Annotated in this window: 399 protein-coding genes, 11 tRNA genes and 2 riboswitches (2 of these 412 cut by a window edge); of the genes, 175 read left to right on the top strand and 235 right to left on the bottom strand. The window is 48.1% G+C overall.

The window, feature by feature from the left end; genetic code table 11:
- From torC to torD, 3 genes are all read left to right on the top strand, one after another.
- Positions 1–1,051, top strand: the 3' portion of a protein-coding gene (torC, locus tag K0H60_RS05610; protein ID WP_011621843.1) for a pentaheme c-type cytochrome TorC. It extends 128 nt beyond the left edge of the window; only the last 1,051 of its 1,179 coding nucleotides appear in the window; its start codon lies off the left edge, out of view; the stop codon is at positions 1,049–1,051.
- A gap of 15 nt (positions 1,052–1,066) precedes the next feature.
- Complete coding sequence (gene torA / locus K0H60_RS05605; protein WP_220057529.1) at positions 1,067–3,556, top strand: trimethylamine-N-oxide reductase TorA; 2,490 nt, start codon at positions 1,067–1,069, stop codon at positions 3,554–3,556.
- A gap of 67 nt (positions 3,557–3,623) precedes the next feature.
- Positions 3,624–4,253, top strand: coding sequence for a molecular chaperone TorD (gene torD / locus K0H60_RS05600; RefSeq protein ID WP_220057528.1), 630 nt, complete (start codon positions 3,624–3,626; stop codon positions 4,251–4,253).
- A 253-nt stretch (positions 4,254–4,506) separates the two neighbouring features.
- On the opposite strand, the gene torS is transcribed toward torD, so the two are convergent.
- Positions 4,507–7,560 (bottom strand): TMAO reductase system sensor histidine kinase/response regulator TorS, encoded by a 3,054-nt coding sequence (gene torS / locus K0H60_RS05595; RefSeq protein ID WP_220057527.1) that lies wholly within the window; start codon positions 7,558–7,560, stop codon positions 4,507–4,509.
- A 56-nt stretch (positions 7,561–7,616) separates the two neighbouring features.
- Here torS and torT point away from each other — a divergent pair, with 56 nt between their 5' ends.
- Positions 7,617–8,684: a TMAO reductase system periplasmic protein TorT gene (torT, locus tag K0H60_RS05590; RefSeq protein WP_220057526.1), complete on the top strand. Its 1,068-nt coding sequence runs from the start codon at positions 7,617–7,619 to the stop codon at positions 8,682–8,684.
- 8 nt (positions 8,685–8,692) lie between these two features.
- Here the strand turns inward: torT and torR are convergent, their stop codons facing one another.
- A complete protein-coding gene (gene torR / locus K0H60_RS05585) occupies positions 8,693–9,403 on the bottom strand; it encodes a two-component system response regulator TorR (protein ID WP_086903690.1) in 711 nt (236 codons plus the stop codon).
- Positions 9,404–9,603: 200 nt separating this feature from the next.
- Between torR and K0H60_RS05580 the strand changes: the two genes are divergently transcribed.
- Positions 9,604–9,975, top strand: coding sequence for a PilZ domain-containing protein (locus tag K0H60_RS05580; RefSeq protein ID WP_041412950.1), 372 nt, complete (start codon positions 9,604–9,606; stop codon positions 9,973–9,975).
- An 87-nt stretch (positions 9,976–10,062) separates the two neighbouring features.
- On the opposite strand, the gene radA is transcribed toward K0H60_RS05580, so the two are convergent.
- On the bottom strand, positions 10,063–11,427 hold the full coding sequence (gene radA / locus K0H60_RS05575) for a DNA repair protein RadA (protein ID WP_011621836.1): 1,365 nt from the start codon (positions 11,425–11,427) through the stop codon (positions 10,063–10,065).
- Between the two features lie 102 nt (positions 11,428–11,529).
- Here radA and K0H60_RS05570 point away from each other — a divergent pair, with 102 nt between their 5' ends.
- Positions 11,530–13,902 (top strand): PilZ domain-containing protein, encoded by a 2,373-nt coding sequence (locus K0H60_RS05570; RefSeq protein ID WP_220057525.1) that lies wholly within the window; start codon positions 11,530–11,532, stop codon positions 13,900–13,902.
- 16 nt (positions 13,903–13,918) lie between these two features.
- On the opposite strand, the gene K0H60_RS05565 is transcribed toward K0H60_RS05570, so the two are convergent.
- Together K0H60_RS05565 and serB are read right to left on the bottom strand one after the other, a co-directional pair.
- Complete coding sequence (locus K0H60_RS05565; protein WP_220057524.1) at positions 13,919–14,920, bottom strand: alpha/beta fold hydrolase; 1,002 nt, start codon at positions 14,918–14,920, stop codon at positions 13,919–13,921.
- An 82-nt stretch (positions 14,921–15,002) separates the two neighbouring features.
- On the bottom strand, positions 15,003–15,995 hold the full coding sequence (serB, locus tag K0H60_RS05560; RefSeq protein WP_220057523.1) for a phosphoserine phosphatase SerB: 993 nt from the start codon (positions 15,993–15,995) through the stop codon (positions 15,003–15,005).
- 79 nt (positions 15,996–16,074) lie between these two features.
- Between serB and K0H60_RS05555 the strand changes: the two genes are divergently transcribed.
- Positions 16,075–17,274: a YtjB family periplasmic protein gene (locus K0H60_RS05555; protein WP_220057522.1), complete on the top strand. Its 1,200-nt coding sequence runs from the start codon at positions 16,075–16,077 to the stop codon at positions 17,272–17,274.
- A gap of 169 nt (positions 17,275–17,443) precedes the next feature.
- Here K0H60_RS05555 and deoD read toward each other — a convergent pair whose 3' ends face one another.
- From deoD to pnp, 11 genes are all read right to left on the bottom strand, one after another.
- Positions 17,444–18,154, bottom strand: coding sequence for a purine-nucleoside phosphorylase (gene deoD / locus K0H60_RS05550; protein WP_011621831.1), 711 nt, complete (start codon positions 18,152–18,154; stop codon positions 17,444–17,446).
- A 91-nt stretch (positions 18,155–18,245) separates the two neighbouring features.
- Entirely contained in the window at positions 18,246–19,460 is a 1,215-nt protein-coding gene (locus tag K0H60_RS05545) for a phosphopentomutase (RefSeq protein ID WP_055647280.1), read from the bottom strand.
- A 9-nt stretch (positions 19,461–19,469) separates the two neighbouring features.
- Positions 19,470–20,801 carry a thymidine phosphorylase gene (gene deoA / locus K0H60_RS05540; RefSeq protein WP_055647281.1) on the bottom strand — a complete coding sequence of 444 codons (1,332 nt, stop codon included), beginning with the start codon at positions 20,799–20,801 and terminating at the stop codon, positions 19,470–19,472.
- A 184-nt stretch (positions 20,802–20,985) separates the two neighbouring features.
- Complete coding sequence (deoC, locus tag K0H60_RS05535) at positions 20,986–21,756, bottom strand: deoxyribose-phosphate aldolase (protein WP_220057521.1); 771 nt, start codon at positions 21,754–21,756, stop codon at positions 20,986–20,988.
- A gap of 414 nt (positions 21,757–22,170) precedes the next feature.
- On the bottom strand, positions 22,171–23,040 hold the full coding sequence (locus K0H60_RS05530) for a nucleoside-specific channel-forming Tsx family protein (protein ID WP_088210869.1): 870 nt from the start codon (positions 23,038–23,040) through the stop codon (positions 22,171–22,173).
- 349 nt (positions 23,041–23,389) lie between these two features.
- Entirely contained in the window at positions 23,390–24,649 is a 1,260-nt protein-coding gene (locus K0H60_RS05525; RefSeq protein WP_011716150.1) for a NupC/NupG family nucleoside CNT transporter, read from the bottom strand.
- Between the two features lie 176 nt (positions 24,650–24,825).
- Positions 24,826–25,590, bottom strand: coding sequence for a TatD family hydrolase (locus tag K0H60_RS05520; RefSeq protein WP_220057520.1), 765 nt, complete (start codon positions 25,588–25,590; stop codon positions 24,826–24,828).
- A gap of 10 nt (positions 25,591–25,600) precedes the next feature.
- Complete coding sequence (locus tag K0H60_RS05515; RefSeq protein WP_220057519.1) at positions 25,601–25,780, bottom strand: DUF5363 family protein; 180 nt, start codon at positions 25,778–25,780, stop codon at positions 25,601–25,603.
- Between the two features lie 70 nt (positions 25,781–25,850).
- Positions 25,851–27,431: a peptide chain release factor 3 gene (gene prfC, locus K0H60_RS05510; protein WP_011716148.1), complete on the bottom strand. Its 1,581-nt coding sequence runs from the start codon at positions 27,429–27,431 to the stop codon at positions 25,851–25,853.
- A 99-nt stretch (positions 27,432–27,530) separates the two neighbouring features.
- Entirely contained in the window at positions 27,531–28,433 is a 903-nt protein-coding gene (gene nlpI / locus K0H60_RS05505; protein ID WP_220057518.1) for a lipoprotein NlpI, read from the bottom strand.
- 191 nt (positions 28,434–28,624) lie between these two features.
- On the bottom strand, positions 28,625–30,724 hold the full coding sequence (gene pnp, locus K0H60_RS05500; protein WP_220054914.1) for a polyribonucleotide nucleotidyltransferase: 2,100 nt from the start codon (positions 30,722–30,724) through the stop codon (positions 28,625–28,627).
- 193 nt (positions 30,725–30,917) lie between these two features.
- Between pnp and K0H60_RS05495 the strand changes: the two genes are divergently transcribed.
- Positions 30,918–32,972 (top strand): putative bifunctional diguanylate cyclase/phosphodiesterase, encoded by a 2,055-nt coding sequence (locus K0H60_RS05495; RefSeq protein ID WP_220057517.1) that lies wholly within the window; start codon positions 30,918–30,920, stop codon positions 32,970–32,972.
- Positions 32,973–33,058: 86 nt separating this feature from the next.
- Here K0H60_RS05495 and rpsO read toward each other — a convergent pair whose 3' ends face one another.
- The 14 genes from rpsO to rlmE form a co-directional block, all read right to left on the bottom strand.
- Positions 33,059–33,328, bottom strand: a complete 270-nt coding sequence (gene rpsO, locus K0H60_RS05490) for a 30S ribosomal protein S15 (protein ID WP_011621820.1) — start codon at positions 33,326–33,328, stop codon at positions 33,059–33,061.
- A 126-nt stretch (positions 33,329–33,454) separates the two neighbouring features.
- Complete coding sequence (gene truB / locus K0H60_RS05485) at positions 33,455–34,408, bottom strand: tRNA pseudouridine(55) synthase TruB (RefSeq protein WP_220057516.1); 954 nt, start codon at positions 34,406–34,408, stop codon at positions 33,455–33,457.
- A complete protein-coding gene (rbfA, locus tag K0H60_RS05480; RefSeq protein WP_088210876.1) occupies positions 34,408–34,848 on the bottom strand; it encodes a 30S ribosome-binding factor RbfA in 441 nt (146 codons plus the stop codon). Before rbfA ends, truB begins: the two co-directional genes overlap by 1 nt.
- Positions 34,849–34,910: 62 nt before the next feature.
- On the bottom strand, positions 34,911–37,580 hold the full coding sequence (gene infB / locus K0H60_RS05475) for a translation initiation factor IF-2 (RefSeq protein WP_220057515.1): 2,670 nt from the start codon (positions 37,578–37,580) through the stop codon (positions 34,911–34,913).
- Positions 37,581–37,605: 25 nt separating this feature from the next.
- A complete protein-coding gene (gene nusA / locus K0H60_RS05470) occupies positions 37,606–39,105 on the bottom strand; it encodes a transcription termination factor NusA (protein WP_088210878.1) in 1,500 nt (499 codons plus the stop codon).
- A gap of 29 nt (positions 39,106–39,134) precedes the next feature.
- A complete protein-coding gene (rimP, locus tag K0H60_RS05465) occupies positions 39,135–39,590 on the bottom strand; it encodes a ribosome maturation factor RimP (protein ID WP_011716141.1) in 456 nt (151 codons plus the stop codon).
- A 170-nt stretch (positions 39,591–39,760) separates the two neighbouring features.
- Positions 39,761–39,837: transfer RNA gene (locus K0H60_RS05460), tRNA-Met, on the bottom strand.
- Between the two features lie 83 nt (positions 39,838–39,920).
- Positions 39,921–40,007: transfer RNA gene (locus K0H60_RS05455), tRNA-Leu, on the bottom strand.
- 11 nt (positions 40,008–40,018) lie between these two features.
- Positions 40,019–40,351: a preprotein translocase subunit SecG gene (gene secG / locus K0H60_RS05450; protein WP_011625494.1), complete on the bottom strand. Its 333-nt coding sequence runs from the start codon at positions 40,349–40,351 to the stop codon at positions 40,019–40,021.
- Position 40,352: 1 nt separating this feature from the next.
- On the bottom strand, positions 40,353–41,135 hold the full coding sequence (gene tpiA / locus K0H60_RS05445) for a triose-phosphate isomerase (protein ID WP_011071430.1): 783 nt from the start codon (positions 41,133–41,135) through the stop codon (positions 40,353–40,355).
- Positions 41,136–41,328: 193 nt separating this feature from the next.
- Entirely contained in the window at positions 41,329–42,666 is a 1,338-nt protein-coding gene (glmM, locus tag K0H60_RS05440; RefSeq protein ID WP_023268278.1) for a phosphoglucosamine mutase, read from the bottom strand.
- A 74-nt stretch (positions 42,667–42,740) separates the two neighbouring features.
- Positions 42,741–43,574 carry a dihydropteroate synthase gene (gene folP, locus K0H60_RS05435; protein ID WP_220057514.1) on the bottom strand — a complete coding sequence of 278 codons (834 nt, stop codon included), beginning with the start codon at positions 43,572–43,574 and terminating at the stop codon, positions 42,741–42,743.
- 158 nt (positions 43,575–43,732) lie between these two features.
- Positions 43,733–45,706 (bottom strand): ATP-dependent zinc metalloprotease FtsH, encoded by a 1,974-nt coding sequence (gene ftsH / locus K0H60_RS05430; RefSeq protein ID WP_220057513.1) that lies wholly within the window; start codon positions 45,704–45,706, stop codon positions 43,733–43,735.
- 29 nt (positions 45,707–45,735) lie between these two features.
- On the bottom strand, positions 45,736–46,365 hold the full coding sequence (rlmE, locus tag K0H60_RS05425; protein WP_011621809.1) for a 23S rRNA (uridine(2552)-2'-O)-methyltransferase RlmE: 630 nt from the start codon (positions 46,363–46,365) through the stop codon (positions 45,736–45,738).
- A 90-nt stretch (positions 46,366–46,455) separates the two neighbouring features.
- Here rlmE and yhbY point away from each other — a divergent pair, with 90 nt between their 5' ends.
- Positions 46,456–46,755, top strand: a complete 300-nt coding sequence (yhbY, locus tag K0H60_RS05420) for a ribosome assembly RNA-binding protein YhbY (RefSeq protein WP_011716136.1) — start codon at positions 46,456–46,458, stop codon at positions 46,753–46,755.
- Positions 46,756–46,812: 57 nt separating this feature from the next.
- Here yhbY and secF read toward each other — a convergent pair whose 3' ends face one another.
- The 7 genes from secF to K0H60_RS05385 form a co-directional block, all read right to left on the bottom strand.
- Positions 46,813–47,697 carry a protein translocase subunit SecF gene (secF, locus tag K0H60_RS05415; RefSeq protein WP_220057512.1) on the bottom strand — a complete coding sequence of 295 codons (885 nt, stop codon included), beginning with the start codon at positions 47,695–47,697 and terminating at the stop codon, positions 46,813–46,815.
- Positions 47,698–47,699: 2 nt separating this feature from the next.
- On the bottom strand, positions 47,700–49,574 hold the full coding sequence (gene secD, locus K0H60_RS05410; RefSeq protein ID WP_220057511.1) for a protein translocase subunit SecD: 1,875 nt from the start codon (positions 49,572–49,574) through the stop codon (positions 47,700–47,702).
- Positions 49,575–49,953: 379 nt separating this feature from the next.
- Entirely contained in the window at positions 49,954–50,466 is a 513-nt protein-coding gene (locus tag K0H60_RS05405; protein ID WP_220058115.1) for a hypothetical protein, read from the bottom strand.
- 313 nt (positions 50,467–50,779) lie between these two features.
- Positions 50,780–51,256 (bottom strand): transcription elongation factor GreA, encoded by a 477-nt coding sequence (greA, locus tag K0H60_RS05400; RefSeq protein WP_011621805.1) that lies wholly within the window; start codon positions 51,254–51,256, stop codon positions 50,780–50,782.
- Between the two features lie 258 nt (positions 51,257–51,514).
- Entirely contained in the window at positions 51,515–52,333 is an 819-nt protein-coding gene (locus K0H60_RS05395) for a DUF4198 domain-containing protein (protein ID WP_109287014.1), read from the bottom strand.
- Positions 52,334–52,362: 29 nt separating this feature from the next.
- Positions 52,363–52,875, bottom strand: coding sequence for a DUF2271 domain-containing protein (locus K0H60_RS05390; RefSeq protein ID WP_041412944.1), 513 nt, complete (start codon positions 52,873–52,875; stop codon positions 52,363–52,365).
- Positions 52,876–52,891: 16 nt separating this feature from the next.
- Positions 52,892–53,488, bottom strand: a complete 597-nt coding sequence (locus tag K0H60_RS05385) for a PepSY-associated TM helix domain-containing protein (RefSeq protein ID WP_220057510.1) — start codon at positions 53,486–53,488, stop codon at positions 52,892–52,894.
- Between the two features lie 405 nt (positions 53,489–53,893).
- On the opposite strand from K0H60_RS05385, the gene K0H60_RS05380 reads away from it, so the two are divergent.
- The gene (locus tag K0H60_RS05380) at positions 53,894–54,529 is read left to right on the top strand and encodes a hypothetical protein (protein WP_220058114.1); all 636 of its coding nucleotides are present in this window, start codon (positions 53,894–53,896) and stop codon (positions 54,527–54,529) included.
- Positions 54,530–54,825: 296 nt separating this feature from the next.
- On the opposite strand, the gene K0H60_RS05375 is transcribed toward K0H60_RS05380, so the two are convergent.
- From K0H60_RS05375 to K0H60_RS05330, 10 genes are all read right to left on the bottom strand, one after another.
- A tRNA-Gln gene (locus K0H60_RS05375) sits at positions 54,826–54,900 on the bottom strand.
- Between the two features lie 20 nt (positions 54,901–54,920).
- Positions 54,921–55,005, bottom strand: a tRNA-Leu gene (locus K0H60_RS05370).
- Between the two features lie 83 nt (positions 55,006–55,088).
- Positions 55,089–55,165: transfer RNA gene (locus K0H60_RS05365), tRNA-Met, on the bottom strand.
- A 1-nt stretch (position 55,166) separates the two neighbouring features.
- Positions 55,167–55,241, bottom strand: a tRNA-Gln gene (locus tag K0H60_RS05360).
- Between the two features lie 22 nt (positions 55,242–55,263).
- Positions 55,264–55,338, bottom strand: a tRNA-Gln gene (locus tag K0H60_RS05355).
- Between the two features lie 47 nt (positions 55,339–55,385).
- Positions 55,386–55,470, bottom strand: a tRNA-Leu gene (locus K0H60_RS05350).
- Between the two features lie 54 nt (positions 55,471–55,524).
- Positions 55,525–55,601, bottom strand: a tRNA-Met gene (locus tag K0H60_RS05345).
- A gap of 207 nt (positions 55,602–55,808) precedes the next feature.
- A complete protein-coding gene (ychF, locus tag K0H60_RS05340) occupies positions 55,809–56,900 on the bottom strand; it encodes a redox-regulated ATPase YchF (RefSeq protein ID WP_011621800.1) in 1,092 nt (363 codons plus the stop codon).
- Between the two features lie 138 nt (positions 56,901–57,038).
- Positions 57,039–57,626: an aminoacyl-tRNA hydrolase gene (gene pth / locus K0H60_RS05335; RefSeq protein WP_220057509.1), complete on the bottom strand. Its 588-nt coding sequence runs from the start codon at positions 57,624–57,626 to the stop codon at positions 57,039–57,041.
- Between the two features lie 167 nt (positions 57,627–57,793).
- Positions 57,794–59,020 (bottom strand): FAD-dependent monooxygenase, encoded by a 1,227-nt coding sequence (locus tag K0H60_RS05330; RefSeq protein WP_220057508.1) that lies wholly within the window; start codon positions 59,018–59,020, stop codon positions 57,794–57,796.
- A 349-nt stretch (positions 59,021–59,369) separates the two neighbouring features.
- Here K0H60_RS05330 and K0H60_RS05325 point away from each other — a divergent pair, with 349 nt between their 5' ends.
- From K0H60_RS05325 to K0H60_RS05295, 7 genes are all read left to right on the top strand, one after another.
- Complete coding sequence (locus K0H60_RS05325; protein WP_220057507.1) at positions 59,370–59,702, top strand: hypothetical protein; 333 nt, start codon at positions 59,370–59,372, stop codon at positions 59,700–59,702.
- Between the two features lie 139 nt (positions 59,703–59,841).
- On the top strand, positions 59,842–61,266 hold the full coding sequence (gene miaB / locus K0H60_RS05320; RefSeq protein ID WP_220057506.1) for a tRNA (N6-isopentenyl adenosine(37)-C2)-methylthiotransferase MiaB: 1,425 nt from the start codon (positions 59,842–59,844) through the stop codon (positions 61,264–61,266).
- A 262-nt stretch (positions 61,267–61,528) separates the two neighbouring features.
- On the top strand, positions 61,529–62,593 hold the full coding sequence (locus tag K0H60_RS05315) for a PhoH family protein (RefSeq protein ID WP_088210888.1): 1,065 nt from the start codon (positions 61,529–61,531) through the stop codon (positions 62,591–62,593).
- Positions 62,583–63,044 carry an rRNA maturation RNase YbeY gene (gene ybeY / locus K0H60_RS05310; protein ID WP_023268295.1) on the top strand — a complete coding sequence of 154 codons (462 nt, stop codon included), beginning with the start codon at positions 62,583–62,585 and terminating at the stop codon, positions 63,042–63,044. The genes K0H60_RS05315 and ybeY overlap by 11 nt, the downstream gene beginning before the upstream one ends.
- 39 nt (positions 63,045–63,083) lie before the next feature.
- Positions 63,084–63,959: a CNNM family magnesium/cobalt transport protein CorC gene (gene corC, locus K0H60_RS05305; RefSeq protein ID WP_011716122.1), complete on the top strand. Its 876-nt coding sequence runs from the start codon at positions 63,084–63,086 to the stop codon at positions 63,957–63,959.
- 42 nt (positions 63,960–64,001) lie between these two features.
- A complete protein-coding gene (lnt, locus tag K0H60_RS05300; RefSeq protein WP_220057505.1) occupies positions 64,002–65,558 on the top strand; it encodes an apolipoprotein N-acyltransferase in 1,557 nt (518 codons plus the stop codon).
- An 8-nt stretch (positions 65,559–65,566) separates the two neighbouring features.
- Positions 65,567–66,061 (top strand): type II secretion system protein, encoded by a 495-nt coding sequence (locus K0H60_RS05295; protein WP_220057504.1) that lies wholly within the window; start codon positions 65,567–65,569, stop codon positions 66,059–66,061.
- 55 nt (positions 66,062–66,116) lie between these two features.
- On the opposite strand, the gene K0H60_RS05290 is transcribed toward K0H60_RS05295, so the two are convergent.
- Complete coding sequence (locus K0H60_RS05290) at positions 66,117–66,617, bottom strand: zinc ribbon-containing protein (RefSeq protein WP_011621790.1); 501 nt, start codon at positions 66,615–66,617, stop codon at positions 66,117–66,119.
- 121 nt (positions 66,618–66,738) lie between these two features.
- On the opposite strand from K0H60_RS05290, the gene leuS reads away from it, so the two are divergent.
- The 14 genes from leuS to lipA all read left to right on the top strand — a co-directional run bounded on the left by leuS (position 66,739) and on the right by lipA (position 80,855).
- Entirely contained in the window at positions 66,739–69,318 is a 2,580-nt protein-coding gene (gene leuS / locus K0H60_RS05285; RefSeq protein ID WP_220057503.1) for a leucine--tRNA ligase, read from the top strand.
- Between the two features lie 59 nt (positions 69,319–69,377).
- Positions 69,378–69,872: an LPS-assembly lipoprotein LptE gene (locus tag K0H60_RS05280; RefSeq protein WP_011621788.1), complete on the top strand. Its 495-nt coding sequence runs from the start codon at positions 69,378–69,380 to the stop codon at positions 69,870–69,872.
- A gap of 52 nt (positions 69,873–69,924) precedes the next feature.
- Entirely contained in the window at positions 69,925–70,956 is a 1,032-nt protein-coding gene (gene holA, locus K0H60_RS05275) for a DNA polymerase III subunit delta (protein WP_220057502.1), read from the top strand.
- Between the two features lie 12 nt (positions 70,957–70,968).
- On the top strand, positions 70,969–71,607 hold the full coding sequence (nadD, locus tag K0H60_RS05270) for a nicotinate-nucleotide adenylyltransferase (RefSeq protein WP_220057501.1): 639 nt from the start codon (positions 70,969–70,971) through the stop codon (positions 71,605–71,607).
- Between the two features lie 108 nt (positions 71,608–71,715).
- Positions 71,716–72,045, top strand: a complete 330-nt coding sequence (gene rsfS / locus K0H60_RS05265; RefSeq protein ID WP_037430791.1) for a ribosome silencing factor — start codon at positions 71,716–71,718, stop codon at positions 72,043–72,045.
- Positions 72,045–72,515 (top strand): 23S rRNA (pseudouridine(1915)-N(3))-methyltransferase RlmH, encoded by a 471-nt coding sequence (gene rlmH / locus K0H60_RS05260; protein WP_011621784.1) that lies wholly within the window; start codon positions 72,045–72,047, stop codon positions 72,513–72,515. The genes rsfS and rlmH overlap by 1 nt, the downstream gene beginning before the upstream one ends.
- A 60-nt stretch (positions 72,516–72,575) precedes the next feature.
- Entirely contained in the window at positions 72,576–74,432 is a 1,857-nt protein-coding gene (mrdA, locus tag K0H60_RS05255) for a penicillin-binding protein 2 (protein ID WP_086903351.1), read from the top strand.
- Positions 74,429–75,532, top strand: coding sequence for a rod shape-determining protein RodA (rodA, locus tag K0H60_RS05250; protein WP_011716116.1), 1,104 nt, complete (start codon positions 74,429–74,431; stop codon positions 75,530–75,532). Before mrdA ends, rodA begins: the two co-directional genes overlap by 4 nt.
- A 17-nt stretch (positions 75,533–75,549) precedes the next feature.
- Positions 75,550–76,614 (top strand): lytic murein transglycosylase B, encoded by a 1,065-nt coding sequence (gene mltB / locus K0H60_RS05245; protein WP_220057500.1) that lies wholly within the window; start codon positions 75,550–75,552, stop codon positions 76,612–76,614.
- Positions 76,598–77,440: a septal ring lytic transglycosylase RlpA family protein gene (locus K0H60_RS05240; protein WP_220057499.1), complete on the top strand. Its 843-nt coding sequence runs from the start codon at positions 76,598–76,600 to the stop codon at positions 77,438–77,440. The genes mltB and K0H60_RS05240 overlap by 17 nt, the downstream gene beginning before the upstream one ends.
- Positions 77,441–77,584: 144 nt before the next feature.
- A complete protein-coding gene (locus K0H60_RS05235; RefSeq protein WP_011621779.1) occupies positions 77,585–78,760 on the top strand; it encodes a serine hydrolase in 1,176 nt (391 codons plus the stop codon).
- A gap of 120 nt (positions 78,761–78,880) precedes the next feature.
- On the top strand, positions 78,881–79,147 hold the full coding sequence (ybeD, locus tag K0H60_RS05230; RefSeq protein WP_011621778.1) for a DUF493 family protein YbeD: 267 nt from the start codon (positions 78,881–78,883) through the stop codon (positions 79,145–79,147).
- Between the two features lie 92 nt (positions 79,148–79,239).
- On the top strand, positions 79,240–79,893 hold the full coding sequence (lipB, locus tag K0H60_RS05225; RefSeq protein WP_011621777.1) for a lipoyl(octanoyl) transferase LipB: 654 nt from the start codon (positions 79,240–79,242) through the stop codon (positions 79,891–79,893).
- Positions 79,890–80,855 carry a lipoyl synthase gene (lipA, locus tag K0H60_RS05220; RefSeq protein ID WP_088210896.1) on the top strand — a complete coding sequence of 322 codons (966 nt, stop codon included), beginning with the start codon at positions 79,890–79,892 and terminating at the stop codon, positions 80,853–80,855. Before lipB ends, lipA begins: the two co-directional genes overlap by 4 nt.
- 68 nt (positions 80,856–80,923) lie before the next feature.
- Here the strand turns inward: lipA and rimI are convergent, their stop codons facing one another.
- Together rimI and K0H60_RS05210 are read right to left on the bottom strand one after the other, a co-directional pair.
- Positions 80,924–81,376, bottom strand: a complete 453-nt coding sequence (gene rimI / locus K0H60_RS05215) for a ribosomal protein S18-alanine N-acetyltransferase (RefSeq protein WP_220058113.1) — start codon at positions 81,374–81,376, stop codon at positions 80,924–80,926.
- 97 nt (positions 81,377–81,473) lie between these two features.
- Entirely contained in the window at positions 81,474–81,824 is a 351-nt protein-coding gene (locus K0H60_RS05210) for a DNA polymerase III subunit psi (protein WP_220057498.1), read from the bottom strand.
- Positions 81,825–82,053: 229 nt separating this feature from the next.
- Here K0H60_RS05210 and dpsA point away from each other — a divergent pair, with 229 nt between their 5' ends.
- On the top strand, positions 82,054–82,521 hold the full coding sequence (dpsA, locus tag K0H60_RS05205) for a DNA starvation/stationary phase protection protein DpsA (RefSeq protein ID WP_011621773.1): 468 nt from the start codon (positions 82,054–82,056) through the stop codon (positions 82,519–82,521).
- A gap of 348 nt (positions 82,522–82,869) precedes the next feature.
- On the opposite strand, the gene K0H60_RS05200 is transcribed toward dpsA, so the two are convergent.
- The 7 genes from K0H60_RS05200 to K0H60_RS05170 form a co-directional block, all read right to left on the bottom strand.
- On the bottom strand, positions 82,870–84,075 hold the full coding sequence (locus K0H60_RS05200; RefSeq protein WP_220057497.1) for an acetyltransferase domain-containing protein: 1,206 nt from the start codon (positions 84,073–84,075) through the stop codon (positions 82,870–82,872).
- Positions 84,065–86,236, bottom strand: coding sequence for a TonB-dependent siderophore receptor (locus K0H60_RS05195; protein ID WP_220057496.1), 2,172 nt, complete (start codon positions 86,234–86,236; stop codon positions 84,065–84,067). The genes K0H60_RS05200 and K0H60_RS05195 overlap by 11 nt, the downstream gene beginning before the upstream one ends.
- Positions 86,237–86,296: 60 nt before the next feature.
- Entirely contained in the window at positions 86,297–86,587 is a 291-nt protein-coding gene (locus K0H60_RS05190) for a DUF2946 domain-containing protein (protein WP_220057495.1), read from the bottom strand.
- Positions 86,588–86,745: 158 nt separating this feature from the next.
- Positions 86,746–86,822: transfer RNA gene (locus K0H60_RS05185), tRNA-Trp, on the bottom strand.
- A 307-nt stretch (positions 86,823–87,129) separates the two neighbouring features.
- Positions 87,130–88,098 carry a hypothetical protein gene (locus K0H60_RS05180; protein WP_220057494.1) on the bottom strand — a complete coding sequence of 323 codons (969 nt, stop codon included), beginning with the start codon at positions 88,096–88,098 and terminating at the stop codon, positions 87,130–87,132.
- A gap of 44 nt (positions 88,099–88,142) precedes the next feature.
- A complete protein-coding gene (locus K0H60_RS05175; RefSeq protein WP_220057493.1) occupies positions 88,143–89,054 on the bottom strand; it encodes a 3'-5' exonuclease in 912 nt (303 codons plus the stop codon).
- 103 nt (positions 89,055–89,157) lie between these two features.
- Positions 89,158–90,084, bottom strand: coding sequence for a DUF808 domain-containing protein (locus tag K0H60_RS05170; protein ID WP_220057492.1), 927 nt, complete (start codon positions 90,082–90,084; stop codon positions 89,158–89,160).
- 295 nt (positions 90,085–90,379) lie between these two features.
- Here K0H60_RS05170 and rpiA point away from each other — a divergent pair, with 295 nt between their 5' ends.
- Positions 90,380–91,039: a ribose-5-phosphate isomerase RpiA gene (gene rpiA / locus K0H60_RS05165; protein WP_011621766.1), complete on the top strand. Its 660-nt coding sequence runs from the start codon at positions 90,380–90,382 to the stop codon at positions 91,037–91,039.
- 91 nt (positions 91,040–91,130) lie between these two features.
- On the opposite strand, the gene K0H60_RS05160 is transcribed toward rpiA, so the two are convergent.
- On the bottom strand, positions 91,131–92,321 hold the full coding sequence (locus tag K0H60_RS05160; protein ID WP_220057491.1) for a class I SAM-dependent rRNA methyltransferase: 1,191 nt from the start codon (positions 92,319–92,321) through the stop codon (positions 91,131–91,133).
- A 447-nt stretch (positions 92,322–92,768) separates the two neighbouring features.
- On the opposite strand from K0H60_RS05160, the gene bufA2 reads away from it, so the two are divergent.
- The 3 genes from bufA2 to K0H60_RS05145 all read left to right on the top strand — a co-directional run bounded on the left by bufA2 (position 92,769) and on the right by K0H60_RS05145 (position 94,993).
- Entirely contained in the window at positions 92,769–93,221 is a 453-nt protein-coding gene (gene bufA2 / locus K0H60_RS05155) for a BufA2 family periplasmic bufferin-type metallophore (RefSeq protein WP_011621764.1), read from the top strand.
- A gap of 78 nt (positions 93,222–93,299) precedes the next feature.
- On the top strand, positions 93,300–94,181 hold the full coding sequence (gene bufB, locus K0H60_RS05150; protein WP_220057490.1) for an MNIO family bufferin maturase: 882 nt from the start codon (positions 93,300–93,302) through the stop codon (positions 94,179–94,181).
- The gene (locus K0H60_RS05145) at positions 94,178–94,993 is read left to right on the top strand and encodes an HvfC/BufC N-terminal domain-containing protein (protein ID WP_220057489.1); all 816 of its coding nucleotides are present in this window, start codon (positions 94,178–94,180) and stop codon (positions 94,991–94,993) included. Before bufB ends, K0H60_RS05145 begins: the two co-directional genes overlap by 4 nt.
- A gap of 11 nt (positions 94,994–95,004) precedes the next feature.
- On the opposite strand, the gene K0H60_RS05140 is transcribed toward K0H60_RS05145, so the two are convergent.
- Positions 95,005–96,138, bottom strand: a complete 1,134-nt coding sequence (locus K0H60_RS05140; RefSeq protein ID WP_220057488.1) for an endonuclease/exonuclease/phosphatase family protein — start codon at positions 96,136–96,138, stop codon at positions 95,005–95,007.
- A 679-nt stretch (positions 96,139–96,817) separates the two neighbouring features.
- Between K0H60_RS05140 and K0H60_RS05135 the strand changes: the two genes are divergently transcribed.
- The 4 genes from K0H60_RS05135 (at position 96,818) to K0H60_RS05120 (ending at position 101,298) form a co-directional block, all read left to right on the top strand.
- Positions 96,818–97,540, top strand: coding sequence for a hypothetical protein (locus K0H60_RS05135; protein WP_220057487.1), 723 nt, complete (start codon positions 96,818–96,820; stop codon positions 97,538–97,540).
- 22 nt (positions 97,541–97,562) lie between these two features.
- The gene (mgtE, locus tag K0H60_RS05130; RefSeq protein ID WP_220057486.1) at positions 97,563–98,936 is read left to right on the top strand and encodes a magnesium transporter; all 1,374 of its coding nucleotides are present in this window, start codon (positions 97,563–97,565) and stop codon (positions 98,934–98,936) included.
- A 292-nt stretch (positions 98,937–99,228) separates the two neighbouring features.
- Positions 99,229–100,317, top strand: a complete 1,089-nt coding sequence (locus tag K0H60_RS05125) for a methyl-accepting chemotaxis protein (protein WP_220057485.1) — start codon at positions 99,229–99,231, stop codon at positions 100,315–100,317.
- A gap of 213 nt (positions 100,318–100,530) precedes the next feature.
- Positions 100,531–101,298, top strand: coding sequence for a substrate-binding periplasmic protein (locus K0H60_RS05120; protein ID WP_220057484.1), 768 nt, complete (start codon positions 100,531–100,533; stop codon positions 101,296–101,298).
- An 83-nt stretch (positions 101,299–101,381) separates the two neighbouring features.
- Here the strand turns inward: K0H60_RS05120 and carB are convergent, their stop codons facing one another.
- The 7 genes from carB to K0H60_RS05085 all read right to left on the bottom strand — a co-directional run bounded on the left by carB (position 101,382) and on the right by K0H60_RS05085 (position 110,741).
- Positions 101,382–104,606: a carbamoyl-phosphate synthase large subunit gene (gene carB / locus K0H60_RS05115; RefSeq protein WP_220057483.1), complete on the bottom strand. Its 3,225-nt coding sequence runs from the start codon at positions 104,604–104,606 to the stop codon at positions 101,382–101,384.
- A 27-nt stretch (positions 104,607–104,633) separates the two neighbouring features.
- Positions 104,634–105,794: a glutamine-hydrolyzing carbamoyl-phosphate synthase small subunit gene (gene carA / locus K0H60_RS05110; protein ID WP_088210913.1), complete on the bottom strand. Its 1,161-nt coding sequence runs from the start codon at positions 105,792–105,794 to the stop codon at positions 104,634–104,636.
- A gap of 168 nt (positions 105,795–105,962) precedes the next feature.
- Entirely contained in the window at positions 105,963–106,775 is an 813-nt protein-coding gene (dapB, locus tag K0H60_RS05105; RefSeq protein ID WP_011716092.1) for a 4-hydroxy-tetrahydrodipicolinate reductase, read from the bottom strand.
- Between the two features lie 72 nt (positions 106,776–106,847).
- Positions 106,848–107,465 carry a BamJ family beta-barrel-assembly machinery protein gene (gene bamJ, locus K0H60_RS05100; RefSeq protein ID WP_011716091.1) on the bottom strand — a complete coding sequence of 206 codons (618 nt, stop codon included), beginning with the start codon at positions 107,463–107,465 and terminating at the stop codon, positions 106,848–106,850.
- Positions 107,466–107,657: 192 nt separating this feature from the next.
- On the bottom strand, positions 107,658–108,467 hold the full coding sequence (locus K0H60_RS05095) for a M48 family metallopeptidase (protein ID WP_220057482.1): 810 nt from the start codon (positions 108,465–108,467) through the stop codon (positions 107,658–107,660).
- 140 nt (positions 108,468–108,607) lie between these two features.
- Positions 108,608–109,201 (bottom strand): GNAT family N-acetyltransferase, encoded by a 594-nt coding sequence (locus K0H60_RS05090; protein ID WP_220057481.1) that lies wholly within the window; start codon positions 109,199–109,201, stop codon positions 108,608–108,610.
- A gap of 184 nt (positions 109,202–109,385) precedes the next feature.
- Positions 109,386–110,741: a DEAD/DEAH box helicase gene (locus tag K0H60_RS05085; protein ID WP_220058112.1), complete on the bottom strand. Its 1,356-nt coding sequence runs from the start codon at positions 110,739–110,741 to the stop codon at positions 109,386–109,388.
- A 580-nt stretch (positions 110,742–111,321) separates the two neighbouring features.
- Here K0H60_RS05085 and K0H60_RS05080 point away from each other — a divergent pair.
- Complete coding sequence (locus K0H60_RS05080) at positions 111,322–112,386, top strand: type I restriction endonuclease (RefSeq protein ID WP_088210917.1); 1,065 nt, start codon at positions 111,322–111,324, stop codon at positions 112,384–112,386.
- A 472-nt stretch (positions 112,387–112,858) separates the two neighbouring features.
- Here the strand turns inward: K0H60_RS05080 and dnaJ are convergent, their stop codons facing one another.
- Positions 112,859–113,989, bottom strand: coding sequence for a molecular chaperone DnaJ (dnaJ, locus tag K0H60_RS05075; RefSeq protein ID WP_220057480.1), 1,131 nt, complete (start codon positions 113,987–113,989; stop codon positions 112,859–112,861).
- Between the two features lie 109 nt (positions 113,990–114,098).
- Positions 114,099–116,018 (bottom strand): molecular chaperone DnaK, encoded by a 1,920-nt coding sequence (dnaK, locus tag K0H60_RS05070; protein WP_011716085.1) that lies wholly within the window; start codon positions 116,016–116,018, stop codon positions 114,099–114,101.
- 285 nt (positions 116,019–116,303) lie between these two features.
- On the opposite strand from dnaK, the gene K0H60_RS05065 reads away from it, so the two are divergent.
- The 3 genes from K0H60_RS05065 (at position 116,304) to K0H60_RS05055 (ending at position 118,261) form a co-directional block, all read left to right on the top strand.
- On the top strand, positions 116,304–117,224 hold the full coding sequence (locus K0H60_RS05065; protein WP_220057479.1) for a DMT family transporter: 921 nt from the start codon (positions 116,304–116,306) through the stop codon (positions 117,222–117,224).
- A gap of 133 nt (positions 117,225–117,357) precedes the next feature.
- Entirely contained in the window at positions 117,358–117,834 is a 477-nt protein-coding gene (gene ybaK, locus K0H60_RS05060; protein WP_011621747.1) for a Cys-tRNA(Pro) deacylase, read from the top strand.
- Positions 117,835–117,958: 124 nt separating this feature from the next.
- Entirely contained in the window at positions 117,959–118,261 is a 303-nt protein-coding gene (locus K0H60_RS05055) for a hypothetical protein (RefSeq protein WP_011716082.1), read from the top strand.
- Between the two features lie 73 nt (positions 118,262–118,334).
- On the opposite strand, the gene K0H60_RS05050 is transcribed toward K0H60_RS05055, so the two are convergent.
- The 5 genes from K0H60_RS05050 to K0H60_RS05030 all read right to left on the bottom strand — a co-directional run bounded on the left by K0H60_RS05050 (position 118,335) and on the right by K0H60_RS05030 (position 127,262).
- The gene (locus K0H60_RS05050) at positions 118,335–119,612 is read right to left on the bottom strand and encodes a glutamate-5-semialdehyde dehydrogenase (RefSeq protein WP_220057478.1); all 1,278 of its coding nucleotides are present in this window, start codon (positions 119,610–119,612) and stop codon (positions 118,335–118,337) included.
- A gap of 12 nt (positions 119,613–119,624) precedes the next feature.
- Positions 119,625–120,743, bottom strand: a complete 1,119-nt coding sequence (gene proB / locus K0H60_RS05045) for a glutamate 5-kinase (RefSeq protein WP_220057477.1) — start codon at positions 120,741–120,743, stop codon at positions 119,625–119,627.
- Positions 120,744–120,917: 174 nt separating this feature from the next.
- Positions 120,918–122,207, bottom strand: a complete 1,290-nt coding sequence (locus K0H60_RS05040) for an NCS2 family permease (RefSeq protein ID WP_011716079.1) — start codon at positions 122,205–122,207, stop codon at positions 120,918–120,920.
- A gap of 408 nt (positions 122,208–122,615) precedes the next feature.
- A complete protein-coding gene (locus K0H60_RS05035; protein ID WP_220057476.1) occupies positions 122,616–124,805 on the bottom strand; it encodes a TonB-dependent siderophore receptor in 2,190 nt (729 codons plus the stop codon).
- Positions 124,806–125,723: 918 nt separating this feature from the next.
- A complete protein-coding gene (locus K0H60_RS05030) occupies positions 125,724–127,262 on the bottom strand; it encodes a M17 family metallopeptidase (RefSeq protein ID WP_220057475.1) in 1,539 nt (512 codons plus the stop codon).
- A gap of 218 nt (positions 127,263–127,480) precedes the next feature.
- Between K0H60_RS05030 and K0H60_RS05025 the strand changes: the two genes are divergently transcribed.
- On the top strand, positions 127,481–128,944 hold the full coding sequence (locus tag K0H60_RS05025) for an aminoacyl-histidine dipeptidase (RefSeq protein ID WP_220057474.1): 1,464 nt from the start codon (positions 127,481–127,483) through the stop codon (positions 128,942–128,944).
- A 187-nt stretch (positions 128,945–129,131) separates the two neighbouring features.
- On the opposite strand, the gene dinB is transcribed toward K0H60_RS05025, so the two are convergent.
- The 17 genes from dinB to K0H60_RS04940 form a co-directional block, all read right to left on the bottom strand.
- On the bottom strand, positions 129,132–130,211 hold the full coding sequence (dinB, locus tag K0H60_RS05020) for a DNA polymerase IV (protein ID WP_089068322.1): 1,080 nt from the start codon (positions 130,209–130,211) through the stop codon (positions 129,132–129,134).
- Between the two features lie 151 nt (positions 130,212–130,362).
- Positions 130,363–132,366, bottom strand: a complete 2,004-nt coding sequence (locus tag K0H60_RS05015) for a methyl-accepting chemotaxis protein (RefSeq protein ID WP_220057473.1) — start codon at positions 132,364–132,366, stop codon at positions 130,363–130,365.
- Positions 132,367–132,665: 299 nt separating this feature from the next.
- On the bottom strand, positions 132,666–133,133 hold the full coding sequence (gene bfr / locus K0H60_RS05010; protein WP_220057472.1) for a bacterioferritin: 468 nt from the start codon (positions 133,131–133,133) through the stop codon (positions 132,666–132,668).
- A 9-nt stretch (positions 133,134–133,142) separates the two neighbouring features.
- A complete protein-coding gene (bfr, locus tag K0H60_RS05005; protein ID WP_220057471.1) occupies positions 133,143–133,616 on the bottom strand; it encodes a bacterioferritin in 474 nt (157 codons plus the stop codon).
- A 238-nt stretch (positions 133,617–133,854) separates the two neighbouring features.
- Positions 133,855–134,079: a (Na+)-NQR maturation NqrM gene (nqrM, locus tag K0H60_RS05000; protein WP_007645837.1), complete on the bottom strand. Its 225-nt coding sequence runs from the start codon at positions 134,077–134,079 to the stop codon at positions 133,855–133,857.
- A gap of 11 nt (positions 134,080–134,090) precedes the next feature.
- A complete protein-coding gene (locus K0H60_RS04995) occupies positions 134,091–135,149 on the bottom strand; it encodes an FAD:protein FMN transferase (protein WP_088211137.1) in 1,059 nt (352 codons plus the stop codon).
- Between the two features lie 98 nt (positions 135,150–135,247).
- The gene (gene nqrF / locus K0H60_RS04990) at positions 135,248–136,504 is read right to left on the bottom strand and encodes an NADH:ubiquinone reductase (Na(+)-transporting) subunit F (protein ID WP_011716070.1); all 1,257 of its coding nucleotides are present in this window, start codon (positions 136,502–136,504) and stop codon (positions 135,248–135,250) included.
- Positions 136,505–136,550: 46 nt separating this feature from the next.
- Positions 136,551–137,159: an NADH:ubiquinone reductase (Na(+)-transporting) subunit E gene (gene nqrE, locus K0H60_RS04985; protein WP_006080469.1), complete on the bottom strand. Its 609-nt coding sequence runs from the start codon at positions 137,157–137,159 to the stop codon at positions 136,551–136,553.
- Positions 137,160–137,165: 6 nt separating this feature from the next.
- Positions 137,166–137,798 carry an NADH:ubiquinone reductase (Na(+)-transporting) subunit D gene (locus tag K0H60_RS04980; RefSeq protein ID WP_011621733.1) on the bottom strand — a complete coding sequence of 211 codons (633 nt, stop codon included), beginning with the start codon at positions 137,796–137,798 and terminating at the stop codon, positions 137,166–137,168.
- Positions 137,798–138,586 (bottom strand): Na(+)-translocating NADH-quinone reductase subunit C, encoded by a 789-nt coding sequence (locus tag K0H60_RS04975; RefSeq protein ID WP_011621732.1) that lies wholly within the window; start codon positions 138,584–138,586, stop codon positions 137,798–137,800. Before K0H60_RS04975 ends, K0H60_RS04980 begins: the two co-directional genes overlap by 1 nt.
- Positions 138,579–139,778: an NADH:ubiquinone reductase (Na(+)-transporting) subunit B gene (locus K0H60_RS04970; protein ID WP_011716068.1), complete on the bottom strand. Its 1,200-nt coding sequence runs from the start codon at positions 139,776–139,778 to the stop codon at positions 138,579–138,581. Before K0H60_RS04970 ends, K0H60_RS04975 begins: the two co-directional genes overlap by 8 nt.
- Positions 139,778–141,112: a Na(+)-translocating NADH-quinone reductase subunit A gene (locus K0H60_RS04965; protein WP_011716067.1), complete on the bottom strand. Its 1,335-nt coding sequence runs from the start codon at positions 141,110–141,112 to the stop codon at positions 139,778–139,780. The genes K0H60_RS04970 and K0H60_RS04965 overlap by 1 nt, the downstream gene beginning before the upstream one ends.
- Positions 141,113–141,515: 403 nt before the next feature.
- On the bottom strand, positions 141,516–143,567 hold the full coding sequence (locus tag K0H60_RS04960) for a TonB-dependent receptor domain-containing protein (RefSeq protein ID WP_220057470.1): 2,052 nt from the start codon (positions 143,565–143,567) through the stop codon (positions 141,516–141,518).
- 154 nt (positions 143,568–143,721) lie between these two features.
- Complete coding sequence (gene luxS, locus K0H60_RS04955) at positions 143,722–144,231, bottom strand: S-ribosylhomocysteine lyase (RefSeq protein WP_220057469.1); 510 nt, start codon at positions 144,229–144,231, stop codon at positions 143,722–143,724.
- A 155-nt stretch (positions 144,232–144,386) separates the two neighbouring features.
- Positions 144,387–145,499, bottom strand: a complete 1,113-nt coding sequence (locus K0H60_RS04950) for a TRAP transporter substrate-binding protein (protein ID WP_220057468.1) — start codon at positions 145,497–145,499, stop codon at positions 144,387–144,389.
- A gap of 260 nt (positions 145,500–145,759) precedes the next feature.
- Entirely contained in the window at positions 145,760–146,080 is a 321-nt protein-coding gene (locus K0H60_RS04945) for a BolA family protein (protein ID WP_011716063.1), read from the bottom strand.
- 134 nt (positions 146,081–146,214) lie between these two features.
- The gene (locus tag K0H60_RS04940; protein ID WP_220057467.1) at positions 146,215–146,874 is read right to left on the bottom strand and encodes an alpha-ketoglutarate-dependent dioxygenase AlkB family protein; all 660 of its coding nucleotides are present in this window, start codon (positions 146,872–146,874) and stop codon (positions 146,215–146,217) included.
- A 189-nt stretch (positions 146,875–147,063) separates the two neighbouring features.
- Here K0H60_RS04940 and K0H60_RS04935 point away from each other — a divergent pair, with 189 nt between their 5' ends.
- Both K0H60_RS04935 and K0H60_RS04930 read left to right on the top strand, forming a co-directional pair.
- Positions 147,064–148,197: a methyltransferase gene (locus K0H60_RS04935; protein WP_220057466.1), complete on the top strand. Its 1,134-nt coding sequence runs from the start codon at positions 147,064–147,066 to the stop codon at positions 148,195–148,197.
- A gap of 207 nt (positions 148,198–148,404) precedes the next feature.
- On the top strand, positions 148,405–151,548 hold the full coding sequence (locus K0H60_RS04930; RefSeq protein ID WP_220057465.1) for a DUF2339 domain-containing protein: 3,144 nt from the start codon (positions 148,405–148,407) through the stop codon (positions 151,546–151,548).
- A gap of 75 nt (positions 151,549–151,623) precedes the next feature.
- Here the strand turns inward: K0H60_RS04930 and K0H60_RS04925 are convergent, their stop codons facing one another.
- Together K0H60_RS04925 and K0H60_RS04920 are read right to left on the bottom strand one after the other, a co-directional pair.
- Positions 151,624–152,916 carry an O-acetylhomoserine aminocarboxypropyltransferase/cysteine synthase family protein gene (locus K0H60_RS04925; RefSeq protein ID WP_220057464.1) on the bottom strand — a complete coding sequence of 431 codons (1,293 nt, stop codon included), beginning with the start codon at positions 152,914–152,916 and terminating at the stop codon, positions 151,624–151,626.
- Between the two features lie 230 nt (positions 152,917–153,146).
- A complete protein-coding gene (locus K0H60_RS04920) occupies positions 153,147–154,559 on the bottom strand; it encodes an aminotransferase-like domain-containing protein (protein WP_220057463.1) in 1,413 nt (470 codons plus the stop codon).
- A 145-nt stretch (positions 154,560–154,704) separates the two neighbouring features.
- Here K0H60_RS04920 and K0H60_RS04915 point away from each other — a divergent pair, with 145 nt between their 5' ends.
- The 4 genes from K0H60_RS04915 (at position 154,705) to K0H60_RS04900 (ending at position 158,150) form a co-directional block, all read left to right on the top strand.
- The gene (locus tag K0H60_RS04915; RefSeq protein ID WP_220057462.1) at positions 154,705–156,045 is read left to right on the top strand and encodes a cytochrome ubiquinol oxidase subunit I; all 1,341 of its coding nucleotides are present in this window, start codon (positions 154,705–154,707) and stop codon (positions 156,043–156,045) included.
- A gap of 55 nt (positions 156,046–156,100) precedes the next feature.
- Positions 156,101–157,108: a cytochrome d ubiquinol oxidase subunit II gene (cydB, locus tag K0H60_RS04910; protein WP_220057461.1), complete on the top strand. Its 1,008-nt coding sequence runs from the start codon at positions 156,101–156,103 to the stop codon at positions 157,106–157,108.
- A gap of 59 nt (positions 157,109–157,167) precedes the next feature.
- Entirely contained in the window at positions 157,168–157,302 is a 135-nt protein-coding gene (locus K0H60_RS04905) for a DUF2474 family protein (protein ID WP_220057460.1), read from the top strand.
- A gap of 461 nt (positions 157,303–157,763) precedes the next feature.
- Positions 157,764–158,150, top strand: coding sequence for a GreA/GreB family elongation factor (locus K0H60_RS04900; protein ID WP_023268370.1), 387 nt, complete (start codon positions 157,764–157,766; stop codon positions 158,148–158,150).
- Between the two features lie 567 nt (positions 158,151–158,717).
- On the opposite strand, the gene K0H60_RS04895 is transcribed toward K0H60_RS04900, so the two are convergent.
- Complete coding sequence (locus tag K0H60_RS04895) at positions 158,718–159,497, bottom strand: AraC family transcriptional regulator (RefSeq protein ID WP_220057459.1); 780 nt, start codon at positions 159,495–159,497, stop codon at positions 158,718–158,720.
- A gap of 193 nt (positions 159,498–159,690) precedes the next feature.
- Between K0H60_RS04895 and K0H60_RS04890 the strand changes: the two genes are divergently transcribed.
- Both K0H60_RS04890 and K0H60_RS04885 read left to right on the top strand, forming a co-directional pair.
- The gene (locus K0H60_RS04890) at positions 159,691–160,581 is read left to right on the top strand and encodes a DMT family transporter (protein ID WP_220057458.1); all 891 of its coding nucleotides are present in this window, start codon (positions 159,691–159,693) and stop codon (positions 160,579–160,581) included.
- Between the two features lie 143 nt (positions 160,582–160,724).
- Positions 160,725–162,356 carry a methyl-accepting chemotaxis protein gene (locus tag K0H60_RS04885; protein ID WP_011716052.1) on the top strand — a complete coding sequence of 544 codons (1,632 nt, stop codon included), beginning with the start codon at positions 160,725–160,727 and terminating at the stop codon, positions 162,354–162,356.
- Between the two features lie 84 nt (positions 162,357–162,440).
- Here K0H60_RS04885 and K0H60_RS04880 read toward each other — a convergent pair whose 3' ends face one another.
- The 4 genes from K0H60_RS04880 to K0H60_RS04865 form a co-directional block, all read right to left on the bottom strand.
- Positions 162,441–162,908: a hypothetical protein gene (locus tag K0H60_RS04880; RefSeq protein WP_220057457.1), complete on the bottom strand. Its 468-nt coding sequence runs from the start codon at positions 162,906–162,908 to the stop codon at positions 162,441–162,443.
- Positions 162,909–162,963: 55 nt separating this feature from the next.
- Positions 162,964–163,812, bottom strand: coding sequence for an FAD:protein FMN transferase (locus K0H60_RS04875; RefSeq protein WP_220057456.1), 849 nt, complete (start codon positions 163,810–163,812; stop codon positions 162,964–162,966).
- Positions 163,812–164,363: an FMN-binding protein gene (locus K0H60_RS04870; RefSeq protein ID WP_220057455.1), complete on the bottom strand. Its 552-nt coding sequence runs from the start codon at positions 164,361–164,363 to the stop codon at positions 163,812–163,814. The genes K0H60_RS04875 and K0H60_RS04870 overlap by 1 nt, the downstream gene beginning before the upstream one ends.
- Before the next feature lie 79 nt (positions 164,364–164,442).
- The gene (locus K0H60_RS04865) at positions 164,443–165,351 is read right to left on the bottom strand and encodes a DUF6662 family protein (RefSeq protein ID WP_220057454.1); all 909 of its coding nucleotides are present in this window, start codon (positions 165,349–165,351) and stop codon (positions 164,443–164,445) included.
- A 534-nt stretch (positions 165,352–165,885) separates the two neighbouring features.
- On the opposite strand from K0H60_RS04865, the gene K0H60_RS04860 reads away from it, so the two are divergent.
- The 3 genes from K0H60_RS04860 to K0H60_RS04850 all read left to right on the top strand — a co-directional run bounded on the left by K0H60_RS04860 (position 165,886) and on the right by K0H60_RS04850 (position 168,822).
- Positions 165,886–167,223, top strand: coding sequence for a Na+/H+ antiporter NhaC family protein (locus tag K0H60_RS04860; protein WP_220057453.1), 1,338 nt, complete (start codon positions 165,886–165,888; stop codon positions 167,221–167,223).
- 184 nt (positions 167,224–167,407) lie between these two features.
- Positions 167,408–168,100 (top strand): hypothetical protein, encoded by a 693-nt coding sequence (locus K0H60_RS04855; RefSeq protein ID WP_220057452.1) that lies wholly within the window; start codon positions 167,408–167,410, stop codon positions 168,098–168,100.
- A gap of 11 nt (positions 168,101–168,111) precedes the next feature.
- Entirely contained in the window at positions 168,112–168,822 is a 711-nt protein-coding gene (locus tag K0H60_RS04850; protein WP_220057451.1) for a 23S rRNA pseudouridine(2604) synthase RluF, read from the top strand.
- Positions 168,823–168,994: 172 nt separating this feature from the next.
- Here K0H60_RS04850 and K0H60_RS04845 read toward each other — a convergent pair whose 3' ends face one another.
- Positions 168,995–170,452, bottom strand: a complete 1,458-nt coding sequence (locus tag K0H60_RS04845; protein ID WP_220057450.1) for an OmpA family protein — start codon at positions 170,450–170,452, stop codon at positions 168,995–168,997.
- 434 nt (positions 170,453–170,886) lie between these two features.
- On the opposite strand from K0H60_RS04845, the gene K0H60_RS04840 reads away from it, so the two are divergent.
- A complete protein-coding gene (locus tag K0H60_RS04840; protein WP_220057449.1) occupies positions 170,887–171,924 on the top strand; it encodes a hypothetical protein in 1,038 nt (345 codons plus the stop codon).
- 648 nt (positions 171,925–172,572) lie between these two features.
- Here the strand turns inward: K0H60_RS04840 and K0H60_RS04835 are convergent.
- The 3 genes from K0H60_RS04835 to gbpA all read right to left on the bottom strand — a co-directional run bounded on the left by K0H60_RS04835 (position 172,573) and on the right by gbpA (position 178,179).
- Entirely contained in the window at positions 172,573–174,729 is a 2,157-nt protein-coding gene (locus K0H60_RS04835; protein WP_220057448.1) for a S46 family peptidase, read from the bottom strand.
- A gap of 239 nt (positions 174,730–174,968) precedes the next feature.
- A complete protein-coding gene (locus K0H60_RS04830; RefSeq protein WP_220058111.1) occupies positions 174,969–176,144 on the bottom strand; it encodes an aromatic amino acid transport family protein in 1,176 nt (391 codons plus the stop codon).
- Between the two features lie 559 nt (positions 176,145–176,703).
- On the bottom strand, positions 176,704–178,179 hold the full coding sequence (gbpA, locus tag K0H60_RS04825; RefSeq protein ID WP_220057447.1) for an N-acetylglucosamine-binding protein GbpA: 1,476 nt from the start codon (positions 178,177–178,179) through the stop codon (positions 176,704–176,706).
- A gap of 125 nt (positions 178,180–178,304) precedes the next feature.
- Positions 178,305–178,400: riboswitch (cyclic di-GMP riboswitch) on the bottom strand.
- A 400-nt stretch (positions 178,401–178,800) separates the two neighbouring features.
- Here gbpA and K0H60_RS04820 point away from each other — a divergent pair.
- Positions 178,801–179,355, top strand: a complete 555-nt coding sequence (locus tag K0H60_RS04820; protein WP_088210953.1) for a TMEM165/GDT1 family protein — start codon at positions 178,801–178,803, stop codon at positions 179,353–179,355.
- A 70-nt stretch (positions 179,356–179,425) separates the two neighbouring features.
- On the opposite strand, the gene katB is transcribed toward K0H60_RS04820, so the two are convergent.
- The 6 genes from katB to fkpA form a co-directional block, all read right to left on the bottom strand.
- Complete coding sequence (gene katB / locus K0H60_RS04815; protein ID WP_220057446.1) at positions 179,426–180,886, bottom strand: catalase KatB; 1,461 nt, start codon at positions 180,884–180,886, stop codon at positions 179,426–179,428.
- Between the two features lie 346 nt (positions 180,887–181,232).
- Positions 181,233–181,478, bottom strand: a complete 246-nt coding sequence (locus K0H60_RS04810; protein ID WP_011716040.1) for a YgjV family protein — start codon at positions 181,476–181,478, stop codon at positions 181,233–181,235.
- 53 nt (positions 181,479–181,531) lie between these two features.
- Positions 181,532–181,969 (bottom strand): PaaI family thioesterase, encoded by a 438-nt coding sequence (locus K0H60_RS04805; RefSeq protein ID WP_011716039.1) that lies wholly within the window; start codon positions 181,967–181,969, stop codon positions 181,532–181,534.
- Positions 181,970–182,077: 108 nt separating this feature from the next.
- Entirely contained in the window at positions 182,078–182,533 is a 456-nt protein-coding gene (locus K0H60_RS04800) for a hypothetical protein (RefSeq protein WP_220057445.1), read from the bottom strand.
- A gap of 129 nt (positions 182,534–182,662) precedes the next feature.
- Positions 182,663–185,275 (bottom strand): extracellular exonuclease ExeM, encoded by a 2,613-nt coding sequence (gene exeM, locus K0H60_RS04795; RefSeq protein ID WP_220057444.1) that lies wholly within the window; start codon positions 185,273–185,275, stop codon positions 182,663–182,665.
- A gap of 625 nt (positions 185,276–185,900) precedes the next feature.
- Entirely contained in the window at positions 185,901–186,671 is a 771-nt protein-coding gene (gene fkpA, locus K0H60_RS04790; RefSeq protein WP_011716036.1) for an FKBP-type peptidyl-prolyl cis-trans isomerase, read from the bottom strand.
- Positions 186,672–186,825: 154 nt separating this feature from the next.
- Here fkpA and K0H60_RS04785 point away from each other — a divergent pair, with 154 nt between their 5' ends.
- From K0H60_RS04785 to pepN, 6 genes are all read left to right on the top strand, one after another.
- A complete protein-coding gene (locus tag K0H60_RS04785; protein WP_220057443.1) occupies positions 186,826–187,776 on the top strand; it encodes a WD40 repeat domain-containing protein in 951 nt (316 codons plus the stop codon).
- A gap of 9 nt (positions 187,777–187,785) precedes the next feature.
- Positions 187,786–187,998 (top strand): SlyX family protein, encoded by a 213-nt coding sequence (locus K0H60_RS04780; RefSeq protein WP_011716034.1) that lies wholly within the window; start codon positions 187,786–187,788, stop codon positions 187,996–187,998.
- 69 nt (positions 187,999–188,067) lie between these two features.
- A complete protein-coding gene (gene def, locus K0H60_RS04775; RefSeq protein WP_220057442.1) occupies positions 188,068–188,598 on the top strand; it encodes a peptide deformylase in 531 nt (176 codons plus the stop codon).
- 9 nt (positions 188,599–188,607) lie between these two features.
- Positions 188,608–190,008 carry a COG3014 family protein gene (locus K0H60_RS04770; RefSeq protein WP_220057441.1) on the top strand — a complete coding sequence of 467 codons (1,401 nt, stop codon included), beginning with the start codon at positions 188,608–188,610 and terminating at the stop codon, positions 190,006–190,008.
- Between the two features lie 67 nt (positions 190,009–190,075).
- Positions 190,076–190,669, top strand: a complete 594-nt coding sequence (gene lpoB / locus K0H60_RS04765; protein WP_200862652.1) for a penicillin-binding protein activator LpoB — start codon at positions 190,076–190,078, stop codon at positions 190,667–190,669.
- A 240-nt stretch (positions 190,670–190,909) separates the two neighbouring features.
- Entirely contained in the window at positions 190,910–193,543 is a 2,634-nt protein-coding gene (pepN, locus tag K0H60_RS04760; RefSeq protein WP_220057440.1) for an aminopeptidase N, read from the top strand.
- Between the two features lie 61 nt (positions 193,544–193,604).
- On the opposite strand, the gene K0H60_RS04755 is transcribed toward pepN, so the two are convergent.
- Positions 193,605–195,131: an EAL domain-containing protein gene (locus K0H60_RS04755; protein ID WP_220057439.1), complete on the bottom strand. Its 1,527-nt coding sequence runs from the start codon at positions 195,129–195,131 to the stop codon at positions 193,605–193,607.
- A 296-nt stretch (positions 195,132–195,427) separates the two neighbouring features.
- On the opposite strand from K0H60_RS04755, the gene K0H60_RS04750 reads away from it, so the two are divergent.
- Positions 195,428–197,320: a methyl-accepting chemotaxis protein gene (locus K0H60_RS04750; protein ID WP_088210961.1), complete on the top strand. Its 1,893-nt coding sequence runs from the start codon at positions 195,428–195,430 to the stop codon at positions 197,318–197,320.
- Between the two features lie 106 nt (positions 197,321–197,426).
- Here the strand turns inward: K0H60_RS04750 and K0H60_RS04745 are convergent, their stop codons facing one another.
- Positions 197,427–198,824, bottom strand: coding sequence for a sensor domain-containing protein (locus K0H60_RS04745; protein WP_220057438.1), 1,398 nt, complete (start codon positions 198,822–198,824; stop codon positions 197,427–197,429).
- A 345-nt stretch (positions 198,825–199,169) separates the two neighbouring features.
- On the opposite strand from K0H60_RS04745, the gene K0H60_RS04740 reads away from it, so the two are divergent.
- Positions 199,170–200,063, top strand: a complete 894-nt coding sequence (locus tag K0H60_RS04740; RefSeq protein WP_220058110.1) for a DUF72 domain-containing protein — start codon at positions 199,170–199,172, stop codon at positions 200,061–200,063.
- A 12-nt stretch (positions 200,064–200,075) separates the two neighbouring features.
- Here K0H60_RS04740 and K0H60_RS04735 read toward each other — a convergent pair whose 3' ends face one another.
- The 6 genes from K0H60_RS04735 to K0H60_RS04710 all read right to left on the bottom strand — a co-directional run bounded on the left by K0H60_RS04735 (position 200,076) and on the right by K0H60_RS04710 (position 207,204).
- Positions 200,076–201,545 (bottom strand): inorganic phosphate transporter, encoded by a 1,470-nt coding sequence (locus K0H60_RS04735; RefSeq protein WP_220057437.1) that lies wholly within the window; start codon positions 201,543–201,545, stop codon positions 200,076–200,078.
- Between the two features lie 194 nt (positions 201,546–201,739).
- Positions 201,740–203,416 carry an OpgD/OpgG family glucan biosynthesis protein gene (locus tag K0H60_RS04730; RefSeq protein ID WP_220057436.1) on the bottom strand — a complete coding sequence of 559 codons (1,677 nt, stop codon included), beginning with the start codon at positions 203,414–203,416 and terminating at the stop codon, positions 201,740–201,742.
- Positions 203,417–203,672: 256 nt separating this feature from the next.
- On the bottom strand, positions 203,673–205,148 hold the full coding sequence (locus K0H60_RS04725; protein WP_011716023.1) for a carbon starvation CstA family protein: 1,476 nt from the start codon (positions 205,146–205,148) through the stop codon (positions 203,673–203,675).
- Positions 205,149–205,373: 225 nt separating this feature from the next.
- The gene (locus tag K0H60_RS04720; protein WP_088210965.1) at positions 205,374–205,850 is read right to left on the bottom strand and encodes a GNAT family N-acetyltransferase; all 477 of its coding nucleotides are present in this window, start codon (positions 205,848–205,850) and stop codon (positions 205,374–205,376) included.
- A 185-nt stretch (positions 205,851–206,035) separates the two neighbouring features.
- Entirely contained in the window at positions 206,036–206,770 is a 735-nt protein-coding gene (locus K0H60_RS04715; RefSeq protein ID WP_220057435.1) for an LrgB family protein, read from the bottom strand.
- On the bottom strand, positions 206,770–207,204 hold the full coding sequence (locus K0H60_RS04710) for a CidA/LrgA family protein (RefSeq protein ID WP_023268403.1): 435 nt from the start codon (positions 207,202–207,204) through the stop codon (positions 206,770–206,772). Before K0H60_RS04710 ends, K0H60_RS04715 begins: the two co-directional genes overlap by 1 nt.
- A 120-nt stretch (positions 207,205–207,324) precedes the next feature.
- Between K0H60_RS04710 and K0H60_RS04705 the strand changes: the two genes are divergently transcribed.
- Positions 207,325–208,215: a LysR family transcriptional regulator gene (locus tag K0H60_RS04705; RefSeq protein WP_220057434.1), complete on the top strand. Its 891-nt coding sequence runs from the start codon at positions 207,325–207,327 to the stop codon at positions 208,213–208,215.
- A 3-nt stretch (positions 208,216–208,218) separates the two neighbouring features.
- Here K0H60_RS04705 and K0H60_RS04700 read toward each other — a convergent pair whose 3' ends face one another.
- Positions 208,219–209,043: a hypothetical protein gene (locus K0H60_RS04700; RefSeq protein WP_220057433.1), complete on the bottom strand. Its 825-nt coding sequence runs from the start codon at positions 209,041–209,043 to the stop codon at positions 208,219–208,221.
- Between the two features lie 374 nt (positions 209,044–209,417).
- Here K0H60_RS04700 and K0H60_RS04695 point away from each other — a divergent pair, with 374 nt between their 5' ends.
- From K0H60_RS04695 to K0H60_RS04685, 3 genes are read left to right on the top strand one after another with little or no spacing between them, the layout of a single operon-like run.
- Positions 209,418–210,152, top strand: coding sequence for a basic amino acid ABC transporter substrate-binding protein (locus K0H60_RS04695; protein ID WP_220057432.1), 735 nt, complete (start codon positions 209,418–209,420; stop codon positions 210,150–210,152).
- A 5-nt stretch (positions 210,153–210,157) separates the two neighbouring features.
- Positions 210,158–210,838: an amino acid ABC transporter permease gene (locus K0H60_RS04690; RefSeq protein ID WP_011625362.1), complete on the top strand. Its 681-nt coding sequence runs from the start codon at positions 210,158–210,160 to the stop codon at positions 210,836–210,838.
- Complete coding sequence (locus K0H60_RS04685; RefSeq protein WP_220057431.1) at positions 210,831–211,556, top strand: amino acid ABC transporter ATP-binding protein; 726 nt, start codon at positions 210,831–210,833, stop codon at positions 211,554–211,556. The genes K0H60_RS04690 and K0H60_RS04685 overlap by 8 nt, the downstream gene beginning before the upstream one ends.
- A 370-nt stretch (positions 211,557–211,926) precedes the next feature.
- Here K0H60_RS04685 and K0H60_RS04680 read toward each other — a convergent pair whose 3' ends face one another.
- The 3 genes from K0H60_RS04680 to K0H60_RS04670 form a co-directional block, all read right to left on the bottom strand.
- Positions 211,927–212,235, bottom strand: a complete 309-nt coding sequence (locus K0H60_RS04680) for a hypothetical protein (protein WP_220057430.1) — start codon at positions 212,233–212,235, stop codon at positions 211,927–211,929.
- Between the two features lie 332 nt (positions 212,236–212,567).
- Positions 212,568–213,143: a hypothetical protein gene (locus K0H60_RS04675; protein ID WP_220057429.1), complete on the bottom strand. Its 576-nt coding sequence runs from the start codon at positions 213,141–213,143 to the stop codon at positions 212,568–212,570.
- A 151-nt stretch (positions 213,144–213,294) separates the two neighbouring features.
- Positions 213,295–213,828: a J domain-containing protein gene (locus K0H60_RS04670; RefSeq protein WP_220057428.1), complete on the bottom strand. Its 534-nt coding sequence runs from the start codon at positions 213,826–213,828 to the stop codon at positions 213,295–213,297.
- Positions 213,829–214,238: 410 nt separating this feature from the next.
- Here K0H60_RS04670 and K0H60_RS04665 point away from each other — a divergent pair, with 410 nt between their 5' ends.
- Positions 214,239–214,484, top strand: a complete 246-nt coding sequence (locus tag K0H60_RS04665; RefSeq protein WP_220058217.1) for a hypothetical protein — start codon at positions 214,239–214,241, stop codon at positions 214,482–214,484.
- Between the two features lie 207 nt (positions 214,485–214,691).
- On the opposite strand, the gene K0H60_RS04660 is transcribed toward K0H60_RS04665, so the two are convergent.
- Positions 214,692–215,702, bottom strand: a complete 1,011-nt coding sequence (locus tag K0H60_RS04660; RefSeq protein WP_220057427.1) for a sugar-binding protein — start codon at positions 215,700–215,702, stop codon at positions 214,692–214,694.
- A 371-nt stretch (positions 215,703–216,073) separates the two neighbouring features.
- Between K0H60_RS04660 and nfsB the strand changes: the two genes are divergently transcribed.
- The 3 genes from nfsB to K0H60_RS04645 all read left to right on the top strand — a co-directional run bounded on the left by nfsB (position 216,074) and on the right by K0H60_RS04645 (position 218,686).
- A complete protein-coding gene (gene nfsB, locus K0H60_RS04655; protein WP_086902103.1) occupies positions 216,074–216,727 on the top strand; it encodes an oxygen-insensitive NAD(P)H nitroreductase in 654 nt (217 codons plus the stop codon).
- 308 nt (positions 216,728–217,035) lie between these two features.
- The gene (locus tag K0H60_RS04650) at positions 217,036–217,680 is read left to right on the top strand and encodes a DNA-J related domain-containing protein (RefSeq protein ID WP_011623806.1); all 645 of its coding nucleotides are present in this window, start codon (positions 217,036–217,038) and stop codon (positions 217,678–217,680) included.
- Positions 217,681–217,933: 253 nt separating this feature from the next.
- Positions 217,934–218,686, top strand: a complete 753-nt coding sequence (locus K0H60_RS04645; RefSeq protein ID WP_220057426.1) for a thiol:disulfide interchange protein DsbA/DsbL — start codon at positions 217,934–217,936, stop codon at positions 218,684–218,686.
- Positions 218,687–218,811: 125 nt separating this feature from the next.
- Here K0H60_RS04645 and K0H60_RS04640 read toward each other — a convergent pair whose 3' ends face one another.
- The 3 genes from K0H60_RS04640 to hemG form a co-directional block, all read right to left on the bottom strand.
- Complete coding sequence (locus K0H60_RS04640) at positions 218,812–219,819, bottom strand: DUF4382 domain-containing protein (RefSeq protein ID WP_220057425.1); 1,008 nt, start codon at positions 219,817–219,819, stop codon at positions 218,812–218,814.
- 266 nt (positions 219,820–220,085) lie between these two features.
- Complete coding sequence (locus tag K0H60_RS04635) at positions 220,086–220,613, bottom strand: cytochrome b/b6 domain-containing protein (protein ID WP_220057424.1); 528 nt, start codon at positions 220,611–220,613, stop codon at positions 220,086–220,088.
- A 41-nt stretch (positions 220,614–220,654) separates the two neighbouring features.
- Positions 220,655–221,176, bottom strand: coding sequence for a menaquinone-dependent protoporphyrinogen IX dehydrogenase (gene hemG, locus K0H60_RS04630; protein WP_011716010.1), 522 nt, complete (start codon positions 221,174–221,176; stop codon positions 220,655–220,657).
- Positions 221,177–221,618: 442 nt separating this feature from the next.
- Here hemG and K0H60_RS04625 point away from each other — a divergent pair, with 442 nt between their 5' ends.
- The 4 genes from K0H60_RS04625 to K0H60_RS04610 all read left to right on the top strand — a co-directional run bounded on the left by K0H60_RS04625 (position 221,619) and on the right by K0H60_RS04610 (position 228,060).
- Positions 221,619–222,824, top strand: coding sequence for an MFS transporter (locus K0H60_RS04625; RefSeq protein ID WP_220057423.1), 1,206 nt, complete (start codon positions 221,619–221,621; stop codon positions 222,822–222,824).
- Positions 222,825–222,949: 125 nt separating this feature from the next.
- On the top strand, positions 222,950–223,789 hold the full coding sequence (locus tag K0H60_RS04620) for a TIGR03899 family protein (protein WP_220055552.1): 840 nt from the start codon (positions 222,950–222,952) through the stop codon (positions 223,787–223,789).
- 141 nt (positions 223,790–223,930) lie between these two features.
- Positions 223,931–226,162: a GGDEF/EAL domain-containing response regulator gene (locus K0H60_RS04615; protein WP_088210981.1), complete on the top strand. Its 2,232-nt coding sequence runs from the start codon at positions 223,931–223,933 to the stop codon at positions 226,160–226,162.
- Positions 226,162–228,060 carry a sensor histidine kinase gene (locus K0H60_RS04610; protein WP_220057422.1) on the top strand — a complete coding sequence of 633 codons (1,899 nt, stop codon included), beginning with the start codon at positions 226,162–226,164 and terminating at the stop codon, positions 228,058–228,060. The genes K0H60_RS04615 and K0H60_RS04610 overlap by 1 nt, the downstream gene beginning before the upstream one ends.
- Here K0H60_RS04610 and cysC read toward each other — a convergent pair.
- The 5 genes from cysC to cobA all read right to left on the bottom strand — a co-directional run bounded on the left by cysC (position 228,052) and on the right by cobA (position 233,836).
- Positions 228,052–228,669: an adenylyl-sulfate kinase gene (cysC, locus tag K0H60_RS04605; protein WP_011716005.1), complete on the bottom strand. Its 618-nt coding sequence runs from the start codon at positions 228,667–228,669 to the stop codon at positions 228,052–228,054. The genes K0H60_RS04610 and cysC overlap by 9 nt on opposite strands.
- A gap of 49 nt (positions 228,670–228,718) precedes the next feature.
- On the bottom strand, positions 228,719–230,443 hold the full coding sequence (locus K0H60_RS04600; RefSeq protein WP_220057421.1) for an SLC13 family permease: 1,725 nt from the start codon (positions 230,441–230,443) through the stop codon (positions 228,719–228,721).
- 3 nt (positions 230,444–230,446) lie between these two features.
- Positions 230,447–231,889 (bottom strand): sulfate adenylyltransferase subunit CysN, encoded by a 1,443-nt coding sequence (cysN, locus tag K0H60_RS04595; RefSeq protein ID WP_086902092.1) that lies wholly within the window; start codon positions 231,887–231,889, stop codon positions 230,447–230,449.
- Positions 231,890–232,018: 129 nt separating this feature from the next.
- Entirely contained in the window at positions 232,019–232,927 is a 909-nt protein-coding gene (gene cysD, locus K0H60_RS04590; protein WP_220057420.1) for a sulfate adenylyltransferase subunit CysD, read from the bottom strand.
- Positions 232,928–233,005: 78 nt separating this feature from the next.
- Entirely contained in the window at positions 233,006–233,836 is an 831-nt protein-coding gene (cobA, locus tag K0H60_RS04585; RefSeq protein WP_220057419.1) for a uroporphyrinogen-III C-methyltransferase, read from the bottom strand.
- A 430-nt stretch (positions 233,837–234,266) separates the two neighbouring features.
- Between cobA and K0H60_RS04580 the strand changes: the two genes are divergently transcribed.
- Entirely contained in the window at positions 234,267–235,151 is an 885-nt protein-coding gene (locus K0H60_RS04580) for a phospholipase A (RefSeq protein WP_088210987.1), read from the top strand.
- Between the two features lie 186 nt (positions 235,152–235,337).
- The gene (locus K0H60_RS04575; protein WP_220057418.1) at positions 235,338–236,885 is read left to right on the top strand and encodes a S41 family peptidase; all 1,548 of its coding nucleotides are present in this window, start codon (positions 235,338–235,340) and stop codon (positions 236,883–236,885) included.
- A gap of 53 nt (positions 236,886–236,938) precedes the next feature.
- On the opposite strand, the gene K0H60_RS04570 is transcribed toward K0H60_RS04575, so the two are convergent.
- The 5 genes from K0H60_RS04570 to K0H60_RS04550 all read right to left on the bottom strand — a co-directional run bounded on the left by K0H60_RS04570 (position 236,939) and on the right by K0H60_RS04550 (position 244,876).
- A complete protein-coding gene (locus K0H60_RS04570) occupies positions 236,939–238,675 on the bottom strand; it encodes a hypothetical protein (protein WP_220057417.1) in 1,737 nt (578 codons plus the stop codon).
- 367 nt (positions 238,676–239,042) lie between these two features.
- Positions 239,043–239,828, bottom strand: coding sequence for a monofunctional biosynthetic peptidoglycan transglycosylase (mtgA, locus tag K0H60_RS04565; RefSeq protein WP_220057416.1), 786 nt, complete (start codon positions 239,826–239,828; stop codon positions 239,043–239,045).
- A 676-nt stretch (positions 239,829–240,504) separates the two neighbouring features.
- Positions 240,505–241,302 (bottom strand): phosphoadenylyl-sulfate reductase, encoded by a 798-nt coding sequence (locus tag K0H60_RS04560; RefSeq protein WP_011715997.1) that lies wholly within the window; start codon positions 241,300–241,302, stop codon positions 240,505–240,507.
- Positions 241,295–242,992, bottom strand: coding sequence for an assimilatory sulfite reductase (NADPH) hemoprotein subunit (cysI, locus tag K0H60_RS04555; protein WP_011625339.1), 1,698 nt, complete (start codon positions 242,990–242,992; stop codon positions 241,295–241,297). Before cysI ends, K0H60_RS04560 begins: the two co-directional genes overlap by 8 nt.
- Positions 242,993–243,064: 72 nt before the next feature.
- Positions 243,065–244,876 (bottom strand): assimilatory sulfite reductase (NADPH) flavoprotein subunit, encoded by a 1,812-nt coding sequence (locus K0H60_RS04550; protein ID WP_220057415.1) that lies wholly within the window; start codon positions 244,874–244,876, stop codon positions 243,065–243,067.
- Positions 244,877–245,293: 417 nt separating this feature from the next.
- Here K0H60_RS04550 and K0H60_RS04545 point away from each other — a divergent pair, with 417 nt between their 5' ends.
- From K0H60_RS04545 to K0H60_RS04535, 3 genes are all read left to right on the top strand, one after another.
- Positions 245,294–246,820 (top strand): Re/Si-specific NAD(P)(+) transhydrogenase subunit alpha, encoded by a 1,527-nt coding sequence (locus tag K0H60_RS04545; RefSeq protein ID WP_088210993.1) that lies wholly within the window; start codon positions 245,294–245,296, stop codon positions 246,818–246,820.
- Between the two features lie 11 nt (positions 246,821–246,831).
- Entirely contained in the window at positions 246,832–248,316 is a 1,485-nt protein-coding gene (pntB, locus tag K0H60_RS04540) for a Re/Si-specific NAD(P)(+) transhydrogenase subunit beta (protein ID WP_220057414.1), read from the top strand.
- 155 nt (positions 248,317–248,471) lie between these two features.
- The gene (locus tag K0H60_RS04535; RefSeq protein WP_220057413.1) at positions 248,472–248,858 is read left to right on the top strand and encodes a hypothetical protein; all 387 of its coding nucleotides are present in this window, start codon (positions 248,472–248,474) and stop codon (positions 248,856–248,858) included.
- A 127-nt stretch (positions 248,859–248,985) separates the two neighbouring features.
- On the opposite strand, the gene K0H60_RS04530 is transcribed toward K0H60_RS04535, so the two are convergent.
- The 3 genes from K0H60_RS04530 to hldE all read right to left on the bottom strand — a co-directional run bounded on the left by K0H60_RS04530 (position 248,986) and on the right by hldE (position 251,873).
- Positions 248,986–249,465: a TetR family transcriptional regulator gene (locus K0H60_RS04530; RefSeq protein ID WP_011623828.1), complete on the bottom strand. Its 480-nt coding sequence runs from the start codon at positions 249,463–249,465 to the stop codon at positions 248,986–248,988.
- Between the two features lie 153 nt (positions 249,466–249,618).
- Positions 249,619–250,446, bottom strand: coding sequence for a hypothetical protein (locus tag K0H60_RS04525; protein WP_220057412.1), 828 nt, complete (start codon positions 250,444–250,446; stop codon positions 249,619–249,621).
- Positions 250,443–251,873 (bottom strand): bifunctional D-glycero-beta-D-manno-heptose-7-phosphate kinase/D-glycero-beta-D-manno-heptose 1-phosphate adenylyltransferase HldE, encoded by a 1,431-nt coding sequence (gene hldE / locus K0H60_RS04520; RefSeq protein WP_220057411.1) that lies wholly within the window; start codon positions 251,871–251,873, stop codon positions 250,443–250,445. Before hldE ends, K0H60_RS04525 begins: the two co-directional genes overlap by 4 nt.
- Positions 251,874–251,975: 102 nt before the next feature.
- Here hldE and K0H60_RS04515 point away from each other — a divergent pair, with 102 nt between their 5' ends.
- Positions 251,976–252,902 (top strand): LpxL/LpxP family Kdo(2)-lipid IV(A) lauroyl/palmitoleoyl acyltransferase, encoded by a 927-nt coding sequence (locus K0H60_RS04515; protein WP_084796736.1) that lies wholly within the window; start codon positions 251,976–251,978, stop codon positions 252,900–252,902.
- Between the two features lie 173 nt (positions 252,903–253,075).
- Here K0H60_RS04515 and K0H60_RS04510 read toward each other — a convergent pair whose 3' ends face one another.
- The gene (locus K0H60_RS04510; protein WP_220057410.1) at positions 253,076–254,800 is read right to left on the bottom strand and encodes a potassium/proton antiporter; all 1,725 of its coding nucleotides are present in this window, start codon (positions 254,798–254,800) and stop codon (positions 253,076–253,078) included.
- A 622-nt stretch (positions 254,801–255,422) separates the two neighbouring features.
- On the opposite strand from K0H60_RS04510, the gene K0H60_RS04505 reads away from it, so the two are divergent.
- From K0H60_RS04505 to K0H60_RS04495, 3 genes are all read left to right on the top strand, one after another.
- Positions 255,423–257,708, top strand: coding sequence for a nitric-oxide reductase large subunit (locus K0H60_RS04505; protein ID WP_220057409.1), 2,286 nt, complete (start codon positions 255,423–255,425; stop codon positions 257,706–257,708).
- Between the two features lie 192 nt (positions 257,709–257,900).
- Positions 257,901–259,457, top strand: coding sequence for a nitric oxide reductase transcriptional regulator NorR (gene norR, locus K0H60_RS04500; protein ID WP_220057408.1), 1,557 nt, complete (start codon positions 257,901–257,903; stop codon positions 259,455–259,457).
- A gap of 171 nt (positions 259,458–259,628) precedes the next feature.
- Positions 259,629–260,543 (top strand): L,D-transpeptidase family protein, encoded by a 915-nt coding sequence (locus K0H60_RS04495; protein WP_088210998.1) that lies wholly within the window; start codon positions 259,629–259,631, stop codon positions 260,541–260,543.
- A 99-nt stretch (positions 260,544–260,642) separates the two neighbouring features.
- Here K0H60_RS04495 and K0H60_RS04490 read toward each other — a convergent pair whose 3' ends face one another.
- Positions 260,643–261,470: an N-acetyl-ornithine deacetylase gene (locus K0H60_RS04490; RefSeq protein WP_088210999.1), complete on the bottom strand. Its 828-nt coding sequence runs from the start codon at positions 261,468–261,470 to the stop codon at positions 260,643–260,645.
- Positions 261,471–261,632: 162 nt separating this feature from the next.
- Here K0H60_RS04490 and K0H60_RS04485 point away from each other — a divergent pair, with 162 nt between their 5' ends.
- Together K0H60_RS04485 and K0H60_RS04480 are read left to right on the top strand one after the other, a co-directional pair.
- Positions 261,633–263,048, top strand: coding sequence for a M16 family metallopeptidase (locus K0H60_RS04485; RefSeq protein WP_220057407.1), 1,416 nt, complete (start codon positions 261,633–261,635; stop codon positions 263,046–263,048).
- Complete coding sequence (locus K0H60_RS04480; RefSeq protein ID WP_220057406.1) at positions 263,045–264,583, top strand: M16 family metallopeptidase; 1,539 nt, start codon at positions 263,045–263,047, stop codon at positions 264,581–264,583. The genes K0H60_RS04485 and K0H60_RS04480 overlap by 4 nt, the downstream gene beginning before the upstream one ends.
- 5 nt (positions 264,584–264,588) lie before the next feature.
- Here K0H60_RS04480 and K0H60_RS04475 read toward each other — a convergent pair whose 3' ends face one another.
- On the bottom strand, positions 264,589–265,431 hold the full coding sequence (locus K0H60_RS04475) for a bactofilin family protein (RefSeq protein ID WP_220057405.1): 843 nt from the start codon (positions 265,429–265,431) through the stop codon (positions 264,589–264,591).
- Between the two features lie 229 nt (positions 265,432–265,660).
- Here K0H60_RS04475 and zapE (K0H60_RS04470) point away from each other — a divergent pair, with 229 nt between their 5' ends.
- The 3 genes from zapE (K0H60_RS04470) to K0H60_RS04460 all read left to right on the top strand — a co-directional run bounded on the left by zapE (K0H60_RS04470) (position 265,661) and on the right by K0H60_RS04460 (position 268,523).
- Positions 265,661–266,863: a cell division protein ZapE gene (zapE, locus tag K0H60_RS04470; protein ID WP_220057404.1), complete on the top strand. Its 1,203-nt coding sequence runs from the start codon at positions 265,661–265,663 to the stop codon at positions 266,861–266,863.
- Between the two features lie 49 nt (positions 266,864–266,912).
- Complete coding sequence (locus K0H60_RS04465; RefSeq protein WP_220057403.1) at positions 266,913–267,350, top strand: MerR family transcriptional regulator; 438 nt, start codon at positions 266,913–266,915, stop codon at positions 267,348–267,350.
- A 237-nt stretch (positions 267,351–267,587) separates the two neighbouring features.
- Complete coding sequence (locus K0H60_RS04460) at positions 267,588–268,523, top strand: NAD-dependent epimerase/dehydratase family protein (protein ID WP_220057402.1); 936 nt, start codon at positions 267,588–267,590, stop codon at positions 268,521–268,523.
- A gap of 88 nt (positions 268,524–268,611) precedes the next feature.
- Here the strand turns inward: K0H60_RS04460 and K0H60_RS04455 are convergent, their stop codons facing one another.
- The gene (locus K0H60_RS04455; RefSeq protein ID WP_220057401.1) at positions 268,612–269,235 is read right to left on the bottom strand and encodes a LysE family translocator; all 624 of its coding nucleotides are present in this window, start codon (positions 269,233–269,235) and stop codon (positions 268,612–268,614) included.
- A gap of 76 nt (positions 269,236–269,311) precedes the next feature.
- Positions 269,312–270,289: a LysR family transcriptional regulator gene (locus tag K0H60_RS04450; RefSeq protein ID WP_220057400.1), complete on the bottom strand. Its 978-nt coding sequence runs from the start codon at positions 270,287–270,289 to the stop codon at positions 269,312–269,314.
- Positions 270,290–270,425: 136 nt separating this feature from the next.
- On the opposite strand from K0H60_RS04450, the gene K0H60_RS04445 reads away from it, so the two are divergent.
- A complete protein-coding gene (locus tag K0H60_RS04445; protein WP_220057399.1) occupies positions 270,426–271,385 on the top strand; it encodes a sodium-dependent bicarbonate transport family permease in 960 nt (319 codons plus the stop codon).
- Between the two features lie 81 nt (positions 271,386–271,466).
- On the opposite strand, the gene K0H60_RS04440 is transcribed toward K0H60_RS04445, so the two are convergent.
- Entirely contained in the window at positions 271,467–272,435 is a 969-nt protein-coding gene (locus tag K0H60_RS04440; RefSeq protein ID WP_220057398.1) for a GGDEF domain-containing protein, read from the bottom strand.
- A 102-nt stretch (positions 272,436–272,537) separates the two neighbouring features.
- On the bottom strand, positions 272,538–275,402 hold the full coding sequence (gene glnE / locus K0H60_RS04435) for a bifunctional [glutamate--ammonia ligase]-adenylyl-L-tyrosine phosphorylase/[glutamate--ammonia-ligase] adenylyltransferase (protein WP_220057397.1): 2,865 nt from the start codon (positions 275,400–275,402) through the stop codon (positions 272,538–272,540).
- Between the two features lie 256 nt (positions 275,403–275,658).
- On the opposite strand from glnE, the gene K0H60_RS04430 reads away from it, so the two are divergent.
- The 8 genes from K0H60_RS04430 (at position 275,659) to K0H60_RS04395 (ending at position 282,677) form a co-directional block, all read left to right on the top strand.
- On the top strand, positions 275,659–276,636 hold the full coding sequence (locus tag K0H60_RS04430; protein WP_011715975.1) for a hypothetical protein: 978 nt from the start codon (positions 275,659–275,661) through the stop codon (positions 276,634–276,636).
- Between the two features lie 15 nt (positions 276,637–276,651).
- Entirely contained in the window at positions 276,652–277,551 is a 900-nt protein-coding gene (locus tag K0H60_RS04425) for a DUF350 domain-containing protein (RefSeq protein WP_011623854.1), read from the top strand.
- Between the two features lie 4 nt (positions 277,552–277,555).
- Positions 277,556–279,289 (top strand): polyamine aminopropyltransferase, encoded by a 1,734-nt coding sequence (locus K0H60_RS04420; protein ID WP_220057396.1) that lies wholly within the window; start codon positions 277,556–277,558, stop codon positions 279,287–279,289.
- 78 nt (positions 279,290–279,367) lie between these two features.
- Entirely contained in the window at positions 279,368–279,781 is a 414-nt protein-coding gene (locus K0H60_RS04415) for a YjfI family protein (RefSeq protein WP_007645549.1), read from the top strand.
- Positions 279,782–279,793: 12 nt separating this feature from the next.
- Positions 279,794–280,483, top strand: a complete 690-nt coding sequence (locus K0H60_RS04410; RefSeq protein ID WP_086902066.1) for a PspA/IM30 family protein — start codon at positions 279,794–279,796, stop codon at positions 280,481–280,483.
- A 145-nt stretch (positions 280,484–280,628) separates the two neighbouring features.
- The gene (locus K0H60_RS04405) at positions 280,629–281,282 is read left to right on the top strand and encodes a DUF4178 domain-containing protein (protein WP_220057395.1); all 654 of its coding nucleotides are present in this window, start codon (positions 280,629–280,631) and stop codon (positions 281,280–281,282) included.
- Positions 281,283–281,389: 107 nt separating this feature from the next.
- Positions 281,390–281,719: a hypothetical protein gene (locus K0H60_RS04400; RefSeq protein ID WP_011715971.1), complete on the top strand. Its 330-nt coding sequence runs from the start codon at positions 281,390–281,392 to the stop codon at positions 281,717–281,719.
- 133 nt (positions 281,720–281,852) lie between these two features.
- The gene (locus K0H60_RS04395; protein ID WP_011715970.1) at positions 281,853–282,677 is read left to right on the top strand and encodes an ion transporter; all 825 of its coding nucleotides are present in this window, start codon (positions 281,853–281,855) and stop codon (positions 282,675–282,677) included.
- Between the two features lie 53 nt (positions 282,678–282,730).
- On the opposite strand, the gene K0H60_RS04390 is transcribed toward K0H60_RS04395, so the two are convergent.
- Positions 282,731–284,242: a CYTH domain-containing protein gene (locus K0H60_RS04390; RefSeq protein WP_220057394.1), complete on the bottom strand. Its 1,512-nt coding sequence runs from the start codon at positions 284,240–284,242 to the stop codon at positions 282,731–282,733.
- A gap of 231 nt (positions 284,243–284,473) precedes the next feature.
- Between K0H60_RS04390 and K0H60_RS04385 the strand changes: the two genes are divergently transcribed.
- The 4 genes from K0H60_RS04385 to putA all read left to right on the top strand — a co-directional run bounded on the left by K0H60_RS04385 (position 284,474) and on the right by putA (position 290,665).
- Positions 284,474–285,154 (top strand): TIGR00153 family protein, encoded by a 681-nt coding sequence (locus K0H60_RS04385; protein ID WP_011623862.1) that lies wholly within the window; start codon positions 284,474–284,476, stop codon positions 285,152–285,154.
- A 25-nt stretch (positions 285,155–285,179) separates the two neighbouring features.
- Entirely contained in the window at positions 285,180–286,469 is a 1,290-nt protein-coding gene (locus K0H60_RS04380; protein ID WP_220057393.1) for an inorganic phosphate transporter, read from the top strand.
- A gap of 194 nt (positions 286,470–286,663) precedes the next feature.
- Positions 286,664–287,212, top strand: a complete 549-nt coding sequence (locus K0H60_RS04375) for a TIGR04211 family SH3 domain-containing protein (protein WP_011715967.1) — start codon at positions 286,664–286,666, stop codon at positions 287,210–287,212.
- Between the two features lie 258 nt (positions 287,213–287,470).
- Positions 287,471–290,665: a bifunctional proline dehydrogenase/L-glutamate gamma-semialdehyde dehydrogenase PutA gene (putA, locus tag K0H60_RS04370; RefSeq protein WP_220057392.1), complete on the top strand. Its 3,195-nt coding sequence runs from the start codon at positions 287,471–287,473 to the stop codon at positions 290,663–290,665.
- Between the two features lie 391 nt (positions 290,666–291,056).
- On the opposite strand, the gene K0H60_RS04365 is transcribed toward putA, so the two are convergent.
- Complete coding sequence (locus K0H60_RS04365; protein ID WP_220057391.1) at positions 291,057–292,298, bottom strand: PDDEXK family nuclease; 1,242 nt, start codon at positions 292,296–292,298, stop codon at positions 291,057–291,059.
- Positions 292,299–293,064: 766 nt separating this feature from the next.
- Here K0H60_RS04365 and K0H60_RS04360 point away from each other — a divergent pair.
- Together K0H60_RS04360 and K0H60_RS04355 are read left to right on the top strand one after the other, a co-directional pair.
- On the top strand, positions 293,065–293,799 hold the full coding sequence (locus tag K0H60_RS04360; protein WP_011715964.1) for a DUF599 domain-containing protein: 735 nt from the start codon (positions 293,065–293,067) through the stop codon (positions 293,797–293,799).
- Between the two features lie 95 nt (positions 293,800–293,894).
- Positions 293,895–294,074: a helix-turn-helix domain-containing protein gene (locus tag K0H60_RS04355; protein WP_011623867.1), complete on the top strand. Its 180-nt coding sequence runs from the start codon at positions 293,895–293,897 to the stop codon at positions 294,072–294,074.
- 48 nt (positions 294,075–294,122) lie between these two features.
- Here K0H60_RS04355 and cyaB read toward each other — a convergent pair whose 3' ends face one another.
- The 4 genes from cyaB to K0H60_RS04335 all read right to left on the bottom strand — a co-directional run bounded on the left by cyaB (position 294,123) and on the right by K0H60_RS04335 (position 299,850).
- A complete protein-coding gene (gene cyaB, locus K0H60_RS04350) occupies positions 294,123–294,752 on the bottom strand; it encodes a class IV adenylate cyclase (protein ID WP_220057390.1) in 630 nt (209 codons plus the stop codon).
- Between the two features lie 52 nt (positions 294,753–294,804).
- Complete coding sequence (gene cydC, locus K0H60_RS04345) at positions 294,805–296,556, bottom strand: heme ABC transporter ATP-binding protein/permease CydC (protein WP_220057389.1); 1,752 nt, start codon at positions 296,554–296,556, stop codon at positions 294,805–294,807.
- Positions 296,553–298,556 (bottom strand): heme ABC transporter permease/ATP-binding protein CydD, encoded by a 2,004-nt coding sequence (cydD, locus tag K0H60_RS04340; RefSeq protein WP_220057388.1) that lies wholly within the window; start codon positions 298,554–298,556, stop codon positions 296,553–296,555. The genes cydC and cydD overlap by 4 nt, the downstream gene beginning before the upstream one ends.
- A gap of 247 nt (positions 298,557–298,803) precedes the next feature.
- The gene (locus tag K0H60_RS04335) at positions 298,804–299,850 is read right to left on the bottom strand and encodes a DUF3626 domain-containing protein (protein WP_220057387.1); all 1,047 of its coding nucleotides are present in this window, start codon (positions 299,848–299,850) and stop codon (positions 298,804–298,806) included.
- Between the two features lie 405 nt (positions 299,851–300,255).
- Here K0H60_RS04335 and K0H60_RS04330 point away from each other — a divergent pair, with 405 nt between their 5' ends.
- Positions 300,256–302,046 carry a DEAD/DEAH box helicase gene (locus K0H60_RS04330; protein WP_220057386.1) on the top strand — a complete coding sequence of 597 codons (1,791 nt, stop codon included), beginning with the start codon at positions 300,256–300,258 and terminating at the stop codon, positions 302,044–302,046.
- 180 nt (positions 302,047–302,226) lie between these two features.
- Here the strand turns inward: K0H60_RS04330 and K0H60_RS04325 are convergent, their stop codons facing one another.
- Positions 302,227–303,927, bottom strand: a complete 1,701-nt coding sequence (locus K0H60_RS04325) for a methyl-accepting chemotaxis protein (protein WP_220057385.1) — start codon at positions 303,925–303,927, stop codon at positions 302,227–302,229.
- A 304-nt stretch (positions 303,928–304,231) separates the two neighbouring features.
- Here K0H60_RS04325 and K0H60_RS04320 point away from each other — a divergent pair, with 304 nt between their 5' ends.
- From K0H60_RS04320 to K0H60_RS04305, 4 genes are all read left to right on the top strand, one after another.
- Positions 304,232–305,479: a cysteine desulfurase gene (locus K0H60_RS04320; RefSeq protein ID WP_220057384.1), complete on the top strand. Its 1,248-nt coding sequence runs from the start codon at positions 304,232–304,234 to the stop codon at positions 305,477–305,479.
- Between the two features lie 67 nt (positions 305,480–305,546).
- Positions 305,547–305,990 carry a SufE family protein gene (locus K0H60_RS04315; RefSeq protein ID WP_220057383.1) on the top strand — a complete coding sequence of 148 codons (444 nt, stop codon included), beginning with the start codon at positions 305,547–305,549 and terminating at the stop codon, positions 305,988–305,990.
- Positions 305,991–306,100: 110 nt separating this feature from the next.
- Positions 306,101–307,264, top strand: a complete 1,164-nt coding sequence (locus K0H60_RS04310) for a membrane dipeptidase (protein ID WP_220057382.1) — start codon at positions 306,101–306,103, stop codon at positions 307,262–307,264.
- A gap of 59 nt (positions 307,265–307,323) precedes the next feature.
- Entirely contained in the window at positions 307,324–308,496 is a 1,173-nt protein-coding gene (locus K0H60_RS04305) for an AAA family ATPase (protein WP_220057381.1), read from the top strand.
- A 24-nt stretch (positions 308,497–308,520) separates the two neighbouring features.
- Here the strand turns inward: K0H60_RS04305 and K0H60_RS04300 are convergent, their stop codons facing one another.
- Complete coding sequence (locus tag K0H60_RS04300; protein ID WP_220057380.1) at positions 308,521–308,844, bottom strand: cupin domain-containing protein; 324 nt, start codon at positions 308,842–308,844, stop codon at positions 308,521–308,523.
- A gap of 145 nt (positions 308,845–308,989) precedes the next feature.
- On the opposite strand from K0H60_RS04300, the gene K0H60_RS04295 reads away from it, so the two are divergent.
- Positions 308,990–311,254, top strand: coding sequence for a toxin-antitoxin system YwqK family antitoxin (locus K0H60_RS04295; protein WP_220057379.1), 2,265 nt, complete (start codon positions 308,990–308,992; stop codon positions 311,252–311,254).
- Positions 311,255–311,316: 62 nt separating this feature from the next.
- Here the strand turns inward: K0H60_RS04295 and K0H60_RS04290 are convergent, their stop codons facing one another.
- Positions 311,317–311,691 carry a PH domain-containing protein gene (locus tag K0H60_RS04290; RefSeq protein WP_220057378.1) on the bottom strand — a complete coding sequence of 125 codons (375 nt, stop codon included), beginning with the start codon at positions 311,689–311,691 and terminating at the stop codon, positions 311,317–311,319.
- 142 nt (positions 311,692–311,833) lie between these two features.
- Entirely contained in the window at positions 311,834–313,750 is a 1,917-nt protein-coding gene (locus tag K0H60_RS04285) for a peptidase U32 family protein (RefSeq protein WP_220057377.1), read from the bottom strand.
- 187 nt (positions 313,751–313,937) lie between these two features.
- Between K0H60_RS04285 and rluA the strand changes: the two genes are divergently transcribed.
- Together rluA and asnC are read left to right on the top strand one after the other, a co-directional pair.
- The gene (rluA, locus tag K0H60_RS04280) at positions 313,938–314,615 is read left to right on the top strand and encodes a bifunctional tRNA pseudouridine(32) synthase/23S rRNA pseudouridine(746) synthase RluA (RefSeq protein ID WP_220057376.1); all 678 of its coding nucleotides are present in this window, start codon (positions 313,938–313,940) and stop codon (positions 314,613–314,615) included.
- A 95-nt stretch (positions 314,616–314,710) separates the two neighbouring features.
- Positions 314,711–315,172 carry a transcriptional regulator AsnC gene (asnC, locus tag K0H60_RS04275; protein ID WP_220057375.1) on the top strand — a complete coding sequence of 154 codons (462 nt, stop codon included), beginning with the start codon at positions 314,711–314,713 and terminating at the stop codon, positions 315,170–315,172.
- 84 nt (positions 315,173–315,256) lie between these two features.
- Here asnC and K0H60_RS04270 read toward each other — a convergent pair whose 3' ends face one another.
- From K0H60_RS04270 to K0H60_RS04225, 10 genes are all read right to left on the bottom strand, one after another.
- Positions 315,257–319,033, bottom strand: coding sequence for a S8 family serine peptidase (locus tag K0H60_RS04270; protein WP_220057374.1), 3,777 nt, complete (start codon positions 319,031–319,033; stop codon positions 315,257–315,259).
- Positions 319,034–319,870: 837 nt separating this feature from the next.
- On the bottom strand, positions 319,871–320,641 hold the full coding sequence (locus tag K0H60_RS04265) for an ABC transporter permease (protein WP_011715945.1): 771 nt from the start codon (positions 320,639–320,641) through the stop codon (positions 319,871–319,873).
- Positions 320,642–320,643: 2 nt separating this feature from the next.
- On the bottom strand, positions 320,644–321,576 hold the full coding sequence (locus K0H60_RS04260) for an ABC transporter ATP-binding protein (RefSeq protein WP_220057373.1): 933 nt from the start codon (positions 321,574–321,576) through the stop codon (positions 320,644–320,646).
- A 249-nt stretch (positions 321,577–321,825) separates the two neighbouring features.
- Entirely contained in the window at positions 321,826–322,356 is a 531-nt protein-coding gene (hpt, locus tag K0H60_RS04255) for a hypoxanthine phosphoribosyltransferase (protein ID WP_011623888.1), read from the bottom strand.
- 7 nt (positions 322,357–322,363) lie between these two features.
- A complete protein-coding gene (locus K0H60_RS04250) occupies positions 322,364–323,023 on the bottom strand; it encodes a flavin prenyltransferase UbiX (RefSeq protein WP_220057372.1) in 660 nt (219 codons plus the stop codon).
- Position 323,024: 1 nt separating this feature from the next.
- On the bottom strand, positions 323,025–324,422 hold the full coding sequence (gene mpl, locus K0H60_RS04245) for a UDP-N-acetylmuramate:L-alanyl-gamma-D-glutamyl-meso-diaminopimelate ligase (protein ID WP_220057371.1): 1,398 nt from the start codon (positions 324,420–324,422) through the stop codon (positions 323,025–323,027).
- A gap of 168 nt (positions 324,423–324,590) precedes the next feature.
- Positions 324,591–325,226 carry a hypothetical protein gene (locus K0H60_RS04240; protein WP_220057370.1) on the bottom strand — a complete coding sequence of 212 codons (636 nt, stop codon included), beginning with the start codon at positions 325,224–325,226 and terminating at the stop codon, positions 324,591–324,593.
- A gap of 198 nt (positions 325,227–325,424) precedes the next feature.
- Complete coding sequence (locus tag K0H60_RS04235; protein WP_220057369.1) at positions 325,425–326,288, bottom strand: sterol desaturase family protein; 864 nt, start codon at positions 326,286–326,288, stop codon at positions 325,425–325,427.
- A gap of 52 nt (positions 326,289–326,340) precedes the next feature.
- Positions 326,341–327,372, bottom strand: coding sequence for a DUF2804 domain-containing protein (locus K0H60_RS04230; protein ID WP_220057368.1), 1,032 nt, complete (start codon positions 327,370–327,372; stop codon positions 326,341–326,343).
- Positions 327,373–327,640: 268 nt separating this feature from the next.
- On the bottom strand, positions 327,641–328,204 hold the full coding sequence (locus K0H60_RS04225; RefSeq protein ID WP_220057367.1) for a porin family protein: 564 nt from the start codon (positions 328,202–328,204) through the stop codon (positions 327,641–327,643).
- A gap of 136 nt (positions 328,205–328,340) precedes the next feature.
- Here K0H60_RS04225 and K0H60_RS04220 point away from each other — a divergent pair, with 136 nt between their 5' ends.
- From K0H60_RS04220 to K0H60_RS04205, 4 genes are all read left to right on the top strand, one after another.
- Positions 328,341–328,907: a YajG family lipoprotein gene (locus tag K0H60_RS04220; protein WP_041408859.1), complete on the top strand. Its 567-nt coding sequence runs from the start codon at positions 328,341–328,343 to the stop codon at positions 328,905–328,907.
- 33 nt (positions 328,908–328,940) lie between these two features.
- Positions 328,941–329,528 carry a peptidylprolyl isomerase gene (locus K0H60_RS04215; RefSeq protein ID WP_011625277.1) on the top strand — a complete coding sequence of 196 codons (588 nt, stop codon included), beginning with the start codon at positions 328,941–328,943 and terminating at the stop codon, positions 329,526–329,528.
- A gap of 68 nt (positions 329,529–329,596) precedes the next feature.
- Positions 329,597–329,917: a hypothetical protein gene (locus K0H60_RS04210; RefSeq protein WP_011715936.1), complete on the top strand. Its 321-nt coding sequence runs from the start codon at positions 329,597–329,599 to the stop codon at positions 329,915–329,917.
- Positions 329,918–330,068: 151 nt separating this feature from the next.
- A complete protein-coding gene (locus K0H60_RS04205) occupies positions 330,069–331,460 on the top strand; it encodes an AmpG family muropeptide MFS transporter (protein ID WP_220057366.1) in 1,392 nt (463 codons plus the stop codon).
- A gap of 94 nt (positions 331,461–331,554) precedes the next feature.
- Here the strand turns inward: K0H60_RS04205 and K0H60_RS04200 are convergent, their stop codons facing one another.
- Positions 331,555–332,040, bottom strand: coding sequence for a YajQ family cyclic di-GMP-binding protein (locus K0H60_RS04200; RefSeq protein ID WP_011715934.1), 486 nt, complete (start codon positions 332,038–332,040; stop codon positions 331,555–331,557).
- 162 nt (positions 332,041–332,202) lie between these two features.
- Here K0H60_RS04200 and K0H60_RS04195 point away from each other — a divergent pair, with 162 nt between their 5' ends.
- From K0H60_RS04195 to K0H60_RS04180, 4 genes are all read left to right on the top strand, one after another.
- Positions 332,203–332,565 (top strand): VanZ family protein, encoded by a 363-nt coding sequence (locus K0H60_RS04195; RefSeq protein ID WP_011623900.1) that lies wholly within the window; start codon positions 332,203–332,205, stop codon positions 332,563–332,565.
- Entirely contained in the window at positions 332,565–333,536 is a 972-nt protein-coding gene (locus tag K0H60_RS04190) for a ketopantoate reductase family protein (RefSeq protein ID WP_220057365.1), read from the top strand. The genes K0H60_RS04195 and K0H60_RS04190 overlap by 1 nt, the downstream gene beginning before the upstream one ends.
- A 304-nt stretch (positions 333,537–333,840) precedes the next feature.
- Positions 333,841–334,179, top strand: a complete 339-nt coding sequence (locus K0H60_RS04185; RefSeq protein WP_023268492.1) for a P-II family nitrogen regulator — start codon at positions 333,841–333,843, stop codon at positions 334,177–334,179.
- On the top strand, positions 334,176–335,534 hold the full coding sequence (locus tag K0H60_RS04180) for an ammonium transporter (RefSeq protein WP_258405790.1): 1,359 nt from the start codon (positions 334,176–334,178) through the stop codon (positions 335,532–335,534). The genes K0H60_RS04185 and K0H60_RS04180 overlap by 4 nt, the downstream gene beginning before the upstream one ends.
- Positions 335,535–335,588: 54 nt before the next feature.
- Here K0H60_RS04180 and K0H60_RS04175 read toward each other — a convergent pair whose 3' ends face one another.
- The 6 genes from K0H60_RS04175 to K0H60_RS04150 form a co-directional block, all read right to left on the bottom strand.
- Positions 335,589–337,148, bottom strand: coding sequence for an EAL domain-containing protein (locus K0H60_RS04175; protein WP_220054719.1), 1,560 nt, complete (start codon positions 337,146–337,148; stop codon positions 335,589–335,591).
- Between the two features lie 173 nt (positions 337,149–337,321).
- Entirely contained in the window at positions 337,322–338,194 is an 873-nt protein-coding gene (locus tag K0H60_RS04170; protein ID WP_220057364.1) for a DMT family transporter, read from the bottom strand.
- Between the two features lie 163 nt (positions 338,195–338,357).
- Positions 338,358–339,206 carry a 3-deoxy-8-phosphooctulonate synthase gene (gene kdsA, locus K0H60_RS04165; protein WP_011625269.1) on the bottom strand — a complete coding sequence of 283 codons (849 nt, stop codon included), beginning with the start codon at positions 339,204–339,206 and terminating at the stop codon, positions 338,358–338,360.
- A 57-nt stretch (positions 339,207–339,263) separates the two neighbouring features.
- Positions 339,264–340,511 (bottom strand): DUF819 family protein, encoded by a 1,248-nt coding sequence (locus tag K0H60_RS04160; RefSeq protein WP_220057363.1) that lies wholly within the window; start codon positions 340,509–340,511, stop codon positions 339,264–339,266.
- A gap of 144 nt (positions 340,512–340,655) precedes the next feature.
- The gene (locus K0H60_RS04155) at positions 340,656–341,444 is read right to left on the bottom strand and encodes a transglutaminase family protein (protein ID WP_220057362.1); all 789 of its coding nucleotides are present in this window, start codon (positions 341,442–341,444) and stop codon (positions 340,656–340,658) included.
- Complete coding sequence (locus tag K0H60_RS04150; protein ID WP_011623908.1) at positions 341,444–341,839, bottom strand: SirB2 family protein; 396 nt, start codon at positions 341,837–341,839, stop codon at positions 341,444–341,446. The genes K0H60_RS04155 and K0H60_RS04150 overlap by 1 nt, the downstream gene beginning before the upstream one ends.
- 118 nt (positions 341,840–341,957) lie before the next feature.
- On the opposite strand from K0H60_RS04150, the gene K0H60_RS04145 reads away from it, so the two are divergent.
- Positions 341,958–342,371 carry a GNAT family N-acetyltransferase gene (locus K0H60_RS04145; protein ID WP_011715927.1) on the top strand — a complete coding sequence of 138 codons (414 nt, stop codon included), beginning with the start codon at positions 341,958–341,960 and terminating at the stop codon, positions 342,369–342,371.
- A 144-nt stretch (positions 342,372–342,515) separates the two neighbouring features.
- On the opposite strand, the gene prmC is transcribed toward K0H60_RS04145, so the two are convergent.
- Genes prmC through hemA form a run of 3 tightly spaced genes read right to left on the bottom strand, consistent with a single transcriptional unit; the run spans position 342,516 to position 345,735 of the window.
- Complete coding sequence (prmC, locus tag K0H60_RS04140; RefSeq protein ID WP_220057361.1) at positions 342,516–343,376, bottom strand: peptide chain release factor N(5)-glutamine methyltransferase; 861 nt, start codon at positions 343,374–343,376, stop codon at positions 342,516–342,518.
- 2 nt (positions 343,377–343,378) lie between these two features.
- Positions 343,379–344,470, bottom strand: a complete 1,092-nt coding sequence (gene prfA / locus K0H60_RS04135) for a peptide chain release factor 1 (RefSeq protein WP_011715925.1) — start codon at positions 344,468–344,470, stop codon at positions 343,379–343,381.
- A 14-nt stretch (positions 344,471–344,484) separates the two neighbouring features.
- On the bottom strand, positions 344,485–345,735 hold the full coding sequence (gene hemA, locus K0H60_RS04130; RefSeq protein WP_011715924.1) for a glutamyl-tRNA reductase: 1,251 nt from the start codon (positions 345,733–345,735) through the stop codon (positions 344,485–344,487).
- A 254-nt stretch (positions 345,736–345,989) separates the two neighbouring features.
- Here hemA and lolB point away from each other — a divergent pair, with 254 nt between their 5' ends.
- From lolB to K0H60_RS04115, 3 genes are all read left to right on the top strand, one after another.
- Positions 345,990–346,634, top strand: a complete 645-nt coding sequence (gene lolB / locus K0H60_RS04125) for a lipoprotein insertase outer membrane protein LolB (protein WP_220057360.1) — start codon at positions 345,990–345,992, stop codon at positions 346,632–346,634.
- 1 nt (position 346,635) lies between these two features.
- A complete protein-coding gene (gene ispE / locus K0H60_RS04120; protein WP_220057359.1) occupies positions 346,636–347,490 on the top strand; it encodes a 4-(cytidine 5'-diphospho)-2-C-methyl-D-erythritol kinase in 855 nt (284 codons plus the stop codon).
- Between the two features lie 112 nt (positions 347,491–347,602).
- Positions 347,603–348,550, top strand: a complete 948-nt coding sequence (locus K0H60_RS04115) for a ribose-phosphate pyrophosphokinase (RefSeq protein ID WP_011623915.1) — start codon at positions 347,603–347,605, stop codon at positions 348,548–348,550.
- 181 nt (positions 348,551–348,731) lie between these two features.
- Here the strand turns inward: K0H60_RS04115 and K0H60_RS04110 are convergent, their stop codons facing one another.
- The gene (locus K0H60_RS04110; RefSeq protein WP_220057358.1) at positions 348,732–350,594 is read right to left on the bottom strand and encodes a methyl-accepting chemotaxis protein; all 1,863 of its coding nucleotides are present in this window, start codon (positions 350,592–350,594) and stop codon (positions 348,732–348,734) included.
- A gap of 401 nt (positions 350,595–350,995) precedes the next feature.
- Between K0H60_RS04110 and K0H60_RS04105 the strand changes: the two genes are divergently transcribed.
- Genes K0H60_RS04105 through K0H60_RS04095 form a run of 3 tightly spaced genes read left to right on the top strand, consistent with a single transcriptional unit; the run spans position 350,996 to position 353,060 of the window.
- Positions 350,996–351,529 (top strand): RNA polymerase sigma factor, encoded by a 534-nt coding sequence (locus K0H60_RS04105; RefSeq protein ID WP_011715920.1) that lies wholly within the window; start codon positions 350,996–350,998, stop codon positions 351,527–351,529.
- Positions 351,529–352,107 (top strand): anti-sigma factor, encoded by a 579-nt coding sequence (locus tag K0H60_RS04100; protein ID WP_220057357.1) that lies wholly within the window; start codon positions 351,529–351,531, stop codon positions 352,105–352,107. Before K0H60_RS04105 ends, K0H60_RS04100 begins: the two co-directional genes overlap by 1 nt.
- A complete protein-coding gene (locus K0H60_RS04095; RefSeq protein ID WP_220057356.1) occupies positions 352,104–353,060 on the top strand; it encodes a DUF4097 family beta strand repeat-containing protein in 957 nt (318 codons plus the stop codon). Before K0H60_RS04100 ends, K0H60_RS04095 begins: the two co-directional genes overlap by 4 nt.
- Before the next feature lie 83 nt (positions 353,061–353,143).
- On the opposite strand, the gene rsuA is transcribed toward K0H60_RS04095, so the two are convergent.
- A complete protein-coding gene (gene rsuA / locus K0H60_RS04090; RefSeq protein ID WP_220057355.1) occupies positions 353,144–353,851 on the bottom strand; it encodes a 16S rRNA pseudouridine(516) synthase RsuA in 708 nt (235 codons plus the stop codon).
- Between the two features lie 337 nt (positions 353,852–354,188).
- Between rsuA and K0H60_RS04085 the strand changes: the two genes are divergently transcribed.
- The 4 genes from K0H60_RS04085 to K0H60_RS04070 all read left to right on the top strand — a co-directional run bounded on the left by K0H60_RS04085 (position 354,189) and on the right by K0H60_RS04070 (position 358,448).
- Positions 354,189–356,273, top strand: a complete 2,085-nt coding sequence (locus K0H60_RS04085) for a M13 family metallopeptidase (protein WP_220057354.1) — start codon at positions 354,189–354,191, stop codon at positions 356,271–356,273.
- Positions 356,274–356,470: 197 nt separating this feature from the next.
- Complete coding sequence (locus K0H60_RS04080) at positions 356,471–357,256, top strand: RelA/SpoT domain-containing protein (protein ID WP_220057353.1); 786 nt, start codon at positions 356,471–356,473, stop codon at positions 357,254–357,256.
- Between the two features lie 242 nt (positions 357,257–357,498).
- Positions 357,499–357,906 carry an SMI1/KNR4 family protein gene (locus tag K0H60_RS04075; RefSeq protein WP_011623923.1) on the top strand — a complete coding sequence of 136 codons (408 nt, stop codon included), beginning with the start codon at positions 357,499–357,501 and terminating at the stop codon, positions 357,904–357,906.
- Positions 357,907–357,947: 41 nt separating this feature from the next.
- Positions 357,948–358,448, top strand: a complete 501-nt coding sequence (locus K0H60_RS04070) for a DUF4447 family protein (protein ID WP_011623924.1) — start codon at positions 357,948–357,950, stop codon at positions 358,446–358,448.
- Positions 358,449–358,520: 72 nt separating this feature from the next.
- Here K0H60_RS04070 and K0H60_RS04065 read toward each other — a convergent pair whose 3' ends face one another.
- Both K0H60_RS04065 and K0H60_RS04060 read right to left on the bottom strand, forming a co-directional pair.
- Positions 358,521–359,150 (bottom strand): glutathione S-transferase family protein, encoded by a 630-nt coding sequence (locus K0H60_RS04065; RefSeq protein ID WP_220057352.1) that lies wholly within the window; start codon positions 359,148–359,150, stop codon positions 358,521–358,523.
- A 117-nt stretch (positions 359,151–359,267) separates the two neighbouring features.
- Positions 359,268–361,853 carry a TonB-dependent receptor gene (locus K0H60_RS04060; protein WP_220057351.1) on the bottom strand — a complete coding sequence of 862 codons (2,586 nt, stop codon included), beginning with the start codon at positions 361,851–361,853 and terminating at the stop codon, positions 359,268–359,270.
- Between the two features lie 201 nt (positions 361,854–362,054).
- On the opposite strand from K0H60_RS04060, the gene K0H60_RS04055 reads away from it, so the two are divergent.
- The 4 genes from K0H60_RS04055 to K0H60_RS04040 all read left to right on the top strand — a co-directional run bounded on the left by K0H60_RS04055 (position 362,055) and on the right by K0H60_RS04040 (position 366,537).
- A complete protein-coding gene (locus K0H60_RS04055; RefSeq protein WP_220057350.1) occupies positions 362,055–362,597 on the top strand; it encodes a PH domain-containing protein in 543 nt (180 codons plus the stop codon).
- Between the two features lie 83 nt (positions 362,598–362,680).
- Positions 362,681–363,967 (top strand): Nramp family divalent metal transporter, encoded by a 1,287-nt coding sequence (locus K0H60_RS04050; protein WP_220057349.1) that lies wholly within the window; start codon positions 362,681–362,683, stop codon positions 363,965–363,967.
- Between the two features lie 150 nt (positions 363,968–364,117).
- Entirely contained in the window at positions 364,118–364,582 is a 465-nt protein-coding gene (locus tag K0H60_RS04045) for a YehS family protein (RefSeq protein WP_165953456.1), read from the top strand.
- Between the two features lie 266 nt (positions 364,583–364,848).
- Entirely contained in the window at positions 364,849–366,537 is a 1,689-nt protein-coding gene (locus K0H60_RS04040) for an NAD-dependent malic enzyme (RefSeq protein ID WP_088211059.1), read from the top strand.
- Positions 366,538–366,603: 66 nt separating this feature from the next.
- Here K0H60_RS04040 and K0H60_RS04035 read toward each other — a convergent pair whose 3' ends face one another.
- Positions 366,604–367,038, bottom strand: a complete 435-nt coding sequence (locus K0H60_RS04035) for a DUF3069 domain-containing protein (protein WP_023268526.1) — start codon at positions 367,036–367,038, stop codon at positions 366,604–366,606.
- A 24-nt stretch (positions 367,039–367,062) separates the two neighbouring features.
- Positions 367,063–367,590, bottom strand: a complete 528-nt coding sequence (locus K0H60_RS04030; protein ID WP_011623932.1) for a phosphatase PAP2 family protein — start codon at positions 367,588–367,590, stop codon at positions 367,063–367,065.
- A gap of 114 nt (positions 367,591–367,704) precedes the next feature.
- On the opposite strand from K0H60_RS04030, the gene K0H60_RS04025 reads away from it, so the two are divergent.
- Positions 367,705–369,645, top strand: a complete 1,941-nt coding sequence (locus tag K0H60_RS04025) for a GGDEF domain-containing protein (protein ID WP_220057348.1) — start codon at positions 367,705–367,707, stop codon at positions 369,643–369,645.
- A 1-nt stretch (position 369,646) separates the two neighbouring features.
- Here K0H60_RS04025 and K0H60_RS04020 read toward each other — a convergent pair whose 3' ends face one another.
- The gene (locus tag K0H60_RS04020; protein ID WP_220057347.1) at positions 369,647–370,456 is read right to left on the bottom strand and encodes a substrate-binding periplasmic protein; all 810 of its coding nucleotides are present in this window, start codon (positions 370,454–370,456) and stop codon (positions 369,647–369,649) included.
- Positions 370,457–370,618: 162 nt separating this feature from the next.
- Between K0H60_RS04020 and queG the strand changes: the two genes are divergently transcribed.
- Positions 370,619–371,797 (top strand): tRNA epoxyqueuosine(34) reductase QueG, encoded by a 1,179-nt coding sequence (gene queG / locus K0H60_RS04015; RefSeq protein WP_220057346.1) that lies wholly within the window; start codon positions 370,619–370,621, stop codon positions 371,795–371,797.
- Between the two features lie 29 nt (positions 371,798–371,826).
- Here the strand turns inward: queG and K0H60_RS04010 are convergent, their stop codons facing one another.
- The gene (locus K0H60_RS04010; protein WP_220057345.1) at positions 371,827–372,606 is read right to left on the bottom strand and encodes a TOBE domain-containing protein; all 780 of its coding nucleotides are present in this window, start codon (positions 372,604–372,606) and stop codon (positions 371,827–371,829) included.
- Positions 372,607–372,808: 202 nt separating this feature from the next.
- Between K0H60_RS04010 and modA the strand changes: the two genes are divergently transcribed.
- From modA to K0H60_RS03990, 4 genes are all read left to right on the top strand, one after another.
- Positions 372,809–373,594, top strand: coding sequence for a molybdate ABC transporter substrate-binding protein (modA, locus tag K0H60_RS04005; protein WP_220057344.1), 786 nt, complete (start codon positions 372,809–372,811; stop codon positions 373,592–373,594).
- Positions 373,594–374,331, top strand: coding sequence for a molybdate ABC transporter permease subunit (gene modB, locus K0H60_RS04000; protein WP_220057343.1), 738 nt, complete (start codon positions 373,594–373,596; stop codon positions 374,329–374,331). The genes modA and modB overlap by 1 nt, the downstream gene beginning before the upstream one ends.
- Positions 374,325–375,410 (top strand): molybdenum ABC transporter ATP-binding protein ModC, encoded by a 1,086-nt coding sequence (gene modC, locus K0H60_RS03995; RefSeq protein WP_220057342.1) that lies wholly within the window; start codon positions 374,325–374,327, stop codon positions 375,408–375,410. Before modB ends, modC begins: the two co-directional genes overlap by 7 nt.
- A 241-nt stretch (positions 375,411–375,651) precedes the next feature.
- Positions 375,652–375,984 (top strand): YegP family protein, encoded by a 333-nt coding sequence (locus K0H60_RS03990; protein ID WP_220057341.1) that lies wholly within the window; start codon positions 375,652–375,654, stop codon positions 375,982–375,984.
- A gap of 140 nt (positions 375,985–376,124) precedes the next feature.
- Here K0H60_RS03990 and K0H60_RS03985 read toward each other — a convergent pair.
- Both K0H60_RS03985 and K0H60_RS03980 read right to left on the bottom strand, forming a co-directional pair.
- Positions 376,125–376,211, bottom strand: a tRNA-Leu gene (locus K0H60_RS03985).
- Positions 376,212–376,363: 152 nt separating this feature from the next.
- Entirely contained in the window at positions 376,364–377,953 is a 1,590-nt protein-coding gene (locus K0H60_RS03980; RefSeq protein ID WP_220057340.1) for a bacteriohemerythrin, read from the bottom strand.
- A 299-nt stretch (positions 377,954–378,252) separates the two neighbouring features.
- Between K0H60_RS03980 and K0H60_RS03975 the strand changes: the two genes are divergently transcribed.
- Complete coding sequence (locus K0H60_RS03975) at positions 378,253–378,384, top strand: DUF3149 domain-containing protein (RefSeq protein ID WP_011715898.1); 132 nt, start codon at positions 378,253–378,255, stop codon at positions 378,382–378,384.
- A 113-nt stretch (positions 378,385–378,497) separates the two neighbouring features.
- Here the strand turns inward: K0H60_RS03975 and K0H60_RS03970 are convergent, their stop codons facing one another.
- On the bottom strand, positions 378,498–379,109 hold the full coding sequence (locus K0H60_RS03970) for a superinfection exclusion B family protein (RefSeq protein WP_088211070.1): 612 nt from the start codon (positions 379,107–379,109) through the stop codon (positions 378,498–378,500).
- Between the two features lie 168 nt (positions 379,110–379,277).
- Here K0H60_RS03970 and K0H60_RS03965 point away from each other — a divergent pair, with 168 nt between their 5' ends.
- Positions 379,278–380,909 carry an ATP-binding protein gene (locus tag K0H60_RS03965; RefSeq protein ID WP_220057339.1) on the top strand — a complete coding sequence of 544 codons (1,632 nt, stop codon included), beginning with the start codon at positions 379,278–379,280 and terminating at the stop codon, positions 380,907–380,909.
- Positions 380,910–381,048: 139 nt separating this feature from the next.
- On the opposite strand, the gene tcdA is transcribed toward K0H60_RS03965, so the two are convergent.
- Positions 381,049–381,882: a tRNA cyclic N6-threonylcarbamoyladenosine(37) synthase TcdA gene (gene tcdA, locus K0H60_RS03960; protein ID WP_220057338.1), complete on the bottom strand. Its 834-nt coding sequence runs from the start codon at positions 381,880–381,882 to the stop codon at positions 381,049–381,051.
- 417 nt (positions 381,883–382,299) lie between these two features.
- Here tcdA and K0H60_RS03955 point away from each other — a divergent pair, with 417 nt between their 5' ends.
- Positions 382,300–383,364 (top strand): porin, encoded by a 1,065-nt coding sequence (locus tag K0H60_RS03955; RefSeq protein ID WP_220057337.1) that lies wholly within the window; start codon positions 382,300–382,302, stop codon positions 383,362–383,364.
- Between the two features lie 430 nt (positions 383,365–383,794).
- A complete protein-coding gene (locus K0H60_RS03950; protein ID WP_220057336.1) occupies positions 383,795–384,865 on the top strand; it encodes a porin in 1,071 nt (356 codons plus the stop codon).
- A gap of 180 nt (positions 384,866–385,045) precedes the next feature.
- On the opposite strand, the gene parC is transcribed toward K0H60_RS03950, so the two are convergent.
- From parC to nudF, 7 genes are read right to left on the bottom strand one after another with little or no spacing between them, the layout of a single operon-like run.
- Positions 385,046–387,322 (bottom strand): DNA topoisomerase IV subunit A, encoded by a 2,277-nt coding sequence (parC, locus tag K0H60_RS03945; RefSeq protein ID WP_220057335.1) that lies wholly within the window; start codon positions 387,320–387,322, stop codon positions 385,046–385,048.
- Positions 387,315–388,490 carry a PQQ-dependent sugar dehydrogenase gene (locus tag K0H60_RS03940; protein ID WP_220057334.1) on the bottom strand — a complete coding sequence of 392 codons (1,176 nt, stop codon included), beginning with the start codon at positions 388,488–388,490 and terminating at the stop codon, positions 387,315–387,317. The genes parC and K0H60_RS03940 overlap by 8 nt, the downstream gene beginning before the upstream one ends.
- A 52-nt stretch (positions 388,491–388,542) precedes the next feature.
- A complete protein-coding gene (gene parE, locus K0H60_RS03935) occupies positions 388,543–390,429 on the bottom strand; it encodes a DNA topoisomerase IV subunit B (RefSeq protein WP_088211077.1) in 1,887 nt (628 codons plus the stop codon).
- 56 nt (positions 390,430–390,485) lie between these two features.
- Positions 390,486–391,061, bottom strand: coding sequence for a YqiA/YcfP family alpha/beta fold hydrolase (locus tag K0H60_RS03930; protein ID WP_220057333.1), 576 nt, complete (start codon positions 391,059–391,061; stop codon positions 390,486–390,488).
- A gap of 26 nt (positions 391,062–391,087) precedes the next feature.
- Positions 391,088–391,927 carry a 3',5'-cyclic-AMP phosphodiesterase gene (cpdA, locus tag K0H60_RS03925; protein WP_011715888.1) on the bottom strand — a complete coding sequence of 280 codons (840 nt, stop codon included), beginning with the start codon at positions 391,925–391,927 and terminating at the stop codon, positions 391,088–391,090.
- Positions 391,928–391,942: 15 nt separating this feature from the next.
- Complete coding sequence (locus K0H60_RS03920) at positions 391,943–392,383, bottom strand: DUF1249 domain-containing protein (RefSeq protein ID WP_041417110.1); 441 nt, start codon at positions 392,381–392,383, stop codon at positions 391,943–391,945.
- A gap of 4 nt (positions 392,384–392,387) precedes the next feature.
- On the bottom strand, positions 392,388–392,999 hold the full coding sequence (gene nudF, locus K0H60_RS03915) for an ADP-ribose diphosphatase (protein WP_220057332.1): 612 nt from the start codon (positions 392,997–392,999) through the stop codon (positions 392,388–392,390).
- Between the two features lie 243 nt (positions 393,000–393,242).
- Here nudF and tolC point away from each other — a divergent pair, with 243 nt between their 5' ends.
- Positions 393,243–394,550, top strand: coding sequence for an outer membrane channel protein TolC (tolC, locus tag K0H60_RS03910; RefSeq protein WP_011715885.1), 1,308 nt, complete (start codon positions 393,243–393,245; stop codon positions 394,548–394,550).
- Positions 394,551–394,622: 72 nt separating this feature from the next.
- Here the strand turns inward: tolC and K0H60_RS03905 are convergent, their stop codons facing one another.
- The 3 genes from K0H60_RS03905 to K0H60_RS03895 are packed head-to-tail and all read right to left on the bottom strand — an operon-like array spanning position 394,623 to position 396,825.
- Complete coding sequence (locus K0H60_RS03905; protein WP_220057331.1) at positions 394,623–395,360, bottom strand: TIGR04219 family outer membrane beta-barrel protein; 738 nt, start codon at positions 395,358–395,360, stop codon at positions 394,623–394,625.
- Positions 395,361–395,362: 2 nt separating this feature from the next.
- Positions 395,363–396,331, bottom strand: a complete 969-nt coding sequence (locus K0H60_RS03900) for a DUF2333 family protein (protein ID WP_011623977.1) — start codon at positions 396,329–396,331, stop codon at positions 395,363–395,365.
- 11 nt (positions 396,332–396,342) lie between these two features.
- Positions 396,343–396,825, bottom strand: a complete 483-nt coding sequence (locus K0H60_RS03895; protein WP_220057330.1) for a copper chaperone PCu(A)C — start codon at positions 396,823–396,825, stop codon at positions 396,343–396,345.
- 34 nt (positions 396,826–396,859) lie between these two features.
- Here K0H60_RS03895 and K0H60_RS03890 point away from each other — a divergent pair, with 34 nt between their 5' ends.
- Positions 396,860–397,597, top strand: coding sequence for an enoyl-CoA hydratase-related protein (locus K0H60_RS03890; RefSeq protein ID WP_220057329.1), 738 nt, complete (start codon positions 396,860–396,862; stop codon positions 397,595–397,597).
- 139 nt (positions 397,598–397,736) lie between these two features.
- Here the strand turns inward: K0H60_RS03890 and K0H60_RS03885 are convergent, their stop codons facing one another.
- From K0H60_RS03885 to K0H60_RS03865, 5 genes are all read right to left on the bottom strand, one after another.
- Positions 397,737–397,937, bottom strand: a complete 201-nt coding sequence (locus tag K0H60_RS03885; RefSeq protein WP_011623980.1) for a PspC domain-containing protein — start codon at positions 397,935–397,937, stop codon at positions 397,737–397,739.
- A 145-nt stretch (positions 397,938–398,082) separates the two neighbouring features.
- Positions 398,083–398,376 (bottom strand): hypothetical protein, encoded by a 294-nt coding sequence (locus tag K0H60_RS03880; RefSeq protein ID WP_023268555.1) that lies wholly within the window; start codon positions 398,374–398,376, stop codon positions 398,083–398,085.
- Between the two features lie 208 nt (positions 398,377–398,584).
- Positions 398,585–399,592, bottom strand: coding sequence for a tRNA dihydrouridine(20/20a) synthase DusA (gene dusA / locus K0H60_RS03875; RefSeq protein ID WP_220057328.1), 1,008 nt, complete (start codon positions 399,590–399,592; stop codon positions 398,585–398,587).
- A 228-nt stretch (positions 399,593–399,820) separates the two neighbouring features.
- Positions 399,821–400,495 carry a Fe2+-dependent dioxygenase gene (locus K0H60_RS03870; RefSeq protein ID WP_220057327.1) on the bottom strand — a complete coding sequence of 225 codons (675 nt, stop codon included), beginning with the start codon at positions 400,493–400,495 and terminating at the stop codon, positions 399,821–399,823.
- Between the two features lie 75 nt (positions 400,496–400,570).
- Entirely contained in the window at positions 400,571–402,766 is a 2,196-nt protein-coding gene (locus K0H60_RS03865) for a TonB-dependent receptor (RefSeq protein ID WP_220057326.1), read from the bottom strand.
- 568 nt (positions 402,767–403,334) lie between these two features.
- On the opposite strand from K0H60_RS03865, the gene K0H60_RS03860 reads away from it, so the two are divergent.
- Positions 403,335–403,799 (top strand): chemotaxis protein CheX, encoded by a 465-nt coding sequence (locus K0H60_RS03860; protein ID WP_011715879.1) that lies wholly within the window; start codon positions 403,335–403,337, stop codon positions 403,797–403,799.
- Between the two features lie 173 nt (positions 403,800–403,972).
- Here K0H60_RS03860 and alr read toward each other — a convergent pair whose 3' ends face one another.
- On the bottom strand, positions 403,973–405,049 hold the full coding sequence (alr, locus tag K0H60_RS03855) for an alanine racemase (protein WP_011715878.1): 1,077 nt from the start codon (positions 405,047–405,049) through the stop codon (positions 403,973–403,975).
- A gap of 75 nt (positions 405,050–405,124) precedes the next feature.
- Complete coding sequence (dnaB, locus tag K0H60_RS03850) at positions 405,125–406,531, bottom strand: replicative DNA helicase (protein WP_088211721.1); 1,407 nt, start codon at positions 406,529–406,531, stop codon at positions 405,125–405,127.
- Positions 406,532–406,656: 125 nt separating this feature from the next.
- Here dnaB and K0H60_RS03845 point away from each other — a divergent pair, with 125 nt between their 5' ends.
- A complete protein-coding gene (locus K0H60_RS03845; RefSeq protein WP_220057325.1) occupies positions 406,657–408,855 on the top strand; it encodes a S46 family peptidase in 2,199 nt (732 codons plus the stop codon).
- Positions 408,856–409,097: 242 nt separating this feature from the next.
- Here K0H60_RS03845 and rplI read toward each other — a convergent pair whose 3' ends face one another.
- Genes rplI through rpsF form a run of 4 tightly spaced genes read right to left on the bottom strand, consistent with a single transcriptional unit; the run spans position 409,098 to position 410,535 of the window.
- On the bottom strand, positions 409,098–409,550 hold the full coding sequence (gene rplI, locus K0H60_RS03840; RefSeq protein ID WP_011623996.1) for a 50S ribosomal protein L9: 453 nt from the start codon (positions 409,548–409,550) through the stop codon (positions 409,098–409,100).
- A gap of 36 nt (positions 409,551–409,586) precedes the next feature.
- Positions 409,587–409,814, bottom strand: coding sequence for a 30S ribosomal protein S18 (gene rpsR / locus K0H60_RS03835; RefSeq protein ID WP_006083042.1), 228 nt, complete (start codon positions 409,812–409,814; stop codon positions 409,587–409,589).
- A gap of 11 nt (positions 409,815–409,825) precedes the next feature.
- Positions 409,826–410,131 carry a primosomal replication protein N gene (priB, locus tag K0H60_RS03830; protein ID WP_011073673.1) on the bottom strand — a complete coding sequence of 102 codons (306 nt, stop codon included), beginning with the start codon at positions 410,129–410,131 and terminating at the stop codon, positions 409,826–409,828.
- 8 nt (positions 410,132–410,139) lie between these two features.
- Complete coding sequence (gene rpsF / locus K0H60_RS03825; RefSeq protein WP_011715868.1) at positions 410,140–410,535, bottom strand: 30S ribosomal protein S6; 396 nt, start codon at positions 410,533–410,535, stop codon at positions 410,140–410,142.
- A gap of 224 nt (positions 410,536–410,759) precedes the next feature.
- On the opposite strand from rpsF, the gene K0H60_RS03820 reads away from it, so the two are divergent.
- Together K0H60_RS03820 and K0H60_RS03815 are read left to right on the top strand one after the other, a co-directional pair.
- Complete coding sequence (locus K0H60_RS03820) at positions 410,760–411,503, top strand: DUF481 domain-containing protein (RefSeq protein ID WP_220058108.1); 744 nt, start codon at positions 410,760–410,762, stop codon at positions 411,501–411,503.
- Between the two features lie 181 nt (positions 411,504–411,684).
- Complete coding sequence (locus K0H60_RS03815; RefSeq protein ID WP_220057324.1) at positions 411,685–413,106, top strand: MFS transporter; 1,422 nt, start codon at positions 411,685–411,687, stop codon at positions 413,104–413,106.
- A gap of 73 nt (positions 413,107–413,179) precedes the next feature.
- On the opposite strand, the gene rlmB is transcribed toward K0H60_RS03815, so the two are convergent.
- The 8 genes from rlmB to zapE (K0H60_RS03775) form a co-directional block, all read right to left on the bottom strand.
- Positions 413,180–413,920, bottom strand: a complete 741-nt coding sequence (rlmB, locus tag K0H60_RS03810; protein WP_086901989.1) for a 23S rRNA (guanosine(2251)-2'-O)-methyltransferase RlmB — start codon at positions 413,918–413,920, stop codon at positions 413,180–413,182.
- On the bottom strand, positions 413,921–416,350 hold the full coding sequence (gene rnr, locus K0H60_RS03805; protein WP_220057323.1) for a ribonuclease R: 2,430 nt from the start codon (positions 416,348–416,350) through the stop codon (positions 413,921–413,923).
- A gap of 39 nt (positions 416,351–416,389) precedes the next feature.
- Positions 416,390–417,046 (bottom strand): flagellar protein MotX, encoded by a 657-nt coding sequence (motX, locus tag K0H60_RS03800; RefSeq protein WP_011715863.1) that lies wholly within the window; start codon positions 417,044–417,046, stop codon positions 416,390–416,392.
- Positions 417,047–417,154: 108 nt separating this feature from the next.
- The gene (locus tag K0H60_RS03795; RefSeq protein ID WP_086901986.1) at positions 417,155–418,450 is read right to left on the bottom strand and encodes an adenylosuccinate synthase; all 1,296 of its coding nucleotides are present in this window, start codon (positions 418,448–418,450) and stop codon (positions 417,155–417,157) included.
- Between the two features lie 66 nt (positions 418,451–418,516).
- Positions 418,517–418,705, bottom strand: coding sequence for a DUF2065 domain-containing protein (locus K0H60_RS03790; protein WP_011715861.1), 189 nt, complete (start codon positions 418,703–418,705; stop codon positions 418,517–418,519).
- Positions 418,706–418,818: 113 nt separating this feature from the next.
- On the bottom strand, positions 418,819–419,211 hold the full coding sequence (rpsI, locus tag K0H60_RS03785) for a 30S ribosomal protein S9 (RefSeq protein WP_006083052.1): 393 nt from the start codon (positions 419,209–419,211) through the stop codon (positions 418,819–418,821).
- 14 nt (positions 419,212–419,225) lie between these two features.
- The gene (gene rplM / locus K0H60_RS03780; RefSeq protein WP_011073682.1) at positions 419,226–419,654 is read right to left on the bottom strand and encodes a 50S ribosomal protein L13; all 429 of its coding nucleotides are present in this window, start codon (positions 419,652–419,654) and stop codon (positions 419,226–419,228) included.
- A gap of 296 nt (positions 419,655–419,950) precedes the next feature.
- Positions 419,951–421,063 (bottom strand): cell division protein ZapE, encoded by a 1,113-nt coding sequence (gene zapE / locus K0H60_RS03775; RefSeq protein WP_220057322.1) that lies wholly within the window; start codon positions 421,061–421,063, stop codon positions 419,951–419,953.
- A 457-nt stretch (positions 421,064–421,520) separates the two neighbouring features.
- Here zapE (K0H60_RS03775) and degQ point away from each other — a divergent pair, with 457 nt between their 5' ends.
- Complete coding sequence (degQ, locus tag K0H60_RS03770; RefSeq protein WP_011624007.1) at positions 421,521–422,873, top strand: Do family serine endopeptidase DegQ; 1,353 nt, start codon at positions 421,521–421,523, stop codon at positions 422,871–422,873.
- Between the two features lie 125 nt (positions 422,874–422,998).
- Positions 422,999–424,081 (top strand): outer membrane-stress sensor serine endopeptidase DegS, encoded by a 1,083-nt coding sequence (gene degS, locus K0H60_RS03765; protein ID WP_011625166.1) that lies wholly within the window; start codon positions 422,999–423,001, stop codon positions 424,079–424,081.
- A 181-nt stretch (positions 424,082–424,262) separates the two neighbouring features.
- Here degS and K0H60_RS03760 read toward each other — a convergent pair whose 3' ends face one another.
- Genes K0H60_RS03760 through K0H60_RS03750 form a run of 3 tightly spaced genes read right to left on the bottom strand, consistent with a single transcriptional unit; the run spans position 424,263 to position 425,998 of the window.
- Positions 424,263–424,703 (bottom strand): PaaI family thioesterase, encoded by a 441-nt coding sequence (locus K0H60_RS03760; protein WP_220057321.1) that lies wholly within the window; start codon positions 424,701–424,703, stop codon positions 424,263–424,265.
- Positions 424,704–424,736: 33 nt separating this feature from the next.
- Positions 424,737–425,141 carry a hypothetical protein gene (locus K0H60_RS03755; RefSeq protein ID WP_220057320.1) on the bottom strand — a complete coding sequence of 135 codons (405 nt, stop codon included), beginning with the start codon at positions 425,139–425,141 and terminating at the stop codon, positions 424,737–424,739.
- On the bottom strand, positions 425,138–425,998 hold the full coding sequence (locus tag K0H60_RS03750; protein WP_220057319.1) for an alpha/beta hydrolase family protein: 861 nt from the start codon (positions 425,996–425,998) through the stop codon (positions 425,138–425,140). Before K0H60_RS03750 ends, K0H60_RS03755 begins: the two co-directional genes overlap by 4 nt.
- A gap of 80 nt (positions 425,999–426,078) precedes the next feature.
- Between K0H60_RS03750 and K0H60_RS03745 the strand changes: the two genes are divergently transcribed.
- Positions 426,079–426,657: a TetR/AcrR family transcriptional regulator gene (locus K0H60_RS03745; RefSeq protein ID WP_220057318.1), complete on the top strand. Its 579-nt coding sequence runs from the start codon at positions 426,079–426,081 to the stop codon at positions 426,655–426,657.
- Between the two features lie 96 nt (positions 426,658–426,753).
- Here K0H60_RS03745 and murA read toward each other — a convergent pair whose 3' ends face one another.
- The 7 genes from murA to mlaF are packed head-to-tail and all read right to left on the bottom strand — an operon-like array spanning position 426,754 to position 431,377.
- Positions 426,754–428,013 (bottom strand): UDP-N-acetylglucosamine 1-carboxyvinyltransferase, encoded by a 1,260-nt coding sequence (gene murA, locus K0H60_RS03740; RefSeq protein WP_011621482.1) that lies wholly within the window; start codon positions 428,011–428,013, stop codon positions 426,754–426,756.
- A 12-nt stretch (positions 428,014–428,025) separates the two neighbouring features.
- Entirely contained in the window at positions 428,026–428,277 is a 252-nt protein-coding gene (locus tag K0H60_RS03735) for a BolA family protein (RefSeq protein WP_011621481.1), read from the bottom strand.
- Between the two features lie 16 nt (positions 428,278–428,293).
- Positions 428,294–428,578, bottom strand: a complete 285-nt coding sequence (locus K0H60_RS03730; RefSeq protein WP_220057317.1) for an STAS domain-containing protein — start codon at positions 428,576–428,578, stop codon at positions 428,294–428,296.
- 5 nt (positions 428,579–428,583) lie between these two features.
- Positions 428,584–429,237: an MlaC/ttg2D family ABC transporter substrate-binding protein gene (locus tag K0H60_RS03725; protein WP_220057316.1), complete on the bottom strand. Its 654-nt coding sequence runs from the start codon at positions 429,235–429,237 to the stop codon at positions 428,584–428,586.
- Between the two features lie 11 nt (positions 429,238–429,248).
- Positions 429,249–429,722, bottom strand: a complete 474-nt coding sequence (gene mlaD, locus K0H60_RS03720; RefSeq protein WP_011715852.1) for an outer membrane lipid asymmetry maintenance protein MlaD — start codon at positions 429,720–429,722, stop codon at positions 429,249–429,251.
- Between the two features lie 54 nt (positions 429,723–429,776).
- Positions 429,777–430,562: a lipid asymmetry maintenance ABC transporter permease subunit MlaE gene (gene mlaE / locus K0H60_RS03715; RefSeq protein WP_023268675.1), complete on the bottom strand. Its 786-nt coding sequence runs from the start codon at positions 430,560–430,562 to the stop codon at positions 429,777–429,779.
- Complete coding sequence (gene mlaF, locus K0H60_RS03710; RefSeq protein ID WP_011715850.1) at positions 430,559–431,377, bottom strand: phospholipid ABC transporter ATP-binding protein MlaF; 819 nt, start codon at positions 431,375–431,377, stop codon at positions 430,559–430,561. The genes mlaE and mlaF overlap by 4 nt, the downstream gene beginning before the upstream one ends.
- 563 nt (positions 431,378–431,940) lie before the next feature.
- Between mlaF and K0H60_RS03705 the strand changes: the two genes are divergently transcribed.
- The 11 genes from K0H60_RS03705 to mgtE (K0H60_RS03655) all read left to right on the top strand — a co-directional run bounded on the left by K0H60_RS03705 (position 431,941) and on the right by mgtE (K0H60_RS03655) (position 440,313).
- Positions 431,941–432,918, top strand: coding sequence for a KpsF/GutQ family sugar-phosphate isomerase (locus K0H60_RS03705; protein ID WP_011715849.1), 978 nt, complete (start codon positions 431,941–431,943; stop codon positions 432,916–432,918).
- Positions 432,918–433,469 carry a 3-deoxy-manno-octulosonate-8-phosphatase KdsC gene (kdsC, locus tag K0H60_RS03700; RefSeq protein WP_023268678.1) on the top strand — a complete coding sequence of 184 codons (552 nt, stop codon included), beginning with the start codon at positions 432,918–432,920 and terminating at the stop codon, positions 433,467–433,469. Before K0H60_RS03705 ends, kdsC begins: the two co-directional genes overlap by 1 nt.
- The gene (gene lptC, locus K0H60_RS03695) at positions 433,466–434,026 is read left to right on the top strand and encodes an LPS export ABC transporter periplasmic protein LptC (protein ID WP_011715847.1); all 561 of its coding nucleotides are present in this window, start codon (positions 433,466–433,468) and stop codon (positions 434,024–434,026) included. The genes kdsC and lptC overlap by 4 nt, the downstream gene beginning before the upstream one ends.
- Positions 434,013–434,564 (top strand): lipopolysaccharide transport periplasmic protein LptA, encoded by a 552-nt coding sequence (gene lptA, locus K0H60_RS03690; RefSeq protein ID WP_220057315.1) that lies wholly within the window; start codon positions 434,013–434,015, stop codon positions 434,562–434,564. Before lptC ends, lptA begins: the two co-directional genes overlap by 14 nt.
- Entirely contained in the window at positions 434,561–435,292 is a 732-nt protein-coding gene (gene lptB, locus K0H60_RS03685; RefSeq protein ID WP_011621471.1) for an LPS export ABC transporter ATP-binding protein, read from the top strand. The genes lptA and lptB overlap by 4 nt, the downstream gene beginning before the upstream one ends.
- Positions 435,293–435,398: 106 nt before the next feature.
- Positions 435,399–436,874 (top strand): RNA polymerase factor sigma-54, encoded by a 1,476-nt coding sequence (locus K0H60_RS03680; protein WP_220057314.1) that lies wholly within the window; start codon positions 435,399–435,401, stop codon positions 436,872–436,874.
- A 28-nt stretch (positions 436,875–436,902) separates the two neighbouring features.
- Positions 436,903–437,190 carry a ribosome hibernation promoting factor gene (gene hpf / locus K0H60_RS03675; RefSeq protein WP_007650503.1) on the top strand — a complete coding sequence of 96 codons (288 nt, stop codon included), beginning with the start codon at positions 436,903–436,905 and terminating at the stop codon, positions 437,188–437,190.
- A gap of 2 nt (positions 437,191–437,192) precedes the next feature.
- Positions 437,193–437,636, top strand: a complete 444-nt coding sequence (gene ptsN, locus K0H60_RS03670) for a PTS IIA-like nitrogen regulatory protein PtsN (protein WP_011621469.1) — start codon at positions 437,193–437,195, stop codon at positions 437,634–437,636.
- The gene (gene rapZ / locus K0H60_RS03665; RefSeq protein ID WP_011073702.1) at positions 437,633–438,487 is read left to right on the top strand and encodes an RNase adapter RapZ; all 855 of its coding nucleotides are present in this window, start codon (positions 437,633–437,635) and stop codon (positions 438,485–438,487) included. The genes ptsN and rapZ overlap by 4 nt, the downstream gene beginning before the upstream one ends.
- Positions 438,474–438,749: an HPr family phosphocarrier protein gene (locus K0H60_RS03660; RefSeq protein ID WP_011627201.1), complete on the top strand. Its 276-nt coding sequence runs from the start codon at positions 438,474–438,476 to the stop codon at positions 438,747–438,749. The genes rapZ and K0H60_RS03660 overlap by 14 nt, the downstream gene beginning before the upstream one ends.
- 199 nt (positions 438,750–438,948) lie before the next feature.
- The gene (gene mgtE, locus K0H60_RS03655; protein WP_011627202.1) at positions 438,949–440,313 is read left to right on the top strand and encodes a magnesium transporter; all 1,365 of its coding nucleotides are present in this window, start codon (positions 438,949–438,951) and stop codon (positions 440,311–440,313) included.
- A 68-nt stretch (positions 440,314–440,381) separates the two neighbouring features.
- On the opposite strand, the gene K0H60_RS03650 is transcribed toward mgtE (K0H60_RS03655), so the two are convergent.
- On the bottom strand, positions 440,382–441,209 hold the full coding sequence (locus tag K0H60_RS03650; protein WP_220057313.1) for a molybdate ABC transporter substrate-binding protein: 828 nt from the start codon (positions 441,207–441,209) through the stop codon (positions 440,382–440,384).
- A gap of 265 nt (positions 441,210–441,474) precedes the next feature.
- Positions 441,475–442,167 (bottom strand): YiaD family glycine zipper/OmpA-like lipoprotein, encoded by a 693-nt coding sequence (locus tag K0H60_RS03645; protein ID WP_220057312.1) that lies wholly within the window; start codon positions 442,165–442,167, stop codon positions 441,475–441,477.
- A gap of 653 nt (positions 442,168–442,820) precedes the next feature.
- On the opposite strand from K0H60_RS03645, the gene K0H60_RS03640 reads away from it, so the two are divergent.
- On the top strand, positions 442,821–443,054 hold the full coding sequence (locus tag K0H60_RS03640) for a transposase (protein WP_220054666.1): 234 nt from the start codon (positions 442,821–442,823) through the stop codon (positions 443,052–443,054).
- Positions 443,055–443,776: 722 nt separating this feature from the next.
- Here K0H60_RS03640 and K0H60_RS03635 read toward each other — a convergent pair.
- Together K0H60_RS03635 and K0H60_RS03630 are read right to left on the bottom strand one after the other, a co-directional pair.
- On the bottom strand, positions 443,777–444,634 hold the full coding sequence (locus K0H60_RS03635; RefSeq protein WP_220057311.1) for a PA4780 family RIO1-like protein kinase: 858 nt from the start codon (positions 444,632–444,634) through the stop codon (positions 443,777–443,779).
- Between the two features lie 270 nt (positions 444,635–444,904).
- Entirely contained in the window at positions 444,905–445,240 is a 336-nt protein-coding gene (locus tag K0H60_RS03630) for a hypothetical protein (RefSeq protein WP_258405789.1), read from the bottom strand.
- Positions 445,241–445,447: 207 nt separating this feature from the next.
- Here K0H60_RS03630 and K0H60_RS03625 point away from each other — a divergent pair, with 207 nt between their 5' ends.
- Entirely contained in the window at positions 445,448–445,996 is a 549-nt protein-coding gene (locus tag K0H60_RS03625; protein WP_220057310.1) for a DUF2799 domain-containing protein, read from the top strand.
- A 52-nt stretch (positions 445,997–446,048) separates the two neighbouring features.
- On the opposite strand, the gene K0H60_RS03620 is transcribed toward K0H60_RS03625, so the two are convergent.
- Positions 446,049–446,819: a phosphatase PAP2 family protein gene (locus K0H60_RS03620; RefSeq protein ID WP_220057309.1), complete on the bottom strand. Its 771-nt coding sequence runs from the start codon at positions 446,817–446,819 to the stop codon at positions 446,049–446,051.
- A gap of 205 nt (positions 446,820–447,024) precedes the next feature.
- Here K0H60_RS03620 and K0H60_RS03615 point away from each other — a divergent pair, with 205 nt between their 5' ends.
- Positions 447,025–448,965: a bifunctional diguanylate cyclase/phosphodiesterase gene (locus tag K0H60_RS03615; RefSeq protein WP_220057308.1), complete on the top strand. Its 1,941-nt coding sequence runs from the start codon at positions 447,025–447,027 to the stop codon at positions 448,963–448,965.
- 173 nt (positions 448,966–449,138) lie between these two features.
- Here K0H60_RS03615 and nrfA read toward each other — a convergent pair whose 3' ends face one another.
- Positions 449,139–450,542: an ammonia-forming nitrite reductase cytochrome c552 subunit gene (gene nrfA, locus K0H60_RS03610; protein WP_220054661.1), complete on the bottom strand. Its 1,404-nt coding sequence runs from the start codon at positions 450,540–450,542 to the stop codon at positions 449,139–449,141.
- Positions 450,543–450,784: 242 nt separating this feature from the next.
- On the opposite strand from nrfA, the gene narQ reads away from it, so the two are divergent.
- Both narQ and K0H60_RS03600 read left to right on the top strand, forming a co-directional pair.
- Positions 450,785–452,581, top strand: a complete 1,797-nt coding sequence (narQ, locus tag K0H60_RS03605) for a nitrate/nitrite two-component system sensor histidine kinase NarQ (protein WP_011715835.1) — start codon at positions 450,785–450,787, stop codon at positions 452,579–452,581.
- Complete coding sequence (locus K0H60_RS03600; RefSeq protein ID WP_011621455.1) at positions 452,574–453,203, top strand: response regulator; 630 nt, start codon at positions 452,574–452,576, stop codon at positions 453,201–453,203. Before narQ ends, K0H60_RS03600 begins: the two co-directional genes overlap by 8 nt.
- An 87-nt stretch (positions 453,204–453,290) precedes the next feature.
- Here K0H60_RS03600 and K0H60_RS03595 read toward each other — a convergent pair whose 3' ends face one another.
- Positions 453,291–453,665: a YacL family protein gene (locus K0H60_RS03595; RefSeq protein ID WP_220057307.1), complete on the bottom strand. Its 375-nt coding sequence runs from the start codon at positions 453,663–453,665 to the stop codon at positions 453,291–453,293.
- Between the two features lie 180 nt (positions 453,666–453,845).
- On the opposite strand from K0H60_RS03595, the gene K0H60_RS03590 reads away from it, so the two are divergent.
- Positions 453,846–454,811 carry a zinc transporter ZntB gene (locus tag K0H60_RS03590; protein WP_220054659.1) on the top strand — a complete coding sequence of 322 codons (966 nt, stop codon included), beginning with the start codon at positions 453,846–453,848 and terminating at the stop codon, positions 454,809–454,811.
- 54 nt (positions 454,812–454,865) lie between these two features.
- Here K0H60_RS03590 and K0H60_RS03585 read toward each other — a convergent pair whose 3' ends face one another.
- The 3 genes from K0H60_RS03585 to K0H60_RS03575 all read right to left on the bottom strand — a co-directional run bounded on the left by K0H60_RS03585 (position 454,866) and on the right by K0H60_RS03575 (position 458,331).
- A complete protein-coding gene (locus K0H60_RS03585; RefSeq protein ID WP_220057306.1) occupies positions 454,866–455,981 on the bottom strand; it encodes a succinylglutamate desuccinylase/aspartoacylase family protein in 1,116 nt (371 codons plus the stop codon).
- 1 nt (position 455,982) lies between these two features.
- Positions 455,983–457,338, bottom strand: a complete 1,356-nt coding sequence (lysC, locus tag K0H60_RS03580; protein ID WP_220057305.1) for a lysine-sensitive aspartokinase 3 — start codon at positions 457,336–457,338, stop codon at positions 455,983–455,985.
- Positions 457,339–457,481: 143 nt separating this feature from the next.
- Positions 457,482–457,656: riboswitch (Lysine riboswitch) on the bottom strand.
- Positions 457,657–457,896: 240 nt separating this feature from the next.
- The gene (locus tag K0H60_RS03575) at positions 457,897–458,331 is read right to left on the bottom strand and encodes a DUF3293 domain-containing protein (protein WP_220057304.1); all 435 of its coding nucleotides are present in this window, start codon (positions 458,329–458,331) and stop codon (positions 457,897–457,899) included.
- 587 nt (positions 458,332–458,918) lie between these two features.
- On the opposite strand from K0H60_RS03575, the gene arcA reads away from it, so the two are divergent.
- Positions 458,919–459,635: a two-component system response regulator ArcA gene (gene arcA / locus K0H60_RS03570; RefSeq protein ID WP_007644695.1), complete on the top strand. Its 717-nt coding sequence runs from the start codon at positions 458,919–458,921 to the stop codon at positions 459,633–459,635.
- Between the two features lie 344 nt (positions 459,636–459,979).
- Here arcA and K0H60_RS03565 read toward each other — a convergent pair whose 3' ends face one another.
- On the bottom strand, positions 459,980–461,373 hold the 3' portion of the coding sequence (locus tag K0H60_RS03565) for a S9 family peptidase (RefSeq protein ID WP_220057303.1). The gene runs 898 nt beyond the window's last position; only the last 1,394 of its 2,292 coding nucleotides appear in the window; the start codon falls outside the window, past its right edge; it ends in the stop codon at positions 459,980–459,982.

Raw genomic sequence — 461,373 nt, 5'->3', positions numbered from 1 at the left:
AGCTACCAACACCGAAGCCTTCTGTATCAGCTGCCACAGTATGGAGAGCAAGCCTTACCAAGAGTTACAGGAGACTGTGCATTGGTCGAATCACTCAGGCGTGCGCGCCACCTGCCCCGACTGCCACGTGCCCCACAACTGGAGCCGTAAGATTGCCCGTAAGATGGAGGCTTCCCACGATGTCTGGGGCTGGTTATTTAACACGGTCAACACCCCTGAAAAATTTGAAGCTAAACGCCTCGAAATGGCGAGCCGCGAATGGAAACGTTTCGATCGCGACAATTCTCTGGCCTGTAAAAACTGCCACAACTACAACTCGATGAAGTGGGAAAGCATGTCACCACTGGCGCAAAAACAGATGAAACGCGCCGCCGAAATCGACCAAAGCTGTATCGATTGCCACAAAGGCATTGCCCACCATTTACCTGAAATGGGCACGGCTCGCGCACCCGAACTCATCGCCGAAGTGGGCGCTGGCGTCAGCTCAGTCGAAACCAACCAAACCTACTACAGCGCCCTGACTAAGCCACTGTTCTTTAGTGAAAAAGGTGATGTTGAAGCTGGTACCTTAAACGTGGCCACTAAGGTCAAAGTGCTCGAAACCCAAGGTAAGCGCATCAAAATTGGTATCGATGGCTGGCGTAAGAAAATCGGCGCAGGCCGCGTGATCTACATGGACTTTGGCGTGAACATTCTGTCGGCGCAGTTAAGCAAAGATGCAGCCGAAACCGAAGGTGTTATCCAAACCTTTGAAGAGAAAGAAGACCCAATGACAGGCCTGAAATGGCAACGGGTTGAAGCCCAAATCTGGACCGATAAGGATTACCTGCTCACCGAGCTGCAACCACTCTGGGGCTATGCCCGCGATACGTTCCGCTCAAGCTGTAGTGTGTGCCACACCCAGCCAGATGAAGCGCATTTCGATGCCAATACCTGGCCAGGCATGTTCCAAGGCATGTTGGCCTTCGTGAACATGGACCAAGACACCCAAGCGCTGGTGCAAAAATACCTGCAGGAACATTCGTCAACCTTCGTGAAAAAAGAGCACTAATTCGGGAGTAATACCATGAACAGAAGAGACTTTTTAAAAGGCTTAGCCTCAACCTCTTTCGTTGCTTTAGGTGGCAGCTCAGTGTTAGCGCCCTTAAATGCACTGGCCAGCACAGGGCTAAATGAAGACGAATGGCTGACCACGGGCTCACACTTCGGCGCCTTTAAAATCAAACGTAAAAACGGTGTGATTGCCGAGGTTAAAGCCTTCGATTTAGATAAATATCCAACGGATATGATTAACGGTATCCGCGGCATGGTCTATAACCCATCTCGCGTGCGTTACCCTATGGTTCGCTTAGACTTTTTACTGAAAGGCCATAAGAGCAATACCCAGCAACGGGGAGATTTCCGCTTCGTTCGCGTGACCTGGGATAAAGCATTAAAACTGTTTAAACACTCACTCGATGAAATCCAAACCAAGTACGGTCCATCGGGCTTACACGCTGGGCAAACCGGTTGGCGCGCAACGGGGCAACTGCATTCCAGCACCAGCCATATGCAGCGTGCGGTGGGAATGCACGGCAACTATGTGAAGAAAATCGGTGACTACTCCACCGGTGCAGGCCAAACCATTCTGCCCTATGTGTTAGGTTCGACCGAAGTGTATGCCCAAGGTACCTCTTGGCCGCTGATCTTAGAAAACAGCAACACTATCGTGCTCTGGTCAAACGATCCTTACAAAAACCTGCAAGTGGGTTGGAACGCCGAAACCCATGAGGCCTTCGCTTACCTCGCGCAGCTAAAAGAGAAGGTCAAACAGGGCAAGATCCGCGTGATCAGTATCGACCCTGTGGTCACCAAAACTCAGGCCTACCTTGGCTGTGAACAGTTATATGTGAACCCACAGACTGACGTGACACTGATGCTGGCCATCGCCCATGAGATGATTACCCAAAAGCTTTACGATGAAAAATTCATCCAAGGTTACAGCTTAGGTTTCGAAGAGTTTGTGCCTTACGTGATGGGCACTAAAGATGGTATCGCCAAAACCCCAGAGTGGGCGGCGCCAATCTGTGGGGTTGAACCACACATCATCCGCGATCTGGCGAAAACCTTAGTTAAGGGCCGCACCCAAATCATGATGGGTTGGTGTATTCAGCGCCAACAACATGGTGAGCAACCTTACTGGATGGCCGCAGTCCTCGCGACCATGATAGGCCAAATCGGTTTGCCCGGCGGCGGCATCAGCTATGGTCACCACTACTCCAGTATTGGTGTGCCTGCGACAAATGCGGCGGCGCCCGGCGCCTTCCCGCGTAACTTAGACGAGAACCAAAAACCCCTGTTCGATAGCACCGACTTTAAAGGCGCGAGCAGCACCATTCCCGTCGCCCGTTGGATTGATGCGATCCTCGAACCCGGCAAAACCATTGATGCCAACGGTTCGAAAGTGGTGTATCCCGATATTAAGATGATGATTTTCTCGGGTAATAACCCATGGAATCACCATCAAGACCGTAACCGCATGAAGCAAGCCTTCCATAAGTTGGAATGCGTGGTCACTATCGATGTGAACTGGACGGCGACTTGCCGCTTCTCCGACATAGTGCTGCCCGCCTGCACCACCTATGAGCGCAACGATATCGACGTATATGGCGCCTATGCTAACCGCGGTATTTTGGCGATGCAGAAGATGGTAGAGCCTTTGTTTGAGAGTTTGTCAGACTTTGAAATCTTCACTCGCTTTGCCGCGCTGATGGGTAAAGAGAAAGAATACACCCGCAATATGAGCGAGATAGAGTGGATAGAAACCCTCTATAACGAGTGTAAAGCCGCGAACGCGGGTAAGTATGAGATGCCAGATTTTGCCACCTTCTGGAAGCAAGGATATGTGCACTTTGGTGATGGCGAGCTGTGGACACGCCACGCCGACTTTAGAAACGATCCTGAAATCAATCCATTAGGTACGCCTTCTGGCTTGATTGAAATCTTCAGCCGTAAGATTGAACAGTTCGGTTATGACGACTGCCAAGGCCATCCAATTTGGATGGAAAAAGCCGAGCGTAGCCATGGCGGCCCGGGTTCAGACAAATATCCTGTGTGGCTACAATCTTGCCATCCGGATAAACGTCTGCACTCACAGATGTGTGAGTCGAAGGAATACCGCGAAACTTACACAGTCAACGGCCGCGAACCCATCTATATCAGTCCAGTGGATGCCAAAGCGCGCGGCATTAAAGATGGCGATATAGTGCGCGTCTTTAACGACCGTGGCCAACTGTTAGCGGGCGCCGTGGTATCGGATCGCTTCCCTAAAGGCGTAGTGCGAATTCATGAAGGCGCATGGTATGGCCCAGTGGGTAAAGATGGCAGCGTCGAAGGTGGCGCCGAAATCGGTGCCCTGTGCAGCTATGGCGACCCGAATACTCTGACCTTAGACATTGGCACCTCTAAGTTGGCTCAAGCCTGCTCAGCCTATACTTGTCTGGTCGAGTTTGAGAAATACCAAGGCAAAGTCCCTAAGGTCAGCTCCTTCGATGGTCCTATCGAAGTCGAAATCTAACCGAGCCCACAAGGCGATGCGTCTAGTCAACTAGGCGCATACCACTGTTAATCTTGAGGAACATGCGATGAGCAACGTCGATATCAATCATGCCAGAGCCTTAGTGTATCAGCTGCTGTCTTCTCTGTTTGCCCGTGAAATTGATGAGCAGCGCCTTAAGCAACTCACCAGTGAGCAAGCGCAGCAATTCTGGACACAACTGGGTTATGCACCCGAGTTTAGTGCGCCAGTCGCCAGCATACAGAAGGTGCTGAATGGCTTAACGAGCGATGAAGCCTTGCTCGAACTTGCCGCCGATTATTGTGGTTTATTCCTCGTAGGCACAAAGCACAGCGCCTCACCCTATGCCAGCCTGTACTTGAGCCGCGAGGATGAACCCTTGCTATTTGGGCAGCAGCATCAACAAATGAGCGAGTTTTTACACCAGAGCAAACTACAAGTGCAGAGTCATTTCCCAGAACCTGCCGATCACTTAGCCGTGATCCTCGCCTATATGGGACACTTAGCTTGCCACAGTGAAGATGCAGCCCAATTAAGCTTTCTAAACGCTTGTATAGACTCATGGTTAGCCAAGTTTGTCGCTAAGGTCGTTGAGTGCGATAGCAAGCACAGCAATGGCTTTTACAGCGCCCTCGCCACACTCACCCTAGCTTGGGTGCAGCAAGATAAACAGCAGTTAGAACAGTCAATGCAATAATCGCCACCAGCCTAAAGCCCGTGTAGCGCTAAACCTAAGTAGCGTTAAACCAGAGTAGCGTTAAACCAGAGTAGCATTAAGGCTCAAGGTAATGGCTCATGTCTCGTCCTGAAATAAGTTAACAAAAAGCGGCTCATTAGAGCCGCTTTTTTATCACTCGATTTGCATTGATTAGGCAGAAATACGTGCTGCTTATGTACTACTCAGGACGACTCACTCCTAGCGCTAACCTCTTATCGATAAGCCTTTGCTGCTAGCCCTTTGTTGCCAACCATTGCTCAATCGCTGTTATCGACGCCTGCCAGCAGGCGGTTAATTCAGTCACCGCCTTGCTATCCAATGCATTTTCCCCTGTGGTGTTGAGTGCTTTCTCCCACTGCTGACAACTCTGAGTCAATGCTTTTAGCCCCATGCTGGCACTGCTGCCCTTAAGCGAGTGCAATAGTTTTGCGCCCTCGCTGAAATGCGCCACAGAGCTTAGCGCCGAGAGTCGCTCCATTTGCTCGGCACTGGAGGTTCGATAGAGCGTCAACATATCACTCACGGCTTTCACGCCTAACACCTCGAGATCTTGCTGTAACTGGTTAAGATCTAACAAGGTTTCTACTTGATGACTCTGACTGGCCAGTTCAGCCTTATTCGCCGATAGAAGCGATTGTGCCGATTGCGACGATGACTCACCTAGTGAAGCAGGCATTGAAGCAGGCACACGCGCAACACCTAGCCATTCTGTCAGGGTTTGCAGGCTCAAGGGTTTAGCTAACACAGTATCAAACCCCGCCTCCCGATAGAGGCTAAGATCCTCCGTCTGCATCTGCGCGGTAAAGGCGGCAAATTTCACCTTGCCATTGGCGAATAACGCCTTTAACTGGGGTAATAGGGTGAGCCCTGAGCCATCACTCAGCTGAATATCGAGCATCACGGCATCGAATGCCTTATCACCACTCACATGCGCCAGCGCCTGCTGACAACTGACGACCAAGCTGGAACTGTGGCCTAAATGCGCCAAAAACCCCTGCGCGACCATGGCATTGACCTTGTTGTCTTCAATCACTAACACCCGTTGGGGATTAACCTGTTTTTGCACCTGAGTTTGCGTATCTAATGCCTTATCACATTGGGTAAAGCTCAGCTCAAAACCAAACTCACTGCCCTTGCCTGGCTCGCTCTTGACCCAAATGCCCTGCCCCTCGGCATCCATCAGTTCAACTAACTGTTTGCAGATGGCAAGCCCCAAACCTGTCCCACGGCTGCGCCCCTGATTAGGCAATACGCAGTAAGGCATAAATAATTGCTCACGCACCTCGGGCGCAATCCCCACGCCAGTATCGGCCACCACAAAGGCCAACTTATCGCCTTGCACGCTGACATTGAGACTCACGCCGCCTTCTGGGGTGAATTTAATGCCGTTACCAATCAAGTTAAACAGCACTTGCCTCAGCTTAGGGCCATCGATCTGAATACACGCGGGTAACTGGGGACGATTCAGCCTTAAGCTCAATCCCGCCAAATTGGCGCCCGCCACCATAATCGCCAGCACTTCATCGAGCAGGGCATTGATATCCGTTGGCCGCGGTTCATTGGTTAAATTACCCTGCTCGAGGCGAGAGAAATCGAGAATATCGTTGAGCACGGTTTGCAGCAGCGTGCCGCTGTATTGTGACAATGCGAGCATCTGTTGCTGCGCTGGCGGCAGCTGACTATGGCCGAGTAAGGTAAGTGTCCCGAGTAAGCCGTTGAGCGGGGTGCGAATCTCATGGCTCATGGTCGCCAAGAATTGGGATTTTGCCTGACTCGCCTCCTCGGCAACGATTCTTGCCTTAGCGTGGCCTTTGGCCTCCGCATCGAGGCGCAGGTTGGCTTCGGCCAATTCCTGTGTGCGCGTAGCCACGGTTTGTTCGAGGGCTTTTTTATGCTCGGTCAGCTCATCGGCGACCTGACGTAAATCCGTCTGTAATTTCAGGTTATGGGCGGTTTTTCGCTTAAATGCCTCGATGGCATTGGCCATGGCAGTCAACTCATCGTCGCCGTGGGCATCGAGGCTCACATTGGTGTCTCCTAAACTTAAGCGCGACATGGCTTCGGTTGCCTGATTTAACCTCAAGGCAATGCCGCGATAGATCACCCGATAAACCACAACAGCTATGATAACCAACATTAATATGCCCGTGCCCCACAGCCCCAAGCGGGCGTAAGACAACTGCATTAAGTAATCACTTCGCGCCAGCTCAGCCCGCTGCTGCTGTTGATTAAGCGCACTGTCCACCCGCGTATTGAGGCTATAGAGTTTTTCCGCTAACTCCTGCTGCTGACGCTGTTGGCGCTGCAGGCTTTGGCTCAGTTCTCGCTGTAATTTAATGATTTTTGGGGTATGGAGAAGAATAGCCAGCTCCGCCTTTAGCGCATTGAGCCTGCCAGGGTCGCGGATAAGCTCAGCCACTGTGGTGAGCGCCATTAAATCGATACCCATCTCTTCCACTGGCGCCTCAGTGGTCGCCAGCTCGATAGCCGTCCCTTGCTTTGGATGATCTGGATGATGCTGCGCCATGGGGTGTGATGGTGCCGTGCTGGCAAAGGTGGCCAATAAACGGGGAACACTCAATTTCAGCTCAGACTGTAGTTCGGATGCCTCAAATAACTGACTGAGTAGCGCAATTTGATGCACTAACTTGAGCGCACGGTTGAGCTGCTCCTGCACATCTAACTCTCGCTCAATCACATCATCGAGCAATTGGCCACTGCGCTTATCCCCCGCCATATCTGGATAGGCTTGGCTGAGTTTTGCCAAAATCGCCGAGTCGACAACCGCCAATTCAGATTGCAATAGCTCAGAGGCTCGGCCTGCGGCAACCGATAATTCGCGGGCCCTGAGCTGCAACTCATCGCCTAAGGTAATACGTTGGCCTACACTCTTACCCAGTAAGGTTAATTGCTCGATGATTTGCCCAGCTAATACGGATAAATGATTATCTTCGTTCACATCCAGTGTTAGTAACACTTTGATGCTATTTAACATTGTGGCGCTTTCGAGGCTGAGCTTACGGCCGATAAATTCCCGCTGCCGCTCATCCTCCACTTGGCCTAACTGGGTCACGCCATCGGATAAAGCATTTGAGGCCTGCACTAATTGGCGCGCGGCTTGAGAGGCGGGTAAGGACTCCTCATACAGGTAACTGTCGGCCTGTTTGAGCCAATGCAAACTCAGACTACCTAAGCTAACCAGTAGCAACAGCAATACCCCAAGCACGCCGAAGGCGAGCATGAGTCTGCCGGTTAAACTACTTCGCGATAAAGATAAAGGCGCCACACTTGTTCCTTCTGTTACAATGCCTTCGAGATAATCACTGTGGATGATACGAGACAATGGGAAAATTTTGGCAAGCTTTGCTCACACTCACCACTTTTGGGCTGTTATGTTTACCGACTGCTGACGCCAACAGCCAAACTTGGCCATTGGAGCAACGCCATCCCTTTAATGCCAAAATTCAACAGGCACAGGCACTTGATTATCATCCCCTGACTAAAGCACAACAGGCTTGGCGCATTTGTGCCTTAGTGCCTCATCTTAAGGACGCCTATTGGATTGGCATCAACTACGGCCTGATCCAACAGGCGAAACACCTCGGCGTGTCGCTGGATCTGTTCGAAGCAGGCAGCTACTACCATCAAGATAAACAGCTCGAGCAATTAAGCGCCTGTATGAAGGGTGATTACGACGCGATTTTGCTCGGCGCCGTGAGTCCCAATCTGCTCGAACAGTTTTCTGAGCCGTTAACCAAACCCGTGCTCGCCCTAGTCAATAAACTCAATGCAGAGCAAGTGCAGACCCATATCGGTGTTAACTGGTATCAAATGGGACTGAGCGCGGGCAATTTTATTAAGGCAGATGCCAAGGCGCATTCGCCCACCCAGCCAACTACCTTGGCCCTCTTAGCGGGCCCTGAAAACCTAGGCGGCACAGATTTAGTCGAACAAGGCATTCGCCATGCCCTCGAGGGCAGCAATGTCAGTATCAGTGCGATTCAGCATGCCGATAACAATCGCAATCTCTACCGCGACCAATTACAGATACTGCTTAAAGCCCAGCGCCCCAACTATATTCTCGGCAGTGCCGTGGCGATAGAAGCCGCCGTCAGCACCCTCAAACAAAAACAGCTGACGCAAGACATTAAGCTGGTGAGCAGTTACTTATCTCCTGCGATTCTACGCGGCTTGAAACGCCAAAAAGTGGTATACAGCAATGATGACTTGGTCGTGTTACAGGGCAAACTCGCCATCGATGTCACGGTAAAACAGCTCGAAGGCGCTGCGCCTTTTGGCGATATAGGTCCTGCTATCGTTGAGCGCACGACCTCACCAAATACCCTATCGGATCTTAGCGTTAGCCTCGCCGAAGCGGATTTTTATCCTTTATATCAAGTACGGCCTTAATCTTTACCCTAGTCCTCCACCTTAGCGGCAAATAAATAACCCTCACCATGGACAGTGACAAAGAGTTCGGGATTAAGCTTATTACGTAGGCGGCGGATGATCACATCTATGGTTCTGTCATTCACATCCTGATTGCGATGACTGGTTTGCTGCATTAAGCGCTCGCGGGAAAGTACCTGCTGGGGATGCAAAGCAAAGGCGGTTAACAACTCAAACTCGGCCTTAGTGAGCTTGATTATCTCCTCCCCTTGGCGCAACTTACGGCTGTTTAATTCAAGCCGATAACCTTCAAAACTCATCACATCGTCGGGCTCGGATAATTCCTGCACCAGCGCTTGTTCGGCTTGTTTTACCAGAGAAATCCGCCACAGTAGATTTTTAACCCTAACCAATAGCTCCCGCAGCTCGAAGGGCTTAGTCACATAATCATCGGCGCCCATCTCGAGACCAACGATTTTATCAATTGATTCATCACGGCCAGAGACCAAGATAATCCCCACATGGGAGCGGCTACGTAACTCACGGGTTAAACTTAAGCCATCCACCCCAGGCAGATTAATGTCCAACATAATTAAATCAATATGTTGACGATTAAACTCATGCCACATCTGCTCGCCATCGGCCGCCTCGACAACGCGGTAACCTTCTTTTTCAAAATACCCTTTCAATCGAGCACGAATCACCGCTTCATCATCGACAACGAGCACACTATAGGCCATGTTCTACATCTCTTATTTTGCTTAACTGAATTATTCATACTTTTTCATATTTGCATATGAGGAAAAGGTAAAATATGCGATCTCCGTTACTTTCTGGCACAAAAAACTGCCGAACTTTTACAGTAACATCAATATGACATATGCTTAGGCATATTGATTGGGGTGAGCACTAACAAACTATGAACAATAAAGAAGTCGTGATTGATGAAAGACGAAAGTTCTCGCGGATCCTCTTTGCCGCTAGCGCATCGGTACACCAAGGTGATAAACAGTGGCAAACCACCATACTCGACCTCAGCCTAAATGGCGCACTGGTGGACGAACCTGCCGGATTTAGCCATACGGATGCGCCTATCACCCTCAGTTTTACCCTACCGGGCTCGGATATTGAGCTGCAAATGGAAACCGAGTTAGTGCATCAACGCAACCAACAACTGGGGCTCAAGTGTAAATTTATCGATGTTGACAGCATCAGCCACCTCAAACGCATCGTTGAGCTGAACTTAGGTGATGCGTCGATACTGAATCGTGAATTAGCGCTATTTATCGAGAAACACAACAGCGCCGATTAAGTGGAAAAGTTGAGTGTGAAACTGGCTGCACCGCCTAAGAACCCATAAAAAAACAGCGCCATTGGGCGCTGTTTTTTGTTTTGATGATTATATCGCTTCGAGGGCTTCGGATAATTTTGCCACGCCCACCACTTCCATGCCCGCAGGCGGCTTTTTCGGCACATTGGCACGGGGCACAATCGCCCGCTTAAAGCCATGTTTGGCGGCTTCGACGAGGCGTTCTTGACCATTGGGCACGGGACGAATTTCCCCAGATAAACCCACTTCACCAAACACCACTAAATCGCTCGGTAAAATATCGCCACGGAAACTCGACACCATCGCCAGCAACAAGGTTAAGTCGGCACTGGTTTCCGTCACTTTAACCCCGCCAACGACGTTCACAAACACGTCTTGATCCGACATTTGTAACCCACCATGGCGATGCATCACCGCCAGTAACATGGCTAAACGGTTCGCATCCATCCCCACCGCCACGCGGCGCGGGTTCGACATGGCCGAATTGTCCACCAGCACCTGCAATTCAACCAGCAGCGGACGCGTGCCTTCCCACACCACCATCACTAAGGAGCCTGAGGATTCCTCCTCGCCACGGGAGAGGAAAATTGCCGAAGGGTTAGCCACTTCCTTCAGGCCACGCTCGGTCATGGCGAACACGCCTAACTCGTTAATCGCCCCGAAACGGTTCTTGTGGGAACGCAAGGTGCGATAACGGCTGTCGCTATCCCCTTCAAACATCACGGAACAATCGATACAGTGCTCGAGCACTTTAGGCCCGGCGAGGCTGCCGTCTTTGGTCACATGGCCGACCATGATCACGGCAATGCCGTTTTGCTTGGCAAAGCGAGTTAAATAGGAGGCCGATTCACGCACCTGCGACACACTACCGGGGCTCGACGCCACATCGCTCATATGCATAACTTGAATAGAGTCGACGACGATGACTTTTGGCGACTCTTGCAGGGCGACTTCGCAGATCTGCTCCACACTGGTCTCGGATAACATCCGCAGTTTATTGGTTGGCAACCCTAAGCGATGGGCGCGCATAGCGACTTGCTGCAGGGACTCTTCGCCCGTCACATAGAGCGCAGGCATTTGCTCGGCTAAATGGCACAGGGTTTGAAGTAACAGCGTACTCTTACCGGCACCGGGATGACCGCCAATCAGAATCGCAGAGCCTGGCACTATGCCGCCCCCGAGCACGCGGTCGAGCTCGCCAAAATGGCTCACAATCCGTGGCAAGGCATTGAGGTCAATTTGGTCTAAGGTTTTGACTTCGCTACTGCCCGCACCGGCATAACCCGCAAACTTAGTTCCCCGTCCGGGCGAGGCAGCGCCTAAACGCACTTCAGTTATCGTATTCCACTCCTGACAAGCACTGCATTGCCCTTGCCAGCGAGGAAAATCCTGTCCACACTCATTGCACACGTACGCGGTTTTATTCTTTGCCATAACTTATTAAAATCTGTATAAAATCAATTTAAGTAACTGTGAATACTGCCGACATTAGACTATCACAGCACGGCATAAAATCAGCATTAGAAAAGACCCTACATGAGTTTAGATAACCATAATGCACTCATAGAACAGCTCAAGCCGCTACTCATGGAACCGAATTTCCAAGAGATTTTTCAGCAGCTGACTGCCGATGAAAACAATTCGACCCGTTTTCTGTTGAAAATGGAGTTGAATCGTTTGGCTTCGCCCTGCACTCGGATTATCGATCTTAGGGACAAGTCTGAATTGCCCTGCACCGAAGTCATGCTCGGCCAGCAGCGCCATTTTCTCGATGAGCCCGCCAAGCATAGTCTGCAAGCGGCTATGTCTTTATACCGCAATAAGTACACCTTAGGGGTGTATGAATACGTCATCAATGCCCATCAACAGCGGCGACAAAAACTGCGTCAGGTGACACAACAACCGGATGGTGTCGAACCCGAACCTTTTATGGTGCCCGGTGTAGTGCTCGGCAGTTATTTTAACCGCGCAGAAGAGCGGATGAATTACAGTATCCGCATTGCGGTGTCGCAACCCGGGCGAACCGAAATGCCGGGGATCACCGTCGATTTATCGGTGGGCGGGGCACGTATTCGCTTAGCGGCGAATCATCCCTTCGACCTCGACAAGCCCCTCAAGGTCAAGCTGCTCGAGCTTAGTGAAGAATATTACTACCCCGATTTACAACTCGGGGTCGATTATCAGATTGTCGATAGCCAAACCAATGGTGAATTCATTTGGTTACGCTTGCGCCGGATTGGTGGCACGGATGCCCTAGGTGAAATGCTGGGCAACTTAATCCGAGGCTACAAGCTCCGTTATAAGCTGGATGTGAATGATGTCTTAGTGACGGCGTCGGGTCTGGGGTTCGAGCGTCATTACCTACCGCACCTGCCACATTTGCCTTTGTTTCTCAATCAGCAGTCCCAATCCATCAGCCATATGTTGCTGAGCCGCGACAATCAGCAGATAGTGCATTATTTTCAGGATGAGAATGATATCAGCCAGTTGCCCGCCATGCTGACGCCAGCAAGGCTCTCGGCGCTGGTCAATCATCCCGAAAACCCCGACTACGGATTGTTTTTTAGCTTTACCTACAACGCCCAAGGCTCCCTGTATTTTTACTCGGCCACTTTAGCCGAATTAAAAGCCAAGGACATGACGTCTTTATTCCTCGGTTTTGCCTCAACGAAACCGAGCTGGCGTATTTTCAAGCTCATCCCAGATAAGATTTACCATGCTAAAGGCTATCGCCGTGCGACCTTGCCGGGGGATGATGCCAAGTACAGCCCGCTGGTGGAGCAGCAATTGTCCCAGTTCAGCCATATGCTGCAACTAATAGACCTTACCAATGAGGATGAAAGGGCTAGCTACAAGGCCTGGCAGGACGATAGCAATGCCAATGCGCTCAAAGCCTTTGGCCAACAGCGCCTAACAGCACACCAAATCAAGCCGGTTTCGATGCAATTTAGTGAGCGTCGACAGGAAGCGCGTTTTGCCTTCAAAACCTTAGTTAATGTGTCGCAGGGAGCCTTAAAAGCGACGGGGATAAGCTTAGATATTTCTGGTCGAGGGATGCAGCTGACTCTGGATAATCCGACTGAGTTTGCGACCAACAAGCCGATAATGATCAGTTTGCCTAAGTTGCAGACCATTGCCGGTAAAACCCAACTGGATAATTTACCCTATCGCCTAGTGCGTACCCGTAAAAATGGCGTGACACTGCATTTAGCCGCAGTGATGGGTCACACGCCCCACGTTGGCGTGGAGTTTTTAAATAAACTGATCGCCCATAACCGTGAAAAACTCGAACAGCTAACCGAGAACAATAGCGAGATAAAAGAGCTGGCCGATGGATTGAAAAACATTCTGTTGCGCGAGCTGCATTCGGTGCCCTACTTTGTTGAAAAAACAACAAAATCGGCACAGGTCGCCTGTTTAGGGGTCAGCACTGAGCATGATGAGATCAGCGATATTTTTGCCGCTGGCTCCTCGGATACCTTGCAATATAATCTCGCACCGCTGCTAAAAGATGGATTCTTCAAACGGGATATTCTCGATCCTATCCGCCAAATGAAGCCGCAACAGGATATGGATTTTATTGAGGTATTTATCCAATTGACTCGCCAGTCCCGCGGTCAATTCCATTTAAAATGTGTTCCCGCCACCGAGCTTGGGGATGCGCAGGCCAAAATCGCCTTTATCAACCAAAGTAAATTGGCGGGACGCTTTATGGCGCTGCGGATTTACCGTGGCGCTACCGAGAAACCGGATATGGGTTATCTGCGCCGCGAATTGGAATACATCAATATCCACGCCAACCACAGGGCGAAACAACTCGAGGAACAACTCTGGCGGATTATCGGCGTAGGGGAGCTACTCGATATCACCCAAGAGGTGGAGCTGCGCTACCCTGCGCTGCAAAAATAAGCGAGGGCGCATCGCCCTAGTCTTTTAACACTGCCAATTCAAACCCGAGATACCAATCGCGGATCATGGGAAAATGGTCACCCATTGCATCCAGATGGGTCAGCATATCCCCATGGCCATAATCGTGTTTAAAGCCGTTAGCCTTTGAGAGCAGAGTGTATTTTACTTGGCGAAAACCACACTCAGAGATCATATCGGCGACATCTTCGGGATGCCCAAGCACAGTATCGTTTTGCCCGGCAATAAACCACGCGATGGGCCAGTTAGCCGCCTTCGCCGCCTTGCCATAATCGAAGCCATCATCATGGTCGAGCCACTCTCCACGCACCCAATCTATGCTTTGAGTTAACGAGGCGCGGCTCTCGTTATCCATACCGACACGCAGCTTATCGGCGGCGAGATACCCCTGCCCCACGGCTAAACTTGGGGCGAGACGATTCCAAAACACATCGACCATCAACCATTTTTTAAAGGACTTCACTCGAATCGTGCGTTTACTACCAAAGGTCAGCAGCGACCGCACACTCTGCTGTAATTCGGGGTAACGCGCTAAGGCACTTGCCATTAAGACGCCGCCCCAAGAATGCGCACACCAATGCAGCTGCGATGGTGCTGGTTTCCCCTGCTCCTGACAAAGCTGTTGATGCATATTCAAAATATGCTGCTGCACTAATGGCAGTTGCTCACGGATCACCTCCCCTTGCCCCAGAGTAAAGCCACGCGCAATTTTGGGTAGACTCAAACCTCTGCCCGCCGTATCCAGCACATACACCACAAAGCCCGCCTGAGCGAGAAAACATCCTAAGCCTCGGCCACTTTGGCTGTAAAATACCCGGCCATTGGACATGGCACCATGTAACATCAAGATCGGAGGCTTCGAAAAATCCGGATTAGTAGGCAATAACTGGCGCAGATGCAGCTGTCCATCTCGGTACGGAATATAGAAGGAAGTTTGTGCGGGCGTAGGAGCCGAATGTTGGAATGCTGGGGAAGTCAAAGTCAGTCGCTGGTAGTCCATTAATGAACACTAAACTACCAGCTAAACATCAAAAAACAAGAGTCATTACTCTAATGTTAACGACTCGGATACAGAGGATGAATTAAAACTGCAGCAGATAAGGCAATACGCGCAAGTCTAAACTGCGGATCCGCGCATCCGCCGCTGCCGCAAGTTTAGGCTTGGCATGGAAGGCAATCCCAAAGTCCGCCGCCTGAACCATAGGGATATCGTTGGCACCATCACCGATGGCGACACGTTGCCCAGCAGAGATCTGCCAGTCTTGGCTACAACGATTAACTACATCGGCCTTAAACTGGGCATCGACGACTTTTCCCGTGACGGTTCCCGCCAGCTTGCCATCCGCAATCACTAATTCATTGGCAAAGGCCGCGTCTAAATTCAACAGCTGTTTTAAGTGGCCAACAAACGGCGTAAAACCGCCTGACGCGACAACCAAACGCCAATGGTGCGACTTAAGCTCAGTCAGCATGGCCTCAAGGCCTGGCATCAGTGGCAGAGTGTCACACAAGGTTTGAATAATCTTGGCATCGGCGCCCTCAAGCTGGGCCACCCTTTGGCGCAAACTCTGCTCGAAATCGAGCTCGCCCTGCATGGCACGCTCAGTGATAGCTGCCACTTGCTTGCCAACCCCAGCCATCGCGGCAAGTTCATCAATACATTCAATTTGGATCGCGGTAGAATCCATGTCCATCACCAGTAAACCGGGGGCGCTCAGTTTAGGTAATGGGCCGCGAATAAGGTGTAACTCCACCTGTGATGGACAAGTGGCTAACAGCTCGGCACTCGGCTCCACGGGAAGTGCTAATTCAACACAATGCAGCGCGACTTGACGGCGAATCGGTGCGATGGAGAGCGAAGTTAATTTAAGGCTTTTAGCCAGAGAAACAATCCAAGCCGCTAATGAGTCTTCAATGCTTAAATCTTCGTAAATCAGACGCATAGCAAATCCACTCTGGGATGGCCGCGTAGACGATTCCTGATAAGCCTCGAAACTGAGCCCCTGATATTCAAAGCGAGGTGAAGGGCTAGCAGCTAACCATACAAACAGCGCATTTTGGTTCAAGCTTTCCATAGGACTCGTGTTCTCCAACTATCGGGCTTACTCAGAATCAATTATGATTAGGCAAGCGCTCTAACTATTAAGGGTCAAAGTGTTATATCTTAAAGGGCTAAAGAAAAGCCATAAAATCAGTAGACTGCTCCAAATCGCCATCGCCTTGACCTTGATGGTCGGCTTAGTGCAATTGTGGCAGACAAGCCTACTACAAGGTCAGCTGCTTCTAAAGTCCCAAACGCAAAAGATGGCCAGATTACTGGTGCAACAAACGGCCTACAGCGCTGCGCCCGCCCTGCAATTGCAAAACGATGAACAGCTCCAATGGCTGGCCAGTGCCTTAGTCGAAGATCCTAAGGTGATGTCGGCGGCCATTTTCAGCGACCAAGGTATACGCTTAGCCTTCGCCCAAAGCCTGACCAATGAAGCCTTAGATCCCGAATCGGAAGACATGAGTTTGCTCCTGAGCAAATATCCGCCCTATGTTGAACCCGTGATCCAAGATGGAAAAAATTTAGGCTATGTCGAGGTTAGACTCGATACCAAACTATTTTTTAATGAAATCAAAGAGGCACATAACCTGAATATGGAGCAGCAGCAAATGATGCTGCTGATTGCCGGCCTTATCGGCATGTTGTTATCCCGCGCCTTATCCTTTAAACGCGCCGATTTTGACCGCCGTCGTACCCGCGCCAAATTGCGTAAAAACCCTAAGAAAAATAAAGCTATAAAAGCACCCGAGGAACCTACAGCCGCGGATAATCAAGATACGCAGCAAGATGCAGTTATCGCAAGTGACACTGACGCTCAGCAAAAGCAAACAGAAAGCAAAGAAGCACAGGATCTCGACACTCAGCCCTTGGATAAATCGGCTGCAGGTAAAACGCCAGATGAAGGCAGCAATCAAGCGATTGCCGAACCTAAAGCGAAGAAAACCAAAGCAACCACAGAGACAAAAGCTGTGCTTGCGCCAGAGCTAGCATCAGAGAAAACATCAGAGAAAGCGCTTGATGTGAAACAGGAGCTTAAGCCAGAGATAAAACCTGAGCTTAAATCAAAGAAAGAGACAAAGGATGAGCCATCATCTGAGTCTACGTCTCTGTCTCAGTCTAAAACGGATACCAAAGAACAGGCGACTCAAGTTACAGCTTCAACAACTGAGGCGCAAAGCTCAACGCCCGCGCCGAATAAACCTAAGGTTAAATCGGTGCGCCGAGTCAAAACCAATGCGGCCAAATCCACCGCGGAGAAAGCCCCAGCACAACCGAGCGATTTAGATACCGATTCTACGGGTTAATAGAGGCGTATCTGCCCAAACTGAAGCGTCTTGGGTTTAGCACCGCATTGCACAGAGTTATCCATCTAAAATTCAGCAGCACAGTTAAACCGATTGAACTTGCAGATACGAGGCAATAAAAAAGGGTTCGCAATGCGAACCCTTTTTTTATGACGAGATTAGTGACAGATTACAGCGTAATTGCTGCGTCTAATGTCATCACGATCATATCGTTGAACGTGGTTTGACGCTCATCAGAAGTGGTTTTTTCGCCAGTACGGATATGGTCAGATACAGTTACCACACACAGTGCACGGGCACCGAATTCATGGGCAACACCGTATAAACCAGCAGCTTCCATTTCTACGCCTAACACGCCCATTTTTTCCATCACGTCAAACATTTGTGGATCAGGAGTGTAGAACAGATCGGCAGAGAAAACGTTACCAACACGGATCTTAGTGCCTTTCACTTTGGCAGATTCGATCACGGCATTCATCAGCTCGTAGTTCGCGATAGCTGCGAAATCTTGGCCTTTGAAACGTAAACGGTTAACTTGAGAATCGGTACAAGCACCCATGCCGATGATCACATCGCGCACTTTAACGTCAGTGCTGATCGCGCCACAAGTACCCACGCGGATCAGGTTCTTAACGCCGTAATCTTTAATTAATTCAGTCGCATAGATTGAGCATGAAGGAATACCCATGCCTGAACCCATAACAGAAATACGTTTACCTTTGTAAGTACCAGTAAAACCTAGCATGTTTCGAACGTCAGTCACTTGCTCAACATTTTCTAAGAATGTTTCAGCAATATATTTTGCACGTAATGGATCGCCTGGAAACAGAACTGTCTCAGCGAATGCGCCCTCTACAGCATTAATGTGTGGTGTTGCCATCGAAATAACCCCTGTTTATTTTATTAAGACTTAAGTCTTTGTTTACTGGCGGCCCAATGCTGGCCGCCAAATCGAGATCTTGCGCGTTTACTTAAATAAACGACTCACCGTATTCCATCGGCTCAAGCTTGAAGTAGCTCGCGATAGATTGGCCGATATCGGCGAAGCTGTTACGGCGACCGAGTGAACCGGCTTTTAGCCCTGCGCCATAGGCCAATACAGGCACATATTCACGAGTATGGTCAGTACCTTGCCATGTTGGGTCGCAACCATGGTCAGCGGTGAGGATTAACAGATCGTCCTCATCCAGCAGCGCGAGCATTTCAGGTAAACGCGAGTCGAAATACTCTAGCCCTTTCGCATAACCTGCTACATCACGGCGGTGACCATAGTGGGAGTCAAAATCAACAAAGTTAGTGAATACAATAGTATTTTCACCCGCTGATTTCACTTCGGCTAACGTCGCATCAAATAGCGCTTCTAAACCGTTTGCCTTCACCTTTTTGGTGATGCCACAGTAAGCGTAAATATCGGCAATCTTGCCCACACTCACGACTTCACCACCGGCAGCTTTTAACTTATCTAATACTGTCTTTGCTGGCGGCTCGAGGGAGTAATCCTTACGGTTACCTGTACGAGCAAAGTCGCTTGGGCCAGTGCCATCGAATGGACGCGCAATCACGCGGCCAATGTTGTAAGGCTCTAACTCTTCACGGGCGATTTCGCAAAGACGATATAAATTTTCTAAACCAAATGTGCCTTCATGGCAGGCAATCTGGAATACCGAATCCGCCGAGGTGTAAAAAATCGGCTTGCCAGAGCGCATATGCTCTTCGCCTAACTCTTCCAGAATCGTAGTACCAGAAGCATGGCAGTTACCTAAAAAGCCATCGAGTCCCGCACGGGCGAGAATCTTATCTGTCAGCTCTTTAGGAAACGAGTTTTGGTGCTCGCTGAAATAGCCCCAGTCGAACAATACGGGCACACCCGCCATTTCCCAGTGACCGCTCGGAGTATCTTTGCCCGAACTTAATTCCTGAGCGTGGCCATAGGCACCAATCAGCTCTACATTGTCCGCAAAGCCAGGCGCAAACGCCCCCGTGCTTTCCATCGCCGCATGAGCCAAACCTAAACGCGCCAAGTTTGGCAGCGTTAATGGACCTTCACGGCCGATATCGGCTTTACCTTCGGCACACGCTTTAGCGATATGGCCAAAAGTATCAGAACCTAGATCCCCAAACTTGGCGGCATCGCCAGCTGCGCCCACGCCAAAGGAATCCAACATCATAATAACTGTACGTTTCATAATTCTTCCTTAAAGATCCGCTGCTCGGATATAAGCATAGATCTCAGGTGTTTTTTCTGGAGCGACTTCATCAATACGAATCGCTTTTTTCACGGCTTCTTCCGCCTGAGCAAAGGCATCTTCGGATTGCGCGTGGATAACGGCAATCGGCGTAGAAGCATCAATCTTATCGCCAAGGGCACAGACTTGCGTCAGACCAACACTGTAGTCGAGTGCATCACCAGGTTTGCGACGACCACCACCTAAGGTAACCACGGCTAAACCGAGTTCGCGGGTGTCCATGCTGTGGGCATAACCTTGGGTATCAGCAAAGACTGGGCGAATAATTTGTGATTGCGGTAAGTACTTACTGTAGTTTTCGACAAAATCGACTGGACCACCAAGGCCTGAAACCATCTTGCCAAAAATCTCGGCAGCGCGGCCGTTATCTAATACGCGGTTTAACTTAGCACGCGCATCCGCTTCATCAGTCGCTAGGCCACCAAGGAGTAACATCTCGGCGCAAAGACCCATAGTCACAGCGTACAAACGAGGATTACGGTAAGCACCGGTTAAGAAGTCGATGGCTTCTTTCACTTCAACCGCATTACCCGCACATGAGGCTAATACTTGGTTCATGTCAGTGAGTAAGGCTGTCGTTTTAGTGCCTGCGCCATTGGCTACAGCCGCGATGCTGCGAGCAAGCTCTTCAGAAGCTTCATAGGTTGGCATAAATGCGCCGCTACCGACTTTGACGTCCATCGCCAATGCATCGAGACTACAAGCTAATTTCTTAGAGAGAATTGAGGCGGTAATGAGGGAGATGGATTCGACGGTCGCGGTGTTGTCACGGATAGAGTAGAAACGCTTGTCGGCGGGGACCAGATCGCCAGTTTGGCCGATAATCGCCACACCAACGTCTTTAACCACTTTGCGGAACAATTCACTCGAAGGTTCGGTTTGATAACCGGGAATAGCGTCGAACTTATCGAGCGTACCGCCTGTGTGTCCGAGTCCGCGACCCGAAATCATCGGCACATAACCACCGCAAGCAGCGGCCATGGGGCCGAGCATCAGACTAATCACATCACCGACACCACCTGTGCTGTGCTTATCGACGATGGGACCATTGAGGTTTAACGCGTCCCAATTGAGCACAGTGCCAGAATCGCGCATTGCCGTGGTCAAAGCGATTCTTTCATCCATATTCATGTCATTAAAGTACACTGCCATGCCCAATGCGGCGATCTGACCTTCCGACACTGCATTGGTGGTTATACCCTTAACGAAGAACTGGATCTCTTCGGTACTCAAGGCTAAACCATTGCGCTTCTTACGTATAATTTCTTGAGCTAGAAACATGATACTGCCTCCAAGCTAAATACTAATACAACATATCCGTTATTTAGCTTTGCAATGAAACATCAAAACTGTAGCAATATTACAATTACATGCTATCGAAGTTTTGATGTTTCCAACTAGATTTAGTTCACACTTAATTAGTTTCGATATACGATTTTGGTATTAATCGAGATGCAATGTTCGATTAATAGCCTTGAGTCGGCTTAGGCGCATCGGCTAATTCTAATGTGTGTAACAAGCTGTTGAGTAAGCTTGAAGCACCAAATCTAAAGGTACGTGGAGTGACCCAATCTGCACCGAGAATACGCTCAGCCACACCTAAAAACTCAGCGGCTTGAGCAGCATCACGTACGCCACCAGCAGGCTTAAAGCCCACTTTGGTGTTCTTTTCACTGATCACAGTCAGCATGATTTCAGCCGCTTCAAGTGTCGCGTTAACTGGCACTTTACCGGTAGAAGTCTTGATGAAATCAGCACCCGCATCGATAGACAGTTCAGAGGCACGGCGGATAAGCGCAGGATCGGCTAATACACCCGATTCGATGATCACTTTTAGTAATACATCGCCACAGGCTTCTTTACAGGCTTTGACTAACTCGTAACCGACACTTTCGTTGCCTTCCATCAGCGCGCGGTAAGGGAATACCACGTCGACTTCATCGGCGCCATAGGCAACCGCGGCACGGGTTTCTAATACCGCAATCGCAATATCATCGTTACCGTGTGGGAAGTTAGTTACTGTCGCGATTTGAATGTCTTCGGCGCCCAGCTCATCGAGGGTCTTACGTGCGATAGGAATGAAACGAGGATAGATACAGATGGCAGCAGTATTACCCGCTGGCGTCACGGCTTTGTGACACAGGTCGATCACCTTCTGATCGGTATCGTCATCGTTTAAGGTGGTTAAATCCATAAGTTCGATGGCGCGTTGTGCTGCTTTTTTTAAATCAGTCATAATAGCTCTCCAAAAGAAAAAACAAATAAATAGAAATCAGTCGCTTATATGCAACGCTCAGAGCTGGCATTATTTTGATTATTTTTATATGGCCGGGCCTTCAGGCGATGCCGAGTAATTTGTGTAGGGCAAATTACATTTTTATTAGGTATTCAATCTTGCCTATGCATAACACATACGCATCCTGACACTTAAATGAACTATAAGTGATCACGACTTGAATCCTTGAAGACCGGAAGAGAGGATACGAATAATGTCTTGTTCCTACTTTTCCGCGAAAAATCCGTTTTAGCGCGAGAAAAACACAAACCTTTATATAAACGCACTGCTCAAATTATAAATGGGTTTAGATAAAGATTCATGACACATAAAAAATGGAGCCGCCATCGCGGCTCCAACGACTCTTATAAGAAATTAGAACTTGTAAGTAGCTGACAGGTAGTGAGACCAACCTGTTGATTCTAGGCCAAAAGTACCACCATCTTTAAGTAGGTAAACATCTTTGAAGCCTTTCAGACCATAGCCCAGAGCGTAACGATCTGAGTGCCAGTATAGACCGAAGAAAATGTTACCACCGTTGGAAGTGAAAGTTGTATTTTGATAAACGCCATTCTCATCGTAAGCATTTACCTTATCAGCACCAAATTGGTAATCGATATAACCTTGGAATGACAGGAAGCTCTTGTTATCGAAGAAGTAGAAAGGCTTGAACCAGTTAGCAGAGAATTGGTAACCGTTCCACTCTTTCGCGTTCATGTCGTAGTAACCGTACAGGTTCATACCTGTTTTGCCTAACCAAGGCACGTTTACGTCAGCACCAATACCCCAGAATGTGGAGTTCACACCAGTACCATCACCATCGTTAACTAAACCATCCCAGTTGAACAGAGTAGAGAAGTAAACTTCTTGGATTGGACCGAAAGATAAATCTTTACCGGTTAATGCATCGATAGAAACACGTGGAGCAAACTTCATGAACAGTTTGCTTTTGCCGCTTCCTGGGTTCTTGTCACCGTTGCTGCTTGATTGGTTTGCTAAATTGAATACGTCAACATAACCATACAGATCGAAAATACCTGAACGGCCGCCGAACTCCATTTCTAAGTAGTCGTGCTGGTCACCAGATGCTGGGTTCTCTGGCTTTTCGCCAATAGAGTACATAGCGTTGAACTGCATCCACTTGTAGTCAGAACCGTGAAGGTCAGAACGGTCAGCAGCAAATGCGTTACCAGACATTGCAGCTACTGCTGTAGCAGCTAAAGCTAAAGTTTTAACGTTTTTCATCATCAACCCCATTATTTTGTTTGCTACCGTCAAGGGTAGCGTTCTTTTTGTGGCGCTCGCATTCTACCTCGATTAAAAAAAATCTCAATAATCTGGCGTAAAATCACGAACACAAAATTCTTAATTGTGAACAAAGTCGCGACTTATTGTTTACGACTAATTAACTTAACCGTACGTCACGACTGTTAAGACAGCATCACAGCTTACGTTTAGTTGTAATCTGGCCTATACAATCGGAGAAACTATTCACTACAGGAATCACTATTGGAAAATGGTTGAATTAACTTAGGTCCCGCCCTGCATGGTCAGGACCCAGTTAGTGGGGAGCATCTCCCCTACATGTCTATGCTTAGATAGCTAAGAACAGACCTGCAATTGTTGCACTCATTAAGTTAGCTAAAGAACCGGCGATAACAGCACGGATACCTAACTTAGCTAAATCATGACGACGGTTAGGAGCCATAGCACCTAAACCACCCAGCAGAATCGCGATAGAAGACAAGTTAGCGAAACCACACAGTGCAAACGAAATAATCGCTTTGGTTCTGTCAGTCATTGCTAAACCAGTGTCAGCAACGATCATACCGCCATCAGCGATGTCTTTTAGGTATGGCGCAAAATTCAGGTAAGCAACGAATTCGTTAACAACGATCTTCTGACCGATGAAAGAACCAGCAACCAGTGCTTCGTTCCAAGGTACACCGATTAAGAAAGCTAAAGGCATGAAGATGTAACCAAGGATCAGTTCCAGTGTTAAACCTTCAACACCGAACCAACCGCCTACACCACCGATGATGCCGTTGATCATAGCGATCAAACCAACGAAGGCTAACAGCATTGCACCTACGTTTAACGCTAAGTGCATACCAGATGAAGCACCCGCAGCAGCAGCGTCTAATACGTTAGCTGGCTTATCAGGATCTTCTGGTAATTCATCCATGTCGTTTTTAGCAACTTCAGTCTCTGGGTGCATCAGTTTAGCCATTAATAGACCACCTGGTGCCGCCATGAATGACGCAGCAACTAAGTACTCAATAGGCACGCCCATTTGCGCGTAACCAGCAAGTACCGAACCTGCGATAGAAGCTAAACCACCCACCATGATCGCAAACAGTTCTGATTGAGTCATAGTTGGAATGAATGGACGAACCACTAACGGCGCTTCGGTTTGACCAACGAAGATGTTAGCAGTCGCAGACATAGATTCAGTACGGCTTGTGCCTAATGCTTTTTGCAGACCACCACCGATGATACGGATGATCCATTGCATGATGCCTAAGTAGTACAGAACGGCGATCAGAGAAGAGAAGAACACGATAACTGGCAACACGTTTACCGCGAAGATAAAGCCAAGTTTGAAGTTAGCTAAATCACCGAACAGGAAGCCGATACCGTTTTGTGCGTAACCGATAACGCTAGAAACCGCGTCAGACACACTTTTCAGGATATCTTTACCGACAGGAACGTACAGTACAAAACCACCGAAGGCGGCCTGGATGGCTAATGCACCACCCACAGTACGCAAGTTAATTGCTTTTTTGTTATTCGATAGGAGGAAACCTATCGCAAGTAGGACGACCACCCCTACTAAACTCATCAATATATTCATTAACCATCACCCTATTGTTAACACTTTTTAATTATGTTGTTAATCAACCTATTTCCGAGTCAGATTATACCCGAGAGAAAGTCGAAAATCGTCGTTTTGATCAAAATTTTGGAGTTTAATTTCAACCGCTTAGAGCAAAATGCTATTGCGACCTACACCTGTTTAACCAAAAACAACTAAAGGTCAAACAGTTGCATTGCATTCGACACCAAGTGTTCTGATATTAGAACACTAGATTTTTTTTGCAAAGTTGCAATTTTGTCTATAAAAAGTACAGCGTTAGCGGGTTGGTTCCGTTTTTCTGTAACATTTAACGGGGTCATGGCAGGAGAATCAGTCTCAAGTAGGAAGCTTTCTGGCGGCAGTTCACTGACGGTTTTAAGCAGTTTTTTCGCATTGGGATTCATCACTAAACCGCCAATGCCGAGTTTAAAACCTAGCTTAGTGTATTCAACGGCGATATCGGGGCTACCAGAAAAAGCGTGGATTACGCCACCTCTTGGAAGTTTATGACGCTTTAAATGGAACAATACCTCTTGGTGAGCTTTGACGGCATGGACGATAACGGGCAAGTTAAGCTCATTGGCGAGTGTTAGCTGCGCATCGAAAAACGCTAACTGTTTGCTCCAATTATCAGCATAAAGTTTGTCTAAACCGCATTCACCAATCGCAACAAAACGGGGACATTCTCGTAACTGAGAAACGTGAAATGTTAATTCAGAGATTGCCTTATCAACATCTTCGGGGCAAAACCAAGGGTGGATCCCTAAAGCAAAATAACACTGATATTGCTCAGCAATTGCCAATTGTTTTGCCCAATGCAGAGGGGAAACACCTGGGATGATCAGATTATCGATGCCCGCTTGTCGCATACGCTGCACAACCTGTTCACGGTCACTATCAAACTCTGCGAAATCGAGGTGCGCATGGGTATCTAACATCATCAATCCATTACTCCGATTTTGTCTCTCCATGGGATGCAGCAGCCTTTTCTTGGCAATTCGGCTTATTGCGGGCTAATGGCGGGTCCTCCAATCGAGGCATACAACAGCGGCGATTCTCTGGCGTCAGCCCCATCTTGTCACACCAACGAATATAGGCACGCCACGCCTGAGTTATCCAATGAATCATGTGTCATCCTAAATTGTAGATACAAAAAAGGCGGTGAATCACCGCCTTTTACCCTAGAGTCACTGACCTGTTAGTGTTCGCGTGTCTTAGCGAACTCGATATCAGGGTATCTTTCCATCGAAAGATTTAAGTTAACCATAGTTGGCGCAATATAAGTTAAGTTATCACCACCATCGAGCGCCAAGTTTTGGCTACATTTGCGGCGGAACTCTTCTAGCTTACGCTCATCTTTACAATAAACCCAGCGTGCGGTTGAAACGCTAATACCTTCGTAAATCGCTTCAACGTTGTACTCGCTCTTTAAGCGGCCGACAACCACTTCAAACTGCAGCACACCCACAGCACCAACGATTAAATCGTTCGAGTCTAATGGACGAAACACCTGCACAGCGCCTTCTTCAGACAACTGAACTAAGCCCTTAAGCAATTGTTTTTGCTTGAGCGGATCGCGCAGACGAATACGGCGGAACATTTCGGGTGCAAAGTTTGGTACACCGGTGAAGCGGAACTTTTCACCTTGGGTGAAAGTATCGCCGATACGAATGGTCCCATGGTTATGTAAACCAATAATATCACCAGGATACGCCACTTCGGCGCGCTCACGGTCACCCGCCATAAAGGTCAAGGCATCGCTGACGTTAACATCTTTTCCGATACGCACGTGGTGCATCTTCATGCCTTGCTCATAGCGACCCGAGCAAACACGCATAAAGGCAACGCGGTCACGGTGTTTTGGATCCATGTTAGCTTGGATTTTGAACACAAAGCCGGTGAATTTTTCTTCGTCAGGCATGATCATCCGCGCATCGCTTTCACGAGGTAACGGCTTTGGTGCCCACTCCACAATACCATCGAGGATATGGTCAACACCGAAGTTACCCAAAGCAGTACCGAAGAAAACTGGCGTAAGCTCGCCCTTCAAGAAGGCTTGGTGATCAAATTCGTTGGATGCACCGCGAACCAGTTCCATTTCATCACGTAAATCAGCAGCATAACTACCAATCGCTTTATCCAGCTCAGGGTTATCGATGCCTTCAATCACGCGGCGTTCTTGAATCGTGTGCCCCATACCGCTCTGGTACAGCACCACTTCATCACGCAGAATATGGTAAACACCTTTAAACTCTTTACCGCTACCAATAGGCCAAGTGATAGGCGCACAGGCGATATTGAGAACATCCTCAACCTCATCCATCAGTTCGATGGGATCGCGAATATCGCGGTCGAGTTTGTTCATAAAGGTGACAATAGGTGTATCGCGCAGACGCGTCACTTCCATCAATTTGATGGTACGATCTTCTACACCCTTGGCCGAGTCGATAACCATCAGGCAAGAGTCAACCGCCGTCAAGGTGCGGTAAGTATCTTCCGAGAAGTCTTCGTGGCCGGGAGTATCGAGTAGGTTAACGAGCGCACCACCATAGGGGAACTGCATGACAGACGTAGTAATCGAAATACCACGGTCTTTTTCCATTTCCATCCAGTCAGACTTAGCGTGCTGACCCGATTTTTTGCCCTTAACGGTACCCGCTTTCTGCAGCGCGTTTCCGAATAACAGCACTTTTTCGGTAATGGTGGTTTTACCCGCGTCGGGGTGCGATATAATCGCGAAGGTGCGACGTTTATCGACCTCTACTTTATTGTCTGACATTTAACCTATGCACTCGTATCGCTAAAAAAGGCGCAAATTATAGCGCCTCAGTGCGTACTTGGCTAGGTAAAGCCCGAGATGAGCCTCGGGCGATATGGCTTATTTTGTGCCTTCGAGCAAACCTTTAACTTTTGCTAGCTCAATTCGCGCGTATCTGTGCTCAACAAAGTCATAGATATTGGTCGCGAGGGCAAGACGGAAATAATTCGCCGCCTCTTGGTATTGATTCTTGGCGATTTCGATTTTGGCGAGGTAGAAATACGCTTCACATAAACGCTCAGCATATTCTTTCGGATGAGTCAGGCCTAACTTGGCATCGGCAAAAACCTGCTCACGACTCTTAACGCCAAGGTAATAATCAACAATCACGGTTGACCAAGCATCGGCTTCCAACCCCTTACGGTGCTCTAGTAACTGACGTTTGGCCTCTTCAGCATTATCTTTCGACTGGATAAGATATAACCACAGGGCGCGGTAACCATCTTTATTATCGCCAGCATAAAATGCCTGCATATCTTTTAAGGCGAGATCGTTCCTATCGCCATAATAAAGCGCGATACCTCGATTTAAGTAGGCATAATCATAATTTGGCGACAGCTCTAATACACCATCAAACGCCTCATAGGCGCTATCGTATTCACCTTCTTGGGTGTAATAAATACCAAGGAAATTATAGGCATCGGCTAAATCGGGTTGCAGTTTAAGTGCCTGCATAAAATCGATGCGCGCCATTAAGCGTAAACCGACACTGTCATAAATCACGCCGCGATCGTAATGAAAACGTGCGCGCTGTTCGTTGGTTAGCTCAACCGCCGATAAAATCTCATTCAGCTTGGCAAGGGTGACTTCGACTTTATAGTCTGGCATCACGGGGGCGATGACTAACTTGCCTTCAACGTCATTTTGGTTGTCTAAGGGAGACTTAGTGGTCGCACATCCAGCCAACATCAAGCTGGCACCCGCCAGCACAGCAACAACAGCGGTTCTAATTTTAAGACTCATCCATTTCTACCTTTTTAGGTTCCCAACTAACGCAGAAGAATGTTCATGATAGCAATCCCACTTCAGGACTGCTATTGAGGAATAGCATTAAACTCAATTTTATTAAACCTAAACAAACAAAAAGGAGATCAATTGATCTCCTTTTGGTCACGTCATGTCGAAACTGACGCCGATAATGTCAGTAAAGACGATTATTCAGCAGCAGGTTCTTTAGTCTGTGCTTCTTTGATTGACAGACGTACACGGCCTTGACGATCCACTTCCATGACCTTAACAGTCACCTCTTGGTTCAGTTCAAGGTGGTCAGAGACGTTAGCAACACGCTCATCGCTGATTTGCGAAATGTGCACTAAACCATCTTTACCTGGCAGAATGTTAACGAAGGCACCAAAGTCAACGATACGGATAACTTTACCGTTGTAGATGCGACCCACTTCAACTTCTGAAGTGATTTCTTCGATACGACGAATCGCTTCACGGGTTGCATCGCCATTTGACGAAGCAATCTTCACAGTACCGTCATCTTCCAGTTCGATAGTGGTGCCAGTTTCTTCGGTCAGAGCACGAATTACCGCGCCGCCTTTACCGATAACATCACGGATCTTCTCTGGGTTGATCTTGATAGTTGTGATACGTGGAGCGTGGTCAGAGATATCATCACGGTGTGAACCAATTGCTTGGTCCATCACGTTCAGGATATGTACACGTGCGCCGTAGGCTTGTTGCAGTGCAATTTCCATGATTTCTTTGGTGATACCTTCGATCTTGATGTCCATCTGCAGTGCAGTCACACCATCACGAGTACCGGCTACTTTGAAGTCCATGTCACCTAAGTGGTCTTCGTCACCTAAGATGTCAGACAGAACAACGAAGTCATCGCCTTCTTTAACTAGACCCATAGCGATACCCGCTACAGAAGTCTTGATGGGTACACCCGCATCCATCAGCGCCAGAGAAGTACCACATACTGAAGCCATAGAGCTTGAACCGTTAGATTCAGTGATTTCAGAAACCACGCGAACGCTGTATGGGAATTCTTCAGCCGTTGGCATAACCGCGTTGATACCGCGCCATGCTAACTTGCCGTGGCCAATTTCGCGGCGCTTAGGTGAACCCACCATACCTGTTTCACCCACAGAGTAAGGAGGGAAGTTGTAGTGCAGCATAAAGCGGTTAGTACGCTCGCCCATGATGCTATCAATCTTCTGTGCATCACGCTCAGTACCTAAAGTACAAGTCACCAGTGCTTGAGTTTCGCCACGGGTAAACAGTGCACTACCGTGAGTACGTGGTAATACGCCAGCTAATACGCTTAATGCGCGAACCATGTCTGGCTCACGACCGTCGATGCGCGGCTCACCACGGATGATGCGACCACGAACTACTTTCTTCTCTAAGCTACCGAGCAGACCGTCAACTTCACGTAAATCCACTTCTGGGTTTGCAGCCAGCAGCGCTTCTTTAGCAGCGGCTTTAACCACAGCAACTTGAGCATAACGCTCTTGTTTAACTTGAATTTGATACGCTTCAACAAAACCTGCTTCAGCTAATTCTTTAACTTGAGCAACTAAGGCTTCGTTCGCCACAGGTGCAGTCCAGTTCCACGCTGGTTTGCCTGCTTCCGCTTTGAATTCGTTAATGGCTTTGACCACAACTTGTTGTTGGTCATGACCGTAAACCACAGAGCCTAACATCACTTCTTCCGGTAAGGCTTGAGCTTCTGACTCAACCATCAGTACTGCGCTTTCAGTACCAGCAACAACCAGGTTTAATTGGCTAGTCGCTAACTGTTCAACCGTTGGGTTCAGTACGTATTCGCCATTGATATAACCCACGCGCGCTGCACCTAATGGGCCGCTGAATGGGATACCCGAAATAGCAAGCGCAGCCGAAGTACCGATCATTGAAATAATATCCGGCTCGATTTGTGGATCGACAGATACAACAGTAATGATCACTTGAACTTCGTTTGTGAAGCCATTAGGGAAAAGAGGACGAATTGGACGGTCGATCAGGCGAGCGATTAATGTCTCATCTTCTGAAGGACGACCTTCACGCTTAAAGAAACCACCAGGAATTTTACCTGCTGCGTAGGTCTTTTCTTGATAGTTAACAGTCAGAGGAAAGAAGTCACGGCCTGCTTCAGCTTCTTTTTTACCAACAACAGTGACTAACACTGTCGTGTCACCCATGCTAGCTAAAACGGCAGCGTCTGCTTGACGTGCAATAACACCTGTTTCCAGGGTGACTGTATGTTGACCATACTCAAAACTCTTTACAATTGGATTCACGTGACCCATTCCTTAATTAATGACCTTGAATTACGCGCGTAAGTATACTGCAATTAGGAACAATAGATAAAGAGCAGATAATGATGACAAAGGTCTATCTTTTCACTAAAGTGGGTAAACGAACAAAGAGTTATGTTGTAACTTAATGTAGCAATATCCCCTATAGCGAAAACAATAATAAAGGATGAGCTGAATGACGGGTCGCTTTAAATCCCTAACTTGGAAACAAACGAATCTCGTCGTTTTTACAGCGCTTTTTTTCGCTATCGCCATCTTCATTGTTGAAATTGCCCTCGTCGTCGTCTCCACCAAGCAGCAACTCACTACCACGCAACAGGAATTGCTGGATTCTGTAGAACAACCCGCCGCCAACGCCGTCTGGGCATTAGACGATAACCTTGCAAGGCAAACCCTTGAGGGGGCAATTAAAGTAGAGCATGTCGGCTCTGCGGTAATCGAACTCGATGACGGCTCGATGTTTGTTTCCGTGAGCAATAATAAGAAAAACAACTCACAAACCTTTATCAGCCTTAGCAACAAACTCTTTGATGACTTAAAAGAAATTTCGCGGCCCTTGTATCGACCCTTTTACTTTGAAGGCACACAAAAACAGCAGCTTATCGGCACGTTAACCATTTTTTACGACACGCAAGAACTCACCAACACCCTCTTTAGCCAGTTACGCTTTAGTTTTTTTGCCACCTTAGCCCGCGCGTTGCTACTTACCTTAGTGCTATCCGTGGTATTCCACCGCTTCTTAACCCAGCCGATTGCCAGGATCAGTGAAGCCATAGATAAGATTTCACCCGATTCACCCGATGAAAACCTGCTGCCCATGTCCAATGCCCATAAGGATGACGAATTAGGCCTAGTGACATCGAAGTTTAACCAGATCCTTATTCAATTCAGTCAAACCCAATCCAAACTGCGTAAGATGGCTACCCGTGACCCATTAACAGGCCTGCCCAATCGCACCCTGTTACTCGAAACCATTGCCGTGACAATCCAGCGCTCACGGGTTCATAAAAGCAGTTTTGCTTTGATGTTTATTGACTTAGACCGTTTCAAAAATATCAATGACTCCCTTGGCCACGCGTTGGGCGATCAATTCCTCGCCCGTATAGCTCGTATTCTAGAGCGCGTCGTCGGTGATAAAGGTTCCGTATCACGCCTAGGTGGCGACGAATTCGTGATTCTTGCCGACTCGGTCCACTCCCCCGATCAAGCCGCCGACTTTGTCGATAAGCTGTTAGTGCAGCTCAATGTGCCGATTCAACTGAATGAACATGCGATTCACCCGGCGGCATCGATTGGGATTTCCATCTATCCAGAAGATGGCAACAGCGCCGAAGATCTTATCCGCCATGCCGATATCGCCATGTACAGCGCAAAGGCCGCAGGATCGAATCAATGGGCCTTCTTTAAGCAACAAATGACCGAACGCGCGGCCGTGCGACTCCGCACCGAAGCATCACTGCATGATGCCTTGAAAAACAATGAATTTTTGCTCTACTTTCAACCCAAGTTGGATTTACAAACCGGCAAAATCACCGCTTGTGAAGCCCTGATCCGTTGGCAAAAAGATGGCCGCTTAATCAGCCCGATCTCTTTTATTCCAGTGGCGGAAGAAACCGGTATTATTATTCCGATTGGACGTTGGGTTATCGAGCAAAGCTGCCGTGTGCTGCGTGACTGGCAGAAGAAATATAACTTTGCGATACCGATTGCCATTAACGTTGCCTCACAGCAATTTGCCGATGCCAGCTTAGTGTCGGACATCAAACAGATGGCGCTACGTTATCAAATACAACCGGAATTACTCGAAATTGAAATCACCGAAACCTCGTTAATGAATGACATTGAGCTTGCGATCAGCAAGTTAGAGCAGCTCAAATCGGCAGGTTTTGGTATTGCCGTCGATGACTTTGGTACTGGTTACTCTTCCCTGTCTTACCTGCGCCATTTGCCAATCACCACCATGAAAATCGACCGCTGCTTCGTGTCGGACTTACCGGGAGACAGCGCGATTGCCTCGACCATTTTAATGCTAGGCAAACAGTTAAATCTGACGATTGTGGCCGAAGGGATTGAAAACGAAATGCAACTCGATTGGCTCAAACAAAATCAATGTCAAATTGGTCAAGGCTTCTACTTTAGCCAACCGTTACCACAGGCAGAATTTGAGGCGTTGTATATTGCCAATCAAACCGCAACCATTAGCAATATTGATGGATTACGTGGCGCTTAATACGTCGAATAAGATAGTGTAAACACTGAATTTGAGACAATAAAAAAGGAGGCTTAGCCTCCTTTTTTACGTCAGTAAACGCGTGATTAACGACGTAAACCTAACTTTTGGATCAGCTCATTGTAACGCGCTGCTTCAGTACGCTTCAGGTAAGCTAATAACTTACGACGAGCGCTAACCATGCGTAACAGACCACGACGTGAGTGGTGATCGTGGATGTGCTCTTTGAAGTGATCTTGCAAATGGTTGATTTGAGCAGTTAACAGCGCAACTTGAACTTCAGTTGAACCAGTATCGTTTGCGCCACGGCCAAATTCAGCCAGGATCTTTGCTTTCGCTTCAGTACTTAGTGACATGTGTCTCTCCAAATATAAAATGTGAATCTCTAGCCGATCACTAACTCAGCCAGAGGGCGCGCTATTCTACCCATAATCCTTGGCGCGCGCAATAAATGCGATGGATTAATAACCCAAGATAATCAATTAAGATGCTTTAGCTTGGTCGTGGTTCACGACTAAGCGCTTAGGCGCCAGTAAACCATCTTCGTTCATCTCGCCAATGCCGACGAAACGACGCTCAGTGCCCAACGTAATGCGCACCAGTGTATCTGCAACGAGCCCAGGGACTCGTACCGCCTGACCTTGCATTAAGTAAGCAGCGCTCGCATCTGGCACATTGACCTCGGGAAAGTCGGCAACCGCCGTATCCATAGGCAGCAACAGCGAATCCAGCAAGCTGCTTGGGTCAAGCTGCTCCTCCTGCGCCTTAGCGACTAAGGCTTCGAGCTGCTCAAGAGTGACCATTTTGTCGTAGGGATAATGGGCAACTTGAGTACGACGCAACATAATCACATGGGCACCACAACCAAGAATTTCGCCTAAATCATCGATGATAGTGCGAATATACGTGCCCTTAGAGCAATGAATGTCTAAGGTCAGCTCATCGCCTTCTAGAGCGATGAAGTTCAGCTCAAATACTGTGATTGGACGCGCCTCGCGCGGTACTTCAATCCCCTCGCGGGCATACTTATACAAAGGCTGGCCTTGGTATTTCAGCGCCGAATACATGGAGGGCACTTGCTGGGTATCGCCACGGAAATGTTCTAAGGCGGACATTAACTGCGCCTCAGTGAACTCGAGCGGGCGAGTCTGCACCACTTCACCGTCAGAGTCGCTAGTATCTGTGCGTTGTCCCAGTTTTGCGGTAACCAGATAACGCTTATCCGAATCCAGTAAATGCTGCGAAAACTTAGTCGCCTCGCCTAAACACACAGGTAGCATACCCGTAGCCAAGGGATCGAGTGCTCCCGTGTGCCCTGCTTTGTTGGCATTAAAAAAGCGCTTTACCCGTTGTAATGCGAAGTTGGAGCTCATGCCAGTGGCTTTGTCCAACAACACAATACCGTCGATAAAGCGGCCCTTCGAACGTCTCGCCATTACGCTTTACCTTCGGTGTCATCGGCTTCGTCGATGTCATTATCAGTCACATCGTCGGCGCTACCAAACTGTTGCTGCTTGGCTTTATCGCTGTTGATCACTTGGCTGACGAGGTTAGACATACGCATACCTTCAACCAATGAACTGTCATACACGAAACGGATTTCAGGCATGACTCTCAGCTTCATGCGGCCCGCAACTAAAGTACGGATATAAGGTGCGGCTGTAATCAAGGCATTAAGCTTTTCTTGCACCAGCTCTTTGTCTTCTTCGAAGAAAGTCACAAACACTTTGGCGTAACTTAAATCGCGGGACACATCGACATCATTAACGGTTACAAAACCAATACGGGGATCTTTCATGTCGCGTTGTAACACAACAGCCAGCTCTTGCTGCAACTGCTGGGCTATGCGACGTGTACGACTGAATTCTTTTGCCATAATAGAGTTACCATAGCTAATGTATTAAATTGAAAGGGCGGCTAATGCCGCCCTCTTTATCGTTACAGTGTACGTGCCACTTCGACGGTTTCGAATACTTCGATTTGGTCACCCACGCGGACATCGTTGTAGTTCTTAACACCGATACCACATTCCATGCCGTTGCGAACTTCGTTAACGTCGTCTTTAAAGCGACGTAGCGATTCGAGTTCACCTTCGAAGATCACCACGTTATCACGCAGTACACGGATTGGTGCGCTACGTTTGATGGTACCTTCAGTCACCATACAACCGGCGATTGCGCCCAGTTTTGGTGACTTGAACACGTCACGTACTTCAGCCAGACCGATAATCTGTTGCTTGAATTCTGGTGACAACATACCCGTCATCGCCGCTTTCACTTCATCAATCAGATTATAGATAACGCTGTAGTAACGCAGGTCAACACTTTCGCTTTCGATAGTCTTACGTGCCTGTGCATCGGCACGGACGTTAAAGCCAACCATGATAGCGTTAGAAGCCGCAGCTAAGGTCGCGTCGGTTTCGGTCAGCGCACCCACACCGCGAGCGATGATGTTCACTTTCACTTCGTCGGTAGACAGACCCATTAAGGAGTCGGTAATCGCTTCGAGTGAACCTTGAACGTCTGCCTTCAGAACGATGTTCAGTTCCTTCACTTCGCCTTCGGTCATGTTCGCGAACATGTTTTCCAGCTTAGACTTCTGCTGACGCGCTAATTTCACGTCACGGAACTTGCCTTGACGGTACAGAGCTACTTCACGGGCTTTACGCTCGTCGCGAACTACAGTTGCTTCATCACCGGCTGATGGCACACCCGAAAGACCTAAGATCTCAACAGGGATAGATGGGCCCGCTTCAGTGATTGAACGACCATTCTCGTCTTTCATCGCACGGATTTTACCGTACTCTAAACCACACAGAACGATGTCGCCTTGGCGCAGTGTCCCTTCTTGAACCAGAATCGTTGCCACAGGGCCGCGACCTTTGTCCAGTTGTGATTCGATAACCACACCCGCTGCCATACCGTCACGTACCGCTTTAAGCTCTAATACTTCAGCTTGCAGCAGAATGCCTTCGAGTAGGTCGTCAACGCCAGCACCAGTCTTAGCAGATACGAAGGCGAACATGTTGTCACCGCCCCAATCTTCAGACATGACGCCGTGTTGCGCTAATTCGCTCTTCACGCGGTCGATATCGGCTTCTGGTTTGTCCATCTTGTTGACAGCAACAATCAATGGCACGTTACCGGCTTTAGCGTGTTGAATCGCTTCGATGGTTTGTGGCATTACGCCGTCATCGGCTGCAACAACCAGTACAACGATGTCAGTCGCTTTAGCACCACGGGCACGCATTGCGGTAAACGCGGCGTGACCAGGGGTGTCTAAGAAAGTGATCATGCCGTTTTCGGTCTCAACATGGTATGCACCGATATGTTGAGTAATACCACCAGCCTCACCCGCTGCCACTTTCGCGCGGCGGATATAGTCGAGCAGAGACGTTTTACCGTGGTCAACGTGACCCATGATGGTCACAACTGGCGCACGAGGCTCAAGCTTAACGCCGCCCTCTTCGTCACGCTCAGACAGTACTTGTTGCTCTAATTCGTTTTCACGGATCAGCACCACTTTATGGCCCATTTCTTCGGCAACTAACTGGGCGGTTTCTTGATCTAACACTTGGTTGATCGTCACCATTGAGCCCATCTTCATCATTTGTTTGATGATTTCAGTCGCTTTAACCGCCATTAAGTGGGCAAGTTCTGCCACAGTAACGGTTTCACCGATACGCACATCACGGGTCACTGCAGCTACAGGCTTGTTAAAGCCGTGGGCCATTGATTCTGGCGCTGTGCTGCGGTTACGCATGTGTTTTTCGCGGCCGTCACGGGCATCTTTACCACCACGTTTAGTCTTGGCGGTATTTTTGTTACGTGCACGACGTCCACGTTTTTCTTCATCCATATCCGATGAATCTTCAGCAGCACGGGCCACTTTAGAGGTTGTGATATGGTGATCGCTGTAACGTTCAGCCTCTTTACGTTGACGCTCTTCTTCGTCCCAACGCTTAGAGTTCTCTTCCGCTAACAGACGCGCTTTTTCAGCCGCTTTAGCCGCTTCTTCGTCTTGCTTACGCTTAGTCGCTTCTGCTTGAACCGCTTTTAAACGCTCAGCTTCAACGCGTGCCGCTTCCGCTTCTGGCGAAGTGTCTTTTGCAGGTTTCGCATCCGTTGCCGCTTTGGCCTTAGCTTTTGCTTCGGCATCCGCTTTCGCCTTGGCTTCCGCTTTTGCTTCAGCATCAGCTTTCGCCTTAGCTTCTGCTTCCGCTTTAGCCTTGGCTTCCGCTTCGGCTTTCGCCTTAGCTTCTGCTTCCGCTTTGGCCTTCGCTTCTTCTTCCGCTTTCAGAGCCGCTTCGCTAACATCGCGTTTAACGAAAGTACGGGTTTTACGCACTTCCACTTTAACGTCTTTAGATTGACCACCATTACCGGCCACACTCAGGGTCGATACGGTTTTACGTTGCAGTGTCATTTTGGTCGGTGCGCTTTCGCCGCCATGCTGCTTCTTCAGATAATCCAGTAACTGTTGCTTCTCAGCTTCAGACACGTTATCAGTTTGGCCTTTCTTAATTCCGGCCTGAGAGAATTGCTCAATCAGACGTTCAACACTTTTACCCACTTCCGTGGCCAATTTCTCTACGGTAGTATCTGCCATCAGTTAAATCCCCCTGTTGATCGACTTATGCTTCTTCGCCAAACCAACAGATGTTGCGGGCAGCCATGATCAGCGCACCTGCTTTTTCTTCTGTCAATTCTTCAATTTCGATCAAATCATCAATGCCTTGTTCAGCCAAGTCTTCTAGAGTCACGATACCTTTGCTTGCTAAAACATAGGCTAAGTGTCTTTCAACACCTTCAAGTGCTAATAACTCTTCACTTGGCTCCACACCATCTAGTGCTTCTTCAGAGGCGAGAGCTCGAGTTGAGATCGCCGCTTTTGCACGCTCACGTAATGCTTCAACGATATCTTCATCGAAGCCATCAATTGCCAATAATTCAGATACAGGTACGTAAGCCACTTCTTCGAGAGAAGTAAAGCCTTCGTCAGCCAGTACTTGAGCAAAATCTTCATCTACATCCAGTGCTTCCATGAATAGGCTCTTCACCTTAGCGCTCTCGGCTTGGTGCTTCTTGTTCATGTCTTCCACTGTCATCACGTTCAGTTCCCAACCAGTCAGTTGAGTCGCTAAACGCACGTTTTGACCATTACGGCCAATGGCTTGTGCCAGACTTTCCGCTTCAACGGCGATATCCATTGAGTGGTTGTCTTCATCAACGATGATAGAAGCCACATCGGCAGGCGCCATTGCGTTGATCACATATTGTGCTGGATTATCATCCCACAACACGATATCGACACGCTCGCCACCCAGTTCATTCGAAACCGCTTGTACGCGTGCGCCACGCATACCGACGCAAGCACCGATTGGGTCGATACGACGGTCGTTTGATTTCACAGCAATCTTAGCGCGTGCACCTGGGTCGCGCGCAGCGCCCATCACTTCAATAAGCTCATCGGCAATTTCCGGTACTTCAACACGGAACAGCTCAATCAGCATGTCTGGCTTAGTGCGAGTTAAGAATAACTGTGCGCCACGAGCCTCTGGACGTACTGAGTACAGCAGAGCACGTACGCGGTCACCAGGACGGAAAGATTCACGTGAAATTAAATCTTCACGGAACAATACGCCATCAGCGTTGTTACCTAAGTCAACTACCACGCTTTCACGGGTCGCTTTTTTCACCACACCAGTGATCAGCTCGCCTTCTTTATCTTGGAACTGTTCAACGACTTGAGCACGCTCTGCTTCACGTACTTTTTGTACGATGACTTGCTTAGCGGTTTGGGTCGTAATACGGTCGAACGCAACAGATTCGATCTGATCTTCGATGTAATCGCCAGGTTGGATTTCTGGGTTTTCGTAACGCGCAGCTTCCAAGGTGATTTCGCGGTATGGGTTTTCTAACGCAACACCGTTATCGTCGATAACCATCCAGCGGCGGAAAGTTTCATAGGCGCCAGTTTTACGGTCGATAGAAACACGAACGTCGATATCGCCTTCGTATTTTTTCTTGGTTGCAGTTGCCAGCGCAGTTTCTAGCGCTTCAAAAATTTTCTCGCGTGGAACGGCCTTTTCATTTGAAACCGCCTCAGCGACTAGCAGAATCTCTTTATTCATTTCGTCTTGCCTCGTTCACCTTGAAACCATCAAAACTTAGCGATGATGTTGCCTTTACGGATATTATCCAAGGCGACAACCAGCTCTTTACCATTCACATTGAGTGACAGCATTTGGCCGTCAACCTGTGTAATGGCGCCTTTTAAATTACGACTGCCCGCGACAGGCATAGTCAGTTGAAGCTTGACATCCTCACCGACGTAGGCCGCATATTGTTCAGCAGTGAACAGCGGTCTATCTACACCGGGTGAAGAAACCTCTAAGGTATATTCGGTCGAAATAGGGTCTTCAACATCGAGTACAGCGCTGACTTGGCGACTTACGTTGGCACAATCTTCGATATTGATACCATTCTCACCATCAATGAACACGCGCAGGATTGAATGTTTACCCGCTTGTACATATTCAATGCCCCAAAGTTGGAAGCCTAACGCCTCCACAGGCACTTTGAGCATGTCTGCCAGTCTGGATTCTAATGTTGCCAAAATTGACCCCCGGAAAAAACAAAAAAGGGCTTAATAGCCCTAGTAAAGCGTCGTATCGGATACGACAAATTTAAAAGTCCCAGATAACAAAAAACCCCGTAATGACGAGGTTATTAGCTTCAAGAACCTGTAAACCATAACGAATTCAAACACTATTCGTTACTAGGAGCTGGTTGCGGGGGCCGGATTTGAACCGACGACCTTCGGGTTATGAGCCCGACGAGCTACCAAGCTGCTCCACCCCGCGTCAACTGTGTGCAAGTATATTGACTATCGTCTTTGCTTGCAATAACTAAGTCAGCGCTTACTTCGTCTCACTTAGCTATATTATGGTGCCGAGAGCGGGACTTGAACCCGCACGTCCGTTAGGACACAGCCACCTCAAGGCTGCGCGTCTACCAATTTCACCACCTCGGCGACACCTTTTACTAGTCAGGAATTTTGGTTTCTGACTTTTCGGTTGCTTGATCAACTGGTTGAGTTACCTGTTCATCAGAACCTAAATTTTTCCATGCATCTTCATTTTTTGCGTGGTTTGCACTTAAGTTGCCAATCAGCAGACTTAACGTGAAAAACGCAATGGCCAGAATCGCCGTTGTACGTGTCAGGAAGTTACCTGAACCGCTTGAACCGAATAAGGTACCTGATGCACCGGCGCCAAACGAGGCCCCCATGTCAGCTCCTTTGCCTTGCTGGATTAAGATCAGGCCAATTAAACCTAATGCAACCAACAAGTAAACAACCACTAAAACTTCATACATATTATGCGCTCATCGCTATGGTACACAGACTTAAAAACTCGGTAGAGTTTAAACTGGCACCGCCAATCAGTCCACCATCAACATCAGGTTGGGCAAATAAATCTGCCGCATTACTTGGTGTCACACTGCCACCGTACAAAATCCTGATATTTTCTCCGATAAACGGAGACACTTCAGAGAGACGTTTGCGTATAAACGCATGTACTTCTTGTGCCTGCTCTGGTGTCGCGCTCTTACCAGTCCCTACAGCCCATAACGGCTCGTAAGCGATAATGGCGTTATCAAAAGCCATAGTGCCATTTTTCTGGATCACTATATCCAACTCTTCCGCAATCACCTCGAAGGTACGTCTTGCTTCACGTGCTGGACCCGATTCACCCACACATAAAATTGGGGTTAAACCGTGCTTTTGTGCTGCAGCGAATTTCTCCGCTACGATATTACTCGTCTCTCCGTACATACGGCGACGTTCTGAATGCCCGATAATGACATATCGACATCCGCAATCTTTAAGCATCTGGCCCGAAACTTCTCCGGTATAAGCGCCAAAGTCATGTTGACTTAAATTCTGAGCGCCCATCCTAACAAGTGAACCGTCTAACGCTTCCTTGTTTGCTTCTAGCAGTTGCCTGACGCTTTCTAGATAGATAGAAGGCGGGCATAAAACCACTTCAGCTGAATCATTTTGGAGCTTTGAGGCAAATTTCTTGAACAACTCTTGGGCTAATGCCGCACTGCCGTTCATCTTCCAATTGCCAGCTACCATAGGACGTCTGAGTGCCATCACTGTCTCCTCTGAAAGCGGCGTGAATAATAGCGAACCACTTATTAAGTTACAATAGCTAAATTCGAAATTTTTCAGATATTAGGTTGGAATGCTTACTTTTTACACGCCAAACCCTATTCTTGCTCATTAATGCAGCTAACACCTTCATTTTTAATCGGTATCAGCTGCACTCGACTAAAGATTAGTTTGATTAGCTCGCCGATTTTACCGCATCTGCAATCAAATTGGCGTGCGCTAACACAGTATTGTGATCATCACCTTCAACCATCACACGAATTAACGGTTCAGTACCAGATTTACGTAGCAATACGCGACCACGGGCACCCAGTTGTGACTCAACCTGAGCCTGAGCGGCTTTAACTTTATCAGAGCTTAATGGGTCGTGTTCGCCCTCAAAACGCACATTCACTAACACCTGTGGTAACATCTCCATCGGGGCAGTAAGTTGCTCTAGTGTGGCATTTTGTCGACGCATTGCCGCAAGCACTAAGATACCCGCCACGATACCATCACCCGTCGTACCATGGTCGAGGTTAAGGATATGGCCCGAGTTTTCACCGCCAATGCGCCAATCGAGTTCTTTCAGTAACTCCATTACATAACGGTCACCCACTTTAGAGCGGGCAAAAGGAATATCTAAGGCTTGCAAGGCTAAATCGAGACCTAAGTTAGACATAAGCGTGCCGACAACGCCACCACGCAGCACGCCACGGGCTTTAGCATCACAGGCCAGAATATAGAGGATTTGGTCGCCATCGATAACTTCACCGCGGCTGTTGACCATCATGATACGGTCGCCGTCACCATCCAGCGCAATCCCTAAATCGGCGCCTTCGGTCAATACGGTTTCACAGATTTTCGCCATGGACGTGGCGCCCACTTTGTCATTGATGTTGACGCCATTGGGCTTATCACCAATGGTAATTACCTCTGCGCCTAACTCACGAAATACCGCAGGTGCAATGTGATAGGTCGCACCGTGAGCACAGTCCACCACAATTTTTAACCCTGTGAGGGTTTGATCCGCTGGGAAGTTGCCCTTGCAATATTCGATATAACGTCCACGCGCATCTTCAATACGTGACACTTTGCCCAATAGATGTGACTCAACACACTCTAAGGGCTTTTCTAATTCGGCTTCAATTTCCAGCTCTAGGTTATCGTCGAGCTTGCTGCCATCGGTTGAGAAAAACTTAATGCCGTTATCGTAATAAGGATTATGGGATGCACTGATTACCACCCCCGCTTCGGCGCGGAAAGTGCGAGTGAGATAAGCCACAGCGGGTGTTGGCATTGGCCCCATCAACATCACATTGAGACCCGCAGCCGATAAACCCGCCTCTAAAGCAGACTCAAACATATAACCCGAAATACGGGTATCTTTACCAATAATCACTTTTTTCGTGCCGCTGCGGGATAACACCCGCCCTGCTGCCCAACCCAACTTTAATGCCAGCTCGGGAGTCATCTGGCCTGAACCTACCTTGCCACGAATACCATCGGTTCCAAAAAATTTACGTTCGCTCATATTGCCCCACAAACTTCAATGTGTCCCTTCGGTTGGGATCATAATATTAATGAAATACTTAACAAAAATAGCCTTTATAGATATACCTGTGTCGCTTGTAACACTTTCAGCACATCGACAGTTTCAGGGACATTATGGACACGAATGATATGTGCCCCTTTCTGGGCCGCTATCATGGCACCAGCAAGGCTCCCCGCTAGACGCTCGGAGGTCGGTCTAGCAAGGAGGTTTCCTATCATGCTCTTACGGGATAAACCTATCAATATCGGCAGCTCAAACTGCTCAAAACGCTCTAACTTCGCCAGCAGTTCATAGTTATGTTCTAAGGTTTTACCAAAGCCAAAACCAGGGTCGATTAGCAATCGCTCCCGCGGGATCCCCGCATCGATACAGGCCTGAATACGCTCGCGCAAAAACTCTGAAACATCAGTAACAAGGTCTTGATATTCGGGCGCCGTTTGCATACTGCGCGGCGCGCCCTGCATGTGCATCAAACAAATGGGTACATTTAGCTGAGCCGCAGTCTCTAAAGCCCCAGGCTCCAACAAGGCACGCACATCGTTGATTAGATGCGCGCCAGCATTCACCGCTTGTCTCATCACTTCTGGTTTACTGGTATCGACCGAAATCCACACATCATGGTGTTTCGCGACATATTCTACCAAAGGGATCACCCGTGCGAGTTCATCCTCAACCGTCACATCGGCCGCCCCCGGCCTTGTCGACTCGCCGCCGATATCGATGATAAGCGCCCCTTGTGCGACCATCTCATCAGCATGTTGGCAAGCTAATTCAAAGGAAGAGAACTTTCCACCGTCGGAAAAAGAATCGGGAGTAACATTCAGAATGCCCATTACGACGGGCGAAGCTAAGGATAAGCGTTTGGTTCCAGCAATTAATTCAAACACGCATTGACTCCATTTGGGACAGCTTGCTAGCGCGTTTCATCCGTTTTCTGCGCTGTTCACTCATGTGACTGATTTATATTGAATGACAGCGCAGTCAATTTTCTAGCAAGATAAAACAAGAAAACCCCTTAACGGGGTTCTCTTTCAATTAACAACCGCTACTTAACAGGTGACTCATCGGCATCTTTCAGCTCTGCCTCAACGGGAGCGGTCTTTACCACTTCGTCGACTTTAACGGTAGGTTCACCTTTGCCATTGCCTTTGTCGTTTGAACCATTGTCATCCGCTTGCCAATCGGCAGGCTGACGCACTTCACGACGGTTCATCAAATCGTCAATTTGCAGTGAGTCAATGGTTTCATACTTCATCAGCGCGTCTTTCATCGAATGCAGAATATCGATGTTATCCAGCAGAATTTGCTTAGCACGGCCATAGTTCTTATCGATAAAGGCTTTCACCTCGGCATCGATAACCGTCGCGGTTTCATCGGACATCGCCTTGGCTTTACCCATGCTACGACCTAAGAACACTTCACCTTCTTCCTCGGCATAGAGTAATGGACCGAGTTTGTCGGAGAAGCCCCACTGGGTCACCATGTTACGGGCAATCGATGTTGCATATTTAATGTCTTGCGAAGCGCCTGTAGACACTTTGTCGCTACCGTAGATCAGCTCTTCGGCTAAACGACCACCGTAGGCAACCGAAATTTGGCTTTCTAACTTACGACGGCTTTGGCTAATCGCATCGGCCTCAGGTAAGAAGAAGGTCACACCCAACGCACGACCACGCGGGATAATGGTTACCTTGTGCACAGGGTCATGCTCTGGCACTAAACAGCCCACAATCGCGTGGCCCGCTTCGTGGTATGCCGTCATTTCTTTCTCGGCTTCTGACATCACCATAGAGCGGCGCTCAGCACCCATCATGATCTTGTCTTTTGCACGCTCGAATTCTTCCATACCGACAACACGGCGGTTACCACGCGCCGCAAACAGAGCCGCTTCGTTAACTAAGTTAGCTAAATCAGCACCAGAGAAACCTGGGGTACCGCGGGCAATTACGCTTGCTTTCACATCTTCAGAAAGTGGCACTTTACGCATATGCACTTTAAGGATTTGCTCACGACCGCGAACGTCCGGTAGACCCACAACCACTTGACGGTCGAAACGACCTGGACGCAGCAGCGCAGAGTCCAATACGTCTGGGCGGTTGGTCGCCGCAATCACAATAATCCCTTCATTACCTTCGAAGCCGTCCATCTCAACCAGCATTTGGTTAAGGGTTTGCTCACGCTCATCGTGACCGCCACCCAAACCAGCGCCACGTTGGCGACCTACAGCATCGATTTCGTCGATGAAGATAATACAAGGGGCTGATTTTTTCGCCTGTTCGAACATGTCACGTACACGGGATGCACCGACACCGACGAACATTTCTACGAAGTCAGAACCTGAAATGGTAAAGAAAGGTACCTTTGACTCGCCAGCAATCGCTTTAGCAAGTAAGGTTTTACCTGTACCTGGTGGGCCAACCATGAGCACGCCCGTTGGAATACGGCCACCCAGTTTTTGGAATTTGGTTGGATCACGCAGATAATCGACCAGCTCTTTCACTTCTTCTTTGGCTTCATCACAGCCTGCAACGTCAGCAAAAGTGGTCTTGATTTGATCTTCGCTCATCAGCTTGGCTTTGCTCTTGCCAAAGGACATAGCGCCTTTGCCACCGCCGCCCTGCATCTGGCGCATAAAGAAAATCCATACCCCAATCAGCAGCAACATCGGGAACCAAGAAATAAAGATCTGGGTTAAGAAACCCGATTCTTCGGCTTCTTGGCCTTTCATGGTGATGCCTTTACGGTCAAGATCATTAATTAAATCTTGGTCATACAGTGGCATAATGGTCGTGAATTTTTCGCCCGTGCGCTTAGAACCTTCGATAGTACGTTGGTCACTTTTCACTTCAACACTGGCGACTTGTCCATCACGAACATTGTCTAGGAACGTAGAATAATCCATCTTCTGCGATGACGAAGAAGAGGGGGAGTAACCCTGAAACACTGACATCAGCACAACGGCGATGACAACCCAGAGTATTAGATTTTTTGCCATGTCACTCAAATTACTAGACCTCATAAAGTCTTGCGATGATTAACGCTAGGGTACTACAACTTGTACCCTGTCGCCACAAGATAGACTTCACGGGAGCGTGCCCGCGACGAGTCCGGTTTACGTGTTTTTACTACTTTGAATGCGTCTTTTACCGCCTTCATATATTCGTCAAACCCCTCCCCCTGAAAGACTTTGACCGCAAAACTGCCGTTAGGTGCCAATACTTGATGACACATATCTAACGCCAGTTCGACTAAATACATGGCGCGCGGTTGATCGACACCATCGGAACCACTCATGTTAGGCGCCATATCAGACAATACAACGTCAACCTTATCCGCACCGACGCGAGTTAGCAATGCTTCGAGTACTTTCTCTTCACGAAAGTCCCCTTGCAAGAAATCCACGCCGACGATGGGATCCATTGGCAAAATATCACAGGCGATAACTTTACCTTTATCTCCCGTCAGCTTGACGGCTATTTGAGACCAACCACCTGGAGCCGCACCTAAGTCCACCACGGTCATACCTGGGCGGATCAATTGGTCCTTCTCCTGGAGTTCCTCAAGCTTGAACGCAGCGCGAGAACGCAATCCCCGTTTCTGTGCTAGTTTGACATAATGATCATCAAAGTGTTCCTGCATCCAACGGGTGGAACTGGCCGTACGTTTTTTACCTGACATTTAAAATCCGCAACAATTGAGAGTTACACAAGGGCTATATAAGGGTAGAATAGCGGTTTTTCAACAGTAACTCAGCAAAAGTTGGTAGAAATGAACTTAACAACCAAACAAAAACAGCATTTAAAAGGTCTGGCGCACAATTTAAAGCCAGTGGTGCTGCTTGGTGCCAATGGATTGACTGAAGGTGTACTCGCTGAAATTGAAAGCGCACTCGCTTATCATGAACTGATTAAAGTGAAAGTAGCCTCTACCGATAGAGAGCTAAAAAATGCCATCGTTGATGCCATAGTACGTGAAACTCAATCTGCAAAAGTGCAACTTATTGGTCATATTCTGGTGATTTATCGTCAATCGCCTGAAATGAAAATTGCCCTGCCAAGAGCTAAGTAATTTTCCAGCCTTAAACAAAACGGCCACTCAAGCGAGTGGCCGTTTTGTTTTTAGCACTTATGGCGTATCTGTGATGACTTGCACTTTATAATGCTCTGGCGTTAATCCCAAAAATTCGGGCAATGAAGTCCCGACCGATATTGATGAGAATGTGCCAGTTAAAATGCCGATAAACATGGCAATCGAGAATCCTTCCAACGGCCCGCCACCCATAATCCATAACGCTCCCACCGTCATTAAGGTGGTTCCCGAGGTTACCATGGTACGGGAAAATGTCGCGACAATCGCTTGGTTGTTAATCTCCTGAACCGCAAGCTTTGGCTTAGCAATCAATAACTCCCGGATCCGGTCGGCAATAATGATCGAATCGTTGAGCGAATAGCCTAAAATCGCCAGCACGGCGGCGAGCACGGTTAAATTAAATTCCATTTGGGTTAATGAGAAAAAGGCGAGCACGAAAATCACGTCGTGTACCAGTGCAAACAACGCACCGGAGGCGAGACGCCATTCGAAGCGATAACTCAAATAGCCTAAGATACACAGCATGGCCACCAACAAAGCAAGGCCGCCCTGCTCGGCTAACTCTTTACCCACTTGCGGGCCGACAATACTGGTGTTCAGTACTTGCACTTCACCCACAGGCGCTAAGGCTTGCGCAATATCGACATTACTTTGCGCCGTATCGGCATAGCGTAATACCCAACGTCCGGGCTCACTGGCCGAAATCACCGTCACCTCTTGCTGATAAGCCGAGTTCAATAGCGGTTGCAGCTCGCTGCTGGTGATCCTTCTGTCGAGCTGAACCTCAGTTACCACACCGCCTGTAAAGTCTAAGCCCCAGTTAAAGCCTTTCATCCCGATGATGGTGAGAGAGGCCAACATTAAAAAGATAGAGATAGCGCTCGACACATAACGCCATTTAGTTAGATTGAGATTCTTCATAGTTATACCCTCACATGGCGGCGCGCATCACGCCCATACACTAGGTTGATTAAGGCTCTTGAGGCAAAAATACCGGTAAACATACTGGTCAACAGACCTAAACCTAAGGTCAAGGCGAAGCCTTGGATGGGGCCATTACCGATGGAGTAGAGCACTACCGCGGTGATCATAGTGGTGAAGTTAGCGTCGAAAATGGTTGAGAACGCACTGTCAAAGCCAGTGTCAATCGCTAGGGCGAAGCTGCGCCCCTCTTTTAACTTGTCTTTAATCCGCTCGAAAATCAGCACGTTGGTATCGACCGCCATACCAACCGTCAACACCAGACCGGCAATGCCGGGTAAGGTCAATACTGCACCGGGGATCAGCGCCAGCAAACCAAAGAGGATCACCATGTTGGCAATCAAGGCCACGTTGGCCACCCAACCGAGACGGCGATACCAGAGCGCCATAAACAGCAAGGTAATTCCCATACCAAGGCCGAGCGCTGCAAAGCCGTTTTGAATGTTTTCGGCGCCAAGGGTTGGGCCAATGGTGCGTTCTTCAACAATAGTCACAGGCGCCGTCATGGAGCCAGCGCGTAGCAACAAGGCTAATTGCTGCGCCTCTTGATAAGTACCTGCGCCAGTGATCCTGAAACGATCTCCCAGCTGTGATTTAATGGTCGCGACACTAATGATCTCTTGGGTCTGCTTGGCTTTGCCCTGCTCATCCCGGCTGTATTCGCTGTAGGATGTTGCCATCGGCTTACCGATATTGGCACGGGAAAACTCCGACATTTTTTGGCCACCGATTCGGTCGAGGTGAATGTTCACTTCGGCCATGCCCATTTCGCCAATATTGGCGCGGGCATCGACAATATGATCGCCGCCTAATACCGGCGTGCGGGCCACATAAACAGGATTGCCAGATTTATCCTTCAGTACCTGCGCATTCACTGAACCCGATTCTTTAACTTCAAAAAAGGCCAAGCTTGCGGTCGCACCAATCACGTTTTTCGCAGCGGCGGGGTCTTGGACACCGGGCAGCTCGATGCGGATACGGTGTTCGCCCTGACGCTGTACTAAGGCTTCTGTAATCCCTAACTCCTCAATCCGGCTACGCATAATTTGCAGGTTTTGCTGCACGGTTAAATTACGTAACTTGATTTGCTCTTCTTGAGCGAGCTTTACGACTAAGCCATTATCCGCATTGGTTAATTGCCAAGTCGGATAACTTTGTTGCATAAACTGGCGAATGGCTGAGCGAGCATTATTAGTGGATTCAGCCGCTTCATTTAATGCAATTGCAATTTGCAACCCTGCGTCATCGCGCGTGCTATCAATACGCACACTGGCGCCGCGAATTTGCTGGTCACGCAAAAACTGCCTAAGGGACTCGACTAATGCATCGGCCTGGGCTTGATAGACGGGCTGCACATCCACATCCAGCAAAAATTGCACCCCGCCGCGTAAATCGAGCCCGAGTTTAATCGGTTCAAAGCCCATATTTTGCAGCCAACTTGGCGCAGCACTCACCAGTGCCAGCGTGAGTTCTTTCGGCTCACTGACCATGGATGACACTAAGGTCTTCACTAAGGTTTGCTCGCTGTCATCATTGAGTACAATAAGGGTTTGCCCGTCTTCTGAGCTGTTGGCGTTGCCATGTTGGGCATGCTTAACTTCGATACGCTTAACATCAACGCCCTGCGCCTTTAATTTATCCCGCAGTTCGATGGGGGTTAAATTAAGCCCCGCTTTAGCGCCCACCTGCACGGCGGCATCTTCTCCATACCAAGTCGGTAAGGCGCTAAATAACATCACGATAATCGTGACGATAAGCACAACGTATTTCCAAGCTGAATAATGATTTAGCAGCTTTTTACTCTGAATTTTATCCATAGATATCACTCGCATGATATTGCCCGCTCCAATAGCTATTTGCAGCGCAAATAGTGCTAATAAACATGAGCGAACAATCACTGTATTACGGTGAAACCTGTAAACACGGATCCCACAAGGAGAACGCTAAATGCGAGCAAACTCAGTGGTGATAACCGATTAAAATCCGTCTAAACCGAATGGATTTAAATCCCATGCGATTTAGTCGCACCTTCGGCGACCACACCGCAGGCTTTGATGCTAGGTTATCGAGTACAGGTTTCGGATGACAAAATGCAAATTTAATCAAAGACATCCCTAACGACCTCTGGTTCAGATGATGAACTCAAACGGTATCGTTATGGATAAGCCTTGCTAACTTGCTACAGGGAGCGGTTAGTTAAGCGGCTTGCTGACTAAAGCGATATTGGAGGTTGGAGACTTTCCAGCCGGAGATCCGCGCTGGTGAAGATTCGGCTAAGAGGGTCCAATCCGGGCGAGCATCGAGGCGAATATTTTCCCCTAATGCGGGCGCAGGCTCAGGTTCGAACTCAAAAGCCAACAGGTAATTAGGCTTCACTTCACGCATATCATGCTGAACAAGATTGATAAAACGCTGGGAGTTAGCCGGAGCAAAATTAAAATCATCCGAGTGACTGACTAATTCTGACTCGGAGCAATCGGTGGCCAGTACCTTATCAGCAGCACAGACAGCTTTGCTATCGCTCGCCGTCGATTGTACCGTTGAGTGATGTGATGTTTTGCTCTGTTGCGCAGTGAGTGACGGCGTATCCGCGGTAGGCGCAGTTGTAACTACCGTTTTAGGCGCCAAGTGCAGTTGCTGGGCGGTTAAGCCGCGCGGCGCATAGCCACCCGCATGGGCGATCAAGATGATTGACACACAGAGTAACATTAATCCTTGGCGCCAGTGCTTAATCAAACTCAGTTCCTAAAAGGTACACGCAACCATTTACGTGATGAAATATTTGCAGAAGAAACCACACTTTCTTGGATAGCTTTCGTAAAGAACCTTGATGAATACATAGAAAGCTCCAAGCATGCAGCTTAGGTAACGGCCGCTTTAGAGGCAAGTTAAACTTTATCCATCTTGCGAATTTGTGCGCTGAAGATTCTGATTTTGCAGTATTTTAGGTATAAAAGGCCATAAAAAAGCCGCACTAGGCGGCTTTTTATCGGTAAACAATCGAGTATGGCGATATCAAGACTTAGATGTATTGCACCGAAATAATTTCGTAATCGGTCAAACCACCAGGGGTTGCGATCGACACTTCATCACCTTCATTCTTGCCCACTAAACCACGGGCAATCGGAGAGTTAACTGAAATCAGGTTTTCTTTGATGTTAGCTTCATCGTCGCCCACGATACGGTAAGTCACTTCCGCATCGGTATCCAGATTAAGGATAGTCACAGTGGTACCAAAAATGATACGACCATTGTTCGCCATCTTAGTCACGTCGATGATCTGCGCGTTAGAAAGTTTGCCTTCAATGTCACGAATACGCGCTTCACAGATCCCTTGCTCTTCACGGGCTGCATGATATTCCGCGTTTTCCTTTAGATCGCCTAACTCTCTCGCTGAGGCAATCGCTTCAGTGATTTTCGGGCGACGTTCAAACTTGAGCATATCTAACTCTTTACGCAGCTGTTCTGCACCGACAACTGTCATAGGAACCTTAGTCATAACTTCTTTCGTCTCCTTTAAAACAAAAGCAACCCGTGCCGACGCTAAAGGTCAACACAGTAAAATCAGAGTGGAATTGCGCTATTCTAATCGTTATGCGCTTGGGATGCATCAAGAACTATGCACCAGTGCAGCTTACTGAAGCTCAGGCTCAGATGCTAGTGCCAAAGTATAATAGTGCGAACTTAAGTAGGATAAAACAAAATGCCCACAAACGAACTTGTGGGCATTGCTAAGAAGGAGCATTAAAGCCTGCGCTTATTCAAGCCCAGCTTCGAAGGTCAAAAAGATTTCGCTAACTGTTTTATCGGCAAGCGATTTATCTGGGCTTGGACGTTCGATTGAAGCATGCAGCAGATAACGACCAGCTGCGGGCAGCGTCATCGCCACTTTACCTTCTTTATCCGAAGTTAAACTGATTTCTTCCGGCTTGTTACGGTACAGGCTACCATCCTTCATGATCGCCACACTCACGCCTTCGACAGGCTTACCATCGTAAACAAACTGCAGTGTTGCGGGTTCATTTTCAACGATATCAGCGGGATGGGTAATAGGCACCAATTCCAAGTATTCACCCTTAGGCGCTAATACCTTATCGGTGGGTTTGTTACGGGTCACATAGGTTTCAACCCGCGCCACATTTAATGAGCCTTTAAGCTCATAGGCATCCTTTGGCATCACGGCTGCTGTCGCTTTTTTATCGAGTCGACTACGAACCATGCCTTCTTTACCTTTGATTTTGTAAACAGAAAAGTATCTCGGCGTGACTTCCTTTTCAAACTTATAGGTACCATCTTGCAGTAATTGCACGTCGAACACCGATTTACGACCACCTGTGTAGCTTGAGCTTGGGGAGCTTGGCTTGCCATCGGGTAAGTACACACGCACATCGCTGGCGGTTACCGGTTTATCAAACATAAACACTTGGTTACTGGCGGACACGTCGGATGTGATCCACACCGCCTCTAGGCTTTCGGCCGAGACGTTATAGTGGCTAGGTAAAATCCAGCGATCATGACTGCTCGCCAATGGGCTGATGCAGAGCGCGCTAACTAAAGCAAGTAAACGTAGTTTCATCTTCATATCCTTTCAGTAAAGTGCAGGGCTTAGCGAGTCATACCGCTTAAGCGAATATCAATCACGCCAGTTTCAGTGGTTGCTGGTAGCTGGGCGGTAAAATCCCCCGCCGTTAAATCCAGGTTTTGCCTCACGAGGTCGCGCCCGCCGTGCTCGCGAACCACTTCGATAAACACTGTGTAGGAGGCAGGCGTCAGCGGTTTACCCGCATCATCCGTTAAGTCCCAATCAATTTTGTAATGGCCTGCAGGCTTGGTCGCCGAGGCGATGCCGTCGACAAAGCTCATGTCTTCACGCCCGGCTTTACGCCACCAACGACGAATGTCCTTGAGCCATTTATGGCCCTCATCCCATACCCATAGGCTTATGGTTTTAACGGTTTGGCCCTTAGCATCCTCAACCCACACCGCCACATAGGGTCTGTGATACTGACCCTCAGTAATTTCTGGCAAGGTCAAATCAACGGTCATTTTCGGCGCGGCAAATACCGCTGAACTCACAAACAACGCACCGATGGCGCTGGTGCGAATAAGCTGACGCATCATTAATCGGTTCTCCCTATGGAACAAAATAGACATACACAAGTGCACAGCCTGAACTGACAAGCACCATATAAAACAAGGATTTTTTAAGTCGTTTCGTTTGAGGCAGCAGCAAATAAGCGCCGGTGAGCGAAAAGAGAATAATCAGCAAGGCACAGATATCTAACACCCAAGCCCAGACAATCCCGGTATTGCGCCCCTTGTGCAGATCGTTCAGCACCGCAATAACGCCATAATCTAAAGTCTCAACATAGGCTTTGCCGTCGAGCAGATCTAAGGTAACGGTGCGATAGGTACCAGGGCCTTTATTTACTAGGCTTATCTCATCTTCATCGATATCGGCAGTGCCAATATCCATATTCCACAGGCTTTTTAACCAATGCCCCGCCGCTAAACGCCATTCAGGCTCCTGCGGCGCAGCTGGTATTAAATAATTAGGAATATCAAACTGTTCACGTCGTGGTTCTTGATCCGCTGAAGAAAACCAATTGGGATGGTTTAAGGTGATCCCGGTTACGGCAAAAAACAGCATTAACAGCAGCAGTGCCATAGAGACATAAACATGAATAGTCCGAGCGAAGGAAAGCGATGATTTACTGACTTTTAATTTCAATGACTGACTCTCAAGAAGGGATATTAGGCGAGCGCCTAAATCGCCACCAACCTTTAGCTAATAGCCTGTATTAACGAAAGTTAATGGGTTAGAGAGTAAATGATATTTATTATCAACAAAACCCGACTTTACATTCTTTACATCGCAAGTACGGTATAACGGCAACGTTGATGGGAAATATCGTAAACTCGTAGAGCGAGAAAAGCAGTGGAGAAAATAGAAATAATTGTAAAACCGATACAAATTCAATTAGATAAAACTTAACCTTTTACCCTCTAATCACAGTAAAAATTTACTTATTTACCCCTCTCGTTTACAGAATCGCAATCGGCTACAATCCGCCGCCGGCGACTTGCTGGTACTTCCAAAGGAAATATCATCTTGAGTACAACTCTGCTCAAAAAAATGCGTTGCCTACACATTATCTGGCTCGCACTAATACTTAATGCCTGTGTTGCCCCACTGCTATTGATGTCACCCCAAGGCCAACTCATGTGGGCACTGCTAAAACCCCTTGTCGGATTAAATCCAAACGACGTGGGGCTATTCGAACAGCCACTGATTAAAGATCGGATGAAGGCCCTGCTCGGTGACAATTACGAGACCACGGTATCGCTGCTGAAAACCGCCGATAAAATCCAACAGGAAGGTCCGCTGTTTTATATGGTGTCGACCTATACGCCAGTGCCGGAAATGGCCGAAAAAGCAGGCTTTGTGTGGAACTCAGAAACCAACCAAATGGCGGTGATGTTGCTTACGGGTGGCTCGCCAAAAATTATCTCTGAGCAATTTACCGATCAGGCTGAGAAACTGGTACCAAGCTGGCCTAAAGAACTGGCTGACTACACAGATCCGCAAAAACTACAGCAAAAGGCGATAGATGCAGGTACCGAGAAACTGCAAGAACAAGTCCCAGCGGCAGCGCCCCTGAAAGCGGTTGCCACGGGCGATATAAAAGCGACACAGGAAGCAGTGCTTGAAAAGGCGGTGAGCGAAGTCGTAGCCCCCACGCCAGTAAAAGAAGTTAAACCCGTACAATAATAACTAATCAACGCTCGGCGAGCGTTTTAGTCGCACTTCACGTTTGTCGGTATCGGCCACAGTGTTTATTCAGTACTGTGGCTTTTTTATATCTAAAAACAACAACCTAAGCCAATTAAGCACATCTTAGCCATTAGCACTTAGCCAAAATTCAAGGCTTGCGCGAGTGATGCCATAGCACGCTAACGATATCGGAAAAGAAGATTGAAAAATAACGAAGGAATAGAGAGTGACTCGATAAGCACATATAAAAGGCAGAAAGCAAAAAGCCCGTCGTAGGACGGGCTTTTTAACTATGGCTGGGGTACTAGGATTCGAACCTAGGTATGCCGGGATCAAAACCCGGTGCCTTACCGCTTGGCGATACCCCAATTAACTTGTTTCACTTTGATGGTACGGGAAGAGAGACTTGAACTCTCACACCTCGCGGCACCAGAACCTAAATCTGGCGTGTCTACCAATTTCACCATTCCCGCATCAAAATGTACCAGATTGGCAAACAAAGGCGTCTCTGGATTTTTACCAGATAAATCAAATTGATTTAACGTGGATTTAAATATGGTAGCAATGGCGGGACTTGAACCTGCGACCCCAGCATTATGAGTGCTGTGCTCTAACCAGCTGAGCTACATTGCCATGGCTGGGGTACTAGGATTCGAACCTAGGTATGCCGGGATCAAAACCCGGTGCCTTACCGCTTGGCGATACCCCAAAAACTGAGAAACATGAAATGATGGCTGGGGTACTAGGATTCGAACCTAGGTATGCCGGGATCAAAACCCGGTGCCTTACCGCTTGGCGATACCCCATCACTAACTTGTTTCATACATCCGCTAACGCCGATGTTTAAAAATAATGGTACGGGAAGAGAGACTTGAACTCTCACACCTTTCGGCACCAGAACCTAAATCTGGCGTGTCTACCAATTTCACCATTCCCGCACTGTTTCAAGTTGACATCCTGAATTGATGCTAGCAAACGCTAGGATAACGAAATGGTAGCAATGGCGGGACTTGAACCTGCGACCCCAGCATTATGAGTGCTGTGCTCTAACCAGCTGAGCTACATTGCCACTTCGTTATTGCGCGCCCCTCGTAGCGAGGAACGGGGCGTATTATGCTTATTCGAGGTATCGAGGTCAACAGCTTTTTTTCGCTATTTCCCTCGAGACAAACCGTTCGGCTATTACTTCACCAAACTGAGCAACAGATGCGCTAAATCGACCTCTGTTGCCCGTATTTTGCCTTACTTTCTAAAGCTTAGCCCTTTATGAAAGCTGTTAGACGTTAAACAGGAAGTGCATAACATCGCCGTCTTGAACAATGTATGTCTTGCCTTCTACACGTAACTTACCCGCTTCTTTGGCGCCCGCTTCACCTTTATAGGTAATAAAGTCGTCAAATGCCATCACTTGAGCACGAATAAAGCCACGTTCAAAGTCGGTGTGGATAACACCCGCCGCTTGTGGTGCAGTCGCGCCTACAGAAACGGTCCAAGCGCGCACTTCTTTCACACCTGCGGTGAAGTAAGTTTGCAGGCTCAGCAATTGGTAACCTGCGCGGATCACGCGGTCTAACCCTGGCTCTTCTAACCCGAGGTCCGCCATAAACTCATCACGCTCTTCCGCCTCCATTTCAGCCAGTTCTGACTCAATGGCGGCACACACAGACACAACAATGGCGTTTTCTTTTTCAGCAATGGCACGCACTGCATCTAAATGTGGGTTGTTTTCGAAACCATCTTCAGCCACGTTAGCGATATACATGGTTGGCTTTAAGGTTAAGAAGTTTAAGTAAGCAACCGCTTCTAATTCTTCCTTAGACAGCTCCATAGAACGCAGCATATGGCCTTCATCGAGGATGGGGCGCATCTTCTCGAGTACATCCACTTCAAATTTAGCGTCTTTATCGCCGCCCTTAGCGCGTTTTTGTTGGCGGATCACCGCACGCTCTAAGCTGTCTAAGTCGGCTAATGCCAATTCAGTGTTGATGACTTCGATATCGCGCGCAGGGTCAACACGGTTAGCCACGTGGACAATGTTGTCATCTTCAAAGCAACGCACAACGTGACCGATAGCATCGGTTTCACGGATGTTAGCAAGGAACTTGTTGCCTAAACCTTCACCTTTCGACGCGCCCGCGACTAGACCAGCAATATCCACGAATTCCATGGTGGTTGGCAGTACACGTTGCGGATTTACAATTGCCGCCAGCGCGTCTAAGCGTGGATCCGGCACAGGTACAACGCCGGTGTTTGGCTCGATGGTACAAAACGGGAAGTTTGCCGCTTCGATGCCAGCCTTAGTTAACGCATTAAAAAGCGTTGATTTACCTACGTTAGGAAGACCAACAATGCCGCATTTAAAACCCATATTCTTACCTTTCTCTCGATGATAGGCTGGCGAGTCACACTCACCAGCAAGTTTATAGTCAGCCTGCCCTTAGGCAGTACATTGATTAATTCTATTGTCTTGTGTTCGTCGTCCTTTCGCAGGCCACGAGCACAGGGCTTACTCCGCTTTAAAGGAGTGTAGGCGAGTCATGGCTTTCACCATGCCCTCTTTAAATAGCACTTCAGTGGAACGTACGGCTTCATCTACGGCGGCGTTGATCAGCTCTTGTTCTTTGGCTGGCGCCTTACCCAGTACGTAACCACTTACTTTATTCTTATCGCCGGGATGGCCAATCCCAATCCGTAAACGGTAGAAGTTTTTATCATTAGCCAGTTTAGCAATAATGTCTTTTAAACCGTTATGGCCACCATGACCGCCACCGAGTTTAAATTTAGCCACACCTGGCGGCATATCCAACTCATCGTGGGCCACTAGAATTTCTTCAGGCGTAATACGGAAGAAGTTCGCTAAGGCCCCCACGGCTTTGCCGCTTAAGTTCATATAAGTCGTTGGGATCAACAAACGCACATCTTTGCCATGCAATACGGCTCTGGCGGTGAGGCCAAAATACTTGCTATCCGGCACTAAGCTGACGCCACAGATGCGGGCCAATTCTTCCACATACCAAGCGCCCGCATTATGGCGAGTCTGCGCATATTCGGCGCCCGGATTGGCAAGACCTACGATTAATTTAATTTCGCTCATGACACCCACTAATGGCACTCAATACTGCGTTAATTGGTCGCTGGCAAAGCGCACAGGGCCGACCATTTTGAGTTAATGATGCCGCTTATGCTCGTTAAAAACGCGGCATTTTAGCACTCAATGCGTAAGTCAACAAATGCCGAGTGAGCCAGCACTCACGATGTGGCCTAATTGAGCCCCATCGCATACTTCAGCACGGTTCGCTTGATGGGTGAGTTAATATTGGCCAGTTTTAATGCGCCGTTACGCAGTAATTTTAGTGGCAGAATGTCATTACTAAAGCCGGCGTAAAACACATCCATGGTGGTCATCATCAGCTGATTATCGCGATAACGTTTGGCTTGATAAACTTTTAATACCTCGGTGGACCACCAAGGTTTATCCTCGGTTAATGCAGACTTGATGACCGCCAGTAAGGCCTCGACATCTTTAAAGCCGAGGTTAACCCCTTGGCCTGCCAACGGGTTAATGGTGTGCGCCGCATCCCCTAAAATCACCACATTCGGCTTATAATAGGCATTCGCGTGGCGGCGCGTGAGGGCAAAGCTGCCTTTGGCTTCGACAGTAAAGTCACTGTCTAAGCGAGCAGGAAAATGCTGGCGAATTTGGTCGGCAAGCTGCTTATGATTCAGCTGCATTAACTGTTTAATGCGATTGGCATCGTCATACCAGACTAACGACGCATGATTGCCGGGGAGAGGTAATAACGAGCGCGGGCCGTTAGGGGTAAATTGTTGCCAAGTGACATCTTGCTGGCCTTGGGCGGTTTGGATATTAATCAGCATCGCCGATTGGGCATAGTCCCAACCCGAAATGCCAATCCCCGCCCATTGGCGCACCTGCGAGTTGGCGCCATCGGCCCCGATGAGCAGCTTTGCCTCAAGCTGAATACCGGATTGTAAGTGCACACTCACACCGTCTGCGAGGCGCGAAAATGTCGCCACACGCTCGGGGCAAAACAATTTAATCGCATCCCATTGCTGCATTTGCTCCCACAGGGCGAGTTGCACCAAACGGTTTTCAACAATATGCCCTAAATGGCTCGCGCCAATTTGTGAGCTATGGAATTGAGTAATGCAGCCATCAAGCTCCCAGGTTTCTAAGCCCAGATAAGGCACATTACGCATGTTAAGCAGACTCTCGAGTGCGCCTAACTGCTCGAGTAGCTGTTCGGAGGCCACGCTTATCGCCGACACGCGCACATCTAATGCCTGCTCGGGGGAATAAGCCTCGGGGGCAAATGATTCAATCACCGCCACCTGCAAGCCTTGCTTCGCCAGCCCGATAGCCGTTGCAGCGCCCACCATACCGCCACCGACAAGGATCACATCAAATAGCTGAGTAGCTGTGGTTGTCTGGCTTGGTTGCTGTGTTTGGCTTATCGCTTGGCTCATCTTAGTTACCACTCTTTAGAATTCTTTCCATTTATCTGACGCACCTTACTCTTAACGAGAGCTCGAACTTGAGGCTCAAGCTTAAAGCGCATCACTCTGATCGCAGGCATTGTATCAAAAGCATGTCAATTTCAGCTCAAAGGTGAGCAAATGTTGCTAGGGGCGCATTTGCTCACAGTTGCTTACAAAGGCAAGTTTTCAGCCTTGGCAAAGCCACTACACTCTAAGGCAATCCCGCAGCAATCTCAGGCGATCTGCGGGATAAACCGATTAGCTTCTCACTTAGCGAGCCCTAGCCGTTCGGGACGAGTTACCAGTGAATCCACTTAATAAAGTTAGTGAGGATGTCATGAAAACACTCATCCACTTGCAGATAGCCAGTAGTCTACTGATTTGCAGCGCGATCCCATTTAGTCATGCCTTGGCAGCACCCCCCGTGATGGAAACCATCACAGTCAATTACCGCGAACCGCTCGATTATGCCCTATATCTACATACCACGGAAATGTTGAGCGTATTTCGACTCGAAATCCGTGAAGACATTAGCATTCAAGCCCGTAATAGCTTGTTAGAAATGGCAAATACGGCTCAATTTAGCCAGCCATCCCTCGCACAAAACCCGTCAGCCGAGATAAACCTAGCTTCTTTGTGGGTATCACAATCTCAGGGGATTAGCGAGTAAAAATGTGGACAAAGCTGGTCAGCAGCCATAACTGCGGGTAAAATGTCGCGCTATTTTTACTGGGCGGCCGGATTTGTCTCTAACAGGGCAAAGGCAGCTTGGGCACATATTTACTGGGCAGCGTAGGGCAACACAACTGATGAGCAAAAAACTCCATATTAAAACTTGGGGCTGTCAAATGAATGAGTATGACTCATCCAAGATGGCGGATCTTTTAGGCGAATACCAAGGTTACACCTTGACTGAAGAAGCAGAAGAGGCGGACATTCTACTGCTAAACACTTGTTCTATCCGCGAAAAAGCGCAGGAAAAAGTGTTCCATCAGTTAGGTCGTTGGAAAACCCTTAAAGATAAAAATCCCGATCTGATCATTGGTGTGGGTGGTTGTGTTGCATCGCAGGAAGGTAAGGCGATCAAAGACCGTGCTCAATGCGTCGACATCATCTTTGGACCACAGACACTGCACCGTCTGCCGGATATGATTGACCAAGTACGTCGTGGCGAAAAGGCCGTGATCGACGTGAGCTTCCCTGAAATCGAGAAATTTGACCGTCTACCAGAACCGCGCGCCGAAGGCCCAACGGCGTTTGTGTCTATCATGGAAGGTTGCAGCAAGTACTGTTCATTCTGCGTGGTACCTTATACCCGTGGTGAAGAAGTCAGCCGTCCATCGGACGACATCATCCTCGAGATTGCCCAACTGGCAGAACAAGGTGTGCGCGAAGTCAACCTGCTCGGTCAAAACGTTAACGCTTACCGTGGTGCAACCCACGACGGCGGCATTTGTACCTTTGCCGAGCTATTACGCTATGTTGCCGCTATCGATGGTATCGACCGTATTCGCTTCACCACCAGTCACCCGATTGAATTTACGCAGGACATTATCGACGTTTACGAAGATACCCCTGAATTAGTCAGCTTCCTGCACTTACCAGTACAATCCGGTTCTGACCGCATTCTGACCGCAATGAAGCGTGGCCATATGGCGATTGAATACAAGTCAATCATCCGCCGTCTGCGCAAAGCCCGTCCTGATATCCAAATCAGCTCTGACTTTATCATTGGCTTCCCTGGCGAAACCAAAGAAGACTTCGCCGATACTATGAAGCTGATTGAAGATGTGGCGTTCGACCACAGCTTTAGCTTTATCTACAGTGCGCGCCCTGGTACACCTGCGGCAGATTTGCCCGATGACGTTGATATGGAAGAGAAAAAACAACGTCTGGCGATTCTGCAGGACCGCATCACTCAACAAGCCATGCGTTACAGCCGCCATATGATGGGCACAGTACAACGTATTCTGGTTGAAGGCCCATCGGTGAAAAACCCTATGGAGCTGCGCGGCCGTACCGAAAACAACCGTGTCGTCAACTTCGAAGGCCTGCCAAAGCACATCGGTAGCTTCGTGGATGTCGAAATTGTCGACGTTTACACTAACTCACTGCGCGGTAAATTTATCCGCGGTGAAGATGAAATGGATCTGCGCCGCAACCTGCGCCCATCGGATATTCTGGCCAAACACAAACAGGATGACGATCTCGGTGTGACACAATTTAACCCTTAAGGGTTTAAAATTTAGCGAGTAGCACCTATATCAGGGCGACATGGTGAGTTAACCTCAGTGTCGCCCTTTTTGTTTTGTGTCCTTTTGCCTTCTATAGAGCAGCAATTCAAAACCCTTGGGCTTAACGATTTTCCGTTAGCAATTATCCGCTATGGCTCGTAAACTGAGGTCATCTACTGATTAGAAGTTGCGATCGCAAACAGGCATCGCACTTGGCTTTTCACTCAGCACTTTGCTTGGTATTTGACAATAGGAGTACTATTTGTCCAGTAAATTAACCACAATGAATCTGTATCTCGAACCCGCAGAAACCCGCCGTTTGGCCTCACTGTGCGGTCCCTTCGATGACAATATCAAACAGATTGAGCGTCGCGTTGGCGTTGAGATAGTCCGTAAAAACAACCATTTTCAAATTACCGGACTGCCACGTAACTGTTTAAGTGCCAATAACTTACTTAAACAGCTCTATATCGAGACCCAAACGGTCAAGGGCAGCACGCCCGATCTCGATCCTGAACAAGTGCATTTGGCAATCCAAGAAGCCATCGCCTTAGAGCAGGACGATAGCGGTGATGATAAAGCCTTATTTATCAAAACCCGCCGTGGAGTCATTAAACCGCGTAACCCCAACCAAAGCACCTATGTGGCCAACATTGTGCGCCATGATATTACCTTTGGTATTGGCCCAGCGGGAACGGGTAAAACCTATTTAGCGGTGGCCGCCGCCGTTGATGCATTAGAGCGTCAAGAAGTGCGCCGGATTCTGCTCACCCGCCCCGCGGTTGAAGCAGGGGAAAAACTCGGCTTCTTACCCGGCGATTTAAGTCAGAAAGTCGACCCTTACCTGCGCCCACTTTATGATGCCTTGTTCGAAATGCTCGGCTTTGAAAAGGTGGAACGCTTAATAGAGAAAAACGTCATCGAAGTGGCGCCACTCGCCTATATGCGTGGTCGCACCCTAAACGATGCCTTTATTATTCTCGATGAGAGCCAAAACACCACGGTCGAACAGATGAAGATGTTCTTAACCCGTATTGGCTTTAACTCACGCGCGGTGATCACGGGCGACATCACCCAGACAGACTTACCCAAACATGTTAAGTCGGGTCTGCGCCACGCTATTGAAGTCCTGAGCCAAGTTGAGGAAATCAGCTTTAACTTCTTCGTGTCCCAAGACGTAGTGCGTCACCCAGTGGTTGCTCGGATTGTCGAAGCCTATGATGCTTACGATCGTAAAGAGCAGGCATTAAAGGCCGAAAAAGAGCGCCGCGACTATCAACAAGCGCACCCACAAACGCAACCGGAAGTTTTAAAGCATGAGTCTTGATTTAGCCTTAGATGTGCAATACGCCACGGCGAGTGACTATCTGCCGAGCGAAGAGCAGTTTGCCCTCTGGGTAAAAACCGCCATTGGTAACAGCATGGAACAGGCGGAGCTGACGATTCGCATCGTCGATGCCCGTGAAAGCCAAATGCTGAACAGCACCTACAGAGGCAAAGACAAACCCACCAATGTGTTGTCGTTTCCCTTTGAAGCACCGCCAGAAATTGAACTTCCACTGCTTGGAGATCTTGTCATTTGTGCCGCAGTCGTTGAAAATGAAGCGCGTGAACAAGATAAAACCCTAGAAGCCCATTGGGCACACATGGTTGTACATGGTTGCCTGCATCTGCTAGGTTATGATCACATTGAAGACGAAGAAGCCGAAGAGATGGAGTCGTTGGAGACTCAACTCATTGAAAGCTTAGGTTTTACTGACCCATATAAGGAACAATAATTAACCGCGGTGCCAAGCATCAAGGTTAATGAGAAAACTATGAGTGACGATATCCCCCCGAGTACGAGCGCCCAAAAGAAAGGCTGGTTTGACAGAGTCAGTCAGTTATTTCAGGGCGAACCTCAAAATCGCGAAGACTTAGTCGATGTGATTGATGGCGCAGAGCAGCGCGAGTTAATCACCGAAGACACCCGCGAAATGATCAAAGGTGTATTAGAAGTTTCTGATATGCGTGTTCGGGATATTATGATCCCACGAGCTCAAATTGTCGCGATTCAAATCGACAATACCGTCGAAGAATTGCTCGCAACTGTTATCGGTTCAGGCCATTCTCGCTTCCCTGTGGTGAACGAAGATAAGGACCATATCGAAGGCATTTTACTGGCTAAAGATTTGATCCCTTATGGTTTCTCGAACAGTGAAGAACCTTTCTCCCTTGAGCGCGTGATCCGCCCCGCCGTCGTTGTGCCTGAGAGCAAACGCGTCGACGTGTTACTCAAAGAATTCCGCTCCCAGCGTTACCATATGGCGATTGTCGTCGACGAATACGGCGGAGTATCGGGTCTAGTGACCATTGAAGATATTCTCGAAGAAATCGTCGGTGAGATTGAAGACGAATTCGACCACGATAGCCCTGAAGACACTGAGATCCGCAAAGTCGGCAACACTGTCTACATGGTAAAAGCGTTGACGCCTATCGAGGATTTTAACGAAGAATTCAACACTCACTTCAGCGATGAAGAGTTTGATACCGTCGGTGGTTTAGTGTCCCATGCCTTTGGTCATCTGCCGGAGCGTAATGAGAGCATTATGATCGAAGGTATTGAATTTAAAGTCATCAATGCCGATACCAGACGCTTAATCCAGCTCAGAGTTAAACTCCCCGATCCCAATGTCGGTGAAGACGTAGAGTAACCCTCTGCGTAAGAATAACGCTCAGTGTAAGAAGAATTATCCGTGCTAACTAAGATTCGGGCTTTTGCCCAACAAAAGTCCCGACTGAGCGCGTTACGGCTCGTGCTGGCGTTTATTTTAGGCGCCAGTACGGCGCTTTCCTTTGCCCCCTATTCCTTGTGGATTATCTATCCCATCGCCATGGCCTTAGCTCTGTGGCTGAGTGGTTCCTTGAGTCCTAAAGCCAGCTTCTTCCATTGGTTAAGCTTTGGTTTTGGCTGTTTTGCCGTTGGGATCAGTTGGGTGCATGTCAGCATGGACACCTTTGGTGGCCTACCCTTAGCCGCGTCAGTGGGGCTAATGGCGCTGTTAGCCCTCTATCTAGCCCTCTATCCGGCCTTAACGGGCCTCGGTTTAGCGTGGTTGACTCGCACTAATACGCCCTCGTTATGGCGTAATCTATTACTCTTCCCCGCGCTTTGGGTCTTAACCGAATGGGCCAGAGGCTGGGTGATGACAGGGTTTCCCTGGATCTGGGCCGGCTACTCCCAAACCCAAGGTCCACTAAAGGAACTCGCGAGTATCATTGGCGCCTTGGGACTCAGTTTCTTAATTGCGATGCTCGCGGGCGCCTTGGCTCTGTGTTTTAGCAAACGCTACAAAAGCCTGTTAATTTTACTGCCGATCATCGCAGCAGCTGCCTGGGTTACCCCAAAGCAAACGCAAATTAAGCCAACAGGCGAGTCGGTTAAAGTTGCCCTAGTGCAGGGGAATATCCCCCAAAGTATGAAATGGGAACCCGAGGCGCTCTGGCCAACCCTATTGAAATACATGGATTTATCCCGTGAGCACTTTGATGCTGATATTATCGTCTGGCCAGAAGCTGCGATCCCGGCGCCAGAGTCCATGGTGCAAGACTTTTTGGATAATGCCAACAAGGTCGCCAACCTTAACCACACTTCAATCATTACGGGGATTATTAGCCGTCAACATGACGAGTTTTATAACTCTTTGATTGTGCTGGGTAACCACAATCAGAAGCAGCAAGACACGCCGGATTATGAGAGCGATGGCAGCAACCAATTTAAGAAACATCATCTACTGCCTATTGGTGAGTTTGTGCCCTTTGAAGCCTTACTCCGCCCGATTGCCCCTTTCTTTAATCTGCCGATGTCCTCCTTTGCGCGGGGTGATTATCAACAGCCGAATTTGAGCGCCGTAGGCCATAAAATTGCTCCGGCAATTTGTTATGAAATCGCCTTCCCAGAGCAGCTGCGTGACAGTGTTAACCTCGGTACCGATCTACTGCTAACCGTATCGAATGATGCGTGGTTTGGCAGCTCAAATGGTCCGTTGCAGCATATGGAGATTGCCCAAATGCGCGCCATCGAATTGGGCCGTCCTCTAGTGCGCGCCACCAATAATGGCGTGACCGCGGTTGTCGATGAGCAAGGCAATATCACAGCCGCACTGCCGCAATTTGAAACGGGCGTGCTGAGCGCGACGATTCCACTAGTCACAGGCCAAACCTGGTTTGCTAAAATCGGCCAAACGCCGCTGCTACTGCTCTGTGGTGCGCTCCTGTTATTCGGTTTTATTCGTCGTAAAAAACAGCAATAGAATTAGAAATGATTAATCAAAAACACACTCAAGGCTTTACCTTAATCGAACTCGTGATCGTTATTATCGTGCTGGGAATTTTAGCGGTTATCGCGGCACCGAAATTTATCGGCATGAGCAAAGAGGCGCGGGAAAAAAGCCTGCTGCAACTCCAAGCCAGCGTAAAAACCGCCAATACCTTAGCCTATTCCAAGACCCAAATGCCGAGCTTGCAGAGTCAAGCCGTTGTGGGCCGTGACGATATTATCGACATCGACCTCGATGGTGATGGCGTGGCCGAAACTCGCCTCAAGTGGGGTTATCTGGATAATACCGATATCGAAAAATGGATTGTGAAAGACGATAAACTCGTCATTCAATATCAAGGCATCGATATTACTTACATCGGCTATGACTTGAATGACAATACCTTAGCCGACGACGATCAGTGTTATTTCCGCTACACCCAAGCCGCCGATGCCAGCACACCACCGCTTTACGATATCAATGTCCAAGGCTGTTGATGACGCATAAAAAACGACGCTAAGCGTCGTTTTTTATTTCTGGCACACCCCAGGACTAAGGCGTTAACGCCTCGCGGGTAAACTCTTCATGGTCACACTCGGGGCAATCTGGGATCACTCCCGGGAACTCGATACTCATTTCATGACCGCAGTTAGTGCACACCATCACCCCTTGGCTGACGATATCACCACTCTGGTAATAGCCGTGGTGTTTGAAGTCTTGCGTCAACTCGTGCCACTCCACTTGGCTACGATCAGTGATTTCACTTAACCAATGCCATAGGGTATTTTCGAGGGTGATCACCGTTGGGCTGTGGCTTAAACTGTCGGCATTTTGCTCACGCAAGAAGCTGGCGATATCACGCTTTAAGAATTGCTCCACTAAGGCGAGCTCATCTTCCCCCGCTTGTTCTTTGAGGCGTAAAAACTCCTTCCCTTGAGTGACAGACTTAAATAAATTCTTTGCAGTCAGCGAGTTATCTTCCGCAAATTGCGCTTTCACTTCGTTAATTAAGGCTTGATACAGTCCTAGTAGTGCACTACTTCTATCATTCATAACCAATACTCCTTCATAGAACCTTTTTAATGCATCGCTTCTAGTTTATTCTATGCAGATCTTATTCGCGTCGATATGGCGTTAGATCAAATAAATAGGCGGCACTGCCGGAAATAGCGTGATGCAAGAGCAATATAATCCCTCAGAAATTGAAGCCTTAGTGCAAAAGCACTGGCACGACAACAAAACCTTTGAAGTTACTGAAGATGCGAACAAAGAAAAGTTTTATTGCCTTTCGATGTTCCCCTATCCTTCAGGTCGACTCCACATGGGACACGTTCGCAACTATACCATAGGCGATGTGGTTGCCCGCTTCCAGCGTCTTCAAGGCAAAAACGTGCTACAACCTATCGGTTGGGACTCTTTCGGTTTGCCTGCAGAAAACGCCGCAATCAACAACAAAACCGCTCCAGCACCATGGACTTATCAAAACATTGAGTACATGAAAAACCAGCTAAAACTGCTGGGTTTTGGCTACGACTGGAGCCGTGAAATCGCCACTTGTACCCCAGAATATTACCGCTGGGAACAATGGTTCTTCACTAAACTGTACGAAAAAGGCTTAGTTTACAAGAAGACCGCTTCTGTTAACTGGTGCCCTAACGATGAAACCGTACTGGCTAACGAGCAAGTACAAGACGGTTGCTGCTGGCGTTGTGATACCCCTGTAGAACAAAAAGAAATTCCACAGTGGTTCATTAAGATCACCGCCTACGCCGAAGAACTGTTAAACGACATCGACACCTTAGACGGCTGGCCTGAGCAAGTTAAGACCATGCAGCGCAACTGGATTGGTCGCAGCGAAGGCGTGGAAATGACCTTTGGTGTGGCAGGTAGCGACAAGTCATTCGACATCTACACAACCCGTCCAGATACCCTGATGGGCGTAACCTATGTGGCGATTGCCGCGGGTCACCCATTAGCCGAATTAGCAGCTCAAACTAACCCTGAGCTTGCCCAGTTCGTTGAAGAGTGCAAAAACAGCACCACGTCAGAAGCCGATTTAGCCACCATGGAAAAACGTGGTGTCGCGACAGGTCTATACGCAATTCACCCGATCACTGGCAAACAAGTGCCCATTTGGGCGGCTAACTTCGTCCTGATGAACTACGGCACAGGTGCTGTGATGTCTGTTCCAGGTCACGACCAACGCGATTACGAATTTGCCAAAAAGTACAATCTGCCCATCGAAGCGGTTATCAAACCTGTTGACGGCGACTTAGACATCAGCGAAGCGGCTTACACCGAAAAAGGCGTACTGTTTAACTCTGGCGAGTTTGACGGCTTAGACTTTGACGGCGCCTTCAATGCTATCGCCGACAAGCTCGTTGCCGAAGGTAAAGGCAAACGTCAAGTAAACTACCGTCTACGCGACTGGGGTGTTTCACGTCAACGTTACTGGGGCGCACCTATTCCTATGGTGACCTTAGCCGACGGTACCGTTATCCCAACACCAGAAGATCAACTGCCAGTGATCCTGCCAGAAGATGTAGTGATGGACGGTATTCAAAGCCCAATCAAGGCCGATAAAGAATGGGCGAAAACCCAAGTTAACGGTCAAGACGCGCTGCGCGAAACCGATACCTTCGATACCTTTATGGAATCATCTTGGTATTACGCCCGTTACTGCAGCCCACAGGCTGACCAAATGTTAGATCCAACCAAGGCCAACTACTGGTTACCGGTAGATCAGTACATTGGTGGTATCGAACACGCCTGTATGCACTTGTTGTATTTCCGTTTCTTCCACAAGTTGCTGCGTGACGCGGGTCTAGTCAACACCAATGAGCCAGCAAAACAACTGCTGACTCAAGGTATGGTTCTGGCCGATGCCTTCTACTACACCAACGACAAAGGTGCCCGAGTATGGGTGTCACCGTTAGACGTTGTCACCACAGAAAAAGACGACAAGGGCCGTATTACTAAGGCTATCGACAAAGACGGTAACGAACTGGTTTACACCGGTATGAGCAAGATGTCGAAGTCGAAAAACAACGGTATCGACCCACAGGTGATGGTAGAGAAATACGGCGCCGACACTGTGCGTCTATTCATGATGTTCGCCTCACCACCAGAATTAACCTTGGAATGGCAAGAGTCTGGCGTTGAAGGCGCGCACCGCTTTATCAAACGTCTGTGGAAACTGGCCAGCGATTATGTGGCGCAGGACAACAGCGAAGCGTTAGACGTTAGCAAATTAACTAGCGAGCAAAAAGCGCTGCGCCGTGAAGTACACAAGACTATAGCTAAGGTGACCGATGATATTGGCCGTCGTCAGATGTTCAACACTGCGGTTGCCGCCGTGATGGAACTGATGAACCACCTGCAAAAAGCGCCACAAACCACAGGTCAAGACCGAGCCATTATCGGCGAAGCCTTAACTTCGGTAGTGCGTTTACTGTACCCAATCATCCCACACGTGAGCTTTACCCTGTGGAATGAGTTGGGCAACACCAACAGCATCGAAGACAGCCAATGGCCAGTTGTCGATGAATCTGCACTGGTAGAAGACAGCAAACTCATCGTGGTACAAGTGAACGGTAAAGTGCGCGCTAAGATCACAGTCGCAGCCGATGCTGACCAAGCATCGGTTGAAGCGCTGGGTATGGCGGACGAGCAAGTCATCAAGTACTTAGATGGTGTTACGGTTCGTAAAGTTATCTATGTACCCGGTAAACTGCTCAGCATCGTTGCCAACTAACATCGTTGCTGTGATAAACGGATGCTGTCCACAAGACAAACAGGAAACCGCGAAAACTTATGCTAATTAAACGCTTAGCTTTCGCAATCATGGCGCTGGTCATTATGACCAGCGCAGGTTGCGGTTTTAAGCTTCAACGTAGCTATCAAATCCCCGAGCAGCTCAATCAACTCAGTTTGAGTAGCTCGGACGAATACAGCGAACTCACCCGTTTAGTGCGTGAGCGGTTACGTTTGAACAACGTCAAGATTGTCGATGCCGCCAATGATGTGCCAGTGTTAAGGCTCATCACCGACTCCTTAGAGCGTTCGACCCTGTCGCTTTACCCTACGGGCAATGTGGCCGAGTATGAGCTTATCTATTTCGTCGAGTTTGCCGTGGCCTTGCCGGGCAAAGAGGCACAGCCTTTCAAGATTGAAATTCGCCGCGATTACTTAGACGATCCTCGCACCGCACTGGCTAAAAGCCGTGAGATGGAACTGTTAGTCAAAGAAATGCGTATCCAAGCGGCCGACCGGATCCTGCAATCCATGGCCAGCACAGAGGTGAATTAATGCAGGGTCCAAATTAATGTGGCACTGCAATAAAATGTGGAGAGTGGTTTAAATGCGCGTTTATCCTGATCAACTCTCCCGTCATCTCAATCCGCTTCACGCTTGTTACCTGATTTTTGGTGATGATCCTTGGTTGCTCGAAACCTCCAAGGATCAGATCCGCCAAGCGGCCAAACGCCAAGGCTTTGAAGAGCGCGTTCAGTTAATTCAAGAAACGGGTTTTAACTGGGGCGACTTGACCCAAGAATGGCAATCCATGAGCCTGTTTTCTAGTCGGCGCATTATTGAGCTAACACTGCCCAACGCAAAACCCGGTGCTGATGGTTCGGCGGCGCTACAAGCGTTACTGCAAACGCCTAATCCCGATGTGCTGCTGATCCTCGAAGGTCCCAAACTCGCCAGCGAGCAAACCAATAGCAAGTGGTTCAAAACCTTAGATAGCTTAGGGATTTATTTGCCCTGCACCACGCCAGAAGGCGACCAATTCAGACGTTGGCTCGATTCTCGTATCGCGCACTTTAAGCTGAATTTACAGCCCGATGCGCGCGCTATGTTGTACTCCCTCTACGAAGGGAATTTACTCGCCGCCGATCAGGCCATGCAGTTGCTACAACTGTTAAGCCCAAGCCAACCCATCGGTGCTGACGAATTAAGCCATTACTTTGAAGATCAATCCCGCTTTACCGTGTTTCAGCTCACCGATGCACTGCTGAATAATCGTCAAGACAGTGCTCAGCATATGCTGGCCCAGCTCAACGGTGAAGGCACGGCCATGCCGATTTTACTCTGGGCTTTGTTTAAAGAGCTGCAGTTACTGCTTAGCCTCAAGAGTGAACAGGCCCAAGGCGCACCCTTAAATAGTCTCTTTGGTAAACATCGAATTTGGGATAAACGCAAACCCTTGTATCAAACCGCGTTGCAGCGCTTAAGCCTCACCCAAATCGAACATATGCTTGCCTTCGCATCTAAGCTAGAGCTGAACCTAAAGCAATTAGGCCATGAAGATTGGACAGGGCTCAGCCATCTGTGCTTATTATTCGATCCCAAGGCCCACGGCCATTTGGCCCATATCAGCTTAGATTAAGGCACGGATTGAATGCGTATCGGTATTTTAGGCGGCACCTTCGACCCTATACATTACGGCCATATCCGCCCTGCGATGGAGGTCAAAGCCAACCTTAAGCTGGATAAAATCCTGCTGATGCCCAACCATATTCCGCCCCATAAAAACACTACCCACTCGACCACGGCGCAGCGGCTCGAAATGGTCGCGCAGGTATGTGCGAGTTTACCCGGCTTCGAGCTCTGTGATATCGAAGCTAAACGCGACAGTCCATCCTATACGGTTGTCACCCTTAAGCAGTTAAGTCGGCTTTATCCCGATGACGAACTGTTTTTTATCATGGGGATGGATTCGTTTATTCACCTGCAAAGCTGGCATAAATGGCAGCAACTGTTTGAATTAACCAATATTGTGGTATGTCAACGCCCTGGCTGGCATTTAGCCGAAGGGCACCCAATGCAGCATGAGTTAAGCGCCCGTCAGGCAACGCTTGATACCTTAAGTCACTCAAGTGCGCCGCAACATGGACGCATCTTTACCGTCGATATCAGCCCACAGGATATTTCGTCCACCCAAATTCGCTCACAACTGGCGATGGGTGAAATTCCACAGGATGCCCTCCTGCCTGTCACTTTAAATTACATTCAAAAACAACGGCTTTATTTTTCTTAGGCCCAAAATCAAGCGCCAATAATACAAACTCGGCCGCTAAGATAATGTATTCCACCGCTTAAGACTGATATACTAGCGCGCTATTTAAAATAAATGAGGTACATCAGCGTGCAGAGCGCCGAATTAAAGCAGTTTGTTGTCGACAAAATCGACGATTTAAAAGCCCGTGACGTCGTGGTTATCGATGTCAGCAACCAATCTAACATCACCGATTACATGGTGATTTGTTCAGGTACATCTAAAACTCACGTGAAAGCGATCGCCGAAAACCTCGTGCTCGAAGCGAAAGCCGCCGGCATTCCACCTATTGGTATCGAAGGCCGCGACAGCAGCGAATGGGTATTGGTGGATATGGGCAACGTGATCCTGCATGTTATGCAAGACCAAACCCGCGATTTCTACCAGCTTGAAAAGCTCTGGTCAGAAAAGCAAGCCTAATGAAGTTGCAACTTATCGCAGTAGGGACACGGATGCCCGATTGGGTCACCCGCGGCTTTGAAGAGTACCAACGCCGCTTCCCCCGAGATATGGCACTGGAACTGATCGAAATCCCTGCCGGTAAGCGCGGAAAAAACGCTGATATCGTTCGTATCCTACAAAAGGAAGGCGAGCAAATGTTAGCGGCTATCCCTAAGGGCAATCATATTGTTACCTTAGATCTTCCCGGCAAAAACTGGACTACGCCAGAATTGGCGACCGCCATGAACAAATGGCAACTCGATGGCCGTGATGTGAGCTTACTGGTTGGCGGCCCCGAAGGCTTAGCGCCCGCCTGTAAGGAAGCCGCCCATCAGAGTTGGTGCCTGTCGGCATTGACCCTGCCCCATCCTCTGGTGCGGATTGTGGTTGCCGAAAGCTTATACCGCGCGTGGAGCGTGAACACCAATCACCCTTATCACAGAGAATAGCGGGATCTTGATGTTAACGAGTGTCAACCACCCGGATGGGATCAGCTGGAGATAGCCTAAGTGTCGCCAAAAAAGCGGATAACCATGCACGACCACGCCGCCGAGGCGTCACTGTTTAAGCGCCGTGCGCTGTTCACTTTTTTTTGTGTTGTCGCCCTCTTGAGCGTGTTGGTGACCAATCTTTATCACCTTCAGGTTGAATCCTATAAAGATTACGCAACACGTTCTAATGACAACCGTATTCGCGTCGTGCCCATCGCCCCAAGCCGTGGCCTGATTTACGACAGAAACGGCGTACTTCTCGCCGAAAACCAACCCTTTTACTCCCTCGATCTGGTGCCAGAGAAAATTGCCAATATGTCCGAGACCTTGGACGAGCTAGGCAAGTTAATCGAGATCACCCCAGATGAGCGCGAAACCTTTACCGACGCCTTAAAGTTTCACCGCCGCTTTAAGCCGCTTACCCTTAAAAATCAGCTGACTGAAGAGCAAGTGGCGATTTTTAGCGTGAACCAGCATCGCTTTCCCGGGATTTCCGTCGAGGCGGGTTTAAAGCGTAACTACCCCTATGCTAGCCAGCTCACCCATGTGCTGGGCTATGTGGGCAAAATCAACACCCGCGATCGCGCCCAATTGGAGCGTAACGATCAATGGAAGAACTATGCCGCAACCAAGGATATTGGTAAGCAAGGCATTGAAAAGTTTTATGAATCTCTGCTGCACGGTACGCCAGGTCACCTCGAAGAAGAAGTGAACAACCGCGGCCGGACTATCCGCACCCTTAAAATCGTGCCGCCGGAGCCGGGGCAAGATATTTACTTGACCCTAGATTTGCAATTGCAGCAAAAGGCCGTGGAATTACTCCAAGGTCACCGTGGCTCGATTGTCGCTATCGACCCGAGGGACGGCGGCATCTTAGCCTTAGTCTCAAGCCCAAGTTACGACCCTAACCAGTTCGTCCAAGGGATTAACAGCAAAGATTACAGCGATTTATTGAACGATAAATCCCGCCCACTGATTAACCGTGCCACCCAAGGCCAATATGCACCGGCCTCGACGGTCAAACCCATAATCGCCCTACTGGGGTTAGATGAAAAGGCCGTCACCGAGCACACCCGTATTTGGGACCCTGGCTTTTGGCAAATCCCCGGCGTTGAGCGTAAATACCGCGACTGGAAACGTTGGGGCCATGGCTGGGTGAACGTTTACAGCGCCATCGTCGAATCCTGCGATACCTACTTCTATGAATTGGCTTATAAAATCGGTGTAGACCCTATTGCTCGCTTTATGGAACAGTTCGGCTTTGGACAAAATACCGGTGTCGATATTTTCGAAGAATCGGCGGGCAATATGCCGTCGAAGGACTGGAAACGCTTAAAATACAATCAGGCTTGGTACATTGGTGACACGATTTCCGTCGGTATCGGCCAAGGTTACTGGACCGCAACGCCATTGCAATTGGCCAGCGCCACCGCCATCCTCGCCAATGATGGCCGCCGCTTCCCGCCACATTTGTTAAAGTCGATTAAAGATAATACGGCCAAAATTGACTCGCCAATTAACGAGTTGCCGCCAATTGAGCTTAAAAACCCGCGCAACTGGAAAATCATCAACGAAGCCATGCGCCAGACAGCTCATAAGTCGCGTTTTACCGACGCCAGTTACACGGCCGCGATGAAAACCGGTACGGCGCAGGTGATTGGCGTGGCCGAAAACACTAAGTACGATGCCAACAAGATTGCTGAGCATTTCCGCGATAACGCCCTCGTCGTCGCCTACGCACCCTTTGAAGATCCGAAAATCGTCCTCGCGGTGGTGATGGAAAACGCCGGCTGGGGTGGCGCAAACGCAGGGCCAGTCGCCCGCGCCATGCTCGATGAATACATGCTAAGAGACACTTGGAAACCAACGCCATGAGTGCCCAACCACGTCAAAATATCTGGCAACGAATGCATATCGACTTGCCCTTACTGCTCGGTCTGTTTGCCGTCATGGGCTTTGGCCTGTTTGTTATTTACTCCGCCAGCGGTGAAGATCTTGGCATGATGGAGCGCCAACTGTTTAGGATGTTTTTATCCCTAGGCATTATGTTTACCATGGCGCAGATCAATCCCGAGGCGCTAAAGCGCTGGGCCCTACCGATTTATCTTGCGGGGATTGTACTCCTGCTTGGGGTACATTTTTTTGGGGAAATCAACAAAGGCGCACAGCGCTGGCTGAACTTAGGCTTTATGGAGTTCCAACCTTCGGAACTGATTAAGCTCGCCTTCCCCATCACTATGGCGTGGTATATCAGTAAGTTCCCTCTGCCACCGAAGAAACGCTACCTTGCAGGTGCGGCGGTAATTTTGTTAGTCCCGACGCTGTTAATTGCCAAACAACCTGACTTAGGTACCTCGATTTTGGTTGCGGCATCGGGCATTTTCGTACTGTTTTTATCGGGCATGAGCTGGGCGATTGTGGGCGGTTTTATCGCCGCCGTATTAGCCTTCTTACCGATCCTCTGGTACTTCCTGATGCACGATTACCAAAGAACCCGCGTGATGACATTACTCGATCCTGAGAAGGATCCGCTAGGCGCCGGTTACCACATCATTCAATCGAAAATCGCCATTGGCTCCGGCGGCCTCTGGGGCAAAGGTTGGCTCGATGGCACCCAATCCCAATTAGAATTTATCCCCGAACGTCACACCGACTTCATCTTTGCGGTGATCGGTGAAGAGTTTGGCCTGATAGGCAGTATTATCCTGCTCCTGATGTATCTGTATATCATCGGACGCGGCTTAGTCATCGCCTCGCGCGCGCAAACCAGCTTCGCCCGGCTCCTTGCAGGCAGTATCACATTGACTTTCTTCGTTTATGTTTTTGTGAATATTGGTATGGTTTCAGGTATCCTGCCTGTGGTGGGTGTACCTTTACCCCTTGTCAGTTATGGTGGTACTTCCATGCTGACATTGATGACAGGGTTTGGCATTCTTATGAGCATTCATACCCATAGACGTTTTGTAGATAGATAATTTTTAGGGACTTTTTAATGCCTATTCTTCGAGCTTGTTTGGCTCCACTGGCAGTACTTTGCCTCAGTTCATATCTCCTTGGTTGCTCGACGGCAAACGAGCCCGCGGCCCCCACACCGCCGCCAAGTGCGGCTGTCACCACACAGGCGCCAACGCCAGTATTACCCGAAGCCTTAAAGGCAGAATTTATTAAAACCCAAATGGCTCAAGGCTTTACTCAAGCCGAAGTTGAAAGTTTTTTAGCTAAAGCCAACTACAACCAAGCCGTTATCGATGCCATTTCTCGCCCTTGGGAAGCCAAGCCTTGGCATCAGTATTATCCGATTTTCCTCACCGAGAAACGCCTCAATGCAGGTCTAGCCTTCTGGAAAAAACACGAGGCAACGATTGCCAAGGCCGCGACAAAGTACCAAGTCGAGCCACAAATTATTGTGGCCATTATTGGTATCGAAACCTTCTATGGCCAGTACACAGGTAATTATCCGGTAATCGATGCGCTCTATACCTTAGGGTTTTATTACGAGCCAAGAGCCACCTTCTTTCGCAAGGAATTTGGCGAGCTGATGAAGCTGGTAAAAGAAGAACACTTAGATATCAATAGCCTCAAGGGTTCCTACGCCGGCGCCATGGGCTTTGGTCAGTTTATTCCTTCGAGCTACCGCCACTATGCCGTGGATTTTGATGGCAGCGGTAACCGTGATTTGCTCCAGAGTCCAGAGGACTCCATTGGCAGTGTTGCCAATTATTTCCATGAACACGGCTGGCAGCTGCATGCACCCGTTGCGCTCCCTTTAGTGAACAGCAGTACCAATGCGCCTAAAACCAAAGTGTGGGCCGGCGAGAAGTTGCAGTACAAGGTCTCTGATATTCTCAGTCCAAGCTTATCGCTGGCCACCGCCCGCGATTTAGATGTCTCGCAAAAGGCCATGCTCATCGAGCTGGAACAAGTGGATAGCAAGGATTACTGGTTAGGACTCAATAACTTTTATGTGATCACCCGTTATAACCGTAGCCCTTTATATTCCATGGCCGTTTATCAATTTAGCCAACAACTGAAGCAACAACATGACGCTAAAAAATAACCTTTTACCGCTCTTGATGCTCGGCTGCTGTTTTGCGCTCGCGGCCTGCTCGAGTTCTAATTCTGGCTCTGCCAGCGAGAAGAACAAGAACATGGATCCCAACAAGGGCCGCTACGCGCTTAAAAACGATAAGATGCCCATCAATCCACCCAATGTGGACCATGTGCCGAACGCAACTCCAAAATACGAGCCCTACAGCCGCCGCGGTAATAAACCTTATACGGTTTATGGTGAGTCCTATACGGTGTTAGATTCGGGCCAAGGCTTTTCCGAGACTGGCCGCGCCTCATGGTACGGCGAGAAATTCCACGGCTATGAGACATCAAACGGCGAGCCCTACGACATGTATGGCATGTCAGGTGCCCACAAGACCTTGCCCCTGCCAAGCTATGCCCGCGTCACTAACTTAGATAACAATAAGCAGGTGATTATTCGGATTAACGATCGCGGCCCTTTCCATTCGGACCGGATTTTAGACTTATCCTACGCCGCCGCTTATAAGCTGGGTATGTTAGGCACTGGCACCGCACGGATTAAGCTAGATGTGATCTATATTGGTACTCAGGCTGCGACCCAGTCCGCCATCGCCAATATCCAATCCTCAGGCAATCACTACATACAATTGGTGGCTTCGAAGGACCAGCATAGGCTGAACAAAATGGCGAAGGATCTGGAGAAGAAATATCAGGTCAAGACCCGTGTACAACCGGCAAACAATATGTATAGACTACAGCTCGGTCCAATTGGTCAAACCGAACTAGCCGACCGATTACTCAATAAAGTGAAACAAGACGGTTACCCCGAAGGCTATATGGTTTTAGAGTAGTGACCGCTCACTATAAGATGTAGATTTAGCTTAAAAATACCCCAGATGAAGGAACCTTCACTGAAAACCTTTGTCGAAGGGTGGTATACTCGCGAAACTATTTTGCCTTTTCTTTCAATACAACCAAAAAGACGTGCTAAGTTAATGATGAATTTTGTAAAAAGTCCCATTAAAACATTGCTGCTAATTTCGAGTGTTTCTCTTCCTGTTTATGCTGCGCAGCCGATTGTTACCCCTGATGCACCTACAGTTGCCGCCAAGGCTTACGTCTTGATGGATTATTACTCGGGCCAAATCATTGCCGAAGAAAATGCCTACGAAAGCTTAAACCCAGCCAGCTTAACGAAGATGATGACCAGTTATGTGATTGGTCAAGAAATCAAAGCAGGTAACGTATCCCCAGATGATGATGTGACCATCAGTAAAAATGCGTGGTCGAAGAACTTCTCTGACTCATCAAAAATGTTCATCGAAGTGGGTAAAACCGTTAAGGTTTCCGACTTAAACCGCGGCATCATCATCCAGTCGGGTAACGATGCCTGTGTGGCCATGGCCGAACACATTGCCGGCACCGAAGGCGCCTTCGTCGACATGATGAACTCATGGGCCAAGCAGCTTGGCATGCGTGACAGCTACTTCGAAAACTCCCACGGTTTAGACTCTGAAAACCACAAATCAACAGCCTACGACATGGCGTTATTAGGTGCTGCGCTTATCCGTGACGTGCCTGAAGAATACCGTGTCTACAGCGAAAAATATTATACCTTCAATGGTATCAAGCAATATAACCGCAACGGCCTCTTGTGGGATAACAGCATGAATGTCGACGGTATCAAAACCGGCCACACCTCTGGCGCGGGCTATAACTTAGTCGCATCTGCCACCAAAGACGGCATGCGTTTAATTTCGGTGGTGATGGGCACCCAGAGTGAAGCCGCCCGTAAAGCCGAAAGTAAAAAGCTGCTGACCTATGGTTTCCGTTTCTTCGAAACCGTCACCCCTTACAAGGCGGGCGACAGCTTCGTGACCCAACAAATTTGGTACGGCGATAAGAGCACTGTCGATTTAGGTGTAGCGACTGATACCCCTATCACCATCAGCCGTGGCCGCGCGAAAGACTTAAAAGCCAACTTCGAACTGACTAAGCCACTGGATGCACCACTGAAAAAAGGTGAAACCGTTGGTCGCTTATACTTCCAGTTAGATGGCAAAGATATTGCGCAATTCCCACTGGTTACCCTGCAAGAAGTCAACGAAGGCAGCTGGTTCAGCAAATTAGTTGATTACTTTAAGCAACTGTTTTCTGGTTGGTTTAGCTAATCCGAATCACAAAAACTAAGCCACCTTCGGGTGGCTTAGTTGTTTTTGGGGAGTATCGCCCTTGAATCGGGTATAATCGTCACCATATAGTTCCCATTAAAATGGTTATAGAGCACGACTATGTTAAACACGAAATTTGATGAACTCATGGAGTTCCCCTGCGCCTTCCCCTTCAAAGTGGTTGGCGATGCCCACGAAGCCCTGACCGACAGAGTCGTTGCCGTAGTGCAAAGACACGCCCCAGGTGATTATTCACCCACGGTTAAGGCCTCAAGCAAAGGTAGCTACTACTCAGTGACCATCCGCGTTACAGTGACCAGCAAAGATCATATTGAGACTCTGTACACTGAGCTTGCCGGTATCGAAGGCGTACGCCGCGTACTATAAGTATTCCTCAAGGCCATGAAATGTGATCTGTCTTACATTTATGGTTAAGAGGCGTATAATAGCGCCACTCAATTCTAGGGGAGAGGTTGCCCTTGCAAGACACCACTTTGCATATTCGGCATCTGGGACAACAGGATTACGAGTCTGTGTGGCATGCGATGCAGCATTACACCGACACACGTAACAGCGATAGCCCAGACGAACTGTGGATCGTTGAACATCCACCCGTATTTACCCAAGGCCAAGCAGGTAAAAGCGAACATATTTTGAATCCGGGTGATATTCCCGTGATTCAAGTGGATCGTGGCGGCCAAGTGACTTACCACGGGCCGGGACAATTAGTTGTCTACCCTCTCCTCGATATTAAACGCAGCAAGATTGGCGTCCGTCAGCTAGTGACCCATATCGAGCAAAGCATTATCGATATGCTCGCCAAATACGATATCAATGCCTACGCCAAGGCCGATGCGCCGGGCGTGTATGTGGATGAGCGCAAAGTCGCCTCTTTAGGGCTTCGCATTCGTAAAGGCTGCTCCTTCCACGGCTTAGCACTGAATGTCGATATGGATCTGGCGCCGTTTCGCCGCATTAACCCTTGCGGTTACGCCGGCCTTGAAATGGTGCAATGCAAGGAACTGGGCGGCCCACAAACAGTGATAGAAGCAGGCGACCAACTCATAATTACCCTTAGCCAACTATTGGGCTACCAACAACTAGTTCATCATCAAGGATTAGCAGCGTCATGAATAGGCCTGAACGTTTACAACCCGGAGTCAAATTAAGAGATGCCGATAAGGTCTCGCGCATTCCGGTTAAAATCGTGCCCTCTGAGCGCGAAACCATGTTACGCAAACCCGATTGGTTAAGGGTCAAACTGCCCGCTTCTAACCAACGCATTCTCGAGATCAAGCAAGCATTACGTTCGAATGGCCTGCACTCGGTCTGTGAAGAAGCTTCCTGCCCTAACTTGGCAGAATGCTTTAACCACGGCACCGCGACCTTTATGATTTTGGGCGCAATTTGTACTCGCCGCTGCCCATTCTGCGACGTGGCCCATGGTCGTCCATTGAAGCCTGATAGCGATGAGCCGGTCAAACTGGCACAAACCATTCGCGATATGAAGCTGAAATACGTGGTTATCACCTCGGTTGACCGCGATGACCTGCGTGATGGCGGTGCCCAGCACTTTGCAGACTGTATTCGCGAAATCCGTAAACTCAATCCTGAAATTAAGATTGAGATCTTAGTGCCCGATTTCCGTGGTCGTATCGATGCCGCCCTCGACATTCTGTCGACCGAGCCGCCTGATGTGTTCAACCACAACCTCGAAACTGCGCCTATGCATTACCGCAAAGCGCGTCCAGGGGCGAACTATCAATGGTCACTCGACCTACTGAAGCGCTTTAAAGAGCGTCACCCCAATGTGCCGACAAAATCGGGACTAATGATGGGTCTAGGTGAAACCAACGAAGAAATCGCTCAAGTGCTTCGCGACTTACGTGAGCACAAGGTAGAAATGTTGACCCTAGGTCAATATCTGCAACCGTCTAAGTTCCACCTGCCCGTTGAGCGTTACGTCTCGCCTGCCGAGTTCGATGAACTTAAAGTCCTTGCCGATGAGCTGGGCTTTACTCACGCCGCCTGTGGTCCATTAGTGCGTTCAAGCTACCATGCCGATCTGCAAGCTCAAGGTAAAGAAGTGAAGTAACCTTCGCTTTATTAACCCCGTAAAAAAACAGCGCTAAGGCGCTGTTTTTTTTATCGACCTCTAAAGTCTTAAGCCGTTTCGCTTAAGGCTAAATCCATCAAAATCGCATCTTCTTTGCCTTCAGCCAATGGGTAATAGCCCTTGCGACGGCCTGTTTCGACAAAGCCCCGCTTTTGATAAAGTGCGCGCGCGGCAAGGTTTGATTCGCGAACCTCCAGCATCAGCACCACGGCCTTGGCAGCCTTAGCGCCGTCGATAACCGCCGTGAGTAGCAGATGCCCATAACCTCGCCCTTGTTGCGCTGGCGACAAACAAATATCCAGCAGTGTTGCCTCATCAACAATCTGCTGCACAATCGCAAAGCCGAGTAACTCGCCATCGCGTTGCATTAATCCAAGGACGCGGTACAAGTGGCCAAAACAGTCGGCAAGATTATTCTCACTCATAGGATGGGAATGGGCGCTGGCTTCAATGCGCGCCATTTGGCTCACATCCGTTGGCGTCAGGAGCACAATTTGCAGCGATTCACTCAGGGTTTTAAGGACTTGATGACTCACGGGAAAATCCAAATTAAAAGGTAACTCACGATAAAGTATACAGGGCACGATCCATAGAGGCTTAGGCCGTTAATTGCTGCTCACGCCACTGGCAGATCTGCGCCCATAAGGCACGCTTTGCCTCACTGCGTGACTGCAAGTCCGCAAGGGGATCCGACACTAACCAAGCCACTCTGGGCCTAACCCTGTGGCGGCGTAAATCCCAAACTATGGTTTTGCCCTTATGTGGCTCAGTGTTGAACTCGCAGTCGTCCTTACTGATGCCGATTAATCCGAGCACGGTTTCGAGTAAAGGCTCAGCGGCGGGCGTCATCTCGTCTGCATCCCAAACCACTTGATAAGGTCGCACTTTAGTATCGCGAAGCTGCCAGGGAGTAATCTCCATTGCGGCTAAATAGGCTGATTTATTCATGGGGTGATTGGGGTTTCATTAGGTTCTAACACAAGTACAAGGATACCAGCTAAATAGACCGAATGTTATTGTCACGACGCAGGTCTCCATGCAAATCCATCCCAAAATCCCAATTAGGCTGCAAAGATTAATCTATAAATTCGATTTATAGAATCTATTTTAACCGCTTTAGATGTTTAGCTCATTTGATAAGCTATCCCCATTGAGTAGGACAATAGGAGGAATTTCCATGATTAACATCGGCATCAACCAGAGTCACAGAGAAGAAATCGCCGCTGGGTTAAATCAGTTATTGGCCGACAGCTACAGCCTTTACCTTAAGACCCACAGCTTCCACTGGAACGTCACAGGCCCCATGTTCACAAGCTTGCACTTATTGTTTGAACAGCAATATACCGAGCTTGCCTTAGCGGTCGATTTAATCGCCGAGCGAGTTCGCGCATTGGGCGCAAGGGCATTAGGTTCCTATTCGGCCTATGCCAAGTTGACTGAAATCCGTGAAGATCAAGGTGTCACTAAAGCCGAAACCATGATCCGTGAACTGTTAAGCGACCAAGAAGTGGTGATTCGAAACGCTCGAGCGCTCTATCCCTTGGTAAGCCAAGCCAACGATGAAGCAACGGCAGATTTACTCACCCAGCGCATCCAACTCCATGAGAAAAATGCGTGGATGTTACGTAGCTTATTAAGCGAATAACCCTTTCATCATCCCAAGCCAAATGGCCGAGCAGTCACGCGCTCGGCCATTTTATTAGGGCGTGTTAACGTTTCGAGATTAGATTTTGTTCGTTCTGGCAAGCACGTGCTCGCGAAACGAGGAATGATGTGTAGTTATTCTACTCAAATGACGAGTGACAAAGAGCAAGGGCTTGCCAGACGAACCCTTCGGGCAGCATTTGGCAGGCTTTTTTGCCGCGTTATCGTCCGTTTATGTAGAATAACTACACCGCACGGACTTTGCCTTGCATAAAAGCCTGCCAAATTGCTGCAAAAACAACCCTGAAACGTTAACACGCCCTAGGCATTTATTGATACTAAAGCCTATTTAGAGATACTTAAGCCAAGTCTGCTGACTCTGTCCTTTGTAACGACTAAACCAGCGCACGGGATAATAGAGTAAGGGGATCAAGACTAAGCTTATCAGCCATATCCACCCCATATGCGCTACGCCAAACAGCTCACCATGGTTTGCGCCAAATACCCATTTAGCCAGCGAATACAGCAACAGCAGCACATATAAGTGCAAGATATAGAAGAACATAGGCACTGAACCAAACTCTGCCAACCTCTGCCCCATCCAACCTAATACACTGCCTGTCGCAAAATAGCGCTCAAACAGCACTAGTCCATAGAACATCCCGCCTAAGGTCACCAACAAAAAACTCAATGATGGCGGATACTTAGTGAGGTTAAATACCGACATTAAGGTTTGGCCTAGGGTATCGCCAAACTGCCAAGGTAGCGTCTCGCCGTAGATATTAAACCCACGCAGTAAACCAAACAGCAGAGTGCAGCCAAGCCCTAGTAATATTAATTTTTGCTGACGCTGCCACGCATCCATCCCTCGGCCAAATACGGGGCCTGCCACATAGCCCAATAAAATCACGCCAATCCAAGGTAGCGCTGGGTAACTTATCTTCAGCTTAAGCTCGCCCTCGGCAATCAAATAACCCCGGTCATGCAATATCGTCCACAGACTATAGCCCCACTCTTCTGGCGTAAAATGGATAGGCGACAATAGGTTATGGCCAAAGACAATCAATAGTCCGAGTAATGCCATCCACAGCTTTGGGAGGTTGATTAATGCCGCAAGGGCCAACATGCTCAGTCCTATCACCCAAATCACCTGCAACCACAGGGTGTGATAATTACCCATCCATGAGAAATTAATCACCAGCACCTCAAGGGCGATTAAGAATAGTCCGCGCTTGATTAAAAACTCGCGCGCAGAGCGCGGTTCACCTTGACCACGATTGGCGTAAAGCCAAGCCGAAACCCCAGTTAAAAAGACGAAGACTGGCGCACAAAAGTGCGCCGCAAAACGGCTGACAAACAGCGCCCAGTTTGTAGTACTTAAATCCATTGGGTCACTCACCTGCATATGCAGGAAAAACCGCTCCCGCACATGGTCGAGCAACATAATCAACATCACTAAGCCGCGCATCATGTCGATGCTATTGATCCGCTGACGCCCTTGCAGTTTAGGCGCCACCAGCGAAGCCGCGGGTGTCACTGTGGTATTAGAATTCATAGCTAACACTCACTTTAACGTTACGTGGCTCACCCGGTACGGCCCACAGCGCCGAATAACTGCTGGCGATATAGTGCTCATCCAGCAGGTTATCGACATTGAGCGCGAGACTGAGGTTTTCGCCAAGCCGAGTAGTGAAGAACATTCCAAGCAACTGATAACTCGGTAATTGAAAACTCGGATCGGCCGAATCGCCCAAGCGTGAGTCCACATAACGCCAACTCAACCCTAAATGACCGTCGATAGAAAGATCATTTAAGTCCTGCTTGAGAATGACACTGCCCGTGTGTTTTGGCACATTGACCAGCGGACTCCCCGCCGGAATTAACACGCCCCAATCCAGATTCAGGCTGTCGTTCGCCGTGCGGGTATTCAGGTAGGCATAGGACAAGGTTGCTTGTAAGCTCTCAGTCAACTCGGCCGCAATATCCAATTCAATCCCCGTGCTCTTGGCTTCACCAAGGGTCGCCGAAAAGCCGACATTAACGGAATCTGAGGTCAAGATATTGCTCTTTTGCGCATCAAACCAAGCCACACTGCCATTGACGGGTAACTCAAACCAAGTGCTGTTGAACTTAACCCCCAACTCAACGGATTTGCTCTCCTCTGGATCGAAGGGATTACCCGCATAATCAGTGCCTGAAAGCGGTAAAAACCCTTCCGAATAGGAGCCGTAAACACTTAACGCCTCAGACCATTGATAAACTAATCCGACTTTCGGGCTGACCCTGTGGTCGCTTTGATCCGACAGACTCGCGTTGACCTGCTCAGCGATTTCTTGGGAATAACGGTCAAACCTTAACCCTAAATGCAGTTTCCAGTGCTCGGTTAACTCCAATTGATCCTGTAAATAGGCGCCCCAGGCATCTTGAGTCTCTCGGTTTTCATACAGCAGACTGACCTCAGGCTGAGCAGCGCCATATTGGGGGGTAAAAATATCGATAGCATAGGCGCCCTTCTGGCCTCGATAACGGTAGAGTCCCGTTTTCAGTCGATAATGATAGGCATCCGTCCCAAGCAGCAGATTGTGTCTTATGCTGCCAGTATCAAACTGGCCGCTGAGTTCGGCACGCACTGAATGATCCTCTGAAGCGTAATCTCGATAGCGATGTTGCCGCGTCAGAGTACGGCCATCGTCATATAAGGATTGACGCCCCTTTGCTAATTCGGCATCCGATGAGTAGCCATTTAAGCTCGAATCGCGATAGTTATAACCCGCGGTAAGCGACCAATCCTCATTCAATTCATACTCATAGGTAAGCTGATGCCCAGTCGCATCCACTTTAGTTGGCCCATCGTTGGGCTCACCCAAGTAACGCGAACGGGGCACGGTATTAAAGTCGTTATTGAGCACTACTACGCCACGGTCAAATAACTGTTCTTGCTTAAGATATTCAACCTCATACAGGAGCGATGACTTATCCGACAGTTGCCAGCGCAGCGATGGTGTGACGATCTTTTTATCGCTAAACACGTAATCGCGAAAACTGTCATGCTCCTGCCAAGCGCCATTGATCCTGAAGGCCAAGGTATCGGTCAGCCCCGAGGTAAAATCCCCTTCTAACCGATATTGATCAAAACTCCCCGCGGAGGCTTTTAAATAGCCCTGCGCCTCGTACTGCGGCTTTTTAGTCACAATATTCACAGTGCCGCCGGGCTCCGAGCGTCCATAAAGCGCCGAGCCCGGGCCTTTGAGGATTTCCACATAGGCTACGTTCGATAGATCTCTATGGCCACTAAAACCTCGACCACCATTAAAACCATTGATTAAATAGCCCGATGGCATGTTTTCATTCCCAGGAAAGCCCCGTAACGAAAAACTATCCCAAAGCCCTCCACCATTGTTTTGCCGCGCGACACTGGCGGAATAATCCAATAAGTCTTGAAAACGCGTCAGTCCAGTATCTTTAATCAGTTGCTCATCTAGCACAGTAATGGCCTGGGGCAACTCAGTCGCCGGCACATTGCCGCGGTAGGCCTGACGATAATGAATGCTTAAACGCTCGATATCGTCATTAAGTCCAGTGGTATCAGTTGGCACAGCCTCGGCGGCCAATAGGGGAACACTCGCATCCAACGCAAATAACGCCACGCCCAGCACGAATGCCGAGCGCTTGTGGCTCATATAAACAGCCATTTTTACTCCAAAAATAAACAGCATCGGGTACCTTAGTTAAGCCAAGGCGCTCGAAAAATAAGAGAAATAGATAAAAAGCAGGAGTTAGGCTGTTAGCGGCGGCGCGCGGCTATGAAAGTGGCGCCTAAATGGCGTCTTAAAGGAAATAACATCAAACTCAACCGAGATAACGCCCTGTTGAGTAACTTGAAAATCTAGCGGAGAGTATGAGATGGCATGCTGCAATTGGTGCTGATGCAAACACAGCGCGCAGTGGGCCTTGGTATCATCATTGAGGTGGGAAACACTGTGCACCGCAAACGCAACAGACAGCAACACTAAGATGGCTGCAAGCCATAGTGCTAATCTGCGCCTTGTTTGCATCACAGAGCTCAAACCATACATCCTCAAACCAAAGGGCTTGCGATTGTATGTTAGACCCTACGAAAGTTGCAAATACCTTTACTTAACAAATGTAAGCAAATGCGCAGGGAAATTTTATCGCGCGCAAAATAAAACGGCTCGCATATTTCTATGCAAGCCGTTGTTTTATTTGGCAGGGGTGGCAGGACTCGAACCCGCAACCATCGGTTTTGGAGACCGCTGTTCTACCAATTGGAACTACACCCCTGTTGACGTGGGGCATTATGCTAAAAGCACTCTCAAAGGTAAAGGACTTTTTATGACAAACTTAATTAACTGAGGAATTTTCAAACAAGTTTGCCATCTACTGTTGATTTAATTGGCATAAAGCTGAAAAAGTCAGCATGTAAGCTCAGTGCAGAGCGTGAAAAACCCGCCTGCAACTGAGCAAACATTAAGAAACGATGCTCTCTCTATGGCAAAAAACTAACAAAAGAGTCGTGAAAAATACCTTAAAAGATGAATTTAAGCGCAGTGCGTACCATGCACTCACTGGCAAATCCCATCACGGATGGTTAATCATCAAGGGTTGAGATAAAAATCCGCCGCAAGTCATTGTCCCAAAGCTGGATAATTTTACGGGTCTTATCCTTATTCCAAAAACACTTACCAAACAGGATAAGCCCTGCGCCTTCTAAATCCCGTTTATCTTCGATATTAAAGCGCTTAAACAGTTTAGTTTTGACGCCCTCGATAGGAATACCTATGTCTTTACTGTCGGCGGGATTGAGCCAAGATAAGGTCGGGTCGCTATGGGAGATAGTGCCCCAGTACATATGGGGTTTGTTATCCGTCGGATCCGCATCGGCAAAATTCACAAACAGATTCTTCGCCCGCCAGCGATACTTGCGCTCATCATCGGTGTAAACCCAAAGATCGGAAGTCGCCAAATCCGAGCCGCGCAGCAGGCTATGGAGTAACTTTTCTAGCCCTTGGCTCGGAGTTCGCTTTGCCGTGATGGCTACCTCATGCTTATCGGGCGTCACCTGATAGCCAGTTTTAGGCTCCTGCACTGACTCTAATGGCTCGGTCTCATTTGCAGTTTTACTTTTGGACCCAACCTCTTGCTCTTGGGGAGCGTTCACTTTGAGCGTTGAGCTAGATGGTCTCTTATTACTGGGATTGAGCGAAAAATCGATCACCAAGGCATCGGCGTCGAGCAGTTGTTGCTGCACTTCGAGGGCATCTTGTTCTTCACGGGACTTTTGCGCCGACGGATTAAATTCGATGCAATCGAGCTTATGGTAACGGGAGCCAAAACAGGCGGCCTTACCATCCTTAGATGCTTTACGAAAATAGGCTTTGCCGTAGCAGGCGGGGCAATATAAATGTTGGCGCAAACGCTCAATCTCAGCCTCGGGTAACTGCTGAAATTTGAACACACTGTAGGTGACACTGGCCTGCGCATTAGGGTTGAGTCGTAATGGCGACGAAGCGTGCTCTGCCGCAGTCTCGGTTGTGAGTACACAAATCGCATCCAACATCGCTCGTCCCCCTAATCCTTATCTTCGCGACCTTATCTTAAGTCTTAAGCCGGATGAAAATAGCTCGCGAGTCGTGCTGCTAAACTCGTCGGCAATAAGGGTTTATTACCGACTGTCGTTTTGCCATAAAAACCTTGCAGCTTGTCGATTAACTGCCAAAAACACAGGTTTGCCGCCAATGCATCGAGGGCGGCGTACTGAATTTGCGCTTGGGATAAAGGCACCTGTTGCCAATTCGAGAGAGTAATTTTTTTAGGTTTATCGATACGTTTATGCAGTAATGCCGCCACCAATTGCCGCGTGCCCATCTCCTTTCCGGCGCCGAGCTGCGCCATCGCCCAATTTAAATCGAGTCGTGGAGAGACCTGAATATCCCAATCCCGTTTAAGCGCTTGACCGTCACCCCTTAATCCGATCCCCACTTTGAGGATCTGCTCATTTTCGAGCAAAGGTTTAAGTTCGGCGAGCCTCTCACCCAATACCGCCCGCTGAAATAAATAGCAGATATCTGAGGTTGCCAATTGCACTAAGCTCAAGGGATATTGAACGCCCGGCTCAAAGCTTGCCCGTGTTTCGGTATCAAACCCCAATACGGATTCACGGCTAAGTTGTTGTAATGCGGTAGTAAGCTTATCGGGCGTGACTAATTCAACATGCATTTCAACCCGCATTTCCTCCCGTATTTCGCCCCTTATATCCACCAGCGACAGTGGCGTAAGGTTTGCCAGCTCGGCATCAGTTAGGCGCGTGGTTAAGGCAAGCTTCTGCTGAAACCATTGGAACTTAAGTTGCGAATCGGCTGCCGATAAGTCCTCCGCTTGGGACTCGGCTAATCCAGCTAGATAGTGACTCCCAGCTTTATCCATCGCCGCGATAAGCTCGTCGGCGTGTTCGCCTAATTCCTGACGCAGCCAAGCCAACTTATTGGGAGAAAGGCAATAACGCATTAATTGCATACTTCGTCCTTGAGCACTGGAATACTCGCAGCGAGCACATTCGCACTCGCGTAACTCGGGTTAGCTGACTCAATAGTGGCCAGCAATAAAGGATGAAAACGGATCAGCTACGCAGCTTTTGGAATCCCGTCATCAGCAGCACCGCCACCGCGCCCGCTGCTATACCAAAGAGCGCGTTAAGTATGCTCGGCGTCAGTAACCCAAGCACTGGGCCGACGACGGCAATGGTTTCCACAAATTGCTCAGCATGGTGAATTTGCTCGCCGACCCAATGTAATCCATGGGTCAGAATGCCGCCGCCCACCATAAACATGGCGGCAGTACCAATAATGGTTAAGCTCTTCATCAACACAGGGGCCGCGCTAAGCAGGCCAAAACCCAACTTACGATTAAAGCGAGTAAAGCTCGACTCGCCCTGACGCTGGCTCAGATACAACCCCGCATCGTCCATTTTGACAATCGCCGCGACCAAACCATAAACGCCTATAGTCATCACAATACCGATAATCGCGAGGGTAAAAAATTGCGTCGTTAGCGACTTGTCCGCGACTATGCCTAAGGTGATGGCGATAATTTCTGCCGACAGCACAAAGTCGGTGCGGATCGCGCCCTTCACCTTTTCCTTCTCATAGGCCGCGAGGTCGCTTATCTCGGGTAAGTCAGATTCGGCCTGCTCCGCATGTTTATCTTTTCGATGGCTATAGCTGTGGTGTAATTTCTCGAAGCCTTCAAAACATAAAAACAAGCCGCCGAACATCAATAAGGGGGTCACCGCCCAAGGAATAAAGGCGCTGGTCAACATGGCCGCGGGCACTAAAATCAATTTATTGCGAAACGAGCCTAAGGCGACCGCCCAGACCACGGGTAATTCACGGTCGGCACTCACACCTGTGACTTGCTGGGCGTTTAAAGCCAAATCGTCCCCTAACACCCCAGCGGTTTTCTTGGCCGCGACCTTACTCATCACCGCCACGTCATCCAATATGGACGCAATATCGTCGAGTAAGGTTAATAAACTCGCCCCTGCCATATATACTCCCTTAAACAAATAATGCTGTTTTTATCAATTCTGCTTTTACCATAGTAACTTAGTTAGATTAAGCCCGCCTAGCGAATCGTCAATAGCCAAATGGGCTTTATCTTAGGCGCATCACTCATTTTAACGAGTTCACTTAGTGATTAAATCTGTAAGCACTGTAAACAGGACACTGCACGAGATCACCGCCCAAGATCACAGCTACAGTGCAATAGCACCACACACTTTGATGGAAAAGAGTATACTAAGCCCAGAATTTTTTACTCATTTGCCATTACAGGATGTCAACATGACTCAAGATGAAATGAAAAAAGCCGCTGGCTGGGCTGCTCTCAAATACGTTGAGAAAGACAGCATTGTGGGTGTAGGCACAGGCTCAACCGTCAATCACTTTATCGATGCCCTCGCCACCATGAAGGCCGATATTGAAGGTGCGGTATCAAGCTCTGAAGCCTCAACCCAAAAGATGAAAGCCCTTGGCATCCCAGTTTATGACTTAAACAGCGTCGATAAATTATCTGTGTATGTCGATGGTGCCGATGAAATCAACGGCCATATGGACATGATCAAAGGCGGCGGCGCGGCATTAACCCGCGAGAAAATCGTTGCGGCTGTGGCTGAAAAGTTTGTCTGTATCGTGGATAACACTAAACAAGTGGATATTTTGGGTGAATTCCCACTGCCCGTTGAAGTGATCCCAATGGCGCGCTCTTACGTGGCCCGTGAACTGGTCAAACTCGGCGGCGACCCTGTGTACCGTGAAGGCGTTGTCACGGATAACGGCAACGTGATCCTCGACGTTTACAACCTTAAGATCATCAATCCTAAGGAATTAGAAGAGAAGATCAACGCCATCGTCGGCGTAGTCACCAACGGCCTGTTCGCAAAACGCGGCGCCGATGTGTTATTGGTTGGCACCCCTGAAGGTGTAAAAACCTTTACCGCTTAAGGCAAGGTGAGTCAAAAGACTCCCATGCGAGAAACAAAAATGCCGGTGCAGTTGCACCGGCATTTTTTATGACCCTAGGGCTATTAAGCGATTACCACACTCGAGCCACTAAGCCCTTGAGGTAAAAACCTTCTGGGAAGGCGCTGCCAATCGGGTGATCGCTCGCTTGGCTTAAACGCTCGATAAATTGGATCTCACGTTTGGCATCCAAAGCCGCATCGGCAACGATTTTTTGGAACAGATCCGCTGGCATTAATCCCGAACAAGAGAAGGTCAACAGCACCCCGCCTGGATTTAATAATTGCAGCGCAATCATATTGATATCTTTATAGCCACGGCAGGCGCCATTGAGCTGCGACTTGTTGTCGGCAAACTTTGGCGGGTCGAGTACGATCACATCGAAGGTTTTACCCTCATCGCGGTACTGACGTAGTAACTTAAACACATCAGCTTCGTTGTAATGCACATTGTCATCATTTAAGCCATTGACTCGCATGTTCAAACGCGCGGTATCGAGGGCAAGCGCCGACACGTCGACGTTTTCAATGCTGGCCGCGCCCGCCTTAGCGGCATACAGACCAAAGGTGCCCGTGTAGCAAAAACAGTTCAGAACCGATTTGCCCTTCACAAACCGCGCCGCCATGGCACGGTTGTCGCGCTGGTCGAGGTAGAAGCCAGTCTTATGACCCTTAGTCACATCGACGGCAATCTTAATACCGTTTTCTTCAATAATGACGGGCATCTCAGGCAACGTGCCATGGAGTAAGCCCATGGTAGAGGCTAAGCCTTCTTTCTTACGGGAATCGACGTCAGAGCGCTCGTAAATCGCGCAATCGGGATACAGCTCGGCGAGCACATCGACAATAGTGTCACGCCATACATCGGCGCCCATGCTCAGCAGTTGGCAGACCAACACATTGGCGTATTTATCAATAGTAATACCGGGCAAACCATCGGACTCGGCGGCAATTAAGCGGTAACCGGTTAAGCCTTGCTCACGAATGAGATCGTCGCGTCCCGATTGGGCACGCAGAATACGGCGCTTAAAAAACTCACGGTCGATTTCTTCTTCGCGATCAAAAGTCCAAATCCGCACTTGGATTTGAGACTCTGGAGACCAGGCGCCACGGCCCAACCAATGACCATCATGGGCAACCACATCGACGGTCTCGCCCGCTTCGGGCTTACCTTTAACGTTGTGGATCCCGTTGGAAAAGACCCAAGGATGACGACGCTCAAGGGACTTTTCGCGACCGGGTTTAAGTTTGATTCTGACTGCCATAGTACCGCCTTAAAAAAGTACCGCCTTGCTAAATTGAACCGCCACAACAAACTGCGTTAAGTTCGTCAGGCGCCGTCTTCAAAAAATGGAAGCGGATAATATACCTAATATCGTTTGAGCGCGAGCCATCCACCGTCAACAACGCGTAATAGTGCCGCGCTAAGTGCTGGCGATCATAGCTTAGTTTTCGCCGCAAACCCCACTTACCACAGCCGATTTTTGGCAAACCAGCGCGATTTTCGACGAGATAAACAGGATTTCGCTGAAAGATATTCTCCTCCCTTAAGGTCTTATCCAGTAACAGGACTTAAGCAAAAGCTGCACAAGCAACTAGGCTTATTCCTGTATTTATCCATCCGCTTTATATGCTGCCTATTGGTGCTGTCGTTATAAAAGCAAGCTAATCAACAAGATACTCATATCGTCAGATATGCAAAGGAAGAGACCATGAATAAGAAAGCCCAAACCGCACTTTCAGGTGCAGCACTTGCTATGGCCATGGCTGGTATGGCAAGCCAAGTCAATGCAGCAGAACCCATGACCAGCGCCGACAGTAGCGACCTCGTCCACTGTTATGGCGTGAATACCTGTAAAGGCCATAACGACTGTAAAACCGCAGATAACGCCTGCGCCGGCCACGCCAGCTGTAAAGGCAGTGGATTTGTGGCTATGCCATCCAAAAGTTGTGGCGATGTCGGCGGCAAAGTGGCCGATGATTGGGTAGGCAAAATCGCCAATACCGAGCTAGTGCACTGCTATGGCATTAATACCTGCAAAGGCCATAACGACTGCAAAACCGCAGACAATGCCTGCGCCGGACACGCCAGCTGTAAAGGCAGTGGTTTTGTCGCCACCCCAGCTAAAGCCTGTGGCGACTTAGGCGGTAAAGTCGGCGCCTAAGACAAATAGGTGTTTATCGATAAAGAAGCGGTCGGAATGTAGGCCGCTTCTGCCACTCAGTCAACATAAGGTTTATACATGGATAAGCAGAGTCTCACTCACCCCACCCTAGGTTTTGGTTTAGGACTGCGAACCCAGCACTTCGATCATGTGCTTAGGCATCAGCCCGAGGTCGACTGGTTCGAGATACTCTCGGAAAACTTTATGGTCGCGGGCGGAAAACCCCGCTATTACCTGAGTGAGATTGCCGAGCGTTATCCGCTGGTGATGCACGGCGTATCTTTATCCATCGGCAGCACAGATCCGCTGAATATGGATTATCTTAAGGCGCTAAAACAACTCGCTAATGAAGTGCAGCCCCAATGGATTTCGGATCATATTTGCTGGACCTCCATCCACGGCATCAATAGCCATGACTTATTGCCCCTGCCCTACACCGAGGAAACCGTGAGACACGTGGCCGAGCGCATCGGCATAGTGCAGGACTTTTTAGGCCGCCGCATTCTGATGGAGAACGTCTCCAGCTATTTGTCCTACCAAGATTCCACCATGAATGAATGGCAATTTGTTAACGCGGTAGCCGAGGAGGCCGATTGCCTATTGCTGTTAGATATCAACAACATCTACGTCAGTGCCCGTAACCATCAGTTTCCCCCTGAGGATTATCTGCTGCAAATCGCGCCTAATCGGGTGCAACAATTTCACTTAGCGGGTCACTCGGATTACGGCGACTATGTTATCGACACCCATGATCACGACGTTTGCCCCAGTGTCTGGGAGCTGTATCGGCAGGCATTAACCCGCTTTGGCGGCGTCAGCACTATGATCGAGCGCGATGCCAATATCCCCGAATTTAATGCATTGGAAGCCGAGTTGGCGATTGCTCGCAACATCGCCCGCACCACGTTAGGCGAGTCACATCCTCTGGTTTACAGACCGCGGCAGGAGACGGTGGCATGAGTCAACTTAGCGAGATCCAACAGCAATTTATGGATTATCTGCTGGCAAGCGCCGCCCAAACGCCGATAGCAGAAACTATAGCGAAACCCTTTAGCGACAGAGTTGCCGAGCAAGGCGGCGTTGGCCGTGATATCCGCATGCAGATTTACGCCAATGCCTATCGCATTCGCTTAACCGAAGTCCTCGATACCGACCATGAAATACTCGGCCTGTATTTAGGCGATGACTTATTCGCGCGCATGGCCAATGGCTATATCGTCCACCAGCCCTCACGTTTTACCTCGCTACGCCAATTTGCCGATGCCCTGCCCGACTACTTAGCCAGCGACGCTTTTTTTAGTCAGTATCCGATTATCAGCGATATCGCCAGATTCGAGCGCCGATTACTCAACGCCTTCGATGCCAAAGATGAACAGCGCGCAAGTTTTGCGGCACTGCAATCCTTACCCGCCGATGCTTGGCCCTATTGCCAACTGCGTTTTCACCATAGCGTGCAGCTATTTGAATGTGCCAGCAATGCGGTAGAAACCTGGCAAGCCTTAAAGCATCAACAAGTCCCGCCCGCGCCCGATTATCAAGGTAAACGCGCATGGCTACTTTGGCGCGGCGAGAGCCGTTTAACGGAGTTTATCTCACTTGCAGAATACCAATTAGCCTTGATTCAAGGATTTATTCACGGGGCCAATATTGCCGAGCAATGCGAATTGATGCTGAACTTTTTTGCGCCAGAAGAGGCCATGCAGCAGTTGTTGCAAGCACTGCAAGCTTGGTTTCAATTAGGCTTGATATTGAGTGTTCAGCCGAACAATTAAAGTTTGAGCAGCTAACGCCGCAGTGCTAATTCCACCATCACGGGCGCATGGTCGGTACTATAGGCATCGCGCTCATATTCGGGCCTGACTAAATGTCTATCACAGGTCTGATAATCCACCACCTGTGCCAAACTGCGGCTATCGCGGGCATCAAACTCATTGGAGAGCAACACATAATCCAGCACAGATCCTTTAGGGCCATAGTAATGGGTGGGCGCCCTATGCTCACGGTAATGGACGGCGTTATCGGCTACATTGGCTTCGATAAATAGCTCATAGGCATCTTGTAATCGATAGTGGCCAAACACTTGCGCTAACGCCGCATCGGATAAATGCCCAAGCCCAGCAGCTTTTATATCGTTACTGTGCAGCGTTTCGCCTTGGAGGGTTAACGCATCCAGCGCGCCTAAGGACAAACTATCGTTAAAATCCCCCATCAGGATCACCGGATATTTGGCACTCTGTCTTCTGGCGAGTATGGCATGGAACAGCAATGCCGCCTCAGCCCCCCGCTGCATGGTCGAGGCCCAGCGCCCGAGGGCCTGTTCGGTTAATAACTTAGTCTCTGCGTGTAACTTAAGATCCAACGGCGCATTTAACGACAAGCCCAAGGGATGCGGCTCAAGGGCTAATCCCGGCCGCTTAGATTTAAAATGCACCACATAGCAATCACAGGGGCCAATCTGCGGCACCGCCACCGTCGCCCGTAACACTTTACGACTAAAAGCAAATTCGCTCGACAAGCCCATCGCCGCCACTAAGTGCACCTCGGGTTCGATAGCGTGTACCTCAAGGATAGGGAAGCGAGACGCCAAAGCCACCACAGGGCTTTGGTAGATATAGTCACTGACTAAGGTCGCACTATCGACCACTGCAAAATGAGTGAGTCCCTGCTGCAACGCAAGCTGGCGTAACGGTTCGGGGCTAAACACCTCCTGAAACCCGACAATATCCGGATGATGTTGATTCAATAACTCGCTAAACCACTGGCACTTTTTCTGCCATTGGCCGTGGCTATAGATATTCTCAAAATCGTAAAAGGCTGAGGGCGGCTCGATAAAGTTAAATAGATTCACGGTCGCAATTTTAATATTCGATTGCGTTGACTCAGTTGAACTCGACAATTCTGGGGAATGCTGCGCCACAGTATTATTCCTCTTTAGCCAAATCATGCACTCAACAGCGCCTTTAACGGATTTGCGCGTCAAAATATCTCTTTACCCAACAACTTAGGCAAGAGATGCCATATTAAGGCGTGATAGCCAAGGTTATACCTAAATCGATTGAGTCATCAATCACTGCATGCTCATTGCCACCAGCGACCTAGGCAGGAAAGCCCACAAAACCAACAACAACCCCACTCACAGAGAACATTTAATCACCAAGGCACAACAAGATTAAAACCAACCAACTCAATTCACCCAAAAATAAAAACCATATTCAAACGTAAACATAGCGAATTGGCGTTCGGGTTTGACTTTGCGTTTTCGCGGTTTAGAATCTAGCCACTTTTATCATTGCGGAGACCCACTGTGGGCACACACATAAGTGACAGTAGATGCCCTGTCCAAGTGACAGGATTAAACACCTAGCACTAGCCCGCAATGTTTTTGCTGCTACCTGCTAGGCAGGGTAGTAGCGTGACGCTTCCTCACTCCACTCCCATTTATTCAATTTAAGCTTTTACCATGGCCAATCATGCCCGTGCATGCGCTCGGCTATTGGTTTTATCCGGCCTTGCGCTGGAGCTAGAGTGCTGGCCATTGAATACATCTTCACTCATGTTTTGCCCCAGTAGGCTTCCCTTACTTTGGGAGTTTACCTATGGCTTATATCAAGCATACATCCACCTTAGCTCGGCAACCTTTGGCCCTATTTGGGCTATGCCTTAGCGTCACGGCGAACGCTTCATTGCTGGACCTTGATGATCCCGGCATCGCCGAGCGCTGCGAGCTGCAACTCGGCTGGCAACAACCTAGATCGGATCACTCTGCCTCAACACTCAAAACGGCGGCGACCTGCAACCAAGGACAATGGGAATGGCACTTAGGGTTTGAACATCAACACCTAGGCTTTGAAAATCAACACTTAGCTTTTGAAAATCAAAGAGTCAGCAGCAATAACGAACAGCAAACCGAGCTGGGCATTAAATTGCCCTTGCACGTTGGCACGGGCCCTTGGCAGAGCGCGCTGGCCATGAATCTGCAACACCATCATCAAGACAATCACCCCATTGCCGCAGAAGTGCTCGGCATTATGGGATATCAGATGGCGGAGCTGGATTTACGCCTCTATAGCAATTTGGGCTTTTATCAACACGCGGCTCAGTCGCCGCAACTGATCGCAGGCATCGCCATTGCCTTAGCACCGAGCGCAGATCAGCAATGGGTCGGCGAAATTTATCGCAAGGCACCCGAGGCACACGCCTACCGGCTTGCCTATCAATGGTTACTCAAAAGACAGTTGCAACTCGAATTCAGCCTAGGCAACAACCTTAAGGGAAATGCCCAGCAATTCGGTGCAGATATCACTTTTTTCTTTGGCTAATAGCTCGTTGGGAGAATGACCTATGAACATGAACAACAACCAAAAAAACACTAAGCAAATCATCTTAGCCCTGCAAATCATCCTAGCACAACGCGACAGCGCGAGCATGGTCGCCTTGGCCAAAGAGCGCCATCCCGCGGATATTGCCGCCGCGCTCAGCAGCTTTAGTCAGTCGCAGCAATTAGTATTTTTGCAACTGGCACCGGCAAAAGTTGCCGCCGATTTACTGCGCTATTTAAGCGATGAGCAGCAAGCCGCATTAGTGCAACAGCTTGATAAAGCCACACTATCTTCGCTCTTGCTGACGATGGCGGCGGATGAGCGCGCCGATCTCTACAATCTGCTCGAACCTCAGCAGCAACAACTCTTCTTGCCCGTGTTAGCGCAGGCTAAACGGGAAGATTTGCGCACCTTAGCCGCATACGATAAAACCAAGGTCGGTGCAGCGATGACATCGGATTACACCTTGCTCAATAGTCGACATACCGCCGCCCAAGCGATTGATATGCTCCGCACGGAAACCGCCGACAAAGAAACCATATATCAAGCCTATGTGGTTGATATGTTGGGGCGCTTAATTGGTACCGTCTCGCTACGGCAATTACTACTGGCCCAGCCAGAAGAACGGGTGGTCGATTTCATGAAACCCAACCCCATTGCCTTAGATGCTAACGCCCAATGCCAAGAAGCGGTGCAGATGATCGCCCATTACGATCTGCTAGCTTTGCCCATCATCAATGGCAAGGGGCAATTAGTGGGGATTGTGACCTATGACGATGCGATGGATATTGCCAGCTCACAGGCCGATCTCGAGTTCACCAAAAACGCGGCCATAGGCAATATCGAGCACAATTTAAAGACCGCCAGCATAGGGCTACTCTACCGTAAGCGCGTGGTCTGGTTGGTGATTTTGGTCTTTGGCAATATCTTCTCGGGGGCCGGTATCGCCTTCTTCGAAGATACGATTTCGAGCTATGTGTCTTTAGTGTTCTTTCTGCCTTTACTTATCGACAGCGGCGGTAATGCTGGCTCGCAATCCGCGACCTTAATGGTGCGGGGATTAGCCACGGGCGAAGTGATACTCAAGGATTGGCTCTCATTGCTAGGGCGCGAGTTAGGAGTGGCGGGATTACTCGGTGCCAGCATGGCACTGGCGGTGTCCTTGCTCGGTTTCTGGCGCGGCGGCCCTGAAATTGCCCTCGTCGTCGCACTAACCATGCAAATTGTGGTGATTATTGGCAGCCTGATTGGTATGTCACTGCCCTTTTTACTCAGCAAGTTAAAAATGGATCCGGCTTCAGCCAGTGCGCCACTTATCACCTCAATAGCCGATATCATTGGTGTGCTGGTTTATTTTAGTATTGCCACTATGCTGCTCGACTTGCCGACGGCATAGGTAACTTGAGACTTAAAGTGCCGTTGTTCAATACACTCGTCTAAAGGATAACGGCACAGCTCTAAGCTCAAGATTGATGATGGGAATACAAGGTATTCAGCAATAACTGACTTGTATTCCCTCATTATTAAGCATTTATTTGCTCAAGCTCATAAATCTGCTGTTCTTTTATCAATGAAGTTTGGGCATACACTAATATTTAACCACCAGCAGCTTGCGATTTATTTCAACCTCGCAGGGGTTGCACCATAAAATTAATAAGCTGTCGCCATAACAATAACTAGAGGTTTATATGTGGTTTAACGCTCAACTTAAGTCTGAAAATAACTCTCTCAAGCAACAGCTCATTCAATTACAACAGCAGCATCAACAAGAATTAGATGAACTCAAAACCATCATCCATGAACACGAAACAATGAAACAACAGTCACGCCAAGCGGCCGATCTGTTTACCGAGGTCATAGCCTGCCAAAATCAGGGCGGCGAAATGTTAAATGCGATCCGAGATGGCTTAGCGAGCAGTGCGACTCAACTCACCGAAGAAAAGGATTCACTCTCCGAACTTGATGCCATTTTCGATCAAACTAGGCTCGCCATTGCGAACTTAGGCCAAAGGGCACATGAGATAAACACTCAAGCGAGCCAAAGCATGGAAGCCGTGACCGCTCTTAATGGCACGACAGCGTCCATCAACCAGTTTGTTTCTGCCATTCAAGGGATTTCAGAGCAAACCAACCTACTTGCCCTCAATGCCGCCATTGAAGCTGCCCGCGCGGGCGAAGCAGGCCGCGGTTTTGCCGTGGTCGCCGACGAAGTTAGGCAACTAGCGAGTAAGGCTCACGAGGCCAGCAGCCAGATTGAAAAGTTAGTAAAACAGATAGTTACCCAAGCAAGCGAGATTAAAAATATTGTTAACACCAATCAATCCAGTGCCAGCGATATTGCCGCCTCATCGACACAAATCGGCCACGTGGTTGAGGATGTCCTTCAGCGGTCACATAAAATGCAACAGGTGATCCATAATGCGGCGACCACCTCTTTCCTTAACACCACTAAACTCGACCATGCAGTCTGGAAGAGTAATGTTTACCAACTAATTGAAAAACCAAAGCATGATCATAGCGTTAATTCACATACCGAATGTCGCTTAGGCCAATGGTATTTCAAGGGATTTGGCGCGGAAAATTATCAGCATTTAAACAACTTTAAAGCCCTCGACGCTCCCCATAAGGCGGTGCACGATGCGGGTAAAGCGGCGTTGGCAGCGAGACAAAAAGGCAACTTGTCCGACATGGTTAAACAACTCCATGTGATGGAAGACACCAGTATGCGGGTAGTCCAGTGCATAGACCATTTGATGCATGATGTGTATCAGCGTTAATGGATTTTAATTCCCCAAAGAGCACTCGCTGCTCTTTGGGTTTATTTATCCTGTAAAAGGTAAATTAGTGGCTTAGCCGAGATACCTTTTTCACATTGCTATTTACAAAATAATCTCGGTTAGCTATTGATAGCCGTACACTTATCATCTTTAATTCATTCAGAGCACGCCGTGAGACTCTAATATAACGTTCTAATTTTTTTAGGGTTATTAATGAAATTTTTCACAGGCCTACTGCTATTACTCACCGTTGGCGCCTTTCCCTTGCGCGTAGCAGCCACACTGAATATTTATACCGAAGAATGGGCCCCCATTAGTTTTTCCGTCGACGGCAAACCCGATGGTTTAGCGGTACAAGTGGTGCAAGAAATCCAAAAGCGCGTGAATAATCAGGATCACATCAAGGTGGTGCCCTGGGCACGCGGCTGGAAAATCATGACGGAACAAGCTAATACAGTGCTGTTTACTATGACTCGTACACCCGAGCGAGAGCAGCTGTTTAGTATGATAGGCCCAGTCGCCGTTGGCACGACAAACTTCTACGCACTCAAAAACAGTCAGCTCAACATTAGCTCGATTGATGATGCTAAACAGGCTAAAGCCGTAGGAGTGTATCGCTCCTCCGTTGAGGAACAATTATTAATGGAGCATGGTTTGACGAATCTCGCCCCCTCATCGACGCCACTACTGAGCGCTAAGCAACTGATGAAGCGCCGAATCGATCTCTGGTGCAACGCCAATCTTACCGCCCCAAGTATTCTCGCCGAAGCGGGCGCAAGTATTGATGATGTCAAATCCCTCTACACTATCAGTGCGAATCATCTGTACATTGCCTTTTCGAAGGGAACGCCAAGTGAAGAAATCGATAAATGGAAAGAGGCACTTATCAGCATTAAGGCCGATGGCACCTTTGCACAAATCTATCACCACTGGCTGCCCAATGATGCGCCGCCAATGGAAACCGAGCGCATTGGGCAATAAATTTTGAGCGTAAGTTTTTGAGCGCAAAAACAAAGGCCGGATAACTTAAGTTATCTGGCCTTTTGATTACAGAGGCTTATGGCTTATTTAGCCAATACGCGCTGATGCAGCTCTTGCACTGAGGTCACGTTAGTGCGGTCGTCCGCAGCGTGTGCCATACAAGTGGCGAATGCAGCGTTCATGGTCGTGGTATAGTTCACTTTGTAACGCAGTGCACCGCGACGTAATTGACGAGAGTCTTCAATCGCTTGACGGCCTTCGGTGGTGTTCACAATATAGGTGTACTCACCGTTCTTGATACGGTCAAGAATGTGTGGACGGCCTTCGTGTACCTTGTTCACTAAGCGTGGGTTGATACCCGCTTCACCTAGGATAACCGCAGTACCGTGAGTGGCATCAATTTGATAACCCAGCTCAATCAACTTAGCAGCTAAGTCGGCAACACGTTTCTTGTCGCTGTTACGCACAGACAACAGAGCACGACCAGACTTAGGCACTTCAGAAGTCGCACCTAACTGCGCCTTAGCATAAGCTTCGGCGAAGGTATCGCCCACGCCCATCACCTCACCTGTTGAGCGCATTTCAGGGCCTAACAGTGGGTCAACGCCAGGGAACTTGTTAAATGGCAGTACCACTTCTTTCACTGAGTAGAAAGGTGGGATCACTTCTTCGGTGAAGTTTTGCGCTTTCAGGCTTTGACCTGCCATCACACGGGCAGCAATCTTAGCTAAAGGCACGCCAGTGGCTTTCGATACGAATGGCACGGTACGCGCTGCACGTGGGTTAACTTCAATCATGTAGATTTCGTTATTCTTCACGGCAAACTGTACGTTCATCAGACCGACAACACCCAGCTCCATCGCAAGCTTACGCACTTGTACGCGCATTTCGTCTTGGATAGCTTGGCTTAAGGTGTAAGGAGGCAGTGAACAACCAGAGTCACCTGAGTGAACCCCCGCCTGCTCGATATGCTCCATAATCGCGCCGATAACTACGGTTTCACCGTCACATACTGCGTCGATATCCACTTCGATAGCATCGTCTAGGAAGTGGTCTAACAGTACTGGCGAAGCGTTAGATACGCTGACCGCTTCGTTGAAGTAGCGCAGTAAATCCTGTTGGTCGTAAACGATTTCCATCGCGCGGCCGCCCAGTACGTAGGATGGACGAACAACCAGCGGATAACCGATACGCTCAGCGGCAATCACAGCACCTTCAACGGTGGTGACTGTATCGTTTTCAGGTTGCTTCATTTCCAGACGTTGAATCGCTTGCTGGAAACGCTCACGGTCTTCTGCGCGGTCAATCGCATCTGGGCTAGTACCAATAATGGGCACACCTGCCGCTTCGAGGGCGCGAGCCAGTTTCAGCGGAGTTTGGCCACCGTACTGTACGATAACGCCCTTTGGCTTCTCGATACGGACGATTTCTAGCACGTCTTCTAGGGTAACAGGCTCGAAGTACAGACGATCTGAAGTGTCGTAGTCGGTAGAAACGGTTTCAGGGTTACAGTTCACCATGATGGTTTCATAACCGTCTTCACGCAGGGCTAATGCCGCGTGCACACAGCAGTAATCGAATTCGATACCTTGACCGATACGGTTTGGACCACCACCTAACACCATGATTTTCTCACGGTCAGATGGGTTCGCTTCACACTCTTCCTCATAGGTTGAGTACATGTAAGCGGTGTCGGTGGCAAATTCAGCCGCGCAGGTATCTACGCGCTTGTACACTGGGTGGATATCGAAACGGTCACGCAGTTTACGTACTTCAGTTTCGTTTACGCCAAGGACCGCCGCCAGACGCGCATCGGCAAAACCTTTACGCTTAAGCTTACGCAGCAGTTCTTCGTTAAGACCGGCTAAACCACCTTCGGCCACTTGGCCTTCCAGCTTAATCAGCTCTTCAATCTGAACTAAGAACCATGGGTCGATGTTGGTTAAACGGAAGATTTCATCCAGGGTTAAACCCGCACGCATAGCATCGGCGATGTACCAAATACGGTCACAGCCTGGCTCTTTCAGCTCGAGGCGAATACGCGCTAAGGCATCGGCTTTGGTTAAGTCAGTGATGGGGTCAAAGCCGTGACGGCTCACTTCTAAACCACGCAGGGCTTTTTGCAGTGATTCTTGGAAAGTACGGCCAATCGCCATTACTTCACCTACAGATTTCATCTGGGTGGTTAAGCGATCGTTTGAACCTGCGAATTTTTCAAAGTTAAAGCGAGGTACTTTAGTCACAACGTAGTCGATAGCTGGCTCGAATGACGCTGGGGTACGGCCGCCAGTGATGTCGTTCATCAGCTCATCGAGGGTGAAACCGACCGCTAACTTGGCGGCGATTTTCGCAATCGGGAAGCCCGTTGCTTTAGACGCCAGTGCCGATGAACGTGATACGCGTGGGTTCATCTCGATGATAACCATACGGCCATCTTTCGGGTTGATACCAAACTGTACGTTCGAACCACCAGTTTCAACACCAATCTCACGCAGTACCGCCATAGAGGCGTTACGCATCAGTTGGTATTCTTTGTCAGTCAGGGTCTGCGCTGGCGCAACGGTAATAGAGTCACCGGTGTGCACGCCCATTGGGTCAAAGTTTTCGATAGAACAGACGATGATACAGTTGTCGTTACGGTCACGAACCACTTCCATCTCGTATTCTTTCCAACCAATTAAGCTCTCGTCGATGAGTAGCTCTTTAGTTGGCGATAAATCTAAACCTTGAGAACAGATTTCTTCGAACTCTTCCTTGTTGTAGGCGATACCACCGCCCGAGCCACCCATAGTGAATGATGGACGGATAATACAAGGGAAACCAACGAGGTCGAGTACACCATAGGCTTCTTCCATGCTGTGGGCTATGCCCGCGCGTGGACACTCTAAGCCGATGCTCTTCATGGCTTTGTCGAAGCGGCTACGGTCTTCTGCTTTATCAATCGCATCGGCGGTTGCACCGATCATTTCAACGTTGAATTCAGCCAGTACGCCTTTAGCTTCAAGCTCAAGGGCGCAGTTCAGCGCGGTTTGACCGCCCATGGTTGGCAGAATCGCATCAGGACGTTCTTTGGCGATAATGTTACGTACCACTTCCCATTGGATTGGCTCGATGTAAGTGGCATCAGCCATTTCAGGGTCGGTCATAATGGTGGCAGGGTTAGAGTTCACCAGAATGACGCGGTAACCTTCTTCACGCAGGGCTTTACAGGCTTGAGCGCCTGAATAGTCAAATTCACACGCCTGACCAATAACAATTGGGCCTGCACCTAGGATAAGAATACTCTTTATATCTGTACGTTTTGGCATTGCTTCTCTCTTCTCCTAGCTTGCGTATTACTTAGCGTTCTGACGGTATTGTTCAATAAGCTCGATAAAGTGATCGAACAGTGGGGCCGCATCGTTCGGACCTGGGCTCGCTTCAGGGTGACCTTGGAAGCTGAACGCAGGTTTGTCCGTCAGATGGATACCTTGCAGTGAACCATCGAACAGTGACTTATGAGTCACTTTGATATTGGCAGGTAATGTGGCTTCATCGGCAGCAAAACCGTGGTTTTGGCTGGTGATCATCACGTTACCTTTTTCGATATTGCTCACTGGGTGGTTAGCACCGTGGTGACCAAACTTCATCTTTAAGGTTTTCGCGCCTGATGCCAATGCCAGTAACTGGTGGCCTAAACAGATACCGAAAATCGGCGTATCGGTTTTCAGGATTTGTTGAATCGCTTCAATCGCGTAGTCGCATGGCTCTGGGTCGCCAGGGCCGTTAGAGAGGAACACACCGTCAGGGTTCATCGCTAACACTTCAGCAGCCGATGTTTTTGCCGGAACAACGGTGACATCACAGCCACGGTCAACCAACATACGCAGGATGTTTTGCTTAACGCCATAGTCGTAGGCAACGACTTTGTACTTCAGCGCTTCGGCTGGCGTATCTTCAGGCAAGCCGCCCACTAAACGCCAGCTACCCTTGCGCCATGGGTAGGCTTTGTCAGTCGTCACTTCTTTTGCTAAATCCATGCCCTTTAAACCCGGGAAGGCTTTAGCCGCCGCCAGTGCTTTCGCTTCATCTAAGTCAGCACCTGCCATGATGCAACCCGCTTGGGCACCTTTTTCACGGAGGATTCGAGTTAATTTACGAGTATCGATATCTGCGATGCCAACAACGTTGTTTGCTTTGAGATAATCACTGAGGGTTTGCTGATTGCGGAAACTACTTGCTACGAGTGGAAGATCGCGAATGATTAAACCACAAGCATGAACCCCATTGGATTCGACGTCTTCATTATTGGTACCAGTGTTACCAATGTGGGGGTAGGTTAAAGTTACTATTTGGCGTGAATAAGAGGGATCAGTTAAAATTTCTTGGTATCCTGTCATGGAAGTGTTAAAAACAACTTCACCAACAGAGAGACCATCGGCACCAATTGCTGTGCCAGTGAATACGGTTCCATCTTCGAGTACGAGTAAGGCAGACTTTGTCAACGCGACCTCCATAAAGAGCCAAGCCACTGAAATATAATGTTTTTATGCTATGTTAAGATACCAATTTCCGCTTATTTACGAAATTTTGACAAATTCCAGCGAGTTTACAGGATAAATCCAAACTCGTCTACACCTTGGCATCTGAGTGCAAAAAAAAACGCCAATATGGCGTTTTTTCTGTTAATTCAAACCTAATACCTGCTGCATATCATACAGACCCGGTTTTTGCTCCACTAACCAATGGGCGGCACGCATAGCGCCATTAGCAAAGGTCATACGGCTAGAGGCTTTATGGGTGATCTCTAAACGCTCACCGATATCGGCAAACATGGCGGTATGCTCACCGACTAAGTCGCCTGCACGCACAGTCGCAAAACCGATAGTTTCACGGTCGCGCTCGCCAGTGATCCCTTCGCGGCCATAGACGGCGCATTTTTCGAGATCACGACCTAAGGTCTTGGCAATCACTTCACCCATTTTTAGTGCCGTGCCAGATGGCGCGTCTTTCTTATATCTGTGGTGACCTTCGATAATTTCGATATCGGTGTAATCGCCCATGACCTCAGCGGCCAACTCGAGCAATTTCCACATCAGATTGACGCCCACAGACATATTCGGCGCCATCACCACCGGCGTTTGCTCGGCAAAGGCATTAATCTGTTCTTTTTGAGCATGATTGAAACCAGTTGTGCCGATCACCATGGCTTTCTTATGGCGCACACACCAGTCTAAATGGACAATACTGGCCTCTGGCGCAGTAAAATCAATCAGCACATCAAAGTCATCGGTCGCATAGTCGAGCGAATCCATGATAATGACATTTAACTTACCCACACCGACGAGTTCGCCTGCATCCACGCCAACTAAGCTTGAACCGGGACGCTCGATAGCCGCGCCTAAACGAATGTGCTCTTGATGATAAGCCGATTCAATAAGAGTCCGTCCCATGCGTCCCCCCGCACCGACAATTGCAACTCTCACTTGTCCACCCATTTCAATCTCCTCAAACCTGTTCATCACTTCCATATAAAAACGCCTAAGACTGGCTTAGGCGTTTCAATCACATTAGACGATGTCTAATAACTCGACTTCGAATACTAACGTTGAGTATGGAGGAATAGAAGCACCCGCACCACGCTCACCGTATGCTAAGTGATGTGGAACGAATAACTTTAACTTAGTACCTACTGGCATCAGTTGCAGCGCTTCAGTCCAGCCAGCGATAACGCCAGATACTGGGAATTCAGCTGGTTGACCACGAACTACAGAGCTGTCGAACACGTCACCATTGATGAAAGAACCATGGTAGTGAGTACGTACTGTGTCTTCGTAGGTTGGTTTTGCACCGCTACCTTGAACTAATACTTCGTATTGCAGACCTGAGTCAGTCACGATCACGCCTGCACGCTTAGCGTTTTCAGCTAAAAAGGCTTCGCCTTCGGCAGAAGCTTCTGCAGCAGCTTGCTCTTGAGCCGCTTGAATGCGACGGCTGATCTCAGTGAATGCAACTTGCATATCTTGCATAGATACAGCGCTTTCAACGCCAGCAAATGCATCGGCTAAACCTGCTTGAACGGCAGCAATATCCACACCTTCAAAAGAATTAGCAGCCAGTTGCTCGCCCATTTGACGACCTACACCATAGCTTGCTTGCTGTTCAACAGTACTGAATTTATCAGACATAATTAACGACTCTCAATGTTCAATGGAATTTTGCGCGCCAGTTTATCATAGTTCCACGCCCTATGCTGATAAACTGACTGCTTATTTAACTTTGGCGGCGATTTTACGTAACCGATGCGTATTTATCCAGCAATAGCGCCTAATTGCGGCAAGATAAGGACGGCATCTAAACAAGCGCCACGCCCTAAATCGCTATTTCGGCAACACGCATTGGTTTTTAACACTTGCCTTTGCGCTCTGATACAAAGGCTGCATTTGCCCCTGTAATTGCTCGAGTTGGGCGATGCGGTTGCTGTTGGATGGATGGGTTGATAACAGCTCTGGCCCTTGGCTACCGCCCGCTTTCGACATATTGTGCCAGAGCACCACGCTCTGCGCTGGGTCGAACCCTGCCCTCGCCATCAACTCCAGCCCCATCACATCCGCCTCACTCTCTTGAGCGCGGCCAAAGGGTAAAATCACCCCGACCTGCGCACCTAGTCCTAAGGCCGACATATATAAGTCACGGTTTGAGACGCCACTCGCGCCAAGGGCGGCATCGGCGATTTGCATCCCCATGCCCGTCATCTGCGCCCGAGAGACCTGTTCATTACCGTGTTGGGCTAATACGTGGGCCACTTCATGGCCTAATACGGTCGCCAGTTGGTCCGGGGTACTCGCGACGTTAAGTAAGCCGGTATACACACCAATGTGTCCACCCGGCAATGCAAAGGCGTTAACTTGCTCGGAGTTGAACAAGACAACATCCCACTTCTGGCTTTGATCGGGCAGCGCCGCAGTGACGCGATTCGCCACGCAATTTACGTACTGGGTCAGCTTTTTATCGCTACTGATCTTTTGCTGCTTTTTCATTTCTTCAAAAGAAGCATCCCCCATTTGCTGCATCTGTGACGCCGAATACAGCAAGGTTTGACCCCGCCCCGTGGGCGATTTCGTGGTCGCGCAGCCTGATAATCCTAACGTGAGTCCAACCGCCACTAAGGCGAGTGTTGTTGCTTTCATAGGGAACTCCTTAATCCGAACGAGGCCGAACCTAGCAGCCAAGTGACTCAACTAATCATGATTAAGATTTTACTGAGATAGCAAGCAGAAGCCAAACGACATTCAAAACTTGCCTTAAAGCCGAGTGAACTTCGAGCAAGTTAAGGTGCTATATAGTCTTCCCTTAACATGGCATAGAGGTATTCATCGCCCCATGCGCCCTTAAAGAAGATATTTTTCACATAATGGGCTTCGCGCCGAAAACCGAGTTTTTCGAGTAATCGACAGCTGGCAAGATTTTGAGTATCGGTTATCGCAATAACACGATGTTTATCTAATTCCATAAAGAGATAATCCAGCAATGCGCTGACGGCCTCAAATGCTACCTGCTGACCTTGATACTCAGGCGCAATCGTAAAGCCGATTTCCATTTGCTGCTTATCGATAAAATGCAGCGCCAGATCGCCCACTAAGGTGGCAGGCGTCTTTGCTGATGCAGTACTGACAATAGCCAATTGAAACCAAGTGTCCGCCGCGCCAAATTGTGCGTAATCCATGTTCTCGAATAGTGCGACAGCATCGCTATAAGAGTAATCCGTCCAGCTTTGATATTTGGCGACCTTAGGCTCGGCTCGATAGGCGGTAAAAGCCTCGAGATCCGCTCGCTGAAATGGCCGAAGCGTAAAACGTTGGGTGGTTAACCCGTGATTGACCATGTGGTGAAGTGCGTTACTTATCGCTAATGTCGACGCCATGCCGGATCCTTTAATCAGAGTAAGCCTCTAATGTAAGTAAGCTTCTAATATGAACAAGCCCCTAATATGAGTAAGCCGTCAATCCCAGTTCCGAGGTGAACTATATAGTTCACCTATTAGAGTAGAGACAGGTAAACGGCCGCCAATAAGTGCTAGCAATTTATGGATAGCAGCACAGGCTCTCTCAACGCTTACCTTTAAAGGCTTTTACACTGTGCTTATTAAGACTGCGACGATTTGCCTGTTTATCCCGAGGTGGGCGCTTAGGTGCCACTTTATTATCAGTACCGCCCTCTCTGGCTCTTTCGCTCGGCTTATCAGTCACAGGAAAGTCCGCCAATGATGCTAACGGTAACTCACGCGCAGTCAAGTTTCGGATCGCGGTTAAGCTTGGCATTTCACCATGGCACACCAAAGAGATGGCGAGCCCATTAGCGCCCGCCCTTGCGGTGCGGCCAATGCGGTGCACATACACAGGCGCACTGGTAGGTAAGTCTAAGTTGATTACCACAGGCAACGCATCGACATGAATACCCCGAGCCATCAAATCCGTCGCCACCACCACTTGAATGCGATGGGCTTTAAAGTCGGCCAAGGTTTGGCTGCGCACGGTTTGATCTTTTTCGCCGTGCAGCGCAGTAGCATTTATCCCCGCCTTAACTAGTCGTTTCGCTATTGCATCTGCATCGTCGCGAGCACTGATAAACACCAGCACTTGCGGCCATTGATATTGTTTGAGTAACGCAATCAATGCCTGCGCCTTGCTGCCCTTATTGACTAAATACAGTCGCTCTACGATTTCGGCGACGACAGCATTGCGTGTACTGGCCTCAACCCGAAGAGGATTATTGCTCAGCAATTTACCCGCCAAGGCATCCAACGCCTCTGGCAAAGTGGCGGAAAACAGTAAGGTTTGCTTACACTTAGGCATCATTGCCATCAGCTTTTGCACATCGGGCCAAAATCCCATTTCCAGTAAGCGGTCGGCTTCGTCTAGCACTAGGTATTTTACCGACTCGAGACTGATATGGGACTGTGTACATAAATCCAATAACCGCCTGGGGGTTGCCACCACAAGCTGCGGTTTAGCGGCAAGTTCGGCTAATTGTTCTTCCTGCGCGATGCCGCCACAGAGAAGCTGAATATTCAAAGAAGACGATAACTTACTCGCCAGCGCGTGCAGCGCCATCGTTACCTGCTGCGCTAACTCCCGTGTCGGCACTAGCACTAAGGCCTGCGCATTGCTGGCCGAGGATAACACAGGCTTAACGCCCGCTAATACGACTTGCTGCTGAAGTTGTTGATAGACTGCTTGCAGTAAGGGCAAACCAAAAGCCAAGGTCTTACCGCTACCAGTTTGCGACAGCGCTAACACATCCCGCCCCGCAAGAATCGCCGGAATCGCTAATTGCTGCACCCGAGTCGGATGTTTGAGCGCGGCAGGCAATACCGAACATAACGCCGAATTGATGCCAAGCTCAGCAAAGGTTAACGACTCAGGAGAAGGCTCAGGGGAAGTTGAAGGCTTAGGAATGGTCATCACAACACCAATAAAAACATGGGAGCGAAAGTTTACGCAGAGTTGGCAGTTAATACCAATATTGTTTGGGCTTTGACTAAAGCCTCGGGGTAGTTGTTTCGTCATATCCAGTGACGTATCGAATTACCAACTATCGACAAGCAATCATTGAGTTAAAGGTTTTTAAATCAAAGTCGTGGGTCTTCAACCCACACCCGACCAAGAGGGGATCAACAGCAATCCCCTCTTGGATCTCCCTTGCCGCCCTAGCGAAGTTACATGCATTAGAAACTGGCTTCGTGCTTATTCGAAAATCGCTAACGCTTCCGATGGTACATCCTGTACCCCGAAAGCTAACTCGGCATCCATGCCTCGCTCACGCGATTTTCTTCAACGCCCTTCAGCAACTTCGCAGGGGAAGGTGTATACCTCTTGTTTTGTGTTCGGCTGTAAACTTTTCATAAGAGAATAGCTAACTCGTCCCGAACATTTGATTTTTATAAACCTAAAGTGTGCACAAAGTGATCAATGTTGATTTTTTGGTACAACGTTCTGATATAGGCTATGTTTGTTTACTGAGTCAAACTATGAGGCCAATAAGATGGATTTTATTGAACGTATAAATGTTTTAGCAAAACGTATTCCACAAATTCAAAGCAATTTGCAGACTGAAGAAGCTACAAAAAACGCCTTAATTATGCCTTTCTTAGATAAAGTATTAGGATGGGATGTATACGACCCAACGGAAGTTATTCCAGAGTTTACTGCTGATACGATAAACAAAAAGGGTGAAAAAGTTGATTACGCTTTGATGAAGGATGGAGAGGTTCAAATACTCATCGAATGTAAAAAATATGGTGAAAAGCTTACAATTAAACATGCTTCGCAATTATTTAGATATTTTTCAGTTACTAATGCCCGCCTTGCAATACTTACTAACGGTTCTGAATATCAAATATTTACTGACTCCGATGCTCCAAATAAAATGGATGAAAAGCCATTTTTGAAATTTGATTTAGAAGATATAGACGAACATATTATTCCAGAAGTTAGGAAACTCGCTAAATCTGTATTTAATATTGATTCTATTGTAAGTAGCGCTGGAGAGTTAAAGTATCTCAGTCAAATTAAGAAAATTGTGGCTGAGCAATTCAAAGAGCCAGAGGAAGAGTTTGTAAGATTTTTTGCTTCAAGAACGTATGAAGGTACTTTAACACCAAAAGTGAAGCAACAATTTCATGATATAACGCAAAAAGCTTTGATGCAGTTTTTGAGTGATAGCATTAATGAAAGAATAAAAACAGCATTAAATAATGATAAGTTAACTGAGGTACCACAAGCCGATGTACCTTCAACTCCCGAGGAAGAAAAGAATAAAGTAATAACGACAGAAGAAGAGGTTGAAGGTTATAACATTATCAAAGCTATCCTAAGACAGAAGGTTGATTTGAGTCGTGTTGTTGCTAGGGATACACAAAGTTATTTCGGTATATTGCTTGATGATAACAACCGTAAACCACTCTGTAGATTACATTTTAATGCAAAGCAGAAATATCTAGGCCTTTTAGATGCTGAAAAGAATGAAACAAGGCATCCAATTAATAACTTAGATGAGATATTTAACTTTAGTGAGCAATTGATGAATACAGTCAACTTTTATGAGTAGTCAATGTCTACTCGAAATGTGATGTGTATACCATCCCCCTCGGAGTTGCCGCGGGGCGAATAGGCAAATTGCGTGAGTCTCGCCATGGATGGCGAGCTAGCTTTCGCAGGTGCATGGACGCATCCTTCGGAAGCGATAGCAAATTTGCCAATGAGCACAAGGGGCTTTCAACTCCGTTGGGGCGTCATGGAGCATCCAAGGAGGATAGGACGAGCAGTCCTCCTTGGTCGGGTGTGGGGTGAAGCCCCACGACTTTGATTTTTCTTTAAAAAAGAGAAGCCTAACGCTAGGTTTAAGTCACACACAATCTCGGCTATAAAGGACAAATAGCAAAGCAGAACAATCAAACTAACATCAAACCTTTTAAGTGGTTTTTGCATAAAACAACTATAAAAAAGCCCCGCTAGTGTTAAACACTGCGGGGCTTTATTTATCTAGTGCGCTGCTAACATAGCAGCACCACCAAACCTAATTAGCTATTTAGGTCTTGGAAAAACTTCTTCACGCCATCGAAAAAGCCTTCAGCCTTTGGGCTGTGCTTCTTTGATTCACCAGTTAAGGTCGCCTCAAACTCACGCAGTAATTCTTTCTGACGCTCGTTTAGGTTGACTGGCGTTTCCATCACGACTTTGCAGAGCAAGTCGCCAACCGCATGGCTGCGAACCGATTTAACCCCTTTGCCACGCAGACGGAACATACGGCCCGTTTGCGTTTCGGCTGGGATCTTCAGGCTGACTTTGCCGTCCAGTGTTGGCACTTCAATCTCGCCGCCGAGCGCCGCTTTGCTGAATGAAATTGGCACTTCGCAGTAGAGGTTGTTGCCATCACGCACGAAAATAGCATGTTCACGTACTGTAACCTGAACGTATAAGTCGCCCGGTGGCGCACCAAACTCGCCCGCTTCACCTTCACCCGCTAAGCGGATACGGTCGCCAGTGTCGACACCCGCAGGGATCTTAACTGACAGGGTTTTGGTCTTCTCGACACGGCCATCGCCATGACACTTAGAACAAGGATCTTTAATGATCTTGCCGCGACCATGACAGGTTGGACATGGCTGTTGTACGGTGAAGAAACCTTGGCGCATTTGCACTTGGCCTTGACCATGACAGGTGCCACAGGTAGTCGCCGAAGAGCCTTTTTTCGCACCGCTGCCGTCACACACATCACAGCTGGCTAAGGTTGGAATACGTAGTTCTTTGGTGAGGCCTTTTACGGCTTCTTCCAGTGATAACTCTAGGTTGTAACGTAAATCTGAGCCGCGGGCCGCTTGGCGTTGACCGCCACGGCGTCCACCGCCGAAAATATCGCCAAAGACATCACCGAAAATATCGCCGAAATCTCCCGCACCGCCGTAGCCACCACCGCCGCGATTCGGATCCACACCCGCATGACCAAATTGGTCATAGGCCGCTTTTTTGTTGGCATCGGTAAGGATTTCGTAGGCTTCTTTAACTTCTTTAAAGCTCGCCTCGGCAGCTTTGTCGCCAGGGTTGCGATCGGGGTGAAACTTCATCGCCAAACGCTTGTAGGCTTTTTTAATTTCACGTTCGCTGGCGTCACGACCAACGCCTAATACTTCGTAATAATCTCGCTTTGACATAATCTCATGCTTCTCAGCTTAAGTTGAACGAACGGGCGTTAGGGTTTCCCCGTAACGCCCGCCTAGAAATTAACTATTTGAAATCAATCAATTTGATTGAGAGCAAATGTTATTTCTTGTCGTCTTTCACTTCTTCAAATTCAGCATCGACAACGTCATCGGCAGTCGCGTTAGACTGTTTAGCAGCACCTTCTTGTGCGCCGCCTTGAGTTTGAGCTTTAGCCTGAGCAATTTCCATCAGCTTAGCAGACGCTTCAATCAGCTCTTGAGTCGCTTTTTCAATGGCTTCTTTGTCGTTGCCTTTAGTTGCAACTTCAACTGCGCTCATTGCCGCTTCAATCTTAGCTTTGTCGTCTGCTGGCAGTGCATCGCCCGCTTCTTCAACTTGTTTCTTAGTTGCGTGAACTAAGCCGTCAGCTTGGTTGCGAGATTGCACTAACTCTTCAAACTTCTTGTCTTCTTCAGCGTGTGCTTCAGCGTCACGTACCATTTGCGCCACTTCTTCTTCGCTTAAGCCTGAAGAAGCTTTGATGGTGATGTTTTGTTTCTTACCGGTTTTCTTGTCGGTGGCAGAAACATGCAGAATACCGTCAGCGTCGATATCGAACATCACTTCGATTTGTGGCATGCCACGTGGTGCTGGCTCAATACCGTCAAGGTTGAACTGACCTAATGACTTGTTCGCGCTCGCTTGCTTACGCTCACCTTGCAGTACGTGAATGGTTACTGCGCTTTGGTTGTCATCGGCTGTTGAGAACACTTGCTGTGCCTTAGTCGGAATAGTCGTGTTTTTCTCAATCAGCTTGGTCATTACGCTGCCCATGGTTTCGATACCCAGAGACAGTGGTGTTACGTCTAACAGCAGAACGTCTTTCACGTCGCCTGACAGTACGCCCGCTTGAATCGCAGCACCTACGGCTACGGCTTCGTCTGGGTTAACGTCTTTACGAGGTTCTTTACCGAAGAAGTTAGAAACCGCTTCTTGAACCTTAGGCATACGGGTTTGACCGCCCACTAAAATCACTTCGTTAATGTCTGATACTGATAAGTCAGCGTCAGCCAGTGCCACTTTTAATGGCTCTAAGGTACGAATGATTAAGTCTTCAACCAGTGACTCTAACTTAGCACGGGTGATTTTCACCACTAAGTGCTTAGGACCTGTTGCATCGGCAGTGATGTATGGCAGGTTCACTTCGGTTTGGTTGGTGCTTGAAAGCTCAATCTTCGCCTTTTCAGCCGCTTCTTTCAGACGTTGCATTGCTAATGGATCTTTACGCAGATCTAAGCCTTGCTCTTTCTTGAATTCGTCAGCTAAGTAGTTGATTAAACGGTTGTCAAAGTCTTCACCACCTAAGTGAGTGTCACCGTTAGTCGCTAATACTTCGAAGGTTTGGTCGCCGTCGTTGCTGTCGATTTCGATGATAGAGATATCGAATGTACCACCACCTAAGTCGTACACTGCAACGATGTTGTCGCCTTGCTTCTTATCGATACCGTAGGCCAGTGCTGCAGCCGTTGGTTCGTTGATAATACGTTTAACTTCAAGACCTGCGATGCGGCCCGCATCTTTAGTGGCTTGACGTTGTGAATCGTTAAAGTATGCAGGAACGGTAATTACCGCTTCTGTCACTTCTTCACCTAAGAAGTCTTCTGCTGTTTTCTTCATCTTTTTCAAGATTTCAGCAGAAACCTGTGGTGGAGCCATTTTGTTGCCACGTGATTCAACCCATGCATCACCGTTGTCGGCTGCAATGATTTTGAATGGCATGATGTTCACGTCACGTTGAACTTCGTCATCTTTGAAGCGACGACCGATCAAACGCTTGATCGCGAAGAATGTATTATTTGGGTTAGTTACAGCTTGGCGTTTTGCTGGCTGACCCACGATGGTCTCATCATCGGTGTAAGCGATGATAGACGGGGTTGTGCGATCGCCTTCTGCATTCTCTAATACGCGTGCTTTGCCACCATCGAGGACAGCTACACAAGAGTTTGTTGTGCCTAAGTCGATACCAATAATTTTACCCATGAGGTCCTCCGAAAAATTTCTGTCTAACTAAATTTATAAGTTGGTTTTGATATGGGGCCGGACGGTTTTTTTTCAAGTCCACTGTTGGCCACCTTCTCTGCCTTAACACCTATATTGGGACAGGGAATTTAATTACAAGGGCCGATAAAAAATTTTTCTGATTTATCTTTTCAAAGGGCTCGACTGTATAAAATATTCAAAACCGAAAAATCCGCTTGCTTATCAGCAATAGCTGTTATTCAATCTGCGCACATTGAGTAATGTTTAAGCGCATAGGGTAATAGTGTGAAATCTTCAAATTTGGCGTATGTGTACGGCATGGCCGCGGTATTCCTCTGGTCGACGGTGGCAACCGCCTTTAAGATTGCCCTCGGATTTTATAGCCCGTTACAACTGGTGTTTGTGGCAGTACTCACCTCAATCATCGCCCTAGGTGCCATTCTCGCTTGGCAGAAAAAACTGCCGCTTCTTAAAGCGCAGCTCCTGCGTCGCCCGGCGTTTTATCTGGTTACCGGGCTGATTAATCCCTTTCTGTATTATGTGGTACTGTTTAAAGCCTATTCACTGTTACCCGCCCAGCAGGCGTTATCGCTTAATTACACTTGGGCGGTGTTATTACCTTTACTTGCCGCGCCACTGTTAAAACAGGTACTACGTAAGAGCGATATCGCCGCTGCGCTGATTGCCTACTCGGGGGTATTTATTATTGCAACCGGTGGCGATATAAGTGATTTTCGCTTCGACAGTCCGCTTGGGATTGGTCTGGCACTCATAAGTACCCTGCTGTGGTGTTTATATTGGATAGTGAATACCAAAGATCAGGGCGATCCTGTCGTTAGCTTGCTGCTGAGCTTTATCATCGGCCTACCTTTTATTCTGGTGACACTGCTATTAACTGACACCCTACCCAGTTTTAGTACTGATGCAGTGCTTGCGGGCATGTATGTCGGACTCTTTGAGATGGGCATTACCTTTGTGCTCTGGTTAATGGCACTTAAAACCGCGACTCGCACGGCCAATATCAGTACCTTAGTATTTTTATCGCCAGTGATGTCGATTGGTTTTATTGCCTGGATTCTGCAAGAAACTATCGCCACCGCAACGTATATTGGATTAGGTTTTATTTTGAGTGGCATGATGTTGCAGCAGTTATTCCCGCGCTATCTGGAGCGCAAAACCAAGCTCAATGCCAAGCTTGCAGACTGAGTAAGGCGTATCACACGGGCATAGGCAATTTATGCCCGAGCTAACATTTTGACGCCGCAGAAAGGGCTACTATGGCGGACTTTTATTGCCCCTAGACTTTTATTGCACCTAATTGGGGCGCGAGGACGAAAGCATGACACCAGCCGTACAAATGGCAAAGAAAGCCAAAATTCCCTTTGAAATCTTAGAATACAGTCACGACCCACACTGCGCCGCCTATGGCGAGGAAGCCGCCAATGTGTTGGGGCTCGCCCCCGCGCAGGTATTTAAAACCTTACTGGTTGCGACCGATAAAGCCCATCCTCCGCTTGCCGTCGCGCTGGTGCCCGTTGACCATCAACTCAATTTAAAAGCTGTCGCTAAATGTTTAGGCCAGAAGAAACTGCAAATGGCCGATGCGGATTTAGCACAAAAATCCTCTGGCTACCTCGTTGGCGGCATTAGCCCCCTAGCTCAGAAAAAACAGCTGCCAACGCTAATCGATGCGACGGCTCAGCAATTCGATAAAATCTATGTGAGTGCCGGCCGCCGCGGCCTTGAAATCTGCCTTGCGGCGAATGACTTAGCAAAATTATGCCGCGGGTCTTTTGCGGATATTAAAACCCTTTAAGGCAAAACATCAGATATTGCTAAAATATGCTGGGAGCATCACAGCATTTATCCTCAACAGAGTTGAAAACTGCAGCATATCCGTCTATAAATTGAACTGTACAAAGACGACTAAGGATAGTCAGATGGAAAAATCAACTCAATGGAATCAAGAAGATGGCATAAGCCCTATCGGTTGGGTCGCCATGCTCATTTGTATTGCCCTTTTTATCTATGAGCATTTTTTCGGAAATGGTTTCACAACCATGGTGGTGATGCTCTATTGCACTTTTTTACTTCCCTCGGTACTGATCACCCGCAGAGTGCAGGAGAAGTATTTTTTGTATACCTTGGAGTACATTAGAGCCTTTCGTAAGTTCACCACTGCGATGTCGGTAGCATTTCTGTGCCTATGGTTAATTGCCACTTACACCCCGCTTATCCATTAACCGAGATATTTGCCAACAAAAAAAGCCGCTATTGCGGCTTTTTTAATGGAACGATTTGATAAAACGATAAGGACTAAGCGCGGCTGGTGTAATCACCCCATGCTAACCACTTATAGGTGGTCAGCGCCTCAAGCCCCATAGGACCACGGGCATGGAGTTTTTGAGTGCTCACTGCCACCTCGGCCCCTAAGCCAAATTGGCCGCCATCGGTAAAGCGGGTGCTGGCATTCACATACACAGCAGCCGAATTCACTTCGTTCATAAAATGCGTTGCCGCATGAATATCATCGGTGAGAATCGCCTCAGAGTGTCCACTGGAATAGGTACGGATATGGGCAATGGCTATATCTATGTCGCTCACCACTTTAATGCCTAAGGTCAAAGACAGCCATTCGGTCGCAAAGCTTTGCTCTGTTGCTGGGGAAATATCAAAACCCAGCCCATCGAGCAGTGCATAGCTTTGTTCACACACTGAAAAACGCACACCTAAGCGGTGTAAGTACTCGGCAATTTGCGGCACAAAGCGCTCGGCAACCGCGGTATCCACCAGCAAGGTGTCTAACGCATTACACACAGTTGGGCGCTGCACTTTTGCGTTAGCAATCACCTCGAGCGCGCGCTCTAGATCGGCATGTTTATCGACATACAGATGACAAATCCCAATACCGCCTAAAATCACCGGAATTGTCGCTTGCTCGGCGCAAAGGCGCTGTAATGCTTGTCCGCCACGGGGGACTATCATATCGACATATTGGTTGAGCTTGAGTAGACCAGTGACTAAGGCTCTATCGGGAGAATCAATCAGCTGCACCGCATCGACTGGCAGACCTTGGCTCGCAATCGCGCCACGGATCACTTCACTAATCAGTTTGTTAGATTCGAGCGTCTCTTTTCCACCGCGCAAAATCACAGCGTTACCGGTTTTAAGTGCCAATACCGCAATATCAACCGTCACATTCGGCCGCGCCTCATAGATAACTCCAATCACGCCCAGCGGTACGCGGCGGCGCGTGAGCCTTAACCCATTGTCCAACACTCGACTGCCAAACTCTTCGCCAACGGGATCGGCAAGACGCACCACATCGCCGATATCACCGATAATCCCCGCCAGACGCGACTCGTTAAGCAACAGCCTATCGATCATTGCATCATTCAAGCCTTCAGCCTTAGCGGCGGCAACGTCTTTGGCATTAGCCGCAAGAATCGCCTGAGTATTTTGCGTCAGGGTCTCGGCAATCGCCTCGAGTAAATCCGCTTTCTGTGCGGCACTGAGATTCGCTAAGGCATAGCTGGCTTGCTTAGCCTGGCTGCCCAGTTGTTGTAAATATTGCGCTTGATTAGTTTGACTCAAAACAGACCTCGCTTATAAGACGACCATGTCGTTGCGGTGCACTATTGCGTCACCATAATCGTAACCGAGCACTGACTCGATTTCGTCGGAATGTTTACCCGCAATTAACCCTAAGGCATCACCACAGTAGCGAGTGATGCCTCTGGCAATGATTTTGCCTTTTTGGTCAACCAATTGCAGGGTTGCACCACGTTCAAATTCCCCTTTAACGCCAATAATGCCCTTCGATAACAGGCTGCGACCTTTTTCGGTCACGGCTTTCACCGCGCCCGCATCGAGCACCAGTGAACCTTGGGCGGCAGGTCCCGCTAAAATCCACTGTTTGCGGCTCTCTAACGGATTTTCGATGGCACTAAAATGGGTGCCGACAGACTCTTTGCCGACAACTTTTTTAATCACATCGGGGTGATGACCCGAGGCAATCACCACTTCAATGCCCGCACGGCGAGCAATATCCGCAGCTTCTAGCTTAGTCGACATTCCGCCCGTACCTAACCCAGAAACCGAACCACCCGCTAACAGGCGCAGACTGTCGTCAATTTTCTCGACCTGCGAAATCAGCTTAGCATTAGGGTTAGTGCGCGGATCGGCATCGAATAAGCCCTTTTGATCCGTCAATAAAATCAACAGGTCGGCATCACACAACAGTGCCGCACGCGCCGACAAGTTGTCGTTGTCGCCCACTTTGATTTCATTAGTGGCGACAGCATCGTTTTCATTGATGATGGGGATAATATTGTTTGCCAGCAAGGCATTAAGGGTATCGCGGGCATTCAAATAGCGCTCTCTATCGTGTAAGTCAGCACGGGTCAGCAGCAATTGCCCCACATGTAAACCGTAGATGCTAAAGAGTTGCGCCCAAGCGAGAATAAGCTGACTCTGCCCGACAGCGGCTAATAACTGTTTATTGGCCATAGTGTCGGGCAATACCGGGTATTGGAGATGTTCGCGTCCGGCGGCAATTGCGCCAGAAGTGCATAATACGACTTCGACCCCTGATCTCATCAGTGCGGCCATTTGACGAGCAAGCTCAACCATATGGGCTTTATCTAGCTGTTTACTGCCAGACGTCAGCACACTCGTCCCTAACTTCACTACCACGCGGCGATACGCAATCTCACTTAAATTCATTATTCATATGTAGAAAATAACCGGATAATCCTTATACCTAATCCGCAGAGCAATTGGTAGTTAGTGGGCAGTATGTTGGTAGAAATTTTCAATTCTGCTTGGGATCGCGCATAAAAAAGGGCCATCGATTAGATGACCCTCAAAAAAACCGCCTAATTGGCGACTGGCGAAGTATCAGCCGTAAATAAATTTCGCAATAAACATCGCCGCGAGCACAATCACCCCGATATTTAAATCGCTAAAACGGCCTGTTAACAGTTTGATGGCGGCATAGGAAATAATCCCCAGCGCAATCCCTGTGGCGATAGAGAAAGTTAACGGCATTAGGATACAGACCACAACTACTGGCGCAGCTTCTGTTAAATCTTCCCATTCGACGTGAACCAGTCCGGACATCATCAGAATCGCCACATAGAACAGCGTACCAGCCGTGGCATAGGCGGGGATCATCCCTGCTAATGGTGATAGAAATAAGGCCAAGATAAACAGTAAACCGACCACGACAGCGGTTAAGCCAGTGCGACCACCTGCACTCACCCCTGCGGTGCTTTCGATATAACTGGTAGTCGTTGACGTGCCTAAGGCTGCGCCCGCAATCGTCGCTAAACTGTCAGCGGTTAAGGCACGGTTTAAGCGAGGTAAACGGCCTTTTTCATCGAGGAAACCACCGCGCTGCGCCACCGCAACTAAGGTGCCCGAGGTATCAAAAAGATCCACAAATAAAAAGGCAAACACCACGGACAGCATTGTTACTTCAAATACTTGGGATAAATCCATCGCCATAAAGGTCGGTGCGACTGAAGGCGGCATAGAGACGATGCCGTTGTAATGCACATCACCGAAGATTAATCCGAGTCCTGTGATAATAAGGATGCTTAAAATCACCGCTGACTTCATGCCACGTTGCACCATGGCGATGATAAGGAAGAAACCTAACACGGCCATTACCGCAGGGAAGGCGGTGATATCACCCATGGTCACTAAGGTTGCAGGGCTTGCGACCACAATGCCAGCACTCTTAAGACCGATCAACGCGAGGAATAAACCAATACCCGCGGCAATACCGATACGCAGCGACATAGGAATACTGTTCACAATCCACTCGCGAATACGCACTAGAGACAGAATTAAAAAGCAAATTCCCGACAGGAAAACTGCGCCGAGTGCCGTTTCCCAGCTGTAACCCATTTCACCCACGACTGTGTAGGTAAAAAAGGCATTGAGTCCCATACCTGGGGCCAGTGCAATGGGATAGTTCGCCATGACACCCATCACAATACATCCCACCGCCGCCGCTAAACAGGTGGCCACAAACACGGCGCCATGATCCATACCCGCATCGGCTAACATCATTGGATTCACAAAAATGATGTAGGCCATAGTCATAAATGTTGTCAAACCTGCTATCGCTTCCTGCTTGAGGCTCGTTTGATTTTGTTTCAGTTTGAACAGCTTTTCTAACATGGAACTGGGTTCCTTTTCTTTTAAAGTAGGTAGGGTCAAAAATGTAAACACTATGTAGTCGTGTTTTTCGCTGGGGATTATAGGGAGTTTATGCTGGTCAGGCCAGAAAATTGATGGAGATTTTCTTGATAGAAATCGCTAAACAGAACAAAAAACCAGCGAGCTTAATTTACATTAAAGCTCACGCTAAATAGGGGTTAGCAAGCCAATCTTAATACCGGGAAAATTCAAACGTCGTTCAGGATGAACAGCACATTGTTTTTAAAGCGAAATAATCGCAAAACAGCACAATGCTTATCCCATGCAGACATATTCGGTCGCCTCTGCGCCAAAAATCGTAGTGAAGTCGATAGCAAAAAGCCGGTGCCCTTAAGGGCGCCGGCTTTTTGAGTTCAACGGGGAAAATGCTTAGAAGCGATAGTTAAAGCTAACGGTAAAGTTACGTGGCGCACCGTAGTGATATACGCTATAAGCTTCTGGCAAATAACTAGAGGTTGACATATAGGCGTAATATTTCTCATCCAGTAAATTCTCTACGTTAACCTGCAGATCCATATTTTCAGCCAGATCGTAGCGCGCCATCAGATTCACCAAAGAATAGGCATCCTGCGTGATAGTGACATTGCCACCTGTAGAATAACTGTCGCTTTGCCAATTCACTCCACCACCAATGGTTAACTCTGGTAATAAATCCACAAATTGATAGGTAGTAAAGAGTTTAAATTGCTTACGTGGACTGGTTGTATCCAGCTTATTTCCTTCAGCATCTTCGGCTTTAAATTGTGAATAGCCTGCTGAAATATTCCAACCGTCGATAAACTCCCCAACAACTTCTAACTCGAAGCCCTTACTTTCCGTACCTTGGATAGCATAGTATGCGGTCGTTTGGCCGTTGGCGATTTGCTCTTCAGTCGGTACAAAGTCCGGATCTTGTTTACCAAAGTTATCCTGCTCGATTTTAAACAATGCTAGCGATGTATGCAGACGGTCATCTAAATACGCACTTTTTAAACCAATCTCATATGCTTTCCCCTCTAATGGGTCAAGATAATCGCCACTCGCATCCTGTTTATTCTGCGGATTAAAAATCCCGGTATAGCTGGCGTAAATACGGTGCTCTTCATTGATATCGTATAAAGCACCAACATAGGGTACAAACACGCCATCATCGCCAAAGTTAGTATCGGTACCATAGCTCACGCCTTCACGGTTCCAGCTTGAGATACGTCCACCGGCAATCAGTTTGAAATCATCGGTGATGGTCAGGCGAGTCGCCGCATAAAAACCTTTTTGCTCGGTATCCATATTGAGCTGACGGTTCGCATTGGTCGACCATTCAGGCTCGGCAAACTGATTTTGTTGCCATTCGTAGAAGTTATCGACCACTTGGGAGTCCCAACCCGCCATATTGTCACGGATAGGCTCATAGGTATCGGCGTAGGACTTTTGCTTACTATACAAGGCGCCTGTCACAAACTCATGGGTTTGACCAAAGAGGTCATAGTCGCCCTTAAGCTGAACATCAAAGTTATTCGAGTTACTTTCACCATGGCTGTGATAACGCTGACCACTGAGCCCAGCACCCGTGTCTTTATCGAGTAAACCCGACATGTAGATCATCTTAGTGGTGGTTTCATATTCCATGCGGTTGTAGTTAGCGACTAGTTGCCAACCATTGCTGAAGTAATGATTTAGGTTAGCAAAGTAGTTGATGTTTTTGGTTTCCCAGCGGCTCCAATCGGCAGCTGTGGTGGCCGATGTATCCCAATCTGTGGCAGAACCATCACTAAAGACAGCGGGCAACGCGCCCCACATAGCACCTTTTGGATCGTTGTGGTTATAGCTAGCACCGACACGCAGTAAAGTGTTGGCGGAGATATCGCTATCGACAACACCATAGAGAATGGTTTTACGGTCTTGATACAGATTTTGGTAAGAATCGCTATTCACATACTTAGCGACTAAACGGCCACGGACACTGCCGTCTTCATTCAAACCATTGGACACATCCGCAGTGACTTGTTTTTTATCCCAACTTCCCGTTGCGACATCCACATAACCTTTAAGATCTGAGCTGTCGGCATGCTTACGCACTAAGTTAATCGAGGCCGAAGGATCGCCTGCGCCCGTTAATAAACCGGTAGCACCACGCACAACTTCAACGCGCTCGTAGATAGACACATCCGATACCGTTTCGCCAGCATCGCCGCCTAAACTCCAAGATAAAGGCACACCATCAATTTGATAGTTTTGCACGGTAAAACCGCGGGCCGAAAAACCGTTACGCACGTTATCGGTTTTTGAAGAAGACAGGCCCACAGTGTTATTCACCACGTCGACCACAGTATTTAACGCCTGATCTTCAATCCGATCCGCCGTCATGATGCTGACCGACTGTGGCGTTTCCCGCAACGTGAGTCCGAGACCTGTCGCTGTATCAATATTTCGACTCACAGTGTATTTACCCATCACTGTAATTTTTTCGATATTTTGATCTTGTGTCTCTGTTTTAGAAGAGGTTTGTTCTTCGGCCATCAACGCCAAAGGATTCAATGCTAGTGTTACCGCAGCCGCAAGAGGAAGTAGATTAAAACGCATAGTCGTTCAGCAAGTTTTGTTAAGGTGCGCATACGGTAACACCATTGAGAACGATTTGCATTTGTATTTTATGTGATAAATATAACAAATTTATCATTCTTAAGTCGTATCAAATAAAAGCTGCACTCACAAAAAAGTTTTACGCTTTAAAAACAAATAATTAAAGAAACTCATCAACACTGGACATTTTTTGCCATTAGGCAAAAATTTTTTGACGAGATACTAGGATATGAGCGAAATCAGTTATCTAAGCTGAAAAACAGGTAAAAAAAAGCCTGCTCAATGAGCAGGCAAGACATATTTCAAGCGTCCCTTTCGGGGAAGTACATTACCGCGCTAGCGGAAAAACCTGGCATACCCATTCAAAAACACCGATATGCTACTTGAGTCTAAACACGCCAAAAAGGCGATACAAAGGTTGATGGATGATGGAAACTAGGTTTAAAGGGATAGTTAGCCCTTAAAGCTCATAGCGAATAAACCGCCACGCAAAACATCTGAGTTAATCCAAGTGTTTTGCCAAACAAAGTGATTCTTGCCTGTATAAGACATAGTCAATTACTCCTAAGTAAAGTTGAGATTAAGTACTCTAGTAAAGCTTGGCTCGGTTCCTTGGAACTAGAGATTCTCAAATCCGTTGAGACGACTTGTCACTCGGGTCCTTGGAGAAGGATATCCATCCTGGATAGACTAGAGGGGATGGGCGCATTGCCCTGTCCACGAAAACCATTATATGTTTTCGTAGTTTTATTACAAGCTTTATTTGTATTTTTTTTAATTAAGGCTTTTTAATGTAATTTAATTACGTAAAACCATCAAAAATCTTGGCGACCTGCGTCACATAAAAACAGAAATAATCCTGTAACCACCTAATAAGTAAGATATTACAGAATTATTTCTATTTATTACGTAAAATTGTTAACGATTGATCAGATATTGATACAGACCGACTAAGGGACTCGCTGTGGGTTTACCATATAGCGGATCGCCCTCAGTGGCACTGCCGGCAATATCTAAGTGTGTGTAAGCTAAAGGAATTGCGGCGTTAACACCATGTTCAAACAATCCCGAAGCCTTGAGCAGAAACGCTGCAGGATATTGATGCCCACGGGCCGTCACCGAAGATGGCGCATTGTTAGAAGATAAAATATCGGCCGCCCCCGACACTTCGCGGATCTTGGCAAAGTCCTCACGACGTAATGTAGAAACCTCAAAGGGTTCGCCCCATTGGCTTGCCTGTAACGCGAGTGTCTGCGCACACTGGGCGCCACTGGCGACCGCATTTTCAACCGCAGCAGGATAATTACCATAGCAACGCACCACATGGCCCGTCAGCGTTGCGACTGAGAACAGCTCTGGTTGCATCGCCGAGACCGCTTTAATACGCAGATGACTTAACAGGTCTGCCAATACTAAGCGCCCTTCCGCATCCGTATTACCAATTCGTACCCGTACGCCCGCATGGCTAGTGATAATTTCATCGGTGACAAAGGCTTCGCTGCCAATGCTATTACGCACTAAGCCCAGTTCGGCGATCACCCGGATCCCTTTAGGCTTGAGCATTGACAAGGTTTTAAATAACCCCGCCACGGCAGAGGCGCCGCCTTTATCGCGACTCATGCCGGCCATTGCGCCGCCCACTTTCAGATCGGCACCGCCCGTATCGTAAACCACGCCTTTGCCAGCAAATAAGAAGGTACGAGTAATCTCACCCTCAGGCAGATATTCGAGTTTCACCACCCGCGGTTGATGCCGGCCAACGGCAAAGGAAGAACGTGCCACCGCACTTAACAGTGGATAATCTCGCTCGAGAATATCCCTATCTTCCACCACTGCGGTTTTGATCACGCTGCCTTTAAAGGCTTGCAAACAATATTCGGCAAAAGCCTTAGCCGACATACGCTCAGGTTCAGTGCCACATAAATCCCGAGCCAACACACGGCCAGCTTCTAATGCGTTGAGCAAGGAGCTCTTTTCAGCTGATAAAGACAACAACCCTATGGCTTCAAAGGCAGGCGTTAAGCCCGTTGTCTCGCGCAATTCTAAGGTTTGCCATAATTCTTGGCCGCAGGCGAGCGCCGCAACCTCACTCGCAAAACCAAACTTAGGCGTGGTAGAAGGCACAACATACAGTAGAGGACGCTTAGCGCCCGCGTCTTTAGCGATAGCAATCGCGGCTCTTGCCGCATCGCCATAAATACGCACATCGGCATAATCATCAGCCACTTGAGTGACGGGCGCTATGATTAAACGGCCACCAGCTAAACCGGGGGCAAACAGTAATGTCGGGCTCTTACCGACACGCTTATCGACCTTAGCGCCATGCTCGGCCAATAAACTGATCTCATCAATTCCGATAGAAACGAGATCCGGAGTGACCACCACAACCGCATCCCAACCTTCACCATCAAAAATGGCATTTTCTGCTTGTACATCAACAAAGTTAACTTGAAACATGACCCATCCTTTTTCATTATTGTGCCTGCATTATTCCCGCTATAACGCTTAATTACCAATCAAAAAATCCCTTTGTCCCCATCGAAAAGACCGAGGGTGGCAACTTTCGCTGCCACAAGCACACAGAGGCTTATCGAGAAGATTAATCGGCCGAGCAGAATGTGGTAGGATCAAGCCAAATTTGCCCTATACCCACAAGACCTGATGAGGGACCTCCTGTGACAGCGTTAAGTCAGTTATACCCACAGCCTTTATGGCAATGGTTCGAACAAATCTGTGCAATTCCCCACCCTTCCAAACATGAACAAGCACTCAGCCAACACATCCAAGCCTGGGCTAAGAGTAAACAGCTCGATGTAGTAGAAGATGCGGTCGGCAATTTAATCATTCGCAAACCCGCAACGTCGGGAATGGAAGATCGCAAAATCGTCGTGATCCAAGCCCACATCGATATGGTGCCGCAAAAGAATGCCGACAAAGTGCATGACTTTACCAAAGATCCTATCGAAGCCTATGTTGACGGTGACTGGGTAAAAGCCAAGGGCACTACCTTAGGCGCCGACAATGGTATTGGCATGGCATCCGCCTTAGCGATTTTAGGTAGCAACGATATCAAACACGGCCCACTGGAAGTGCTGCTCACGATTGATGAAGAAGCGGGCATGACAGGCGCCTTCGGCCTGCAAGCGGGTATGCTGGATGCTGAGATCCTGATCAACACCGACTCAGAGCAAGAAGGTGAGATCTACATGGGTTGTGCTGGCGGTGTCGATGCCCAGATCACTCTGCCTATGGTATGGCAAGCGTCGGAGCAAAGTTACGCATCATTTAGCCTGCATTTATCGGGCTTAAAAGGCGGTCACTCTGGGGTTAACATCCATTTAGGTCGCGGTAACGCCAACAAGCTTCTCGCGCGCTTCCTGTTTGAAAATGCGGATGAATTAGCACTGGAATTAACCCAATTTACCGGTGGTTCACTGCGTAATGCCATCCCACGCGAAGCCAATATCAGCTTTATGTTACCCGCTGAAAATGTCGATGCACTGAATGAAAAAGTGCGTGCTTTTGAAGCCTTAGTCCGCGCAGAGCTGGCCATTGCCGACCCAGACATGCGTTTAGTGTTGAGCGAAATCCCGACACCAAAACGCGTGATGAGTGAAAACAGCCAAAACACCCTGATCGACCTGCTGCATGTATGCCCTAATGGCGTGATGCGTATGAGCGATGAAGTCGCGGGCGTGACTGAAACCTCACTCAACGTAGGCGTGATCAGCACTAACGATGAAGAAGTTAGCATTCTGTGCTTAATTCGCTCGCTCATCGATTCAGGCCGCACTCAGGTTGAAGGCATGCTCAATGCGCTAACCAACCTCGCGGGAGCTGAAATTGAATTCAGTGGCGCTTACCCAGGTTGGAAGCCTGATAACAGCTCACCCGTAATGGCGATTGTGCGTGAGACCTACGAGTCTATCTACCTTAAAGAACCGGTTATCATGGTGATCCACGCGGGTCTTGAATGTGGTCTGTTCAAGAAGCCTTATCCAGAAATGGACATGGTGTCGATTGGCCCTACCATCCGTTATCCACATGGCCCAGATGAAATGGTCAATATCACCACAGTTGGTCAATACTGGGATCTGCTATTAGCCGTGCTAGAGCGCATTCCCGCTAAAGGTGAATAATCACTTCAGGTGAATAGTCGCTAAGCTGACTTTAATTAAAGGCCGCAGAGGGTTTACCCATGCGGCCTTTTTGTTGCTTCTATTTACGCACTGCGTAAGGCTAATTGTCGCGCTAACTTACATAACTTAGCTAAGCTTAGCTAGGTTAGATTAGTGCTGAGCCAGATCCGCCCAGATTAAATTGACACTAAAACACAAAATCCAACTGCTTAGTCTCGCGTACCATAAGCGGCGAAAGCGTGTCTTTACTCTCAGCGAGGCCAACAGAAACCCCGAGTAACCGAATTCCACGTCCCTCTTGCCTAGCCATTGCTTGGCTCAGTAGCTCATAGAACATCACCACGGAGACCTCGTCACTGCGATGCTCGATTGTGGTCTGTTTAAAATCATTAAACTTGAGTTTAACCACTTGCTTATGGATTTGCCTCCCCTTAGCACTTCGCCCTAAACGGCTGGACAACTCTTGAATTAATCCCGGCATCACCTGCTGGCACTGCTCCAGTGTGTAAATATCCTGAGCGAGAGTGGTCTCAACGCCTACAGATTTGCGCTCGCGGCTTACCGAAATCCCACGATCATCGATGCCATGGGCCCGCTCGACTAACACGGCGCCAAACTTACCAAAACGGGCAATCAACTCTTGCTTAGGATAAGCCTGCACATCGGCGCAGGTATTTAAGCCTAGCGAAGACAGTTTTTCAGCGGTCACTTTACCCACTCCGGGAATTTTTCGCAGGGATAAGCTTTTAACGAACTCGGGGACCTCATCGGGTGGGATAACACATTGCCCATTGGGCTTATTTAAATCAGAGGCAACCTTGGCGAGAAATTTAATCGGTGCCACGCCCGCCGATGCCGTCAGCCCAGTTTCGGCCAAAATATCACGGCGAATCGCCTCGGCGATTAAAGTGGCAGAGCCCTTAAACAGCTTACAATCGCTGACATCTAAATAGGCTTCATCAAGGGAAAGCGGTTCGATTAACTCTGTGTATCGGGAGAAAATGGCGCGAATTTGCTGCGACACCTCTTTATAAACCTGCATACGACCGGGAACGAGGATAAGATCGGGACACAATTTCAATGCGTAGCCCGTCGCCATGGCAGAACGCACACCAAATTTGCGCGCCTCATAATTACAAGTGCTGATGACGCCACGCTGCACCCGACTGCCGCCGACGGCCAAAGGCTTACCGCGGTATTCGGGAAAATCCCGCATTTCCACCGCAGCAAAATAGCAATCCATATCGATATGAATGATTTTTCGCACCTTGCATTCCTCCGACACTCAAAATACTGTATATAAAAACAGTAATCAAGTATCACTTATCAATTTGCGGCGGTGCGGTTTGCGCTTGGATTGTAAGCGCTCAAAAAAACAAAGGGAGCCCTAAGGCTCCCTTTGTTTACAACTATTTGAATTAAATCTTAAATTGCCCAATGTTGCGGGTCAGTTCATGAGTAGCTTGCTCAAACCCTTGCAAACTTTGGGATAAATCTTGGCTTGAGAGCAAAGACTGATCGGACAGACCACGCACGCTAACAACGTTTTGTGCCACCTCTTCAGCCACAACGGCCTGCTGGCCAATCGCAACGGTAATTTCCACCGTTTGCTGCTGAATCGACACAATCGCACTGGCGATATCACTTAAGGCTTGCTCGACTTGCGTGGTCAGGTCTTGCCCGACTCTTGCCTGCTCAACCCCAGACTCCATCACCTGCTCGGCTTGTAGCGCGCTCTGTTGCAGGGTTTGGATAATTCCTTGAATGTTGGCGGTAGAATCTTGGGTACGGGATGCGAGAGTACGCACTTCATCGGCCACCACGGCAAAACCTCGTCCCTGCTCACCCGCCCGCGCCGCCTCGATGGCCGCATTGAGCGCCAGCAAGTTGGTTTGGTCGGCAATGTTGCGGATCACGCTTAACACTTCGCCAATTTGCTCTGAGCTACTACGTAACTCCTTGATGACTTTAGCCGCTTCAATCACTTGAACCGATAATGCCTTCATGCCTTCGGTCGCACGCGACACGATTTGGGTGCCGTCATGGGCTTGAGTTTGTGCCTTTTCGGCAAAATCATTGGCCCGTTGAGCGCTTATCGCCATTTCTTGGCTCGTCTGTGCCATTTGGGTGGCGGCCGTGGCCACTGAGTCGATTTGTTGTTTCTGCGATGACACCGAAGATACCGCTAAATCACACACTTGGCGTGCATCCATCACCCCAGTGCCGACCTCTTGAGTTAAGTTACGGGTATGCAGTAACATCTGCTGCACCTTTTCGGCAAAGCGGTTGAAGGCATCACCCAGCTTGCCTAACTCATCTTCCCGTTCCATGAGAATGCGTTGGGATAAATCGCTATCACCCTCGGCAATGTCTTCCATCGCATCGAGTAACTTGCTGAGCTGGCGTCTAAAGGGCAATAACATCAACCATACTGTGATGCCGACTAAGAGCATAATCCCCAAGGCAACAAAACAGGCATTCCAAAAGGCTTCGGTTACAGGCGCTTCAATCACCTCATGGGGCAACATAAAGGCTAAGTGCCATTTCTGCTTAGGATAATCACCGCCCACAGACACAAAGGTTACCCGCTGCGGCACACCGTTAAAGGTGACTTCGGCAAAGCCCTGCGCTTCGCGCTGCATTTGCTGTCTTAAGGCGGTAAAGCCTGAGGTGTTCTTAAACTGGCTATCGATTTGATTCGCAAGTGAGCCCGGCGGGAACTTATCCGAGAATCCGGGGAAATAAACCAGCTTACCTTCATCCGTCATCAGGAAGGCTTGACCATAGTTACGGTATTTGATTGGCGCTAACAGGGTTTTACCAATGGTATCGATGAGAATATCCATACCACCAATCCCAATCAGCTCACCATTGGCACCATAGACTGGGGTTTTAACTGTGGCCGAAATCGAGCCATCGTTGGCATCGACCGCAGGATCGCCCACAAATAGGCCACGCTGATCAATGGCCTCCTGCCACCAAGGACGTTTATTGGTGTAATAGTTTGGATCGCCATCGAAACGACCATTGAGGTCGAAATATTCGAAGGTATTTGCCGAGCCGAAAAACACTGACTTCACATCGGTATCACGGTCGGAAAACGAGCGGAAATAACGAATAATATCTTGGTACTGCTGATCATTGGCTAAGTTACTGCCACGGGCATGGTATTGGCTAAACCAGTTGATAAGCCCAGGCTCGGCAAATACCGAGTGGATCACTTGTCCCTTAGCCACAAAATAACCACCTATCTCATTGGCCTTTAAGGCAACAAGTGCCGAAATGTCCGCGTCCACTTGCTTACGTGTGTTATTACTTTCTTTATTCACGAGCAAAGCGGCAACTAAAGTAAGAAGTACAGCAAGGGCACCGACGATAGTGACCACTAACTGCAAACTTAGAGAACGTTTTATATATCTCATTCATCTTCCCGTCTGGCTGACCAACCACTTAACAAAAAATCATGCAAAAACAGTTTCACACGGTAACAATTTTTACCAGTCAACAACAGATGAAAATGTGAGAAAAAACGTAAACAAGTATTTGTAAAGAATAGACATTAATCCAATAACAGGAATCACTAAAAATTAAATGACACTCAGAACATCAGATTACATAAGCAATATTTTACAGAGTGTTAGACTAAATACTCGAAATAAAAAAACAAAGGCCAGCCATTTCGTGACTGGCCTTGGCGCTTGAGCCGCACAACCGGGCGCTATTACATCTTCGTTTGTAGGTAATTCGCTAAACCGATACGGTCAATTAAACCGAGTTGTTTTTCTAACCAATACATATGGTCAGATTCGGTATCGTCGAGTAAGACTTCTAAGATCTCACGGGTTTGGTAATCTTTCTTCGATTCACACAGGGCAATCACCTTGCGCAAATCATCGGCCACCTTGTACTCATAGGCCAAATCGTTACGCAGCATCTCTTCAACGTTTGCGCCGATATTGAGCGCTTCCCGCGCAGCTACATTCGGCACGCCTTCGAAGAATAAAATACGCTGTACCAGCTTGGCCGCATGGTGCTTTTCATCATCCGACTCATGGGCAATACGTTCATAGAGTTCGTTCAGACCCCAGTCTTCGTACATATGGGCATGCACAAAATACTGATCCATCGCCGATAACTCTCCCGTTAGGAGTCGATTCAACGCGTCGATGACTTCTTTATCACCTTTCATATTCAGCTCCTATGACTCACTAATTTGCGATTGAAGATAGTTTTGAATGCCGGTTAAGCTAATCAGCTCCTGCTGCGATTCGAGCCAATCTAAGTGCTCTTCTTCATCTTCAAGGATATCTTCGAGCAGATCGCGACTCACATAATCCTGCTCGGCTTCGCAAAGGCTAATGGCATCCCGTAACAGAGTGAGTTGCTCCTGCACCATGGCTAAATCGCAATCAAGCATCTCTTGGGTGTGCTCGCCAATACGCAGTTTTTCGAGCTGTTGCAGATTCGGTAATCCCTCTAAAAATAATACCCGCTCGATGATCTTATCGGCGTGCTTCATATCTTGGATGGATTTCTTGTATTCGACGTGATTTAGCTTCTCGAGGCCCCAATGTTTGAACATTCTGGCGTGGAGAAAATATTGATTAATGGCCGTTAACTCACAGGTAAGTACCCGATTGAGTTGTCCCACCACTTTAGGATGACCTTTCATAAGTAACTATCCTTGATATGAGTGAAAGATTGATCTAAATCAAGCTTCTAGCCTAGTACAGTTTTAAAGCCAACTCAAATTTTCTTTATTTTTCACAAACTTAAAGATAAAAAGCATTCTCATTATCGCTTAGATTAGCCCGCTATCCTCCTCATATATCAAGGATTAATTTTGCCAATGCTAAAACCGAGGCAAAAAAATAGCCTCCAGAGGAGGCTATTTCAGTTGAAGCGGATAATTAAATGATCCTGTCTTTCGTTAACTTCTCACGGCGCGCTTCTTCTGCGGCCATACGACGCTTACGCTTGTCGCAGGGATCATCACAATCGCAGGCTTTTTCAATCCCTAATACACCTAAACCGCCACAGCTTCCTTCAACGGCTTTGCGCTTGATGAGATAACCTATCGACATAAGCAAAAAGAACAGTAATAAAATCACAAATGCCGCGATAAAAGTGCTCATGTTAACTCCAACTACTTAAGGAAAGGCTTGAAGGCGTCACTGTAGTAGACTTTAAACCCTTCGCCTTGCTTTTCTATTAGCATTATCGCCAAGTGTTCTTTCTTGGCAAGCTCCAATGACGCTTCTGTACCTAAAACCATCATCGCCGTCGCAAAACCATCGGCCGTCATACATTCTTTATGCAAAACGGTCACAGATGCTAGCTTATGATTAATAGGCAAACCGGTACGTGGATCAATTATATGAGTAAAGCGCTGACCTTCTTCCTCATAATAATTACGATAATCCCCAGACGTTGCCATCGCCATAGTGCCAGGCTCAATCACCTGTTGCACCGCCATGCCATCGTCGGTCGGTTTCTCTATCGCGACGCGCCACGAACTACCATCACCTTTCGTGCCCTTAATGCTCAGCTCGCCGCCAATTTCGACTAAGTAACCGCTTGCATGGTACTTATCTAAAATCGAGGCCACTTTATCCACGCCAAAACCTTTAGCGATTGAAGACAGGTCCACATATAAATGCGCATTGTGTTTGCTTAAGCGATTACCTTCGATAGAAAGCTCACTGATACCGGTTTTGGCTTTAGCCGCATCGATATCAGCTTGAGTCGGCACTTTGGTTGGGCGCTTATCGGGACCAAATCCCCATAGGTTCACCAGCGGCCCCAAGGTAATGTCTAAGGCTTTGTCTGTCACGTTATACAAACGCATGCCTTCTTTAACCACTTTGATGGTATCAGGAGAGACTTCTACACTCTGCTCGAGCGGTAACTGGTTGAAACGAGACAATTCTGAATTGGGTCGATAGGTCGACATCTGGTTATTGACCAGCTCTAAGGCTAAGTCAATCTCGGCCTGCAGTAATTGGGCCGTCGGCATTTGCTCATTGGGAACCACTTTAATGTGGTAGGTCGTGCCCATTGTGCTGCCTGCGAGGGAGATAACCTCATCCTGTTTGCTACAGGCTGAAATAAAAAAGGCTAGACCTACAAGGACCAGCCAGCTCACTGAATGCTTTAACACTGAGGTTTTTAACACGGGAGTTTTTAACGCTAGGGTTTTAAACATAGTGACTAACAACTCTTTTGGATGCCCTTTAATGCAAAAGTTGCAGATGAGAGCTTTACTCCACATCTGCAACTCTTCTCACCTTGGGCTAATTCACATTAGCCGCCGAAGTCATCCAACAGGATGTTTTCGTCTTCGACACCAAGATTTTTCAACATACCGATTACGGCTGCGTTCATCATTGGAGGTCCACACATGTAGAACTCACAATCTTCTGGCGCTTCATGGTCTTTCAGGTAGTTTTCATACAATACGTTATGGATGAAACCTGTATAACCATCCCAGTTGTCCTCAGGTTGAGGATCAGACAGGGCCACATGCCATACGAAGTTGTCGTTTTCAGCCGCTAGGCCGTCAAAGTCTTCCACGTAGAACATTTCACGCTTAGAACGTGCACCGTACCAGAAGCTCATCTTACGCTTAGACTTCAGACGCTTCAGTTGGTCGAAAATGTGTGAACGCATTGGTGCCATACCCGCACCACCACCGATAAACACCATTTCTGCATCGGTATCTTTCGCGAAGAATTCACCGAATGGGCCAGAAATCGTGACTTTATCGCCAGCCTTCAGGCTCCAAATGTAAGATGACATCTTACCGCATGGTAAGCTCAAGTTACGTGGAGGTGGCGTCGCGATACGCACGTTCAACATGATGATGCCAAACTCTTCTGGGTAGTTAGCCATTGAGTAAGCACGGATCGTTTCTTCGTCAACTTTAGATTCTAACTTGAAGAAGCCAAAGTGTTCCCAGTCACCACGGTATTTTGCTGGTACGTCGAAATCAGCATATTTAACATGGTGTGCAGGCGCTTCGATCTGGATGTAACCACCCGCACGGAACGGAACAGATTCACCATCAGGGATTTGCAGCTTAAGTTCTTTAATGAAGGTCGCCTTGTTATCGTTAGAGATAACAGTACATTCCCACTTCTTAATACCGAAGATTTCTTCGTCAAGCTCGATTTCCATGTCGTTCTTAACGTTCACCTGGCAAGACAGACGACAACCTTTACGGGCGTCACCCTTGCTGATGTGATCTAATTCTGTTGGCAGAATATCACCGCCGCCAGACTTCACCACTACGCGACATTGGCCACAAGAACCACCGCCACCACAGGCGCTCGATACGAAGATACCGCTGTTCGCTAGCACGCCTAACAGCTTGCCACCGGCACCGGTTGTAATCGCTTTTTCAGGATCGTCGTTGATGCCGATCGTGATGTCACCGCTAGACACTAGCTTAGATTTAGCGAATAAAATCACTAACACTAAGACGAGGACGATAGCAGTAAACATACTCACACCGAGGTAAACCTCGAGCGGAGTAGATTTAAAAATACCAAGAATATCCATTAACTTATCCTTAGAAGGTCCAATTCAAGAAGCCGTTTGGTGTCTCTTACAGAGACACACCAGAAAACGACATGAAACCTAAGGCCATTAAACCAGCGGTAATAAAGGTAATACCTAAACCACGCAGGCCATTCGGCACATCGGCATACTTCAGCTTCTCACGGATACCGGCCATCAATACGATAGCTAATGCCCAACCTACTCCAGAGCCGAAACCAAACACCACACTTTCGCCCAGCTTGTAGTCACGCTCAACCATGAATGATACCGCACCGAAAATCGCACAGTTCACAGTGATCAGAGGTAAGAAGATACCTAACGCGTTGTACAAAGGAGGAAAGTACTTATCCAGTGCCATTTCCAGAATTTGAACTAAAGCCGCAATCACACCGATAAAGGTAATGAATTTCAAGAAGCTTAGGTCAGCTTCAGGTGCACCAGCCCAAGCCAGTGCGCCAGGTGCTAACAGCCCTTGGTAAATAACTTGGTTAGCAGGAACAGAGATAGTTAACACTACAACTACCGCAATCCCTAGGCCCATCGCAGTAGTCACTTTCTTCGATACTGCTAAGAAAGTACACATACCTAAGAAGAAGGCCAGTGCCATGTTTTCAATGAAAACAGAGCGAATTAACAGGCTAATATAATGTTCCATCTCAAATTACCCTTTTGCTTCAACTTGCTCTGGCTTATAGGTACGAATAATCCAAATCAGAATACCGATCAGGAAGAACGCACTTGGCGGCAGTAATAACAGACCGTTTGGTTGATACCAGCCACCTTCAGAGATCTTGTGCAGGATTTGAACACCGAACAGAGAACCGTTACCAAACAGTTCACGCACGAAGCCAACGGCTAACAGAATCGCACCGTAACCTAAACCGTTACCGATACCATCCATAAAGCTCATCATTGGCGGTGTTTTCATCGCATAGGCTTCAGCGCGACCCATTACGATACAGTTCGTAATGATAAGGCCCACGAATACCGATAACTGCTTAGAAATCTGATAAGCATAAGCCTGCAGCAATTGGTCAACCACGATTACCAAAGAGGCAATAATGGTCATCTGTACGATAATACGTACGCTGCTAGGAATATGGTTACGGATCATTGAGATAAACAGGTTAGAAAACGCTGTTACCGCAGTTAATGCCAACGCCATTACCAGTGCAGTTTCGAGTTTGCTCGTTACCGCTAACGCACTACATACACCAAGTACTTGTAATGCAATCGGGTTGTTGTTGACGATAGGTCCAGTCAGAACCTGTTTCAGTTCTTTAGCGTCAGACATTAGCTGAGACCTCCATTGCGTGCTTTTTCAATGAAACTCGCAAAACCTTCTTTACCTAACCAGAATGTCAGAGAGTGTTGAACACCGTTACTGGTCAGAGTCGCGCCGGATAATGCATCCACACCGTATTCAGTACTAGCCACAGCTGGGTTTTTAGTTACGCTGATAGCAATGTTACCTTGCTCATCAAATAACTTTTTACCGTGCCATTTAGCTTTCCACTGAGCGTTTTGAACTTCACCACCAAGACCTGGGGTTTCGCCTTGCTCGTAGTACACTAAGCTTTGAATCGTGTTCAGATCAGCATCTAACGCGAGGAAAGCATACATAGTCGACCACAAGCCATAACCATGAACTGGCAGGATCACGCTGGTTAACTTACCTTGCTCGTCGCGAACTAAATAAACCACTGCATCTTCAGCAACACGCTTAACCGAAGCGATGTCGTTTTCAGGTACAAAAGAGGTCTTCACATCGCGAGACGCTTTGCGTTGATCGAATGTGTTGGCATCAACACCTTCAACCCAATCACCGGTTTTTAAGTTAACTAACTTAGCTTCGATGTGCTTACTGTAAGTATCCAAAATTTGAGCTTTGGTTACTTTGCCCGCTTTCGTGTCAATCAGACCCGCAGCTTCGAGGATGTACTTTTGCTTATCAAGCAGCTTGTTTTCTGCTTGAGTTGGGCGCAGTAATACTGCCGCAGTCGACACGAATATCGCACAAATTAGACATAAGCCAACGACGATAAATAACGTTCTGCCGAACGAATCTTTATTACTAGCCACGAGCAATCCTCCGCTTGATATTTGCCTGAACCACGAAGTGGTCGAACAATGGCGCGAACAAGTTAGCAAACAGAATTGCTAACATCATGCCTTCTGGGAATGCAGGGTTAATCACGCGGATAAACACAGCCATTGCACCAATCAAGATACCGTATGCCCATTTAGCTTGGTTAGTGAATGACGCAGACACTGGGTCAGTCGCCATAAACATCATGCCAAATGCAAAACCACCTAACACTAAGTGCCAGTACCAAGGCATTGCAAACATTGGGTTAGTGTCGCTACCGATCACATTTAACAGTGTAGAGATAGCAATCATACCGACCATCACGCCGCCAACGATGCGCCATGAAGCGATACGGGTATAGATGATAACCAGACCACCTAACAGAATCGCCAGAGTCGATACTTCACCCACAGAGCCTGGAATGAAACCGAAGAACGCATCCCACCAGTTTTGGTTGAATGTGTAATCTAAGGTACCCGCTGCCGCTTGGCTCAGAGCCGTTGCACCAGAGTAACCGTCAGCCACAACCCATGAAGTGTCACCAGACATGTTCAGTGGGTAAGCGAAGAACAGGAAGGCACGACCAGCTAATGCTGGGTTTAAGAAGTTACGACCCGTACCACCGAACACTTCTTTAGCCACAACCACACCGAAGGTGATACCTAAGGCCACCATCCACAATGGGATAGTTGCAGGCAGTGTTAATGCGAACAGGATAGAGGTAACGAAGAAACCTTCGTTAACTTCGTGGCCACGGATAGCGGCAAACAGCACTTCCCAAATACCACCGACGGCGAAAGTCACCGCGTAGATAGGTAGGAAGAAACAGGCGCCATACCACATCAGTGCTGGCCAGCCAGAGTTGGCGGTCAGTTCGGTACCGAACATGCCGAACAGGCTCACTTGCCATACGTCAGGCGTTGCAAAACCCGCGATTAACGCAAGTTGAGCTTGCAGACCGACGTTGTACATACCCACGAACATCGCTGGGAAGGCACAGGCCCAAACCGTGATCATCATACGCTTCAGGTCGATGTTATCGCGAACGTGGGTTTTGCCCTTGTTCACTTTACCTGGCGTATAAAAAATGGTGTATGCCGCTTCGAACAGGGCATAAAACTTTTCGTATTTACCGCCTTTTTCAAAGTCGGGTTCAATACGTTCGAAAAAATCTTTCAAGCTCATTAGCCTTCCCTCTCGATCGTATCTAAACAGTCACGCAGATATGAACCGTAGTCATATTTGCCTGGACATACGAACGTACACAGTGCGAGATCTTCTTCATCCAACTCTAACGCGCCTAAAGTGGCAGCACCGTCAAAGTCACCTGAGATCAGGTCACGCAGCAACATAGTAGGAAGAATATCCAATGGCATTACACGCTCGTAGTTGCCGATTGGCACCATAGCGCGGTCTGAACCACCAGTGCTCGTTGTCATGTTGAACAGACGAGAAGCGCTTAAGTGGCCAAGGAATGCACGGGTAATAGAGTATTTGTTTGAGCCTGGTAACACCCAACCAAAGAATTCTTTTTCAGTGCCTTCTTCTAACAGACTCACCTGCGCGTGGTAACGACCTAAATATCCTTGAGGACCTACAGCTGTACGGCCATTCAGCACAGAGCCTGAAACAACACGTACGTTACCGTCTAAGGTTTCGCCCGCGGTCAGTTCAGTCATGCTTGCACCTAAAACAGTGCGAACCAGACGTGGCTTAGCCGCTTTAGGACCGGCAATTGCGATCACACGTTCGGTATTCAGTTGACCAGTAGTAAATAGCTGACCAATGGCTATTACATCTTGGTAACCGACATGCCAAACAGTACGTTTTGCAGAAGCTGGAAGTAGGAAATGGATATGAGTACCAACAAGACCCGCTGGGTGAACACCGGCAAATTCTTCAACTTGGGCATTAGCGGCAGGAATATCGGCGCCAGGCGCTTTACAAAGGTAAACTTTACCTTCGGTAAGTCTTGCTAAGACCTTAAGACCATTAGCAAAATCTTCTTTATGCTCACGGATCACTACAACAGGATCGGCGGCATGGGGTTGCGTATCAATCGCGGTGACGAAAATACCAGCGGCAGAAGAATCTACGGCAGGCACTTTGCTGAAAGGACGTGTACGCAATGCAGTCCATAAGCCTGATTCGATCAGGTTGTCACGGACCAGTTGCGAGTCTAGCGTATCGAGAGCAGTGGCGTCATACTTAGCAAAGGCAACGCTTTCGTTCCCTTCTACTTGAATAACAACAGACTGCAGCACACGCTGGGCGCCCCGGTTAATGTCTAATATAGTACCACTGGCTAAAGCCGTATATTTTACGCCAGGATTTTTCTTATCTTCGAAAATCACCTGACCTTTTTGAACTTTGTCGCCCACTTTGATCTTCATCGTTGGACGTAAGCCAATATACTCTTCACCCAAAGTAGCTACATGTTTAATGGCTGGGCCATTATGGATAACTTGCTCTGGTCCGCCTGCTATAGGCAGTTCCAATCCTTTCTTAATTGTAATCATATCCACAAGCACTACGTTTTGAAGGAAAGACAATGCGCCGCGTTCCTGCTAAATACTGAGGTTTTAAACAAAACCTACTGCATTGAGCTAGCGCAGATTTATCACAGAAATGCGATCGCAATCACGCTGGTCGCGCGCATTTTACCCCAATTGCCGTGGCATCGCCACGAAAATTATAGGTGATTTCAAACCTCAAATAAGGATTTAAAAGAATCATGCGCTACAGCGTTCACCTTCCGACCGAGTGAGGGCGCAGAAAGAGAAAATATTACGGTCGACAAATACTATAACATTAATTTTTAAAGAAATAATTTAGCGAAAGGTCGATACCTCTTTATGACGATAGCTAAAACGACCTTTTCGCTTTCTCGTTGAATAATCTTTAAACAAGATTTAATTCAGTTTAGAAACGCCACTGATAACCCAAATAGCTGATCCGTCCATTTTCAGTCCGAATTCCGCTATTTGATGCTGTGGTCACTAAGGGCTCATCGAGTAGGTTTTCGACCCTAAAATACAGCCTATGGTGTTTATCAAAATCATAGTTTGCCGCTAAATCAACCCGCCACTGGCCTGATACCCGTTGCAACTCACTGCCGAATTGACTGAAATCGCGCTCAGATTGATAGGCCGCCTCAAGATTTAATTGATATGCGCCATAGTTAACCCCTGCACTCAATTGCAATTGATGTTCGGGTAACCAAGCCAATCTATCGCCCTCTAAAACACAGCCTTGAACATCGGTGCAGGTGCTGGTTTGATACTCGGCGCTAAGATATTGATAATTTAGCCCTAAGGGTAGCGCTACCCCACCCAAGTCCCAGCGATAACCAAGGCCAAGTTCTACACCATAGGTCAGCACATCGGGAATATTCTCTTGGGTTAACAAGCGTGCATCGGCGCACATCGAATAGCTATCGCAGTCCACATGCAAATTATCGAATTCTTGCACATACGCCCGTAAATCGGCTTTTATCCCTTCACGCGCATATTGGGCGCTCACTTGATAGTGCAGCGACACCTGAGCCTCTTGTGTGGTATTCCCCGCGCTTGCCGCAGTCCAGGCCCGACGGATATCGGTACTAAAACGCCAATCGCCCGCATCATAGAGCACACCTAATTGCGGCATCCAATCACTATCGGAGAAATCCGCTTCATCGAGTCCCACAACAGCCTGATTCACTTCACGATTAACACTGACATGCTCGTAAGTCAGGCCTAACTTGATTTGCATGCCTTGCCAGCGAAATAGCGAATCAATGGCCGACGTCAGCGCAGTGGCATCATCGGTATAAGCGAACAGCGCGTTTGACTCATCAACCGCAAGGCTTCTATCCGCTTGCCATAAAGCCGTTTGCTCGCCAAAGCGCATTTCCGCCTTATCCGTATGATAACGAGCGCTGTAAATGATTTGATGTTCGCCGTACTGGTTTATGGCTTGGGTCTGGGCGCCAAAGGCGCTGTAATCGTTATCTTGGACGAGCAGATTTAAATCGGCGCCATTTGCACTTGGAGCTCGGTCAAAGGCGGCGATATCGGCAAGCGTTGCTGCGCTAATCTCTTGCCCATTAAACAAGCCAAGTTTATCCAACTGTTGTGAATAGGACTGATAGTAAAAGTCACTGATCACTTTACTGCCGCCTAAATCCACTTGGTGTGAAAGCTGATACTTGTGCTGCCGCCCTTTATGCTTATCCTGCGCCGTTACGGAGTACAAGAGTAAGGGATCCTGCTGCCAGTCCGCCGCGGTGACACCAAGCTGCGAGCGATAACTGTCATCATCGATAAATTGGTAGGTAAATTCCGTCTGCTGCGGACTGCGTGCGCCAAGCAAACTTGCCGCATTCACCTTGAACAACATATCCGTTTTGGTTCTATCGGCATCGCTGCCATTGAAAAAATTCGCATCACCTTGTTCTTTCTGGTAATTCGCTGCGAATAATGCACCATATTCTTTTTGCTTAACGCCCCAACTCATGCCGGCATTCAAATCCGACTCTGTCGAACCTTCAACGAGAAAGCTGCCCGACTGAGGTCGGTTAGCTATTTCAAGGCTCTGATAATTCACCACACCGAAAGCGCCCTGCCCGCCTACCGTCATATCCGCCAGTGGTGTGCTAGTGACATTTTGCTGTAGTAAAAGGTTAGGCAATAACTGCAACTGCGGCGCCGAATAAGGCGCGGGTGAAAAATACACCCTATCTTGCATCACGGCCACACCTTGGCTAGCGGAGCGCATACTGATATTCGCGGTATTTCCACTGTGGTCGGCCCGCAATAAGGTTAAGCTATTTAAGTTACTCAGCTGCATCCCATCATCACTGGAGTGATATTGATCATTGAGCTCAATCAGATCGAGTGTTTGAGAATAGAGTGGGTTTGCATTGAGGGGATGAGTGTAGACACAGGAAACCGCAAGCGCGGTCAGCGACATCACAAAGTAGCGACTAGACATACCAAGCTCCCAAAAGTGTTTGTTAGCGTACGGCGTTTTTGTTGTTATTTTGTAAAATAGCTGAATTTACTCGAAAAAAAAAGCGACGAATGTCGCTTTCTTGACGCTAAGGCCTTAAGTCTAGGCACCACACCTTGTGATGCCTTAGCAAAGCTTAGAGCTGACCTAAGATCTCATCGCTGAGTTTTAAGTCATCATTACGGTTAACACTCACACCTGCGGCGATAATGTTACGGGCGATATCTTGGGCTTGTTCTAACGAGTGCATCTCGTAAGTGCCACATTGATACTCGTTAAGCTCAGGAATTTCAGATTGCTCAACCACTTTGAGCACATCTTCCATTGAGGCAAGCCATGCATCGGCCACTTGACGCTCGGTCGGCTCACCAATCAGGCTCATGTAGAAACCGGTACGACATCCCATTGGTGAAATATCAATAATTTCAACATCGCTGCCGTTTAGATGATCACGCATAAAGCCCGCAAACAGATGTTCTAGGGTATGGATACCACGCTCGCTGAGGATATCTTTATTTGGTGCACAAAAACGTAGATCGAATACGGTAATCGCATCGCCTTTTGGGGTACTCATATGTTTGGCAACACGCACGGCTGGCGCATTCATCCGAGTATGGTCAACGGTAAAGCTATCAAGTAATGGCATAGGAAACTCCAAATTCTTAGGGCGATACAACCGCTATCGGTTTATGGGCGCAAGCATAACACCAAATGGATTAGGTCGATAACAAGATAATGTAAGATGAAATCATCTCACATTAATCAGACGCTAATATGAACATTTTGTTCAAATTAGCGGCATTAGTGCTGGCGCTGCTGGCTGTAAGCATCCTCTGAAATCTTATGATACTCACGCACACCCTGCTCATAGGCATGGTAAGCGCGATACACTTTGCGCATCATAGGATCCTGCTCGGCCTGCTCTTCAATGACCTGCTGTGAAATACGTTCAAGCTCGGTGAGCACCTGGGGCGGAAAAGCCTTAAGCACCACACCTTCATCTTTGACTAAGGTGTCAAGGGCAGTCACGTTACGTGTGGTGTATTCATCTAGCATATCTTGATTGATGGCGCGGGCGGCGGTTTTGACTATGGCTTGTAAATCTTGGGGAAGACTCTCGAAGGCGCCCTTATTAATCAAAAACTCCATATTGGAGCCAGGCTCGTGCCAACCGGGGTAATAGTAATATTTGGCGACTTTATGTAAACCAAAAGCGAGGTCATTGACAGGCCCAACCCACTCAGCCGCATCGATAGACCCCGTTTGCAAAGCGCCATAAAGCTCCCTGCCCGCCATATTGACGGGTACGGCACCAACGCGTTTTAGCACTTCGCCCCCCAAGCCCGGCATACGGATCTTCAAGCCTTTAAAATCGGCAATGCTATTAATAGGTTTATTAAACCAGCCGCCCATCTGCATCCCCGTATTGCCACCCGCTAATGGAATGATGCCAAAGGGGCGATAGACCTCCTCCCACAATGCCATGCCGCCACCATAATGCAGCCAGCCGTTCATCTCTTGGGCCGTCATACCAAAGGGGATAGAAGAAAAAAACTGTGAGGCGGGCGCTTTCCCCTTCCAATAATAGGAGGCGGCGTGGGCCATTTGGATTTTACCTTGGCTTACCCCGTCGAACACCGCAAAGGCGGGCATTAATTCTCCCGCGCCATACACATGAATTTGCAAGCGGCCATGGGACATCTCGTTCACCAGCTTGGCAAAACGCTCAGGTGCCATACCTAAACCAGCAAAGTTTTTCGGCCAAGACGTGGCTAAACGCCACTCGATAACATCTTTAACGGGAGTCGCATCGGGATGAGGTGCTGCAGTCTGCTCGATATGCTGGGGCGCAGGATTACACCCACCGAGACCAATAAGCAATACCGCAAAGATTAGGCACCCCATATGACGCATCGAACACTCTCCCTGAATGCGAAGTTAGTTAACAGTATGAAAATTAGCGCTCTTAAGTATCGACTGATGTAAAGCACTCTTGTTTAGATGCGTACTACTTACATTCCAGTCACTAGAAACAGTGAGCACTAATTCAGTACAAAATAGAACATATTGTTAACACAGAAAATTCAACAGGGAAACCGCATATTGTCGTCTATTTGACCTAAAACAAAAAAGCCACGTTGATAACGTGGCTTTTATAAAGTTAAGGGGCCGAATTAACCGCGGCAATTCGGCGTTTTAGGCACTTCAACATCCTTAGCCCATTCACTCTGAGTGAAGGTATGGATAGAAAGTGCATGCACACCATTAGCTAACTCGTTGGCTAAACAGTTATTTACCAAACGATGGCGGGCAAGCAAACGAAGCCCATCAAATTCATCACTGACGACAACCACTTTAAAGTGAGTCTCTGAATTAGGCGGAACATGGTGACGGTGACTTTCGTTAAGGACTTCTAAATGAGTTGGCGAGAAGCTTTCAGTCAGCTTCTGATCAATGGTCTGTGCCACTGTGCCCTGCGCATGGGTATTGGACATATTCAAATCTCAACATGGGAAAATCCAGTGGCCGCAGAGTACTGCTTCAAGTACAAAAGATCAAATTTCAACGTCAGCTTTGCTGCTCTAAACTGAACCCATTTAGTAACAGTATGAAATGATTTAGCTTTCAATCAGCCATGATAATTAACAATCAATTGCCTAAAGGTGTAGTTCCAGCGGGGGGCTTTAACCTTTAAGCGCTTAGGCACGCTATGTAACCAATCTTGCTGCATTGGCCAGTGCATAATGAGTAAGTCACCACTATGCAAACTAATAGTGTATTTCACTTTGCTGTGTTTATGTTTAATCACAAAATCCCGCGAGGCGCCAAGGCTTAAAGAGGCGATATCACTGCCGCTCGCAATCTCGGGCTCATCATCGCTGTGGGCACCCATGCAATCTTGGCCATCTGCATAGCGATTCACTAACACGCCATTGCTGCCTAGGCCAAAATCCCGCTGCAGTTTGTCGCGCAACTTTTGCAAATACTTAGGCCAAGGCAGGGCACGAATAAATAGCCCCGAATATAAATAGTCGCATCCTGCATCGCCATACCAAACCTGCTGCCTTGGAATGGCATGATATTCACCAAACACTTGAATTTGTGGGCGACTCAATGGGTAAGACTCGGCCTCCTTGAGCAAGGCGTTCTGCTGCGCCACATTCAAATAATCCCTAACTAAAGTGATAGGCGGCTCGACTTGTGCCGCATCTTGATGATGGGCGCAAGAGATGCCGCTATCAGCGTCAAGATTGACCTCTAGTTCGAGTCCTAAATCGACTTGTTTCATACAGCACCTTATACCACTGACGACTGTGATTGCCCCATCCAATCACCCATAAATGCGCGAGCGGATATACAAACTCAGGCAAGCATCGCACGATAAGGGGAAATCTGCGATAATCTGCGCCTTATTTAATTGGCGCTGTTTTAATGGCAGCGTTTTTATTCGCACCGTTTTTATTGGCTTAGCACAAAGATGACGACACAATTTTCAGTGGCAGGGATTGAGCTTGAACTCTTTCGCTACCCCGCTTCGCAGGAATCCAATCTCCAAGCTTGGGATGCGGCAGACGAGCATTTGATTAACACCCTAGTCGAAGGCGGACAAACCGCGGTGCCAACGGCCATTATCAACGACAGCTTTGGCGCCTTAAGCTGCGCCCTATCGCGGCTTAATCCCGATTGGCCACTGAATGTCGAAACCGATGCCAGAACCAGTTTTTTAGGTGCAGAGCAAAATCATCATCACAATCAGTTACCTATGGATAACCTAACCTGGTTTACCAGTCGCGATGCCTTACCAGGCGATCTCGCCCTCGTATTGATGAAGCTACCTAAAAACCTCACTTACTTTGCCCACCAGCTGATGCGCTTATCGCAAGTGCTGCCCGCTGGCTGCAAAGTGTTGGTTGGCGCAAAAGCCAAGTCCATCAACACGAGCTTATTGGAAGTATTCGCGAAACACTTAGGGCCAGCGAGCGCCAGCCTCGCTTGGAAGAAAACCCGCGTCATCACCTGTATTAGCGATGGCAAGCCACGCGCCTTACCGAAGGAAGTCACTTGGGATATTCCCGAATTCAACCTCCACATCAGCAATTTAAGCAATGTGTTTGCCGCCAATAAGCTCGATATCGGTGCGCGCATTATGTTGGATAATCTCCCTCAGGGCGACTTTAAAACGATTGTCGACCTGGGTTGTGGCAATGGCGTGCTCGGTCTGCGGGCGGCCCAGTTATACCCTAATGCCGATATCCATTTTATTGATGATTCCGAAATGGCAGTGGCCTCGGCAAAAGCCAATTGGACCAGTAATCAACTCCCCGCAGGTAAAGGCCATTTCCATTGGGATGATTGCATGACCCATTTACCCGATGGGGTAGAACCCGATTTAGTGCTCTGCAACCCGCCCTTCCATCAGGGCGAGGCGATTACCGATCACATTGCTTGGCAGATGTTTTTAGACGCACGTCGCCGACTCAAAAATGGCGGCATTTTACATATAGTGGGGAATCGACACTTGGCTTACCACGTCAAATTGCAGCGTTTATTTAAAAACTGCACCACAGTCGCCTCCAACGGCAAATTTGTCATCCTACAAGCGCAGAAATAACCACTTTCATACGGCAAAGATAGGGCGAAATCATTGTGCTATCTTTGCCTCATCTCCTCCACTTTCGCATTCGCACATACTGGTTAACGGCTTTTTACTAGCCGTTATGCCTAGTTGTCAGTACAATCTTTCACAGTAAAAGCATAAAAGTGAGTCACTTAGACTTTTATGCCCCATGGATATGGAAAGCATATTTAGGATATTGAGATGCCGTTAAAGGATGACGTTGACCAACTCAAGGCAGAATTGGCACAGTTAAAACTGCAGCATCTGTCGCTGCAATCTTCACTCAGCCGCCAACTGGCAGAATTCTCGGCCAAGCTCGACAGCATCAGTCTTCAGCTTGAGCAGCAAGACAATGGCCCTCTCACCACCACATCCACCGGCACGGACGATATCTCAACGCCATTCGGGACGACGATTGAGCCAAGGGATGAGCGCGCCTCGCAGCAATCTGAAGAAATGGCTCCCGATATCCAGCCACAAATGCCCGAGGTAAACCCTTGGCAAGACGATCCTTGGCAGCGCCATGCTAAGGCTCCCTCAAAAGCCGTGCATTCACCAGTGGATTCGCAGCAGGATGATTTGCAGCAAGATAAGGCCTTTTCTCAGCAAGCCGGACTTGAAGTGGGCGTGCAGGCTGCAAGCCAATTAGAGACCTTATTATCCCAAGGTGTTGCCGCCATCATGGCGCCATTTGCGGCCATCACTGAACAGGTCAAAGGTTTCTATCAACATTATCAAGCCAAGGGCTTAGGCCCGGTATTTTTGATGACGGTCGCGGGCATCATCACACTCACCCTAGGTTTTGGCTACCTACTGCAATATTCCATCAACCATTGGTTTTCCGAACTCGGCAAAGCCCTGCTGGGTTTTGGCTGCGCCAATGCGATTATTGCGGGCGGGATTTTTATCCGCCAAAAAAGGGCGGGCATGGCCGACTTTGGCTCAGGGATTGTCGGATTAGGCCTCATCCTAAACTATCTCTGCGCCTATTTTATTGGCCCCTACTTTGAGATTATCCCGAGCAGTGCCAGCTTTATCCTGCTGCTATTGATTACCTTAGCGGGCTATGGCCTGTCGATGCGACTCGATGCCAAGGTCATTGCCGTGATTGCCTTAGTCGGCGGCTCGATGGCACCTATGATGCTGTTATCCCAAAGCTATGCGCCGCTACTGTATATTCCCTATCTGCTACTGATAGGTGCGGGCGCCCTCGCCCAAAGCCGTAAATTACACTGGCCATTACTGCTGGAAATCACCGCCTTCCTGCATATCGCCTGCATCGAAGCCTTCAGCTATTTTGTCGATTTACCGCTCACTCAATGGGGCGGCGCAGCGGTGCTAGCTTTAGTGAGCATTAACGCACTGTTTTATCTCTATGGTCTATTTGGGTTTATCGTTAATTCCTCCACGACCTCACTCAGCCACAGAGCCCTAGTTCTACCGATAACCCTGCTGGCCTTTGCTATCTTCGAACTCACCCAATTTACGCCATTCGCCGGGGAGATTTTTATCGCCAACGCACTCATCTGCGCAGGTTTATACGTTAAGCTCAAGTCTCGACTCACCCCGTCCCAGAGCAGTCTCTTGTTAGTCTTTGGCGGCAGTTTTGCCGCCTTTGCTGCCCTTTACCTATTAAGCCATGATTTCCTAGGATTAGTGCTTATCCTCGAAGCATTGCTCCTGCTGTGGATTGGCCTTAAGGAGAAACTGATTTCGGTGCGCGCCGAAGCCTATGTGTTATTGCTGACGGGACTGGCTCTCAATTTATATGCGGTGCTGACAGGTTTTTCCCTGCTCGGACTTGGCGAGCAAACGCCAGTAGCGGCGCTTGGGTTCCCGCTGCTCGCGTTAGCCTTAAGCGCGGCGGCCCTGCTCTTTGTTATCCGCCAAATTGGCAATGATGAGTTGCCACTGTCGCAGCTTGAGCGGCAACTGAGTTATTTATTCAAAGAGTTACTCAGCGGCTTTTATGTGGCGGCCCTTTTGCTGGCGGCTTACCTTGTCAGCAGCGATTATTACCTCGCCATCATCCCGCTTGTAAGTCTGTTGCTGTTGTATTTAAGTGGTAAAGACAAGTTGATTGTCAGCGAGTTTGCCGCTTGGCTCTTGCTGCTGCCACTCCTATTTACCGTGGTCGAAGGCGTGACCCTCACTGGCAGCTTGAGCTTTAGTGCGCAGCCACTGATGGCAAAGCTGGCACGCATTGAATTATTCGCCGCCCTGTTGCTGGCCCACTATTGGTATCGTAAGCACTATCCAAGCTCGCTGTTCGCCCAGGCCGCCAAGCAGATACAACTCGGCTGTTATCTGCTGCTGCCACTAATCTTATTGCCTAAGGTGATGCGCAGTTATTGGGAGTTTACCGCGGTTGCACTCTGGCTCAGCAGCTTGTTCAGCCTCGGGCTTGCCTATGTTATCAAGCATAAAGCCCTTGAGATTGAAACCAAGATTTTGACTTGGCTAGCGATCCTCACCACCGCCAGCTTGTGCCTATTTGAAGTTTGGCAAGGACTTATCGCACTGCTAATTGGCGCCCTAGCCATGGGCTTTGTACTGCTGCGTTATCGCAAGCTTGCTAAGCCCTGGATATCACTGCTTATCCTGCAATGGCAACTGAGCCCTTATTATTTCGCGCTAGTGCTGGCCGTATTGGTTTATGGATTTAACCGCGTCGATGTAGTGGCATGGTCGATGACCGCATTAGCATTGAGCGGCTACTTTGCCCTCTTGATCCAAAGACGCACCAAACATGGTTCAGTGCAAACGGGATTAATGGCGCACTTAGCCATCGAAATCCAAGCCGCGGTGCGCTCAAGCTACAGCTTGGCCTACGGGCTTTGTCTAGGGCTGGCGCTATTGCCGATAATGCTGCATTTTGAGTTGTCGCTAAGACTAGATCTGGATAACGTGTTATTGATCCTCTGTGAATTGATGGCATTAGCACTGCTCGCGCTACTTATCTTACGCCGCGGCGTCGCTATTCGTTTGCATCAGCGTTTCTTACCGCTGCAATGGCTCAAATGGGGCTGGCATGGATTGCTCGCGCTGAGTTATCTCACCTGGAGTTATGCGTTCGATAATATGATTGCCGCGCCACTCAGCGCCATTTTGCTCGTCGTGCATGGCAGCGTGTTGATGTTTATCAGCTTAAAACCCCAGCATGCGGATATGATCCGCCTCGCCGCCGGACTCTTTACCTTAGCCACACTGAAAGTGTTATTGCTGGATATGGCATCCTTCGAGCTAGTGCAAAAGGTTATCGCCTTTATTGTGATTGGGGTGATCTTACTGACCGTATCTTACTTCTATCAAAAGGCGCGTAATCGCCTACAAGAAGCAAACTAATAAGTCGTCAGTTTTGTAAAGTAAAAGGCCGCTAACATTAGCGGCCTTTTTCATTCTAATAATCAATCTACTAATTTAAGCCAAGGCTTTTTCCAGCGCCTGCGCCACATCGGCAATAATATCGTCGATATGTTCAATGCCAACGGAGATTCGAATTAAGTCCTCAGACACTCCTGCTCTGGCAAGCTCGTTTGCATCTAGTTGTCTGTGGGTGGTACTGGCGGGATGGCAAGCCAGCGATTTGGCATCACCAATGTTCACTAAGCGTAAAATCATCTGTAGCGCGTCGATAAACTTGCCGCCAGCGATTTTGCCCTCCTCGGGAGTTGCAGCCTTAATCCCGAAGCTGATAATCCCCGAGGCTTTACCGCCGGTGATTTTTTGGCAATTATAACGGTAAGGGCTACTCGGCAAAGCGCCGTAATTCACCCAACTGACCGAAGGATGCAATATCAAATATTCGGCTAATGCCAGGGCATTCGAGCAGTGACGCTCCATACGTAGGCTCAAGGTTTCCAGCCCTTGTAGCAGCAAAAATGCACTGTGGGGTGAGAGCGCCGCCCCAGTATTACGCAGCGGCACCACGCGGCAACGTCCAATAAAGGCCGCGGCACCAAAGGCTTCGGTATACACTACACCATGGTAGGAAGGATCGGCTTGATTCAGCAGGGTAAAGCGTTCTTTGTTCGCCACCCAATCGAACTTGCCCGAGTCAATAATCACGCCGCCTATCGTTGTACCGTGGCCGCCAATGTACTTGGTCAACGAATGGATAACGATATCGGCGCCATGTTCAAACGGACGACATAAAACAGGAGTAGCGACAGTGTTATCGACGATTAAAGGCACGCCGTGTTTATGGGCTATCTCGGCTAAACGTTTAAGATCGACAATATTGCCGGCGGGGTTACCGATGGACTCACAGAATAACGCCTTAGTCTTGGTATCGATTAAAGCATCGAGCTCTTCAAAGTCATCGAAGGCCGCCATCCGTACCTCTACCCCTTGGCGCGGCAGCGTATGGGCAAACAAATTATAAGTACCGCCATAGAGCTGACTGGTACTGACAATATTGTCCCCAACCTGAGTAAGCGCTTGAATCGCATAGGTAATGGCCGCCATTCCCGAGGCTACAGCGAGCGCACCTATGCCACCTTCAATGGCTGCAAGTCGCTGCTCGAGCACGCTGGTCGTCGGGTTCATAATCCGCGTGTAGATATTGCCTGCGACTTTTAAGTCAAATAAATCGGCACCATGTTGGGTATCATCGAAGGTGTAGGAAGTGGTCTGATAAATAGGTACCGCAGCAGCTTTCGTGGTCGCCTCTGATTCATATCCATGGTGTAACGCCAGTGATTCAAGTTTCATCTTTGTGTCCTTCCCCAATAAATTCCCCGAACAACTCCAAAAACAGTTCCCTAAACTGTTCTCAAAACATAGCCACTCCCCAAGTCAAATTGAGGGGGAGCGTTATGCTAACCCATGCTCTAATCGCACAAGATTTGTGCACTGCACTCAAGCTAACAGATAGACATCTAGAAGTCTAAAACTTTTTAAATCGCCATTAAAATTGACGCAACGGCTCACACTTTGGCCTATTAATTCGGGGAGTGTTCTAGGAGCTGCGCGAGCGCTTTTACCGCACGCACTATCTCGGGTGAACAATCATAAGAGGCATTAATGCGCATAAAATGGCGAAATTCTGCTTGATTACTAAAGAGATTCCCCGGCGCGATACTGATCCCTCGCTCAAGCGCGCTATGATATATCTGCGTCGCATCCATATGGGCAGGCAACGCCAACCAGAGGAAATAACCGCCCGGCTCAAAGTTCACACTTACGGACTCCGGCAAGTGAGCCCGCAGCAACTGATACATGGCAAATTTGCGTTCCGCTAAGGTGTGGCGTAAGCGCTTTAAATGGAGCTCATATTGGGGCGACTGAATAAAATCGGCGATGGCCAGTTGCATAGGCGCACTGGTTGAGAGGGTCGACATTAATTGCAAGCGTTGCAATTGCGGGGCATGGCGCCCCGCGGCAACCCAACCGACTCGATATCCCGCTATCAAAGATTTCGAAAAGGAACCACAATGCAAAACGCAGCCTTGGCTATCTAAGACTTTAATCGGCCTAGGCGCACTCGAACCGACATAAAGCTCCTGATACACATCATCTTCAATCAGACTGACGTTATGCTCACAAAGCAGTTGATAAATAGCCTGTTTTTTCTGTTCCGATAAACTACAGCCTAAGGGGTTTTGATGCAGACTCATCAACCAACAGGCTTTGACGGGATAGGTCTTAAGTACTTCAGCCAAAGCATTAAGATCAATCCCTTCGCGGGGATCCGTCGCGACCGCAATCGCCCTTAGCTTGAGGCGCTCAATGGCTTGCATCGCACCATAAAAGGCAGGCGATTCAATCACGACCCAATCCCCCGCCTGAGCCAAGGCCCCTAAGCTCAAGTTCAGCGCCTCCATCGCCCCCGAGGTAATTAAAATTTCATCGGGCGCCACGCTCATACCTAACTTGGCATAACGTTGGGAAATCGCCTTGCGTAACCCAGCATTACCGGGGGGAAGATTATCGGCCGCAAACGACGGTGACATCTGCCGAGTGACCTTGACCAACGAGCGCGCTAAGGCTTGCTGTGGAAATAAACTGGGATCGGGAAATGCCGAGCCAAAGGGCACAATCCCAGCCTGTTTCGATGCCTGCAATACGTTAAACACAAACTCGTTAATATCGACCTTATCGGAGAAATAGATCTGTCGTTGAGTCTCTGGGTAACGAAAGGCTTCAGGCTGAGGCGCCACTATGTAACCCGATTTTGCCTGCGCCAATATCACGCCTTGGCTTTCGAGCAACTGATAGGCGTTCAGCACTGTCATTAAACTCAGCCCCGAATCCGCCACGGTTTGCCGCAATGATGGCAGTTTATCCCCTGCCTGCCAGACACCTTGAGTAATTCGGTTTTTGAGATCCTGCGCTAACTGTTGGTACTTAGACATCTGTTATAGCTAACTCAGTTAATTCTGTATCTGTTATAGCCAGATTACCCCATGGTCTAATAGCACACAAGCCATCAGCGGTACGAATCCGAGTCGCTGAGCGACTTGCATTTACACATCCCTTTGCTGCACTCCTGAGGACACTATGTTTGATTTTGATGCCACCGTACTCGCGAGGATCCAATTCGCTTTTACCGTTTCTTTTCACATTATCTTTCCCGCAATCACTATTGGGTTAGCCACCTATTTAGCCGTGTTAGAAGGACTCTGGTTGAAGACAAACAATCAGATTTATCAGCAGCTTTATCAATTCTGGGTCAAAATTTTTGCCATTAACTTCGGCATGGGCGTGGTCTCAGGCATAGTGATGGCCTACCAATTTGGCACCCACTGGAGTGGTTTTTCGGCCTTTGCGGGCAGCGTAACCGGCCCTCTGCTCACCTATGAAGTGCTGACAGCATTTTTCCTCGAGGCGGGATTTCTTGGGGTGATGCTGTTTGGGCAAAATAAGGTTGGCAAAAAGCTGCACTTTTTTGCCACTTGCATGGTGGCCACGGGCACTGTGATTTCAACCTTTTGGATCCTCGCCTCCAATAGTTGGATGCACACACCTCAGGGTTTTGAAATCATTTATAACCGAGTCGTCCCCATCGACTGGTGGCAAATCGTGTTTAATCCTTCATTTCCCTACCGTTTAACCCATATGACGGTTGCCGCCTTTCTCTCCTCGGCCTTCTTTGTTGGCGCCTCCGCCGCATGGCATTTACTCAAAGGAAACGATACTCCCGCGATTCGTAAAATGCTTTCCATGGCCATGTGGATGGCATTGATTGTTGCGCCGCTGCAAGCAGTGATTGGTGACTTTCACGGGCTCAATACCCTTGAGTATCAACCGGTAAAAATCGCGGCGATGGAAGGTCATTGGCGTAATGAAAAGGATGAAGCTACGCCGCTCATCTTATTCGCGATGCCCGATATGGATAAGCAAACCAATCATTTCAGTTTGGAAATTCCAGGATTAGCCAGTCTGATTTTAAAACACGATATAACCAAGCAAGTGCCAGCACTCACTGAGTTTCCTGCCGAGAATTGGCCTAATGTGCCCTTAGTGTTTTGGAGTTTTAGGGTGATGGTGGGCTTAGGCGTGCTGATGATTTTGGCGGGAATCTGGAGCCTCTATCTTAGACGCAAGCAGACGCTATACAGCAATCGCCTGTTCCTGCGCTTGGTACTGCTGTTAGGTCCCGCGGGATTAATCGCAACCCTCGCGGGCTGGTTTACCACTGAACTTGGCCGCCAACCTTGGGTTATCCAAGGGCTAATGCGCACTCAAGATGCGGTTTCGTCCCACAGTGTGACCCATTTAAGCCTCAGCCTGATGATGTTTGTTATCTGTTACTTCGGCATTTTCGGCGTGGGATATCGCTACATGATGCGGCTCATCAGTAAAGGGCCTTTATCACAAAGGATTGAGCACCATGGATAACAAATCCAGTTTTTTAGCATATCAATTGATTAATCAACCCATTTAAAGGCACAACATGGAATTCGACTTACCCCTGATTTGGTTCGGGATCATCATCTTTGCCACACTCATGTATATAGTGATGGATGGCTTCGATCTGGGCATCGGCATCTTATTTCCCTTCATCCATGATGAAGAGGATAGGGATGTAATGGTCAACACCGTCGCGCCAGTATGGGATGGTAACGAGACTTGGCTAGTACTCGGTGGTGCGAGCCTGCTCGGCGCCTTTCCCCTCGCCTACGCCATAGTGCTCGAAGCCCTGACCATTCCCTTACTGATCATGCTGCTCGCGTTGATTTTTCGCGGCGTTGCCTTTGAATTTAGGTTTAAATCCAGCGCAGAGACCAAACCCTTTTGGGACAAAGCCTTTATGTTCGGCTCTATTATTGCCACCTTTGCCCAAGGCGTAGTGCTCGGCGCATTTATCTCGGGCATTTCGGTCGATGGACAAAGGTTCAGCGGTAGCAGCTTCGATTGGTTATCGCCCTTCTCACTCTTCTGTGGTTTTGGGCTGATGCTGGCCTACGCGCTGCTTGGCGCAACTTGGTTAGTGAAGAAATGCACAGGCACACTCAAAACGACCATGCAGCAGCTCGCCAAAGTCCTCGCAATTTGCCTGCTGATGACCATAGGAATCGTCAGTTTTTGGACGCCCTTCGTACAACCCAATATTGCCCTGCGCTGGTTTAGTCTGCCGAATTTATTCTATTTTGCGCCTGTACCTCTGCTGGTATTGCTCTGCACTAAGGCACTTATCCGCGCCTTAAATACTGAGGATGACTATCGCCCCTTCTTACTGACACTCGCGTTAATCTTCTTAGGCTTTAGTGGCTTGGGCATCAGCATCTGGCCACATATTATTCCGCCAACGATCAGCCTATGGCAGGCGGCTGCACCTGAGAGCAGCTTAGGTTTTATGCTCATCGGCGCACTGATGATTATCCCCTTGATCTTGGCCTACACCTTTTGGAGCTATTACGTGTTTCGCGGCAAAGTCACCAAGGATGCGGGTTATCACTAAAACGACTTCATGCAGCCGATATCGACTCGGCTGCCAGCAACACAACTTAGGAGATTGCAATGACGACTCAGACTTCATCGCTCCCCAAACGGATCGGCTGGTTACTACTGATTTGGTGCACCAGCGTCAGTTGCCTACTGCTGGTTTCCCTCTGCCTTAAAATTATCCTGCAAGGTGCAGGGCTAACGACTTAGCGGCTTAACATTCAGCCACGTTAATCAATTTATGCGCTAATAATTGCCTAAAAATATCGCCGGTTATTAAGAAAATATTTTTATTTAATAGGAAAACGTCATTCCAGAAATAAAGAGCCTAGAGTTAAAACATGGGTTGCTTTATTTTTTCAGTTGGCCTATGGTATGGACAGTTTATTAGTCATTAATCATCAACCCAATTGGATGATTAATTTAGCCTTAATTTGATATGGAGATGTAGCAACATGTTAAACAATGCATTTTCATCTACCACATTTGAATCATCGCCTTTTACGCTAAATAAGCCTCATTATTTAGCCCGCTTTGTACGCCTTTCACTTAAATTTCCAGTTTAAGCCGAGTGCCACTCGCACTCGGCATCGAATTCCCACATTTAATTTTATTGCTTCCATTTTTATTTTGGGGCACGGCAGTTATCTAGCTCATATTTTGAGGTAGTTATGTTTTATTCTTTTTTTAGCAATCTATTTCAGTCTTTTATGTTGAAAACTGAAACCTATTACCTGCAAAACAGTTTTAATGCCTCACTGCGCCCGACTTCATTAGCTGCGGTGATCGCAAAACTGGATCAACTTAAGAGTGAAGAAACCCAAGATAAAGTGACAGTTGGTCGAGAAATTTTACTGGTTAACCAACAGGACCAGCAGGAATACCGTATCGAGCTGGTGTATCCGCCAAGGCACAAACCCAGAGCGGGGCGTTATTCGGTGATCTCCGATCTCGGCGTCAGCTTACTCGGGCGCACTAAGGGCGAATATGCCGAAGTCAATATTCTAGGTAAACCCGTATTATTTATGGTGAAAGATATCGCCCTCAGCAAAAAATAAATTAACGTTACAAAATTTTATCAGAATAAAGCATGTTCAAATTTCAGTGGCAGCATGCTTTTAGGTCGCTATTTGCGGCGGCATCTAGCATTGGCATATAAGGAAATAGGGAGAGCGCTATTTTGAAGTCATTAACAGGCCGCGAAACAAATTAAAGCCGATGAGCCAAGGCTTAGACCTCTTGGATATTTACCGAGTATGGCAGCGCTTATGTAAAAACCATCAAGAGGTATAAGTTTATTTATCTGGCTCATACGGCTTTTTCATGAGTTAATTTTGCCGACGGGTAATATTAACGACACTATCGGTAAGAATGCGGCGCTGCACTCGATAGTCTCATTTTATGAAGTTTCACTTTACTGAGTATCACTTTGCTGAGTTTAGATTCAGTTAGGAGTCATTGTCATGAGTAAAGAAAAAGCGAAAAAACCGCCGATGAAAACCTTAAAAGAGAAACGTCAGGATAAACGGAATCGACAGAAAAACTCCGATTAATCCCTGCGTAAAAAATCCCTTAAATCCTCTCTTTATGAGCAAGAGGGCGTGGTGATTATCACGCCCTCTTTTTTATCCCAATTGTCGGCGATATTGCTCAGGCGAATATTGGGCATATTTTTTAAACATCACAATATAAGGTGAGGTTTGGTTATAGCCCAAGGTCAGTGCCACCTCCTTGATTGCCAATCCTTCACGCAAGAGCTGTAACGAATAAATAAACTTATGTCGCTGCCGCAGCTCGGTAAAACTCATGCCAAGGCTGTCTTGGCATCGCCGAGCCAGAGTGCGCTCTGTGGTATGCAGCTCGCTTGCCCAACTCTTAAGGCTCTTTTGGCTGGCGGGGTCGAGTTCGAGTTGCTGCAAAATGGGCTGTAATAATTTATCGCCACTCGAGGGTAAAAATTGCGGCTGTGCCTGACCTAAAATCAACTGATCGATTAACACTTCAACCAGACGTTTATCCGCCTCGCTCTCGGCCACTCGGATTTGCCGCTCCCTCAGGTCGTTCACTATCGCCAGTGCGATGGGCGTGACCGCCAGCAGGCTGGTTTCATCCGGAAAAGCCCCCGCACGACTAGCCACGATATTCATCGAACAATAATGGATACTGCGGCGAGTAAAGCTCTCATGTTCAATCCCCTCAGGCACCCAAATCGCATATTGGGAAGGCGATAAAAATCGCTCCCCTGCGGCATACAGCTCCATAATACCGCCGCTGATCAACTGCAGTTGCCCCCAAGTGTGGCTGTGTTTGGGAGTGATGGTATTAGGGAGAAACGCTTCATAATTGAAGAAAATATCGGCAACAGGCGCTTGTTCTGCCTTGAGCGGATGATAAACGGGACGCATCAGACCTCCGAAAATAGGCTGGCAAATTCGAGGCGAATACTGAAACTTAAAAAGGATTGTCCGCCGACGAACTGACATTGTCTTTTAAGCGATATTTATATCATAAAAGACCCACGATAATAGCAGCCAACCTATGACATCGGGTTTATGCCCCTTCGCCTAACCCCGTCAACACGCCAATTAAGACTGACCTATGCTGTATTTATTTCCCCTGCTCGCCGTCGTGATTTGGGCGGGCAACGCCATTGTTAATAAACTCTCCTTTGGGATCATCGCCCCTGAAGCGATAGCCTTTTATCGCTGGTTTTTTGCCATGCTAGTATTAACACCTTTTATGCTAAAACCCGTCTGGCGTAAGCGTAAAACGATTGCACCATTACTGCCCAAACTCGCCACCTTGGCCGCCTTAGGCATGGTATTAAACCAAAGCCTGGCTTATTTTGCGGCGGCAACCACAACTGCGACCAATATGGCCCTAATCAACTCGCTGGTGCCTATGGTGAGCTTGTTTTTAGCCGTGCCACTACTTAAACAAAGGCTGACGCCTCTTGTCTTTGGTGGCACTGTGATTTCGCTCTTGGGCTTAGTGTTTATGTTAAGCCACGGCGATATGGCCAATCTTGCCATCGGCGTGACCCAAGGGGATTTACTGTTACTCATCAGCGCCTTTGTATACGCACTTTATGGGGTATTGCTTAAACGCTGGCAATTGCCGATATCGACGTGGGAGTCAGTGTATATTCAAGGGATTATTGCGGTGTTGATGTTAATCCCGCTGCTGTTTAGCGCGCCAAGTACAGCCATTAGCAGCCAAGCCGCACCGTTAATTATCTATGCCGCTCTGGGCGCTTCACTCATTGCACCTTGGGCCTGGATTAATGGCATCAGCAAGTTAGGGGCCGAGCGCACCAGTATTTTCTTCAATTTGATGCCGATCCTCGCGGCAATCTTAGCGGCGCTCATCTTGAATGAAACCTTAGCTATTTATCACTATATAGGTGGTGCTATGGTCATCTTTGGGGTGATGTTAGTGCAGGTAAAACCTAAACCGAAAACACCAGCGCCTATCGCCTGCACCGAATAACTCGCTTAACTCAACGCCCCAAAACCTTGGGGCGTTTTTTTATCATCGCTTCTAATACAGACTTTTCGCAGGCTGCTGCAAACAACCAAATAGCGACTAAGCTATTTAATAAGTCGTTTTGTCAGAGAGTTATGGAGAGTCCTATGTTTAATAGCATTAGAGTCAAGTTTTCGCTGATGTTTGCCATTATGGCGACAGCTTTAATTGTGATGGCCGTGACGGATGCGATGCAAAACCGCACCACCCTTAAGCAAATGCAGGAGTTTAGCCAACGATTTAATCCGGCGATTTCGGCTATTCTCAACGCCGACCGCGATCTCTATCAGGCCCAATTGAGTGAAGAAGTACTGCTTAGGCCCGAGCTCAGCAGCGAGAACCGCAAGAGTGAGATAGACAACTGGCAGGAAAACGTCGACCAAGCGCGCGATCGCATGGGGGAATTTAAAAATTATCTGCAAGACCATTTAGAAGTTATCAAGTCCACCAGCGGTTTTGAGGCGCAATTTTCACTCTGGTATCAAGCCTCATCGGAAGTGATCAATGCGGTGAAAAACAATGACTTTGAACTGGCAAGACAACTCCATGAAAATAAATCTAAAAAAGAGTTTAAGGCCTTAAGGAGTATCTACAACGCCGCCGGTGAAGCCGCCGATAACCGCGTTAAAGAACTGGATTTACAGGCCTCAGAGCAAGCCACCACGCAAACCCAAATTTCGGTCACCATAGCCACCTTAGTCGCGATAGTCGCCCTCGTGATTGCCTACTTTGGCCCCAAAATCATAGTCAATGCGATCCGTGATATTACCGACAGGATCAACGATATTGTCGATGGCGACGGAAACTTAACCCAACGAATCCCCATCACCCGCCAAGATGAAATTGGCGAGCTAGCCAATGCCTTTAACTTGTTCGTGGCCCAATTGCAGCAAATGGTTATCGCGATTATCAGCCAAACCAAGGATGTCAGCCAAACCGTTGAAAATCTCGCGACAAAATCAACCACCACCATAGGCATCAGTTACGAGCAGGAACAGTTTGTCGATACCATAGTCACGGCGGTGAATGAGATGAGCGCTGCGGTGCGAGAGGTGGCCAGCAACGCCCTGCATACCGCCACCGAAATCACTAAGGTCAACGACCAAACCATCGAAGGTAAAAATATCCTTACCCAGTCGGTTAACCATATTCAGCAACTGTCTGAGTCGGTGAAACAAGCCGTGGCAGTTATCGAAAAACTCTCAGTGAATTCCGCCAATATCGCCTCGGTATTGGATGTTATCCGCTCGATTGCAGAGCAAACTAACCTACTCGCCCTCAACGCCGCCATTGAGGCGGCCCGTGCGGGTGAGCAAGGGCGCGGCTTTGCGGTGGTTGCCGATGAAGTGCGGACACTAGCGAGCCGCACCGAAACCTCGACCCAAGATATTCAGCGAATGATTGAAGAGTTACAACGGGGTGTAAATGATGCGGTTAAGAGCATTGAATCGGGCGCCAGCCTCACGAACTCGACAGTGACCCTCGCCAGTCAGACACAGGATGCCTTAGATGAGATCCTGAACTCCACCTCTAAGGTCAGTGAGATGTCGACCCAAACCGCCACGGCCACCGAAGAGCAAACCCATGTGACCGAAGAAATCAATCGCAACTTGACCGAGCTGTCTGACAAAACCCGCTACTGCAATACCGTTATCCAAGAGACTCAGCAAATCGTCGTCAACACCCAAACTATTTGCAGCAATCTGCAAAAAGAAGTGTCACGCTTTAAAGTCGCTTAAGGCGAGTAACGCGCCCAGATGTCCCTGACTTCGCGTCGCTCAAAGACAGATAAAAAAGAGTGCCTAGGCACTCTTTTTTATGGATTAGAGGATACGCTGACGCGTTAAGGATTGCTGCCGAATTTGCTGGCCTTGCCAGTAATGCCAGCCAAAGCCGCCACAGAGTAATAGCCCTAAAAAAGTGTGCAATAAACTCGCGGCCAACTGCGCCGATTCTGAGCTCAAGTAATACAAACCCACGCCCGTTAACGCTAATGCCAACAAACTGAGTGACATCACTAATCCACTCTTATGATTAAGCTTTTTACGCCAGCCTGCACGGATATGGCTATGCCACAGTGCGCCGAGCAAGATGAGCATCAGCCAGCCCAGCAGCACATGCATCACAACCGCGGGTAAACGCAGATCCCCGCTCAGGCCAAAATCCACATCCCACTGCAGTTTAAACTCCATCACCCAAGGCAGCATAAATAAGCCTGTAAGGCCCGTTACTGTGATGGCAAGGATGATCAACCAGAAAAACCAATTGGGATAACCACTTAATTTTTTCATTTTTATTTATATCGTTAAAAATACTAAAGATTGATGAAAGCTTTACCGACAAATCTTAGGGCGCGAAGTTGACTAAATCGCCACCCAACTGCTGAATTTTTGTCGCGGCGGTGGCATCGTCAAGGTAACCCGCGACCTTGGTTAACGCATCGGCGCGCCAGGCAAACGGTGCCCGCACACTCACAACCCTTTCTTGGTCGCTGGCACATTGCTGCTCGTCTAAATTACCCGTCGGTAACAATAACGCGGGGTAATCGTGGCTTAACTGCTGGGAAACCCGCGAACTGGCAAGGGCGGTATTGCTGACGTTGATCTTTTGACTCAATCCATTCGGCCCACGGCACAACACATTTAATGAAGCGCTACCAAACACTTTTAAATCGCCACCCGCATTCACCCAGCCACCGCACACGCCCGCACGGCGCAGCTCGCTGACCGCCATATCGACCGCATAGCCTTTAGCGATGCCATCTAAGGTCAAAATCAGTGGGCGAGCCAATCTGGCTTTATCCGCTTGGATCTCAATGTCTCGCCAATCCCCCTGCAACAACAGCGGCATTCCAAGATAAGCGGGCAAGGCGCCGCGGGACATCATCTCACCGCCCACTGTGCAGTTGAACAGGTTGTCACTGGCCTGGCCAAACCACTTGGCGAGCTTCAACACCCTCAGGCTGTCAGGACTTAAAGCTATCCACTGCCCCGGCTGGCGATTCAGTAAATTCAGCTCACTATCCTGCTGGTGAAAACTGAGTAAGCGACCAATATGGGCCACACGCGAAAAAGCCGCTGTTATAGCGGCTTGAAGGGCAGACTCATCCAATGAAGGATGAGCATTGTGCTCGGCAACGGACTCAGCGGCAATTTCGACTAAGGTACCGAGTAAGGGTTTGGCTCTACGTATCACTATGCGACTGACTGCGACAAAAAGAGTTGATGGATTACAAGTAACCGTTTTACGCCATCGAGTAAATTACGGCAACTTAATGTGGCCCCACTAATATTGCTGACATCTTCATCGAGTTTAAAGGGATCTTTGAGAGTTTTACCGTGGAACTGGTCGCGCCAACTCGCTTCACGCACTTGGCCGCCGTGGGTTTCACGGTAACTGAGCACTTCTAACCCGAGCACTTCGCCCTGCGGACTAATGCCGATGGCGTAGGTAATATACTCATGTTTACCGACAACATCATCCACCACAAACCAACCGAGAAACTGACCGTCCTTTTCCACTTTCCAGATAGGCTGCTGATCTTGACGTTGGCGAACGCCCGATAAATCTTTGATCTGATCTTTCGCATCGGAGCTCAGTAAGGTTGGACGCTCACTAAATACCGCTGCCTTATCAAAAATCAACGCCTGCGCTTGGGCCACTGTTAAATAATCCGCAGAAAATGCAGGGGCGGCCACGAGGACCATTGGCATAAACCACAAGCTATTCAGATATGTATGCGCCATTTCAATACCTAGTGTTAAAGCAAAACCTTGAGTCACTGCAGGCAGAGCAACGCTGACCTGCCTATGAGTAAAGTACAAATTAGAAGTTAAATGCCACTTTTAATCTGACTTCTTGTTCAGTTTTTTCAATCAGATGCAGGCTAGTATCCTTTTGACCTTCGTACTGCTCACCGCCACCACTTAACTGGGGTAACCAAGTGAGGGTCGCCCACCAATCGGCGCTGCCATAATGTAATGAGGGACCGGCGAAAAATGACCAACGCTCTTGACCAATCTCGGTCTCAAATTCGGTTTCGAATAACACTTCGGCACAGATAAACCAGTTAGGGGCGAAACGGTAGCTCAGGCCAGTGCCCATTTTCAGCTCCAGTTCCATCTCAGGATCGGTTGACCAATCAAAATCTTCAGGCAAATTCGCAATTGGTGCGCGGTCGGCATAGGTCGATTCCATGCCAAGGTTGCCAACCCAAATTAACTCGCCTTCGAGCATGTACTTTTGAGTCTGCAAGCCTAAATCGAGTGATAGGGTGTCTTTGTCTTGACCAGAGTGTACATCAATCCAGTCATAGTCTAAGGAGGCGGTCATAGACAGACCAATATCATCCTTAGCAGGGCTTAAAAACATGTAGCTTAAGCCGACTTCAGCGCCAGAGGTGGCAAAACCGATGTTTTTCTCTTTCGGCAGATAACCATCGATGATTAAGCCGCTGGTATCTAAAGACATAAACTTAGCCGAACCCGATACCGCAAACTTGTCGGTCACACCGTATTCCAGCTCAGTTTCGTAATTAATGCCGCGGTAAGTACCTTGGCCTTTGTCGTTACGCAACGTCACTTTTTGATAGAGTTCAATGGCTTCTTTAGGCATAGCCTCGGCGCCTTTGACATAACCAAATAAATCTTCACCTGCAGTGGCAGTGTGGCAGATACCGAGCGTTAACACAGAGGCAGCGACTAAACTCAGGCGATGACGAGAAAATGTGCGCATTTAAACAAAGCTCCAAAGAGTTATTAACATAATTGGGAGGCGATTCTAGTAGAGCAACAAAAACAACGCAAATCATTATCATTAGTGTTTTATTGGATAAAGTACCAAATAATAAGGATATTTCATTTAAAACATGATGTTAAAAATTAATGTTGAATTAATATTTTTTTGCTATGCAATCGGCTAATGGCCTAAATCGGCACATTTCTGCCTAAAGGCTATACTCACCATGGCATTTGTTACAGATCACACCTATACAGCTTTCATGCCCTGTATCTTTTCGAAAAAAGTGCTATAGGTAATAGGTTGATTAATAAGCTCTAAAATGGCTGTCCACCACGATTTAAACCTCTTTTTAACGAACAGATCACAATGGAAGTAAAAACATCTAGACGTCTAGATTGACAGTAAAATGGCAATCCAATATGCTTGGCACCAAGTTGCTAGGATATGATGCCAAAGCGGCATAGATTTTAAGCGAGTTCGACTGCCAAGGATCCCGCGGACAACCCGCCGAGTAAAAGAGACATTACATTGAGTCAATCAGCCCAAACCACTGCACCGAGTAGCCCGGCATCCTTTATTGCCCTGTTACCCTTATTTGTTTTTCTAAGTCTGTTTATTGGCGCAGGCGTCTATTTCCAAAGCCAAGGTGTAGACTTTGCCTTCTATCAATTACCGAGTGTGATTGCCATTCTGCCAGCCATTATTCTGGCCTTGGTATTATCAAAACAAAAACTCAATCAAGCGATTGATACCTTTATCGGCGGTATTGGCCACAGCAATATTATTGCTATGTGTTTGATTTACTTGCTGGCTGGCGGTTTTGCGGCAGTAGCGAAAGCCACAGGTGGTGTCGATGCGACCGTTGCCTTAGGTTTATCCCTTATTCCTTCAAACCTATTACTGCCCGGCTTTTTTGTGATTGCCGCTTTTATTGCCACCGCAATGGGTACCTCAATGGGCACCATCGCCGCCGTGGCACCTATCGCCTTAGGCGTTGCCGATCAGGCACAAATTGATTATGCCCTGATGGCGGGCGCCGTGATGTCTGGCGCACTGTTTGGCGATAACCTCTCGATTATTTCGGATACCACTATTGCGGCCACTCGTACTCAAGGCTGTGATATGAAAGATAAATTCCGCGAGAACCTGATTTTTGCGATCCCTGCTTCACTGCTAACTTTTGTCGCCTTTGTGATTGCAGGCCAAGGCCAAGCCGATCTAGCCGCTCAGGATATCGACTTTATCAAGGTGATTCCTTACCTGACGATTCTGGTATTAGCGGTCGCAGGGTTAAACGTGTTCGTCGTCTTGACCTTAGGCATTCTGCTGGCGGGCGCTGCGGGATTCCTGACCATGGACTATGGCGTTATCCAATTTGGTAAAGATATCTACGCGGGCTTTAGCAATATGCAGGAAATCTTCATCCTGTCGATGTTAGTCGGTGGTTTAGCCTCGCTGATGCAGCAACAAGGGGGTTTAGCCTTTGTAAGCAAGCAGATTGAAAAGCTCATCACCCGTTTCTCAAAAGCCCAAGGCGAAGCCTCATGCCGCGCGGCCGAATTAGGCATGGCAGGGATTGTGGCCGTCACCAACAGCTGCGTTGCCAACAACACAGTGTCTATCGTTGTGACGGGTGATATTGCTAAAGATCTGGCAGAAAAACACGGTGTTAGCCCTAAGCGCGCGGCCAGTGTACTCGATATTTTTGCCTGTATTATCCAAGGGTTAATTCCCTATGGCGCCCAAGCACTGCTGATCGCTTCAACCTTTAGCATTACACCGCTGGCGGCCGTCTCCCACGCTTGGTACTGCATGATCCTAGCCGCTGTCGCGATTGCGATTGTGATTTTCCGTAAGCGCCACTAACCTTATTCGATTATCGATAAAGCAAAGGGAGCATTCGCTCCCTTTGCTTTTATCTGTCTAAAGATCAAATCAGGCCGAGACTTGCCATCGGTTTCGGATTCAGGCAAGTTACAGCGGGTTATTCGCGCGGTATTAAGCTTAATTTACGGCATAGTCATTCATCACAAAATGCATCTATCACAATATGAATCCGCAGCATGAACCCAGTTTTTACGACTTACATCGCCTGATCACTTGGTTGATTGTAGGCGCGGCGCTGCTGAGTGCCACAGGGGTTATCATAGCGCTCTACGCCGAATATCAAGTTGTAGGCACTCCCGCCCTGTTTATGCGTGCCGATTTTCTCGGTGACTATATCAACTCGCCTCTCGCCTATGTGTTTAACCTCGGATTACTCGCCGCAGGGATTTGTATGTTGGTCTCTATGGCTGGGCTCTACTTGCTCAAACTCGACACCTTTAGCCAATATATTGCGCTCACCGGCGCCTGGGTTGGCACCTCGGTGATTTTGATGGGGATTTTTCCGATTAACTTTTTGACCATGCACAGGCTGGTTTCTACTAGCTATCTGTTAAGTACGCTAACCCTGCATGCCTTGGTAATTATCGCAGGAATCGTGCCTAAGCTTATCTGTCCAAGACCCTTGTTTTACTTAAGCTTATTAAGCTTTATCAGTGCCGTTAGCCTGAGCTTACAACTGGATTGGAGCCAGCTGGATTTCCCGCCCTGCGAGACAGACAATCATTTCTGTTTTGTTGCCGCCAATATGTGGCTGCAAACGAACCTTAATATTATTTGGTGCTTAAGCCTTGCATTTGCCATGCGCCGTTTATCTAAAATCCTGTATTATCGCGCCCAAGTCCATCACCCGTTTTAGCTTAGTCATTTATGCGTCTCGCCAAATACCTTGCCCAATGTGGCATTAGTTCACGCCGTGAAGCCTGCCGCTTGATTGAGGCTGGACGCATCAGCCTCAATGACAAGATAGCCAAGCATACCGATGCCGTGCATTTCGATGCTGACGGCCAATGTCTTGATAGCCTCTGCTTAGATGGAAAGCCCATATCGGGCATCGAAGCGCTTACTTATTGGATCTTCAATAAAGCCGTAGGCACAGATTGCCGTTTGTTAGACGCCGATAAATCCAGTTTGCTGCATTTACTGCCAACTGCGCCAAGACTCTACCCAGTAGGCAGATTAGATAAAGATTCCCGTGGTTTATTGCTGCTCACCAACGATGGCGAACTCACCCATAAACTGATGCACCCCAGTTTTGCCCACAGTAAAACCTATCACGTACAACTCGATAAGCCCTTCAACGATGCCTTTATCGAACAAATGGCCAGCGGCTTGCAATATAAAGAAGTGCGCACACTCCCCTGCCAAGTCACGCGGTTAAGTGATGTGAGTTTTGAAATAGTGCTTACCCAAGGGTTAAATCGCCAAATTCGGCGCATGTCCAACGCCTTAGGTTATAAGGTGATTGACTTACAACGCGTCGCGTTAATGACATTAACGCTAGGATCCTTAGCCGAAGGCGAAATGCGACCACTCAGCCCAGAGGAAGTTGCGAGGCTTAAAGCCGCAGTGACGATTTAGTGGAAGACAAATGGTGGATACACTCAAGTAGTTACCTCAATTTGAGACAAATGCCTGCGTGCACAATATCTGCCAATGAACACCAATAAACGCCAATGAAGATAGAAACGCCTGAGATGGCTCAGGCGTTGTTGATGAAGCTAAGATAGCCTTTCAAACTGTTGAAATTAAGCTACTTTTTATCGGAACGAAGCACTAACTCCACTCTGCGATTCAACTTTTGTCCGGCGTCATTAGTATTGCTGGCTACAGGGCTGTATTCCCCATTACCGTGAGCGGTTAATTGGGCCGACGGAATTTGAAATCCGTCACTCAACTGCTTAATCACTGCAGCGGCGCGGCGCTCCGACAGGCTTTGATTGTAACTCCGCTCGCCCTTGTCATCGGTATGTCCGACCACATAAAAACTCAACGTGGGGTTCTGCTTAAGATAACTCGCGAGGACCTCAAGAACTGGCTTGGACTCAGGCAACATACGCTCACTGTCATAATCAAACAACATTCCCTCCAACGTCGCTTTACCTGTTTGGCTAATCGCATCAGTCAAGGCATCGAGGTCGATAGCCACACGATCATCCTTCAGAGTAGAGAGTTCCATGACCCTGAGCGTAGTATCGGCAGGCGTGCCATCGAAATAACCTTGGGAATAGATATCGAAGTAAACATCACCCTTGGCGTGACTCAGCTTAAACAGCTGATACTCCTGCCATTCGTCTTCTTTATCGTCCTTGATTAATTTGATGGCATTGATCAGATTATCATCGTCGCCGCAGGCCGTACCTTTACAGTGGAACACCCGCTCAGCCTGCAGCTTTTGTGCTGCTGCGGCATAGTTGCTGTTGATTTCAAACAACGAGTAGCTTTCAGGCATCTGATAAGTTATTTGGGTAAGCTTGGCGTCCAGCGGTTTGGTTTGATAATCGGCGCCCGACATCCCTACCAATACAGGCACTTGGGTAAAGTTAGTTTGTTTGTAACTTGAAATATAACTGCCGGGCATACGCCCCAGCAAAGGATGGTCGGTCGCGCCTTGAGCATCGTCACTGCGCCTATCTTTAATCTCAATATCCTTCGGCGCCTGTTGTAAAAAGTCACTATTCGCTTGGATCAAATCCAGCGGCTCAGGAATAGAATCAAGGATATCGACCTGCAGGTAGGTATATCTATCCTCGCGATTGACGACATAGATACTGGCGTAAACCTCACCGCGAGAACCTTTTAGTTTTACCGCCGCATAAGCACTGTGATAATCGGCATTCACGCTCTTAAGTGGCTTTAGCTGAGTTTGCATGGCTTGACCATCACCACAGGTGGCGGCCTGACAGCTAAATAACACTTCAGCATTCAGTTTTTGAAGCTGTGCCAAATAGTTATTGATCACATGTTCGGGACTATATCCCTCTGGCAACTCAACGCTTTGTCGAGTCAATTTCCCCGATACAGGCAACAGAGTGAACTTGTCCCCATTCACTGCGGTGATAAGCTCAAAGGGCGTAAAGTGGATGCGCTTTTCTTCAGGCGATTTGGCGTCAGGAAAGGGAGTAAACAGTGATTCAGCATTCACCGCAAAAGTGGCGACACCGCAGGTCACAGTCAAAAATACAGCACTCAGTAACGTCTTATGTCCCATAAAAAATCCTTTTCTGTAGGGAAAGTTAGCCCTCGCGAACCAACTAAATAGATAAAAAATAGTGACGGGATAATACGATAAAATTTTTTACCTAGGTATTAAACGACATAAAAGTAATACTTTTTATTGAAAAGGAAATACGAAAATACTGAGATACCCAGCTTTTAATAGCGTGGTAATAACCTCCATCTATACTTAATTCAGCATTGAAAAAGCCTTTATATTTCGCGCCTTGCAGAGCTCAGATAAGCCTTGAACGCTCCTTTTAAATCAATTCCTAAAACCATTTTTCGACTCTGATGCAGCCCTTCGATTTTTTCGCTTAATATTCAAATCACTTTACAAAAAGGTGTTGTAGATAAATCAAAAGTGCATTATGTTATTGATTTATAATTGATGATACTTGATTCACATACCCCATTAGGAAGCAAGTAATGAATTTATATAAATATCGATACTCACATTCTAAGAGTTACATAAAAGCCCCTAACAACCATTGGAAAGCTATGAATTTCAAAGGTGAGGTTTATGAGGCTTCCTTCTATGAAATGATGATTTCCAATATTGAAAGCTTATCAGATAATACCGTAAAGATAATTTCTAAAGGCCCGTATACACCAAAAAATAATAAATATCTGAAGACAGGATTCTACTGCGACAACCTAGGTCGATTTATCTATAATAGCGACAGAATCGCAATGGCCGAATTTGATTGCATTAAAATAGATGAATATTCTCTATCGTTCTACGAGTGTACTCTTACGCAAAAGCCTGAAAATTTAAGAAGCTTGAAAAAAGAGTCTCTACGGAAATCAAAGCTCCTAAAAAGACTATTTCCAAACAAAAAAATTTTGTGTGTTGTTGTCAGTAATAATGAGACATCGTTAAATTTCTTTAAGAATAAGAATGGTTTTTCTACCCTTCATTATGATTTTGATGACATAGATTTATGGAACTTAGCAAGTAATAACAAGCCAGAAAGTATAGCTTGTGGACTTGCTATGCTGCCACCAAGTAGTTTGAATGAAAAAACAATTGATTTTTCATATCTTGAAGAGTTTGAAAAAATATCATCAACTTTCTCTAAAGATGGTTCTTTATCATCTATTGAAGACGACATAACTTCAAATGACGGCCTTTTTGAAAGGCTTTATTGGGGTAAAGTTAAAACTGAGGATCTTAAAGCCAAAGATATTAATTTAAATTCTGATTTTGTGATTATTTCAGTTAACTTTAAAAAAATTAAACCTAAAATCAGATACTACTATGTAAATAATAAAGATAAATCGGTATATGAAGCTTTAAGCAAACCTAAAAAATTGAATGCTATGAAATCAAGTCGTTCAGAAATAATGAGAATCAATGAAAGCTTGCCAATCAGGTCGGCAAGTGACCTGCTGCAGCTTGAGATGGAACTTATTGAATGGCATAACAAAACATTACAGCGGACAAACCGTCGTAATACGATGTAAATTCATACAAATTTTAATCTGATATTTTGTGTTTTAGTTTATTGTTTTAACACAAAAACACTCCCAAACATGATACGTATGTCTTTAAGACTTACAAACTACGCCAATGCTAGAAAGGTGATCCATGGTAATTAGCGAGACGACCGTCCGCCCCATGGCAGCTCTTTGGCATCCATGCCATCGCGGCATTCGTGAATCCATTCACATCAGACGGGGCGGTCGAGCATCCACGGATGGACTTGAAAAACATCCCTGTTTAACGGCCAGTTCGCCATCCATGGCTCTCGTTCATAAGCTTAGAAACCCTAGGTTTCTATTCACCGTGTCGTTGAGTAAGTGCCATGGCTCGCCTATAAGCCATAACTTAAAGAGTGCGGTATACAAGCATCCCTTCAGAAATTCATTCTTAAAGTTTTCGGCACTAAACCGTAAACAAGCCAATGCCACGAATCACTCACCAATAGAAGCTTGAGGCTTTAACATAAGTTCACACTAACCCTATTCCCCCTCCAAATACAAAAAAGCGATAAATCCTGTGGATTTATCGCTTTCTTCTTACCTTGCGGTCGCTACCTATTTATCACCTAAATCATGCGACGCAAACATTAGGCAATGATACTTGCCGCACCTATGCGATGCGGCGATGTATTACTTAACGATTTCCATCTCGGCTAATAGGTTGTCGGCATTATCTAAATACTTCATTACCCACAGCATATAACGGCTATCGACTTGGATTGAGCGGTTGATATTGTCGTCGTACGCCCAGTCACCGATGATGCTTTCATACACGCCATCGAACAGTAAACCTACTAATTCAGCGCGGCCGTTTAGGGTTGGGGAGCCTGAGTTACCGCCGGTGGTGTCTAAGGTCGACAGGAAGTTTACTGGCACAGAATCGATGGCTTTCACATAGAAATCACCGTATTGCTTCTGCTTGATAAGCTCTAACTGCTTTTTCGGCGCATCGAATGGGTCAACACCAGTGTCTTTTTGCACTATGCCTTCGAGGCGAGTAAAGGGCTTAGCCACTAAACCATCTTTAGGTTCATAACCTTTAACATGACCAACGGTCACGCGCAGACTAGAGTTTGCATCGGCGTACACTGGCTTACCTTGCTCACGGTTATAGGCGATGATGGCATCCATATACTGCGGACGTACTTTCATCAGCTCGCCATCTAACTCTTTCTCTTTCTTCTCTTCGCTCATGTTAGTGTCATACATGGCCACGGCGAATTGAATAAAAGGATCCTTAGAGGCTTTGAAATCATCAACGGATTTTTCCATCCAAGCTAAACGCACATCTTTGTTGCCCAGCTCGGTTTTGGCGTACATTTTGTCTAAGGTTTTCGCCAGTTTAGCTTCGTTAACCTTTTTATCGATACCAAAGGCTTTATCCATAGCAGGTAAGCGCTGCGCCTCAGGTAACGCGGCATAACGTTTGAGCATATCTAAGAGTACGGCCTTATCCACACTTGGCGCATAACGGCGATCGATACGTTCCATGCTCGCCTTGAAACGCGTCATATCGCGGTCTTGGAAGCCGGGTTCGCGTTGCATATCAGGCAGTTGCTTCTCATGGGCTAAACGGTACAGATTGGTCGCCGTTGGCACCATCGTAGTGTTGCCAATGTAGCTTAAAATCATATCCCGTTCTTGATGAGCTTTGCTCTTAGCGATCAGCGCGTCTAATTCGCTTAAGGTTTTACCGTATTTGGCTTCGCGGCTGCCGTCTTTAGCAATCCATGCGGCGAGCTCGGCTTCACGGGCCTTGCGGTCGGCTAACATGGTGGATTTACCATAAAACTCAATCATAGAGGTGAAGTTTTTAGCGTAGTTCGCTAAGCCAGCGATTTGGCTCTCGTACTTAATGCGCTCGTCACTACCTTCTGGCGCCGTTTCTTTGATGATTTCAATAAAACGTTCGCGCAGCATCTTGCCTTCTGGGTAAGCCCATTCGAACTGATTTTGCACTTCGTTCGCGGTACGGTATCTGTTGGTACGGCCGGGGTAACCCGCTACCATCACAAAATCCCCTTCGCTCACGCCTTTTGCCGAGACTTTTAAGAAACTCTTTGGCTCGTAAGGAACGTTGTCGGCGCTAAATTCGGCAGGTTTACCGGTTTTAGACACATAGGCGCGGTAGAACGAAAAGTCGCCCGTGTGGCGCGGCCACATCCAGTTATCGACATCGCCGCCGTATTTACCAACGCTGCCCGCAGGGTTATAGACTAAACGTACGTCGCGGATTTCTAACTGTTTTACCAGATAATATTCTAAGCCACCGTGGAAGCTATACACTTGGCAGCGGTAGCCTTCATCCTTTTCACACTCGGCAACGAGTGCTTTTTCTTGATTCTCAACGCCTTGATAAAACTCACGGCCCGTCTTGTTTTCAAGCCCTGCGTTAACACGCTCAGTCACATTGGTCACCTCTTCGGTGACATAAACGCGAGAACCAGGCGCTGCGGGTAATTCATCGGCAAAGGTTTTAGCTAAGAAACCGTCCTGTAACAGGTTCTTCTCTGGAGTCGAGTTATATTGAATCGAACCATAGGCGCAGTGGTGGTTTGTCACGACTAAGCCTTTTGGCGATACAAAAGATGCCGTACAGCCACCTAGGCTAATCACGGCATTCATGGGAAATTCGGTCAGTTTGGAAATCGATTTCGCATCAATCTCTAAGCCTTTCGCTTTGAGTTCATCGGCCATTGCGGGCAATTGGTGTGGCTGCCACATACCTTCATCGGCATGGGAGGCAAAACTCGCCGCCACGGCAACTGAGAGTAACCATTTTTTCATTATCTTAAGTCCGTTTTAGGTGAAGAAAGCCGAGCGCTTGCGAGGCCATTTCTTATATTTATTGGGATTACATGCCGCTTTGGTTAACGCTAAAAAGCAAAAAGTCAGGCACTAGGCCTGACTTTAGCATATCGCACGCACTCTATAACAGAGTTAGAAAAATTCGCTTACAAAGCAAATACATTCATCATAATTTATCGGTTTAACTCTGCCGTATCAGCGCGTTAAACAACCTTAAGTTACAGCGCGACAAATAGCTGAGCGCCGATAATCACCGCGCCTAGCAGACCCGCGATCCCGAGGGCAAATGTCCCGCCGGACACTTGGTATCCCTGCGGCATGGCTTGGCGCTGACGCAGTGCCATCACGATCGGCAGGAAGATAATCATCACCACCAGCGGCACGGCGGCAAACCCTAATACGGCAACAAAACCTTCGGGGACATAGAGCGCACATAACAGCGGCGGCACAAAGGTTAACAGCCAAGTTTGGGCGCGGCCGAGGAAGGTCTTCTTCGCGCGGGTCAGTTCGGCCACAAAATCATACAGACTTAAGGTTACCCCGAGGAAAGAGGTGATTAAGGCTAAATCCGCAAACAGCGAAATACATTTGCTGATCCAAGGTGTGTGGGCAATCTCTTGTAATGCACTGATAAGCGCAGGTAAAGAGCCGTTAAAGCTACTGACTTCGGTGCCACCGACTGTGCCTAAGGTCACCAATAACCAGAAGATATAACAAGCGAGTGGAATGGTTGAACCGATTAGCAATACTTTGCGCAGCGACACAGCATCGCCATCTAAATAACGCACTAAGGTCGCGATACACACGTGGAAACCGAAGGAAGTAAACACCACAGGAATCGCCGCCATCCAACTGCTGGTCATGGACTCGGCCACCGCACTGGTTGCCATACTCGAGATGCTGACTTCGGGTAATAAAAACAGCACAACCACAATTAGCAATAAAATCATCAGCGAAAACAAGAAGCGCGAGGCTTTATCGACCCAAGCCACCCCTAAGGCCGCAAATCCACCCAGCACTAAGGTAAACAGCACCACAGCCAGTTGGTTGTCTAACACTAGGTCGAACATATTTTTGGCTTTAAGTACTAACAGCGATGAGCCGCCCGTCAAATACGCCGCCGTTAAAGCAAAGAGTAAGCTGAGAAAGGAAGCGCCTTGCACCATTTGGCCTTTCTTGCCGAGGAGTTTGCCCGTGATGGCGTGGACGTTATCACCGACGCCAGAGCGCAGGTTAATCTCAAGCATTAACAATGAGGTATAGGCTGACAAGCCCCAAATCACCACCATTAGCAAAATGGCTGGCACCATGCCTAAGGCGGCCGTGGCTAAGGGTAAGGCTAACATTCCCGCGCCAATGGCGGTCCCCGCGACAATGGCTATCGAGCCTAACATTTTTGAATTCACACAATTATCCTATTCAAGTATTAATTATTATTTTTTAAGGTTTTTTGAGTAGATTTGAAGGATAAAGCCTTGCGCACTCTGTGATTAAGCCAACAGCAATCTCAAACGAAAAGCGTCACTAAACTTAAAGCATCCAATCCGATCTCAAAGAGCAGATCAATTGGCCCCAATAGCTTTTGAATATTTCAACCCAGTCGCCATTGAGGCTAACTAAATCGTTTGAAGAAAAGTGACATTAATTTCAACCGTGATTGCCTTAGCAAAGCAGCGACATCGCGCGTAATAGAAGATAGCTAGGGACATTAACAGAGCCTATCCCAGCGGGCAAGCCAGTTATAGACAAAGATGACGCCGCCTTGGCTATCCGATGGGGAAATATGAGTAAAAGATAAAAAATCGAGGCGGATCTGTTATCAAAACAATAAACCCTGCAAACCTGTGGCATTGCAGGGTTTATCAATGAGTTTAGCGATTCGCTCAGAGGATACGGGATTACGCTAACGCGGATTAACACGGCTCACAATCCCCTTATTCCCCTGTTAACGGGTTACAGCTCAGTCCAGGCCATAGCCCAAGAGCCGCCGACACCCGGTTCAAACCCAGTTGCCGTTGGCGACCATTGCATGCAATAACCACTGTAAGGCCAAGGTTTACATTGATAGACCTTGCCAGTTTTAGGTTGCAGCACTTTAGTACCCGCCACATAGTTTTTAATGCCCTCGGGGAAGACAAAGTCGGCATCCGGGGCTGTGGCTTGATCTTTTAAGAACAGATCGAAGTTTTGCTGGATAACCTCACCTTGCTTTGGCTCGCCCTTCACCTGTAAGTGATAATGGCCCGCCTTTGGCGCGACGACATCCAGCACTAAACTCTCGCTAGTATTATTGACCGCTTGCGTGACATATCCTACTGCCGTGCCATCGTGGCTAAACAGGTAAGCCGAGACCTGCATATCGGTATTAGTGCTAACATCGAAACTGACCTTTGCGGCACCATCGACAATGGGGTAATCATCGGCGAGTGACGTGACATCGAGCTGATTGCCCGGCGCAGGCGCAATATCAAAGCTCACTTCCACTCGCTCTAGACCCGAATTGGGCGCGGCATAAATCTCATTTTTACCGTAAACGGGCGAGATCACCCCAGAGGCATTCTTCTGCCCCGCCTTAAGTTGTGGCTGCTGGGCGTTAATCGCGCTGGCTAACAGGAATGGCCAATTTTGCTTGGCGCCTTGGGTGGCATCGGCAATGGTTATCTGGGTTTGCTTGGCAGTTTGCTCACCATTCGCATCAAACACCCGCGTCATCACCTTATCACCCGCCTTAAGATCGAGTGACGGATTGATATCACCAATGTCGGTCCACTCGCCCGGCACCACGGCGCCAGAGCTAAAGTTCACATCGATGGCATTGTAGAAACTGTTGGTAGTGTCCCCCACTTCCCACACGGCCAAAATGACGTGATAACCGGTTCTATCTTCAGGCACATAACAGTTATGCGTCACTAACTTAGGCGGCTGCACCATGCCACCATCGACCACACAGAAGGGCGCTAAGTCAAAACTTGCACGGCTCAACGCTTGGTTTTGATCCCACCCTTGGCGGGTTAAATAGTAACGCCAATTGCGGGTCACATGGTTAGCGGTGAACTGCCAGCTAAAGTCATTCCAACCCGACTTAATGTCATGCTTAGACCAACGACTTGGGCTCTGTTCATCCAAGGGAGAAAACGCCGCGTTGGCTGCGCTGGCAATTTTGCCGTCGGCAGGGCCTGACTCAGGAAAACCTGATGGACCTTCAACACTTTGCGGTTCCCACTGAACGGCGCCGCAGTTTAAATTGCTGCCAGTTTTACAGGCGTATGAGCGTGACTCTGGTGAAACCACATAACCGTGGGCCGACGCCGTTTGGCTAACTAGCGCACTCGTGGCGCTTAAAGCTAAGGCTATTAGGCTTAAGCGAGCCAGTTGCGGACGTTTGAGTTTAGCGTTTGTAATGGATGAAAAAGCAGTTTGATGTTCCACTTTAATGTACTCCGTAGGGTGCCTTTCTCGACGAGATTGGCATAGGTATAAAAGTGGTATTTAGGCAAAACAGCATTAAGCAAAGCCGTTTATTTTTCAAAGAATTGAAAGCATTAAATCAATTCAGAGGCAACCCCGCTATCTTAGTTACAACATCCCTTTACAACTTTAGACCGGAGGCTTTGCGTCCTAATTTTTCAATTAGTTTGCCAAATACGGTGGCTCTCCATTCAAGTTAACAATATGTAACTTAAATTGAGACAGGGTTAACCTAACAATAAAAGACAACGTTGTCAAAAATTAAAATGTTACAATTCAACACATTACAAAACGCTGAGCGGTATTTTATTGGCGTCTGTCATATTATTTGCGCTTAAGCTTAATGACTTTACCCTTGAAACAGACTCTTACTTGGGTATAATGCCCTCCTCGCTTCGGGGGAGTAGCTAACTGGATTTCGAGCCATCGATATTCAGGGTGAACATCAACATACTTGGCCGCATGCCATGGTGTTTACAGCAAATCATCGATTTGTCCTGCAAGACCTGAGCACAGTAACCGCACCTAGGGGTGGACGGTCTATTGTGCTTATGTCAAAAACCACCCCTAAAAGGATCACACTTGGAAGCGTTACTCGCCTCAACCTTTACGGTTGCCATCGCCGAGATTGGCGATAAAACTCAACTGCTTGCCCTATTACTCGCTGCAAGATTTAAAAATAAAACCGCGATTATCTTGGGTATTTTACTCTCAACCCTGTTTAACCATTTTGCCGCCGCTTGGCTTGGCCAATGGGCTATTAACTGGGTAAGCCCAGATGTAGCACGCTACTTGGTTGCCGCTTCCTTCTTTGCAATTGCGCTATGGGTGTTAATCCCCGATAAAGTGGACGCCGAAGAAAGCCGTTTCTATAAGATGGGACCTTTTATCGCGACCTTTATTCTGTTCTTTATTGCCGAAATGGGCGACAAAACCCAGATCGCGACTGTCGTGTTAGCCGCTAAATACGATGCCTTAGCCATGGTGGTTGCAGGTACCACTTTGGGTATGTTGCTGGCGAACGTCCCAGTGGTTATTGCAGGGCATTTTAGTGCCGAAAAACTACCAATGAAGTGGATCCACAGGGGCTGCGCGATTTTATTCGCCCTGTTAGGTGTCGCAACGCTAGTGCTTTAACCAATTGATTAAATTTAGATAAACAAAAAGGCCAGTGATAACACTGGCCCTTTTTATGGGTTAATTAAGTTTATAACCCGAGTGCAGTTTGGATCCGTTGACCGTAATCCGCATCGGCCTTGTGGAAATGTGCCAGCATACGTTGCTGTACATCCAAACTTGCCTGACGCAGTGAGCCTGAAATCGTTTCCACTAAGCGCGCTTTCTCTGCTTCGCTAAAGATGCGATACAGATTACCCGCTTGCGTGTAATCATCCTGATTGTAACGGCTGTAACGCGCCGCTTCGCCATCTAAACGCAGTGGTGGCTCGGCAAAGCTTGCTGGTTCCACTAAAGCCCCCGCAGTGCTGTTTGGACCATAGTTGGCCGCGGCATCACCACCAGTTTGGCTACCGTGGTACGGGCATTGCGTTCCCGCCATGGCACCCGCACGTTGATGATGGTTGGCTTTAGTCGCATGTGGGCAGTTTACTGGTAACTGGTTGTAGTTCGCCCCAATACGGTAACGCTGCGCATCGGCATAGGCGAATAAACGTGCCTGTAACATCTTATCGGGCGATGCGCCTACACCTGGTACTAAGTTGCTCGGTGCTAATGCCACTTGCTCAACTTCGGCAAAGTAGTTTTGCGGTAAACGATTCAGCTCTAACACACCAATCTCAATTAACGGGTAATCGCCATGTGGCCACACCTTAGTTAAATCGAATGGGTTGATATGGTAAGTGTTGGCGTCGCTCTCAGGCATAACCTGTACGTTCACCGTCCAACGAGGGAAGTTGCCATCGGTCACTGCCACCACCATATCGCGCTGGGATGAGTCAGGGTCGATACCCTTTAACTTATCGGCTTGCTCATTAGTTAAGTTCACCACGCCTTGCTGCGATTTGAAGTGGAACTTCACCCAGAAACGCTCACCTTTAGCATTCCAGAACGAGAAAGTATGTGAACCATAACCATGCATTTGGCGGTAGTTTGCCGGAATACCACGGTCAGACATCAGAATCGTCACTTGGTGCATGGCTTCAGGGTTTAATGACCAGAAGTCCCACATAGCTTGTGGATCTTTCAAATTCGTCAATGGGTTACGTTTTTGGGTATGGATAAAGTCTGGAAACTTAATCCCATCACGCAGGAAGAAAGTAGGCGTGTTGTTACCCACTATGTCGTGATTACCACGAGCAGTATAAAAGCGCAGACCAAAACCACGGGGGTCGCGTTCGGCATCGGCAGAGCCCATTTCACCGCCTACGGTAGAGAAGCGCACGAAGGTTTCAGTTTGCTTACCAACACCGTTAAAATGGTCGGCAATGGTGTATTCGCTTAAGTCTTTAGTCAGGGTGAAAGTACCGTATACGCCAGTGCCTTTGGCATGCACAACACGCTCTGGAATACGCTCACGGTTAAAGTGGGCAAGCTTTTCAATTAAATGCCAATCTTGCAGTAGTAATGGACCACGCTCGCCCGCTGACAATGAGTTTTGATCGTCAGCAATTGGAGAACCGCTTTGGCTTGTTAAATACTGTTGACTCATACCTTGCTCCTCATTCTTGATTGGTGTTAACCCAAGATTCAATTAAATCGTAAATTGTGGCCATGGCTTATCTCCTTGGCGGGGCGACGTTTTGTCGATGGAGTTAGAATAGACAAAGATACAGATTCAATAAAGCGATTAATATAGATTCAAACAATCTGCATTTCAGATTAACGAAGAGTGCTTAGATCATTCAGGGAGTAAAGTTCACTCCCCGTATGCGATGAAATAGCCAGCGACAGAATAAAGAGTATGCCAGCCGTAACGCAAACCGACTTGGCAAAAATGAGAACTCGAGCTTAAGACAAACTTAAAAAATACTTCAATTGATTCAAAGTGCTACATATTACTCATTGACAGAGGCCGCCTGTTCGCGATAGATGACGACCAAATAATAGGCATCGATTATTACGATAAAAAAGTTAACCGCCGCCACCGGGTAAGCTTGTATCGCTACCCCATAGGCAACGAATAATGCCGACCCCAGCAAGTTCCACCAGCGTAACTTTTTGATGTTAGACATCATCAAAGAGATGGCCACCACCACAGACGCTAAATAACCAACCCATTCCCACATCATTGCACTATCCATATCACGTCCTTATTTATCGATTGATACAACTAAAACAGGTTGGTTGAGCCTTGTTAGCGTTTTACTACCGCCGCCGTCATCCGTGAAATACAGGTCAACTCCCCTGCACTATTATGGATTAAGATTTCCCACACCGAACTGCGTTTTCCCAAATGAACCGGTTTAGCCGTCGCGGTCAGTACGCCATTACGCGAAGCGCGTAAATGGTTGGCGTTAATCTCTTGTCCAACACAATAATATTGCTCGAAATCCACCGCAAAGTTTGCGGCATAGCTGGCAACCGTTTCGGCCAGCGCCACGTTAGCACCGCCATGAACTATGCCTAAGGGATTATGTACCGCGGGCGTGGCAGGCATAGTCGCCTTCATATAGTCATCGCCAATCTCGCTGATCTCAATCCCGAGAGTCTGCATCAAGGTGCCTTTGCCCCCCATACCAGCATCTAAACGGGCACAATCCTCTAAGGTGACAGGTCTAAACCAAATACTCATTTCAACATCCTAGTAAAGAAAACCAGCTAGCAGTTTACTAAGAAGTGACTGAAGTTCAACACATACGCATTGGCTTAATCAGTATAAGACGGCAAGGAGTCGCTACGCCTAAGTTAACCAATGCTTTGTGACAGCCAAACGACTAAACCAGACTAAAAACAGCCCCCACAGGCTCACCACACTCGGCATCATAAGGGCATCGCTGCCTAATACCGCTGCCGCCTGCTGAATCCCAAAGACATAGCCCATCTGCACCAATACGGCGACCAGGGACGCGAGCAACACTTTATAAGAAAAGGCTTTTTTAACGAGTAACAACAGACAACCAATAACGCCAGAAACCACCGCAAAACCAAACACAAAGTCGAGCCAGGCGGGTGTCGATTCATAGAGTTTTATCTGATCTGGGCTCATCTGCGCCATAGCCTCAGGCGTCATGGTCATTTGAATAACAAATGCCAATAAACCCATGATGTTCCATAACAAACTGATGAGTGCGACAAAATAAAACCACAGTGGCGCTTTCGCCACTTCAATTGAATGGTAGGAGCCTGTCACTGCCATCTTCTCTTCTCCGTTTGACTAACCTTCTCGGCATTTCGCCCGATTCAAGCCATAAAAAAGGGATGGTAAAACCATCCCTTAGCTCTGAGTTTAGCTCACAAACTTAGCCGTGAGCGTGCAAACTCTCGATTAACGGCGACGGCGTTGCAGGCCGAATAGGGATAGTAAGGCTAAACCTAAGTATCCTAATGCACCACCATCATCCTTTGGCTTTGGCTCAGGTTTTGGTGGCTCAACCGGCGCTGGGTAGCTTAATGCCACGATCACAGGGTCATGGTCAGAGGCTGAGAAAGCATTCTCAGATTTGGCCAGTTCGCCAGAGAATTTTTTGCCGTATTCGAACAGGTTAGATTCAACCGAGTTGATATGCCAATCTTCGATATCCACTAAACGCTTGGCAAGACTGGTGTTTGCTAAGGCATGGTCGAGGTTACCTAACTCACCGTTGTAGCTGTATGAGTAAGTACCAGCGCCATGGGCCTTGGTATTGAGGTTGATTAGGCCATAGCCCTTCTCAATCTTGCTACCTTGGCGCTCAAACACTTTGCCATCAAGAGTAGTCCAAGAGGCAGTCATGATATCGCGCTCAGACTTGCTCGCATCGTAATCGGTCAATACGCGGATAGGATCTTCCATGCCGTAGGCGTTCATATCGCCAATCACCAGCAGATCGCCCTTAACGTCTTTTAAGGCTTCGCCGAGCACTTTAGCCGCCGATACACGGAAGGCGTTACACTTGCCCTGCTGATCGGCAGGATCGACTGACTCTTCGAAGTTGACCCAATCTTCTAAACAGCCTGAACCTTTAGATTTCAGATGGTTAACAACAACGGTTAAGTTTTCATCATGGATCTTAAAGGTTTGCGCTAAGCTGTGACGTTGGTAAGCATCGTTACCTGGATTAGTCTCAGTCTTGCCGTCTTTAGTGCGAGTCACACTGCCAGCTGTCGCGTGTTGCTCAGGGGTGTCGATCGCGCGAGCCGCACCCGCTAGGCTCACTTTACCCGCGCGGTAAAGCATACCCACAGTGATGGCATCGCTACCGAAGTACTTACCGTCGTATTTATCTTCATCGGTGATTTCAACGAAGCTGTAAGCATTGTCAGCGGTTTGCTTCTCGTTTAAGGCATCGACTAAGTTCTTAATCGCGCTCTTTTCACCAAAGCCGTTGTTAGCGATTTCCATTAAACCGACGATATCGGCGTTCATGGCGGTAATCGCGCTGACGATTTTCGCGCGTTGCAGCAGCATTTCTTCTTCGGTTAATGCGCCGCGGTTACTGCCCGATGGGTTAGTATCACCACCGACCACATCGTTAAAGAAGTTCAGCACGTTAAAGCTAGCAACACGGATATCGCCCTTAGTGGCCACACTTGGCGCGTCGGTTCTATCGTCACCGCGGATAAAGTCGCCAGCGGTAATAGTATTGGTTGCCACTAAACGGTAGGCGCCGTAGCTGTAACCAATCACCCCTTCAAGGTTAGTCAGTTGGTCACCCACACGGATATAACCAGTTTCGACGTTAAAGTCAGGGAAGTAAGGGATAACACCGTCGGCTGGCTTGTAGTCAGATTCGATAAACAGCTGATTTTCAAGGTTAGATTTAACTAACGCCGTCGCTTCTGGTGACAATGCTGGATAGAGCTGAGTCGGCTTCATCAACGGCGCCTTGTAAGACACCAACATGTTATTACGACGGCCCGCATAATCGTAACTGAAGGTACGGCTGATCTTCAGATCGCTACCCGCATCCAGTTTCACGTTCATGCCTTCGTAGCGCTCTAATGCTTGCGCTAAGGTTTCGCCATCAGCCACGTAGAATGGTGTTGCAGCAGGGACTTCGCCCTTAGCACCCACTTCAAATTTCTTATCGGCTTTAATATCGATTTGGGTTAGGCCGAAGTATTCCTTCACCTTACCCTGAACGCAGACTTCAACCCCTGGTTGAATCGCTTCAGGTGGATTCTCACCTAAAAACACGAACACACCGTCGGAGGTGTATGGCGAGTTATCGCCTTTCACTTCTTGGAGGTAGAAGCCTTTAAATAAGCTCTCACCACGGGCGGTCACTACGCCGCGAACCGTCACTTCGGTTTCAGACTCGAATGCGCCTTCAGGTACATAAGGGCTGGATTCACCCGCACCTTGGACTTGATAAATAGGGACGATTTTCGCGCCGCTGCAGCTAAAGACGGGGGTTTCAGGCTCAGTCGCCGCTTCTAGCGAACCTAAACCGGTGAAAGTGTCCTTAGGTAATTGTTCCCACTGGGCAGGATTAAAAACAGTGTTGGCGACTAATGAATCGAGTTTACGCTGCAGGGTGACATCGAGGCCCCATCCTGTCGGCGTGGGCACATCACCGATAATATCGACTACGGCACCATCTTTAACTAAGGCAACCGCATCACCACCGTTAAAACTTAACGTGCCCGAAAAACTATCGACACCTTGAGGCAGGGTAATGACTGCGCTTGAGTTTAAAATCACTTTTGTGGATTTTGGCGCAATACTTTGTCCATCTAATGCTTGCATATCTAAAGCATCAGTGGCGCCATCTTTATAACGAACGAGTTTATAACCCGCCAGATCAATTGCCGTATCACCGCTGTTATACAATTCGATAGCTTTGTTGTTCGAGCTACCTTCAACATATTCAGTGATCATCACATCAGCGCTTGCCATCATTGGCAAAGCTGCGGCCACAGCTAAAGAAATAGCCGTTAACTTATTAACATTATCCATATTATCAACCCCATTATTATAATATCGCCGCTAATTTTTATTAACGTGCGGGCGGATTATTCCAGAGTTGAAAAGCTAAAAAAAGAGGGGAAGATCCCACTATGCATTCATAAGATATTGATAGAAATGAAATTTTACAACTCAAACTGTCCTATATACAGAACAGTGATATAACACAAAAGTATTAAGCGGTAAGAAAACAATAAGTAAGATAAAGACATCACAGTGATATATCAGAGTAAAAACGAGCAAATAACAATCAAAAAATAAATGTGATATTTTGATGATATTTTTAAGAATGCCACACCGAATAAAATAGGCGTTTTCGATAATTTAAATTATGGCAATTAATTTAAAACTTAATTATTTGATCATTATTTTGAAATATTATTCGTCGTCAAAAGAATACGCCTTTATCCTCTTTTAAACGCTAACTCTATTTAAAAAGCCTAGCCCTTGGTCGTTTGCGAGATGATGTAAAACGGTTAAACAAGTTGCCCCATGGTTTTATTTGTATCGCTTACAGCACTGCTTAGTCATTTCGAATGCAAAAAAATACCGCCCTAGGTGGGCGGTATTCTATGAGTGCAAAACTTAACCCGAGTTAAGTTGTTGTCACAGCAAATTACTTTTTAGCAGGCTCTGCAGCAGGAGCCGCTTGTGCTTTCTCAATTGATTTCAGTTCAACTTCAAAAATCAGGGTTGAGTTTGGTGGAATAGTACCAGTATCACGGTCACCGTAAGCTAAGTTTGCAGGGATCACAAACTTGTACTTAGCACCCACAGGCATTAACTGTACGCCTTCGGTCCAGCCTGGAATAACGCGGTTTAATGGGAACTTAGCCGTTTGACCACGCTTGTATGAGCTATCAAACTCAGTGCCGTCAAGCAGAGTACCCACGTAATCCACTTCTACAGTGTCTTCAGCCGCTGGCTTGTCACCAGAACCTGGTGTTAACACTTCGTATTGCAGGCCCGATTCAGTGGTTACTACGCCAGGCTTAGCTTTGTTTTCCTCGAGGAACTTTTTACCGTCCTCGATGTTTTTCGCTGCAATGGCTTTAGCTTGTTCTGTGCGTTTGTCGTTTAACTTTTTGTCTAAACCTTGAAGAATGGTTTGCATTTCTTCTTCGGTTAATTTCAGTTGATCATTCAGACCGTTAGTAAAACCAGTCACGATCAGCGCACGGTCAACTGGCAGGCCTAATTCTTCTTGCTCTTTGATATGGCCAGACATATAACGACCGATTGAAGCGCCAACACTGTAGGCTTCTTTTTGTGCTTCAGTCGTTAATTCAACATTTGTGCTTGCATTTGTTGCTTTTTCTTCTTGATTACAAGCAGATAGGCCAATAACAGCCAATGCAACTAACGATAATTTATAAATCGATTTCATTAAAGCTTCCTCAGCATCCTCAAGCGGTTACAATAACCTAAGCGCGACAACTGTATACTAGTTATCTGGGTTATACCAACTAGATTCTGTTATGTGTTAACTGTGATTAATCTCACTCTACCGGACTAGAGACACCAACTTTAGGAGCAAGTTCATGAAGAAAACCCTACTGCTGGTATTTTGCACACTTTTTTTAGCGGCCTGTCAGCCCAAAGCCGATGATATTCGAGTGCTTTCACAGGAACCTTCATACAGCGCGAGCCTCTCTAGCGACGGCAATATCGCCATTGTCGCCACCCAAAGCCAAGGTGTGCAATGTTGGGACCTACCCACCCACAGTCTCAAGTACCAATGGGTGCATGGCGACCTCAACACTGGCGTCACGGCCACCGCCATTTCCGCTAACGGCGAGTTCGCCGCCTCGTTAAGCCGCGATTCAGTTGCCCTATGGACAATAGCCGACGGCAAATCCCGCGGATGGTGGTCGCTGCCCACCTCGGGTGAGAGTGTAGCGGTAGCTAACAATGGCGCCTTACTGATCGGTTTGAACGATGGCAGTGTGATGTCGCTCAATGCGGCCAAAACGGCATTGATTAAATTTTTAGGCCATAAGGAAAGGGTCAATACCGTCGCGCTTTCCGCCGATGGCCGTATTGCCCTCTCAGGCTCCAATGATATGCAGGCTATCCTGTGGCAGGCGCAAACGGGGCAGCCTATCCACACTTGGGATATAGGTAGCCGAGTAACTAAGGTGGCACTCAACGACAGCGGCACTTTAAGCTTTACCAATGGCAGTACCAATGAGGCGAAGATTTGGGACAACACCAATGGTAAGCTGTTAAATCAATTAGAGATTAAACGTCGGCAAATGACCTTCTCGGCGGTACGTTTCGCCAAGCAAGACACTCAGTTGCTCACTGGTACGCCCGCGCGCGAAGTCATACTCTGGCAACGCCAAACGGGTAAACCTATTGCTAAGTGGCAAATTGCGCTGACTAAAAACAGCCAAAACCGAGGAGCCGTTGTATACTCTGTGGCAATTCGAGATACCAATAAAGTGGTTAGTATCAGTAGCCAAGGCCTAGTTGAGACTTGGCAGGAGTAGAGGTTAGTCATGCAAGGCGTACAAGAACAGATTGAAGAGCTGCAAATGAAATTGGCTTTTCAAGAGCTCACGGTCGAAGAGTTAAACCAAGAGGTCATTAAGCTGAACCAGCTCATCGCCAATCAGCAACATCAAATTCAGTTATTGATTGGTAAGTTAAAGGCGATGGAACCCAGCAATATTGCGACCCAAGCCGAAGAAACGCCACCGCCCCATTATTAATGTGATAACGGATAATGGGTAACAAAATCCGTTAACGACACTATGGCCACTAAATATCCAGGGAATGCGATGTTTAAAGATGAGATGTTACAAGCGCCCAGTCAGCCACTACCAATCGCTTTGGTGGGTGAAGCCATATTAAAAGAGCACGCCATTGAAGTTCGCGACTTCGATACGGCCTTGAGTCAATTAGCAGAGCAGATGGCGCAGAGCATGGTGGCCGCCAAAGGCGTTGGTATTGCCGCACCGCAAGTGCACAGCCCGCTAGCACTGTTTATCATGGCATCTCGGCCGAACGAGCGTTATCCCGATGCGCCGCTAATGGACCCTGTCGTGGTCGTCAATCCACAGATCTTGTCTGCCTCTGCGGAATTAGTTAGCGGTGAAGAAGGCTGCTTATCGGTTCCCGGTCAAAGGTTTAGCATTTGGCGCCACCAGACGATTGTCGTGCGCTATCAAGATCTTGCAGGACACTGGCAACAGACTGAGTTAACAGGTTTTATCGCTCGTATTTTCCAACATGAGTTTGATCATCTACAAGGGATCACTTTGCTTGAACGCTCTCAAATGCCAGAACAAAAACTAATGGCAAGAAGGTAAACCACAGGCATGAAAACCACCTTCATATACTCTTTTATTAAACCCACACTTAGCACGCTAATGCTCGCCGCCATCTTAGGCTCGAGCGGCTGTGCCTATAACAGTATTTTTATTAATTATCCGGCACAAATTGCACCGATAAAACAACAGCTCAATACCGCAACGCCCATGTCGGATATCGACAAATTAGCCAGCAATATCCAAGGTAATGATGGCCTACTCTACGCCCAAGAAGCAGGACGTGTGGCGCAGGTGGCCGGCGATTTTGCCAGCAGCCGTAAGTACTATCAGCAAGCGGTTGAGGCCTATACAGCCTTCGATGACAAAGCCAAGATCAGCGCCAGCGACATAGGTGCAACGGCCACCAGTTTAGTATTAAACGATAATGCCATTCCCTATCGTGGCCCAGGCTACGAGCGCATTATGCTGCACCAATATCAAGCCTTGAATTACCTGTTCAGCGGTGACTATCAAGGCGCATTAGTGGAGGTTCGCCGCAGTAACGAGCTGCAAGGCTCTGAGCAGGAGCGTTATCAAAAGTCACAAAAATCCGTACAGGCCATGGCCAATGGCACCATAGATGCCGAAGTGAATAAGCTAGGCCAAGCCGCTGGCACAGTGACCAGCTCCTTCCTCAATGCCTACAGCTACTACACTACGGGTCTGTTGCATGAAGTATTAGGCGAGCCAAACGATGCCTTTATCGACTACCGTAAAGCGGCGCAAATCACTCCAGATAACACTTATCTGCAACAGGATTTAGTTCGTCTTGCCAAGCAACTCGGCATGCCGCAATACGATGAGTTTAAAAGGCGCTGGGGCGATGCCAAGCTTCCCAAGGCGGGTGAAGGCCAAGTTATTCTCATGGTCGAAAAGGGCTTTGTACCTGAAAAACAAGCGCTCACAGTGCCCTTCACTATCCATGGCAATTGGCAAACCGTCTCTTTGGCAACCTATGGACCGAACAATAGTTTTGTTGCCGAGGCTCAAGTGCAAGGCTTAGGCACAGTGCTGAAAACCGAGCCCATCGCCAATATCGATGCCCTAGCGATTAACGCGCTCAAGGAAGATTTGCCCGGCACCTTGGTTCGCCAAGTCGCGCGGGTATATGCCAAATCGGAAATGGCTTATCAGGTCGAAAAAAGCGGTAAGCCCGGCAATAATGCTGCCGATATTGGCAGTATCGCGATGCAGATTTTTAACGTCGTTACCGAACAGGCGGACCGCCGCAGTTGGTTGACCCTGCCGAAACAAGCACAAATTGGCAGACGTTACCTCAATCCGGGGGAATACACGCTGCAGTTAGACAAGGCACCACCGGCCAAAATTGACGTTGCCGCAGGCAAGACCACCTTGGTCTGGGCAATTGATACTGGTAATTACACCCGAATTTATTCAATAATCATTTAACCTAGCGGTGAATGTTTGAATAAAACGAGTGTCATTAAGTTTTTACAATCACAAAATGGAACTGACTATGAAACAATTTAAACTGATTTTTGTGCTGGCTGCCGTAATGGGTCTGGCTGCATGTCAATCGAAAGTCGAGTATGGCGATGCCACAGAAGTGGAAACCGTTAACGCAAACTTTGGCTCAACGGATCTGCAAGCCATCGCCGCTAAGATGGTCGATAGCATGATGACTTTCCCACCTATCGTAGCGATGACAGCGAACAACCGCCCAATTTTGTTTGTCGATAGCATCAAAAACAAAACCTCTGAGCATATCGATACTGAATCAGTGACCGACTCTATCAGTAACAAGTTACTGCGCTCTGGCAAGTTCCGTTTTATCGATATGACAAAAGTCGATTCAGTTCGTAAGCAACTGGATTACCAAAACAATACTGGTATGGTTGACCCATCAACCGCCATCAAGTTTGGCCGTCAAATCGGTGCCCAGTACATGCTGTATGGCAACCTGTCTAGCATCGTTAAGCAAGATGGCAGCACTAAAGACGTTTACTACAAGATGACTATGCGTCTGATGGACTTAGAAACAGGCCTTATCGAATGGTCTGACGAAAAAGAAATCCGTAAGACAAAGTCTAAGTCTTTCTTAGGTATGTAATCTCGCTCAGCCCCATGGGCTAAAGCCGAAATACTCAAAAAAAGCCAGCATTTTCGCTGGCTTTTTTTTACATTTTTAACATTGGTTATCCATGCTAAATAAGGTAGTGTACTCGGCCAAAATACCTAGCATGGGCGTCGCTTTTGAACGGGATAAGTTTGCCACTTCACAGTGCCTAAACTTACCAACCTGCGCCGCATCCAAGCCACAAATAAAGTAAATCGTTGAAGGATTGAAGTCGTGAATTTGTTTAAAGCCAGCCTAGTCGCCCTCACCTGCTCGGCCCTGATGTCGTGCGCCGTCCAAAGTCCGTTAAATACGGGTCCAAGGGATGCCAGCCCCTATATCAGCCAATATCAGGCGAGCTTACGTTCACAGGTGATTTCGAATGTGCATTATGAGCTGGATTTTCAACTGACTGGCGACACTGAGTTCAGCGCCACCACTAAGGTCCATTTCAATCTCAGCGAAGTGCCTAAGCAATTGAGTCTCGATTTAAACAAGGCACAAATTAAGCGCTTTTTGATTAACGGCACCGCGGTTTACCCTAATTACAATGGCGCCTATATCAGTTTGAATACCCGTTTACTGTCCTCGGGCGACAACACGGTCGAAGTGCAATTTACTCGCGCCCACAGCACTAATGGTGAAGGCTTGCACCGTTTCCAAGACCCAGTAGATGGTAAGGTCTACCTGTACTCACACTTCGAACCTGCTGCGGCGCAGCAAATGTTTGCAGTGTTCGACCAACCCGATTTAAAAGCCAACTATAAAATCAGCGTGACCGCGCCGAAGGACTGGCAAGTGATCAGCACCATGCGCGAGTCCTCAGTCACACCTGCTGGGGCAATAAATCGTTGGGAGTTTCCTGAAACACCTAAGTTAAGCCCCTATAACTTCTCGATGCATGCAGGGCCATACCATATGTGGCAGGATAATTCTGGCCGCTATCCAATGCGTTTATTTGCACGCCAATCGGTGGCTAACCAAGTCACGCCAGAAGATTGGTTTACCTATACTAAACAAGGCTTAAACTTCTTTGATGCCTATTTTGGTATCCCTTACCCCTTTAAAAAGTACGATCAACTCTTAGTACCAGATTTCCTCTACGGTGCGATGGAAAATGCTGGCGCTGTGACCTTTGCCGAAGATCATTTCCTCCACAAAGCGGCAATGACCGCCGAGCAAAAACAAAGCTTAGCTGGCGTTATCATGCATGAGATGGCGCACCAATGGTTTGGCGATCTAGTCACTATGAAGTGGTGGAATGGCCTGTGGTTAAACGAGAGTTTTGCTTCTTTTATGGGCACACTCGCCACCCAAGAAGCCACCGAATTTACCAATGCTTGGCGCAGTTTTTACGCCCAAGGCAAACAGCGCGCCTATGAGCAAGACAGCCTAGTGACCACGCATCCTATCGAAGTGCCCGTGGCGACCACCCAAAATGCTTTCGACAACATCGATGCCATCACCTATCAAAAAGGCGCCTCGACGCTCAAGCAGTTGCGCCATTTACTCGGCGATCTGGTGTTCCAGCGCGGCGTGAGTAACTACTTAAAGCAATACAGCTATCAAAATGCCGAGCTGGATGACTTTATCAATAGCCTCGCCAAAGCTGCTGGCCGAGACTTAAGCGCCTGGACGAAGGACTGGCTCTACAGTGCGGGAGTCAACACCATCAAGGCCGAGTATCGCTGCGACGGCAACCGCATCAGCGAATTTAGCCTATTACAGTATCCTGCCAGCAGCGAGCTGCCGACACTCAGGGAGCAGAAAGTCCAAATCGCCCTGTTCACTAAGGGACGCTTCGATTTAAGACATGAGACCACTGTACCAGTCACCTACAAGGGCGAACGCACTGAGGTGAAGCAATTAGTCGGTGAACGTTGTCCTGATTTGGTTTACCCCAACTACGATGACTGGGGCTTTGTGAAGGTGCAACTCGATGACAAATCCTTCGACACCGCGAAGCAACAGTTAAGCCGAGTCACAGATCCCCTGCTGCGTTCTATGCTGTGGCAAAGCCTGTGGGACAGCGTGCGTGAAGGCAACCTGAGCCTAGATCAATACTTAAGCACAGTATTCGTCAACGCCCCTGCGGAGAATGACTACACTGTGGTCGGCCAGATTATTTCGAGCTTGCTACGCAGTAAAGAATACCTCGCACAAATCGCGCCGATTCAACAAAACTATGCTGAAAACGCGGTCAAAGGCTTAGCACAAATGAGCCTTCGTAAGACCATGGAGAGCCGAGGCGACAATGACTTCCAGCGCCGCTGGTTCAATGCCTATATTCAGTTGGCTGGCGATCGCGACAGTCTGCGTCACTTAGCGCAATTGCTGGATGGCACGACCAAAATCAAGGGCTTAACTTTAGACCAAGATCTGCGCTGGGCCATCATCACTCAGCTGAATCGCTACGACTTCCCGAATGCGCAGCAACGTATTAGCCAAGAAGCCGCTCGCGATAACTCAGATTCGGGTGAAAAAGCCGCATTGGCAGCCCAAGTTATCCGCCCAGAAGCAGCCGCAAAACGTCGCTGGTTGAGTAAAGTCCACGCCGACGCCCTGCCGTTTGCTAAACAGCGCATCATTATGGAAAACCTCTATCCTGCGGAGCAAAAACTCTTAAGTGCAGCCACCGCCGAAGAACGCCTCGCCAACTTAGGGGATATGGATAAAAAAGGCCCAGTATTTATGCGTAGCTATAGCCGTAACTTGATCCCAACCGACTGTAACTACACCAGTATTGCCGCCTTGGATAAAGTGCTAGATAGCCAAACTGGATTATCGAATCTTGCCCGCCGCACCCTGTTAGAAACTCGCCAAGCCGAGCAGCGCTGCGTACTGATTAAGAATAAAATGACCCATTGATAAATCGGTTCATCATTCACTAAAAAGAGGCTCATGGGAGCCTCTTTTTTATGCGTCCATCTTACTTTTTATTGGATAAGTTCTGGTAAAACGTCAGCAAATCCTCAAAGGCCAAAGGCTTCGAATAAAAATACCCTTGATGTTGATATACCCCTTTGGCGGCCAAATACTCGACCTGCGCTTGGGTTTCAACACCTTCGGCCACCATATCCATCTGTGACTCACGGCCAAAGGCGATAATGGCATCGAGTACCGCGCCCTTTAAGTCCTGCGTACCTATGGTATCGGTAAACATCTTATCGATTTTGATGCTGTTAATCCCAAGGCGCTGTAAATAACTAAAACCACCAAAGCCAGTGCCAAAATCGTCCAGTTTAAAGTCATGGCACAGGGGAGTGACCGCCTTCATTTCGGCCAAGGCTAATTCGAATTGAGTGATGGGTTTGCGCTCGGTCAACTCGAAGGAAATACGCTTAGCCCTAGGCTCGGGGTGAGATGAAAACCATTGGCTGAGTAAACCCGATTCTAAATGTTGGGCGACAATATTAACGCTGACCCAGCCCTTAAGCTGAGGCAAGTCCTGATATACCTGCTCCAAAATCAGATCGGTGATCGGCAGTATTAAGCCCGAATCTTCGGCATAGGGAATAAACTGATTCGGCTGAACGAGCACGCCATCGAACCTTCGCCAACGGACTAACATTTCCTGACCGACCACCTCGCCGCTGCGACAATCAATAATCGGTTGATAGTAAGGAATAAACTCTTTACGGCTAATGCCCTTTTGGATCAGCATCCCCATAGACACCCGAGCCGATTGCCAATTCCAATAAAAAATCACCGCTAAAAAGGCCACAATAAGCGCAGAGATAAACAATACAATCCCAACCCTAGAAGCCTCCCGCCAATAAAGCTCATCTCCCGCTCTCAAGGTCAAAATCACATCTAATATGCTGATATATCGCGAATCTTCGATAAAGGTTTGGGTTTGCAGTAAATCTTCAACGCCTCGCTCGAGGGAAGAAAGACCTTGGTAACCAATCATTAATTGGTAACAACCATGGCACAGAGTAGATAGGGTTTCGTTATAGACAGAGCTATTAGTGAGCACCACTAACCTCTGCTCACCAAGATGAAAAATATAAGCAATGCTGCGGGCTCTATCGTTGGCGGCGACTGTGGTGGCAATATCCACCAATTGCGAATCGATAAATAGGCTGCGAAATCGGTCAAACTGATAATGCACCGGCGGACCAATATTGGAGCATTGCCGGCCATCGGCGAGTTCGAGTTGAATAAAGCGTACGATTGCGGGGCTCAATGAGGGACTATTCAGTAGGGCAATATCCTCTGGATCACAACTAAAAGATAACTCGGCAAACGCCTGCTCAACACTGCGCTGCTCAAAACCATCTAAACCACTCGCAAAATCGGTGGCAATATTATCGAGATCTTGGGTAAATCTTTTCTCCATGCTGTAAGACGTTAACCAAGGTTGCAGTGCGCTCGCCAGCAGGATAGGCAAAATAAATAACAGGCTTGTATGTAGCCAAGGATTTAAGCACCAGCGCGGAAAATTCCATTTCATATAGGTCACTCATTGTATTAATCAGTGCTGTTTGCACTAACTGATCGTTCCCTCAGCGTATGCTCCATAGCGACTAAAAGCTGTGCAATAAATCAAATTCGTCATGTTAGCGGTATAAACTCCTATAAAAGCAATTAGCTAACTCAATTGACTATTTGCCGAGATTACACTCACAGCGCCATGAATTCCAATTTCAACAGTCATAAAAAGAGTGACTTATCTATTCATGCTTTCACACTTTCAGCCGCTATACTCTATTAACGTTAGACAGCTAACGGAATTTAAAGGAATTACATATGAGATCAACACTCAAAACCCGCTTACTCTTTAGTAGTCTCTTCGCCGTTCTCATTACTGTCGCAGTGCTGGTAAGCATTTCAAGTTACTTCATTAGAAATAATGCCTTAGAAAATACTCAACATGAAATTGATCAACTGGCGAACACCTTTGCCGAAGGGATTGGCCTGTGGATGCAAGATAGAAAAATGGCCATCACCAGTCTTAAAAAGACCATAGAGGCCGATCCCAGTGTGCAGATCACCCCTTATTTATTACAAGCCCATAATGGTATGGGATTCGCGCTGACCTATTTTGGAGATGAACAAGGCAACATGTATCGCCAAGATCCTGCGCTTAACGTCGCTAACTATGACCCCAGAATTCGTCCTTGGTATATGGATGCCAAAGCCGCCAATGCCATTGTGATGACGGCACCCTATGTCAGCGCCACCTTAAAAAAACAAGTAGTGACCATTGCCGAACCTGTGATGGTCTCGGGTAGCCTATTCGGGGTGGCAGCAGCTAACCTCACCATAGATCAACTCACAGATGCGGTGCAGCGCCTTCAAGTGCCAGGCAAAGGCTACACCATCATGGTGGACAAGACAGGGCTTATCATTAGCCATCCTAAAAGCCAGCTCAATAACGAACAACTCAATAAAATCGATAACAGTTTTACCCCGAGCTGGTTATCTCAACGTGCCAACGCCAATACCCTAGAAGAGCGCGAACTCGATGGCGAGACCCAACTTATTTATGTTGCAGCTGTGCCATCCACCGATTGGGAATTGGTTTTCGTAATGAATAAAGACGAAATCATGTCGCAGGCCACCACACTCGCCTGGTGGATGTCCGCCGTCGGTGCTGGCTTACTGGTGATTTTCGGCTTAGTTCTAGTCGCCATCTTCAAGATCCAATTTAAAGACTTAGAACGCGTTGCCTTGGCACTCAATGATATTGCCGAAGGGGATGGTGACCTGACGGTGAGAATTCACACCGCCAACAGCCACGACGAGATTGGCATCTTAGCCTCGGGCTTTAACCGCTTCGTCGAGCGTCTGCACGGCATGATCTCAAGAATGCACAAGATTGCAGGCCAACTGGAATATCAAGCCCAAGGCAGTAGCGCCTCGGCCACAGATAATAGCCAGCGCATCGCCGTACAGCAGGACGAAGTGACTATGGTAGCCACCGCTGTGACTGAAATGGCCAGTGCCACCGAAGAGATTGCCAGCAATGCCGAACACACAGCGCAAACGGCGCAAGACGCGGTTGGTCTGTCGAACCACGGCCAAAAACAAGTGATGCAGAGTCAGCAATCAATCCGCAACTTAGCCAACGAGGTCGAAACTGCAGGTCGTATTATCAGCGAGTTAAACGAACACTCGCAGAAAATTAATAGCATCCTGCTCACCATCAGTGGCATTGCAGAACAAACCAACTTGCTGGCTCTAAACGCCGCCATTGAAGCCGCCCGCGCAGGTGAGCAAGGTCGTGGCTTTGCCGTTGTAGCCGACGAGGTGCGTGTGTTGTCGCAACGCACTCACTCCTCGACCCAAGAAATTCAAGCCATGATCGAAACCTTACAGCAAACTGCGGGTAAGGCGGTTAAATCTATGACTCAAAGTCATGATATGGCTGAAACCAGTGTCGCCGACGCTAACTCGGCCAGTGAGAGCCTACTACAGATCAGCAAAGCCATTAATGAGATCTCGGATATGGCGAGCCAAATTGCCACGGCCGCAGAGGAGCAAACCTCGGTCACCAGCGAAATTAACCGGAATACAGAATCGATTCGTGAGGTCTCTGAAAACCTCTCTATCGAAGCGCAAAGCTCTATGGTTCAGGCGCAGGAATTGGCTCACTTAGCCGCCTCGCTGCAACAGGAAGTCGGCCGCTTTAAGCTATAAATGTACCAACGGCTTATGCCGTAACGCATACCACGCTATAAAAAATCCCCGATAATCTTAAACTTATCGGGGATTTTTATTTATGCTAAAACTATCTCTTAAACACTTAGAGATGATGCGGGCTCAAGGATTCAAAATAGCTGGTCTTTAAGCCTTGATAGCCCATTTCAACCCGATTCCCCCCATTACGCTTCGCCTTATACATCGCCGAATCGGCGCAGGACAGCAGCTGTTTTTCATCCTTACCATGTTCGGGATAAAGGGCAATACCTATGCTGGGTAAAATATGGATCTGTTGATTGACTAATTCGAAGGGGTGATTAAGTACTTCAAGAATTTTTTGGGCAACGAGCAGGGTATTCTGCGCCGAATCGACACGCTCTAATAGGATCACAAACTCATCGCCTCCAAAACGAGCAACCGTATCCGAGTTTCTAACGCAGCCCAAAATCCGCTGGGCGGTGATTTGCAGTAACAAGTCGCCCACACCATGGCCATAGGTATCATTCACCCATTTAAACTTGTCTAAGTCCAAATAGAGTAAGGAGAAATAGCTCGACTCACGATTTGCGCGTGATAGCGCCTTCTGGAATCTGTCATAAAACAACTCACGATTTGGCAAATGGGTGAGTTGGTCATAAAGCGCAATATGCTCTAAACGCGCCAACATCTGCCGCCGCTCAATCGCAAAGGCAATTTGGGTCGACACAAATTCCACCAGCTCGCAATCTTGCTTAGTGTAGGCCCGAGAATCCGGGGTGCTATGCATGATCAGCGCGCCAATTATGCCCTTTTGTAGCTTTAGCGGGACCCCAAGCCAGCTAATAGGTTGATTTTGAAAATCTTGCTCCTGAGCATGGGAAGCAGGCATGGCAACTGGACAAATCAGCAGTGACTCGGCGCTTTGGATCACTTGCTCGGTAAACAGATCGAAGCTTGCACACTGCGCCCGATTCTGCTCGCCAACCCAAACACGATAAGGAAAGTCCAAGTCATTAAGATCTTGATCATAAAGCGCAATGGCAAAATTCGCTGCCGGTAATAACTTGGCCATGATCTGATGAATATGCCGATACAGGGCTAAGAGATCTTCGGCCACATGCACGGCTTCTGAAATTTCATAGAGCGCGGCTTGGCGCCGCTCGGCAATTTTATTCTTAGTGATATCTCGAGCCACGGCAATCCGCTGCTGACGGTCCTCGGACCAACGGGCGGACCAAAGAATATCGACGAGTGTACCGTCTTTTCGTACATAACGGTTTTCAAAGTCGAGTTTAAAACGCCCTTCCATGATGTCATTGGCTGCGGCGAGAGTCCGATCCCTGTCCGGTGGATAGACAAGATCTAACATCTGCATGCCGAGCATTTCGTCCGGGGTATAGCCAAAAATACGTTCGGCCCCCGCACTGACAAACTCAAAGTGCCCCGTTTTATCGACGACACAGATGGCATCCAATAGCAGATCAACAAATTGGCTTAGGGAAGTATAACCATCGTTTTTCACACAACTCTCCAACCATGCCTGCGGCTCATTTACATCATCATACTGAGGCAATTTATCCCCAGTCGTTAAAGCTCTCACCACACAATAACATACTATTAGAGTAGGTTAATTATGATGACAGTTCCATGCGGCCTTAAACACTAAACCAAGCACTGTAAGTTGAGGGTAAAAGCGATTTGACCTAGATAAAGGGATTTGAGCACAATACTCACATAAAGCGGCGATGATAAGCCCGCAACGCTGTTTTATCCATTGAATATCAGGCAATAAGTTTAACTAGGAGCATTTTTGGCGTCATTCAAGTCCCCTTGCCATACTGCACAAAATTTACGTCTCGGGCTTGCCATGTGGTCGCATAACCATTGGCAAGAAAGTGTTTATGGTTCAAGCACTAAACAGGCAGACAGACTTGCTCGCTATGCCAGTATCTTCAACACAGTGGAAGGCAACACCAGCTTTTACGCGACGCCAAATGCGCAAACCGTGATGAATTGGCACAGTGCCACCCCAGATGATTTTCGCTTTACCTTTAAACTGCCACAGACCATCACCCATCAAAGACAGTTGCAGGATTGTCAGCAGGAGTTACTGGCTTTCTTCCAAGTGATGTCACCCTTGGTCGAAAAAACCGGTTTGTGGAAAATTCAGCTCCCCGCCGCCTTCGGGCCAGAACAGCTGCCCGCATTAGCACGTTTTTTTGATCTGTTACCGCAAGGTTTAAGCTATGGCGTAGAGGTTCGCCATTTAGCCTTTTTTGCCAAGGGAGACGCCGAGCGGGCGCTAAATCGTCTGCTGATGGACAGACAAGTCAATCGCATTATCATGGACAGTCGGCCGCTATTTGCCCTGCCGCCCGCCAACGAGGCGATTATCGATGCCCATAAGAAAAAACCTCAGGTGCCCGTCCACGCTATCGCGACCGCCCATACGCCCGTGGTGCGCTTTATTGGCCAAACGGATGGCACGATTGAAGCCTTAGCGGCGAGCAACGATAGATTGCAGGTGAAGAATAACGATAGCTTTTTTAACAATTGGTTGCGGCAACTCGCGCTGTGGATAAAAGAGGGGCGCGAACCTTATCTGTTTATCCATACGCCCGATAACCAGACCGCGCCTGAATTAGCGGTACGTTTATACCAGCAGTTGCAGCGACAACTGGCCGATGAGGTCAGCTTACCGACGATTCAGTTGCATAAGGCCTTGGCACAATCCACAGCGCAGATGCAACTGACGTGGTAAAGGGTATTTAGCTTAACCCCAGAGCGCGTTAGCCAAGATAAACACCAAGGCCGATAAGAACATGGTAATAGGGAGTGTCAGTACCCAAGCCAATAAAATCTGCTTAATGGTTTGGCTTTGTAAGCCTGAACGATTGGCCACCATAGTGCCCGCCACCGCCGATGACAGAATATGCGTAGTCGATACTGGCATGCCCGTCACGCTGGCAATCCCAATCGAGGCCGCCGCCGTCACCTGCGCCGCAATCCCTTGGCTGTAGGTCATCCCTGAGGAGCCTATCTTCTCGCCCACCGTATAAACAATGCGGCGCCAACCCACTAAGGTGCCACAGCCCAAGGCCGTGGCAATCGCCACTATCACCCACAAAGGCGCGTATTCGGTCGGCTTAGTTAAATCCTTACGCCATTTATTGAGTGAGGTTAACTCCTTGGCGGGTAAGTCTAATTTTGCCACTTTGCGCGCAGTATCATCAATGCAAAGCAGTAAGCGTCGCACTTCACGTCGCTCTGCGACACTCATCTCTTGAAAACTGCTGGCCTTATCTAAACGGCGATCGAGCAGCGACATGGCTGGTAACACGGTTTGTGCCGAGCAGTGGCTAATCAAAGTATCCGTCACATTCACTTGGGCTTTAACATCCACCAGATCGCTAATTACCGCTTGATTGCGGCTATAAATCGCCATAATACGGCGGTTAGCATCTTGCGTCCTCGCCAAATCGTAGGATTGGCTGCTCATGTCGAGGGCAAAATACGCTGGCGCCATACAGATCAGCACCAGCATCACTAAGCCAATACCCTTCTGGCCATCGTTGGAACCGTGGGCGAAGCTCACCCCCATGGCCGAGGCTATCAGGCTCACGCGCGCCCAGAATGGCGGATGGCGTTTACCATTAATCTGAAATTGTTCATCGGGTGTGCGGTGGATCTTGTGTTTTTGCCACACGAACTTCATTAGCAATAACAGTATCCCCGCCAGCACAAACCCCAGCGTGGGCGAGATGATCAGCGACAGCATAATCTGCGTGGCTTTGGTAAGGTTGATACCATGCAGTACAGGTTCATTGTGTATCCAAGCGAATGCGCCGCCAACACCCATAATCGAGCCAATCAGGGTATGAGAACTGGAGGCAGGAATGCCAAAATACCAGGTGCCTAAGTTCCAAATAATGGCCGAGAAGAGTAGCGAGAACACCATCAACAACCCTTGGGTGGAGTCCATTCCCAGTAAAGAATCGACGGGCAAGAGATGCACTATGGCATAAGCAACGCCAAGTCCACCGAGTAGCACTCCGGCAAAGTTGAACAGGGCTGAAGAAATTACCGCGAGGTTGGCAGGCATTGCCTTGGTGTAGATGACTGTGGCAACAGCATTGGCGGTATCGTGGAAACCATTGATAAATTCGTAGGCCAGCACAAATAACACCGCCAGCACTAAAGCTACCGACCAACCCAGGCCGATAGAAGACAATATCTCAAACATGAATCGCTAACCTATTACGAGGACGCCACAGATTACGCCTAAGGTTGGCCTCTTTGACAGTGAAAAATTATTTAGATTTGCAAAAAGTGAATCAGTCCTCAATAACTCCGAGTCAGGCTTGCATTTAACAAATCCGCTAAAACAAAAACGCCAGCACAGGGCTGGCGTTTTAAGATTTAAAACTGAGTCACGGCTTACTGCAGATGACCGGCGTTATGCAGCTCACGCTCGTTCACTGGTGGTGGTGTCCACTGGTACATCCAAGTCTCAGTTAACGGCTGACCATCTACCTCTAAGTAAACTCTGAGGTTAATCGGCTCAACGCTGTCTTCTGGCGGCACTAGGTCAAACATAGCGCGATAACCGTTGATCGCATGTTGTGGGCGAGCAGATTCAATTTCGACACGACCTTGAGAGGTCGAAATCACCGCTTTCACTTGGGTATCTTTACCCAACATAGGTAAGGAACCACCAGCAAAATCAATCACAAAGCGCTTGCTATAATATTTACGCTTTTGACCAACCACACCACCAATACCGGTAAAGGTATCGACTACGCGGGCACGGGGTGACTGCACAGGTGGAATACCGCCCCAGTACATGTTGTAGCTGTAGAGTAGTTCTTGACCAGGCTGAATAGGCTCAGCTGGGTTCCAAAACGCCACGATATTGTCGAAGGTTTCATCCAGTGTTGGGATTTCCACTAACTGCACCGAACCTTTACCCCAGTTGCCCGTTGGCTCAATCCACAGGCTTGGGCGCTTCTCGTAGAACACGCCATCATCTTGATAATGGTCGAAATTACGGTCGCGCTGCATTAAACCAAAGCCCTTTGGATTCTCATCGCTATAGGCATTGAAACGCAGGTTGCTTGGGTTGCCCAGCGGACGCCAAATCCATTCACCGTTACCCGTGTGCATGGCAAGACCGTCTGAATCGTGGATCTCTTGGCGCCAGTCGTAACCGGTGCGGCGATCGTTTTCACCCACCATGTACATACTAGTCAATGGCGCAACGCCTAAACGTTCGATGGCCTTACGCGGGTAAATCGCCGCATCGACCTTCATTTTTAAACGCTCTCCCGGCTCGATATCGAAACGGTAAGCCCCTGTTACACTTGGTGAATCTAACAGAGCGTACACAGTCGCAATATTAGAGCCCGGTTGTGGTTTCTCTAACCAGAAACGGGTAAACATAGGGAATTCTTCAGGTTTAGGCAGCGCAGTGTCTACCGCTAAACCACGGGCAGATAGACCATATTGCATTTCTTGACCTACGGCGCGGAAATAGCTAGCGCCTAGGAAGGCGACCACGTCACGCTGCCAGTCGGTATTAAACTGCATTCTAAACCCAGCAAAGCCTAGGTCTTTCGGTAGTTGGCTACCCTTCACCTTGGATTTACCGTAATCGAACATGGAAGACGAATATTCGATAAGCTTTGCCTTGCCATTTTCCAATTGGTAAATATGCACAGGCGTATCGAAGTACAGGCCTAAGTGGAATAACTCGGCGCGAAACTCCGAATCATCCTCACGCCACAGGGCGGCTTTTTTCTTGAAATGGAACTGCTGGTAATCATCCCAGCTCATGCCCTGTAAGCTTTTTGGCAACTCGCCCTTATGGCTCACATAGGGCTCAGTCGCCAGCGTATGGGCATAGCCTTTCAACCAAGCGTAGCTAAACTCTTCTTCCTGCGGTGCACTCGCCTTACCCGCTGCACAAGCAGATAAGCTTAACAACACGCTGCAAGTGAGTAGCACACTGCCGACCATGCGTTGTAAACGGCTACGGGTAGACTGAGCTTCCACCGACGGCATCACCATCGGCTCACGATTTAAATGTCTTTGTTCGGGAAATAAATTGGGTTGCATAAGCAGACTCTGATTTGGTGTAACTTCCTGACACTTCTCTGCAAAAGTAAGCAATATTGCAGTGACTGCCCTGTGGAGAACTGTTGATGACAGTGATAACCATACCTCTATCTCCATCAGTTCGCCAGAATCTAACATAATTTCGACGCAATGGAATATGTCACAGTGACAATATTCAATACTGACGCCAGTTTATGAAAATAGTATTAAAAAGGGCTGCAAAATGCAGCCCTTAGCAGTCATAAAACCAATGAGGTTAAGAGTTTGTATCGAGCACTGTTTTGCGTTTGTTATGGGCAATAATCAAGGCCACTAAACACACCACGCCGACCGCAATCCCGACGGGCTGACTCAGTGACTGAGGTAAGCCTAAACCAATGCCCGCCGTCATGATGTAAGAGATGGTCACACAGGTTCCGGCAATCGCAGGCAAGCTCACAATCCAATGGAAGCTGCCTCTATCAAACAGATACTTAGTCGCCAACCACAGCACGCTTGTCGATAACAGCATGTTTGAGAAGGCGAAATAACGCCAGATCAAGGAGAAGTCGATCTTAGTCATAAAGTAAGCGATTGTCAGGATAGGCGCCGCTACCAGTAAACGGTTACGCATACTCTGTGGGATGTTAAAGGCGTCGATAATGGTGAGACGCAGCGATCTAAACGCAGTATCACCCGAGGTAATAGGGAATACAGCCACCGCAATAATCGCCATCACACCGCCTAATACGCCAAGATAGCTAGTCGCCACTTGGTTAACCACTAGGCCTGGGCCGCCTTGATCGAGTAAGCTCTTAAGCTCAACATAACCACCAGGGAAAGCCGCAATACCCGCAGTCGCCCATACGCAAGCCACAACACCTTCAGCCACCATAGCGCCATAGTAAACTGGGCGAACGTATTTCTCGTTGGTCAGGCAGCGCGCCATGATAGGTGCTTGAGTCGAGTGGAAACCGCTGATAGCACCACAGGTAATAGTCACAAACAGCAATGGCCAAATCGGTAAACCGTCTGGGTTTGGCTCGAGCAACTCATTGTTGTAATGGCTGTGGTTGAAGTAAGCGAACACATCGCCCATTTCAGGTAACTGTGGCGCGCTGATAAGCAGAGCAACCGCAATCGAGGTGGTCATAACGATCATCAACAAACCAAAAGCTGGATACAGCTTAGTGATGATCTTATCGATTGGCAGCATAGTGGCTAAGAAGTAATAAGCCAAAATCACCAACACCCAGAAGGTGTTATTGCCAAAAATGGTGTCTTTAAAATAGTCGAGGTTACTTAACAGACCCGCAGGGCTCATGATAAACACCACGCCCACGAAGAACAGTAACATCGCAGTAAACAGCAGCATCACGCCTTTAAAGTAGACATTAAAGTAGTGACCGGCGATTTCTGGCAAGCTCTTGCCATCTTCTTTAATGCTTAACACGCCAGAGAAATAGTCGTGTACCGCGCCGCCAATAATGTTACCTAACACAATCCAGAGTAAGGCCACTGGACCATATAAAGCCCCTAGGATAGGACCAAAGATCGGCCCAACCCCTGCAACGTTTAAGAATTGGATCAAAAACGCTTTGGCTGGGTGAACGGGCACATAATCCACGCCATCTTCGAATCTTGCTTGGGGTGTTTGCGCTTTAGGATCAATCCCCGCTTGGCGCTCAACAAACGGGCTATAAAACTTGTATGCCAGCACTAAGAGCGCAAGGCATAAGAAGAAAATAAACATTATTTAATTATCCATACTTTAGTAGGAGGTGATTAAATGGAGAGTTTCATTGAGTTAGCCAATGAGGTCAAGCCATCACGCACTAGACTAAAGTCGGGTTGATAAATCTAAATTTACGATAAAACACGTATATCTAAATAGATTTCTTAAATAACGCTCTCCTAAAAATAAACCAAAGCCGCAGGAAAAGCGTTTTAAACTATTGGCTAGTGTGACTGTTTAGCATCATCCCAGTACAAACTCAAACAAGGGCGCCGCATCATCCTCTTCTTGAATTAGCCTGTCCATCTTTACAAATCCATGGCGCAGCAACACCCGCTGAGACGCCACATTATGCTGAGCCACATGGGCAAACAGCGGCCTTGAATTCACTAAAGGCAAAAACGCGCTTAAGGTCAGCGTTGCTACCCCACGTCCCCAAAATGCACGGTCAATCCAGTAGCCAATCATCGCCTGACCATCCATATGCCAATGGCCAATATTGCCAACGAGCAAGCCATCGACTTCTATCCCCCGTGCCAGCACCGATGCCTGCCCGAGGATATTTTGCTGCCAATGAAGGTAAAACGCCTCACGTTCCCGCGAGGGGAACTGCGCCAATTGGGATGCTATCGGATCCTGCTGATGGGTGAAGATCAATTCCAGATCGTCTTGTCCTATGGGTCTCAATGTTACATTCGATACCCGTGTTTGCTTATCCATCCTATATCCCTATTCGATTTAATTTAGTCATCACTCTATTTCGACATTCGCCGCCAGCTAAAAAAATGGGCGCATAACCCAAGCAGAGGTTAGCGCCCTAAGAGGCAAAACAACATCATTTAAACAAACAAAATCGCAATAAGGTGTAGAGGATTAACGTAAACTCAGCACATCAATCTCGAACACTAACTGAAGATCATCGCAAATACGGGCGCGCCCAGCACCATGGCAATCCCGATAAAAATCATGGTTAAACTGGCAATAACCCCCTCTTGCTGGCCTAACTCACTGGCTTTAGCAGCGCCCGCACCGTGGGCCGAGGCCCCCAAGGCCACACCTTTACCTAAAGATGTACGAATGTGCATCAGCTTGAACAGCGGCTCGCACACTAACATGCCGATAATGCCGGTGATGAGCACCATCATGGCGGTCAGTTCTGGCACTCCGCCAAAGGCGCTTGTCGCCTCCATCGCAAAGGGCGTGGATACCGAACGCACCAACAAGCTCTTAGATAGCTCCACCGGCAGCGGCACAAATTTCACTAACAGCCAGCTGGAGATCATGCCCAGCAACAATCCTGCTATCACGCCAAGGGCAATGGTCAGCGGGTATTGGCGAATGAGTTTACGCTCCCGATAAATCGGCAAAGCAAATGCGATTGTCGCCGGAGCCAACATCGCCATTAACCAATGGGTGTATTCAAAATAAGTGGGCAGTGGAATATCGAGATTAAACACTAAGAGCGTGATCACCACAGGCGCGAGCACAATCGGCGCCAACCACCACACACGGTGGAGCCTGTATAAACGCTTGGCCACAAAGTAACAGAACAGCGTTAATAACAAGCTGATAAGCGCCAATCCCGTCTGCGAAAAGAGCAACTCAGAAATAGCCGCAGGGCTTAAGTTAAGGCTCGACATTAGGCCGCCTTAGCATGGCGACGTGCATGCTTTTTGATATTGAGTTGACGCTCAAAACGAAATACACGGTCGACCACAAATCCTGTGCCCACCATCACGCACACACTGCCCATCACTAAGGTGAAGAGAATATTCACCCCATATTGCTCAAACAGGCCTTCATACTTGATCACAGAGATCACAGGCGGGATAAAAAACAGCAGCAACTCGCCAATCAGCCAAGCGGCACCAAGCTGCACGGCGTTTTCAGGGATTAACTTAGTCGCAAGTAAAATCAGTAAGATACCTAGACCCAGCACACTACCAGGCACTGGTGAATGCGCCCAAGTCGCAAACCAATGGCAGGCGAAAGACAATAAACAAAAGAGGCCAATTTGAGTTAACAATAAAGCCCCATGACGGCATCGACGTATTGCGGCTTGTAGGAAAGACATGCGGTTTCTCGATTTACACTAAAGTTGCTATGGGATTATTTTAGGCTTGCCTATTTGATAAAAAAAATGAATATTAAGAATGTAATCCATGAATTTTAAGAATGTATTATAGGGAAGATAATGGATCTTAAAGTACTGCGTTATTTTATCGAGATCATCGATGCAGGCGGTTTTGGTAAGGCCAGCGAAAAAGTTCACCTCACCCAGCCCGCCCTTTCCAAGGCGCTGCGCCAATTAGAGGAAGAACTGGATCTCGTGCTACTCGAGCGCGGCAAACGTGGTACTCAGGTTAAGCTCACCCAAGCGGGAGAAGTGGTCTATCGCCATGGCAAGGAGTTACTCGCTGGCCGACAACGCATGTTGGCCGAACTCAGTGCCCAGCGCAGTTTAACCGCTGGCGAATTAAAACTCGGTCTCGCGCCGCTCGGCAGTGCTGAAATTTTTGCACCTATCATTGCCAAGTATCGCCAGCAATATCCGCAAATAGATATGCACCTGCTGGTACGCGGTGGCGTCGAGCAAACCTTAGCGATTCAAAAGGGTGAAATCGAACTGGCAACCGGGATTATCAACCTCGACGATGGTTACCACGGCATTCGGGTGTTTAACGATCCCATGGTGGTGGTGCTGCCCAAGGAGAATCCCCTCACCTCGCGGCCAATGCTGTCGATCCACGACTTAGTCGATGAGCCGCAAGTGATGTTTGAGACCGAATATACCTTGTATCAACTGGTGTTAACCGCTTGCCAACACGCCGGATTTACCCCAAAAAATATCACCCGTGTCAGCCAAGCCGACTTTGGGATCGCCCTCGTGGCGGCAGGCACGGGCGTGATGATACTGCCGCGCTCTATTGCGCGGCGTTACAGTGTATCGGGGGTGGTGAATATTCCATTGGCGAGCGATGAACTGCGCTGGGAGTTATCGCTGTTTTGGCGCAAAGAACAGGTATTATCCTTTGCGGCAAAGGCGATGATTGCGTTAGTGGAGAAACACTTAACCCAAAAGTAATAACTACCAAGGTACGACTAAGCTAAAACGCACTAGGGTATCGTTATCCCAAGGCAGAATGGGCAAGTAGTTAGGTGAGTGCACACTCTCCTTGGCATAGTGATCTAGGTTGTATTCGGTATGCTCCACATATAGTAGCCACTGACTGCCCTTCTCCCAATAATCCGTATCGTAACTCATGCTGAAGCGATATTGATTTTCGAGCCATATATCGCCGTCATTCCAGTTTTGCGCGGCAAAATTCATCTTTAACTTAGGCGTGATATCAAAACCAAAGCTGCCCATAAAGGTATAAGCAAACGTGCCGTTGCCAAAGTCACCCCGATCGTAACCACGGGTACGAGGCACATCATCATCGATTTCTAAATAGTAATAGCCCGCGCCCGCCTTTAACTGCGCCTGCGATTCTTGGCCTTGATAATTGGCGGTTAATCCAGGGAATAACTTGGCTTGCTTTTCGATGGAACTCACAGTGTTACGTTTACCCTGCAAGTCAACCTGCCAACCAAAGAAGAAGCGAGGATCGATATGGTAGAACTCACCCGAGGCCACATAGTCAGACTTAAACCACACGGGGATATGGTCAGGATCGAGATCGTCGGTATCGATGTCGATAAACATATCCAGCATGGCGGACAGGTAAATATCCGATGCCGTGGTATGTTCAATCATGATATTGCCGTTAAAGCCAAAGGTGTGTGAACTTTCCTGTTCCACAATAAAATCGTGTATCCCCATGGTGTAATGCCACTGGGTAGATTCTTCTGCACTGACTGAAGTTACTAAGCCTAAAAGGAGTGCCGCAGGTGCTAGAGTTAGGTATCTCACATTTCGCTCCATAAATTGCTATTTGTTCCTGCATTAAGATTAGATTAACGCGCATAATTTAATGAAGTTTTTACGATTTTTGTTGGAAATAGCTCATAAAATTTCATCGCCGCCTAAAAAATGAATAAAAATTGCCGTCTTGTGCACAAGTTTACACCGCTAAATTGCTATCCACGGTCATCCTAAACAATTCGCTAACGCTTTAAAAACGTATTGATATCAACCCAGCCCAAGCCTGTAGCCATAAGCTTCCCCTTGTAAATCACCCACTTTTCAGATTGAATTTTTAATCAAGTTTATAGCATAATTATTGACACTTATGCTGCATATCCCTATAGTCGCCACATTGCGAGTCATTCAAAAGAGAGTCTTAAATGAAAAAATCCATGTTATTAGGCGGCCTAGCGCTGACTGCCACCTTGTTGTTAGCTGGATGTGGGAAAAGCAACGATGTTTTAGTCGTCGGAACCAATGCGGCCTTCCCGCCCTTTGAATACGTAGGCGGACAGAGTGGTGACGAAATCAAAGGCTTCGACATTGAGCTTGCCAAGCAAATCGCTAAAGATGCCGGCAAGACGCTTAAAGTCGAAAACATGAAATTTGATTCACTGATCGTTGCGTTAAACTCTGGCAAGATTGATTTTATCGCCTCGGGCATGACCATCACCCCGGAGCGGCAGGCCAGCGTTAACTTTTCGGAGCCCTACTACGAGGCGACTCAAGTGCTGCTCGTGAATAAAGATAACGACACAATTCATACCCTTGATGACATTAAAAACAAACACTTTGCGGTACAGCTCGGCTCAACCGCCGATATGATGTCTAAAAAATACACCCAAAATGTCACGGCTTTTAACACAGGTTTTGAAGCCATCATGGAGCTGAAGAATGGCAAAGTCGACTTAGTGCTATTCGATAGCGAGCCTGCGGCGAACTATCTGGCGAAAAACCCCGATCTCAAACTGATCAAGCTGGATTTCCCCCCTGAGTTTTATGGTTTTGCGGTGTCAAAGCAGCAACCCGAACTCCTCACCAGCATTAACAACACGCTGAAAAACTTGAAAGCAAGCGGCCAATATCAGGCACTCGTTTCAGCCCATATCAAGTGATCCCTATGTTAGAAGCAATCAATACTTCGCTGTTTAGCCCGATTGGCGACGACGGCATGATAGGCATACTGCTGATTTTAAATGGCTTAAAAGTCACCTTGATTGTGACCTTCTTCGCCATGTTATTAGGCGCAGTATTAGGCGTGGGAACCACACTGATGAAGATGTCATCTAAGTGGTATATCCGCTTCCCCGCCGAACTCTATGTTGGCGTCATCCGCGGCACACCCGTGGTAGTGCAGTTAGTGATCCTTTACTTCATCGTACTGGCAGCACTCGATGTCGATAAAATTACCGCCGCCATTATCGCCTTTGGTTTAAACAGCGGCGCTTATATCTCTGAGATTATTCGCGCAGGGATCCAAGCCGTCGATAAGGGGCAAACCGAAGCGGCACGCTCGCTCGGCCTGTCGCAGGCGATGACCATGAAGCTGATTATTCTGCCGCAGGCGATTAAGAATATTCTGCCCGCGTTAGGCAATGAGTTTATCGTGCTACTCAAAGAAACCGCGGTCATTGGCTTTATTGGCGGCGTGGATTTGATGCGGGCGGGTGAGATTATCCGTAGCCGCACCTTTGAAGACAGTATCCCACTCTTTACCTGTGCACTGATTTACCTGTTCCTGACCTACAGCTTCACATTTATGCTGTCGAAATTCGAAAAGAGGTTGAAGCAAAGTGATTAACATAACCAACCTACACAAAAGTTATGGCGATAATGCGGTCCTTAAGGGCATCAACGAACATATTCGCCAAGGCGAAGTGGTGAGTGTTATCGGCCCCAGCGGCAGCGGTAAAAGTACCTTTTTACGTTGCATCAACCTGTTAGAAAAACCCACCCAAGGGGATATTGAAATCGAAGGGCAATCCATTACCGCTAAGGATGCTTGTGTCGACAAATTACGGCAAAAAGTGGGCATGGTGTTCCAAAACTTCAACCTATTCCCCCATAAAACCGTATTACAAAACATTACCTTAGCGCCAGTGAGCCTAAAGTTAATGACCCAAGCCGAAGCCGATAACAAGGCGCTCACTCTGCTAACTCAAGTTGGGTTGCAGGATAAAGCTAATGCCTATCCTTCGAGTCTCTCGGGCGGACAAAAACAAAGGGTTGCCATTGCCCGCGCGCTGGCGATGGAGCCTGATCTGATGTTATTCGATGAGCCCACCTCGGCACTCGACCCCGAAATGGTCGGCGATGTACTGGATGTGATGAAGGACTTAGCGCAAAAAGGCATGACCATGGTGATTGTCACCCACGAAATGGGCTTTGCACGCGATGTTTCCGACAGAGTCATCTTTATGGATGGCGGCTATGTGGTGGAATCCAATATCCCCGAGGAATTATTCACTCGCCCCCAAGAAGCCAGAACCCAAAGCTTTTTAAGTAAGGTGCTGAGGTAATAAAGACTTATACAACATTGAAAGTTGAACAATGGTATTTGCTTGATGAGACTCAGCATGCTTCGAGACAGAAGCGATGAATTTTTTATCTATTTATGGAGTTTATTGTCATTGTTTCCCCAGTGACTCGCCGTGAATATATCCCTATAGGCTCGACGGCGACATCCATGTCGCCAACGGTCACTGGTGCCCCAATGCCAATTTTAACTACCCATTTGCGATATGTACGTAAAAAGCAAAGGGACAAAAGAGAGTTAGATTCCTGACTATTATTTCCTAATTTCGGATTAAAACTTCTATTGAGATAACGCACACCTAAACGGGGAGCAACTTGTTGCGAGTCCAGCGGCCGCAATGTTTAAGGCGCTTGTTAGGGCTGCTTTGGCGCATAAATAAAAACGTAACTATGAATACCATTGCGTACAGTTTTGTTTCTTGGCGCTGGATAGATTGTAAAATCTTGGACTTTTAGCTCTGGCGTACCGGTGCTATTAACGGCACGTTGAGCTAACGGAATTGTTGTGGCCAATCCCTTTAAATTTATAGTATCCAGAGCTTCGATAAGCTTTTCATTCTGCGCGACTTCAATAACAAAATCTCGCCCGTTGTCCGAAATATAATATTTCGCTGTACTATCACTTAACCCAGCATCAAGCAGAATTTGACATTCTAGACTCATGTTTAACTCCTTAACCTTAGCGCGAGCAAAAGGCGCGTTTTTGATGGCGCTTGTTAGCCACCATTAAAAGTTAATTTATAGCGAGGTAAGCTAAACGATATACCAAGCAACAGCCATTATGGCCACACCAAACGCAAATCCATAAATAAAAGGCTTAAAACGAAAATCTGGTGAAGATTGCTTGTTTTCCATTTTAATGCTCCTTGATAAAAACAGTTCTTAATTCAAAACTAGGGCTAACGCCCGCATAAGGCGCCCATTACTCGCCTGCTATTCTTTGAGGCCTTGTGCCGACCCAGCAAGCGTGTAATGGGTCGGCTTTAATGCGATTGTTAAGTTTGTGGAAAGTAATCTGGAATGTCATTGATATAAAGGCGCAGGATGTCGCCTCTCTTAATGTCTTTTTGCTTGTGCCCAAGATCTTTCCTTAATGCAATTAGTAGATCTTCAACTATGGATAATACATAAGCGGGATCGTTATTGCTTTCAAGTTCTGCAAGGCCGACTTTGAAATCACCAAATGCTGAAACCATATCCTGAGACCCCCAAATAACTAAATCTCTGGTGGTGTCAGCAAAAAACTTAACCATTTCCTTTTCGCTAGGTTGCTTCTTTCCAAGCTTTTCAGCGAAAGTTATCTGAAATATAAACTCAATGATTTTTTCATAAACTGGGATTTTTTTGGATCGGATTTGATTTTCAATATCTACTTTATGCTCTTGCCTTTTGGAAAACATAACAGTAAACACTGATACAAGAACAGTTGCTGAGGCAGCAATTATCCCTGCGCTTAACTGAGGATCAATAGACTTAAAAATAGACCAAACTTCTTTGATTAAGAAGTAAGCAGCGAAGACTATTCCACAGATGACCAGTAGGCCTAAGGTGGTCTGTACGTACTTGTTCATTGCGTCGGTATGTCCCTATTTAATTTAAACTTAACGCCCGCCTAAGGGGCTGGCAACGCATTACCACAAAACTCAATCACAACAGCCGAAACCACCGCGGCTCATTGGGACTGGAAACGCCGCGCGTTGACAGTCCCTCTTGAGGCGTTTGTTATGCCACTTGTGATTTCAGATTTTCATAAGATTCATTTATTCGTTGCATCATATGTTTACTACCACCTTTGTCAGGATGATGTATAGAGGCTAGACACTTGTACCTCTTCTTAAGCTCATAGCCTGACGGCAGTTGATCAAAACCGAGAATATCTTTGTCTGAAAAACTACAAGATAACTCTTGTAGTCTATTGTTCAATTCTTGATTTGCCTCGTACAATTCTGAAATTGTGAGTTCAGCTGCTTTTAGTTGAAGCTTCAGTTCATTGATTCGTGCATTAGCTTTACGAATAGTTTCATTTGCTCTATCGAGTAAGCTGTCACTATTTTCAGTATTATTTTTTACATTATCTGAAGTCAGATAACCTAATTTAGTTAAGACATAAATAACCCTTTCTCTCTCTATCTCATTGTAATAATTTGTATAAAGGCGACTGAGCATTAACTTAGCAGTCTTAACTGAGATCTCTTCACTGCCTTCATAAAGCACGGCTCTTTGCTCAGAGTGAGTAGTAGTAAAAATATCAAACATAGTCCATTTAACTCGTGAGTAATAATCAGGGAATCAACGTACTCGGGTGGCATAACATTTTATTCGTGCGCATGCGCGTTTACCTCGTTGGACCAGTAAAAACGCGCATAGTTAACTATCTGTATGTAAAGAAGTTATCAGCTTTCTATAAAATACACCATCTGGAAAAACGCGCATGCGCGTTTTCCAAACCTATTAACTAAAAGTCTGCTTCTATAGTCACCTGATTTTATAGAGTTTTATTCTTTGCAGATGGAGTTAATGCGCACTGATATTGTCTGAACTTCATACCAAAACACCTAAATTTAAATACAACTGTATACCCATACATTGTTAGTCGCTTTACGTTAGGTCCAAACATTAGGTAAATGGATGAGATTTTGTATGGCAACAAGAGTAGGAGTTTTCTATTGAGCCAACGAACCAAAACAAGGAATGGGGCAAAAACTTTTAGCCAGATGAACAGTTCAATGGTCGTTAAGATTGCCACTGTTACAACAGTGACCGTTGGCGGCATGGATGCCGCCGTCGAGCCTATAGGGATATATTTACGGCGTGTCACTGGGGAAACAGTGGCAATGCATATAACGCAATATCCGATTCAGCACTTCTGTTTTGGGGCAAAAGCGCGTTCGCCAGAAACCAATTCAAAATAGTAAGGGTCGCAGTTAACCTGACTAGATAAATCTGATCCACTGTCACGTTTGAATATTGATAGGGTAACTCCAAATTAATACCGCTACAGATTACCAATGCTCTTTTATCACCAACTTATGGATATAAAAGACTGTGCAAACATCTGTTTGTGACTTCTTTGAAGCTGCACACTCTAAAACTGTTCCTAGAACATAGGCTAGAGGGCATTACATTCCCGCAGGTTTCTCGCAGGTCTCATAGTTCTGTTGAGTGCAGAAGGTCACAGGTGTGTAGATAATGTCGTCGTATTGTTGTTTGGTGACAATTTTATATAAGGTCAAAATGGCCTGCCTTCCCATTTCATAGGGACTTTGACCAATGTTGATATGGGCAAGGCGGTCTTTCAACATAGTTAATTGCTCTGGAGAGGTGTCGGTAATAATAATGACGATGTCCTTGTTATCGATTTTATCTTGATAGGGAGCCATCATTTCACGGTAGAGGGCCGCATCATTTTGTGCCCAACCGCCTACAGCAACGAAGGAATTAGCCTTCACTGGTTTGCCTTTCATCACGGACTCCATTTGCTTAACCGCTTGACTGAGTTGGTCAAAATTAAACAAAGGCTCGCGCACTTCAGTCCAGCCCAGATCGTTATTGAGCAATTCACCTGGAGGGGTATGGTAAGTTTTGCCAGATAACGCGGAGCGCACGCCCATCAGTCTTAAATTCAGATTTGGAGAATCGGGTCGCCCCGATTGCATGATAAGGGTTCCCCCATTGGGTCGTAACTTTTTAAGCTCTTCACCTAACGACTGACCTAATGCAAAATTATCAGTGCCGATATAGGCCAAACGTAAACTCTTAGGATCTTCATCGATAGAAGCATCCAAGTCTGAGTCATAGGTAACAACAGGAATACCAGCTTCCTTTGCCCTCTTTAGGCTATTCTCGGCAAGATGTTTAGATTGCGTAACCGCGACGGCAATTCCATCCACACCTTCATCAATCAGCTGATTTATCACTTGATCTTGCAATCTCACGCTACTTGATTCGGGTCCTCGATAGATGCATTCAACCCCTTTAATTTGTGCGGCGGCGTCAATACAACCCGTTTTGCTTTGGTCAAAGAAAACACTATAGAATTTAGGCACAACTGCAAACTTAAGATCCTTTCCGTAGCCACATGACAGCGGTAATAGGCTAAAAGCAATCAGCAGCATCAATAATCTCGCCATACATTCCCCTAAACAGTAAGCTCGACTTAATAAAATGTAGCAAAGGAATAGATTAAACCACACAAGTGGCAACTGTATTATGGAAGACTTTTGATCTCACTCAGTATTTTTGAGTTAGCTCATCTCTCTACCCACAACAAAACAGTACTCAACAATTTGTTAGACGAGTCATAACGCCAATAGATGATTCTTGCTATTCACTGCAATTCACTGCAATTCACCAAAGCCGATAAGCATTCATTGCGTAAAACGGCTATTAATTTCAAAAATATTTTGAAACTGATAGCTGTTTTGATCACATTGTTTTTTGTCCAAACCTGCTTAAAATGCTGAGGTTGAATTTGTATTCCTAGATGATTTGGAGCCGTTACATGAGTGATTTAAGTTTTCTCGCTAAAAAGCGTTACACCACTAAGGCCTTTGATCCAACAAAGACGATTCCTGCCGACAAGATTGCCGAAATCAAGACCTTACTGCAATTCAGCCCATCATCGACCAACTCGCAGCCTTGGCACTTTGTATTGGCTGGCACGGCGGAAGGCAAAGCCTTGATCGCACAAGCGACCGAAAACTACGCCTTCAATACTCAAAAAATTCTCAACGCTTCCCATGTAGTCGTGCTGTGTACGCGCACTCAACTCGATGAAGCCCATCTACTGCAAGTGCTAGAGCAAGAAGCCAAAGATGGCCGCTTTGCCAGTGAAGAAGCCAAGCAAGGTCAACATAATGGTCGTTCTTTCTTTGCCAATATGCACAAATATGAGCTAAAAGACGCCCAGCATTGGATGGAGAAGCAAGTGTATTTAGCACTGGGTACCCTGATGTTGGGCGCAAGTGTGCTCGATATCGATGCCTGTCCAATCGAAGGTTTCGATGCGACTAAACTCAATCAAGTCTTAGGCCTGCGCGAAAAAGGCCTGTGCGCCTCTGTGGTGGTCGCTCTAGGTTACCGCTCCGAAGAAGATTTTAACGCTAAGTTACCTAAGTCGCGTTTAGCGCAAGAGGTTATCTTTACCGAGATCTAAACCTCGCCCCTTGAGCGAATTTGTATATGCCCTTGTTTGTATTGCAAACAAGGGCATTTTTATCGCCAGCTCTCCAGCATCAGCCAGCTACCATAACCGCAGTTAAAACCAACCAAAGGCGGAGTGACCTTGGGGTAAATTGCTCTAGAATCCTTCTTTGCCTACACTTTTCCTCTATGGCATAGTGTATTCCAAGCTCAGTAACGACTCGCATCAATATAAGATAAAAACATTTAAAATCTTACAGATAGCGCAAAGTTACTTTTAATCACACTCGCTTGATAACAACTTAGGATGGGACAGTCAGTATGCTACTCGCTAAACCTTCACTCAGTGCAGAAGCTCAATCGGCAACGCTCTCGACCACTAAGGGCGATAACCCGTTAATCTGGCCCGTATTATCCGTGTTACAAGCCTCTAATCAAAGCTGGAAAATCCATCATCTCGCCACCGAACTGCAAAATCGCGGGCTAATCCATCCGTTAGATGAAAACCCAGGTAATGATTTGTTTAAACGCAATTTTTTACTGATGAATGCCCTGTTTGAACTGCAAGAGATCCTGATGCCAAAGCAATGGCTGCAAGTCAAAGCCATGGAGATCCAAATTTTCCGCCTCGTCCCTTCCAACGTTAACCTATTGATAATGGAAGATACTTCCCTGCGGGAATACTATCTTGACTGGAATAACTATGACACCAGTGAAAACGTGGTGCGCGAATTATTAGAAGCCTTCTGGAGCAGTTATAAGAGCTATATTGGCTTGAATGTGAATTTGATGCATAAGGGCCATGCCCTGAGGGTATTCGAGTTGGATGAGAGCGCAACCCCAAGGGATATTCGCAAACAGTGGCGCCGTTTAGCGCTGAAATGGCATCCCGATAGACCCGAAGGCGACGCCGCGCGTTTTCGCGAAGTCTGTGAGGCTTGGCAATCCCTGCGCGATATTGCTTAAGTTTTCCCTTTTATAACTGTGATCCCCTTTGCAGTCCTGCAATTCTCACGGTGAAACTCCCGCGGGATCACAGATTTAGTCCGATATCCGCTGCCTAATTCAGCGATAATTAAGCCTTGCCATCTAACCTAAAACCATATTCACGCGGCTATAAGCCCAGCGTATTTTTCAGTTTGAAGTCATCTCGCCAATTGAGTTAATTGCGCATCTCAAGCGATACGATGAATTCACGCTAACCGACTTTGAGGGAACTATGATCAAACCATTAGCCTTGGCTGTCGCCTTAATCGTTGCACCATTTAGCGCCTTTGCCGCGAATTATGTTGAAGGTACTCATTACACTCAAATCTCTGACAAAGCGCCGAGCAGCGAACCCAAACTGACTGAGTTTTTCTCCTTCTATTGCCATAACTGCTTCAACATGGAAACCAACTATCTGCCCGATATCAAAGCGAACCTAAACAAAGGCATTGCATTTGATACTAAGCATGTCGACTTTATGAATAGCGACATTGGCACCGAAGTGATGCGCTCACTGGCAGTGATCCAAGAGTTAGATAATAAAGATGCATTAACCCATGCGATGTTCGCCGCGATTCAAGGCGAAGCAGGCGCAAATGGCCACGACCACAGTGCGCCAGGTCATAAGCACGAGCCACAAATCAACAGTCGTGACGACATTAAACAAGTCTTCGCTAAGTTTGGTATCGATGCGGCCAAGTACGACAAACTGGCCGACAGCAAGAGTACAGATGAAAAGCTCGCCCTATGGCGTGCCCAGCAGAACCAATTCCGCGTTGAAAGCGTGCCTGCTTTTATCGTGAATGATAAATATGCGGTTAACTTAAGCAGTATCAGAACCTTAGATGAACTAATTGGCCTGATTAACTACCTAGCAGTCGAAAAAGATGCTCAGGCACCTAAGAGTTCTGGCGGTAGCCTAAACTGGTTATTCTTAGCCTTTGCCGCAGCGATGGCTCTTGGCCGTCAAAAGCGTTTGAGCTAACACTCGACTGACGAGTTACCAATAAAAAAACCAGCATCTCTGCTGGTTTTTTTATTGTGTTTTATTCGCGAACTAACTCTACGAGCATGACTCCTACGGAAAGTTACGCCTATAAGACATTAGGCCTACGGAAAGTTACGCTCAGCAACGCCATTAGCGGTAACTGTCACCCCAGTTTCTGCAGCATGGATAAAGAAAGGCGCTTCCACATCATCGGGATTGTTACTCACATCCGGATCATCATTTTGCGCTAAGCAGGTATAGCCTAAGCTGTAATCACCCGCGACCACAAAACCAAATTCATAATCGTGGCCGACGACTTGGCCGTTTGTGTCTGTGACATCATTCACCCGAGCGGCTGCGATCGGTGCGAGCTCAGTCGCCGTGTCGGCTTCGGTTCTGAAATCTTTCATCTGCTCAAGCGTGGTATTGGCGGGATACAAATAAACCGCTGACGAGAACTCAGAGCCACCTGCGGCGACTTCACAGCCTTCCATCACGGTCGCGCCCACAGTGCCTTTAATCGCGCCCACTTCGGACTGATTAAATAATTGCACTGAAGTCGGTTTCAGCGTCCAGTAATCTTTGTTGCCATGGGGATCTTGCAGACCTTTGCTTAAATCAAACTCGGCAACAAAGCTGTTTACACCCGCCGCAATGGTGAATTTTTTATTAAAAAACAATCGGCCAGTGTCACTTTCATCGGCGCCCACTCCACCGCATGAGCCATTGCTGTTGGTCGTTAGCCCATACAGAGTGTCATCGAAGGTTTGTACGTGTGAGCTTTCGCTATTGGCCACTGTGCTGTTTTTCATATACAGGCACATTTGGTATTCACCGACTGGGATGGATTGACCACTCACCAGCGTTTCTACCGCACTGCCTTGAAACTCTAATAGATCGACAAACTTAAGCTCGCCATTTGGAGTGACATTAAATGAGTAGCTACCCGTGTCGTTCTTCAGCACGACCTGTCTAAATGCGATAGTGACCGATTTTGCATCGGCGGGGTTGTCTGATACCCCTAGGCTAAAGGTCGCCATTTGAGTAGCGGGCTCGCCCGAATCAGAGCCGCCGCAACCAAACAGTAACCCCGTCAACGCTATCGCTAGAGCACTTTTTTGAATATTCATAGGATACCTTCATTAGTTTTCCAAAAAATTCTCAACATCGTCTACCTCAATCTTTGAGCACAATTCAGTAAAGCCAAAGCATGAAAACATCGGCTCAAACGGCTGGGTAGGCATGTAGAGATAAGTCTAGGGCTGAGTGTGCAGCTTGTCGATGAACGTACGCTGAACGGTGAAAACCCGCTCAACCGAAAATGAGGTGAACCCTATAGTGGGAGGAGGCACACAAATAGGCCAAAATCTTGAGCGAACCTGACCGAGATAAAATGTTATTGGCGAATAAATTCAATAATATGTGTTGCTGCAAGCACCAAGTGAACGACTAAAAAACCAATAAAAAAATCGGCACAGACTTGATGATACCCGCGCCAAGTCATCGCAAGCGGAGTGCCTTGATAAATAAACCATATCGCGCCCGTCACGCCAGTGGCCACCAGCAGCAACATGCCTATGCCTTCAATCGTACTGAACAAGCCCTTACCACCCGCGACCGGCAATTTGCCCTTTAACAGTCCTTTAATGTCCTGCGCTAGTTGCCCCCAATCTCCCACCAACCAGGCAAAATACTGATGCCATTTCCCTAGAAGTGTATTGCGCAGTAGAAATAAGATCCCGAGTACGGCACAGATTAATCCAAGATAAACATGCAGATAATCCCAGATACTGGCATTAGCACGCAGGCTTCTGCCGATAAAGATCCACGGACTAGTACAGACGAGTAAAGTAGAAGACAGCACAATCCAAACGTGCAAACGTGCCAACAAAAAACCGAGTGCCTGCGTTAATTTTTCTGACATAGTTGGGTTACCTTTGCGGCAGACTTATCCCATTCGCCCATTTAGGCTTGATGGATCTGTTGGCCAAAATCATTCACTTTTTGCCAGTCAGTGTATTCAACATTAGTGACAGGATCCGTAGGCCCCTTAGTTAACCACATGATAAAGCGGATGATATTTCTATCTAAGGCGTTATAGCCTTGGTAATTTAAGTTACCGCCAAATACCTGTAACAGCTTAGGACGCCACGTCGTTTTACTTAAAAACGCCTGCATATAGGGGTTGGTTTCTGGGGTGTTTTTCTCTGGCTTACGCGCGACTAAACTGACGGAGAAAAAGCCACTCACCTTTTGCGTGAGGATCTGTTGATGCTTCTGAATAAACTCATACAGCGCTGGGTTATGTTTCCCGTGACGAATGCTGGCGCCAATAATGATCTTATCGAAGGATTCCATCGCAGGGACGGCCTTAATATCCGCAATCACCACTGAGTTGCCTAACTCTTTGAGTTGCTGCGCCAATTGATTGGTGATTTTACGAGTTTGACCATGAACACTAGAGAAGATGATCAGAATTTTTTTCACTTAAGCCTCGATTATCTCAACAAAAATAAGAAAAAGCGGCCAGAAAAAGACAAAGACGGCGGCTTTATGTTGACCTAAACAAACGAATAGATTCAGCCTCGATGACCCAATCAACCACTGCGCTTATTAAGCACCAGAGGGGCGCTTTTATGGTTCATCAGTCAAATAAGAAGCCGTTTAGGTTTATCACGCAAAAAGCAAACTGCCTATTACGATATTGCATACTAGGTGATTTAGTCATCAATTTACATGAAATAGATCACGGGCTTAGCGCCAAATGTGCCCTGGATATACGGTAATTCTAGCTTGCTCACAAAAACAAATATCCACTACCTTGGGATCAAAATGTTACAAAATCAGGAATGAGTACTACGGCTCTCGGGTGGCTAATAACAGGTAAAAGCATTAGCATTTGTTCACTTATCGCCTGAGTACCCCATCCATGAACGCAACTCAAACCCCAAATCCAAAGGCATTACTGCTGTGGATGACCTTTGTTATGTCGCTGGTCTTCGCTGTCTGGCAAGCCCTGCTCAATAACTTCGTGATTGAAAAAGCGCAATTTACCGGCGCCGAAATTGGTATGCTGCAAAGCCTGCGGGAAATCCCCGGATTCTTAGCCTTTACCGCTATTTTTGTATTGCTGTTAGTGCGCGAACAAGCCTTTGCTCTGTTGTCATTGGCCTTGCTCTGTATTGGTGTGGCGATTACTGGCTTTTTCCCGCAGGTGTTGGGGCTATACCTAACCACAATTCTGATGTCAGTTGGGTTTCATTATTTTGAAACCATTAACCAATCCCTCACCCTGCAATGGGTCGATAAACAAGACGCTGCGGCGTTTATGGGTAAAGCCCTCGCATGGCGCTCGGCGGCGGCCTTAGTCGGTTATGGCAGTATTTGGCTAGTCATGACTTGGCTGAAGCTAGACTACTGGCATATGTACTTGATTATTGGTGTATTAGGTTTACTGATGGTCATCAGCATGAGCCTGTATTACCCCCAGTTCGACACCCATGAAGTGCAACATAAAAAGGTCATCCTACGTAAACGATACTGGTTGTATTACTTACTGACCTTCTTCTCCGGCGCCCGTCGGCAGATTTTTATGGTGTTTGCAGGCTTTATGATGGTCGAGAAATTCGGCTATAGCGTTAGCGAAATCACCGCCCTGTTCCTTATCAATTATGTGGTTAATCTGCTTTTCGCCCCAGCAATTGGCCGCTTTATCGGCCGTATTGGTGAACGTAATGCCCTCACAGTGGAATACATTGGGCTGTTTTTTGTGTTTGTCAGCTATGCCCTTGTCGAACAACCCCATATGGCCGCCGCGCTCTATGTGATTGACCATTTACTGTTTGCGATGGCGATAGCCATGAAAACCTATTTCCAAAAGATTGCCGACAGCAAAGATATTGCCGCCACTATGTCGGTCAGCTTTACCATTAACCATATCGCCGCAGTCGTTATCCCCGTACTCTTAGGCCTACTCTGGCTAAGCGATCCTGCCCTCGTCTTCTATATAGGTGCAGGCTTTGCGGTGTGCTCATTAGTATTGGCTCTCAATGTGCCGCGCCACCCATCCCCCGGAAATGAAACCTACTGGGCATGGCCAGCTAAAAGCATTGATAAACCGAGTCTCGACAGTTAAAACGGTAGGCTGCGCAATAAAAGCAATCCAGCGCAGAGACTTAAGGATTGCAATCGACTAAGCTGGTCACGCGGGATAAGCTAGTATCCCGCGTATCAACAGCGATTAAGCCACAGGATAAAGGCATGAAGGATTCAGATATTTTAATGCTTGCGGATGAAGCAGCTCCCGCAGCCGAGGTCTCGGCCCGTAAAAAAGCCCTGCTCCTTGGACGCCAACTCGGGCTCGCCAGCGAGCAGGAATATCGCCCCGCCAATGCCTCTATTGCCGAACGTGCACAGCATAGGGAGCGCAAACTCGCCAGCCAATATCAGGCCAATGTCGAAACCATTTTCGCCCTCGCCTTGAGCTACACACCATCGGATGTTACGGGGGTCGATCTCGACCCCGACTGGAGTCATCAATTCTTCCTGATGGCGGAGCAAATCCACAACCGTAAAATGCAGGATCTGTGGGCCCGTATTCTCTCGAGTGAAATCGTCAACCCGGGTAACTTTAGTCTGCGCACCTTAGCGCTACTCAAACAACTTACCCACAGAGAAGCGCAAATCCTCGAAAAGGCCCTCGGTATGGCGGCCAAGGTCAATAATGAGCAGCGCTTAAAACTGATCAGCGGCTATCGACTCACTGGCGGACTCGGGCAGTATTTTCGCAAAAATAGCACTGTCACTCTTGGCTTATCCCAATTCGGTCTGCCCTACTCCAGCATTCTCACCTTGGTCGATGCTGGGATACTCCACAGCAGTGAGTTTGAAACCGGGTTACTCAACAGCAAAACTCCCATCCAACTGAGCATGCCCGGCATCCAAATGAAGCTCACCCCCAAGAGCGGAAACCTGCTGTTTAGCTACTATCGATTGACGCCGATTGGCGATGAACTGGCGCAGCTCGTATTGCCCAAACAGGATCAAGAATACCTTAAGGCGTTACAGGCGCTGTTTTCTAAGGATTTCAAAATCGAGTAATTGCTTAAAAAGACTTATATATCTGACCACAAAAATATTTTCTTGAATAAAGCCTAGCTGTCGCAAATACTTTGAGTATAAAAATTACTCACTTCTAGGCTGAGTTAATAAGGATGCTTAGGCATCTCAAGGAAAGAGAATATGGTTAGTCAATCGCAAGAAATTGTTTTTTTAGATGAACCCATAGCAAGCACAGCGGTAAAGGCTGCAAAAGCTGTCAAAATACTCACAGTTGATGACGATATTAACTTCCAACGCTCTACCGCATTTGCACTGTCTACCCTGACCATTCTTGGCTCAAAAATAGAATTAACCCAAGCATTTAGCTACGCAGAAGCCTGCCAAATCGTCGCCAATGAAGACGATTTTGCCATTGCCTTAGTCGATGTGGTGATGGAGACCGAAGACGCAGGGCTGAGATTAGTTCGCGGCATTCGAGAAGTGCTCGGCAACGAGAAAATTCGCATTATTCTGCTCACCGGACAACCCGGTATGGCACCGGTTTTTAACGTGATGCGTGACTATGATATCAACGATTATTGGACTAAGTCGGAACTCTCCGCCGATCGCCTACAAACCATCTTGACCACCAACCTGCGCTCCTATCAACAGATCAGCAATATCGCCAACGCAAAACGCGGGCTGCAATTAATCGCCGAGTCCAGCGGCGCCCTCTATACCTCGCGCAATATCAAAGAACTCTCGAGCAAGATGCTACAGCAACTGGCCATACTGCTGAATTTGCCTTCGGGCGGAATTGTCTGTGTCAAAGCCATTAATGATCTCAGCGAGTTTGGTCATATACATCAGATCATTGGTGCCTCGGGGGAATTTGAGTCTTACTATGGCAAAGCCTTACAACAGCTCGAGCAGCAACATATTCGCATCCAGCTCGAATTATCACTCAGCAGTAAACAATCACGCATCGAACCACAATACACTTGTCTGTTTTTCCCCGGCGAACTGGCTGGCAATGACTATGCGGTTTACCTCGCCACGGGGCGACTCTTAGATGCGACCGAAACCGAGCTCATTCGCGTCTTTAGCATGAATATCTGCGGCGGCTTGCACAGCGTCTCCTTGATGAGTCAGTTGGATAAAATCGCCTTCGAAGATCCTTTACTCAAGATCCCGAATCGCAATGTACTCATTCGCACACTCGATGGCATTTTAAAGGAGGATGTTCGCGATAAATTTAATCTATTACTCATCGATATCGATAAGTTTTCAGACTTTAACCATGTGTTTGGCTCTGAGCATGGCAATAATATGCTCAAACATGTTGCCAATAGCCTGAGGGAACAGTTCGATGCGAGCGTGCTCGTCAGCCGCTTAAAGGATGATAAGTTTGCCATTTTAGGCCCGAAGCACTTAGTCACCGCCGCACTGATTGAGCAGCTGTTTGTCGCCCCCTATCAACAGGGTACCTCCTGTATTACCGTCAATATCAGCACTGTGACTCTCCCTCTAGAGCTCGCCGAAGGGGATGCGGTCGCCGCCATCACTCAACTGAATATGGCGCTCAAAAAGGCCAAGAGTCTGGGCATTCGTCAACATGTGACCTATCAACCCAACAACGATGATGTGACGTCACATTTTGAGTTACTACAGGCACTGCAGTTAGGCATTACCCAAGGGGATATTCATATTGCTCTGCAGCCACAGGTGTCGTTACAAACGGGGGAAGTCGTTGGGGTCGAAGCGCTGGCGCGCTGGACTTTACCCAATGGTGATAAGGTGCCGCCCCTACGTTTTATCCCCATCGCCGAAGCGACGGGGCTAATCACTCAGTTGGGGGAACAACTGTTTGTGCAATCGTGCCAAGCCATGCATGCACTCGCCGAGGCGGGTTATCAAAACTTACGTATTGGCGTTAACCTCTCCGCAATGCAATTTGAGCAGGAAAAAATCGTTAATCAACTGCATAGCCATATAGAAGCGGCGCAGATTGCCAGCAAACATATCGAAATTGAAGTCACAGAATCCATTGCCATGCAGAATTTTGAGGTGATCAATAAACAACTCAAAGCGCTGCGCAATATGAATATCAAGGTCGCGATCGATGACTTTGGTACTGGGTTTTCTTCCCTTGCCTACCTTAGCAAGCTGACCTTTGACAGGATTAAAATTGATAAATCCTTTATCGATAATATCACCACCGACGATGGCGCCGCGGCAATTGTCGACAGCATTATTCTCCTCGGTGAACGCTTTAAGATGAATGTGATTGCCGAAGGCGTTGAAACCCGCGAGCAAGCCCGCTGGCTTAAAGATCGCGGCTGCCATGATGCCCAAGGCTATTTTTACGCTAAACCTATGCCGCTCCAAGAGTTATTAGTGTGGCTCGCCAATTACCAAAAAAGCATTCTGTGATGATATTTAAACGCGCGATAACCTCCCAGCAGTTATTTTGGCGATATTGGCTTAAGCTGATGTTACCTTGGCTGTTATTGGTGCCGTTACTCAGCCTGGTGCTCTACCAAAAGCGTCACGAAGATGCGATGACCCCCTTATATCGACAGGCCGATGCCGTGCTTGCCGATGCCAATCAAACCATAGCTTACTATCTCGGTAGCCTGAAACGAGACGCGCTGTTTCTCGCTAAATATCAACTTCTTCTCGATGCCGCGTCGGGCAAAAATGCCGAACTGGCAGCTGTTGAGAACTTCTTTAAAGCCTTTAGCGACGCCTCGTTACAGTACGATCAAGTGCGCTGGCTCGATAACGACGCCATGGAAAAGGTGCGCATTAATCTTATCAATCATGAAGCACAAATTGTCCCGCAAGCAGAATTGCAATCGAAACAAGGACGCTACTACATAGCGCCGAGTTTAGCGCTCGAACCCGATACGTTTTACTTTTCCCCCTTAGATTTAAATGTCGAAAACAAAGTCATTGAGACCCCTATCAAACCTATGCTGCGCATCACCACACCCGTGTTTTTAGCCTCAGGGGAGAGACAAGGGTTTATTGCGCTGAATTTTCTCGCCCAAACCATGCTGGATGCCATCGCCAATACGGCTAAAGAGGGCGTCGAGCTGTCGATGTTAAACTCAGATGGCTACTGGCTTTTAGCCCCACAGCCACAAATGGCATGGGGATTTATGTATGGACGGGAAGAGGTAAACTTTAGCAAATTCAATCCCTCCGCTTGGCAAGAAATCCGCAAAAATACCGAGGTAGCCTTTACCACCCCAGATGGACTCTGGGACTACGAAAATGTGCATGACATAGGTAATGCGGCCCTTCCTGAGTGGCGGCTCGTGACTCATATATCCCACAGCGTATTGGCGAGTATCACCAAACAATGCATTGTCGAATCTTTGAGTATTGGTCTGTTGCTGTTGTTATTGGGCAGTGCCGTTTGCTGGCGTACGGCAAAATCAATGTGCGAGCGGGATAAGCTCCATGATGACTTAACCGAGCAGCAGCGACGGCTAGCAAATAGTAATAAAGCGCTGGCGCAGTCACTGCAACACCTGCACGATACTCAGCAGCAACTGATTGAAACCGGTAAATTATCTTCTCTTGGGATGATGGTGGCGGGTGTCGCCCATGAGCTCAATACCCCAGTGGGGGCCTCTTTAATGACCCTATCGAGCATGAAGAATGAGTGCAGCAAATTGCAATCTGCCTTCGAAACGGGCCTTAAACGCTCCGATGTCGATACGTATTTTGAGCACTTTTATGAAGGCGCCGAGATAGTCCAAGCAAACCTAGAACGCGCAGCCGCCTTAGTGAAAAGCTTCAAACGGTTAGCGGTCGACCGCACAGGTGAAGAACGTCGTGTCTTTAAACTCACTAGCCTAGTGCAAGATATGCTGCACACCTCATGGCTAAGAATGAAGAAACAATTTCATGAACTGAATATCGACATCTCACCCGAGATAGAACTCAATAGTTACCCCGGCGCCCTTGGGCAAGTACTCGAGAATTTAGTCTCAAATGCGCTCAACCATGCGTTCGAAGATGTCGGTAATGGGCAAATCAACATTACGGCCTACAGCCTCGAAGATGCCTTTGTCGCCATTACAGTCACAGACAATGGCGGAGGCATGGACGATGCTACCTTAAAGCAGATCTTCGATCCCTTCTTTACCACTCGAAGAGGTAAAGGCGGCACAGGTTTAGGATTACATTTAGCACATCAACTGGTGACCCAGTTACTAGGCGGGTATATCAAAGTGACGAGTGAACTGGGTAAAGGCACTTGTTTTACTTTAACCATTCCAACAAATGCCCCAGAGTCCCATAAAATCAGCTTAGGCTAATGCTTTAGCCTTATCGGGATTGATGACCCCAATCGCGGTTAAATAATCGATTAAAGCACGCACTTGCGAGGCTAAATCCCCTTTACTGGTATCAATCGTTAACTCCGCCGAGAGCGGCGCCTCGTAGGGTGATGAAATGCCAGTAAAGTTGCTGATCTCACCGCGGCGAGCCTTAACATACAAGCCCTTAGGATCGCGCTGCTCACATATGCTAAGCGGCGTCGACACATGCACTTCGATAAATTGACCTTCTGGAAAACGTGCACGTATGCTATCGCGCTCCTCGCGGGTCGGCGAAATAAAGGCCGATAGTACGACTAAACCCGCATCCACCATAAGTTTTGCCACTTCGCCAACGCGGCGTAAGTTTTCATCCCTATCGGCGACGCTAAAACCCAGATCCTTACATAAACCATGGCGAACATTATCGCCATCGAGCAAATAAGTGTGAAAGCCCGCCTCAAACAGTGCGCGCTCAAGCGCCCCAGCCAAAGTCGACTTGCCCGCACCAGACAGCCCTGTAAACCAGAGTAATACCGGATTTTGGCCCTTAAGTTTGGCTCTGGCCGCTTGGTCGACACTATGTTGGTGCCACACAATATTGCTCATAAACACTCCTCAAATCTTAGGTTGAGTAACAACCTAAGACAAAAAATCATTAAAACGGAAAGATAACTGGCACCATAAAAATCACTATCAAGGAATAAAGCACAGATAGCGGTAGCCCTAAGCGCAAAAAGTCACTGAAACGATAGTTGCCCGCGTTAAACACCATCAAGTTAGTTTGATAACCGTAGGGCGAAATAAAACTGGCACTGGCCCCAAACACTACCGCCATAATAAATGGCCTTGGATCGACGCCATAATTCAGCGCCACCGCATAGGCAATCGGAAAGGCCAAGGCCGCCGCAGCATTATTGGTAACGAGTTCTGTCAGCAGCAGCGTAACTAAATAGACGCCCACAAAGGCGCCAAACACCCCATAACCATTGATGGTATCGAGCAAGCCTTGCGCTAACCCATCGGCAAGACCAGTGCTCATCATCAGATTCGCCAACCCTAAGGCACTGCCGACTATCACCACTAACTCCAGTGGGAAGCGACGCTTAAGCTCCGACAAGGTCACGGCGCCAATGGCAAAGTAGCTCAGCAGTAATAGCACCAAACCCTTGGCCAGCGGTAATACGCCAGTCAGACTAAGCACAATCGTGAGCACAAAACTGCTTAATACAAAACGGCTGCGGCGGCTGTCTAAGCGCACATTTAAATCGAGCCCGCTGACGGCGGCAAATTCGGTACTCAGCTTAGCATTGGTGCTAAAACCATCCCCCGGCGTCAGCAGTAACACATCGCCCGGTTGCAATACGATATCGCCCAAACCACCTTTTAGCGGATGATGACCGCGACGAATCGCCATTACAGCCGCATCAAACTGTTCGCGAAAGCGAGACTCCTTTAAGGTACTACCCACTAGGCTCGATGAAGGGGCCAACACGGCTTCGACTAGGTTTTGCCCTTTTGCTTGATGTTTGCCAAACCAATCTAGGCCATCGAATTGATGCAACAGCTCCACCGACTCCACCGCGCCACTGAAACGCAGCACATCGTCCGCCTGTAACACTAACTGTGGTGGAACCGGACAAATACAAATACCGCTGCGCTCAAGCTCAACTAAATAGAGCTTTTTCAGGGCTCTTAATTTGTTATCCACCACGCTGCGCCCAACTAAAGACGAGCCTTTGGCCACGTGGGCTTCCAGCAGATAGGGCAGTGTCTCTTCGGTCGAATCCTCTCGCCTGTCGGGTAAGGTATTAGCCAGCACAATCAGCAGCACTATGCCTAACAGCACAATCAGCATGGCCACTGGGGTGAACTCAAAGAACCCCAGCGCAGGCAAGCCCGCATTCTCGACAAACGAGTTGACGATAAGGTTAGTGGAAGTACCAATTAAGGTCAGCGTACCGCCCAGAATCGCCGCATAGTTAAGTGGCAACAACAACTTAGCTGGAGCATGGGCCTGATTGCGGCGCACCACCCCAATCAAAGATGCAACGACGGCGGTGTTATTGGTAAAAGAGGACAGCAGCGCCGTCGAAAACCCCAATTTTGCCATAGTCACCGCAAGCGAATTATTGCCAATCACTTGGCTTAACTTGCCCAGCAGTGAAGTTTTTTCCAGCGCCGTCGCCGCCAGCACCAATAACACCAATGTGACTAAACCTGTGTTGGTAAAGCTAGTGAGCGCCGTGTCGAGTGATACCATTCCTAGGAGGTAACAGAGTAAAAAAGCAAATAAAAACAACACAGCGGGATTAATGCGGCCGGCGATTAAGCCAGCCACTAATCCAAACAGCACTATAGCTAATAGCCACAAGTCACTCACGTATTAGGCTCCAAGCTTTGAAATATCAATCGCTTGCCAATGCGGGAAGTGCTTACGCACCAGCGCATTAAACTCGATTTCAAAGGCGCTAAATTGTGAAGACGCTTGCTTGTTCACATGCTGACCCGATACCACCATCACAGCCGCAACAGTAGCATTGGATAAACGGTCAATCAGGATCATGCCGCCAGTATCACGCACCAGCGAATAGGCATCGAAGACGATATCTTCGGTCAGCTCTAAGGTCACGCGGGCGATGGCATTGAGCCCTAAAGTGTCGGCGCTGCTGCGCGCAAGCGTGTTCACATCAACCACATAGTCGATGGCCGTAACAGAGGCTTGGGTCTTCTTACCCGCAACTTTAATGTCGTATAACTGGCCGAGTTGTAATGGTTTTTCATCCATCCACACTAGGTCAGCCACGATTTGATTGGCAACCTGTGGCGCACTCTCTGGCAGTGCCAGCAAGTCACCGCGGGAAATATCGATTTCATCTTCTAAGGTGATAGTGACGGCTTGCCCAGCCGTTGCTTCGGCGAGATCGCCATCGAAGGTCACAATGCGTTCAACCTTGCTACGCTTACCCGAAGGCAGCGCAACCACCTCGTCACCCACCTTGATGACACCAGAGGCTAAAGTACCGGCAAAACCACGAAAATCGAGATTTGGACGCGACACATATTGCACTGGGAAGCGTACAGGCAAGGCGCTGAGTTCACGTTGAGTATCAATGGTTTCGAGTAGCTCCAGCAGTGTGCCGCCCTGATACCAAGGCGTATGCAGACTCGGCTCAACCACGTTATCGCCATTGAGCGCTGATAAGGGCACAAAGTGGATATCTAAGTCGCCAAAGTCTTTTACAAACTCACTGAAATCATTACGGATACGATTAAACACTTGCTCATCGAACCCGAGTAAATCCATCTTATTAACCGCGACCACAAAGTGACGAATACCCAGCAAAGAGGCAATAAAGGCATGACGCTTGGTTTGAGTCTGCACGCCGTAACGCGCATCCACTAAGATCACCGCTAAATCACAGGTTGAGGCGCCAGTCGCCATATTACGGGTGTACTGCTCATGGCCAGGGGTATCGGCGATGATAAACTTACGCTTGTCGCTTGAAAAATAACGATAAGCGACATCGATAGTAATACCCTGCTCGCGCTCGGCTTGCAGACCATCCACCAGCAAAGCCAAGTCTATGGCCTCGCCCGTTGTGCCCATCTTAGCGCTATCATTTTTTAAGCTGGCGAGTTGGTCTTCGTAAATCTGCGCGCTGTCATGCAGTAAACGGCCAATCAGGGTGCTCTTGCCATCGTCTACGCTGCCGCAGGTTAAAAAGCGCAACAAACCTTTATGTTGTTGCTGGGCTAGATATTCTTTTACCCCGTGCTGGCTGATTTCTGCCGCCATACGATTGGTTTTATTGACCGCTTTATCCATCTTTATCTCACTCTTATCTTGCTCAACTGTTCGTGAAGTCACTGGTACTCGATTGCTCTAAAAGCCTTCATCGGGACATTCACGAAATCGGTTTAATCTGTCTCTAACCTGCGCTCGAAATGCCTTGGTTTAGAAATAACCTTGGCGTTTCTTCTGCTCCATCGATGCACTCTGATCCGAGTCAATCAACCGCCCTTGGCGTTCGCTCGAGCGAGTTAACAGCATTTCTTCGATGATTTTTTCGAGATTATCCGCCTGCGAATGCATCGCCGCCGTCAATGGATAACAACCTAAGGTTCTAAAACGCACCACCTCATGCTTGATGGTTTCGCCTTCCTCGAGCTTCATACGCTCATCGTCGGCCATAATTAACTGACCGCCACGCTCAACCACAGGGCGCTCGGCGGCAAAATACAGAGGCACTAACTCAATGTTTTCTTGATAGATATATTGCCAAATATCGAGTTCGGTCCAGTTAGATAAAGGGAAGACACGAATACTTTCCCCCTTATTAATCGCGCCGTTATAGGTGCGCCACAGTTCGGGGCGCTGATTCTTAGGGTCCCATCTATGGTGACGATCGCGGAACGAATACACCCGCTCCTTCGCGCGGGACTTTTCCTCATCGCGGCGCGCACCACCGAATGCGGCATCGAAACCATATTGGTTTAAGGCTTGTTTTAAGCCTTGGGTTTTCATGATGTCAGTGTGCTTGGCACTGCCATGATCGAAGGGGTTAATCCCTTGGGCAACGCCTTCTGGGTTGGTGTGGGTCAATAATTCAAAGCCGAACTTTTTCGCCTGCGCATCACGAAAGGCGATCATCTCTTTGAATTTCCAGCCCGTATCCACGTGCAGCAAGGGGAATGGGATCTTGCCGGGATAAAAAGCTTTACGCGCAAGGTGTAACATCACCGAAGAATCTTTTCCGATGGAATACAACATTACTGGATTGTCGAATTCGGCAGCGACTTCACGAATGATCTGAATGCTTTCGGCTTCCAGTTGTTGTAAGTGGCTTAATTCACGCCCGGCCATACTCTTCTCCGTTTACCTAAAATGGGCTGCGACAGGCAGCTGGATTTAACTTAACTATTTCTAAAAAATCTGATTTAACTAAATTTTTGCCACAATCTTGGCGGCATCAGTGGTATCGGGTGCTGACTCGCCTTCACCCTTAGGTTGGAACCAGTTTAAGCTGTCAGCCAGCGCAACCACTTCGCCAATAATCATCAGGGCGGGCATTTGTAATTGCGGATCGGCCGCGAGCTGCTCGAGTGAATCTAATTGGCCAATAAAACGCTGCTGCGACTGAGTGGTCGCCTTAGAGACAATCGCCACTGGGGTTTGCGGGCTACGGCCAGCATCGATTAATCCTTGACGAATAATGCCCGCATTTAAAATCCCCATATACACAACTAAGGTATTGTTTGGATTAGCGTACCCCTGCCAGTCCATCGGACGGCTTTCAAGCTGACAATGGCCAGTAATAAAGGTTACCCCTTGAGCATAATCCCTGTGGGTTAATGGAATGCCCGCATAGGCCGAAGTGCCACTGGCGGCGGTAATGCCAGGAACCACTTCAAATTCGACGCCCGCTTCGACTAAGGTTTGTAACTCTTCACCACCACGACCAAAAATAAACGGATCGCCGCCCTTGAGGCGTACCACGTTTTTACGGGTATAGGCTTTCGTCACCAATAACTGATTAATTTCATCTTGTGCAGCACTATGCTTACCGGCACGTTTGCCGACGGCAATCTTCTCTGCATCCTTAGGGATCAAATCGAGGATATCTTGGCTGACAAGTGCATCGTATAGCACAGCGTCGGCGGACTTAAGAATGCGCCAAGCCTTGAGGGTTAAGAGTTCAACGTCTCCGGGGCCTGCGCCAACCAGCCAGACTTTGCCCTTCGCCCTTTGGCCCGGTAAAGATAAAATTTCCATCACATTCCCCGATATGAGATCAATGTGTAGCAATATAGCCCTAGTTATATTCCTTAATAAATATAAAATCATTAATTGTTATATCAAAAAGAAATAACAGCAGAACTTCGAATTCAGCCAATTAACTATAAGTGAGGGCGGCAAAAGTGCCATATGCCTAAAAATCATTTAACTAAATGAAATAGCTAGATAAAGTATGCTTTTAAGGCGAATATATCGGCAATCAAAACTTGCATCAGCTCACATAACCGCACTATGTTATTGCAAAAAATTCTACTTAGTTGCTTCTTTAGACCACGAAAATAGGCTCCATCTCGCCAGAACGGAATAAGACACATGGCAGGATTTCTCATAATAAATCCACAAACTAATGTTAAGCTGGGTAAACAACGAGAAAGCGTAAGGCAAACAGACACATCAAGGAGGGCCGATGTCCCTATTTTATAAAGGTATCGCATTAATTGGGCTGTTAACTTGTACTGGACTTCAAGCGGAAGAATCCCTCGTTAAAGGACGGGTACAGGACGAGCTAGCCACCTCAGAACGTCCATTCGTGATCACGCCGCATAAAGTGAATTACATTTTACCCGCCACTTACAACCCCGATCCCAATATGGCGCCCTTCGCCCAAGATGCGGCCGAAAACGACTACACCCTGGACGAAATGGAAGCTAAGTTCCAGATAAGCTTTAAGTTCCCTATTTGGTACAACGTCTTTGGTGACAATGGTCACCTGTTTTTTGCCTACACAAACCAATCCTACTGGCAGCTGTATAACAAGGATATTTCTTCTCCTTTCCGTGAGACTAACCACGAACCCGAAATCTTTATGCTGTTCAACAATGATTGGAAAATCGGCAGCGTGACTAACTCCTTCTGGGGTTTTGGCGCTGTGCATCAATCTAACGGTAAGTCAGGGTTATTATCCCGTAGCTGGAACCGTATCTATGGCACCATGATCTTCGATGCCGGCCCGCTGGCCTTTGCCACTAAGGTGTGGTGGCGTATTCCAGAGGACGAAAAAACCGATATCCATCAACCCCGCGGTGACGATAACCCCGATATTGATGAATACATAGGTAAAGCCGAGTTTGTAGGGGTTTATGGCATTGATGACCATAGATTCACCCTCACCCTAAAAACTAACTTTAAAGATATTGACCGTGGATCGGCAGAATTTACTTGGAGTTACCCGATAATCGGTAATTTACGCCTTTATACTCAATACTTTAACGGCTATGGCGAGAGTCTTATCGACTACAACTACCATAACCAACGCATAGGTATCGGCCTATCACTCAACGATATTCTCTAACGATTCAACCGTGACAGAGCACAAAAAACAGCCATAATTCTATGCTGACTTGCCAAAACTGCTGCTAAATTGCTCAAACGGATATGAGCAAAAGGTACGCAAAGACGATTTTTATTGCCAAAATAGGCATTTACATCGATAGTCGCACACCTTTTTAGCCGTAAAAGTAAGTGGTCATGGAGGAATATGAATTTTAGCTATCGCACTGTCGTGACGTTACTGGGCGTGATCATTTGCGCGAGCCTTATTAGGCTCGCGTTTTTCGCTATTCCTGAAAAAGCACAACCCACGCTAACGACCAAAGATATTCGTCAAGATCTCTATATTCTGTTCGACCAAATTGAGCAACACTCGGCATTTTACGCCCTAGACCCACAAGCTAATGAGCAGCAGCTCAAACGACTGGCAGGATTAATCACAGAACAATATCAAGATGTTGTGCCTAAAGAGCGCTTCGCAGCCGAGCTCACTAAGCTACTTAATACCTTAAAAGACCCAGGGACACAGGTTGCGAAAGTCGAAAATAGCAGCGGTGAACTGCCCTTAACACTCAGGCCTGTCAACGAGCAATGGCTCGCCTTGGACAGCAAAAATAACCCCATCAGCGCCGATTTCCCCTTTATTACCCATATCGATGGCATCCCCTTAAGCAAATGGATTTCGGCCAGCCAAGCCTACTTATCAGAGCCAGCGAAAAACAGCCAAGAGATGCAGCTGATTTGGCTCAAGCGACTCAATTTATTGCGAGAGGACTTAGGCTTAAGCATCAAACCTCATGTGCTTATCAGCTTGATTAATGATGATTTGCAGACCACGCAAGTGACTATCGCCCTGCCGCAACCATCGAAAACCATAGTTAAACCGATTGAGGATGAGACTGAACTGAGTTTTGAAAGCCTGATCACCCAACTCGATAATTTGGCCCCGACGGCGCCAATCAGGCCTGATTACTCATTGGAGCAGATCAATCCAGCGACTGCACGACTCAAGATAGATGATCTCTATGGCTTTGAACTCGATAAGAGGCAACAAGACGCCCTACGCCAAGGCATGGAACAACCCTTATTGATAGTCGATTTAAGGCAAGCAAGGGGCTTTAGCCCTAAATTACTGACCATGTTATCGCGTTATCAAGATGCCCCTCAAAATGCGACGCCCTATACCTCAGCCATGACACAAATAATGGGCTTTGCCCATTATCGCCGCTCACCAGAACTGAGGAATGATTATTTAAGGCCCCTAAACTTTAGGCCGCTCGAGGCACTGGAACTCAGCTCGCCTCGACTTAAGGTACTAACGAGGCGTCTGCCAAGCATAGATGAAAGCCGATTTAGCCCTTGGTTTGTCCGCACGAAACCCGAAGTTTCAGCTGAAGGCAATAATCGCCTTGCACTGCTAGTAAGCCCTTTATGTAAACAGGAATGCGAGTGGATAGCCTACCGCACAAAAGCTTGGTCGAGAGTGAATCTGATTGGGGAGAAAACCTCAGGAGATTTTGCCAGACAATACCAACTCACCTTACCTAACAGTGATTTAGATGTCCGCTTTAGCAGCTCACTCACCTATGACGCCGCAGGTGAATTGCTTTCAGGAAAAGGCACAGAGCCGGATATTTGGCTGCCACAGAACAGCGATATTGAATGGCAAGGATTGGTCAGTTTAGTGCGCGCCGCGAAACCGAAATCCATAGACTCGCCCCTCGGTTCTCAACCTAAGTTAGCGCAAGCCAATTAACAAAAAAGCCAGCAATCAGCTGGCTTTTCAATTAACACTCTAAAGCATCAAGCTTACTTCTTCTCGCTCGCCTTTGAGTTCATCACAGAACCAAACACTATGCCTTGTTTGTTCACATCGAAACTCATTTGCACGCGCATATTGTAATCTTTCAGCATTTGCAGCTCTTCAGGAATCGGCTCGCCAGTCAGTTCTAACAGGGTCAGTACTGGGGTAAACATCTTACCGTAATCAGCCGACATGCTGTAAAGCCCATTGGCCGATGGCTTCTCGCCAGCCAGTTTATTGGCTAACGCTAAGCCTTTATCGCCAGAGTAAACCACTAAGTGTTGTCCTTTAATCGCCAGCATCGGCTTGATGTTCATCTCAGGCGGCAACATTAACAGTGGTGATAAATCGGTAGGCTCGCCATTATCCGCAACTTGCAGTTCAGCCAGCATTGGAGCAAAAGGCTTCACCATATTGAACAGCATTGAAGGATTATCAGCCGTTAAGCTCACTAAGGCATCTAAGCTTTCAAGCTTAGGCTCTTGGTCTTGTGTGCTCATCTTATAATCGAGCAATGACAGGCTCACACCTTTAACGCCGTTAGCCATACCAGTAAACATACCTAACATAGCAGGGCTTTGTTGGCTTAACTCGGCTTGCAGCTCGGCAAGCGGTGCACAGGTTAACTGCGGCTTTTGCAGGTCATCCCAGATCGCCGTCAGTGAAGGCGCAACTTCGTTAACATCAATCCCCAGCCCCATAGAGAAGATAGTGCTGTTAATATCGGCTAAGTGGGTTGGAATATAGCCGCGCATTTTTTGCAGCGCGGTTAAGATTGCTTGGTTTTTACTTTCAACCACAAAAGAAGCTGCCATATGGCTTTCTTTTTCGGTCGAGCTAAATGCGGTTAACCCAGCAACAGTACGAGGCCAGTTGGCGGCAATGGCGGTTAGCTCAGCTTTACATTCAGGAGTACGGATCTCTGCAAAAGGATCTTCACCTTGGCTTTCTTCTGCCATGAACTGAGTGAGCTGTTTGCCTAGCATATTGCCATCGGGAGAGGTAATCGCTTTAACAATCTCTACGTGGTTGATAAAGCTGATGCTATCTTCCATAAAACCATGGGTTTTGATGATGTCTTTCAGCATGCCTGAAGCGGCTAAGGATTGAGTCGGTTTCTTTAATCCAAATGCCATTTCTAAGATTTCGGGCTCAATCGTTGTGCCAGACAAGGTCACAGTTAAGATGCCATCTTTATGGGCAAATAACAGGTCAACCTTCTCAGTAGAACCTTCTTCGGCCAGTGAATAAGCGCGATAATCAACGCCCGCCAAGGTGCGCTTCTCATGGGTGAAGCCGCTGTCTTTCTCGGCTTTATCCAAGACGGCCCAGAATGCATCGATTTGATCCACATTGGTTTTAAGAACTGGGATCACACCTAAGGTATAGAAAAAAGGCTCGACTTCATTTGGTAAACCAAAGGTCTTAAGCAATTGGGTTGGATTTTTTATCCCATCCATATACTGCGTATAGATACTGACAAAAAACTTGGCCATAGGGCTATCTAATGCGCCTAACTCTGCCAGAGAATCTGTTGAATATTGCTGGTAATTGCCAGAAATAGATTGCAGGTAGTTTTTCAGTGGGAAAGGTTTTAACTGACCTGAAAATACTGGGGTGTCGGCAGGGATATAATCAAGCAAAGGATTGGCCGAAGCACTCGAGCTAGTTCCATGCTGAGTGTACCAATAAGCACCTGCTCCCGCTGCAATAATTGCCGCAGCAATAACAATCTTCTTCATCTAAAACTCCATTTAATAACCGTCAAAGTGACAAAAATAATACCGAAAGCACTCACCTTCGGTATTTAAATACTGACCTGTTGTCATTCCTTTTTACACGCATCATGGCAAACCAACATCCGACACAAGCTAAAAATTAGCGAGGGGAATAGCCAAAGGACTGAGTGTATTTGAAGGGGAAATTCGTGCGTTAATTTACCATTAATTAACCTAGGATGCGAATCAAGCTGCGCAATTAAGGCAAATTCGCTTGGCAAACTAAATGAAATTTACATTCAGAGCCTAATTCATCTTGAGGATAAAGTTCATATTAACGATAAAGCGCATGGCATATTAATAAGACGAAAGTTATCGCCTTATTTACCCGTTAATCGGCCTGATGAACACGATTAAGAGTCACTTCCCCTAACTGGCGCATTTGCTTACGGATCCAAGCGGAGCGCTGCTCAACATAGGGTGAAGGCGGCGAGACTTTATAACGCCAAGGATTAGGCAATACCGCTGCTAATAATGACGCCTCATAACGGGTTAATTTGGCGGCACTCTTACTAAAATAATGTTTCGATGCGGCTTCGGCGCCATATATTCCGGGGCCAAATTCGACGATGTTCAAATACACCTCGAGTATGCGCGACTTATCCCAAATCAATTCCATCAACAGGGTAAACCAGGCCTCAATTCCCTTGCGGATAAAACTGCGGCTCGACCACATAAACAGGTTTTTCGCCGCTTGCTGACTTAAGGTACTCGCACCACGAACCTTGTTGCCTTTTTGGTTATATTCAATGGCCGAACTTATCGCGGCTAAATCAAACCCCGTGTGACTGGCAAACTTTTGATCCTCTGCGGCAATCACGGCTAATTGTAATTCAGGGGAGATTTGCTCGAGTGAGCGCCATTGATGTCGCACTTCTGTCACTGGCGCGGGCGGGAATAATGCCCGTTCAATCCGCCAAGTCCACATCGGCGGGTCAATAAAACGCAGTAGCACCACGCTTAAAATGGAGGCGAGTAATAAGCCTAAGATGAGTTTAACGAGCCAAGCGACTATGCGCTTAAGGCCGCGTGCTTTGGGCTTGGGCGCTGGGCGATTAGATTTATTCCCTTGAGGACGATGAACATGATCGCGCGTGGCATACATAGGGGCGGTCATCCAGTAATCCTCATCAATAATTCCATCAAAGGGGCCATATGCGGCGGCATTAGCCACTCAGCATAAAATAGCACAGTGTAAGTTGATGATAATATTGTCATAAACAGCGCCAAAAACCGAGCTGAATTGATGAATTAACGAAATAAACGATGTTAACTATGTTGACTCAACCTCGGCAGCTTTGACCACAGCTGACCGAGGTGAAATGGGCAGATTAACGAGGGCTAGCAAGTCAATCAAACTGCTTGATACTCGCGGCGGCGAGCAAGGTCTTTTGGAAGTGCGACTGTTTTCCGTCTCGTTATATCGTTACACAGCAAACTAAGCCCATAAATAACGATATTCAACAACTTAACTTGGCAAAATACCGACTAGGGCATATCTGCGCAGTAAACTCCCTCAAAACCATCTACGGGAACTTTGTAATATAGCTCAGAACATTCTAATGTGCATAACTCTGTGAGTAAAAATGTACAAAAATTTTACTACTGGTGAACAAGCCTTAACTAACTCTGTGAAAATAAAATTTATCTGACTTTAATGACGCCAGAATGACACTCAAAATACTTTAACGGCCAAATCGCTGAAAAATTAAGCAAAACATTCTTTTGGCGACATAAAATAAAAAATGCCACAGGTAATACTGTGGCATTTTTCTATTAAATCAGATAGATGGTTATATTTCGTAATGCAAACCGCATTCGCGTTTTAAGCCATTAAAGCGGGTTTCTTCTTCAGTCATCCCTAATTCTAAGGGTTTACTCGAATGGGTATCCCCAACAGAAACATAACCTTGATCCCATAGAGGATGGTAAGGCAAGTCAAATTGCGTCAGATACAGGTGCACATCTTTGTTCGACCACTCGATAATCGGCAGCAGCTTAAAGCGAGTTCCGTGGATAGCCAATATCGGTAACTCTTCGCGTGTGCTCGACTGACTGCGGCGAAGTCCCGCAAACCAAGTGCCGACTTCAAGTTCTGCCAAAGCACGTTGCATCGGCTCCACTTTATTCAGTCGATTGTAACGCTCGAGCCCATCTAAGCCCTGCTCCCACAGCTTGCCAAAACGCGCCTCCTGCCATGCCGAGGTCATTGGCGCTTGGTAAACCTTGAGGTTTAAGGATAAACGCTCGGTTAGCTGGTCAATAAACTGATATGTCTCAGGAAAGAGATACCCAGTATCCGTTAAGATCACCGGAATATCCGATTGCACCTGACTCACCATATGCAGCATCACCGCCGCTTGGATCCCAAAACTGGATGACAGCGCGTGATTACCCGGCAAATAAGCTAAGCCCCAGAGCACTCGCTCTTGAGCCGTCAATCCGGCCAAGAAGCGATTAATGCGCTCCAGTTCTGCTTGCTGCACATCCTTAGGCGCCGTCAGCAGCGCTTTAAGTTCGCTGTGACTTACCACGCTCTGCAACGCGTTCGGCAAGCCAGAACCCGTTACCCCAGAATCAAGATCAGCCATGGAAATCCTTAGCGGCATCTATTACCGCCTTCACTACGCCCGTGCGGACGGTGAAGTTACCAAAGGTTTCGCCTGCATTACGCTCAACCGCGTAGCGGGCAAATAATGCATCCAATTCAGCAAGGATCTCAGCCTCTTGGATATTCTCTCTGTACATCTTATTCAGGCGAGTACCTTCGAAGTTCGCCCCGAGATACAGGTTATAGCGACCTGGCGCCTTACCCACTAAGCCGATTTCGGCGGCAAATGGGCGGGCGCAACCGTTTGGACAACCGGTCATACGCACCACTATGGCTTGATCGCTAATACCATTTTTAGCCTGCAGCGCATCGATATGGTCGATAAATTCAGGGAAATAACGCTCAGCTTCCGCCATCGCCAATGGACAGGTTGGCAAGGCAACACAGGCAATCGAATGACCGCGAGTTTGGGTCAGCACTTGGCCGAGTAAACCGTGTTTACGGGCAAGGCCTTCGATGGTCGCTTTATCCTCGGGAGCCACACCCGCAATAATCATATTCTGGTTTGAGGTCATGCGGAAATCGCCCTTGTGGATCTTCGCGATTTCACGCATGCCGGTTTGCAAACTCTTACCGGGCACGTCTTTAATGCGGCCGCTTTCAATAAACAGGGTTAAATGCCACTTACCATCGACGCCTTCGACCCAGCCATAACGATCGCCGCGATCGCCAATCACCACATCGCGCTTAGGCTCAAATTTAACGCCAGCACGGGCTTCCACTTCGGCCTTAAACTTCTCATAACCATGGTCGACGATAGTGTACTTAAGGCGCGAACGCTTACGATTGGTACGATTACCCCAGTCACGCTGCACTGTCATCACAGCTTCGGCAAACTTCATCACATCTTCAGTTTTGATAAAACCAAAGTCATCGGCCAAGCGCGGGAAGGTTTCCACTTCACCGTGGGTCGAGCCCATGCCGCCACCTGCTGTCAGGTTAAAACCGACTAATTCGCCATTTTCGGCCACCGCAATAAAGCCTAAATCGTTGGTGTAGACATCAACATCGTTATCCGGTGGTACGGCAACGGCCATCTTAAACTTACGTGGCAAGTAGGTCTTGCCGTATACAGGTTCAACGGTTTCGTCTTCTGTGGTCAGTAACTTCTCTTCGTCTAGCCAAATCTCGGCGTAGGCGCGAGTGTGGGGCAGCAGGTGATCAGACAGCTTTTTCGCGACTTCATAGGCCTGCGCATGCAGCTTAGATTCCACCGGATTCGGGTTACACATCACGTTGCGGTTAACGTCACCACAGGCGGCGATAGAATCGAGCGCCTCACGGTCCAAGCCTTGAATAATGGTCTTGAGGTTACGCTTTGGAATGCCGTGGTATTGGAACGTCTGGCGCGTCGTTAAACGAATGCTGTTAGAGCTAGTAAGCGTCGAGGCAATTTCATCCACACCTAACCATTGCTTAGGTGTACACACACCGCCTGGCACGCGAGCACGTAACATAAAGCTATATAAAGGCTCGAGTTTTTGCTCTTTACGTTCGTTACGTAAATCGCGGTCATCCTGCTGATAGAAGCCGTGGAATTTGATCAATTGCTGATCGCCGTCGCTAAAACTGCCCGTCACCGAGGAGTCTAATCCCTCTTTAATAGTGCCACGCAGATAATCACTGTCGGTCTTTAGGTATTCGTTTAATGCTAACTTTTGCTCACTCATGGCAACTGCCTCTTAAAATTCGTTCGGCGGCAGTATCTCAGTGGATACTGCTCTATCTTTGGGATCAATTAATTAGTACACGTCTTTTTGGTAACGTTTATGACTGCGCAGAGTCTCGAAATATTCTTCCGCCGCCTCGCTCGACAGTCCGCCAAACTCCACCGCAACCGCTAATAGGGCTTGATGTACGTCTTTAGCCATACGCTCGGCATCACCACAAATATAAAGATGCGCCCCATTTTGCAGCCATTGCCACAGGGTTTGTCCCTGTTCTTTAATGCGGTGCTGCACGTAAATCTTATGGGCCTGATCCCGCGAAAATGCCACATCAATACGGGTTAAATCGCCGTTTTTCAGATACTGTTGCCACTCGGTTTGATACAGGAAGTCCTGCTCAAAGTGAGGATTACCGAAGAATAACCAGCTATCGCCCTCAGCGCCTTGCGCCACGCGCTCCTGCATAAAGGCGCGAAACGGCGCAACACCAGTACCAGGACCAATCATGATGACAGGCGTTTGTGGATCTTCAGGTAAACGGAAATGCTTGTTCGGTTCAACATACACTTTTACTTCGGCGCCTTCCTGTGCCGAGGCTAAGAAATGCGATGCGCCGCCAAAACGGGCTTGCCCTTGGTGCTCATCCTCCACCAAGGCCACTGTCAGATGCACTTCGGTATCGACTTCACTCTGGCTCGAAGCGATGGAGTAGAGTCTTGGCGTTAATGGGCGTAATAGCTCCACTAACTTGTTTGCATCCAGATTAGCATCGGCCTTGAGCTGGTAGTTTGCCACTAAGTCTGCAAATTGATGATGTAAGATAAACTGGCGAACCTGTTCTTTATCTTCGCTAATAGCAAGCAGCTCAGGGCTTGCGGACAACTCGGCCCAGGCTTTGACTAAACCAGGATATAACTGTGTCAGCTCTTTCTTCTCGATTAAGGCTTGTTTGAGGTTGATTGACTCATTACCGACGGTCACAGTGGCATCGGCCGCTAACCCTAAGCCAGCTAAAATCTCATCGACTAAGGTGTCACTGTTGCTAAACCACACGCCAAGGGCATCACCGACTTCGTAACGCAGTCCTGACTCGCCTAAATCGATTTCAACGTGGCGTACGTCTCGGTCTGAACCGCGTCCGGTGATCTTCTGGCTCACCAACACTTCGGCACTGTAAGGGTTTTGCTTCGTAAATTCGCTTTCGCTGGCAGCTGGTGCCGAGCCGGTATCATTGAGCGCCACCACGTTAGCCGTGGTTTGAATGAGTGGCTTCACCGCAGTGAGCACATCGGCGTGCCACTGTCCGGCCGCAGCCTCATAGTCCACATCACACTCAACCAGAGGCAGCAGCGCTTTGGCGCCTAAAGCCGACAGACGGGCATCGAAATCTTTACCGGTTTGACAGAAAAACTCATAGCTCGAATCGCCCAGTGCCAACACTGAGTAATGTAAGTTGTTTAATTGAGGTGCACGTTTTGATGCTAAAAACTTATGTAATTCAATCGCATCATCCGGCGCTTTACCTTCACCATGAGTACTGACCACCAGCAATAACAAGGTTTCTTGCTTGAGCTGACGCACATTGTATTCACCCATAGAGGCTAAATTCACGCCATAGCCCTGTGCTTTTGCCTTCTCGGCCAAAGCTTTGGCAATGCCACGGCCATTACCGGTTTGGCTGCCATAGAGAATGGTCACTGTCTGCGCCGCCTGTGCGTCTGACACGGGCGCGAGCTGGGCCTGATTGCCCGCATTGGCCGTTGCGGCTAAATAACCGCTCACCCAAGCAAGTTGCACCGCGTTTAATTCAGCGGTGAGTTGTTTCAGCTTTTCGACCTGCGGTTGCGACAGGGGTGAAGCCAGTGATGAAAGTTCTTTTAACAACATGAGACGGCCCTATGACAGTGTAATGTCCAGCAGATTAACGTGGTTTTAGAAAAGCAAAAAAGAATAATATTTGATTTTTAATTCCATTTTGGAATATACAAAGTGCAAAATTTAAGCTACAAAAGTGTGCACTGGTTAAAAGTTTTTGATACGACCAGTTCAGAAATGACCAGCTTGAGCAATATACGCTTGTGTCAAACCAAAGTATTGCCACAATGGTGACGAGCCTGCTGTACAGTGACCTCTGTTGCTCGCAAAGAAGTTTGTTTTCAAGCACAAATTTCATACCAAGATTGAATGCGCTAACTGCCACAACTGAATAAACGAGTTCATTCTTATCGCGGCCTAGCCCTACCTAGGTTTAGCTCAGGGGAAGCACTCAGGCGGAACGATTATATAAACCACCAGGGAGTAATCATGCAGATTGGAATACCGAGAGAGAGTCTCGCCGGTGAAACTCGGGTCGCCGCGACCCCTGCCACCGTCGAACAACTTAAAAAGCTCGGCTTTGAAGTTGTTGTTGAGGCCAATGCTGGCTTACTGTCTAGCTTTGACGATGCCGCTTTTGAAGCCGCTGGAGCGAAGATCACGGCAGAGGTTTGGCAAGCGGATCTGATTTTTAAAGTCAATGCACCGACCGATGCTGAAATTGCGCAAATTAAAGAAGGCGCGACCTTAATCAGCTTTATCTGGCCCGCTCAAAATGCTGAGCTGGTCGAGAAACTGTCTAAACGCAACATCAATGTGATGGCGATGGACATGGTGCCACGTATTTCCCGTGCCCAATCCCTCGATGCTCTCTCTTCTATGGCCAATATCGGCGGTTATCGCGCCGTTGTTGAAGCCGCGCACCACTTTGGCCGTTTCTTTACCGGACAAATTACCGCCGCGGGTAAAGTTCCTCCGGCAAAAGTGCTGGTGATTGGTGCCGGTGTGGCGGGTCTTGCCGCCATTGGTACCGCAGGTTCGTTAGGGGCTATCGTTCGCGCCTTCGACACGCGCTTAGAAGTGGCAGAACAAATCGAATCCATGGGTGGCCAGTTCCTTAAACTGGACTTCACCAATGAAGATGGCAGCTCATCGGACGGTTACGCTAAAACCATGTCGGACGAGTTTATCGCCGCCGAAATGGCACTGTTTGCCGAGCAAGCCAAAGAAGTCGATATCATCATTACCACAGCGCTGATCCCAGGTCGCCCAGCACCTAAGCTCATCACTAAGGCGATGGTCGACAGCATGAAGCCCGGCTCTGTGATTGTCGATATGGCCGCGCAAGCGGGCGGTAACTGTGAATACACTCAGCCAAGCGAGCTGTTTGTGACCGAGAATGGCGTTAAAGTCATCGGCTTTACCGATCTCCCCGGCCGCCTGCCCGCGCAGTCTTCACAGCTTTACGGCACTAACTTAGTCAACCTGATGAAGTTAATGTGTAAAGAGAAAGATGGCGTCGCTAGCATCAACTTCGATGATGTAGTGATGCGCAATATGACAGTGGTCAAAGCGGGCGAAGTGACCTTCCCGCCACCGGCGATTTCGGTGTCGGCAGCGCCCGCCAAACCTGCGGCTAAGGTTGAAGCCAAAGCGGCAGAGGCCAAAAAGCCATCCAAGCTTAAGTATATTCTCGCCGCCCTTGGCGCTGCGGGTTTTGCCGCGGTTGCTTCGGTTGCTCCGGCCGAGTTCTTATCCCACTTTACGGTTTTTGTCCTGTCCTGCGTGGTGGGCTATTACGTGGTGTGGAACGTCTCCCACTCACTACATACGCCTTTAATGTCAGTGACTAACGCGATTTCGGGCATTATCGTGGTCGGCGCCTTGCTGCAAATAGGACAAGGTTCAACCTTGGTCACTGTGCTGGCGTTTATCGCCGTGCTGATCGCCAGTATTAACATCTTCGGTGGCTTCACCGTCACTCAGCGCATGCTGAAGATGTTCCGTAAAGATTAAGGGGGTATAACGTGTCTCAAGGACTGGTAACAGCAGCTTACATTATTGCCGCCGTGCTCTTTATCTACAGTCTCGCAGGATTGTCGAAGCAAGAAACGGCCAAACACGGCAATTTATTTGGTATCACAGGTATGGCCATCGCCCTACTGGCGACCATTTTTAATCCTGACACCAGCGGTGTCGCCTGGATTATTGTCGCCATGGTGATTGGTGGTGCCATCGGCGTGCGTTTAGCACTTAAAGTCGAAATGACGGAAATGCCTGAACTTGTCGCAGTACTCCACAGCTTTGTGGGTATGGCGGCGGTATTAGTGGGCTTTAACAGCTTTATCGACCTACACCCAGAGCAAGTATCGCAAGTGGTTGTGGCCGTTGGCGGAGATATCAACTCCACCTTAGCCGCAGTGCAGGATGCGCTAAGCGAAGCGGCCAAAGCCGCCGAGAAAGCCCATTTGACTGGCGCTATGCTCAACATTCACTTAGTGGAAGTGTTCCTCGGGATCTTTATCGGTGCGGTGACCTTCACGGGTTCTATCGTAGCCTTCGGTAAGTTACGCGGATTAATTTCCTCAAAACCTTTGATGTTGCCACATCGCCATAAACTGAACCTCGCAGCGGTATTGGTATCATTGGCACTATTGGTTTACTTCGTACAAACGGGTGGCACTATGCCTGCCCTACTGTTGATGACACTTATCGCCTTCGCTTTTGGCTGGCATTTAGTGGCTTCAATCGGCGGTGCGGACATGCCAGTTGTGGTCTCAATGCTGAACTCCTACTCAGGTTGGGCGGCAGCGGCAGCGGGCTTTATGCTGTCAAACGATCTGCTGATCGTGACAGGAGCGCTCGTGGGCTCATCGGGTGCGATTCTGTCTTACATCATGTGTAAAGCGATGAACCGCTCGTTTATCTCGGTTATCGCAGGTGGATTTGGCACCGATGGTGTGGCCTCATCTGGCGATGAAGAAATGGGCGAATACCGTGAAACCAACGCCGAAGATGTGGCTGACATGCTGAAAAACGCAACTTCTGTCATCATCACCCCAGGCTATGGTATGGCAGTGGCGCAGGCGCAATATCCTGTGGCTGAAATCACCCAAAAACTGCGTGATCGCGGCGTGAAGGTACGCTTTGGTATTCACCCAGTAGCGGGTCGCTTACCTGGCCATATGAACGTACTCCTGGCCGAAGCCAAAGTGCCCTACGATATCGTGCTCGAAATGGACGAAATCAACGAGGACTTTAGCGATACCGACGTAGTGCTCGTCATTGGTGCCAACGATACGGTGAACCCTGCGGCGATGGAAGATCCGGGCAGCCCAATTGCGGGCATGCCAGTGCTCGAAGTGTGGAAAGCGCAAAACGTGATTGGCTTTAAACGCTCGATGAACACGGGTTATGCGGGTGTACAAAACCCACTGTTCTTTAAAGACAATACCCAAATGCTATTCGGCGATGCCAAGGCTAGCGTTGAGGCGATTTTAAAAGCGCTGTAATGCTTAAGTTTGCTTATTAATCATAAAGGGAGCCACTTGGCTCCCTTTCTCTTTTCCCCAACTTAGGGATATGTTTTCACACGTTTTTAAGCAAGCTCAGCTAGTCTCTGCGCAACTTGCTTGTGGTCGACCCCATTCATTGAAAGGATAGCTTGATGCTGCTTGGATTATTTATGCTGTCGGCAATTTTGATTAAAACCTCGCTGCTGGGGCTCGGCTGGATATCGATTGGTATTGGCCTCGGTGGTTATCTGTTTTGCCGCTATTACCGCCTCAATCTCGCCGCTCGCTTGGTGCAAAAGTTTAAGCGTCTCTTTATCACAGGGGCGATATTGCACTTACTCTTGTACCTTGGGCTTATCATTAAACTTTTCCTTATCGATAGTATTGAGGATATTCCAGCCTTCTTTATCAGCCATTTGGTATTCCATCACGCCCTTTGCGCCCTGATAGCCGCGGCGCTGACCTTTATGGCTGTCGGCGTTTATCTTACCCAACAAAAGTTAAAACAAGCGCAGCTGTCTCCATTACAACTTAACTAACTGCAAATTAACTAACTTAAGAATGCACAAAGCACTAGCTCCACTGCGGATAAAACCAACCGCCCTTTGCCAAACCATAGAAACAAAAAAGGAGCCTAGGGCTCCTTTTTTGTGGTGATGCTTAAAATTATGCCGCTTTGGCAACATCAAAATTAGACAGCAGCATGACCGCAGTACGGCCTAATAGGTGATTGATGGTGCGATCGCCGACCAATCCTAATTCAGCAATGGCTTGCTGACGTGCTGTGCTGACCGCTCTGAAGAGGGTGATTTCGTTATTCGCGCCACCACAGAGGCTGAAGAATAATCTTAGCACTGCGCGGTAATGCTCTTCTTGCATCGCTTTCATCCAAGAGGCTTCTAAGGCTTCTTGGCTAGAAAAGTCGAGCGCGGCAACAAATAAATTGCCAATACGACTATCTAAACGGATTAAGAAGTCATTTTTACGCGGAAAGTGATGACTAATACCAGTGCGGCTAATCCCCGTTGCTTCAGATAACGTGGTATAAGACATAGTCTCAAAGCCAATAGTCAAAATTTGTCTTAACGCTTCATCCATAATCTGATTTATGGTCTGCTCAGTCTGTACTCGCGAGCGCTTAGCCATAGTAAAGTCTCCCGTTGTTCTTTTTCTGGGGTAGAGCTTACCAAAGCCTTTCAGGGATTACTGCTGTTTGGAAACGCCAAACAAGTGTATTTCGCTTTTGTTCAGCTAGGGTTCAGTTTGAAACAGGGAGATTTATCGATTCCGTTTACATATTCACAACATTGAATTTTGTACTAACCAGTCGTGTGCTTTTGTCTCCCCCATCAGCAGTGTCAGTGTCGGGGTAAGGTAACGCCCAAGATCCGGCTTGCGCCAAGATAGGTATGCTGGCAGGGGTTGCAGCACGGTCTCGCCAAAAGTCCGCTGCATTAAACTCGAATATTCGCGTAATATCTGTGGCTCAATTTGTATTATTTTAGGATAAAAATCGGCGACAAAATCACGATATTGACTGTAATGAGCAATCTGACCCACTTGATACTTTCTTAACACTTGTATCATCATAGGACTGGTCCAGTGAGACATATACTGCGAACTTGTTAACGCCGCAAGGTTGCGTCTGTGATATTGCTGCCAGGCTAAATCAAGATTGCCCTTGGCCTTAGCGACACGCCAAACAAGGTAGAGATCCGCCAACCACTCATGCTGATAAGCTGTTAATTCTTTAGGTAATAAACTGCCCTGCAAGGCCAGATTTTCAAGGTGTCCTAGCTCATGCCACAGGGTCAATAATGCCTGTTCTTTGAGGTCATATTGATAGGTTATGCCATCGATATTGAGCAATTGAAACTCTGGTGTTTCTCGCTCATTTACCAGGATTAAACCGGAGAAATAACTATTTTCGACGGGTAACACCATGGCACTGCGAAGCCCAAGTTCAGTTTGAAACAGGGCTTCACTGCGGGGGAGTTGTTCACGAACCTGATTAGGAAAGCTTGCCAGACACTGACTCAATTGCGCTAACGGGCAAATTAACGCCTGCTTGTCGCCAATAGGCACCCAAGTCAGGCTAGAGATCAGTGTCAGGGCAATGAGACTCACTGTTTTGCCATGATATTTTGGATAATGGCCGTGGTTGATATCCCGTCTTCAAACCCTAACACTTGAACTTGGCCACCCGCGGCGATCACCTCGGCGCCCCCGGCGATATCCTCAACCTTATAATCTCCTCCTTTGACGAGGAGATCGGGGAGTAATCTGGCGATAATCCGCTGTGGCGTGTCTTCAGTAAAAGGCACAACCCAATCGACGGCGGCTAATCCCGCTAACACCGCCATACGTCTATCCACTTGATTGACTGGGCGGCCTTCGCCTTTTAAGCGTTTGACCGAAGCGTCATCATTCACGGCCACAATCAATCTGTCACCTAAGGCTTTGGCTTGCTTGAGGTAACTGACGTGCCCCGCGTGCAGAATATCGAAGCAACCGTTAGTCATCACCACTTGCTCGCCGCGCAATTTGGCTTGCTCTAAGGCATAGGCAAGTTGATCTTCACTCACTACCCCAAAACCCGACTCACCGTGGTGCAGTGCTAAGGCTTCAATCAGCTCGATGCGAGACACGGTTGAAGTACCTAATTTACCCACCACAACCCCTGCGGCGGTATTGGCAATGGCGCACGCCTGCGGCAGTTCTGCGCCCGCAGCGAGTGAGGTCGCCAGAGCTGAAATCACAGTATCACCGGCGCCTGTCACGTCATACACCTCACGGGCCACAGTAGGGATATGTAACTCTGGGGCATTGGCCGTCACTAAGGTCATGCCCTTTTCGGAGCGAGTGACTAAGATAGCGTCGAACTGATGCTTATTGAGTAAGCCACGGGCCTTTTCGAGTAGATCCGCCTCAGAAGTTACCGCGCCAACAACGGCTTCAAATTCACTCATATTGGGTGTGATGAGTGAAGCGCCATGGTAACGGCTAAAATCGGAACCCTTTGGATCGACAAGCACTTTCACGCCTTTAGCGCGAGCCAGCGCAATAAAATCCTGCGGCTTATCAATAGCGCCCTTCGCATAATCCGACAGCACCACCACATCGACCGAATCGAGTAAGGCTTCGGATTGTTTAAGCAACCGCTCACTATCCTGCTTATCGAAGGACTCTTCAAAATCGAGGCGAATGAGCTGCTGATTACGCGACAATACCCGCAGTTTGGTAATGGTCGGTTTATCGGCAATATTCAACCACTGTGGCTCAACGCCCAACGCTTGCACGCCAAGGGTTAACGCCTTAGCGGTATCATCCTCCCCCACTAACCCCGCCAATTGCACTTGGCCGCCTAGGGTCGCGATATTTAGCGCCACGTTGGCCGCACCGCCCGGTCTGTCTTCGACTTGGTTAATCTTCACCACAGGCACTGGCGCTTCGGGCGAGATACGTCCCGTTGGCCCAACCCAGTAGCGATCTAACATCACATCGCCGACAACTAACACTTTGGCTTTTTCAAATGCTGGCAGAGAAACCTTCATAGCGCTCTTATCTATTGCAGAAATTAAACCGTGATTGTACCTAATTTTCAGCAAAATATGAGTTAGAATAAGCAGTAATTTTCAAAAGTAGTGAGTATTTTTGTGGTCGAGAAAGCTGAGTTTTCATCATCCTTATATCATCCGAAGCACTGGCCCATGTGGTTTGGGGTGTTAGTGATGCGGATTACCCAAGTGTTACCTCTCTCGTGGCAAATGAAGTTAGGTAAAGGATTAGGCCGATTAGTTAAGACTATTGCAGGCAGTCGTACCCATACCGCACGCCGCAATTTAACTCTCTGTTTCCCCGACATGCCGGAATCGGAGCGCGAAGCCCTGCTGACCCGCAACTTTGAAGAAACAGGTAAAGCGATTTTCGATACCATCAATGCCTGGTGGTGGACCGATGAAAAAATCCAACAACATATGCAGATCACCGGCAAAGAATACGTGCAAGACACCTTGAATGCTGGCCATGGGGTGATTCTGTTCGCCGTGCACTGCTTACCGCTGGAAATGGGCGCGCGTATTTTTGGTCAATTCCAACCCGGTGTTGGGGTGTACCGTCCACACAACAATCCGGTGATGGAATACCTACAGGTCAAAGGCCGCTTACGCTCAAACAAAGCCTTAGTGCCAAAACGCGATCTACGTCAGATGGTGCGTTGTTTACGCAATCCCGATGTGATTTGGTATACCGCCGATCAGGATTTTGGGCGTTCGAGTGCGGTGTTTATTCCCTTCTATGCCGTGCCCGATGCCGCGACCATTACCGGTGCCACCACACTGGCTAAACTCGGTAAGGCCAAAGTGCTGCCCTTCTTTGTGGAGCGCACCGAAGGTGATAAGGGTTACCATATTGAGATTATGCCGCCGCTGGATAATTTCCCCGGTGAAGATGAGCTAGCCGATGCCATTCGCGGTAACAAAATTATCGAAGGTATTATCGATAGAAATCGCGCCCAATATATGTGGCTCCACCGCCGCTTTAAGACTCGCCCAGATCCAACGGACAAGTCCTTATATAAATAAGCTTTCGTTCTATCTGTTCGAGATAAGTACTTAAAAGCGGATAAAAAATGCCAAGCAATTGCTTGGCATTTTTTATGTTAGAACTTTCGGTTTAAGGCATTGTTGAGGGTTGAGGGCTTGAAACCCTAAGCATCATTTCCTGTTAAGCACTGCATAGCAGGCTTAAGCACTGATTAAGCCTCTGCCGGTAAGCGAATACCCACATTGGTCACTTTGCCTTCATTGAGCCCTGCAACCACCCAATGCAGCGACTGCCATAGGAACTGATCCCCAAGTACCGGATGCGAGCCTAATTCTGCCGCCACTAAATCTGCGACCGTCATGTCGCCAGTGGCTTCATCTAACTCCAGACCATAAATCGGCGCCAGATCCAACAGCTTAACCTCAGTATCGATAAAGAAGTCACCGAAGAAACGTGGCACTTCCTTGGTTTCGGGCGCCTGACTAAAGAGGTTACTTAAGGCTTCTAGACTCTTCTCTTGCCCAAGCACGCACAAAATATCCCCCGCCTCGAGGCAAGTACTGCCCGAAGGGTGCAGCAGTGTATTATGGCGAAATACCGCCGCAATCCTTGTTCCATCTGGCATTGAGAGGCGTTTAAGCGGTTCGCCGATACACCATTTGTTTTCACTCAGATGGTACACAAACACTTCCCACTCGCTGCTAGGGTAAATTTCAACCCCAGAGCGTGAAATCGGCAACGGCTTAGGTGGCAACTCAACCTTAGCTAAACGTGCCGCCGTGGTGAGGGACGCCCCTTGTACTAGCAGTGACACTAACACCACGAAGAATGCCAAGTTAAAGTACAACTGCGCCCCCGGTAATCCCGCCATCATAGGGAATACCGCTAAAATAATCGGCACGGCGCCACGCAATCCGACCCAAGAAATAAACCAGCGGTCACGGCTGCTAAAGCTCTTAAAGGGCAGCAAGCTGAGCCATACGGCTAACGGTCTGGCAAACAGGATCATCCCAAAGGCTAACGCTAAGCCCGGTAACCAAATATCCAACAAGTCAGACGGTGTGAGCAGCAGCCCTAATACGAGGAACATACCGATTTGGCTAACCCAAGTCATGCCATCCAATACGTTTAGGATGGCATGGCGACCACGGGTAGGCTTGTTGCCGAGGAAGAGACCGACGAGATAAATCGACAGAATGCCGCTACCGCCGAGTTTGTTCGAGGCGGCATAAATCATCAGACCGCCACTGAGCACTAAAATCGAATACAAGCCTTCGGCAAGCTTGCTTAGATTCACCAACTTCCACAGCAGCCAACCGCCGCCAAGACCGAGGAAAATCCCCAAGCCAAACTGCTTGATAAAGCTTATCAGCATAAAGCTTACGGATAACTCGGCGTCCACATTAGCGAGGATGGCAATCAGGGTCACGGTTAAAAACACCGCCATTGGGTCGTTACTGCCCGATTCGATTTCCAGCGTCGCGCCAACACGCTCGTTAAGGCTACGGCCCTTTAATAGCGAGAATACCGCCGCCGCATCAGTGGAGCCGACAATTGCCCCCACCAGCAAGCCTTGCAACCAGTGTAAGTCAAATAACCATGCGGCCATTACGCCCGTGATACTAGTGGTGATAGCGACCCCAAAGGTCGCCAGCGACAATGCTGGCCACAGTGCCACCCTAAAGCTCGCGACCCGCGTGCGCATACCGCCATCGAGCAAGATAATGGCTAAGGCTAAGTTACTGACAAGATAAGCGGTTGAGTAGTCGTCAAACAGAATACCGCCGGGACCATCCTCCCCGGCTAAAATCCCTACTGCGAGGAAAATTAATAAGATAGGGATACCCAAGCGCGAAGACACGGGACTTAACAAAACACTCACAGCGGCAAGCAAGGCACCGATCAGAAAAAAACTATTGATGGAATCTGCATCCACACATGCCTCCTTAAATACAAGAGTGTTTAGTTAAACGATAAAGAAATCACCTAGATTAAAAATGACTCAATTGAAAATTTTTGTGTTTCTATACTAGCATAAAAAATGCAAATTAATGGAGTTTTAAATATTAAATTTCAAACATCTACATCCAAATCCTCAGTGAAAGACCATTTTGACTAACTTTTACATAAAAACCAGTACAACCATAAACACCTACCGAACATGAACTCAAGCTCATAAACAAGATAAAACCTTTATTTATCAATACATTTAAAAATAGCATTCCATATAAACTCACTGTATACCGCCAAAATCGCCAGGATAACTATATAAAAATATGCCGTATTCGCTAAAAGTCAGCTTAAGTCCAGTTAAACTCTGCAATAACTTGAAAGCATAGATAAAATCACCTTTCCCATTGTGTTATCGACATACAAGCCTCTAAAGATGTCATAAAGACAATCACTGTCATATCAACAATCAATATTCAGTATCAAAAAGACAATCAAGCATAGAGTGAAATTTATATTCTTCTTTATTTTCAACAACAAAAAGGCTTGGCACGTATTACGCAATAGCAGGTGAAACGTATCAAAATGACGTTGCATCAAGGAGACTTATGAGCAAACAAAAACTCACCGCTATCGCACTGCTTATTGTGCTGATTGCTTCATTCACTGTGCTGCTGAGCATAGGCAGTGAAATTTATCGGGAAAAACCGCCAATCCCCACTGCATATACCGATGTAAATGGTCAGGTTGTGTTTAGCGAAAATGATATCGAACAAGGTCAATTGGTCTGGCGCTCCATGGGCGGCCATCAACTGGGTTCGGTTTGGGGACATGGCTCTTATGTTGCCCCGGATTGGACTGCCGACTGGTTACACAGAGAAGCCGAAGCTTGGCTCGATATTCGCGCAGAGCAGCAATATCAAACGCCGTTTGCCCAATTAAACTCCCAACAAAAAGCTGGGCTTGAACAAGCCTTAAGGGAAGATTTACGCCATAACAGCGTCGAGCCACAGGCCGATGGCACAGTGCTGATCCGCTTGTCCGACACTCGTATCGAGGCGATAGATAAGGTCGAGCAGCATTATTTATCCCTGTTTGGGAGCGATCCGGAGCTTAGCAACCTTCGTGAACAATACGCCATGAAAGAAGGCACTGTGCCCGATCTAGCGCGCCGCGAACAACTCAATGCGTTCCTCTTTTGGGGAGCCTGGGCGGCAATCACCGAGCGCCCCGATGCCCCCTATACCTACACCAATAACTGGCCCTTCGATCCCCAGCTAGGCAATACACCGACCTCGGATAATATCGTTTGGTCGATACTCAGTATTGTGACCTTAATTGCGGGGATTGGCGGATTGATCTGGCACCATGCGAGCGGCAAGCATGAGAGTCTGCCCAAGCCCTCGGAGCAAGATCCGCTGTTTTTCACTAAACCCACCGCCTCACAAAAAGCCGTCGGCAAATACTTCATCACGGCAATTGGTCTGTTTTTACTGCAAATTTTACTCGGCGGGATCACGGCCCACTATGCGGTTGAAGGCCAAGAGTTTTACGGTTTACCGATTTCGGAAATACTCCCCTACTCAGTGACTCGTACCTGGCACACCCAGTTAGCGGTATTTTGGATAGCCACGGCCTGGTTAGGCACAGGGCTGTATATTGCTCCCGCCTTATCGGGTTATGAGCCGAAATATCAACGTCTCGGCGTTAACGTACTCTGGGTAGCCTTGGTCGTCGTGGTACTTGGCTCGATGGCGGGCGAATGGATTGGGGTGCAGCAGTATTTTGACCTCGACATGAACTTCCTCTTTGGTCACCAAGGATATGAGTACATCGATCTTGGCCGAGTATGGCAAATCTTACTCCTCGTCGGATTATTGATTTGGCTGGCTTTAGTCACCGCCGCCATCAAACCCGCTCTTAAAGTGCAAGGCGAGATGCGCCCTGTGATTTGGGTACTCTATGCCTCCTGTGTGGCGATTGGCTTGTTCTATGGCGCCGGCCTCTTTATGGGTAAACACGCCAACTTAGCGATTGCAGAATATTGGCGTTGGTGGGTTGTACACCTGTGGGTTGAAGGCTTCTTCGAAACCTTTGCCACCGCCGTTATCGCCTTGATGTTGGTACGTTTAGGGTTAATCCGCGGTCGCAGTGCCAACGGTGCGGTGTTATTCACGACAGTGATCTTCTTAACAGGAGGTTTGATTGGCACCCTACACCACCTCTACTTTACTGGCACACCCACCTCAGTGATCGCTTGGGGCGCCATCTTCTCCGCCTTAGAAGTCGTCCCCCTCGCCATAATTGGTTTTGAAGCGATGGAAACCTACCGTCTGCGCAAAGCCAGTGGCTGGATGCAACGTTATCATTGGGCGATGATGTTCTTTGTGGCGACCGCGTTTTGGAACTTAGTCGGTGCAGGTATGCTGGGCTTTTTAATCAATCCACCTATCTCGCTCTATTACATTCAAGGATTAAACACCACGGCCACCCACGGTCACGCCGCCTTTATGGGCGTGTACGGTATGCTGGGCATGGGCTTGATGCTCTTCTGTCTGCGGGGCCTCACCGGCAATATGCAGTGGAATGACAAAATGCTCAAGGGCGCCTTCTGGAGCCTCAACATTGGCCTAGCGGCTATGGTGTTTATGTCGTTATTGCCCGTGGGGATTACGCAGTTTTTTGCCGTCATCGACCATGGATATTGGTTCGCCCGTTCGCCAGAAGTGATCCATAGTCCACTGGTTGAAAGGCTGGTTTGGATGCGCATGTTTGGGGATGTCATCTTCAGCATCGGCGGTCTCTTAATGGGCGCCTTCTTAATCGATTTGATCAGAAAAGCCCTGAATAAACCTGCCAAAGTACAACAGGAAGTCTTACAACCCCATCACTAACGACAGCGATTAATCCGATCTGACCAAGGTGTCGTTTAGGCACCTTGGTTGCTTAGTTTGATGGCCTGCGCCGTTTATCGTTTACCACGCTTTTATAGCCATACCACAATAACGGTTAGCAGTGTCTAAATAACCTGTGTCAATATAACAATCAATGCTATAAATCAGGGGAACCTCGCTGCTGGAGTTTTTATGGCCCTTAGTCAAACCGACCTTACCCGTATCGCACTGGACATTACCTCAGGTTTAGCCCACAGGGACCGCTTCTCACGCTTGCTCGATACGGTGAGAGCTAACCTGCACTGTGACGCGGCAGCGCTACTGACCTTCCATGGACACTATTTTACCCCGCTGGCTATCGACGGTTTGAACGAGGATGTGCTCGGCAGACGCTTTATCCTGAATGAACATCCAAGGCTTGAGGCCATTGCCCGGGCGGGCGATATAGTGCGCTTTCCCGCCGACAGTGAACTTGCCGATCCCTACGATGGCTTGATCCCCAATCAAACCGGGGCATTGAAGGTTCATGCCTGTATCGGACTGCCCTTATTTGCCGACGAACAGCTTATCGGCGCCGTGACTATCGATGCCTTTAATCCCCTACAATTCGACCAATTCAGCAATACTGAGCTGCGCAGCTTAAGTGCGATTGCCGCTGCATCCTTAAGCAACGCCCTGCTGGTTGAAAAACTGGAGCGCATGGCACTCAATAGCCACTCGACCCATGTGCAGGAAAAAAGCCCGAACCTTAACCACGATGCCGAAATCATCGGTAACTCGCCCCAGATGCAAAGCTTGAATCGTGAGATTGAAGTCGTTGCCCATAGTGACCTTAACGTACTGATTTTAGGCGAAACAGGAACGGGCAAAGAGTTAGTCGCCCAGGCAATCCATCAAAAATCCGCGAGACAGCACAAACCCTTGGTTTATCTCAATTGCGCGGCGCTTCCTGAATCGGTTGCCGAGAGTGAACTCTTTGGCCATATTAAAGGCGCATTTACCGGTGCCATCAGCCATCGCAGTGGCAAGTTTGAAATGGCCGATAAGGGCACACTCTTTCTAGACGAGATTGGCGAGCTTCCGCTCACGCTTCAGGCCAAGTTGCTGCGGGTCTTACAATATGGCGATATTCAAAAAGTGGGGGATGATCGCAGTCTTAAAGTCGATGTGCGTATCATTGCCGCCACCAATAAGGATCTGAAGACAGAAGTGCTGGCTGGCCGTTTTAGGGCCGATCTTTACCATAGGTTGAGTGTGTTTCCCCTGCTGGTGCCGCCCCTGCGGGAGCGCGAGCAGGACATCACCTTGTTGAGTGGATTCTTCGCCGAGCGATATCGGCAAAAACTCGGGATGAAGCAGCTTAACTTCAGCCCCAGTAGCTTAATCTTGCTCAATCAATATACTTGGCCGGGCAATGTGCGCGAACTAGAGCACGCCATTCATAGGGCAACCGTACTGGCGCGAGTGTCGGCACAGGATGGCTGCTGCACCATAGCACCACAACATTTTGATTTACCGTTTAAACAAAGCCCTGTAGAGACAAACGCATCGGCAAGCTTAAGCGTAAACGATATGCAGCTTCGCCCGTTGGAAGGTGTCAGTTTAGCCCTAGCGACCGACGCCTTTCAGCGTGACTACATCAAACAAGTGCTCACGGCGCAAAACGGCAATTGGGCCGCCTCGGCCAGAGCCTTAGGACTCGACCCTGGCAATCTGCATCGCCTCGCAAAACGCTTAAGGCTAAAATAAGTGATAAATACGCCGTACGGATCATATTTCAGTTGAAATAATGGCCAAAATAAGGAAGGATGCGAGCTTCGCGCGCCAGTGCACTTTGCCCGACAATTTGCCGCCCTGTTTTAGGGAGAAAAAGCCGCGTAAAACAGGTTATTTTATTAACAGGAATCGTAGTATCCGCTTATGAGTATGCTTCGCACCACAGCTTTATTATTGACTCTGGTTTTTCCGAGTCTTTCCGCTTTAGCAACGGAATACCCTTTACCGTCTTCGAAGAGTCGGTTAGTTGGCGAGAACCTGTATTACACAGTGCCAGAGGGTAAACACACCCTCGAAGATGTTGCCGCTAAATTCCAACTCGGTCTAAGCAACTTGCTGGAAGCAAACCCTGGTGTGGATCCTTTCCTACCTACTCCAGGCAGCAAGCTATTAATTCCTCAACAGCTCATTCTGCCCAATGCACCGCGTGAAGGCATAGTGATCAACGTTGCCGAAATGCGCCTGTATTACTATCCAAAAGGTAAGAACACCGTTGAAGTGCTGCCTATTGGTATTGGTCAAATTGGTAAAGATACCCCTGAAAACTGGGTCACCAGTGTTCAACGTAAACGCGCTAACCCAACTTGGACACCAACCCCACGTATTCGTAAAGAATATGCCGCAAGGGGCGAAATTCTGCCTGCGGTTTGGCCAGCCGGTCCCGATAACCCAATGGGACTCTACGCGCTCTACATTGGTAACTTGTATGCCATCCATGGCACCAACGCCAGCTTCGGTATTGGTTTACGTGTCAGCCAAGGCTGCGTACGTTTACGCCACGATGACATTGAACACTTATTCAAAACGGTTCCAGTGGGTACCCGAGTACAATTTGTGAACCAACCGATTAAAGCGACCGAAGAGCCAGATGGTAAGCGCTACTTAGCCGTGCACCAGCCACTGTCACGCACCATTGCCGAGTTTGAATCAGAAGAGCCCGTCTCTCTGACCTTACCGAAAGATATCGCTAAGTTTATTGCCAAGGCCGATACCGATTCAGCAGTGATTAAAAAGCTGCTCGATGAGCGTACAGGCGTGCCAACGATTATTAATCAATAATCGGCAAAGTAATAGATTGCAGCGGTTGATGCCGCTGCGCCCATAAAAATACCCGCCTAGGCGGGTATTTTTGTTTCAATCGAAATAAAACCTATCGGCTCAATCGCATAATGGTGCGCAAAGGGCCAAGAAATGGGTCATTGCCGCGCTATTTGCCAAAATACGTTGGTCGAAGTTTTGCAGTGCAGGGGTTTCGGTACAGGCACCGACACGCGCGCCGCTACGCACTAAACACGCCTCAAATGAAGTATCGAAGTGATTGAAAATCAAGCCATCTTTAACAGGGCAACCATCAATCTCACCATCAGCGGCGATAGGGAAATAGCCCCCTAAGGTATCGCGTAAATCGAGACTAAAACGTCCCGGCACTTGGCTTGGCTCGAAGGAATACACATAAGCCTCACGGCTCAGCACGTCCTCATGGCAGGTTAAAATACCGTCACGGCTCGCCGCGATGAGTAATTGCGCATGATCCAACAGCAGCTTACCTTCCACCGAGGTGCTCTCGTTGGCCTTAGGTTTACCGTTTTCAAACACGAAGCCACGGTTAGGGTTTTCACCAAACTTGTTAAATCTGTGGCCACGCTTAAAGCCGGTTGGGTTCACCAGAGGCAGAATGCTCAAATTCACCCGTTCAAATAAATCGGCCGATGCCTCACTTAAAAAGTGCAGTAAGCCCCAAGGGCCAGCCGATTCTTCACCGTGAAACCCTGCGCTGATCAATAACGAAGGTAAGCCAGATTTGGCGGCGGGAGATTGATACAGACTGACGCTGTACTTGCCGACTTCACCGAGTTTTTTCTCAACCATCCCCAAACGGGACATTTCCTGCTCAAGCTGTAGATAAAAATTATCGATATCAGTGCTTTCACAGTTAAAAATATCGCTTTTCCACTGAAAGGATTCGAACGGAGATCTGCTTACCATATCTTGTACTTATGCCAGAAAAAGAACTGTGCCATCATAGCAGTTCTTTTAAAAAACTGAATGCTATTCAACTGATTTAGATGAAATCAGAGGAGTGGGCTAAGCTGCTCACACAAGCACACAGATGAAAGCCTTCAGCGGGTAATTTAGATAGGATGCTAAATGAGACCATACCTTAGCGGTTATTTCGGCCTAGTTATCGCGTTGCTTAGCCCTTCGCTTAAGGCGCAGTGCCAGATAACGGGCGCCGAGCGCCTGTATCAACTCGAGTCGCAAATTGAGACTTACACTTTAGCCAATGGCCTCACTGTGCACCTCTTGCCGCAAGCGGATAAACATACCTTGACCATTGCCAGCCAATTTAATGTCGGCGCGCGCAATGAGGCCAAGGGCCAAACTGGCTATGCGCACTTATTCGAGCACATGCTCTTCAAGGGCAGCGAGCATGCTCCCGGCGACAGTTATGCCCAGCAGTTAAGTGCCCTTGGGGCGCGTTTTAATGCCAGCACCCACTTCGATTACACCAATTATTACGTCACTCTACCAAGCCAAGCTCTAAGTTTGGGGTTGTTCCTCGAGGCCGATCGTTTTATTCGCCCCGATTTGAACGAGACTACGGTAAAAAATCAGCAGGAAACCGTGCTCCAAGAAATGGCGCAAACCATAGATAACCAGCCCTATGTGCGCAGTGCGATGGAGTTTCTGCTAGAGCAGGTGAAGGATACGCCCTACGGCCACGGTATTATTGGCAGTCGTGAGGATATTACCGAGGCGAGTCCCGAGCGTTTAATCGCCTTTCACCGCGCTCATTATCGCCCCGATGCGATGCAATTATCCTTAGTCGGCAAGCTTCCCTCCGACGTTAAGTCGCTTATAGCACAACACTTTAATGCTTGGCCCACGCCTGATCAGCCCATAACCGAATTTGATGAGCTGAAAATCACGCCTAAGCCCGTGCATGCAGAGCTTATCGATGAGCGTGGTCCTTGGCCTGGCTTACTGCTCGCCTGGCATACTGTGGGTAAAAATCATCCCGACGCTGCCGCTATTCGCCTGCTCGAAGGCTATTTATTCCAAAATACCCGCAGTGCCATAGCGCAAATTAGCCAGCACGACCCGGCGCAAATGTTGAGTTATTCACTGCCCTTTGAGCTGGAAAATCATGGCATAACCAATCTGGTCTTAGTGCCTAGGGCCAAAACCTCCCTCGATGAGTTAACGGAAAAGGTTTTAGGCGTGGTTGCCAAAGTGCAGCAGACGCCATTGAGTGACGCTGAACTGTGCCAACTCAAACAAACTTGGCTGAACAATCAGTTAGCGCAGCTCGATAACACTCAATCGCTCGCCACTCTGCTATCCGCCACGGCGAAACAAGACCAAAGGCATCCCTTAACGGCCCAATGGCAACGGATTAACTCTGTAACGACAGAAGATCTTCAACGGGTTGCCACGCTCTACTTTACCAACAATATGGTCAGGGTTGACCTCTTGCCGCCTTGGTATATCCGCGTTGGCAAGACTTTGCTGGAGTGGCTGCCATCGAGTGTGAGCGATAGCCTTGAGGACGCGGTACTATGATAAAAACGATTCCATTCAGTAGATTGGCAATAGCGCCAACTCTCCTTAAAGGCCTAAAAGCCATGAGCCTTGGCCTTTTCGGTATCACGCTAATGGCTTGCCAACAGACCCAGCTGAACTTTACCGCCACCCAAGCGCCCAGTTTGGCAAGCTTCGATACCCATACTCAGCTATCGGAGGTGGGGCTGATCCACCTCCCCACTGAACCGGTGTTTAACGATGTGGTGCCCGATGGCCTAACACTCCCCTACCAGCTCCACAGAGCACACAGCAGCCAAGGCCTGAGTAATAGGGTGAGCCTCGTCGCCATCAGCCCCAGCAAACCCTTCGAAAATCCGGATATTTTACAGTTCGCCCTGCAGGAGAAAGCCCTTAGTCTGGCGCTAAACCAACCCGATGCCTGCCTTGAAACCTTCGAGACTCGCGTGACCCTGCACAGTATCAATTTGAGCCTAGCCTGCCCCGTGCCGGTTAATCATCTCTATCGCCTATTGATACAATTTTGGCAAGCCGATGCGTTTAGCGAACATGCCGTGGCAGCGGTCGATATCGACAATATCCGCCGCCAATTGAAACTCAATAAGCACTTGAATGCCTTTAGTGGCGCCGAAATTGATAAAGTCTGGCGCGATAAACTCCTAGGGGCGGCACACCCCTATAATCAGAGCATCAATAATCAGGCACTGTACGACTCACTCACCTTAAGTGAACTATCGCAATTGCAGCAGCGCACATTTGCCCAAGCAAAGTGGCACCTGTTTTTAGAAGGCACAGAGGCTGAAGAAGCCGAGTTTGACCTCAAGCAAAGCCTCGCCCTGTGGCAGGGTAACACCGACTTAAGCTTGCCCACGGCATCAACTAAAGCAAAGCCGCTTAATCGAGCGACTTCGTCGATAAAGCAGTCCCACACTATCTATCTGATTGATGCGCCGGGCAGCGTACAAACTCAGGTACGAATTGGTTATGCCCTCGACGATAAACACTTATCAGCACAAGATATTCCACTCGCTTGCCGCAGTTTAGCCGCCATCTTGGGACGCAGTTTTTCGGGCCGGCTCTATTACGACTTACGTGAACAGCGGGGCTTAACCTATGGCATTTACGGCCAATGCGCTAATGCGCCGCTCGCCACCAGCATTAAGTTTTATGGCAGTACGGCGATAGAGCACACGGGCGCCTTTGTGGTGGGGATTTTAGATCATCTCAACCTTCTGGCCTCGACGCCCGCGAGCGAAGGGGAAATTGCCGCCCTTAAAACCTATCTGATTGGTGAAGCGCTGTTAACGCAAGACAATCCCAGCCAGCGTGAAACCCAGTTTATTCATCAACTGGTGTTGGGATTAGATCCCCTGTCGAACCAAGCTATGAATGTAAAGCTGCAGGATCTGACGCCCGCTCAGTTACAGCAATTAACTCAGCAAGCCTTTAGCGGCGAACCTTTGGTGATTTTACGGGGGGATGTCGATAGGATAACGGCCGACCTCACCCACAAGCTGCCGGGCTGGCAGCTAGAGGTGGTCAAAGTAAACGATTAATTTTTTTAGAGTTTACCGCTAGGTACATCGCTCGCAGTGCCCTGTTGTAACATCTGGGCATGGCCTTGCTCCATTTGCGCTAAGTCTTCCATGGCGGCGCCAGATTCCATATCAGGATGCCCTTCGCTTGGATGTTCTGGATTACTGCCATCATGGCTATCCAATGCCATGGCTGAAGCCGTTTGTGTGTCGTTATCGCTTGCTACAGCGCTATCCTTGGCGAGCGAGTCATCTTTCACGGGGGATGGCAGCAGAGTTTCACTATTCAGGGCATCCCCCTGCGCAGTATTTGCTGTAATGGCCGCTGGTTGACCAAGGGTGCTTAGCCAAGTAGTTAACTTTGCTGGTGTTATGACACTGACCAGCACAATAACGGCGGCGGCCGCGGCGCCATAGGGTAACCATTTGCGCGCCCCCGGCTGATTATCCCGAGCATATAAGGCGTTGGTCTGAGCGGTTTTAGTATTTTGGGCTGTGCTTTCTGGCGCTAAGGTTTGCAATAGCTCGGGTAGGTGTTCCAACTCTTGGCCGATAACACGCTGACCGATAAACTGCCCGCCCTCATAAATTTCTAATTGGTGGCTAAGCACTTCGCCCTCGACCGTGCCAGAGCTGACAATCACTAATTTATTGCAACGCACCTTGCCGCGAAAAACTCCGCAGACTTTCAGTTCATCACAGCTGAGCTCACCCGAAACTTCGCCACCAAGCTCGATTTTAATCTGTCCGGCGCAGCGGATATTTCCCGCTAATTTCCCCGCAACTAATGCCGTGCCCGCCAGTTGCATCTCGCCCTCAATGGAGGTTGAGGCACTGATAAAAGTGACACCATTACCTTTGCTACCCATAGGTTTAATTCCATCTCATTATTTTTGTGAAAAAGATGTTAAGTGAAAATACCTGAAGAATAAAGCATTGGATTCCTTTGATATTTAACTTGAGTCGGTTTTAGGTAAGATTTTAGTCCGCTAATTAACTGTGTTAGGCTGGCAAGGTTTTTCAGCAGACTTAGGCTTAGCACCTCACACAAAATAAGCCCTAGCTTACTGCCGCAAAGGGATAACACTGGCTCAATTGATGACAAATTCCATGGTCTTAAACCCGCTCACAACGGCAACCGCACCCCAATCACCTCTGGCCATTTATCAGGCCAAAATCGGCGCCGAGCTGATTGAGGATCCCGCGCAGGCACAGGCGGTGCTCGCCTTAGATAAGCTGTATCAGCAGATTATTGGTCGAACAGACGCTCAGCCAATCAAAGGCTTATATCTGTGGGGTGATGTCGGTCGGGGTAAAACCTTTCTTATGGATTTGTTCTTCGATGCCCTGCCACCACAGGGAAAGCTTAGATTGCACTTTCATCGCTTTATGGCGCGGGTGCACCAAGCCTTAAAGGAACATGCAGGGCAGCGCGATCCGCTTAAGCTGATCGCAAAAAATCTAGCGCAGGAGTGCAAGGTGCTCTGTTTCGATGAGTTTTTTGTCTCAGACATAGGGGATGCCATGATCCTCGCCGGTTTGTTTGAAACCTTGTTTGCCCAAGGGGTGGTGCTAGTCGCCACATCCAACATTCCCATCGAGCGCTTATATGAAAATGGCCTCGCCAGACACAGATTTTTACCCTGCATTGCCCTGCTCCAAGCCCATACCCAAATGCTGCATCTGAACGGCGAGCAAGACCACAGGTTGCACGCCTTGAATCACGAACCGTCGGCAGAGGCCATTGCCGCCACCTCAAAGAATATTGGCCTGACTGGCGCACTGGATTTCGAGGCCATTTTTACGGCGCTGACGCATGGCGCGCCCCTGCTTGAAGCCAGTACGCTGCGCATCTGTCAGCGGGATATTCCCGTCGTGCGCGCCACTGCTGAAGACCAGCAGCCTTCGGTCGCTTGGTTTGATTTTCATGCCCTGTGCGATGGCCCGCGCTCGCAACTCGACTATATTGAAATTGCGAGCCGATTTAAGGTGTTAATGCTAAGCAATGTGCCAAGACTCGGAGGCGAAGTAAAAGGCTGGATCCGCGCCCGCGGCACTGAAGATGGCACAGGCGACAATCAAGCGGCCACCACGGGAGAGCGGCAACTGTCCTATGCCGCTAACGATGATCCAGCGCGGCGTTTTATCAGCCTTATCGATGAGTTATACGATCAAGGGGTGAGCTTATATCTAAGTTGCGACGTGCCACTGAGCGAACTCTACCAAGGCGGCGCCCTCTGTTTTGAGTTTCGCCGCACCTATAGTCGACTCATTGAGATGAGCCAACAAAGAGTAGAATGAGTCATCCCAGCATGGTCACGATTAACATCAGCAAGTAGGCGATATCAAGATGAATATTGGTGAATTATCCCAAAAGACCGGACTTGCGGCGTCGCGGATCCGATTCTACGAACGCATTGGTTTACTCAAAGCGGTGAAACGTAAAGCGAATGGTTATCGCAGTTATCCCCCTGAGGCCGTGATGGCGCTCGAGATGATCACCACCGGGCAACAGGCGGGATTTAGCCTCGATGAACTGCGGTTATTACTGCCAGCCGATCTGGCCAACTGGGATCATCAGCATTTACTCACTACGCTGCGGCAAAAAGTCAACGATCTCGAAGAAATCGAGCGAAAAATCGCACTCAACAAAGCCAAGTTATTGGAGGTATTAACCGAAATTGAGACTAAACCCCAAGATATGGACTGCCAAACCAATGCGCTGCGGGTGATGTCGCAATTCGGTTGGGATATTTTACCCACTCAATCGCAGCCAAAGTCCAAATAACCCGATCACTGAAAGGACTCATATCGAAAACAATAACGGCCCCCTCTTTTGGCCACCACTTTGCTGGCTGTGGATTTAGCCTAAATGAGTCACCACATCCCAACTACTTTCTTTATTCTTATGGCATCACTTGGTGCAGTTTAAGCTCAAGCGAATAAATCCCAAGATAGGCTATTGACCTTAAACTTAGCTTTAACCTTAGGATAGTGGCAAACGAGTCATCCCTTTGGAGAAAACATGAGACAAACCATACTCGGAGCCAACGGTCAAATCGGCAGAGAACTAGCCCTTAGCCTTAACCGCGAGTTTGACTGCGACATTCGCCTTGTTAGCCGTAAACCGCAAAAAGTGAATGCCACGGACGAGTTAAAGAGCGCCAACCTGCTCGACTTAGCACAAACCCTTGCCGCGGTGGAAGGCTCTGAAATCGTTTATCTCACGGCGGGACTGCCAATGGATACTCAGCTTTGGGTCGAGCAATGGCCTGTTATCATGGGTAATGTTATCAAGGCCTGTAAGACTCACGGCGCCAAGCTGGTGTATTTCGATAATACCTATATGTATCCGCAAACGGCGGCGCCGCAGCGCGAGGATGCGGCATTTGCGCCCAATGGTGTCAAAGGCCGCGTGAGGGGCGACATCACCCAAATGTTACTCGATGAGATGAAGGCCGGGCGACTCGAGGCGATGCTCTGCCGCGCGCCAGAATTTTACGGCCCTGGCCAAACCCAAAGCATCACCAATACAACGGTTATCGACAATCTCGCCCAAGGGAAAAAGGCCAAAGTGTTTTTGCGCGATGATACAAAACGCAGTTTGATTTACACCCCAGATGCCAGTCGCGCCATGGCCTTACTCGGGAATACTGCCGATGCCTATGGCCAAACATGGCACTTACCCTGTGATGACAATAGATTGACCTATAAGGAATTTATTACTCTTGCAGCCGACATTTTTAAAGTATCGGCTCGATATACTGTGGTCAAAGAATGGCAACTGTGGCTCGCAGGTAAATTCAACCCCACCATACGTGATGCGGGAGAATTGCTGCCCCGTTATCGCTGCGACAACCTGTTTATTTCCGATAAATTTAAAGCCCGCTTCCCTGATTTTAAGGTCACTCGGTTTGAACAAGGGCTGGCTGAAATCGCCAAGGAACGCAAGTTAATCTAAGCGTATGCTCGATGGCATCGTGGATATGTGTGACGCCATCTCATGCATTCACTAACTGGCAGTGAGTAAAAGGCAGACGCTTAGGTTATCAGTCGCTAATAGCGACTTTTCCGGCAAGGCCGACCAATAACACGCCGGAAACGCCCTCAAGTCCGCGAGCGTAACGCTGTGAATCGGCTCGATTAAATAGCCAGCTGCCACTAGCGGCATATAACAGGTTGACCAAGGTTGCTAAGCCACTGAAGAGTAAACCTAAGATCAACAGCTGCGTGGCAACCTCGCCCGAGGCGGGGTCGATAAATTGCGGTAAAAATGATAGGAAAAACAACGCTACCTTAGGATTTAACACACTCACCACCATGCCCTGTAAAAACACATTGGTGTTTGACGTGGCGTTGTCGCCAATCACTATTCTGCTCTGGCCCTGCCAGCAGGATATCAGGGCTTTTACGCCTAAATACAATAAGTAAGCCGCACCGAGCCATTTCACTATATTAAAGGCCAAGGCTGAACTTAAGATAATGGCGGAGAGCCCTAAGCAAGCGGCCAAAGTGTGCACAAAATAACCCGCGCCTAATCCTAACGCCGCTTTAAGACCGCTGGCCATCTTACCCTTCATAGTATTCGAAACGATGTAGACCACATCGGGCCCGGGGATCAGATTGATTGAGAGGCACGCAATCACAAACATCAGCAACGAATCTAGCTCCATTTATATTCCCCTGATTATCGGCACCGACATATTTAGCCTAAACTACCCTATCCCCACTGCCGCGCCAAGACGAGTATCATCCACTAAATCGCTGACTTAACTGCTGAATATCCGCAGCAACCCACTCAGGTTCAATACAGTCGGCAAGTTGACTCGCCATAAACGACACCAACTGCATGGCAGCATAGGGTAAGCGCCTATCCTTGCGCCCCACCAGATACCAGTTACTCTCCAGTGGAAATCCGTTTACCGATAATATTGCAGGTTTTTCACGCCCTTCCTGCAACGTGTGGGCCGAGATCACCGATAAGCCTAAGCCCGACGCCACGCTCAACCGAATCGCCTCGTTGCTCTCAATTTGCATAGTGTCGCTCAAGGCAATCCCTTGGGCGCTACACCAAGACTCAAACATCAGTCGTGTGGCAGAGCCCGGCTCGCGCATGATAAAGCGCTCTTGTTTCAACTCATTAAAGCTGAGGTGCTGGCGCTCAACCGCCCAATGGTCCTTAGGGGCTATCAGTTGCAGCGGATTTTTAATGATCCGCGCCGATAACACATGCTCACCACTGGGTGGATGACTAAAGAGATATAAATCATCTTCTTGACGCTCGAATCGCCCCAAAATATGCGCACGATTGCCAATATTTAAGGTGACTTTGACCTGCGGAAATTGGCGATAGAAGGCCCCTAGAATCCGAGGCATCACGTATTTTGCCGTGGTCACTAGACCGATATTGATATGGCCCACACTGCCGCCCCTCGCCTGCTGGATAAAGGCATCGAAGTCTTCGAAACGACTCAAGGTATCGCAGGCGACCCGATAGAGCTCTTGCCCGACTAAGGTCGGCTGCATTCGCCCCTCTGCGCTTACCAGTAGAGGCTCACCCAAAATATCCGCCAACTTCTTCAATTGTAGCGAGACCGTCGGCTGAGTGAGATGCAAGGCGCGCGCGGCGGCCGAGATATTGCCAAGCCTGACCACCTGCACATACACCTCGAGCAAACGAAAGCTTAAGTGCCGAAGTTTAAGTTGGCCTTGGGAAGATTTATCCATAGATGATTATCTATACCTAATCAGCAAACAATTTATTTTTCAATATAACGAATTGGGTTCAGAATCTCCAGCCATCGATGCCCGCAGAACTTTCTCGGCGCATTATTCTGTTGATGTCGTTATTAGTGAGATACTTATGCCAGATATTGTCATTGCGTTTTTCGCCTTAGGTTTACTCGCCGGTTTGGTTAAATCCGATCTTAAGGTCCCACCCGCCATCTACGAAACGCTCTCGATTTTGTTAATGCTGACCTTAGGGCTTAAGGGCGGTATGGCGCTGCACGGTCACACTCAAAACCTAGTGGTCACCGAATTGGTTGCTGTGGTCACCTTAGGTTTACTCATCCCCTTAGTGCTTTACCCCGTGCTAACACGCTTAGTGCAACTCGGTCGAACCGATGCCATCAGTATCGCCGCCCATTATGGATCGGTGAGCGCGGGCACCTTTGCCGTGGTGCTCGCCATGGTGGAAAAATCAGGGATGACATTAAGACCCGAAACCACCCTATACCTAGTGCTACTCGAACTGCCCGCGATTGTAGTTATGCTCTGGCTGCACAGATACTTAAGCTCAAAACAGGCGGGACAAGATGCCGCGCCAACGGCCCATAAATCCAGTGTGTTACACGAGGCGCTAACCAGCCGTGGCGTCGTGCTACTGGTAGGTGGTGTCGTGATAGGTTGGCTCTATGGCCCGACGGGACTAGCCCCTCTCACACCTGTGCTGCTCGGTGGCTTTAAAACCCTACTGGCACTGTTTTTATTGGAGATGGGCTTAGTCACGGCGAAAGTCTGTTTACCGCTTCCGCTGCAACAATGGCGCCTGTTAGTATTTGCCGCCGTGACGCCATTTATCTTGGCGTGGTGTGGTATCGGTGTTGGTTTATGGCTGGAATTGCCCGAAGGCAGTATCTTAGTGCTTGCGGCCTTAAGTGCCAGCGCCTCCTATATTGCAGCGCCTGCCGCTATCCGCGCCGCCATTCCCGAGGCCAATATCGGTTTAGCTATGCTAGCATCGCTGGGGATTACCTTCCCAGTAAATGTGTTAATCGGTTTACCCTTGTATCAACACTGGGTGTTACAAATTACCGCTTAATTTTCAGCCATAAAAAGGGAGACTATAGTCTCCCTTTTTATCTTATAAATCTGTTTATCACTGAGTCAGCGACCCGATTCACTAAGGCTTATCCGAGTGATGCACCGCTTTATCTCGATACATGGCTCGGTCGGCGGCATCGAGTAGATCATCCAGATTCATATCCGATGCAGGTGGCCAATGGGCTATGCCTATACTGGTTTCGAGGGGATGTTCTGGATGTTGTTGATTATACTCGGCAAGTAACAGCTTAAAGCGCTCAATTGCAAAGTTCACTGTATCGCGCTCGATAAAACTTAATAACACCACAAACTCATCGCCGCCTAGCCGTGCAATCACATCGGACTCCCTAAAGGCCGCCATCAAAATATGGGCAAAGTCATAGAGCAGTTGATCGCCCTTGCGGTGGCCAAAGCTATCGTTTACCTCCTTAAAAAAGTCGAGGTCGAAAAAGACTAAGGCAGCCTCGGCATCGGTACGACGACAACTCGCCAGCGATTGATAGGCGAGCAACTCAAACCCTCGGCGGTTGGAGATCATGGTCAGCGGATCTAAGGTATTTTGCGCGATGGACAAGAGCTCAGCCTCCACCATTTGCCCCAGATCCGTTAAGGTTTCGGCGTCTTCTTCGGTAAAATCGCGCGGCTCATTACCGATTAAGCACAGAGTACCAACCCGAAATTCACCATGAATAGTGAGGGGATAACCCACATAAAAACGAATATGGGGCGGCTCAGTGACTAAAGGATTATCACAAAAGCGTGGATCCTTTAGCGCATCATGCACAACGAAAATCCCATCATGATTAATCGCATGGGCGCAAAAGGAAATATCCCTTGGAGTTTCAGTCACCTCTAACCCTTGACGAGACTTAAACCACTGTCGATTCGCATCGACTAAAGTCACCACACAAATGGGCAGTGAAAAGATACGCCGAGTCAATCGAGTGATCCTATCGAATCTTTCTTCGACATCGGTATCGAGTACATTCAGCGCTCTTAGAGTAGCTAAACGCTGCAACTCGTTTTCAGGAACTGGAGGTAATTGCATAGTACGCTCCGCTAACGGCTCTTAATCAAGCTTAGTCTAAGCCCAAGGAGTGGAACAGCAAGGAATGGCGTTAACCGCCCTGCTATTCCTCCGTGGATTTAGCTATTCGAGTATATTTCGATAAATATTCATTACCCTTTCAGCATGTTCTTCCACATCGGCGTAGGCTAATTTACCGGCTTTTTGTTGCAGGGTGAGACGATGATTTTCATCCCTTAGCCAGCAATAACTCTGGGTTAAGTGCTGCGCGCTCATTAGCGGCAAAAGCTCAAGCTCGGCCAGCACCCCAAAAATACGCACGTTATCAGACCAAATCGACAGTTCGGGATACTCATGGGCATGAGCGAGCACTAAATATTGGGCGATAAACTCAATATCCGTGATCCCGCCGGGGCTCTGTTTCAGATCGAATTCACCTTCACTGACCTTGAGTAAATGGTCGCGCATCTTCTGGCGCATCTCACGCACGGCCTTTTTCAGCTCGTCCTTTTCCCTTGGTTGCTCAAGCACAGAGGCGCGGATCTGGCTAAATTTAGCGGCTAAACTATTATCGCCAAACACAAAACGTGAACGCACTAAGGCTTGATGCTCCCAAGTCCAGGCCTCCTGCGTTTGATACTCGCCAAAGCGCGCAATCTCACTCACCATTAAGCCCGATGAGCCAGACGGACGAAGGCGCATATCCACTTCATACAATTCACCCGAGGTGGTTCGGGTCGAGAATAAGTGCAGAATACGTTGAGCCAGTTTCAAATAAAAATGGCCCACTTCTATCGGTCGATCGCCATTGGTGAGGCTATTGGCCATATTTTCGGGCGCTTCGTAGAGGAAAACTAAATCCAGATCCGAACCGTAACCCAGTTCGATACCGCCTAACTTGCCATAACCTATGACCGCAAAGCCGGTGTCATTGCCTTCCTCAAGATAACTGGGCACACCATGGCGCACTGCCACTTGCTGCCATGCCTGCATCACCACTTGCTCGATAATGGCTTCGGCCAAGAAGGTTAAGTGGTCGCTCACCTGCATCACAGGTAAAACGCCTGTCACATCGGCGGCAGCAATTTTCAGCTGCTGTGACAACTTAAACTGGCGCAGCGCCTCCATTTGCTGCTCCATATCATCCTCAGGCACCCGCAGCAGATACTGGCGCAATTCACTGGGATAATCATCGAGCGATGTCGTATCGTACAGATGCGCAGGGTCGATAAGCTCATCGAGCAACATAGGGAATTTAGCGAGCTGCGCCGCAATCCAAGGGCTAGCACAGCACAGACTCACGAGCTGCTGACGGGCGCCGGGATTTTCGCATAGCAATTCGAGATAGGTCGTGCGCGTCAGAATTTGCTCCAGCACCTTTGAGACAGGCTCGAAGGCCGCTGAAGGGCTGGGCTGATTGAGTAATTCGTCGAGCAACCTTGGCATTAATTTATCCAGGGTCTCACGGCCACGGGGACCAATCGAGCGTTTTGTCACGGTTTCGCGCCAACTGCTGAGCAGCGGCCAGAGTTTATCGTCATCAATCTGCTGCTCGGCGAGGAGATTAACTGCGTGGTCATCCTGCTGCACATTCCACAGCTGCGCAGTCCAATGCTCGGCTTTCTCCTCGCCTTCTTCACCGCCCACGGTAGCTTTAAAATGACGATGAATTTTCGCCATCGCCGCCTCGATATGGGTGCGAAGATCGGTCTCGTTAGTCATATCCAGCACTGCGCAAAGTCTTGCCCAATCGAGGGGATTATTTGGCAAAGTCTGGGTTTGCTTATCATCAATCGCCTGTAACAGGTTCTCGACACGGCGCAGTAATAAGTAGCTGTGTTTTAGCTCATCGACCGCCAAATACTCGAATTGCCCTAGGCTGTAAAGGGTATCCATGGCCCCAAATAGGCTCTGCTGGCGCAGGGCGGGTTCACGGCCGCCGCGGATCAGCTGGAAGCTTTGCACCACGAACTCCACTTCACGTATCCCGCCAGCACCGAGTTTAATATTGTCGGTTAACTGACGGCGACGCACTTCTTGGGCAATGAGTTGTTTCATTTTGCGCAGGGATTCAATTGCCGAGAAGTCGATATACCGGCGATAGACAAAGGGGCGCAGCAAGCTGTGTAATTCGTCGGAAAAATGGTTCCAAGGCCCAAGCGAACGGGCTTTGACCATGGCATAGCGTTCCCAGTCGCGCCCTTGCTCTTGGTAATAATCCTCAAGGCCACTGAAGCTCACCACCAATGGGCCACTCTCGCCGTAGGGACGCAGGCGCATGTCGACGCGGAACACAAACCCATCGACGGTAATTTGGTCGAGTAAATTAACTAGCCGTTGCCCCATACGGATGAAAAACTGTTGGTTATCGAGGCTTCGGCGCCCGCCCACGGTTTCGCCATGTTCAGGGAAGGTAAAAATCAGGTCGATATCGGAGGAAAAGTTAAGCTCACGCCCACCGAGCTTGCCCATGCCCAAAATAAGCAAAGGCTGCGGATTGCCCGCCTTATCCATAGGCGTGCCATATTGGGCACACATTTCTTTATAGAGCCAATCCCTTGCACCAATCACCAACGCTTCGGCGAGTGCCGAGAGGTCTAACAGTGACTCTTCTAAGCTGGCGTAATCTAAAAAATCTCGCCAGGCTAAACGCACCATTTGATAGTTACGGAATCGGCGTAATTGACGTTTTGCGAGATCTTCAGTCGTCGCACTACTTAACTGCTCGTGTAGCTGGGCATCAAAGGTCTGCCGCTCCACTTGCTGCAAATCGCCCGCGAATAAAGTGTTAATCCACTCGGGCGACCGAGTTAACTGCGCTGCGATATAATCGCTTAATCCTAAAACGTTTTTCAGTTCCTGCTGCTGCGCAGGCGTTAAATTTGCCAGTCCTTCTGACCATACTTCGGCGAGGCGTGCCCAATGCCGCTCTGCGGCTTGATTGATGAGGGGAGACAATGACTTATTACTGTCTTTTTGTACGGCCATAATAATCCCTAACAAATTTAAACGTCGACATATTATGTCATAAATGATATAGAATGAAGCCACATCAGGTTTGATGCCATTGCCATGCCTCAAGGCAAATTTCCCTCCATGGCAAATGCAAGTCAGCCCAACAGAAAGTGGCCCTCTCTTTCTTGGCTGTTTAGGGTACTATAACCTGTGAGGCAAACATATTGGGCAAGTAGATTATTATTGTCCGCCCATATTTGAGTTTTATTTCAGCACTTTTGGAGAAAACATGGCAGGAATGCTAATGCGGGTTCTCACGTCGATACTCATTTTGGCCGCGACCTTATCGCTTACGGGTTGTGGCGATGACAGGCCAGAGAAAATTGAGAAGTATCAACAACTCACTCAGCAGCGCCTCTCGACACTCAATACCATGCTCGAGGACGGCCAAGTACGTAACGCCAATCTGCTCAAGCAATACAGCAGTTTGCTCAAACAGCAAAAACCCGATTTCGCGCCACTCTTGGATGAATTAGCCAAGGATTCAACCGCCGAAGGGCCAATGTATACCTCGCTGAAGCGCCGCTTAGACGATGCCAAAAACTCGGCTAACTTTACCGATCTCGACCAGCAACTCGCCGAGGTTGAGAACCTTTATCAAGCAGCCGATCCCAGCCTGTATAACGACATGCTTTCCGATCCGGTGAACGTGATTGCCGATATGTCAGAGGGCAAGCTTGCCCGTGTTAATGCCATCAGCCGTGAGGCGGCGGCCCTTGCTAATAATGCCGAAGATTTTGGTCCAGGAAGCCAATTGGTGGGAAACCCGGCTTACGGCAGTTGGCAGACAGACTCAAGCGGCATGTCCTTCTGGGCTTGGTACGGCATGTATTCGATGTTTTCGAATATTTTCCACCGCCCCATTTATTACGACCGTTGGTCGGGTAACCGTGGCTACAGCTATTACAACGACGTAGGTCGCTATCGCTACACTTCGCCAAAACAAGCACAGGCGCAGGAAAAAACCTTCGAGCAGACCAAAAAACGTTTCGATTCTCAAGGGAAACGCTTCGACAGCCCCTATTCAAAATCGCGCACGGGTGCCACGGCTCTCTCCCGTGAGAGCAGCAGCGCGCCTAAAACCAATACCACAGCGAATAAGTCGAGCGCGCAGTCGGGCAGTAAATTCCGCTCAAATTATTCTAAAGACAGCAGTTTCCGTAATTCCAGCAACCGCACGACCCGCAGTGTGCGCCGAGGCAAGTAAACTAAAGGATCTCCCATGACATTATTTCAGGATTTCGGTATCACACCAGAGCTAGTCACTATACTGGCAATTGACCTCACTATTGCGGTTATCTTATTGACATTAATGCGTTATTTGCAGGGCTGGAGCGTCAGAGTCAACAGCAGTAAAGAACTGGCTGAACGCGATAATTTTGCCTTTGGAATCAGCACCGCCGGTGCCGTTGCCGCGCTAGGCATAGTACTGACTGGTGCAATTACTGGCGCTGCTGCGCCCTCGTATTTAACCGAAGCCATTGGCATGAGCGCCTACGGATTATTTGGTTTAGTGCTGATTAAGCTCGGGCGCTTTTTACACGACAAAATCGCGCTAAACGAGTTAGATAAGAATCAGCAAATCCTTAAAGGTAATGTGTCAGTCGCCATTGTGGATGCAAGCGCCGCCATCGCTACCGCGATCATTATTCGCGCCGTACTGTTATGGGCCGAGGATTTAACACTCGATACCTTTATCGCCATCTTCAGCGCCTTTGCGATTTCGCAGTTGATGCTAGTGCTACTCACCCGCCTACGCGAAAAACGCTTCGCGAGTCGTAATCAAGACTCTTCCATGCAACAGGCGCTCGCCCAAGGCCACACGGCGTTAGCCATTCGCCACGCAGGCTTTATGATCGCCATGGCGCTAAGCTTTAATGCCGCGAGTCATTTTATCCTGTTCAACCCAACCGCCTATGTGACTAACATCATCGGCTGGTTAGTGTTCTCCATAATCATGCTGGTCGTACTGACACTGCTGCTGTTTGTGATCAAAAAGCTGGTGCTGGCACGAATCGATTTAGCGGATGAGGTCGAAAGACAGCACAACATTGGTATCGCTGCCGTAGAAATGGCCATCAGTATTGCTATCGCACTTATTCTCACGGCCCTAATGGCGTAATCCAATGCACGAATCCCAAATAACCGGTTCGGCGACTCAAGCGGTAAAAACGAGTCGCCTAAGCTGGTTCGATGATGTCCTGCTGTTGGGCATTATGGCCGTACTCGCTGGGTGCGGCCTGATCTACGAATACCTGTTGTCCCATTACGCAGGCCGGATCTTAGGTGCATTAGAAGCCGCCATTTACACTATGATCGGCCTGATGATCGTCTCCATGGGTCTTGGCGCCTTTGCCGCTCGCAAAATTAAAGATGCCTTTACCGGCTTTGTGGTGCTGGAACTCACGGTCGCGCTCTGTGGCTCGCTGGCGATTTTAATTACCGCAGCCGTGATAGGTTTTGGTCAGCAACTGCCGATGCTTATCGCCTCCACCTTAGGTTTACCACCGGATCAACTGCCCGAAGGTGGCATGATTGGCTCGCTGCAGAAGCTGAGCGAACATCTGCCCTATGTCTGGGGCGTACTGCTCGGCTTGATGATCGGGATGGAAATTCCACTGATCGCGAGGGTGAGACAATCCCTGTCAGATGAACACTTACTGCATAATGCCGGTACCATTTATGGCGCCGACTATATTGGCGCAGGCATTGGCGCGGCCATTTGGGTCGGCTTTATGCTGGCCATCGATATTCAACTCGCCGCCGCGCTGACCGCCACCTTTAACTTGCTCGCGGGCTTTGTGTTTATCTGGCGTTTTTGGCCCAAGATCCAAAGGGCAAAATTATTGCTCGCGGGGCATTTTGTAGTCACGGGTGTATTATTGCTGCTCGCCATTCAAGGGCCGAGTTGGGAGCAACAGTTCAACAATCTGCTCTATAAAGACAAAGTGGTTTACGCTAAGGCCACTCGCTTTCAACAACTCACCTTTACCGAGCGCTTACGTGGCAATGGCCTCTCTCCCATATACTCTTTGTATATCAATGGCCGATTACAGTTTTCGAGTATTGATGAACATATTTACCATGCATTTTTAGTTCACCCAACGCTTGCAGCCAGCGCTCGCCACAACAAGGTATTAATCATTGGTGGTGGTGATGGACTGGGCCTAAAGCAAGTGCTGCGTTGGGAACCTGAGCAAGTGACCTTACTCGATCTTGATGCCGCATTGGTGCAACTCTTTAAAACGCCCGATACGGATATGCCTAAGCGTCTAAGCCAAGCCCTGTTAGCCCTCAATGGCAATGCCTTTAACGATCCTCGCGTTAACGTGATCCACGACGATGCCTTTAATGGAGTCGATAAACTGATTGCCGCGGGGGATAAATACGATGCCATTATTGTGGACCTGCCCGATCCTAGCCATCCCGATTTAAATAAGCTCTATTCGGATTATTTCTATCGCAAGCTCAAGGAACTAATGAGCAGTGATGGCGCTCTGACTGTACAGTCAACCTCGCCCTATCACGCGCAAAAGGCCTTTATCTCAGTCGCAAAAACCTTGGCTTTAGCGGGGTTTGACGTAAAACAGTATCACCATAACGTCCCAAGCTTTGGAGAATGGGGCTGGAGCATTGCCACTGTATCGGGAAAAGATGCTCAGCATCGCCTAGGCGAGCTGACAACACTACCAATAGCGGATGACTGGTTAACCTTAGGTTTAGTCAAAGGCGCCTTTGAATTTCCTGCCAATTTTTATCAGGACGCCGCCAGTATTAAGCCTAACGAACTCGGTTCGTTGCAGTTGTACCATTATCATCAACAGGCATGGTCCGAAACCCAAGGACTGGATCTTTTTTAACGGATAAAGATAGTGCTTGACATATTATGTCTCAGTGCTATCTTTGAACACAGACATAATATGTCAATAAGGACAAATATGAATATCCATACTCTTGCTAATCACCTCAACAGCCTTGGCAATAACAGCCAGACCGGCTTCCAATTCGATTGCTATCCAATTGATGGTGAAGTCGAAGTGTTGCAAGTGAATGTGGTCGGCCGTGAAGAAATCCCGGTATTCGTATCGGTGACGGACAACCAAATTCTCTGCATCAGCTACCTGTGGGGCGAGAACGAAGTAAACCAAGAACGTCGCAGCGAAATGTTTGAAACCATGCTCGAATTAAACATTCCAATGCCATTGTCAGCCTTTGCCAAAATTGATGACAAATACGTGGTTTACGGCGCGCTGTCTCTGCAATCTAGCATGCTCGAAATCGAGCAAGAGTTAGCAGTCTTATCCGATAACTGCTTAGAAGTTATCGATGAAATGGTCGACTATCTGAAATAAGGAGCCACTATTATGGGCATTCTGAACAAAATTTTAACAGCGTTTCGCGGTGGTGCCACCGAAGTTGGCCAAAGCATCGTAGACGCAAACTCGACTCGAATTTTCGAACAGGAAATCCGTGATGCCGAGAAACACTTAACCAACGCCAAGCGCGAACTGACCGATGTGATGGCGAAAGAAATGCAAGCCAGCCGTGAAGTTGACCGCTTAAAGCGCTCAATTGCCGAACATGAAGGCTATGCAACGCAAGCTTTAGATAAAGGCAATGAAGCCTTAGCCATTGAAGTGGCTGAAAAAATTGCTCAATTAGAGCAAGAGTTAGCTGAGCAGCAAACTGCTAATGATAGCTTTAGCGCTCACGCACTGCGCCTGAAAGATTTAGTGAAGAAAACCGAGCGTCAACTGTCTGATTATCAACGTCAGTTAAGCATGGTTAAAACCACTGAAAGCGTACAAAAGGCGACGGCGACCATTACCGACTCTTTTGCGTCAAGCAACTCTAAGCTGCTGAATGCCAAAGATTCATTAGAGCGTATCAAAGCACGTCAACAACAGTTTGACGACAGATTGAAAGCCGCTGAAACCTTAGCCGAAGAAGGCAGCGATAAATCATTGCAGGCCAAATTAGCCGAAGCAGGCATTGGTGAGCAAAAATCGAATGCCAACGCCGTGCTCGAACGTATCAAGGCACGTAAAAGCTAATTCATGATTGACCAAACGCCGAGCACCGATGGGACCATCACCCCCTATTGTGCTCGGCTTTTTTGTTTTTTGTTTTAGACACGCGAATATGTCCAATCACCCATAGCGTGAGCTTTGGCATTGTGCGCACTGTTTAGGAGCGAATATGGGATTTTTTAACAGTATTTTTGGTAAAAAGGCGCCGCCAGCGCGTGAACTCAATCATCCCTCTGCGCTCAAGATCGGCGATATGATCTCCATCGACAATAGTTTTGCTCTGCCGCCACAATTGCGCGGTCAACAACTGAAAGTCGAAGCGGTGAATACCTATGAGTTTGAACGCAATCAGCAAACCGAGTGGGTACTTAAGGGTCATGGTAGGGAGACGCTATTTTTGAGTATTGAAGAAGACGATGAAACTTACCTCGCCTTCTCTATGAAAATTACCCGCGCGCAAGTGGAACAGTTATTCGATTTAGAGCAATTCAGTACCCTGTTCGATGAACCAGGCCACGCCGAACTCACCACCCTAGAGTTGTCGCCACAGTTAGCCGAGCAGCTCGAACAATGGCTGGGTAAGCAATACCATCAAGTGACCTTTGCGCTGTTTGGCTATTTTCACCGCGAAGACTACCGCGGCCTAAAACCGCCGCAGGATGCCAATGGTGCAACCGGCGAGCCCTTCGAATATTATTTACTGCTCGATGATGACGAAAGCCGCGCGGTAGAAGTCGAAGTGTATGAGGGTGGCGATACCGATGTGGTACTGACCTTATACCGCCCCCTGTCGGACATTCGTGACTACTGGCCCGGTCAATAAAGTTTGGCATACGATAAAGTGCGCGACTCGCACTTTATTGCTTAAGCCATTACAATCCCAATTAAATTCGCTCGAATTGTACGGTTGATAGCAACAGGTAACGCCTAATGAGTAAAACGAAACACCCTCTCCCAGAGCAATGGCAAAAGAACCAGCAAGCCGCAAAAGCGACGCAAGTGGCCTTCGATCTCGATGAAAAGTTTCAATATTCTATTCGTAAAGCCGCGCTCGATGCGGGTGTCAGCCCTTCCGATCAGATCCGTACCATTTTAGGCTTAAGTGTTTCAAAACGTCCAACGCGTCCCCGCTTAACCGTCTCTCTCAACGCCGAAGATTATGTTCAACTCGCTGAAAAATACGGCCTTAGCGCCGATTCTCAGCTTGAGATTAAACGACGCGTACTCGAAGACTTAGTACGCTTTGTCGCCGAAGATTAATCGCAGTTACGCCTCTAAGCATTTAAGTGCCCGACAAACCTAAGTCGGGCGATTTATCACAAAGTTAATTTACTCATAGCGTAAACTCTTTTACCTTAGACATTCGCCTTAAAACACAGGGATCATGTTAGGCATGACAGATAAAACCCCTTGGTCGCTCCGCTCTTTGGGTAATCCATCTCCCTTCGAATTCGCCATGATGCTGTTGTCGCTGCTTTCGGTCATCATAGTGTTAGTGATGACCTTTGGCCGACTCGACAAAGAAACCTACCGATTACTGTTTTTTATCGATACCACGATTTGCATGATTTTTATGGTTAACTTTTTCGTTGGCCTGTTTCGCGCACGCGATAAAGTTTTTTATCTGCGCCATCATTGGATCGATTTTATCGCCAGTATTCCCGCCATCGAGGCACTGCGCATCGCGAGGGTGTTCCAAATTTTGCGGGTAATTCGTTTAATCCGCATGAGTCGCTCTTACCTTATTCCCTTGATAAAGCAGCGTAAACAAGCCACCCTCGCCAGTTTACTGGTCGCTATGGTGACCATTTTAACCTTCGCTTCTATCATCATTCTGATAGTCGAAAGTGGCACCGAAGGCGCCAATATCCAAACTGCCGAGCAAGCCATATGGTGGGCCTTAGTGACGATTTCGACCGTGGGTTATGGCGATTTTTATCCCGTCAGCACCGCGGGGCATATTGTGGGCGGTATAGTGATTGTCAGCGGCGTGAGTTTTTTCGGGGTGATTTCGGGTTATATGGCCTCGGTTTTTGTCGCCCCCGATGAAAGTGAGCGCCAAGAACGTCAAGACGCGCATAAGGCAGAGATTAAAAGCGAACTCGAAATGGCTCTTGCCAGAATGGAAGAAAACCAGCGGCAGATGGAGCAAAATCAAGCGCAGATGCTGGCCAAAATTGCCGAGTTAAAACAGGCATTGGAAGCCCAAAAAAATTAGGAAGGCATGGCCTTCCTAAGCTTCATTCTATGGGGTGATGACCAATCGGCCATTTACCAATAGGTCGTTTGCGTCATCGCGTTTTGTCTCGACGCCTCCATCGCAAAGAGTAAGCTTTGCTGCTTAGCCTCAAGCCAGTCGCTTAGGTCGATGCCAAGGGTTTGCGCCGCCTGCGTTAATTGCTGATAACAAGCTAAGGTTCTAATCCCTAAAACTAAATCCTGCCAAGGTACCCTAAAGGCATCGCGGGATTTTGCCTCATACAAAAGCCCATAGGCTTGTCCCACTTGAATACTCTCATCGAGTAACGCTGCGCACTGCAAATAATCCTCGGCTGTCATTGTCTTATCGCTTGGCATCGCAGCCAAAACCGCCTGCCATGATGCTTCCTGCGCATGATCAGCATGGTGGGATAATCCAAGCTCTGCGGGTAGCTCTATGTTACCCGCGCTGAGCGCCAATAGGATCTCGACAATCGCTAACTGCAATTGACCGTATTCTACTCTTTGCCAGAGTGAGTCTAACCGCCCAGAGATATCCATGGCCTCAAATTGCAGCTGTAGTTGTTGCATCAAGGCTTGACGGGCATCGTGCCGAGTAAATAAACCTTTTTGACTGCCCAGCAAGGCCACTAGGGCCTGTGCCTCCTCAATGAACACCAGCTGGGATTCAATCAGAGTAAAGTGCTGCATCAAAGTAGTGTTAGCGAGGCCAAACTGGCTCAGCGTCATCCGTAATAAACGGATACAGGCGCGCATCCGCCACCATAGGGCAATGACGGCTTCGTTATCTTGTTCTTCGGCAATCATGGCTTCGAGCAACTGCCAACGTTCGAGCGCAGTTTCCAGTAAGACTTGGCAAGTGGCGATTAAATCCTGTTGGTGGGGCTGATGAAGGTTGAGATCTTCAGGCACGGGCAGTGGTAAATACTCGAGTGCACTTAAGGTTAGCGGCTTAGATTGCCCCGCGAGTCGATAGCCGCGCTGCGCCTTACTGGCTTTACCTAAACGGACAGGGACGCTATCGGCCACTTGCGTCGCCAAAGTTAATAAGGCACTGGCATCCCCCGACAATAGCTCAAATTCGAGTTCGCAGAGGGCTTCATGCTGACCATTAGCGGTAATGTCCCCCGTGTCCAAGGCTACCTCGATAAGGCTCTCTCCGAAACTCACATGCCAAGCTCGGCGATAAAAATCGGTGTGAAATACGCAGCCCAGCGCCGCTTGCACTGAGGCTAAATCGGCATTCGCGGGCCAGATATTGGCGGGAAAGAGGCTTAAATTTGGGCTGTCAGCATCAATGGTGACGTTATATTCGGGACGAGAATGGATCCCGCCAACCACTTGCCCCGCCGTCTTAATGGTTTGCTCTTTGTGACCATCGAACCCGCGCACCCTTAACCCCATGTCCCATTGGCGTAATTGTAATCCGGGTGTATCAAAGTAACCGTTGCTTAAGCGGCGCTTTCCCTGCGGAGTGGCGTTTGGCAGGCTATCTAACTTATTTATCAAGGATTCTTGAAACTTAGGGAGGAAAAACAGTTTTAATTCTATCTCTGCATTCATTGCGGCACCGCTCATTTTGTCATCAAAGATTCATTGATGCGTCACTTTTAGTTCATAATGTCACAAATGTGTCATAAAAATCCCGTAGGATTTGGTTTTGAAGTTGGTATATAACCCGTTAGAATAAAGCTGTGATTTTTTCTCAAAAAACACAGTTTCAATACGCGGACGCATAGGGTAACATGCGCCCGCTTTTTCCAATCATGGAACAATCTAAATAGGTAAACGGCAATGCCAGTAAACTCTATTTTGGGCGTGTTTGCAAAATCGCCAATCAAGCCTCTTCAAGAGCACATGGACAAAGTCTACGATTGCGCATCGTTACTGGTCCCCTTTTTCGAAGCCACCATCACAGGTAACTGGGATGGCGCAGTTCAACTACGCAAGCAAATCAGTTTAGCGGAAAAGCAAGGTGACTCACTCAAGCGTGAAATTCGCCTCACACTGCCAAGCGGTTTGTTTATGCCAGTTGAGCGAACAGATCTATTGGAACTACTGACTCAACAAGACAAAATCGCTAACAAAGCAAAAGATATCTCTGGTCGTGTTATCGGCCGTCAATTATTAATCCCTCAGGTCATGCAAGTGCCCTTTATTGCGTATCTACAACGTTGTATCGACGCAGTAGGTCTTGCAAAACAAGTCATTAACGAACTCGAAGATTTGCTTGAAGCAGGTTTCCGCGGTCGTGAAGTCGACTTAGTGGCTAAAATGATCAACGAACTCGATATCATCGAAGAAGATACTGACGATCTACAAATTCAATTACGTCGTCAACTATTTGCATTGGAATCAGAATTGAATCCTGTCGATGTGATGTTCCTCTATAAAACGATTGAATGGGTCGGCGGTCTTGCAGATCTTGCCGAACGAGTCGGTTCGCGTCTTGAGCTTATGCTGGCTCGCGTTTAATAAATAAGGTTATCAAGGTATCAATATGGTTGATGCAGGTATGGAGGTGGCTAACGTCTTAGCCACTAATGGGCCGTGGCTTATTGCCATTGCGGCCGCGTTTGGTTTTCTAATGGCGTGGGGTATTGGTGCGAACGACGTGGCCAATGCAATGGGAACCTCTGTGGGTTCCAACGCTATTACTATTAAACAAGCGATTATTATCGCAATGATCTTCGAATTTGCTGGTGCTTACTTAGCCGGCGGCGAAGTAACCAGTACGATCCGTAACGGTATTATTGATTCAAGCTACTTTACCCAAACCCCTGAATTGCTGGTATACGGCATGATTGGCTCGCTGTTAGCCGCAGGGATTTGGTTAGTTGTCGCATCAGCCTTAGGCTGGCCAGTATCGACCACTCACTCAATCGTGGGTGCGATTATCGGCTTCGCGGCTGTGGGTGTGGGTACTGAGTCTGTTGCTTGGGAAAAGGTAGGCGGTATCGTTGGCTCTTGGGTCATCACCCCTGCAATCTCTGGCTTTATGGCTTTCATTCTGTTCCAAAGCACGCAAAAACTGATTTTCAACACAGATAACCCACTCGCTAACGCGAAACGCTATGTGCCTTTCTACATGGCATTTGCGGGCTTTATCATGTCGTTAGTCACCATCCTTAAGGGTCTATCACACGTTGGTATTCACTTAAAAGGTGCCGAAGCGTACTTGTTAGCCGGTGTGATTGCGCTGATCGTGGGTATCGTGGGTAAAGTGGTGATTTCTCGTTTAAAAATGGATGAGAAAGCCACCCATAAAACCATGTACGCTAACGTTGAAAAAGTGTTTGCTATCCTGATGGTGCTCACCGCCTGTTGTATGGCGTTCGCCCACGGTTCAAACGACGTAGCTAACGCGATTGGCCCATTAGCGGCGGTTGTCTCTGTGGTAAACAGTGGCGGTCAAATTGCGTCTAAGTCTGCGTTAGTTTGGTGGATCCTGCCTTTAGGTGCCGTTGGTATCGTGATGGGTCTGGCAATCTTCGGTAAGCGCGTGATGCAAACCATTGGTAAAAACATCACTCACTTAACCCCAAGCCGTGGTTTTGCTGCCGAATTAGCCGCAGCATCAACCGTAGTTATTGCTTCTGGTACTGGTTTACCTATCTCTACTACACAAACCTTAGTCGGTGCGGTATTAGGTGTGGGTATGGCTCGTGGTATTGCTGCAATCAATATCGGTGTAGTGCGTAATATCGTTGTGTCTTGGGTGGTAACCTTACCTGCGGGTGCGGGTCTGTCGATCATCTTCTTCTTTATGATTAAAGGTATCTTTAACTAAGAAGCCAAGGTGACTATGGCAAGCTTGCCGTAGAAACGCACAAAACACACAGGAATCGCTAGCATGGATGCGGCAAAGTTGAGGGAAGTCTATGACTTCCCTCTTGCATTGCAGGCCTCAAATCCCTAGCATGTGGTCACTATTTCGTTGATGAGAATACAAAAGTGTTAAGAATGCTGACTCTGGTGGGAATGATGTTACTCTCCCCCAACCTGCTGGCCGAAGGCCAACCCCGTTATATCTCGGACAACGTGTTTCTTTATATTCTCAATGGTCCGAGTACAGACTACCGTATCTTAGGCTCGATTGAAGCGGGACAACCTATTACCTTATTGGGCGAAACCCAAGGCGATTACTCCAAAATTGTCGACCACAAGGGACGCGAAGGTTGGGTACCAACTAACATGATTAGTTCTACCACCAGTTTTCGCGAGCAAGTATCGTCACTCACCAGTGAACTGGCTGAAGCCAAGGCAAAACTGGACGAAGTGATGAGCTCAACCGATAACCATGCCGATGAAGTGGCCGAGCTTAAAGCCAAGCTGACAGAAGCCGAAGCTATGCTTAACAAAACCACTCAAGAGCGTGACAGTTTAAAAGTGGCCGTGGACCGCAGCGCTCAGGAAGCACAATTTGCCCTATGGCGTGAAGGTGGTTTGATAGCAGCGGCCGGTTTAGTGGTCGGAGTGATTTTGGTGTATCTACCAAGACCGCAGCGCCGCAATAAAAAGCGTTGGATGTAAATTTTTACGCAAATCCGCTGAAAGTAAAATCAAAAGCCAGTGTTTTCAAACACTGGCTTTTTTGTCAATCGAGCGTTACATCTAGCGCGTAACAAGCTAATCAAACAATCTTCACATTCTTTCACGCTATAGTGTTGTCCGTCACATTTTGGTTGTATAATCTGCGCGCGCAAAGCTTCATATTGTATACAAAATATCAAATGCGTTTCGCGCCCCCCATTTTTGTTTCAACAATAGAGCCCAAAACAACTGGCCAAGATGGAAGCGATTACTATGTTCAAAGCGAGTGAAGTGCTGGCAGGCCGCTACGATTCTGCCAATCTCGACGAACTGTTCAAAGCCGTCACCGACAACTACATTGTCGATGAAGAACAATACTTGTCAGAGCTAATCAAACTAGTGCCCTCCAGTGATGAAGCCATCGAGCGCGTCACTCGTCGTGCCCACGAACTGGTCAACAAAGTTCGTCAATTCGATAAGAAAGGTTTAATGGTTGGCATCGACGCCTTCCTGCAGCAATACAGCTTAGAAACACAGGAAGGGATTATCCTGATGTGTTTAGCCGAAGCTCTGCTGCGTATTCCCGATGCGGCCACCGCCGACGCCTTGATTGAAGATAAACTCTCAGGCGCGAAATGGGATGAACACTTAAGCAAGAGCGATTCGGTACTGGTTAACGCCTCCACTTGGGGTCTGATGCTCACTGGCAAAATCGTCAAACTCGATAAAAAAATCGATGGTACGCCAAGCAACCTGTTAAGCCGTTTAGTGAATCGTTTAGGTGAGCCTGTAATCCGCCAAGCCATGATGGCGGCGATGAAGATCATGGGTAAGCAGTTCGTTCTCGGCCGCACCATGAAAGAAGCGCTCAAGAACAGCGAAGACAAGCGTAAATTAGGTTACACCCACTCCTACGATATGCTAGGTGAAGCCGCGCTGACGCGTAAAGATGCCGAAAAATACTTTAACGATTATGCCAATGCGATTACCGAGTTAGGCGCGCAAAGCTATAACGAAAACGAATCACCACGCCCAACCATTTCTATCAAGCTGTCGGCACTGCACCCACGTTACGAAGTCGCTAACGAAGACCGTGTACTGACCGAGCTGTATGAGACCGTTATTCGCTTAATTAAGTTAGCCCGTGGTTTAAATATCGGTATTTCTATCGACGCCGAAGAAGTTGACCGCCTCGAGCTCTCGCTCAAACTGTTCCAAAAACTGTTTAATTCTGACGCCACTCAGGGTTGGGGCTTACTCGGTATCGTAGTGCAAGCTTACTCTAAGCGCGCCCTGCCAGTGCTGGTATGGTTAACTCGTCTAGCGAAAGAGCAAGGCGATGAAATTCCGGTTCGCTTAGTGAAAGGCGCTTACTGGGATAGTGAGCTGAAATGGGCACAACAAGCTGGCGAAGCCGCATACCCACTCTACACCCGCAAAGCTGGTACCGACGTATCTTACTTAGCCTGTGCGCGTTACCTGTTATCTGACGCCACCCGCGGCGCGATTTACCCACAATTTGCCAGCCACAACGCGCAAACCGTTGCGGCGATTTCTGATATGGCTGGCGATCGTAACCACGAATTCCAACGCCTACACGGTATGGGACAAGAGCTGTACGACACTATTCTGTCGGAAGCTGGCGCGAAAGCGGTACGTATCTACGCCCCAATCGGCGCCCATAAAGATCTACTGCCCTACTTAGTGCGTCGCCTACTGGAAAACGGTGCGAACACCTCGTTCGTACACAAGCTGGTCGACCCGAAAACCCCTATCGAGTCTTTAGTGGTTCACCCACTGAAAACCCTGACAGGCTACAAAACCCTGGCTAACAACAAAATCGTTTTACCTACCGACATCTTCGGTAGCGATCGCAAAAATTCCAAGGGACTCAATATGAACATCATTTCAGAAGCAGAGCCATTCTTCGCGGCCTTAGACAAATTCAAATCGACGCAGTGGCAAGCGGGCCCTCTGGTTAATGGTCAAACCTTAACTGGCGAGCACAAAACCGTGGTGAGCCCATTCGATACCACTCAAACTGTAGGTCAAGTGACCTTTGCCGACAAGGCGGCTATCGAACAAGCTGTCGCCTCTGCCGATGCAGCCTTTGCAACTTGGACTCGTACTCCGGTTGAAGTGCGCGCCTCCGCCCTGCAAAAGCTGGCGGATCTATTAGAAGAAAACCGCGAAGAACTGATTGCTCTGTGTACCCGTGAAGCGGGCAAGAGCATTCAAGACGGTATCGACGAAGTGCGTGAAGCCGTAGACTTCTGTCGCTACTACGCGGTGCAAGCTAAGAAGCTGATGTCAAAACCTGAACTGCTCCCAGGCCCAACGGGTGAATTAAACGAACTCTTCCTCCAAGGTCGCGGTGTATTCGTGTGTATCAGCCCATGGAACTTCCCACTCGCTATCTTCTTAGGCCAAGTATCGGCAGCCCTCGCTGCGGGTAACACTGTCGTTGCTAAACCTGCAGAGCAAACCTCTATCATTGGTTACCGCGCAGTGCAGTTAGCTCACCAAGCGGGTATCCCAACGGATGTGCTGCAATATCTACCCGGCACAGGTGCTACCGTAGGTAACGCACTGACGGCTGATGAGCGCATCGGCGGCGTATGTTTTACCGGTTCAACTGGCACAGCCAAACTCATCAACCGCACACTGGCCAACCGTGAAGGCGCCATCATTCCGTTAATCGCCGAAACCGGTGGTCAAAACGCTATGGTGGTTGACTCTACTTCTCAGCCAGAACAAGTGGTTAACGATGTAGTGTCTTCATCCTTCACCAGCGCGGGTCAACGCTGCTCGGCGCTGCGTGTACTCTTCCTACAGGAAGATATTGCAGACCGCGTTATCGATGTACTCCAAGGTGCAATGGATGAGTTAGTGATTGGCAACCCAAGTTCAGTGAAAACCGACGTTGGCCCAGTTATCGATGCGACCGCGAAGGCTAACCTTGACGCCCATATCGACCATATCAAGCAAGTCGGTAAGCTTATCAAGCAAATGTCTCTGCCAGCGGGAACCGAGAATGGCCACTTTGTGTCACCAACCGCCGTTGAAATCGACTCAATCAAAGTGCTTGAAAAAGAACACTTTGGGCCAATCCTGCACGTGATCCGTTACAAGGCATCTGAACTTGCCCATGTGATCGATGAAATCAACAGCACAGGCTTTGGCTTAACTTTAGGTATCCACAGCCGTAACGAAGGCCATGCCCTCGAAGTAGCTGACAAGGTTAACGTGGGTAACGTGTACATCAACCGTAACCAAATCGGCGCTGTGGTTGGCGTACAGCCTTTCGGCGGTCAAGGTCTGTCTGGCACAGGTCCAAAAGCGGGTGGTCCACACTACTTAACTCGCTTCGTGACTGAAAAGACTCGCACTAATAACATCACCGCCATTGGTGGTAACGCGACCCTATTGTCACTGGGTGATAGCGAAGCCTAAGCTTGCTCACATCTTCAGCTTTAAGCTAAGACCATTACATAAAGTTAAGGCCAGACACTGTCTGGCCTTTTTATTTCATTAGTCAAAATCAAAGTCGTGGGGCTTCACCCCACACCCGACCAAGGAGGACTGCTCGTCCTATCCTCCTTGGATGCTCCAAGACGCCCCTAACGGAGTTGAAAGCCCCTTGTGCTCATCGCCAAATTTGCTATCGCTTCCGAAGGATGCGTCCCTGCACCTGCGAAAGCTAGCTCGCCATCCATGGCGAGACTCACGCAATTTGTCTATTCGCCCTGCGGCAACTCCGAGGGGAGCCGTATTCTGTTGCTTCTGAGTTAGCAGTTAATAACTAGAAAGTGGTGCCTTTCCAATTATTACCCCTCATATTTCTTCAGCGCGGCAAGTGAAACGCTTGAACTGCTATGTGAACTTCTCTATTCAGGTCGCCATTAATATGGAATCGGAATTGATACCAGCCTTCTTCAATTTCCTTTACAAAACCTAAATGGTTGGGATGCTCCGAGGTTGAATTTTTTATTGTTTCAAGCACCATGCTTAATTCTTTATTGGGCACAAACATCACCACAGCAGCTTTCGAATCTCGCCAAGTTAAATAGGAAAGCAACTGTGTGATAGTCTCTAAATAACCTTTTTTTCCGTGCCAATATTTCAACTCGGCTACAAAGACGTTCGAGTTTTCATGTCGTAGAAGTATGTCTGTTTTACCCTTTTTATTGAAGGTTTCACCAGTTGCTGACCCTTCAAAGTTTGGCTCCAAGATCAGAAGAATGTGATCTCGAAGGTGTTCTTCATCTTTTCCAGCATATGTACTTGGCAAACGCTCAAACTGCTTACCTACATCGTGAATGATCTTAAGAATTTGTCGATAGATTGCATCATCAAGCGTTGGTTCCGGTTTGTAGCCTTTAGCAGTGACCTCTGGCTTTGGTTTACTGGAAATGACAGGTGTTCGCTTGGCAGGCACCGAGAATGTTGATGGCGTCCCTGTAGCTTTTCGAACGGGAATACCCAACGCAGAAATAACATCGTGTTTTTTAAGTAACTGGTTTTTTCTGTCATCGAATGCTTGGCTGAGCAGTGCTTCTAACGAATCGTTAAATTTCGCCAAATCATTTGTAAGGTACTGATTTTGAGAAACAATCAGAGATACAACATTATCAGCCTCACTTTTGATCGCATGAGCTTCTTTATTGAAATTGATAATTTCAAACCGAACCTCCTGACTTGCAACCATGATTAGCGGGGGGGACATGCTGTAGGTGCTTGCACGAACTTTAAGAAGCTGGCTATCACCTGTAAATGGAAGATGAAACATATATACATCTCTCGGGTAGGATCGGCCACTTTCGACCCAATATGAATTAGGATGCCGTTCGGCAAGAATCATCCGTTCTTCAACGGATACAGACAGTTGTTCACGATAAATTTCCAACGGCTGGATCCAGTACTCAGAAAGCAAATGTTCAATGTACTCGGCTTTATTTACGTTAAGGATGTAGTCGTCAGTTTGACTCTTAATGGCCTGGAGGGCTTGTTCCTTCCTGTTCTCTATGACTCTAAATCCGTCCAATTCTGAGAACGCAGAAAAAATGTTGTGTCCGTAACGACTCATATGCTCTCCAATTACTTATAATTTTCTTAGTATTTATACGCTGTTTACCTAATTAGTTTTGTGAAAACGCGCACTGTTAACTATTTGTATAAAAAATAACTTATCAGCATTTTATTAAATACACCATCAGGAAAGCGAACAAGACTGTAGGATAAAAATCGTTCAAAATTTTTCTGATTTAAAGACAATTTAATGTGCACCCATTTTTAAATGTTCAGTTATTGATAACTCACTTTCGGGTTTATGAATGGTTAGGGTAATTGAGCATTACCATAAATTGACCATTCACAGCATGGTAAAGCTCCTCTTTTGGATCAGCAGATTACGCTGATTTTCAAAAGGCAAACCATGGTAAGAGGCGAGACGACCGTCCGCCCCATGGACGGGGCGGTCGAGCATCCACGGACGGACTCGCTGCGTGTCGGTGAGTCATTACCATGATTTGCCTCACTCATATTTTTGGACTGACGCCAATCATAACGTCCTCTCAGGAATACAAGGTTCAACAAACCGCCATTCACTCTATGGTTACTTTTTAAGTTATTGTGTGAACAACAGCTTTAGCATGAACTTTTAAGCCTATTCCTCCCATATGAACCAGCTCTAAAGCAGGACCTCAAAACGACCAATGTGAGCAGCTTCAAATTGTGAATATGCTAGATTTGAAAGCGATATGAGGGGATTGCGCCTAAGAGATAAAAACCTTCATAATCGCCATTCGATCAATCGATTTTTACTTTCTCAAAGTCACTTTCTCAAGGCAACTATGACATTCTCGCTATTAGATATTTCTGCATTGACGTGGTTTATCGTTTCTTGGGCTGGCTATACCGCCTTTGCCCGACGTAAGGCGAAGGATACCGACTGTATTGCCCGTGGCCTGCATAAACACAGGATCTACTGGATGCTCGAGCTGATGACTCGAGGCGTGCGCGTCGGCGATGCGGCGTTATTAGCTAACCTTGAGCGTAATATTGCCTTTTTTGCCTCGACTACGCTGTTCGTGCTCGCGGGGGTATTAACCTTATTTGCCCAAGTTGAACGCCTCGAGGCCGTGATCGCGACTATTCCCTATGCTACGCCGCCGAACCACTCCTTAGTCCAAGTGAAGCTGGCGCTATTAGTAGTAATCTTTGTGATGGCGTTTTTCCAATTTACTTGGTCGATGCGCCAATACGGCTTTGTGAACGTGATGATTGGCGCAGGCCCTATGGATAGCGAAGGCGCAAATGACAACCTCAAAGCCTACGCGCGGCAAATGGCGACGGTGCAAGACCAAGCCGCTCATTCCTATAACTATGGTCTGCGGGCTTACTACTTTTCGATGGCCGTTCTCTGCTGGTTTGTGCACCCGATACTGTTTATTTTGGCCAGCCTGTTTGTGGTGGTCACCCTCTATCGCCGCGAATTTAAATCCCGCGCCGTGATGGCCATTACCGCCGCCAAGGCACATTTGGGCAGCGAATATCAGGCACGAGAAGCCCAGCGCCAAGCCAAGTAGTTGCCAGCCAACCTCAGACTGCGCCCGCCAAAGCGCAGTGTGATTCTTGTTCTATACTCATTGGGTTAATCACCAATCAAAAATGGGAGTGAACCATGAGTGATAATCTGTTAACTGTGGATGAAGTGTGCAAGTTGCTGGATAAGAGTCCAGCAACGATTAAACGCTATGCGCGGGAAAACCTGCTCAGCAGCGTGAAAGACGGTGAAGAATTGCGATTCCCCGAAGAAGAGGTCAAACGTTACTTAGCCTTTTCGCAGCGCTTAGGAAGATAAGCAGCGCCTTGTATCGATTCACCCCCAAATGGACTTGGGATGCCTCGCTTATCCTTGTATAGCCATCTGTAACTGTCTGTAAGATAAGAATTCCCGTTGTGATTCCTCTAGCCCAAGCTCAGCGGCTAAGGCGAGGAGCTGCGCCTCATAGATTGGCAACATAGCTTCATCATTAGTCATGATAGCAAGCTCGGCAAAGTCGCCTAAGCCTTCGAGCCAATCAAGCGTTAAATGAAATTCCCCAAGAAAATACACGCTACGGCGTTTTTTAATCTCAAGCACACATTGATAACCTAAAGTACGCAGCATACTTTTGGCCTTGTCTGCATCCGTAATATTGACCGCCTCACAGCGGTCTTTCTCGGGCCCTTTCACTATCCACAGCATGATGCCAGAGGGCTGCATCTCGCGAATACACAGGCTTTTATGCTCAGCCGCTAAGGAGGCTATAGGTGAATCAAAATAGCAGTCATGCTCAAGATTATCCTCGAGCATCACCTCGGGGGATTTAGCGCTTAAGCGCGCCCAAAAGGCCTCGCGGTCTGTGAGTCGATACTTAAGCTCAACCTCAAACTTGCCATTAAAATGGGCGTTAATTTGCGGGGCTAATTCTTTTGGTACTAAGTCTTTTGGTGCCAATTCTTTTGGTACTAAGTCTGCTGGCATTGGATTATTCATCTAACGGCTTTACTCCTGCTGCACATATTTCTCACCCAGTCGACATCCCGACTCAAGCTAAACGACGATAGAGCGCCTGATAGGCGGGACAAGTTTGCAGTAACTGCTCATGGTTGCCCGATGCCACAATTTGCCCCTCGGCGAGGAGGTGAATTTGGTCCATCTTGGCCATCGCCGTTAATCGATGGCTGATCATTAGCAGGGTTTTATCCTTTGCAAATTCAAGCAGTAAACTTAAGATCTCCCGCTCGGTGCGTTTATCTAAGCCCTCAGTTGGCTCATCTAACAGTAACAAAGGCGCATCACGTAGTAATGCCCTTGCCACGCCGATACGGCGCTGCTCGCCGCCCGATAACTGCCTGCCGCCCTCGCCAATCCACATATCAAGAGGCTTGTCGCCTTTGAGCAACTCGCCTAAACCAACCTGCTGTAAGACTTGGATAAAACGCTCGTCATTCGCGGTACGCTTTTGCCCTTCTGGCACAGGCAAGGCAATGGCAAGGTTCTCCCGCAGCGTGCCCGCATACAGGTAAATCCGCTGGCTTACCACAGTCATCGCCGATCTTAAGGCGGCCTCGCTATAGTCCGTCAGCGGCTGACCATCGAGGTAAATTTCGCCACGCTGCGCCTGCCATTCACGGGTGATTAAGGATAATAAACTGGATTTGCCGCAGCCCGTGGCGCCCAATAACGCCACTTTTTGCCCAGGCTGTACTGTTAAGGATAAGCCCTGCAGTACGCTCTGATTGTCGTGATAGCCAAAGTGGATATCCGTCATCTGCAGCCCGCCCAATGTCACCTTGAGCGTTAAATCTTCGCTAAAACGAATATCGCTTTCCTGCTCGGTGATTTCGTGAATTCGCGTAGCCGCCAGCACGCAGCCCGACAAATGTTGGAAGGCGCCGGCGATTGGCATCATCATTTCGACGCAGGCCATAGTGGTAAACACCATCAAGGCAAACATCGGACCGGGAGGCACGGCATCGCCCACGCCATTGGCGGCTAAAAACAGCATCATGATGAGTGCCGAGCCCGTCGCGAGGATCAGCATGGCTTGGCTTAAGGCGGTGATATTCGCCATCGCCCCTTGGCTAGCAAATAACGCCTGCTCGGCATCGTCGAGCTTGTGTCTGTATCTGTTACTCGCACCAAATAGACTCAGCTCTGCTTGGCCCTGCAACATCTCAAGCAACTGCACCCGATATTGGCGTTTGGTTTCCAGCATATTGCGACTTGGCTCATGCCCAAGCCGATAAAACAGAAGTGGTAGCAGCAACCAAACCACCACTAAAAACAGGCACAAACTTAGAGCCAGCTTGGCATCAAACCATGCGAGGAACAGATACAACAATGCCGTCATCAGCAAGGAAGCCGCCATCGGCGTCAACAATCGTAAATACAAATGGTCGAGTGTATCTATATCTGCTACGAGGCGGTTGAGCATATCCGCACGGCGCAGCCCCTGCAGATTTTTAGCGCTGAGCGGGAAAAGTTTTCGCCACGCCCAAACTCTGAGTTCCGTCAGTAACTTAAAGGTCGCCTCATGGGTCGCGAGGCGCTCACCGTAACGGCTGGCCGTTCGCGCGATAGAAAGGAAACGCACGCCACCCGCGGGGGTAAAAAAGTTAAAGGATTGGGAGCCGATAACCGTTAATCCCGCTACCGCCGTCGCCGATAAAAACCAGCCCGACAGCGACAATAAACCAATCCCAGCCATAAGTGTGGTCAGGGTGAGCACTAGCCCAACGACCATCATTAACCATTGGTGGGAGAACAACCGAATAAAGGGAAGGAGTATTTTCATTGTGCGGCTCCTTCGGTTGTCCCTAACGCAATATCGCTGTGGGTATCAGGCATGGGCGATTCCAGCCCAATATCGGCTACTGACTCAGTATTTTCATGCAACATGATTTGGAATAACCCCGCCTCAGTAGACAGCGTCGCAAAATCCCCCCGCTGGACTATCTTGCCTTTATCGAGCACCAGGATGGACGACATATGATCCAGCTGTTCGACCCTGTGGGTCACCATAATGCCCATCTTTCCCGCCATCGCCGCTTTTAAGGTGCGGCTGACGAGTTGTTCGCTGACGCTGTCTAAACTCGCCGTCGGTTCATCGAGAATAAAGACCTGCGCGGCCTGCCCCAATGCCCGCGCGAGCGCAATACGTTGTGCCTGCCCGACCGATAAGGTCGATGACTGCTCGCCTATCGGCATGGCTAGACCAAGGGATTGGCTGCGGACAAACTCATGGATATTGGCCTGCTCCAGCAATTGCCACACCTGCTCATCCGTCATTTCGGGATTGGCTAAGGCGACGTTTTCCCGCACTGTGCCATGGAATAACTGCGGCTCCTGCCCAAGCCATGCTAACTGCTGCCGCCAATGGGCAAGGTCGAGGCTCGCGAGTTCAACGCCATCGATTAGCAGCTTGCCTTTATAGGGCAAAAATCCTAATAAGGCATTGAGTAAACTTGTTTTACCGGCGCCGCTTGGGCCAACCAGAGCCAAGTGTTCACCCTGCTGCAACTCAAAACTGATGGGGCCGAGCAAACGACTGCCATCGGTACTAAAGACTTCCAGATCTTTAACGCTAAGGTGAGTCAGCTTATCGAGTCGCGTCTGCTGCCCTAGCTTGTCCTGCGAAGAGTCTGGTTCAGAATCTGGCTCAAAACTCGACTCTGGCTTAGAACCCGGCTCTAGTTTAGAACCCGACTCGGGCTCAGGAAGTTCCAGCAGAGTCATCAATGCTTGGGCAGCGCCAATCGCCTGCGCTTTAGCATGGTAGTGAGTGCCCATATCCCTAAGGGGCTGATAAAACTCAGGCGCCAAAATTAAGATAAATAAGCCGACAAACAGGCTAAAAGGTAAGCCTTCATTCGCATTAGGCCCAAGTTGAGCGTGCGCGCCATAGTAACCAAAATCGAGGTGACCTAAATAACTGAAACCAAAGTAAACCGCTAATACGGCAATCGATACCGCGGCAAAAAACTCCAGTACCGCCGAACTTAAAAAGGCCATGCGCAGAACAGACATAGTACGACTACGGAACTCCTCCGAGGCTTTTTCGATAACCTTAAGTTCAGCATCCCCCCGATGGAACAGTTTTAAGGTCGAAAGCCCTTTTAATCTATCCATAAAATGGCCGCTTAATCTGGCTAAAGCATTGAAGTTTTTACGGTTAGCATCGGCCGCGCCCATACCGACGAGGATCATAAACAGCGGGATAAGTGGCGCGGTTAACAGCAAAATCAGCCCCGCCGCCCAGTTGATGGGAAACACGGCGATGAGGATCAATAAGGGGATCACGCCAGCAAGGGTCATTTGCGGTAAATAACGGGCATAAAAATCTTGTAAATCTTCTACTTGCTCTAAAACTATGCTCGCCCAACTGCCTGCGGGTTTACCTTTAATAAACGCAGGCCCGAGCCGAGTTAACTTATCCATTACCGCACCGCGGATCTGTTGGCGTAAGCGCTTACCCGCTTCAAAACTGGCGCGCTCGCGGCCATAGGCGAGTAAGGCTCGCAGCAACATTAAGCCAATCAGGGCCATAAAATGTGGCAGATAATCGCTAGCCCCAACTGTAGATTGTGCTTGAGTGCTATTCGCTCCCTCAGTCAAAGCCTGCAAGGCATTACCAACAATAACCCCATCGAGAAGTGTGGCTATCAGATAAGCCTGCGCTATCAATGCAATAGCACTTAACATTCCACACCATACGGAGAGCTTAACAAACCAGCCACAGGCTTTTTTTTGAGACTTGAGCCAAACGAGAAGGGACTTTTCTAACGACTTATCCATGGTGCTCCAACAGAAACTAGCAAAGCAGTAGGTTGTAGAAATAGGCTAAACACTGAATCCCCCCGAGGGGCTTGCAAGTGTTGAAAAGGTTCGATAGGGACGCAGTATCGCAGGCATCCAAGGTAGATGAAACCTTAGCGGAAGCTTTTGTTAGCCTATTCACAAAAATGAGATAAAGATCAATAAATTCCCAAAGTACGGGAACCCTGAGCCAACTCTCGCCGCCAGCTTAATCAATCGGCCTTAATTATTGCTGAGCGCCGTATTTGACTAACACATGCCAGAGCAGCTTGAGTTCGTGTGCCACCTGAGCGCGGTTCCCCCGCTCGCGCCAATGCTGGGGCGAATGGTATAAATCCCGCGCCGCCACGCCAATGGCATAGGCATCGACACGCTCATCGATAGCGATTCGGCTCGCCAAGGATGGCATAGTCGGTCCACGGAAATCACTGGGGATCTGCGCCGTGTGCAGGCTAAAGCCATTATGGTACTGCAGCTCGATATCATAGCGATCGCAGAGCTTGCTCAAGGTGGCACCAATTTCAGTCCCTTTAAAACTTGGATCTGCTACCAGCATGGCAATATCTTCATCGAGGGACACATCACCGTGGATCTGTGCCTCAATGTAATGGTCGAGATTGTTCGACATCGGCCGTTCAAAGCGCGACAGCAGGGAAGAATTCAGTTGATGCGCCAAATAGTGGATCACGTTTAGCGGTTTAAAATCCACTTTACCCAAGGCATAGTGGCGCTCAAAACTCTCGGTGAGCAGCGCCGCCAATACATCATCAAAACAGGATAAGGTGCCCTTTTCCTTAGGGTTACGGTAGGAATCTAAATAAGTGAACGTCGAGCGCGTGAGCAATTGCGAATGGGTCAGCAAATAACAGCTGCCAAAACGCGGGGCAGGACCATCCTGCCACATACCTAAGTCCAAGGCGCCATACTTAGGTCGAGACTTAGTCCCCTTGTAAGCATCGCCAAAGAGTTGATTTTCCCAATGATCCCTTGGCCCACCTAACTCGGGGGATAACTGTCCGTTGGAGATATGGGTTTCGAATTGGCTACGGTATTGACCATCACGCAATAATCCTTCGGCCACTGTGATGCCGCGGCTATCGATTCTATCTGGATGAAAATGCAGTGCGACTCGGCCACAGTGTAACAATTGCTTCAGCGCCGCTTGCATCTCCTGCATGGGAATGTTGGACATCTGCTGCACGTTTCGAATAACCGCCACGGCCTGTTCACTTCGGCTACGAGCGAGGCGTTCAATATGCTGTATTGCTGTCATAATCCACCTGCCATGGAGCGTCAATATGCCTAATAGGACACATCCTAAGAATTCAATGGTGCAGAGTTCAAGCTGCAAGGGGAAATATCCCCGGTTATCTTTACTAATCTGATTTACGACAACGTCACGCTAATGTCTTTGCAACCTATTGAGGATGTTTGTTAATTTTACCCCAAGTTGAATTACTTAGAAGCAATGAAATTAACACAAGCGTGATCTTTCCCTAAATACTGAACAAGATACTGATAGGTCGATAAATTAGCCACTCCTGAATCGGCTTTTGCGCCAGATAAACAACAAACCACTTTCAAACATGGCGATCTAGCGCCTCTTCATGTAAGCTGCACGCCCGCCAATTCGGCCATACTACTGCTGCGACCCTTTGCTGCCACAAGAGACCCATTAATGAGTTTTTCCTCCCTAGGTTTATCTGCTCCAATCCAAAAAGCCGTGACTGAACAAGGTTATGACACACCCTCGCCCATTCAAGCACAGGCGATTCCCGCCGTACTGACGGGTAAAGACGTGATGGCTGCGGCCCAAACGGGGACAGGAAAAACCGCAGGCTTTACCCTGCCGTTGCTCGAATTACTCTCTAAAGGCAATAAAGCGAAGGCGGGACAAATCCGCGCCTTAGTGCTCACCCCCACGCGCGAGTTAGCGGCTCAAGTAAGCGAAAGTGTTGAAACCTATGGTAAATATCTGCCATTACGCTCAGCGGTTGTCTTTGGTGGCGTGCCGATTAATCCTCAAATTCAAAAGCTACGCCACGGGGTAGATGTACTGGTCGCCACGCCAGGACGATTATTAGATCTTGAGCAGCAAAAGGCGGTGAAATTTAATCAACTCGAAGTCTTAGTGCTGGATGAAGCGGATCGCATGCTCGACATGGGTTTTATCCGCGATATCAAAAAAATCCTCGCCATGTTGCCCGCTAAACGACAAAACCTGATGTTTTCGGCGACCTTCTCCGATGAGATCCGCGAGCTTGCCAAAGGCCTAGTGAATCAACCAGTAGAAATTTCAGTTACACCACGCAACGCCGCGGCAAACACAGTCAAACAATGGATTTGCCCCGTCGATAAGAATCAAAAATCGGCGCTGCTTATTCAGCTCATCAAGCAGGAAGACTGGCAGCAGGTATTAGTGTTTTCACGCACTAAACACGGTGCCAACAGACTGGCTAAGAGTCTTATTCAAGCCGAGATCAGCGCCGCCGCTATCCACGGCAACAAGAGCCAAGGCGCACGCACCAAAGCCTTAGCCGACTTTAAGAGTGGCGAAGTACGCGTACTCGTGGCGACCGACATTGCGGCGCGCGGGCTCGATATCGACCAATTGCCACAAGTGGTGAACTTCGATCTGCCCAATGTGCCCGAAGATTACGTGCACCGCATTGGCCGCACCGGCCGTGCTGGCGCCTTAGGCCAAGCCGTATCCTTAGTCAGTAGCGAAGAAACTAAGCTGCTCAGGGACATTGAGCGTTTGATCAATCGCGTGCTTGAAAGGCAGGAAGTTGAAGGCTTCAGTCCTGTCCATGCGCTTCCCGAATCGACCCTAAATGCCCATGGTAAAGAGAACAAAATCAAAGCCGTGGCGAGCCAACGTAAGCACCGCAGTGCGGGTAAACCCGCACCAAGAGCCGGTTCGGGCCGCGATGCTCGTAAAACGCCTGCACCTAAAACTGCAGACAATGGTGACTTAGCACAGCAAAAGGGCCAAAACGCGCAGCCAAGCTCAGGCCAGCGTAGCAATCAAGGCCAGCGTAGCAATCAAGGCCTGCGCAGTCACTCAGACCAAAGAAGTAATCAAGGCCAGCGCAGTCATCAAGGTCAACGCAACCAGCAGCAAGAGCAACACAATCAGCAAGGCGAGTCTAAGCGTCCGCAAGCGGCAAAAAACGCTGAGCACAGGAATGCACCTGCGACTGCCGAACAGGCCCGCTCGCCAAAACCACAGGATAAATATCCGCAACGCGGTAAAGGCTCTGCTAACTCAGGCAATAGCGAACATAAGGCCAATCGTGAGCATAAAGCCAAAGGCCAATCTCATTCAGGCTCACAGCAACGCAGTCAACAGGCTCGCCATCACGAAGGGTCTAGCGAAAAGACAAACCAAGGACAGCGTCGCCAAGGCAAGCCACAGGGACGAGTTCAACCGAGTACAAACTCCACCGCGAATGCCCCTAAAAAGTAATCATATCGCCCAGATAATCGCGGTAATGGTGTGAAGTAAGCAAGTTGCCACACTTATCACCACATTAAATATAATGGCAAAACCGTGGGTTAGAGCAATGTGATACCTTGAGTGAAGCTCCATAAAAATGCCCAACTTTATAAGCTGGGCATTTTTTATGGATGTCACACACGCTGAAATCTAGACGATTCGAACCTTAAACTGCTGCATCCCCTCCCGCAACGAATTCGCCTGTTGCGATAATGACTCACTGGCTTTAGCCGTTTCGAAGGCACTATTTAAAACGAGCTCCCCCGAATCACGTATCGCATTAATGCGTTCGCTAATATCCTCCGCCGTGACCGCCTGCTCCTCACTTGCGGTCGCTACCTGCGAGTTCGCCTGCGAAAGTTGCGTCAATGCATCTAAGATCTCAAATAAGTTCTGCTTAATTTGATTAACCAGTACAGATGACTCACTGATTTGACGTTCATTTTCCTCAAACGAACTCACAGCCGATTTAGCATCGACCACTAAGGTTTGGATAAGCTCACTGATTTCCTGTGTTGCCGTTTGGCTGCGAGTCGCTAATGCTCGCACCTCATCGGCCACCACGGCAAATCCTCGGCCTTGATCGCCCGCCCGCGCCGCTTCAATCGAGGCATTTAACGCCAACAGATTCGTTTGCCCGGCAATCGCATCCACTACCGACACAAAGTTTAAGATCTTGCCCGTACTGGCCTGTAATTGCTGAATAAGTTGACTCGAATGTTGAGCGCTAACGACCAATTGTTGAGTGATTTTCTCACTAGCCTCAACAACGCCACAGCTCTCCTTCGCTCTGTTTTCCGCCTGCCCCGCCGAAAAGGATGCCGTCTCGGCGCTGCTCGCCACCTCGGTAATCGTCGCGGCCATTTGTGTCATAGAGGCGGCGACCTGATCCGTATTGTCCTGCTGTTTCAGTATCGCCTCGCGATTGTTTTCGGCCACCGCATTAAGCTCTGTGACCATCGAAGCGATTTCTTCACTACGGTCAACCACTTGCCCCACGGTTTTGCTTAAGGTTAATGCCATCTGATTCATGCTTATGGTCAACTCACCTAATTCGTCCTTTGAGGTGACGGCAAGTTCGTGGCTAAAATTTCCCGATTGCATTAAGGAGGCCGCATTACGCAGCTGGGTGATGGATTGCACTATGTAACGACTAGAAAGCAGTCCGACAAATAAACCGATGACGACCGCAATAGAGGAGATAATCATCATACCGTAGGCGGCCTTAATCTCTTCCTCTTCGGTCACAGATACCGCCGTCTTCGTCATTTGCTCCAATTGCAGCGCAAATTGGCTTAACTCGGTATTGAACTCTTTTTGCGTTTTCTCTAACTCATCAACTCGCTGCGCTAACAGGGCAGACTCCTGTTTTTGCTCAATTCCCGCTATCACAGCCACTAATTGCGCGTCGTAGTGACGAAAGCCTTGGATGATGTTGGCAATCTCTTGACTCAATTGTAGGGTTTTGTCTCGTAGCTCAGCGGGTTGAGATAATTTAAGCGCATCATTGAGCATGGTTTGAGTCGATTGTAATTCATGATTTATCAACTCTTTATGCTTTATCACGTCGGCAATAAAACCATCTATCAACCTTTGTTCGGGAGAGACTTTAATGTCCGAGGCGCGAAAAGCCTTTTCGAGGATAATTGAGCTTTCAAGCTGTTGAATCGTCACATCGGTAGACAGTCTAACGAGTGGAATATTCTCGGTCGCAATACCATGGACTTCGTCCGACACTCGCTTCATTTTCAGCAAACTAAAGCCTGATAACAGCAACATCAACACTAGCATCACCCCAACGAGGGCAAACATCTTATGCTTGATGCTGAGATCTTTTAAAAAACGGCCCATAAAACCTCTCTCCATGAATAGTGCTGCTCATCCTTTATTTAGGATAGTCGCAGTTTTCAACAAGAGCGGAAGAATTGAAGCTAAACTCAAGAAAAAACTAACTTATATAGAAACACTTGAGCACAAAACCTCCCATTTCCTTTGGTGTTTGACCACAAAGGAGAGAGCTTAAATCGCTTCATCTTTGGCGTATTTCAACCCCAGTAACCACAGCAACAATAACGGGAAATTAGCCCGCGAAAACTTGCATTCGGCGGGGAGATAACCGAAGATCCCAAAGCCTTTTTATTGCGTAAAGCCCCAGATGACACACTCAGCCTCGACCGACACTGCATTGCCCGATAGCCATAACCAAATCCGCGCGCAATTTCCTACCCTCTCGCAAATGTTGGGCGACTATCCCCTGTGTTATCTCGATACTGCGGCCACCAGCCAAAAGCCGCAATCCGTGTTAGATGCCATGGCGCAGTATTACCTGAACGACAATGCCAATGTGCACCGCGCGGCGCACCAATTGTCGGCGCGCGCGACTTCTAACTACGAGAAGGTCCGCGATGAGTTACAAGGATTTATTAATGCTAAGCGCCGCGAAGAAATCATCTTCACCCATGGCACCACTGAGTCGATCAATTTAGTCGCCTATGGCTTAACGCAACAGATTGCAGCGGGCGATCTGATTTTGATCGATACCGCCGCCCACCACGCCAACATAGTGCCGTGGCAAGAATTGGCAAAACGCACGGATGCCATCATTAAACCTATTCCTCTCGAACAGGATGGCAGGCTCGATCTTCATGCCTATCAAGCGCTGCTCGCCCTCAAGCCAAAGGTAGTCGCCCTGTGCCATGTGTCGAACGCCTTAGGCACAGTGAATCCTGTTGTCGAGTTAGTGCAGCAAGCCAAGACGCAGGGGGCGATCACCTTAGTCGATGGGGCGCAGGCGGTTGCACATTTAAGCTTAGATATGGCCGCCATCGATTGTGATTTTTATGTGTTTTCAGGCCACAAGATGTATGGTCCAACCGGCATTGGCGTGCTGTATGGCCGCTTCGATAAGTTAGATACGCTCACCCCGCTGTTAACGGGCGGTGAGATGATTAAACGAGTGAGTTTCGATGGCTCCGAGTTTGGCAGTTTGCCTAATCGCTTAGAGGCAGGCACCCCGCCCATCAGTGAAGTCATCGGCCTAGGCGCCGCAATCCGCTTTTTGCAACAACACTTAACGCCAGCGGTTCAGGCCCACGAGGCAGAACTACTGCAGTATTTACAGCAGCAGCTGCGCGCCCTCGGAGATGTGCATCTCTATGCTGCCCATAGTGATAATCTCGGTGCGGTTGCCTTTAATCTGGGCGATGAACATCATCAAGATGTCGGGATTTTATTAGATCAACAAGGCGTTGCCGTGCGCTGCGGCCATCACTGCGCCATGCCCTTGATGCAAAGCCTTAACCTGAAGGGTTGCTGCCGCGCATCGATTGGGATCTACACCAATAAAGCCGATATCGACCGCTTTATTGCCGCCTTAGCCTCAGTCAAAGAGTTGCTGCTCTAATCCGCTCGCTAAGGGCTTACATCATTGCGCCATCAGGCAACACGCTTAAGAGGAGGACATTTTCCCCATGACATTGCCAATCATGCCCGCTGCCACCGAGTTTGATTACTCCGTTGAGGATTCATCAAGCCTGTTAGCCCGTTTTGAGCAAGCGCCAAACTGGCAGGAAAGATATCGCCAAATCATGTTATTAGGTAAAACCTTACCGAGTTTAACGGATGAATTTCGCCTTGAGGCCGCCCAAGTGAAAGGCTGCGAGAGTGATGCCTGGCTGTACCATATTGAGCAAGACGCTAAGCATTATTTTCTGGCCGATAGCGATGCGCGCATCGTGAAGGGGTTAATCGGTTTACTGCTGAGTGCTTGTCACGGCAAACAGAGCGACGAGATACTCGCCTTCGACCCTTCCACCTATTTCAAACAATTAGGGCTTGAGGGCCAATTAAGTCCCTCGCGCACCAATGGCTTACATGCCTTAGCCAAGGCAATGATTGATGCGGTAAAACCCTAAATCAATCTGCGGGTTAAATCGGTAAAAGAGGGATTTAATCAAAGACTTCTACGCCTTAACAGGGTATAAAGAAGTAAAAATTAGCTTCATCTGAAGGAGAGCGCACGCCCATGAAGGCTGTTAATCAAGATCGTCGAACGCTGTTAAAAGGGATTGGCGCCGCCACGCTACTTTGCCCCTTTACCAGTTTCTCCAGCCTTGCTGCGCCGCGCTCTCGGCGCTTATATATCGATGGTTTATCCTTTTTACCCGATGACTTAGCCGATGTCCCCGCATCTGGGCTCGATGCCTTTTTATGTGATATCTCCGCCATCGAAACCATTGAACAAGCCGACGGCACCTTAAATTACAAACGCACTTACAAAGCCTGCATGGAAAGCATCCAACAAGCCGCGAAACGTGTCATCGAACACCCTGACATTCTCCTGCAAGGCTTAACTGGACGCGATATCCAATTGGCGAGGGAGAGCAATCGCACTGCGGTTTTCTTCCAAATCCAAGGCGCGGATTGCGTTGAAGAAGACAGCGAGGCTAACCAATGGGCCCGCGTCGATGAGTTTCACCGCCAAGGTCTGCGAGCACTGCAGCTGACCCACCATTACGGCAATACCTTTGCGGGCGGCGCCCTCGATAACGATGCCAATGGCGGACTCAATAAACCTCTTACGGCACATGGCCGTGCACTGATTGAAAAACTCAATCATGCCAATATCTTAGTCGATGTCAGCCACTCCAGTGCCCAAACCGCGTTAGATGTTGCCAAACTCAGCCGCGCGCCCATAGTCCAAAGCCATGGCGCGGCGCGTGGTATTGTCAAACATGCTCGTTGTAGCCCCGATGAGGTGATCCGCGCCATTGCCGACTCAGGCGGCGTGTTCGGAGTCTTTATGATGAGCTTTTGGCTCACCAATAATGCCGTCCCGACCGTTGATGACTATATCCGCCAGTTAGAATATATAGCCCGTATCGGCGGGGTCGATTGTGTCGCCATCGCCAATGATTATCCGCTCAGAGGCCAAGAAAATCTGTTAGCCCTGAATAACGACAATGCCCAGGGTGTGAAGGAATATCAGGAATGGTGGTACAGCCTAAGGGCTAAAAAAGTGTTAGGTTTTGATGCTGAGCCAAGGCATGTGGTCATTCCCGAGTTAAACCATATCGAGCGTATGAGCCGTATCGACGATGCGTTAGCTAAGGCCCGCTTTAAGTCGACCGATCGCGACCGCTTTATGGGCGGAAACTGGCAAAGAGTGCTCAATCAGGTACTCATCTAAGCCTGCGCTAACAACGTCATGGTTGAATTGCGAAAAATCACTCGAATAAATGGACTGTCATGCTGACCACCCTAGCCATCTCTAACTATCGCACCTTAAGGGAGATAGTCTTACCCCTTGGACGCCTAAACCTAGTGACTGGCGCTAACGGCAGTGGCAAATCCAATTTATACAAAGCCTTACGGCTATTAGCTCAAACGGCCCAAGGTGGCGTTGTTAATGCGTTAGCGCAAGAAGGCGGCTTAGACTCCTGTTTTTGGGCAGGACCAGAAAATCTCACCAAGGGCATGTTAGCGGGCGACACGCCAATTGAAGCGACAGTCAGACAAGCGCCCAAACGCCTAAAACTCGGGTTTGCTGGCGAAGATTTTAGTTACCTGATTGAACTTGGCCTCCCAAAACCCGACTCAACCACCCTATTTGGTTTAGATCCGCAAATTAAACGCGAGGCGATTTGGAATGGTCCCAAATATCGCCCCGCCAGCGTGTTGGTGGAGCGCCGCGGTCCTATGGTGAAGAGTCGCAGCCCTGAGGGACAAGGTTGGCTCACCTTGAGCGCTCATCTGCAAAGTGGTGACAGTATTTTTACCGAACTTGCCGATCCGGAGCGTAGCCCTGAAGTGTTAACGCTAAGAGACAGCATTCGCGCATGGCGCTTTTACGATCATTTCCGAACCGATGCCGAAGCTGCTGCGCGTCGTCCGCAGCTAGGGACAGCCACGCCAGTATTGCACCATGACGGTCGAGATCTCCCCTCTGCCATACAAACCATTTTTGAGATTGGCGATAAAGCCGCGTTTGATCATGCGGTGACCGATGCTTTTCCAGGGGCCAAGGTGCGTATCACGCCCCAAGCGGGCGGGATACTCCAACTCGAATTCCACCAGCAGGGCTTGTTAAGGCCACTACATGCCAGTGAACTCTCAGACGGTACCCTGAGGTATTTACTGCTTATCGCCGCATTACTCACCCCAAGACCACCCGAGCTAATGGTATTAAACGAGCCCGAAACCAGCCTGCACCCCGATCTATTACCCGCTTTAGCTCGGCTTATCGCCAAGGCTTCCGACGGGTGTCAGCTTTGGGTAGTGTCCCACGCTAACCGCTTGATTAATGCCTTGAGTCAGTTTGAGCATTGCAATACTTTGGCACTCGATAAAAATCTAGGGCAAACCCAAATTGTGGGGCAGGATTTGCTCAATACACCGAGCTGGCAATGGCAACTCAGATAGCCGCTAAGATATAACGTCTCTGCATCATTCGGCATCGTAAAACACGGCCAGCCACAGGGTTTCTCCCTCTGCACTGGTCGACGCGACTCTGTGCTTTTGATGCGGCGCTAAGGTGAGGTAATCCCCAGGTTTTAGGGTAACTAACTGAGCATCTTCGAATTCGAGCTGCGCCTCCCCTTTAAGCAACATCACCCACTCATATTGAGATTGATCGTACCACTCCCCCGCTGGCGTCGAATGGCCTTGCGAGATAATGCGTTCAATCTTCACCTTGCTATTGCCAGCAAAGGTTTCGAACACTTCTTGTGATAAATCATCGGGGAGTGACTGATAAAAATTTTGTAGCATCTTGAATCCTTATCATGGCTCGAGAGCAAGATAATCTATTGAGAAACCAAAGTATAAACCGTTATCATAGGCGCTCTTAGGGCTAAGAGCCTTATGAGATGACAAAAAAGATCGTTGTATCATATGGATATGGAGAAGTTGACCTATGTCGTTGTTTCGCGCATTTAAAGCTAAGTTATTTAATGCCAAGAAAAATAGCTGCGCCCACCAAGACATACCTCTTCAAACCTCTCCCAATCCCGCTCCACTCCCATCCAGTACGTTCAAACCCTATTTTAGTCTTGCCATTCAAGCGACTCCGGCGCAAGCCACTCATTCAGACACCCACGAAGAGTTTACCCGCTATTATTTCGACAGCCCGCAAACGATCGAGCTGCTCGGTTGGGAGCGAGAGCATGAATCCTGTACCTTTCACGAGACCCAATTTGACCGCATAGAGATACACGGCCCAGTGCAAGATTTTTATCTCGGTCAGGATAAGACCTGTAGCCTAGAGCAAGATGCTGATGCGGCGACAACTCAAGAGCGCTGGAAAGTGGCACTGGTAAACCAGCAAGAATTAGTGATCTGCCGTTTTCATGTCGATGCCGAGCACAGAGTACAAGGCGATATGCAGGACTTCGGCAGTCTCACAGGCAAACAGCAACGGACATTCCATCAGATTGAGACAGAGCAAGGTCAGAATCTACTGAGAATTGTCACCCAATCCCCCAACCTCACTCAGGCAGTCGATTGTAATTACTTTGGTGAGCGCAACGGCATCACTCGCCAATTCAATGCCTTAGGTGTATTGCAGTTCGAAGGACATTTTATTGAGGAGCAACAGCTCGGGCGCCAGACTTGGTATGACAATGAAGGCAAAATCAATCAAGTCGAGGAGCGCCACTCCGAAGGAATGCTACTAACCCGCTACTATAGCAATGGTCAGATAAAAGAAACCGCCGAAAAGGATAGTGAAGATAATTATATCAATCAGTTAACTCGCTATTATGAATCAGGCGCCCTGTGGCTAATACGTCCCATGCAGGCGGGAAAAATCCATGGCGCCGAGCATATCTACTATGAAGATGGCACGCTGCAGGCCGAATTAAGCTATGACATGGGGGAATTGGTTAAAGAGCTTTGGTACCATACCAACGGCAATCTTAAACAAGAAGTCCATCTCGATGCAGCGGGCAAAAGCCTCGAAACCTATTACGAAGATGGCCAACTCGCCTGGCGAGAACAGCTCAATCCACAGGGGTTAAATTGCGGTTTACGTCAAGAATGGCACCCCAATGGCGTGCTGGCAAATCAACTCAATTTTGTTGATGGCCTTGCCCATGGTAACAGCGAGAAATGGTATCCGAACGGACAGCTAGAACAATGCATCCCCTTTGAACATGGCCATGAGCAGGGTCTTGCCACTTGGTACCATGAAAATGGTCAACTCTCCCTTGAGATCTACCTTGAAAAGGGCTTAAGAGAAGGCCTTTTCCGCAGCTATTATGAAAGCGGTGTATTGTCTGCCGAAGGCCAATATCAGCGTAACCTCTCTATCGCGCCCTTTATCGAATACTATGAAAACCAGCAAATTCAAATGTATCTGCCGCACACTCAAGGTAATCGCGATGGCACGGCCCGCTGGTTTTATGAAGACGGTACCATCAAGACGATTGCTGAATATGTTGTCCGTGATGGCCAAGGTTACCTCAAGGAACGCTCCTCCTATAACAAGCAAGGTGTTCTCGAATCCTTTGAGAGCCACTCAAACACCCGTTGCGGCTACCATCTTGAGGATAATCAACGGGAATATTATCAAACGGGTCACCCTGATACTCGCATCGAATACTATGAGGATGGGGCTATCCGTTGGCTGCTCACTCGCCTCGACGAGAATCTATTCAGCTCAAAAGCCTTTTCAAAACAAGGCGAATTGCTGGAGTCTGGCTTTGTAAAAGTGATAGAAAACGATTATCAGGATGTCGGCCACTGGCAACGTTTTACACCGCAAGGCAAGTTACAACGCGAAGCCTGGCTCAGCGACGATGGCAAGCTCAATGAAACCCGACACTATTTTGATGCCGCCGAGCAGCAGACGATGACAGCGGAAAGCAAGGTCGATGACAGCAACATTGTCGAAGCAATGGCTCGGGCCAATGATGCGAAGGAACCCCAAACATCGACGCCTATCCTCAGCTACCATTTAAAATTTGACCCAGATAGCCAACTCTATGCCATGAAACGCTATCATCCGAATCGTCAAATCGCCGAAGAAGGCAACTTACTTTTTCAGGGGCAAGAACACTTTTGGGTGGGGATCCACAATCAGTACGATAAACAAGGCCGACTCGAATTATCCGAAACCTATACTATGAATGGTGAACCGATAGAACAGTCCAGCGGTTCAAACCATAGAGTCTTGAATTGATTGAATATCAGCAAGTCAATTCGGCGATGGCCTGCTGATAACTCAAACACTAAAGCAAGGGATTAAAGCGCGAACGTCGCTATGGTCTTTTGGATCCCAACGACATCGGTACCGCGTTTCAGTTCTTTAACCAGAGGCTCACTTTGGCCAGAGATCCAGATCCTAAGCTCGGCATCCATATCGAAATGGCCAGTGGTTTCCACTTCAAAATGAGTAATGGATTTATAGGGCACTGAGTGATAGCTGGTTTTCTTGCCCGTCAGTCCTTGCTTATCAATTAAGATCAAGCGTTTGTTGGTAAATACAAACAGATCGCGGATCACTTTATAGGCCAGTTTTAATTCTTCCTGAATGCCCATAATTGGGCGCAGCTCTTCGGCCAGTTCCTGTAAATCGACCTCAGACGCATTCCCCAGTAACCCATCTAACAATCCCATGCTGACATCCTTTATTATTGAAATTTTTCAATAAAATATCCTGTAGTTAACCAAGTGGCAACAAAGAGAGCGGCAACGGCCCTAAAAACAAAAAGGGAGCATTGAATACTCAATGCTCCCTTGATAACCATTCAAGCCTAAATTAAACGGCTTTTTGACCGCGAACCTGACGGTTTTCACCAACGACCATCATCTCGCATTTTGGACAGTCGAACACCAACTTCAACACATCGTTACCAATCTCAAGCACCATAGGGTCGGCTTTAATGCCCGGCACTTCTTTAGGACAGAGATTGAAGTTAAACCGCAGGCAATGCTTAGTGATCATTAATGGCACGTCTTCGGTCACGCCGTTTTTCTCGTAGGTGTCCTGAATTTCAATCACGCCATGGCGTTGATAAAAGTCCTTCGCCTTTTCGTTTGCTACGTTACCTAAATAACTCAAATGTTTGAAGGGATACACGGCATCTTGATTATATTTCCAAGGTTTTGGACGCTGGTAGCCTTCAACACGGGCAAGTTCTAATGCTGCTACCGCATCACGGCGCAAACCATTGAGCGTTGATGCTGGCAGGAACCAAGGCTGAGCAGTTTCGATACTAATCTCGCGCGCCGTAAAATCGGTACTGCCAAGTTTCGACAATTGAGTACGAATAGTCAGCAAGGTTTTTTCAGCGTCGGTGGCGGGCGTCTTTTCGACTGCAAGCTCAACCGTTGCACTCAGGCCGTACACATCCGTCATCGTTAACGCCACGCCCGTAGCGGTATCAGTTAAACGCATATCGACGCCGATAATACGTTTTGCAGACTCCTTAGAAAGTAAAGTTTCGAAGGCTTGGTTATGGTTACGATACAGCGTCATACCAACACGCAGATCGCGCGGCACCTGCAATACATGCAGCTTATGGCCTTCGGCACGGTTAACACGCAGTCCCTGCAATTTGTCATCGGACTGTTTGGCCATCGCATAGTTTGGCGGGAAATAGGCTAAGCCATCGCCGTTATTAAATTCGTGGGTTGAACTGACTTGAATAAAATCTTTGCCGATAGCGACCACTTTACCCACATCTTGACCGATATATTTTGGCGAGCGGAAATCTTTAATCCCTTGGCTACGCTCATTCACAAAGTAATCTGTGCTGCCACGGTTAAAGGTTTTTTCGGGATCCGGAGTAAACGTATGTTCAGTACGGCCGTGGGATGACGCCACGAACTCAGGGCGACGCGCCATAATGGCATCGAGCTTTTGACGATAATGGGCAGTCACGTTTTTAACGTAACTTAAGTCTTTTAAACGCCCCTCAATTTTGAAGGATCGAACGCCGGCATCAATCAAGGCTTCGAGGTTATCGGTTTGGTTATTGTCTTTTAATGAGAGTAAATGCTCGTTTTGCGCCAACACATCCCCTTGGCGGGTCTTAAGATTGCCCGGCAGACGACACATTTGCGAACATTCACCACGGTTTGCACTTCGATTACTGAAGGCATGACTTAAGTTACATAATCCACTGTAGGCCACACACAGGGCGCCGTGGATAAAGAACTCAATCTGCATATTGGTGTGAGCGGCAACCTCACGGATTTGGCTTAAGCCTAACTCGCGCGCCAATACCACTTGTGAAAAACCCACTTGCTCTAAGAAGGCAACTTTCTCGGGATTACGGTTATCCATTTGCGTACTGGCATGCAGCGCAATCGGCGGCAGGTTAAGTTGCAATACGCCCATGTCCTGCACAATCAATGCATCGGCTCCCGCGTTATACACATCCCAAATCAGCTTTTCAGCGGTCTCGAGTTCATCGTCCATCAGAATAGTGTTAATGGCCACAAACACTTGCGCATGATACTTATGAGCAAAAGTACAGAGACGGGCGATATCTTCCACACTGTTACCCGCGGTCGCACGCGCTCCGAATGCGGGACCACCGATATAAACCGCATCGGCACCATGGCGAATGGCTTCAATGCCATAATCGGCATTTTTTGCAGGCGCCAATAACTCTAAGCGGTTATTAACGTGAGAAAGTGTCTCAGGTGTGTAAATCTCTGGCTGGCTCATACTTCACTGGCTCAAAATGAACAATCACGAAAAAGGTGACGAGTATAACAAAAACTCAAATCCAGCTCTATCTGCAAATCATTTTTCGCTGGATTAAAGCGAGGCGAGATAAGGAGGAGAGACAACAAACTTGCGCCCCAGAGCCGAGCAGAGTATCTTTGCCGCGCATTGTTTAATAGGCGCAATTATGACTGATTTTATATACCAACCACCGACAACTCCCTGGCTCGATGTGCTTTACCAAGATAAAGATATTATCGTGGTCAATAAGCCTTCGGGATTATTGTCCGTGCCCGGTCGCGATCCCGCCCATTACGACAGTGTGTATGCCCGAGTCAAAGCCGAGCATCCCCATTGCCAAATCGTCCATCGCCTCGATATGGCGACCTCGGGTGTCATGGTGGTTGCGCTCATTCGTAGTGCCGAGCGCGAGCTAAAACGCCAATTTCACGATAGAGAAACCAGCAAAACTTATCTTGCCAGAGTCGCGGGACATGTTAAAAATGCGACGGGTAGCGTGGATTATCCGCTGATCTGCGACTGGCCCAATCGCCCAAAACAGAAGGTTGACCACGAAATAGGTAAACCCTCTTTAACCCACTTTGAAGTGCTCAGCCGCGCCAAACGCTCGACGCTGGTAAAGCTAAAGCCGATTACAGGGCGCTCACACCAACTCAGGGTACATATGATGGCGCTGGGGCATCCAATCCTCGGCGACGGCTTTTATGCGGATCCGCTGGCAAAATCCTTAGCACCGCGATTATTACTCCATGCAGCAGAACTGACCATCAAACACCCGTACACGGGTGAGAACATGACGTTCAGTGCCGATGCCCCCTTTTGTGAGCCAGAAGGTGAGCAATGATCACTAAAAACAATAAAAACACCTAAAAGCAGTAGCCATTCACCATAAAAGAACGTAACTTTATGACAATTCATTATGTTATAGAGAGTTTATTTATGGAAACCGCATTTCAGCGCGATCAGCTTGATAACCATATCCTCGAAGCCTTAATGCAAGATGCACGCACCCCGTTTGCCGAGCTTGCCAAACGTTTCAGCGTGAGTGCGGGTACTATCCATGTGCGTGTCGAGAAAATGAAACAAGCGGGGATTATCACGGGTGCCCAGATCACCATCAATCCCAAGGCTCTCGGGTACGATGTCTGCTGTTTTATCGGAATTAATCTCAAAAGTGCCGGCGACTACCCCGCCGCCATCGCCAAGCTAAACGCCTTAGAAGAAGTGGTAGAAGCCTACTACACCACAGGCAACTACAGCATTTTTGTCAAAGTCATGTGTCAATCCATCGATGGCCTGCAACACGTGTTGATTAACCGCATCCAATCCATCGACGAAATTCAATCGACTGAAACCCTTATCAGCCTGCAAAACCCTATCACAAGAGCGGTTAAGCCATAAAAAAACATCGCTCAAAGAGCGATGTTTTCTAGACTAAACAATAGAATAGAACTATCAAATATCAATAGTTCTACCCTTGTCTCATTACTTAATTTTACGACGTAACCACACAGCAGGTAGCATTAACAAACTTAACCAACCAAGTGAACCACCATCTTCAGGCTGGTTTTCAACCATCACAGAGACTGTCTTAGTATCCATGTTGCCATGGCTATCTGAAACAATCAGTTCAAATGACAGTGTTTCACCTTCAGGCGGTACTGAGGGAGCAGTGAAGCTAATGTCACTGGCGGTAGCATTGAATGTAGCTACAGCACCCGCTGTTTGAACCCATTTATAGGTTAAAGCATCGTTATTAGCATCTGACGATCCTTTACCAGAAATCGCCACTGTTGCACCTTCCTTCACTTTTGCAGGGGCAGAAATATCTGCCACAGGAGCAACTTGGATAACACCAAATTGACGCTGCATTTCAACAGTATCATCGCCTAACGTATTCGATAGATTGATAGCGAAGAATTCACCAGACTTACGAGGGATGAGATCAAAGCCAACGGACAAGATTTCACTCGAACCAGCCGGCTGAGTCACTGACCATTTAATATTGGTATCAGTTAATACCCCATCATGACTAATATTCGTAATTTCATGACCTTGAGATAACAGTGCTTCTAACGAATACACTTTATCTTCGGAGGTTAAGTTAGGCTCAATACCAAAACTAATGTGGCTCGCTTCTCCCGCAACCATAGTACTAGAAAGATCTGTAGAAACAGTCACATCGTCTTTACGTGTTAACTTGAATGGAATCTGCTTTATCACACTACCATCGCTTGCGAGTGCAGCTAAGATACCTGCGGTACTTTGTTTAGTATTCCAATCAAAAGTAATGCTTACCTCACCGTCTGACTCTGACACTTTCGTCATTACCGAGTCACTGAGTGAATCCGCATCAAACATAACTGATGATATTTCGACTAATACATCATCTACCGCGCCAGGAGCTGAAGCGGTATAGCCATCAACAACCACATAGTATTGACCCGCGGGCAAATCTGTAAAAGATACAACTTCATCTGAATTTGGACCAGCACTTGAACCTATCTTAACGAAAGAAGAGTTCAAAATGCGTAGATCGACATCAGGCGCGGTCTCAGAAGAAATTTTGAACTGAACATTCGGCAAATCTTCTGGGAAAGTCACAGCAATATAATCTAAATCACCATCAGGAACCTTAAGAGTACTAGGTTCAATCAAATCGGTTGCCTTGTCGTAGACATTGATAGACATACCGGTTTGTCCTTTAACGACATAACCACTGTACGTCATGCTACCTTGTGTACGTCCAGCTTCAAGGTTAATGCTATCAGGTAAGTTATTACCTTCAGCTTTAACAGCCACAGGTAGCTTAACCTCGGGTAAGTTGTCCGCCACCAATTTAATGTTGGCGAAATTCCAACCTTCATCAGCCGCAGATACATCAGCAGTGATAGTTAACTCTTTAGTTTCACCCGCAGCTAACGTAAATTCAGCAGGCGATACGACAAGCGCAAAACCATCAACCATACCTACTGCAGAGGCTTTCCAACTGCCTGCAACTGTTGCTTTAACAACACGAGTCCAAGTGCACTTATCAACACAAGCAGCATTTGCCATTGTCGGTAAGTTAATAGCTTCAGGTTTACCACCAACCATAGGGTCTGCTTTTAGGTAGTTAACATAAGACTCATCCATAACCAAACCAGTCTTAGCCGCAGCTTCTAGATTGGCAAAACCCGCGCCCATATCAAAGAAATCTGAAGGTGTTTTACCATCTTCTTTCAGCGTATTTTGGTTTGCAGTCAACATTAATGCTGATTGAATTTCTGCAGGTGTCCATGTTGGATGAATTTTAGCAAGTAGGGTTAATGCACCCGCAATATGCGGACTCGCCATAGAAGTTCCGCTCAAAAAACCGAAATCACTAGGATCAGGGTTTTCTTTAAAAGCAGCTGACTGTGAATCGGCATAAGCAGCAAAAATGTTCACACCCGGTGCCGCGATTGATGGTGCAATCACGTTAGGTACAGACTTGTTTGGTCCACGAGAAGTAAACTCCGCCGCAATGCGAGCTAACTTATCATCATGAATAACTTCAGAACCGGAAATAGTCGCGGTATGACCTTCACCACTAGCTAGCCAAGCACGTAATTTATCGCCTTGAGCTGCATTAATATTAATCGCTGGCAATACATGAGCATCAGCAACCACACTATCAGCACCACCAGTGACGTTTGCCAGTACCAGAGCAGCTGCCCCACCGGCTTTTACGTTACGGCCTTTATCAACACGTGCAATTTCACCACGGTCGCACACAACAATAGTGTCCGCAGCAAAAGTATTAGCAGGGAAAGGTTTTAAACATTGTGCAGGGTCTTCACCTGGATCATTAGCGTTTGTAAAATCACCTGCATATACAATTTTGCCACTATAGGCACCAGTCATTGCCTTACCAGTTAGAGTCCCTGGAGCAGACGTATCACCACCAGTAAAGCCACTAAGTGTTTTATCAGAAAAATCACGGTCATGAGTGTAAGCAGCAACGGTTGTAATCCAAGGAGCATCACCTGGTGAACCAACTGTACCAGCATCTGGACCGTCGTTACCCGCCGAAGTTGCTACATGAATACCCGCTTTACGAGCAGATAAAAATGCTAATGCATCCGCATCTTGCCAAGGGTTACTAGAGCCACCACCAATGGAATAGTTTAATACGTCAATGCCATTTTCGATGGCATGCTCAACAGCAAGCACAGTCAAAGAGGGTAAGCAACCTGCAAAATTGATCTTATCTTTCTCGCCAGGTAAACAAACTTGATATGAAACAATGTTGGCATGTGGAGCAACACCTGATACCTGCTCAAATACCACGCCAGAGTCCTTACCATCAACATCTGGAACATTTTGATTAACTAACACGTTACCCGCTGTCGTACTTGCAGTATGCGAACCGTGCCCGTTGTGGTCTTCACCATTGGCAGGTACAGTCACATCATAATCAAGATACAATTTGGTCACAGCCGGCCAACTGTGAACCCCAATTAATTTATCATTACATAATTCAGGGAAATCGGCTTTACAGTCTCCAGAGTAGTTATTTTCACCCCAAGGGTTAGTGTGATCATAACCATCACCGCCTTTGTCGGCAAAGGAAGGATGGTCTGTGTTAACGCCAGTATCAATGATACCAACGATCATACCTTCACCCTTTGTCGCTACACCAGTTGCGTCTCCACTCCAAATAGTAGGAGCCTTAATGATATTTGGACCCGAATCGGTTTGAACATAACGTAACGTTTCACGCTGGATATGAACTACACCAGCCACTTTAGCTAATTTAATCGCGTCGTTTTGTGACATTTCAACAACCAAGCCGTTATAGGCCAAGGCTGTTCTTTGTTGAACATTTAATTCACCGACTACAGATTTCGCCTTCGCAATAAAACTATCTTGCTGGTTAGTAAGATATTGTCGGTATGATTTAACTGCTGCACTCTTTACATCTAGTTTGTGAACTTGATTTTTTTCAGGGCTGGTTGCTTTAAAGCCTTCCACGTCCCCCTCGTACAGGGCGACAGGGCTATCAGCTAAACGAACAAAGTAACGATACTTGCCAGGAGCCAAATCAGCTTCAGGAGTGAAGACTGCTTGGGTAGTCCCGACAACCGCAGTAATTGGTTTTGAGTGTTGAACTGGAATTTGATCTAGAACATTAGATGGTTTGGAGACTGTAACATTGGCAACGCTATGGGAGATATTACCCGCGGAAGCTCCCATCGATAATAGTGCTGCTGATACTGCTAGCGCAATTTTATTCTTCATTCGCTGTTTCCTTGTCAAATATGCAACTGATTTTATTATGTTTTTATAATAACTAGCATTTCATCAAACTAAGCAATAGAAGCAAAGCTGTAGAAAACTCTACAAACATTAGGGCCATTATCGCCAGCTTTTAAAACAATAGTTAAACATTTTTAACACATCAGGATCACAACAACAACAAACGCATACATTAAGGATTAATTACGTATCTATAGGTGCTTTTTCAAACCACAAGACTTATAAGCTTATTTTTCTCGACCGAAATAACAGTAATTGACCCCATAAGTTAATAAGCTTGAGAACTGACCTAATATCAATATCAGCAAAACCTTTACTCTTTAGATAGTTAACACAGCAAAAAAATAGATAAAATAAAAAAAACAAAACCTTAAAGAAAACTAGTTTTTAAAAAACATCCCATTTCCTATGTCGTTTTTCATTACGGCTCAATTGTTCAATGCCTCCAGAATATCCATCATAAAAGCCATCAATTAATAACCGAGAAGATTTGGCGACGTATTACGAGTAAGAGAAAACAACATTTAAACCGTATGGCAAATTGTTTATAGGCATGTTGAGTTTGCTATAAGGACAAGAACTTATTCCGATAAAATTAAACCTATGGATATAGCTAACGGGCTCAGACACTACAGTTGTTAGGACAGAATTTGAAAATAACAACGAAAAAATTCCTAATAAAAGATTCTAAAATCCCCAACTAGTTAGAGCAGATAACGAAATACGGCACTAGCTTAACCATGCCCAAGTCTTAGCAATGATTAACACATTGATATCAAGACTTGGGCTTTAGCTCATTTGACTAACACATGACATTAGCTACGAGCGCAGCCCTATGCCTCTGGAGATTAGGTAATACGCAACGCCCCAAAGTACGGCGCAAAAGCCCACCATAATACCAATTGAAAGCGGAATGCTGATATCGGCAAAACCTAAGAAACCGTAACGGAAGACGTTGATCATATAGACCACAGGGTTCAGTGCCGAAACGCCTTGCCAGAATGATGGCAGCAACGACAGTGAATAGAATACCCCGCCAAGGTAAGTTAAGGGCGTGAGCACAAACGTCGGGATGATGCTGATATCATCGAAACTCTTGGCAAATACTGCGTTAATTAATCCCCCTAAGGAGAACAGCACTGAAGTTAAAAATACCGTCATGACCACAAGGCCTGCATGATGCAAGCTGATGTCGACAAAGAACATGGCGACTAGCGTGACGATTAAACCAACGCATAAGCCGCGAGCGACACCGCCACCCACGTAGCCTGCGATCATCACATAGTGAGGTACGGGCGCGACCATTAACTCCTCGAGATTGCGCTGAAATTTCGCGCTATAGAAAGAGCTCGCCACATTCGAATAGGAGTTAGTAATCACCGACATCATGATTAGACCTGGCGCGATAAACTCCATATAAGATACGCCACCCATATCACCAATGCGGCTACCGACCAAGTTGCCAAAAATCAAAAAATACAAGGTCATAGTGATCGCTGGCGGGACTAAGGTCTGGATCCAGATCCGGGTAAAACGATTGATTTCCTTAGTTAATATGCTTTTGAAGGCGATAAAATACAGCTGTTTCATGCCTAAGCTCCTTGGGTTTTCTTCACTAACTCGACGAAGAGTTCTTCTAAACGATTGGATTTGTTACGCATCGACAAAACCTCTACCTTAGCGGCGGTTAGTTGCGTAAACACATCATTGAGATTGTGATCCTTCGCCACATCCACCTCTAAGGTATGCGGATCGGTTAAACGGCAAACCATACCATTGAGTGCGGGAGCGACATCGATGTCGCGGCGCAGGTCAAGGATAAAGGTTTCAAGATTCAGCTTACTCAGCAAGGCCTTCATGCTCGTGCATTCCACCAACACGCCCTTATCGATAATGCCGATATTACGACACAGCATTTCTGCTTCTTCAAGGTAGTGGGTGGTCAGAATGATAGTCACGCCCTGTTGGTTGATTTGCTTGAGGAATTCCCACATTGAACGGCGTAGCTCAATATCGACCCCTGCAGTTGGTTCATCTAAGATCAGTAACTTAGGTTCGTGCATCAGGGCGCGGGCAATCATTAATCGCCGCTTCATCCCGCCTGACAGCGTACGAGATTGGCTGTTGCGCTTATCCCACAAATCCAACTGGCTTAAGTATTTTTGGGCTCGCTCAAGAGCCACGGCCTTAGGCACACCATAATAACCCGCCTGATTCACGACGATTTGCAGTACCGTTTCAAACTGGTTGAAGTTAAATTCCTGTGGCACTAAACCTATGCACAGCTTGGCTTCCTCGAGCTGCTTATCGATATCAAAATCAAACACCTGCACAGAGCCAGCGGTTTTCTGCACTAAGGAGCTGATAATCCCAATGGTGGTCGACTTACCCGCGCCATTCGGGCCGAGCAATGCAAAAAAGTCTCCCTGTTCAACGGTAAGGCTAATCCCCTTTACCGCCTCAACGCCGCCTTTGTAGGTTTTTTTTAGCCCCTCGAGTACGAGAGCATGGGCATGATTGGCCATAGTGCTACCTGATCCTGAAAGAATGAACAAAACAATAAGATGGTGTCGAAAACAGCAAATGCAATACGCCGCTGTATAAAAACGAAGTATGACTCTAGTTGATTGAATCAATACAGATTAATTTATTAAAAATAACTAATAGATCACCAAGCGCGGATACATGACCCCAAACAACATTTGCGTCGCCAACTTACAGCACAAAACAAAACTCCCGCCTAGGCGGGAGTTTGAGTCATAACGCATCGGGGCTTATTCGAGCGGCACCACTTTGGCGATATAAGGCAAGTTGCGGTATTGCTCAGCATAATCGATGCCGTAACCCACAATAAACTCATCTGGGATCGTAAAACCGATAAAGTCGACCTTAACATCCACTTCGCGGCGCTCGGGTTTATCCAATAGAGTGCACAGGGCTAAGCTCTTTGGCTCACGCAATAACAGCATTTCGCGTACTTTGTTTAAAGTGTTGCCCGAGTCAATTAAGTCTTCCACAATCAGCACGTCGCGGCCCGCGATATCCGATTGCACATCCTTCAGCACTTTCACATCCCGTGAGCTGGTCATGGCATTGCCATAGCTCGAAACCGACATAAAATCGATTTCAACATGGCCTTTAATACGGCGGCACAGATCAGCCATAAATACGACTGAACCTTTTAATAATCCCACCATCAGCAAACGCTCGCTGTTGGCATAGTGGGCATTGATTTGCTCGGCCATTTGATCCAATTTTTGGCTGATCTCTTCCGCGGAGATCATCACTTCGGTGGTGTGTTTCATATCAGTCTCAATTGTCGATGTCATTAGGGGAGTGTTTGTCATAGCCCCAGCGACTCGTTAATGCATGGTCAACGCCCAAATGATCGAGCATTCGAGCGACCATGAAGTCTACCAGATCTTCTACGGATTTGGGATTATGATAAAAGCCCGGCGCCGCAGGCATAATAGTGGCACCTAAGCGCGACAGAGTTAACATATGCTCTAAGTGTATGGCATTAAAAGGAGTTTCCCGCGGAACCAAGATCAGCTGACCGCGCTCTTTTAATACCACGTCCGCCGCCCGTTCGAGCAAATTATTGCTCATGCCAGTGGCAACAGCCGCCAGTGTCCCCGTCGAACAAGGGCAAATCACCATTTGTTTAGGTGCAGCACTGCCTGAAGCTGGCGGCGAAAACCACTCATCTTTGCCTAATACCACTAACTCGCCAGATAAGGTTATCTTCTTCTGTGCCAGCACCTCGAGCAATTGTGCCTTAGCTTTATCGCTGTTCGCACTGAGCTGTAAGCCATGTTCAGTGGCCAGCACCACCCGAGCGGCGCTTGAGATCATTAAAAAGACTTGATAGCCCGAGGCTAATAAGCATTCTAATAATTTCAAGCCATAAGGCGCGCCCGAGGCTCCCGTCCAAGCTAAGCTAATGGCTTTCTCAGATTTGGCGTAGGCCATATTAGTCCGCCTGCTGAAGAAACTGAGGGCTAACTTCGAGCGCTGCCAACAGTTTCTTATGTAAGCCGCCAAAGCCGCCGTTACTCATCACCACGATAGTGTCACCTGCTTTTGCCGAGGCAGAAACTTTAGCCACAACATCATCAATCTGATGCAGGACAGTCACAGGGATCACCGCAGCTTCCATCGCCTCTTTCATATTCCAATCGATAGTATCGGCTTGATATAAAAAGGCTTCGTCCGCTTGCAGCATAGAATGAGCCAGCGTGTCTTTGTGCACCCCACTCTTCATTGTGTTTGAGCGTGGCTCTAATACGATAGTGATTTTGCTTTGACCGACCTTGGCACGCATGCCCTTAATGGTGGTCGCAATCGCCGTTGGATGGTGAGCAAAATCATCGTATACGCTCACACCGTGAACAGTACCCAACAGCTCTAGACGACGTTTCGGCGGTACAAAGCGGGTTAATGCCGCGATAGCAGCACTCGGTTTAACCCCAACATGGCGCGCGGCCGCGATGGCCATTAGCGCGTTTTCAATATTGTGCTGACCAATCAGCGCCCATTCGAGCACACCTTGTGATTCACCATCGAAGAAGACTTCAAACTCGTGGCAATCATCACTTAAGGCTTTTGCATGCCAGCCTTTGGTCACCTCAGCGGTGTGGAAAGTCTCTTGCTCGCTCCAGCAGCCCATCTCAATGGTTTGCTTTACCGCGTGGGAATCGGCAGGCCAAATCACTTTGCCTTGCCCAGGCACAGTTCGGATCAGATGATGGAACTGTTTTTGGATCGCCGCTAAATCGGCAAAAATATCGGCATGGTCAAATTCGAGGTTATTGATCACCAGCGTACGGGGATGATAATGCACAAATTTAGAACGCTTATCGAAGAAGGCGCTGTCGTACTCATCGGCTTCGACCACAAAAAACGCCGATTCCCCTAAACGGGCCGACACGCCAAAGTTTTGTGGCACGCCACCAATCAAGAAACCGGGTTGATAACCACAATCCTCTAAGATCCACGCCAGCATGCTTGAGGTGGACGTTTTTCCATGGGTACCAGATACGGCTAACACCCAACGCTCAGGCAGAATATGATCGGCTAAAAACTGTGGTCCAGAGGTGTAAGGGATCCCAAGGTTTAATACCGCTTCGACGCAAGGATTACCTCGGCTCATGGCATTACCAATCACCACGAGATCGGGATAACTGCCCGCTTCACCTAACTGGCTTGGATCAAAACCTTGAATGAGTTCAATACCTTGCTCTTCAAGCTGCGTACTCATCGGTGGATAGACGTTGGCATCCGAGCCTGTCACTCTGTGCCCTTTTGCCCTAGCCAAGAGTGCTAGACCACCCATGAAGGTTCCACAAATTCCTAAAATATGTACGTGCATACCGCTCGCTCTGATGTTTTTGAATTCAAGGCTATTCTAATCCATAGCTCCGCAGATTGGCAGGTTAGGATCTCGGAAAAGCCACTTGTTTGGCAAAGATACTGATAGAGAAAGGGATTTTTACAATTGAGAGAAGTTTAGCTAACAGAATTGTGCCACCAAGCTCACTTATCCCCGCAAGCTGGCATAGAGCTTTGGATATTGACTGCGGTGACGATTAAAGAGGAACTGACGCAGGGCTTCTCGCTCTTCGGCTTCGGCCTGAAACCTGACAATCGCTAGCCCCTCTTCATGGCGAATAGGCTCGATTTTAACTCGCATGGTTTCACCATCGGGCAACTGTAATTGCAATTCTTGGCTATCGACTAAGCGCTCAAACTGTTGTGGTGATTTAGCCCGGATCGCCATCCCTGAACTCGATAAAGACACCACTGACCATTGCTCGCCTTGATCTTGGTCGAAGATCCATACATCTTCAGGCTGAGTCAGACGCCAACTCCGTTCAGCCCCTTTAGCATCTAGCACTTCAGGCACCCCGAGAGTGGGCTGTAATTGACCAAAATCATCGAGGCGCATCTCAAGGGGAAACCAGAGTTTATAAGGGCCGACCTCGGCCAGCAGGGTCAACTTGGCCTTACCCAAAAGTGAGGCCAGCGCCTGCGGCACATCGGTTTTGACCGTTAATACATGGTTAACCAAGGGCTCAGGATGAGCATCCTCGGCGTTATGGGTTATGCGATTAGGAGAAAATAGCTCTCTAAAACAAGCCAATTCCTCTAAGGTTAAATGCGGCTCATCGACCATACTGCAACCTACTCAGATGAATCCCTTGTACAAAAAATTACCACCAAAGCATGACTCTGTACATTTTTTCATCTATAAATTTGCAAAAAAAGAAAAGTAGGCTAGCAAGGCTAAGGTCTGACTCCTATTAGCCATTTGCACTATTTAATGAAGAGCGAACCACTCGTTGAGGGCCACAGGCTCGCGTATTGAGCTAAATCATTCATCCCTTTGCTGGCTTGCAGGGGGCGCGAAGAGAATTTTACATCGCTCCGAGAATGTCAGCCCCCGAGCCGTCACCTCGCTGAACATATCGCGCCATTCGCTAAAGGTCACTTTGAATGGATTAAAACTGTTGACGGGTTTAGTGATCCCGTAAATCACTGTCTCGTCCTCGGGTACAAAGGTACCGAAGAGTTTGTCCCAAATAATCAAAATACCGGCATAATTTTTATCGATATACTGCGGATTACGCCCATGGTGCACCCTGTGGTGGGAAGGCGTATTAAATAGCCATTCTAATGGGCCAAGTTTTGTCACCGCTTGGGTATGCACAAAAAACTGTAACCCTAAATTCAGTAGCACCACAAAAACCACCCAATTAGGGTCGAAGCCTAAGATCACCAGCGGCAACCAAAACACCCACATGCCGGCGAAGGGATACATCAAACTCTGGCGAAACGCAGTGCTAAAATTCATATTCTCCGAGCTATGGTGTACCACATGGGCCGCCCACATCCAACGCACTCTATGGCTCGCACGGTGGAACCAGTAATAGCAAAAATCTTGGGCAATCATCAGCAATACAAAGCTGAGTGGCCCCATTTGAATATCGAATAATTTCCAACCAAATACCGCTAGATACAACTTAGAGATCAGCAAACCCGTGAGGATATCCGCGCCTTGGTGCATGGTGGCGAGACTAAAATTACACAGCACTTCCTTGGTGTGATAACGGGCACTCACTGGCAGTTTTTGTCTTCTGTCGCCAAAGTACCATTCCAGCAAAATGCAGACAAAAAATAGTGGGGCCAATACCAGCAGCAACACCTCGGGGTGATTGATTAACGCAGCGATATCCATATACCTTTATCCTATTGTTATTATTCTATTAAAGCGTAAATCTGCCCATAGCCTACCAGCGGGCGTAATGGTCCTCAGTCAATCCCAATACATTGTTGAGTTGGAATTTACGTCCCTGATGGTCAATGATAAAACCGCTAAAAAGCCCCAGATATTGACGGAAGTTACTCTTCAGCAAGATAAAATTGCGTTTCTCACTGCGGCAATTTCGCGCCGTAAACTCTAAATCGACGCGGCCATCGTGACTATGAATACGCCAGAGATCTGTGCCCTGCTGGCCATGACGGTCAAATTCAAATTGCACAGGCCCGAGCAAATGCCGCTCGCCGTTGATCCAAAACACGTTTTCATTGGCACCGGTTTCATTCACGCCCGCCGCAAGATTTAATCCGATCACCCCTTCATCTATTTGGGCATTGATGGATGCCCAGCGCCAGCTGGTATCGCGGCGCATAAAGCCCGCGGAAAAATCATAACCTGCGAGGGCAAAATTCAATGGTTGCGGTTCATGATCTATGGTGAGTTGTCCTTTGACCGATAAACCATTGTGCTTTTGGGTATAGGTCCAGCCGTTGTATCCCGTGGGGCTACACATGGCCATAGGTAAACTTAAGGGTAAGGCATGCAGGGTTAAATCGGCTTGAATGCTTTTAGTATCAATCACTAAATGCCAATTCCCCTCTTGGATCTCAAAGGTCACGCTAGCGCCTTTGCCGCCGATAGCGGCTGTGCCATTCGCGGGAGAAGGCGTCATCCGATAACCAAACCCAAAGGGTTTTAGCCAGTCCTGCTGAGTTAACCTGTTGTTTTTAATATCGTATAAATAACAAAAACCACTACCTAGATAGGCGATATCCGCCAGTGCGATGCCAAGGATATAGCGCGGCGTGATAATCGAAATAAACTGGAACTGCTTAAAATCAAACCGTTTTGCCCAAGCCGATGCGGGCTTGTCCATGGTATCGAAATAGGCAAAATCTGCTAAACCTAAGCTTCCCACTATGCCATCGAAATGGCCGAAATGTGGCTGACCTTTGGCATTGATTAAACTGTCGGGGGCGATTTGAGTAATAATCCTAGACATAAACTCGCCTTTGCTTGTGCAGTCGAAGGAGCATTTATGCTCTCTTATTTAATGTTGAATTTTTACTCTAACCTGTCGCCCATTGCATTAAAAGAGTGCAAGCTCAAATTGTTGTGATTTTGTTGCCGGCGAGAATTCGGTTTAATCCCACCTGTGGATCATAAAAAAGCGCCCAAAGGCGCTTAATCGACACAAACTTATCCGCTACATGATAGTGAATGACTAAGTAAACCTGATTCCGTAAACCTAATTCCGTAAACCTAAGTCGTTAGAAACGATAACTCATGCCAAAGTTTACCCCTTGTAGCTCGAGCTCTTTCATTGGCACATATTGGTATTCGAGGTTTAGCCCAAAGCCCGAGCGAAAACGATATTGCCAACCGACCGCGCCGTAAAAGCCCACATCGTCTGAATCCATCTCTTGCTTATCCATCTCATAACTCACTTGGGTGTAAGCCGCACCGAGTTTGGCGTACAGACTATTACCACGGGAGAGCGCATATTCGCCGTAGGCGGTAGCTCTAACACCTTGGAAGCGTAAATCTTTTATCTCGCTGAATGTACTAATGAGCGCACTGGCCACACCACCTGAGCCCGTTAAATACCCTGCTTCAACACCAAAGTTGTCGTTAAGCATATAGCAATAATACAAGTCGCTGGTGAAGGTATCGCCAGCATCATATTTGCCGCTCTTCGTTTCAAATTCCTGAGTGCCGTAGCCTAAGCTGCCACCTAACACATGGGGAGAATCGCCGGCATTCGCCTTACCCACGACAGAGCCCGCTAATAGCGCGAACGACAATAACCAAGTATTAATTGTTAAGTATTTCATATTGTTTAAATTCAGTATGCAGATGTAGGCACATCATAACCTTTGCACCTGTATCAGGACTGAACCCGAGTGCATTGTGGTAACGGGGGGGATTTCTGGTATGCTGTAGCCACTTTTTACTTGCATGAGATCCCCCATGAAAAAGTTATTATTGACGCTGACTTTCCCCCTGCTCTTCGTGGGCTGCGCGAGCCAAAATCCAACTCATATGGCATTTAGCCCTCAGGTTCCCGATATTAGCCAACAGACCAACAGACCCGTACAGATCTCATTGGATACCATTGATACCCGTAACGTTGAGTACGTGGCACGTTTTATCGAAGAAGGCACTAAGACTCGCCTTGTCGGCCCAAGTGAGCCACCTAAATTATTGCTCGATGAAGTTTTCCGTAACGGTTTTACCCAAGCGGGCTACCAGATTGACCCAAGCGCGACCAACTCAGTGCAAGTTCAGTTAGAAGAACTGCAAATGGATGTCACCAAAAAGACCTTCGGTTACGAGGCCAAACACAGTGTGTTGATTGCCGTGCAAGCCCGTAATTCCAGTCAAGAATTGGTCAAACGCTATAAAGCCAAGGGCACTTTAAAAGGCCCGTTAACGCCAGACTTTGCCACTCTTGAGCTGGATATGAACAAGTTACTCGGTCAACTCACAGGGGAAATTTTAAATGACCCTGAGTTAAACCAGTTCCTGCAACAATAATAGTGCTAATCGGTAATTAATAAGGAAATCATAATGTTTCGTTGGATATCTGCACTCTTAGTTCTCTGTGCCAGCTATAGCAGCTGGGCGGCAATCGACATTCAACCCGATACCTTGTATCCCCAAGTCGAGTTTGATACTAGCCTAGGTAAGATTGTGGTCGAACTCGATAGAACCCGCGCACCGATTACCGTCGATAACTTCCTAACCTATGTGGTCAAAGGCGAGTACAACAACACGATTTTCCATCGCATTATCAGTGACTTTGTCGTTCAAGGCGGCGGGCTAAACCCACAATTAGAAGAGCTTCCAGCGGGCAAGCCTATTGTTAACGAGTCTGGCAACGGCCTATCTAACAGCATGGGCACTATTGCGATGGCGCGCGACAACGATCCCCACTCGGCTACTCGCCAGTTTTACTTCAATGTGGCGGATAACACTAAGCTGGATCCATCAAAACGTCGTTGGGGTTATGCAGTATTTGGTGAAGTGATTGAGGGCAAACAAGTGCTGGAAGCCATGGCCGTGGTCGAGACCACTACCAATGCGAAACTCAATTGGCCCGATGTGCCCGTGACACCTATCATATTGAAAACAGCTAAATTACTGCCGAAAAAATAATCGAAAAAATTTGAGCAAAAGCCCTAATCCTCTGTCTATACTCAAAAAGCAACAGAAAGGAGGCAAGGGTGACGATTGAAGAATTTATCGATAATAAAGCGCCCCAGCTTGCTATGTATGGCAAAGCATTTTTGAGTGACGAGCTCGATTTCCATGAAGTCCAGCTCTATCTTTGGGACACACTCGAGGAATGGCAATTACTCATTCCAAGTAGTGAAGCGCAAACAGAAACAGAAACCGTGTTTTGGCATTTGCTCCATAGCTTTAACAAGTGGCCAGACTGGATGATCCGTGGCAATCAGTACCTGTGTCAGCAGTTGCATGCGTGCTGTGACTTCCTTAGTTTGGGAGGCCAAATGCCCTCGGGGTGCATTGGTGTTCGACCTTGAGCAATACACTCGCTAAAGACTCAGCTTGCTGGGTCTTTTTTATTTTCAGTCCTTTCGGACAGAAACCCAGCGAGCATCAAAAGGATACGCATTAATCCTTGAATCCCACCGCATCTTCCCCGTAAGCTAGGCGGATTCGACTCCTCGGCCCATGCTTATGTTCGTAATCGGTTTAAATCGACGCCTCTTAGAATTCTTCAGCGTTTACTACCATAAGCGTGTGTTGATACTGCTGTTACTCGGCTTTTCTGCCGGCCTGCCATTAATGTTGGTCTTTTCAACTTTGTCTTTTTGGCTACGGGAAGCGGGAGTCGACCGCACTTCTATCGGGTATTTCAGTTGGATAGCCTTGGCTTATGCCTTCAAATGGGCTTGGTCACCCTTGGTGGACAGATTATCTCTGCCCATACTGACGCGCTTTTTAGGCCGGCGACGCAGTTGGATGCTGTTCGCCCAGCTGTTGTTGGTCGGCGCGATTTTGGGCATGTCCTTTAGCGACCCACTGCAAGATCTCGAGCGCTTGGCCGTATTTGCCCTGATGGTCGCCTTTGCATCTGCCACTCAAGATATTGTGATTGACGCCTTTCGTATCGAATCAGCCCCCGAAAAAATGCAGGCCGCGCTTGCCGCCGCCTATCAGGTGGGCTATCGCAGCGCCATGATTGTGGCGACCGCTGGTGCACTGAGCATCGCCGCTTGGGTGGAGCCCGGCAATACCGAATATAACTTGCTAGCTTGGCAAACTTCCTATTTGGTGATGGCTGGACTGATGTTTGTCGGGGTGTTAACAACGCTTTTTAGCCGCGAGCCACAGGTCGATACTCGCGCCGCCGATGAAACCGAATTAGCGGTAAAACAACGCTTGAGCGAGCGTTACCCCAAGCCGCTTGCGGCGAGCCTCTCATGGATTTATACCGCCAGCATACTGCCCTTTATCGACTTTTTTAAACGCTATGGTCGCAGCGCCATTTTGATTCTATTGCTGATTTCTTGCTATCGCATTTCGGATATTGTGATGGGAATTATGGCCAACGTGTTCTACGTGGACATGGGATTTAGCAAAGAAGAAATTGCTTATCTGAGTAAGATCTACGGTCTTATCATGACCTTAGTTGGCGCAGCCTTCGGCGGTATCCTATTAGCCCGCTTCGGCACCATGAAGATTTTATTCCTTGGTGCCCTCTTGGTCGCCGTAACCAATCTACTATTTGCCTGGCAGGCGATGATTGGTTATAACGTCCAATTTTTAACCTTTGCGATCTCGGTCGATAACTTTAGTGCCGGTATTGCCACCGCCGCCTTTATCGCTTATCTCTCGAGCCTCACCAGCAGCGGCTATAGCGCGACCCAATATGCGCTGCTCTCCTCGATTATGCTGCTCTTCCCTAAATTTATTGCTGGCTTCTCGGGCGCCTATGTTGATGCCTATGGCTATGTGAACTTCTTTGTCGCCGCCAGTGTGATTGGTTTTCCCGTGTTGCTGCTTATTCATTTAGTGAATAAATACGTACCCCATGGCAGCAAGGACGACGCCGAATCCTAAGCAATAAAAAAGCCCTTCGCTGATAGCGAAGGGCCTTTGAATATCTATCAGCACATCGATTCAAAGTGAATCAAATGCTGGCTAGGTTTTGCGATTAATCGCGGAAGTTATTGAACTGGAAAGGCTGACCCAGATCCGCTTGACGCACTAACGCCATCACAGCTTGTAAATCATCGCGGGCTTTACCCGTTACACGCACTGTGTCGCCTTGGATCTGAGATTGCACTTTAATCTTGCTATCTTTGACCATCTTAACGATTTTCTTGGCGATATCCGTCTCGATCCCTTGCTTAAAACGTACTTTCAGGGAGAAGGTTTTGCCACTGTGAACCGACTTTTCGTCGACATCCATAGTCGAAGGCTCAACGTTACGCTTGCTCAATTGGGTACGCAGAATATCGACCAACTGCTTGCACTGGAAATCATCTTCCGCGGTGAGAGTCACCACATGATCTTTATATTCGATGCTGGCCTCTTTACCGCGAAAATCGAATCGGCTGCTGAGTTCACGGCGGGAGTTTTCGACCGCGTTACGTAATTCAACCTCATCCACTTCAGACACAATATCAAATGAAGGCATAGTTGCCGCCCCTTAGGTGATTGTAAATGCCCATAGTTTACCGACTCCCTCCCCCAAGTTGAAGGTTAACTTTACCCCAGCAAGATAAAACTCGGGTTATGGATGACTTTGGCGGCACATTTTCCTATTATGGCGTCACACTAAGATAATCAAATTGTATTTGTGATAACTAAAAACACCCTATTCAAATTGGCTTTAGCCGTAGCCTTTGTCGTGATCAGTTATCTGGTGTTTTCCAGACCAACCTATTCGCAAAGTATCCCCAATATCGATAAGGTAGGCCATCTTGGGAGCTTCTTCTGCCTCTCTTATCTGACCTTTCTCGCCTTTCGCCCCAAGTGGTATTGGCTCTCGCTGGTGCTTGCCGCATACGCGATTTTGATTGAGCTAGTGCAATCGCGTTTACCCTACCGCAGCGCCTCTGTGGGCGACGTGTTAGCGGACTTTGCTGGTATCGCTTTGTTTTACTTCTGTCTTTGGGCCTATCGAAAATACTTTAGCGCCGCCCAACTCAAGGAAGAATAATGTTCGGCCAAGGTGCGTCATCGGCTATGGAGTCTCAAGTCACCGATATTGCAATTTTAGGTGCTGGCGCCGTAGGACAATTGATTTGCCATCAACTGCATTCGGCGGGGTTAGCCGTAGGCTTGATAGCGCGTGAGGCCTCTGCATCCACCACTGAGACGAATTGGCAAGACTTAGTGTTTTGCCCTCTGTCATCAACGGATGCCAATACCGACTCAGTGTCATACCGAGTGCCTACATTTAGTCTAGACGGCACAAGTTTGCAGCAGATAAGGCTGTTAATTGTGTGCGTCAAGGCTTATCAAGTCGTTGATGCTATTAGCCCTTTACTCGACAAACTCTCGCCCCAGTGCCATATCTTGTTATTGCATAATGGCATGGGTCCACACTTGGTACTGGCGCCCAAATTACAGGGTCGCGGCTTAAGCCTAGGTACTACCTCCCAAGGCGTGTTGCGCCAGTCCCGCTGGCAAGTCAAACAAACTGGCCAAGGCTTAACCCAGTTTGGCCACTTTACGGGATCCGCATTACCGCAATCACTGCGTGATGGCCTGCTCAACGCTATCCCGAGCAGTGAATGGGTTGAGGCAATCATCCCGAGTCTTTGGCAAAAGCTTGCGGTAAACGCCGCGATTAATCCCCTTACCGCCCTGCATCAATGCCCCAATGGCACCTTGGCTCAAGCACAATTTACCCAGACCATAGCCAGTATCTTAGATGAGCTGGTCGAGGTGGCCGCCCACGATGGCATTGAGCTGGATAGACAAATGCTTGAGGAGCGCGTGTACCGGGTGATTGAACTCACGGCCGCAAACTTCTCGTCGATGCACCAAGATGTAGCACACCATAGGCCAACCGAGATTGAACAAATTAGTGGTTATATTTGCGACCGCGCCAACGCGCACGGTTTAAGTGCAGCCACCAATGCCCAAATGTGCCAAGCCATTAAACAGCTGTCGGCGATAACATAACAAGCTTAATCAATTCATTCAATTGATTTTAAATGGATTTAACCCTAATCAATCGAGCTAAATTAAACTCGGTGATATTCCAGCATCTTTAAATGCACTCGAATTGGCATTTTGATGCTAAATGCACCATCAAAGCGCACCAAATCAGGGCATAATCATCTGTTTTTGCACTCTTTTGCAGCAAAAATTCGGTCTATTTGAGTGCGTCATATTGTTAACATAATGATAATAAAAACATTATTGTTATGGCCTGATTCCTGCTTTGCTCATCCCACTTACGCCTGAAGTTCGTTGGAGAATAAAGTTGAAACTCATCACCGCTATTATTAAACCCTTCAAAATTGATGATGTACGTGAAGCGCTGACGCAACTTGGCATCCACGGTATGACAGTGACCGAAGTGCGTGGCTTTGGTCGCCAGAAGGGACATACAGAGCTGTATCGCGGCGCCGAATATGCGGTCGACTTTCTCCCCAAAATGAAGCTCGAAATCGCCATCCATTCCGAGCAGGAAGATGCGGTCATCGAAGCCATTGTTGCCGCCGCCCACACGGGTAAAGTTGGCGACGGCAAGATATTCGTCACCCCACTCGAACAAGTGATCCGTGTACGCACCTCGGAAGAAGGGAGTGATGCGATATGAGCCAACAGACAGCCGCACTTAACGCTAAGTTCGCTCTGCCAAACACCCGTTATTCAACATTGGGTTATCAGGCATTATTGGCTCTGCTCGCCAGCGGCTTTGCGGGCTCGGCTTTGGCCGATGAGGCGCAGCTCAGCGGCGCCAATACAGCATGGATTTTAAGCTCATCAGCTCTCGTCTTATTGATGACACTTCCAGGACTGGCACTGTTTTACGGTGGTCTGGTGCGCAGTAAAAACGTACTCTCGATTTTAATGCAGTGTTTTTCTATAGCTGCTATCGCCTCTGTACTGTGGTTTGTGGTGGGTTACTCCATCGCCTTCGATACCGGCAACGGTTTTATCGGTGGGCAGGGCAAAGCTTTTCTCGCCAGCATTGGTCGCGACAGTGTCAGCGGGGATATTCCTGAACCTCTGTTTATGCTATTCCAAATGACCTTCGCCATTATCACGCCTGCGCTGATTATCGGTGGCTTTGCCGAGCGGATGAAGTTCTCCGCCGTGCTGATGTTTTCAAGCGCTTGGTTGCTGTTAGTCTATGCACCCATCACCCACTGGGTGTGGGGCGGCGGCTGGTTAGCCGAACTTGGATTGTATGACTTTGCTGGCGGCACAGTCGTACACATTACCGCAGGGGTGGCGGCACTGGTGGCAGCAAAAGTATTAGGGCCGCGTAAGGGATTCTTAAACTCGGCCATTATGCCCCATAACTTGACCATGACAGTAACAGGCGCGGGCATGCTGTGGGTGGGCTGGTTTGGCTTTAATGGCGGCAGCGCCTTAGGCGCCAATGGCACTGCAGCCATGGCGATACTCGCGACCCATTTAGCCGCGTCGATGGGCGCCATTACTTGGGCGGGTATCGAGTGGTATAAATTCGGTAAGGCCAGTGCACTCGGTATCGTCACTGGTATGGTGGCAGGCCTTGGCACTATCACTCCCGCATCGGGTTATGTCGGCCCTGCTGGCGCGTTAGTGATCGGTTTTCTTGGCGGTGTGGTTTGCTTCTTTTCAACTGTCTACATTAAACAAAAGCTTAAGATTGACGACTCGCTCGATGTGTTCCCAGTACATGGTGTCGGGGGCATTCTCGGTACTTTGCTGGCGGGGGTATTTAGTTCGACTCAGCTTGGGATCTTCAGCGGTTATGGTTTTGCCAGTGTTAACCCCACTATGCTCGACCAACTCGGTGCGCAAGCGATTGGGGTTATTGCCACCTTGAGTTACACCGCCCTGGTGTCTTGGTTGTTGTTTGTGGTCATTGGCAAAATCCTCGGCGGACTTCGTGTCAGTACCGAACAGGAAGTGAATGGCCTCGACCTTTCCGAACATGAAGAAACAGGCTACAGCCTATAATACTGGCCTCGCAAAACTGACCGTCAAGGGCATGTCTGCCCTGACGGTTATTAACTAGTTATGCTCTTTAAGCCACAGTTCCAGCTCATTTAATTTCATCGGCTTAGCGTATAAATAGCCCTGCAAGAAGTGCACATCACGACTGATTAAATAGTCCGCCTGCTCTTGGGTCTCCACGCCTTCGGCCACGGCCACATAATTCATCTTATGGCAGAGTTCGATGATGGTATCCAGCACATGGGAGGTCACCGAATCTTGGCCTATGGTATCGATAAAGCATTTATCGATTTTAAGATAATCCAGCGTAAAGGTTTGCAGCAGCGACAAGGTTGTCTGCCCAGTGCCGAAATCATCAATCGCCACCAGAATGCCCAGCTCACGCAGCGCCGCGATTCGCTCACACATATCCACCGTTAATAGTTGCCGCTCGGTGATTTCGATTAACGGCTGCACGCCAATTTCGGCAAACGCATCCCTAAGGTAACGAAACTTAGCCTCGATATCGCTTTGGATAAAATGCTCGGGCGCCACGTTAAAGCCAATCCTAAAATCTGTGGTTAACTGCAATTGGCTAAAATCCGCCAAGGCGCGCTCAAAAATATAATTGGTCAAAGGAACTATTAATTGGCTTTCTTCGGCGATGGGAATAAACAAATCGGGTCGTACTAAGCCCATTTGCGGATGCTGCCAGCGCACCAATGCCTCGACACCTTTGGCCTTACCGTCTTCACTGCTTACAACGGGTTGGTATACCAAGAAAAACTCTTGGTTCTCGATACCACTTTTTATGTCATCGGCTAGCGAATGACGCCCATTACGCTTCCACAACAGTAGGCTAGATAAAACGAACAAGGTGAAAATCAGTGGTAATAACAGGCCAAAGGCAATCCAATAAAAGTGCCAAAACAGCGCCTTAGAGATCTCCAGCAGGATGACGAAATCTTGGTGGACCTCAAATTTATCCCCAGCAAACACAGTAATCACTTCATTACCGCTAAACTGTGGCGCCGCTGGCAAGGTCGCACCATGCAAACCTAAGACAACGGTTTTTACCGCGCGGGGAAATACATCGGGTTGAATAAAGCTATCAATCAGATATTGACCTTCGAATATCACAACCGCGCCGTATTGCGTTTGTTCATTCTTAAAGGTGGTGATAATGGCTGGCACGCCCGGTCGCGCTGGCGTTTCCGGCACTATATGTTGCGAACCATCTTTGAGTCTATCGACGGGCAATAGAGTATTCAGGGGTAAATTGAGGTTCCCGGTTGTCGAGGAGCAGTAAAATGACTTGTCATTGAAGAGTAACACGCCCCGAAAATAAGGCCGAAAACGCATGTATTCAGTTAACTTGCCACAATCCTCTTCGGTTAGGTTCATGGCATATTCACCTATCTGATCCGACAGCTTTAAGATGGCCTCTAAACGCTCTAGGTTGAACTCGCCAATCTCAGTCGCCTTGTTATGTGCCAGATAAGCCGCGATAAAATAGCTAAAAACAAAAGCGAATACGACGGGTAACAGCAGTAAGAACAACCACTTTTTTAAAAGTAATTCGAAGAGAGAGGCAAAGTTACGCATCGACGCTTGGATAAGATTTGAACGGTTTGGCATAGTAACAAATCCCTTTCGAGTAAATTGTTAATTTTTGCATCAAGGATATTTAGCATAGATAAGGAGAATGAGACATAAACTATAGGGTATTTCTGTGAGCTATGTTTTTGATAATTAAAAATATAAGCCTTTATGACTAATCTCTTTGGTCGTAACCGCAGTCATAATCAGCCTTACTCCCACATCACGAGTATTGCCGCGAGCGCGATCAAGACTAGGCCAAGCAGCTCTTTTATTTTTACTTTTTCCTTAAGCCAGAATGCGGAAATCAACATCATAAAGAAGATTTCCACTTGGCCTAAGGTTTTAACATAGGGCACGGCCTGCAAAGACATAGCACTAAACCAACCAATGGAGCCAAAGCAGCTGGCGGTACTCGTCAGCAAGGTTAACTTAGGACGTTGGATTAAGGCGCTGAGAGTGGCTTTATCCTTCAAGACTAAATAACCGACTAACACTAAGGTTTGTAGACATATCACCAAAAGCAATACCCAAGCGGCGTTATGGGGAAAGCCGACATTTAACCTTAGGCTTGCTTCCCTCACCCACAGAGAGGTCAGTGCAAAGGCACTGCCGCTAGCAATACCAAGGAGCACAGTGCTTAAGGACAACTGCCTAAGCCCTTGCTTGGCACTCAGTAAAAACACGGCAACGCCACCTAAAATTACCCCAATCCAACCGAGTAACGATAAATGAGTGCCAAAAAAGAAGGTGCCTAATATCGCGGCGACAATGGCCTCACTCTTGGCAAGCCCTGCACCGATGGCAAAATTTTGTTGTTGAAACAATTTAACCATCAAGCCAGTCGCGAGGATCTGCATCATGGAGGCACCGACAATAAAGCCGATAAACTCCACCGTAAAACGTGGTAATCCCACATTATCCCAAAGATATAACAGCCCAAGATACAAGGCCGCAATCGGGCCAGCCCAAATAAACCGCGCTAAGGTGACGCCCGCCACCTTAACCTCTTTACTCAGTTGGCTCTGAAAGGCATTACGCCACGCCTGCATAAACGCGGCTAATAAGGTAAAGAAAATCCACATTCGAGCCATCCTGTCACTGCCAGACCGCACTCTGACATGGGTTATGCGCTAATTAGAGCCAACATCATAAACACAAGGTATTGATATCGCTATGGAGAAAATTTCACCCAATAAAAAGCCCCGAACGATTCGGGGCTTTTTAGTTGATAAGGTTAAACCAAGCTTACTTGCTGGTATCTATCGGGTCGAAGGATTTGACTAAATCATCAATCGCCTTCATCTGTTTCAGATAGTTTTCTAACTGATGCAGTGGCAGCGCACATGGGCCATCACATTTAGCGTTATCTGGATCTGGGTGAGCCTCAATAAACAGACCCGCTAAGCCTAATGCCATGCCACTACGGGCTAATTCAGTCGCTTGAGCACGACGGCCGCCCGCCGAATCGGCACGACCACCGGGACGTTGCAATGCGTGGGTGGCATCGAAAATCACCGGATAACCGGATTGCTTCATCTCGTCCATACCCAGCATATCGACCACGAGGTTGTTGTAACCGAAGCACGAACCACGTTCACACAGGATAATCTCGTCGTTACCGGCTTCGTTAAACTTAGTGATGATATGGCGCATTTCGTGTGGCGCTAAAAACTGCGGCTTTTTCACGTTGATGATAGCGCCCGTTTTCGCCATGGCGACAACGAGGTCTGTTTGGCGCGCTAAGAAAGCTGGCAGCTGAATAATATCAACCACTTCAGCGACAGGCGCACATTGGTAAGTCTCATGCACATCGGTGATTAATGGCAGATTGAAGGTCTTTTTGATTTCTTCAAAAATCTTTAAGCCTTCTTCCATGCCAGGACCACGGTAAGAGTTAACAGAAGAGCGGTTAGCCTTGTCGAACGACGCCTTGAAAACATAGGGAATACCCAGTTTTTGTGTCACTTCGGCATAGGTTTCAGCAATCGACATAGCGAGATCGCGAGACTCAAGCACATTCATGCCACCAAACAACACGAAAGGTTTATCGTTAGCGATCTCGATTGAACCTAGGTTTATGATTTTATTACTCATCGCAACTTCTCTCTAAAATGCTGGAACCTTACCAGCGCTGAACAGGAGCTAAGGCAACTATACCGCGACGGCCTGCAGTAACTGACCGCAGAGCCACGCCATATAAGTGCCTAGCGCATAACCAAATACGGCTAACAATACCCCTACAGGGGCTAAAGCTGGGTGGAACGCCGCTGCCACAACTGGCGCCGATGCAGCCCCACCTACGTTTGCCTGACTGCCCACGGCCATATAAAACAATGGAGCCTTAATTAATTTAGCAATCAATAACATAAAGCCAGCGTGCACTATCATCCAAATAATGCCCACTAAAAAATATAGCGGCGTATCAAGCACCTTGCTTACATCCATATGTAAACCAATGGTCGCCACCAAAATATACAAGAACGCCGACGCTACCTTAGAAGCCCCCGCCGCCTCTAAATGGCGCATAGGGCTAAAGGACATGGCTAAACCTATGGTGGTCACAATCACCACTAACCAGAAGAACTTAGAGGTTAAGCTGTAATCCTCAGTCCAAGGATAGTTGGCCTCAAAATAAGGACCGAGGAAATCGGCGGCAATATGGGCCACGCCCGTGATCCCAAATCCGACAGCCACAATCAGCATCAGATCACGCAGGCTTGGAATACGCGCATTTTCAGCGTGATACTGCTCAACCTTGTTCTTTAAGGTCTCAATTGCTGAGGTATCCGCACCTGTTTTGGCATCAATTTCCTTGGCTTTTGACGCCATAAACAACAATACCGCCATCCAAATATTGGCCACAATCACATCGACTGTCACCATCACAGAGAAGATATTGCCGCCCACTTCATAAATTTCTTTCATCGCGGCTTGGTTGGCACCGCCGCCAATCCAACTCCCTGCGAGGGTTGTCATGCCGCGCCACACCGCATCAGGGCTATCGACACCAATCAACGATGGCTCGATAAAGGACACCACGAGCAGTGCAATCGGCCCGCCAATCACAATGCCGACTGTCCCAGTTAAAAACATGACCACCGCCTTAGGCCCCAGTCCTAAGATGGCTTTTAAATCCACACTTAAAATCAATAACACCAGACAGGCGGGCAATAGGTAGCGCGAGGCCACATAGTAAAGCTGCGATGTCCCACCATCGATCACCCCAAAGGTATTCAACAATGATGGCAAGAAATAGCAGAGTAATAACGCTGGGATAAAACGGTAAAACTTTTGCCAAAATGGATGACTACTACTGCTGGTATAAAACACAAATCCCAGAATCGTTGCCAATATTCCCAGCGCCACCGCGTCATTGGTGACTAATGCCGTGCTTGCCATGTGTATTCTCCCTGTTTGGTACAGTTGTTATTGTATTTATGCTAAAAACTGCCGTTTGCAGTTAGTGGGCAAACTTCCCATTCGCCCCATTTATTGTTGTTTTTTAGAAAAACAAGGAGAGCCTGTTAGGCTCTCCTTTAAGATTTAGTGATAGATTTCAGCGTGTTCACTGAGCTCTTTGAGCTGCATTTTGACGATTTCGATAACAGGATCATGCGGGCTGTTATCGACAAAGTGTTGCAGATCGGCCGCCGCGACATTGATACAACCCAGTTGCTGGGCGATAAAGGCGCGCTCCCGATTTAGGTGCACATCATCAGGGTGCCACTGTAACAGCAAGTTGCAACATTCCATCGCCGCCTCAAATTGATGCGACACGATACACCCCGCCTTAAGCTCATGCAGCATGCGCGAAATCAGCTTCTTCACCGACGCCGCCTTTAAGTAGCTTGGTTTAAGCTCGGCCGCGTTACCCAGCTCACCGCGCACTAGCACATGGAGCTGATGTTTCGTCAACTCTTTGCCCGTCAGCGGATCGTGATAACGCAAAACGCCAGCAATGTTACTGCGAAGCACGGTATTACCCGGTAAGAGTAAGGCTTCGAGCTCTAAATCGAGCTGCTTGGCTAGTAGTATCAAAACCGTCGCCAGTGTGGTGCTATTACCCTGTTTAGTGATAAGACAAGTGCCTAAGTCCGCCGCTTCGGTACTGAAGTAATTGTCGCGGACACAAAAACCTAAGTCCTGATAAAACCAATGCAGCAACGCATTTAAGCGTTGCTGTTGATCCACTAGGTAATGACTTAATACGGCTCCCGCCAATTCAAACCAAGCCCATTTCGCCGCTTCGAGGTTTGAAAATCCAAGGTGAGCACCTACATCCAATGCCGACTCGGGCAAAGAAATGCCATCTTGCAGATTGTATTTACCCATTAACCCAATAATACCGCTTGTTTAAAATGCGCCAATTTGGCGGCGTAAACTAACCAACCTAATGCACCTAAAAAGGCAAAAACTTTGAACAATTTGTTTCTGTTCGCTTTTATCGCAATCACGCCCAAGGCAATATACGCGAGCACGGCGCCAATCTTTTCGGTCAACCAAGGGTCCACAAAAGGATATTGCTTGATCATAAAGCACAGGGTTAAGCCCGACAGCAGTAAAAAAGTGTCGATAACATGGGGCGCGATTTTGAATACTTTCTTGCCCATCAGTGCTGACTGACGTAAATGCAACACAAAACGAACGACAAAAAACAGCACACTCACGGCAATTAAGGTTAAATGCAGGTGCTTAACAGCAGGATAAAGACTGTAAAAAGTTTCCATTGTGATACTTATGGCCAGTGACAAAGGCGCTAGTTTACCCTAATCATAACGCCAGACCAATGCCTAACGCGCGAGATTCGCAGACGAAACCCCGTCCCTCAGTTTGTAGGAAACCACAATGAATTTAATGATAATTGACGATGAGTCCGCCGAATTTGCCGATGCGGTAAAGCAAAAAATCGTCGAATTTAATCAGCTGCACTGGCAAACGCTAAAGCGTCAAAACCTAGGATTAAAATTACAGGATGAGGACGGCAACTTACTCGCGGGCTTAAGCGGCAAAACCTTTGGTAATTGGCTATTGATTGACTACCTTTGGGTCGATGCCGCATTGCGCCAGCAAAACATCGGCTCACGCTTATTACTCGAGGCCGAAAGCAAGGCCAAACAACGCGGCTGCCAATTTGTCCTGCTCGATACCTTAGATTTTCAAGCCAAACCTTTCTATGAGCGCCACGGATATCGCGTGCAATGGGTACAACAAGCCTATCCCGAAACCGGCAGTAAATTCTTTATGGTCAAAGTGTTATAGCTTGAGCCTAAGCTTAGAGCTGATTTTGAAGATATAGAGTCGGATACTTGTCAAAGCTAACCATTTCAACCAATACACAAATAAAAACGCCATTGATAAATAACCAATGGCGTTGTTAAGTACTTAGCGGGATTGGATTAAATATTAAATTCCAATCAATCCCATCCACTTACCCATAGTGCATCTGTCGTTGCTACCAAAATCCCGCACGGTTGCGACATTTTGATAACCTAGCTCGGTCAGTTTTTCTCTGAGCTTTACCGCCTGCTCAAAACCATGTTCGAGCAGAATATAACCGTTGGGCTTCAAATAATCCCGAGCGGTTTTTGCTATGTAGTAGAGATCGGCAAAGCCCTCATCGGCGGCGGTGAGCGCACTTTGCGGCTCGAAGCGCACATCCCCTTGATGTAAATGCTCATCGGCCTCATCGATGTAAGGCGGATTTGAGACGATTAAATCAAAGTCGTGGGCCTTGATAGCGCTAAACCAGTCACTTTGGAGGATCTCCACCTGCTCTAACTTAAGGTTAGTCCGGTTCGCTTTGGCCAAGGCCACCGCATCTTCCACCTTATCGACGGCAGTAATTTGCCAAGTCGACCGCTCAGAAGCCAGCGCCAGCGCAATCGCACCTGTTCCAGTCCCTAAATCCAGCACCTTAGCATTGCTCTCAAGCGGCAAGTTTAAGGCAGTTTCGACCAGGATTTCGGTATCTGGGCGAGGGATTAACGTAGTGTCATTCACAATAAAGGGTAGCGACCAAAACTCACGCTCGCCCACAATATGTGCCACGGGTACGCCCTGCTGGCGACGTTGCACCATCTGCTGGAAACGTTTCCACTGCTCCACCGTCAAGGCTTTTTCGGGCCAAGTGTAGAGAAATGCACGGTTTTTATTGAGGCAATACAGCAGGAAAACCTCTGCATCCAGATGGGCGGATTCAGAGGTAGGCGCTAACTGAACATAGGCCCATTGCAGGGCCTCGGCGATACTCGATTGATCAGCCAAAATTACCCCTGCTCATCAGCCAGAGCGGCTAATAGGTCGGCCTGATGCTCTTGCATCAGCGGTCCTAAAATCGCATCTAAGTCGCCTTCCATCACTTCGTTTAAGCGATATAAGGTTAAGTTGATACGGTGTTCACTCACGCGGCCTTGTGGGAAGTTATAGGTACGCACACGTTCGGAGCGGTCACCACTAGCTACCAGACTACGGCGAGTCGACTCTTCGGCGCTGCGGCGCTTTTCGTCTTCAACGGCTTGGATACGCGCAGCTAAAACGCTCATCGCTTGCGCGCGGTTTTTATGCTGTGAACGTTGGTCCTGACATTCCACCACAATCCCGGTTGGAATGTGAGTAATACGAATGGCAGAATCGGTTTTGTTAACGTGCTGACCACCCGCACCCGATGAACGGAAGGTATCGACCTTCAGATCCGCAGGGTTGATTGAAATCGCTTCCGCTTCAGGCACTTCGTGCATGACTACAACAGTGACAGCAGAGGTGTGTACACGGCCTTGGGATTCAGTTTCAGGCACACGTTGAACACGGTGACCGCCGGATTCAAACTTGAGTTTACCGTAGGCACCTTCACCACTGACTTTAACGATGATTTCTTTAAAGCCACCGTGTTCGCCTTCGTTCGAGCTCATGATCTCGAGCTGCCAACGGTTGGCTTCGGCATAACGGCTATACATGCGGAACAGATCACCCGCGAAGATTGCGGCTTCGTCGCCACCCGCACCGGCACGAATTTCGATAAAGGCGTTGGTGTCGTCGTTAGGATCTTTTGGTAATAACAGAATTTGCAGCTCGGCTTCGAGACGTTCGAGTTCGGCTTTAGCTGCCTTGATTTCTTCCTGCGCCATTTCACGCATCTCAGCGTCATCTTCTTCCAGCATTTCCTTGGCAGACTCGAGATCCGCCTGTGCTTGCTGGTAGGCTTTAAAGCCTGCAACCACTTCTTCTAACTGAGAATATTCTTTGGATAACGCGCGAAAACGCTCCTGATCGGCGATAACGGATGCATCACCAAGCAAGGCTAAGACTTCTTCATTGCGCTCGAGCAAGCCTTCCAGCTTGCGGATAACGGATTCCTTCATTTAACTCGCTAACCTTAGTTTTTATCTAATCCGAGCGCTGTTCTTAACTGACCTAAGGTATTCAAATCACCCTGACGACTCGCCACTGTGAGGGCTTGGGTTGGTGCGTGAATGAGTCTATTCGTCAGGCGATTGGCTAGTTCAATCAATACCTGCTCAGTGTCGCCCCCCTGCGCTAATTTATTCAGGGCGCGTTCCACTAACTCATCCTTTATCGCCATGCTTTGGCTGCGATACTCGCGAATACTGTCGACCGACTCTAAAGAACGTACCCAATCCATAAACAGGTAGGATTGTTCTTCAGTAATTAATTCAGCTTGCTCGGCGGCCTCCTTACGGGAAGCCTTATTCTGTTCAATAATGCTATGCAGGTCGTCCACTGTATACAGAAACGCATCGTCCAAATCGGCGACTTCCGGCTCAATATCCCGGGGAACTGCTATATCAACCAATAACATAGGTTGATGGCGACGCTGCTTTAGCGCTTTTTCTACCATGCCTTTACCAAGGATTGGTAGCGGGCTGGCGGTAGAGGATATCACGATATCGGCTTTAGGGAGAAAATCTGGTATCTGTGCCAGCGTAATTGCCGTGGCATTAAACTCTTCACACATGCTTTGGGCACGTTCGAGAGTACGGTTTGCCACCACCATAGAAGCAACGCCGTTATCCTTAAGATGTTTAGCCACCAGCTCAATGGTTTCACCGGCGCCAATTAACAGCACCTTAGTGGTCGATAGCGAAGAGAAGATATGTTTTGCCATGCTCACGGCGGCAAAGGCCACCGAGACAGCCGCGGCACCGATTTCGGTTTCGGTACGCACTTTTTTCGCCACGGAGAAGGTATTTTGGAACAAGCGGTCGATGGTCAGCGCAACGGTACCCGCTTCTTTAGCTTTGACAAAAGCCTGCTTAACTTGCCCCAGAATTTGCGGCTCACCCAAAATCAGCGAGTCGAGACCGGAGGCCACGCGCATTAAATGCCTTACCGCCGCTTGACCGTGGTAATTGTAGAGGCACGGCGCTACATCTTGATGATCTAGGCCGTGATATTCTTCAAGCCATTCAATGATGTCGGCCTCATCGCCATTGTTACAATACAATTCAGTGCGATTACAGGTCGAGACGATAACGGCTTCACCCGAGCGTGTACGACTGGCCAGACTCTTCATGGCATCATGAATTTTGTCCGGAGAGAAGGCAACTTTCTCACGCAGGTCTACCGTGGCTGTTTTATGGTTAATACCGATTGCTACAAGGCTCATCTGACTCTTTTCTAGATTCTTGGCGTCTCTCTTAATAAGGGCATTCTACTGAATTGGCCCTACTAAAAACAGAATACGCTTAACAAAACCGAATAAAGGTCTAACTTCTTACCTAAATTTTCTATCAATGATAGACAAATGCAGATTATCGCGACTGAAGTTATCCCAAGTGACCGCCAATGGAAATTTTACGATTGGCATTGGTATTCTTTACAAGCCCTCGTATCATAAGGACTTTGGTATATCAGTTATAGATGAATAATTTGAAGCGCTTCACAAAATCCATTTTCTCTTGTATCGCCTTGAGCGGCCTATTGTTTTTGGGCGGCTGTGAAACCCTGCCGCCAACGACAGATCTCAGCCCTATCACGGTCGATAATGCCGCCCAAGCCCAGGCGTGGGAATTACAGGGGAAACTCGCTATCCGCACGCCGCAGGATAAGCTCAGTGCCAATCTCTATTGGCGCCACAGTGAGGAGCGGGACGAGCTCACCCTTACCACTATGCTCGGCACCACAGTGTTGACCTTGGATGCTACGCCTAACTCGGCTCACCTGCATGTCGATGGCAAAGATTTTCGTGATAGCAACGCCCAAGCATTACTCGAGCGAGTCAGCGGCTGGTCCATCCCGATTAACGACTTACCCCTTTGGATCACCGGCCAAGTCGGCGCTTTAGACCGTGTGCTTGCCGTCGATAGCAATGGCAAAACCAAACAAATTCAAAACTCGCAAACCTTGCCGCCTTGGGTCGTCACATTTTTAAGTTGGCAGCCCCAAAGCGGTGCCGAGGTACCCTATCAGTTAAAGCTTGAACGTGGTGATTTACAGCTCAAGCTGCAACTCAATCAATGGCAAGCCTTAGGTAAACCCTCAATAATGCTCGGAGAAAAACCTTAGCATGTCGAATGAGATTTCGCGCAATTGGCCCGCGCCCGCCAAATTAAATCTGTTTCTGCATATCAACGGCCGCCGCGCCGACGGTTACCATGAGTTGCAAACCCTGTTTCAATTTATCGATTGTTGCGATCTGCTCGACTTTAAGGTGACGCAGACGCCAGAGCTGATATTGCACTCGAACATGTCGGCCGTTGTCGCCGATAGCGATAACTTAATTCTGCGAGCCGCAAAATCATTACAGCAAGCGACAGGTTATCCTGGCGGCGCCGAAATCTGGCTCGAAAAACGTTTACCCATGGGCGGTGGTTTAGGTGGCGGTTCCTCCGATGCGGCCACCACACTCGTGGCGTTAAATCAGTTGTGGAACACCCAATTATCTAACGATGAATTAGCGACGATTGGTTTAAAACTCGGTGCCGATATCCCTGTTTTTATTCGCGGTTTCGCGGCATTTGCCGAAGGCGTTGGCGAACGTTTACAGGCGGTGACGCCCACTGAATTTTGGTATTTAGTGATCGCGCCCGATGCCCATGTTTCCACTGCTGCGGTGTTCCAAGATCCTTTGCTACCCCGCAATACACCTAAGCTTGGCATCGACACCTTAATGAGCCAACCTTGGGCAAATGATTGCCAAGATCTGGTCGTTTCCAAATACCCTCAAGTTGCCAAGGCCTTAGGCTGGCTGCTAGAATATGCGCCGTCGAGAATGACCGGAACGGGCGCATGCGTGTTTGGGGAGTTTTCTTCGCAGCAGCAAGCTCTCGCAGCCTTGGCGAAATTACCGTCTGATATGCAAGGATTTGTTGCAAAAGGGATGAATATTTCGCCGCTCATAGTGCGACTCACTCATCCATAAACTACTTTCTTCTAGAGCAACTTTTTACGATAGCCCACGGGTTCCGCTCCCGTCCCCGCATCGTCGTTGCTCTAGCCACTAAAATATAAAGCAAACGCCTGAGGTTCATACAGTGCCCGACATCAAGCTCTTTGCTGGGAACGCCACCCCCAGTCTCGCTAAGAAGATAGCCGATCGTCTATTTTGTAAACTCGGAGACGCAGTGGTTGGTCGTTTCAGCGATGGTGAAATCAGTGTCCAAATTAACGAAAATGTACGTGGTGCCGATGTGTTTATCATCCAATCCACCTGCGCCCCAACTAACGATAACCTAATGGAACTTATCGTTATGGTTGATGCGCTACGCCGTGCATCTGCCGGTCGTATCACTGCCGTTATTCCTTACTTTGGTTATGCTCGTCAAGACCGTCGCGTACGTAGCGCACGTGTACCTATTACTGCGAAAGTTGTTGCTGACTTCCTGTCAAGCGTCGGTGTTGACCGCGTTCTGACCTGTGATTTACACGCAGAGCAAATTCAAGGCTTCTTCGACGTACCAGTAGACAACGTGTTCGGTAGCCCAGTGCTGCTCGAAGATATGCTGGCGAAGAAATTAGATAACCCTGTGGTTGTTTCTCCAGATATCGGTGGTGTTGTCCGCGCTCGTGCAGTGGCAAAACTATTAGATGATTCTGATCTGGCCATTATCGACAAGCGTCGTCCACAGGCAAACGTAGCACAAGTGATGCACATCATTGGTGACGTTCAAGGCCGAGACTGCATTATCGTTGACGATATGATCGACACAGGCGGCACTCTGTGTAAAGCGGCTGAAGCCTTAAAAGAACACGGTGCAAACCGCGTATTTGCTTACGCGACTCACCCAGTATTCTCTGGCAAAGCGGCTGAAAATATCGAAAACTCAGTGATCGATGAAGTTATCGTGACCGATACTGTACCTTTAAGCCCTGAAATGCTTAAAGTGGCTAAAGTGACTCAACTGACTATGTCGGCCGTATTGGCAGAAGCCATTCGCCGCGTCAGCAACGAAGAGTCTATCTCTGCAATGTTCAGCCACTAATCGCGGCGCTTTGCATAAAAAACGCACCTTAGGGTGCGTTTTTTGTTGGTGGGTTTTATCACGGTTTTCATTGAGAGCCATTCGCGTGAATAATAGCTGAGCATCCGAAGGCAAACCTCAGCACTTAACTTCGACATAAAAAACGCACCCTAAGGTGCGTTTCTAACAGACAAAAGTGCGACTAGATCTTAAAGTGGCTCACCGCACTGACCAGATATTCGGCGCGGGATTTAAGTTCATCCGAGGCCGACGCATTGGCATCGGCAGCCCGAGAAGAATCCTCTGCAATATCACGGATAACGACCACGTTCTTATTCACTTCGGCGGCAACCATGCTCTGCTCTTCAATCGCTGCGGCAATCTGAGTGCTCATATCCATAATATTATGCACATCGGTATTGATAAGCTTCAGCAATTCTCCCGCAGCTGCGGCCTGCTCGGCACTCTCGGCGCCTTGCTTTTGGCTCGCATCCATTAATTGCACTATGGCGCGGGTTCGACTTTGCAGGGTTTGAATAATATTGGCAATTTCCTGAGTTGATGTCTGAGTTCGCATCGCCAAACTGCGTACTTCGTCGGCAACCACGGCAAAACCACGGCCTTGTTCACCCGCGCGGGCCGCTTCAATCGCCGCATTGAGTGCCAGTAAATTGGTTTGCTCCGCAATGCCACGGATCACATCGAGCACGCTACCAATGGTTTCACTATCACGCTCGAGCTCATCCACCACAGAGGCGCTGCTGTTGATCTGCTCAGACAGTTGTCTGATCTTGAGGATGGTTTGCTCCACCTCGGTTTGCCCCAACTGAGCGTTATCATGGGTTTTACCCGCTTTTAGGGCCGCAAGCTCGGTCGTTTTAGCAATTTCATCGATGGTCGCGCCCATTTCGGTAATCGCCGTCGCCACCATATCGGTTTCATTAAGCTGCTGGGCAACGCCTTCGGAGGCGAGCATTGCATTCTCTGACACACTCTTACAGGAGGTGTTAATCGTGGCGACTGAGTCAATAACCTGCTCGATAAGCTGCTGGAAGCTCCCCACCATGCTATTGAAATGCTGCGCAATTTCACCCAGTTCATCCTGGGTCGAGGCATCGCATCTGAGGGTTAAGTCTTTGCTGACTTCGATACGTGAAATCACCTGCGTAATACGCTCAACCGGGGCGATAATGCTGCGGATAATAAGGTAGGTAATCACAGCAAGGATCAGGGCGATAATCACGAAGACCAAAATCCCGATATTCACACTGCTGCTTGCAGTATCATCGATGGCCTTTAACGCTAGGTTATGCAGCTCGTCGGCACTGGCCTCGGTCAACTTATTCGCGGCGATCAATTTCGCCATAGTGCCATCTTTTTCACTAAGCCCCAGTTGCTGCTCTTTATTGACTAAGCTCTTAAAATCCTTTTGGTATTGCTCAATTAGGGCCGCAATTTTATTTTGAGTATCAAAATCTAAGCTGGATGCACGCAGACTTGTGTTGAACTGAGCAATATTCGAGTCGAAGGTCTCGACATAGCTCATCTCGCGGCGCAGCATAAAGTCTTTTTCGTTGCGTCTTAGCTGCAACATCGCGACTTCGAGGGATAACTGGTCATATTCCTTCAGCATGGACTCGACATTATGCACCGCCGTTCTTAAGGTACCGTAGAGACCCGTTTTAGGCGTTAAACCAATTTCTTGCTGAAGTTGTACCACTTCATTGAAGGCAACTTGGTACTGATTGAGGTTACGGTCAAAACTTTCGAGTGGCGCAGTGGAAACCTTGTATTTTTTAAAAATACTCTCAAGATTCGGGACTAACTCATCAATCTTGGCATGTACCTCACCATGCAGTTGAACATACTGCATATCTTTACGACCAAAAAAATCCTTTTCATTTTTACGCAGTAAAAGTACATCTCGCTCCAATTCGAGAACGCTTTGTGCTGCGTGGGAGAGTTCCGACTCAACCGAATTTGAATGAAGCTGCAATCCAAACATGGCAATCAAGGCCGTAACGGATACAGCGGCACTGAGTAACAACTTTGAGCGGATTAACATAAAAAGCCCCTAATAAATAACTTCTCTTAAAAAGATAGCTGGGAGTTAGGCCTTTAACAGCAAAATATCCCTGATATACAAAGTTTATCTTCTATTTATTTTGCATCGGTCGTTCAATGCTCCTGTTTTGATACTCACCTCTGACAGTCACCCCACGGTCATGCTTAATGTCAGTGATAATCCATAATATGATTTTAGCTTTCTACTCAGCATACCATTTTGTATAAAATTAATAACTTCATAAACTTAGCGCTAAAAGTTTTTGCTAATGTTACTACAACAAGAATGTGAGTTACGCAATATCTAACAATAAACCGAATATTTTTTTATAGGATACAAACCTTTTGCGCTTTTCAAAGCGTCCAATCAGTAACCATTCACCTTGATGACAGGAAAATACAGTGACGGCAGGGAGACTCCCACTCAACAATGCGATGTCAGAACTTGACCTCATCACCTTGGCTAGCCAAGGGAATAGAGCCGCATTCAAGCAGCTGTATTTACACCATCATCCAAGGGTATATGCCCTGTCACTGCGGTTATCAGGCCAAGCCTCGCAGGCGGAAGAGATCACTCAGGAGTGCTTTATTCTGGTCTGGCAGAAATTGCCGCAGTTTAGGGGAGAGAGCCAATTTTCCACTTGGTTACACAGTATCTGTGTGAATCAGGCGCTGAGCTTTATCCGTAAGCAAAAGTCGTTTTGGGCGCGTTTTATCCCAATGGAGAGTGACGATGAACATTCAAGCGCAGATGAGCATTATCAAGGGTTAGACAAATTGATCCTCAGACTGCCAGAGCGGGCGCGTATCGTGTTTGTGCTCTGCGCCATTGAAGGCTATCAACATGAAGAAATTGCACAATTACTTGGTATTGCCGTGGGAACCAGTAAGACCCAGTACCACAGAGCCAAGCAATTACTACAGGAGATGCTGTAATGTCCTTATCTAACGATCACCGCGAGGCCAAACTCCAGCAATTGATTGATGATGCCCCTAAAGCCTTAACCCCCGAACGGGATCTTTGGCAAGGCATCGAAAAACGTATGGATAAGCCATTGGCGTCGCAAACGGCGAACCGCCAAACACCGCGACTGCAAGGCGCGCAATGGGCGATTGCCGCAACTGTGGTGCTGGCAGTGTTCTTCGGGTTCTACACTCAAGCGCCAGTAAAAACGTCGCTCCCTGAACAAATCGCTAGCCAACCGGCGGATGATGAGCAAGCGCTGCACACTCTGCTAAGCCAAATTGCCCAGACACATCAAGCCCAAGTAACGAGCCTCGAACAAACCTCAACGGTTGTCGCATGGCAAACCAGTCGCTTTAGCGCACCGCTAGAGCAAGGCTTAGCGGAATTACGCCGTGCCGGCGAACAGATTTATCAAGCGTTACAAGCTAATCCAACCGACAAACAACTTTGGCAACTCTGGCTTTGGGTGCAACAACGTGAACTCGATTTGCTACAGCAAGGCCAAAAACTTCCGATTCAAAACTCAACACAAGGAAATAGCATATGAGCCATTTTACCCTCACGAAAACCAGTCTCTTAGTGTCAACGCTTTATCTTGGTCTCATGGGCAGTGTATTTGCCGCTGAAAGTGTGGATAAACAGTTACCGATGAGTAGCGATACTCTGCTGCAAATCAAAGTCCAACGGGGCGAAGTGCAAATTCAAAGCTGGGATAAAAATGAAGTCAGCGTGACGGGCACTCTCGATGAGCTGAGCGAAGGCTTTGTCTTTGAACAGAAAGGTAACAACCTGAATATCGAAGATAAAATGCCACGCCACTATAACGGCAGCGACAACAACGGCTCAAAACTCACCATTAAGGTACCTAAATCCGTCAAGCTGAGCGCCGATACGATTTCAGCCAATCTGAAAATCAGCCAGGCTCAAGGCGAGCTCGAGCTGAATACCGTTAGCGGTAATATCACCGCCGAAGCACTGGATGGCACACCGACATTGCACACTGTGTCTGGCGATATCACCACTAAGGGATTAGCGGGCAAAGTGATGTTAGATACCGTCTCAGGTGAGATTAAAGACACCCAGAGCAAAGGCGAAATCAAATATCGTTTGGTGAGCGGCGATCTCAACAGTCAAACCTTAGCCGATAAAGTGAAAGTTGAGCAGGTTTCTGGGGAAATTAAAGCCGACTTTAACAGCGCCAAAGAAGTTAATGTCCGCACCGTGAGCGGCGACACTCAAGTCTCACTGGCGAAAAGTTTCGATAAAGCCAATCTTGAGAGCGTCAGTGGCGATATTATTGTGACATTTTCGGATACACCCGATGCTAATTTCGAGCTCAATGGCGGCCCAGGTGGCAAAATCAAAAATGGCTTGAGCCAAGATGCGCCACAAAGACAAAAATACGTGCCGAATGAATCCTTAAGCTTCCAAACGGGTGCTGGTAGCGCCAGTGTGAAGATGGATACCATTAGCGGTAATCTGATCCTGAAAAAACAATAGCCTTACCAGAAAACACGAATTAGCGATAAAAAGGCAATAAAAATGCCGCTCATCAGGAGCGGCATTTTTTTAGCCAAACGGTGTTAAATCGAGGCGATTTCTTCGCTCGTCAGATAACGCCATTCACCTAGGGAAAGTTCTGCGTCTAATTCAATTTTGCCAATGCTTTCACGGTGTAAGCCAACCACATGATTACCTACGGCGGCAAACATCCGCTTCACTTGGTGATACTTACCTTCGGTAATGGTTAAACGCACCAGCTGCGGCTCGATGATTTCAAGCACTGCGGGTTTTGTCAGACCGTCCTCGTTTCTCAGCTCCACTCCAGCAGCAAAAATGCCAATCAGACTCTCATCCACAGGCTCGGCTAACGTCACTAAGTAACGCTTGCCACAGTCTTTTTTAGGCGAAGTGATCCGATGCGACCATTGACCATCGCTCGTGATCAGCACAAGGCCAGTAGTATCGGCATCTAAACGCCCGGCAATATGTAAGGTTTCGGGCTTTTCAATATCCAGCAGGCTCAATACCGAAGGGTAGACTTCATCTATGGTCGAGCAAATCGTATCCACGGGCTTATTGAGCATCAGGTAACGCTCACCAACGAGGGAGATAAGCTCACCTTCGAGGCATACTTGCATCCCCTCGAGCACTTTAAAACCAGCATCTTTAATCACAGTCCCATCACAGGTGATATCACCACGGTGCAGGGCTTTTTTCGCTAAAGAGCGGGTGAGCGAGGTACTTTCACAGATAAATTTGTCTAAACGCACGGGACGACTCAACTTCAATAAATGAAAACCGCCGTATTATGAGGCCCAACGAACGAAAGGGCAAAGCCTAGCCAATCAAATTGCCCAAATGCCGCCTTAGTTACACCGGACAAACCTAAGTGCTTACTAACTTGTCAGAGCTTGCGTACGGTATGTTTGGCGGTTTTTAGGCCAATTTCAATCATGGTAATTTTTAGTTACAACTGACGGATAAGAAATCTGACTGAAAAAGTGTGATCACCTTGTTTAGATTCCCACTAAAGCATTAACATACGTTGCGTTGCGCCTGAAGCAATCCCATTTTGCACCAAACAGCCCCAGAGATGGGCACAATAACAAACTCGAAGGAAACGACATGAGAAAAGTACTCATTGGGGGACTGTGTGCCTCACTCATCGCAGGCCTCACTGCCTGTAATGACAACCCCGCTGAAGTTAAAGCACCAGAAACGGCTAAAACCGCCACTGCTGCCGCTGTCACTAAAGCATTGGGCTCTGGTATCGAATTTGAAAACTTCGATAAATCAGTGCGTCCACAGGACGACTTCTATGAATATGTTAACGGCGCTTGGCTGAAGAAAGCCGAGATCCCTGCCGATCGCACTAGCATTGGTGCCTTCTACGATCTGCGTGAAAAATCCCGTGATGACGTTAAAGCCATTATCGAAGAAGTAGCCGCCACGCCAAATCTGGCAGAAGGCACTGACGAGCAAAAAGTGGCTGACCTTTACCGTTCATTTATGGACACTGCAACGCTAAACAAGCTGGGCGTGACACCACTGAAAGGCGAATTTGATGCCATCAACGCTCTAAAAGATAAAAATGAGCTGGTGAAATACTTCGCCCACAGTCAAATCATGGGCGCCGGTACACCTATCGCCTTCTACATCGATATCGATGCGAAAAACTCTAGCCGTTACGCCACTCACCTATGGCAATACGGTTTAAGCCTGCCGGAAAAAGATTACTACTTCAACGAAGCTGAGCGTTTCGTCAATATCCGTAAAGCTTACGTTGCCCATATTGAAAAAATGTTCACTCTGGCAGGTCTTGCGGATCCAAAAGCCAGCGCTGAGTCAATCCTCGCCCTCGAAACTGCGATTGCCTCTAAACATTGGGATGTGGTTGAAACACGCGACAGCACTAAGACCTACAACCTGTACCAAGTTAAAGATCTGCCAAGCCTAGCGCCAGATATCGACTGGACTGGCTACTTAACGACATTAGGTGCTGACAAGCAGACTGACATTATCGTTAACCAACCAAGCTATATCCAAGGCCTGAATGAAGTTCTCAAAACGACCGATCTGGCGACTTGGAAAACCTACATGCAATGGCAAGTGCTGACCCACGCGGCGAGTAACTTGAGCGAAGAGTTAGACAACGAGAACTTTGCTTTCTTCTCTAAAACCCTTAACGGACAAGAAGAACAAGAGCCACGTTGGAAGCGCGGTGTTGCGGCAGTCAACGGCGTATTAGGTGAAGTGGTAGGTAAAGTGTACGTGAAGCGTCACTTCGCACCCGAAGCCAAAGAGCGCATGCAAGCATTGGTTGAAAACCTGCGCGGCGCCTACGGCGACAGCATCAAAGATCTGACTTGGATGAGCGATACCACTAAGCAAGCTGCTGCCGAAAAATTAGCGAAATTCAACCCGAAAATTGGTTATCCAAACAAGTGGGAAGATTACAGCAAGCTGACCATCAAAGCCGATGACTTGATTGGTAACGCGGTTCGCGCGAGCGAAGTTGAACACGCTAAGTCACTGGCTAAGTTAGGCGCGCCAATCGATAAAGACGAGTGGCACATGACCCCACAAACGGTTAACGCCTACTACAACCCAACCATGAACGAAATCGTGTTCCCAGCAGCCATTCTGCAACCACCTTTCTTCAACATGGAAGCGGATGATGCCGTCAACTACGGTGGTATCGGTGCGGTTATCGGCCACGAAATGGGCCACGGTTTCGACGATCAAGGTGCTAAGTTCGACGGCGAAGGTAATATGCGAGACTGGTGGACAGAGAAAGACTTAGAAGAATTCTCTGCACGTGGTAAGGCGCTGATCGCACAATACGATGGCTACTATGTGTTTGACGATCTGCACGTCAACGGCAGCCTGACCTTGGGCGAGAACATCGGTGACTTATCGGGCGTGACTATCGCTTACCGTGCGTACAAAAAGTCGCTCAATGGTAAAGAAGCACCAGTTATCGACGGTCTGACTGGCGACCAACGTTTCTTTATCGGCTTCACGCAAATTTGGCGTGCAAAAGCCAAAGAAGAAGCCCTGCGTAACCGTGTAGCGACAGATCCACACTCACCTGCGGAATTCCGTGCATTAGGTGCGCTGTCTAACATGCCAGAGTTCTACACTACCTATGATGTGAAACCTGGTGATGCTATGTATATCGCGCCAGAGAAACGCGTGAAAATTTGGTAATTCCAAATTAATTCAAGATAGTAATCAACAAACCCAATGGCGCCGCTCACAATAGCGGCGCCATTTTTTTAGGCGCGAAAAATGTGAACCTAAGCCAAACATGAACAAGTCTTCATCATTGATTCAGCTTTAATTAAGCCACTCCAGCCTATGGTATTCCCGTGATGTGTATCACTCCCATAAGGAAGTAGGCCGTTATGAATAAGTTATTTCGTACCTTTTTTATCTTTCTACTCTTATTATCGACCCGCACAGGCGTAGCCAATCCTTTAGATATCAATGACAGCAGAGCCGAACGCGGTAATTACAGTGCAAGACAGGCTCAAAGCCATGATCTGCATGGTCTTTATGCGCTCAACACTCAAACCTTCGACACCCCACGTCAAGCGTCGGCCTGTTTAGACAACTTATATTCCAACGCCCACACGGCCCAGAATGAACTCGCAAGCCTGTTGCAGACAGTGACAGCCTGTTCACAGGCGCAGGTGATTTTGCCTGACGTGAAAAGCTATCAACGCGCCGCCGAGAAGGTCGCCACCAAATTTAATGGGGATGCTAGCCAGATCACCGATCTTGCCCGCGCCAGCATCGTCAGTAACAGCATCTCCGAGTTGATGCAAAGCTACTACGCCTTAAGCGAGCAAGCTCAGGTCGTCAAACAGAAAAACCGTTTCGCCGAGCCTAAAGCCTCAGGTTATCGCGACCTTAACTTACTGGTACGTTTGCCCGAAAGCGGCATGATTGCCGAGGTCCAATTACACCTTAAGGATATTGCCGACATTAAAAGTGGCCCAGAGCACAAGGTTTACGAGCAAGTTCAACAGATTGAGGCGAATGCAATAAAACAACAACGTGCATTAAGTGAGTTTGAAACCGCACAGATCGCTAAGCTACGCCAAGAGTCCCATAAGCTGTATCACAAAGCTTGGCTTAACTATAAACGCGTCGATGAAGGACTGTTGCTGACTAACTCAGTTGCTTAATCACCCGTTTGTTTAATTGTTTAATCGCTTAACCGTTTAACGCTGTACCACTTCCACTGTTGCGCTGGCTATTTGTGAAAACAGATGCCAGCGCTTTTTTATGGCGTAACCCCAGTCTTAGCCCAAAGCGTCATCTCACTAACAATCGATCTATGCCCACTATCGCTCACAGCCCTTCCCTCGCATCCAAACTGGTTTCCCTATATAATCCCGCGCCATAAGGCGACCCTTAAGGAAATTCCATGCACGACATTATTGAGCAACTCCAAGAACGCAGCGAAACAGTGCCAGTGCCACTCGAGTTACCCACATTCGAGCAGTTAGTGGAGGTTGAGGAACAGATTTTGATCCCACTGCCACGGGAATTAAAGGAATACCTACTCCATGCCAGTGATGTGATTTATGGCGCGATTGAGCCTGTGACCGCAGCCGATCCCTATTCACACACCTATTTACCCGAAGTCACCTGCTATGCTTGGTCAATCGGCTTGCCAAGGGACTTAATCGCCATCTGCCAATTAGGCGATGACTTTTACTGTATCGATCAGGATGGGCAAGTTCACTTCTGGCAAAACGGTGACTTTACCGATACTTATTGGGAATCCTTCTGGGAATGGGTCGAAGATATTTGGCTTAAAAACAAATACTGATTTTACCGAGATTTTATTTTTATCAACTTGAGAACCGCATTATGTCTAAAAATATTGGCTTGAACGCCATCGAAATGAGCTACTTACGCCAATCACTCAGCCTCAGTGCGGCTCAAGTAGGACAACTGACCAACCACAGCGAAGCCGATGTATTAGCCTGGGAAAATGCTGAAACACAGGCCCCTGAACTGGCGCAGAAAAAGCTGTTAGATCTCGACGATATTATCGAGATGCAAGTACTCAATACCACTGACGGCATCGAAGCCCTATTTAAGAAAGAGCCTAAGCGTCACTTGGCCTTCGTGGTGTATCCAACCCAAGCCGTTTACACCCAATATAACCCCGAGTTTTTAAGCTCGCTGCCGTTAACTGAGCTTTACAACACAGCGGCATGGCGCATTAAGAAAGAATGTAAACTGGTGCTTGAAGTGGATGTTAGCTTAGTCAATCTCGATGTCGAAGCCTACAAAGCATTCCGTGAACAAAATGGGTTAAGTGAGAGCCGTGAAAGCCGTGCAAAATGGGCGGCGACGCAGCTATAAATACTAAATGACTTAAGCAAAAAGGGCAGAAGTGAATCTTCTGCCCTTTTGTTTTTTATCGCTTAGTGCAGATTAAGCCTGTGCCGCTGCTGCGATGGCTTCCATTTTGGCGAGTGCCGATTTACGCGAAGGACGCGCTGCAATTCTATCGCGATACGCCGCTAATTTAGGCGGGATCTGCTGCTCAAATAAGGTGCCCCAAAGCAGGGTATGGGCCAGCAGAATATCGGCAACCGATAAAGTGTCGCCGAGTAAAAAGTCGCTATCGGGCAGCATAGCTTCGGCCAAAGCCGCCGCCTTATCAAACTCCCACACAGCGCATGGCATGATGGAGGGATGACGTTGCGCTTCCGGCAGCGCAAATTTATGCTTGCCGAGGGTCCACAGAGGCTGCTCGAGTTCGGTAATAATAAAGCTCACCCATTGATGATGCAGACCCGATGCCGCACTGCCCGCTTCAGGTAACAAGTTGCCAAACTTCTCCGCCAGATACAGGCAAATAGCCGCAGACTCAGACAATACAAGATTATCGTCGGTTAACACTGGCACTTTACCGCAGGGATTAAGCGCTAAGAAAGCGGTGCTACGGTGCTCGCCCTTATTCATATCCACAAACGAAAAGACCCACTCGGCGCCTAACTCTTCTAGCACCCAAGCGACTCGTAATGCACGGCTGCGGGGCATGCCATATAAGGTGATCATATTAACGTCCTTTTAGTGATGACTGATTAACGAGAACGAAGATACACTGTGTCGCGGCAGAGTAAAATACAAAAACGGCGCCGAAGCGCCGTTTCCAATAACTCTGCCAATAACTAATTAGAAGTTCATGGTCAGTTTGGTATAGATATAACGTCCCATTGGGTTGTGTACAGAAATCACATAACCATAGAGGTCAGTATCGCCGTCACCAATCGCAAACGGTGGTTCTTCATCGAACAGGTTGTTCACGCCTAATGTCAGCTTGAACATCTCGTTGAAACGGTAACTACCTGACATATCGACTAATAACTGTGCATCAACCATACGAGACTTGTTGGTTTCGAAGTCTAACACGCCGTCAAAGTCGATATCTGGAGTATCTTCGAACTCACCGATGTAGCTCAGGTTTACGTTGGCCGCGAAGTTATCCATGGTCCAGTTCGTGGTAAGCAACCAGCGATGTTGTGGGAACTTGTACTCGCCTGTGTAATCAAGACCGTCTTTTTCGAAGTTATGTAAGTAGCTGTACTCTAGACCAAACTTCAAATCACCAAAGCTATCTAGCTCAAGACCATAGTGGGTTGACAGGTCAACACCCTGCACATCCTGCGAGCTTAAGTTGATAAAGCTTGAGTGAATAATGCTGATAGGACCTAAGGTTTGACCTGCTTGCGGAGCTAAACGCTCACACACAGTGCTGTTTTGATCGTTACAGTTTGCGGTATAGATATCACCCAATGGCTGCTTATCGATCTTGTTATCTTGAGTAATGCTGTAAACATCGAAACCGATATCAAACTTCTGGCTTGGCGCCCAGATGAGTCCAAGGTTCCATGTTTCTGACTCTTCGGCATCCAACTCAGAGTTACCTTGGAATTCAGTGTTGTAGTCGAGCGCTTCGCAATCCACACCATCGGCGGCGCAGCGATAAGTATCGATAAAGAAACTACTTTCGCGTGATGGGCCTAAACCAATTTGTGCTAATGAAGGCGCGCGGAAACCCGTTGACCAAGAACCACGGCTCGTCAGCTCATCGGTGATGCCCCATTGGAACGCCACTTTAGGGTTAGTGGTTGAACCAAAATCGCTGTAATGGTCGTAGCGACCCGCGAGTTGCAGCTCAAAGTTATCTGTGACGGGAATAGAGAACTCCACATAACCCGCGTATTGGTCACGAGAGGCCGCCGCAGAAACCGCTTCGGTACCGAAAATCAGCCCACGTTGGAACTGTTCATCAGGCACGTCGCTCACGCTTTCTTCACGGTATTCCACACCCGCTGCCATCATAATATCGCGATCCGCAATGGTGAAAGCCTGACCGGAAATGTTCGCCGCGTAAGAGGTCATGCTCGATAAACCTTGGCGAACTAGGCTAGTCGTAATGGCATCAATCACATCCTGCGAGTTCATGGTGCCGCCAAAAGGATTGTAGCGACCCGCATCGATCTCAGCTTGCAGGTAATCGGTTCTGACCCAACCTTGAGTACGATCGCCCGTTTGAGTCGATTCACTGCGGCCGCGCTGTACCGAAGCTTCCCAATCCCACTCTTTAATCGTGCCACGTAAACCCGCCACTAAACGCAGAGTGTCGGACTCGATATCCCAACGGCGCGCACCTGCATCCACAGTACGGAAACGACCGATCTCGATATCTTTGCCCCAAGGATTATTTGGGTGAGTACCAGGCACAGTTAAGGCCGCATCTTCATCCAAAGGGGTTGGCGCGCCACCCGCAATAGAAGAGTTATGTTGCGCCGCTAACTCGAGGAAAGCGGTTAAATCGTCATTGAAATGGTAATCGAATTGACCAATAGCCCCGATACGCTCAGCTTCAGGGATCACTAAGTTGTATGGACCATAGTCAAATAAACAGCTGCCGCTGGCCGTTGCACGATCGGGCGGACAGGATGGATCGATAGTCTTGACACCATCAACATAAAAATAACCGGGGAAACCGCGTGAAGAACGGAAATCTTCACCACCGTAAGGGCTTTGATCAGCTGTGCCAAAACGGCCCAAATCAGTTGCCGCTAAGGTGTCGTTTTTAAAATAGTCGAGAATAACCGACGCACTGCCCTTTTCGGATTTCACGCCCCAAACGACGCTCGCCGTGGTTTCATCGTAACCCGTACCTGGGGTGTCGCCGTAACCTAAGTTAACCTCAATCCCTTCGATGTCTTTTTTCAAGACAATGTTGACTACGCCCGCAATGGCATCGGAACCGTAAATCGCCGATGCACCATCTTTAAGAATATCGATGCGTTCAATCGCAGAAACCGGAATGTTGTTAATGTCGACGAAGGAGTTAGTAATACCTTCGGCAAACGCACTGGCCGCAACACGGCGACCGTTAATCAATACCAGAGTGGCGTCAGGGCCTAAGCCACGCAAACTGATCGAAGCACCACCATTGGCGGTCGAGTCTTGGCTGTTACCACGGGTCGAGAAAGCGCCGGCACCGTTTGCAGGCATACGTTCGAGTAACTGCTGCAGGTTATCAAAACCCATGTTGGCAATATCTTCTTTGCCAATGGATTGAATCGGCGACGGTCCCTCGATGTCGGTGCGCTTAATACGAGAGCCCGTTACTTCAATTCGTTCAACTTTATCGGCACCATTGTCGGCTGCATAGCTAATACTCGGGGCAAATGCCATGGCAATTGCGATAGCACAAGCGCTGGGTAGAATCTGAGGTCTTTTCATTTACATCCCCTAATCTTCATTTGTTAAATTTATTTTACTTTTATTAAACTAATTTTTAACACAACCAAGGTAATCGGTTGTAAAACAAAGTCAATGGGGCACTGAAAAAAGTTAAACTTTTGTTACTAATAAAAACCATGTATTTTCCAGCAGAGATCTCTCAAGATAGTTACCAACTGGATGCAAACAATAGGGAAGAAAATGCAAGAACAAACGATTCATGAAGCCGAATTTGAAGCTAACTTAGGCATGTATTGGTTACTCTCTGGAGCCGCTTACTTCACCTTGAGCATTGTTGGTATCCCCTTGTTACTACTGTGGTTCCCTATTGGCCTATGGGGAACTCGTCGCTACATTCGCAATATGAGCGCACGCTTAACCAGCAAAAAGCTGATTGTGCGCAGAGGCATTTTAACTCGTACAGAAAATACGGTTCCCCTAGATAAAATTACCGATATCGCCCTCATTCAGGGGCCGATTATGCGCCTGATGGGGTTACATAAACTCACTGTAGAAACCGCAGGACAATCGGGCACTGGCGCCTTAATTAGTCTAGTGGGCATAGTCGATGCGCCGGGTTTTAGGGCACAGATTTTGGAGCAAAAAGAACGCTTAAGTGATGTGCAATCACCCGCCGAGGCGAGTGTCCCCACGGAAGATAACGCCCTGTTGACCCAACTTGTGGAAATGACGGCCAGCTTAAAACGCATCGAAGCCCTACTCGCCGCCAAATACAATTCTTAACAGTTAACACCGCGACTTAAGTGCTTAGATAGCTCAGTATCAACCAGACCATTTCCAACGGATAAGGAAACACCCAGCGTATTATGGCGACTTATCAAGTAAAACCCCTCCCCATGAATTGGACAGCCCAACTGGCTCTCGGCATAAAGGCCATGGGACCCGGTGTATTAATGGCCGCTGCCGCAATTGGGGCCTCACATTTAGTGTCATCCACCCGCGCTGGCGCAGAATTTGGTTGGCAACTCGCCTGGGTGATTCTGGGAGTGAACTTGCTGAAATACCCCTTCTTTACCGCGGGTGCGCGCTACACTGCCGCCACAGGGGAAAGCCTGTTGCATGGTTATCTAAAACAGGGACGGGGTTATCTATGGCTATTCACTGGCCTCAATGTGATAGCTTCTATCGCCAGTACCGCGGGGGTTTGCATGTTAACCGCCGCCATGCTAACTCAGTTTATCCCCTTACCTATTGATGTATTGGCGCTGTTGGTGCTGATAAGCTCACTGTTGTTATTGATTTTAGGGCACTATTCATTGTTGGACAGGCTGACCAAGATCATCATGTTCGCCCTGACGCTCACCACATTAATCGCCGTCGCCTTGGCATTTGATCATATGAAACCGCTAGAAAGTCAGTTTGTTTCCCCCTCGCCTTGGCAGTGGGCCCATGTGGGATTCTTGGTCGCCATGATGGGCTGGATGCCAGCGCCGATTGAGGTCAGCGCGTGGAATTCGCTGTGGTTATTGGAAAAACAAAAAACATCACCCGTTACCCCCGCCCAAGCCATCTTAGACTTTAACTTAGGCTATATCGTCACCGCAGTATTAGCCGTGGTCTTTTTGGCCTTAGGCGCGCTGGTGATGCATGGCAGTGGTGAGCACTTTTCCGACTCTGGCGCCAAGTTTGCGAACCAATTAATCAACTTATATAGCCAAGTCATGGGCGGAGAAAGTCGCTATTTGATTGGCATAGTGGCGTTTTTATGTATTTTCAGCACCACTGTCACTGTCATCGATGGCTATAGCAGAACCTTGAACATGGGCTGGCAACTGCTGTCACGCACGGCAGTCAGCGAAGTCCAATCGGACAAACGTCTGACAGGCATCATGCTCAGCGTAAGCGCATTAGGGTTAATGCTCATCCTGTTTTTCAAGGGCGCACTGTTGCCACTGCTAGAGTTTGTGATGATTTTAGCCTTTATGACCACAGTGGTTTTTGCATGGCTAAACTATCGCTTAATGACTAGCACCCAACTGCAAGAAGCTCATCGTTATGGCACAAAAATGAAATGCCTCTCTTGGATAGGATTAAGCTATTTGCTTATTTTTGCAGTGCTTTTTATGTACTGGTATCTAGCGGTTAAAGTGTAGTTCAACGCATTTGAGCATGAGTCCTCAGCGAGGGCTCATGTTCTACTGTGCCACTTGCTCATCCACGCTAGACTTTCCTGCTTTTCTGTTACTTTGAGTATATAATGTCTGCTCTTAAACCAGACAGCGCAGCCGCGCCTAGAGATGACCATGATTAACAATGATATTTTGCGCCGTTTGCGCTTCGTGTTTGATTTCAACAATGCCAAAATGATTAAGATCTTTGCCAAAGTTGGAAGAGAAGTGCCGACCGAAGAGATGATTAGTCTGCTGCGCAAAGAAGAGGAAGAAGGCTATAAGGCCTGTAACGACACGACCCTTTGTCAGTTTTTAGATGGTCTTATCATCGAAAAACGTGGTTTACGCGAAGGGGCCGAACTGCCAAAACCAGTATCAAAATTAAACAATAACTTAATCTTCAAAAAGTTACGTGTTGCCCTCGAAATGCGTGAAGAAGATATTATGGCCACCCTAGCGCTCGCCGAAGTGCAAATGTCTAAGTCTGAGTTAAGCGCGCTGTTTCGCAACCCGGATCATAAAAACTTCAAGGCCTGCGGCGACCAGATCCTGCGTAACTTTATCCGTGGCTTATCACTAAAATATCGCGGTGTTTAATACCCAAACAGCTTAACCCCAAAAACGCAGCCTAGGCTGCGTTTTTTGTTTTAATAGCACCTTAAACAGCCATTTACTCGGCAAAAGCATTTACAACCAATTAACAGAACCCTGTTTTAAACAGTAAGAATTGTCTCTGATGCAAAAAAAGCCACAAATAGCGCACGATACAGGCAACAAAGATCACATTTCATGATAACCTTACGTGACTTACAGCACGTCTCAAGCACGTACCGAACCATTAAACAATAACTCAAAGGTTACCCATGGACGATAATAAACGCCCCCTCTATCTTCCGTTTGCAGGACCTGCCATTCTTGAAGCCCCCTTAATTAACAAGGGCAGTGCATTTTCGGAAGAAGAGCGTATTTTCTTTAACCTCGAAGGCTTAGTACCCTACGCCATTGAAACCATTGAAGAACAGGCTTCACGCGCCTACGATCAGTTCAGAAGTTTCAATAACGATCTCGATAAGCACATCTATCTGCGCAACATTCAAGACACCAACGAAACCCTGTTTTATCGTTTAGTGCAAAACCACATCAGCGAAATGATGCCAATTATCTACACCCCGACAGTAGGTTTGGCCTGTGAGCGCTTCTCGAAAAACTATCGCCGTAACCGTGGTCTGTTCATCTCCTACCCGAATAAGGACAGAATCGACGACATCCTCAATAACTCGACTCGCCAAAAAGTAAAAATCATCGTTGTGACCGACGGTGAGCGCATCTTAGGCTTAGGCGACCAAGGTATTGGCGGCATGGGGATCCCGATTGGTAAATTGTCACTGTACACTAGCTGTGGTGGGATCAGCCCCGCATACACACTACCCATTACCTTAGACGTAGGTACCGATAATCCACAATTGCTGGAAGATCCTATGTACATGGGTTGGCGCCACCCACGTATTGGCGGCGAAGAGTATGCCGAGTTTATCGAAGCCTTTATGCAAGCCGTGCATGTACGTTGGCCAGATACACTGATCCAATTCGAAGATTTTGCCCAAAAGAATGCGATGCCAATCCTTGAGCGTTATAAGGATCGTTACTGCTGCTTTAACGATGACATTCAAGGCACTGCCGCTGTGACTGTGGGCTCGTTACTCGCCGCCTGTAAAGCCGCGGGCACTGAGCTGAACAAACAACGCATTGCCTTTTTAGGTGCAGGTAGCGCTGGCTGCGGTATTGCCGAAGCCATCGTTGCGCAAATGGTGTCAGAAGGGATCAGCGACGAGCAAGCTCGCAGCCAAGTCTGCATGGTTGACCGTTGGGGCCTGCTGCTCGACAACATGCCTAACCTGTTGCCATTCCAACAAAAATTGGCTCAAAAATGTGCCGAAATCAGCAACTGGAATAACTTCAGCGACAATATTTCACTGCTCGATGTGGTCAATAACGCTAAGCCAACGGTACTGATTGGCGTTTCGGGTGCACCGGGTCTATTTACCGAAGAAATTGTTCGTGCAATGCATAGCCACTGCGAACGCCCAATTATCTTCCCACTGTCGAACCCCACCAGCCGTGTTGAAGCGACGCCAAAAGATATTCTGCACTGGACGTCAGGCCAAGCTTTAGTGGCAACGGGTAGCCCGTTTGAACCTGTGGTTGTCGATGGCGAGACCTATGAAATCGCACAATGTAACAACAGCTTTATCTTCCCAGGTATTGGTTTAGGTGTACTCGCCTCTGGTGCTCGCCATGTCTCCGATGCGATGTTAATGGCGTCGAGCCGCGCGCTCGCTGAATGCTCACCGTTAGCCATTAATGGCTCAGGGCCGCTCCTGCCAAAACTGGAAGACATTCACTCAGTGAGTAAGCATATTGCCTTTGCCGTCGGTAAAGTGGCGATTGAGCAAGGCCTATCCTTGCCTGCGAGTGATGAACTACTGATGCAATCTATCGAAGATAATTTCTGGAAGCCTGAGTACCGCCGTTATAAGCGTACTTCTTTCTAATTTCAGACATTATTCCAATAAAAAGCCCGTCAATCGACGGGCTTTTTATTGAGTCAAATTCACAGCTTAAGGCGCCATCACCTGTTTAAAGCTGTTGAGCATAGAACGGTCGGTACGCGCTTTCTTTAATTTTCGTACACATTCTTTCAGTGATTCATCGGCTAAGCGACCGAAAATCCCGTTGTATTCCTTCTCGTTGATGGCTTCATCGGTATCGGCCTGCTCAGAAATCTCCTGGGCGACACGGCTAAGTTGCAGCCACGCATTGGCAATATAGAAACCGTGGAACTCAGCCTGTGGCATCAAGTTACGGGCGCTGGCAGGCAATGCCTCCCAAGCCGCGGCAAATTTACCTTCGCGATCGAGTAACAACTCGGCGCATAGACCTTTATAGGCCTCTAATAGGCTCTCTGGCATTTTCGCCATAGGCAATACTTTATTGGCAACATTGTGGGAAATCCGCTCGGCGGTTTCACGATACTCAACTGATACTTCAGCCATAATTTCTCTCTTAACTTAAGCGGCTTAAAATTGGCCGCTAATATATAAACCATAAACCCCATTGTGGGCCAAAGGTGTCACTGTGATCCCTTTATAGGGCTCAGTAAAATACCAACCCGCCAGTGCGCCAATGGCAGCGCCTGCAAGGACATCTTCTAAATAGTGCTTATCGCTCTCGACTCGGGTATAGCCCACATAAGTCGCCGCAAGATACGCTGGCAGACCATATTGCCAACCATAGCGCTGCTGAATAAATGTCGCCGCCATAAAGCTGTCCGACGTGTGTCCAGACGGAAAAGAATCATCACCACTGCCATCGGGTCTATCCTTACTGACACCCAGTTTAAGCCCTTCGACTATGACCCTGCTCGAGACTGCTGCTTTAAGTAATTGCCACGAGCCTTCATTCCCCTCTTCATAGAATAGGGTCGCGCCCAAAGCCGTCGCAGGCAGGAGTAAATGCACTACATCGCCCGAAGTTTCGATATCATCCGAGTTTGCCCAACTCGCTCCCGTGAACAGCAACAGTGCGGCACAGAGTAATTTTTTCAAAGGGTTTCCTTATTGGGTGAGATCCAAGGCGACGTTTATACCTTGATAGCGGAATGAATGCAAAAATTGCAAACTTTACATGTAAACAAGACGTAAAAAGTTTATGCTAAGATAATGATTAGCTATCTGTTTCAGTGCGAACAGGAAACCTTTCCCTTGCCACACACTCAGCGTAATTTATCTCTGTTTCTGATGCTGCTGTTAGTGCCGCTAAGCCTGGCCGTTGCAGAAGAAAAGCCACAGATCGATCAAATATTCAAATTATTTGAAAGTGGTGAGGTTATGGCTCGCGAGTCGGTAGAGCAAAATATCGCGCTACTGGATAAACTGATTGCCAGTGATGATGTAGAACACATCGAAAAGTTAAAAATGCTCAAATGCTGGAATCAACCAGCCGAGACAGAAGCTGAAATCCTTCTCGCCCGAGACAAAGCACAAGAAGCGCTGAATAGCATTCCCAGCACAGCCTCAGTCCATTTTGCCACCGATCTAACCCTATGCCACTCCTGGTTTCTACAATTAAGTAGAGATATTAATGGCGCTATGGAAGGGTATTCTCGCAGCATTAAAACTGCATACGAACATGAAGATATCAAGCTTATCGCCGATGCCCGCAGCTTACGTGGCGCACTCTACTCCTATATTGGTGACTTTTCCGCCGCCTTAGACGATTTAGTCACCGCACAAGGGCTGTACGAATCCTTAAATTTAACTGGCTGGGCAAACATCAATCTAACCGACATTGCCACCAGCTTTAGGCGCTATGGTGATCCCGAGAGTGCAATCAAGTATTACAACAAACTCAAAGAGTTATATCTAAAGAAAGGGAACGAGGAGCAAGTCGCTAATGTCACCTCCGATATAGGGATTGCCTTAGATGAAATGGGCGAGCACGAACAGGCCATTGAAAACTTTCGTTTTAGCTATCAGTACTTTAAAAAGCATCGACTCAACAATGCCGCCGCGGTCAACGCCACTAACATCGCCTACAGCTTGATCCAACTAAATCGTTTAGATGAGGCCGAAAAATATCTAAAAGAAGCCGAGTTAGAGATCACGGCGAACGAACCCGCAGCCTACAGCTTTATGAAGTTGTTTATGGGCAAAATTCGTTATCAACAAGGTCGCTATCAAGAGGCGTTAAGCGAACTCGCCGACGCTGAAAATGCGTTTCGCGCCATGCAGAATGATCGCGGCTTAGTTCAGCTGTTGCAACTCAAGAGCGAAGTCTATGCGGCGATGAATGATTTGCCGTCGGCCTATCAAACTTTACAGCAGTTTGTCGCCTTGACTCGAAAGGTGGAAGACAATTCGTTTGCGCACCAAACCACTGAGTTAAAAGTAAAATTTGATACCAGTTGGATTGAGTCAGAAAACAAACGCTTACTCGATAACCAAAAATTAAAGGAACAAGAGTTAGCACTGCTCGAGAAAAATAAGTCGCTGCAACTTATCATCCTACTACTCACGGGCTGCATTTTGGCCATAGTGTCACTCTTTGCCTACAAACAAGTGCACCGCAATCGTCACCTACAGACCATAGCACTAACCGACTATCTGACCCAATTGCCCAATCGTCGGCACATCTATGCCAAGGCGGAACAATATTTTCAACAGGCGTTAAAGCTACAAACCCCGTTCTCGGTAATCATCTTCGATGCGGATCATTTTAAAAAGATAAACGATAATTTCGGCCATGAAATTGGCGACCAAGCATTATTAACCATCGCGCAAGCCAGCCAGGCATTAACTGCTGACCGCAACTTGATTGGCCGTATCGGTGGCGAAGAGTTTTTAATTTTATTACCCAATACCAACGCCGAACGCGTGTGGGAACTCGCCCATGAGTTACAAACCTTAATCACCCGTTATGGCGCCATTAATTTACCCGTAGAGTTAAAGCTAACTGTAAGTGCAGGGGTGGCAACTTTAAATACCGAATTAGGCAAACAAGATGAAAGCTTTGCGCGTTTGCTTAAGCGTGCGGACAACGCCCTTTACGACGCTAAAAATGCTGGTAGAAACTGCGTCAAAGCCGCAAAGGCTGCGAGCTAGCTTAGGTATTGCGATGCCAAAAGATTTGATGTTCGAGGGGTGGCGGTAAGGTACCAAACCATTTTTGATAGAGCCGCGCAAAACCTCCCGACTCTTTGAGCTTTTCTAGCTCAGCTTGCCATCGTTGTACCTTGTCGGAAGACGTTCCTTTTGAGAATGCCAAATAAAGATGGATTTCGGAGAGCACATAAACGGGTTTGATCTCCGACTCCTTCGCACCGATATCCTGCAATATATGCTTGACCGCCAAATCGGCCTGACACCAGAACCGCACCCGAGAAAACAACAACTGTTTAGCCGATTGCTGTGGAAAACTCGCCACTAAGAGACCATCGATACCTTGCTGTTGCAACAGTTGCGCACCGACTGACTCACGATACACGCCTACGATCCCAGCTTTACTCACTTCGGATAACCGATTGATATTAATGGGATCATCAGCTCTTGCATAAAGAGTAATTTTACTGGTGGCAATGGGGCCAATAAAATCGAAATGGGTTTCCCGCTCATCGCTAATGGAAGTGGCAAACAACAACACGTTCGGCGACGAATGAGCAATAGAGTAAGCCCGCGCCCAAGGTAAAACTTCAATTTTTTCCTGCTGCCCGATACGCGTCTGCAATTGATTAACCAGTTCAACACCAAAGCCGGTTGGCACGCCATCTTGCTCGAAGCTCATGGGTGGCCAAGCCTCTGTCACTAACCGCACCGTCTTGGTTGTCGCTTCTGTTGCAGCTAAGCTAAGGCCTGCATAGCCTAAGCATACGCACAACAATAGGCGATAACCGTGTTTGCAAAGGGTCAGCAACATAGACAAGACCGAAGGGGAAAGTTACTACTCATCATAGATCTAATTTACACATCGAAGAAAGTAACAATTGCAGTTTGGCTTAAATCCCCAAACACTAAACTCGTCCGTTGCGGCTTAAAACTGCTATCATGGCGCCATCCTATTAAGCCCAATGCCGTTTCCATGTCGACCACAGTAACCTCTCCCGCCAATATTCCCGACGCAGCTACTCTTGGCCGCCTTGCTTTGCAAATCAAGGCCTGGGGAAAGGTGCTCGGTTTTGCCCAAATAGGGATCTGCGACACCGACTTAACTGCGGAAGAACTCAAATTACAGGCTTGGCTGGATAAAGGCTATCATGGGGAAATGGGCTATATGGCCACCCACGGCATGATGCGTGCTCGCCCCCACGAATTGCACCCAGGCACAGTTCGAGTGATTTCAGCACGGATGGATTATCTACCGCCAGAGGCAGGTTTTGCCACTAACTTAGCCTCGCCGAATATGGGTTATATCTCGCGTTATGCGGGCGGTAGGGATTACCACAAACTCATCCGTGCCCGCTTAAAAAAACTGGGGGATCAGATCAGCAGCGAGCTTATTGCTTTAGGTTTCGATGCCGCCGACTTTAGGCCCTTTGTCGACTCTGCACCAGTACTGGAGCGTCCACTCGCCGAAAAAGCCGGCATAGGTTGGACAGGTAAGCACTCACTTATTCTTAATCACGATGCGGGCAGTTGGTTCTTCCTCGGGGAATTACTGATCAACCTGCCCTTACCCGTGGACATTCCGATCAAGGAAGACTGCAACACCTGCGTGGCCTGCATCACCTCCTGCCCAACAGGCGCCATAGTCGAGCCTTATACCGTGGATGCTCGGCGCTGTATTTCTTATCTGACAATCGAATTGCAGGGTGCCATTCCTGAAGAGTTTCGCACCTTAATGGGAAATCGCATTTACGGCTGCGACGATTGTCAGTTGGTGTGCCCGGTCAATCGTGAGGCACCGCTGACACAGGAGAGTGATTTCCACATTCGGCCTAAGCTCAAACAGCCTGAACTGCTCAGCTTATTTGCGTGGAGCGAAACCGAGTTTCTCAAACAGACCGAAGGCAGCGCCATTCGCCGTATTGGTCATCAGCGCTGGCTACGCAATATCGCCGTCGCCCTGGGCAATGCGCCGAGTTCGCCGCAAATCATCGCCGCCCTAGAGCAACGTAAAGCCCAAGCGGATGTCGATGATATGGTGAAAGAACATATCGATTGGGCCCTAGCGCAGCATACGGGCGGCTCACAAGCCAATAACCGTAAAACGGAGCGACTGGTTCGAGTCATTCAAAAAGGCTTACCACGGGATGCCTAGCATCTAGCCTTTCTATCCTAGCGCTTGCCTTAATTCATAATGGCAACAATCACTTGTGTGGCATCAAAACAGGCAAAGCATGGCTCGCCTACTTTGAGCGTTTGAATATCGGCCAATGGCATCACCGAATAGATAATATCTTTACCGCCAATTTCTATCGCTAACTCAGCCTTATCGGCCAGTTCAGTCACACTCAATAAGTGCCCACTGACGCAATTTTGCCCCGCGCTCTGGCAGGCATCACGACTGGCCGTCACGGCTGGCGCCTTAAACAACAATAGAATCGATTGATTAAGCGCTAACTGCAGACGCTCAAAACTGGCATGGGTCACTGAGATTTGGATCTGCTGCCCTCCCGCCAACGTCACCTTTAGGTTGTCATTTAAGCCAAGCGGCTCAATGCTGTGGATACGAGCGGTTAACTGGTTGCGGGCGCTGGTTTTAAGGGAGAAATGCGCCATCACATCTAACAAACTGTGCATATCGACCGAATCATCCAGCAACGCCGACAGCGCCATTTCCTGCACCTGCGAGGTGATGGAATACACCTTAAGTAAACGCTCACCAAACTCGGTGAGTTTAGCGCCACCACCACCCTTACCGCCCTTTTCGCTGCTGACGACAGGCTCGGGCATAGTGGTATTCATCTCGTTTATTGCATCCCACGCGGCCTTGTAGCTAATCCCCGCCAACTTAGCGCCCTGGCTGATAGACCCAGTATTAGCCACTTGGCGTAGCAAAGCTATCCGCCGCGGATTGGCAAAGGGTTTATCCCCCAATGACAGTGTCAGTAGTGCGTGTAAGTCCATGTTCCTGCGCGCCTTAACTTAAGTGAATGTTATTGTCCCCGATCAATCTTGAGATACCAATACGCACAGTCGGAAATATCCACCAAGGCATTGCTGTTTTGGCAGATAAATCGAGCAGAGATCACTAATTTACATATCGGGGCTTGAATGATCGATATATAGATTGGTATATAACGATGACTTTTTATCACGGAGGAACACCATGAGCTCGCTCAAACACTTTTTACGCTTTACCACAGCCTCAGTCGTTGGCTTAGCCCTCAGTTGCAGCGTCAGCTTTGCCGCAGACAAAGAGCAAGTGACTGTTTTTGCTGCCGCATCCCTCACGAATGCGCTGAATGAGATTGGCCAGCAATATGAGAAAGAACATCAAACGAAAGTGATTTTCTCCTATGCCTCCTCCTCAACACTCGCAAAACAAATTGCCAATGGGGCGCCTGCCGATCTGTTTATCTCCGCCAACCAAAAATGGATGGATTACCTTGTCGATGCCAAGGCGGTGAATGCCGATAGCCGTATTACCCTGTTAAAAAATACCTTAGTGCTGATTGCCGAAAAGAATAGCCCAGTAGACCAAGTCACCCTAAACAGCGATTGGGATATTAAGACCGCGGTCAATGGCAGCCGTTTAGCGGTGGGCGATCCTGACCATGTCCCAGCCGGACAATACGCCAAGCAAGCACTTGAAAATCTGAATCTTTGGAAAACCGCCGAGCCTCTGCTGGCGAGAGCAAACAATGTCCGCGCAGCTCTAGCATTGGTGGAACAGGGCGAAGCCCCGCTCGGTATCGTTTACTCGACCGATGCCAAAGTAGCGCAAAAGATTAAAATTGTGGCGACCTTCCCCGCGACCAGCTATAGCCCGATTGAATATCCCAGCGCTTTAACGAAACAGGAATCCACCGCCAGCGCGAAAGACTTTAATCAATACCTTCAAAGCTCAAGTGCAACAGCAGTATTTGAAAAATATGGCTTTGGAGTGAACTAGTGCTGAGTGATGTTCTCTTGAGTGGCTCGCTGTTTGACGAGCCACTCCTCAGCGAATACGAAACTGCCGCGCTGCTGCTGAGTCTCAAAGTCTCAGCGGTTGCCGTGCTGGCCAGCTTACCCTTAGGCATTTTATGCGCTTGGTTACTGGCACGCGTGGAGTTTCCCGGTAAGGCTATCTTTGACAGTCTCCTGCATCTCCCACTGGTGTTACCGCCGGTGGTGGTAGGTTACCTGTTGCTCATCAGCATGGGGCGCCAGGGCGTAATCGGGCAGTGGCTCTATAACTGGTTTGGCATAAGTTTTAGCTTTAGCTGGCGCGGCGCGGCACTCGCCGCCGCAGTGGTCTCCTTTCCTTTGATGGTCAGAGCCATACGCCAATCCTTCGAAACCGTCGATATTCGCCTCGAACAGGCGGCACGCACCTTGGGAAGCAGTCGCTGGCGGGTATTCCTAACCATCACATTGCCGCTCACCTCGCCCGGTATAGTGTCGGGAATGATCATCGCCTTTGCCCGCAGCCTTGGGGAATTTGGCTCAACCATCACCTTCGTCTCCAATATTCCCGGCGAAACTCGCACCATTCCGCTGGCCATGTATTCCTTTATCGAAACACCGGGGGCGGAATATCAGGCGATGCGCCTGTGTATCATCTCGATAGTGATAGCGCTAGCCTCCTTACTCGCCTCCCAATGGCTCACAAAAAAGGCCCTCAAAAGAACGGCAAGTGTATGTTAAACATCAATATTGAAAAACAGCTCGGCCAACTGAAACTCAAGGTGAACACCCAGTTACCGTTACAGGGCGTCACCGCCGTCTTTGGCCGCTCGGGAGCGGGCAAAACCTCTTTAGTGAATTTACTCGGCGGATTAACCACGCCGGATAACGGCGAAATTAGCCTTGGCGATACGCTGTTGTTTAAACATAAAACCGTTAATCTACCCCCTGAAAAACGCCAGATTGGCTATGTCTTTCAAGAAGCGAGGTTATTTCCCCACTACAGTGTGAAGGGGAATCTCACCTATGGAATGCGCCATAAAGCACCTGAATTGTTCGACAAAGTGGTCTCACTACTGGGCATAGAAAAACTCTTAAGCCGCTATCCCAGCACACTCTCTGGCGGTGAAAAACAACGGGTCGCTATTGGCCGCGCCCTGCTCACCTCGCCGCAAATGTTGTTAATGGATGAGCCATTAGCCTCCCTCGATTTACCTCGAAAACGCGAATTACTGCCTTATCTACAAACCCTAGCGCAGGAATTGAAGCTACCGATCGTCTATGTCAGCCACAGCTTGGACGAAATCCTGCAACTCGCCGACCATATGCTGGTGTTGCATCAAGGAAAAATGATCGCCCAAGGACCGCTAACACAGGTATGGAATAGCGAACAAATGCGCCCCTGGGTGCCATTGCAGGAATTAAGTTCACTGCTGAGCGCCAGAATCGCCGACAGGCATCCAGATTATCCAATGACTAGACTGTTGATGGATGATGGCAATCAGCTCTGGGTCAGCGGCCAACTGCCGCCCACCCATAAACAGTTAAAGGTACGCATTCAAGCGAACCATGTTTCGGTTTGCACAGAGGAACCTAAAGGCTCGAGTATTCGTAACTTACTCAAAGGAAAAATAAAAGAGCTCTACCCCAGCGATAATGGCCAGCAAATTCAGCTTAAAATTGCCCTAGGTAAAGACGAACTGTGGGCCAACATCACCCCATGGGCTTGTGACGAGTTACAACTGACACCCGGCAAAAATATTTATGCCCAAATCAAAGGCGTAACTATGACGCAAATGGATATTGCCGAATCCCACTGACGCAAACAATCAAAACTATAGGCTTGTTGAATATCGGTCAATGAACAAACCACTCTATTTGAAAAACAGAGAGATAAGGTAAATCTTCATATACCAGCTTAAATAAATGAGCATTTTCCATGCATTTAAAGTATGAAAGCTGTCATATCAAATCTGTGAATATCGACTAAACTGGGGCTCGAGCAGGAAATGGTTTCCTCGCTTGCGCTATGCAATGCCTTAAAGAAGAAGGAGCAATTCCATGTCAGGATGGTATGAATTAAGCAAAAGCAGTAACGATCAATTTAAGTTTGTTCTTAAGGCTGGTAACGGAGAAGTCATCCTCACCAGCGAACTCTACACGGCTAAGAGTGGTGCCATGAATGGTATCGAATCCGTTCAAACCAACTCTCCTATCGAAGCCCGATATGCCAAAGAAGTGGCGAAAAACGATAAGCCGTACTTCAACCTAAAAGCCGCGAACCATCAAATCATTGGCACCAGCCAAATGTATTCGAGTACCGCAGCAAGGGATAACGGGATCAAGTCGGTGATGGAGAATGGGAAAACCACGACGATTAAAGATCTAACCTAGATCGGTATGTGCAGAGTGGTGATATTTAGGGAAATAAACGAACCTACAAAAAGCGGGATTTAAAGCGGTAAGTATCTAAAATACTGGATTTTAGATGCAAAAAAACCGACTCTAGGTCGGTTTAGTCCCTTTGGAAGGGATGGTACCAGAGGACGGACTCGAACCGTCACGCTTTTAAGGGCGGCGGATTTTGAATCCGCTGTGTCTACCGATTTCACCACTCTGGCATTATCAAAATTAGAGCTAACAAAAACAACTAGCTGGCTCTAAGTGCTGGGAATTATACCTTTGCCTTTGACAATGGCAAGCCCTTTTCAAAGGCTGGGTGGCAAATTAGTTTTAACCGCTCAAAAATCCAACTCTGATAAACCAAGGACGGTTATTCGGCCCCATGGGCGAGTAAAAATTGGGTATATTCCTTATCACTCTTTTGAATATGATTGACGAGCCAGGCTTTTAAAAATGCCATAAGTTCATCGGCCACATCTTCACCTCTCGCTACCCGCTTTTGAAAATCAAGCACTTGACCAACCAACTGGGCATGCTTTTCCTTATGGGCCACGGTTTGGGGATAGCCAAAACGGGCAAACAATTCTTCTTCATAGGAGAAATGGTTCGCAGTGTAATCCACCAGCCCTTGGACGATGCGCTTAATCGCCTCGAGCCCGTATGCCTCACTTAACGTCCGGTGTAATTCATTGATTAATGATACTAAGCGTTGGTGCTGACGGTTAATCTCTGGCATGCCGATATCAAGTTCGGGCCCCCATTTCACAAATAACTTACTTTGAGCTTGGCTGGAATTAAACAACTTAGCATCCACATGGAATCGATGCAGCAGGGAGCCAATTTCCTGCGACATGTTATACACCTTAAGGCTGGATAAGTTGGTGTGGTTGGTATGGCGCGCATTTTTTAGGGCTAAATCGGCCATCACACTGATATTTTTGTTAATTTCCTCGGCAACCGCATGTTGCTCTTCGGATGCCGTAGCGATTTGGTGGGACATATCGGTAATACTTTCAACCTGAGTCACTATATCCCCGAGGGCTTGATGAGCTTGTTCCACCATCAGCGCGGTTTCGTCGGCAATAGTGACATTCTTAAGCATCACTTCTACGCTCTGCTGCGCGCCCTTTTGCAAGGTTGTGATCTGCTGTTGAATTTCGGCGGTAGCCTCTGAGGTGCGTTTAGCTAAGTTACGCACTTCATCGGCAACCACCGCAAAGCCACGACCATGTTCACCGGCACGCGCACTCTCAATCGCCGCATTGAGCGCCAATAGATTTGTTTGCTCCGCCACTTGGGAGATGGTTTCAATAATACTGCTGATGCTATTGGTATCGTCGGCAAGGTGCTCAATAACACCTTTAGTTTGGTGAATTTGCGATTTCATATCGTTGATTTTATTTACGATAGTGCCAATTAGCTCATCACCATGTTTCGCCGAACCTTGGGCAATATCGGCCGCTCGCGCCGTACTGGCGGCATTTTGTGACACTTCTTGTACGGTGGAGACCATCTGTGTCATGGCCGTTGCAGCCAGTTCGGTTTGACGTTCCTGCTCGAGTACGCCCTGTTTTGCCTGCTCGCTGATCGCTTTGATATCGGTCGCGACTTTCTTCATCCACTCGCTGGTATCGACGAGGGAGAGAATCGTGCGACTAACATCCTCGCCCATGCGGTTGATACTGTGGACGACCGTGATAAACACACCCGCATCTTTCTCATCGAGCTGATAACTTAAATCCCCATCGCCTAAGTGATGAGCTGCGCGTTCTAAGTGCCTTAAGTTACGGATCAATTTGTTAATGTTTAAAAAAAGAATCACGGCAAGAGCAATTAAACAGAGCGTCGCCACCCAATGCGCACTAGTGACTAAACAATAGAGGGGATATAAGAGTAAGACCATAGGCGCAAAGATAATACCGTAGCCCATGGTGCCATTCTTAGCTGTAACATTGGCCATTTTTGGCTCCTTCCAAAATGCAGTCGACTCAATCAACAACTCGTAAGGTAAAGTTCAGATCTCAATATCATTTCGTGACTGATACTCTTAAGACTAGTTCTTAACGAGACAAGAAACAAAGCCAAGACAATAGAGATAAGTACTATTTCATTCAAGCCTAAATTTGAACCACATCACATAGTTAACTTGTAGTTACAACTTTGTTTTAAGATGTCGGATTTTTATTGATCAGGATCAGTATTTAGAAACATTAAGGACGCTAGTGTAGAGGGGACTTCACAGGAAAGAGGATTTCAATCATGGCATTTTGGTTAGATTTAATGTTCGGTAACCCAATTGGTTTACTCTCAATGATCGTTATCTTTAGCACTATAGGGATAATTTCTTATATCACTTGGATGTTCATTGTGAAGTCCGCGCAACAATCGTAGTTTTTGCTTCCAAATTGTTATTCTGTTCATTGTAAAAATTGCACGTTGTTATGGGGGTTAATCTAACCCCCATTTTTTGTGCCTGTGATTTCTGCTTTAGTACACAACCTGCATTAAGCGGCGTGTTTACGGCTTTGCACTACCCCATTTAAAAACTGCGGGCGCGCTTTAATCAAATGCTGCATTTCTTCCTGGCTCGGCTCTCCTGCGGGTAAACGCAGCACGCCACGATTCAGATACATGCGTGCCTTCATCGAAATTTTATAATCCGCCGTAGGACCTTGGATTGCATAATGGCGCTCATTGCCTAAACATTCGAGGATACAGGCATTGAGTAAACTTTTTACTGCGGGTTCATTTTGCGGCAATGTCAAAATGGTGGCGCCCTGTAAAAAGAACTCCCGTAATAAAGCGCGCTCGGCACGATCCATCAGATTGACCTTAGCCTCAATCGTTTCGATCATTCGTTTATCACTCAAGTGACGAATCGACTCATCTAAGCCAAGGTTCAATAGCTGCGTTAAAAAATAAGCAATGGAGATAATCAGCCCTAGGCCAACAAAATGAGCATGCTCGGGGACAAACTTATCCAACGCCAGCATGGCAAGCACATTGGATGGGATCGCCAATAACACAGCGCAGCTTACCATTAGCCACAGCATGACTCGAAACATCATCTTTTTAGGGCTAAACAATTTCACTGAATCCAGTTTGAATTTAATCATAGTCTTATCCCAGCGACAAAAAATTGAACTTAGACGGCATCAAGCAAGTTTGATGCCAGTGTATCTGTCAAAATTGCGGGATATTTCATGGGGATAAAATGCACAATCTGGATGCTTGAGTCTATGCTTATAAGCATCCAACTCGCTATTAGCTATAGATAATTTAAGATGCCGACTTTCTTTAGCCAATTTATTAAAAGCCCGATAGGCAGGCATCTCACCTTGTCTATTATCCTCTTTAGCTCCCTCATCACCTTAGTGACAACGGCCTATCAGCTGATTAACGACTATCGCGGCGATGTGACTCGTATTGATCGCGTATTCTCCAATATTGAAAAGGCTAACCTCGATGTACTCGCCGCCAGTATTTGGGTTATCGATGAAAGACTGATTAATACTCAGTTGAATGGTTTAATCCAACTACCTGATATTAATTATATTTCGATAAAAGATGATAGCGGCCAATCGTGGAACGCCGGCAATGAGAAGCCAACCCATACTCTCAATAAAGTATTTCCTCTGGTATATAAGTCGCCAACTGACAGCATTAATGTCGGCACTTTAGAGGTTCAAGTGGATATGGATGCCATTTACCAACGCCTCTACGATAAAGCCATTCTGATCTTGCTCTCTAATGCGATAAAAACCTTCTTAGTCGCTGGATTTATTCTGTTTTTAGTCTGGTACAACATTACTAAACACTTAGACAAACTCAGTAATTACTGCAAACGCATCGATCTCGATACCGATGTCGAGCCATTAGCCTTCGATCGCAAACAAAAAGTCGATGAATTCACCCAAGTTGCCGATGCCATCAACAATATGCAGTCGCAACTGCGCGGCTCATTCGCAGCCTTAAAACGCTCTAAAACCGAATTGCAAACTGCCTTAGAGGATAGAGAACGCTTACTGACGCTCGAACGCAGTTATAAGGAAGAACTCGCAAGGCAAGTCAAAGAAAGAACACAGGAATTAGAGCAATCATTAACGGCGCTGAAACGGGCGCAGCAAGTGTTAGTCGAGCAGGAAAAAATGGCGGCATTGGGCGGTTTAGTCTCGGGAGTGGCCCATGAGATCAATACACCTATCGGCATTTGTTTGACGGCTGCCAGTACCCAACTGAGTCATATCGAAGAGCTTATCGAGCTTATACATAGCGAGCATGCCACTCTAGATGAAATCAACGCCATTTTAGATGAGTACCAAGAAAGCTGTGAGTTGATAGTTCGTAATATCAGTAAGGCCAGTAGCCTGATCCAAAAATTTAAAACGATCGCCATCGACCGTAGCCACGAAGAACATCAATGTATCAATCTGCAACGTCAGCTTAAGGAGATTTTAGAATCGACCTTAATTATGTATCCCAAGATCAAAGCCCAAACTCAGCTACAGGTTAATTCTGCGCTCAACATCCAGACCAATGTCAGCCTACTCAATCAAATCGTCAGTAATATTCTCTCTAATGCCTTCACCCATGCCTTTCAGGATAGAGAAGATAATCTGATCCAAATTACGGCCAAGCTAGAGCAAGACTATGTGAATATCAGCATTGAAAACAATGGGATTTCCATTCCACCCGAGGTGGCAGAGCATATGTTTGAGCCCTTCTTTACCACCAGCAGGAGTAAAGGTGGCACAGGCTTAGGCTTATCCGCCGCCTTCAATGCCGCCACGCTGCTAAAGGGCACCATGAACTATCAAGCAGACTCACAACTGGGCGGCGCACAATTTAATATCCGCATTCCCCTCACCCAATGCGATTCGCCCAAACTCACCACACACCATGACTTTACGATTTGATGGAGTGTTTGATACGAGTTTGATGGCAAGTTGAGCCTGTGGAAGGCGAATAAAGCAAACACTGGCGCCACTAAACAAAAATCCACAGCATTGGCTGTGGATTTAGTTTTTAACCTTGAGACTTCTTATCGATTACCGCTTATTCACTCGAAGCTGGTTCATTTGCAACTGATTCATTTGCAATTTGGGCGAGCCTAGCGAGTACCCGGCTAGCCGCTACAAAGCCAAAGGTGCCTGTCACCATAGTGACGGCGCCAAAACCTGAGGCACAATCCATACGCATCGAGCCATCTGCGCTAGCCTTGCTGTTACACACGGAACCATCGGCCTGGGGATAAACTAATTGCTCGCTGGAAAACACCGCATCGACGGCAAAACGGCGCTGCACATTCTTAGAGAAGTTATATTCACGGCGCAGAATATTACGCACTTTGGCCAGTAAAGGATCTTGATAGGTCTTAGCCAGATCGGTGAGCTGAATTTGCGTAGGATCGGTTTGACCACCCGCGCCACCAACCGTCACTATCTTAATTTTTTGACGTTTACACCAAGCAATCAGCGCCGCCTTTTGTTTAACGGCATCAATACAATCAACCACATAATCAATATTGCCCCCAGCCTTTGCCCCGAGCAAATACTCTCCGAGGTTATCGACCGTAATAAAGTCTTCCACTTCATTCACTTGGCAATCAGGATTGATCGCACGGATCCGCTGCGCCATTACCGCCACTTTAGACTCGCCAATCGTCGATGTCAGTGCATGAATTTGACGGTTAGTATTAGTCACGCAGATATCATCCAAATCAATCAAGGTGATTTGACCAATACCACTGCGCGCCAACGCCTCCGCCGCCCATGTGCCAACGCCGCCAATGCCAATCACCACCACATGGGAGGCGGCAAATTTAGCCAGCGCCTTTTGCCCGTACAAGCGGCCAATGCCACCAAAGCGATTCTGATAGGCTTCAGTCATCAATACTTACCTTATATCTAACTAACAATGGCCGCCCTTAGAGGATGTGAAAGACAATCTACAGCAGCGTAACGCAATAAAAATGCGCCGTGGATTTTATACGATTTGGGCGAAAAACCGAAATCTATCTCGGCTAAGGCATGCCTAGTTGCACTCAGATACAAAAGTACCGCAAATGTGTTAATTAACACTTTCCTGAATCACCCATCCATACATTAGGTAAAATCAGATTAAAAATGCGTTTTCACCTTGTAAAACATGATGTTGAAAACAGTACCTTTTCAGTACAAAGCGATCTTGATCACATTTTAAATTCATTCACCTGCCACACTGCGCTGCATCAAAACGCCTCCAACCGCAGTGGATACACTTTGCTATCGCTGCATAAAATAATGATATAAGCACAGGAAAATGAAGATGAAAAAGAATCTGCTCACTACAGCGATTACCGCGAGTCTCGCATTTTGCTCATTCAACTCCCTAGCCGATGGCCCAGAATTTTATGGCCATGTCGACCTGAGTATCACAGACTCAGAAAAAGGCTATGCTGTACAAAATCAGAAAGATGGCACAGTACTCGAAAACAACTTTTCATGGGTGGGTGTCAAAGGCTCTGAAAGCGTTAGCCCTTACTTTGATATCATCTATCAAATGGAATTTGGCGTAGAAAACTTTGATAACTCGAATAAAACCTTCAATGCACGTAATACCTTCCTCGGTGTGAGAAGTGTTGCCGGCACAGTGTTAGCCGGTCGTAACGATACAGTATTTAAAGCCTCTGAAGGCGGTTTTGATTTGTTCGGCAATACCAACGCCGATATCGACCTGTTACTGGCGGGCCAAACGCGCTCCGCCGATGGTATTTCTTATTATTCTCCAAAAATCGCCGATCTTATCACCTTCAACGCTACTTATTTGATGAGTGATAACTATGATCAACGCGATAGCCAAGGCAACGAAGTTTACAGCCAAGATCAAATGTATGCCTTAAGCGCTACCTTAGGCGACAAGACCTTTAAAACCCACAATTACTATGTGGCCGCCGCCTATAACGATGGTATCGAAAATATCGAAGCCTACCGTGGTGTAGCTCAAGCAAAATTTGGGGATTTCCTCTTTGGTGCCATTTATCAGCACAGTGAGCATATTGATGACAGATTCTCCAACCTCTCGGGTGAGACCTATTTTGTCAATGCTGCTTATCTGATGGGTGATGTGAAATTTAAGTTGGTTTACGGCAAAGATGACTCAGGTTTAGGTAAATATGTCAGCCGTTTTGTCGGCAGCCAAGACAGTGGCAACCTTGAGCAAGTCAGCGATGTTGACCTACAACAGCTCAGTGTAGGCGCAGATTACCGACTCAGTACTAAGACTATGGTCTATGGTCACTACACTCGCTTCGACGGCGACCTTATGCTAGCAGGTACAAAACAAGACTTAGATGACAATGTGTTTACTGTAGGTTTACGTATTGATTTCTAATAGTATTATCCTAATTCAAAAGTGATGATATTTGATAAAAAAGCGGCTTTGGCCGCTTTTTTATTGTACCTCATACTAAATAGCACTCTCTCTCCCCATTTATGACAAACTTGCGACAACATTAGTATATGCTACAGTTAGCGTCGCCGACTCACTTAAGCCTTGGCGCTTTACCTACCTCTTTAGTAGTAAGTGAAAAATACCGTTTTACCACTTTCACGCCGATTTGCGGTTGAGATATAGGGAAATATCCTAAAAAACCCCGAATACGGACAAGGAGAGCCAAAAACATGATCTGCAACACAGCCTGTAAGTCGTAAAACTGTAAAAATCGGCGGCAACTTTGTTACCGATTCCAGTAACAAATGTGTTAAACCACACAAAAACCATGAAAAATGGAAAAGAACTTAGGTTCGAGGGAGCACAAAACATGAAAAAGACATTCATCTCTGCATCAGTTGCATCAGTACTGGCACTGGCTTCATTCGGCGCGCTAGCCGAAGGCCCAAGCTTCTACGGTCGTTTAGAGCTTGCAGTAACCAATACTGAGACAGGTGCAACTCTACAATCTGGTACTAACGGCTTAGAAGCAAACTATGCCGATGAGAACAACGCTGGTACCTATTTAGAAAACAACTTCTCTCTATTAGGTGTTAAAGGTTCTGAAAAGATCGCTGATGGCTATGATGTTGTTTATCAAATGGAATTCCAAGTTGAAAACACTTCTGGCACTGGTGATGTTTTCAAAGCTCGTAACACTTACTTAGGTTTAAAAACTAACGCAGGTACTGTGTTAGTGGGTCGTAACGACACAGTATTCAAACAAGCTGAAGGCGCGGTTGACGTATTTGGTAACACCAACGCGGATATCGATCGTTTAGTTTCAGGCCAAACACGTAGTGCAGATGGTATTTGGTACTACTCACCAAAAATCGCTGGCTTAGTCACTTTAAACGCAACTTATTTAATTGATGACAATGAAAAAGTAACTTCTGCCGAAGGTAAAGACAGCTCAAACGATTACGCATTAAGTGCGACCTTAGGTGATAGCAAGTTTAAAGAGCAAAACTACTATTTAGCAGTAGCTTATAACAAAGGTATCTCAGGAATTGATGCATACCGCGGTGTAGCTCAAGTTAAATTAGGTCAGTTCAAAGTCGGTGGTTTATTCCAAAACTCTGAAAGCGTAGCTGACAGCTCTATCGACGGTAACACTTACTTCGTTAACGTAGTTTATGACCTGAATGGCGTAAACCTGAAAGCAGAATACGGTTACGATGAAGCTGGCTTCGGTAAATATTACAGCACTTTAGGTCAAGCTGGTGCTGACGATATTAGCGTAAACAACTTCAACGTTGGTGCTGACTACCGTTTCTCTAAATCAACTATGGTGTATGGCCAGTACTCAATGTACAAAGGCGATTACAAAGACACTACAGGCGCTAAAATCGACTTACAAGACGACAACGTATTCTCTGTAGGCGTACGTTACGACTTCTAATATCCTTTCGGATATTAACTAATAAAAACCTACCGCTTGCGGTAGGTTTTTTTATGCCTTGTATTTAAGATAAGTGATTCTTTAGCGCATAACTCTAGTCATAAAAAAGCCACTCAAGTGACACTTAAGTGGCTTTGATTAACCTGTTTCGATTACAGCTTACGCAAGCTCAAATGACCGTTAAATGCTAGGTAAAACCTCTGCACCTTCGCCTAACTCCACGCTATCTACACGCTGTAACCCACGCGGTAGTTTGGCGCCGCGGCGGCCACGTTCACCCCGATAATGCTCTAAATCGCTCGGTTTTAAAGTGAGTTTACGCTTACCCGCCCATAGGGTCACTGGTGTGTCGGCTGGCACTAACTGTAAATGGGTCATCAGTTCTTCACGATTCTTAGCACGTTCGCTTGGAATACCGATAATCTTGTTCCCTTTGCCCTTAGACAATTGCGGCAATGCTTCCAATGAAAACAGCAACATACGACCTTCATTGGTGATAGCAAGAATCGACATCTCGCGATTGCGGTCAATCGGTCTAGGCGGTAAGGACTTAGCATTCGTCGGCAAGCTTAACAGGGCTTTACCCGCCTTGTTGCGCGAAACCATATCATTGTAAGTACAGATAAAACCGTAACCCGCATCGGTGGCGAGCAGGAAACATTGCTCGTCTTCCCCCAAAATCACATGCTGCATGGTTTCACCCGGCGCCATATTAAAGCGCGTAGTGATTGGTTCACCTTGGCTGCGGGCCGATGGCAGGCTGTGACTGTCGGTAGCAAACGCGCGGCCCGATGAATCAATAAATACCGCCGCCTGATTGCTGCGCCCCATCGCACTGCATAGATATTGATCGCCCGCCTTGTAGGACAAAGACTCGGCATCGATATCATGACCCTTAGCACAACGCACCCAGCCTTTTTCAGATAACACCACAGTCACTGGCTCGCTCGGCGTCAGCTCTTGCTCGGTTAAGGCACGGGACTCATGGCGCTCAACAATCGGTGAGCGGCGATCGTCACCATAGGTTTCGCCATCTTGAATTAATTCTTTCTTGATCAAGGTTTTTAAGCGACGGTCTGAGCCTAATAACAGCTCTAATTTCTCACGCTCGGCCTCAAGCTCATCCTGCTCGGCCTTGATTTTAAACTCTTCCAGCTTGGCTAAATGGCGTAATTTTAACTCGAGGATGGCTTCTGCTTGCCTATCCGTCAGGTTAAAGCGCGCCATTAACTCGGCCTTTGGCTCATCGTGGAAGCGGATGATTTCAATCACTTCATCGATATTGAGGAAGGCAATCATCAAGGCTTCGAGGATATGTAACCGTGCCAGCACTTTATCGAGGCGATACTCGAGGCGACGTCTTACGGTATCGACACGGAACTCTAACCATTCGGTTAATAAGTCTTTAAGGCCCTTCACCCGTGGGCGACCATCGAGGCCTAGGACGTTAAGGTTTACCCTAAAGCTTTTCTCAAGATCTGTGGTCGCAAACAAGTGCGCCATCAGTTGGTCGCAATCGACGCGGTTTGAGCGCGGCACCACCACCAGTCGCACCGGGTTTTCATGGTCGGACTCATCACGTAAGTCCGCTACCATAGGCAGCTTTTTCGCCTGCATCTGGGCGGCGATCTGCTCTAAAATCTTACCGCTACTGGCTTGGTGCGGCAGAGCGGTGATCACTATCTCACCCGCTTCGACGCTATACACGGCGCGGGCTTTTATGGAGCCACGGCCCGTCTCATAGACTTTGGCAATGTCGGCCGATGGCGTGATGATCTCGGCTTCGGTCGGATAATCCGGACCTGGCACATAGCCCATCAACTGCTCAAGTTCGAGTTTAGGATCGTCCAGCAGTGCCACACAGGCATTGACTAACTCTCTGGCATTATGGGGCGGAATATCCGTCGCCATGCCCACAGCAATACCTGTGATGCCATTGAGTAAAATATGCGGTAAACGCGCAGGCAGCACTTTAGGTTCTTTTAAGGTGCCATCGAAGTTAGCGCCCCACTCGACCGTCCCTTGTCCAAGCTCTGAAAGTAAGACTTCGGAGAACTTAGACAGACGCGCCTCGGTATAACGCATCGCTGCGAAGGACTTAGGATCGTCTGGCGCCCCCCAGTTACCTTGACCATCTACCAACGGATAACGGTAAGAAAATGGCTGCGCCATCAGCACCATAGCCTCATAACAGGCGCTGTCGCCATGGGGATGGTACTTACCTAATACGTCACCGACGGTACGGGCTGATTTTTTATGTTTTGACTGAGCCGATAACCCGAGCTCACTCATGGCATAAATAATCCGCCGTTGTACAGGCTTAAGCCCATCACCAATATGGGGCAAGGCTCGGTCCATGATGACGTACATGGAATAATTCAGATAAGCTTCTTCGGTAAAGCGCCGCAGGGGCATCTGCTCTACGCCATCTAAGCTTAACTTGATCGCGTCACTCATTTTCTTCTAGTTCCTGTGGTTCTTCAGTCGTATCGCCATCCTTATAAAACAGCCGATACACGTTACCTTTTAAATCATCCGAAATGTACATAGCACCATCGTCTGCCGACAACAAGGCATAGGGACGGGCAACGGGAAACTCACCGTCGAGGAAACTGACTACGGTTTCACGACTCACCACCTGCTGATTTTCAAGCTTCAACATGACGATTTGATAACCCACTTTGCTCGAACGGTTCCACGAACCATTTTCGGCGACAAAGAGCTGATTATGATACATTTCAGGGAATTGCTTGCCGCGATAAAACGCCAGCCCCGTCGGCGCCACATGGGCCGGCAGTTCATATACTGGGACGGTAATTTTTAAATTCTTTGGTTTTTCGTAGGCCGGCTCGACCACGGACGAGGCGTGCAAATAGGGGAATCCATAATGGCTACCGACCACATCGATGCGGTTGATTTCATCGGGTGGTAAGTTATCCCCCATCCAATCCCGACCTTGGTCGGCAAACCATAACTTGCCATCTTGGGGGGACCAGTCAAATCCGGTCGCATCCCGTACGCCCAGCGCTATTTGCTCACTGGCACCTGTATCGACATTAATTGCAATAATGCTGCTGTAGGGCGCACTCGCCTCACATACGTTGCACGGTGCACCGATAGAGACATACAACCTGCCATCGGGGCCAAAATTCATCGCACGGGTGCTTTTCTTATTGGATTCAGGCAGGTCGCTATAGATTTCTTTAGGGCGACTGGGTCGACGTAAGCGCTGCTCGATATCAATAAAACGTACGATACGGTTTTCGGTCGCAACAAAAAGATCGCCATTATGGAAGGCTATCGCATCGGGGGATTCCAGCCCTTTGGCAATCACATAACGTTTATCGACGCGACCATCTTGATTGCTGTCAACGAGCGCATGCACAGTGCCACTCTTATTGGAGCCCACAAAGAGCGTACCATTCGAGCCCATGGCTATCTGCTTTGCATCCCCGAGATCGGAGGCATAAAGGGATAAACCAAATCCCTTCGACACGGTAATCATGATCGACTGAGACCCCGCTATCGCCGCCTGGCTCGTTAATAACGCCAGACTCACCAGTAGGGCCCCGAAGGCAGAGAACACCCTTAAATATTTATAATTATTAGTTTTTATATACAACATGGTAATTTTCTTTATGCCTAAGTTTTATTGTTATCGGCAATAGTGCACAACATTAAAGTACCGCCATGTCACCCTTATCCTCGAGCCAGTTTTTACGATCGGGCGAACGTTTCTTAGCCAGCAACATATCCATCAGTGAGTCAGTTTCTTCTACATCATCAATGGTTAACTGAACTAAACGGCGAGTGTTTGGATCCATAGTCGTTTCACGCAATTGCAGCGGGTTCATCTCACCCAGACCTTTAAAGCGCGTAACTTGGACCTTACCCTTTTTATTCTCGGCAGTAATACGGTCGAGAATACCTTCTTTTTCAGCCTCATCTAAGGCGTAGTAAACATCCTTACCTATATCGATACGGAACAGCGGTGGCATAGCGATATAGACATGGCCCTGTTCGACCAGCACACGGTAATGTTTCAGAAACAGGGCGCAGAGTAAAGTTGCAATATGTAGCCCGTCGGAGTCCGCGTCGGCAAGGATACAAATCTTGCCATATCTTAGCTCGGAGATGTCGTTGCTATCGGGGTCGCAACCAATCGCCACCGAGATATCATGCACTTCCTGCGAAGCCAACACCTGCGAAGCATCTACCTCCCAAGTGTTTAGGATTTTACCACGCAGCGGCATAATGGCCTGAAACTCACGGTCGCGCGCCTGCTTGGCACTGCCGCCCGCTGAGTCCCCTTCCACGAGGAAAAGTTCGCCGCGCATCGGATCTTGGCCGCTACAGTCAGTCAATTTACCCGGTAATGCCGGGCCAGAGGTGACTTTTTTACGGGCCACTTTTTTCGCGGCTTTTAAGCGGCGCTGGGCGTTGTTAATACACATGTCCGCCAGCGACTCGGCCAATTCGGTATTCGAGTTGAGCCACAGTGAAAACGCGTCACGCACAATGCCAGAGACAAAAGCAGAGCTTTGACGGCTCGAGAGTTTCTCTTTGGTTTGACCGGCAAACTGCGGATCTTGCATCTTCACCGAGAGAATGAAGGCGGCGCGGTCCCAAATATCCTCAGGCGATAGCTTGATGCCGCGGGGGATCAGATTACGAAACTCGCAAAACTCGCGCATCGACTCCAGCAAACCTTGGCGGAAACCGTTCACGTGGGTTCCACCCAATGGCGTTGGGATCAAGTTAACATAGCTTTCGTTAATCGCATCGCCACCTTCAGGCAGCCAAGTAATGGCCCAATCAGCGGCTTCGATTTGGCCTTTAAAGCTGCCGATAAAGGGCTCTTCTGGCAGCATTAAATTATCGCCAACCGCCGCCTTGAGATAATCGGTTAAACCACTCTCGTAGTACCATTCATGGACTTCATTGGTGTGCTTATTGGTAAATTTGATCCTAAGGCCTGGGCACAACACGGCCTTAGCGCGCAGCAAATAGATGAGTTTAGAGTTGGAGAAATTCGCCGAATCGAAATAACTAGCGTCAGGCCAGAAATGCACTCGGGTACCAGTATTGCGACGACCACAAGTACCCGTAACTTTTAATTCTTCAACCTTAAAGCCATTTTCAAAAGCAATATCATACACTTGGCCGTCACGGCGTACCGTCACTTCGACGCGACGAGACAGGGCGTTAACCACCGAAATCCCCACACCGTGCAAACCACCGGAGAATTGGTAATTTTTATTCGAAAATTTACCGCCAGCATGCAGTTTAGTGAGGATCAGCTCGACCCCAGGAATACCTTCTTCAGGGTGAATATCTACTGGCATCCCCCGACCATCATCGGTGACTTCCAGGGAATTATCGGTATGGAGCACAACTTCGATTTTAGTGGCGTGGCCCGCTAAGGCCTCGTCCACACTGTTATCTATGACCTCTTGGCCTAAATGGTTAGGTCGGGTGGTATCGGTATACATACCTGGACGGCGTTTAACTGGGTCGAGTCCGTTAAGAACTTCAATGGCGTCAGAGGTGTATTGATTCGTCATAGTGTACGCTATAAGTTGTTATATCCGGCCATGTTGCGGCTCTGGACGACTATTTGTCAAGGTAAGTGTAAAAATTGGCTTACAGTTTGCAGATATCGCTCATAACCCACAAAACTGTGATCGCCACCGGATTCAATCCGTAATTGGCAATGGTGATACTTATGCAGTGCTTCTCGATAATCCAGCACTTCATCGCCCGTTTGCAATAGTACCAAAAAACGATCGGGATTGCGGATAACAGCCGTATTAAATTCAGCCACTTCCAGCTTATGTTCCGGCAATACCTGATAATGCTCTTCGGTATAAGGGTTAAATTGCAGCCCCATAAACTCATCAAACAGCTCAAAGGGCTTGACGGCCGGATTCACCAACACAGCGCGGCCACCGTACAGCTCTGCCAAGTAACTCGCAAAATATCCCCCCAAGGATGAGCCGATATAATTGAGTGGCTCGCCCGCTTGCTTAGCCGCCTCAACGTAGTGCTGCAGCAAGGCCATGGCGGCCTTAGGTGTATTGGGTAATTGCGGTTGATGGAATGCTAAAGAAGGGTGATGCTCGGCCATATATTGCGCCGTCATCACCGCTTTATCGGAGAAAGGTGAACTGTTGAATCCGTGAATATAGAGCAGCATAGTTCCTCAAGCTGCGGTCACTCGCGTTAATAACCGCTGGAATCTTTATCGGGGGAAAACAGATTTCCCGGCACGCGATACACATTAGTGCAGATGCTACCATCGGCCTTCAGCTCCAGCAAACGATAACCGGGTTGCAGTCCATCGAGGGCAAAATAAGGCGATTGCGGTTTAAACTGAATACAAGTAGAAGGGGTCGCCATTAATTGCAGTGGGCCATGGGGACCGTCATAGTCGGTATCCAACTGTTGATGCACATGGCCCCAGAGTAACCCCTTAACCTGTGGGTATTGGGCGACACGTCTGAGAAACTCAGTGCCGTTATCCATGCAATGTTGGTCTAACCAAGCGCAATTCACCAAAATAGGGTTATGGTGCATCACCAGTAGAGTGTGGCGGTCTGGATGCGCGGCAATGGCCTGTTCAATGAGTTCGAATTGACTCTCGGCCATATTGCCGCCGGGCTTTCCCCGCACGGTGGAGTCCAGCATCAAGATTTGCCATTTACCCGCAAGGATACGCTGCTGACCAAAAATCCGCTCGCCCTGCATATGCAGATACATGATCCGCGGATCATCATGATTACCCGGAAGATAATGGCAAGGTAAGTTGAGCGGCGCGACTGCGGCCACGAATTGACGATAGGATTCGGGGGAATAATCTTGGCTTAAATCGCCCGTGGCTAACATCAGATGCGCTGGATAGTCGACAGCACGGATCGTATTAAGTACAGCAGCAAAACTTTTACTGGTGTTGACCCCTAATAACTGCGCCTCAGGATCGGCAAAAAGGTGCGGATCAGTGACTTGCACTATGCGCACACTTTCTTCTTCAGCTATTGAGTAAGAGACAGCCTCTTTAAGCACATTGAATACCCAATTCTAAGATTGACACACCAAACGTTGTTGGCAGCCAATCTTCAATAACTCCCCCAGGAATGCATTAACCTGGTACTTTTCATCGCTATGATACATGCGTAAATTGGGATAATCATACACTGGGCGCAATTGGTAAATCTGTTGACCAGTTAACACTTCTGCTAATTTAGCATCATGATAAATTCTCACTAACACCTTGGGAGTATTAATAAACTCCATGATTTTAACCGGGCGTGAGATCTCAACTAATTGAGTGTATTTGGTATTTTCTAAAATACGGATTACTAATACACCCGCTTCACCTTCGAGTTGCCAAGACTGGCCCACTTCAATATCGAGCGGTAACCACTTCTGCATATAGCCGTAGTTACGCCCGCATAGCGCTAAAAAGTCGCTCACGTTAGGTTGGTAGCGCGGTTTTCGGTGCGATGTTGAAGTAGCCAAACCTTTATCCAACTTTAACCAGTTGCTGATAGTTTAATTGCAACCACTGCAATCCAATTACGGTCGACGCATTGTCTATTGCCCCGTTGACGACCTGATTATAGGCATCCTCACGGTCTAACACATGCAATCGAATATCTTCGTGTTCGTCAGCTAATCCGTGCAGACCTTGCGCCAAGGATGAATCCACCTCGGCCCAATAGAAATAGAAACGCTCCGTACTGCCACCAGGACTTGCCAGATAACTATTCACATAATGCATATTGCGGGCGGTTAAGCCGGTTTCTTCCAGCAGCTCGCGGTGCGCAACATCCAGCGGCGTTTCGTCGGGCGCAATCATACCCGCGACCAACTCCATTAGCCAAGGAGATTTAGTGGTCGCTAATGCAGGAAAACGAATTTGTTCAATTAAAACAATCTTGTCACGCGCAGCATCATAGGGCAGGACCACCACGGCATGGCCACGCTCGAACACTTCACGGGTCACGGGTTGGCTCCAACCACCAGCAAATAATTTGTGTTTAAAAGTGAACTGTTCGAGGGCGAAAAAACCTTGATACAGCGACTTTTTCTCGAGAATTTCCACATCTGTTTGCGAAAAACCAGCAGGCTTCATATTTCAATCCTTAAGCGTTAAATTTTCGCCTATTATCAAGGCAATTTGGCTCATTTTTAAAATAAAATCTGTTACACTTCGCAGTTGACTTGAACGTGTGGGAGTTTTTAGACTCTACGACATTAAGTTTTAGCTGTATCGGGAAGCGTCGGGAAGCGCAAACCGCCTTGGTAAAGGCATTACTTAGTCTAAACGAAGTTACATATTTCTCCTTTGGGAGAATTTGTCTAATAAGGACAGCAAATGAAATTTAAGATCCGTTCTCTATGCGCAGCATTAACTCTCGCGGCTTCCGCTCAAGCGGTTCAAGCAGATGATTTACTGCAAATATATCAACAAGCACTGACGAGCGACCCGCTAGTATTACAAGCACAAGCTCAGCGTAATGCCTTGTTTGAAAAGATCGAACAAAACCGTGCACCACTGTTACCGACCATCAGCGCTAACGTGGGTTATGACAAAGCATGGAATGATCCTAAGAGCGATACCAGTGGATTGACCGGTAGCCTAAAGCTGAACCAAGTGATCTATGATCACAGCGCTTGGGTTGGTTTAAGCCTTGCCGAAAAAGCCGCTTCTCAAGCCGATTCGACCTATGCTTCAGCACTGCAAAATTTGATCACTCGTGTGACTAAAGCCTACTTTGATGTGTTAACGGCAAAAGATAACTACGAGTTCCAAGGCGCAGAAAAACGGGCGATTGAACGTCAACTCGAGCAGACCAAACAACGTTTTGCCGTAGGTTTAACTGCGATTACCGACGTGCATGAAGCGCAAGCTCAGTATGACTTAGCCTCGGCGACTGAAATTTTGGCTGAAAACACACTAGCCAACAGCTACGAAGCCCTGCGTGAAATCACGGGTATCGATCACAAGACCATTAATGTGCTCGACACCAACCGTTTCTCTGCGGTAACACCAGCACCTACCTCATCGAGTGAGTGGCTAAAGATTGCTGAAACCAACAGCGTCGATCTGATGACTCAACGCATCGGTAAAGATATTGCTCAAGAGACCATTAGCCTCTACAAAGCGGGCCATATGCCATCTCTTAGCTTAAACGCTGGCTATAACAAAGGGTTAGAGCAAAAAACGGGCGACGTAAATGAGCCAGATTTTGACAATGTGAACGTTGGCGTGAACTTAAGCATTCCGATTTTCGAAGGCTTTAAAGTCACATCACAGGTCAAAGAAGCACAATTCCAATACGTGGAAGCGAGTGAGAAGTTAGAGCAAACCTACCGTAGTGTGGTGAAAAACGTTCGTAACAACTACAACAACGTAGGCGCTTCAATCAGCTCAATCCGTGCCTATGAGCAGTCAGTGATTTCATCTGAGAGTGCGTTAAAGGCAACACAAGCAGGTTTTGAAGTCGGTACTCGTACTATTGTTGACGTACTGAACCGTACCCGTGATCTGTACGACTCAAAACGTAAATTGTCGGATGCTCGTTACAGCTACATCAACTCAATTATTGCGTTGAAACAAGCTGCTGGCACCTTAAATGAAGACGATGTTATCTCTATCAACAACGGTCTAAAAGCCGAATAAGATAGCGATACCTCCCATAAAAAAACCGCCTAAATGGCGGTTTTTTTATGGCTGATTCATTCGCGTTAACGCTTAGAAGTCAATTTCTACACCGGCGAAATAACCGTCAAACTTGGTATCGGCGCTGATGCCAGAGAAATTATTCACATCGAAGGCAAACTCACGATAACCCACACGCACACGGGTATCCACCGCCACGCCGTCAAACTCCCAACCTAAGCCGATAGCATAGTCGTGTACGTTAGACTCGTTTACCCCAAGCATTAAATCCGCAAAGCCGAATAACCCAAGGCCTGGCATGCTCACGTGTGTGCTGGCATAACCCATCACAATGCCGCTATCGACGTCTTTCTCTTCAGGGTGACCCGCATCTTGAACGCGCAGAGAACCGTTCATCAGCTTATAGGCGGCACCAAGATCCAAAGACAGAATATCGTTATCCAGCAACTCGTAATACAGCACAAAATCGGTATTGCTCAGATCGGTATAGCTGGTCACATTGCCAGTAAAATCATGGCCATTGAAGCTGAAGTCAGCATTGGTCAGACTGCCCTTCTGATCTAAGCTATTTTCACGAATTTTAAGATTTGGGATAAACGGCAGTGGATGCTCAACCGCAATCCAGTAGCTACCTTGTGCCGATGAACTGTAGTCAAACCCTTGTTGTGGCTGACCTTTATCGGAAAAAGTACCGCTGGTATCGGCGCGCCAGTAATCGCCACCAATTTTGAATCCAACCACAGTAGCCGCTTGGGCTGAAGTGCCCATTAAGCATCCTAATACCGCACTGGCGAGGAGTGTTTTTTTCATAATTAACCTTGAGATAGCAAGTTCGTTAAATCAATCACCGCGGCATTCGCACGGGACACATAGTTAGCCATAACCAATGAATGATTAGCGACTAGACCGAAACCACTGCCATTAAGTACCACAGGGCTCCAAACCGTTTGTTGAGTCGCCTCCAGCTCACGAATGATCTGTTTCAGGCTGACCTCAGCATTTTTCTTTTTCAATACGTCAGCAAAGTCGACTTCGACTGCACGCATAAAATTCAGCAGCGCCCACGAGGCACCACGGCTCTCATAGAACACATCATCAATTTTCCACCAGCTGGTTTTCACCTGATGGCTAGCTAAATTCGGAGTCGATTGGCGCGCAGCATTGTCGCCGGCTAAATCGGTATTTAACCGCTCCTGGCCAACACTCGCCGATAAACGTTGCGACATACTGCCTAAGCGTTTTTGAACTTCTTTGAGCCACTCGTTAAGGTTGTCGGCACGGGCGTAAAACTGCGCATCCTGATTGTTTGGATCCATCATGCGCGCGCGATATAGCTTGAGCAGCTTAACGCCATCGCGGTATTCGCTCTCGGCGCTTGGAACTAACCAACTGGTATGGTCGATGTTCAGCTTAGCCTGCGCTTCGCTTAGGTCCTTATCCGCAGCGGATTGAGACTGGGAGCGGCTAAACTCTTTACGCATAATCAGTGCTAAATCACGGACTTGCTCTAAAGCGCCGTACTCAAACGCGGGCATGTTATCCATAAAAATCGAAGGTGGCATCACATCGTTCGATAACCAGCCGCCCTGCTTATCCAGCAGTGTTTCAACGGTCAGGATCAACGACGTAGTGGTTGCATAACCCACGACATTCTTCTCTGTGGCCGTCAGCTGTTGTGGTGTCAGAGTATCAGGCTCAATACTCCACCACACGCTGACTAGATAACCAATTAAAACAACAAATAAACCAACTCCGGTGACCTTCTTCCATGTTATTTGCATCAAGTGACTCCTTAATGATGGTGATGATGCTCATGTTCAGCAGCATTGTCGGCCTGCTTAGCAACAGGCAATGTAATCGTTAGATTCTCGCCATCGTCAAACGCTAACTGCAGTTTAACTTGCTGATCTAGGGCTAATGGGGCTTTGAGTCCGATGAGCATCACATGCTCTCCAGACGGCGAGAGGGTTAATTTTCCGTGGGAGGGAATATCGAAACCTTCAACATGGCGCATCTTTACCATGCCTTGTTCTTCGATGATGGTATGTAATTGTGCTTCCTTTGCGACCTCAGTGGTCACTCCGGTGAGGCGAACCGTTTTATCGCTATGGTTCTCCAGCGTAAAGTAAGCGGCGGTATTTGGTACTGTATCAGGCATTGCACGGACATGACCTTCGGTCATCACTACGTTAGCGAAAACAGAAAATGAGGCACAGGATAATGCGACAAAATTAAACATCTGTTTGAATATCGGTTTCAATGTCTTAAACTCCATGTCTACCCAATGTCGTCGTAAAGGAAAACAACCCATGAGTCATATACAGGTTCGGGATGATCAGGGCGTTCGTATTATCAGCTTTAATCGCCCAGATAAACGCAATGCACTTGATCTTAATATGTATAAACAACTGACAGAATACCTGATCGAAGGTGAAGCAGACAACGACATTCGTGCCTTTATGCTCCATGGCGAGGATAATTGTTTCACCTCGGGCAATGATGTTGCTGACTTTTTGAAAAATAGTGACTTAGGTCCAAATCACCCCGCGGTGCGCTTCCTTTTTTGCCTATTGGAACTCAAAAAACCGCTGGTTGCCGCCGTGTCTGGTGCCGCCGTTGGCATTGGCACAACGGTGCTGCTGCACTGTGATTTGGTCTATGCCGACAACACGGCTAAATTCCAACTGCCCTTCGTGAATTTGGCCCTAGTGCCCGAGGCTGGCGCAAGCTTACTCTTACCCGAATTGGTGGGTTATCAAAAAGCGGCGGAGCTCTTGCTGCTCGGCGAAAGTTTTGATGCCAATACCGCGCACAAACTGAATATCATTAACGATGTCATCGCCCAAGAAGAGTTGCTCGGTTATGCCCTAAATCAGGCCAAGAAACTGGCTAATCAGCCACCGCAAGCACTGCAAATTACCCGTCAGTTGATGCGACCACATAAAAACCGCGTGCAACACCAGATGCATCAAGAATTAGAACAATTTAGTGCAAGACTTAAAAGTGATGAAGCAAAAGCCAGATTTCAGGCTTTTCTTAAAAAGTGATATTCACTTAAACAGTGTACACTCTTGGCATGAGGGTCGATGTGCCCTCTTTTTGATAGCATCCCGCTAAAGGCTGTGTCCATAAACTTGCATCGGCTACCCCATTCACGTTCCCAAATTGAGGGAGCAAAAACGTGGGTTAAATAGGTCTTTTCCATTGGTCCACAAGTAAGGCCAGTACAAAGTAAACCAGCAGACTCACACCCGGCATAAATAGAATCGCACCGGCCCACACGACACGAGTCCAAAAACAGGACCAACCGAATTGCCACGCCATACCAGAGGCAACACCACAGACTAAACGTTCTGAATTGTCCATTCGCATTTGCGCTCGTTTCATTTTGAACTCCAATTGATGAATAATTTACTTATCGCTGACACTGTGCCACTGAAACCAGCAGATAATTCCTGAAAACAACGCGAGGCTAATCACTGGTAGCAGTAGCAGAGTCATAAGAGGTGCTACAAACCACATAGGCAGCTCCTTACTTGTTTGCGCTGTATTCGCCTGAGGTGACAGACTCACCTTGGTTATCCGCGCTCAGTGTTAGCTGGCTATTGAAGTCATAGATACTTTCAGCTAATTGTGTTTGCAGTGATAACACCAGTTCACGCTTAGTGTTAACCAACAACTCCTGCGCTTGGGTGCTCAGAGTTTGCTCAATAGCGCCCACTACATCAGATACTGGTGCCGCTTCGGCGTGTACCGCAACACTCGCCATTAATGCACCGAATAACACACTTGCTTGAACTGATTTTTTAACGTTTGAAGTAAACATGATGTCGTCCCTTTCCGATTGATTAACTTGACATAGGGACTATTACAAAGGGCGTGCCAACTTATCGAAACAAATTTAAACCACTGATTTAAATTGATTTAATAATTTATTTCAAGCTAAAACGATATAGGCGAGATACTTGAGAAAGGTAAAGTGGTGAAAAATGCTACAGGCATTAGTCAATCTCACCACTTTTCAAATCGAATAATTATTGAGCAACCATTTCGCTCTGAATACTTTGATAAGCCTGCTTGACCACCTCAATACCTGCACCGTTTTTATGGGCGTTTTCGCTCAAATAACGACGCCACGCACGGGCACCCGGTAAGCCTTGGAATAAGCCAATCATATGGCGAGTAATATGATTTAAGCGCCCACCCGCCTGCAAGTGAGCCTCAATATAGGGCAACATGGTCTCAATCACAGCTTCACGGCTCATCACCGCCTTCTGGTTGCCGCAGAGCAGTTGGTCAACCTGCGCCAGAATATAAGGATTTTGGTAAGCCTCACGTCCCACCATCACACCATCTAAGTGCTGCAAGTGAGTTTTAGCCTGTTCAAGGCTAGTGATACCACCGTTAATGCTGATATTGAGAGTCGGATAATCACGCTTAAGCTGATATACCCGGTCGTAGTCTAAGGGCGGGATCTCGCGATTTTCCTTCGGACTTAAGCCCTGTAACCACGCCTTACGCGCATGGATAATAAATTCACCACAGCCTTTAGCCATGACAGTATCAATAAAGTGAGTCAAAAACTCATAACTATCCTGCTCGTCAATGCCGATGCGCGTTTTTACCGTCACTGGAATATCAACCACTTGCTTCATGGCATCGACACACTCAGCCACCAGCTCAGGTTCGGCCATCAAACAAGCACCAAAGCGACCGTTTTGCACCCGATCGGAAGGACAGCCCACATTGAGGTTTACTTCATCATAACCGCGCTCGGCGGCAAGTTTAGCGCAGCGAGCAAGTTCAGCAGGATTCGAGCCCCCCAATTGCAATGCAAGGGGATGTTCTTCTTGGTTATAGGCAAGATAATCACCGCGGCCATGCAAAATCGCCCCCGTTGTCACCATCTCGGTATACAGCAAGGCATTGGCCGACATCAAGCGAGCAAAATAACGGTAATGACGATCCGTCCAATCCAACATGGGCGCAATGGAAAAGGTGCGGTCGAGCTGTAGACCATCATTAAGATTATTTTTCAACACGTGACTATCGACTCAAGTAATTAAAATTTGCCAGTAAGTTCAAGCTTAGAGGGATAAAGCGCCTTAATTTAAGCCGCTGATGAGCAATGCAGCGCCAGCGTAAAAATACAAAAACAGTAAACGAGTTAACGTTTACTGTTTTGTTGCCCCCTCAGAGCTGGCGGGATTATACCCTAAACCGCCCGCTTTGGGGAGATGAAGCGAGGAGAGAAGCCTAGCTTAGAATCACTACAACTCGCTCCAACGTCTGAGCAAGTTATGGTAAACCCCCGTCAGATTAAACAACTCTTGTTCTGGCGCGGCCTGCGCCGTCAACGCTTGAATCGATTGATCGAGTTGAAATAGCAAGCGGCGCTGTCCCTCATCGCGCACCATACTCTGCAGCCACATAAAAGCAGCGGTACGTTCACCCGAGATAACAGGAGTAACCTGATGCAAACTTGTCGAGGGATACAACACCAATGAACCCGCCGCGAGCTTAATGCTTTGCTGGCCATAGGTATCTTGGATCACCAGCTCCCCACCTTGATAAGTGTCTGGTTCACTTAAAAATAAGGTGGCAGACAGATCGGTACGCACCATGCCTTCGCTGGTCGAGCGAATCGCATTATCGATATGATAACCAAAGGTTTCGCCACCTTGATAACGATTAAACAAGGGAGGATAAAACTGTAATGGCAGCGCCGCCGAGACAAATAAAGGGTGGGCCAATAAGCGCGCCATGATCAGCTCACCGATTTGCAGTGCGACAGGGTCATCTTTGTCTAACTGCTGATTACGTTTACGGGTACTCGCCATTACGCCCGAAGTCTGATTGCCATCAATCCAAGTGCGGGCATCGAGCTCTTCCCTTAGCTGATTGACTTCTTCTTTAGAAAAAACATTCGGAATTTCAATAAGCATTTCAAAATCCTATTGGAATAGCATAAACATCAAAGGCAGCCCTAAGGCTGCCATTCAGATCTCGATTAATACGGCTTAGAAGTGCATGTCCGCACTTAACATCACTAAGCGGCCTGGGGCCATATTAGCAAAGTGCGCGGTGTACGCTTTATCGTAATAACGCTCATCCGTTAGATTCTGCACGTTCAGGCGTAGGGTCAAGAATTCGCTCATTTTATAAGATGAAGTCAAATCAAAACGCCAGTAGGATGGAATCGACAACGTGTTAGCCGTATTACCATAAACTTTACCCATGTAGTACGCGCCCGTACCGACAGTAAAATCCTCAGTCACATCGTAAGTCGTGAATAAACTTAAGCTATTTTTAGCGGTGTTGGGGAAGCGGTTACCATTTTGCGCTTGGTTATAGCCATTGCTTTCTAGCGTTGCATCCAAGTAAGTGTAACCACCAAAACCGTGCCAATGCTCAGTAAAGTCACCGGAGAAACCGAGCTCGAAACCTTTCACCTTTTGCTCACCAACGTTTTCCTGCGGCGAATTACGATCGCCAGAGGTCGCAACCCGAGCGTTGTTTTTCTCGATTTGGAATACCGAACCATTAAGAGATAAACGTCCGGCAAAGAAGTCCCACTTAGTGCCTAACTCATAGCTTTCCGTATCTTCTGGCTCTAAATCGGCGTTGGTACTGCCGAGGCGATCCGCGCCATCACCATTTGAGGTCCCTGGAGGGTTAGAAGAAGTGCCCCACGCAGCATAAATACTGCCGTTTTCGGCAGGCTTATAAAGTACCGATAATTGATAGTTAAAGAAGTCGGTATCGTTGCTGAATTGAGAGGTCGAATTCTCAGCACTGGTGCTGTAATCATCCCAACGGATCCCGGCGTTGACCATCCACGCTTCAGTTAACTCAATGGTGTTAAAAGCATACAGCGAGCGAGTATCGGTTTCTGTAACAGTCGCATCGGTGCCGAGGGTAATAGTGCCAACCCAAGGATCGTGCGGATTTGGATTATCCAGCAGCGTACAGTTGTAGTTATCCAGCATCGCCTGATTACAACCCGCGTTGCGGCCATTACCCGTATCGACGGTGTAACTCAAATTGCTGGTACGTTCGTTACTGAGTTCAGTACCAACGGCAAAACGGTTAGTCATTCCGGCAAGTTTTGCTTCACCCGAGAGTTGCAATTGAGTCGCTAAGGTCTTTGTGACCGAATGGCGTGACTTAGTGTTTCGCCAAACATAACCATTAGCCACGTTACCCGTGGTGTCGTCTGGGTTAGTCACAATATAGTAATTGCTGTTACGGCTATAGATGGAGGTCGAAGTGAACTGCATGTCGTTGTTGAAATCATGGCTGATCAACACTGACGCCGTATCATCCATAGTGTCGCGAAAATCCCGCGACAACAAACCGTAGAAGTTATCAGGGTCGACATCCGCAGGTTGACCCGTTGCCTGATCGTAGGGAATACCATAATCAGGAATATCATGATTTTCAAAGTGATAATATTCGAGTGTCACTTTGGTTGGCGTGGTTAAACCAAAGGTCACCGAAGGCGCTACACCCCAACGATTACCCGTAACTTCATCGCGCCCCGGGGTGTCTGCATCGTGGGCCATCATGTTGATACGGGCCGCAGCTTCATCGGCAATCACATGGTTGACATCGACACTGGCGCGTTTTAGCGAATCCGTTCCGACGGCAACATCGGCATTAATAAAGTCTTCAGATTGGGCCTTTTTAGTCACAATGTTGATGCTACCACCAACGGCGCCACGACCGTTATATACAGAGCTTGGGCCTTTCAGGACTTCAATTTGTTCAATGTTAAAGGTTTCGCGACTTTGTGAGCCCACATTACGCATACCATTGATAAAGGTTGAAGATTGAGCATCGTAACCACGGATAAAGGGTCTATCACCGTAAGGGTTGCCGCCCTCACCTGTCCCTAGTGTAATACCGGGTGTTGCACGCAGAGCATCGGTAAAACTCTGGGCACCCATATCCTTGATGAGATCTTGATTGATAACGGTAACGGTTTTAGCGGTATTGAGCAGATCTTCGGTAAATTTACCCGATTGCACTTTACGGGTGTTGTAACCTAAATACTCACCGTTCACTTCAATATGTTCAACTTTCTTATCAACGACTTGTGACTGTGGCTCCGTCGCCATAGCCGGAGCGGCTGAAACCGCCATTCCAATCGTTAACGAACCTAAAACATGGGCACCGAGCGTGACTCGGCCATTGCGGCGTTTTGCAAATTTCATCAAAAGCATTCCTGTTGCGGAGTAAACTCTGTAACAGATGTCCCCCATCTGTTAATCGCCGCTAATATATGCAAAACATAAATTGCAATCAATAATTATTATCATTTACATTACAATTTAATCTTAGTCACAATTTGAAACCGAAATGCGCGCTAGGTCTTACTGGCGGTTGAATAAGTAAGATTTTCATACCGAAATAAAACTAACACCATGAAAATTAATGCAATTAAATTTATATAACGGTGAAAATCGAGAATACTCTCAGGAACTACCCATCTTTATTTAGGTGAAATTGGCTGATCCGCAGGGAGTAAGTAAACATGGGCTGACAAAATCGCGTATCCATAATCGGAGCTAACAATATCGAAAACGCGGCTTATGAGTGATGTGGTTTTAAGCTGATTCAAGGATAAATAACAATAAAATCGTGAAATTAACCTCACATTTCCATTTGTGTCATCTAAGCTGATAGAGTGTGATTAAGATTGCTGTGGTTCAGCGACTTTTCGTCTAACCTTAATGACATGGTGACCATAAGGCTTAAGTTCATAAGAGGAAACACTGAAGCATGAACGTCAATTTTATTAACCCTTTTCTACAATCCCTGCTCAATGTCATTTCGACGATGGCAAGCATGGATCTCACTCCGGGCAAGCCCCAAATTAAAACCGACAACTTAGCCAAGGGTGATGTGTCCGGGTTAATTGGTATGGTTGGGCCACAGACTAAGGGGTCGTTATCAATTACCTTTGAACAAAAACTGGTACTGCAGATCATGCAAAATATGCTTGGTGAAAACCCAGGCAAGATAAATGAAGAAGTCACCGATCTCGTGGGTGAAATCACCAACATGGTCACGGGTGGAGCAAAAAATCTTTTAGGGCAAAAGGGTTACGAGTTCGAAATGGCAACCCCTATGGTGGTTTCAGGTAAAGGGCATACCATTTCCCACAAAGCGAATGGCACCAAAATTATCATGCCCTTCAGCAGCCCATACGGCACTGCCTTTATTGAAATCTGCTTTGAAAATTAATCCGTTATCACTGACTCCCCTTTAGCCTTCCTTTCACGTCGCTCTGCAAGCTTGATTATTGCCTCCAAGGTGTAATAACCAAGTGCAGAACGGCTGACAGTTCTCTCAATCATCCGCTTTCAAGGCATAAAAAAACGGCGCAAATGCGCCGTTTGGGTATTCACTCCGATGGCTTATGCAAGACACACCGCGACCCTTGGGGTGAGTTTAGTCACTAACTCATAGGCGATGGTGCCAATATGTTCAGCCACTTCCTCAACCGGTAAAGCGGCGCCCCAGAGCAGGGCTTCATCGCCCACAAGGTCTGTCGCATCAGCACCTAAATCAACGGTTAGCATATCCATAGATACACGACCGACAATCGGTACTCGGCGACCATTAACCCACACTGGCGTGCCTTCTGGCGCATTACGCGGATAACCATCACCATAACCAATCGCCACGACACCAAGGCGAGTATCTTGTTTCGCCGTCCAATAACAACCATAGCCAACGGGTTGTCCGGCCTTGTGATCGCGCACCGCAATCAAACGCGAGACTAAGTTCATCGCCGGGATCAGACCATGATTGGCACCACAATCCCCCGTCACAGGTGAGACGCCATAGAGTGCAATTCCTGGGCGGATCCAGTCCCCTTGGCTCTTAGGCCAATAGAGGGCACCCGCAGAATTAGCTAAGGTTCTAAATCCAGGCAAATCCGCGGTTAACTGGTTAAAGGTTTGCATTTGCACTTGGGTGTAATGATTTTCAGGCTCATCGGCACAGGCAAAGTGAGTCATTAAATGTATGGGCTTGGCGACATTGTCACAGGCCATCAAGCGCGCATACACCTGCGTAAATTGCTCAGGGGTCACGCCTAACCGATGCATGCCAGAATCCACTTTCAACCATACAGTGACAGGTTTTGATAGCGTCGCCTGCTCTAACATTTCGATTTGCGACTCGTGGTGCACCACAGTATCGATATCGTGGGCCACCAACAACGGTAAATCCGTGCTGCGAAAGAAGCCTTCAAGCAATAACAAGCGCGCCTTCACGCCACCAGCGCGCAGCTCTAACGCCTCTTCTAAACGGGCTAAGCCAAAGCCATCGGCAGTGTGTAAACAGTTGGCGACATTTAATAATCCATGACCATAACCATTGGCTTTCACCACCGCCATCACTTGGCTGCGACTCGCCTGTTGACGCAAGACGGCGAGATTGTTCTGCAGTGCACTACTGCTAATTTCTGCTCGGGGAAAAGGTTTCAAAATTTGCCTTGTCTATTTGAAAAGTCAGGAAATAAAAAGAATATATAAGCAGTGCTTAGCTTCTAACACCAGCAATTAATCTTCTTCAAACTGCGGGCCAGCGTAATTATCAAAACGGGAAAACTGGCCTTGGAAGGTCAAGCGCACACGTCCAATGGGGCCGTTACGCTGCTTACCGATAATGATTTCTGCGGTGCCCTTATCGGGAGAATCGTTGTTATACACCTCATCACGGTAAATAAACATGATGAGGTCCGCATCCTGCTCAATAGAACCCGATTCACGTAAGTCCGAGTTTACTGGGCGCTTATCGGCACGTTGTTCGAGCGAGCGGTTAAGCTGGGACAGTGCAATCACGGGGATCTCTAACTCTTTAGCCAATGCCTTGAGAGAGCGAGAGATTTCGGCAATTTCTAGGGTACGGTTGTCCGATAAGGCCGGCACTTGCATCAGCTGCAAGTAGTCGACCATGATCATCGACAACCCGCCATACTCACGGGCAATACGGCGGGCACGGCTGCGTACTTCGGTCGGCGTTAAGCCTGAACCGTCGTCGATATACATCTTGCCCTGCTCGAGCATAATCCCCATGGTCGAGGATACCCGCGCCCAATCCTCATCATCGAGTTGTCCAGTACGGATTTTGGTTTGGTCGACGCGGCCCAAGGAGGCCAACATACGCATCATGATCTGTTCCGAGGGCATCTCGAGACTGAAAATCAGCACAGGCTTGTCTTCATTCATCGCCGCCTGTTCACACAGGTTCATCGCGAAGGTGGTTTTACCCATAGAAGGACGCGCCGCGACGATGATCAAGTCGCCGGATTGGAAGCCCGCTGTCATGCGGTCAAGATCGCTAAAGCCGCTCGACACCCCAGTCACACCGTTGTGTGGATTGTTGTAGAGCTGCTCAATCTTATCGACGGTTTTTTCGAGAATGGTTTTAATGCCTTCGGGACCTTCGTTGGCATTTGTGCGCTGCTCGGCAATCTTAAAGACTTTACTCTCGGCCAAGTCGAGCAAGGCGCTGGAATCACGCCCTTCGGGATTGTAACCCGCATCGGCAATCTCATGGGCGACACGGATCATCTCCCGCACCACGGCGCGCTCGCGCACGATCTCGGCGTAGGAAACAATGTTACCCGCGCTCGGGGTGTTTTTGGCAATCTCGCCTAAATAGGCAAAGCCGCCCGCTTCTTCAAGCTGATTTTCAACTTCAAGCTGTTCAGAAACCGTAATTAAGTCGATGGGTTGACCACTTTCGACCAAACGGTGCATGGCTGCAAAAATCATTCGGTGCGAGCGGGAATAAAAATCCTCTTTCACCACAGTCTCGGCCACTTTATCCCAAGCGTCGGCGTCTAACATTAGGCCACCTAAGACCGATTGTTCAGCCTCTATCGAATGCGGCGGCAGCTTTAAGCTATCGACCTGCACATCTGTCGGCTTATTCTTAGGTTTAAACGCACCTTGTTGTGACATTAACACTCCCGATTTCCAACAACTTAACAAAATATGATATAAAACCCGCGTCAAGCAAACAGGCCGTTTACATTCGCCTGTTACCTCATTCCAACGGACACTCTAACTAAAAATAAGGAAAGAACATGCGTATTGCATTGGTTGCAGCCTTAGTACTGACCTCTGGCGTAGCAACAGCCGATGAAGGACAATGGCAACCTTACCAAATGCCTTCAATTGCAGACAAACTCAGCGCGCGTGGAATCGATATTCCCGCTGACAAATTAGCCGATCTCACCAGTTATCCTATGAATGCCGTTGTCGGGCTGGGCTATTGTACCGCCAGTTTTGTCTCGCCCCAAGGGCTAGTTGTGACAAACCATCATTGTGCCTACAAGGCGATACAATATAACACTAAGAAAGAACATAACTATCTCGAACAGGGCTTTTTAGCCACCTCGATGGATAAAGAACCGTCGGCGGGCCCTAACGAGCGTTTATACATCACCGAAGCCGTGACCAATGTCACCAGCGATGTCACCAAAGACCTAAGTCAAGATCCGCTCAAACGCTACGAAGAGATTGAAAACCACAGCAAAGCCTTAATCAAAAGCTGTGAGGCCGATGATAACTACCGCTGTAACGTGCGCAGCTTCCACAATGGTTTGGAATATTACCTCATCAAGCAATTGATGATCCGCGATGTGCGCTTAGTATACGCGCCACCTGAAAGCGTTGGCGCTTACGGCGGTGATATCGATAACTACGAGTATCCACGCCACTCGGGCGATTTTGCCTTCCTGCGCGCCTATGTAGGTAAAGATGGCAAGCCCGCGGCCTACAGCGAAGATAACATTCCTTACACGCCAAAGAGTTACCTAAAGGTGAACGCCGATGGAGTGAAAGCGGGCGACGGCGTGTTTGTGGCGGGTTACCCTGGCACTACTAGCCGTTATAACCTCACCAGCGAGCTTAAATTTGCCAGTGATTGGCTGTATCCCACTCAGGCAAAACGTTATCAATTACAGATTGATACTATCGAAGCCATGGGTCAGGAAGATGCCGACATCGCCATTAAATATGCGGGCAATATGGCGTCAATGGCAAACCGAATGAAGAAACTCAACGGTCTGCTGGCTGGCTTTAAAGCCACGGATATCGTCGGTATTAAGCAGCAACGCGAAGATGATTTTCTGGCTTGGTTAAAGAAAAACCCAGCCCTTAATCAAAACCTTATCAGCGAGCTAGAAATCTTATTGGCCGAGCAGCAACTGCAGACCCAAACCAATTATTACTTCACCAACGCCCAATCAAGCACACTGCTCACTGCGGCCAATAGCCTCTATCGCTTAGCCAAGGAAAAGCAAAAGAGCGATGCTGAGCGTGAAATCGGTTACCAAGAGCGTGACCTTGCCATGTTTAGCTCACGCCTGAAGCGTATCGACTCCAGCTTTGACGTTAAAGTTGATAAAACCCTGTGGTTACAAGATTTAAATGCCTACTTGTCGCAGCCTAATCGCGTTGCTGCTTTAGACAATATGCTGAATCTAGACGATAAAAACGTCAGCCTAGAAGCAAAACTCGATGGTCTGTATTCACTCACGACGCTAACCGACCAAGCGCAACGTCTGGCGTGGATGGATGCCGATGCCAAAGCCTTTGAAACCAGCAGCGATCCTTTTATCCGCCTCGCTGTCGCGTTGTACGACACTAATATGGCGCAGGAAAAGGCAGAAAAAATCCTGGCGGGTAAACTGTCTACCGCTCGCCCGGCCTACATGGCTGCCGTTATCAACTACTACAAAGCCAACAACTGGCCAGTGTATCCCGATGCAAACGGTACCCTACGTATCAGCTACGGTATGGTCGATGGTTATCAATCCCGTGATGCGCTGTACAAACAGCCCTTCACCCGCCTCGATGGCATAGTCGCTAAGCACACTGGCGTTGAGCCTTATAACGCTCCGAAAAAACTGCTCGATGCAATCCATGAGCAGCGTTTTGGCGATCACTTAGTGAAATCAGTCTACCAAGATCCACGCGGCTGGATTTGCCGTCTGTTCTCTTGCTTAGACAAGCCAGAAGAATTTAACTCTGTGCCAGTTAACTTCCTGTCGAGTGTCGATACCACTGGTGGTAACTCGGGCTCACCCGTCTTTAACGGTAAAGGCGAACTCGTCGGTCTTAACTTCGATTCCACCTATGAAGCCATTACCAAGGACTGGTTCTTCAACCCCACCATCACCCGCGCCGTACACGTGGATATTCGATATATCCTGTGGATGATGGATGAAGTCGACCACGCCGATAATTTAATTAAAGAACTCGAGTTAGTGAGAAATTAATCCCGAGAGCAAGTTAAGCAGTCCTGAAAAAAGCCGCTCAGCGTTAAGCTGTACGCGGCTTTTATTTTGGCTTCTATTTTAGAACGCATGAACTTTAACGCTGAAGATTATGTGGATATGACTGACACTTCCATCCATCGCTGAGCTGCAATGACAAATAAGAGTAAGTGCCCTTAAATCCAACATTCGCCCATAAAAAAACACCGCCGAAGCGGTGTTTTTTAGTTTAAAGCAGTTGGTAATTAAGCTTCTGCAACAACAGATACTTTAACAACAGCTTTAACTTCAGTGTGTAACTGAACTTCAACTTCGAAGTCGCCAGTAGTACGCAGAGCGCCTAATGGTAAACGAACTTCAGCTTTAGCCAGTTCAACGCCAGCAGCAGTTACTGCATCAGCGATGTCACGAGTGCCAACTGAACCAAACAGTTTGCCTTCATCACCAGCTTTAGAAGCGATAACAACAGCTTCCAGAGCAGCGATTTTCTCAGCACGTTGGTTAGCAGCAGCCAGATCAGCAGCTAATTTAGCTTCTAATTCAGCGCGACGAGCTTCAAATACTTTAACGTTGCTTTCGTTAGCAACAACAGCTTTACCTTGTGGCAGCAGGTAGTTACGAGCGTAACCAGCTTTAACTGCAACTTGGTCACCCAGGTTACCCAGGTTAGCGATTTTATCAAGCAGAATAACGTTCATTATCAAATCCTCTATATTCGATTAGGAATACTGCAATTACTGATGTAAATCAGTGTATGGCAGTAGAGAAAGATAACGAGCACGCTTGATTGCGCGAGCTAGTTGACGCTGATATTTAGCACTAGTACCAGTGATACGGCTTGGAACGATCTTGCCGCTTTCAGTGATGTAGTTCTTTAAAGTAACGATATCTTTGTAATCAATTTCTGCAACACCTTCAGCGGTGAAACGGCAGAACTTGCGACGACGGAAATAACGTGCCATTTGACAGTCTCCTAAGTTTTCAATTCGACATTTTCGGCATGGATGACTAAGCGATTTTGGCCATTGCGCCCCTGTTGAAGCGTCATAAAACCTTGAACTTGTACTTCCACACCTGCTTTCAGATTGTCTGCCACGCTTTCAAAGCGTGGGCCACTCAATATCACTTGTATTTGTACGTAGACGTTGCGGAGCATATCTGCTTCATAACGCTGCGATTTGTGTTCTAGCATTATCACACTATGTGCGATGCCTGCCGGGCTTTTAAAGCGTCTGGAACGGGTTATGGTTCCTGACAACACCAAGTTATTGGTGGTCACAGATAAACTTACTCAGCGATTTCTTCAGCGTTAGCTTCATCATATGAGCGGTCGCCAGCTGGGCCACGACGTGAATCGCGCTCATCTTTAGCTTTCGCCATTGGAGATGCTTCAGTAACGGCAACTTTAGTACGCATTACCATGTTACGCAGAACTGCGTCGTTGAAACGGAAAGCAGTTTCTAGCTCTTCAATCGTCTCTGCTGGTGCTTCAACGTTCATCAGAACGTAGTGAGCTTTGTGCAGGTCTTGGATTGGGTAAGCCAGTTGACGACGACCCCAATCTTCTAAACGGTGGATTTTGCCGTTAGCTTCGGTGATTGCACCGGTGTAACGCTCAATCATACCTGGTACTTGTTCACTTTGATCTGGGTGAACCATAAATACGATTTCGTAATGACGCATTTATTGCTCCTTACGGTTATGTAGCCTCGTTATTGGCTCAGTCAGACCAAGTGGAGGCAAGGAACGAAAATAGTGACTGATTCGAGCGCGAGATAGTACAGAAAGCAGACGCGAAACTCAAGCAATAACTTTGCCTCACCTCTCAATACGGGTATGATGACGCCTCACCCCTATTCGGATATCAGACACCAGCCATTCAAGAACCCTGACTAATGTTACGAGCAATGCTAAAAGTTATCGCCCCTTTAAGTTTGTTTTGCCTATCTTTTCCGGCACTTGCGCTTGTACCTCCCGATTATCAGGAGCCGCCAAGCGATTTTACAGCAGAAGTCGAAGCCGGCTTACAGTTGAACACGGGCAACACCGAGTCGAGCAGTTTTAATGGTCGCACCCAGCTGATTTACGATGCCAAACAAACGAAGCAAGAAGCCACGCTAAAAGCGTATTTTGCTTCAGAGAAAAACAAAACCACTTCAGAGAAGTACGAACTCCAACTGCAGAGCAACTATAAACTCACCAAGGGTTATATCTTTGGCCGTGGCGACTTTACCTGGGACCAGTTCGGTAGTTATACCCAAATCTCAACCCTTTCTTCGGGTTATGGTTTTAATGCCATCAGTACCTATAAGACTAAACTCAGCCTCGAAGTCGGCCCGGGTTATCGATACAACCTGCCAGCGGAATCGGTCGCTGAGCCCGATCCCGCCGCCGAAAAGGATGTGATTTTACGTACTGCGGCAAAGTTTTCGCAAAAATTGCAGGAATACACCAGCATCAATGCCGATCTCACCGCCGAAGTGGGTGAGAATAACAATACCCTCACCCTCGACATGAACTACAAGAATTTAGTGTTTCAGGACTGGGCATTTAAAATCGGCATGAACGTTAAGTACACCGAAGTGGTACCCGAGGGCAGTAAGCAGACAGACACAGTCACCACCTTTAACCTGCTCTACACCTTTAGATAATCGTGATACCCAGTGGTTTGGCTGAAACGAGGTTCACCCTCTCAGCCAAATCCCATTTCAGTCGCATTGAGTGACTCACACACAAAAATGATAAGTCAGTCATTAAATCCCAACATTTTGCAACACGGAATACACACCAACTCCTGATATACTCTCCCTGCAACCATACAAGGAGTAGTTAATGGCAAACCCGCTACGCACTTTCGCCTCTTTATATAGCACGACTCTATTAACTGTGTTGGCAGGCGGTTTACTCACCACCTATTTAGGCCTACGCCTGTCGGTGATGCATGTTCCACAGCTGTGGATAGGCGGCATGATGTCGGCCTATTACATCGGCCTAGTGGCGGGTTCTAAGATTGGCCACCGTTTGATTGCTCAAGTTGGGCATATTCGCGCCTTTGTCGCCAGTGCCGGGATAGTCGCCGCCTCCGCCCTCGGCCACGCCTTAGTGGATGAGCTAGCGGTTTGGATCCTCTTAAGGCTTATCGTCGGTATGGGCATGATGTGCCAATACATGGTGCTCGAAAGCTGGCTCAATGAGCAGGCCGAAAGCAGCCAACGCGGCACAGTGTTTGCCAGCTACATGATAGTCTCGTACTTCGGTTTAATATTGGGTCAAGGTGCCATCAGCCTCTATCCTGAACTCGGCTTAGAGCCACTATTACTGATCGCCATCTGTTTTGCCCTGTGTATTGTTCCCATTTCCTTGACTCGCCGTATTCACCCGGCGCCACTGGTGCCCGCGCCCTTAAAAATCGCCCACTATTGGCGAAAAGCCCCGCAAGCACTGACGACCATCGCCATAGGCAGCATGATTGTCGGCTCCTTTTACGGCTTGGCACCCGCTTATGCCAGTAACTTAGGTTTACCGCCCGAGAAAGTCGCCACCTATATGACGGCCAGCATTCTCGCGGGTCTGCTGGCACAATGGCCTATGGGGAAGTTATCCGACATCATGTCCCGCAGTCGACTTATCCGCATTAACTGCGTACTGCTTGGGATCTTAGCCTTAGCTATCGCCCTCACGCCTTACCATCCCACACTCTCACTGGTGATGACGTTTCTGTTCGGTATTCTTGGCTTTACCTTCTATCCCTTAGCGACGGCACTGGCCAACTCCCGTGTCGAGCAGAGTGAAAGGGTCGGTCTGTCGGCCACCATATTACTGACCTTTGGCCTTGGCGCGAGTATCGGCCCGCTTATCGCCTCAACCCTTATGCAATGGCTCGGCAATAGCATGCTCTATGGCTTTATGTCGGCCTGTACCTTAATTCTATTTTTACGCCTACGTTATGTTCATTCACAACAAAAGGCCGAAACTAATGTGACTCAAGACTACATCATGGCAACCGGTGATTTAGTCTCATCTCCGCTCGCGGCCGCCCTCGACCCGAGGGTTGATGTTGAATCGGTGCAGGAGCAAATGACCCCCACGCCCAGCGACGATGAAGACGATTTAGGTGCCGATGCCCTCGAAGATGACACTGACAGCGAACAACAGCTGACATTCGAGTTTGACGTTAATCCAGAGCCAACTTTTATTGAGGCAGAAACAAACGATCTAGAAGAGTCAGATCTCGATGCGGTGAAAACCGCTTAAGTGAGATTTCAGTTATTCGAGACAATAAAAAAAAGACGGGCTAGCCCGTCTTTTTTTTATTGAAAGCTATCGATTAGCTACGGCGTTGACGCACGGCTTCGAAGAGGCAGATACCCGTTGCGACCGACACGTTTAAGCTAGAAACGCTCCCCGCCATCGGAATCGAGACCAAGGTATCGCAACATTCACGACTTAGGCGGCGTAAGCCTTTACCTTCGGCGCCCATCGCAATCGCCAGCGGTCCTTTAAGATCGGCTTGATATAGCTCGCAATCCGCTTCGCCCGCCGTGCCAACAATCCACACGCCCTTTTCCTGCAGATGACGCATGGTACGCGCAAGGTTAGTCACTTGGAATAAGGGCACAGTTTCGGCGGCGCCGCAGGCCACTTTACTCACCACAGCGGTTAAGCCTACGGAATTGTCCTTCGGCACAATAATGCCCTGCACACCCGCGGCATCGGCGTTACGTAAGCAAGCACCTAGGTTATGCGGATCGGTAACACCATCTAAAATCAAAAAAAACGGTAAGTCAGTCTTAGCTAACAACTCATCTAAGTCATGCTCACCAAGGATTTTTGCCGCTTTAACACGGGCAACGATACCTTGATGCTGTGCACTCTCGGCTTTATCGTCCAACACTTTGCGTGAGGTCACTTGGATGCTAGTGCCAAAGGCTTTAGCCTGGCGGATCAGCGGCGTTAAACGCTCATCTTCACGGCCCTGCAACAGCCAAAGTTCAATAATGCGCTCTGGGCTGTGTTTTAACAGCGCTTCAACCGCGTGGATCCCAAAAATAATATCTTGTTTCTTCATTTACTTCTTTCTCGTGCTCCGCTTCGCGGCCTTTGGCTTTTTCGCCGAATTTTTTACGCTTTTCTTAGGCTTAGCGCCTGCTTTAGACTTGGACTTACTCGCCCCAGCTTTATCCGAACCGGCTTTCGATTTCGCACCTGTCGATTTAGCTGCCTTAGCCATTTTGGCGCCTTCACGGTTAACCCGCTCACGCGCTGTCATCGGTTTTTCTCGACTCGGCGCAGACTTACGGCGACCGCCTTTTCCGCTGTCGCCAAGCATGACTAAATCAATCTGTCTATCATCCAAGTTTACTGCGGCCACTTTTACCGTGACGGGGTCACCCACTTGATAGATTTGACCCGTATGCTCACCAATCAAACGCTGACGCATAGGATCGAACTGGTAATAATCGCTTCCTAGGCTAGAAATATGCACTAAGCCATCGATAAATAAGTCATTTAAGCGAACAAATAAACCAAAGTTAGTGACAGAGGCAATCACCGCCTCGAAGGTGTCACCCACATGGTCCTGCATAAATTCACATTTCAACCAGTCGCTTACATCGCGAGTGGCTTCATCGGCACGGCGCTCGGTGTTCGAACATTCTTCGCCTAAGAGATCTAACTCATCGAGTTGATAATGGTAGCCACCATCGGATGTCCACTTCTCATTGGCTTCGCCTTTTTCCTTCGCCAATAAATAGCGGATCACGCGGTGCAGCACTAAGTCAGGATAACGGCGAATTGGCGATGTAAAGTGCGCATATTCTTCGAGTGCTAAACCAAAGTGGCCTTCGTTATCAGGTGTGTAGATAGCTTGGCGCATTGAGCGCAGCAACATCACTTGGATAAGCTCGGCATCGGGCCTATCGGCGATTTGCAGCATCACATTCTGGTAATCCGCAGGGGTTGGCTCGAGACCGCCGCCCATGCTTAAACCACGTTCGGCCAAAAACTCTTTAAAGTTTGCCAATTTCTGCTCAGAAGGCGACTCATGCACGCGATAGAGGATTTCACCCTTGTGCTTTTTCACAAACTTAGCAGCCGACACGTTGGCTAAAATCATACATTCTTCAATGATTTTATGAGCTTGATTACGCGCTCTTGGCACAATCTTATCGATCTTGCGCTGGTCGTTAAAAATAAACTGCGTTTCTAGGGTCTCAAAGGCAATCGCCCCACGCTCGGCGCGCTGTTCATCGAGCGCCAAATAAAGCGACTGCAAACATTGAAGATGCGGGAATAGCGCTTCATGCTCAGACGCAATCGGTCCGCCTTCGAGCATGGCAGCCACTTGGGTGTAAGTGAAGCGCGCATGTGAATGCATCACCGCAGGATAAAACTTATAACCCGACAGCTTACCGCGTGCCGAAATCGTCATCTCAGCGACCATACACAGGCGGTCGACATGGGGATTGAGCGAGCACAGGCCGTTAGAGATTTTCTCCGGCAGCATAGGGATCACTTGCGATGGGAAGTATACCGAGTTACCACGGGCACGGGCTTCGGTATCTAAGGCCGAATCGGTACGCACGTAGTAGCTCACATCCGCAATCGCCACCCACAGACGCCATCCACCACTAGGCTTAACTTCGGCGTATACCGCATCGTCAAAGTCACGGGCATCCTCGCCATCGATGGTCACTAAGGGCAGAGCACGCAGATCGACGCGGCCAACCTTATCGGCTTCAGTCACTTCATCGGGGATCCGGCGCAGTTTTTTCTCAATCACAGCCGACCAAGTGTGGGGTAAATCGTAATTACGCAGGGCAATTTCGATTTCCATTCCCGGTGCCATTTGCTTGCCGAGCACTTCAGTAATTTTACCAGCAGCTTTCACGAATCGGCCCGGACGACGGGTTAATTCGACCACGACCACATCGCCTTGACGGGCGCCATTGCGATCTTCGGTAGCGATTAAGATTTCTTGGGTAATGCGCTTATCATCGGCAATCACAAATGCCATGCCACTGTCGACATGGAATCGCCCTACAATGGCGGCACTGCGTGGTTGGATCAAACGGACGATACGGGCCTCGCGGCGGCCTTTACGGTCCATACCGGCTTTTTGTGCCAGTACTTTATCGCCATGGAAATACATCAGCATGTCGCGATTTGAGATAAATAAATCGTCGCCACCTTCGTCAGGTTTAAAGAAGCCGTAGCCTTCTCTGTGCCCAAGGACTGTGCCGGAAATTAGATCCATTTTTTCAGGTAAGCCATAGCTTTGACCGCGGGTAAATACCAGTTCACCGTCGCGCTCCATCGCCCGTAAACGGCGACGCAGGGCTTCTAACTGTTCTTCATCATGGATCTGCAGTGCAACAGCGATGCTGTCACGGGTAATAGGTGATTTTTGAGAACGTAAGTACTCGATAATATACTCACGACTTGGGATAGGGTTTTCGTACTTATCCTGTTCACGCTCGAAATGAGGGTCTTTGATCATTCAATATCCAATATTTCTGTCTCAATCAGTAGAGACATCTCAACGGGTTCGCAAGTGCTCTTGCTGGGCCCGCGCCACTGCACTGGCGGGCATTTTAGCGGCTAACACCTGCAGTAATGACAAGGCTTTTTTCTTGGTCGCCTCATCGGTAAATACATTGTTGTATAACCAGTTATAGGCCATTTCATAGTCCCTTGGACTACCATAACCTTCACCGTATAAACGAACCAGCATCATCCGCGCGGCTAAACTGCCGCTCGCCGCCGCTGGCAATAAATAATTGACCGCACGGTCTTTATTACGAATAACAAACTTACCATTTTGATAATATTCGGCAAGTTTCACCATGGCCTCGGGACTGCCCTGTTCGGCCGCCTCTTGCAATAATCCCATCCCTTTGACTGCATTGGCTTTTACGCAGGTGCCATGGTTGAGCATCTCCCCCCACAGAAACTGGTACAGGGGCTGCTTTAAGACTTCGGCGCGCGCTTCGATATCTTGCACTAACTGACAGTCATCTTGCTTAACTCTTGCCAGATATTTTTCGCCGCGGATCATTTCAAGTAATTGATCTTGAGAATAAATATCCACCGCCTGTGTTTCAGCAAAGCACATTGAAGATACTAAGGGCAGCAGCGCAACTAATGCAGTACGTAGCATAACGACTCTCAATGACAATAGGGTGAATACTTGCATCGGCAGTATAACCTATTTCTTGAGCTCAAGCCGAATTTCTAACCACAGAAAACAAACAGGAAGGAACAACAAAGGAAGAAAAGGCCGTGAAACACGGCCTCTACGATTTTAGTTAAATGGGCTAACTAAAATCATCGTTTCATTACGGTCTGGACCGGTAGAAATGATGTCGATCGGCGTTTCTAACAACTCTTCAATACGCTTGATGTAGTTGATAGCTGCTTGCGGTAACTGCTCTAAAGAGGTCGCACCGAAAGTTGACTCGCTCCAGCCTGGCATAGTTTCATAAACAGGCGTGACCTGCTCATAACCTTCAGCCGCTAATGGCGTAACCTTAGAGATAGTGCCATCTGGATGTTGGTAACCCACACAGATCTTCACTTCTTTCAGACCATCGAGTACGTCTAACTTAGTTAAGCAGAAGCCGCTTACACTGTTGATTTGTACTGCGCGGCGCATTGCCACTGCATCTAACCAACCTGGACGACGCTTACGACCGGTAGTTGCACCAAATTCATGACCTTTGGTCCCTAAATGATCACCTACTTCACATAAGAGTTCAGTTGGGAAAGGACCAGCACCCACGCGAGTGGTGTATGCCTTCATGATACCTAAGACATAGTCTAAATGACGTGGACCAAAGCCGCTGCCTGTCGCCACACCACCTGCGGTAGTGTTTGACGAAGTGACAAACGGATAAGTACCGTGGTCGATGTCTAACAGTGTACCTTGTGCACCTTCGAACAGAATTGGCTCACCCGCTTTACGCGCGTTATCCAACAGTTCGGTTACGTCAACACACATGCTCTTCAGGTAGTCTGCTAAGGCTAACGCATCGCTCAGTGTTTGCTCGTAATCTACGGCGTCAACTTTGTAGTACTCTGTCAGCATAAAGTTATGATATGCCATAACTTCTTTCAGCTTTTCAGCAAATAGTTCAGCATTGAACAGATCGCCAACACGCAGACCGCGACGGGAAATCTTGTCTTCATACGCAGGACCAATACCACGACCCGTAGTACCAATCGCTTTATTACCGCGCGCTTTTTCGCGAGCGATGTCTAAGGCACAGTGGAATGGTAGGATCAGCGGACATGCTTCAGAGATCAGCAGACGTTCCTCAACAGGAATGCCGCGCTCTTTGAGCATTTTGATCTCTTTCATCAGGGCGTCGGGTGCAAGCACCACACCGTTACCGATAATGCATTTCACATTGTCGCGTAGGATGCCTGATGGGATCAGATGAAGTACGGTTTTATCGCCATTGATCACCAGAGTGTGACCCGCGTTGTGACCGCCTTGGTAGCGAACTACATATTTTGCCTGTTCTGTTAGAAGGTCGACAATCTTACCTTTTCCTTCGTCACCCCATTGGGTGCCGAGAACAACTACGTTTTTGCCCATTGTTTGCTGCAAGGTTGTGGTTAAAAATGGATTCTAACAGATTTTAAACCGCAAGTGGTAAGGCATTTATGAAAAAATAATCAAAATGACCAGCCCTGCGGTGACTAAAGAACCGCCAATTCGGCGTAAAACTTGCTGATTTTGATGGGAAAGTTCATTTAAATATCGGCGCCATTTATTGGGGAATAACAAAGGCCCCACGCCCTCTAAAATCAGCACCAGTGCCACGGCCAGCATGAATAACTGTAAGCTCATCTTCCCCTCTCTTCGAACTGTCAGCAAAAAACACTTTCATTAACGCGAGCATAGCCAATTTTAGGCAATAAAAAACCCAGCATAAGCTGGGTTTTTTGAGATTCCAAAACGTATTAACGCTTAGAGAATTGTGGCTTACGACGTGCTTTACGTAGACCCACTTTCTTACGCTCAACTTTACGAGCGTCACGGGTTACGAAACCAGCAGAACGTAATGATGGACGCAGAGCTTCATCTAATTGCATCAGAGCACGAGTGATACCGTGACGGATTGCACCTGCTTGGCCAGTGATACCACCGCCCTTAACAGTTACATAGATGTCCAGCTTGTCAGTCATTTCAACTAGTTCTAATGGTTGACGAACAACCATACGAGCAGTTTCACGACCAAAGTATTGGTCCAAAGGACGTTGATTTACAACGATGTTGCCACTACCAGCTTTAGCGAATACGCGTGCTGTAGAGGTTTTGCGACGGCCAGTGCCGTAGTACTGAGTTGCAGCCATTTGCTTAATCCCGTTTAGATATCAAGAACTTGAGGTTGTTGTGCAGCGTGGTTATGTTCTGCGCCAGCGTAAACTTTCAGTTTACGGAACATGGCACGGCCCAGAGGACCTTTTGGTAACATACCCTTAACTGCTTTCTCGATGATCATTTCTGGCTTGTGAGCTTGCAGCTTTTCAAAGCTGATTTGCTTGATGCCACCAGGGAAGCCTGAGTGCGAGTAGTACGTCTTGCCTTGCGCTTTGTTACCAGTAACAGTAACTTTCTCAGCGTTGATAACGATGATGTAATCACCAGTGTCAACGTGAGGAGTGTATTCTGGCTTGTGCTTACCGCGTAAACGCAGAGCGATTTCGGTAGCGATACGACCTAAAGTTTTGCCGTCAGCATCAACGACGAACCAGTCACGAGTTACAGTTTCTGGTGTAGCAGTAAAAGTCTTCATTATTACAAAAACCCAAAGTTAATTTCTGTCTCACATGTTGCCTACAATGGTAAACAACACAAAATTGCCTTTCAGTACCCCTTCGAGTACTTAACTCGGCGTACAACTTCCACCTAATTTGGTGGAGTAACGTGGGCAGGTGGCGGATTATAGACAAACGTGAGCTAAAAATCACCTGATATTTTGACAAAAATCATAAAAAATCGATCTGTGAGGCTGATTTTCACTGGGATGGATGAGCCACAGGAGGTTTGCATAAAAAACGCGCTAACCTCCAATGATTTGCACTCGCTAACCTAAGGTAAATGCTCTGATTTTAAGTAATCGTGGGATTGCATTTCGATTAAGCGAGAGCGACAACGTCTAAATTCAAAACTCAATAAACCATCAGCGTAAATCTCTTCCAGCGGCACCTGCGCGGAAACGATCAACTTAACGTTACGCTCGTAAAACTCATCCACCATGGCTAAAAAACGTCTGGCGATATCATCACCCGTTAAAAACGCGCCCATTTGCTCGATGCCACTCACCAACACGGTATGATAAATCCGCGCCAACTCCATATAATCCCGCTGACTACGAGGGCCATCGCATAAAGCTCTGAAATCCGCGAGTAACACGCCTTGCGCCTGTTGACGTATGCAGATTGCGCGCCCTTCGATTTCAATCGCATCGGTTGAAATTTCAGCCTCGGGGGCTAACTGACGGAAATAACGCAGCAGGTTAGTGTCGGCCTCTTCATCGAGTGGATGGTGATAAATCTCAGCCTGCTCGAGAGTGCGCAGACGATAGTCGATGCCCGAATCCACATTGAGTACTTCACAATGCTGATTGATCAAGGCGATCGCGGGAAGGAATCGTGCCCGTTGCAATCCGTTTTTATACAAATCATCGGGAATGATGTTTGAAGTAGCGACTAAGACCACGCCTTCTTTAAAGAGGGCTTGGAATAAGGTGCCAAGTAGCATGGCATCTGTGATATCAGAGACAAAAAACTCGTCAAAACAAATGACTCGGTATTTAGCCGCCATTTGTTTGGCAATCACTAACAAAGGATCGCGCGTGCCTTTGAGCGCATCCAGATCCAAATGCAGTTGATGCATAAAACGGTGAAAGTGCGCCCTTAGTTTTTGATTACCTGGCAGCGCATCAAAAAAGGTGTCCATCAGATAGGTTTTGCCGCGACCAACACCGCCCCAGAGATACAATCCCTTAGGCGCGACAGGTGCAGACTTGAGGCTGAAGGAGGTCAATAACTTGCCTAATAGTGAGCTTGGCGCTTCGGCAGCGGTTAAATCTTCGTAGACGCGTTGCAGTGCCTTTACGGCCATTTCCTGCGCGGGATCATGGGAAAAACCATCACGAGTAAGATCTTTTTGGTAATGCTGCCAAGGGCTTAACTGGGGCACGTTATAATTCTCTTTTATCCTTTGGAAAAACTGCGTCGATATTACCACGGCCTCTCATACAGGGCATATATTTATCCCCTAACAAGCTAAAGGGCGCTTGATTCCATATTTCGGCACTCGACCACATATAGAGCAAGATTAAGCGTGAAAGGATAAAGACTTATTTAGAAAGCGCTATGCTGTTAACTTATTTCACGCGGCGATTGAAACATTTTAAGACTTGAAAAAGACCTTAAAAGCCCACAGGTTTCACTTAAGTTACACTCAATAAAATGCTGATAAAATAGCCGTTAAGAAATTAACCTTTGTTAATATTGATGAACTTTTTCAATAAGGTGCGTGTCCGAATGGTTACCTAGGCAAATAGCCGGTAACGATACAGATTCGATCTGGTGCGGACACAACTCACGACGCATTACATCCAGATCCTTGATCCCTTATTTGGAGTTATGAATAGATGAAAACGAAACTATCTGTACTTTCAGCCGCAATGTTAGCCGCAACTCTGACAATGATGCCCGCTGTCTCACAGGCCGCTATTCCGCAATCTGTTGAGGGTCAATCCATTCCAAGTCTTGCGCCTATGCTAGAGCGCACGACCCCCGCCGTGGTTTCAGTCGCGGTTTCTGGCACACACGTGTCTAAACAACGTGTACCCGATGTGTTCCGTTATTTCTTCGGCCCCAATGCACCACAAGAACAAGTGCAAGAGCGTCCTTTTAGAGGTTTAGGCTCAGGCGTGATTATCGACGCAGATAAAGGCTATATCGTCACCAACAACCATGTGATCGATGGTGCCGATGATATCCAAGTCGGCCTGCACGATGGCCGTGAAGTTAAAGCCAAGCTGATTGGTACCGATTCAGAGTCCGACATTGCCTTGCTGCAAATCGAAGCGAAAAATCTAGTCGCAATCAAAACCTCAGATTCTGATGAACTGCGCGTGGGTGACTTTGCCGTCGCCATCGGTAACCCCTTTGGTTTAGGCCAAACCGTCACCTCTGGGATAGTCAGCGCCCTAGGTCGCAGCGGCTTAGGCATTGAAATGCTTGAAAACTTTATCCAAACCGATGCGGCGATTAACAGCGGTAACTCGGGTGGCGCGCTGGTTAACCTTAAAGGTGAGCTGATTGGTATTAACACCGCGATCGTAGCCCCAGGCGGTGGTAACGTGGGTATCGGTTTTGCGATCCCCGCCAATATGGTGAAAAACCTTGTGGCACAGATTGCCGAGCACGGTGAAGTTCGCCGTGGCGTACTGGGAATTTCGGGTCGCGACCTAGATAGCCAGCTCGCCCAAGGCTTTGGCTTAGACACCCAGCACGGTGGTTTTGTGAATGAAGTCACCGCGGGCAGCGCCGCTGAAAAAGCCGGCATCAAGGCAGGTGATATTATCGTCAGTGTCGACGGCCGTGCGATTAAATCGTTCCAAGAGCTGCGGGCAAAAGTCGCGACTATGGGCGCGGGTGCCAAAGTTGAACTGGGACTTATCCGCGATGGCGATAAGAAAACCGTGAATGTCACCCTAGGTGAAGCAAGCCAAACCACTGAAAAAGCTGCGGGCGCTGTACACCCCATGCTACAAGGTGCCTCGCTAGAAAACGCTTCGAAAGGGGTGGAAATTACTGAGGTGGCCCAGGGCTCACCTGCGGCAATGAGCGGCTTACAAAAAGGCGATGTGATTGTCGGCATTAACCGTTCGGCGGTGAAAGATCTGAAATCACTCAAGGAGCAGCTCAAAGATCAAGAAGGCGCAGTCGCCCTGAAGATCCTCCGTGGTAAGAGCTTATTGTACTTAGTGCTGCGTTAATCGGTACGCCGCTCTGATCTTTATCCCATTATCAGATGCGGATCAGCATAGGGAACGCGGGTTCCCTATGCTTTAACTTGTTAAACATGTTAATCTAACTCACCTTTTTCAATACTTAGCCTGCCATGACAATAAAAGAAACCCTGTTATATCTCGGTAAAGCCGTACTCTTCGGCCTTATCATGGCGGCCATGTTTTTGTTAGTTACACACTACTTCGACAATAAAAATCTCGGCAGCTCGTTACTGCAAAACCGTGGTAATAATACGGTCGAACTCTCCTTTGCTAAGGCCGTACGCCGCGCCGCCCCTGCCGTAGTCAATATTTATAGCTTAAGTATCGATCAGAGCCGTCCGCTGAACTCTGGCTCCCTCCAAGGCCTAGGCTCTGGGGTGATCATGAGTAAAGAAGGCTATATTCTCACGAATTATCATGTGATTAAAAAAGCCGATGAAATTGTGGTGGCCCTGCAGGATGGCCGCAAATTCACCTCGGAAGTCGTAGGTTTTGATCCCGAAACCGATCTTTCAGTGCTTAAGATCGAAGGCGATAATCTTCCTACTGTGCCCGTCAATCTCGACAGCCCACCGCAGGTTGGCGATGTGGTATTAGCCATCGGTAACCCTTATAACCTCGGCCAAACCATTACCCAAGGTATTATCAGCGCCACGGGTCGTAATGGCTTAAGTTCTGGTTATTTAGACTTTTTACAGACAGATGCTGCAATTAACGCCGGTAACTCGGGTGGCGCCTTAATCGACACTAACGGCAGCCTGATTGGTATCAACACCGCCGCCTTCCAAGTGGGCGGCGAAGGTGGCGGCCACGGGATTAACTTCGCGATCCCGATAAAATTGGCCCACAGCATTATGGGTAAACTGATTAAAAATGGTCGGGTGATCCGTGGTGCCTTAGGGATCTCAGGTGAACCGATTAACCCTGTCGTAGCGCAAATCCTCAACCTGCCCGATTTACGTGGCGTATTGGTCACTGGTGTCGATCCTAATGGCCCAGCGGCACGGGCACAGCTACAGCCAAGGGATGTGATCATCAAATACGATGGCGAGGATGTACCTGGGGTCGAAATGCTGATGGATAGAATTGCCGAAACCACGCCCGGCAAGAAAATCATGATGACGGTTATCCGCCAAGGCAAAGAGCAAGTACTGCCCGTGATTATCGATGAGAAAGTCGTCGTCGATAATTAAGCTCAATAGCTGACCTTGTTAACCTCAGAATGAGGCATGTATAAAACCTCATTCTGAGTCATCGTCCAAATCACCTATTACCTCACCCATCAATTAGCAAAGCTATTTATCTTGCACTGTGATTTTTCACTGACTTTGCTCAAACAGTGAGTATCTGTTGCTGCGGCTATAGTTATCGCTTTTAGAGGTTTGGTCTCTTGATAAAACAAGTGGCATAACCACTCGCAAGTAACTTACCTTCACTGTTTCGAATCGTGCCTTCGGCAATACCCAGCGAGCGAGAAATATGTGTCACTTTCGCTTCAGCAATAAGCTGCTCATTCATGGGAACTGGTCTCATCATTTTAACGGCTAAATCCACAGTCCCGTAGCTAATACCGGCTTCTAGCAGGCTATGTACAGCACATCCGGTGACAGAATCCAATATCGTTGCAGCAAACCCTCCGTGTACCCCTCCCATAGGATTACAATGTTGCTCTGTTGCACGGCAACCCAATACAACCGCTCCAGGGCTTACTTGAAGATTAAACATACCCATAGTGTCAAAAATCGTTGGAGGTGGTATGTAGCCGTTGATGATTGCGCTTAAATGCTCCAATCCGCTGAGATGAGAGATATTCAATTTTTATCCTTTAAATTATTTATGTTTAGTAAATTAACGAGTAACAGTACGAAGCGAATTTTTATAAAGCAGCAAAATGTAACCGATCAATATGCATCCCATTATTGCTTCTAAAGCGATAAACAAATGAATTTTGACGGCAATACTTTCTAGCGGAGCGAACTTGTAGTGTCCAAGCGTAAGCATGTTGCATGCCCCGTAATCGATAAGAAGCAGTGCGCCTATATTATGGTGCCCTTTTTTAATCGCGTAGAATCCTAACGGCGCCAGAGGTGTCATAACAAACCAAAAGAGGTCAACAAGCTTAGGATTTAACCAGTTTGGCTCAGGGTAATGGGCGAAAAAGAGGATGTTGTCGACATAATGTAAAACACTACTCAAGAACGTAGCGATCAGTATCCATTTAAGGGGAATTAACCAAGGTCTCGATGTACTCATATGGCTTTATTTTCCTTATTAATCGCCGTGAACCAATCTAAACTTGCTTGCCATAATGGAATCGCGTTTTTACGAAAGTACCCCATATGCCCAATCTTGCCCCCTAAGAGCTTTGGTGATAAATCAAGACGAGTTAATGGCGCATTACTGTAGTGCTGAATAAAAGCATCTCGCGATTCAGGCATAGCCCAAAGATCATCTAGCGCATTGGCTGCAACCATAGGGGTCTGTACCGATTGGAAGAGTTTTTCAATTCCATCCATGGTGGGATCATCAAAAAAGTAATGACGAAAACGACACCAGTACCGCCATTGTTTAAACACGTTTTTGGGCAGATCTTCGCCCATTCCTAATAGGTTCCAAGCGCAGTATCCCTTCCACCACGTTAGGATCGGCAGAACGATATTCCACATCGTTAATACTTTAGCTTGTTCAAACAAGGGCATATAACCATGCCAACCCGCGCCTGTACCAAATATATAAGCACCTGTGACTTTTTGATGATTTGGCAGTAAACCAAATGCATGACCACCATAGGAATGGCCAACAATAAAGAGTGGGGCGTCATCTTTACTCATAAACTGAACCGCGGCAGCAAGATCTTGTTTACCCCAGTCGAGAAGGTTCATTTCAAAACCCTCTAGCGTTTCAGGTTTGGATTGCCCTATTCCTCGGTAATCAAAGGTTAATGTTTCAAATCCTTGTTCACTTGCAAATTGAGCAAAGCGGCGATAAAACGCCTGCGGCACACCAGTCGCCCCCGCAACAATGACTCGACCTTGAATAGCTTTTTCTGTGCAATACAGCTGACCACGGAGTAAATAACGATCTTCCGTGTAAAACGATGTTGAGATCATAGTGCTCACTAATTATAACGAGTGTCTTAATGTATTTTTGATGCTAGCCTATAACAACTGTTATAACAAGTGGGATTTTCATGGGCACAATCTCTAATGAGGGTCGTCAGCGGGTCATTGAAGCTGCCGCAATAATGCTTGCTTCAAGCGGTTTACGAGCCATAAGCATTCGTGAAGTGGTCAAGTTTTCAGGAACCCCGCTTGGTTCCGCGTATCACAACTTCCCCGGTGGAAAACAGCAGATAATTACTGAAGCTATTATTTGGGCAGGCGCTCAAGCATCCGCACAACTCAGTGCTTGTCTTGATAAAGATCGAAACAACGGCATTAATTTGTTTTTATCACTGTGGCGCCAACGTCTTGTTGGTTCACAATATCGTCATGGCTGTCCGATTGTTGCAGCTGCGATAGAACTGCCAGAAGAGGATGAAGCTTCAGAAATAAAAGCGGCAGTGGCACGAGTATTCAGTGATTGGCAATCATTATTAGCTCAACACATTGAGTCTTTAGGTCACACAAAGACCTCAGCCAATGCCATAGCACTTAGCATTATTGCCTGCATTGAAGGCGCGGTTGTGATGTGTCGGGGATACCAAAGCATTGAACCCTTTGATGCTATTTTGGAATGTATCCCTAAATTAGTTGAGAAGACGCTCTAACTGACTCTTATTATTCCCTTTCTTTTTAGCTGAATGAATACAATAAAAAACCAGCACTAGGCTGGTTTTTTATTTGGAGCGAATCCTAAGCAAATGTTATTGCACACGCTCTACATGCGCGCCCAATCCTTGGAACTTCTGCTCGATATGCTCATAACCGCGATCTAGGTGATAGATGCGATCGACGATGGTTTTACCATCGGCAACTAAGCCTGCGATCACTAAACTTGCCGAAGCACGTAAATCGGTCGCCATCACCTGCGCACCACTCAAAGACTCAATGCCTTGAATAATGCAGGTATTGCCTTCAAGCTCCATGTTCGCGCCCATACGGATAAGTTCTGGCACGTGCATAAAGCGGTTTTCGAAGATGGTTTCGGTAATGGTCGCCGTGCCCTGGGCTAATACGTTGAGCACGCAGAACTGCGCCTGCATATCGGTTGGAAAGCCTGGGTATGGCGCGGTCTTGATATTTACCGCTTTCGGACGTTTGCCTTCCATATCGAGCTCAATCCAATCTTCACCTGTGGTGATCTTGGCGCCCGCATCTTCAAGTTTCGCGATAACAGACTCTAACGAAGCTGGATCGGCCTTTAAGCAACGGATACGACCACGGGTCACAGCGGCGGCAACAAGGAAGGAACCGGTTTCGATACGGTCAGGCATCACGCGGTACTCACAGCCCTGTAGACGCTCAACGCCTTGAATACGCAGTGTGGCACTGCCAACACCGGTGATCTTCGCGCCCATGGCAATCAAACAGTTCGCCAAGTCGATCACTTCTGGTTCACGGGCCGCGTTTTCAATCACGGTTTCGCCATCGGCAAGTGCCGCGGCCATCAATAGGTTTTCGGTCGCGCCCACGCTCACCATGTCCATAAAAATATGGGCGCCCTTTAAGCGACCATCGACACGGGCCTTGATATAACCTTCTTTCACTTCAATCTTGGCGCCCATCATTTCGAGGCCATGCAAGTGTAAGTTCACCGGACGAGCACCAATGGCACAGCCACCGGGTAATGACACGTCTGCGGTGCCATACCGCGCTAATAACGGGCCAAGGATCAGAATCGAGGCACGCATGGTCTTAACTAAATCGTAAGGTGCGCAGAACTCGTTAAGGTTCTTGGTCGAAATACGGATTTGACCATTGCCTAATTCATCCACATCGGCGCCTAGGCAGCGCAGCAATTTGCAGCTGGTGCTCACATCGCGCAAATTGGGGACATTCGACACAATAAAATCAGTCTCGGCTAACACGCCTGCCATTAGAATCGGCAGCGCAGCGTTTTTAGCGCCGGAAATAATCACATCACCAGCAAGCGGAGGGCTTGCTTGAATCGCTAATTTATCCACTTTTCCTCACTACTAGCTGTTGAAAATTTTCTCGCGTTTCCATTGAGTCGGCGTGAAAGTTTTAATCGTTAATGCATGTAACTCACCGCTGGCGATATAGCTCATCAGGGGTGCATAAATGGCTTGTTGTTGCTTCACACGGCTCATGCCGTCAAAACATTCACCGACCGCGATCACTTTGTAGTGGCTGCCATCGGAGCTGGCGTGCACTTCATCGAGTGCTAACGCGTCACGTAAAATCTGTTCTATTAAGCTGCATTCCATGAAATTCGTTACCTTTTCAATTCGCTTCTTCGGTGAAGAAGGACTGTAAATCATATAAATCGATTAATTTTTTTAGCTGATCCGATGCTGAGCACAACTGCAATGGTGTACCATGCTGACGCACTAACGCCAGCAAAAATGCCACGCCAGCACTGTCGCTGTACTCCAGCTCAGTGAGCGACAACGTTTGGGTATCTTGGCTTAACAGGCTCTGCCTTTCCGACCAAAGTGCGACCACTTGCTCCTGTGATAAACGCCCTTTGAGGTGGCAAATTTTACCCTGTTGCACAAATTCAACCACGGCGATTACTTCCCTGCTTTAGACTGTTTAGTCACTTTGTCTTTGGTGCGCTCTTCCAGCATCTTGATCACGGCATCAATCCCCTGTTGGCGGATAAGATTCGAGATTTCAGATTGCTTAGAGGACAGTAAACTCACGCCTTCGGCAACTAAGTCAAACGCCTTCCAAGAGTCATCCTTAAGGCGACGCACTTTAAACAACAGCTTAATCGGCGGACGACCCGCTTCGATAATCTGTACGTTGACATCGACAATCTTCTCATTGCTGAAATCACTACCGGGAGAAAACTCTACTTTTTGGTTAGTGTATTCGGTAAACGCTTGGGCATAGGTTGAGACTAGGTAGCCTTCGAAGGCATCGACGAAGCGATTACGCTGATCTTCGGTCGACTCTTTTAAATACTGGCCTAACACTTTGTAAGAGGCGTATTTATAGTCGATATAAGGCATCAACTCTTCGCGCACGATCACTTTTAAATGATCCGCATCGGCGTCGATCAAGGCTTTATCTTGATGAAAGCGGTCGAAGGTTTTGTTGGCAACGGATTTCACCATGTCGTACGGATCCATAGTGTTAATCGGTGCATCATCCGCCAGTGCGGTCGTTGCGGTAAATATCCATACTAACGGCAGTAAAAAGCGCGATAAGCGTTTAAACATAGCGGTAACCCCTATTTATCCTTTGAACCCATACTATATAAGAACTGACCAATCAGATCTTCTAACACTAATGCGGAGCGAGTATCGTCAATCTTGTCGCCATCTTTAAGCATACTCACATCGTCATCGACAAAGCCCGGTGTTAATCCGAGGAACTGCTCACCGAGTAAACCTGAAGTTAAAATAGCTAAGCTACTGGTTTCAGGGAACTTATCGAAACGCTTGTCCATCACAATCGTCACCACAGCCACCAGTTTGACTGGGTCTAAATCAATCTTACTCACGCGGCCAACCACTACGCCGCCGACCTTGACCGGAGAGCGTACCTTTAAGCCACCGATATTGGTGAAGTTGGCAGTGAGGGTATAGCTGCTGTCGCTGGTCTGCACTTCGATATTGGCGACTTTAAACACCAACACCAAAAAGGCCGCTAAGCCCGTTAAGAGAAACATACCCACTAATAATTCAATTTTTCGTGTCAACATGCTCAGTTACCACTCTGTTAATCCGTCTATCTGTATCCTTGGCGCTGCAATCCGTTAGCGGCCAAACATCAGGGCTGTTAGTAAAAAGTCCAACGCCAGTACGGCGAGGCTCGATTGCACCACGGTTGAGGTGGTTGCACGGCTGATCCCTTCAGGATTCGGCACCACTTGATAGCCGCGATATAAGGCAATCCAAGTCACCACCACGGCAAACACGCCGCTCTTAATCAGGCAGTTCACTATGTCTTGGCGCCATTCGACCGAGGCTTGCAGAATCGACCAGAAGGCCCCGCCATCGATGCCTTTCCATTCCACCCCCACTAAATGGCCGCCATAAATGCCTACCGCAGTAAACATCAGCGCCAATAACGGCATGCTGATCACCCCCGCCCAAAAGCGTGGCGCAATGATTTGCCTGAGCGGGTCAATCGCCATCATCTCTAAGCTGGATAACTGCTCGGTACTCTTCATCAGACCGATTTCGGCGGTCAGCGCCGAGCCTGCGCGGCCGGCAAATAATAATGCAGTGACCACAGGACCGAGTTCACGCAGTAAGCTTAAGGCCACCATGGGGCCTAAGCTCTCCTCAGTGCCGAAACCGACTAAGATGTTGTAGCCCTGCAGCGCCAACACCATGCCGATAAACAGGCCCGAGACCACAATAATGACCATAGATTGTACGCCGACCACATAGATTTGGCGCACTAATAATGGAAAACCTTTACGCACCCGAGGCCAGCGAAAAATCGCGCCCCAGAGCATCAGGCCCGCACGGCCAAAACCGAGCACTAACTCGATAGCGCTGCGGCCGAGATCGGCAATACTGTCGAATAACTTCACTTGCCAGCTCCTTTAGCCATTAATTCTTGCTGATAATCCTTCGCCGGATAGTGGAAAGGCACTGGGCCGTCGGGCGCGCCTTGAATAAACTGTTTGAGCTGCGGATTATCCGCATGCTTTAACTCTTCAGGCGTGCCATGGGCGATCACTCTTTTATCGGCCACCACATACACATAATCTGCAATTCCGAGCACTTCATCCACATCGTGGGACACCACAATCGAGGTCAGATTCAACGCATCGGAGAGTTCGCGGATAAGTTTCACCAGCACGCCCATGGAAATCGGGTCTTGTCCGGCAAAAGGCTCATCGTACATCACCATTTCAGGCTCAAGGGCGATCGCCCGAGCAAGGGCGGCACGGCGCTGCATCCCACCGGATAACTCACTTGGCATCATCTGCGCGGCGCCACGCAGACCAACTGCTTCAAGCTTCATCAATACGATTGAGCGAATAATCTCTTCGGGTAAACCCGAATGCTCACGCAGTGCAAAGGCGACGTTATCGAAGACGTTGATATCGGTGAATAAGGCGCCACTTTGAAACAACATGCTCATGCGCTTACGCAGCTCGAACAATTGGCTACGACTCGCGGCATGCACATCCTGACCATCGAACAACACTTGGCCGCTATCGGGCGTTAATTGGCCACCGATAAGCTTAAGCAAAGTGGTTTTACCTATACCACTGGGGCCCATAATGGCGGTGACTTTGCCCCGAGGGATAGACAGGCTAATATCTTCATATATGACACGCTGGCCACGGCTGAAGCCCAAATGACGGATCTCAACCAACGGCGTTTGTTCTTGAGTCATGCTTGATTCCGATATTTGAAAAGAGGTGGCCTACGCTTCCTGCCCAGACCAATCGAAGAGCCGCAAATTGTACGTAATTGCGCTTTAACCTACAACAGAATCGACACTATCGTCCTGCGATACTTTCAATTTGCCTCATTTCCAGCGAGAATGCGCCCTAAGTTTTCGCTCAGTGAAGCTAAAGTGTTACTTAATGTTTTCACCCTTGTTGATAAATCAGCAAGTTTGTTTAGTTAAGGCTAATAAGATAAGCGAAATCACACTGAACTAGGCAAGACAACTTAACTCAAAAGCCATATTGAATGTCAAACTGGTTATCATGGCGACCATAGCCATATAAAGTGGCAGCGCTAAAACAACCAAGACGATGATTTTGCTCAAGGCATTCAATCGCTAAACAGGTTATCCTGCCCTATTGCCGCCAACCCTATAGGCAAGGGCAGAACAATAAAATGCTACTCCGAGTAAGAAGCCGTTAATTTTATCATCTTTATCGCGTACCAAATTGTGCTATTCCAATCCCAGAACGGGGCGACAAAGACAATGCAAGAAGAGAGATAGACATGGTAGACCAATCACAATTGCGCCAGTGGGGCTGTAAAGTCATCGATATTGAAAAATCGGCCCTCGACAATCTTTATCAATATGTCGATTCCGTTGAATTTGCCCAAGCCTGCGAGTTAATTCTCAACTGCACCGGCAAAGTGATAGTGATGGGGATGGGGAAATCAGGCCACATTGGCAATAAAATCTCGGCCACCCTCGCCAGCACAGGCACCCCAGCGTTTTTTGTCCACCCCGGCGAAGCGAGCCATGGTGATCTAGGCGTGCTCTCGGACAATGATGTGATTCTTGCGATTTCAAACTCGGGCGAGTCGAGCGAAATCCTCGCGCTGATGCCGGTCATCCAGCGTAAAGCCATCCCTGTGATTGCCATGACAGGCAAGCCAGAATCCACCATGGCGCGTCTATCTAAAATTCATTTATGTATTGAGGTGCCAGAGGAAGCCTGTCCGCTTGGGCTGGCGCCAACTTCAAGCACCACAGCAACCTTAGTCATGGGTGATGCCATCGCCATTGCGCTGCTGCAAGCCAAAGGCTTTACCCGGGAAGATTTCGCCATGTCCCATCCGGGCGGCGCCTTAGGTCGTAAGCTGCTGCTTAAAGTCAGCAACGTGATGCACAGCGGCGATGATTTACCTTTGGTTAAACACGATATCTGCATCACCGATGCTCTGTATGAGATCTCCAAGAAAGGCCTTGGCATGACGGCGGTTATCGATGAACAAAACAAACTCGTGGGTATCTTTACCGACGGCGACCTGCGCCGGGTTATCGATGCCCAAGTCAACCTTCGCACCACGCCTATCGCCGATGTGATGACGCGAAACTGTGTCACAATTACTGAAAACGTTTTAGCGGCGCAGGCGCTGCAAGTGATGGATTCCAAAAATATCAACGGCCTGATAGTGATAGATAAAGAACATCATCCTGTCGGTGCTCTCAATATGCTCGATATGGTTAAAGCGGGAGTGATTTAATGCCACAGCAAGGTTTTTACGGCCCCATCAGCGACGATGTTTGGCAAAGGGCGCAAAAAATTAAACTGCTGATCTGCGATGTGGACGGGGTGTTTTCCGACGGCCGCATTTATTTGAGCAACTCAGGGGAAGAGCTCAAAGCCTTCCACACCCGCGATGGTTATGGCGTGCGCTCGTTACTGACCAGTGGTTTTAATCTGGCGGTTATCACTGGCCGTCAGTCTAAAATTGTCGAAAACCGCATGACGGCGCTGGGTGTGACCCATATTTATCAGGGCGTGGATAATAAATTCGTTCCCTATGAAGAGCTGCTGTCGCTCTACAATGTCACCCCAGAAGAAGTCGCCTATATCGGTGATGATATTGTCGACCTGCCGGTGATGAATGTGGTCGGCTTGGCTGTCTGTGTCGCCGATGGTCACCCCTATGTCCGTCAACATGCCCATTTTGTGACTCACTTAAATGGTGGGCATGGCGCACTCAGGGAACTCACGGATCTGCTCTTATTGAGCCAAAACAAGTTCACTTCCGCCCATGGGATGAGCATATGAGTCGTGTGACCCTCGCCATTATCGCCTTTTTTGGTACTGCGCTGGTGCTATATTGGCAAGTGCAGCAAAAACGCGGTGGCGATACGGATGACAGCTTGAACGTCAGTGACAGACCCGATTACATTATCGAAGATCTGCGCAGTATTGAGTTTAATGAACAAGGGCAAGTTAACAGTCGCGTCACGGCAAAGCACATGGAACACTATGAGCTGAAAAACCAAACCGACTTTACTGAGCCCGTCTATCTTGTCTATCCCGACCAAGGTAAAGCAAAATGGCAGATCCGAGCCGACCAAGGTCGACTCAACAAAGATACCGGCAAGGTTGTATTAGAAAATAATGTTATTATCGATGCCATCAGCCCTGGTGAACCCATACAGACATTGTCCACCAGTTTTTTAGAACTCGATCTCAACACTATGATAATGACCTCTGACCGCATCATTTACGTCACAGGGAAAGATTTTAATATTCAAGGGCAAGGCCTTTATGCCGACCTTAACGCGCAGGAAGTGCAATTGACCAGTCAGGTAGTAGGAACCTATGAAGCAAAATAACATATTACTTGCCGGCCTAATGCTAATCACCAGCATGAGTGCCTTCGCCAAGGTCGGTGACTTACAGCAAGAAGTGAAAATTAAAGCCGTTAGCCAAACTGCGGACATTAAAAACAATCAGATCATTTTCTTCGGTCCGGTTGAAGTCACCCAAGGCTCGATTAAAATCCATGCAGATCAACTACGTGCATTTTCTGCCGAAGGGGAAAACAGCAAGATTTTAGTGGCAACGGGTAACCCTGCGACTTACAGCCAAATTCTCGACGATGGACGCCCAGCTTCGGCTAGCGCCAAAGAAATTCGCTACGAAATGGCGACCCGCACCCTGACCTTAACAGGCTCAGCGACCCTAGACCAAGCGGGTAGCCAAGTGACGGGTAACCTCATCCGTTACGATATTATTCAGCAAAAACTGATCGCTGAGAGCACAGGTAGCGGCGATGATCGCGTGATTACCATTATTCAACCTGACAACTATCAGGAAGAACTCAAGAATCAGCCTGCGGACAAACCTGTGAAAAAACAGGATTCTAAATGACCCAAATCACCTTAAAAGCACAGAATCTCGCTAAGAGTTATAAGAGTCGTCAGGTTGTGAAAGATGTCAGCCTGACGGTCAAAACGGGTCAAGTCGTCGGCCTGCTCGGCCCAAACGGTGCGGGTAAAACCACCACCTTTTACATGGTCGTGGGCTTAGTCAAAAGCGATAAAGGCCATATCTTTATCGACGATGATGATTTAACCGCCGATCCCATGCACCTGCGCGCCCGCAAAGGCATTGGTTACCTGCCACAGGAAGCCAGTATCTTTCGCAAGCTGACAGTGCACGACAATATCATGGCGGTACTGCAAACCCGTAAAGAGCTCAATCGCGACCAACGCGAAGAAGAGCTGGAACATCTGCTCGAAGAGTTCCATATCACCCATATTCGCGATAGCCAAGGCATGTCGTTATCGGGCGGTGAACGTCGCCGCGTCGAAATTGCCCGCGCCTTAGCGGCCAATCCTAAGTTTATTCTGCTCGATGAACCCTTCGCCGGTGTCGACCCGATTTCGGTTATCGATATCAAGAAAATCATCGAACAACTCAAGAGCCGAGGCCTTGGGGTACTGATCACAGACCACAATGTGCGCGAGACTTTAGACGTCTGTGAACATGCCTACATTGTCAGTCACGGAAACCTGATTGCCGAAGGAACTCCCGCAGAGATCTTAGACAATCAGCAAGTTAGGGCTGTGTACTTAGGTGAACAATTCAGGCTATAGTTACTTAAACAGAGCCAATTAGCCTTGAATTTTGGCTTAGTAAGCGCCATCAATATGATAACAAGCGGCCTAAATTCAAAATAATAACGTAGGGATCAGCGGTAACATGAAAGCGTCACTCCAGCTCAAACTGGGTCAACAGTTAACCATGACGCCACAACTTCAACAGGCCATTCGTCTGTTGCAATTGTCGTCATTGGAACTGCAGCAAGAGATCCAGCAAGCCTTAGACTCTAATCCTCTTCTCGAGCTGGAAGAGGAGCAATTCGACGCGCCTACCGAACGTAAGCAAGATATCGCCGATACCGACTTTAGCGAAACGACAGCTCAGCCACAGGAACAAGATAATTCCACCGTAGACATTGCCGAGTCGCTGACCAAAGAATCCCTGCCCGAAGAACTCCCCATGGACACCACTTGGGATGAAGTCTTTACCGCATCGCCAAACTCAGGTTCTGGCGCTAGCCGTGAAGATGACATGCCCTTCCAAGGGGAAACCAGTGAAGGCCTGTACGAACATTTAGAATGGCAAAAAAACCTCACGCCCTTCTCTGAAACCGATTTAGCCATCGCCACCGCGATTATTGATGCCATTGACGATCAAGGTTATCTCACTCAAAGTACTGAAGATATCCTCGAGGCCATGGGCAATCCCGAGATAGAACTGGATGAAGTCGAAGCCGTACTCAAGCGCATTCAACACTTCGATCCCGTCGGTGTCGCCGCAAGGGATTTAAGCGAATGTCTGCTTATCCAACTCTCCCATTTTTCGCCAGATACCCCACACCTCGAAAACGCCCGTATGTTGATCAAAGATCATTTAGATCTGATCGCTGCCCGCGACTTTAGGTTGTTGATGCGTAAAACCAAGCTTAAGGAAGATGATCTGCGCGAGAGCATTGCCCTCATCCAAACCTTAAACCCTCGCCCCGGTTTGCTCATCACCCCTGTCGATGAAGAATATGTCATCCCCGATGTGTCGGTGTCGAAGAAAAATGGTCGCTGGGTGGTCGAGTTAAACCCGGACTGCATGCCAAAAATCAATGTAAATCAGCAATATGCAGCCATGGCGCGCAGCACCAAAAGCCAAGCCGATAGCCAATTTATCCGCGGGCATCTGCAAGAAGCCAAGTGGTTTATTAAAAGCCTTGAAAGCCGTAACGAAACACTGCTCAAGGTGGCAAACTGCATAGTGCAATACCAACAGGGTTTCTTCGAATACGGTGAAGAAGCCATGAAACCTATGGTCCTAAACGATATCGCCGAGGCGGTAGAGATGCATGAGTCCACCATTTCACGGGTGACCACACAAAAATACATGCATACCCCAAAGGGACTTTTTGAACTAAAATATTTCTTCTCAAGCCACGTCGGGACTGATGATGGCGGTGAGTGCTCATCCACGGCAATCAGAGCCTTCATTAAGAAACTGGTTGCAGCGGAAAACCAGAAAAAACCATTAAGCGACAGCAAGATGGCGCAGCTTCTGGCAGAACAGGGAATTAACGTTGCGCGCAGAACCATTGCGAAGTACCGAGAGGCGATGCTTATTCCCCCTTCCAATCAGCGTAAAAGTTTATAGCCTAAAGTGGAAATCGGAGGACGTTTATATGCAAATAAACCTGAGTGGACACCATATCGAGATTACTGAATCGTTACGGGCTTATGTTGAGGAAAAGTTTTCAAAACTTGAACGTCATTTCGAACAGATCAATAATGTGCACGTTGTGCTCAATGTTGAGAAAATGCAACAAATTGCCGAAGCGAGAATCAACCTCACCGGTGGTGAAGTCTTCGCGACTTCAGAGCATGCAGATATGTATGCTGCCATAGACGTCCTGATCGACAAGCTTGATCGTCAGGTTATTAAACACAAAGAGAAGTTAACAAAACACTAGCAATGGAACTTCGTACCATACTGCGGCCGGAATGCACGACCTGCGCCACTCCGGGCAGTAAGAAAAAGGTACTGGAACTTATCAGCGACTTAGCCGCTGCCCAGTACCCCACCCTCTCATCTCAAGAGATCTTCGAAAGCCTAGTGGCGCGCGAAAAGATGGGGAGCACAGGTATAGGTAACGGCATCGCCATTCCACATGGTCGATTAACCGATATAACACAACCCATAGCCATATTGGTGAAATGTGAGGAGCCGATAGCCTTTGATGCTATCGATAAACAACCTGTCGACATTTTATTTGCGCTGCTGGTGCCTGCTGACCAATGTCAACAGCACTTAAGCACTTTGTCCTGCATGGCTGAAAAGCTCAGCGACAAGCAAATATTGAAGCAATTGCGCAAGACGCATGATGAAACGGAACTCTATCAGGTAATCACTGGATGAAACTGGTCATAGTGTCAGGGCGCTCAGGCTCAGGCAAATCGGTCGCACTGAGAGTGCTTGAAGATCTCGGCTACTATTGTGTCGATAATCTTCCTTTGCCGCTGATTGGCAGCTTACTCGAACAGCTCAAGGGCAGTAACGATCTCGTCGCCATCAGCGTCGACGTGCGTAACCTGCCGGAGCAAGACAAGGTACTCGTCAAACAGCTCGCCAGCCTGCCAGAGGGCACTGAACTTACCAGCTTCTTCTTAAATTCCAGCGATAAAGTACTGTTAAAGCGCTACAGCGAGACTCGGCGCTTACATCCCTTATCTAAGAGCCGAGTATCACTACAAGAAGCTATTAAGCTTGAAGGCAAATTGCTCGAGCCCCTGTCACAGCAGATGGATCACTACATAGATACCTCGAATCTGAATATCTATGAACTCAGCGACCAAGTACGGCAAATCCTGCTTGGCAGTGTCGATAAGGAACTGGTGATCAACTTCGAGTCCTTCGGTTTTAAGCATGGTATGCCAACCGAAGCCGACTTTATGTTCGATGTGCGCTTTTTACCCAATCCCCATTGGGAGCCTGAGTTGCGCCCCCTCACCGGCTTAGATGAACCTGTGGCAGAGTTTTTAAATCGCCAGCCACTGGTTAATAAGTTCATCTGGCAAATTGAGAATTTACTCGAGACTTGGTTACCCCACTTAGAGCGTAATAACCGCAGCTATCTGACCATCGCCATCGGCTGTACCGGCGGTCAACACAGATCGGTTTACGTGGCCGAGCAACTGGCTAAACGCTTTAGCAACGGCAAACACAAAGTGAATGCCCGCCACCGAGAGTTAAGTCATGCCAAAGCTTGAGCGCCAAGTCACCATCTGCAATAAACTAGGCTTACATGCCCGCGCCGCCACTAAGCTCGTGGTGCTTGCGTCTGAGTTTGATGCCAGCATTACGCTGATCCAAGGTGAGAAACAGGCCTCTGCCGCCAGTGTTTTAGGGCTCCTTATGCTAGAAACTGGCATGGGTAAAACCATTACCCTGATAGCCGAAGGCCCTGATGCCGAGCCCGCGCTCAATGCCATTTGCGCGCTTATCGACGCTAAGTTCGACGAAGCCTGCTAATAGCCCCGACATCTCACCTCGATGCTCCCTGCCGTTATTCAGTACCCTGTTTGGTTTTGATTTCAGCACCTTATACCAGTAAAACACATTTGTGACTCGACGCCCTCCCGTGCGCTCAATTACAATGTACTGCTGCGCTTTGGCTTAAGTCCTCAACAACCAAACGCCACCCATCCACCGTCGCCACCTTGGAGGAAACATGCCTGTAGAAGCCTCAGACAGCTTACAAGTCGAACAACGTCTCGACCAACTGAGCCATGCCCTCAATAGCGGTATGTTTGTGCATGTCAGGCAAATGCTGCAAAACATGGCGGCGTCGGATATCGCATTGATTTTAGAGTCCTCGCCCCCTAAGGCGCGGCAAGTGCTGTGGCAACTTATCGATCAAGATCAGCTCGGGGATATTCTCGATGAACTCAGTGAAGAGTTAAAAGATCCGCTGATCCGCGCCATGAGCCCTGAGCGGGTCGCCAAGGCGACCGCCAGTATGGATACGGACGATCTCGCTTATATCCTGCGAAGCTTGCCAGATACCGTCTATAAGCAAGTATTGCAGTCAATGAGCCTGCAAAACCGCCAGCGGGTCGAGCAAGCACTCTCCTACCCCGATGAAACTGCGGGCAGCCTAATGAACACAGATACTGTGACCTTAAGGCCCGATGTGAATATCGATGTGGTACTGCGTTATTTGCGCCAACGGGGCAATCTGCCCGATACCACTGACACCTTATACGTGGTGGATAAGCACGATCGCGTACTTGGCGGGGTCAAACTTGCGGATCTGCTCACCTGCGATCCCAATACTCATATCAGCAGTATTATCGATACCGATATCGAAAGTATTCCCGTGGGCATGTCCGACAGTGAAGTCGCGCAGCTGTTCGAGCGCCATGACTGGGTATCCGCCCCCGTGGTCGATAGTGAGGGCAAGTTACTCGGGCGTATCACCATCGATGACGTGGTGGATGTTATCCGTGAAGACGCCGAGCACTCCATGATGGGGATGGCGGGGATGGACGATGATGAAGATACCTTCGCCCCTGTGGTGAAGAGTACTTTCCGCCGCTCGCTCTGGTTGACGATTAACCTGTTTGCCGCCCTACTGGCAGCCTCTGTCAGCAATATGTTTGAAGGCACAATCGAACAATTCGCCACGATTGCGATTTTAATGACAATTGTCCCGAGCATGGGCGGAGTCGCGGGCAATCAAACCTTAGCTCTTGTTATCCGTGGGATTGCCTTGGGTCATATTGGCCAGAGTAACGCCCGCTGGCTGATTGGCAAAGAACTTGCCATTGGCTTTTTAAACGGCCTCATGTGGTCGATTTTGGTGTTTATCGCGGTATTAGTTTGGAAAGATGATATGGCGCTTGCCAGCCTGATTGGCGGCGCAATGCTCATCAATATGACAGTCGCAGGACTCGCTGGCGCCAGTATTCCGCTGATCTTAAAGCGCTTAAAAGTGGATCCTGCGTTAGCGGGCGGCATGGTGCTCACCACAGTCACCGATGTGATTGGTCTGTTTGCCTTCCTAGGATTAGCGACCCTGTATTTAATGCACTAGTACTCAACCTGCTAAAACAGACAACAAAAATGGCGCCAAAGGGCGCCATTTTAATAAGTCGATTAACTTTATTTTTTGGGCGGCTGAAAACCATAACCCGTTAAAATCGCTTGTCCCTCAGGGGATAAAATAAACTCGGCTAAAGGCGCGGCTGCATTATTGGCATCCTTTAACACCAATAAGCCATAGTTGGCACCGACCGCTAGCTCAGGCGGTAAATCGACAATCTTGAGGCTAGGCACTTCTTTTTGTGCCAGCACCGCATTGGTGCAATAGGTTAAGAACACATCCGCCTGCTTATGTTCCATCACCCAAGCATAGGGATTACGATCTTTCGGCGGTTTAGCACTTTCAGGCCCACCCGTTAGCTGCAAGGCTTTGGTTTCTAATGTGGTTTTTGCATTGGCTTTTAAGGCTTCGGCTTTCGCAAACACGGCCCAAGCATAATCCCCCGCGGGATCGGCTTTTGCCGTTGATGTCCCGACTTTAGTTTGCGGCGCGAGCAGGGTATCTAATAAATTCGCACTGGTGAGTGGCACATCCGCCTGGGCAATGGCACAGAGCTGGTTACGGGCAAACATTTGCACCTCTTGACCCACTCCCGCATCGACTAAGGCCTGCGGGTGTTTCATATTCGCCGAGGCGAAGATATCGACTCGCTCACCCTCTTGGATCCGCTTGAGTAATAAGCCCGAAGGCGCATATTGCGCCGCGACTTTGGCGTCGGATTTCGCTTGATAAGCGGCAATAATATCGTTCATCGCCGCCTTTAAACTGCCTGCGGCCCTGAGTTCAATTGGTGCAGTCGCCTCAGTGCTCATCGGCGCGCCTTGTGCTATTCCCGCCATCAATGTCGCCCCTAAACTGATTGCGAACACTAAACCTTGTTTTGCCATGCTGTACTCTCCATTCACACAGAAATGTCCTAGTGCATACAAGACGGCAAAACCTTTAGCGGATCAAGTATTACCGCTGCTGGATAAATGCAAATCGGGACGATTGTGGCCAAGATCACTTAAGTCTTTTAGGTGACTGGACAAATTGTCCACTAAGGAAAATTAGTTCCCTAATGCCCCCTAGAGCACATAGTTCGTTCACACAAATTGCCACCCAGTGCAGAAAGTAAAAAGTCGCCCGTAGGCGACTCTTATTTTATGGCAATTATTGCCCCGTTGGGGTTAACACAATTTCCACTCGACGGTTTTGGGCGCGACCTGCGGCATTCGCATTCGATGCGATAGGGCTCGCCTTACCCATGCCCTTCGATTTAACCCGAGCAGAAGCCACACCTTTGCTCATCAGGTAGTTGCCCACTTCGCTGGCACGCACTTGTGATAGACGTAGGTTGTAAGCATCTGAACCGCTGCTATCGGTGTAACCTAATACGTTCAGTTGAGTCTTGCTGTATTCCTTGGCCACCAGCGCTACTGAGTTCAATACGCGCTTAGCACCATCACTCAGCTCAGTTTGGTCGACACCAAAAGTCACTTCGTTTGGCATGTTGAGAATAATATTGTCACCGTCGCGGGTTACACTCACACCTGTCGACGCCAATTGTTGGCGCAGTTTGGTTTCTTGCACATCCATGTAATAACCAATACCACCACCGACGGCGGCGCCAGAGGCTGCACCAATTAAAGCACCTTTACCGCGGTCACTCTTACTTGATGACGCAACCCCAACAGCCGCACCGGCAACCGCACCAATTAAGGCGCCAGTCGTCGCTTTCGCCGTTTGTTGTTCGTTGGTATAGGGATTGACAGTCGAGCATCCCGAGGCAATCAGGGCACTGGTAATCACGACAATTGCCAGCTTTGACGCTGGCAGAGATTTAATCAGAGAAGGCTTCATCATTTATGACCTCATAACATGATTGATGATGGTATTTGCCCGCCAAAAGGCAAAGGGCGTGGCAAGTCGCCAAAAGACACCATAAAAACCGCAGTATATAAACATTCTCTGTTGAGACAATCTTTAATCGCTTTATCGCTCAGTTTATGACTGATTTAATCGAAAACAACACTAAATGGAAACATATCAAGATCATCTGCACAACATTTAGAGTAAAAGCACTGAAATAGTGCAAGCTGCACCGTTTCTGACATGACTCAAAAAATCCACCGTTTGAAACATTTTAATAAGCCTATGATTTTAAATAAAAATACAAATTTTAAAAAATTGGCACGGATCTTACATACTAATAAATAGGTAGAAGAGCAGAGACGCTCAAGCGACTCACTCAACACCTTAAGTAAGCTGTTTGACATCGATGGACGTTAATCTAAGTGCCCGTTGTGAGGCATGGTAATCGAAGCACAATCCCAAAGCGGATTGAGGAGGAAGAGATGAAACATCTGATGAAACTTATTAGTCATTGTCGCCACGAATGGTTGTCCCTGCGCCACCTAGGACATAGCCAGTGGGATATAGAGCAGCGTCACTAATCAGCAAGGAAAACACCGAAAGAACCAGCAAGTAGACAGATCATAGAGTAAGAGGGATAGCCCATGGGAATCGCCAATCATAGTCTTAAACCTGATGTTATTTTTGAAGTGAAAGTTAAAGGCAGATTACTCTCTGATGTCGCACGACAGTACGGTATTTCGGCTAAAGCGGTTTACCAATGGGTAAGGGAAAGTGAGCAACAGCCGCAGCAAAGGGAATGCGCGTTAATGACTGAAATAGCGCAATTGCAGAAACGCATTAAACAGCTAAACAGTGAATTACGCACTATAGGTTGAGGTGACCTCGCCAGTGCCCTTATCGACAAGGCCGGACCCCATTGCATATTGCCCTGTAGGTCTAACGCGATATGAAAGTTGTGCTAAAAACAATAATAACAGCGCCCTTTTACGTCCGGCCTTGTCATCCAATTAATTGAATTAGATATAAATAACAGTTTAGACAGGGTCGGATGGGTATCTATTATCGCTCCCCAACGACCTAAGATATAAATCGTACAAATAACAATAATAACTGTGCTGTTTACTATCCGACTCTGTCAACTTAATGCTCAAAGGGTATGCAATAGCAACAAAGGAAAGGTTTTGACAAGGCTTTAGAGGGAGTTATCTCCCCCAAAGATCAAATATGTGAATTGTGCTCCCCCAAGTCACGAACATATTACCCTCTTGGGTCTTGTCCTTTTATTCACGGATCAATGATGATCCAGCGCTAGGCTAGGATAGCGCGCCACGGATGGCTGTGTTGCTTGCAACACCTCAGGTTTCGGCAAGGCTCGAGGGAGTTATCTCCCCCAAAGATTAAATATGTCGATTGTACTCTCCGACCAATCCAACATATTTTCTCCCTTTGGTCTTGTCCTTTTATTAAGTGGTTCAATGGAAAGGAAGGGGAATTTGCCCAGCCAAGGATGGCACTGTGAGATATTCAAAATCAATAACTTAATAATATTCTCCAATAAAAAAGACGCTTATAAGCGTCTTTTTTATTGGGATGTCAGCTAATAGTTTTCGTTAGCTTCTTGAAGTCGCAGCTTACGCTCCTGCGCCTCATCATAGGCGGCTTGAATTTCATCCAATACAGAATTGACATCGGCATCGACTAATACTTCGGTAAACTTACCCGTGAGTGGCGTATCCGCTTTTAATTGTCCCGCCTCAAACAGCGCCCACATTTCTTTGGCATATTGGGTCTTGAGCAGCTCGGGAGCGTACTGGCCATAATATTGCGTCATGTTGTTAACATCACGCTCCAGCATCCATTTCGCATGGTTGTTAGCCGCGGCATCGACAGCTTGAGGTAAATCGATAATCACCGGGCCATTAGCATCCACTAGGACGTTAAATTCGGATAAGTCGCCATGGACTAAACCAGCGCAAAGCATACGTTTAACATAGGTCATCACTAACCCATGGTCGTGGATGGCTTGCTCGGCATTAAAGCTCACATCATTCAAACGGGGCGCGACATGGCCTTCGCTGTCGGTGACGAGTTCCATCAACAATACGCCATCGAAACAGCCGAAGGGCGTAGGCACTCTGACCCCCGCATCGGCTAAACGAAACAACGCATCGACCTCGGCGCTCTGCCAAGCCTCTTCCATCTGTTCGCGGCCAAATTTGGAGCCTTTTTCCATCGCCCTAGCGCGGCGGCTATTACGGACCTTACGCCCCTCTTGGTAAACCACCGCCTGCTTAAAACTGCGTTTCTCCGCTTCCTTATATACCTTGGCGCAGCGAATATCCTCACCACAGCGTACCACGTACACTGTAGCCTCTTTACCGCTCATCAGTTGGCTAATGACTTCGTCAACCAGCCCTTCATCAACCAGAGGTTGGATTCGTTTAGGAGTTTTCATACCGACCTTATACCTTACTTAGGCGTAAGATGGAATGTGCCGGGCAAATCTTCATATAAAAGCAGCCTTATAAAGAGGATAGATAAAAAGATTCAGTTAAAGATACCTGACTTCAGTAAAAACTAAAGCACCTCGCGCAGGAACACAATAGCTAAACGCAGTGGATTTACCGTCAGTAAAGCTGCTGAAAATTACCCTCTATTGCCTGTACCTTGGCTTAACGAGCGCATCGATTGAATCAAGCAACAAGACACTGAAATCCATTGTGATTTATACGAAGAGTGCTATCACACTGCCCACGGTTGCGGCGACTTTCAGCAATTGCCCGGCTTTGTAGTAGCCTTGGTTGCCCTCTTGAGGTGGAGTTTCGCGATCACAAAGAGGTTCATGGGTCTTAGGTTCTGCCAAACCAAGCGCGCCATGGGCGAAAGATTGCAGGGCGCCGACCTCTGTCGGAGTATTGTTATCACTTGATTCTTGAGGTTCAGTGCCTTTTTTAAGTTCTGCTTGCATCTCTTTTGAAGACGTCGAAGCCGTCGCCATGTGCGGCGCAGACCGTTTTACTCCCAAGGGCGAGCTATCTGATGGCGGCAGCGGAGCCAACATAAGGATTTCCAACACAAGATACTGAAAAGTAAAACTAACATTAACTCAATGCCTTAGCATTATTGCATCGCACGAGTTGTGACTCAGATAGGAAAAGTCCCCCAGAACTCTGCGCCAGCTAACCGTATTCGCGGCGAAATATAGCGCTAGCTCTCCCCTTCCCTAGGCTTTATGCTGATGCCATTTTGTGACTTGTCAGATCTTAGAATGCGCTACCTTAATTTTGCTTTGGCTCTTACCGCCCTCTCCCTCACCCAATGCACTAGCCTCTCACTCGAGGAATGTCGAGATAATGACTGGTACGCCACGGGTTTAGCCGACGGTAATCGGGGCGCTAACGCGAGTCAGCTCAATCAGTATCAGCAGGATTGTCGTGAGTTTAATCTCAGAGTGGATGCAGCCCAGTGGCAACAGGGATATCAGCAGGGACTTATCAGCTATTGTCTGCCCGAAAATGGCTATCGCGTAGGTTTAGCTGGAGAGAATTACTATGGCGTTTGTAACAACAATCAGTTTGTTGAGCGTTATAACCAAGGACACGAGCAGTATCTGGTGAATAAACGTCTAGCCGAAATTGCCGACCGCTTAAATGCTATCGATAGCGAGATCAGTAGCATCAACAACAAGCTAAACAACCTCACCGATAAAGCCGAACTGCTAAAGCAAAAGAACGCCCTATTGAACGAGAAAAACCATCTCCTCGACGAAAGACAACGCCTTCGCCGGGGCGATATCCGCTTTGAGTTTCGCTTCTAAGCGTTCGCCTCAGACTAGTTTGAGGGACAAGAATGGCTTAAGGGATAAGCCATCACTTAGAGATAGCTTCTTTGGTACTAATAATACTGATTTTGTTGGCGACTTTAATCTTGTTAACCTTAGGCACTCGCAGGAAGAAGCCATAATAGAGCAAGCTAGCGGATGTCCAAGCGATGGCCAAACTCCATAAATCATGGCTTAAGAAATGGGCACCACGCAGCTCCTGCGCAAAACCAAACACCGCACCTAAAACAATGCCGAAGATTAAGCCGGCCTTAGCATACTGTGGGCGGTATTCCTTCAACACATAATAGCTTGCGACCCAAGCAAAACCGCCACTCGAATGTCCACCGGGGAAACACTGACCAAACTCGGCGCCCTCTGGCAAACGAGCAAATAGGGATGAGTGCATCATGCGACCGCCAAACTCAAGCACATCCCAGGGACAAGTCATATGGGTAAGACTCTTACCAAGGCGCACTAAGACCACACTCGCTAGCACACTGCAAAACAAATAGATAAAACCTTTACGATAAGGTCGCAACTTGTCGACGCGAAAGCTTAAGCCAATGCAACTAACGACGACTACGGCAAGCAGAATCACCAGATTTCGCCCAGTGACATGCAGCAGCCCCTCTGTCAACCAATGGCCACGCAAAGGCCAAGAATCGACCCCACCCTGCCAGTGAAATAACAAGCTGGCGAACCGCATATCGGCATGGGTCAGTTCGAGCCAAAAAATAATCACCGCAAACACAAGCCAAGGTGTGAGCAAATGTCCCTTTGCAAAACTGAAAAATGTCGTCCTAACATTACTTTTCATAATGTAATGCACTTAGTTATCCACTCGCCAAAATACCCAGCACCAGACTACGGGCGAATTCTTATCAAAAGCTTAAGGAAACCAAAACACGGAAATTAACATAGTTTTTACAAAATAAGGCGAACTTAATCGTGCTGGAAAACTCGAAAACGAAGAAAAAGGCTATAGTGTATAAATAACAAAGTGCTTTTTGGATGAGCCTCAAATGCCCTACAAGTTTGCCCTCCAACAATCTCAAAAAGAACGTTTATTCGCGGATATCGCTATTGATACAGGCAAGATTACCGTGCCGCCTGAGATGCTAGAGAATTGGCAACAAACCTTAGATCTACTCTCCGAGATAGTGGATACACCGGCCGCGCTTATCATGCGTGTTCACCCTACCGAGATTGAAGTATTTGCCTCGAGCCATAGTCAGGGAAATCCCTACAAGCCCCACGATAAAGAGCATTTAGGCCATGGCCTGTATTGCGAAACCGTGATGAAAGAATGTCGAGAGCTCCACATCCCCAACGCTTTGAAGGATGCCGATTGGGATAAAAATCCCGACATAAAACTGGGGATGATTGCCTATTGTGGGCTGCCCTTGCATTGGCCCGATAACAGCACCTTCGGCACCATTTGTATGCTCGACAGTAAGGAGCGCAACTACAGCCAGCAGTTCCGCAGTTTATTGGCACGATTTCAAAATGCTATCGAAACCAATCTGATCACTCTGTTCCAACAGGCTAAGTTGCAGCTCCATAACCAACAACTCGAACAGAAAGTGCAGCAACGCACCCATGAACTGGCAGAACTCAGCGCCAAGTTAATCCGTGAAATAGAAACCCGTACTACGACCGAAAGCTCGCTTGAGTATCATAAGAGCTACGATCCGCTGACGGGGTTACCCAACCGGCTCAATCTCATCAATACCCTAGCGAATATGCTGGAAGAGATTAATCGTAAAGAAAAAATCTCTGTGTTTTACTTAGGGCTGCGTAACTTCAAATCCATTAACGACAGCTACGGTTATCTTATCGGCGATAAGATACTCACCATCTTGAGCCAACGCTTACAGCATTGCACAGACGGTCATACCTTTATTGCCCGCATCGCAGGGGCGGAGTTTGTATTGGTGCAAGCTCATAAACCCTCACAGCGCGAAACGAATAAAGTGCTTAATCAGATCATCAACTGCTGCAATTCGCCCTTTGGTATCGCCGACTTTGTGATCACTATTCCTTCGTCAATCGGCATAGCCCAGGCACCAAGCGACGGTATTGATGCCGCAACCCTGCTGCAAAAAGCAGGTGCCGCCATGACCATTAGTAAGGCCGAGGGCACACCCTATAGCTTTTTTAATCAAGATACCCAAACGGCGCTGAGCCAGCGTTATCAGCTCGAGTCCCACTTAGTTGATGCACTGCAAAAAAACGAACTGAGCCTTCAATATCAGCCCTTTATCGAGTTGAAAACTCACAAAGTGATTGGCGCTGAAGCGCTGCTGCGTTGGCACAATCCCGTGCTAGGACAGGTTCCCCCCGACCGATTTATCGCCTTAGCCGAACGTAATGGGCAAATCATGGAGATAGGTAACTTTGTGCTCCACAGCGCCATTAAACAGGCCGCCGACTGGTGCCGAATACTGCAGCGGGACTTTAAAATCGCCATCAATATCTCCCCCGTGCAAATGCGTAATCCCCGCTTTGCCGAACATATTGCCGAGCTACTAACCCTTTACCAATTACCTGCCACGGCACTGGAGCTCGAGATCACCGAAGGAATGCTATTGCAGGACGAGCATTTAGCCCATAACGCTATTCAGCAATTGCAGGAACTGGGGATCCGCATCTCACTCGATGATTTTGGCACCGGCTACTCTTCCCTAAGCTATCTGCAAAAGTATTCCTTCGATACCTTAAAAATCGACCGCTGCTTTATCAGTAAGCTCGAAAACAGCGAGCAGGACAGGGAGTTAACTAAGGCCATTATCGCCATAGGTAAAAAGCTCAAACTTAAGGTGATTGCCGAGGGAGTAGAAAACACCCATCAGGACAGTTTTATCCGCAGTGAAGAATGCGATTTAGGCCAAGGCTATCTCTATGGCAAACCCATGACGCCAGCGCAGTTTGAGCGGGATTTTATCCGCAAGCCAGAGGCTTAAATTCATTTTGTAAAGAAAGCACTGTGACTTGATGCCGTCATGCCTCGTTAATATCAAACAAATAAACATCTAGATTGAATAAGCACAAACAAATAGTCCGTTAAAATAAAAAGCCCCCGCAACCTAAATTGCGGGGGCTTTGCTATGAGGGGTTAGCTCATATTCAAGGATGTTTACTTGTAAGTTGCTTCGCGTTTTTTCGCTTCTTCATCCCACTTAGGTAACACGTCTTTCTTGAATGCTTCTTTCTCTGCATTCATCTTGTCCATGTCCATACCCAGTGCAGCTTGAGCTTTCGCTTTGGTAGAGATATCAGGGATAGCAACCGCGTCAGTCACGCCTTTCTTCGCCAGTAATTGGGCTAATTTCACGCGAGCATCAGCCGCTTTATCAACTGCAGTACCTAGGATACGCAGTGCTTCTTCTGGCGCGTGAGCCGCAACACCGTGAGAAGCAATCGCGAAGTCCCAGCGCCATTGAGCGTGACGGATATCAGTCAGGATTGGCTTCATTTCGGCTTCAGTGGCACCCACTTCCCACGCCTTAGCGGCTTCGAAGTGTGCTTTCACTAATTGACCTTCCGCGCGAGCTTTCAGCTCTTTCACTTTGGCATAACGCTCTTTAGTGATGCCTTCTAAGAACTCTTTGCTTTGGCTATGGCAAGTTGCACAGGTTTCGTCGAAGCGATCGAATGGGTTACCCACTTTATGATCTGTGTACTTACGACCTTTGTCGTTAGTCACTTTAGGCATGTGACAATCAACACAGCTCACATCGTTCTTACCGTGTACGCCCAGTTTCCAAGTTTCATAACCAGGGTGTTGTGCCTTCAGCATTGGTGTTTTAGACAGCGCATGAGTCCAGTCAGAGAACTCGATAGCATCGTAGTAAGCTTCCATCTGTTCAACAGTAGTACCTGAATCCCATGGGAATTTTACGAAACCTTTGCGATCGTCTTTCTTCTCGAAATAGTATTCAACGTGGCACTGACCGCAAACCATAGATTGCTTGTCTTTCTTCGAAGCTTTGTCGAATGGTGTGCCGATAGTTTCCATTGCGCGCTCAGCGAATGGACGTGAAATACGTAGTTTAGGGGTGCCTTTTTCGTGGCAGTCGCTACAACCGATAGTGTTAACGACTTCAGGACCACCTTTAGCCCACTTGCCTTTGAAGTAACCGTCTTCACCTTGTTCTTCGATCAGGCGAGGTACGTCAGGGCTCTTACAGCTCCAACAGGCCATTGGCATTGGGCCGTCTTCGGCATTGGCTGGTGCGCCAGTACGTAGCGTATTACGCACGTCAGTCACGGCATACATATGGCCGCGAGGTGCGTTATAGTCTTTTGCGAAACCATAACCGGCCCACAGGATCACTAAGCTTGGATCGCCCGCTAATGCGTCGGTGATCTCTTCACTTTTTGCGGTGTCATGCCAGCTATTGTATTGATTAGCAAACTTATCTTTGTATACTTCGTTGCGTGGCTCGGTCTTATCGCTTGCCATCGCACCCGCCGCCATGAAGCTCGCGGCAACCAATGCACTGAGTGCAAAGGACTTACCTGTCATCTTCTTCATCATCTCATCTCCGTGTTGCATTATTTTAATAAATCACGACATCTCCAAGGCCAAAGTTAGTGGCTTAAACCCTCCAAAGACATACCTCTTAGGGGGTATCTAGAACGAAGTTTGCGCTAGATCAAAATGTAATAGTGTTGTTGTTCACACTTTTATGTTTTCGTTAATGTAGTACATTATTTTCTAATGTAAAACACGACTAAAGTGCCATTAAATCAATGGCCCATATATTAGGTAATGGACATATGAAACGAGGCAGCCTTACCTCTAAAATTTTGGGTTTAATGTTAGTACTGATTTTGCTTTCTAGCAGCTTGGCCATCTTCGCAATCATCAATTTGTCTTACAGTTTAGGCGATGCAAAGGCCATCAACGCCTCGGGTTCACTGCGGATGCAAAGTTACCGGCTGATGTTTTATGCCAATTCGGGCAGTGACGCCGCTCAAGAGAAGATTGCCGAGTTTGAAAACACCTTGCACTCCGAGGCATTGCAACCTTCCACGGGTTGGCTTAGCCCGAAAAAGATCGCCGATCAGTATCAGCTCGTCATCGATAAATGGCTGGTGATGAAGTACTACATAGAGCAGGAAAATTCCCGCGACTACGCAGCCTCACTCAAGGACTTTGTCGATACCATTGATTTATTGGTGTTAGAAATGGAACACCATGCCGCTTTTAAGCTGCGCCTGCTTGCCGCGAGCCAGATTTTTGGGCTTGGGTTGATGCTCGCCATCGCCTTTTTAGCGGTACGTTTTACCAAGCGAAAAGTCGTAGTGCCCTTACAGCAGTTAATGGAATCGGCCAACACCATTTCTAAGGGTAACTTTGAGATAGAAATGCCCGAGACCGAATATATTGAGCTCACCGCCCTAACCCACGCGCTACAAAAAACTGCCCGCGAGCTCGCGACCCTGTATGGCAACCTAGAATCCCAAGTCGCCGAAAAGACTCTCGCGCTCACCAGAGCAAATAATGAACTCGCATTTTTATACGATAACCTATTGACGCTTAACGCGAATAAGCTCGACTACAAGGCGCTTAGAGCGGCGTTAAATCAATTAAAGGATTATGAGTCTATCGACTATTTACGGCTCATTATTCAGTACCCAGAGCAAGAGTTAGAAGTAGTTGAAGCCGATGGTGGTTGGCCGGAAGATACCCAAAACAGTACCCGCTTCCCACTGCAATTTGAGCAGGCCGACTTAGGTTACTTAGAGCTGATTTCGGCGCAGGATACGAATACACCGCTGTTTAAAAACTTCGCCATCATGCTCACTCGCTCCATCGTTATCCATAACGCCACCGAGCAGCGACAGCAACTGGCCTTGATGGAAGAACGCGGCGTTATCGCTAGGGAATTACACGACTCCCTCGGCCAGGTACTGTCCTTCCTCAAAATCCAAATTAGCTTGCTGCGCAAAAACTTGGATCATAGTTGCCGCAGCCCTGCGATCGAGGGGCAACTGACGGAAATCAATGAAGGCGTCAGTACAGCCTATGTACAGCTCAGGGAGTTATTATCCACCTTCAGATTAACCATCAAAGAACCGAATCTGAAGAACGCGATGGAAGCCATGCTAGAACAGCTTAGGGCCAATACCGATATCAAGATCCATCTCGATTACAAACTCTCGCCCCAATGGCTCGAGGCGAAGCAGCATATTCATATTCTGCAGATCACCCGTGAGGCTACACTCAACGCGATAAAACATGCCAATGCCAGCCAGATCAATATTCGCTGTTATAAAGATGACAATGGCATGGTCAATATCAGTGTGAGCGATAACGGTATAGGAATTGGCTATCTAAAGGAGCGGGATCAACACTTTGGCATAGGGATCATGCATGAGCGTGCCAGTAAATTAGCCGGTACTGTTGTATTTAGTAGCAATGATACGCACACTAATAGCAAGGGAATTACTGAACAACTAGACCAAGAACAACCGGATGTGCCCTTAGCGTCTAATAACAAATCCAATTTGTCACAGGGAACCAAAGTTACTTTAATCTTCCCTTCCCAACAGGAGCCTACACATGGGTAAACCTTATTCAGTCCTCGTGGTCGATGACCATCCCCTCCTACGTAAAGGGATCTGCCAACTGATCGCCTCCGATCCGGATTTTAGTCTCTTCGGCGAAGTCGGCGGAGGCTTAGACGCCCTAAGCGCCGTTGCCACCGATGAGCCCGATATTGTACTGCTCGATCTGAATATGAAGGGAATGACAGGACTCGATACCCTCAATGCTATGCGCCAGGAAGGCGTCACCTCACGGATAGTGATCCTCACAGTGTCGGATGCCAAACAAGATGTTATTAGACTGCTACGCGCGGGCGCCGATGGATATTTACTGAAAGATACCGAGCCGGATCTGCTGCTCGATAAGCTCAAAAATGCCATGTTGGGCCACAGAGTGATCAGCGATGAGGTTGAAGAATATCTGTACGAGCTAAAAAATGCCGCCGATGAGCAGGAATGGATTTCAAGCCTCACGCCAAGGGAACTACAGATCCTGCAACAGCTGGCAGAAGGGTTAAGTAACCGAATGATTTCAGAGCACTTACATATCAGTGAAGGCACGGTAAAAGTGCACGTTAAAAATCTGCTGCGTAAGGCCAATGCCAAGTCGAGAACCGAAATGGCGGTAAGGTATCTGAATAACTAATGCTTCAAATAGTGATTCAGCACTAAGCTAAAAAAACAAAGGCAATCAATCGATTGCCTTTATTGTCTGCCGGAGTAGAAATTTGTGCTATCGCCCTTTTTGCACAAACTCATACCAACTTAGCAGAGCTTCCTCTAAATCCTCTAATCCACAATAGGCTTCCGATTCCGCATCGTAGAGGGACATCGATTCCTCGAGTTCATACTCTTGCTCAAACCCTAAGGCATTGGCATAAATGCGCGCCTGCTCTTCATCCAGATCTAGGGTGAGATCGCCGCCGATTAACCGCCAAGAATCACGCTTACCCGCTTGAATTTCTTTGATAATATCGAGCACTTGTTGAATTTTGGCTAACTCTGGCCCCAACTCTTCCGAAAACCATTGGCCCAGCACTTCATGGTCCATACTAAAGCTGGCTAAATAAGTGCCCATCAAACTGTTACGCCGAAATTCATATTCCATTTTATCTTCTCAATGCATTACAACTATGGCTAATTTTAATCTATTTCATCGTAACTTGCTTGGCCAGCAATTTAGCCCCACCAAGGGCTGTAATTGTCAGCACAATCATCGCCTAGACTTCATTTTCACAACGAAATCAGTTAGCTTGAGTCCATGATTTAGCAAGAGATGGAATGCGTAATGCACGATGGATTTATCTACAGCTTAGTGCTTAGCGGCGCGCGCGCAGGGTCAACCTTAACCCCGGAAGAGCTTGAAAACTGGGATCCCAAGGATGGGCTGATCTGGATACACCTACGTTATCGCCACAAAAAAGCCCGCCACTGGGTATTAAATAGCGGCTTGAATAAAGTCGAAAGCGACGCCCTGCTCGCCCAGGATACTCGCCCGCGAGCCGTACTGGCTGGTGAAGGCGTTTTGCTGGCCCTACGCGGGGTTAACTTAAACCCCAATTCTGCCCCAGAAGACATGGTCGCGGTGCGTATTTACGCGGATAAACAGCGGATTATCTCTACCTGCGATCGTGAGCTGCTCTCTGTCAAAGATGTTGCCGAACTCATCATGGAAGGCGCAGGTCCCACCACCACTGGGGACTTTATCGTCGCCGTTTGCGAAAGACTCACCACCCGTAAAGTTGATTTTATCGACACCCTCGAAGAGCAACTGTCGGAGTTAGAAGAACAAGTGGTCTCTGGCAATGTGAAAGATTTACGTACTGACATCGCCGAGCTACGCAGGCAAACCGTGGCGCTGCGCCGTTATTTAGGCCCGCAGAAAGAAGCTTACGCTAAGATGCTGTCCGATCAGTTTGTACTGTTTAACGAGCCCGAAAGACTCAAGATGCGCGAAACCACGGATAAGCTTATTCGCACCATTGAAGACTTAGACGCCCTGCGTGACCGAGCCAATGTGACCCAGGAAGAATTACTCAGCCAGCAATCGGAGCAGCTAAACAAGCGCTTGTATTTCTTATCCTTAGTCTCGGCAATCTTCTTACCGCTAGGCTTTTTAACCGGCTTGCTTGGGGTGAATATTGGCGGCATTCCCGGTGCGGATAACACCTGGGCCTTTGCGACCTTCTGCGGCATTCTTATCTCGCTGGTCGCCCTGCAAATGGCACTCTTCTATCGCTTTAAGTGGTTGTAGACTGGAATAAAAAACGCCAATCACATGATTGGCGTTTTGTTTTGTGGATTGCCGTTACTGCGGCAACTCAAACAGATTCGTCATGACTTTATACAGCTCAGTGCCTTGATGCACTGACGCCGAGGCAAAATGGAGTATGGGCACACAATCCTGCGGCAAACTTAGCGTCGTCAGTTCCAGCTCACTGCCATATAAGTCAAGGCGCAGCAGATTGACTAAGGTCTCACCCGCCGCCAGCAGTTCTCCCACGGGCGCCACATATTCCACCAATCCCGCCATAGGCGCATGGTACTTTTTGTAATCCTTAAGATAACAGCCAAAACGCGGCATCTTTGCGGGCGCCACTCGCTCGGCGATCACCCCACGATGACTCAAGTAGGCCAAAATCCCCTGAGCATCGACTAAAGCATCCTCAAGGCAAATGCGTTCTTGGCTCGCCAGTTCCAAGGTAAAGGCCGAAACGGCGATCTCGAGATCCCGCCCCTGTGCTTTAGCGACTTCACTCAATTGCCACCAAGGGCAAAATGCCGCTTCATCCATAGCCCCGCCAAAACTATTGGGGATCACTAAGGTGTAAGGAATCGAGAAATACTGCGCCGCTGTAAGGTCATATTCAGGGCAATACAAGTGTTTACAGGATTTAGGCCCGGTATGCAGATCCAATACAATATCCGCCTCGTGGGCCATGGCCTGCAGGTTAACCGCTAATCTGTGGCCTGTCGTCACGCCCCACTCGTTGCGCAAACGCTGCTGACACGCCTCAACTAAGGTGCTGCGGTAAGCTTGGATAAGCGCGCTATCGCTCAGCTCGGCATGTTCACGGTACCAAGCGGGTAAATCAATCGAATGATTTAAGTACTCGCGGTTCCAGTTTGCCCCTGTGATAGGGTCAAAACGTCCCAGCGTAAACTCGCCACTCTTTTGATTTATCCCCAGCGGATTCGCTAAGGGCACTAAGGTGATTTCCCCTAAGATGTCGCAGTGCTCGAGCTGCTTCATCAATTGAAAAATCACCGCATTGCCCTGCACCTCGGCGCCGTGAACATTGGCCTGAATATACACTTTAGGGCCAGCGACTTGGCCACTTGGCTTAAAGTGGTAAATCGGCAGGGTGAGTGCTTGCCCTGCGGCAAGCTCCCCAATGGTTAAAGACGATGCAGTCGGTTGCATATTACGCACCTTCGAACAGGTTTTCGTGTAGGGCTTTAACCACTTGCGCCGCTTCTGATTCGGCTACCAATACGCACAAGTTATGCGGGCTGGCGCCTTGGCAGATCATGCGCACATTGTGGGGCTCAAGCACTTCAAACACCCGGCGGCAAATGCCCGCAGTGGTGGCAATCCGGTTACCGATAATCGCCACCAGTGCTAAACCATCTTCAACACGCACGCGGCAATGCTGTGATAATTCCTGCAACAGCGCTTCGCTCAATAGCCCCTGGCCGCTCGAATCAGAGCCAGTTTTATCTAGGGTAAGCGATACGTTAACTTCGGAGGTGGTGATCAAGTCCACACTGATCTTATGTCTTGCCAAGGTGGCAAAGGTTTCAGCCAAGAAGCCCTGAGCATGCAGCATTTGCAGGCTGTGTAAATTGAGTAGCGTTTGGTCGCGGCGCAACGCAACCGCGCGAAACACGGGCGCATCTTCAACCTGATGACGGATCCACGTACCGCCCTTTTCAGGCTCCTTACTTGAGCCGACAAACACTTGAATTTGTTGGCGCACCGCAGGCAGAATCGTCGCAGGGTGCAGCACTTTAGCACCGAAAGTCGCCATTTCGGCGGCTTCGTTAAAACTGATTTCGGCTATAGGATGGGCGTTTGGCGCAAGGCGTGGATCAGTTGTGTAAATCCCGGCCACATCGGTCCAAATCTCAACCGCGGAGGCTTTTAAAGCTTCGGCTAACAGTGCCGCAGAATAGTCGCTACCGCCACGGCCAAGCGTGGTGGTTTGTCCCGCCTCATCTGAACCAATAAAGCCTTGAGTCACAATCACTTGTTCAGATAACAGCGGCAGTAAATGCTCACGTGAGAGAGAGGCAATTTGCTCAACCTGTGGCTCGGCGCGGCCAAAATGGCTGTCGGTGCGCAGCACTCGGCGCACATCGAAGGCACTCGAGTTGGCGCCTTTTTCCCGTAATACCGCCGCAAATAATGCCGACGAACACTGCTCGCCAAGGGACAATAACTCATCCATGGTGGCCTTGCTGCGCTGAGATGCTAGCGCTTCGCTCAATACCGCCATACGGCTTAACAGCTTATCCAATGCCGCGGCTACATCGTTGGGACGACCCAGTTTATCTAAGATAGCGTATTGAATTTGCGCAATTTGCTTTAAGCGCTGTAAACGACTATCGTCGTTCATCGACTCTTGGGTGAGCTCAACCAAAAGGTTAGTCACGCCACTGGAGGCGCTAACCACCACTAAACGGCAATCAGGATTGCCCAGTACGATATCGGCGCAGCGATTCATTGCATCGTAATCGGCGACTGAGGTACCACCAAATTTTGCGACAACAAGAGACATTATCGTACCTCCGCAGAAGCAGAAGACACGGCACAAACTAGGATAAGATCTTGATTAACTAACATGATTACGCTCCGAACCAACTTCGTTCGAAGAGCCTGGTGCTCAATGATACGCACCCCAATAGAAGGGAAACAGCAATCGTCACCAGAAGCTCTCCACCAATTACAGGTGACAATCGTTAGGATTCAGCCTAAGCGACCGACATAAACATGCAGCAACCACATCTATGCCTCGGCGTTAATCTCCCTCATCAATCATCGCTGGAGTTTGTGCTCCTCTGACTGACTACCTAGTTAACGCTCCTCTTCTGTTCCTTTCCGCCGGAAAGGGACGAAAAAAGTAGCAATAAACCCCTAATGAAGTCAATGCTAATTTCACATCGCATAAACAAATTCAATAAACGCTTTTAAAAACAATGAGCAATTTAGCGGTAAAGCCAAAGCAAAAAATGGCGGCGAGGTATCGAACAGACATTCAAAGGATTAAAAAAGAAGTGACCGAGCCTTGCCCTTTACAGGCAAAGCCGGATAAGAAAATAGCAAAAAACGCTCGCAGTTAGGTCGCTAGATCGGGCAGTTCGTAAACCAAACGCACGTGATCATTAAACAGGCCTAAACACACTTCATCATGCCCGGCTAAGGTGCAAGGCACTAAACTCACCTCACCCTTTTCCACCATATAGATGGCATATTGATTAAACTTTTTCCCTAACTGCAGCGCCATGCTTCTATCGACAAACACCGCCCAGCTCTTTTCCATATGGGATAAATCTGGCGATGCGCCCACCATTGCACGATAGGGGCTGCCGATTAATTCAATATCACGGAGAAGTTGGCGGTCGAGTAAACGGTTTTGGCTGGGACTGAGGAGGGTTGAAGCGGGATTATGGGCGGTAATTACAGCAAAGGAAAAATCACAGGATAATGCTTGAGTAAGCAAAAACAACGGCTTCTGGTAATGCTGCCACAAATCTTGAGTCATGTTGTCCATTGGTAGTCTAGTCGAAAAATGAACCCGGGTTAGTGTAGCAGAGCGCCTCCAAAATCCAAAGAGGCGTGAACTGGCTCACAAGAATCAAAAATACATTAGTTATACTAATCAATGACTAAAGTAAATATCATGGTAAATCAGGGCCTCATCCAGAAATTTGTTAACATTTCATTTGTTAACAAATGCCTAAAACGAGTACAATGACGCCATTGGCTAGTTGAGCAGATAACATTAAGTTTGCTTAATCTTGACAAGGGTTTGTTAGATTCCTCTGTGAAATCACCCAAGGCTAGCCAGACATCTTTTAAAATGTGTTCTACATTTGAGTTATCATTTAAACATTTTAAAAAAAAACAATAGTTAAGGAACTATTTATAACTATTGCTTATCGAAGTTGATACTGGTTACGTTTTATCGTATTACACTTTAAACGTGCACTTTATATACATCCTGATGTGTCGCCGTAAAGATCTTTCCTTTGAAGCACAGAGCAGTTAGAGGAAGTATCAACATTTTATGAATATAAGGATCCGATGTAAGCGGTCCTTATGGTTAGAATAAAATTGGTTAAAATTTAGGTAATTAATATGCAAAATCCGCACATTCTGATCGTTGAAGATGAAGCCGTTACCCGTAACACGCTGAGAAGTATTTTCGAGGCAGAAGGGTATGTGGTAACTGAGGCCAATGATGGCGCAGAAATGCATAAGGCTATGCAGGAAAACAAAATTAACCTAGTGGTTATGGACATTAACCTACCAGGTAAAAACGGTCTGTTGTTGGCACGTGAATTACGTGAAATCAACAACATCGGTCTGATCTTCCTGACAGGCCGTGACAACGAAGTCGACAAAATCCTTGGACTTGAAATTGGCGCGGACGATTATATTACCAAGCCGTTCAACCCACGTGAATTGACGATTCGTGCTCGCAACCTTCTGACTCGTGTGAATAGCGCTGGTAACGAAGTCGAAGAAAAGAGCTCTGTCGAGTACTACCGTTTCAACGATTGGAGCCTAGAGATCAATAGCCGTTCTCTAGTGAGCCCACAGGGTGAGTCTTACAAACTGCCACGTAGCGAATTCCGCGCTATGCTGCACTTTGTTGAAAACCCAGGCAAAATCTTAACTCGTGCCGATCTGCTGATGAAGATGACCGGCCGTGAGTTAAAGCCACACGACCGTACTGTTGACGTGACTATCCGTCGTATCCGTAAGCACTTCGAAAGCTTGCCAGATACGCCAGAAATCATCGCGACTATCCACGGTGAAGGCTACCGTTTCTGCGGTAACTTAGAAGACTAATCTTCTAAGTCCGTTTGAATAATAAAAACCAGATCCTCGGATCTGGTTTTTTTATCTCTGTAATATCGCCAATCCTCAGCCCCGCTTTATCCCAATCAATAAACCTAAGCTTGAAAGGCCAAGCTTAAATAGCCATCGCAAACTTTAAGCGTATCAATTGGAATGGAGCAGTTACTCACGACTAAGTGCTCTCCACAGCCTTAACTAAGGTGTTAGCTAAGGTGTTAGCTAAGGTATTAGCCAAATACCGCGTAAAAAAAGAGTGAGGTGTTAACCTCACTCTTGGATAACTGCATGCGCTAGATTAACTGCATACGCTTGGTTAAACAGCGCTCAGCCGTAAGTTATTTGCCGCTTTTAAGCTGCCTATCGAGGAAATCCGCCAGCGAGCGATATAAGTGATTACGCACTTTCTCACCGCGCATCGAATGCTTAGAACCCGGATAATCAATCATCTGGAACAGTTTACCTTCGTCCTGCAACGCCTTGTACACGCGAGTGCTGTTTTCAAACAACACGTTATCGTCGGCCATGCCGTGGTACATCAACAGCCCCGACTGGTAGTTTTTCACATAGGGGAACACGCTACTGGCTTCGTAACCTTGTTCATTATTCGCGGGATGGGCAAGATAACGCTCGGTGTAGTGAGTGTCGTACAAGCGCCAATCGGTGACGGGCGCGCCCGAAATCGCCGCCTTAAAGTAATCCGGCGCCTTAAACAGGCTCATCAAGGCCATATAACCGCCGTAGCTGTGGCCATAAATCGCCACGTTGTTGCTATCGACAAAGGGCAAGCTGCGCAGATAATCGACGCCAACCTTTTGGTCATTCACTTCCGCTTCGCCCAAGTGACGGTAAATTACTTGCTCGAACTGGGTGCCTCTGTGGGCGCTGCCGCGGTTATCCAGTTGAAATACCACATAACCTTGCTGCACTAAGTATTGGGTAAAGTAATCCTGCTCACTCCAGCTATTGGTAACCAATTGCGCATGCGGGCCGCCATATACGCGCACGACTACGGGGTACTTTTTGGTCGCATCGAAGGGCACAGGTTTAAAGAGGCGCGTTTGCAGGACTTGTCCGTCTTCCGCCTTGAGCTCTTTAAACTCTGGCAGTTGCCACAGGCCAGCATAGTCATACAAAGGATGACCCGCTTTGACTTGGTTCTGCTCCACCCACGCCAAGTGTTGGCCCTTATCGCCGTGCAAACTGATCTGTGGTGGCTGAGATAAGCTATTGAAATAATCTAGATACACGCTTTGACTATCGGCAAATACCGGATTGTGCATCCCCGCCTCGCTGCTCACGCGCTCAACTTTGCCACCCTCTAACGGCACACGGTAGAGGTGTTTTTCGATTGGGGTATCTTTACGGCCAGTGAAATACACCCAACCTGCGGTTTCATCGATATATTCCAGCTCATCGACCGCCCAATTGCCCTTGGTCAGTTGCGTCTTCAGCTTACCTTTTAGGTCAAACAAATAAAGATGATTAAAGCCGTCACGCTCCGAGGCCCAGATAAACGCCGATTGCTGCTTTAAGAAGTGCGGGTCATTGTTAAGATTCACCCAAGCATCGCTACGCTCTTTAACTAAGGTTTTCGGCTTGGTCAGCGCATCGAGAGCCACCAGTTGCAGATCTAATTTTTGCTGATCGCGGCTCTGCCACTGGAAGGATAAATGCTTGCTATCGGGCAACCAATCGACGCGAGGCAGGTAAATATCCTTATTTTTATCAT

The sequence above is a fragment of the Shewanella mangrovisoli genome, assembly GCF_019457635.1.
Lineage (GTDB): Bacteria > Pseudomonadota > Gammaproteobacteria > Enterobacterales > Shewanellaceae > Shewanella > Shewanella mangrovisoli.
The sequence above is the reverse complement of the archived record's forward strand: the minus strand, read 5'-3'. Positions and strand labels throughout refer to the sequence as shown.

What these genes read in the sequence shown, in the direction of transcription:
- torA (WP_220057529.1), top strand. Translation starts at nt 1,067, where the DNA reads ATGAACAGAAGAGACTTTTTAAAAGGCTTAGCCTCAACCTCTTTCGTT.
- torD (WP_220057528.1), top strand. Translation starts at nt 3,624, where the DNA reads ATGAGCAACGTCGATATCAATCATGCCAGAGCCTTAGTGTATCAGCTG.
- torT (WP_220057526.1), top strand. Translation starts at nt 7,617, where the DNA reads ATGGGAAAATTTTGGCAAGCTTTGCTCACACTCACCACTTTTGGGCTG.
- torR (WP_086903690.1), bottom strand. Translation starts at nt 9,403, where the DNA reads ATGGCCTATAGTGTGCTCGTTGTCGATGATGAAGCGGTGATTCGTGCT.
- radA (WP_011621836.1), bottom strand. Translation starts at nt 11,427, where the DNA reads ATGGCAAAGAATAAAACCGCGTACGTGTGCAATGAGTGTGGACAGGAT.
- K0H60_RS05570 (WP_220057525.1), top strand. Translation starts at nt 11,530, where the DNA reads ATGAGTTTAGATAACCATAATGCACTCATAGAACAGCTCAAGCCGCTA.
- K0H60_RS05565 (WP_220057524.1), bottom strand. Translation starts at nt 14,920, where the DNA reads ATGGACTACCAGCGACTGACTTTGACTTCCCCAGCATTCCAACATTCG.
- serB (WP_220057523.1), bottom strand. Translation starts at nt 15,995, where the DNA reads ATGGAAAGCTTGAACCAAAATGCGCTGTTTGTATGGTTAGCTGCTAGC.
- deoD (WP_011621831.1), bottom strand. Translation starts at nt 18,154, where the DNA reads ATGGCAACACCACACATTAATGCTGTAGAGGGCGCATTCGCTGAGACA.
- K0H60_RS05545 (WP_055647280.1), bottom strand. Translation starts at nt 19,460, where the DNA reads ATGAAACGTACAGTTATTATGATGTTGGATTCCTTTGGCGTGGGCGCA.
- deoA (WP_055647281.1), bottom strand. Translation starts at nt 20,801, where the DNA reads ATGTTTCTAGCTCAAGAAATTATACGTAAGAAGCGCAATGGTTTAGCC.
- deoC (WP_220057521.1), bottom strand. Translation starts at nt 21,756, where the DNA reads ATGACTGATTTAAAAAAAGCAGCACAACGCGCCATCGAACTTATGGAT.
- K0H60_RS05530 (WP_088210869.1), bottom strand. Translation starts at nt 23,040, where the DNA reads ATGAAAAACGTTAAAACTTTAGCTTTAGCTGCTACAGCAGTAGCTGCA.
- K0H60_RS05525 (WP_011716150.1), bottom strand. Translation starts at nt 24,649, where the DNA reads ATGAATATATTGATGAGTTTAGTAGGGGTGGTCGTCCTACTTGCGATA.
- K0H60_RS05520 (WP_220057520.1), bottom strand. Translation starts at nt 25,590, where the DNA reads ATGTTAGATACCCATGCGCACCTCGATTTCGCAGAGTTTGATAGTGAC.
- K0H60_RS05515 (WP_220057519.1), bottom strand. Translation starts at nt 25,780, where the DNA reads ATGATTCATTGGATAACTCAGGCGTGGCGTGCCTATATTCGTTGGTGT.
- prfC (WP_011716148.1), bottom strand. Translation starts at nt 27,431, where the DNA reads ATGTCAGACAATAAAGTAGAGGTCGATAAACGTCGCACCTTCGCGATT.
- nlpI (WP_220057518.1), bottom strand. Translation starts at nt 28,433, where the DNA reads ATGAGTCTTAAAATTAGAACCGCTGTTGTTGCTGTGCTGGCGGGTGCC.
- K0H60_RS05495 (WP_220057517.1), top strand. Translation starts at nt 30,918, where the DNA reads ATGACGGGTCGCTTTAAATCCCTAACTTGGAAACAAACGAATCTCGTC.
- rpsO (WP_011621820.1), bottom strand. Translation starts at nt 33,328, where the DNA reads ATGTCACTAAGTACTGAAGCGAAAGCAAAGATCCTGGCTGAATTTGGC.
- truB (WP_220057516.1), bottom strand. Translation starts at nt 34,408, where the DNA reads ATGGCGAGACGTTCGAAGGGCCGCTTTATCGACGGTATTGTGTTGTTG.
- rbfA (WP_088210876.1), bottom strand. Translation starts at nt 34,848, where the DNA reads ATGGCAAAAGAATTCAGTCGTACACGTCGCATAGCCCAGCAGTTGCAG.
- infB (WP_220057515.1), bottom strand. Translation starts at nt 37,580, where the DNA reads ATGGCAGATACTACCGTAGAGAAATTGGCCACGGAAGTGGGTAAAAGT.
- nusA (WP_088210878.1), bottom strand. Translation starts at nt 39,105, where the DNA reads ATGAATAAAGAGATTCTGCTAGTCGCTGAGGCGGTTTCAAATGAAAAG.
- secG (WP_011625494.1), bottom strand. Translation starts at nt 40,351, where the DNA reads ATGTATGAAGTTTTAGTGGTTGTTTACTTGTTGGTTGCATTAGGTTTA.
- tpiA (WP_011071430.1), bottom strand. Translation starts at nt 41,135, where the DNA reads ATGGCACTCAGACGTCCTATGGTAGCTGGCAATTGGAAGATGAACGGC.
- glmM (WP_023268278.1), bottom strand. Translation starts at nt 42,666, where the DNA reads ATGAGCGAACGTAAATTTTTTGGAACCGATGGTATTCGTGGCAAGGTA.
- ftsH (WP_220057513.1), bottom strand. Translation starts at nt 45,706, where the DNA reads ATGAGGTCTAGTAATTTGAGTGACATGGCAAAAAATCTAATACTCTGG.
- rlmE (WP_011621809.1), bottom strand. Translation starts at nt 46,365, where the DNA reads ATGTCAGGTAAAAAACGTACGGCCAGTTCCACCCGTTGGATGCAGGAA.
- yhbY (WP_011716136.1), top strand. Translation starts at nt 46,456, where the DNA reads ATGAACTTAACAACCAAACAAAAACAGCATTTAAAAGGTCTGGCGCAC.
- secF (WP_220057512.1), bottom strand. Translation starts at nt 47,697, where the DNA reads ATGAAGAATCTCAATCTAACTAAATGGCGTTATGTGTCGAGCGCTATC.
- secD (WP_220057511.1), bottom strand. Translation starts at nt 49,574, where the DNA reads ATGGATAAAATTCAGAGTAAAAAGCTGCTAAATCATTATTCAGCTTGG.
- K0H60_RS05405 (WP_220058115.1), bottom strand. Translation starts at nt 50,466, where the DNA reads ATGTTACTCTGTGTGTCAATCATCTTGATCGCCCATGCGGGTGGCTAT.
- greA (WP_011621805.1), bottom strand. Translation starts at nt 51,256, where the DNA reads ATGACTAAGGTTCCTATGACAGTTGTCGGTGCAGAACAGCTGCGTAAA.
- K0H60_RS05395 (WP_109287014.1), bottom strand. Translation starts at nt 52,333, where the DNA reads ATGAAACTACGTTTACTTGCTTTAGTTAGCGCGCTCTGCATCAGCCCA.
- K0H60_RS05390 (WP_041412944.1), bottom strand. Translation starts at nt 52,875, where the DNA reads ATGCGTCAGCTTATTCGCACCAGCGCCATCGGTGCGTTGTTTGTGAGT.
- K0H60_RS05380 (WP_220058114.1), top strand. Translation starts at nt 53,894, where the DNA reads ATGCGTTGCCTACACATTATCTGGCTCGCACTAATACTTAATGCCTGT.
- ychF (WP_011621800.1), bottom strand. Translation starts at nt 56,900, where the DNA reads ATGGGTTTTAAATGCGGCATTGTTGGTCTTCCTAACGTAGGTAAATCA.
- pth (WP_220057509.1), bottom strand. Translation starts at nt 57,626, where the DNA reads ATGAGCGAAATTAAATTAATCGTAGGTCTTGCCAATCCGGGCGCCGAA.
- K0H60_RS05330 (WP_220057508.1), bottom strand. Translation starts at nt 59,020, where the DNA reads ATGAGCCAAGCGATAAGCCAAACACAGCAACCAAGCCAGACAACCACA.
- K0H60_RS05325 (WP_220057507.1), top strand. Translation starts at nt 59,370, where the DNA reads ATGAAAACACTCATCCACTTGCAGATAGCCAGTAGTCTACTGATTTGC.
- miaB (WP_220057506.1), top strand. Translation starts at nt 59,842, where the DNA reads ATGAGCAAAAAACTCCATATTAAAACTTGGGGCTGTCAAATGAATGAG.
- ybeY (WP_023268295.1), top strand. Translation starts at nt 62,583, where the DNA reads ATGAGTCTTGATTTAGCCTTAGATGTGCAATACGCCACGGCGAGTGAC.
- corC (WP_011716122.1), top strand. Translation starts at nt 63,084, where the DNA reads ATGAGTGACGATATCCCCCCGAGTACGAGCGCCCAAAAGAAAGGCTGG.
- K0H60_RS05295 (WP_220057504.1), top strand. Translation starts at nt 65,567, where the DNA reads ATGATTAATCAAAAACACACTCAAGGCTTTACCTTAATCGAACTCGTG.
- K0H60_RS05290 (WP_011621790.1), bottom strand. Translation starts at nt 66,617, where the DNA reads ATGAATGATAGAAGTAGTGCACTACTAGGACTGTATCAAGCCTTAATT.
- leuS (WP_220057503.1), top strand. Translation starts at nt 66,739, where the DNA reads ATGCAAGAGCAATATAATCCCTCAGAAATTGAAGCCTTAGTGCAAAAG.
- K0H60_RS05280 (WP_011621788.1), top strand. Translation starts at nt 69,378, where the DNA reads ATGCTAATTAAACGCTTAGCTTTCGCAATCATGGCGCTGGTCATTATG.
- holA (WP_220057502.1), top strand. Translation starts at nt 69,925, where the DNA reads ATGCGCGTTTATCCTGATCAACTCTCCCGTCATCTCAATCCGCTTCAC.
- nadD (WP_220057501.1), top strand. Translation starts at nt 70,969, where the DNA reads ATGCGTATCGGTATTTTAGGCGGCACCTTCGACCCTATACATTACGGC.
- rlmH (WP_011621784.1), top strand. Translation starts at nt 72,045, where the DNA reads ATGAAGTTGCAACTTATCGCAGTAGGGACACGGATGCCCGATTGGGTC.
- rodA (WP_011716116.1), top strand. Translation starts at nt 74,429, where the DNA reads ATGAGTGCCCAACCACGTCAAAATATCTGGCAACGAATGCATATCGAC.
- mltB (WP_220057500.1), top strand. Translation starts at nt 75,550, where the DNA reads ATGCCTATTCTTCGAGCTTGTTTGGCTCCACTGGCAGTACTTTGCCTC.
- K0H60_RS05240 (WP_220057499.1), top strand. Translation starts at nt 76,598, where the DNA reads ATGACGCTAAAAAATAACCTTTTACCGCTCTTGATGCTCGGCTGCTGT.
- K0H60_RS05235 (WP_011621779.1), top strand. Translation starts at nt 77,585, where the DNA reads ATGATGAATTTTGTAAAAAGTCCCATTAAAACATTGCTGCTAATTTCG.
- ybeD (WP_011621778.1), top strand. Translation starts at nt 78,881, where the DNA reads ATGTTAAACACGAAATTTGATGAACTCATGGAGTTCCCCTGCGCCTTC.
- lipA (WP_088210896.1), top strand. Translation starts at nt 79,890, where the DNA reads ATGAATAGGCCTGAACGTTTACAACCCGGAGTCAAATTAAGAGATGCC.
- K0H60_RS05210 (WP_220057498.1), bottom strand. Translation starts at nt 81,824, where the DNA reads ATGAATAAATCAGCCTATTTAGCCGCAATGGAGATTACTCCCTGGCAG.
- dpsA (WP_011621773.1), top strand. Translation starts at nt 82,054, where the DNA reads ATGATTAACATCGGCATCAACCAGAGTCACAGAGAAGAAATCGCCGCT.
- K0H60_RS05200 (WP_220057497.1), bottom strand. Translation starts at nt 84,075, where the DNA reads ATGAATTCTAATACCACAGTGACACCCGCGGCTTCGCTGGTGGCGCCT.
- K0H60_RS05195 (WP_220057496.1), bottom strand. Translation starts at nt 86,236, where the DNA reads ATGCTGTTTATTTTTGGAGTAAAAATGGCTGTTTATATGAGCCACAAG.
- K0H60_RS05180 (WP_220057494.1), bottom strand. Translation starts at nt 88,098, where the DNA reads ATGTTGGATGCGATTTGTGTACTCACAACCGAGACTGCGGCAGAGCAC.
- K0H60_RS05175 (WP_220057493.1), bottom strand. Translation starts at nt 89,054, where the DNA reads ATGCAATTAATGCGTTATTGCCTTTCTCCCAATAAGTTGGCTTGGCTG.
- K0H60_RS05170 (WP_220057492.1), bottom strand. Translation starts at nt 90,084, where the DNA reads ATGGCAGGGGCGAGTTTATTAACCTTACTCGACGATATTGCGTCCATA.
- rpiA (WP_011621766.1), top strand. Translation starts at nt 90,380, where the DNA reads ATGACTCAAGATGAAATGAAAAAAGCCGCTGGCTGGGCTGCTCTCAAA.
- K0H60_RS05160 (WP_220057491.1), bottom strand. Translation starts at nt 92,321, where the DNA reads ATGGCAGTCAGAATCAAACTTAAACCCGGTCGCGAAAAGTCCCTTGAG.
- bufA2 (WP_011621764.1), top strand. Translation starts at nt 92,769, where the DNA reads ATGAATAAGAAAGCCCAAACCGCACTTTCAGGTGCAGCACTTGCTATG.
- bufB (WP_220057490.1), top strand. Translation starts at nt 93,300, where the DNA reads ATGGATAAGCAGAGTCTCACTCACCCCACCCTAGGTTTTGGTTTAGGA.
- K0H60_RS05145 (WP_220057489.1), top strand. Translation starts at nt 94,178, where the DNA reads ATGAGTCAACTTAGCGAGATCCAACAGCAATTTATGGATTATCTGCTG.
- K0H60_RS05135 (WP_220057487.1), top strand. Translation starts at nt 96,818, where the DNA reads ATGGCTTATATCAAGCATACATCCACCTTAGCTCGGCAACCTTTGGCC.
- mgtE (WP_220057486.1), top strand. Translation starts at nt 97,563, where the DNA reads ATGAACATGAACAACAACCAAAAAAACACTAAGCAAATCATCTTAGCC.
- K0H60_RS05125 (WP_220057485.1), top strand. Translation starts at nt 99,229, where the DNA reads ATGTGGTTTAACGCTCAACTTAAGTCTGAAAATAACTCTCTCAAGCAA.
- K0H60_RS05120 (WP_220057484.1), top strand. Translation starts at nt 100,531, where the DNA reads ATGAAATTTTTCACAGGCCTACTGCTATTACTCACCGTTGGCGCCTTT.
- carB (WP_220057483.1), bottom strand. Translation starts at nt 104,606, where the DNA reads ATGCCAAAACGTACAGATATAAAGAGTATTCTTATCCTAGGTGCAGGC.
- carA (WP_088210913.1), bottom strand. Translation starts at nt 105,794, where the DNA reads ATGGAGGTCGCGTTGACAAAGTCTGCCTTACTCGTACTCGAAGATGGA.
- dapB (WP_011716092.1), bottom strand. Translation starts at nt 106,775, where the DNA reads ATGGGTGGACAAGTGAGAGTTGCAATTGTCGGTGCGGGGGGACGCATG.
- bamJ (WP_011716091.1), bottom strand. Translation starts at nt 107,465, where the DNA reads ATGTCTGATAAATTCAGTACTGTTGAACAGCAAGCAAGCTATGGTGTA.
- K0H60_RS05095 (WP_220057482.1), bottom strand. Translation starts at nt 108,467, where the DNA reads ATGAAAGCAACAACACTCGCCTTAGTGGCGGTTGGACTCACGTTAGGA.
- K0H60_RS05090 (WP_220057481.1), bottom strand. Translation starts at nt 109,201, where the DNA reads ATGGCGTCGACATTAGCGATAAGTAACGCACTTCACCACATGGTCAAT.
- K0H60_RS05085 (WP_220058112.1), bottom strand. Translation starts at nt 110,741, where the DNA reads ATGACCATTCCTAAGCCTTCAACTTCCCCTGAGCCTTCTCCTGAGTCG.
- K0H60_RS05080 (WP_088210917.1), top strand. Translation starts at nt 111,322, where the DNA reads ATGGATTTTATTGAACGTATAAATGTTTTAGCAAAACGTATTCCACAA.
- dnaJ (WP_220057480.1), bottom strand. Translation starts at nt 113,989, where the DNA reads ATGTCAAAGCGAGATTATTACGAAGTATTAGGCGTTGGTCGTGACGCC.
- dnaK (WP_011716085.1), bottom strand. Translation starts at nt 116,018, where the DNA reads ATGGGTAAAATTATTGGTATCGACTTAGGCACAACAAACTCTTGTGTA.
- ybaK (WP_011621747.1), top strand. Translation starts at nt 117,358, where the DNA reads ATGACACCAGCCGTACAAATGGCAAAGAAAGCCAAAATTCCCTTTGAA.
- K0H60_RS05055 (WP_011716082.1), top strand. Translation starts at nt 117,959, where the DNA reads ATGGAAAAATCAACTCAATGGAATCAAGAAGATGGCATAAGCCCTATC.
- proB (WP_220057477.1), bottom strand. Translation starts at nt 120,743, where the DNA reads ATGAATTTAAGTGAGATTGCGTATCGCCGCGTGGTAGTGAAGTTAGGG.
- K0H60_RS05040 (WP_011716079.1), bottom strand. Translation starts at nt 122,207, where the DNA reads ATGTTAGAAAAGCTGTTCAAACTGAAACAAAATCAAACGAGCCTCAAG.
- K0H60_RS05035 (WP_220057476.1), bottom strand. Translation starts at nt 124,805, where the DNA reads ATGCGTTTTAATCTACTTCCTCTTGCGGCTGCGGTAACACTAGCATTG.
- K0H60_RS05030 (WP_220057475.1), bottom strand. Translation starts at nt 127,262, where the DNA reads ATGTTTCAAGTTAACTTTGTTGATGTACAAGCAGAAAATGCCATTTTT.
- K0H60_RS05015 (WP_220057473.1), bottom strand. Translation starts at nt 132,366, where the DNA reads ATGAGATATATAAAACGTTCTCTAAGTTTGCAGTTAGTGGTCACTATC.
- bfr (WP_220057472.1), bottom strand. Translation starts at nt 133,133, where the DNA reads ATGAAAGGTGATAAAGAAGTCATCGACGCGTTGAATCGACTCCTAACG.
- bfr (WP_220057471.1), bottom strand. Translation starts at nt 133,616, where the DNA reads ATGAAAGGTCATCCTAAAGTGGTGGGACAACTCAATCGGGTACTTACC.
- nqrM (WP_007645837.1), bottom strand. Translation starts at nt 134,079, where the DNA reads ATGAGCACTTTTATCGCGGCATTTGTGATTTTATTACTGTTCTTTTTG.
- K0H60_RS04995 (WP_088211137.1), bottom strand. Translation starts at nt 135,149, where the DNA reads ATGTTTAAAACCCTAGCGTTAAAAACTCCCGTGTTAAAAACCTCAGTG.
- nqrF (WP_011716070.1), bottom strand. Translation starts at nt 136,504, where the DNA reads ATGGATATTCTTGGTATTTTTAAATCTACTCCGCTCGAGGTTTACCTC.
- nqrE (WP_006080469.1), bottom strand. Translation starts at nt 137,159, where the DNA reads ATGGAACATTATATTAGCCTGTTAATTCGCTCTGTTTTCATTGAAAAC.
- K0H60_RS04980 (WP_011621733.1), bottom strand. Translation starts at nt 137,798, where the DNA reads ATGTCTGACGCTAAAGAACTGAAACAGGTTCTGACTGGACCTATCGTC.
- K0H60_RS04970 (WP_011716068.1), bottom strand. Translation starts at nt 139,778, where the DNA reads ATGAGCTTGAAAGATTTTTTCGAACGTATTGAACCCGACTTTGAAAAA.
- K0H60_RS04965 (WP_011716067.1), bottom strand. Translation starts at nt 141,112, where the DNA reads ATGATTACAATTAAGAAAGGATTGGAACTGCCTATAGCAGGCGGACCA.
- K0H60_RS04960 (WP_220057470.1), bottom strand. Translation starts at nt 143,567, where the DNA reads ATGTCTAGTCGCTACTTTGTGATGTCGCTGACCGCGCTTGCGGTTTCC.
- luxS (WP_220057469.1), bottom strand. Translation starts at nt 144,231, where the DNA reads ATGCCATTACTTGATAGCTTTACCGTTGACCATACTCGGATGAATGCG.
- K0H60_RS04950 (WP_220057468.1), bottom strand. Translation starts at nt 145,499, where the DNA reads ATGCGTCATATGGGGTGCCTAATCTTTGCGGTATTGCTTATTGGTCTC.
- K0H60_RS04945 (WP_011716063.1), bottom strand. Translation starts at nt 146,080, where the DNA reads ATGTCCAATACCCATGCGCAGGGCACAGTGGCACAGACCATTGATCAG.
- K0H60_RS04940 (WP_220057467.1), bottom strand. Translation starts at nt 146,874, where the DNA reads ATGAAACAAGTCGATTTAGGACTCGAACTAGAGGTCAATCTTGACGCT.
- K0H60_RS04935 (WP_220057466.1), top strand. Translation starts at nt 147,064, where the DNA reads ATGACGACACAATTTTCAGTGGCAGGGATTGAGCTTGAACTCTTTCGC.
- K0H60_RS04930 (WP_220057465.1), top strand. Translation starts at nt 148,405, where the DNA reads ATGCCGTTAAAGGATGACGTTGACCAACTCAAGGCAGAATTGGCACAG.
- K0H60_RS04925 (WP_220057464.1), bottom strand. Translation starts at nt 152,916, where the DNA reads ATGAAACTTGAATCACTGGCGTTACACCATGGATATGAATCAGAGGCG.
- K0H60_RS04920 (WP_220057463.1), bottom strand. Translation starts at nt 154,559, where the DNA reads ATGTCTAAGTACCAACAGTTAGCGCAGGATCTCAAAAACCGAATTACT.
- K0H60_RS04915 (WP_220057462.1), top strand. Translation starts at nt 154,705, where the DNA reads ATGTTTGATTTTGATGCCACCGTACTCGCGAGGATCCAATTCGCTTTT.
- cydB (WP_220057461.1), top strand. Translation starts at nt 156,101, where the DNA reads ATGGAATTCGACTTACCCCTGATTTGGTTCGGGATCATCATCTTTGCC.
- K0H60_RS04905 (WP_220057460.1), top strand. Translation starts at nt 157,168, where the DNA reads ATGACGACTCAGACTTCATCGCTCCCCAAACGGATCGGCTGGTTACTA.
- K0H60_RS04900 (WP_023268370.1), top strand. Translation starts at nt 157,764, where the DNA reads ATGTTTTATTCTTTTTTTAGCAATCTATTTCAGTCTTTTATGTTGAAA.
- K0H60_RS04895 (WP_220057459.1), bottom strand. Translation starts at nt 159,497, where the DNA reads ATGCGTCCCGTTTATCATCCGCTCAAGGCAGAACAAGCGCCTGTTGCC.
- K0H60_RS04890 (WP_220057458.1), top strand. Translation starts at nt 159,691, where the DNA reads ATGCTGTATTTATTTCCCCTGCTCGCCGTCGTGATTTGGGCGGGCAAC.
- K0H60_RS04885 (WP_011716052.1), top strand. Translation starts at nt 160,725, where the DNA reads ATGTTTAATAGCATTAGAGTCAAGTTTTCGCTGATGTTTGCCATTATG.
- K0H60_RS04880 (WP_220057457.1), bottom strand. Translation starts at nt 162,908, where the DNA reads ATGAAAAAATTAAGTGGTTATCCCAATTGGTTTTTCTGGTTGATCATC.
- K0H60_RS04870 (WP_220057455.1), bottom strand. Translation starts at nt 164,363, where the DNA reads ATGGCGCATACATATCTGAATAGCTTGTGGTTTATGCCAATGGTCCTC.
- K0H60_RS04865 (WP_220057454.1), bottom strand. Translation starts at nt 165,351, where the DNA reads ATGCGCACATTTTCTCGTCATCGCCTGAGTTTAGTCGCTGCCTCTGTG.
- K0H60_RS04855 (WP_220057452.1), top strand. Translation starts at nt 167,408, where the DNA reads ATGAATCCGCAGCATGAACCCAGTTTTTACGACTTACATCGCCTGATC.
- K0H60_RS04850 (WP_220057451.1), top strand. Translation starts at nt 168,112, where the DNA reads ATGCGTCTCGCCAAATACCTTGCCCAATGTGGCATTAGTTCACGCCGT.
- K0H60_RS04845 (WP_220057450.1), bottom strand. Translation starts at nt 170,452, where the DNA reads ATGGGACATAAGACGTTACTGAGTGCTGTATTTTTGACTGTGACCTGC.
- K0H60_RS04840 (WP_220057449.1), top strand. Translation starts at nt 170,887, where the DNA reads ATGAATTTATATAAATATCGATACTCACATTCTAAGAGTTACATAAAA.
- K0H60_RS04835 (WP_220057448.1), bottom strand. Translation starts at nt 174,729, where the DNA reads ATGAAAAAATGGTTACTCTCAGTTGCCGTGGCGGCGAGTTTTGCCTCC.
- K0H60_RS04830 (WP_220058111.1), bottom strand. Translation starts at nt 176,144, where the DNA reads ATGTTAGGCTCGATAGCCATTGTCGCGGGGACCGCCATTGGCGCGGGA.
- katB (WP_220057446.1), bottom strand. Translation starts at nt 180,886, where the DNA reads ATGAGTCAACAGTATTTAACAAGCCAAAGCGGTTCTCCAATTGCTGAC.
- K0H60_RS04810 (WP_011716040.1), bottom strand. Translation starts at nt 181,478, where the DNA reads ATGGATAGTGCAATGATGTGGGAATGGGTTGGTTATTTAGCGTCTGTG.
- K0H60_RS04805 (WP_011716039.1), bottom strand. Translation starts at nt 181,969, where the DNA reads ATGAGTATTTGGTTTAGACCTGTCACCTTAGAGGATTGTGCCCGTTTA.
- K0H60_RS04800 (WP_220057445.1), bottom strand. Translation starts at nt 182,533, where the DNA reads ATGGCAGTGACAGGCTCCTACCATTCAATTGAAGTGGCGAAAGCGCCA.
- exeM (WP_220057444.1), bottom strand. Translation starts at nt 185,275, where the DNA reads ATGGATAATGTTAATAAGTTAACGGCTATTTCTTTAGCTGTGGCCGCA.
- fkpA (WP_011716036.1), bottom strand. Translation starts at nt 186,671, where the DNA reads ATGAAATCGATTTATAAATTATCGTTAGTTGCATTGGCTGTTATTGGC.
- K0H60_RS04785 (WP_220057443.1), top strand. Translation starts at nt 186,826, where the DNA reads ATGAAGAAAACCCTACTGCTGGTATTTTGCACACTTTTTTTAGCGGCC.
- K0H60_RS04780 (WP_011716034.1), top strand. Translation starts at nt 187,786, where the DNA reads ATGCAAGGCGTACAAGAACAGATTGAAGAGCTGCAAATGAAATTGGCT.
- def (WP_220057442.1), top strand. Translation starts at nt 188,068, where the DNA reads ATGTTTAAAGATGAGATGTTACAAGCGCCCAGTCAGCCACTACCAATC.
- K0H60_RS04770 (WP_220057441.1), top strand. Translation starts at nt 188,608, where the DNA reads ATGAAAACCACCTTCATATACTCTTTTATTAAACCCACACTTAGCACG.
- lpoB (WP_200862652.1), top strand. Translation starts at nt 190,076, where the DNA reads ATGAAACAATTTAAACTGATTTTTGTGCTGGCTGCCGTAATGGGTCTG.
- K0H60_RS04755 (WP_220057439.1), bottom strand. Translation starts at nt 195,131, where the DNA reads ATGAAATGGAATTTTCCGCGCTGGTGCTTAAATCCTTGGCTACATACA.
- K0H60_RS04750 (WP_088210961.1), top strand. Translation starts at nt 195,428, where the DNA reads ATGAGATCAACACTCAAAACCCGCTTACTCTTTAGTAGTCTCTTCGCC.
- K0H60_RS04740 (WP_220058110.1), top strand. Translation starts at nt 199,170, where the DNA reads ATGTGGTCGCATAACCATTGGCAAGAAAGTGTTTATGGTTCAAGCACT.
- K0H60_RS04735 (WP_220057437.1), bottom strand. Translation starts at nt 201,545, where the DNA reads ATGTTTGAGATATTGTCTTCTATCGGCCTGGGTTGGTCGGTAGCTTTA.
- K0H60_RS04730 (WP_220057436.1), bottom strand. Translation starts at nt 203,416, where the DNA reads ATGCAACCCAATTTATTTCCCGAACAAAGACATTTAAATCGTGAGCCG.
- K0H60_RS04725 (WP_011716023.1), bottom strand. Translation starts at nt 205,148, where the DNA reads ATGTTTATTTTCTTCTTATGCCTTGCGCTCTTAGTGCTGGCATACAAG.
- K0H60_RS04720 (WP_088210965.1), bottom strand. Translation starts at nt 205,850, where the DNA reads ATGGATAAGCAAACACGGGTATCGAATGTAACATTGAGACCCATAGGA.
- K0H60_RS04715 (WP_220057435.1), bottom strand. Translation starts at nt 206,770, where the DNA reads ATGTCGAGCCTTAACTTAAGCCCTGCGGCTATTTCTGAGTTGCTCTTT.
- K0H60_RS04710 (WP_023268403.1), bottom strand. Translation starts at nt 207,204, where the DNA reads ATGTCTTTCCTACAAGCCGCAATACGTCGATGCCGTCATGGGGCTTTA.
- K0H60_RS04705 (WP_220057434.1), top strand. Translation starts at nt 207,325, where the DNA reads ATGGATCTTAAAGTACTGCGTTATTTTATCGAGATCATCGATGCAGGC.
- K0H60_RS04695 (WP_220057432.1), top strand. Translation starts at nt 209,418, where the DNA reads ATGAAAAAATCCATGTTATTAGGCGGCCTAGCGCTGACTGCCACCTTG.
- K0H60_RS04690 (WP_011625362.1), top strand. Translation starts at nt 210,158, where the DNA reads ATGTTAGAAGCAATCAATACTTCGCTGTTTAGCCCGATTGGCGACGAC.
- K0H60_RS04680 (WP_220057430.1), bottom strand. Translation starts at nt 212,235, where the DNA reads ATGAGTCTAGAATGTCAAATTCTGCTTGATGCTGGGTTAAGTGATAGT.
- K0H60_RS04675 (WP_220057429.1), bottom strand. Translation starts at nt 213,143, where the DNA reads ATGAACAAGTACGTACAGACCACCTTAGGCCTACTGGTCATCTGTGGA.
- K0H60_RS04670 (WP_220057428.1), bottom strand. Translation starts at nt 213,828, where the DNA reads ATGTTTGATATTTTTACTACTACTCACTCTGAGCAAAGAGCCGTGCTT.
- K0H60_RS04660 (WP_220057427.1), bottom strand. Translation starts at nt 215,702, where the DNA reads ATGGCGAGATTATTGATGCTGCTGATTGCTTTTAGCCTATTACCGCTG.
- nfsB (WP_086902103.1), top strand. Translation starts at nt 216,074, where the DNA reads ATGAGTGATTTAAGTTTTCTCGCTAAAAAGCGTTACACCACTAAGGCC.
- K0H60_RS04650 (WP_011623806.1), top strand. Translation starts at nt 217,036, where the DNA reads ATGCTACTCGCTAAACCTTCACTCAGTGCAGAAGCTCAATCGGCAACG.
- K0H60_RS04645 (WP_220057426.1), top strand. Translation starts at nt 217,934, where the DNA reads ATGATCAAACCATTAGCCTTGGCTGTCGCCTTAATCGTTGCACCATTT.
- K0H60_RS04640 (WP_220057425.1), bottom strand. Translation starts at nt 219,819, where the DNA reads ATGAATATTCAAAAAAGTGCTCTAGCGATAGCGTTGACGGGGTTACTG.
- K0H60_RS04635 (WP_220057424.1), bottom strand. Translation starts at nt 220,613, where the DNA reads ATGTCAGAAAAATTAACGCAGGCACTCGGTTTTTTGTTGGCACGTTTG.
- K0H60_RS04625 (WP_220057423.1), top strand. Translation starts at nt 221,619, where the DNA reads ATGAACGCAACTCAAACCCCAAATCCAAAGGCATTACTGCTGTGGATG.
- K0H60_RS04620 (WP_220055552.1), top strand. Translation starts at nt 222,950, where the DNA reads ATGAAGGATTCAGATATTTTAATGCTTGCGGATGAAGCAGCTCCCGCA.
- K0H60_RS04615 (WP_088210981.1), top strand. Translation starts at nt 223,931, where the DNA reads ATGGTTAGTCAATCGCAAGAAATTGTTTTTTTAGATGAACCCATAGCA.
- K0H60_RS04610 (WP_220057422.1), top strand. Translation starts at nt 226,162, where the DNA reads ATGATATTTAAACGCGCGATAACCTCCCAGCAGTTATTTTGGCGATAT.
- cysC (WP_011716005.1), bottom strand. Translation starts at nt 228,669, where the DNA reads ATGAGCAATATTGTGTGGCACCAACATAGTGTCGACCAAGCGGCCAGA.
- cysN (WP_086902092.1), bottom strand. Translation starts at nt 231,889, where the DNA reads ATGGATAAAGCGGTCAATAAAACCAATCGTATGGCGGCAGAAATCAGC.
- cysD (WP_220057420.1), bottom strand. Translation starts at nt 232,927, where the DNA reads ATGGCCGGGCGTGAATTAAGCCACTTACAACAACTGGAAGCCGAAAGC.
- cobA (WP_220057419.1), bottom strand. Translation starts at nt 233,836, where the DNA reads ATGGAAATTTTATCTTTACCGGGCCAAAGGGCGAAGGGCAAAGTCTGG.
- K0H60_RS04580 (WP_088210987.1), top strand. Translation starts at nt 234,267, where the DNA reads ATGTCCCTATTTTATAAAGGTATCGCATTAATTGGGCTGTTAACTTGT.
- K0H60_RS04575 (WP_220057418.1), top strand. Translation starts at nt 235,338, where the DNA reads ATGAATTTTAGCTATCGCACTGTCGTGACGTTACTGGGCGTGATCATT.
- K0H60_RS04570 (WP_220057417.1), bottom strand. Translation starts at nt 238,675, where the DNA reads ATGAAGAAGATTGTTATTGCTGCGGCAATTATTGCAGCGGGAGCAGGT.
- mtgA (WP_220057416.1), bottom strand. Translation starts at nt 239,828, where the DNA reads ATGACCGCCCCTATGTATGCCACGCGCGATCATGTTCATCGTCCTCAA.
- K0H60_RS04560 (WP_011715997.1), bottom strand. Translation starts at nt 241,302, where the DNA reads ATGGCTGATCTTGATTCTGGGGTAACGGGTTCTGGCTTGCCGAACGCG.
- cysI (WP_011625339.1), bottom strand. Translation starts at nt 242,992, where the DNA reads ATGAGTGAGCAAAAGTTAGCATTAAACGAATACCTAAAGACCGACAGT.
- K0H60_RS04550 (WP_220057415.1), bottom strand. Translation starts at nt 244,876, where the DNA reads ATGTTGTTAAAAGAACTTTCATCACTGGCTTCACCCCTGTCGCAACCG.
- K0H60_RS04545 (WP_088210993.1), top strand. Translation starts at nt 245,294, where the DNA reads ATGCAGATTGGAATACCGAGAGAGAGTCTCGCCGGTGAAACTCGGGTC.
- K0H60_RS04535 (WP_220057413.1), top strand. Translation starts at nt 248,472, where the DNA reads ATGCTGCTTGGATTATTTATGCTGTCGGCAATTTTGATTAAAACCTCG.
- K0H60_RS04530 (WP_011623828.1), bottom strand. Translation starts at nt 249,465, where the DNA reads ATGGCTAAGCGCTCGCGAGTACAGACTGAGCAGACCATAAATCAGATT.
- hldE (WP_220057411.1), bottom strand. Translation starts at nt 251,873, where the DNA reads ATGAAGGTTTCTCTGCCAGCATTTGAAAAAGCCAAAGTGTTAGTTGTC.
- K0H60_RS04505 (WP_220057409.1), top strand. Translation starts at nt 255,423, where the DNA reads ATGAGCAAACAAAAACTCACCGCTATCGCACTGCTTATTGTGCTGATT.
- norR (WP_220057408.1), top strand. Translation starts at nt 257,901, where the DNA reads ATGGCCCTTAGTCAAACCGACCTTACCCGTATCGCACTGGACATTACC.
- K0H60_RS04495 (WP_088210998.1), top strand. Translation starts at nt 259,629, where the DNA reads ATGAGTATGCTTCGCACCACAGCTTTATTATTGACTCTGGTTTTTCCG.
- K0H60_RS04490 (WP_088210999.1), bottom strand. Translation starts at nt 261,470, where the DNA reads ATGGTAAGCAGATCTCCGTTCGAATCCTTTCAGTGGAAAAGCGATATT.
- K0H60_RS04485 (WP_220057407.1), top strand. Translation starts at nt 261,633, where the DNA reads ATGAGACCATACCTTAGCGGTTATTTCGGCCTAGTTATCGCGTTGCTT.
- K0H60_RS04480 (WP_220057406.1), top strand. Translation starts at nt 263,045, where the DNA reads ATGATAAAAACGATTCCATTCAGTAGATTGGCAATAGCGCCAACTCTC.
- K0H60_RS04475 (WP_220057405.1), bottom strand. Translation starts at nt 265,431, where the DNA reads ATGGGTAGCAAAGGTAATGGTGTCACTTTTATCAGTGCCTCAACCTCC.
- zapE (WP_220057404.1), top strand. Translation starts at nt 265,661, where the DNA reads ATGACAAATTCCATGGTCTTAAACCCGCTCACAACGGCAACCGCACCC.
- K0H60_RS04465 (WP_220057403.1), top strand. Translation starts at nt 266,913, where the DNA reads ATGAATATTGGTGAATTATCCCAAAAGACCGGACTTGCGGCGTCGCGG.
- K0H60_RS04460 (WP_220057402.1), top strand. Translation starts at nt 267,588, where the DNA reads ATGAGACAAACCATACTCGGAGCCAACGGTCAAATCGGCAGAGAACTA.
- K0H60_RS04455 (WP_220057401.1), bottom strand. Translation starts at nt 269,235, where the DNA reads ATGGAGCTAGATTCGTTGCTGATGTTTGTGATTGCGTGCCTCTCAATC.
- K0H60_RS04450 (WP_220057400.1), bottom strand. Translation starts at nt 270,289, where the DNA reads ATGGATAAATCTTCCCAAGGCCAACTTAAACTTCGGCACTTAAGCTTT.
- K0H60_RS04445 (WP_220057399.1), top strand. Translation starts at nt 270,426, where the DNA reads ATGCCAGATATTGTCATTGCGTTTTTCGCCTTAGGTTTACTCGCCGGT.
- K0H60_RS04440 (WP_220057398.1), bottom strand. Translation starts at nt 272,435, where the DNA reads ATGCAATTACCTCCAGTTCCTGAAAACGAGTTGCAGCGTTTAGCTACT.
- glnE (WP_220057397.1), bottom strand. Translation starts at nt 275,402, where the DNA reads ATGGCCGTACAAAAAGACAGTAATAAGTCATTGTCTCCCCTCATCAAT.
- K0H60_RS04430 (WP_011715975.1), top strand. Translation starts at nt 275,659, where the DNA reads ATGGCAGGAATGCTAATGCGGGTTCTCACGTCGATACTCATTTTGGCC.
- K0H60_RS04425 (WP_011623854.1), top strand. Translation starts at nt 276,652, where the DNA reads ATGACATTATTTCAGGATTTCGGTATCACACCAGAGCTAGTCACTATA.
- K0H60_RS04420 (WP_220057396.1), top strand. Translation starts at nt 277,556, where the DNA reads ATGCACGAATCCCAAATAACCGGTTCGGCGACTCAAGCGGTAAAAACG.
- K0H60_RS04415 (WP_007645549.1), top strand. Translation starts at nt 279,368, where the DNA reads ATGAATATCCATACTCTTGCTAATCACCTCAACAGCCTTGGCAATAAC.
- K0H60_RS04410 (WP_086902066.1), top strand. Translation starts at nt 279,794, where the DNA reads ATGGGCATTCTGAACAAAATTTTAACAGCGTTTCGCGGTGGTGCCACC.
- K0H60_RS04405 (WP_220057395.1), top strand. Translation starts at nt 280,629, where the DNA reads ATGGGATTTTTTAACAGTATTTTTGGTAAAAAGGCGCCGCCAGCGCGT.
- K0H60_RS04400 (WP_011715971.1), top strand. Translation starts at nt 281,390, where the DNA reads ATGAGTAAAACGAAACACCCTCTCCCAGAGCAATGGCAAAAGAACCAG.
- K0H60_RS04395 (WP_011715970.1), top strand. Translation starts at nt 281,853, where the DNA reads ATGACAGATAAAACCCCTTGGTCGCTCCGCTCTTTGGGTAATCCATCT.
- K0H60_RS04390 (WP_220057394.1), bottom strand. Translation starts at nt 284,242, where the DNA reads ATGAATGCAGAGATAGAATTAAAACTGTTTTTCCTCCCTAAGTTTCAA.
- K0H60_RS04385 (WP_011623862.1), top strand. Translation starts at nt 284,474, where the DNA reads ATGCCAGTAAACTCTATTTTGGGCGTGTTTGCAAAATCGCCAATCAAG.
- K0H60_RS04380 (WP_220057393.1), top strand. Translation starts at nt 285,180, where the DNA reads ATGGTTGATGCAGGTATGGAGGTGGCTAACGTCTTAGCCACTAATGGG.
- K0H60_RS04375 (WP_011715967.1), top strand. Translation starts at nt 286,664, where the DNA reads ATGTTACTCTCCCCCAACCTGCTGGCCGAAGGCCAACCCCGTTATATC.
- putA (WP_220057392.1), top strand. Translation starts at nt 287,471, where the DNA reads ATGGAAGCGATTACTATGTTCAAAGCGAGTGAAGTGCTGGCAGGCCGC.
- K0H60_RS04365 (WP_220057391.1), bottom strand. Translation starts at nt 292,298, where the DNA reads ATGAGTCGTTACGGACACAACATTTTTTCTGCGTTCTCAGAATTGGAC.
- K0H60_RS04360 (WP_011715964.1), top strand. Translation starts at nt 293,065, where the DNA reads ATGACATTCTCGCTATTAGATATTTCTGCATTGACGTGGTTTATCGTT.
- K0H60_RS04355 (WP_011623867.1), top strand. Translation starts at nt 293,895, where the DNA reads ATGAGTGATAATCTGTTAACTGTGGATGAAGTGTGCAAGTTGCTGGAT.
- cyaB (WP_220057390.1), bottom strand. Translation starts at nt 294,752, where the DNA reads ATGAATAATCCAATGCCAGCAGACTTAGTACCAAAAGAATTGGCACCA.
- cydC (WP_220057389.1), bottom strand. Translation starts at nt 296,556, where the DNA reads ATGAAAATACTCCTTCCCTTTATTCGGTTGTTCTCCCACCAATGGTTA.
- cydD (WP_220057388.1), bottom strand. Translation starts at nt 298,556, where the DNA reads ATGGATAAGTCGTTAGAAAAGTCCCTTCTCGTTTGGCTCAAGTCTCAA.
- K0H60_RS04335 (WP_220057387.1), bottom strand. Translation starts at nt 299,850, where the DNA reads ATGACAGCAATACAGCATATTGAACGCCTCGCTCGTAGCCGAAGTGAA.
- K0H60_RS04330 (WP_220057386.1), top strand. Translation starts at nt 300,256, where the DNA reads ATGAGTTTTTCCTCCCTAGGTTTATCTGCTCCAATCCAAAAAGCCGTG.
- K0H60_RS04325 (WP_220057385.1), bottom strand. Translation starts at nt 303,927, where the DNA reads ATGGGCCGTTTTTTAAAAGATCTCAGCATCAAGCATAAGATGTTTGCC.
- K0H60_RS04320 (WP_220057384.1), top strand. Translation starts at nt 304,232, where the DNA reads ATGACACACTCAGCCTCGACCGACACTGCATTGCCCGATAGCCATAAC.
- K0H60_RS04315 (WP_220057383.1), top strand. Translation starts at nt 305,547, where the DNA reads ATGACATTGCCAATCATGCCCGCTGCCACCGAGTTTGATTACTCCGTT.
- K0H60_RS04310 (WP_220057382.1), top strand. Translation starts at nt 306,101, where the DNA reads ATGAAGGCTGTTAATCAAGATCGTCGAACGCTGTTAAAAGGGATTGGC.
- K0H60_RS04305 (WP_220057381.1), top strand. Translation starts at nt 307,324, where the DNA reads ATGCTGACCACCCTAGCCATCTCTAACTATCGCACCTTAAGGGAGATA.
- K0H60_RS04300 (WP_220057380.1), bottom strand. Translation starts at nt 308,844, where the DNA reads ATGCTACAAAATTTTTATCAGTCACTCCCCGATGATTTATCACAAGAA.
- K0H60_RS04295 (WP_220057379.1), top strand. Translation starts at nt 308,990, where the DNA reads ATGTCGTTGTTTCGCGCATTTAAAGCTAAGTTATTTAATGCCAAGAAA.
- K0H60_RS04290 (WP_220057378.1), bottom strand. Translation starts at nt 311,691, where the DNA reads ATGGGATTGTTAGATGGGTTACTGGGGAATGCGTCTGAGGTCGATTTA.
- K0H60_RS04285 (WP_220057377.1), bottom strand. Translation starts at nt 313,750, where the DNA reads ATGAGCCAGCCAGAGATTTACACACCTGAGACACTTTCTCACGTTAAT.
- rluA (WP_220057376.1), top strand. Translation starts at nt 313,938, where the DNA reads ATGACTGATTTTATATACCAACCACCGACAACTCCCTGGCTCGATGTG.
- asnC (WP_220057375.1), top strand. Translation starts at nt 314,711, where the DNA reads ATGGAAACCGCATTTCAGCGCGATCAGCTTGATAACCATATCCTCGAA.
- K0H60_RS04270 (WP_220057374.1), bottom strand. Translation starts at nt 319,033, where the DNA reads ATGAAGAATAAAATTGCGCTAGCAGTATCAGCAGCACTATTATCGATG.
- K0H60_RS04265 (WP_011715945.1), bottom strand. Translation starts at nt 320,641, where the DNA reads ATGAAACAGCTGTATTTTATCGCCTTCAAAAGCATATTAACTAAGGAA.
- K0H60_RS04260 (WP_220057373.1), bottom strand. Translation starts at nt 321,576, where the DNA reads ATGGCCAATCATGCCCATGCTCTCGTACTCGAGGGGCTAAAAAAAACC.
- hpt (WP_011623888.1), bottom strand. Translation starts at nt 322,356, where the DNA reads ATGAAACACACCACCGAAGTGATGATCTCCGCGGAAGAGATCAGCCAA.
- K0H60_RS04250 (WP_220057372.1), bottom strand. Translation starts at nt 323,023, where the DNA reads ATGGCCTACGCCAAATCTGAGAAAGCCATTAGCTTAGCTTGGACGGGA.
- mpl (WP_220057371.1), bottom strand. Translation starts at nt 324,422, where the DNA reads ATGCACGTACATATTTTAGGAATTTGTGGAACCTTCATGGGTGGTCTA.
- K0H60_RS04240 (WP_220057370.1), bottom strand. Translation starts at nt 325,226, where the DNA reads ATGGTCGATGAGCCGCATTTAACCTTAGAGGAATTGGCTTGTTTTAGA.
- K0H60_RS04235 (WP_220057369.1), bottom strand. Translation starts at nt 326,288, where the DNA reads ATGGATATCGCTGCGTTAATCAATCACCCCGAGGTGTTGCTGCTGGTA.
- K0H60_RS04230 (WP_220057368.1), bottom strand. Translation starts at nt 327,372, where the DNA reads ATGTCTAGGATTATTACTCAAATCGCCCCCGACAGTTTAATCAATGCC.
- K0H60_RS04225 (WP_220057367.1), bottom strand. Translation starts at nt 328,204, where the DNA reads ATGAAATACTTAACAATTAATACTTGGTTATTGTCGTTCGCGCTATTA.
- K0H60_RS04220 (WP_041408859.1), top strand. Translation starts at nt 328,341, where the DNA reads ATGAAAAAGTTATTATTGACGCTGACTTTCCCCCTGCTCTTCGTGGGC.
- K0H60_RS04215 (WP_011625277.1), top strand. Translation starts at nt 328,941, where the DNA reads ATGTTTCGTTGGATATCTGCACTCTTAGTTCTCTGTGCCAGCTATAGC.
- K0H60_RS04205 (WP_220057366.1), top strand. Translation starts at nt 330,069, where the DNA reads ATGCTTATGTTCGTAATCGGTTTAAATCGACGCCTCTTAGAATTCTTC.
- K0H60_RS04200 (WP_011715934.1), bottom strand. Translation starts at nt 332,040, where the DNA reads ATGCCTTCATTTGATATTGTGTCTGAAGTGGATGAGGTTGAATTACGT.
- K0H60_RS04190 (WP_220057365.1), top strand. Translation starts at nt 332,565, where the DNA reads ATGTTCGGCCAAGGTGCGTCATCGGCTATGGAGTCTCAAGTCACCGAT.
- K0H60_RS04180 (WP_258405790.1), top strand. Translation starts at nt 334,176, where the DNA reads ATGAGCCAACAGACAGCCGCACTTAACGCTAAGTTCGCTCTGCCAAAC.
- K0H60_RS04175 (WP_220054719.1), bottom strand. Translation starts at nt 337,148, where the DNA reads ATGCCAAACCGTTCAAATCTTATCCAAGCGTCGATGCGTAACTTTGCC.
- K0H60_RS04170 (WP_220057364.1), bottom strand. Translation starts at nt 338,194, where the DNA reads ATGTGGATTTTCTTTACCTTATTAGCCGCGTTTATGCAGGCGTGGCGT.
- kdsA (WP_011625269.1), bottom strand. Translation starts at nt 339,206, where the DNA reads ATGAGTAATAAAATCATAAACCTAGGTTCAATCGAGATCGCTAACGAT.
- K0H60_RS04160 (WP_220057363.1), bottom strand. Translation starts at nt 340,511, where the DNA reads ATGGCAAGCACGGCATTAGTCACCAATGACGCGGTGGCGCTGGGAATA.
- K0H60_RS04155 (WP_220057362.1), bottom strand. Translation starts at nt 341,444, where the DNA reads ATGGGTAAATACAATCTGCAAGATGGCATTTCTTTGCCCGAGTCGGCA.
- K0H60_RS04150 (WP_011623908.1), bottom strand. Translation starts at nt 341,839, where the DNA reads ATGGAAACTTTTTACAGTCTTTATCCTGCTGTTAAGCACCTGCATTTA.
- K0H60_RS04145 (WP_011715927.1), top strand. Translation starts at nt 341,958, where the DNA reads ATGAATTTAATGATAATTGACGATGAGTCCGCCGAATTTGCCGATGCG.
- prfA (WP_011715925.1), bottom strand. Translation starts at nt 344,470, where the DNA reads ATGAAGGAATCCGTTATCCGCAAGCTGGAAGGCTTGCTCGAGCGCAAT.
- hemA (WP_011715924.1), bottom strand. Translation starts at nt 345,735, where the DNA reads ATGAGCCTTGTAGCAATCGGTATTAACCATAAAACAGCCACGGTAGAC.
- lolB (WP_220057360.1), top strand. Translation starts at nt 345,990, where the DNA reads ATGAATAATTTGAAGCGCTTCACAAAATCCATTTTCTCTTGTATCGCC.
- ispE (WP_220057359.1), top strand. Translation starts at nt 346,636, where the DNA reads ATGTCGAATGAGATTTCGCGCAATTGGCCCGCGCCCGCCAAATTAAAT.
- K0H60_RS04110 (WP_220057358.1), bottom strand. Translation starts at nt 350,594, where the DNA reads ATGTTAATCCGCTCAAAGTTGTTACTCAGTGCCGCTGTATCCGTTACG.
- K0H60_RS04100 (WP_220057357.1), top strand. Translation starts at nt 351,529, where the DNA reads ATGTCCTTATCTAACGATCACCGCGAGGCCAAACTCCAGCAATTGATT.
- K0H60_RS04095 (WP_220057356.1), top strand. Translation starts at nt 352,104, where the DNA reads ATGAGCCATTTTACCCTCACGAAAACCAGTCTCTTAGTGTCAACGCTT.
- K0H60_RS04085 (WP_220057354.1), top strand. Translation starts at nt 354,189, where the DNA reads ATGAGAAAAGTACTCATTGGGGGACTGTGTGCCTCACTCATCGCAGGC.
- K0H60_RS04080 (WP_220057353.1), top strand. Translation starts at nt 356,471, where the DNA reads ATGAATAAGTTATTTCGTACCTTTTTTATCTTTCTACTCTTATTATCG.
- K0H60_RS04075 (WP_011623923.1), top strand. Translation starts at nt 357,499, where the DNA reads ATGCACGACATTATTGAGCAACTCCAAGAACGCAGCGAAACAGTGCCA.
- K0H60_RS04070 (WP_011623924.1), top strand. Translation starts at nt 357,948, where the DNA reads ATGTCTAAAAATATTGGCTTGAACGCCATCGAAATGAGCTACTTACGC.
- K0H60_RS04065 (WP_220057352.1), bottom strand. Translation starts at nt 359,150, where the DNA reads ATGATCACCTTATATGGCATGCCCCGCAGCCGTGCATTACGAGTCGCT.
- K0H60_RS04060 (WP_220057351.1), bottom strand. Translation starts at nt 361,853, where the DNA reads ATGAAAAGACCTCAGATTCTACCCAGCGCTTGTGCTATCGCAATTGCC.
- K0H60_RS04055 (WP_220057350.1), top strand. Translation starts at nt 362,055, where the DNA reads ATGCAAGAACAAACGATTCATGAAGCCGAATTTGAAGCTAACTTAGGC.
- K0H60_RS04050 (WP_220057349.1), top strand. Translation starts at nt 362,681, where the DNA reads ATGGCGACTTATCAAGTAAAACCCCTCCCCATGAATTGGACAGCCCAA.
- K0H60_RS04045 (WP_165953456.1), top strand. Translation starts at nt 364,118, where the DNA reads ATGATTAACAATGATATTTTGCGCCGTTTGCGCTTCGTGTTTGATTTC.
- K0H60_RS04040 (WP_088211059.1), top strand. Translation starts at nt 364,849, where the DNA reads ATGGACGATAATAAACGCCCCCTCTATCTTCCGTTTGCAGGACCTGCC.
- K0H60_RS04035 (WP_023268526.1), bottom strand. Translation starts at nt 367,038, where the DNA reads ATGGCTGAAGTATCAGTTGAGTATCGTGAAACCGCCGAGCGGATTTCC.
- K0H60_RS04025 (WP_220057348.1), top strand. Translation starts at nt 367,705, where the DNA reads ATGATTAGCTATCTGTTTCAGTGCGAACAGGAAACCTTTCCCTTGCCA.
- K0H60_RS04020 (WP_220057347.1), bottom strand. Translation starts at nt 370,456, where the DNA reads ATGTTGCTGACCCTTTGCAAACACGGTTATCGCCTATTGTTGTGCGTA.
- queG (WP_220057346.1), top strand. Translation starts at nt 370,619, where the DNA reads ATGTCGACCACAGTAACCTCTCCCGCCAATATTCCCGACGCAGCTACT.
- K0H60_RS04010 (WP_220057345.1), bottom strand. Translation starts at nt 372,606, where the DNA reads ATGGACTTACACGCACTACTGACACTGTCATTGGGGGATAAACCCTTT.
- modA (WP_220057344.1), top strand. Translation starts at nt 372,809, where the DNA reads ATGAGCTCGCTCAAACACTTTTTACGCTTTACCACAGCCTCAGTCGTT.
- modC (WP_220057342.1), top strand. Translation starts at nt 374,325, where the DNA reads ATGTTAAACATCAATATTGAAAAACAGCTCGGCCAACTGAAACTCAAG.
- K0H60_RS03990 (WP_220057341.1), top strand. Translation starts at nt 375,652, where the DNA reads ATGTCAGGATGGTATGAATTAAGCAAAAGCAGTAACGATCAATTTAAG.
- K0H60_RS03980 (WP_220057340.1), bottom strand. Translation starts at nt 377,953, where the DNA reads ATGGCCAATGTTACAGCTAAGAATGGCACCATGGGCTACGGTATTATC.
- K0H60_RS03975 (WP_011715898.1), top strand. Translation starts at nt 378,253, where the DNA reads ATGGCATTTTGGTTAGATTTAATGTTCGGTAACCCAATTGGTTTACTC.
- K0H60_RS03970 (WP_088211070.1), bottom strand. Translation starts at nt 379,109, where the DNA reads ATGATTAAATTCAAACTGGATTCAGTGAAATTGTTTAGCCCTAAAAAG.
- K0H60_RS03965 (WP_220057339.1), top strand. Translation starts at nt 379,278, where the DNA reads ATGCCGACTTTCTTTAGCCAATTTATTAAAAGCCCGATAGGCAGGCAT.
- tcdA (WP_220057338.1), bottom strand. Translation starts at nt 381,882, where the DNA reads ATGACTGAAGCCTATCAGAATCGCTTTGGTGGCATTGGCCGCTTGTAC.
- K0H60_RS03955 (WP_220057337.1), top strand. Translation starts at nt 382,300, where the DNA reads ATGAAAAAGAATCTGCTCACTACAGCGATTACCGCGAGTCTCGCATTT.
- K0H60_RS03950 (WP_220057336.1), top strand. Translation starts at nt 383,795, where the DNA reads ATGAAAAAGACATTCATCTCTGCATCAGTTGCATCAGTACTGGCACTG.
- parC (WP_220057335.1), bottom strand. Translation starts at nt 387,322, where the DNA reads ATGAGTGACGCGATCAAGTTAAGCTTAGATGGCGTAGAGCAGATGCCC.
- K0H60_RS03940 (WP_220057334.1), bottom strand. Translation starts at nt 388,490, where the DNA reads ATGTTGTATATAAAAACTAATAATTATAAATATTTAAGGGTGTTCTCT.
- parE (WP_088211077.1), bottom strand. Translation starts at nt 390,429, where the DNA reads ATGACGAATCAATACACCTCTGACGCCATTGAAGTTCTTAACGGACTC.
- K0H60_RS03930 (WP_220057333.1), bottom strand. Translation starts at nt 391,061, where the DNA reads ATGCTGCTCTATATTCACGGATTCAACAGTTCACCTTTCTCCGATAAA.
- nudF (WP_220057332.1), bottom strand. Translation starts at nt 392,999, where the DNA reads ATGAAGCCTGCTGGTTTTTCGCAAACAGATGTGGAAATTCTCGAGAAA.
- tolC (WP_011715885.1), top strand. Translation starts at nt 393,243, where the DNA reads ATGAAATTTAAGATCCGTTCTCTATGCGCAGCATTAACTCTCGCGGCT.
- K0H60_RS03905 (WP_220057331.1), bottom strand. Translation starts at nt 395,360, where the DNA reads ATGAAAAAAACACTCCTCGCCAGTGCGGTATTAGGATGCTTAATGGGC.
- K0H60_RS03900 (WP_011623977.1), bottom strand. Translation starts at nt 396,331, where the DNA reads ATGCAAATAACATGGAAGAAGGTCACCGGAGTTGGTTTATTTGTTGTT.
- K0H60_RS03895 (WP_220057330.1), bottom strand. Translation starts at nt 396,825, where the DNA reads ATGGAGTTTAAGACATTGAAACCGATATTCAAACAGATGTTTAATTTT.
- K0H60_RS03890 (WP_220057329.1), top strand. Translation starts at nt 396,860, where the DNA reads ATGAGTCATATACAGGTTCGGGATGATCAGGGCGTTCGTATTATCAGC.
- K0H60_RS03885 (WP_011623980.1), bottom strand. Translation starts at nt 397,937, where the DNA reads ATGAAACGAGCGCAAATGCGAATGGACAATTCAGAACGTTTAGTCTGT.
- K0H60_RS03880 (WP_023268555.1), bottom strand. Translation starts at nt 398,376, where the DNA reads ATGTTTACTTCAAACGTTAAAAAATCAGTTCAAGCAAGTGTGTTATTC.
- K0H60_RS03870 (WP_220057327.1), bottom strand. Translation starts at nt 400,495, where the DNA reads ATGCTTATTGAAATTCCGAATGTTTTTTCTAAAGAAGAAGTCAATCAG.
- K0H60_RS03865 (WP_220057326.1), bottom strand. Translation starts at nt 402,766, where the DNA reads ATGAAATTTGCAAAACGCCGCAATGGCCGAGTCACGCTCGGTGCCCAT.
- K0H60_RS03860 (WP_011715879.1), top strand. Translation starts at nt 403,335, where the DNA reads ATGAACGTCAATTTTATTAACCCTTTTCTACAATCCCTGCTCAATGTC.
- dnaB (WP_088211721.1), bottom strand. Translation starts at nt 406,531, where the DNA reads ATGTCACAACAAGGTGCGTTTAAACCTAAGAATAAGCCGACAGATGTG.
- K0H60_RS03845 (WP_220057325.1), top strand. Translation starts at nt 406,657, where the DNA reads ATGCGTATTGCATTGGTTGCAGCCTTAGTACTGACCTCTGGCGTAGCA.
- rplI (WP_011623996.1), bottom strand. Translation starts at nt 409,550, where the DNA reads ATGAACGTTATTCTGCTTGATAAAATCGCTAACCTGGGTAACCTGGGT.
- rpsR (WP_006083042.1), bottom strand. Translation starts at nt 409,814, where the DNA reads ATGGCACGTTATTTCCGTCGTCGCAAGTTCTGCCGTTTCACCGCTGAA.
- rpsF (WP_011715868.1), bottom strand. Translation starts at nt 410,535, where the DNA reads ATGCGTCATTACGAAATCGTATTTATGGTTCACCCAGATCAAAGTGAA.
- K0H60_RS03820 (WP_220058108.1), top strand. Translation starts at nt 410,760, where the DNA reads ATGCTAAAAGTTATCGCCCCTTTAAGTTTGTTTTGCCTATCTTTTCCG.
- K0H60_RS03815 (WP_220057324.1), top strand. Translation starts at nt 411,685, where the DNA reads ATGGCAAACCCGCTACGCACTTTCGCCTCTTTATATAGCACGACTCTA.
- rlmB (WP_086901989.1), bottom strand. Translation starts at nt 413,920, where the DNA reads ATGAAGAAACAAGATATTATTTTTGGGATCCACGCGGTTGAAGCGCTG.
- rnr (WP_220057323.1), bottom strand. Translation starts at nt 416,350, where the DNA reads ATGATCAAAGACCCTCATTTCGAGCGTGAACAGGATAAGTACGAAAAC.
- motX (WP_011715863.1), bottom strand. Translation starts at nt 417,046, where the DNA reads ATGCAAGTATTCACCCTATTGTCATTGAGAGTCGTTATGCTACGTACT.
- K0H60_RS03795 (WP_086901986.1), bottom strand. Translation starts at nt 418,450, where the DNA reads ATGGGCAAAAACGTAGTTGTTCTCGGCACCCAATGGGGTGACGAAGGA.
- K0H60_RS03790 (WP_011715861.1), bottom strand. Translation starts at nt 418,705, where the DNA reads ATGAGCTTACAGTTATTCATGCTGGCCGTGGCACTGGTGCTGATTTTA.
- rpsI (WP_006083052.1), bottom strand. Translation starts at nt 419,211, where the DNA reads ATGGCTGCAACTCAGTACTACGGCACTGGCCGTCGCAAAACCTCTACA.
- rplM (WP_011073682.1), bottom strand. Translation starts at nt 419,654, where the DNA reads ATGAAGACTTTTACTGCTACACCAGAAACTGTAACTCGTGACTGGTTC.
- degQ (WP_011624007.1), top strand. Translation starts at nt 421,521, where the DNA reads ATGAAAACGAAACTATCTGTACTTTCAGCCGCAATGTTAGCCGCAACT.
- degS (WP_011625166.1), top strand. Translation starts at nt 422,999, where the DNA reads ATGACAATAAAAGAAACCCTGTTATATCTCGGTAAAGCCGTACTCTTC.
- K0H60_RS03755 (WP_220057320.1), bottom strand. Translation starts at nt 425,141, where the DNA reads ATGAGTACATCGAGACCTTGGTTAATTCCCCTTAAATGGATACTGATC.
- K0H60_RS03750 (WP_220057319.1), bottom strand. Translation starts at nt 425,998, where the DNA reads ATGATCTCAACATCGTTTTACACGGAAGATCGTTATTTACTCCGTGGT.
- K0H60_RS03745 (WP_220057318.1), top strand. Translation starts at nt 426,079, where the DNA reads ATGGGCACAATCTCTAATGAGGGTCGTCAGCGGGTCATTGAAGCTGCC.
- K0H60_RS03735 (WP_011621481.1), bottom strand. Translation starts at nt 428,277, where the DNA reads ATGGAATGCAGCTTAATAGAACAGATTTTACGTGACGCGTTAGCACTC.
- K0H60_RS03725 (WP_220057316.1), bottom strand. Translation starts at nt 429,237, where the DNA reads ATGTTTAAACGCTTATCGCGCTTTTTACTGCCGTTAGTATGGATATTT.
- mlaD (WP_011715852.1), bottom strand. Translation starts at nt 429,722, where the DNA reads ATGTTGACACGAAAAATTGAATTATTAGTGGGTATGTTTCTCTTAACG.
- mlaF (WP_011715850.1), bottom strand. Translation starts at nt 431,377, where the DNA reads ATGACTCAAGAACAAACGCCGTTGGTTGAGATCCGTCATTTGGGCTTC.
- K0H60_RS03705 (WP_011715849.1), top strand. Translation starts at nt 431,941, where the DNA reads ATGGTAGACCAATCACAATTGCGCCAGTGGGGCTGTAAAGTCATCGAT.
- kdsC (WP_023268678.1), top strand. Translation starts at nt 432,918, where the DNA reads ATGCCACAGCAAGGTTTTTACGGCCCCATCAGCGACGATGTTTGGCAA.
- lptC (WP_011715847.1), top strand. Translation starts at nt 433,466, where the DNA reads ATGAGTCGTGTGACCCTCGCCATTATCGCCTTTTTTGGTACTGCGCTG.
- lptA (WP_220057315.1), top strand. Translation starts at nt 434,013, where the DNA reads ATGAAGCAAAATAACATATTACTTGCCGGCCTAATGCTAATCACCAGC.
- lptB (WP_011621471.1), top strand. Translation starts at nt 434,561, where the DNA reads ATGACCCAAATCACCTTAAAAGCACAGAATCTCGCTAAGAGTTATAAG.
- K0H60_RS03680 (WP_220057314.1), top strand. Translation starts at nt 435,399, where the DNA reads ATGAAAGCGTCACTCCAGCTCAAACTGGGTCAACAGTTAACCATGACG.
- hpf (WP_007650503.1), top strand. Translation starts at nt 436,903, where the DNA reads ATGCAAATAAACCTGAGTGGACACCATATCGAGATTACTGAATCGTTA.
- ptsN (WP_011621469.1), top strand. Translation starts at nt 437,193, where the DNA reads ATGGAACTTCGTACCATACTGCGGCCGGAATGCACGACCTGCGCCACT.
- rapZ (WP_011073702.1), top strand. Translation starts at nt 437,633, where the DNA reads ATGAAACTGGTCATAGTGTCAGGGCGCTCAGGCTCAGGCAAATCGGTC.
- K0H60_RS03660 (WP_011627201.1), top strand. Translation starts at nt 438,474, where the DNA reads ATGCCAAAGCTTGAGCGCCAAGTCACCATCTGCAATAAACTAGGCTTA.
- mgtE (WP_011627202.1), top strand. Translation starts at nt 438,949, where the DNA reads ATGCCTGTAGAAGCCTCAGACAGCTTACAAGTCGAACAACGTCTCGAC.
- K0H60_RS03650 (WP_220057313.1), bottom strand. Translation starts at nt 441,209, where the DNA reads ATGGCAAAACAAGGTTTAGTGTTCGCAATCAGTTTAGGGGCGACATTG.
- K0H60_RS03645 (WP_220057312.1), bottom strand. Translation starts at nt 442,167, where the DNA reads ATGATGAAGCCTTCTCTGATTAAATCTCTGCCAGCGTCAAAGCTGGCA.
- K0H60_RS03640 (WP_220054666.1), top strand. Translation starts at nt 442,821, where the DNA reads ATGGGAATCGCCAATCATAGTCTTAAACCTGATGTTATTTTTGAAGTG.
- K0H60_RS03635 (WP_220057311.1), bottom strand. Translation starts at nt 444,634, where the DNA reads ATGAAAACTCCTAAACGAATCCAACCTCTGGTTGATGAAGGGCTGGTT.
- K0H60_RS03630 (WP_258405789.1), bottom strand. Translation starts at nt 445,240, where the DNA reads ATGTTGGCTCCGCTGCCGCCATCAGATAGCTCGCCCTTGGGAGTAAAA.
- K0H60_RS03625 (WP_220057310.1), top strand. Translation starts at nt 445,448, where the DNA reads ATGCGCTACCTTAATTTTGCTTTGGCTCTTACCGCCCTCTCCCTCACC.
- K0H60_RS03620 (WP_220057309.1), bottom strand. Translation starts at nt 446,819, where the DNA reads ATGAAAAGTAATGTTAGGACGACATTTTTCAGTTTTGCAAAGGGACAT.
- K0H60_RS03615 (WP_220057308.1), top strand. Translation starts at nt 447,025, where the DNA reads ATGCCCTACAAGTTTGCCCTCCAACAATCTCAAAAAGAACGTTTATTC.
- nrfA (WP_220054661.1), bottom strand. Translation starts at nt 450,542, where the DNA reads ATGATGAAGAAGATGACAGGTAAGTCCTTTGCACTCAGTGCATTGGTT.
- narQ (WP_011715835.1), top strand. Translation starts at nt 450,785, where the DNA reads ATGAAACGAGGCAGCCTTACCTCTAAAATTTTGGGTTTAATGTTAGTA.
- K0H60_RS03600 (WP_011621455.1), top strand. Translation starts at nt 452,574, where the DNA reads ATGGGTAAACCTTATTCAGTCCTCGTGGTCGATGACCATCCCCTCCTA.
- K0H60_RS03595 (WP_220057307.1), bottom strand. Translation starts at nt 453,665, where the DNA reads ATGGAATATGAATTTCGGCGTAACAGTTTGATGGGCACTTATTTAGCC.
- K0H60_RS03590 (WP_220054659.1), top strand. Translation starts at nt 453,846, where the DNA reads ATGCACGATGGATTTATCTACAGCTTAGTGCTTAGCGGCGCGCGCGCA.
- K0H60_RS03585 (WP_220057306.1), bottom strand. Translation starts at nt 455,981, where the DNA reads ATGCAACCGACTGCATCGTCTTTAACCATTGGGGAGCTTGCCGCAGGG.
- lysC (WP_220057305.1), bottom strand. Translation starts at nt 457,338, where the DNA reads ATGTCTCTTGTTGTCGCAAAATTTGGTGGTACCTCAGTCGCCGATTAC.
- K0H60_RS03575 (WP_220057304.1), bottom strand. Translation starts at nt 458,331, where the DNA reads ATGGACAACATGACTCAAGATTTGTGGCAGCATTACCAGAAGCCGTTG.
- arcA (WP_007644695.1), top strand. Translation starts at nt 458,919, where the DNA reads ATGCAAAATCCGCACATTCTGATCGTTGAAGATGAAGCCGTTACCCGT.